The organism is Mesorhizobium sp. SP-1A (assembly GCF_032460275.1).
Taxonomy (GTDB): Bacteria; Pseudomonadota; Alphaproteobacteria; order Rhizobiales; family Rhizobiaceae; genus Mesorhizobium.
Genome location: NZ_JAVXZD010000001.1, coordinates 170,996 through 625,848, shown reverse-complemented (window position 1 = coordinate 625,848; position 454,853 = coordinate 170,996). Strand labels below are relative to the sequence as shown.

Annotated in this window: 432 protein-coding genes, 6 tRNA genes, 1 pseudogene and 1 riboswitch (1 of these 440 cut by a window edge); of the genes and pseudogenes, 205 read left to right on the top strand and 234 right to left on the bottom strand. The window is 65.3% G+C overall.

Annotated features, from left to right (window positions below; all coding sequences use genetic code 11):
• Positions 1-64: 64 nt before the first annotated feature.
• The 3 genes from QU595_RS02975 to QU595_RS02965 all read right to left on the bottom strand — a co-directional run bounded on the left by QU595_RS02975 (position 65) and on the right by QU595_RS02965 (position 4,864).
• Positions 65-3,544, bottom strand: a complete 3,480-nt coding sequence (locus QU595_RS02975) for an indolepyruvate ferredoxin oxidoreductase family protein (protein WP_315919042.1) — start codon at positions 3,542-3,544, stop codon at positions 65-67.
• A 149-nt stretch (positions 3,545-3,693) separates the two neighbouring features.
• The gene (locus QU595_RS02970) at positions 3,694-4,254 is read right to left on the bottom strand and encodes a hypothetical protein (protein ID WP_315919040.1); all 561 of its coding nucleotides are present in this window, start codon (positions 4,252-4,254) and stop codon (positions 3,694-3,696) included.
• Positions 4,247-4,864: a CGNR zinc finger domain-containing protein gene (locus tag QU595_RS02965; protein ID WP_315919038.1), complete on the bottom strand. Its 618-nt coding sequence runs from the start codon at positions 4,862-4,864 to the stop codon at positions 4,247-4,249. The genes QU595_RS02970 and QU595_RS02965 overlap by 8 nt, the downstream gene beginning before the upstream one ends.
• An 88-nt stretch (positions 4,865-4,952) precedes the next feature.
• On the opposite strand from QU595_RS02965, the gene QU595_RS02960 reads away from it, so the two are divergent.
• From QU595_RS02960 to QU595_RS02950, 3 genes are all read left to right on the top strand, one after another.
• On the top strand, positions 4,953-5,858 hold the full coding sequence (locus QU595_RS02960) for a branched-chain amino acid ABC transporter permease (protein WP_315919037.1): 906 nt from the start codon (positions 4,953-4,955) through the stop codon (positions 5,856-5,858).
• A gap of 168 nt (positions 5,859-6,026) precedes the next feature.
• Positions 6,027-6,611 (top strand): TRAP transporter small permease subunit, encoded by a 585-nt coding sequence (locus QU595_RS02955; protein WP_315919035.1) that lies wholly within the window; start codon positions 6,027-6,029, stop codon positions 6,609-6,611.
• On the top strand, positions 6,608-8,356 hold the full coding sequence (locus tag QU595_RS02950; RefSeq protein WP_315919033.1) for a TRAP transporter large permease subunit: 1,749 nt from the start codon (positions 6,608-6,610) through the stop codon (positions 8,354-8,356). The genes QU595_RS02955 and QU595_RS02950 overlap by 4 nt, the downstream gene beginning before the upstream one ends.
• Before the next feature lie 93 nt (positions 8,357-8,449).
• On the opposite strand, the gene QU595_RS02945 is transcribed toward QU595_RS02950, so the two are convergent.
• Positions 8,450-9,559 (bottom strand): TRAP transporter substrate-binding protein, encoded by a 1,110-nt coding sequence (locus tag QU595_RS02945; RefSeq protein ID WP_315919032.1) that lies wholly within the window; start codon positions 9,557-9,559, stop codon positions 8,450-8,452.
• Between the two features lie 327 nt (positions 9,560-9,886).
• On the opposite strand from QU595_RS02945, the gene QU595_RS02940 reads away from it, so the two are divergent.
• Positions 9,887-10,660 (top strand): gamma-glutamyl-gamma-aminobutyrate hydrolase family protein, encoded by a 774-nt coding sequence (locus QU595_RS02940; RefSeq protein ID WP_315919031.1) that lies wholly within the window; start codon positions 9,887-9,889, stop codon positions 10,658-10,660.
• 3 nt (positions 10,661-10,663) lie between these two features.
• Here the strand turns inward: QU595_RS02940 and QU595_RS02935 are convergent, their stop codons facing one another.
• From QU595_RS02935 to QU595_RS02920, 4 genes are all read right to left on the bottom strand, one after another.
• Positions 10,664-11,650 carry a 2-hydroxyacid dehydrogenase gene (locus QU595_RS02935; protein ID WP_315919029.1) on the bottom strand — a complete coding sequence of 329 codons (987 nt, stop codon included), beginning with the start codon at positions 11,648-11,650 and terminating at the stop codon, positions 10,664-10,666.
• A 35-nt stretch (positions 11,651-11,685) separates the two neighbouring features.
• Positions 11,686-12,708, bottom strand: a complete 1,023-nt coding sequence (locus QU595_RS02930) for a LacI family DNA-binding transcriptional regulator (RefSeq protein ID WP_315920664.1) — start codon at positions 12,706-12,708, stop codon at positions 11,686-11,688.
• A 38-nt stretch (positions 12,709-12,746) separates the two neighbouring features.
• Positions 12,747-13,664, bottom strand: a complete 918-nt coding sequence (locus QU595_RS02925; RefSeq protein ID WP_410000492.1) for a DMT family transporter — start codon at positions 13,662-13,664, stop codon at positions 12,747-12,749.
• 157 nt (positions 13,665-13,821) lie between these two features.
• Positions 13,822-14,289 carry a MarR family transcriptional regulator gene (locus QU595_RS02920; protein ID WP_315919026.1) on the bottom strand — a complete coding sequence of 156 codons (468 nt, stop codon included), beginning with the start codon at positions 14,287-14,289 and terminating at the stop codon, positions 13,822-13,824.
• Between the two features lie 276 nt (positions 14,290-14,565).
• Here QU595_RS02920 and QU595_RS02915 point away from each other — a divergent pair, with 276 nt between their 5' ends.
• The 5 genes from QU595_RS02915 to QU595_RS02895 all read left to right on the top strand — a co-directional run bounded on the left by QU595_RS02915 (position 14,566) and on the right by QU595_RS02895 (position 20,213).
• Positions 14,566-15,660, top strand: a complete 1,095-nt coding sequence (locus QU595_RS02915) for a GTP-binding protein (protein ID WP_315919024.1) — start codon at positions 14,566-14,568, stop codon at positions 15,658-15,660.
• 6 nt (positions 15,661-15,666) lie between these two features.
• The gene (locus tag QU595_RS02910; RefSeq protein ID WP_315919023.1) at positions 15,667-16,641 is read left to right on the top strand and encodes a WD40 repeat domain-containing protein; all 975 of its coding nucleotides are present in this window, start codon (positions 15,667-15,669) and stop codon (positions 16,639-16,641) included.
• A 69-nt stretch (positions 16,642-16,710) separates the two neighbouring features.
• Positions 16,711-18,093, top strand: a complete 1,383-nt coding sequence (locus tag QU595_RS02905) for an aspartate aminotransferase family protein (protein WP_315919022.1) — start codon at positions 16,711-16,713, stop codon at positions 18,091-18,093.
• Between the two features lie 43 nt (positions 18,094-18,136).
• A complete protein-coding gene (locus QU595_RS02900; RefSeq protein WP_315919021.1) occupies positions 18,137-19,525 on the top strand; it encodes a glutamine synthetase family protein in 1,389 nt (462 codons plus the stop codon).
• A gap of 58 nt (positions 19,526-19,583) precedes the next feature.
• The gene (locus tag QU595_RS02895; RefSeq protein WP_315919020.1) at positions 19,584-20,213 is read left to right on the top strand and encodes a UdgX family uracil-DNA binding protein; all 630 of its coding nucleotides are present in this window, start codon (positions 19,584-19,586) and stop codon (positions 20,211-20,213) included.
• A 140-nt stretch (positions 20,214-20,353) separates the two neighbouring features.
• On the opposite strand, the gene QU595_RS02890 is transcribed toward QU595_RS02895, so the two are convergent.
• The 4 genes from QU595_RS02890 to QU595_RS02875 all read right to left on the bottom strand — a co-directional run bounded on the left by QU595_RS02890 (position 20,354) and on the right by QU595_RS02875 (position 24,781).
• Entirely contained in the window at positions 20,354-21,619 is a 1,266-nt protein-coding gene (locus tag QU595_RS02890; protein ID WP_315919018.1) for a glycerate kinase, read from the bottom strand.
• Between the two features lie 35 nt (positions 21,620-21,654).
• The gene (locus QU595_RS02885) at positions 21,655-22,158 is read right to left on the bottom strand and encodes a heme-degrading domain-containing protein (RefSeq protein WP_315919017.1); all 504 of its coding nucleotides are present in this window, start codon (positions 22,156-22,158) and stop codon (positions 21,655-21,657) included.
• Positions 22,159-22,241: 83 nt separating this feature from the next.
• Positions 22,242-23,555 carry a guanine deaminase gene (guaD, locus tag QU595_RS02880; protein WP_315919016.1) on the bottom strand — a complete coding sequence of 438 codons (1,314 nt, stop codon included), beginning with the start codon at positions 23,553-23,555 and terminating at the stop codon, positions 22,242-22,244.
• Complete coding sequence (locus QU595_RS02875) at positions 23,552-24,781, bottom strand: urate hydroxylase PuuD (RefSeq protein WP_315919014.1); 1,230 nt, start codon at positions 24,779-24,781, stop codon at positions 23,552-23,554. Before QU595_RS02875 ends, guaD begins: the two co-directional genes overlap by 4 nt.
• 135 nt (positions 24,782-24,916) lie before the next feature.
• On the opposite strand from QU595_RS02875, the gene QU595_RS02870 reads away from it, so the two are divergent.
• Both QU595_RS02870 and dps read left to right on the top strand, forming a co-directional pair.
• Positions 24,917-25,837, top strand: a complete 921-nt coding sequence (locus QU595_RS02870) for a LysR family transcriptional regulator (protein ID WP_315919013.1) — start codon at positions 24,917-24,919, stop codon at positions 25,835-25,837.
• 125 nt (positions 25,838-25,962) lie between these two features.
• The gene (gene dps / locus QU595_RS02865) at positions 25,963-26,451 is read left to right on the top strand and encodes a DNA starvation/stationary phase protection protein Dps (protein ID WP_315919012.1); all 489 of its coding nucleotides are present in this window, start codon (positions 25,963-25,965) and stop codon (positions 26,449-26,451) included.
• Between the two features lie 25 nt (positions 26,452-26,476).
• On the opposite strand, the gene xdhC is transcribed toward dps, so the two are convergent.
• The 4 genes from xdhC to uraH form a co-directional block, all read right to left on the bottom strand.
• Positions 26,477-27,352 carry a xanthine dehydrogenase accessory protein XdhC gene (gene xdhC / locus QU595_RS02860; RefSeq protein ID WP_315919011.1) on the bottom strand — a complete coding sequence of 292 codons (876 nt, stop codon included), beginning with the start codon at positions 27,350-27,352 and terminating at the stop codon, positions 26,477-26,479.
• A 72-nt stretch (positions 27,353-27,424) separates the two neighbouring features.
• Positions 27,425-29,779: a xanthine dehydrogenase molybdopterin binding subunit gene (gene xdhB, locus QU595_RS02855; RefSeq protein ID WP_315919010.1), complete on the bottom strand. Its 2,355-nt coding sequence runs from the start codon at positions 29,777-29,779 to the stop codon at positions 27,425-27,427.
• 3 nt (positions 29,780-29,782) lie between these two features.
• A complete protein-coding gene (gene xdhA / locus QU595_RS02850) occupies positions 29,783-31,267 on the bottom strand; it encodes a xanthine dehydrogenase small subunit (RefSeq protein WP_315919007.1) in 1,485 nt (494 codons plus the stop codon).
• 4 nt (positions 31,268-31,271) lie between these two features.
• On the bottom strand, positions 31,272-31,646 hold the full coding sequence (uraH, locus tag QU595_RS02845) for a hydroxyisourate hydrolase (protein ID WP_315919006.1): 375 nt from the start codon (positions 31,644-31,646) through the stop codon (positions 31,272-31,274).
• A gap of 181 nt (positions 31,647-31,827) precedes the next feature.
• Between uraH and puuE the strand changes: the two genes are divergently transcribed.
• From puuE to QU595_RS02795, 10 genes are all read left to right on the top strand, one after another.
• A complete protein-coding gene (gene puuE, locus QU595_RS02840) occupies positions 31,828-33,261 on the top strand; it encodes an allantoinase PuuE (protein WP_315919004.1) in 1,434 nt (477 codons plus the stop codon).
• A 41-nt stretch (positions 33,262-33,302) separates the two neighbouring features.
• On the top strand, positions 33,303-34,136 hold the full coding sequence (locus tag QU595_RS02835) for a bifunctional allantoicase/(S)-ureidoglycine aminohydrolase (RefSeq protein WP_315919002.1): 834 nt from the start codon (positions 33,303-33,305) through the stop codon (positions 34,134-34,136).
• A gap of 2 nt (positions 34,137-34,138) precedes the next feature.
• Positions 34,139-34,648, top strand: a complete 510-nt coding sequence (locus QU595_RS02830; protein WP_315919001.1) for an ureidoglycolate lyase — start codon at positions 34,139-34,141, stop codon at positions 34,646-34,648.
• Entirely contained in the window at positions 34,645-35,238 is a 594-nt protein-coding gene (locus tag QU595_RS02825; RefSeq protein ID WP_315919000.1) for a nucleoside deaminase, read from the top strand. The genes QU595_RS02830 and QU595_RS02825 overlap by 4 nt, the downstream gene beginning before the upstream one ends.
• A gap of 430 nt (positions 35,239-35,668) precedes the next feature.
• Entirely contained in the window at positions 35,669-37,258 is a 1,590-nt protein-coding gene (locus tag QU595_RS02820) for an ABC transporter substrate-binding protein (RefSeq protein ID WP_315918998.1), read from the top strand.
• A gap of 14 nt (positions 37,259-37,272) precedes the next feature.
• Complete coding sequence (locus QU595_RS02815) at positions 37,273-38,232, top strand: ABC transporter permease (protein WP_315918997.1); 960 nt, start codon at positions 37,273-37,275, stop codon at positions 38,230-38,232.
• 9 nt (positions 38,233-38,241) lie between these two features.
• Positions 38,242-39,072: an ABC transporter permease gene (locus tag QU595_RS02810; RefSeq protein WP_315918995.1), complete on the top strand. Its 831-nt coding sequence runs from the start codon at positions 38,242-38,244 to the stop codon at positions 39,070-39,072.
• Positions 39,065-40,732, top strand: a complete 1,668-nt coding sequence (locus tag QU595_RS02805; protein WP_315918994.1) for an ABC transporter ATP-binding protein — start codon at positions 39,065-39,067, stop codon at positions 40,730-40,732. The genes QU595_RS02810 and QU595_RS02805 overlap by 8 nt, the downstream gene beginning before the upstream one ends.
• A 38-nt stretch (positions 40,733-40,770) precedes the next feature.
• Complete coding sequence (locus QU595_RS02800; protein ID WP_315918993.1) at positions 40,771-42,363, top strand: ABC transporter substrate-binding protein; 1,593 nt, start codon at positions 40,771-40,773, stop codon at positions 42,361-42,363.
• Between the two features lie 84 nt (positions 42,364-42,447).
• Positions 42,448-43,287, top strand: a complete 840-nt coding sequence (locus tag QU595_RS02795) for an alkaline phosphatase family protein (RefSeq protein ID WP_315918992.1) — start codon at positions 42,448-42,450, stop codon at positions 43,285-43,287.
• A 9-nt stretch (positions 43,288-43,296) separates the two neighbouring features.
• On the opposite strand, the gene QU595_RS02790 is transcribed toward QU595_RS02795, so the two are convergent.
• From QU595_RS02790 to QU595_RS02760, 7 genes are all read right to left on the bottom strand, one after another.
• A complete protein-coding gene (locus QU595_RS02790; protein ID WP_315918990.1) occupies positions 43,297-44,238 on the bottom strand; it encodes an alpha/beta hydrolase in 942 nt (313 codons plus the stop codon).
• Positions 44,239-44,259: 21 nt separating this feature from the next.
• Entirely contained in the window at positions 44,260-45,042 is a 783-nt protein-coding gene (locus QU595_RS02785; protein WP_315918988.1) for a carnitinyl-CoA dehydratase, read from the bottom strand.
• A gap of 115 nt (positions 45,043-45,157) precedes the next feature.
• Complete coding sequence (locus QU595_RS02780) at positions 45,158-47,416, bottom strand: acetate--CoA ligase family protein (RefSeq protein ID WP_315918986.1); 2,259 nt, start codon at positions 47,414-47,416, stop codon at positions 45,158-45,160.
• A gap of 76 nt (positions 47,417-47,492) precedes the next feature.
• Complete coding sequence (locus tag QU595_RS02775; RefSeq protein ID WP_315918985.1) at positions 47,493-48,656, bottom strand: acyl-CoA dehydrogenase; 1,164 nt, start codon at positions 48,654-48,656, stop codon at positions 47,493-47,495.
• A 177-nt stretch (positions 48,657-48,833) separates the two neighbouring features.
• Positions 48,834-49,931: a carnitine 3-dehydrogenase gene (locus tag QU595_RS02770; RefSeq protein WP_315918984.1), complete on the bottom strand. Its 1,098-nt coding sequence runs from the start codon at positions 49,929-49,931 to the stop codon at positions 48,834-48,836.
• A complete protein-coding gene (locus tag QU595_RS02765; protein ID WP_315918983.1) occupies positions 49,928-50,557 on the bottom strand; it encodes an HD domain-containing protein in 630 nt (209 codons plus the stop codon). The genes QU595_RS02770 and QU595_RS02765 overlap by 4 nt, the downstream gene beginning before the upstream one ends.
• A 39-nt stretch (positions 50,558-50,596) precedes the next feature.
• Positions 50,597-51,514, bottom strand: a complete 918-nt coding sequence (locus tag QU595_RS02760) for a 3-keto-5-aminohexanoate cleavage protein (RefSeq protein ID WP_315918982.1) — start codon at positions 51,512-51,514, stop codon at positions 50,597-50,599.
• A 78-nt stretch (positions 51,515-51,592) separates the two neighbouring features.
• On the opposite strand from QU595_RS02760, the gene QU595_RS02755 reads away from it, so the two are divergent.
• Positions 51,593-52,573 carry a GlxA family transcriptional regulator gene (locus tag QU595_RS02755; RefSeq protein ID WP_315918981.1) on the top strand — a complete coding sequence of 327 codons (981 nt, stop codon included), beginning with the start codon at positions 51,593-51,595 and terminating at the stop codon, positions 52,571-52,573.
• A gap of 9 nt (positions 52,574-52,582) precedes the next feature.
• Here QU595_RS02755 and QU595_RS02750 read toward each other — a convergent pair whose 3' ends face one another.
• The 3 genes from QU595_RS02750 to xylB all read right to left on the bottom strand — a co-directional run bounded on the left by QU595_RS02750 (position 52,583) and on the right by xylB (position 55,237).
• Positions 52,583-53,341 carry a TIGR01458 family HAD-type hydrolase gene (locus tag QU595_RS02750; protein WP_315918979.1) on the bottom strand — a complete coding sequence of 253 codons (759 nt, stop codon included), beginning with the start codon at positions 53,339-53,341 and terminating at the stop codon, positions 52,583-52,585.
• 69 nt (positions 53,342-53,410) lie between these two features.
• Complete coding sequence (locus QU595_RS02745; protein ID WP_315918977.1) at positions 53,411-53,620, bottom strand: hypothetical protein; 210 nt, start codon at positions 53,618-53,620, stop codon at positions 53,411-53,413.
• A 165-nt stretch (positions 53,621-53,785) separates the two neighbouring features.
• Entirely contained in the window at positions 53,786-55,237 is a 1,452-nt protein-coding gene (gene xylB, locus QU595_RS02740; RefSeq protein ID WP_315918975.1) for a xylulokinase, read from the bottom strand.
• Between the two features lie 209 nt (positions 55,238-55,446).
• Here xylB and QU595_RS02735 point away from each other — a divergent pair, with 209 nt between their 5' ends.
• Positions 55,447-55,797: a hypothetical protein gene (locus tag QU595_RS02735; protein WP_315918974.1), complete on the top strand. Its 351-nt coding sequence runs from the start codon at positions 55,447-55,449 to the stop codon at positions 55,795-55,797.
• Positions 55,798-55,809: 12 nt separating this feature from the next.
• On the opposite strand, the gene QU595_RS02730 is transcribed toward QU595_RS02735, so the two are convergent.
• A complete protein-coding gene (locus QU595_RS02730; RefSeq protein WP_315918973.1) occupies positions 55,810-56,433 on the bottom strand; it encodes a LysE family translocator in 624 nt (207 codons plus the stop codon).
• Between the two features lie 182 nt (positions 56,434-56,615).
• On the opposite strand from QU595_RS02730, the gene QU595_RS02725 reads away from it, so the two are divergent.
• The 3 genes from QU595_RS02725 (at position 56,616) to QU595_RS02715 (ending at position 59,349) form a co-directional block, all read left to right on the top strand.
• On the top strand, positions 56,616-57,374 hold the full coding sequence (locus tag QU595_RS02725; protein WP_315918971.1) for a L,D-transpeptidase: 759 nt from the start codon (positions 56,616-56,618) through the stop codon (positions 57,372-57,374).
• A gap of 86 nt (positions 57,375-57,460) precedes the next feature.
• Entirely contained in the window at positions 57,461-58,627 is a 1,167-nt protein-coding gene (locus QU595_RS02720; protein ID WP_315918970.1) for a diphosphate--fructose-6-phosphate 1-phosphotransferase, read from the top strand.
• On the top strand, positions 58,624-59,349 hold the full coding sequence (locus tag QU595_RS02715; protein ID WP_315918969.1) for an MBL fold metallo-hydrolase: 726 nt from the start codon (positions 58,624-58,626) through the stop codon (positions 59,347-59,349). Before QU595_RS02720 ends, QU595_RS02715 begins: the two co-directional genes overlap by 4 nt.
• 41 nt (positions 59,350-59,390) lie before the next feature.
• Here the strand turns inward: QU595_RS02715 and QU595_RS02710 are convergent, their stop codons facing one another.
• On the bottom strand, positions 59,391-60,839 hold the full coding sequence (locus QU595_RS02710; protein ID WP_315918967.1) for an aldehyde dehydrogenase family protein: 1,449 nt from the start codon (positions 60,837-60,839) through the stop codon (positions 59,391-59,393).
• A 430-nt stretch (positions 60,840-61,269) separates the two neighbouring features.
• Here QU595_RS02710 and QU595_RS02705 point away from each other — a divergent pair, with 430 nt between their 5' ends.
• Positions 61,270-61,488, top strand: coding sequence for a DUF680 domain-containing protein (locus QU595_RS02705; protein WP_315918965.1), 219 nt, complete (start codon positions 61,270-61,272; stop codon positions 61,486-61,488).
• A gap of 162 nt (positions 61,489-61,650) precedes the next feature.
• On the opposite strand, the gene QU595_RS02700 is transcribed toward QU595_RS02705, so the two are convergent.
• The gene (locus QU595_RS02700; RefSeq protein WP_315918963.1) at positions 61,651-63,312 is read right to left on the bottom strand and encodes an alpha glucosidase; all 1,662 of its coding nucleotides are present in this window, start codon (positions 63,310-63,312) and stop codon (positions 61,651-61,653) included.
• Between the two features lie 298 nt (positions 63,313-63,610).
• Between QU595_RS02700 and QU595_RS02695 the strand changes: the two genes are divergently transcribed.
• Both QU595_RS02695 and QU595_RS02690 read left to right on the top strand, forming a co-directional pair.
• Positions 63,611-64,765, top strand: coding sequence for a PA0069 family radical SAM protein (locus tag QU595_RS02695; protein WP_315918961.1), 1,155 nt, complete (start codon positions 63,611-63,613; stop codon positions 64,763-64,765).
• Between the two features lie 196 nt (positions 64,766-64,961).
• Positions 64,962-65,636, top strand: coding sequence for a ribonuclease HII (locus QU595_RS02690; protein WP_315918959.1), 675 nt, complete (start codon positions 64,962-64,964; stop codon positions 65,634-65,636).
• Positions 65,637-66,002: 366 nt separating this feature from the next.
• On the opposite strand, the gene QU595_RS02685 is transcribed toward QU595_RS02690, so the two are convergent.
• The 8 genes from QU595_RS02685 to QU595_RS02650 all read right to left on the bottom strand — a co-directional run bounded on the left by QU595_RS02685 (position 66,003) and on the right by QU595_RS02650 (position 72,463).
• On the bottom strand, positions 66,003-66,494 hold the full coding sequence (locus QU595_RS02685; protein ID WP_315918958.1) for a F0F1 ATP synthase subunit B: 492 nt from the start codon (positions 66,492-66,494) through the stop codon (positions 66,003-66,005).
• A 10-nt stretch (positions 66,495-66,504) separates the two neighbouring features.
• Positions 66,505-67,101: a F0F1 ATP synthase subunit B gene (locus QU595_RS02680; protein WP_315918957.1), complete on the bottom strand. Its 597-nt coding sequence runs from the start codon at positions 67,099-67,101 to the stop codon at positions 66,505-66,507.
• A gap of 58 nt (positions 67,102-67,159) precedes the next feature.
• On the bottom strand, positions 67,160-67,384 hold the full coding sequence (locus tag QU595_RS02675) for a F0F1 ATP synthase subunit C (RefSeq protein ID WP_315918955.1): 225 nt from the start codon (positions 67,382-67,384) through the stop codon (positions 67,160-67,162).
• 64 nt (positions 67,385-67,448) lie between these two features.
• Positions 67,449-68,207 (bottom strand): F0F1 ATP synthase subunit A, encoded by a 759-nt coding sequence (locus QU595_RS02670; RefSeq protein ID WP_315918953.1) that lies wholly within the window; start codon positions 68,205-68,207, stop codon positions 67,449-67,451.
• A 68-nt stretch (positions 68,208-68,275) separates the two neighbouring features.
• On the bottom strand, positions 68,276-68,677 hold the full coding sequence (locus QU595_RS02665; RefSeq protein WP_315918951.1) for an AtpZ/AtpI family protein: 402 nt from the start codon (positions 68,675-68,677) through the stop codon (positions 68,276-68,278).
• 238 nt (positions 68,678-68,915) lie between these two features.
• A complete protein-coding gene (locus tag QU595_RS02660; RefSeq protein WP_315918949.1) occupies positions 68,916-70,100 on the bottom strand; it encodes a cell wall hydrolase in 1,185 nt (394 codons plus the stop codon).
• Between the two features lie 226 nt (positions 70,101-70,326).
• A complete protein-coding gene (der, locus tag QU595_RS02655) occupies positions 70,327-71,763 on the bottom strand; it encodes a ribosome biogenesis GTPase Der (RefSeq protein WP_315918948.1) in 1,437 nt (478 codons plus the stop codon).
• 19 nt (positions 71,764-71,782) lie between these two features.
• Positions 71,783-72,463: a tetratricopeptide repeat protein gene (locus QU595_RS02650; RefSeq protein WP_315920662.1), complete on the bottom strand. Its 681-nt coding sequence runs from the start codon at positions 72,461-72,463 to the stop codon at positions 71,783-71,785.
• A 188-nt stretch (positions 72,464-72,651) separates the two neighbouring features.
• On the opposite strand from QU595_RS02650, the gene QU595_RS02645 reads away from it, so the two are divergent.
• Entirely contained in the window at positions 72,652-73,644 is a 993-nt protein-coding gene (locus tag QU595_RS02645; RefSeq protein ID WP_315918946.1) for a polysaccharide deacetylase, read from the top strand.
• A gap of 24 nt (positions 73,645-73,668) precedes the next feature.
• Here QU595_RS02645 and sbmA read toward each other — a convergent pair whose 3' ends face one another.
• Both sbmA and QU595_RS02635 read right to left on the bottom strand, forming a co-directional pair.
• Positions 73,669-74,943, bottom strand: a complete 1,275-nt coding sequence (gene sbmA, locus QU595_RS02640; protein WP_315918945.1) for a peptide antibiotic transporter SbmA — start codon at positions 74,941-74,943, stop codon at positions 73,669-73,671.
• A 142-nt stretch (positions 74,944-75,085) separates the two neighbouring features.
• Complete coding sequence (locus tag QU595_RS02635) at positions 75,086-76,255, bottom strand: YbfB/YjiJ family MFS transporter (protein ID WP_315918943.1); 1,170 nt, start codon at positions 76,253-76,255, stop codon at positions 75,086-75,088.
• A gap of 152 nt (positions 76,256-76,407) precedes the next feature.
• On the opposite strand from QU595_RS02635, the gene QU595_RS02630 reads away from it, so the two are divergent.
• Entirely contained in the window at positions 76,408-77,664 is a 1,257-nt protein-coding gene (locus QU595_RS02630) for an aminopeptidase (RefSeq protein ID WP_315918942.1), read from the top strand.
• 108 nt (positions 77,665-77,772) lie between these two features.
• Here QU595_RS02630 and QU595_RS02625 read toward each other — a convergent pair whose 3' ends face one another.
• From QU595_RS02625 to QU595_RS02610, 4 genes are all read right to left on the bottom strand, one after another.
• Entirely contained in the window at positions 77,773-78,126 is a 354-nt protein-coding gene (locus QU595_RS02625; RefSeq protein WP_315918941.1) for an ArsC family reductase, read from the bottom strand.
• A gap of 78 nt (positions 78,127-78,204) precedes the next feature.
• Positions 78,205-80,580: an aldehyde dehydrogenase family protein gene (locus QU595_RS02620; protein ID WP_315918940.1), complete on the bottom strand. Its 2,376-nt coding sequence runs from the start codon at positions 80,578-80,580 to the stop codon at positions 78,205-78,207.
• A gap of 22 nt (positions 80,581-80,602) precedes the next feature.
• Complete coding sequence (gene deoC / locus QU595_RS02615; protein ID WP_315918938.1) at positions 80,603-81,616, bottom strand: deoxyribose-phosphate aldolase; 1,014 nt, start codon at positions 81,614-81,616, stop codon at positions 80,603-80,605.
• A gap of 151 nt (positions 81,617-81,767) precedes the next feature.
• Positions 81,768-82,409 (bottom strand): DNA-3-methyladenine glycosylase I, encoded by a 642-nt coding sequence (locus QU595_RS02610; protein ID WP_315918936.1) that lies wholly within the window; start codon positions 82,407-82,409, stop codon positions 81,768-81,770.
• Between the two features lie 210 nt (positions 82,410-82,619).
• On the opposite strand from QU595_RS02610, the gene QU595_RS02605 reads away from it, so the two are divergent.
• Entirely contained in the window at positions 82,620-83,366 is a 747-nt protein-coding gene (locus tag QU595_RS02605) for a L,D-transpeptidase (protein WP_315918935.1), read from the top strand.
• 259 nt (positions 83,367-83,625) lie between these two features.
• Entirely contained in the window at positions 83,626-84,549 is a 924-nt protein-coding gene (locus tag QU595_RS02600; protein WP_315918933.1) for a bifunctional 5,10-methylenetetrahydrofolate dehydrogenase/5,10-methenyltetrahydrofolate cyclohydrolase, read from the top strand.
• Positions 84,550-84,561: 12 nt separating this feature from the next.
• Here QU595_RS02600 and glcF read toward each other — a convergent pair whose 3' ends face one another.
• The 4 genes from glcF to QU595_RS02580 form a co-directional block, all read right to left on the bottom strand.
• Positions 84,562-85,884 carry a glycolate oxidase subunit GlcF gene (gene glcF / locus QU595_RS02595; protein WP_315918932.1) on the bottom strand — a complete coding sequence of 441 codons (1,323 nt, stop codon included), beginning with the start codon at positions 85,882-85,884 and terminating at the stop codon, positions 84,562-84,564.
• A gap of 4 nt (positions 85,885-85,888) precedes the next feature.
• Complete coding sequence (glcE, locus tag QU595_RS02590) at positions 85,889-87,106, bottom strand: glycolate oxidase subunit GlcE (RefSeq protein ID WP_315918931.1); 1,218 nt, start codon at positions 87,104-87,106, stop codon at positions 85,889-85,891.
• 46 nt (positions 87,107-87,152) lie between these two features.
• Positions 87,153-88,649, bottom strand: coding sequence for an FAD-linked oxidase C-terminal domain-containing protein (locus QU595_RS02585; protein ID WP_315920660.1), 1,497 nt, complete (start codon positions 88,647-88,649; stop codon positions 87,153-87,155).
• 217 nt (positions 88,650-88,866) lie between these two features.
• Complete coding sequence (locus QU595_RS02580) at positions 88,867-90,171, bottom strand: DUF3422 family protein (RefSeq protein WP_315918929.1); 1,305 nt, start codon at positions 90,169-90,171, stop codon at positions 88,867-88,869.
• Positions 90,172-90,449: 278 nt separating this feature from the next.
• On the opposite strand from QU595_RS02580, the gene QU595_RS02575 reads away from it, so the two are divergent.
• From QU595_RS02575 to QU595_RS02565, 3 genes are read left to right on the top strand one after another with little or no spacing between them, the layout of a single operon-like run.
• A complete protein-coding gene (locus QU595_RS02575) occupies positions 90,450-91,256 on the top strand; it encodes an FCD domain-containing protein (RefSeq protein WP_315918927.1) in 807 nt (268 codons plus the stop codon).
• A 32-nt stretch (positions 91,257-91,288) separates the two neighbouring features.
• The gene (locus QU595_RS02570) at positions 91,289-92,443 is read left to right on the top strand and encodes an alpha-hydroxy acid oxidase (protein WP_315918925.1); all 1,155 of its coding nucleotides are present in this window, start codon (positions 91,289-91,291) and stop codon (positions 92,441-92,443) included.
• Positions 92,440-93,207: a metallophosphoesterase family protein gene (locus tag QU595_RS02565; protein WP_315918923.1), complete on the top strand. Its 768-nt coding sequence runs from the start codon at positions 92,440-92,442 to the stop codon at positions 93,205-93,207. Before QU595_RS02570 ends, QU595_RS02565 begins: the two co-directional genes overlap by 4 nt.
• Here QU595_RS02565 and QU595_RS02560 read toward each other — a convergent pair.
• Together QU595_RS02560 and QU595_RS02555 are read right to left on the bottom strand one after the other, a co-directional pair.
• On the bottom strand, positions 93,180-93,344 hold the full coding sequence (locus tag QU595_RS02560) for a hypothetical protein (protein WP_315920769.1): 165 nt from the start codon (positions 93,342-93,344) through the stop codon (positions 93,180-93,182). The two genes, QU595_RS02565 and QU595_RS02560, sit on opposite strands and share 28 nt — an antisense overlap.
• Positions 93,345-93,584: 240 nt before the next feature.
• Positions 93,585-94,283 carry a type 1 glutamine amidotransferase gene (locus QU595_RS02555; protein WP_315918922.1) on the bottom strand — a complete coding sequence of 233 codons (699 nt, stop codon included), beginning with the start codon at positions 94,281-94,283 and terminating at the stop codon, positions 93,585-93,587.
• A gap of 105 nt (positions 94,284-94,388) precedes the next feature.
• On the opposite strand from QU595_RS02555, the gene QU595_RS02550 reads away from it, so the two are divergent.
• The 5 genes from QU595_RS02550 to QU595_RS02530 all read left to right on the top strand — a co-directional run bounded on the left by QU595_RS02550 (position 94,389) and on the right by QU595_RS02530 (position 98,842).
• Positions 94,389-95,036 carry a hypothetical protein gene (locus QU595_RS02550; RefSeq protein ID WP_315918921.1) on the top strand — a complete coding sequence of 216 codons (648 nt, stop codon included), beginning with the start codon at positions 94,389-94,391 and terminating at the stop codon, positions 95,034-95,036.
• Positions 95,037-95,068: 32 nt separating this feature from the next.
• Positions 95,069-95,803 carry a 16S rRNA (uracil(1498)-N(3))-methyltransferase gene (locus QU595_RS02545; RefSeq protein WP_315918919.1) on the top strand — a complete coding sequence of 245 codons (735 nt, stop codon included), beginning with the start codon at positions 95,069-95,071 and terminating at the stop codon, positions 95,801-95,803.
• Positions 95,804-95,924: 121 nt separating this feature from the next.
• Positions 95,925-97,298 (top strand): glutamate--cysteine ligase, encoded by a 1,374-nt coding sequence (locus QU595_RS02540; protein ID WP_315918917.1) that lies wholly within the window; start codon positions 95,925-95,927, stop codon positions 97,296-97,298.
• Positions 97,299-97,449: 151 nt separating this feature from the next.
• Positions 97,450-98,256 carry a DUF937 domain-containing protein gene (locus QU595_RS02535; RefSeq protein ID WP_315918916.1) on the top strand — a complete coding sequence of 269 codons (807 nt, stop codon included), beginning with the start codon at positions 97,450-97,452 and terminating at the stop codon, positions 98,254-98,256.
• Between the two features lie 13 nt (positions 98,257-98,269).
• Positions 98,270-98,842 carry a DUF3291 domain-containing protein gene (locus tag QU595_RS02530; protein ID WP_315918915.1) on the top strand — a complete coding sequence of 191 codons (573 nt, stop codon included), beginning with the start codon at positions 98,270-98,272 and terminating at the stop codon, positions 98,840-98,842.
• Between the two features lie 119 nt (positions 98,843-98,961).
• Here the strand turns inward: QU595_RS02530 and QU595_RS02525 are convergent, their stop codons facing one another.
• Positions 98,962-99,252, bottom strand: coding sequence for a DUF1127 domain-containing protein (locus QU595_RS02525; protein ID WP_315918914.1), 291 nt, complete (start codon positions 99,250-99,252; stop codon positions 98,962-98,964).
• 177 nt (positions 99,253-99,429) lie between these two features.
• On the opposite strand from QU595_RS02525, the gene QU595_RS02520 reads away from it, so the two are divergent.
• A complete protein-coding gene (locus QU595_RS02520; protein WP_315918913.1) occupies positions 99,430-100,386 on the top strand; it encodes a LysR substrate-binding domain-containing protein in 957 nt (318 codons plus the stop codon).
• 67 nt (positions 100,387-100,453) lie between these two features.
• Complete coding sequence (xseA, locus tag QU595_RS02515; RefSeq protein ID WP_315918911.1) at positions 100,454-102,106, top strand: exodeoxyribonuclease VII large subunit; 1,653 nt, start codon at positions 100,454-100,456, stop codon at positions 102,104-102,106.
• A gap of 42 nt (positions 102,107-102,148) precedes the next feature.
• On the opposite strand, the gene QU595_RS02510 is transcribed toward xseA, so the two are convergent.
• The 3 genes from QU595_RS02510 to QU595_RS02500 form a co-directional block, all read right to left on the bottom strand.
• Entirely contained in the window at positions 102,149-102,415 is a 267-nt protein-coding gene (locus tag QU595_RS02510; RefSeq protein WP_315918909.1) for a hypothetical protein, read from the bottom strand.
• A 211-nt stretch (positions 102,416-102,626) separates the two neighbouring features.
• Positions 102,627-102,703 (bottom strand) — tRNA-His (locus QU595_RS02505).
• Between the two features lie 383 nt (positions 102,704-103,086).
• On the bottom strand, positions 103,087-103,545 hold the full coding sequence (locus QU595_RS02500) for a phasin (RefSeq protein WP_315918908.1): 459 nt from the start codon (positions 103,543-103,545) through the stop codon (positions 103,087-103,089).
• A 254-nt stretch (positions 103,546-103,799) separates the two neighbouring features.
• Here QU595_RS02500 and QU595_RS02495 point away from each other — a divergent pair, with 254 nt between their 5' ends.
• Positions 103,800-107,342 (top strand): PAS domain S-box protein, encoded by a 3,543-nt coding sequence (locus tag QU595_RS02495; RefSeq protein ID WP_315918907.1) that lies wholly within the window; start codon positions 103,800-103,802, stop codon positions 107,340-107,342.
• A gap of 238 nt (positions 107,343-107,580) precedes the next feature.
• Here QU595_RS02495 and QU595_RS02490 read toward each other — a convergent pair whose 3' ends face one another.
• Positions 107,581-109,554: an acetoacetate--CoA ligase gene (locus QU595_RS02490; RefSeq protein WP_315918906.1), complete on the bottom strand. Its 1,974-nt coding sequence runs from the start codon at positions 109,552-109,554 to the stop codon at positions 107,581-107,583.
• A gap of 176 nt (positions 109,555-109,730) precedes the next feature.
• Between QU595_RS02490 and QU595_RS02485 the strand changes: the two genes are divergently transcribed.
• Positions 109,731-111,752, top strand: a complete 2,022-nt coding sequence (locus tag QU595_RS02485; RefSeq protein WP_315918904.1) for an AsmA family protein — start codon at positions 109,731-109,733, stop codon at positions 111,750-111,752.
• 189 nt (positions 111,753-111,941) lie between these two features.
• On the opposite strand, the gene QU595_RS02480 is transcribed toward QU595_RS02485, so the two are convergent.
• The 6 genes from QU595_RS02480 to QU595_RS02455 all read right to left on the bottom strand — a co-directional run bounded on the left by QU595_RS02480 (position 111,942) and on the right by QU595_RS02455 (position 118,877).
• Complete coding sequence (locus QU595_RS02480; RefSeq protein ID WP_315918903.1) at positions 111,942-112,760, bottom strand: ABC transporter permease; 819 nt, start codon at positions 112,758-112,760, stop codon at positions 111,942-111,944.
• Positions 112,761-112,770: 10 nt separating this feature from the next.
• Positions 112,771-113,733 carry an ABC transporter permease subunit gene (locus QU595_RS02475; RefSeq protein ID WP_315918901.1) on the bottom strand — a complete coding sequence of 321 codons (963 nt, stop codon included), beginning with the start codon at positions 113,731-113,733 and terminating at the stop codon, positions 112,771-112,773.
• 10 nt (positions 113,734-113,743) lie between these two features.
• The gene (locus QU595_RS02470; protein ID WP_315918899.1) at positions 113,744-114,883 is read right to left on the bottom strand and encodes an ABC transporter ATP-binding protein; all 1,140 of its coding nucleotides are present in this window, start codon (positions 114,881-114,883) and stop codon (positions 113,744-113,746) included.
• A gap of 75 nt (positions 114,884-114,958) precedes the next feature.
• Entirely contained in the window at positions 114,959-116,056 is a 1,098-nt protein-coding gene (locus tag QU595_RS02465) for a polyamine ABC transporter substrate-binding protein (RefSeq protein WP_315918898.1), read from the bottom strand.
• A gap of 323 nt (positions 116,057-116,379) precedes the next feature.
• The gene (locus tag QU595_RS02460; RefSeq protein WP_315918896.1) at positions 116,380-117,336 is read right to left on the bottom strand and encodes a DMT family transporter; all 957 of its coding nucleotides are present in this window, start codon (positions 117,334-117,336) and stop codon (positions 116,380-116,382) included.
• Between the two features lie 104 nt (positions 117,337-117,440).
• Positions 117,441-118,877, bottom strand: a complete 1,437-nt coding sequence (locus tag QU595_RS02455) for an XRE family transcriptional regulator (RefSeq protein WP_315918895.1) — start codon at positions 118,875-118,877, stop codon at positions 117,441-117,443.
• 246 nt (positions 118,878-119,123) lie between these two features.
• Here QU595_RS02455 and aceA point away from each other — a divergent pair, with 246 nt between their 5' ends.
• The 3 genes from aceA to QU595_RS02440 all read left to right on the top strand — a co-directional run bounded on the left by aceA (position 119,124) and on the right by QU595_RS02440 (position 121,362).
• Positions 119,124-120,413, top strand: a complete 1,290-nt coding sequence (aceA, locus tag QU595_RS02450; RefSeq protein ID WP_315918894.1) for an isocitrate lyase — start codon at positions 119,124-119,126, stop codon at positions 120,411-120,413.
• Positions 120,414-120,458: 45 nt separating this feature from the next.
• Positions 120,459-120,701 (top strand): hypothetical protein, encoded by a 243-nt coding sequence (locus QU595_RS02445; RefSeq protein WP_315918892.1) that lies wholly within the window; start codon positions 120,459-120,461, stop codon positions 120,699-120,701.
• A gap of 223 nt (positions 120,702-120,924) precedes the next feature.
• Positions 120,925-121,362: a response regulator gene (locus QU595_RS02440; RefSeq protein WP_315918890.1), complete on the top strand. Its 438-nt coding sequence runs from the start codon at positions 120,925-120,927 to the stop codon at positions 121,360-121,362.
• Between the two features lie 97 nt (positions 121,363-121,459).
• Here the strand turns inward: QU595_RS02440 and QU595_RS02435 are convergent, their stop codons facing one another.
• Entirely contained in the window at positions 121,460-122,161 is a 702-nt protein-coding gene (locus QU595_RS02435; protein ID WP_315918888.1) for an HAD family hydrolase, read from the bottom strand.
• 125 nt (positions 122,162-122,286) lie between these two features.
• Between QU595_RS02435 and QU595_RS02430 the strand changes: the two genes are divergently transcribed.
• The 3 genes from QU595_RS02430 (at position 122,287) to QU595_RS02420 (ending at position 126,151) form a co-directional block, all read left to right on the top strand.
• Complete coding sequence (locus tag QU595_RS02430; RefSeq protein ID WP_315918887.1) at positions 122,287-123,708, top strand: glutamine synthetase family protein; 1,422 nt, start codon at positions 122,287-122,289, stop codon at positions 123,706-123,708.
• Positions 123,709-123,823: 115 nt separating this feature from the next.
• Complete coding sequence (locus QU595_RS02425) at positions 123,824-125,110, top strand: FAD-binding oxidoreductase (protein WP_315918886.1); 1,287 nt, start codon at positions 123,824-123,826, stop codon at positions 125,108-125,110.
• A gap of 204 nt (positions 125,111-125,314) precedes the next feature.
• A complete protein-coding gene (locus tag QU595_RS02420; protein WP_315918885.1) occupies positions 125,315-126,151 on the top strand; it encodes an SH3 domain-containing protein in 837 nt (278 codons plus the stop codon).
• Between the two features lie 58 nt (positions 126,152-126,209).
• Here QU595_RS02420 and QU595_RS02415 read toward each other — a convergent pair whose 3' ends face one another.
• Together QU595_RS02415 and QU595_RS02410 are read right to left on the bottom strand one after the other, a co-directional pair.
• On the bottom strand, positions 126,210-126,959 hold the full coding sequence (locus QU595_RS02415) for an SDR family oxidoreductase (protein WP_315918884.1): 750 nt from the start codon (positions 126,957-126,959) through the stop codon (positions 126,210-126,212).
• 36 nt (positions 126,960-126,995) lie between these two features.
• Positions 126,996-128,471, bottom strand: coding sequence for an aldehyde dehydrogenase family protein (locus QU595_RS02410; RefSeq protein ID WP_315918882.1), 1,476 nt, complete (start codon positions 128,469-128,471; stop codon positions 126,996-126,998).
• A gap of 195 nt (positions 128,472-128,666) precedes the next feature.
• Here QU595_RS02410 and zwf point away from each other — a divergent pair, with 195 nt between their 5' ends.
• The 3 genes from zwf (at position 128,667) to edd (ending at position 132,730) form a co-directional block, all read left to right on the top strand.
• Positions 128,667-130,136, top strand: coding sequence for a glucose-6-phosphate dehydrogenase (zwf, locus tag QU595_RS02405; RefSeq protein WP_315918881.1), 1,470 nt, complete (start codon positions 128,667-128,669; stop codon positions 130,134-130,136).
• A gap of 1 nt (position 130,137) precedes the next feature.
• Entirely contained in the window at positions 130,138-130,845 is a 708-nt protein-coding gene (pgl, locus tag QU595_RS02400; RefSeq protein ID WP_315918879.1) for a 6-phosphogluconolactonase, read from the top strand.
• 67 nt (positions 130,846-130,912) lie between these two features.
• Positions 130,913-132,730, top strand: a complete 1,818-nt coding sequence (edd, locus tag QU595_RS02395) for a phosphogluconate dehydratase (RefSeq protein ID WP_315918877.1) — start codon at positions 130,913-130,915, stop codon at positions 132,728-132,730.
• Between the two features lie 4 nt (positions 132,731-132,734).
• On the opposite strand, the gene QU595_RS02390 is transcribed toward edd, so the two are convergent.
• Together QU595_RS02390 and QU595_RS02385 are read right to left on the bottom strand one after the other, a co-directional pair.
• The gene (locus QU595_RS02390; RefSeq protein WP_315918875.1) at positions 132,735-133,697 is read right to left on the bottom strand and encodes a GlxA family transcriptional regulator; all 963 of its coding nucleotides are present in this window, start codon (positions 133,695-133,697) and stop codon (positions 132,735-132,737) included.
• A 68-nt stretch (positions 133,698-133,765) separates the two neighbouring features.
• Positions 133,766-134,665 (bottom strand): bifunctional methylenetetrahydrofolate dehydrogenase/methenyltetrahydrofolate cyclohydrolase, encoded by a 900-nt coding sequence (locus QU595_RS02385; protein WP_315920658.1) that lies wholly within the window; start codon positions 134,663-134,665, stop codon positions 133,766-133,768.
• A gap of 207 nt (positions 134,666-134,872) precedes the next feature.
• Here QU595_RS02385 and QU595_RS02380 point away from each other — a divergent pair, with 207 nt between their 5' ends.
• Complete coding sequence (locus tag QU595_RS02380; protein WP_315918873.1) at positions 134,873-135,157, top strand: hypothetical protein; 285 nt, start codon at positions 134,873-134,875, stop codon at positions 135,155-135,157.
• A 54-nt stretch (positions 135,158-135,211) separates the two neighbouring features.
• Here the strand turns inward: QU595_RS02380 and QU595_RS02375 are convergent, their stop codons facing one another.
• Entirely contained in the window at positions 135,212-136,006 is a 795-nt protein-coding gene (locus QU595_RS02375) for a WecB/TagA/CpsF family glycosyltransferase (RefSeq protein ID WP_315918872.1), read from the bottom strand.
• A gap of 335 nt (positions 136,007-136,341) precedes the next feature.
• Here QU595_RS02375 and proC point away from each other — a divergent pair, with 335 nt between their 5' ends.
• A complete protein-coding gene (gene proC, locus QU595_RS02370) occupies positions 136,342-137,157 on the top strand; it encodes a pyrroline-5-carboxylate reductase (RefSeq protein ID WP_315918870.1) in 816 nt (271 codons plus the stop codon).
• Positions 137,158-137,187: 30 nt separating this feature from the next.
• On the opposite strand, the gene QU595_RS02365 is transcribed toward proC, so the two are convergent.
• On the bottom strand, positions 137,188-137,673 hold the full coding sequence (locus tag QU595_RS02365) for a cupin domain-containing protein (protein ID WP_315918868.1): 486 nt from the start codon (positions 137,671-137,673) through the stop codon (positions 137,188-137,190).
• Positions 137,674-138,000: 327 nt separating this feature from the next.
• On the opposite strand from QU595_RS02365, the gene QU595_RS02360 reads away from it, so the two are divergent.
• The gene (locus QU595_RS02360; RefSeq protein ID WP_315918866.1) at positions 138,001-138,402 is read left to right on the top strand and encodes a DUF1801 domain-containing protein; all 402 of its coding nucleotides are present in this window, start codon (positions 138,001-138,003) and stop codon (positions 138,400-138,402) included.
• Positions 138,403-138,556: 154 nt separating this feature from the next.
• Here the strand turns inward: QU595_RS02360 and QU595_RS02355 are convergent.
• A tRNA-Thr gene (locus QU595_RS02355) sits at positions 138,557-138,631 on the bottom strand.
• Between the two features lie 132 nt (positions 138,632-138,763).
• Between QU595_RS02355 and QU595_RS02350 the strand changes: the two genes are divergently transcribed.
• From QU595_RS02350 to QU595_RS30160, 20 genes are all read left to right on the top strand, one after another.
• Entirely contained in the window at positions 138,764-138,979 is a 216-nt protein-coding gene (locus QU595_RS02350; RefSeq protein WP_315918864.1) for a hypothetical protein, read from the top strand.
• 178 nt (positions 138,980-139,157) lie between these two features.
• Complete coding sequence (murA, locus tag QU595_RS02345) at positions 139,158-140,453, top strand: UDP-N-acetylglucosamine 1-carboxyvinyltransferase (protein ID WP_315918863.1); 1,296 nt, start codon at positions 139,158-139,160, stop codon at positions 140,451-140,453.
• Positions 140,454-140,612: 159 nt separating this feature from the next.
• Positions 140,613-141,047 (top strand): DUF2948 family protein, encoded by a 435-nt coding sequence (locus QU595_RS02340; RefSeq protein WP_315918861.1) that lies wholly within the window; start codon positions 140,613-140,615, stop codon positions 141,045-141,047.
• A gap of 5 nt (positions 141,048-141,052) precedes the next feature.
• Entirely contained in the window at positions 141,053-142,345 is a 1,293-nt protein-coding gene (gene hisD, locus QU595_RS02335; protein ID WP_315918859.1) for a histidinol dehydrogenase, read from the top strand.
• A 6-nt stretch (positions 142,346-142,351) separates the two neighbouring features.
• Positions 142,352-142,837, top strand: a complete 486-nt coding sequence (locus QU595_RS02330) for a UPF0262 family protein (RefSeq protein WP_315918858.1) — start codon at positions 142,352-142,354, stop codon at positions 142,835-142,837.
• 46 nt (positions 142,838-142,883) lie between these two features.
• Positions 142,884-143,294, top strand: coding sequence for a low molecular weight phosphatase family protein (locus QU595_RS02325; RefSeq protein WP_410000491.1), 411 nt, complete (start codon positions 142,884-142,886; stop codon positions 143,292-143,294).
• Between the two features lie 84 nt (positions 143,295-143,378).
• Positions 143,379-143,597, top strand: coding sequence for a translation initiation factor IF-1 (gene infA, locus QU595_RS02320; protein ID WP_006200926.1), 219 nt, complete (start codon positions 143,379-143,381; stop codon positions 143,595-143,597).
• A gap of 27 nt (positions 143,598-143,624) precedes the next feature.
• The gene (locus tag QU595_RS02315; RefSeq protein WP_315918662.1) at positions 143,625-144,254 is read left to right on the top strand and encodes a Maf-like protein; all 630 of its coding nucleotides are present in this window, start codon (positions 143,625-143,627) and stop codon (positions 144,252-144,254) included.
• Positions 144,251-144,466 (top strand): DNA gyrase inhibitor YacG, encoded by a 216-nt coding sequence (yacG, locus tag QU595_RS02310; RefSeq protein ID WP_315918661.1) that lies wholly within the window; start codon positions 144,251-144,253, stop codon positions 144,464-144,466. Before QU595_RS02315 ends, yacG begins: the two co-directional genes overlap by 4 nt.
• Positions 144,467-144,657: 191 nt before the next feature.
• Positions 144,658-144,733: transfer RNA gene (locus tag QU595_RS02305), tRNA-Phe, on the top strand.
• A 309-nt stretch (positions 144,734-145,042) separates the two neighbouring features.
• Positions 145,043-145,318, top strand: coding sequence for a hypothetical protein (locus QU595_RS02300; protein WP_315918660.1), 276 nt, complete (start codon positions 145,043-145,045; stop codon positions 145,316-145,318).
• A gap of 404 nt (positions 145,319-145,722) precedes the next feature.
• Positions 145,723-146,253, top strand: coding sequence for a type II toxin-antitoxin system HicB family antitoxin (locus tag QU595_RS02295; RefSeq protein ID WP_315918659.1), 531 nt, complete (start codon positions 145,723-145,725; stop codon positions 146,251-146,253).
• Complete coding sequence (locus tag QU595_RS02290) at positions 146,246-146,494, top strand: hypothetical protein (protein WP_315918658.1); 249 nt, start codon at positions 146,246-146,248, stop codon at positions 146,492-146,494. The genes QU595_RS02295 and QU595_RS02290 overlap by 8 nt, the downstream gene beginning before the upstream one ends.
• 59 nt (positions 146,495-146,553) lie before the next feature.
• On the top strand, positions 146,554-146,838 hold the full coding sequence (locus QU595_RS02285) for a phage baseplate assembly protein V (RefSeq protein WP_315918657.1): 285 nt from the start codon (positions 146,554-146,556) through the stop codon (positions 146,836-146,838).
• A gap of 56 nt (positions 146,839-146,894) precedes the next feature.
• Positions 146,895-147,020, top strand: a complete 126-nt coding sequence (locus tag QU595_RS02280) for a hypothetical protein (protein WP_315918656.1) — start codon at positions 146,895-146,897, stop codon at positions 147,018-147,020.
• A gap of 224 nt (positions 147,021-147,244) precedes the next feature.
• Positions 147,245-148,510: a DNA polymerase thumb domain-containing protein gene (locus QU595_RS02275; RefSeq protein ID WP_315918655.1), complete on the top strand. Its 1,266-nt coding sequence runs from the start codon at positions 147,245-147,247 to the stop codon at positions 148,508-148,510.
• Positions 148,507-148,761 carry a hypothetical protein gene (locus QU595_RS02270; RefSeq protein WP_315918654.1) on the top strand — a complete coding sequence of 85 codons (255 nt, stop codon included), beginning with the start codon at positions 148,507-148,509 and terminating at the stop codon, positions 148,759-148,761. Before QU595_RS02275 ends, QU595_RS02270 begins: the two co-directional genes overlap by 4 nt.
• 12 nt (positions 148,762-148,773) lie before the next feature.
• A complete protein-coding gene (locus tag QU595_RS02265; protein WP_315918653.1) occupies positions 148,774-149,394 on the top strand; it encodes a hypothetical protein in 621 nt (206 codons plus the stop codon).
• A gap of 9 nt (positions 149,395-149,403) precedes the next feature.
• Positions 149,404-150,120: an SOS response-associated peptidase family protein gene (locus QU595_RS30165; protein WP_410000465.1), complete on the top strand. Its 717-nt coding sequence runs from the start codon at positions 149,404-149,406 to the stop codon at positions 150,118-150,120.
• Between the two features lie 119 nt (positions 150,121-150,239).
• Positions 150,240-150,464, top strand: coding sequence for a hypothetical protein (locus QU595_RS30160; RefSeq protein ID WP_410000464.1), 225 nt, complete (start codon positions 150,240-150,242; stop codon positions 150,462-150,464).
• An 89-nt stretch (positions 150,465-150,553) separates the two neighbouring features.
• On the opposite strand, the gene QU595_RS02255 is transcribed toward QU595_RS30160, so the two are convergent.
• Genes QU595_RS02255 through QU595_RS02245 form a run of 3 tightly spaced genes read right to left on the bottom strand, consistent with a single transcriptional unit; the run spans position 150,554 to position 153,213 of the window.
• Positions 150,554-152,152 carry a hypothetical protein gene (locus QU595_RS02255; RefSeq protein ID WP_315918651.1) on the bottom strand — a complete coding sequence of 533 codons (1,599 nt, stop codon included), beginning with the start codon at positions 152,150-152,152 and terminating at the stop codon, positions 150,554-150,556.
• Between the two features lie 9 nt (positions 152,153-152,161).
• Positions 152,162-152,620, bottom strand: a complete 459-nt coding sequence (locus tag QU595_RS02250) for a hypothetical protein (protein ID WP_315918650.1) — start codon at positions 152,618-152,620, stop codon at positions 152,162-152,164.
• A complete protein-coding gene (locus QU595_RS02245; RefSeq protein ID WP_315918649.1) occupies positions 152,617-153,213 on the bottom strand; it encodes a hypothetical protein in 597 nt (198 codons plus the stop codon). Before QU595_RS02245 ends, QU595_RS02250 begins: the two co-directional genes overlap by 4 nt.
• A 484-nt stretch (positions 153,214-153,697) precedes the next feature.
• Here QU595_RS02245 and QU595_RS02240 point away from each other — a divergent pair, with 484 nt between their 5' ends.
• Together QU595_RS02240 and QU595_RS02235 are read left to right on the top strand one after the other, a co-directional pair.
• Positions 153,698-153,919, top strand: coding sequence for a hypothetical protein (locus QU595_RS02240; RefSeq protein ID WP_315918648.1), 222 nt, complete (start codon positions 153,698-153,700; stop codon positions 153,917-153,919).
• Between the two features lie 42 nt (positions 153,920-153,961).
• On the top strand, positions 153,962-154,612 hold the full coding sequence (locus QU595_RS02235) for a recombinase family protein (RefSeq protein ID WP_315918647.1): 651 nt from the start codon (positions 153,962-153,964) through the stop codon (positions 154,610-154,612).
• A 38-nt stretch (positions 154,613-154,650) separates the two neighbouring features.
• Here the strand turns inward: QU595_RS02235 and QU595_RS02230 are convergent, their stop codons facing one another.
• Positions 154,651-154,938 (bottom strand): hypothetical protein, encoded by a 288-nt coding sequence (locus tag QU595_RS02230; RefSeq protein ID WP_315918646.1) that lies wholly within the window; start codon positions 154,936-154,938, stop codon positions 154,651-154,653.
• Between the two features lie 158 nt (positions 154,939-155,096).
• On the opposite strand from QU595_RS02230, the gene QU595_RS02225 reads away from it, so the two are divergent.
• Entirely contained in the window at positions 155,097-155,402 is a 306-nt protein-coding gene (locus QU595_RS02225; RefSeq protein ID WP_315918645.1) for a helix-turn-helix domain-containing protein, read from the top strand.
• 3 nt (positions 155,403-155,405) lie between these two features.
• Here the strand turns inward: QU595_RS02225 and QU595_RS02220 are convergent, their stop codons facing one another.
• From QU595_RS02220 to QU595_RS02190, 7 genes are all read right to left on the bottom strand, one after another.
• On the bottom strand, positions 155,406-155,720 hold the full coding sequence (locus tag QU595_RS02220; RefSeq protein ID WP_315918644.1) for a hypothetical protein: 315 nt from the start codon (positions 155,718-155,720) through the stop codon (positions 155,406-155,408).
• Positions 155,717-156,292 (bottom strand): hypothetical protein, encoded by a 576-nt coding sequence (locus tag QU595_RS02215; protein WP_315918643.1) that lies wholly within the window; start codon positions 156,290-156,292, stop codon positions 155,717-155,719. Before QU595_RS02215 ends, QU595_RS02220 begins: the two co-directional genes overlap by 4 nt.
• 115 nt (positions 156,293-156,407) lie before the next feature.
• The gene (locus QU595_RS02210) at positions 156,408-159,191 is read right to left on the bottom strand and encodes a hypothetical protein (RefSeq protein WP_315918642.1); all 2,784 of its coding nucleotides are present in this window, start codon (positions 159,189-159,191) and stop codon (positions 156,408-156,410) included.
• 166 nt (positions 159,192-159,357) lie between these two features.
• Positions 159,358-159,618: a hypothetical protein gene (locus QU595_RS02205; RefSeq protein ID WP_315918641.1), complete on the bottom strand. Its 261-nt coding sequence runs from the start codon at positions 159,616-159,618 to the stop codon at positions 159,358-159,360.
• Positions 159,615-160,244, bottom strand: a complete 630-nt coding sequence (locus QU595_RS02200) for a hypothetical protein (RefSeq protein WP_315918640.1) — start codon at positions 160,242-160,244, stop codon at positions 159,615-159,617. Before QU595_RS02200 ends, QU595_RS02205 begins: the two co-directional genes overlap by 4 nt.
• Positions 160,245-160,264: 20 nt before the next feature.
• Complete coding sequence (locus tag QU595_RS02195) at positions 160,265-160,576, bottom strand: helix-turn-helix domain-containing protein (protein ID WP_315918639.1); 312 nt, start codon at positions 160,574-160,576, stop codon at positions 160,265-160,267.
• Between the two features lie 326 nt (positions 160,577-160,902).
• Positions 160,903-161,094 (bottom strand): hypothetical protein, encoded by a 192-nt coding sequence (locus QU595_RS02190; RefSeq protein WP_315918638.1) that lies wholly within the window; start codon positions 161,092-161,094, stop codon positions 160,903-160,905.
• A gap of 105 nt (positions 161,095-161,199) precedes the next feature.
• Here QU595_RS02190 and QU595_RS02185 point away from each other — a divergent pair, with 105 nt between their 5' ends.
• From QU595_RS02185 to QU595_RS02165, 5 genes are all read left to right on the top strand, one after another.
• On the top strand, positions 161,200-161,511 hold the full coding sequence (locus QU595_RS02185) for an Arc family DNA-binding protein (RefSeq protein WP_315918637.1): 312 nt from the start codon (positions 161,200-161,202) through the stop codon (positions 161,509-161,511).
• A complete protein-coding gene (locus QU595_RS02180; RefSeq protein ID WP_315918636.1) occupies positions 161,498-162,745 on the top strand; it encodes a site-specific integrase in 1,248 nt (415 codons plus the stop codon). The genes QU595_RS02185 and QU595_RS02180 overlap by 14 nt, the downstream gene beginning before the upstream one ends.
• A 12-nt stretch (positions 162,746-162,757) precedes the next feature.
• Complete coding sequence (locus QU595_RS02175) at positions 162,758-163,192, top strand: hypothetical protein (RefSeq protein WP_315918635.1); 435 nt, start codon at positions 162,758-162,760, stop codon at positions 163,190-163,192.
• Between the two features lie 44 nt (positions 163,193-163,236).
• A tRNA-Phe gene (locus tag QU595_RS02170) sits at positions 163,237-163,309 on the top strand.
• A gap of 766 nt (positions 163,310-164,075) precedes the next feature.
• Entirely contained in the window at positions 164,076-164,360 is a 285-nt protein-coding gene (locus QU595_RS02165; protein ID WP_315918634.1) for a hypothetical protein, read from the top strand.
• 78 nt (positions 164,361-164,438) lie between these two features.
• On the opposite strand, the gene QU595_RS02160 is transcribed toward QU595_RS02165, so the two are convergent.
• Both QU595_RS02160 and QU595_RS02155 read right to left on the bottom strand, forming a co-directional pair.
• Positions 164,439-164,657 (bottom strand): hypothetical protein, encoded by a 219-nt coding sequence (locus tag QU595_RS02160; protein ID WP_315918633.1) that lies wholly within the window; start codon positions 164,655-164,657, stop codon positions 164,439-164,441.
• A 162-nt stretch (positions 164,658-164,819) separates the two neighbouring features.
• Positions 164,820-165,011, bottom strand: coding sequence for a hypothetical protein (locus tag QU595_RS02155; RefSeq protein ID WP_315918632.1), 192 nt, complete (start codon positions 165,009-165,011; stop codon positions 164,820-164,822).
• Between the two features lie 303 nt (positions 165,012-165,314).
• On the opposite strand from QU595_RS02155, the gene QU595_RS02150 reads away from it, so the two are divergent.
• Positions 165,315-165,620 carry a DUF1236 domain-containing protein gene (locus QU595_RS02150; RefSeq protein ID WP_315918631.1) on the top strand — a complete coding sequence of 102 codons (306 nt, stop codon included), beginning with the start codon at positions 165,315-165,317 and terminating at the stop codon, positions 165,618-165,620.
• Between the two features lie 384 nt (positions 165,621-166,004).
• The gene (locus QU595_RS02145; protein WP_315920656.1) at positions 166,005-166,547 is read left to right on the top strand and encodes a sigma-70 family RNA polymerase sigma factor; all 543 of its coding nucleotides are present in this window, start codon (positions 166,005-166,007) and stop codon (positions 166,545-166,547) included.
• Positions 166,548-166,587: 40 nt separating this feature from the next.
• Here QU595_RS02145 and QU595_RS02140 read toward each other — a convergent pair whose 3' ends face one another.
• The 6 genes from QU595_RS02140 to QU595_RS02115 form a co-directional block, all read right to left on the bottom strand.
• Positions 166,588-166,767, bottom strand: a complete 180-nt coding sequence (locus QU595_RS02140; protein WP_315918630.1) for a hypothetical protein — start codon at positions 166,765-166,767, stop codon at positions 166,588-166,590.
• Positions 166,768-166,924: 157 nt separating this feature from the next.
• Positions 166,925-167,977: an adenosine deaminase gene (gene add / locus QU595_RS02135; RefSeq protein ID WP_315918629.1), complete on the bottom strand. Its 1,053-nt coding sequence runs from the start codon at positions 167,975-167,977 to the stop codon at positions 166,925-166,927.
• Positions 167,978-167,987: 10 nt separating this feature from the next.
• On the bottom strand, positions 167,988-169,406 hold the full coding sequence (locus tag QU595_RS02130) for a sodium:solute symporter family transporter (protein WP_315918628.1): 1,419 nt from the start codon (positions 169,404-169,406) through the stop codon (positions 167,988-167,990).
• The gene (locus tag QU595_RS02125) at positions 169,403-169,621 is read right to left on the bottom strand and encodes a hypothetical protein (protein ID WP_315918627.1); all 219 of its coding nucleotides are present in this window, start codon (positions 169,619-169,621) and stop codon (positions 169,403-169,405) included. The genes QU595_RS02130 and QU595_RS02125 overlap by 4 nt, the downstream gene beginning before the upstream one ends.
• Positions 169,622-169,661: 40 nt before the next feature.
• Positions 169,662-170,228, bottom strand: a complete 567-nt coding sequence (locus QU595_RS02120) for a TetR/AcrR family transcriptional regulator (RefSeq protein WP_315918626.1) — start codon at positions 170,226-170,228, stop codon at positions 169,662-169,664.
• Between the two features lie 129 nt (positions 170,229-170,357).
• Positions 170,358-171,005: an isoprenylcysteine carboxylmethyltransferase family protein gene (locus tag QU595_RS02115; protein WP_315918625.1), complete on the bottom strand. Its 648-nt coding sequence runs from the start codon at positions 171,003-171,005 to the stop codon at positions 170,358-170,360.
• 575 nt (positions 171,006-171,580) lie between these two features.
• Here QU595_RS02115 and QU595_RS02110 point away from each other — a divergent pair.
• On the top strand, positions 171,581-172,030 hold the full coding sequence (locus QU595_RS02110) for a universal stress protein (RefSeq protein WP_315918624.1): 450 nt from the start codon (positions 171,581-171,583) through the stop codon (positions 172,028-172,030).
• A gap of 29 nt (positions 172,031-172,059) precedes the next feature.
• Here the strand turns inward: QU595_RS02110 and pta are convergent, their stop codons facing one another.
• The 7 genes from pta to tauA form a co-directional block, all read right to left on the bottom strand.
• Complete coding sequence (pta, locus tag QU595_RS02105; protein WP_315918623.1) at positions 172,060-173,058, bottom strand: phosphate acetyltransferase; 999 nt, start codon at positions 173,056-173,058, stop codon at positions 172,060-172,062.
• A gap of 63 nt (positions 173,059-173,121) precedes the next feature.
• Positions 173,122-174,897, bottom strand: a complete 1,776-nt coding sequence (gene xsc, locus QU595_RS02100; RefSeq protein WP_315918622.1) for a sulfoacetaldehyde acetyltransferase — start codon at positions 174,895-174,897, stop codon at positions 173,122-173,124.
• A 42-nt stretch (positions 174,898-174,939) separates the two neighbouring features.
• Complete coding sequence (locus tag QU595_RS02095; protein WP_315918621.1) at positions 174,940-176,340, bottom strand: FAD-binding oxidoreductase; 1,401 nt, start codon at positions 176,338-176,340, stop codon at positions 174,940-174,942.
• A gap of 34 nt (positions 176,341-176,374) precedes the next feature.
• A complete protein-coding gene (locus tag QU595_RS02090) occupies positions 176,375-176,749 on the bottom strand; it encodes a nuclear transport factor 2 family protein (protein ID WP_315920654.1) in 375 nt (124 codons plus the stop codon).
• 155 nt (positions 176,750-176,904) lie between these two features.
• A complete protein-coding gene (locus QU595_RS02085) occupies positions 176,905-177,732 on the bottom strand; it encodes an ABC transporter permease subunit (RefSeq protein ID WP_315918620.1) in 828 nt (275 codons plus the stop codon).
• On the bottom strand, positions 177,725-178,537 hold the full coding sequence (locus QU595_RS02080; protein WP_315918619.1) for a taurine ABC transporter ATP-binding protein: 813 nt from the start codon (positions 178,535-178,537) through the stop codon (positions 177,725-177,727). The genes QU595_RS02085 and QU595_RS02080 overlap by 8 nt, the downstream gene beginning before the upstream one ends.
• A gap of 112 nt (positions 178,538-178,649) precedes the next feature.
• Positions 178,650-179,681, bottom strand: coding sequence for a taurine ABC transporter substrate-binding protein (tauA, locus tag QU595_RS02075; RefSeq protein ID WP_315918618.1), 1,032 nt, complete (start codon positions 179,679-179,681; stop codon positions 178,650-178,652).
• A gap of 168 nt (positions 179,682-179,849) precedes the next feature.
• Here tauA and QU595_RS02070 point away from each other — a divergent pair, with 168 nt between their 5' ends.
• The 9 genes from QU595_RS02070 to ccoS (QU595_RS02030) all read left to right on the top strand — a co-directional run bounded on the left by QU595_RS02070 (position 179,850) and on the right by ccoS (QU595_RS02030) (position 189,536).
• Positions 179,850-181,355 (top strand): PLP-dependent aminotransferase family protein, encoded by a 1,506-nt coding sequence (locus QU595_RS02070; protein ID WP_315918617.1) that lies wholly within the window; start codon positions 179,850-179,852, stop codon positions 181,353-181,355.
• A gap of 147 nt (positions 181,356-181,502) precedes the next feature.
• A complete protein-coding gene (gene ccoN / locus QU595_RS02065) occupies positions 181,503-183,113 on the top strand; it encodes a cytochrome-c oxidase, cbb3-type subunit I (protein WP_315918616.1) in 1,611 nt (536 codons plus the stop codon).
• A 12-nt stretch (positions 183,114-183,125) separates the two neighbouring features.
• Positions 183,126-183,857, top strand: coding sequence for a cytochrome-c oxidase, cbb3-type subunit II (gene ccoO, locus QU595_RS02060; protein ID WP_315918615.1), 732 nt, complete (start codon positions 183,126-183,128; stop codon positions 183,855-183,857).
• 9 nt (positions 183,858-183,866) lie between these two features.
• Positions 183,867-184,025, top strand: a complete 159-nt coding sequence (locus QU595_RS02055; protein ID WP_315918614.1) for a cbb3-type cytochrome c oxidase subunit 3 — start codon at positions 183,867-183,869, stop codon at positions 184,023-184,025.
• Entirely contained in the window at positions 184,022-184,885 is an 864-nt protein-coding gene (gene ccoP / locus QU595_RS02050) for a cytochrome-c oxidase, cbb3-type subunit III (RefSeq protein ID WP_315918613.1), read from the top strand. The genes QU595_RS02055 and ccoP (QU595_RS02050) overlap by 4 nt, the downstream gene beginning before the upstream one ends.
• A 190-nt stretch (positions 184,886-185,075) precedes the next feature.
• The gene (gene ccoG, locus QU595_RS02045) at positions 185,076-186,632 is read left to right on the top strand and encodes a cytochrome c oxidase accessory protein CcoG (protein ID WP_315918612.1); all 1,557 of its coding nucleotides are present in this window, start codon (positions 185,076-185,078) and stop codon (positions 186,630-186,632) included.
• The gene (locus QU595_RS02040) at positions 186,629-187,123 is read left to right on the top strand and encodes a FixH family protein (RefSeq protein ID WP_315918611.1); all 495 of its coding nucleotides are present in this window, start codon (positions 186,629-186,631) and stop codon (positions 187,121-187,123) included. The genes ccoG and QU595_RS02040 overlap by 4 nt, the downstream gene beginning before the upstream one ends.
• The gene (locus QU595_RS02035) at positions 187,120-189,384 is read left to right on the top strand and encodes a cation-translocating P-type ATPase (protein WP_315918610.1); all 2,265 of its coding nucleotides are present in this window, start codon (positions 187,120-187,122) and stop codon (positions 189,382-189,384) included. Before QU595_RS02040 ends, QU595_RS02035 begins: the two co-directional genes overlap by 4 nt.
• Positions 189,381-189,536 (top strand): cbb3-type cytochrome oxidase assembly protein CcoS, encoded by a 156-nt coding sequence (gene ccoS / locus QU595_RS02030; RefSeq protein WP_315918609.1) that lies wholly within the window; start codon positions 189,381-189,383, stop codon positions 189,534-189,536. The genes QU595_RS02035 and ccoS (QU595_RS02030) overlap by 4 nt, the downstream gene beginning before the upstream one ends.
• On the opposite strand, the gene QU595_RS02025 is transcribed toward ccoS (QU595_RS02030), so the two are convergent.
• Positions 189,533-190,555 carry an aldo/keto reductase gene (locus QU595_RS02025; protein WP_315918608.1) on the bottom strand — a complete coding sequence of 341 codons (1,023 nt, stop codon included), beginning with the start codon at positions 190,553-190,555 and terminating at the stop codon, positions 189,533-189,535. The two genes, ccoS (QU595_RS02030) and QU595_RS02025, sit on opposite strands and share 4 nt — an antisense overlap.
• Positions 190,556-190,678: 123 nt before the next feature.
• Between QU595_RS02025 and QU595_RS02020 the strand changes: the two genes are divergently transcribed.
• Together QU595_RS02020 and QU595_RS02015 are read left to right on the top strand one after the other, a co-directional pair.
• Positions 190,679-191,242: an SIS domain-containing protein gene (locus QU595_RS02020; RefSeq protein WP_315918607.1), complete on the top strand. Its 564-nt coding sequence runs from the start codon at positions 190,679-190,681 to the stop codon at positions 191,240-191,242.
• A 4-nt stretch (positions 191,243-191,246) separates the two neighbouring features.
• Positions 191,247-192,002: a creatininase family protein gene (locus QU595_RS02015; protein ID WP_315918606.1), complete on the top strand. Its 756-nt coding sequence runs from the start codon at positions 191,247-191,249 to the stop codon at positions 192,000-192,002.
• A 6-nt stretch (positions 192,003-192,008) separates the two neighbouring features.
• On the opposite strand, the gene QU595_RS02010 is transcribed toward QU595_RS02015, so the two are convergent.
• From QU595_RS02010 to QU595_RS02000, 3 genes are all read right to left on the bottom strand, one after another.
• The gene (locus tag QU595_RS02010) at positions 192,009-192,926 is read right to left on the bottom strand and encodes a carbohydrate ABC transporter permease (protein ID WP_315918605.1); all 918 of its coding nucleotides are present in this window, start codon (positions 192,924-192,926) and stop codon (positions 192,009-192,011) included.
• Between the two features lie 6 nt (positions 192,927-192,932).
• Positions 192,933-194,051, bottom strand: coding sequence for a sugar ABC transporter permease (locus tag QU595_RS02005; protein WP_315918604.1), 1,119 nt, complete (start codon positions 194,049-194,051; stop codon positions 192,933-192,935).
• Between the two features lie 72 nt (positions 194,052-194,123).
• Positions 194,124-195,800 carry a sugar ABC transporter substrate-binding protein gene (locus tag QU595_RS02000; protein WP_315918603.1) on the bottom strand — a complete coding sequence of 559 codons (1,677 nt, stop codon included), beginning with the start codon at positions 195,798-195,800 and terminating at the stop codon, positions 194,124-194,126.
• Positions 195,801-196,078: 278 nt separating this feature from the next.
• On the opposite strand from QU595_RS02000, the gene QU595_RS01995 reads away from it, so the two are divergent.
• From QU595_RS01995 to rbsK, 3 genes are read left to right on the top strand one after another with little or no spacing between them, the layout of a single operon-like run.
• Positions 196,079-197,140, top strand: a complete 1,062-nt coding sequence (locus QU595_RS01995) for a sn-glycerol-3-phosphate ABC transporter ATP-binding protein UgpC (RefSeq protein ID WP_315918602.1) — start codon at positions 196,079-196,081, stop codon at positions 197,138-197,140.
• A gap of 26 nt (positions 197,141-197,166) precedes the next feature.
• Positions 197,167-197,619 carry an RbsD/FucU family protein gene (locus QU595_RS01990; RefSeq protein ID WP_315918601.1) on the top strand — a complete coding sequence of 151 codons (453 nt, stop codon included), beginning with the start codon at positions 197,167-197,169 and terminating at the stop codon, positions 197,617-197,619.
• A gap of 4 nt (positions 197,620-197,623) precedes the next feature.
• Positions 197,624-198,556 (top strand): ribokinase, encoded by a 933-nt coding sequence (gene rbsK / locus QU595_RS01985; protein ID WP_315918600.1) that lies wholly within the window; start codon positions 197,624-197,626, stop codon positions 198,554-198,556.
• Positions 198,557-198,571: 15 nt separating this feature from the next.
• Here the strand turns inward: rbsK and QU595_RS01980 are convergent, their stop codons facing one another.
• Entirely contained in the window at positions 198,572-199,822 is a 1,251-nt protein-coding gene (locus QU595_RS01980) for a D-amino acid dehydrogenase (RefSeq protein WP_315918599.1), read from the bottom strand.
• 59 nt (positions 199,823-199,881) lie between these two features.
• Positions 199,882-200,877, bottom strand: coding sequence for a UDP-glucose 4-epimerase GalE (gene galE / locus QU595_RS01975; RefSeq protein WP_315918598.1), 996 nt, complete (start codon positions 200,875-200,877; stop codon positions 199,882-199,884).
• Positions 200,878-201,178: 301 nt separating this feature from the next.
• On the opposite strand from galE, the gene hemA reads away from it, so the two are divergent.
• Positions 201,179-202,456, top strand: coding sequence for a 5-aminolevulinate synthase (hemA, locus tag QU595_RS01970; RefSeq protein ID WP_315918597.1), 1,278 nt, complete (start codon positions 201,179-201,181; stop codon positions 202,454-202,456).
• 36 nt (positions 202,457-202,492) lie between these two features.
• On the opposite strand, the gene QU595_RS01965 is transcribed toward hemA, so the two are convergent.
• Both QU595_RS01965 and mscL read right to left on the bottom strand, forming a co-directional pair.
• Entirely contained in the window at positions 202,493-203,659 is a 1,167-nt protein-coding gene (locus QU595_RS01965; protein WP_315918596.1) for a pyridoxal phosphate-dependent aminotransferase, read from the bottom strand.
• Positions 203,660-203,761: 102 nt separating this feature from the next.
• Positions 203,762-204,187, bottom strand: a complete 426-nt coding sequence (mscL, locus tag QU595_RS01960) for a large conductance mechanosensitive channel protein MscL (RefSeq protein ID WP_315920652.1) — start codon at positions 204,185-204,187, stop codon at positions 203,762-203,764.
• A gap of 289 nt (positions 204,188-204,476) precedes the next feature.
• Between mscL and QU595_RS01955 the strand changes: the two genes are divergently transcribed.
• Complete coding sequence (locus QU595_RS01955) at positions 204,477-207,974, top strand: NahK/ErcS family hybrid sensor histidine kinase/response regulator (RefSeq protein WP_315918595.1); 3,498 nt, start codon at positions 204,477-204,479, stop codon at positions 207,972-207,974.
• Positions 207,975-207,979: 5 nt separating this feature from the next.
• Here QU595_RS01955 and QU595_RS01950 read toward each other — a convergent pair whose 3' ends face one another.
• Both QU595_RS01950 and QU595_RS01945 read right to left on the bottom strand, forming a co-directional pair.
• A complete protein-coding gene (locus QU595_RS01950) occupies positions 207,980-208,639 on the bottom strand; it encodes a response regulator transcription factor (protein ID WP_315918594.1) in 660 nt (219 codons plus the stop codon).
• A gap of 176 nt (positions 208,640-208,815) precedes the next feature.
• The gene (locus QU595_RS01945) at positions 208,816-209,235 is read right to left on the bottom strand and encodes a hypothetical protein (protein WP_410000490.1); all 420 of its coding nucleotides are present in this window, start codon (positions 209,233-209,235) and stop codon (positions 208,816-208,818) included.
• Between the two features lie 132 nt (positions 209,236-209,367).
• Between QU595_RS01945 and QU595_RS01940 the strand changes: the two genes are divergently transcribed.
• Together QU595_RS01940 and QU595_RS01935 are read left to right on the top strand one after the other, a co-directional pair.
• Positions 209,368-209,718, top strand: a complete 351-nt coding sequence (locus QU595_RS01940) for a DUF952 domain-containing protein (RefSeq protein WP_315918592.1) — start codon at positions 209,368-209,370, stop codon at positions 209,716-209,718.
• A complete protein-coding gene (locus QU595_RS01935; protein WP_315918591.1) occupies positions 209,715-210,791 on the top strand; it encodes a quinone-dependent dihydroorotate dehydrogenase in 1,077 nt (358 codons plus the stop codon). Before QU595_RS01940 ends, QU595_RS01935 begins: the two co-directional genes overlap by 4 nt.
• Before the next feature lie 7 nt (positions 210,792-210,798).
• On the opposite strand, the gene QU595_RS01930 is transcribed toward QU595_RS01935, so the two are convergent.
• Positions 210,799-212,058, bottom strand: a complete 1,260-nt coding sequence (locus QU595_RS01930; protein ID WP_315918590.1) for an MATE family efflux transporter — start codon at positions 212,056-212,058, stop codon at positions 210,799-210,801.
• Positions 212,059-212,169: 111 nt separating this feature from the next.
• The gene (locus QU595_RS01925; protein WP_315918589.1) at positions 212,170-212,433 is read right to left on the bottom strand and encodes a DUF6460 domain-containing protein; all 264 of its coding nucleotides are present in this window, start codon (positions 212,431-212,433) and stop codon (positions 212,170-212,172) included.
• Between the two features lie 237 nt (positions 212,434-212,670).
• Here QU595_RS01925 and QU595_RS01920 point away from each other — a divergent pair, with 237 nt between their 5' ends.
• From QU595_RS01920 to QU595_RS01895, 6 genes are all read left to right on the top strand, one after another.
• Positions 212,671-213,879 carry an amino acid ABC transporter substrate-binding protein gene (locus QU595_RS01920; protein WP_315918588.1) on the top strand — a complete coding sequence of 403 codons (1,209 nt, stop codon included), beginning with the start codon at positions 212,671-212,673 and terminating at the stop codon, positions 213,877-213,879.
• Between the two features lie 35 nt (positions 213,880-213,914).
• Positions 213,915-214,778 (top strand): branched-chain amino acid ABC transporter permease, encoded by an 864-nt coding sequence (locus QU595_RS01915; protein ID WP_315918587.1) that lies wholly within the window; start codon positions 213,915-213,917, stop codon positions 214,776-214,778.
• Positions 214,775-215,722, top strand: a complete 948-nt coding sequence (locus QU595_RS01910; protein WP_315918586.1) for a branched-chain amino acid ABC transporter permease — start codon at positions 214,775-214,777, stop codon at positions 215,720-215,722. Before QU595_RS01915 ends, QU595_RS01910 begins: the two co-directional genes overlap by 4 nt.
• Positions 215,719-216,450, top strand: coding sequence for an ABC transporter ATP-binding protein (locus QU595_RS01905; protein WP_315918585.1), 732 nt, complete (start codon positions 215,719-215,721; stop codon positions 216,448-216,450). The genes QU595_RS01910 and QU595_RS01905 overlap by 4 nt, the downstream gene beginning before the upstream one ends.
• A complete protein-coding gene (locus QU595_RS01900) occupies positions 216,447-217,181 on the top strand; it encodes an ABC transporter ATP-binding protein (RefSeq protein ID WP_315918584.1) in 735 nt (244 codons plus the stop codon). The genes QU595_RS01905 and QU595_RS01900 overlap by 4 nt, the downstream gene beginning before the upstream one ends.
• Positions 217,182-217,264: 83 nt before the next feature.
• Positions 217,265-217,338: transfer RNA gene (locus tag QU595_RS01895), tRNA-Gly, on the top strand.
• Positions 217,339-217,435: 97 nt separating this feature from the next.
• Here QU595_RS01895 and QU595_RS01890 read toward each other — a convergent pair.
• On the bottom strand, positions 217,436-218,332 hold the full coding sequence (locus tag QU595_RS01890) for a polysaccharide pyruvyl transferase family protein (RefSeq protein WP_315918583.1): 897 nt from the start codon (positions 218,330-218,332) through the stop codon (positions 217,436-217,438).
• A 137-nt stretch (positions 218,333-218,469) separates the two neighbouring features.
• Positions 218,470-219,462 (bottom strand): LysR family transcriptional regulator, encoded by a 993-nt coding sequence (locus tag QU595_RS01885; RefSeq protein WP_315918582.1) that lies wholly within the window; start codon positions 219,460-219,462, stop codon positions 218,470-218,472.
• Between the two features lie 258 nt (positions 219,463-219,720).
• Between QU595_RS01885 and chvE the strand changes: the two genes are divergently transcribed.
• The 4 genes from chvE to araD1 all read left to right on the top strand — a co-directional run bounded on the left by chvE (position 219,721) and on the right by araD1 (position 224,832).
• Positions 219,721-220,791 (top strand): multiple monosaccharide ABC transporter substrate-binding protein, encoded by a 1,071-nt coding sequence (chvE, locus tag QU595_RS01880; RefSeq protein WP_315918581.1) that lies wholly within the window; start codon positions 219,721-219,723, stop codon positions 220,789-220,791.
• Positions 220,792-220,885: 94 nt separating this feature from the next.
• Positions 220,886-222,418, top strand: coding sequence for a multiple monosaccharide ABC transporter ATP-binding protein (gene mmsA / locus QU595_RS01875; protein ID WP_315918580.1), 1,533 nt, complete (start codon positions 220,886-220,888; stop codon positions 222,416-222,418).
• Positions 222,415-223,704, top strand: coding sequence for a multiple monosaccharide ABC transporter permease (gene mmsB, locus QU595_RS01870; RefSeq protein ID WP_315918579.1), 1,290 nt, complete (start codon positions 222,415-222,417; stop codon positions 223,702-223,704). Before mmsA ends, mmsB begins: the two co-directional genes overlap by 4 nt.
• Positions 223,705-223,836: 132 nt before the next feature.
• Positions 223,837-224,832 carry an AraD1 family protein gene (gene araD1 / locus QU595_RS01865; RefSeq protein ID WP_315918578.1) on the top strand — a complete coding sequence of 332 codons (996 nt, stop codon included), beginning with the start codon at positions 223,837-223,839 and terminating at the stop codon, positions 224,830-224,832.
• A 44-nt stretch (positions 224,833-224,876) separates the two neighbouring features.
• Here araD1 and QU595_RS01860 read toward each other — a convergent pair whose 3' ends face one another.
• On the bottom strand, positions 224,877-225,971 hold the full coding sequence (locus tag QU595_RS01860; RefSeq protein WP_315918577.1) for a 2'-deoxycytidine 5'-triphosphate deaminase: 1,095 nt from the start codon (positions 225,969-225,971) through the stop codon (positions 224,877-224,879).
• A gap of 86 nt (positions 225,972-226,057) precedes the next feature.
• Positions 226,058-226,135: riboswitch (SAM riboswitch) on the top strand.
• Positions 226,136-226,191: 56 nt separating this feature from the next.
• Here QU595_RS01860 and QU595_RS01855 point away from each other — a divergent pair.
• Positions 226,192-227,379 carry an O-succinylhomoserine sulfhydrylase gene (locus QU595_RS01855; protein ID WP_315918576.1) on the top strand — a complete coding sequence of 396 codons (1,188 nt, stop codon included), beginning with the start codon at positions 226,192-226,194 and terminating at the stop codon, positions 227,377-227,379.
• Between the two features lie 48 nt (positions 227,380-227,427).
• Here the strand turns inward: QU595_RS01855 and QU595_RS01850 are convergent, their stop codons facing one another.
• Positions 227,428-227,751, bottom strand: a complete 324-nt coding sequence (locus QU595_RS01850) for an MmcQ/YjbR family DNA-binding protein (RefSeq protein WP_315918575.1) — start codon at positions 227,749-227,751, stop codon at positions 227,428-227,430.
• Between the two features lie 111 nt (positions 227,752-227,862).
• On the opposite strand from QU595_RS01850, the pseudogene apaG reads away from it, so the two are divergent.
• Positions 227,863-228,251 (top strand): annotated as a pseudogene (gene apaG, locus QU595_RS01845) (Co2+/Mg2+ efflux protein ApaG).
• Between the two features lie 36 nt (positions 228,252-228,287).
• On the opposite strand, the gene QU595_RS01840 reads toward apaG, so the two are convergent.
• The 3 genes from QU595_RS01840 to QU595_RS01830 all read right to left on the bottom strand — a co-directional run bounded on the left by QU595_RS01840 (position 228,288) and on the right by QU595_RS01830 (position 231,558).
• Complete coding sequence (locus tag QU595_RS01840) at positions 228,288-229,286, bottom strand: Hsp33 family molecular chaperone (protein ID WP_315918574.1); 999 nt, start codon at positions 229,284-229,286, stop codon at positions 228,288-228,290.
• A gap of 150 nt (positions 229,287-229,436) precedes the next feature.
• Entirely contained in the window at positions 229,437-230,348 is a 912-nt protein-coding gene (gene argF, locus QU595_RS01835; protein ID WP_315918573.1) for an ornithine carbamoyltransferase, read from the bottom strand.
• Positions 230,349-230,361: 13 nt separating this feature from the next.
• The gene (locus tag QU595_RS01830) at positions 230,362-231,558 is read right to left on the bottom strand and encodes an aspartate aminotransferase family protein (protein ID WP_315918572.1); all 1,197 of its coding nucleotides are present in this window, start codon (positions 231,556-231,558) and stop codon (positions 230,362-230,364) included.
• A 354-nt stretch (positions 231,559-231,912) separates the two neighbouring features.
• Here QU595_RS01830 and QU595_RS01825 point away from each other — a divergent pair, with 354 nt between their 5' ends.
• Complete coding sequence (locus QU595_RS01825) at positions 231,913-232,431, top strand: GcrA family cell cycle regulator (RefSeq protein ID WP_315918571.1); 519 nt, start codon at positions 231,913-231,915, stop codon at positions 232,429-232,431.
• Between the two features lie 92 nt (positions 232,432-232,523).
• Here the strand turns inward: QU595_RS01825 and QU595_RS01820 are convergent, their stop codons facing one another.
• The 3 genes from QU595_RS01820 to QU595_RS01810 all read right to left on the bottom strand — a co-directional run bounded on the left by QU595_RS01820 (position 232,524) and on the right by QU595_RS01810 (position 235,727).
• Entirely contained in the window at positions 232,524-233,531 is a 1,008-nt protein-coding gene (locus QU595_RS01820; RefSeq protein WP_315918570.1) for a magnesium and cobalt transport protein CorA, read from the bottom strand.
• A 55-nt stretch (positions 233,532-233,586) separates the two neighbouring features.
• A complete protein-coding gene (gene phoU / locus QU595_RS01815) occupies positions 233,587-234,309 on the bottom strand; it encodes a phosphate signaling complex protein PhoU (RefSeq protein WP_315918569.1) in 723 nt (240 codons plus the stop codon).
• A gap of 152 nt (positions 234,310-234,461) precedes the next feature.
• A complete protein-coding gene (locus tag QU595_RS01810) occupies positions 234,462-235,727 on the bottom strand; it encodes a sensor histidine kinase (RefSeq protein ID WP_315918568.1) in 1,266 nt (421 codons plus the stop codon).
• A gap of 82 nt (positions 235,728-235,809) precedes the next feature.
• Here QU595_RS01810 and ppk2 point away from each other — a divergent pair, with 82 nt between their 5' ends.
• A complete protein-coding gene (ppk2, locus tag QU595_RS01805) occupies positions 235,810-236,799 on the top strand; it encodes a polyphosphate kinase 2 (RefSeq protein ID WP_315918567.1) in 990 nt (329 codons plus the stop codon).
• Here the strand turns inward: ppk2 and QU595_RS01800 are convergent.
• Complete coding sequence (locus tag QU595_RS01800; protein WP_315918566.1) at positions 236,750-238,774, bottom strand: glycosyltransferase family 2 protein; 2,025 nt, start codon at positions 238,772-238,774, stop codon at positions 236,750-236,752. The genes ppk2 and QU595_RS01800 overlap by 50 nt on opposite strands.
• A gap of 448 nt (positions 238,775-239,222) precedes the next feature.
• On the opposite strand from QU595_RS01800, the gene QU595_RS01795 reads away from it, so the two are divergent.
• Together QU595_RS01795 and QU595_RS01790 are read left to right on the top strand one after the other, a co-directional pair.
• On the top strand, positions 239,223-240,026 hold the full coding sequence (locus QU595_RS01795; RefSeq protein ID WP_315918565.1) for a transporter substrate-binding domain-containing protein: 804 nt from the start codon (positions 239,223-239,225) through the stop codon (positions 240,024-240,026).
• Positions 240,027-240,133: 107 nt separating this feature from the next.
• Complete coding sequence (locus QU595_RS01790) at positions 240,134-241,789, top strand: lysine--tRNA ligase (RefSeq protein ID WP_315918564.1); 1,656 nt, start codon at positions 240,134-240,136, stop codon at positions 241,787-241,789.
• Here the strand turns inward: QU595_RS01790 and QU595_RS01785 are convergent.
• From QU595_RS01785 to QU595_RS01750, 8 genes are all read right to left on the bottom strand, one after another.
• Positions 241,749-242,687 carry a thermonuclease family protein gene (locus tag QU595_RS01785; protein WP_315918563.1) on the bottom strand — a complete coding sequence of 313 codons (939 nt, stop codon included), beginning with the start codon at positions 242,685-242,687 and terminating at the stop codon, positions 241,749-241,751. The genes QU595_RS01790 and QU595_RS01785 overlap by 41 nt on opposite strands.
• 10 nt (positions 242,688-242,697) lie before the next feature.
• Positions 242,698-243,351: a helix-turn-helix transcriptional regulator gene (locus QU595_RS01780; protein WP_315918562.1), complete on the bottom strand. Its 654-nt coding sequence runs from the start codon at positions 243,349-243,351 to the stop codon at positions 242,698-242,700.
• 76 nt (positions 243,352-243,427) lie between these two features.
• Positions 243,428-245,650: an FAD-dependent oxidoreductase gene (locus QU595_RS01775; protein ID WP_315918561.1), complete on the bottom strand. Its 2,223-nt coding sequence runs from the start codon at positions 245,648-245,650 to the stop codon at positions 243,428-243,430.
• An 11-nt stretch (positions 245,651-245,661) separates the two neighbouring features.
• Complete coding sequence (locus QU595_RS01770) at positions 245,662-246,093, bottom strand: YbaY family lipoprotein (protein ID WP_315918560.1); 432 nt, start codon at positions 246,091-246,093, stop codon at positions 245,662-245,664.
• A 2-nt stretch (positions 246,094-246,095) separates the two neighbouring features.
• Positions 246,096-247,304, bottom strand: coding sequence for an acetyl-CoA C-acetyltransferase (locus QU595_RS01765; RefSeq protein WP_315918559.1), 1,209 nt, complete (start codon positions 247,302-247,304; stop codon positions 246,096-246,098).
• Between the two features lie 53 nt (positions 247,305-247,357).
• The gene (locus QU595_RS01760) at positions 247,358-248,527 is read right to left on the bottom strand and encodes an acyl-CoA dehydrogenase family protein (protein WP_315918558.1); all 1,170 of its coding nucleotides are present in this window, start codon (positions 248,525-248,527) and stop codon (positions 247,358-247,360) included.
• Between the two features lie 21 nt (positions 248,528-248,548).
• Positions 248,549-250,345, bottom strand: a complete 1,797-nt coding sequence (locus tag QU595_RS01755; RefSeq protein ID WP_315918557.1) for an acyl-CoA dehydrogenase C-terminal domain-containing protein — start codon at positions 250,343-250,345, stop codon at positions 248,549-248,551.
• 345 nt (positions 250,346-250,690) lie between these two features.
• The gene (locus QU595_RS01750; protein ID WP_315918556.1) at positions 250,691-251,152 is read right to left on the bottom strand and encodes a MerR family DNA-binding transcriptional regulator; all 462 of its coding nucleotides are present in this window, start codon (positions 251,150-251,152) and stop codon (positions 250,691-250,693) included.
• A gap of 433 nt (positions 251,153-251,585) precedes the next feature.
• Here QU595_RS01750 and QU595_RS01745 point away from each other — a divergent pair, with 433 nt between their 5' ends.
• The 3 genes from QU595_RS01745 (at position 251,586) to QU595_RS01735 (ending at position 257,348) form a co-directional block, all read left to right on the top strand.
• Positions 251,586-255,449: a peptidoglycan-binding protein gene (locus tag QU595_RS01745; protein WP_315918555.1), complete on the top strand. Its 3,864-nt coding sequence runs from the start codon at positions 251,586-251,588 to the stop codon at positions 255,447-255,449.
• Positions 255,450-255,639: 190 nt separating this feature from the next.
• Positions 255,640-256,563, top strand: a complete 924-nt coding sequence (locus QU595_RS01740; RefSeq protein ID WP_315918554.1) for a sulfite exporter TauE/SafE family protein — start codon at positions 255,640-255,642, stop codon at positions 256,561-256,563.
• Positions 256,563-257,348, top strand: coding sequence for a TIGR02186 family protein (locus QU595_RS01735; protein ID WP_315918552.1), 786 nt, complete (start codon positions 256,563-256,565; stop codon positions 257,346-257,348). Before QU595_RS01740 ends, QU595_RS01735 begins: the two co-directional genes overlap by 1 nt.
• 12 nt (positions 257,349-257,360) lie before the next feature.
• Here QU595_RS01735 and pdeM read toward each other — a convergent pair whose 3' ends face one another.
• Genes pdeM through QU595_RS01720 form a run of 3 tightly spaced genes read right to left on the bottom strand, consistent with a single transcriptional unit; the run spans position 257,361 to position 261,690 of the window.
• The gene (gene pdeM, locus QU595_RS01730) at positions 257,361-258,074 is read right to left on the bottom strand and encodes a ligase-associated DNA damage response endonuclease PdeM (RefSeq protein ID WP_315918551.1); all 714 of its coding nucleotides are present in this window, start codon (positions 258,072-258,074) and stop codon (positions 257,361-257,363) included.
• Complete coding sequence (locus QU595_RS01725; RefSeq protein WP_315918549.1) at positions 258,071-260,743, bottom strand: ligase-associated DNA damage response DEXH box helicase; 2,673 nt, start codon at positions 260,741-260,743, stop codon at positions 258,071-258,073. Before QU595_RS01725 ends, pdeM begins: the two co-directional genes overlap by 4 nt.
• Before the next feature lie 41 nt (positions 260,744-260,784).
• Positions 260,785-261,690 carry a methyltransferase gene (locus tag QU595_RS01720; protein ID WP_315918548.1) on the bottom strand — a complete coding sequence of 302 codons (906 nt, stop codon included), beginning with the start codon at positions 261,688-261,690 and terminating at the stop codon, positions 260,785-260,787.
• Between the two features lie 106 nt (positions 261,691-261,796).
• Between QU595_RS01720 and QU595_RS01715 the strand changes: the two genes are divergently transcribed.
• On the top strand, positions 261,797-262,807 hold the full coding sequence (locus QU595_RS01715; RefSeq protein WP_315920650.1) for a ligase-associated DNA damage response exonuclease: 1,011 nt from the start codon (positions 261,797-261,799) through the stop codon (positions 262,805-262,807).
• Between the two features lie 99 nt (positions 262,808-262,906).
• On the top strand, positions 262,907-264,505 hold the full coding sequence (locus QU595_RS01710; protein ID WP_315918546.1) for a cisplatin damage response ATP-dependent DNA ligase: 1,599 nt from the start codon (positions 262,907-262,909) through the stop codon (positions 264,503-264,505).
• Positions 264,506-264,517: 12 nt separating this feature from the next.
• Here the strand turns inward: QU595_RS01710 and QU595_RS01705 are convergent, their stop codons facing one another.
• Positions 264,518-265,639, bottom strand: a complete 1,122-nt coding sequence (locus tag QU595_RS01705) for a hypothetical protein (RefSeq protein WP_315918544.1) — start codon at positions 265,637-265,639, stop codon at positions 264,518-264,520.
• A 256-nt stretch (positions 265,640-265,895) separates the two neighbouring features.
• On the opposite strand from QU595_RS01705, the gene QU595_RS01700 reads away from it, so the two are divergent.
• The 3 genes from QU595_RS01700 (at position 265,896) to QU595_RS01690 (ending at position 267,491) form a co-directional block, all read left to right on the top strand.
• Positions 265,896-265,971, top strand: a tRNA-Thr gene (locus QU595_RS01700).
• Between the two features lie 319 nt (positions 265,972-266,290).
• Positions 266,291-266,512, top strand: a complete 222-nt coding sequence (locus QU595_RS01695) for a hypothetical protein (RefSeq protein ID WP_315918543.1) — start codon at positions 266,291-266,293, stop codon at positions 266,510-266,512.
• A 682-nt stretch (positions 266,513-267,194) separates the two neighbouring features.
• Complete coding sequence (locus QU595_RS01690) at positions 267,195-267,491, top strand: DUF982 domain-containing protein (RefSeq protein ID WP_315918541.1); 297 nt, start codon at positions 267,195-267,197, stop codon at positions 267,489-267,491.
• Positions 267,492-267,599: 108 nt separating this feature from the next.
• On the opposite strand, the gene QU595_RS01685 is transcribed toward QU595_RS01690, so the two are convergent.
• Entirely contained in the window at positions 267,600-268,469 is an 870-nt protein-coding gene (locus QU595_RS01685) for a prephenate dehydratase (protein ID WP_315918539.1), read from the bottom strand.
• A 2-nt stretch (positions 268,470-268,471) separates the two neighbouring features.
• On the bottom strand, positions 268,472-269,212 hold the full coding sequence (locus QU595_RS01680) for a 3-deoxy-manno-octulosonate cytidylyltransferase (RefSeq protein ID WP_315918537.1): 741 nt from the start codon (positions 269,210-269,212) through the stop codon (positions 268,472-268,474).
• A 193-nt stretch (positions 269,213-269,405) separates the two neighbouring features.
• Here QU595_RS01680 and QU595_RS01675 point away from each other — a divergent pair, with 193 nt between their 5' ends.
• The 9 genes from QU595_RS01675 to QU595_RS01635 all read left to right on the top strand — a co-directional run bounded on the left by QU595_RS01675 (position 269,406) and on the right by QU595_RS01635 (position 279,609).
• On the top strand, positions 269,406-270,140 hold the full coding sequence (locus tag QU595_RS01675) for a c-type cytochrome (protein WP_315918536.1): 735 nt from the start codon (positions 269,406-269,408) through the stop codon (positions 270,138-270,140).
• Positions 270,141-270,314: 174 nt separating this feature from the next.
• A complete protein-coding gene (locus tag QU595_RS01670) occupies positions 270,315-272,168 on the top strand; it encodes an extracellular solute-binding protein (RefSeq protein WP_315920648.1) in 1,854 nt (617 codons plus the stop codon).
• Entirely contained in the window at positions 272,168-274,036 is a 1,869-nt protein-coding gene (locus QU595_RS01665) for an extracellular solute-binding protein (RefSeq protein WP_315918534.1), read from the top strand. The genes QU595_RS01670 and QU595_RS01665 overlap by 1 nt, the downstream gene beginning before the upstream one ends.
• A gap of 24 nt (positions 274,037-274,060) precedes the next feature.
• Positions 274,061-275,167 carry a microcin C ABC transporter permease YejB gene (locus tag QU595_RS01660; protein ID WP_315918533.1) on the top strand — a complete coding sequence of 369 codons (1,107 nt, stop codon included), beginning with the start codon at positions 274,061-274,063 and terminating at the stop codon, positions 275,165-275,167.
• Positions 275,167-276,321, top strand: coding sequence for an ABC transporter permease (locus QU595_RS01655; protein ID WP_315918531.1), 1,155 nt, complete (start codon positions 275,167-275,169; stop codon positions 276,319-276,321). The genes QU595_RS01660 and QU595_RS01655 overlap by 1 nt, the downstream gene beginning before the upstream one ends.
• Positions 276,322-276,370: 49 nt before the next feature.
• Positions 276,371-276,619: a type II toxin-antitoxin system VapB family antitoxin gene (locus tag QU595_RS01650; RefSeq protein WP_315918530.1), complete on the top strand. Its 249-nt coding sequence runs from the start codon at positions 276,371-276,373 to the stop codon at positions 276,617-276,619.
• The gene (locus tag QU595_RS01645) at positions 276,616-277,008 is read left to right on the top strand and encodes a type II toxin-antitoxin system VapC family toxin (RefSeq protein ID WP_315918528.1); all 393 of its coding nucleotides are present in this window, start codon (positions 276,616-276,618) and stop codon (positions 277,006-277,008) included. The genes QU595_RS01650 and QU595_RS01645 overlap by 4 nt, the downstream gene beginning before the upstream one ends.
• Positions 277,005-278,633 (top strand): ABC transporter ATP-binding protein, encoded by a 1,629-nt coding sequence (locus QU595_RS01640; protein ID WP_315918527.1) that lies wholly within the window; start codon positions 277,005-277,007, stop codon positions 278,631-278,633. The genes QU595_RS01645 and QU595_RS01640 overlap by 4 nt, the downstream gene beginning before the upstream one ends.
• 34 nt (positions 278,634-278,667) lie before the next feature.
• Positions 278,668-279,609, top strand: a complete 942-nt coding sequence (locus QU595_RS01635) for a glyoxylate/hydroxypyruvate reductase A (protein ID WP_315918526.1) — start codon at positions 278,668-278,670, stop codon at positions 279,607-279,609.
• A gap of 24 nt (positions 279,610-279,633) precedes the next feature.
• Here the strand turns inward: QU595_RS01635 and QU595_RS01630 are convergent, their stop codons facing one another.
• On the bottom strand, positions 279,634-279,981 hold the full coding sequence (locus tag QU595_RS01630) for a hypothetical protein (protein WP_315918525.1): 348 nt from the start codon (positions 279,979-279,981) through the stop codon (positions 279,634-279,636).
• Positions 279,982-280,212: 231 nt separating this feature from the next.
• Here QU595_RS01630 and rpe point away from each other — a divergent pair, with 231 nt between their 5' ends.
• Complete coding sequence (gene rpe / locus QU595_RS01625) at positions 280,213-280,887, top strand: ribulose-phosphate 3-epimerase (RefSeq protein WP_315918524.1); 675 nt, start codon at positions 280,213-280,215, stop codon at positions 280,885-280,887.
• Positions 280,888-280,893: 6 nt separating this feature from the next.
• Here rpe and nagA read toward each other — a convergent pair whose 3' ends face one another.
• Genes nagA through QU595_RS01605 form a run of 4 tightly spaced genes read right to left on the bottom strand, consistent with a single transcriptional unit; the run spans position 280,894 to position 284,739 of the window.
• Complete coding sequence (nagA, locus tag QU595_RS01620) at positions 280,894-282,054, bottom strand: N-acetylglucosamine-6-phosphate deacetylase (RefSeq protein ID WP_315918523.1); 1,161 nt, start codon at positions 282,052-282,054, stop codon at positions 280,894-280,896.
• A complete protein-coding gene (locus QU595_RS01615; RefSeq protein ID WP_315918522.1) occupies positions 282,051-283,076 on the bottom strand; it encodes an SIS domain-containing protein in 1,026 nt (341 codons plus the stop codon). Before QU595_RS01615 ends, nagA begins: the two co-directional genes overlap by 4 nt.
• Positions 283,073-283,861 (bottom strand): GntR family transcriptional regulator, encoded by a 789-nt coding sequence (locus tag QU595_RS01610; RefSeq protein ID WP_315918521.1) that lies wholly within the window; start codon positions 283,859-283,861, stop codon positions 283,073-283,075. Before QU595_RS01610 ends, QU595_RS01615 begins: the two co-directional genes overlap by 4 nt.
• The gene (locus tag QU595_RS01605) at positions 283,858-284,739 is read right to left on the bottom strand and encodes an N-acetylglucosamine kinase (protein WP_315918519.1); all 882 of its coding nucleotides are present in this window, start codon (positions 284,737-284,739) and stop codon (positions 283,858-283,860) included. Before QU595_RS01605 ends, QU595_RS01610 begins: the two co-directional genes overlap by 4 nt.
• A 464-nt stretch (positions 284,740-285,203) precedes the next feature.
• Here QU595_RS01605 and QU595_RS01600 point away from each other — a divergent pair, with 464 nt between their 5' ends.
• The 5 genes from QU595_RS01600 to QU595_RS01580 all read left to right on the top strand — a co-directional run bounded on the left by QU595_RS01600 (position 285,204) and on the right by QU595_RS01580 (position 290,701).
• Positions 285,204-286,463: an ABC transporter substrate-binding protein gene (locus QU595_RS01600; RefSeq protein WP_315918518.1), complete on the top strand. Its 1,260-nt coding sequence runs from the start codon at positions 285,204-285,206 to the stop codon at positions 286,461-286,463.
• A 214-nt stretch (positions 286,464-286,677) separates the two neighbouring features.
• Complete coding sequence (locus tag QU595_RS01595; protein WP_315918516.1) at positions 286,678-287,607, top strand: sugar ABC transporter permease; 930 nt, start codon at positions 286,678-286,680, stop codon at positions 287,605-287,607.
• Positions 287,608-287,618: 11 nt separating this feature from the next.
• Complete coding sequence (locus tag QU595_RS01590; protein ID WP_315918515.1) at positions 287,619-288,458, top strand: carbohydrate ABC transporter permease; 840 nt, start codon at positions 287,619-287,621, stop codon at positions 288,456-288,458.
• Positions 288,455-289,516 carry a Gfo/Idh/MocA family oxidoreductase gene (locus QU595_RS01585; protein ID WP_315918514.1) on the top strand — a complete coding sequence of 354 codons (1,062 nt, stop codon included), beginning with the start codon at positions 288,455-288,457 and terminating at the stop codon, positions 289,514-289,516. The genes QU595_RS01590 and QU595_RS01585 overlap by 4 nt, the downstream gene beginning before the upstream one ends.
• A 186-nt stretch (positions 289,517-289,702) precedes the next feature.
• Positions 289,703-290,701: an ABC transporter ATP-binding protein gene (locus tag QU595_RS01580; RefSeq protein WP_315918513.1), complete on the top strand. Its 999-nt coding sequence runs from the start codon at positions 289,703-289,705 to the stop codon at positions 290,699-290,701.
• Positions 290,702-290,722: 21 nt separating this feature from the next.
• On the opposite strand, the gene QU595_RS01575 is transcribed toward QU595_RS01580, so the two are convergent.
• The gene (locus QU595_RS01575; protein WP_315918511.1) at positions 290,723-291,013 is read right to left on the bottom strand and encodes a WYL domain-containing protein; all 291 of its coding nucleotides are present in this window, start codon (positions 291,011-291,013) and stop codon (positions 290,723-290,725) included.
• Positions 291,014-291,104: 91 nt separating this feature from the next.
• The gene (locus QU595_RS01570; protein WP_315918509.1) at positions 291,105-291,926 is read right to left on the bottom strand and encodes a ferredoxin--NADP reductase; all 822 of its coding nucleotides are present in this window, start codon (positions 291,924-291,926) and stop codon (positions 291,105-291,107) included.
• Between the two features lie 391 nt (positions 291,927-292,317).
• On the opposite strand from QU595_RS01570, the gene pncA reads away from it, so the two are divergent.
• Both pncA and QU595_RS01560 read left to right on the top strand, forming a co-directional pair.
• Positions 292,318-292,920 (top strand): bifunctional nicotinamidase/pyrazinamidase, encoded by a 603-nt coding sequence (gene pncA, locus QU595_RS01565; protein ID WP_315918508.1) that lies wholly within the window; start codon positions 292,318-292,320, stop codon positions 292,918-292,920.
• A gap of 208 nt (positions 292,921-293,128) precedes the next feature.
• The gene (locus tag QU595_RS01560) at positions 293,129-294,454 is read left to right on the top strand and encodes a sodium:proton antiporter (protein ID WP_410000489.1); all 1,326 of its coding nucleotides are present in this window, start codon (positions 293,129-293,131) and stop codon (positions 294,452-294,454) included.
• Between the two features lie 4 nt (positions 294,455-294,458).
• Here QU595_RS01560 and pncB read toward each other — a convergent pair whose 3' ends face one another.
• The gene (gene pncB / locus QU595_RS01555; protein WP_315918505.1) at positions 294,459-295,760 is read right to left on the bottom strand and encodes a nicotinate phosphoribosyltransferase; all 1,302 of its coding nucleotides are present in this window, start codon (positions 295,758-295,760) and stop codon (positions 294,459-294,461) included.
• Positions 295,761-295,970: 210 nt separating this feature from the next.
• Between pncB and QU595_RS01550 the strand changes: the two genes are divergently transcribed.
• The 4 genes from QU595_RS01550 to QU595_RS01535 all read left to right on the top strand — a co-directional run bounded on the left by QU595_RS01550 (position 295,971) and on the right by QU595_RS01535 (position 299,943).
• Positions 295,971-297,059, top strand: a complete 1,089-nt coding sequence (locus tag QU595_RS01550; protein ID WP_410000463.1) for a PotD/PotF family extracellular solute-binding protein — start codon at positions 295,971-295,973, stop codon at positions 297,057-297,059.
• Positions 297,060-297,260: 201 nt separating this feature from the next.
• Positions 297,261-298,298: an ABC transporter ATP-binding protein gene (locus tag QU595_RS01545; RefSeq protein ID WP_315918504.1), complete on the top strand. Its 1,038-nt coding sequence runs from the start codon at positions 297,261-297,263 to the stop codon at positions 298,296-298,298.
• A complete protein-coding gene (locus tag QU595_RS01540; protein ID WP_315918503.1) occupies positions 298,295-299,149 on the top strand; it encodes an ABC transporter permease in 855 nt (284 codons plus the stop codon). Before QU595_RS01545 ends, QU595_RS01540 begins: the two co-directional genes overlap by 4 nt.
• Positions 299,146-299,943, top strand: coding sequence for an ABC transporter permease (locus tag QU595_RS01535; RefSeq protein WP_315918501.1), 798 nt, complete (start codon positions 299,146-299,148; stop codon positions 299,941-299,943). The genes QU595_RS01540 and QU595_RS01535 overlap by 4 nt, the downstream gene beginning before the upstream one ends.
• An 8-nt stretch (positions 299,944-299,951) precedes the next feature.
• Here the strand turns inward: QU595_RS01535 and QU595_RS01530 are convergent, their stop codons facing one another.
• The 9 genes from QU595_RS01530 to QU595_RS01490 form a co-directional block, all read right to left on the bottom strand.
• Positions 299,952-301,352 carry an MATE family efflux transporter gene (locus QU595_RS01530; protein WP_315918499.1) on the bottom strand — a complete coding sequence of 467 codons (1,401 nt, stop codon included), beginning with the start codon at positions 301,350-301,352 and terminating at the stop codon, positions 299,952-299,954.
• 231 nt (positions 301,353-301,583) lie between these two features.
• The gene (locus QU595_RS01525; protein WP_315918498.1) at positions 301,584-303,170 is read right to left on the bottom strand and encodes an FGGY-family carbohydrate kinase; all 1,587 of its coding nucleotides are present in this window, start codon (positions 303,168-303,170) and stop codon (positions 301,584-301,586) included.
• 255 nt (positions 303,171-303,425) lie between these two features.
• Positions 303,426-304,904: a mannitol dehydrogenase family protein gene (locus QU595_RS01520; RefSeq protein ID WP_315918496.1), complete on the bottom strand. Its 1,479-nt coding sequence runs from the start codon at positions 304,902-304,904 to the stop codon at positions 303,426-303,428.
• A 22-nt stretch (positions 304,905-304,926) separates the two neighbouring features.
• A complete protein-coding gene (locus tag QU595_RS01515) occupies positions 304,927-305,697 on the bottom strand; it encodes an L-iditol 2-dehydrogenase (protein ID WP_315920644.1) in 771 nt (256 codons plus the stop codon).
• Positions 305,697-306,692: an ABC transporter ATP-binding protein gene (locus QU595_RS01510; protein WP_315918494.1), complete on the bottom strand. Its 996-nt coding sequence runs from the start codon at positions 306,690-306,692 to the stop codon at positions 305,697-305,699. The genes QU595_RS01515 and QU595_RS01510 overlap by 1 nt, the downstream gene beginning before the upstream one ends.
• A gap of 12 nt (positions 306,693-306,704) precedes the next feature.
• Positions 306,705-307,529: a carbohydrate ABC transporter permease gene (locus QU595_RS01505; RefSeq protein WP_315918493.1), complete on the bottom strand. Its 825-nt coding sequence runs from the start codon at positions 307,527-307,529 to the stop codon at positions 306,705-306,707.
• Between the two features lie 11 nt (positions 307,530-307,540).
• Complete coding sequence (locus tag QU595_RS01500) at positions 307,541-308,413, bottom strand: sugar ABC transporter permease (protein WP_315918491.1); 873 nt, start codon at positions 308,411-308,413, stop codon at positions 307,541-307,543.
• An 85-nt stretch (positions 308,414-308,498) separates the two neighbouring features.
• Positions 308,499-309,809 (bottom strand): sugar ABC transporter substrate-binding protein, encoded by a 1,311-nt coding sequence (locus tag QU595_RS01495; protein WP_315918489.1) that lies wholly within the window; start codon positions 309,807-309,809, stop codon positions 308,499-308,501.
• Between the two features lie 209 nt (positions 309,810-310,018).
• A complete protein-coding gene (locus QU595_RS01490; protein WP_315918488.1) occupies positions 310,019-310,972 on the bottom strand; it encodes a sugar-binding transcriptional regulator in 954 nt (317 codons plus the stop codon).
• A 232-nt stretch (positions 310,973-311,204) separates the two neighbouring features.
• Here QU595_RS01490 and QU595_RS01485 point away from each other — a divergent pair, with 232 nt between their 5' ends.
• A complete protein-coding gene (locus QU595_RS01485; RefSeq protein WP_315918486.1) occupies positions 311,205-311,837 on the top strand; it encodes an HAD family phosphatase in 633 nt (210 codons plus the stop codon).
• A 74-nt stretch (positions 311,838-311,911) separates the two neighbouring features.
• Here QU595_RS01485 and QU595_RS01480 read toward each other — a convergent pair whose 3' ends face one another.
• The gene (locus QU595_RS01480; RefSeq protein ID WP_315918485.1) at positions 311,912-312,679 is read right to left on the bottom strand and encodes a class II aldolase and adducin N-terminal domain-containing protein; all 768 of its coding nucleotides are present in this window, start codon (positions 312,677-312,679) and stop codon (positions 311,912-311,914) included.
• Between the two features lie 84 nt (positions 312,680-312,763).
• Positions 312,764-313,360 (bottom strand): hypothetical protein, encoded by a 597-nt coding sequence (locus QU595_RS01475; RefSeq protein WP_315918484.1) that lies wholly within the window; start codon positions 313,358-313,360, stop codon positions 312,764-312,766.
• A gap of 199 nt (positions 313,361-313,559) precedes the next feature.
• Between QU595_RS01475 and QU595_RS01470 the strand changes: the two genes are divergently transcribed.
• From QU595_RS01470 to QU595_RS01455, 4 genes are all read left to right on the top strand, one after another.
• Positions 313,560-314,027, top strand: a complete 468-nt coding sequence (locus QU595_RS01470; RefSeq protein ID WP_315918483.1) for a hypothetical protein — start codon at positions 313,560-313,562, stop codon at positions 314,025-314,027.
• Between the two features lie 166 nt (positions 314,028-314,193).
• Complete coding sequence (locus tag QU595_RS01465) at positions 314,194-314,448, top strand: acyl carrier protein (protein WP_315918482.1); 255 nt, start codon at positions 314,194-314,196, stop codon at positions 314,446-314,448.
• A gap of 8 nt (positions 314,449-314,456) precedes the next feature.
• Entirely contained in the window at positions 314,457-315,665 is a 1,209-nt protein-coding gene (locus QU595_RS01460; RefSeq protein ID WP_315918481.1) for a beta-ketoacyl-[acyl-carrier-protein] synthase family protein, read from the top strand.
• Between the two features lie 30 nt (positions 315,666-315,695).
• Entirely contained in the window at positions 315,696-316,400 is a 705-nt protein-coding gene (locus QU595_RS01455) for a glutathione S-transferase N-terminal domain-containing protein (RefSeq protein WP_315918480.1), read from the top strand.
• A 33-nt stretch (positions 316,401-316,433) separates the two neighbouring features.
• Here the strand turns inward: QU595_RS01455 and QU595_RS01450 are convergent, their stop codons facing one another.
• Together QU595_RS01450 and QU595_RS01445 are read right to left on the bottom strand one after the other, a co-directional pair.
• A complete protein-coding gene (locus QU595_RS01450; RefSeq protein WP_315918478.1) occupies positions 316,434-317,057 on the bottom strand; it encodes a nucleoside triphosphate hydrolase in 624 nt (207 codons plus the stop codon).
• Between the two features lie 71 nt (positions 317,058-317,128).
• Positions 317,129-318,226, bottom strand: a complete 1,098-nt coding sequence (locus QU595_RS01445; RefSeq protein WP_315918477.1) for a hypothetical protein — start codon at positions 318,224-318,226, stop codon at positions 317,129-317,131.
• Between the two features lie 250 nt (positions 318,227-318,476).
• On the opposite strand from QU595_RS01445, the gene QU595_RS01440 reads away from it, so the two are divergent.
• A complete protein-coding gene (locus QU595_RS01440; RefSeq protein ID WP_315920642.1) occupies positions 318,477-319,295 on the top strand; it encodes a D-alanyl-D-alanine carboxypeptidase family protein in 819 nt (272 codons plus the stop codon).
• Between the two features lie 122 nt (positions 319,296-319,417).
• On the opposite strand, the gene QU595_RS01435 is transcribed toward QU595_RS01440, so the two are convergent.
• Entirely contained in the window at positions 319,418-320,461 is a 1,044-nt protein-coding gene (locus QU595_RS01435) for a class I SAM-dependent methyltransferase (RefSeq protein ID WP_315918475.1), read from the bottom strand.
• A 236-nt stretch (positions 320,462-320,697) separates the two neighbouring features.
• On the opposite strand from QU595_RS01435, the gene QU595_RS01430 reads away from it, so the two are divergent.
• Positions 320,698-322,677, top strand: a complete 1,980-nt coding sequence (locus tag QU595_RS01430) for a putative bifunctional diguanylate cyclase/phosphodiesterase (protein WP_315918474.1) — start codon at positions 320,698-320,700, stop codon at positions 322,675-322,677.
• A gap of 100 nt (positions 322,678-322,777) precedes the next feature.
• Here the strand turns inward: QU595_RS01430 and QU595_RS01425 are convergent, their stop codons facing one another.
• From QU595_RS01425 to sauS, 5 genes are all read right to left on the bottom strand, one after another.
• Positions 322,778-325,375, bottom strand: coding sequence for a DNA translocase FtsK (locus tag QU595_RS01425; protein ID WP_410000462.1), 2,598 nt, complete (start codon positions 325,373-325,375; stop codon positions 322,778-322,780).
• Between the two features lie 221 nt (positions 325,376-325,596).
• The gene (locus QU595_RS01420; protein ID WP_315918471.1) at positions 325,597-326,916 is read right to left on the bottom strand and encodes an MFS transporter; all 1,320 of its coding nucleotides are present in this window, start codon (positions 326,914-326,916) and stop codon (positions 325,597-325,599) included.
• Between the two features lie 221 nt (positions 326,917-327,137).
• Positions 327,138-328,913 carry a sulfoacetaldehyde acetyltransferase gene (gene xsc, locus QU595_RS01415; RefSeq protein ID WP_315918622.1) on the bottom strand — a complete coding sequence of 592 codons (1,776 nt, stop codon included), beginning with the start codon at positions 328,911-328,913 and terminating at the stop codon, positions 327,138-327,140.
• 64 nt (positions 328,914-328,977) lie between these two features.
• Positions 328,978-330,504 (bottom strand): AMP-binding protein, encoded by a 1,527-nt coding sequence (locus QU595_RS01410; protein ID WP_315918469.1) that lies wholly within the window; start codon positions 330,502-330,504, stop codon positions 328,978-328,980.
• The gene (gene sauS / locus QU595_RS01405) at positions 330,501-331,904 is read right to left on the bottom strand and encodes an acylating sulfoacetaldehyde dehydrogenase (protein ID WP_315918468.1); all 1,404 of its coding nucleotides are present in this window, start codon (positions 331,902-331,904) and stop codon (positions 330,501-330,503) included. Before sauS ends, QU595_RS01410 begins: the two co-directional genes overlap by 4 nt.
• A 114-nt stretch (positions 331,905-332,018) precedes the next feature.
• Between sauS and QU595_RS01400 the strand changes: the two genes are divergently transcribed.
• From QU595_RS01400 to QU595_RS01390, 3 genes are all read left to right on the top strand, one after another.
• Positions 332,019-333,038 carry a LacI family DNA-binding transcriptional regulator gene (locus QU595_RS01400; protein ID WP_315918466.1) on the top strand — a complete coding sequence of 340 codons (1,020 nt, stop codon included), beginning with the start codon at positions 332,019-332,021 and terminating at the stop codon, positions 333,036-333,038.
• Positions 333,039-333,282: 244 nt separating this feature from the next.
• Complete coding sequence (locus QU595_RS01395; protein ID WP_315918465.1) at positions 333,283-334,494, top strand: ATP-grasp domain-containing protein; 1,212 nt, start codon at positions 333,283-333,285, stop codon at positions 334,492-334,494.
• Positions 334,495-334,511: 17 nt separating this feature from the next.
• Complete coding sequence (locus QU595_RS01390; RefSeq protein ID WP_315918463.1) at positions 334,512-335,558, top strand: polysaccharide deacetylase family protein; 1,047 nt, start codon at positions 334,512-334,514, stop codon at positions 335,556-335,558.
• 9 nt (positions 335,559-335,567) lie between these two features.
• Here the strand turns inward: QU595_RS01390 and QU595_RS01385 are convergent, their stop codons facing one another.
• The 17 genes from QU595_RS01385 to infC form a co-directional block, all read right to left on the bottom strand.
• Positions 335,568-336,641 carry an acyltransferase gene (locus tag QU595_RS01385; RefSeq protein ID WP_315918462.1) on the bottom strand — a complete coding sequence of 358 codons (1,074 nt, stop codon included), beginning with the start codon at positions 336,639-336,641 and terminating at the stop codon, positions 335,568-335,570.
• Positions 336,642-336,757: 116 nt separating this feature from the next.
• Positions 336,758-337,045 carry a DUF1330 domain-containing protein gene (locus QU595_RS01380; RefSeq protein ID WP_315918461.1) on the bottom strand — a complete coding sequence of 96 codons (288 nt, stop codon included), beginning with the start codon at positions 337,043-337,045 and terminating at the stop codon, positions 336,758-336,760.
• Positions 337,046-337,078: 33 nt separating this feature from the next.
• Positions 337,079-337,762, bottom strand: a complete 684-nt coding sequence (gene pyrF / locus QU595_RS01375; protein ID WP_410000488.1) for an orotidine-5'-phosphate decarboxylase — start codon at positions 337,760-337,762, stop codon at positions 337,079-337,081.
• 11 nt (positions 337,763-337,773) lie between these two features.
• Positions 337,774-338,370 (bottom strand): NADPH-dependent FMN reductase, encoded by a 597-nt coding sequence (locus QU595_RS01370; protein ID WP_315918459.1) that lies wholly within the window; start codon positions 338,368-338,370, stop codon positions 337,774-337,776.
• 82 nt (positions 338,371-338,452) lie between these two features.
• A complete protein-coding gene (gene pmtA, locus QU595_RS01365) occupies positions 338,453-339,061 on the bottom strand; it encodes a phospholipid N-methyltransferase PmtA (protein ID WP_315918458.1) in 609 nt (202 codons plus the stop codon).
• A 172-nt stretch (positions 339,062-339,233) separates the two neighbouring features.
• Complete coding sequence (gene dnaJ / locus QU595_RS01360; RefSeq protein ID WP_315918456.1) at positions 339,234-340,364, bottom strand: molecular chaperone DnaJ; 1,131 nt, start codon at positions 340,362-340,364, stop codon at positions 339,234-339,236.
• Positions 340,365-340,579: 215 nt separating this feature from the next.
• On the bottom strand, positions 340,580-342,493 hold the full coding sequence (gene dnaK / locus QU595_RS01355; protein ID WP_315918454.1) for a molecular chaperone DnaK: 1,914 nt from the start codon (positions 342,491-342,493) through the stop codon (positions 340,580-340,582).
• 297 nt (positions 342,494-342,790) lie between these two features.
• Positions 342,791-343,792 (bottom strand): Gfo/Idh/MocA family oxidoreductase, encoded by a 1,002-nt coding sequence (locus QU595_RS01350; RefSeq protein ID WP_315918453.1) that lies wholly within the window; start codon positions 343,790-343,792, stop codon positions 342,791-342,793.
• 79 nt (positions 343,793-343,871) lie between these two features.
• Complete coding sequence (locus QU595_RS01345; RefSeq protein ID WP_315918452.1) at positions 343,872-344,471, bottom strand: YceI family protein; 600 nt, start codon at positions 344,469-344,471, stop codon at positions 343,872-343,874.
• A gap of 74 nt (positions 344,472-344,545) precedes the next feature.
• Positions 344,546-345,136, bottom strand: a complete 591-nt coding sequence (locus QU595_RS01340) for a cytochrome b (protein WP_315918450.1) — start codon at positions 345,134-345,136, stop codon at positions 344,546-344,548.
• Positions 345,137-345,255: 119 nt separating this feature from the next.
• Positions 345,256-347,661, bottom strand: coding sequence for a phenylalanine--tRNA ligase subunit beta (gene pheT / locus QU595_RS01335; RefSeq protein ID WP_315918448.1), 2,406 nt, complete (start codon positions 347,659-347,661; stop codon positions 345,256-345,258).
• Entirely contained in the window at positions 347,658-348,080 is a 423-nt protein-coding gene (locus QU595_RS01330) for a GFA family protein (protein WP_315918446.1), read from the bottom strand. Before QU595_RS01330 ends, pheT begins: the two co-directional genes overlap by 4 nt.
• A complete protein-coding gene (gene pheS, locus QU595_RS01325) occupies positions 348,077-349,174 on the bottom strand; it encodes a phenylalanine--tRNA ligase subunit alpha (protein WP_315918445.1) in 1,098 nt (365 codons plus the stop codon). Before pheS ends, QU595_RS01330 begins: the two co-directional genes overlap by 4 nt.
• Before the next feature lie 154 nt (positions 349,175-349,328).
• Positions 349,329-349,730 carry a 50S ribosomal protein L20 gene (gene rplT, locus QU595_RS01320; RefSeq protein WP_315918443.1) on the bottom strand — a complete coding sequence of 134 codons (402 nt, stop codon included), beginning with the start codon at positions 349,728-349,730 and terminating at the stop codon, positions 349,329-349,331.
• Positions 349,731-349,764: 34 nt separating this feature from the next.
• Positions 349,765-349,968 carry a 50S ribosomal protein L35 gene (rpmI, locus tag QU595_RS01315; protein WP_315918442.1) on the bottom strand — a complete coding sequence of 68 codons (204 nt, stop codon included), beginning with the start codon at positions 349,966-349,968 and terminating at the stop codon, positions 349,765-349,767.
• Between the two features lie 196 nt (positions 349,969-350,164).
• The gene (locus tag QU595_RS01310) at positions 350,165-350,806 is read right to left on the bottom strand and encodes an isoprenylcysteine carboxylmethyltransferase family protein (RefSeq protein WP_315918441.1); all 642 of its coding nucleotides are present in this window, start codon (positions 350,804-350,806) and stop codon (positions 350,165-350,167) included.
• Between the two features lie 143 nt (positions 350,807-350,949).
• Positions 350,950-351,486: a translation initiation factor IF-3 gene (gene infC, locus QU595_RS01305; protein WP_315920640.1), complete on the bottom strand. Its 537-nt coding sequence runs from the start codon at positions 351,484-351,486 to the stop codon at positions 350,950-350,952.
• A 212-nt stretch (positions 351,487-351,698) separates the two neighbouring features.
• Here infC and QU595_RS01300 point away from each other — a divergent pair, with 212 nt between their 5' ends.
• The 5 genes from QU595_RS01300 (at position 351,699) to murJ (ending at position 356,768) form a co-directional block, all read left to right on the top strand.
• Entirely contained in the window at positions 351,699-352,469 is a 771-nt protein-coding gene (locus QU595_RS01300; RefSeq protein ID WP_315918440.1) for an alpha/beta hydrolase, read from the top strand.
• Positions 352,470-352,473: 4 nt separating this feature from the next.
• Entirely contained in the window at positions 352,474-353,616 is a 1,143-nt protein-coding gene (locus tag QU595_RS01295) for a benzoate/H(+) symporter BenE family transporter (protein ID WP_315918439.1), read from the top strand.
• A 116-nt stretch (positions 353,617-353,732) separates the two neighbouring features.
• Positions 353,733-354,185 carry a DUF2852 domain-containing protein gene (locus QU595_RS01290; RefSeq protein WP_315918437.1) on the top strand — a complete coding sequence of 151 codons (453 nt, stop codon included), beginning with the start codon at positions 353,733-353,735 and terminating at the stop codon, positions 354,183-354,185.
• A gap of 96 nt (positions 354,186-354,281) precedes the next feature.
• A complete protein-coding gene (locus QU595_RS01285) occupies positions 354,282-355,040 on the top strand; it encodes a M48 family metallopeptidase (RefSeq protein WP_315918436.1) in 759 nt (252 codons plus the stop codon).
• A gap of 147 nt (positions 355,041-355,187) precedes the next feature.
• Complete coding sequence (murJ, locus tag QU595_RS01280) at positions 355,188-356,768, top strand: murein biosynthesis integral membrane protein MurJ (protein ID WP_315918434.1); 1,581 nt, start codon at positions 355,188-355,190, stop codon at positions 356,766-356,768.
• Between the two features lie 27 nt (positions 356,769-356,795).
• Here the strand turns inward: murJ and QU595_RS01275 are convergent, their stop codons facing one another.
• The 3 genes from QU595_RS01275 to QU595_RS01265 form a co-directional block, all read right to left on the bottom strand.
• Entirely contained in the window at positions 356,796-357,107 is a 312-nt protein-coding gene (locus tag QU595_RS01275; RefSeq protein ID WP_315918433.1) for a cupredoxin family copper-binding protein, read from the bottom strand.
• Between the two features lie 9 nt (positions 357,108-357,116).
• Positions 357,117-357,641, bottom strand: coding sequence for a DUF4142 domain-containing protein (locus tag QU595_RS01270; RefSeq protein WP_315918431.1), 525 nt, complete (start codon positions 357,639-357,641; stop codon positions 357,117-357,119).
• 93 nt (positions 357,642-357,734) lie between these two features.
• Positions 357,735-358,460, bottom strand: a complete 726-nt coding sequence (locus tag QU595_RS01265) for an RNA polymerase sigma factor (RefSeq protein WP_315918429.1) — start codon at positions 358,458-358,460, stop codon at positions 357,735-357,737.
• A 177-nt stretch (positions 358,461-358,637) separates the two neighbouring features.
• Between QU595_RS01265 and trpS the strand changes: the two genes are divergently transcribed.
• The 3 genes from trpS (at position 358,638) to QU595_RS01250 (ending at position 360,989) form a co-directional block, all read left to right on the top strand.
• The gene (trpS, locus tag QU595_RS01260) at positions 358,638-359,705 is read left to right on the top strand and encodes a tryptophan--tRNA ligase (protein WP_315918428.1); all 1,068 of its coding nucleotides are present in this window, start codon (positions 358,638-358,640) and stop codon (positions 359,703-359,705) included.
• 90 nt (positions 359,706-359,795) lie between these two features.
• Positions 359,796-360,287 (top strand): universal stress protein, encoded by a 492-nt coding sequence (locus QU595_RS01255; RefSeq protein ID WP_315918426.1) that lies wholly within the window; start codon positions 359,796-359,798, stop codon positions 360,285-360,287.
• A gap of 132 nt (positions 360,288-360,419) precedes the next feature.
• Positions 360,420-360,989 carry a NifU family protein gene (locus tag QU595_RS01250; protein ID WP_315918425.1) on the top strand — a complete coding sequence of 190 codons (570 nt, stop codon included), beginning with the start codon at positions 360,420-360,422 and terminating at the stop codon, positions 360,987-360,989.
• A 108-nt stretch (positions 360,990-361,097) separates the two neighbouring features.
• Here the strand turns inward: QU595_RS01250 and QU595_RS01245 are convergent, their stop codons facing one another.
• On the bottom strand, positions 361,098-361,712 hold the full coding sequence (locus QU595_RS01245; protein ID WP_315918423.1) for a L,D-transpeptidase: 615 nt from the start codon (positions 361,710-361,712) through the stop codon (positions 361,098-361,100).
• A 246-nt stretch (positions 361,713-361,958) separates the two neighbouring features.
• Here QU595_RS01245 and cueR point away from each other — a divergent pair, with 246 nt between their 5' ends.
• Positions 361,959-362,357, top strand: coding sequence for a Cu(I)-responsive transcriptional regulator (gene cueR / locus QU595_RS01240; protein WP_315918421.1), 399 nt, complete (start codon positions 361,959-361,961; stop codon positions 362,355-362,357).
• Positions 362,358-362,462: 105 nt separating this feature from the next.
• Here cueR and QU595_RS01235 read toward each other — a convergent pair whose 3' ends face one another.
• From QU595_RS01235 to hslV, 6 genes are all read right to left on the bottom strand, one after another.
• The gene (locus tag QU595_RS01235; RefSeq protein ID WP_315918420.1) at positions 362,463-362,681 is read right to left on the bottom strand and encodes a DUF3329 domain-containing protein; all 219 of its coding nucleotides are present in this window, start codon (positions 362,679-362,681) and stop codon (positions 362,463-362,465) included.
• A 1-nt stretch (position 362,682) separates the two neighbouring features.
• Positions 362,683-363,642 (bottom strand): DUF1402 family protein, encoded by a 960-nt coding sequence (locus QU595_RS01230; protein ID WP_315918419.1) that lies wholly within the window; start codon positions 363,640-363,642, stop codon positions 362,683-362,685.
• Positions 363,643-363,793: 151 nt separating this feature from the next.
• A complete protein-coding gene (gene hslU, locus QU595_RS01225; RefSeq protein WP_315918418.1) occupies positions 363,794-365,104 on the bottom strand; it encodes an ATP-dependent protease ATPase subunit HslU in 1,311 nt (436 codons plus the stop codon).
• A gap of 15 nt (positions 365,105-365,119) precedes the next feature.
• Positions 365,120-365,728 (bottom strand): DUF2585 domain-containing protein, encoded by a 609-nt coding sequence (locus tag QU595_RS01220; RefSeq protein WP_315918416.1) that lies wholly within the window; start codon positions 365,726-365,728, stop codon positions 365,120-365,122.
• The gene (locus QU595_RS01215) at positions 365,725-366,240 is read right to left on the bottom strand and encodes a GNAT family N-acetyltransferase (protein ID WP_315918415.1); all 516 of its coding nucleotides are present in this window, start codon (positions 366,238-366,240) and stop codon (positions 365,725-365,727) included. The genes QU595_RS01220 and QU595_RS01215 overlap by 4 nt, the downstream gene beginning before the upstream one ends.
• The gene (gene hslV / locus QU595_RS01210) at positions 366,227-366,781 is read right to left on the bottom strand and encodes an ATP-dependent protease subunit HslV (protein WP_315918413.1); all 555 of its coding nucleotides are present in this window, start codon (positions 366,779-366,781) and stop codon (positions 366,227-366,229) included. The genes QU595_RS01215 and hslV overlap by 14 nt, the downstream gene beginning before the upstream one ends.
• 191 nt (positions 366,782-366,972) lie before the next feature.
• Between hslV and hisB the strand changes: the two genes are divergently transcribed.
• The 8 genes from hisB to coaA all read left to right on the top strand — a co-directional run bounded on the left by hisB (position 366,973) and on the right by coaA (position 371,990).
• Positions 366,973-367,572, top strand: coding sequence for an imidazoleglycerol-phosphate dehydratase HisB (gene hisB, locus QU595_RS01205; RefSeq protein ID WP_315918412.1), 600 nt, complete (start codon positions 366,973-366,975; stop codon positions 367,570-367,572).
• 2 nt (positions 367,573-367,574) lie between these two features.
• Entirely contained in the window at positions 367,575-368,057 is a 483-nt protein-coding gene (locus tag QU595_RS01200; RefSeq protein WP_315918410.1) for a DUF2628 domain-containing protein, read from the top strand.
• A gap of 1 nt (position 368,058) precedes the next feature.
• Positions 368,059-368,709 carry an imidazole glycerol phosphate synthase subunit HisH gene (gene hisH / locus QU595_RS01195; protein ID WP_315918409.1) on the top strand — a complete coding sequence of 217 codons (651 nt, stop codon included), beginning with the start codon at positions 368,059-368,061 and terminating at the stop codon, positions 368,707-368,709.
• A gap of 10 nt (positions 368,710-368,719) precedes the next feature.
• Entirely contained in the window at positions 368,720-369,010 is a 291-nt protein-coding gene (locus QU595_RS01190) for a DUF1330 domain-containing protein (protein ID WP_315918408.1), read from the top strand.
• Positions 369,011-369,015: 5 nt separating this feature from the next.
• Positions 369,016-369,777, top strand: coding sequence for a 1-(5-phosphoribosyl)-5-[(5-phosphoribosylamino)methylideneamino]imidazole-4-carboxamide isomerase (gene hisA / locus QU595_RS01185; RefSeq protein WP_315918406.1), 762 nt, complete (start codon positions 369,016-369,018; stop codon positions 369,775-369,777).
• 94 nt (positions 369,778-369,871) lie between these two features.
• Positions 369,872-370,666, top strand: coding sequence for an imidazole glycerol phosphate synthase subunit HisF (gene hisF, locus QU595_RS01180; protein ID WP_315918404.1), 795 nt, complete (start codon positions 369,872-369,874; stop codon positions 370,664-370,666).
• 10 nt (positions 370,667-370,676) lie between these two features.
• Positions 370,677-371,003 carry a phosphoribosyl-ATP diphosphatase gene (locus tag QU595_RS01175; protein ID WP_315918402.1) on the top strand — a complete coding sequence of 109 codons (327 nt, stop codon included), beginning with the start codon at positions 370,677-370,679 and terminating at the stop codon, positions 371,001-371,003.
• Positions 371,004-371,030: 27 nt separating this feature from the next.
• Entirely contained in the window at positions 371,031-371,990 is a 960-nt protein-coding gene (gene coaA / locus QU595_RS01170) for a type I pantothenate kinase (RefSeq protein ID WP_315918400.1), read from the top strand.
• 7 nt (positions 371,991-371,997) lie between these two features.
• Here the strand turns inward: coaA and QU595_RS01165 are convergent, their stop codons facing one another.
• The 4 genes from QU595_RS01165 to QU595_RS01150 all read right to left on the bottom strand — a co-directional run bounded on the left by QU595_RS01165 (position 371,998) and on the right by QU595_RS01150 (position 375,408).
• Complete coding sequence (locus QU595_RS01165) at positions 371,998-372,612, bottom strand: alpha-ketoglutarate-dependent dioxygenase AlkB (RefSeq protein ID WP_315918399.1); 615 nt, start codon at positions 372,610-372,612, stop codon at positions 371,998-372,000.
• Positions 372,613-372,742: 130 nt separating this feature from the next.
• Positions 372,743-373,204: a peptidoglycan-binding protein LysM gene (lysM, locus tag QU595_RS01160; RefSeq protein WP_315918397.1), complete on the bottom strand. Its 462-nt coding sequence runs from the start codon at positions 373,202-373,204 to the stop codon at positions 372,743-372,745.
• Positions 373,205-373,285: 81 nt separating this feature from the next.
• Complete coding sequence (gene arfB / locus QU595_RS01155; protein ID WP_315918396.1) at positions 373,286-373,720, bottom strand: alternative ribosome rescue aminoacyl-tRNA hydrolase ArfB; 435 nt, start codon at positions 373,718-373,720, stop codon at positions 373,286-373,288.
• A gap of 77 nt (positions 373,721-373,797) precedes the next feature.
• Entirely contained in the window at positions 373,798-375,408 is a 1,611-nt protein-coding gene (locus QU595_RS01150; protein ID WP_315918394.1) for a phosphoenolpyruvate carboxykinase, read from the bottom strand.
• Positions 375,409-375,759: 351 nt separating this feature from the next.
• On the opposite strand from QU595_RS01150, the gene QU595_RS01145 reads away from it, so the two are divergent.
• The 13 genes from QU595_RS01145 (at position 375,760) to QU595_RS01085 (ending at position 393,680) form a co-directional block, all read left to right on the top strand.
• Positions 375,760-376,461, top strand: a complete 702-nt coding sequence (locus QU595_RS01145) for a response regulator transcription factor (protein WP_315918392.1) — start codon at positions 375,760-375,762, stop codon at positions 376,459-376,461.
• Positions 376,462-376,480: 19 nt separating this feature from the next.
• A complete protein-coding gene (locus tag QU595_RS01140) occupies positions 376,481-378,265 on the top strand; it encodes a sensor histidine kinase (RefSeq protein ID WP_315918391.1) in 1,785 nt (594 codons plus the stop codon).
• 12 nt (positions 378,266-378,277) lie between these two features.
• Positions 378,278-378,739 carry an HPr kinase/phosphorylase gene (locus tag QU595_RS01135; protein ID WP_315918389.1) on the top strand — a complete coding sequence of 154 codons (462 nt, stop codon included), beginning with the start codon at positions 378,278-378,280 and terminating at the stop codon, positions 378,737-378,739.
• 167 nt (positions 378,740-378,906) lie between these two features.
• Positions 378,907-379,308: a PTS sugar transporter subunit IIA gene (locus tag QU595_RS01130; protein WP_315918387.1), complete on the top strand. Its 402-nt coding sequence runs from the start codon at positions 378,907-378,909 to the stop codon at positions 379,306-379,308.
• Positions 379,305-379,601: an HPr family phosphocarrier protein gene (locus QU595_RS01125; protein ID WP_315918385.1), complete on the top strand. Its 297-nt coding sequence runs from the start codon at positions 379,305-379,307 to the stop codon at positions 379,599-379,601. The genes QU595_RS01130 and QU595_RS01125 overlap by 4 nt, the downstream gene beginning before the upstream one ends.
• Positions 379,602-379,760: 159 nt before the next feature.
• Complete coding sequence (gene ahcY / locus QU595_RS01120) at positions 379,761-381,161, top strand: adenosylhomocysteinase (RefSeq protein ID WP_315918383.1); 1,401 nt, start codon at positions 379,761-379,763, stop codon at positions 381,159-381,161.
• A 284-nt stretch (positions 381,162-381,445) separates the two neighbouring features.
• Positions 381,446-383,992, top strand: coding sequence for a sensor histidine kinase (locus QU595_RS01115; protein WP_315918382.1), 2,547 nt, complete (start codon positions 381,446-381,448; stop codon positions 383,990-383,992).
• 8 nt (positions 383,993-384,000) lie between these two features.
• Positions 384,001-385,509 carry a tRNA (adenosine(37)-N6)-threonylcarbamoyltransferase complex ATPase subunit type 1 TsaE gene (tsaE, locus tag QU595_RS01110; protein WP_315918380.1) on the top strand — a complete coding sequence of 503 codons (1,509 nt, stop codon included), beginning with the start codon at positions 384,001-384,003 and terminating at the stop codon, positions 385,507-385,509.
• Positions 385,506-386,234, top strand: a complete 729-nt coding sequence (locus QU595_RS01105) for a nucleotidyltransferase family protein (protein WP_315918378.1) — start codon at positions 385,506-385,508, stop codon at positions 386,232-386,234. The genes tsaE and QU595_RS01105 overlap by 4 nt, the downstream gene beginning before the upstream one ends.
• Positions 386,231-389,362, top strand: coding sequence for a double-strand break repair protein AddB (gene addB / locus QU595_RS01100; RefSeq protein WP_315918376.1), 3,132 nt, complete (start codon positions 386,231-386,233; stop codon positions 389,360-389,362). Before QU595_RS01105 ends, addB begins: the two co-directional genes overlap by 4 nt.
• Positions 389,359-392,871, top strand: a complete 3,513-nt coding sequence (addA, locus tag QU595_RS01095) for a double-strand break repair helicase AddA (protein ID WP_315918375.1) — start codon at positions 389,359-389,361, stop codon at positions 392,869-392,871. The genes addB and addA overlap by 4 nt, the downstream gene beginning before the upstream one ends.
• A 74-nt stretch (positions 392,872-392,945) precedes the next feature.
• Positions 392,946-393,269, top strand: coding sequence for a thioredoxin (gene trxA, locus QU595_RS01090; protein ID WP_315918373.1), 324 nt, complete (start codon positions 392,946-392,948; stop codon positions 393,267-393,269).
• A gap of 129 nt (positions 393,270-393,398) precedes the next feature.
• Complete coding sequence (locus QU595_RS01085) at positions 393,399-393,680, top strand: cupin domain-containing protein (RefSeq protein ID WP_315918372.1); 282 nt, start codon at positions 393,399-393,401, stop codon at positions 393,678-393,680.
• A 9-nt stretch (positions 393,681-393,689) separates the two neighbouring features.
• Here QU595_RS01085 and QU595_RS01080 read toward each other — a convergent pair whose 3' ends face one another.
• The 5 genes from QU595_RS01080 to QU595_RS01060 are packed head-to-tail and all read right to left on the bottom strand — an operon-like array spanning position 393,690 to position 398,775.
• A complete protein-coding gene (locus tag QU595_RS01080) occupies positions 393,690-395,018 on the bottom strand; it encodes a folylpolyglutamate synthase/dihydrofolate synthase family protein (protein WP_315918370.1) in 1,329 nt (442 codons plus the stop codon).
• Between the two features lie 34 nt (positions 395,019-395,052).
• Positions 395,053-395,979 carry an acetyl-CoA carboxylase, carboxyltransferase subunit beta gene (accD, locus tag QU595_RS01075; protein WP_315918369.1) on the bottom strand — a complete coding sequence of 309 codons (927 nt, stop codon included), beginning with the start codon at positions 395,977-395,979 and terminating at the stop codon, positions 395,053-395,055.
• Between the two features lie 36 nt (positions 395,980-396,015).
• Positions 396,016-396,831, bottom strand: a complete 816-nt coding sequence (trpA, locus tag QU595_RS01070) for a tryptophan synthase subunit alpha (RefSeq protein ID WP_315920638.1) — start codon at positions 396,829-396,831, stop codon at positions 396,016-396,018.
• Positions 396,832-396,860: 29 nt separating this feature from the next.
• Complete coding sequence (trpB, locus tag QU595_RS01065; RefSeq protein ID WP_315918367.1) at positions 396,861-398,081, bottom strand: tryptophan synthase subunit beta; 1,221 nt, start codon at positions 398,079-398,081, stop codon at positions 396,861-396,863.
• A 31-nt stretch (positions 398,082-398,112) separates the two neighbouring features.
• Positions 398,113-398,775, bottom strand: a complete 663-nt coding sequence (locus QU595_RS01060; RefSeq protein ID WP_315918365.1) for a phosphoribosylanthranilate isomerase — start codon at positions 398,773-398,775, stop codon at positions 398,113-398,115.
• Between the two features lie 119 nt (positions 398,776-398,894).
• Between QU595_RS01060 and QU595_RS01055 the strand changes: the two genes are divergently transcribed.
• Positions 398,895-399,110, top strand: coding sequence for a hypothetical protein (locus QU595_RS01055; protein ID WP_315918363.1), 216 nt, complete (start codon positions 398,895-398,897; stop codon positions 399,108-399,110).
• A 10-nt stretch (positions 399,111-399,120) separates the two neighbouring features.
• Here QU595_RS01055 and QU595_RS01050 read toward each other — a convergent pair whose 3' ends face one another.
• Complete coding sequence (locus QU595_RS01050; RefSeq protein ID WP_315918362.1) at positions 399,121-401,916, bottom strand: [protein-PII] uridylyltransferase; 2,796 nt, start codon at positions 401,914-401,916, stop codon at positions 399,121-399,123.
• 149 nt (positions 401,917-402,065) lie between these two features.
• On the opposite strand from QU595_RS01050, the gene QU595_RS01045 reads away from it, so the two are divergent.
• The 3 genes from QU595_RS01045 to QU595_RS01035 all read left to right on the top strand — a co-directional run bounded on the left by QU595_RS01045 (position 402,066) and on the right by QU595_RS01035 (position 405,930).
• The gene (locus QU595_RS01045) at positions 402,066-404,582 is read left to right on the top strand and encodes a heavy metal translocating P-type ATPase (protein WP_315918360.1); all 2,517 of its coding nucleotides are present in this window, start codon (positions 402,066-402,068) and stop codon (positions 404,580-404,582) included.
• 45 nt (positions 404,583-404,627) lie between these two features.
• Complete coding sequence (locus QU595_RS01040; RefSeq protein WP_315918358.1) at positions 404,628-405,014, top strand: DUF305 domain-containing protein; 387 nt, start codon at positions 404,628-404,630, stop codon at positions 405,012-405,014.
• A gap of 70 nt (positions 405,015-405,084) precedes the next feature.
• A complete protein-coding gene (locus QU595_RS01035) occupies positions 405,085-405,930 on the top strand; it encodes an aldo/keto reductase (RefSeq protein WP_315918357.1) in 846 nt (281 codons plus the stop codon).
• A 12-nt stretch (positions 405,931-405,942) separates the two neighbouring features.
• Here the strand turns inward: QU595_RS01035 and phhA are convergent, their stop codons facing one another.
• Positions 405,943-406,776, bottom strand: a complete 834-nt coding sequence (phhA, locus tag QU595_RS01030) for a phenylalanine 4-monooxygenase (RefSeq protein ID WP_315918355.1) — start codon at positions 406,774-406,776, stop codon at positions 405,943-405,945.
• Positions 406,777-406,900: 124 nt separating this feature from the next.
• Between phhA and QU595_RS01025 the strand changes: the two genes are divergently transcribed.
• Complete coding sequence (locus QU595_RS01025) at positions 406,901-407,377, top strand: Lrp/AsnC family transcriptional regulator (RefSeq protein WP_315918353.1); 477 nt, start codon at positions 406,901-406,903, stop codon at positions 407,375-407,377.
• A 4-nt stretch (positions 407,378-407,381) separates the two neighbouring features.
• Here QU595_RS01025 and argB read toward each other — a convergent pair whose 3' ends face one another.
• Positions 407,382-408,275: an acetylglutamate kinase gene (argB, locus tag QU595_RS01020; RefSeq protein WP_315918351.1), complete on the bottom strand. Its 894-nt coding sequence runs from the start codon at positions 408,273-408,275 to the stop codon at positions 407,382-407,384.
• 127 nt (positions 408,276-408,402) lie between these two features.
• Here argB and QU595_RS01015 point away from each other — a divergent pair, with 127 nt between their 5' ends.
• The 4 genes from QU595_RS01015 (at position 408,403) to msrB (ending at position 410,990) form a co-directional block, all read left to right on the top strand.
• Positions 408,403-408,942 carry a sigma-70 family RNA polymerase sigma factor gene (locus tag QU595_RS01015; protein ID WP_315920636.1) on the top strand — a complete coding sequence of 180 codons (540 nt, stop codon included), beginning with the start codon at positions 408,403-408,405 and terminating at the stop codon, positions 408,940-408,942.
• On the top strand, positions 408,939-409,652 hold the full coding sequence (locus QU595_RS01010) for an anti-sigma factor domain-containing protein (protein WP_315918349.1): 714 nt from the start codon (positions 408,939-408,941) through the stop codon (positions 409,650-409,652). Before QU595_RS01015 ends, QU595_RS01010 begins: the two co-directional genes overlap by 4 nt.
• A gap of 91 nt (positions 409,653-409,743) precedes the next feature.
• Positions 409,744-410,301, top strand: a complete 558-nt coding sequence (locus tag QU595_RS01005; RefSeq protein ID WP_315918348.1) for a fasciclin domain-containing protein — start codon at positions 409,744-409,746, stop codon at positions 410,299-410,301.
• Positions 410,302-410,489: 188 nt separating this feature from the next.
• Entirely contained in the window at positions 410,490-410,990 is a 501-nt protein-coding gene (gene msrB, locus QU595_RS01000) for a peptide-methionine (R)-S-oxide reductase MsrB (protein WP_315918346.1), read from the top strand.
• A gap of 16 nt (positions 410,991-411,006) precedes the next feature.
• Here msrB and QU595_RS00995 read toward each other — a convergent pair whose 3' ends face one another.
• Both QU595_RS00995 and QU595_RS00990 read right to left on the bottom strand, forming a co-directional pair.
• Positions 411,007-412,539, bottom strand: a complete 1,533-nt coding sequence (locus tag QU595_RS00995; RefSeq protein ID WP_410000487.1) for a DHA2 family efflux MFS transporter permease subunit — start codon at positions 412,537-412,539, stop codon at positions 411,007-411,009.
• A 90-nt stretch (positions 412,540-412,629) separates the two neighbouring features.
• Positions 412,630-413,799 carry an HlyD family secretion protein gene (locus tag QU595_RS00990; RefSeq protein WP_315918343.1) on the bottom strand — a complete coding sequence of 390 codons (1,170 nt, stop codon included), beginning with the start codon at positions 413,797-413,799 and terminating at the stop codon, positions 412,630-412,632.
• A 117-nt stretch (positions 413,800-413,916) separates the two neighbouring features.
• Between QU595_RS00990 and QU595_RS00985 the strand changes: the two genes are divergently transcribed.
• On the top strand, positions 413,917-414,612 hold the full coding sequence (locus QU595_RS00985; RefSeq protein ID WP_315918342.1) for a TetR/AcrR family transcriptional regulator: 696 nt from the start codon (positions 413,917-413,919) through the stop codon (positions 414,610-414,612).
• Between the two features lie 32 nt (positions 414,613-414,644).
• Here the strand turns inward: QU595_RS00985 and yihA are convergent, their stop codons facing one another.
• From yihA to rpmH, 6 genes are all read right to left on the bottom strand, one after another.
• Complete coding sequence (gene yihA / locus QU595_RS00980) at positions 414,645-415,298, bottom strand: ribosome biogenesis GTP-binding protein YihA/YsxC (protein WP_315918340.1); 654 nt, start codon at positions 415,296-415,298, stop codon at positions 414,645-414,647.
• The gene (locus QU595_RS00975; protein ID WP_315918338.1) at positions 415,295-415,933 is read right to left on the bottom strand and encodes a CatB-related O-acetyltransferase; all 639 of its coding nucleotides are present in this window, start codon (positions 415,931-415,933) and stop codon (positions 415,295-415,297) included. The genes yihA and QU595_RS00975 overlap by 4 nt, the downstream gene beginning before the upstream one ends.
• A gap of 28 nt (positions 415,934-415,961) precedes the next feature.
• Entirely contained in the window at positions 415,962-416,426 is a 465-nt protein-coding gene (locus QU595_RS00970) for a nuclear transport factor 2 family protein (RefSeq protein WP_315918336.1), read from the bottom strand.
• A 67-nt stretch (positions 416,427-416,493) separates the two neighbouring features.
• The gene (gene yidC / locus QU595_RS00965; RefSeq protein ID WP_315918334.1) at positions 416,494-418,305 is read right to left on the bottom strand and encodes a membrane protein insertase YidC; all 1,812 of its coding nucleotides are present in this window, start codon (positions 418,303-418,305) and stop codon (positions 416,494-416,496) included.
• Positions 418,306-418,326: 21 nt separating this feature from the next.
• Positions 418,327-418,665: a ribonuclease P protein component gene (rnpA, locus tag QU595_RS00960; RefSeq protein WP_315918333.1), complete on the bottom strand. Its 339-nt coding sequence runs from the start codon at positions 418,663-418,665 to the stop codon at positions 418,327-418,329.
• Between the two features lie 15 nt (positions 418,666-418,680).
• Positions 418,681-418,815, bottom strand: a complete 135-nt coding sequence (gene rpmH, locus QU595_RS00955; protein WP_144861350.1) for a 50S ribosomal protein L34 — start codon at positions 418,813-418,815, stop codon at positions 418,681-418,683.
• A 278-nt stretch (positions 418,816-419,093) separates the two neighbouring features.
• On the opposite strand from rpmH, the gene QU595_RS00950 reads away from it, so the two are divergent.
• The gene (locus tag QU595_RS00950) at positions 419,094-420,578 is read left to right on the top strand and encodes a HAMP domain-containing sensor histidine kinase (RefSeq protein ID WP_315918331.1); all 1,485 of its coding nucleotides are present in this window, start codon (positions 419,094-419,096) and stop codon (positions 420,576-420,578) included.
• Between the two features lie 11 nt (positions 420,579-420,589).
• On the opposite strand, the gene QU595_RS00945 is transcribed toward QU595_RS00950, so the two are convergent.
• The 6 genes from QU595_RS00945 to QU595_RS00920 form a co-directional block, all read right to left on the bottom strand.
• The gene (locus QU595_RS00945; RefSeq protein WP_315918329.1) at positions 420,590-421,276 is read right to left on the bottom strand and encodes an ABC transporter permease; all 687 of its coding nucleotides are present in this window, start codon (positions 421,274-421,276) and stop codon (positions 420,590-420,592) included.
• A 4-nt stretch (positions 421,277-421,280) separates the two neighbouring features.
• Positions 421,281-421,988 carry an ABC transporter permease subunit gene (locus QU595_RS00940; protein WP_315918328.1) on the bottom strand — a complete coding sequence of 236 codons (708 nt, stop codon included), beginning with the start codon at positions 421,986-421,988 and terminating at the stop codon, positions 421,281-421,283.
• Positions 421,989-422,083: 95 nt separating this feature from the next.
• Positions 422,084-422,878, bottom strand: coding sequence for a transporter substrate-binding domain-containing protein (locus QU595_RS00935; RefSeq protein ID WP_315918327.1), 795 nt, complete (start codon positions 422,876-422,878; stop codon positions 422,084-422,086).
• Between the two features lie 67 nt (positions 422,879-422,945).
• Positions 422,946-424,916, bottom strand: a complete 1,971-nt coding sequence (locus tag QU595_RS00930) for a DUF2817 domain-containing protein (RefSeq protein ID WP_315918326.1) — start codon at positions 424,914-424,916, stop codon at positions 422,946-422,948.
• Between the two features lie 168 nt (positions 424,917-425,084).
• Positions 425,085-426,191, bottom strand: a complete 1,107-nt coding sequence (locus QU595_RS00925) for a 2Fe-2S iron-sulfur cluster-binding protein (RefSeq protein ID WP_315918325.1) — start codon at positions 426,189-426,191, stop codon at positions 425,085-425,087.
• On the bottom strand, positions 426,188-427,228 hold the full coding sequence (locus tag QU595_RS00920; RefSeq protein WP_315918324.1) for an aromatic ring-hydroxylating dioxygenase subunit alpha: 1,041 nt from the start codon (positions 427,226-427,228) through the stop codon (positions 426,188-426,190). The genes QU595_RS00925 and QU595_RS00920 overlap by 4 nt, the downstream gene beginning before the upstream one ends.
• Positions 427,229-427,354: 126 nt before the next feature.
• Here QU595_RS00920 and QU595_RS00915 point away from each other — a divergent pair, with 126 nt between their 5' ends.
• Positions 427,355-428,296, top strand: coding sequence for a LysR substrate-binding domain-containing protein (locus QU595_RS00915; protein WP_315918322.1), 942 nt, complete (start codon positions 427,355-427,357; stop codon positions 428,294-428,296).
• 29 nt (positions 428,297-428,325) lie between these two features.
• Here the strand turns inward: QU595_RS00915 and QU595_RS00910 are convergent, their stop codons facing one another.
• The 7 genes from QU595_RS00910 to cyoA are packed head-to-tail and all read right to left on the bottom strand — an operon-like array spanning position 428,326 to position 435,184.
• The gene (locus tag QU595_RS00910) at positions 428,326-428,859 is read right to left on the bottom strand and encodes a response regulator transcription factor (protein WP_315918321.1); all 534 of its coding nucleotides are present in this window, start codon (positions 428,857-428,859) and stop codon (positions 428,326-428,328) included.
• Entirely contained in the window at positions 428,849-430,186 is a 1,338-nt protein-coding gene (locus tag QU595_RS00905) for an ATP-binding protein (protein ID WP_410000461.1), read from the bottom strand. Before QU595_RS00905 ends, QU595_RS00910 begins: the two co-directional genes overlap by 11 nt.
• Positions 430,187-430,198: 12 nt before the next feature.
• Positions 430,199-430,969 (bottom strand): SURF1 family protein, encoded by a 771-nt coding sequence (locus QU595_RS00900; protein WP_410000460.1) that lies wholly within the window; start codon positions 430,967-430,969, stop codon positions 430,199-430,201.
• On the bottom strand, positions 430,966-431,358 hold the full coding sequence (cyoD, locus tag QU595_RS00895; protein WP_315918320.1) for a cytochrome o ubiquinol oxidase subunit IV: 393 nt from the start codon (positions 431,356-431,358) through the stop codon (positions 430,966-430,968). The genes QU595_RS00900 and cyoD overlap by 4 nt, the downstream gene beginning before the upstream one ends.
• Entirely contained in the window at positions 431,355-431,987 is a 633-nt protein-coding gene (gene cyoC / locus QU595_RS00890) for a cytochrome o ubiquinol oxidase subunit III (protein ID WP_410000486.1), read from the bottom strand. Before cyoC ends, cyoD begins: the two co-directional genes overlap by 4 nt.
• 9 nt (positions 431,988-431,996) lie before the next feature.
• The gene (gene cyoB / locus QU595_RS00885) at positions 431,997-433,994 is read right to left on the bottom strand and encodes a cytochrome o ubiquinol oxidase subunit I (RefSeq protein WP_315918318.1); all 1,998 of its coding nucleotides are present in this window, start codon (positions 433,992-433,994) and stop codon (positions 431,997-431,999) included.
• 11 nt (positions 433,995-434,005) lie between these two features.
• A complete protein-coding gene (gene cyoA, locus QU595_RS00880; RefSeq protein WP_410000485.1) occupies positions 434,006-435,184 on the bottom strand; it encodes a ubiquinol oxidase subunit II in 1,179 nt (392 codons plus the stop codon).
• Between the two features lie 210 nt (positions 435,185-435,394).
• On the opposite strand from cyoA, the gene QU595_RS00875 reads away from it, so the two are divergent.
• Positions 435,395-436,723, top strand: a complete 1,329-nt coding sequence (locus QU595_RS00875; protein ID WP_315918316.1) for an MFS transporter — start codon at positions 435,395-435,397, stop codon at positions 436,721-436,723.
• Between the two features lie 299 nt (positions 436,724-437,022).
• On the opposite strand, the gene QU595_RS00870 is transcribed toward QU595_RS00875, so the two are convergent.
• Entirely contained in the window at positions 437,023-437,418 is a 396-nt protein-coding gene (locus QU595_RS00870; RefSeq protein ID WP_315918314.1) for a PRC-barrel domain-containing protein, read from the bottom strand.
• Positions 437,419-437,482: 64 nt separating this feature from the next.
• The gene (locus QU595_RS00865; RefSeq protein WP_315918313.1) at positions 437,483-437,959 is read right to left on the bottom strand and encodes a ferritin-like domain-containing protein; all 477 of its coding nucleotides are present in this window, start codon (positions 437,957-437,959) and stop codon (positions 437,483-437,485) included.
• Positions 437,960-438,370: 411 nt separating this feature from the next.
• Between QU595_RS00865 and QU595_RS00860 the strand changes: the two genes are divergently transcribed.
• The gene (locus tag QU595_RS00860; protein ID WP_315918311.1) at positions 438,371-439,324 is read left to right on the top strand and encodes a sulfite exporter TauE/SafE family protein; all 954 of its coding nucleotides are present in this window, start codon (positions 438,371-438,373) and stop codon (positions 439,322-439,324) included.
• 105 nt (positions 439,325-439,429) lie between these two features.
• Here the strand turns inward: QU595_RS00860 and ccoS (QU595_RS00855) are convergent, their stop codons facing one another.
• The 14 genes from ccoS (QU595_RS00855) to QU595_RS00790 all read right to left on the bottom strand — a co-directional run.
• Complete coding sequence (ccoS, locus tag QU595_RS00855; protein WP_315918310.1) at positions 439,430-439,585, bottom strand: cbb3-type cytochrome oxidase assembly protein CcoS; 156 nt, start codon at positions 439,583-439,585, stop codon at positions 439,430-439,432.
• Positions 439,582-441,843, bottom strand: a complete 2,262-nt coding sequence (locus QU595_RS00850) for a cation-translocating P-type ATPase (RefSeq protein WP_315918309.1) — start codon at positions 441,841-441,843, stop codon at positions 439,582-439,584. Before QU595_RS00850 ends, ccoS (QU595_RS00855) begins: the two co-directional genes overlap by 4 nt.
• Positions 441,840-442,628 carry a DUF2189 domain-containing protein gene (locus QU595_RS00845; RefSeq protein WP_315918307.1) on the bottom strand — a complete coding sequence of 263 codons (789 nt, stop codon included), beginning with the start codon at positions 442,626-442,628 and terminating at the stop codon, positions 441,840-441,842. Before QU595_RS00845 ends, QU595_RS00850 begins: the two co-directional genes overlap by 4 nt.
• A 16-nt stretch (positions 442,629-442,644) precedes the next feature.
• Complete coding sequence (locus tag QU595_RS00840) at positions 442,645-442,848, bottom strand: hypothetical protein (RefSeq protein ID WP_315918306.1); 204 nt, start codon at positions 442,846-442,848, stop codon at positions 442,645-442,647.
• A complete protein-coding gene (gene ccoP, locus QU595_RS00835) occupies positions 442,845-443,714 on the bottom strand; it encodes a cytochrome-c oxidase, cbb3-type subunit III (protein WP_315918305.1) in 870 nt (289 codons plus the stop codon). Before ccoP (QU595_RS00835) ends, QU595_RS00840 begins: the two co-directional genes overlap by 4 nt.
• The gene (locus tag QU595_RS00830) at positions 443,705-443,875 is read right to left on the bottom strand and encodes a cbb3-type cytochrome c oxidase subunit 3 (protein WP_315918304.1); all 171 of its coding nucleotides are present in this window, start codon (positions 443,873-443,875) and stop codon (positions 443,705-443,707) included. The genes ccoP (QU595_RS00835) and QU595_RS00830 overlap by 10 nt, the downstream gene beginning before the upstream one ends.
• 4 nt (positions 443,876-443,879) lie before the next feature.
• Positions 443,880-444,620 carry a cytochrome-c oxidase, cbb3-type subunit II gene (gene ccoO / locus QU595_RS00825; RefSeq protein ID WP_315918303.1) on the bottom strand — a complete coding sequence of 247 codons (741 nt, stop codon included), beginning with the start codon at positions 444,618-444,620 and terminating at the stop codon, positions 443,880-443,882.
• Between the two features lie 3 nt (positions 444,621-444,623).
• Positions 444,624-446,276 (bottom strand): cytochrome-c oxidase, cbb3-type subunit I, encoded by a 1,653-nt coding sequence (gene ccoN / locus QU595_RS00820; RefSeq protein WP_315918301.1) that lies wholly within the window; start codon positions 446,274-446,276, stop codon positions 444,624-444,626.
• A 597-nt stretch (positions 446,277-446,873) separates the two neighbouring features.
• Positions 446,874-447,506, bottom strand: a complete 633-nt coding sequence (locus tag QU595_RS00815; RefSeq protein WP_315920630.1) for a peroxiredoxin — start codon at positions 447,504-447,506, stop codon at positions 446,874-446,876.
• A 24-nt stretch (positions 447,507-447,530) separates the two neighbouring features.
• Positions 447,531-449,261, bottom strand: a complete 1,731-nt coding sequence (locus tag QU595_RS00810; protein ID WP_315918300.1) for an NADPH-dependent assimilatory sulfite reductase hemoprotein subunit — start codon at positions 449,259-449,261, stop codon at positions 447,531-447,533.
• 9 nt (positions 449,262-449,270) lie between these two features.
• A complete protein-coding gene (locus QU595_RS00805) occupies positions 449,271-451,109 on the bottom strand; it encodes an assimilatory sulfite reductase (NADPH) flavoprotein subunit (RefSeq protein WP_315918299.1) in 1,839 nt (612 codons plus the stop codon).
• 332 nt (positions 451,110-451,441) lie between these two features.
• The gene (gene otsB, locus QU595_RS00800; protein ID WP_315918297.1) at positions 451,442-452,197 is read right to left on the bottom strand and encodes a trehalose-phosphatase; all 756 of its coding nucleotides are present in this window, start codon (positions 452,195-452,197) and stop codon (positions 451,442-451,444) included.
• Complete coding sequence (locus QU595_RS00795) at positions 452,194-454,008, bottom strand: trehalose-6-phosphate synthase (protein ID WP_315918296.1); 1,815 nt, start codon at positions 454,006-454,008, stop codon at positions 452,194-452,196. Before QU595_RS00795 ends, otsB begins: the two co-directional genes overlap by 4 nt.
• 125 nt (positions 454,009-454,133) lie before the next feature.
• A protein-coding gene (locus tag QU595_RS00790) for an amylo-alpha-1,6-glucosidase (RefSeq protein WP_315920628.1) crosses the window boundary here: on the bottom strand, positions 454,134-454,853 show its final stretch. 1,449 nt of this gene lie beyond the right edge of the window; only the last 720 of its 2,169 coding nucleotides appear in the window; the start codon falls outside the window, past its right edge; the stop codon is at positions 454,134-454,136.

The window sequence follows — 454,853 nt, the reverse complement described above, 5'->3', positions numbered from 1 at the left end:
TTTGTGGCTCTATGAGAATCTGCGCAAAATCGAAAATTCGAGTCCAGGTAAACAAGTCGTTTCGCTACTCGGCGGCCTGGAGCCTGGGCTCTGCGAAGGCGCGGTTCAGGCGCTCCAGCAGCCGGGACCGCTCGGCCGACGCCTTCTGCATCGACGCCAGCCGGACATGGCCGTAGCCGCGCACCAGAGCCGGAACCGAGGCCAGCGCAGCTGCCGCATCGAGGCGACCCGGCGCCAGCGACGCCTGTAGAAGGTCGAGATCGCCCTCATACTGCGCCAGCAACTGCCGGTCGCGCCTGCGCTCTGCATGATAGCCGAACGGATCGAAGACGGTGCCGCGCAGCCCCTTCAAGGCCGCCAGCAGGCGGAAGCCCTTCATCATCCAGGGTCCGAAGCTCGATTTCCTCGGCTTGCCGTCAGCATCGCGGCGGCCGAGCATCGGCGGGGCCAGGTGGAACTCAAGCCGCTCGTAACTTTCGAACTGGCGGGCGAGATCGCGGGCGAACGCCCCGTCCGTATAGAGCCGCGCGACCTCGTATTCGTCCTTGATCGCCATCAGCTTGAACAGGTTGCGCGCCGCGGCCTCGGTCACGACGGTCGAGCCGGGCGCGGCCTTCTGCTCGGCGGAGCGCAGCGCCGAGATGCGGTCCGCATATCGCCTGGCATAGGCAGCGTTCTGGTAATGCGCCAGGAATTCCACGCGACGCGCCACGATCTCATCCAGCGTCCGCGCTAGAGCGGTTCCGGCGGCCGCAGGATCGGCTTCGGAAACGAGCGCGTCCACGAATTCCGGCTGATGCGCGGCGCGGCGGCCCCAGCGGAAGGCGGATACGTTCATGGCGACCGACTGGCCGTTGAGTTCGATGGCTTTTTCGATCGCCTCGGCCGAAACCGGCAGTCCGCCGAACTGGCAGGCGGCCCCCAACAGGAACATGTTGGCGCCGACGGAATTGCCGAACAGGGCCGTGGCCGTGCGGGTGGCGTCGAAGAAATGCGCGTTTCCGTCGCCCGCGGCCTCGCGTATGGCCTTCTTCAGCCGCTCCGTGGGAAGCGAATAGTCGGCCTGGCGGGTGAACTCGCCGGGCATCACCTCGGACGTGTTGGCAAGAAACAGCGTATGTCCCTCGCGAACCGACGCCAGCACCTTCTTGGCGCCGGAGACGACGAGATCGCAGCCCAGCACCAGATCGGCCTTCCCGGCCGAGACGCGAATGGCGTGGATATCCTCCGGGGCCTCCGTCACGCGCACATGCGTGAAGACCGAGCCTCCCTTCTGGGCGAGGCCGGCCATGTCGATCATGCCGCAGCCCTTGTCTTCCAGATGTGCGGCCATGCCGACGATGGCGCCGATGGTGACGACCCCGGTGCCGCCGACCCCGTCGATGATCGCGGCCCAGCCGTCCCTGCCCAGCCGGAACCGTGCAGGTTCCGGCACCCCTGCCAGCGGATCGGCCTGCGCGGCGATGCCCGTTCCCTTCCTGATCCGGCCGCCATGCACTGTCACGAAGGACGGGCAGAAGCCGTCCAGGCAGGAGAAATCCTTGTTGCAGGACGACTGGTCGATGCGCCGCTTGCGCCCGAATTCCGTTTCGACCGGCTGGATCGACACGCAACTGGACGCTGCGCCGCAGTCGCCGCAGCCCTCGCAGACGAGTTCGTTGACGAAGACGCGCTTGTCGGGATCGGGGAAGGCGCCGCGCTTGCGGCGGCGGCGCTTCTCGGCGGCGCAGGTCTGGTCGTAGAGCAGCACCGACACGCCCTTCACCGTGCGCAGTTCGCGCTGCACACGGTCGAGATCGTGGCGGTCGTGAACGGTGGTGCCTGAGGGAAAGGTGATGCGGCCGGCATATTTGCCCGGCTCGTCGGTGACGACAGCGATGCGCTCGATGCCTTCCGCCCGCACCTGCGCGGCGATCATGTCCACGGTGAGGCCACCTTCGTGAGGCTGGCCGCCGGTCATGGCGACCGCGTCGTTATAGAGGATCTTGTAGGTGATGTTGGCGCCGCTCGCGACGGCGAAGCGGATCGCCAGCGTGCCGGAGTGGTTGTAGGTGCCGTCGCCGAGATTCTGGAAGATATGGTCGCGTCTGGAAAACGGCGCCTGACCGATCCATTGCGCGCCCTCGCCGCCCATCTGGGTGAATCCGATGGTCGAACGGTCCATCCACAGCGCCATGAAATGGCAGCCGATGCCGGCGGCGGCGATGGACCCTTCCGGCACCCTGGTCGAGGAATTGTGCGGGCAGCCCGAGCAGAAGAACGGCAGGCGCGAGCCGATATCCCTCGTGTCGGCCAGCATGGCCTGGAACTGCTTCAGCCTGGAGACACGGGCCGAAATCTCCTCCGACGGCCCGATCACCCTGAGGATGCGATCGCCGAGCGCTATGGCGATATCGTTGGGATCGAGCGCGCCCGTGGACGGGAACAGGCGGCCGCCGCGCTCGTCCTTCTTGCCGATGATGGTGGGCTGGAGCGCGGTGCCGTAGAGGTGTTCGCGCATCTGCACCTCGATCAGCGCGCGCTTTTCCTCGACCACGATCACGGTTTCGAGGCCGCGCGCGAATTCGGCGATGTGCTGGTAGTCGAGCGGCCAGGGGCAGCCGACCTTGAACAGCCGGATGCCGATGCGGTTGGCCGCCGCCTCGTCTATGCCGATGTCTTCCAGCGCCTGCCGCACGTCGAGATAGCTCTTGCCGACCGTGACGATGCCGAGTTTCGGATCGCGTCCGCCGGAATAGACGACGCGATTCAGCCCGTTCGCCCCGATGAAGGCGGTGAGCGCGGCACGCTTATGGTCGTGCAGGCGCACTTCCTGGCCAAGCATGTCGATCTCGTTGCGGATGTTGAGACCGCCGCGCGGCATGTCGAATTCCGGAACGACCGTCTTCACGCGATCAAGCGAGGCATCCACCGAGGCGGTGGATTCGATGTTGTCCTTCACGCATTTGATTGCGGTCCAGGTGCCGGTGAAGCGCGACATGGCGAAGCCGAGCAGGCCGTAGTCGATTAGTTCCTGCACGCCGGCCGGGTTCAGCACCGGGATCATGGCGTCGACGAAGGCGAATTCGGTGGCGTGGGCATTGGTCGAGGATTCGGCCATGTGGTCGTCGCCCATCAGCGCAAGCACGCCGCCATGTTTGGACGAGCCGGCGAGGTTGGCATGGCGGAACACGTCGCCGGAGCGATCGACGCCCGGCCCCTTGCCGTACCAGACGGAAAAAACCCCGTCGTGCCTGCCCTCGCCCAGCAATTCGGCCTGCTGCGAGCCCCAGCAGGCGGTGGCGGCGAGTTCCTCGTTCAGGCCGGGCTGGAAGACGATATCCGCCGCGGAGAGCTGCTTCCTGGCCCGCCAGAGCTGCTGGTCCAGTCCGCCAAGCGGCGACCCGCGATAACCGGAAACGAAGCCGGCCGTGTTCAGCCCTGCGCGCCGGTCGCGTTCGCGCTGCATGATGAGCATGCGCACCACGGCCTGCGCACCGGAAAGGAAGACGCGTTCCCGGCCAAGATCGAACTTGTCGTCGAGAGTGACGTCGTGCAGCGTCATCTAGAGCCTGTCATGCACTTGGGCCTTTCCTCTGCCGGCACCGCACGGAGGCGGCTACCACCTTCGGAATCGGACGCCCGCATCCTTCCTCCCCCGAACGGGTAGGTCAAACGAAAACGCTTCAGCCAGATCGACGGGTCCCGCTTCGTTCAACCGGTGGCGGGACAGGAAACGCCGCGACCGCCGGGCAACCTGCCGTCCCGGTGTCCGGCAAGTTCGGGATTGGGCTGATAGCCGGGCCCGACGACCAAAGGCCGATCCGGCAGCATATCCTGGTTCTGCGCGGAAACCATGGTCGTCTCGATGTCCTGCAACGGCTTGCCGTCCGGCCCCTCGATGCGGATGGACACCTTGTAGGACCGGTCCTTGACCACGCATTCCAGCGGCGGGCTTTCTATCGTCACCTTGGTCTGGCCCGGAAACAGCTTCTTGCCGAACACCAGCGGCGGCCCGCCGGCGGGATTGTCCATGGTGGTGACGACCCGTTGGCCGTCTCCGATCGGCTTCAGCGGGTTGAGCGTGACCAGATAGGTCAGCGTCGCCTCGCGGTAGTTGAACACCACAAGCCGGCCGGAGATTTCGAACAGCGCGTCCTTGCCGCTGTCGCGACAGGCGCCCAGCGCGCTCGTGCCCACCAGCATGGCGGCAAGCGCGAGCGCTGGGAAACAACCGCGCTTGTTGACTGAACGCACAACTGTAAAGCTAGACATTGTCGACCTCCCTTGCTGCCGCCTTGCCTCCGGCCGCAATCCGGCGACGGTAATGCCGGCGCGCCTTGCGCCGGTTGCCGCACACCGCCATGTCGCACCACACGCGGCTGGCATTGCGGCTGCGGTCGAGGAACAGCCAGCGGCAGTTCGGGCATATCCGCAGCCGCGATAGCTCACCGAGCAGCGAAAGCGCCGAAACGGCCAGCGCAACCTCGAAGGCAATCGGGGTGGCGGGATCGCCGAACGGCGTTCCCGCAGCGCCGATCCTGTCCGTTCCGCCCGACAGGACGCTTGCGCAGGCACGCAGGAAAGGCGGCATGTCGTCCGTCGCTATCCCGCCCGCCACGACCGCGTTGCGGAACAGGCGATCTGTGGCCTCGCGGATTTCCAGCACCGCCGGCGCGATCCTTTCCGGCTGCGGTGCCGCCAGCCGGCGCCCGCCGAGTTCGGTGGCGCGGAAAGCGCTTGCCGCCTCGGCGAAACGGGCGATCTCGGCGACATCGGCGAAGCGGTCGAAGCCGGCGGCGTCGCCGCGCATCACCACCGTGTTGGCGGTATCCAGCGCCAGCAGCCCGCCGGAGAAACGATGAGGGGTCCATGAAACCGTCATAAGCGAAATCTAACCTGTAAAAGCAGTTTGACAAGTTAGATTGACGATAGCAGGCTACCCGCACTCGTGCTTTCGGCGACCGGCTGCCATGCTCTATTTCCTCCAACAGGTGCTGAACGGGCTGCATTCGGGCGCGCTCTATGCGCTGCTCGCCTTCGGCTATGCGCTGACCAACGGCATCCTGCACCGCACCAATCTGGCCTATGGCGCGATTTTCGCCTTCAGCGGACAGACCATGATCCTGGTCGCGGTGTTCGGCTACCAGGCGCTGTGGATGACGCTGCCCGCCGCCGTGGCTTTCGGCATAGCCGGCGCGGCGGTCTATGTGGCCCTTGCGGTTCGCGTGCTCGCGGGCTGGGTGTTCGAGCCGCTGGCCGCGCGCTCGCCCAACGCGATCGTGGTCGCCACGCTCGGCGTGCTCATCGTGCTGGCCGAAACCGGCCGCATCGCCGCCGACACGCATGATCTTTGGTTGCCGCCCATGCTGGCCTGGCCGGTCATATTCGCCGAGGCGGACGGCTTCCGCGCGACGCTGACGCTGATCCAGCTTCTCGACTGCGCCATCGTGGCGGCGGCCGTCCTGTTCGGCGCGGCGATGCTCGCCCGCTCGCGTTTCGGCCGAAACTGGCGCGCTGTCTGCGACGATCCGGAAGCGGCGGCGCTATGCGGCGTCGACGTCGGCGCGACGTTTCGCGGGGCGCTGATGGCCGGCGGCCTCGGCGCAGCCCTGGCCGGCGTGCTGGCCGCGCTCTACTACGGCAATATCGGCTTCGGCGCCGGGCTTATCTACGGATTGAAGATCTTGTTCGTCACGGCAGTCGGCGGCTATCTCTCCCCCGCCCGCGCGGCATTGGGCGGCCTGGCCTTCGGCATGGCCGAATCGCTGTGGGCCGGATATTTCGCCGTCGAATGGCGCGACGCCTGGATGCTGGCGCTGCTGGCGGCCATGCTGGTTTTGGTCGGCACCGGCCGCGATGCGCGTAGTCCCGTCTGAGGGGCTTCAGACTTTCGTCGCATGACGCAGGGCCAATCCGGCCCTGCCCCGGCGCGCGCATTTGCTTTCAGTTGACCCATCCGGCCACGCGCGGCATAGGGTTGGACCAGGGGCCGCGCCGGACAGGAATCGGGGAAGCGGGTACGGCCGATCCAAGGAGGACTCCGCATGGAAGGGCCGCTCGCGCTATCCCGGGCCATCGACCGCCTCAACGAATTCATCGGAAAATGGATATCCTGGCTGATCCTGGTGTCGATCCTGGTCAGCGCCATCAACGCGGTCGTGCGCAAGACGTTCAACGTCTCGTCGAACGCCTGGCTGGAGCTGCAATGGTATCTGTTCGGCGCGGCGTTCCTGCTGGCGGCGGCCTATACGCTGAGGCAGAACGAGCATATCCGCATCGACATCGTCTACGGCATGTGGTCGCGCCGCGTGCAGCACTGGATCGACCTGCTCGGGCACATCCTGTTCCTGATGCCGTTCACCATCCTGATGGTCTACTATCTGGTGCCTTACGTGCTGCTCTCCTATCGCAGCGGCGAGATGTCGACCAACGCCGGCGGCCTCATCATCTGGCCGGCCAAGGCGATGCTGCTGATCGGCTTCGTCCTGCTGCTGCTCCAGGGCATCTCGGAGATTATCAAGAAGATCGCCGTCATGCGCGGCCTGATCGACGACCCCAATCCCTTCGTATCGGCACATGAACAGGCCGAACTCGAGGCCAAGGCGCTGGCCGGCGAGGTCCGTTCATGATCGAACTCATCGCGCAGAACATGGCGCCGATCATGTTCGCTTCGCTGATCGTCTTCCTGCTGATCGGCTACCCCGTCGCGTTCTCGCTGGCCGCCAACGGCCTGCTGTTCTTCTTCATCGGCGTGGAGCTCGCGCCGCTGTCCGGCGGCACCATCAACCTTTCCTGGCCGCTGCTCTATGCGCTGCCCGACCGCTTCTATGGCGGCGTGATGGCCAACGAGACGCTGCTGGCCATCCCCTTCTTCACCTTCATGGGCATCGTGCTGGAGCGCTCCGGCATGGCCGAGGACCTGCTCGACACGATCGGCCAGCTCTTCGGGCCGATCCGCGGCGGCCTGGCCTATGCCGTCATCCTCGTCGGCGCGCTGCTCGCCGCCACCACCGGCGTGGTCGCGGCCTCCGTCATCGCCATGGGCCTGATCTCGCTGCCGATCATGCTGCGCTACGGCTACGACCGGCGGCTGGCCTCGGGCGTCATCGCCGCTTCCGGCACGCTGGCGCAGATCATTCCGCCCTCGCTGGTGCTGATCGTGCTGGCCGACCAGCTCGGCCGTTCCGTCGGCGACATGTACAAGGGCGCGCTGGTGCCCGGCCTGGTGTTGACCGGCATCTACATGGCCTATGTGCTCGCCATGTCGATCTTGCGGCCGAAATCCATGCCGGCACTGCCGCCCGAGGCGCGCAAGCTCGGCCACGGCGTGCTGTCGCTGATCGCGGCGCTGCTGTTCACGGCAGCGGTTTCCTACGGCGTCTACCTCTATCTCGCGCCCACGCATGGCGACAATGCCGATATCCTGGCCGCGAGCGTGGGCGTGATCGCCGTCTACATCGTCGCCATCGCCGACAAGGGCCTGAACATCAACATGATGTCGCGGCTGGCGCAGCAGGTGGTCATCGTGCTGATCCCGCCGCTGGCGCTGGTGTTCCTGGTGCTGGGCACGATCTTCCTCGGCATCGCCACGCCGACGGAAGGCGGCGCGATGGGCGCCGTCGGCGCGCTCGTCATGGCTGCGATCAAGGGACGGCTTTCGCTCGACATCGTCAAGCAGGCACTGGCCTCCACCACCCGCCTGTCGTCCTTCGTGCTGTTCATCCTGATCGGCTCGCGCGTGTTCTCGCTCACCTTCTACGGCGTCAACGGCCATATCTGGGTGGAGCATCTGCTGACCTCGCTGCCGGGCGGCGAACTGGGCTTCCTGATCGTCGTCAACCTGCTGGTGTTCTTCCTGGCCTTCTTCCTCGACTTCTTCGAGCTGGCCTTCATCATCGTGCCGCTGCTGGCGCCCGCCGCCGACAAGCTGGGCATCGACCTGATCTGGTTCGGCGTCCTGCTCGGCGTCAACATGCAGACCAGCTTCATGCACCCGCCCTTCGGCTTCGCGCTGTTCTACCTGCGCTCGGTCGCGGCGCGCGTGCCCTATATCGACAAGATCACCGGCACGAGGATCGCGCCGGTGACGACGGGGCAGATCTATTGGGGCGCGGTACCCTTCGTCTGCATCCAGGTCCTGATGATCGGCCTTACCATCACCTTCCCCTCGATGGTGATGCGCTACAAGGGCGCCGTGGCCAATCCGGGCGCGATCGAGATCAAGGTGCCGGAACTGCCCGGCCTCGGCGGAGGCGGGCTCGGCCTGCCGCCTCTCGGCGCGCCGCCCGCACCGCAAAAGCCCGGACAAGGCGGCACGGCGCCAAGCCCTGCTCCGGCCGCGCCCGACCTGTCCAAGCCGCCGAGCTTCAATTGAGCGGCGGCCGGCAGGTCGCGCCGCCGGCCTTCGAACGCAAAAAGCCCCGGAGCGGAGCTTCGGGGCTTTCCTTTTGCCGGCGCGGCGATCGGCCTACAGCTTGCCGGCGCGCTGCTGGATCATCATGAAGGTGTCGAAATTGTATTCGGCCACCTGCGTCCACAGATAGTGGTCCTTGCGGAATGCGACGATGGATTCCCAGATCTTCTTGAAGTCGGCGTTGGAGGCCATCATCTCGGCATAGACCTCGTTGGACTTGTCGAAACAGGCCGACATGATCTCCTGGCTGAACGGACGCAGTTGCGCGCCATTGGCCACCAGCGACTTCACCGCCTTCGGATTGAAATAGTCGTATTTCTGCAGCATGTCGGCGTCTGCCGCCTGGGCGGCGGTGTGCAGCAGCGACTTGTAGGCCGGCGACAGCTCTTCATATTTCGACTTGTTGAACATGAAGTGGACGGTCGGGCCGCCTTCCCACCAGCCGGGATAGTAGTAGTAGGGCGCGACCTTGTGGAAGCCGAGCTTCTCGTCGTCATAGGGGCCGACCCATTCGGCCGCGTCGATCGTGCCCTTCTCGAGCGCGGGGTAGATGTCGCCGCCGGCGAGCTGCTGCGGCACCACGCCCAGCCTCTCCACCACCTTGCCGGCAAAGCCGCCGATGCGCATCTTCAACCCCTTGAGGTCGTCGAGCGTGTTAATCTCCTTGCGGAACCAGCCGCCCATCTGCGTGCCGGTGTTGCCGCCGGGCAGCGCGAACAGACCCTGCTTGGCCATGAATTCGTTGAACAGGTCGATGCCGCCGCCGTGATACTGCCAGGCGTTGCGGCCGCGCGCGTTGAGCGCGAAGGGCACGTCCGCACCCAGAGCCCAGACCGGGTCCTTGCCCCAGTAGTAATAGCCGACGGTATGGCAGGCCTCGACCGTGCCGGCGATGGCGGCGTCGGCGGCCTGGAGGCCGGGCACGATCTCGCCGGCCGCGAACACCTGGATCTTGAAATTGCCGTCCGTCGCCTCGGACAGCATCTTCGACAGCACCTCCGCGCCGCCATAGATGGTGTCGAGCGACTTCGGGAAGGACGAGGCCAGACGCCAGGTGATCTTGGGATTCGACTGGGCCACGGCGGGCGCCGCGAGCGCGGCTGCGGCGGCAGCGGCGCCCACGCCGGTCGCACCGGCCTTCCTGATGAATGAACGGCGATCCATGAAACTCCTCCCTTTTCGGATCAGATCGAACGGACGGCGGCGTGCCCGCAGAAGGGAAGTCCTTGATTTCCCACGGCCGCCACGCGGCACGACAATACACGGCAAGGTGGTCGAGTCCAGCGCCGCGGCCAATTATGACAGCCCCGATCGCACCTGTTTTCGCGCCGCCGCGCAGTGCCTGCAACTATAGTCTAACGAGGCTCCCGGCGCGCCACATGCGCGCCATACTTGTCCTTCCTATCCGAAACTTGACATGGCAAATCGCCGGCCCTTCGCCTATCTTGACGCGAAGGGTATCATCGCCAATCCGCCCGGGGCTTTCAGGAAATGTTTCAGCCGCTCGTCGCCGTCTCGACCGATGTCCGCCAGTTCGAGAATTATTTCTGGCATGCGGCGCCCCGGCAGTATCTGGAGGCTGCGATCTCGGGCGCCGGCGTGTTGCCTCTGCTGGTGCCTTCCTTCGGCGAGCGGCTCGATCTCGACAACCTGCTTTCGAGCGTCGACGGCGTGATGCTGACCGGCTCGAAATCCAACGTGCATCCCTCGCTCTATGGCGGCGACGCCAGCGAAGCAAACGGCCCCTATGATGAGGCGCGCGACTCCACCACCATGCCGCTCGTCCGCAAGGCGATCGAGCGCGGCGTGCCGCTGCTCGCCATCTGCCGGGGCATCCAGGAGCTGAACGTGGCGCTGGGCGGCTCCCTCGCGACCGAAATTCAGGAGCGGCCGGGTTCGCTCGACCATCGCGCGCCGGTCAGCGACGATCAGGACGAGCGTTTCGCCATTCGCCAGAACGTGTCGATCAAGCCGGGAAGCTGCCTTGCGGGCGTGTTCGGCGCCGGCGAGGTCATGGTCAATTCCGTGCACCGCCAGGCCATCGACCGGCTGGGACCAAAACTGCAGGTCGAGGCCGTGGCCGAGGACGGCACTGTGGAGGCCGTTTCGGTGAAGGACGCGCGCGCCTTCGCCGTCGGCGTACAGTGGCATCCCGAATATTGGGTGAAGTCCGACAGCGTCTCGCAGAAGGTGTTCAAGGCCTTCGGCGACGCCGCGCGCCAGCACGCGGCGGCAAGGACAGCAGCGCGCACGGCGGCTGAATAGGACCTATTCCGGCCGCACCTGCGCCGTTTCGGGCACCGTTGTCAGCGCCCTTCCCTGCGAGAACCACGAAACCAGGTTGTCGACCACCAGATCGGCCATGGCGCGGCGCGTGTGCTGCGAGGCCGAGGCCACATGTGGCAGAAGCACGGTGTTGGGCGCATCGAGCAGGGATTGCGGCACGTCGGGTTCGTTGGCGAACACATCCAGCCCGGCAGCGGCGATCGTGCCGTTCGCAAGCGCGGCCGCCAGCGCCGGCTCATCGACCGTCGAGCCCCGGCCGACATTGACGAAAACGCCGTCGGGTCCGAGCGCCGTCAGCACCTCCGCATTCACCGCCTTTTCGGTCGGCGCGGTGCCCGGCACGACGGAAACCAGCGTATCGACAGCCGTGGCGAGGCCCTTCAGCGTATCGTGATACTCATAGGCCAGCCCCTCGACCCGGCGGCGATTGTGATAGGCGACCGGCAGGCCGAACGCCTCCAGCCGGCGCGCGATGGCAAGGCCGATGCGGCCCATGCCGAATATTCCGACCTTGCGGCCGCGCAGGGTGAGCCGGCTCAGCGGATAGTTGCCCTCGCTGCGCCAGCGGCCGACGCGCAGCCAGCTTTCCGCCGCCGGCAGTTCGCGTACCGTGCTGATGAGCAGGCCGAGCGCCGTGTCGGCGACTTCCTCCGTCAGCACGTCGGGCGTGTTGGTGATCATGATGCCATGCCTGCCGGCAAAATTGGCGTCGACGCCGTCATAGCCGACGCCGAAATTGGCGACGATCTCGAGATTTGGCAGGGCCCGCATGACATCCGGGCCGATGAAGGTATCGCCGGGCGAAGGCGAAGCGGCGATGCCGCGAACGGACGCTTTCTGCGCATCCGTCAGCAAGGCGGGGTCGGCGCGCGCGATGCGGATCATGTCGAAGGCCTGTCCGATCCGGTCGATCGAATGCTGGTGAAGCCTGCCGGGTACCAGGACAGTTACGGAGCGAAGATCGGTCATGTTCCAGCTCGTTGACTTCGGGCGGCACACGCAGGTCAGCTGCGCTCCACCGGTCTGCCGGTCGACTGCCGCACGTGCAGTTCCGGCTTGATGAGTTCCTGCGACGGGCGCACGGCCTGTCCGTTCAGCTTGTCCAGCAGGGCGCTGGCCGCGCGGCGGCCGACTTCGCGCTGGCCGTTCCACACGGTGGTGAGGGCGGGCGTGGCGATGGCCGCCTCCTCGAGATCGTCATAGCCGGTCACCGACACGTCTATGCCGGGGACCAGTCCGGCCCGCGCGATGCCGTTCATGAGGCCGATGGCGACGAGATCGTTCCAGCAGCAGGCCGCCGTGGGCTTGTCCTTCAGCGCCAGGAACTGGCTGGCCGCCTCGAACCCGCCCTGCTTGGTGCGCGGGCCCGGAATGCGCCAGGACGGCCGCACTTCGAGGCCCGCGGCTTCCATGGCGTTGACGTAGCCCCGGTAGCGGTCGCGGCCGGTGGAGGTGTCGTCGGTGCCGCCGATCATGGCGATGCGCCGATGGCCGAGCGAGATCAGGTGATTGGTGGCGAGCGCCGTGCCATAGGCGTCGTCGCCGCGAAAGACCGGCACATGCGCGCCTTCCACGTCGCGGGCGATCAGCACCGCCGGCAGCCCGTTCTCCTGCGCGGTCAATATGTCGGAGGCTGGCGTGTCGATGGCCGGCGACATGATCACGCCGTCGGCGCCCAGTTGCAGCAGCGTGTCGATGAAGGTGCGCTGCTTTTCGAGCTGGTCGTAGTGGTTGGAGAGCAGGAAGGTCTGCCGGCTGCGGTCGAGCTCCTGCTCGATGGAGCGCAGGATCTCGGCATAGAAGGGGTTCATGATGTCGTGGACGACGACGCCGACGATGCCGGAGCGGGAAGTGCGAAGCGAAGCCGCGCGGCGGTTGTAGATATAGCCGATCTCGCGCGCATGTTCCTTGATGCGCTCGCGCGTCGATCCGGCGACCAACGGGCTGTCCCTCAGCGCCAGCGACACGGTGGCGGTGGAGACACCCAGCGCATCCGCGATGGTGGAAAGCTTGATCTTCTGTGCCAGAGCCCGCCTCCCGCTCCGATTTAAAATCTTTAAACTGTTTAAAGCGGGTTTATGCCACCCTCCGGCCGGGAATCAAGCTTTTTCGCCAGCGAACCGGTTTCGGCATCGAGCGCGGCGCGGTTCCGCACCCTCAGCCTGTGTTCGCGATGGACGATGTAGAGGCCGCTGCAGACAATGATCGCGGCGCCGACCAGCGTCCAGCGGTCGGGAAACTGGTGGAAGACGAGCCAGCCGGACAAGATCATCCACAGCATCTGCAGGTAGGGATAAGGCGCAAGCGCCGTCGTGGTAGCCAGCCGGTAGGCCTGGATCAGCACCCAGTGGCCGACGCCGCCGAGCACGCCGAGCAGGAACAGGACCAGCCACAACCGCGGATCGTCCGGCAGCGACACCGAGAAAGGCAAGGTCGGCATCAAGAGCGCGACCGGCGCCAGCGCGGAATAAAGAATGAGGCTTTCCGGGGTTTCGCTGGCCGACATGCGCCGGGTCATGATGACGTAGAGGCTGTTCGACAGCATCGAGCAGAGTGCGAAGACATGGCCGATGCCGAACACGCCGATGCCCGGCCGGGTGATGACCAGCACGCCGACAAATCCTATCCAGATGGCCAGCCAGCGCCGCCAGCCCGCCCATTCGCCGAGCATCGGACCGGCGAGCGCGGTTATCACCATGGGGCCGAAGAAATAGATGGACGTGGTTTCGGCCAGTTGCAGCGTGCGCAGCGCCAGCACGTTGAAGATGGTCGAGCCGAACAGGAAGACGCCGCGCAGTATATGGGCGGCAAGATTGTTCGCGCGAAAGCGGCCGAGATGCCGCCAGCCGCGAAACAGCGCCATCACCAGCACGACATGGACGGCAAAACGCATCCAGGCGATGAACAGCGGCGCGATGCCGGCGAGCACCAGATATTTGCTGCTGGTGTCGAGCAGGGTGAAGAAAATATAGGCGCAGACCATGTAAAGGATGGCCGCCGGCGGCGTCGCCGTCTCGTCTTGTCTGTGGGAAGCGCTCACGCCAGTGCCGGACCGGATCGAAGATGGAGCCCGTTATTTGCTGGAAGACCGGTCGGCGGGCAAGATGCGGCCGGCAAAATAAGCGCCGGCCGGCAATGCGTCATTCTTCGAAATTCTCGTCTTCCTCGATGGCGATCTCTTCGTCGGTCAAATTCGCCTCGATGCGGGCCAGAAGCTTGAAGAGCGCCTTCTGCTCCTTCTTGTCGAGGCCCTTCAAAGCCTGCTTTTCCGTCTTCCTGACGGATTTCTCGATGGCCTGGATGGCGTCGCGGCCGATATCGGTGAGGAAAATGTGGGCCTGGCGCGCGTCCGAATTGGAGGCGCGTTTCTCCAGGAAACCCTGCGCCTGCAAACGGTTGATGGTCTTGGTGATGGTGGGCGGGCGCACGCCCAGGCGATCGGCGAGACCGCCCGGCGTCTGGCCGTCCTCGCGGCCCAGAGCCAGCATGATCTGGTCCTGCCCGGCATAGAAGCCATGCGTCAGCAACCTCGCCGCGAGCGCCGTGCGCGCCAGCCGCGCGGCCGAATGCAGCCGGCTCATCGTCGCGGTTTTGTCGGCCTTGACCATGCTCGTTCTCCCGGAATGCGTGCTTCCACATCAAGCAGCGCACCGTCCGGTGGTCGAGTTCGCCGGAGCGGCGGCGCCAATTGCTTTGCCGGCAAGCCTTGCCAGGCACATGCGGCTATTGGCAGAGGTTTGTTTCAGTTGCATGACAAAGAACCAACTCGCATTGCCCTGAAGCAAAAAAAAGCAGCCGGGATGCGTGCTGACCCGTGGATTTGGCGGGTGCAAAACCGTCGCCCTCATCCTATATGGGGACCAACTCCGTTTCGAGGTATTTCCATGAGCGACGCACAGACGCAGATTCCCGTAACCGTGCTGACCGGCTATCTCGGTGCCGGCAAGACCACGCTGCTTAACCGCATTCTCTCGGAAAACCACGGCAAGCGCTATGCCGTCATCGTCAACGAGTTCGGCGAGATCGGCATCGACAACGACCTGATCGTGGAATCCGACGAGGAGATCTACGAGATGAACAATGGCTGCGTGTGCTGCACCGTTCGCGGCGACCTGATTCGCGTGGTCGAAGGCCTGATGCGCCGCCCAGGCCGCTTCGACGCCATCGTGGTGGAGACGACCGGCCTCGCCGATCCGGTGCCGGTGGCCCAGACCTTCTTCATGGACGACGACGTGCGCTCCAAGACGCGGCTGGACGCGGTGGTTGCGCTGGTGGACGCCAAGCACCTGCCGCTGAGGCTGAAGGATTCCAAGGAGGCCGAGGACCAGATCGCTTTCGCCGACGTGATCCTGCTCAACAAGACCGATCTGGTGACGCCCGAGGAACTGCGCGACGTGGAAGCGACGGTGCGCGCCATCAACCCGGCGGCCCGCATCCACCGCACCCAGCGCTCCGGCGTGGCGCTTTCCGACGTTCTGGACCGCGGCGCCTTCGATCTTTCCCGCGCGCTGGAGAACGACCCGCATTTCCTCGACGCCCATGACGAGCACGATCACGACCATGAGTGCGGCCCGGATTGCGACCACGACCATCATCACCACCATCATCATGGGCACGATCACCACCACGATCATGATCATCATGGCCACGACCACGCGCATCCGTCCGCAATCCACGACGTGACCGTGCAGTCGGTCTCGCTGCGGGGCGGCGAGATGGATTCGCGCAAATTCTTCCCATGGATCGAGAAGATCACGCAGATGGAAGGGCCGAACATCCTGCGGCTCAAGGGCATCATCGCCTTCAAGGACGATCCCGACCGCTACGTGCTCCAGGGCGTGCACATGATCCTGGAGGGCGACCACCAGCGCCCCTGGAAGGACGGCGAGAAGCATGAGAGCCGACTGGTCTTCATCGGCCGCCAGCTCGACGCCGAGCGGCTGAAGAAGAGCTTCGAAGCCTGCCAGGCCGCGGCCTGACGCCTCATGCCCACAGTCGCCCCGCTCGATCTCGAAGGCCATTGCATCGCCGCCGTCTTCCTTGACGACGTGCCGCATTTCGCTTTTGCCGATGGCTCCATCCACAGGCTCGACCAGGGCCACAAGATTGAGCCGGCCAATGACGGCCTGCTCTGCGCCGTCCATGACGCGGCCGGCGACCGGCTGATCACCGGCGGAGAGGACGGCAAGGTCTTTTCCGTCCGCCCCGGCGGCAAGGTCGAGGAACTGGCCGAGGCCGGCAGGAAATGGATCACCAGCGTGGCCGCAGGCCCGCAGGGCGCGGTCGCCTACGGTTCGGGACGCACGGCCTATGTGCGCTTCGCGGACGGCAAGGTGAAGGAGTTCCAGCATCCGCGTTCGGTCGAGGGCCTCGCCTTCGCGCCGAAGGGCATGCGCGTCGGCGTGGCGCGCTACAACGGCGCGACGCTGCATTTCCCCGCCGCCGACGGCAAGCCCACGGAACTGGAATGGGCCGGCGCGCATACGGGCATCACCTTCTCGCCGGACGGCCAGTTCCTGGTCACGACCATGCAGGAGAACGCGCTGCACGGCTGGAAGCTGGCGGATGGCAAGCACATGCGCATGAGCGGCTATCCGGCGAAGGTGAAAAGCCTGTCCTGGGCGGCGAAAGGCCGCTGGCTGGCGAGTTCCGGCGCACCGGCAGCGATCGTCTGGCCCTTCCAGGGCAAGGACGGACCGATGGGCAAGGCGCCGCTGGAACTGGGCACGCGCGGCAACACGCTCGTCACCTGCGTGGCCTGCCACCCAAGCCAGGACGTGGTGGCGATCGGCTATGACGACGGCATGGTGATCGCGTCGCGGTTCGCGGACGCCAAGGAAGTGCTGCTGCGCCGGCCGGGCAAGGGCGCGATCACCTCGATGATGTGGGATCGCGAGGAACGGCGCGTCGTTTTCGGCAGCGCGGCGGGCGATTGCGGCGTCATCGACATCGCCGGCTGAGGCTGAGCTGAAGCCCGATTGAAGTCCCGCCCCCAAATTGGCTATGACTGGCAGCCAGGAGGGGGTTCCATGAACGCGATTGCCAAAACCGCGCTGGCCGTAGGCGGTATTTCATCCGAGCGGATCGCCCGGCTTCGTGGGGACGAGGCCGGCATCTTCCGCAAGGCACGGCCGAAATCGCAGGCCAAGCTCGGCAACGGCATTGCCGGCTTTCTCGACGGTGTGCCGATGCACTGGATGAAGGACTGGCCGACGCCCTTCCCCATCCTTGTCGATCGGGCCAGGGGCGCGACGATCACCGACATCGACGGCAACCGGCTGGACGATTTCTGCCTTGGCGACACCGGCTCCATGTTCGGGCATTCTCCTGCCCCGGTGGCGCGCGCCATCCGGCGGCAGGCCGGACGCGGCCTCACCTATATGCTGCCGTCCGAGGACGCACTCGCCATCGGGCCGCTGCTTCAGGAAAAATTCGGCCTGCCCTTCTGGCAGATCGCCACCACGGCCACCGACGCCAACCGCTTCGCGCTGCGCGTCGCGCGCGCGGTCACCGGCCGGGAAAAGATACTGGTCTTCAACGGCTGCTATCATGGCGCCGTGGACGAAACGATGGTGCGGATGAAGGACGGCCACGCCGTCAACCGGCCGGGCCTGGCCGGCGAGTTCCGTGACCTGACGCGCGCCACAAAGATCGTCGAGTTCAACGACATTCCGGCGCTGGAAGCCGCCCTTGCCGACCGGCAGGTGGCCTGCGTCATCACCGAGCCGGTGCTAACCAACAGTTGCATGGTCCTGCCCGAGCCCGGGTTCCACGAGGTCCTGCGCCGCCTCACGCGCCAGGCGGGCACGCTGCTTCTGATCGACGAGACGCACACCATTTCCACCGGCCTTGGCGGCTATACCCGCGCGCATGGGCTGGAACCCGACCTGTTCGTGCTCGGCAAGCCGGTGGCCGGCGGCGTTCCGGCCAGCGTGTGGGGCATGAGCGAGGCGGTTGCGTCCCGCTATGCCGACTACAACCGCACGAAGGAGCCCGGTTATTCCGGCATGGGCACCACGCTTTCGGCCAATCCGCTCCAGTTCGCCGCCATGCGCGCGACGCTGGAGGAGGTGATGACGGCGGACAACTACACGCATATGGAGCATCTGGCGCGGCGGCTGGATGCCGGCCTCACCGCCGCCATCGATCGTCACGGCCTGCCCTGGCACGTCGCCCGGGTCGGCGCGCGCGTCGAGTTCATCTGCGCGCCGGGGCCGCTCAGGAACGGCGGCGAGGCGGAAAACGCGCATGCGCCGGAGCTGGAGGCCGCGATCCATGTCGCGCTGGTCAACCGCGGCGTGCTGATCGCGCCGTTCCACAACATGATGCTGGTTTCGCCGGCGACGACCGCCCGGCAGGTGGACCGGCTCATTCTGGCATTCGGCGATGTGGTCGGGAAGCTTTCGGCATGATGCCAGCCCATGCCACCAGATTTTCCGGAAAGAAGGGCCAATCATGACCTCCCCCACCGGCTCGACCGCGGACGAAGCCGCGGCATTTCTGGAAGCCCATCCGGACATCGAGGCGTTCGACATAGTGCTGACCGATCCCAACGGGGTCGGCCGCGGCAAGATCATCCGCCGCCATGAGCTTACGGGCCTTTACGAGAACGGCCGGCACCTGCCGATCTCGATCCTCGGGCTCGACATCACCGGCGAGGACGTGCACGAAACCGGCCTGATCTGGGATTCCGGCGACGGCGACCTGCGCGCCTGGCCGGTGCCCGGCACGCTGGTGCCGCTCCACGGCACCAGTCCGGGGCGCGGGCAGGTACTGATGACCATGCACCATCTCGACGGCACGCCGATGACCTCCGATCCGCGCCATGCGCTGGAGCGGCAGGTCGAACGGCTGGCGGGAATGGGCCTGCACCCTGCGGGCGCGTTCGAACTGGAATTCTTCCTGCTGGCCAACGAGCGTGACGGCAACGGCCGCGTGCAGCCCGCCCATGCCGTTCTGGACGGCCGCAAGAGCGGCAAGACGGAGGTCTATTCCGTCGACCACCTGCACGGCATGGAGCCGCTGTTTTCCGACATCTATGCGGCTGCAAGGGCGCAGGGCATCCCGGCGGAAACCGTGATCTCCGAATATGCGCCCGGCCAGTACGAACTGACGCTGAACTACCGGAAGGACTGCTTACGCGCCGCCGACGATCTGGTCATGCTGAAGCGGCTGGTGCGGGCGCAGGCGCGGCGGCACGGCGTCACCGCCTGTTTCATGGCCAAGCCGATCGAGGAATATGCCGGTTCCGGCATGCATTTCCACGTCTCGATGCTCGACGACAAGGGCCGCAACATATTTTCCGAAGCGCCGGGAGAACAGTGGTCGGCGAAACTGCTGCACGCGCTGGGCGGCCTGTCGCAGACCATGGCCGAGTCCATGCTGGTCTTCGCGCCGCACGCCAACAGCTGGCGGCGTTTCGTCTCCCAGTCCTATGCGCCGGTGGCGCCGACCTGGGGCGTCAACAACCGCTCGGTGGCGCTGCGGGTGCCGGCCGGCGACGTCAAGGCGCGCCGCATCGAGCACCGCCCGTCCGGCGTGGACGCCAATCCCTATCTGGTGGCGGCGACCGTTCTGGCGGGCATCGTCAAGGGGCTGGAGGAGAAGCTCGATCCCGGCGCGGAAACCACCGGCAACGGCTACGAAGCCGCCGCCGGGGCACGCGGCACCATGCCGGCCGACTGGCGCGCGGCGATCGAGGCAGCCAAGGCTTCGGAGTTCCTGAAGGGCGCTCTCGGCCCCGATCTTCACCGCACCTTCACGGCGGTCAAGCAGGCGGAATATCTGCGCGTCGCCCGCACGGTGAGCGAACTCGACTATCACCTCTACCTGCACGAGGTTTGAAGCAGGCTGCCGCGGGAACCTTGGCCGGCCTCGCCCATTGGGTTGCAGGAGGCCGACCATGGCAAATCCCGATATCGTTCATGCAAAACCGGACGGCGCCGCGCCTTCTCTGTCCGACGCGCGCAGAGAGGCGAGAACCTGTCGGCGCTGTGACCTGTGGAAACATGCGACCCAGACCGTCTTCGGAGAGGGACCGCAGACCGCCGACGTGATCTTCGTCGGCGAGCAGCCGGGCGACCAGGAGGATTTGGCCGGAAAACCTTTCGTCGGGCCGGCGGGCCGCATGTTCGACGCGGTGCTGCAGGAGGCTGGCATCGACCGGCTGAAGACCTATGTCACCAACGCGGTGAAGCATTTCAAGTTCGAGCCGCGCGGCAAGCGGCGCATACATTCCAAGCCGAACGCCGGCGAGATCCGCGCCTGCCGCTGGTGGCTGGATCAGGAACTGGACTTCATCCGGCCAAAGCTGGCGGTGGCGCTTGGCGCGACGGCCGCGCAGGCGCTGACGGGCAAGGCGGTGCCGGTGACGAAGATGCGCGGCCAGGTGCTCGAACGTGACGACGGGCTCGGCGTCTTCCTCACCATTCACCCCTCCTTCATCCTGCGCATCCGCGACGCGGCGGACAAGGACGCCGAGCGGGCGCGTTTCCTGCGGGACATGCAGGCCGTGAAGGCCCTGATGGGGTGAGCGGGCAGCGATTGCGCTCCCCTCACCACGCTTCGGGCCACACCTCAACGGGAAGAGGCTGGAAAGGCGCCGGTCCCGCAACCTCCTCTCCCTTGGGAAGAGATGGCGAGCGTGGCGAGCCGGTGAAAATCCGTGCGGACCTACCGCACCAATATCGCCCGGAGATCGTTGACATTCGTGCCGGTGGGGCCTGGCACGAAGAGGTCGTTCACCGCATTGAAGGCGGTCCAGGCATTGTTGCCGGCAAGCATCGCCTTCGCGTCGAGCCCCGCCGCGCGCATGCGGGCGACGGTTGAGCCGTTGCAGAAGGCGCCGGCATTATCCTCGGAGCCGTCGATGCCGTCCGTGTCGGCCGCCAGCGCGTCGATGCCTTCCACCCCGTTCACCCCGATGGCGAAAGAGAGCAGGAACTCGGAATTGCGGCCGCCCTTGCCCTTGGCGCGCAGCGTCACGGTCGTCTCGCCGCCGGACAGGATCAGCACCGGCTTCTCGAACGGCCGGTTCCGGACAGCCACCTCGCGCGCGATGGCCGCATGGACCGAGCCGACCTCGCGCGCCTCGCCTTCCATCGAATCGGACAGGATGACGGCCTCGATGCCCTGCCGCTTCGCTTCCTGCGCCGCCGCTTCCAGCGAAACGGCGGCCGAAGCGATGAGATGCACCTCGTTGCGGGCAAAGCGCCTGTCGTCCGGCTGCGGCGCGTCGGCCGCAGGCGAATTGAGATGCGCCATCACCGCCTCGGGCAGCTTCATGCCATAGGTTTCGACGGCCGCCAGCGCATCCTGCCGGCTGCCCGTGCTCGGCACCGTCGGCCCGGAGGCCACCAGCGCCGGATCGTCGCCCGGAATGTCGGACACCACCAGCGAAACGACCTTCGCCGGCCACGCGGCGGCGGCAAGCCGCCCGCCCTTGATGGTGGAGACGTGCTTGCGGATGGTGTTCATGGCCGCGATCGGCGCGCCGGACGCAAGCAGCGCCTCGTTGACCGCGATCTCGTCGGCCAGCGTCAGGCCCTCCGCCGGCGAAGGCAGCAGGGCCGAACCGCCGCCGCAGACCAGCGCGATGACCAGATCGTCCTCGGTGAGACCGGAAACCTTGTCGAGCAGGCGCCGCGAGGCTTCCAGCCCGGCGGCGTCGGGCACGGGATGCGCCGCCTCGATCACCTCGATGCGCCTGGTGGGCGCGCTGTAGCCGTAGCGGGTCACCACCAGCCCTTCGAACGGCCCTTCCCAGGCGTTCTCGAAGGCGGCCGCCATCTGCGCGGCCCCCTTGCCGGCGCCGATGACGATGGTGCGGCCCCTGGGCCGTGCCGGGAGATGGTTGCGGATGGTCTTTTCGGGATCGGCGGCGGCGACCGCCGCTTCGAAGATCGATACGAGGAAACGCTTGGGGTCGAACGAACTCATCTGCCTTGTTGTCCTCGCTGTCGGAATCCGTGGTTTCAATCGCTTGCGGCGGGAAGCGCCAGTTCGTCGCGGCTGCGGCCGAGATGGTCGCACAATGCGTCCACCGTCACGGCATGGTCGTCGCGCTCGGGCAAGCCGGAAACGGCGATCGCGCCGATGACGCCGGCGTTCCTGACGGTGATCGGGAAGCCGCCGCCGGCGAGCACGTAGTCCGAGACGTCCAGTCCCTCGCCGGGCTTGAAGGTGCGGTCCGGCCGCCCCTGTTCCAGCACCATGCGGTAGCTGCTTCTCAGGAACCGTCGCACGACATTGATCTTGCGCCGCGTCCAGTCCGGATTGGAGGCGTCGGAACCCGGCAGCGCCGCGTAAAACAGCGGCCGGTCGAAGGTGCGGATATCGACGACGACGGGCAGGTTCTGCGCCAGGGCGCGCGCCCGAACGGCGGCGCCGAGGTCGAAGGCGACGCCCTCGTCAAAGGCGTCGAACACCAGTTCCGCCTCCTGCCGCCTGATCCAGTCGATGTCGTCGTTGGCCGACATGTTCCCCTCCTCCGGAGCACGGGGGACGCTTTGTACGACAACTGCCGCCGGGTCAAGCGGTCAGCGGCATTCCGGAGGCGTCATCAGGCCGCAAGGTCGCTCTTTGCCGGACGGCCGGCGACATAGACCTCGCTGATCGCGCGGTCGTCGCCGACGGTCTGCAACAGGAAAAGCTCGGCGGCCAGCGTGTCCACCGTTTCCATGCGCAACCTGGTCAGCGGCGTGGCGCGGCTGTCGAGGACGGTGATGTCGGCGTCGGTTCCGGGTTCCAGCGTGCCGACATTGCGCACGATGGAAAGAGCTTCGGCGTTACCGCGGGTGATCTGCCAGAACGACTGGAAAGGATTGAGCTTTTCGCCGTTCAAGGCGATCACCTTGTAGCCCTCGTCCATGGTGCGCAGCATGGAATAGTTGGTGCCGCCGCCGACATCCGTGGCCGCCGCGATGCGAAGCGGCTTCTCGCGCCTGCGGAAGCGCTGGTAGTCGAACAGGCCTGAGCCGAGGAACAGGTTCGAGGTGGGGCAGAACACCGCCACCGCGCCGGTTTCGGAAATCGCGTCGGCCTCGCGCTCGCCGAGATGGATGCAATGGCCCAGCAGGCTCTTGCGGCCGAGCAGGCCGTAGCGCTCGTAGACGTGCGTATAATCCTTCGCCCAGGGGCAAAGCTCCTGCGTGAAGGCGATCTCGGCATGGTTTTCCGACAGATGCGTCTGGATGTGCAGGTCGGGAAATTCCCTCGCCAGCGCGCCGGCCATCTCCATCTGCTCCGGCGTGGAGGTGATGACGAAACGCGGCGTGATGGCGTAGTGCTGGCGGCCCTTGCCGTGCCAGGCCTCGATCAGCGCCTTGCTGTCGTCGTAGCCGGACTGCGGCGTGTCGAGCAGGCCTTCGGGCGCATTGCGGTCCATCATCACCTTGCCGGCGATGTTGAGCATGTTGCGGGCGTGGCTTTCCTCGAAGAACGCCTCGGCCGACTGCTTGTGGACCGAGCAATAGGCAGCGACGGTGGTGGTGCCGTGCCGCACCATCTCGTCCAGGAACAGGCGCGCGACGCGGCGGCCATATTGCGCGTCGCGGAATTTCGTCTCTTCCGGGAAGGTGTAGGTGTTCAGCCACTCCAGCAGTTCGGCGCCGTAGCTGGCGATGATCTGCAATTGCGGGAAATGCACATGGGCGTCGATGAAGCCCGGCAGGATGAGGTTCGGGCGATGGTCGACCTTCCTGGCGTTGTCGCCCGCCTGTTTCTCCACCTCGGCATAGGCACCGCTTGCGACGATCCTGCCGTCGCGGATCAGGACGCCGCCGTCCTCCTCATAGGCGTAGGCGGATTCGTCGTGGATGGTCTCGGGCCAGCGCAGGAAGGAAAGCGTGCGTCCACGCAGAAGCAGATCGTTCATTTCGCGGCACTCCCCTTCGCGTCCTCGAACCAGGCAACCAGAAGGGCGCGCTCCTCGTCGCTGATCTGGGTGATGTTCGCCGGCGGCATGGCATGGCTGCGGCCGGCCTGCAGGTAGATCTCCTTGGCGTGCTCGGCGATGGCCGCATCGCTGTCCAGCACCACGCCCTTGGGCGCGTGGTAGACGCCCTCATAGGCGGGCTCGGCGGTGTGGCACATGGCGCAGCGGCCCATCACCGTGTCGCGCACGGCCGGGAAATGCGCCGAGGCGATATAGACCTGCGCCTCGGCCGAGGCCCTTGGCTCGCCGGTCAGCACCTTCGGCACCGTCGACAGCCAGATGATGACGATGAACAGGATGCCGGCGGCAAGCCAGGTCCAGGTCGGGTTGCCCTTGCGGGCGTGCTGGGTGTTGAAATAGTGCCGGATCAGGACGCCGATGATGAAGACCAGCGAGGCGATGACCCAGTTGAACTGCGTCCCGAACGCCAGCGGGTAGTGGTTCGACAGCATCAGGAACAGCACCGGCAGCGTCAGGTAGTTGTTGTGCAGGGAGCGCTGCTTGGCGATCTTGCCGTATTTCGGGTCCGGCTTGCGGCCGGCGATGAGGTCGGCGACGACGATCTTCTGGTTCGGGATGATGACCATGAAGACGTTGGCCGACATGATGGTGGCGGTGATGGCGCCCAGATGCAGGAAAGCGGCGCGACCGGTGAACAGGTGCGTCAGGCCCCAGGCCATGAACACCAGGATCACGTAGAGCAGGATCATCAGCCCGGTATCGGCCTTGCCGATGAGCCAGCGGCACAGAAGATCGTAGACGATCCAGCCGGACGCCAGGCAGGCCAGCGAGATGCCGATCGCCACCGGCACCGACACATCGAGCACGCTCGGATCGATCAGGAAGAGATTGGCGCCGGTGTAATAGACGATGGCCAGCATGGCGAAGCCCGACAACCAGGTGGCGTAGGATTCCCATTTGAACCAGGTCAGGTGCTCCGGCATCTCCGCCGGCGCGACCAGATATTTCTGGATGTGGTAGAATCCGCCGCCGTGGACCTGCCACTCTTCGCCGAAGGCGCCCGCAGGCAGGCCGGGCCGCTGCCGAAGGCCAAGGTCCAGCGCGACGAAATAGAACGACGAGCCGATCCAGGCGATGCCTGTGATGACATGCAGCCAGCGCACGGCAAACGCCAGCCAATCCCAGAAAATGGCAAAGTCGAGCATGGGTCCTCCCTTCCTGCGAAGCCGCGACTTTAAGCCGTGCCGTCCAAACGGAAAGAGGTCGTTGTCACCAGCACTTTCAAAAAAAATTGGAAAATACTACCTTCCAGCTACGCAGCTAATGAGCCACGGGGGCGCATGTCCTATCTCGACAATATCGCCGTGTTCGTCCGCGTCGTCGAACTGGGCAACCTTTCGGCCGCCGGCCGCGACATGCGCATTTCCCCAGCTGTCGCCTCGAACCGGATCAAGGAACTCGAGAAGCATCTCGGCGTGCGCCTGTTCAACCGCACGACGCGGCAACTGATGCCGACGGAGCACGGCACCGTCTTCTACGCCGGCGCCAAGCAGGTGCTGCAGGCGATCACCGAGGCGGAAGCCTCCGTTTCCGCGCTTTCGGGCCAGCCGCGCGGCACCATCCGCGTCACAGCGCCGCTCGGTCTCGGGCGCCGCCTGATCGCCTCCGGCATACCCGAGTTCCACGACAAATATCCCGACATCGAAGTGCGGCTGCGGCTGTCGGACCACAATGTCGATATCCTGAAAGAGGGCATCGACGTCGCTTTCCGTCTCGGCCAGATCGAGGATTCCTCGCTGCGCATGCGCGGCATCATGGAATGCGCGCGCGTTCTGGTGGCTTCGCCCAAATATCTTGAATCGCGCGGCGAGCCGGTCGAGACGGCCGATCTCATCGGCAAGAAGCACGACTGCCTGATGCTGCGCTATCCCGGCAGCAAGGAGTTCTTCTGGATGTTGCAGACCCCCGCCGGTCCGCAGAAATTCGAGGTGCACGGTCCGTTCGATTCGGACGACGGCGATGTCCTGACCGGATGGGCGCTGGCGGGGCGCGGCATCATCAACAAGCCGCGCTTCGAGGTCGAGCCCTATATCAGGGACGGCCGGCTGAAGATCATCCTGCCGGACACCCCGCCGACCTCGGTGCAGTTCGCCGCCGTCTATCCGCATAAGAAGCTGCAGGACCCCAAGGTGCGCCTCCTGCTCGACTTCATGGCGGAGCGCTGCCAGCGGCTGATCAAGGACCTGCTGGCGGGGAAATAGGCGGAACCAAAGCAGTTCCCGGCGATTTACCGAAGGCGGCAAACGCGGGCGCGGGCATGTCTTTGCCTGTGCCGCTTGCCCTGAATCACCCCGGTTCTTCAGCCTTCGACAGGAGCTTTCCCCCAATGGACGCCATCGTCACCAAGAACGATCTCAAATCCAACGCCAGGGCCGAATCGATCGACCTTCTCAACGCCCGTCTCGCCGACGCGATCGATCTCGCGCTCATCACCAAGCAGGCGCACTGGAACGTCAAGGGACCGCAGTTCATCGCCGTTCACGAGATGCTGGACATGTTCCGCAAGGAAGTGGACGTCCATGTCGACGTCATCGCGGAGCGCGCGGTGCAGCTCGGCGGCACCGCGCACGGCACGTCGCAGGAGGTCTCGAAGAGCAGCGCCCTGAAGCCCTACCCCACCGACATCCACAAGATAAAGGAGCATCTGGCGGCGCTGATCGACCGCTATGCGGCGGCGGCGAAACGTGCCCGTGCCGGAATCGACGAAGCGGACCAGGCGGGCGACGCCGACACCGCCGACATCTTCACCGCCTATTCACGCACGCTGGACAAGCTTTTGTGGTTCCTGGAGGCGCATACGCAGGAAAAAGAATGAGAAGCAAGGGCGCGCGGAGGCTCAGTCAGGCGACCTGCGCGGTCGCCTGAGCTTGCTGCAATACCAGCGCCGTCATCATTTCGGCGGCGGCAAGCGCGGCAATGACGGGCGGGCGCTTGTCCTTCACCCGGTCGCCGCCGATCGGCGAAACGAGCCGTTCGAATTCGGCCTCCGAGCCGCCGGCAGTCTTCAGGTACCAGCTCCTGAAAGTGGCCTTCTTGGTCTTCGAGCCGATCATGCCGACATAGGCGGCGTCGCCGCGCTTCAAGGCCTCCGCGGCGATCAGGAAGTCGAGCGCATGGTCATGCGTCAGCACCGCGAAGACGGAGCCCGCCGGCGCATCGCGCACCGCATCCTCCGGCATCGGCGTCAGCAACGTCTCGACGCCTTCGACGATGCCCTCCAGTTCATGCGCGCGCGTCTCGACGACGATCGCGTGCACGGGCAGCAGCGCGACGGCAGCCGCCAGCGCCTTGCCGACATGGCCACCGCCGAAAATATAGAGATGCGGCAGCCGGCTTTCGCCGGCCTCGGCCGCAGCGACGAGTTGATCGGCCATGGCGTCATCGACGATGCGGATCAGCACCTCCACGCGCCCGCCGCAGCACTGGCCGATTTCCGGGCCGAGGGGGATGTCGAGCGTCGCGCACACCTCCTGGACGTCGATGCGGGCGGGCGCCGCCCTGCCTTCCGGCAGCGCGCCCAGCATCTGACGGGCCTTGTCTATGGCCATATATTCGAGCTGGCCGCCGCCGATGGTGCCGTGGATCGCCCCGGCGGAAACCAGCATGAAGGCGCCCGTCTCGCGCGGGGTCGAGCCCCTGGTGCCGGCGACCTCCACCAGCGCCAGAGGGGCGGCCGAACCCAGAAACGTCTTCAAATCCTGCAAGGCGGCAGTCATGTCCAGTCTCCATGGACCGGGGCGGTGGAACGCGACCATTTCACCAAATATAGTCCCTGATCGCCGGCGGCGCTATTTCGCCGCCTGCGCCTTCAGCCGTTCGATCGCCATCAGCACGCGCTCCGGCGTGGCCGGCGCATCGAGACGCGGACAGATCTTGTGACCGGCGACGCTCGCCACCGCGTCCGACAGCGCATGGAGCACCGACAGGCCGAGCGGCAGCGGCGGCTCGCCGACCGCCTTGGAGCGGTGGATGGTCGGCTCGTAGGCCTCGGACCAGTCCGTCAGCGCCACGTTGAAGATCTTGGGCCGGTCGGAGGCCAGCGGGATCTTGTAGGTGGACGGCGCATGCGTGCGCAGCCGGCCCTTGCCGTCCCACCACAGTTCCTCCGTGGTGAGCCAACCCATGCCCTGGATGAAGCCGCCCTCGACCTGGCCAATGTCGATGGCCCTGTTCAGCGAACGCCCGGTGTCATGCAGGATGTCGGTGCGCTCCACCACATATTCGCCGGTCAGCGTATCGACGGACACTTCCGAGCAGGCCGCGCCGTAGGCGTAGTAATAGAAGGCGTGGCCACGGCCCTTGGCGCGATCCCAATGGATTTTCGGCGTCTTGTAGAAGCCGGCCGCCGAGAGCTGGACGCGCGCCATATAGGCCTGCTTGACCAGTTCGTTGAACGAGATCTCCTGATTGCCGATGCGCACCCGGTTGGGCAGGAACACGACCTGGTCGCGCGGGATCTGATGCGTCTCGGCGGCGAAATCGATCAGCCGGTCCTTGATCTGCCGCGCGGCGTTCTGGGCGGCCATGCCGTTCAGGTCGGCGCCGGACGAGGCTGCCGTCGGCGCCGTGTTCGGCACCTTGGCGGTGGTGGTGGCGGTGATCTTGACCCGGTCGATGTCGATCTGGAATTCCTCGGCAACAACCTGCGCCACCTTGAGATGCAGGCCCTGCCCCATCTCCGTGCCGCCATGGTTCATGTGCACCGAACCGTCGGTGTAGACATGGACCAGCGCGCCGGCCTGGTTGGATTCGGTCTTGGTGAAGGAAATGCCGAACTTGACCGGGGTCAGCGCCAGGCCGCGCTTGACGAAGCGGCTGTTGGCGTTGAACGCAGCGATCTCGCGCCGGCGCCGCGCATAGCCGGCGCTTTCCTCAAGCTCCGCCACGATGCGCTGGATGATGCAGTCCTCGACCTTCTGATGATAGGGCGTGACGTTGCGCTCGCCCTTCACGCCCATGGCGTCGTAGAAATTGAGCTTGCGGATTTCGAGCGGGTCCTTGCCGACGGCGAAGGCGATCTCGTCGATGACGCGTTCCGCGCCGACCATGCCCTGCGGGCCGCCGAAGCCGCGGAAGGCCGTGTTCGACACCGTATTCGTGTAGAGCGGCGCCGATTTGGCGTGCACATGCGGGAAGAAATAGGCGTTGTCGCAATGAAACAGCGCCCGGTCGCCGACGGGACCGGAAAGGTCGGCGGAGAAGCCGCAGCGCAGCGCGAAGGTATAGTCGATGCCGAGAATGCGGCCCTCGTCGTCGAAACCGACATCGTAATCGATGGCGAAATCGTGACGCTTGCCGGTGGCGGTCATGTCCTCGTCGCGGTCGAGCCGGACCTTGACCGCGCGCTTCAGCTTCTTGGCAGCGATCGCGGCAATGGCCGCGCACTGGTTGGCCTGGGTTTCCTTGCCGCCGAAGCCGCCGCCCATGCGGCGCACCTCCACCGTCACGGCATGGCTCGGCACGCCGAGCGCATGTGCGACCAGATGCTGGGTTTCGCTCGGTCCCTGCGTCGAGCAATGGACGATGACCTCGTCATCCTCGCCCGGCACCGCCAGCGAGACCTGGCCCTCGAGGTAGAAATGGTCCTGCCCGCCGAGCCGCATGCGGCCCTTGATGCGGCGCGGCGCCTTTTCCAGCGCTGCCGCGGGGTCGCCGCGCTTCAGGACCAGCGGCGTGGTGACCTGCCTGTCCTTTTCAGCATCCAGGTCCCAGATGTCGACGACGGCGGGAAGCTCCTCATATTCGATCTTGGCGAGCCGCGCGGCGCGGCGTGCCTGCTCGCGCGTCTCGGCGATGACGCAGAAGATCGGCTGGCCGTGGAACTGCACCTTGCCTTCGGCGAAAACGGGGTCGTCGTGCATGTTCGACGGCGAGACGTCGTTCTCGCCGGGAACGTCCTTGTAGGTCAGCACATCGACCACGCCGGGCGCGGCGCGCACGGCCGACAGGTCGACCGATTTCAGCGTCCCGTGGGCGACATTGGACAGGCCGAGGCCGGCGTGCAACGTGCCCGCCGGCTCGGTGATGTCATCGATATAGACAGCCGTGCCGGCGACATGCTTGTGCGCGGAATCGTGGCGCTGGCTGGTGTGGACGCCGCCAACGATCTTGTGGGCTTTCAGGTTCGGGGTGTGCTTGGTCATGGCTTAGGCGGCCTCGTATCTGGACACCTGGAGCGGCGCCTTGGTTCCCGACGTTTCCATGTAGAAACGCAGAAGCAGGTTTCTTGCCGCCAGCGCGCGGTATTCGGCGGTCGCGCGCATATCGGTCAGCGGCGTGAAGTCCTCGGCATATTTCGCCATCGCGGCTTCCACCGTCGCTTCCGTCCACGGCTTGCCGACCAGCGCGTTCTCGACCGCCGTGGCGCGCTTCGGCGTCGCGGCCATGCCGCCATAGGCGATGCACACCGTCTCGACGGTGCCGTCGGCGGCGAGCTTCAGCCGGAAAGCGCCGAGCGTCGCGGTAATGTCCTCGTCGCGGCGCTTGGTGACTTTGTAGACCGCGTATTTCTCGTCCTTCGCCGGGATCGGCACCTGCACGGACTCGACGAATTCGCCCGGCTGGCGGTCCTGCTTGCCGTAGGCGATGAAGAATTCCTCCAGCGGAATGGTGCGGCGCGCCGCGCCCTTGCGGAGCGTCAGCGCGGCGCCCAGCGCGATCAGGGCCGGCGGGGTGTCGCCGATGGGCGAGCCGTTGGCGATGTTGCCGCCGATGGTGCCCATGTTGCGCACCTGCTCGCCGCCGATACGCGAAATCAGCGGCCCCAGTGCCGGGATATGGCGCGACAGGGTGGAAAACGCTTCCGTATAGGTCACGCCCGCGCCGATGCCGACGACGCCGTCCTTCACCGAAATCGATTTCAGGTCGTCCAGCCCGGCGATGAAGACCGCGGGGGAGATGTCGCGCATGTGCTTGGTCACCCACAGGCCGACATCGGTGGAGCCGGCGACCACGACGGCGCCGGGCGATTCTTCCAGCACGGCGGCGAAATCGTCCGCGCTTGCCGGCACGACGAGGCGATGCTTGCCCTCGCCGATCTCGACGCGCGCGCCGTCACGCAAGGCCGCCAGGCGCTTCTTCATCTCCTCCCGCTCGGCCAGCAGCGGGTCCTGCGCGGCCTTGCCATAGCTGGAGACGGCGCGCGCGGCGCGCATGATCGCCTCATAGCCGGTGCAGCGGCACAGATTGCCCTGCAAGGCGATCTCGATCTCGGCGTCGGACGGGTTCGGAGACTTCATCCAGAGCCCGTAGAGCGACATGACGAAGCCCGGCGTGCAGAAGCCGCACTGCGAGCCGTGGAAATCCACCATGGCCTGCTGCACGGGATGCAGCTTGTCGCCCTCGCCGGCCAGATGCTCGACCGTAACGACATGGCAGCCGTCCAGAGACCCCATGAAGCGGATACAGGCGTTGACGCTTTCGTAGGTGAGGTCGCCGCCCGGAGCCAGCCTGCCGACCAGCACGGTGCAGGCGCCGCAGTCGCCTTCGGCGCAGCCTTCCTTGGTGCCCTTGAGCAGGCGATCCAGGCGCAGCCAGTCGAGCAGCGTCTGGTCGGGCGCGACGTCGCGTACCGCCACGTCGCGGCCATTGAGGATGAAGCGAAGCTCGGAACGGGTTTTCACGGCCGCCATGATATCAGCTTCCCCTGTATGTCGAGTAGCCATAGGGCGAAACAAGCAGCGGCACATGGTAGTGCCTTGCCTCGGACATGCCGAAGCGGATCGGCACGATATCGAGGAAGGCCGGCTCGGGCAGGTTCACGCCCTGCCGGCGCAGATAGTCGCCTGCCGAAAAGACCAACTCGTATTCGCCGGTGCGGAACTCCTCGCCGGCCAGGAGCGGCGCGTCGCAGCGGCCGTCATGGTTGGTGACGACGGTCTTGAGGTGCCGGCGGTCGCCGCCGTCCAGCCTGAACAACTCGATCGACAGGCCGGAGGCCGGCTTGCCGGTCGCAGTGTCCAGCACATGGGTCGTCAGACGCCCCCCATGCTCCTGCGAGCTTCCTCCCATAGATGCCTCCATCCCACTTCGAACATATCGTTGAAATCTGCGCCAATTAAAGGTCAGGCGCCGGTCGCGGTCGAGGAGAGTGCGACAAAAACACTTTCAAAAATTTTGAGGGGAATATACGGACGCGCGTTTCGCTTATTCTTGGCTAACTTAACGGAAGCGACCCGTCGGGAGGAGATGCATGCGGTACGAACGCGATATGCGCGGCTACGGAGCCAATCCGCCGGACGCGAAATGGCCGGGCGGGGCGCATGTGTGCGTGCAATTCGTCGTCAATTATGAGGAAGGCGGCGAGAACTGCGTGCTGCACGGCGACAAGGCCTCGGAAGCGTTCCTGTCGGAGATCGTCGGCGCCGCGCCCTGGGTCGGCCAGCGCCATTGGAACATGGAGTCCATCTACGAATACGGCGCGCGCGTCGGCTTCTGGCGCCTGCTCAATCTTTTCAGGGACTCGAACGTGCCCATCACCTGCTACGGCGTGGCCACCGCGCTGGCGCGCTCGCCCGACCAGGTGGCGGCCATGCAGCAGGCCGGCTGGGAGATCGCCTCGCACGGGCTGCGCTGGATCGACTATCGCGACCACACCATCGAGGACGAGCGCCGCGACCTCGAGGAAGCGGTCAAGCTGCATTACGAGGTGACCGGCGCGCGCCCGACCGGCTGGTATGAAGGGCGCACCTCGGCCAACACCGTCCGGCTGGCCGCAGAGGAAGGCGGCTTCGAATATGTCTCCGACACCTATGCGGACGAACTGCCCTACTGGTACGAGTTCGACGGGCCGGACGGCGAGACCAGGCCGCAGCTCATCATCCCCTATACGCTCGACGCCAACGACATGCGCTTCGCCACGCCGCAGGGGTTCAACAGCGGCGACCAGTTCTTCGCCTATCTGAAGGACAGCTTCGACACGCTCTATGAAGAAGGCCGGAACGGCCGGCCCGCCATGATGAACATCGGCCTGCACTGCCGCCTGATCGGCCGGCCGGGGCGGGTCGCGGCGCTGAAGCGCTTCGTCGACTACGTGAAGAGCCACGACAAGGTATGGCTGGCCCGGCGTATCGATATCGCCCGTCACTGGAAGGAACATCACCCCTATGTGCCGCAGGCATCGAGGCCTTCGAAGATGGGCTTCGAGGAGTTCGTGCAGCGCTTCGGCAGCATCTTCGAGCATTCGCCCTGGGTGGCCGAGCGCGCCTACGAACTGGAGCTAAGCCCCGCGCATGACAGCGCCGGCGGCTTGCACAACGCGCTTTGCCGCGTGTTCCGGGCCGCCAGCGAGAGCGAGAGGCTGGAAGTGCTGAAGGCCCATCCGGATCTGGCGGGCCGGCTGGCGGCGGCGAAACGGCTGACCCCGGAATCGACCCGGGAACAGGCGTCCGCGGGGCTCGACGCCCTGACCGACAAGGAGCGCGAGCTGTTCACCAAGCTCAACGCGGCTTACGTCACCACCTTCGGCTTCCCCTTCATCATCGCGGTCAAGGGCAAGACCAAGGACGAAATCCTCGCAGCCTTCGAAAAGCGCATCGGCAACAGCCGGGCGGAAGAGTTCGCCACCGCCTGCGAACAGGTCGAGCGGATCGCGCTGCTGCGCCTCAAAGACATGCTTCCCCAATAGATCGTTCCGAGACGGGTCACGAACCGATGGATATGATGAAGATGGCAGACCGAACCTATTATGCGCCGAAGGGCGGCCTGCCGCCGCAAAGCGATCTCGTGACCGACCGCGCCGTGTTCACCGAGGCCTATGCGGTGATCCCGAGGCGCGAGTTCAGCGACATCGTCACCAGCTTCCTGCCGTTCTGGGAAAAGACGCGGCTTTGGGTCATTGCCAGGCCGCTCTCCGGTTTCGCCGAGACCTTCTCGCAATATATCATGGAAGTGCAGCCGGGCGGCGGCAGCGACCGGCCCGAACAGGATGACGGCGCCGAGGGCGTGCTGTTCGTGGTCGAAGGCGAGATCACCGTTACGCTGGGCGGAAAGGCGCATGTCCTGACGCCGGGCGGTTACGCCTTCCTGCCGCCCGCGAGCGGCTGGAAACTGCGCAACGACGGCAACGCCACGGCGCGCTTCCACTGGGTGCGCAAGGCTTACGAGTTCGTCGACGGCCTCGACCTGCCGGAACCGATATTCGTCAACGAGAACGAGATCGCGCCGAACCCGATGCCGGAGACGGAAGGGCGCTGGGCGACGACGCGTTTCGTCGATCCCGCCGACCTGCGCCACGACATGCATGTCACCATCGTCACCTTGCAGCCGGGCGCCGTGATCCCCTTCCCCGAAACGCATGTGATGGAGCACGGCCTTTACGTGCTGGAAGGCAAGGCGGTCTACCGGCTCAACCAAGACTGGGTCGAGGTGCAGGCCGGTGACTTCATGTGGCTGCGCGCCTTCTGCCCGCAGGCCTGCTATGCCGGCGGACCCGGCAATTTCCGCTACCTGCTCTACAAGGACGTCAACCGGCACGCCAAGCTGGGCGGATGGGGGCGCTGAAAATGGACAGGACAATCGTCGCGAAGCCGCTGACCCGCGAGGCCTTCGCCGAATTCGGCGACGTCATCGACATGGACGGCGCCAACCGTTTCCCGATCAACGGCGGCAAGACGGAACGCCACCACGATCTCGCCACCGCCGAGGCGACGGGGCCGAACGCGCGCGTAATCGTGTCCATGGCGCGCGGCCAGCCTTACGAATTCCCGCTGCAGCTTTCCATGGTGGAGCGCCATCCGTTCGGCAGCCAGGCCTTCATCCCGCTGTCGCCGCGTCCCTTCGTGGTCGTCGTGTGCCATGACGGGCCGGACGGTCCGGGCGAGCCGCACGCTTTTCTGACCAAGCCCGGCCAGGGCATCAACTATCCGCGCAACCTGTGGCACGGCGTGCTCACCCCCGTGGGACAGGAGCAGGATTTCCTCATCGTCGACCGCACCGGCGACGGCTCCAATCTCGAGGAGTTCCATTTCTCGCATCCCTACGAGATCCACCTGCCGCAGGATGCCGATAAATGACGGACGTTTCGCTGATCGACCGGCTGCTCGACGTGGTCGAGCACGACATCGTGCCGAAGACCGCCGAAGGCGTGGCCAAGGGCAACAAGCTGTTCGGCGCGGCGATCCTGAAGAAGGACGACCGCTCGCTGGTGATCGCGGAAACCAACAACGAGATCGAGAACCCGCTCTGGCATGGCGAAGTGCATTGCCTGAAACGCTTCTACGAGATGCCGAAGGCGGAACGGGTGGACACCAGGGACACCATCTTCCTGGCCACGCACGAGCCCTGCTCGCTTTGCCTTTCGGCCATCACCTGGACCGGTTTCGACAATTTCTACTATCTGTTCAGCCACGAGGATTCGCGCGACAGCTTCGCCATCCCGCACGATCTGAAGATCCTGAAGGAGGTCTTCACCCTGGATCCGGGCGGCTACAACGCCGAAAACGCCTACTGGAAGAGCTATTCCATCCGCCGGCTGGTGCGCTCGCTGCCGCAGGCCGAGCGGGAGCGGCTGGAGGCGCGCATCGCCGCTATCTCGGCGACATATGACCGGCTCTCCGACACATACCAAACGGGCAAGTCGAACAACGACATCCCGTTGAACTGATCGGCCCTCGCCGTCGATCTGGCCTGTCCCGCGCCGGCGCCGCGATCATGTATGGCGGGCGGCGTGGCCAGCATGTCCCGTGTAACGCACGGTACTCCCGCGCGGCGGCCCGCCGCCGGGCGACAGTAAAATATTTGCGACGTGGCTCCGCGCCGTCCGTGATTCCCGGCTGACGGTGCAGGACAGCGTCTTGCGCGGCAAAAACCGGGGTTTTTCACAGGTTTTCGGGAAAGTCTTTACGTCCCTGTCTTCCTTGCCGGCGCAGCGATTGGCCTGGCTGCGTCATGCTATTTACGCCACGGCATGTCGCATCCGGCCTTGCGCGTTTGTTTTCCTTACGGCCATTATCGCTGACAAGAACAAGATCCTGCAGCTTTCCCGAAAAAAGCCAGCCAATGCGGGTCAAACCAAAAGAGTGAGGAGCAACCAAATGTCCAACGAACTCGATTTTTTGAGCCGCCGTGTCGCGAGCGGCAAGCTTTCGCGCCGTGACTTCCTGGGCCGCGCGGCCGCGCTCGGCGTATCGGCGGCGGCGGCCAATTCGCTGCTGACAAAGGCCGCGCGCGCGGCGGGCCCGGTCAAGGGCGGCACGCTGAAGGCAGGCCTGCAGGGCGGCGAATCCTCCAACGTGCTCGACCCGGCGCTCAACCTCAGCCAGGTGAACTTCAATTTCGGCAAGTGCTGGGGCGAGATGCTGGTCGAGCTGAACCCCGACGGCACGCTGGAGAACCGCATCGCGGAATCGATCGGATCCACGCCCGATGCCAAGACCTGGACGATGAAGATCCGCAAGGGCATCGAATTCCATGACGGCAAGCCGGTGAAGCCGGAAGACGTCGTCGCCACGCTGGAGCGCCATGCGGACGAGAAGTCCAAATCGGCGGCGCTCGGCATCCTGCAGGGCATCGACAAGATGAAGGCGGACGGGGACGAAGTCGTCGTCACCCTGAAGGACCCCAATGCCGACTTCCCCTATCTGATGGCGGACTACCACCTCGTCATCCAGCCCAACGGCGGCAGGGACAATCCCAATGCCGGCATCTCGGCCGGGCCTTACAAGGTCACGATCAACGAGCCCGGCGTGCGCTACGGCGGCGAGAAGTTCGCCAACTACTGGCAGGGCGACAAGCTCGGCCATGCCGATCATGTGGAGATCGTCGTCATCAACGACGCGACGGCGCGCATCGCCGCGCTGCAGGGCGGACAGGTCAACATGATCAACCGCGTCGAGCCGAAGGTGGTGGATCTGGTCAAGCGCGTGCCCGGCGTCACCATCCAGGCGGTGTCCGGCCGCGGCTTCTATCCCTTCAACATGTTCTGCGACACCAAGCCGTTCGACAACAACGACCTCAGGATGGCGCTGAAGCTCGCCATGGACCGCGAGGAGATGCTGCAGAAGATCCTGCGCGGCTACGGTTCGGTCGGCAACGATTTCCCGATCAACGAGGCCTATCCGCTGTTTCCCACCGACATCGAACAGCGCAAGTTCGATCCCGAGAAGGCCGCCGCGGCCTACAAGAAGTCCGGCCATTCCGGCTCGATCCTGCTCAGGACCTCCGACGTCGCTTTCCCCGGCGCGGTGGATGCGGCACAGCTCTACCAGCAGAGCTGCGCCAAGGCCGGCATCAAGATCGAGATCAAGCGCGAGCCCGGCGACGGCTACTGGTCGGAGGTATGGAACAAGCAGCCGTTCTCGCTGTCCTACTGGGGCGGGCGGCCGACGCAGGACCAGATGTACTCGACCGCCTACATCTCCAGCGCCGACTGGAACGACACGCGCTGGAAGCGGCCCGACTTCGACAAGATGGTGGTGGCAGCGCGCGGCGAACTGGACGAGGAAAAGCGCAAGAAGATGTATCGCGACATGGCGATGGTCATGCGCGACGAGGGCGGCCTCATCGTCCCGTTCTTCAACCAGTACATCGACGCGACCGGCAAGGGCGTCGAAGGCTGGACGAAGAACCCTGCTCAGGAGATGTGCAACGGCTACGCGCTTGCCTCGTGCTGGCTGGCTGCCTGAAGCAGGCAGGCTCGATGCGATCACCCATCCTGAAACTTGTCGCCCAGCGCGTTGCGCTGGGCATCATGCTGCTTTTTGCGGTCTCGGTGCTGATCTTCGTCGGCACCCAGATCCTGCCCGGTGACGTGGCCCAGTCCATTCTGGGCCAGTCGGCGACGCCCGAGGCGGTCGCCAATCTGCGCGAGGCGCTCGGCCTCAACGACCCAGCCTATATCCGATATTTCCGCTGGCTCGGCGGGGTGCTGACAGGCAATCTCGGCACGGCCCTGTCGAGCGGCCAGGACATCGCCTCCTCCATAGGGCCGCGTCTTGAAAACACGCTGTTCCTGGCCTTCTGCGCGGCGGTGATAGCGGTGCCGCTCGCCATCCTGCTCGGCCTGCTCGCGGTGCGCTACCGCAACGGGCCGATCGACAAGCTGGTGTCGGGACTGGCGCTCGCCTCCACCTCGTTCCCGGAATTCTTCGTCGGCTATCTGCTGGTCTATTTCTTCGCGGTGAAATGGCAGGTCTTCCCGGCCATCTCGACCGTGCATGAAGGCATGCCGTTCCTTGAACGCCTCCAGGCGGTGGCGCTGCCGGCGACCGCGCTGACGCTGGTGGTGCTTGCCCATATGATGCGCATGACGCGCGCGGCCATCCTCAACGTCATGCAGTCGGCCTATATCGAGACCGCCGAACTGAAAGGGCTGTCGCCGATCCAGGTCATCCGCAGGCACGCCTTCCCCAATGCCGTCGCTCCGGTCGTCAACGTGGTGATGCTGAACCTCGCCTATCTCATCGTCGGGGTGGTCGTGATCGAGGTCATCTTCGTCTATCCGGGCATGGGCCAGTATCTGGTCGACCATGTCGCCAAGCGCGACGTGCCGGTGGTGCAGGCGGTGGGACTGATCTTCGCGGCCGTCTACATCACCTTGAACATCATTGCCGACATCGCCGCGATCCTGGCCAATCCGCGTCTCAGGCATCCGAGATAGGAGGGGGCCGTGCTCGATTTCAAACGCATTCCGCCAGGCGCCTGGATCGGACTGATCCTGACCATCCTGTTCCTGATCTGCGCCCTGTTCGCGCCCTGGATCGCCCCGCACGGCAATGGCGAGGTGGTCGGCGACGTGTGGGAGCCGATGTCGGCCGCGCATTGGCTGGGCACCGACAATCTCGGACGCGACCTGCTCTCGCGCCTGATCTACGGCGCGCGCATCACCATCTTCATCGCGGTGCTGGCCACCGCGCTGTCCTTCATCCTCGGCTCGGTGCTGGGCTTCACCGCGGCCGTGGTGGGCGGCTGGTTCGACACGCTGATGTCGCGCTTCGTCGACCTGCTGATGTCGATCCCCACGCTGATCTTCGGCCTGGTGGTGCTGTCGGTGCTGCCGACCACGGTGGTCACCCTGATCCTGGTCATGGGCATTCTCGACGCGACCCGGGTCTACCGCCTGTCGCGGGCGGTGGCGGTGGACATCAACGTGATGGATTTCGTCGAGGCCGCGAAGCTGCGCGGCGAAGGCATGGGCTGGGTCATCTTCCGCGAAATCCTGCCGAATGCGCTGTCGCCGCTGGTCTCGGAACTGGGCCTGCGTTTCATCTATGCCGTGCTGTTTTTGTCGGCATTGTCGTTCCTTGGCCTCGGCGTGCAGCCGCCGGACGCCGACTGGGGCGGCATGGTCAAGGAGAACAAGGACGGCATCGTCTTCGGCGTGCCCGCGGCCCTCATCCCGGCGGCGGCGATCGCCCTGCTGGCGATCTCGGTCAACCTGGTGGCCGACTGGGTGCTGAACCGCACCACCGACCTCAAGGGAGGGCGTGGCAATGGCTAAGCAATCGCGCAAGGGGGGCGGAGGCTCCAACGACCTGCTCGACATCCGCAATCTCAGGATCGAGGCCAGGGTCTACCCGCCCGGCGAGGCGCCACGGAACGTCACCCTCGTGGACGACGTGTCGCTGTCGCTGAAGAAGGGCAAGGTGCTCGGGCTGATCGGCGAATCCGGCGCGGGCAAGTCCACCATCGGCCTGTCGTCCATGGCCTATGGACGCGGCGGGGTTCGGATCACCGGCGGCCAGGTCATCCTCAACGGCCGCGACATCCTGAAGGAAAGCACGTCCGGCGTGCGCAGGATGCGCGGCAGCGAGGTCTGCTATGTCGCGCAATCGGCCGCCGCGGCGTTCAACCCCGCGCACAAGCTGATGGACCAGGTGGTCGAAGCCGCGCTCCAGCACGGCGCCGGCAACCGCCAGGAGGCCGAGAAGCGCGCGCGGGCGCTGTTCCGCAAACTCAGCCTGCCCGACCCCGACACCATCGGCAATCGCTACCCGCATCAGGTTTCGGGCGGGCAGTTGCAGCGCGTCATGACCGCCATGGCGCTGTGCTCCGAGCCCGACCTGATCGTCTTCGACGAGCCGACGACCGCGCTCGACGTGACCACGCAGATCGACGTGCTGGCGGCGATCAAGGAAGCCATACGGGACACCCGCGTGGCGGCGCTCTACATAACCCACGACCTCGCCGTGGTGGCGCAGGTGGCGGACGACATATTGGTGCTGCGCCACGGCAAGCTGGTCGAATGCGGCTCCACGCATCAGATCATCAAGGAGCCGACGCAGGACTACACCAAGGCGCTCGTTTCCGTCCATGAGATCGCGCATCGGGAACACCAGCCGAGCGGCACGCCGCTGCTTTCGGTGAAGAACGTCACTGCCGCCTATGGCGGCGGCTCGGTCAAGGTGCTGAAGGACGTTTCGGTGGACATCTTCGCCGGCCAGACGCTGGCGGTAGTGGGCGAATCCGGTTCCGGCAAATCGACGCTGGCGCGCGCCATCACCGGGCTGCTGCCGCCGGAAAAGGGCTCCGTCACCTTCGACGGCCGGACATTGGCGAGCCGGCTCGCCGACCGGTCGAAGGAGGACCTGCGCCAGCTCCAGATGATCTACCAGATGGCCGACGTGGCGATGAACCCGCGCCAGACGGTGGGCACGATCATCGGCCGGCCGCTGGAATTCTATTTCGGCATGAAGGGCAGGCAGCGCGACGCGCGCGTGGCGGAATTGCTCGACAAGATCGAGATGGGCACCGGCTTCGCGGACCGCTATCCGGCCGAGCTTTCGGGCGGCCAGAAGCAGCGCGTGTGCATAGCGCGGGCGCTGGCGGCCAAGCCGAAGCTCATCATCTGCGACGAGGTGACGTCGGCGCTCGACCCGCTGGTCGCCAACGGCATCCTCAAGCTGCTCCTGGAACTGCAGCAGGAGGAGAAGGTCGCCTATCTGTTCATCACCCACGACCTCGCCACGGTGAAGTCGATCGCCGATTCGATCGCCGTCATGTATCGCGGCGAGGTGGTGCGCTACGGCGCCAAGAGCAAGGTGCTGACGCCGCCTTTCGACGCCTACACCGACCTGCTGCTCTCCTCCGTGCCGGAAATGGAGATCGGCTGGCTGGAAAAGGCGATCAGCGGCAGGCGCATGGAAAGCGCCGGCAACTAGAGCAGGCAAGGTCACCAGGCTACCAGGGGGAGAACCATATGGCCGACGAACTCGATTTCCTGAGCCGCCGCGTCGCGAGCGGCAAGCTTTCGCGCCGTGACTTCCTCGGCCGCGCCGCCGCGCTCGGCGTGTCGGCGGCGGCGGCCAATTCGCTGCTGACAAAGGCCGCGCGCGCGGCGGGCCCGGTCAAGGGCGGCATCCTGAAAGCCGGGCTGCAGGGCGGCGAATCCACCAACAGCCTCGATCCGGCGTTGAACCTCAGCCAGGTGACCTTCAACTTCTGCAAGCAGTGGGGCGAGTTCCTGGTGCGCCTCGCGCCTGACGGCGGGCTTGAGAACCTGGTCGCCGAAGAAATCGGCGCCTCATCCGACGCCAAGACCTGGACGATGAAGATCCGCGACGGGATCGAGTTCCACAACGGCAAGACCCTCACGCCGCAAGACGTCGCCGCCACGCTGGAGCGCCATGGGGACGAGAAATCGAAGTCCGGCGCGCTCGGCATTCTCAAGAACATCAAGAGCATCAAGGCCGACGGCAAGGAAGTGGTCGTCACGCTTGCGGACGCCGATGCCGACTTCCCTTATCTGATGGCGGATTACCACCTCGTCATCCAGCCCAACGGCGGCAGGGACAACCCGAACGCGGGCATCAGCGCCGGGCCTTACAAGGTCACCGAGAACCAGCCGGGCGTGCGCCATGGCGGTGAACGCTTCGCCAATTATTGGCGCGGCGACAAGGCGGGCCACGCCGACCAGGTGGAGATCCTCGTCATCAACGACGCCACCGCGCGGCTGGCGGCGCTACAGGGCGGGCAGGTTCATTTCATCAACCGCGTCGAGCCGAAGGTGGTGGATCTGGTCAAGCGCGTGCCCGGCGTCACCATCGAGAACGTTTCGGGCAGGGGCTACTACCCGTTCAACATGTTCTGCGACACCAAGCCGTTCGACAACAACGACCTCAGAATGGCGCTGAAGCTCGCCATGGATCGCGAGGAGATGCTGCAGAAGATCCTGCGCGGCTACGGTTCGGTCGGCAACGACTTCCCGATCAACGAAGCCTATCCGCTGTTTCCCACCGACATCGAACAGCGCAAGTTCGATCCCGAGAAGGCCGCCGCGGCCTACAAGAAGTCCGGCCATTCCGGCTCGATCCTGCTCAGAACCTCCGACGTCGCCTTCCCCGGCGCGGTGGATGCGGCACAGCTCTACCAGCAGAGCTGCGCCAAGGCCGGCATCAAGATCGAGATCAAGCGCGAGCCCGGCGACGGCTACTGGTCGGAAGTGTGGAACAAGCAGCCGTTCTCGCTGTCCTACTGGGGCGGACGCGCCACGCAGGGGCAGATGTATTCCACCGGCTACGTGTCCAGCGCCGACTGGAACGATACGCGCTACAAGGATCCGAAATTCGACCAGATGCTGCTCGCCGCGCAGGGAGAACTGGACCAGGACAAGCGCAAGGCCATCTATCGCGACATGGCCGTGCTGATGCGCGACGAAGGCGGGTTGATCGTGCCCTTCTTCAACCAGTTCATCGACGCCGCGAACACCGACAAGATCGACGGCTATGTCAAGAACCCACAAGCGGAGCTGATGGACGGCTACGCGCTCGGCGCGTGCTGGTTGAAGGCCTGATCTGCCGGACGGCACATGGCGGGCCGCCGGCTTGTCCGGCGGCTCCTGTTCTTTCTCAATACCCCATCAGCCGGAGGGCTGCCCATGGCGCTCAAGTCCAAGCTTTTGCTCATCATCCTGGACGGCGTGCCGTGGCGGAACTGGCGTCGGCTGTTCGGCAATCTGGAGGGCTGGGTGCAGTCGGGCGAGGCGCAGGTGTGGAAGATGCGCTCGGTGCTGCCCTCGACCTCAGCCTGCTGCTATGCCTCGATCCATACCGGCGTGTCGCCGCAGGTGCATGGCATCTGCTCCAACGAGGAGCGTTTCCGCGTCAAGCAGCCGGACCTGTTCTCCGAAATCTCGAAGGCCGGCGGCAAGACCGGCGCGGTGACGCATTCCTACTGGTCGGAATTCTTCAACCGCTTCCCGTTCGACCTGGTGCGCGACATGGAATATGACGAGCCGGGCGGACCGATCGCGCATGGCCGTTTCCACACCATGACCGGCTACAACGCCCGCAACCAGATGACGCCGAGCGACGTCGACCTGTTCGCCACGCTGACCATGCTGACGGAACGCTTTTCCATCGACTACGGCATCCTGCACACCTGCACGCTGGATTCGATGGGCCACCGCTTCGGCCACGACTGCATCGAGATGGACCATGCCTGCTACGCCATGGACGGGATGCTGGCCGCCTTCCTGCCGCGCTGGCGCGAAGCAGGCTACGAGGTGATCGTCACCGCCGACCACGGCCAGACCGACCGTGGCCATCATGGCGGGCACGAAGCCGACCAGCAGGATTTCGCGCTGTACTATTTCGGCGCGGGCAAAGGCCCGGACGAGAACGTGCTGCTTGGCCAGTTGCAGCTCGCGCCGACCGTCCTCCGGCGCCTGGGCGTGGCCGTTCCCGCAACGATGAAAGCCAAGCCCTTCCTCGAATAGGCGAAGCCTTCAATAAGGCCACTCACCCCTGCCGAGGGCTGAAACGGCATCGACGATGCGCGTGAAGGACCGGTGGGCGCGCTGCACGGTGTGGCGCGCGCGCAGGTAGCCGTGCACGAGGCCTTTTTCTTCATGCCAGAACGCCTTGCCGCCGGCAGCCTCGATCCCGTCGCGGTAGGCTTCGCCGTCGGACGACAACGGATCGCATTCGGCCGTAATGATCACCGTCGGCGGCAGATTGGCCAGATTCGCGTCGGCCAGCGGCGCCAGCGTCACCAACCCGACGGCTTCCTCGCCGCCGGTGCGGACATGCTTGTAGAATTCCAGGTCGCGCATGGTCAGCATCGGCGCCTCGGCATGGGTGACGTAGGACCCCCTGCCGTGGTCTCCCCCGAGGCCGGGATAGATCAGCACCTGTCCGGCCGGCTTGCGCCTGTGCCCGCGCGTGGCGTGGCTGACCGCGGCGGCCAGGTTTCCGCCGGCGGAGTCGCCACAAAGCAGGATCGGCCGGGAACAGATTCCAGCCGCCCATTCGAAGGCGTCCATCGCGTCATCGAAATCGGCCGGATGTCGGTGTTCGGGGGCCAGCCGGTAATCCACCGAAACCACTTCATAGCCGGTGCGCTGGCACAGTTCGGCGCAGACGTCGTCGTGGCTTTCCAGCCCGCCGACGACGAAGCCGCCGCCATGGAAATAGATCACCATGGCCGCATCGTCGAGCTCCGCATTGCGATAGATGCGGATCGGGATCGCATGGGCGGGCGTTTCGATCGCCGCGGTTTCAGCCGTCACGCCCTCGGGATAGCCGGCATGGAATTCGCGGCACATGCGGTCGTAGACCGCGCGCTGCTCGGCGATGGTGCGCTCGACCGCGTCCGGCGGATAGTAGGTATTGGTGCGTTCGATGAACGCCCAGGTCTCCGCATCGATGAGCTTGCTATAGTCCGTCATTCCAACCCAGCCGTGGCCGTACTAGCGGCCTTTCCACACCGGGTCGCGTTTTTCCGCGAAAGCCTTGAATCCTTCCAGATTGTCCTCCGACCCGTAGAGAATGTCCACGGTCGGAAGCTGGCGCTTGGTGATCTTGTTCATCGCGTCCTGGAACGTGAGCGCCTCGGCGACGCGCGCCGTTTCCTTGATGGCGGCGAAGACCAGCGGCGGACCGCTTTCCAGCAGCCGCGCGATCTCCCAGACACGCTCTTCCAGCCTGTCGGCCGGCAGCACCTCGTTGACGAGGCCCCAGCGATGCGCTTCGGCCACATCCATCCAGCGGCCGGTGAGCAGAAGGTCCATGGCGACGTGGTAGGGGATGCGCTTGGGCAGCTTGATGGTTGCGGCGTCGGCCAGCGTGCCGGCCTTGATTTCCGGCAGCGCGAAGGAGGAATGGTCGGAGGCGTAGATGAGATCGCAGGACAGCGCCAGTTCGAAGCCGCCGCCGACCGCCATGCCGTTGACGCAGGCGATGACCGGCTTGTTCAGGTCGCGCAGTTCCTGCAAGCCGGCAAAGCCGCCCACGCCGTAGTCGCCGTCGACCGCATCGCCGCCGGCGGCCGCCTTGAGGTCCCAGCCGGCGCTGAAGAACTTGTCGCCGGCCGTCTTGACGATGGCCACGCGCAATTGCGGGTCGTCGCGGAAGGCCTTGAAGGTCTCGCCCATCAGACGCGAGGTGGCGAGGTCGATCGCATTGGCCTTCGGGCGATCGAGGGTCACTTCGAGGATGCCGCCCTCGCGGCGGGTTTTTATGACGTCGGACATTTGGAAACCTCCTGAATTTTGCACGGCGCGGCGCGGCAAGACTGGGCAGCCCACCCTCCCCTCGATGGGGAGGGTCCGACCGAAGGTCGGGGGTGGGGTGATCTGCTTTGCGCGATCACGCCGACACCCCCTCCCGCGACTTCGTCGCGACCTCCCCCATCGAGGGGGAGGTAAGCGCCTCACTTGTCACCAGCAGCGCATCGGCGATCCAGGCGCCCTTGCCCTCGCCGCAGACGATCAGCGGGTTGACGTCGAGTTCCTCGATGCTGCCCGCATGTTCCAGCACGAAGCGCGATATGCCGAGGATCGCCTCGACGGCGGCCGGCACATCCGCCTTGGGGCGGCCGCGATAGCCGTCGAGCAGCGGATAGAGCCGCAGGCCCTGCAGCGCCGCCTCGATGTCCGCGTGCGACGCCGGCAGGAGCAGCGTGGCGCTGTCCTTCAACAATTCCACCAGCACGCCGCCCGTGCCCACGGTCATGACCGGGCCGAACATCTCGTCGCGGGTGACGCCGACGATCAGTTCGGCGACCGCGCCCTCAACCATCCGCTCGACATAGAGCCCGCTGCCGAGCGGCAACAGCGCACCAGCGGCAGCCTGCACCTCCCCGGCGGACCTGAGGTTGAGCTTCACCGCGCCGAGTTCGCTCTTGTGCGCGACGCCCAGCGCTTTCAGCGCGGCAGGAAAGCCGAGCTTCTCGGCCGCCGAGACGGCCTCCGCAACGTTTGCGGCGCGCAGACCTTGCGGCACGGCGAGGCCGGCGGAACGCAGCAGCGCCTTGGCCTCGGCCTCGTCGGGTACCACCTTGCCCTCCCCCTTGTGGGGAGAGTCGGCGCGAAGCGCCGGGGTGGGGGTTGCATCACCGGCCTTACCCCCACCCGCGCATTCGGCGCGACCTCCCCACAAAGGGGAGGTAGAGGGTCGGCTCCACGCCTCGCCGATGAATGCGGCGGCTTCCGCCGCATCGAAGGCTTCGACGATACCGTGCAAGGGTACGATGCCGCGCCGGAAAAACTCGATCGCATGTCCTTCGGGCAGGTTCTCCAGCATCGAGGCGACGATCGCGCCGCGCGCCTTGTTGGCCTTTAACGCCGCGTCGAAGGCGTTGACCGTGGCCCACCAGTCGGCATCCGAGCAGCGGTCGTTGCGCGGGAAATCCAGCACCAGCATGTTGAGGTCGAAACCGCCCGAAACCATGGCCGTGAAGGTCGCGGTCATGGCCGGTTCGTTGTTCCAGATGAAGGTGTGATAGTCGAGCGGGTTGGCGACGGCGACCAGCGGCCCGAGCGTGGCCTTGACGCGGGCGCGATGCGCTTCGGCCAGAGCCGGGAAGCGCGCCTTGCGGCCCTCGGCCGTGTCGGCCATCACCGAGGCCTCGCCGCCGGAACAGCTCATGGAAGACAGCGTGTAGCCGGCCAGCGGGCCGACGGCGTGCAGCAGCTTCAGTGTCTCCAGCAGCGACGGGATCGAATGGACCCGCGCGATGCCGAGCCGCTTGAGGAAGGCTTCCGAGGCGGCGTCGGAGCCGGCCAGCGAGGCGGTGTGCGAGACCGTCGCGGCGCGCGCCTGTTCCGAGCGGCCGACCTTCACCGCCACGATGGGCTTCTTCAGTTCGCGCGCCCTGGCCGCCAGCCGCTCGAAGCCGTCGACCTTGTCGAAGCCCTCGATGTGCAGGCCGAGGCAGGAGACGCGCTCGTCTTCGATCAGGCCGAGCGCCATCTCGGACAGGCCGGTCTGCGCCTGATTTCCCGCCGTCATCAGAAAGGAAATGGGCAGGCCGCGCTGCTGCATGGTCAGGTTGCAGGCGATGTTGGACGATTGCGTGATGATCGCGGCACCCCGCGTGCCGGATTCCAGCCGCTGGCCGCCATGCTGGTCGGGCCAAAGCAGCGCGCCGTCCGCGTAGTTGATGAGGCCGTAGCAGTTCGGCCCGATGACCGGCATGGAACCGGCGGCCGCAATCAGTTCCTGTTGCAGCCGCTCGCCGTCCTCGTCGTCGGCGCCGGCTTCGCGAAAACCGGCCGCGAAGCAGATCGCCCCGCCCGCCTTGCGTGCGGCAAGCTCGCGCACGACCTCGATCGTGGCGAAGCGGTTGACGCCGATGAACACGGCATCGGGCGAATCCGGCAGATCCGCCACCGAGCAGTAGGCTTGCAGGCCCTCGACCTCGCCCCGCTTGGGATGAACCGGCCAGATGTTGCCCGGAAAGCCCATCTTGAGCGATTGCTTGACGACGTTGGTCGCAAAGGCGCCGCCGCCGATCACGGCGACGGATTTCGGGCGCAGGAGGCGTTCGAGGCGGGTCTTACCCTCCCCCTTGTGGGGAGGGTCGGCGCGAAGCGCCGGGGTGGGGGTGGTTGGCGAGGTCGTCATTTGCACCCCCACCCCGCCCTGCGGGCGACCCTCCCCACAAGGGGGAGGGTAAGCAGTTTCAACGCCTCAGCCATGGTCACCCCCCCACCGCCCTCAGCAGCGCGCGGGAAATGATATGGCGCTGGATCTCCGACGTGCCTTCCCAGATGCGCTCGACGCGAGCGTCCCGCCAGATGCGCTCCAGCGGCAGATCGTCCATCAGGCCCATGCCGCCATGGATCTGGATCGCCTCGTCGGCGACGAAGGCCAGCACCTCGGTGGCCTTGAGCTTGGCCATGGCCATGTCCTGATCGGTTACCGTGCCCTGGTCGTATTTCCAGCCGGCCTCGAACACCATCAGGTCGGCCGCCTTCAATTCGGTCGCCATGTCGGCCAGCTTGAAGGAGACGCCCTGGAACTTGCCGATCTGCTGGCCGAACTGCTGGCGCTGCGCGGCATATTCGATGGCGTGCTGCAGCGCGCGCTCGGCACGGCCGAGGCAGGTGGCGCCGACCTGCAAGCGGGTGGCGCCGAGCCACGAATTGGCGACCTCGAAGCCCTTGTGCACCTCGCCCAGCACCTGTTCCTTGGGCAGGCGGCAATTGTCGAATTCGAGGATGGCATTGGTGTAGCCGCGATGCGAGACGTTGCGGTAGCCGTCGCGCACGGTGAAGCCCGGCGTGCCCTTGTCGACGAAAAAGGCGGTGATCTTCTTGCGCTTGCCGCGCGGACTGTCTTCCTCGCCGGAGGCCATGAAGCAGATGGCGAAATCGGCGATGTCGGCATGGCTGATGAAGTGCTTGGTGCCGTTCAGCACCCAGTCGTCGCCGTCCTGCACCGCACTCGCCTTCATGCCGCGCAGGTCGGAACCGGCGCCCGGCTCGGTCATGGCCAGGCAGTCCCATTTCTCGCCGCGAATGCAGGGATAGAGATATTTTTCCTTCTGCTCGTCCGTGCCCGCCAGCAGGATGTTGGACGGACGCGCCACGCAGGTCCAGTGCAGCGCATAGTTTGCGCGGCCGAGTTCCTTCTCGTAGAGCAGCCAGGTCACCGTATCGAGCCCGGCACCGCCCACTTCGGCCGGCATGTTGGCGGCATAGAGGCCGGCGGCGATCGCCTTGGCCTGCAGTTCCCTGACCAGCTCCATCGGCAGATGGCCGCTGCGCTCCACCGCCTGCTCGTGCGGGTAAAGCTCGTTCTCGACAAAGGCGCGCGTGGTGTCGACGATCGCGCGCTGTTCTTCCGAAAGGCCGAAGTTCATGGGCGGTGCTCCGCTTCGATGAAATACCCCCTGTCCGTCGCGCTTCGCGCGCCACCTCTCCCCAACTTCGTGATGGAGAGGACGGAAGCCAAGCCGGACGCCCGTCCTCTCCACCCGGAACGGGGGGAGAGGTGTCGAGGCAAAGCCGGGACGGAGAGGGGGGCGATCATGATTTACTCAGCCCTTCTTCCTTGCAGCAGCCTTCTTCACCGCCTTGGCCTTCTTCACCGGCTTGGCGGCCTTTGCCTTGGCGGCGGCCTTGGAAACGGGCTTCTTCGCAAGTCCGGAAAGCTGCTTGACATAGTCCTTGTGCAGCGCGCCAGCGCCCCAACCCTTGCCCTTGTTCTGCCGGGACAGGGCTTCCATGATCGCCACCAGATTGTCGTCGCGGATCTTCTCCAACTCGCGGATCGACCATTTGTCGGACTGTTCGTCGGACTGGCCGGCGATGAGATCGACCAACTCGTCGTTGAACTCCGGCACGTCCATCAGCTTGGTCCACGGCCATTTCAGGCAGGGCCCGAACTGGGCCATGAAATGGCGCATGCCCGCCTCGCCGCCGGCGATGCGGTAGACCTGGAACATGCCCATTTGCGCCCAGCGCAGGCCGAAGGAATAGCGCATGATGTCGTCGAGTTCCTCGACCGAGCAGATGCCGTCCTTGATCAGCCACAGCGCCTCGCGCCACGCCGCCTCCAGCAGGCGGTCGCCTACGAAGGCCTCGATCTCCTTGCGGATGACGACCGGCTTCATGCCGATCGAGGCATAGATCTCCTTGGCCACCTCGATGGCTTCCGGGAAGGTCTGCGCGCCGCCGACAACCTCGACCAGCGGCAGCAGGTAGACCGGGTTGAACGGATGGCCGACCACCAGCCGCTCCGGGTGCTTCTTCATCGCCACCTGCATGTCGGACGGCTTGATGCCGGACGTGGAGGAGCCGACGATGGCGTTGGCCGGCGCATGCATGTCGATCTCGGCCAGCACCTTGTGCTTGAGGTCGAGGCGCTCCGGCACGCTTTCCTGGATGAAATCGGCGTCGGCCACCGCCTCGGCGATGGTCTTGGCGAAAGTGAGCTTGCCTTCCTTGGGCAGACCGTCCGGCAGCATCTGCTTGTAGGCGCGGCGAGCGCCTTTCATCACCTCGCCGACCTTGCGGGAGGCTTCGGGATCGGGATCGTAGATCGCAACGTCGATGCCGTTGAGCAGCAGGCGTGCGACCCAGCCTGCGCCGATGACACCGCCGCCGATGGCGGCTGCTTTAGCGATATTGCTCATGCGGATGCTCCGGCTCTCTGGCTGGCTGTTTCGGGATTGACGAGCGCGACGCGCTCGCCGGCGCGGATGACCGCGGGATCGTAGGCCTGGCGGGAGAAGACTTTCTCCACCATGGGCCGGAAGAAATCGAGCGGCAGGGTTTCGTAGTCGGGATCGAAGCTCGACTGGTCCCACCGCTCGCAGAACTGGTCGCAATCGTCGTAATAGGGATGTCCCGCGAACTTATCGCGCGCATGGCGATTGCCGCCGACGTGATGCGCATAGTAAAGCCGCTGGAAATCCCCGTGCTTCTCGACGACCCAGTGGCATTGCTCGCGAACGAACGGGCGCAGGATCGCGGCCGCATATTCGTCGTGGTTGTAGGGGGCGTAAATATCGCCGATGTCATGCAGAAGGGCGCAGACGACCCAGTCTTCGTCGGCGCCGTCGCGCCAGGCGCGGGTTGCGGCCTGAAGCGAGTGGCCGAGCCGCGTGATCTTGTAGCCCGACAGGCTCTCGTCGAGCTTCACCAAGGCGTCGAGAAGACGTCCGCCGGTCCTGGCGGCGAACTCGATCTCATGCTCGGTAAGGAAGGCGTAGTCCTCGCGGTCGCCATCCTTCATCGCCGTGAACTTGACCGTTTCCATGGCGTCTTCTCCCTTTTCCGCCCGGAAGCCCTTGCGGGCCTATGCCGCCAGCGGTGCGCGCTTGGTGAGGTTGAGCTTCTTGCGCACTTCTTCCGGCCCGATCACGCGGGCGCCAAGGCGCTCGATGATGCCGACGGCGCGATCTACCAGTTGCGCATTGGTGGCCAGGACGCCCTTGTCGAGCCACAGATTGTCCTCCAGCCCGACGCGGACATTGCCGCCGGCCAGCACCGCAGCCGCCGCATAGGCCATCTGGTTGCGACCGAGCGAGAAGGCCGAGAAGGTCCATTCCTTCGGCACGTTGTTGACCATGGCCATGAAGGTGTTGAGGTCGTCGGGCGCGCCCCACGGCACGCCCATGCACAGTTGCACCAGCGCGTCCGGCTTCAGCACGCCTTCCTTGACCAGTTCCTTGGCGAACCACAGATGGCCGGTGTCGAAGGCCTCGATCTCGGGCTTGACGCCCATCTCGGTCATCATCGAGCCCATGGCGCGCAGCATGCCGGGCGTGTTGGTCATGACGTAGTCGGCTTCGTTGAAATTCATCGTGCCGCAGTCGAGCGTGCAGATCTCCGGCAGGCACTGGCGCACATGTTCCACGCGTTCCGAAGCGCCGGCCATGTCGGTGCCCTGCTGCTTCAGCGGCAGCGGCTGTTCGGTCGAGCCGAACACCATGTCGCCGCCCATGCCGGCGGTGAGGTTCAGCACCACGTCGACATTGGCCTCTCGGATGCGGTCGGTCACCTCGCGGTAGAGATGGACGTCGCGGCGCGGCTTGCCGGTTTCAGGGTCGCGCACATGGCAATGGACGACGGCGGCACCGGCCCTGGCGGCCTCGATGGCCGAATCGGCGATCTGCTTGGGCGAACGGGGCACATGCGGGCTGCGATCCTGCGTGCCGCCCGATCCGGTCACGGCACAGGTGATGAAAACCTCGCGATTCATCTCGAGCGGCATCGGCTTCCTCCATTTCGATACGTGGCGCGGATCATCGCGCCGCTTGCGGCGTCGTGCTTTGCGATTTACGAATACGGTATGGCAAAAAGCGAAACCCGAACAATCTTTCGCGCGGAACACACGCCGCTCAAGGTCACGTTCCTGGTTTTCTCCGGCTCGTCCATCATGTGCGTGGCCTCCGCGGTCGATCCGCTGCGCGCCGCCAACCGCATCGCCGGCGAAACTCTGTTCGACTTCAAGCTGGTCTCCGTCACCGGCGAGCCGGCTCTCACCACCTGCGGCCTGCCGGTGGCGGTGAGCGGGCGCTTCGATCCGGCGGAAACGACCGACGTGCTGGTGGTCGTAGCCGGGTTCGGCACGCAGAACTATGCCACCACGGCGCTGCTTGCCGGATTGCGGCGGGCGGCGCGGGCAACCCGCGCCTGCGGCGGCGTGGAGGCCGGCACATGGCTCGTCGCCCGCGCCGGCCTGCTGGAAGGCCGGGCGGCCACCACCCACTGGGAGGACATGGAGGATTTTTCCGCCGCCTTTCCGGGCGTGGACGTGCGGCCGGACCGCTACGTCATCGACGGGCCGGTGTTCACGTGCGGCGGAGCGGCGCCGACATTCGACCTGATGCTGCATCTGGTCCGCTCGCGGCTCGGCATGGCCGTGGCGCTCGATGTGGCGAGCGTCTTCATCTACGACCAGTCGCGCGCCGCGACCGACGCGCAGCCGCTGGTTTCGCTCGGCCGGCTCGACGGCTACGACGCACGGCTCGCGCAGGCGGTCAGGCTGATGGAAGCGCATATCGACCAGCCGCTGACCGTGGCCGCGATCGCGCGGCGCGCCGGCGTCACCCCGCGCACGCTGGAAAACATCTTCCGGCGTTCCATCGGCGAAACGCCCGGCACCTATTATCTCAGGCTCCGGCTCGGCGCGGCGCGGCGGCTGGTCGCCGACACCGCCGTACCGATGGCCGACATCGCCGGACGGACGGGCTTTTCGTCCGCCGCGGCGTTTTCGAGGGCCTTTTCCAGGGCATTCGGCGAGGCGCCGTCGCAGTTCAGGCAGAAGTGAGCGGCGACGTCAGCCCCGTCTGGACAGGAGCCAATCGGCCGCCGCCGCAAGATCATCGACCACGGCCGTCGGCGCCGGCTCGAAGCGCGTTTCGTCGCCCGGCCGGTATTTGCCGGTCCGCACGAGCAGAGCCGCGCCCAAGCCTGCTTTGAGCGCGCCCGCGACGTCGCTTTCCGCGTCGTCGCCGACCATCGCCACCTCATGCGGTCCGCACCCCATGTCCTCGAGTGCCGCGTTGAAGAATGCCGGGGCGGGCTTGCCGATGACCGTCGCCTTGACGCCGCTGGCGAACTCAAGCGCCGCGACGAAGGCGCCGGCATCCATGCTGGGCAGTCCGTCGCGGTCCTTGAACATGCGATTGACGGCGAGCGCGACGAGTTCGGCGCCGTCCATCAATTGCCGGAACGCGGCGTTGAGCACGGCATAGTCGAAGGCCTCGCCGGCATCGCCAACCACCACCGCCGGCTTGCCGTCGAACTCCATGCCCTCGAAATCCGGCCTGAGATTCGGATGCACCACCAGGAAAGGCGAGCGCCCGGCCTGTCTCAGCCAGGCGATCGCAGCCGCGGCCGGCGTGACCAGTTCGTGGTCGGCGACCGCGATGCCGAAACCGGCAAGCTGTTTGACCAATGCCGGTCTCGGCGAACGGGTGGTGTTGCTGACGAAACGGACCGCCAGGCCGGCAGCCCGCAGGCGGCCGATCGCGTCCGCCGACCCCGGTATCAGGGTGTCGCCGTCATAGATCACACCGGCAAGGTCCAGCAGCACGCCACGCAGCATCCGGCAAGCATGGCGGACGCCTCATTGTCCGTCAAACTGGTCTGAGGGATTTATGGTTCAGGCAGCGGGGCGGCGTTCGTCGTCGCTTCCGATCAGGGCGCGCATCTGCCTTGCCAGATGGGCCTCGAAACGGCCGGCCACGGCGCGGTCCCATTCGGTGGTCTGTCGGTCATTCGCCGCGGGGCGCGGCAGCGCCATCAACCGGTCGATGATCGATCCGGTCTCGTCGCGAGACAGAAGGGCGTCGATTTCGCGTTCGCTGTTCATGTCGTTCGCCTCCTTTCCGGTTCGTTGCGGAGCCACAGATATACGAAGTCTGTGACGGCATCTTGAAGGCAAGCTCGGGGTGATTGAGTGGCAATTTGGGCAGGCCGACCACAATGGTAAACGGCTAGCCCACTGGCACACGGATTGCCTGCAGCTGCAGAAGGCCTACATGGTGCCGCGAACCGCCGGATAAAGCGCGCGATAATGCGCATAGGCCGCAAAATACGCGTCCGCCAAGGCCGCGTTCGGCTCGATGGTAGCCTCGGTCGCGGGCGCGATACAGACCGCCAGCGGGTCGGCGCCCGTGGCGGCGATCAGGCCGAGACGGGCCGCGCCGAAAGCCGCGCCGAAGTCGCCGTCTTCCGGCACGTCGACGGGAATGCCGAGCGCGGTGGCGATGGCCTCCAGCCAATAGCGGGACCGCGAACCGCCGCCGATGGCCGTCACGCGCGAGAGCGTGGTGCCGGCCGTTTTCAGGGCCTCGAGACTGTCGCGGAAGGCGAAGGCGACGCCTTCCAGCACCGCCTGCGTCAGCGCGGCGCGGTCCGTTTCGTGGGCCAGCCCGGCGAAGACGCCGCGAATGGCAGAATCATTGTGTGGCGTGCGCTCGCCGGAAAGATAGGGCAGGAAGGTCACGCCGGCCGGGGCCTTCAGCGAGTTTCCCAATTCGCCCGTCAGGGCCGCCGCATCCTTGCCGGTGATGCCGGAAAGCCAGTTCAGCGAATCCGTGGCCGACAGAATGACGCCCATCTGGTGCCATGTCTTCGGCAGAGCATGGCAGAAGGTGTGCACCGCACTTGCCGGATTGGGCAGATAGGCGCGATTTGCCGCGAACAGCACACCCGACGTGCCCAGCGAAACGAAGGCGTGGCCCTCGCCCACCGTGCCCATGCCGCAGGCCGAAGCCGCATTGTCGCCGGCGCCGCCCGCCACCGGGATGCCCGCCCTGACGCCCCAGCGGGCCGCAAGCTCCGGGCGCAGGCCGCCGGCCTTTTCGGTGCCTTCCACCAGCGAGGGCATATGCTTCTCGTCCAGGTCGGTCGCGGCCAGCAGGTCCGGCGCCCAGCGGCGCGCGCCCACATCCAGCCAGGAGGTGCCGGCCGAATCCGACATTTCCGAAATATGTTCGCCGGTCAGCCAGAGCCTGAGATAGTCCTTCGGCAGCAGCACCCTGGCCACCTTGGCGAAAACCGCCGGCTCGTTGTTCTTCACCCAGACCAGTTTCGGCGCGGTGAAGCCGGGAAACACGATATTGCCGGTGAGCTTGCGAAAGCGCGGATCGGCGTCAAGCGCGGCGGCCTCCGCATGGCTGCGCGTGTCGTTCCACAGGATGCAGGGCCGCAGCACGTTGTCGGCGTCGTCGAGCAGGGTCGCGCCATGCATCTGGCCGGACAGGCCGATGCCGGCGACAGCGGCGAATTCCTTCGCGTGCTTCGCCCGCAACTCGCCGATCGCCGCCTCGCAAGCCTTGATCCAGTCGGCCGGCTCCTGCTCGGACCAGCCCGGATGCGGCCTCGAGACTTCCAGCGATCCATGGCCGGACCCGACCACGCGCTGGTCGCCGTCGATCAGCAGCGCCTTGACGCCGGATGTGCCGAGATCGAGACCCAGATACATGAAAATCCTCCCGGCGATCCAGCCAGTTCCCGCTCTTCCGCTTTCTGTCATAGCAAAAACAGGCGGCGCGCGAAGCAGGACGGCGTCTTTTTTTCGATGCTCAAAAAATTTGTGGATCCGGCAGGCGGCCGGCGAGCGAAACCCGCGTCCCGCTAACCGGCTGTAAACTCGGGAGACTTGACAATCGTAGCGGGCGCAGGGAGGCGATAATGCAGCAAGGGGACCCCGACGAGCGGGTCGAGACGATCTTCCGCAACGGCACGCTGACGGTCGTCGGTGTCGTGCTGGCGTTTTCGCTCGGTTTCGTCTCGCATTGGGCCGGCAACCCGGTGCCGTGGCAGTTGTATGACGGGTTCGCGCTGGTGCCGATCCTCGCCGGCATCGGCCTGCAGATCAAAGCCCTTGCCGCCCTGCTCGACCACGATTGCCTGAAGCGGCCGGTGTTCGAACGGGCCAACCGCATCTTCATGCGCGGCCTGCTGCTGACCAGCGGCGGCGTGGCTCTGGCGGTGACCCTCGACTATCTCGAAGTGTCGAAGGTCGCCAAGCTGCTCAACTGAGCCGCCTTTCCTTCAGTTCGCCGAGCGCATGGCAAGCGTGGCGATGCCTGCGCCGACGAGCAGCGTGCCGCCGGTGCGGTTGACGGCACGGATCGCTTTCGGGTTGCGCATGAGGTTGCGCGCCCGCGAGGCGACGATCGCATAGGCGAGGGCATTGGCGAAGGCAAGCGTAAGGAATGTGGCCTCGAAGACCAGCATCTGGGTCAGGAAATCCGCATGCCGGTCCAGGAACTGCGGCAGGAAGGCGACGAAGAAGGTGATGCTTTTCGGGTTCAGCGCCGTGACCAGCCAGGCATGCGCCGTCATCCTGATTGCCGGGGCCGCGTCGGCGCGCGGTTCCGCCTTCAGCGTGCCGCCGGCCCGGAACAGCTTGACGCCGAGCCAGATCAGGTAACCGGTGCCGATGATCTTCAGCAGGGTAAATATGGTGGCCGAGGCGGCGAGCAGCGCGCCGATGCCCAGCATCGACAGGGTCATGGCGGTGAAGTCGCCGAGCGCGACGCCAAGAGCCATCGGCAGGGCCGTGCGCCACCCCTGCCCCAGCGCATAGGAAACGACCAGCAGGATCGTCGGACCCGGAATGACCAGCAGGATGGCGGAAGCGGCGGTGAACGCGGCCCAGCTTTCGAACGACATCGGCATCTCTCCGAACGTAAGGAGCAGGATAAATCCCCGTCATTTGCGGACTGTAAAGAGGCAAATGCCGGCCCGGCCTTCCAAAGGCCGGCGGTCGTTCCGTTCACGCTTTGTCAACCATGATCGCGGAAAATGTTCTGTAACCTGGAATTATCTTTCAGTCGGCGACGGGATACGAGTGCATGCGTGAGACGTTGCGGATACCGGCATCCGAAACAGCGGACGAGGAGCGATCCGAGACGCTTTCGCGCCGCGGCGTGCTGACCGGCCTCGGCGCGGCCATGCTGTTCGGCGCAGCCGGCTGCTCGCGCACGATCGAGATGCCCGATCTCGGCCTCGACGATATCACGACCGGCTCCATCCGGCCGGTTCGCCCTTCCATCAGCGTGGACAAGAACATCACCACGCCGGACGTGATGTATGCTTCGCTCACCGACGGCGCCTTTGCGGTGCCGGCCGTGCCCTATCTCAAGATCAAGCCGGAATTCCGTCGCCAGATCGTGGTCGACCCGACCGGCGAGGCGCCCGGAACCATCGTGATCCGGCTGGAGGAGCGCAAGCTCTATCTCGTCCAGGAGGGCGGCGACGCGATCCGCTACGGTGTCGGCATCGGCAAGGACGGCTTCCGCTGGTCGGGCCGGGCCAATGTGCAATATGGCCGCGAATGGCCGACATGGACGCCGCCGCCGGAGATGATCCAGCGCAAGCCCGAACTGGTGAAATGGAAAGGCGGCCAGCCCGGCGGGCTTGAGAACCCGCTCGGCGCGCGCGCCCTCTATCTCTACCAGAACGGACGCGATACGGGCTACCGCATCCACGGTTCGCCGGAATGGTGGAGCATCGGCGGCGCGGTCTCGTCAGGCTGCGTGCGGCTGATCAACCAGGACATCATCGACCTCTACAACCGGGTTTCGAAGAAGAATCCGGTCCTCGTCGCCTGAGGCTGCTTCGAACCGGTTGAAAGCCGTTGCGTGACGTGCCGAGACGCGCGATTGTTGGCGGCAATTCCGTCCTGGGGAGACCGTCCATGTCCGGCACCTTCGTGATCGCGCAAGGGGGCGGCCCGACCGCCGTCATCAACCAGACCATGGTTGGCGCCGTGCTTGAAATCCGCAAGCGCCACCCCGGCGCGCGGGTGCTGGGCTCGCGCTACGGCGTGCGCGGCATACGCGACGGCGACTATGTCGATCTCAGCGACGTCGATGAAAAGCGCTTGCGCCTGGTCGGCCATACGCCCGGCGCCGCGCTCGGTTCCACAAGGGACAAGCCGGACGCCGCCTATTGCGAGGCCGTGTTGAAGGGCCTGCAGAACGCCGGCGCAGACGCCTTCATCTATATCGGCGGCAACGACACCGCCGGCACGCAGGAGATCCTGGCGCAGGCATCGGCCGGCAAGATCACCTTCGTGCACGCGCCGAAGACCATCGACAACGACCTCGTCGAGAACGACCATACGCCGGGCTTCATCTCGGCGGCCGAGTTCGTGGCCGGCGCCTTCATGTCGGTGGACCTCGATTTCCGCGCGCTGCCCGGCATCTATGTCGGCATCGTCATGGGCCGCCATGCCGGCTTCCTCACCGCTGCCTCGGCGGCCTGGCGCTTCGACACCGACAGCGGGCCGCACCTCGTCTACGTTCCCGAACGGCCCTTCGTGGTCGAGAATTTCATAGACGACGTGAAGGCGAGCCTCGCGCGGCATCGGCGCTGCGTGGTGGCGGTTTCGGAGGGCGTTTCCACTGCCGACGGAAGATCGCTGGTCGAGAGCCTCGTGCCGCCGGGGAAACTGGAGCGCGACCAGCACGGCAATGTCAAACTATCGGGCAGCGACCTTACCGCGGCTCTGGAGCAGGCACTGGCCGACGGGCTGCCGGGCAAGCGGGCGCGCGTCGATGCGCTGGGCTACATGCCGCGCGGCTATATCGGCGCCATCAGCGATATCGACAGGCAGGAGGCGTTCGACGCCGGCGCCTTCGCGGCCGCGGTGATCGATCAGGGCGGCGGCTCGGTCGCGGTGCAGTTCGACGGCGCAAGAACGGTGCTGAAGAAGGTGCCGCTCGCCAGCGTGGCCGGCAAGACCCGCCACATGCCCGCCGATTTCCTCAAGCCGGACGTCAACGAACTGGCCGACCCCGGCCTCGCCTATCTGAAGCGATTGGTTCCGGCGAAATACCAGATCGGCAAGCCCTTCGTATGAGGACCGACTGGTTCAGCCGCCGCGTCGTCGAGCCCGGACTGACGATGCTGACCGAGCCTTACGTGCACGGCTATATGCGCGCCAATATCTGGCATCTCGCCGGCCGCGACGCCGACCTGCTGGTCGATACCGGCATGGGCATCTGCCCGCTGGCGCCCGAAATCGACATCCCGGCGGGCAAGCCCCTGATCGCGGTCGCCACCCATATCCATCTCGACCATGTCGGCTCGCTGCATGAATTCGAGCTGCGCGCCGGACCGGCGCAAAGCGCGGCGGCTTTCGCCATCATGCCGGACACGGCGACCTATGCCGACATGTTCCGGGACATGGACGACGCAGTCTCCATCCTGCCCCTGCCCGGCTGGAAAGCCGCCGATTACCGCATCGCTCCCGCGCCATTGACGCGCGAGCTTTCAGAAGGCGACGTCATCGACCTCGGCGACCGACAGTTCAAAGTGCTGGCCCTGCCCGGCCATTCGCCGGATTCCATCGCGCTGCTGGACGAGAAGGACGGAGCGTTCTTCAGCGGCGACGCCATCTATGACGACACGCTGATCGACGATCTTCCCGATTCCGACCGCCCGGCCTATCGCCGCACCATGGAGCGCCTGCTGGAGGTGCCGATCCGCATGGGCCATGGCGGGCATGGCCCGAGCTTCGACGACGAGCGCATGCGCGCGATCGCGGCGGGCTATCTGCGCAAGACCGAAGCAGCGGGTTAGCGCCGCCCCATCCTGCCGGACAGGGCGGCGCCGACGCCTTGTCAGTTCGAGGCTTCGTCCCAGCCGCTGATCGCCTTGACCTCGAGAAAATCCTCAAGGCCCCACTTGCCGCCCTCGCGGCCGAGGCCGGAAGCCTTGTAGCCGCCGAAAGGGCTGCCATAGGGGCGGTCGGCGCCGTTGATCTGCACCATGCCGGCACGGATGCGGCGCGCGACGCGCTGGGCCTTGGCCTTGTCCTGCGTCTGGACGTAGCCGGAAAGACCGTAGGGCGTGTCGTTGGCGATGGCGACGGCATCGTCCTCGTTGTCGAAGGGGATCATGGCCAGCACCGGGCCAAAAATCTCCTCGCGGGCGATGGTCATGTCGTTGTTCACATCGGCGAAGACGGTCGGCCGCACATAATAGCCGCGGTTGAAGCCTTCCGGCCTTCCCAGCCCGCCCGCGACGACGCGCGCGCCTTCCTTGATGCCGGCCTCGATCAGGCCCTGCACCTTGTTGAACTGCACTTCGGAGACGAGCGGGCCGATATGGTCGCCGTCCTCGGCGGGATTGCCGACCTTCACGGTGGCGGCATAGTCGGCGGCCAGGCTGACCGCACGGTCATAGACCGGCCGTTCCACCAGCATGCGGGTGGGCGCGTTGCAGGACTGGCCGGTGTTCTCGAAGCAATGCGCCAGACCGCGGGCGATGGCGTCCGGCAGGTCGGAATCGGCGAAGACGATGTTCGGCGACTTGCCGCCCAGTTCCAGCGCCACTTTCTTGATGGTTTCCGCCGCCGCCTTGGACACGGCGATACCGGCGCGCGTGGACCCGGTGAAGGACATCATGTCGATACCGGGATGACGCGACAGCGCCTCGCCGACGGTTGGGCCGTCGCCGTTGACCATGTTGAACACTCCGGCCGGAAAACCCGCTTCCTCCATCATTTCGGCGAAGACGATGGACGACACTGGCGCCACTTCCGACGGCTTCAGCACCACCGTGCAGCCTGCGGCGATGGCCGGCACCACCTTCAGCGTCACCTGGTTCATCGGCCAGTTCCAGGGCGTGATCAGGCCGCACACGCCGATCGGCTCATGAACGATGCGCTCCTGCGGGTTGCGCTCGTCAAGCGCGTGCTCGAAGGTGAAGTCCCGCAGCGTGCGGATGAAGGACTTGATGTGGCCGGCGCCGCAGGCGGCCTGCGATTCGAATGCCAGCTTGATGGGGGCGCCCATCTCGTCGGAAATGGCCTTGGCCATATCGCCCATGCGTTTTTCATAGGCGGCCAGCAGCCGCTCCAGCGCGGCCAGGCGTTCCTCGCGGCTGGTACGGCTCCAACCGTCGAAGGCGCGCCGCGCCGCCGCCACCGCCTTGTCGACATCAGCGGCGGACCCCAGCGAGATCACCGCGAAGGGCTGCTCGTCGGCCGGATTGATGACTTCCAGCTCCTTCGGCGTGACCGGTGCGACCCATTTCCCGTCGATGAAGAAATCCGTCTTGCGCAGCATGGCATCCTCCTTCTGCGGCCGGCGCGCCACGAAAGGCATCGGCCGACCATTGAACCGCCCGCTTTGTAGCGCCCCCCCGCTTGGAAGCTCAAGCCTCAAGCCGCCGCGTCCGTGGGGCCAGCGCCGGCGACAAGGCCGTCATTTGTGAAACATCCGTTGACGGTGCGTGCATGACGGTGTGAACGCCGGCTAAGTATCCTTTTTGATACTACGCCAGGTTGCCGTCACGTAACCCGCTGTAAATCATGCGAGATTCACTTCAGGAGAGATCGCGGGCCCGTTTCAAGCCGTGGAATCTTGGTCCAGACGGAACAATTTCGTGATTGGAAGTTGGCCGGCAACGCGCCCAGATCAGCGCTGTCCGAACGACGCATATCCTCCCAGGACGCCGCTAGACGGACATGACATTTTGGAATTTCGGAGTACGAAAATGAAAAAGATCGCTCTTACTGCCGCCCTCGTTCTCGCCGCCGCCGGCGGTGCCTTCGCCGGAAGCGACCATTACGGCTCGCAGAACGCCTACCCGCAGGCCACTTCCTCGGTCGACAGCACCTACACGTCCTCGGTCGATCGGCAGGCGGTGAAGGTCCAGCAGGACAACGGCCAGACCCGTGCGACCAACGACATCCAGCCGCAGTTCCGTCACTGATCGAAACCGCGCAGTCAACCAAAGCGGCAGGCTTGCCCGCCGCTTTCGTTTTCCGGCAGCTGCCTTGAAAAGCCCCGCCTAGGCCGGTCTTCCGGCCGCTACGTGGCTCACCGCCGCTCCCTGCATCGATGCCGAAGGCAATCGACGCAGGGTCTCCTCACCTCAGGCGATGCGGCCGAACCACGCTCCATAGCCATCGAGCCGCAAGGGCGTCGCGCCCGGTTGGTCGGAAAAGCCGTGCCCCGCCAGCGGTTGCAGGTCGCCTGCGCCGAGATCCAGTCGAGCCGGCCTGCTGCCGAGATTGAAGGCGCAGACGATGCGCTCGTTGCCTTCGCGGCGCGAAAACGCCACCACATCCCCCTCGCTGGCGATGAATTCGATATCGCCCTTGCAGAGCGCCGGATGACCGCGGCGGAAGGCGAGGAAGCGGCGATAATGTTCCAGCAGCGAGGTCTCATCGCCCTGCTGGGCATCGACGGCCCTGGCTAGATGCTCGCGCGGCACCGGCAGCCACGGCCTGGCTTCGGAAAAGCTTCCGTTCCTTCCGCTTTTGTCCCACACCATCGGCGTGCGGCAGCCGTCGCGGCCCTTGAATTCCGGCCAGAAGCGGATGCCGTAGGGATCGCGCAGGTCCTCGAAGGCGAGGTTCGCCTCCGTCAGACCCAGTTCCTCGCCCTGATAGAGGCAGACCGAGCCGCGCAGCGACATCAAAAGCGCTGAAACCACCTTGAGATAAGCGGTCGGATCGGGTTCGCCGGCTGCCCAGCGCGTGGCATGGCGCACCACGTCGTGGTTGGAGAAGGCCCAGCACGACCAGCCGTCGCCGGCCACCCGGCCGAACTCCTCCAGCACCGCCCGCACCCGCGGCGCGCTGATCTTTTCCGGCGCCAGGAAATCGAAAGCGTAGCACATCTGCACGCGCTTGCCGTCTTCCGTATAGGCCGCCACCACTTCCAGTCCGCGCTGGGAATCGCCCACCTCGCCGACCGCCGCGGCACCCGGATACTCGTCCAGCAGCGCGCGGAACCGTTCCAGGAAGCCCAGATTCTCCGGGCGGCTCTTGTCGTAAAGATGGTCCTGATAATTGTAGGGATTCACCGCCGGCGCGGTCTGGTCGTTGCGCTGTTCGGGCGGCAAGGGCGGATTGTCCTCCAGCCCCTGGCTGTGGAAATAGAAATTGATGGTGTCAAGGCGGAAGCCATCAACGCCGCGCTCCAGCCAGAAGCGGGTGATTTCGAGCAGCGCATCCTGCACCTCGCCATTGTGGAAGTTAAGGTCCGGCTGCTCGGACAGGAAATTGTGCAGGTAATATTGCTGGCGGCGGGTGCCCCATTGCCAGGCCGAGCCGCCGAAGATCGACAGCCAGTTGTTGGGCGGCGTGCCGTCGGGCCTGGCGTCGGCCCAGACGTACCAGTCGGCTTTAGCGTTGTTGCGGCTCGACCGGCTCTCGACGAACCAGGGATGCTCGTCGGCGGTATGCGAGAGCACCAGGTCGATCATCACCTTGAGGCTCAGCCTGTGCGCCTCGGCCACCAGCGCGTCGAAATCGGCGAGCGTGCCGAACATCGGATCGACGTCGCGATAGTCGCTCACGTCATAGCCGAAATCGCGCATGGGCGACTTGAAGAAGGGCGAGATCCAGATTGCGTCCACCCCGAGCGCGGCGATATAGCCAAGTCGGCGCGCGATGCCCTTGAGGTCGCCGACGCCGTCGCCGTTGGAATCCTGGTAGCTGCGCGGATAGATCTGGTAGATCACCGCGCCGCGCCACCAGTCGCGATCGACGGCCGGCGCCGCGGTTTCGATTTTTCCTGCCGCCTGCATGAAGCATCAGCCTCCTTTTTTCCGGACCTGCCGGCAGGCCACCCACGAGCAGCGCGCCAGGTCTGACGTCGGCACGATCCGGTTCGCCCCCGTGCCGGGAAAACCCTCGCCGCCAGAAGATCGTTCCGCGCCGGGAACCGGAAGGTAGCGAAGGAGGCCGGAACCGGAAAGGGCAGCGTGACCCATTTCCTCACCAGCTCCGCAAATGTTCTTGATATGTTCCGATCCTTGAGATAGGAATAATTTCATGAGACGAGCGATTCGACAGCCGGCAGACAGCCCTTTCGAGAGAGCGAAGATGGAACAGATCGTGCGCGCCGACATTGCGGCCTTCGGAGCAGGACGCGCCGAAATGGCAAATGCGATGATCGAGCAAAGCGGCGTGCGGGTGCGGCCCGAGCGCAATCGCGGCCGCTCGGCAGGCATCAATCCTTCCGGCCGTTTCGAGCCGGTGACGCGACATGTCTTCGACGATGGCTGGGATTCGCTCGAGGAATTGCCGCCGTTCAAGACCGAGGTGCAGGTGGAGAAGCCGCGCACCATCATCACGCGCAACGAATCTCCCGACATCTCCTTCGACCGCTCGATCAATCCCTATCGCGGCTGCGAGCATGGCTGCGTCTATTGCTTCGCGCGCCCGACCCACAGCTTCATGGGCCTGTCGCCCGGACTGGACTTCGAATCGAAGCTGTTCGCGAAGCCTGACGCCGCGCGGCTGCTCGACAAGGAATTGTCCAAGGCGGGATACCAGCCGCGCACCATCGCCATCGGCACCAATACCGATCCCTATCAGCCGGTCGAGCGGCAATGGCGCATCATGCGCGAGATCCTGGAGGTGCTGGAGGCGCGCGGGCACCCGGTCGGCATCGTGACGAAGTCGGCGCTGGTGGTGCGCGACATCGACATCCTGTCCCGCATGGCCGAACGGGGCCTGGCCAAGGTCGCGCTGTCGGTGACGACGATGGACCGCATGCTGGCCCGTACGATGGAGCCGCGTGCCTCGACGCCGACCAAGCGGCTGGAGGCGATCCGGCAACTGGCCGACGCGGGCATCCCGGCCTCGGTGATGGTGGCGCCGATCGTTCCGGGCCTGACCGATCAGGAAATGGAGCGCATCCTCGATTCGGCCTATTCGGCCGGCGCGCGCGAAGCGGGCTACGTGCTGTTGCGGCTGCCGCTGGAGGTCGCGCCGATCTTCAAGGACTGGCTGCTGCGGCACTATCCCGACCGCTACCGGCACGTGATGTCCCTGATCCGCTCGATGCGCGACGGCAAGGATTACGATTCGGAATGGGGCAAGCGCATGAAGGGCAGCGGCCCCTATGCCTGGCAGATCGGCCGGCGCTTCGAGATCGCGGCCAAGCGGCTGGGCCTCAATGCCGAGCGGCGGGTGCTGAGGACCGACCAGTTCGTGCCTGCCGCAAGGGAAAACGAACAGCTGATGCTTTTGTGACATCGGCACATGGTCGTTGTGCCGCGCGGGTGATCCCGCCTCGCCCGCGAAATGCTCATCGGTCCCGCCGCCTGTCGCGAGGCCACCGTATCCGTCCGGCCTGTCCCCCCGCTGCCGACGGCGCCCGCGACTCGACGCCCCACCCGGGTCGCCGGGCCTTGCGGAGAATCGGGGCCGATGCGAACCTCGCCGCACCATGGCTCGCGCGCGCCCCGATTCTCCGCCTCTGTTCGAAATAATCGAAAGGCCCGACTTTTCGGTCGAGACCAGGGCGATATCGCAGGGCATCTGGCCAGTGGCCGGGATGGACGAGGCCGGTCGCGGCCCGCTCGCGGGCCCGGTAGTGGCCGCCGCGGTGGTGCTCGACCCCCAGAACATCCCGGACGGGCTGGACGATTCGAAGCGCCTGAGCTTCGAGCAGCGCGAAGCGTTGTTCCAGAACATAATGGCAAGCGCCCTCGGCATCTCGATGGCGTCGGTTTCCGCCGAGGGCATCGACGCCACCAACATCCTGCGGGCCAGCCTGGAGGCGATGCGCCGGGCGCTGTGCGGCCTTGCACTGCGGCCCAAGCTGGCACTGGCCGACGGCCGCGACGTGCCGCCCGGCCTGCCCTGCGAGGGCCGCGCCCTGATCAAGGGCGACCAGCGCTCACAATCGATCGCCGCCGCCTCGATCGTGGCCAAGGTGATGCGCGACCGCATGATGGCCGATTGCGGGCGCCGTCACGTGCATTACGGCTTCGAACTGCATATGGGCTATGCCACTGCCCGGCATCGCGCGGCCATCGAGATCCACGGTCCGGTGGCCAGGCTCCACCGCACCTCCTTCGCCCCCTTCCGGCTCGGCGCCGTAGAAATCGCCGAGGGGTAGCCCGACCGGGCTGCGCGTTCCAGGCCGGTGCCCGATTTCCGTCCGGAACAAACGGAAGATCGTTTCGATCTTCCATGAACGGTCTACGATCACGGCTTTGGAGGGTGCTTCCAGCCCGCTCCATCTTATCATTTGATTTTGCCGTCACGTCATTTAGCCGTGATTCCGCGCCGGAATGCCGCCGACGGCAAAACACTCCTTCGCAGGCCCGGAGCAACACGGGAACTCGAACAAGAAAACTCCTGCCCATCGTTCCCGCGCGGCCCTCCCGGTTCGATCAGGCCTCGCCATGCCCGCAATGAAAAGAGCCGCCGGGTTGCCCCGGCGGCTCTTGAAATCCAGGCGGACAAGACGTCGCCGAACGGCTCAGTTCAGCTTGGCCTTCACGTCGCTCAGGGAAGCCTTGAACAGTTCGGCGCCGGTCTTGGCGTCGATCTTGGAGGCAAGCACCTGACGAGCCGCTTCCACCGCCAGATCGACGGCGCTGGCGCGCACTTCGGCGATCGCCTCGCGCTCGGCCTGGCCGATCTTCTGCTCGGCGAGCGCGGTGCGGCGCGCGACGTAGTCCTCGGTGCGCTTGTGCGCCTCTTCGCCCAGCGTCGCCGCCTCGCGCTTGGCGGCCTCGACGATGTCGGCGGCCTCCTGCTCGGCCTGCTTGCGCTTCTTCTGGTACTCGGCCAGCAGGGCCTGCGCTTCCTCGCGCAGGTTGCGGGCGTCGTCCAGCTCGCTGCGGATGCGGTCGGCGCGCGCGTCAAGCGATTTCGAGAGCGCGGCCGGGACTTTGACGTAGATGACGATGGCGACGAAGATCAGCAGCGCGATCGTCGCCCACATCGTCGCGAGGGAGGTTGCGTCCATGGCGATCTCCTCAGCGGCCCGCCGCCACGGCGGCAGCGATCGCGGACTTGTCGGCCTTGCCGACGAGTTGCTCGACGATGGCCGTCGCGGTGCTTTCGGCAATGGTGCCGACATCCTTCATGGCGCTGGCCTTGATGTCGGCAATGCGCTTCTCGGCTTCGGCGAGCTTCGTTTCGAGCCCGGCCTCGACGGCCTTGCGCGCGTCCTCGGCCTCGGCCTTGGCCGCATCGCGGGCCTGCTGGCCGATCGCGTTGGCGTTGGCCTTGGCCTCGGCCAGTGCCTGCTCGTAAGCCGCCACAGCCGCGTCGGCCTCGCCCTTCAGCTTGGCTGCCTGGTCGAGATCGCGCGCGATCCGGCCGGAGCGTTCCTCGAGGATGCCGCCGAGACGCGGCAGCGCGACCTTCTTCAGGAACAGGTAGAACAGGCCGAACGTGATCGCCAGCCAGAGGATCTGCGAGGGGAACGTCGCCGGGTTGAAGGGCGGGAAAGTGCCTCCTTCATGCCCGGCATTGCCCGGCACCTCGGTGCCGGCATGCGTGCCTTCGGCGCCCGCGCCGCTTTCGACGGCAGGCGCGGCCTCTTGCCCATAGGCAGGTGTCACGAACATCACGTCGTTCCTATCATTCGGGCCGGCCGCCCGGCGGCCAGGCCCACAGACGACCCAATCAGCCGAACAGCGCCAGCAGAGCGATGAGCAGCGAGAAGATGCCCAGAGCTTCCGTCACGGCGAAGCCGAAGATCAGGCGGCCGAACTGGCCGTCGGCGGCCGACGGATTGCGCAGCGCGCCCGCCAGGTAGCTGCCGAAGATGTTGCCCAGGCCGATGCCCGCGCCACCCATGCCGAGGCAGGCGATGCCGGCGCCGATGTACTTTGCTGCTTCAACTTCCATGTCCAACTCCTTTGAAATCTGGAAAAGCTTCGATGCGATCCGGCGAACACCCGCCGGCAGGTTCCTAGTGCGACGGATGCAGCGCGTCGTTGAGATACATGCAGGTCAGCACGGCGAAAACGTAAGCCTGCAGCGCGGCCACCAGCACCTCGAGCGCGGTGATCGCGACGGCCATGAAGAGCGGCAGCACGGCGCCGGCGACGCCGACGGCGCCCATCGCGCTCAGCGACACCACGAAGCCCGCGAACACCTTCAGGGTGATGTGGCCGGCCAGCATGTTGGCGAAAAGACGGACGGAGAGGCTGACCGGGCGCGACAGGAAGGAAACGACCTCGATCAGCACCACGAGCGGCATCAGGACGCCGGGCACGCCTTCCGGCACGAACAGCTTGAGGAAGCCGAAGCCGTGCTTGGCGAAGCCGTAGACGATGACGGTGCCGATCACCAGGATCGCCAGCGCGAAGGTGACGATGATGTGGCTGGTGACGGTGAAGAAATAGGGGAACAGGCCGAGCAGGTTGGCGACCAGCACGAACATGAACAGCGAGAACACGAACGGGAAGAAGCGCATGCCTTGCGTGCCGGCGGCATCGCGCAGCATGGAAGCGACGAACTCGTAGGTCATCTCCGACATGGACTGGAAGCGCGAGGGAACCAGCGAGCGGCTCGACGTCGAGAACACCAGGAAGGCCGAAGCGACGAGCACGGCCACGACCATGAACAGGGAGGAATTGGTGAAGGAAAGGTCGTAGCCGCCGACGTGGATCGGGACGATGGTGTTGATATGGAACTGGTGGATCGGATCGACCTTGTCAGCTGCCACTTTTTCAATCCCCTTGAAGGCCGGCGGCCCTCTCACTTCAGTCAGCCACTGGAAAGCGGCGCCTCAATTCATTTGTCCGGGTCCGAGCGCGGCTTTCGGCCCTGCCCGAACTCGGCAACAAGCCCCGCAGAGCGCAGGACATTCAAAATGCCGGCACCGAAACCGAGCAGCAGGAACACGATCAGCCCCCAGGGCGACGTGCCTGCCATACGGTCGACGATCCAGCCAATGGCAACGCCAACAGCTATGCCGGCGATGAACTCGCTGGACAGCTTGAATGCCTGCGCATACCCGACGGGACGCTCGGCCTTCGCTGCACCTTCCCCCTCGAGCCGGTCCGGCAGCCTGGTCGCAAGCGATGCTCCAAGCTCGCGCCGGCGGCGCTCAAGTTCCTCGTCGCGGACGCCGGCATCGTGCTGGCGGGCCGGGTCTTTGCCTCCGGTTCCGGCTGGCCCATGCTCATCGGCCATCGCAACCTCCCTGCCCGGCCGGAACGCCATCGTTCGGCCGCTTCAAGTCGCGGGCAACATAGTTAGAGCCCCCTTTCGCGTCAAGCCGAGGGCCAAGCTTTACCCGAAACAATTTCGCGCTGTTAAATCAATGGCTTATTGGAGTGCGACATCGTGCCCGCCGCCCGTCGCGCTTCCCGGCAGGCGAATCCGACCCGCCGCGGCGCCGGCAGGCGGGCTTGACGAGACGGAATCCTGGTCAGCTCCAGCCGCCGCCATAGGTGCGGTAGAAGATGTGCAGGCCGATGCGGGTCATCTTCTTCATGTAGCGTGCCCAGCCCGGACGCACATAGGCGGCGTAATAGTGGGTGGACGATCCGACCTCCGGCAGGAAGATCTTGCCGGCGGTGACGGCCATAGCGATGTCCTGCGCGGTCTTGTAGTATTTCGGCTCGGTGACGCGATGCCGGCGGCCGTCGCAGGCGAAGGAGAACTGGCAGGCGTTGAGCCAGTGGCGGTTCTGGTAGACGACGTCGCAGATCGACCCCGGATAGGCCGGATTGCGCACGCGGTTCAGCACCACCTGGGCCACGGCGGCCTGGCCGCGCAGCGACTCGGAGCGCGCCTCGAAATAGATGGCCTCGGCCAGGCAGGCCTGCTCCTTCTTGGAAAACACGCTGGCCGGCAACGGGTTCTGGATCCACCAATGATCGCCCTTGGCCATGGGCGGTATGAAGCGGCCGTCCTGCGGCTGTTCGTCCTTCAAAAGCGCCTCGAACGGCGAGGATTTGGCATAGTCCGGCTCCGCGGGCGCATAGGCCGTGGCCAGCACGTCGGCCTTGTCGCTGGTGACCAGCGAAGCCAGCATGGAGGGCACGCCGGAAGTGGTCTTCCCGTCTTCGCGCAAGTGGAAGGCGGAGGCGATTTCGACCTCCTTGCCCTTGATGGCCGGCTTGGCGAAGGCGAGCTTCAGGCCGCTGTCGAGCGAGGGGCGCAGCAACGACGAGGTGCGCTGGAATATGGAGCCCGCGGAAAAGTTCTTCGGCGGCGCCACCGGAGCGATCTGGACGATGCGGTTCTTCTTGTCGCCGCGCACGACGCGGTCCTCGTCCGGGGTCTCGCCCACCACCCCGCTCTTGCCCACGAAGGCGACGTGGCCGACGCCGGGCAGATCGACGCCGGACCCCGAGATCGAGCCGGTGACGGCGTCGCCGTCGGCGAAGGGCATCTGCGCGGCGTGCACGGAGCCGGCGACGGCTTTCTCGACATAGGCGTTCCAGCGCGCGTTGGGCGCTTCCAGGCCGGAGACAAGGCTGGTCATGTCCTGATAGGCGGCGACGGTCGGAAAGCCGACCCATATGCCGAGACCGAGAAGGAAAGGCGCAAGCAGCGAACGCTTCCCTTCGGCAGCGGCTCGCAGCCGCTCAAGACGAAGTCGATGCACGGAACTCTCCAGGACGCGACTGAACCCCACTGGAGGATCACAATGCCTCGTTAACCTTGATGGATTGTTAATAGCGGCGACGTTAGGCGATTGAATTCGCTAACGAAATCTTAACGATAGCGGCTGCGCGAACTCCCTCCGGCCGTACCGGAGACCTGCAAACGAGGACAGAGCGTTGCCGGGCCGGCGGCACGCGCAACCGGTCACCTGCTGCCGCGATGTTTGCTCAGCTCTTTTTGCGCGCGCGTCCCGCGAAGGGATTGTCGGAAGTCCTCAGCGCGATGCGGATCGGCACGCCGGGCATGTCGAAGGCCTCGCGCAGGCTGTTCGTCAGATAGCGCACATAGGATTGCGGCATGGCGTCCGGCCGCGAGCAGGACACGACGAAGCCCGGCGGGCGGGTCTTGGCCTGGGTGATGTAGCGGACCTTGAGACGCCGCCCGGCGACGGCAGGCGGCGGATGGTGCGCGAGGATGCGCTCCAGCCAGCGGTTCAGGCGCCCGGTGGAGACGCGGCTGTTCCAGACCTTGTGCGTCCGCAGGACCGCGTCCATCAGCTTGTCTAGGCCGCGGCCGGTTTCGGCGGAAACCGGAACGGCCTGGATGCCGCGCGCCTGCGGCAGAAGCCGCTCGGTCTTCTCACGCAGTTCGGCAAGCAATTGCTGGGGGCTGTCGACGAGGTCCCACTTGTTGAAGGCGATGACCGGAGCGCGGCCTTCACGGATGATGAGGTCGGCGATCTGCAGGTCCTGCTTCTCGAAGGGGATGGTGGCGTCGAGCACGATGATGACGACCTCGGCGAAGCGGATCGCGCGCAGGCCGTCGGCCACCGACAGCTTCTCGAGCTTCTCCTGGACCCTGGCCTTGCGGCGCATGCCGGCGGTGTCGAACAGCTTGATGCGGCGCCCGTGCCAGTCCCAGTCCACCGAAATGGAGTCGCGGGTGATGCCGGCTTCCGGGCCGGTCAGGAGCCGCTCCTCGCCGATCAGCGCATTGATGAGCGTGGACTTGCCGGCATTCGGCCTGCCGACCATCGCAATGCGCAGCGGCTTCGTCTCGTCATAGGCCGGCACCTCCTCGGCGTCGGGATCGGCGATATCCTCGCCGATCAGGACCTCGCTGGAGGCGATGTCGTCGTCGTCCTCTTCATCCTCGCCGAACGCCCGTTCGTCGCCGAGCGCAGCGATGACGGCATCGCGCAGATCCGGCAGGCCCTGGCCGTGCTCGGCCGAAACCGGGATCGGCTCGCCGAGTCCGAGTTCCCAGGCCTCCAGCATGCCGCCCTGGGCGCCGCGCGCCTCGGCCTTGTTGGCGACCAGCACAACGGGCTTGCCCGAGCGGCGCACCACCTCCGCAAACGTGCGGTCGTCGGGCATCAGCCCTGCCTTGGCGTCCATCAGGAAGAAGATCAGGTCCGCTTCCTCTATGGCGATCTCGGTCTGGGCGCGCATGCGGCCGGACAAGCTCGCGGCCGGCGCATCCTCGAAGCCTGCGGTGTCGATCACGTCGAAGACAAGATCGTAGAGCTTGGCCGGATGGACGCGGCGGTCGCGCGTCACGCCGGGCGTATCGTCGACCAATGCCAGTTTGCGGCCGGCGAGGCGGTTGAAAAGCGTCGACTTGCCGACGTTAGGCCGACCTATGATGGCGACTTTGAAGCTCATCGATCGACACGGGGGGCCGTCACGACGCCGTGTCCGACTTGGCGTTGCCGGAGCCGCGGATCAGTTCGGCCATCATCGAGGCGCGCTGGCGCGCGTTGCGCGGCGCGGCTTCGTCGGCGGCGATCTGGTCGAACAGCTTCAGCGCATCCTTGGCCTTGCCTTCCTTCCAGGCGGACAGGCCGAGCGCCTCGCGCGCGGTGCTGCGCAGCGGGTTGGCGTCGTCGGTCAACTGCTCGACGCGGGCCGAAACCTCGGCGTAGGAGCCGTGATCGACCAGCAGCAGACCGGCCCGCAGGCGCGCCACGTCGCGCAGGGCGGCCGGAATCGCGGTGTCGGCGGCCACGGCGTCGAAATCCTTGACGGCGCCGTCGACATCGCCCCTGTCGGCCTTGACCGTGGCGGCGCGCATGCGCGCCAGAAGCGGATAGGCGCCGTAGCCGTCCTTCTCCAGCTGGGCAAAGGCGGCCAGGGCCTCGTCGTTCTTGCCGCTGTTGGCCAGAAGCAGCGCCTGCGAGTAGGCGTCGCCCGAGGCGTTGGCGCGGCTTTCGTCCCAATAGCGGTAGCCGACGAAGACGGCGGTGCCCAGCACCACCAGCACGGCGGCGGCGATCAGGATGGGGCCGAAACGGTCCCACAGCGCCCTTGCCTGTTCCTTGCGAAGCTCTTCATTGACTTCGCGGATGAAACTGTCGTCGGTCATGCTCAAGCCGTTGACGCCCGAAGGCGGTTGGATGGAGCCCGCGTTGTAGCTGAAATTCGCCGGCATGGAAGGGGGCGCGCCGGAAATTCGGCAAACAGACGCAAGGCCGCGAACCGTGCGTCGCGGACGCATCGAGGCCACATTTGACCCCTAACCACGGCGTCTTTGTGAATAATCGTGTCAGTTTCATGTTCCGTCCCCTAGCCGCATCGTTTTTCGCCCTATTGACCACCGCAACGGCCGCGCTTGCCGATCCGCCCGGCCCGCCCGCCAAGCCGAAACAGGTGGTCATCATCTCCTTCGACAGCGCGCAGGACATCGCCCAGTGGAAGCGCAGCCGCGCGCTGGCGGCCCGCACCGGCGCGCATTTCACCTATTTCCTGTCCTGCGTGTTCCTGCTCTCGCCCGAAACCCGCAAGCAATATACCGCCCCGCACAAGCAGCCCGGACGTTCCAATATCGGCTTTGCCGCATCCAAGGAGGAAGTGGCCGAACGGCTGGAGCAGATCAGCCTGGCGGCCGGGGAAGGCCACGACATCGGCAGCCATGCCTGCGGGCATTTCGACGGCAAGGACTGGTCGAAGGCCGACTGGCTGTCGGAATTCGCATCCTTCCGCCATGTGCTGGAGAACGCCTATTCGATCAACGGCATCTCGCCCGAGCCGCCCGGCTGGCGCGACTTGGCCGCCAAGGCTGCGGTCGGTTTCCGCGCGCCCTACCTGTCGGCCGGCAAGGCGCTGCACCAGGCGCTTGCCGCAGACGGCTTCCGCTACGACGCCAGCGGCGTCTCGCGCGGCCCGGTCGCGCCGACGCAAAGCGACGGCATCACGCAGTTTTCGCTGCCGCTCATTCCCGAGGGGCCGAAAGCCCGGCCGGTGATCGCGATGGACTACAATCTGTTCGTGCGCCATTCCGGCGGCTTCGACAGGCCGGGAGAAGCCAAGGCGTTCGAGGAGCGCGCCTACCACGCCTTCCGCGCCACTTTCGACAAGGAATATGGCGGCGGCCGCATCCCGTTCCAGCTCGGCTTCCACTTCACGCAGATGAACGACGGCGCCTACTGGAATGCGCTCGAGCGGTTCGCCGACGAGGTGTGCGTGAAGGCCGACGTCGCCTGCATCTCCTTCCGCGACTATGTGGACATGCAGGACAGGGCCCGCGAAGCCAAGATGGGCGGCTGAGCCTCCGCCCGCCCCGCAGCGCGGTCAGGTCGCCGGTTGGTCTTCGGCTCGCAGTCCGGCCTCCTTACGCTCCAGATAGTGCCGGTCGATCTCCGGGAGCGGCGCCCCCTCCAGCGTCGCCTCGAAGGCACGCAGGCGCTTGTGCACCGACTGCAACTCCACGATGGTCGACCAGGAATTCAGCAGGAACTGGAGCGATCCGGTCACCCGTCCGAAGGCGTTCGAGATCTGGTTGAGGGCGCCGAAGGTAATCTTGTGCGCGACCAGCGACGGACCAAGGATGATGAAGGAGAAGATGTTGTCGGCTTGAAGGTATGTGTACCGCACGACGTTGAAATAGATGTAGTGGAAATAGAGCCGGAAGTAGTTCCTCCGAACGTTGTCGAACAGTTCGACGGTGGTCTCGGGCTGGGCGCGATCGTCATGGTCTTCGCCGTAGACCAGTTCCTTTCGATAAGCCGCCTCGACGCGCTGGTTGCGGAATTGCAGGCCCGGCAGCTTCATGCCGGCAACCATGACCGCCACCGTGCCGAACAGGCACCAGAACAACGCCGCGACGACGAGCGGCTGCGGCACCGCGCCGATGATCGGCAGTTCGGTGATGTGCTGCTGCAAGGCGATCATGACCGGCAGGAAGGCGATCAGCGTCATGATCGACTGGACGAAACTCGAGCCCAGGTCTTCCATGATTTGCGAAAAGCGCATCGTATCTTCCTGGATGCGCTGCGATGCACCCTCGATGTGCCGCAGCTGCGCCCAATAGGCCATGAAATAGTTGTTCATGGCCGTGCGCCAGCGGAAGATCCAATGGCTGACGATGAAGGCGTTGACGACCGAGACATTCATGCCGATCAGCGCGAGCCATGCGAAGCTGGCCGCGCCCTGATAGAACTCGGCGTTGGTCGATTTTCCGGTGCCCGACATCAACCCCTGCACATAGTCGAAGAATGGTCCATACCAGTTGTTGACGGCCACCGAGACCTGCACGTTGAAATAGATCAGGAACAGGATGACGGCAGTGACCAGGATGGACCAGTTCTGCCAGGGGTGAGGCGAATACCAGCGCCAGAAGGCATAGAAGATCGCCACGCCGAGCGCGAAATAGATGTAGAACCACAGGAATGGCTTCGACCAGAAGACGCTGATGCCGATGATCGGCGGCGTGTTCGGGTCCACACCCAGTCCGATGGCCGAGCCCACCCGCTCGCCGCCAAAGAACCACAGCAGGACCAGAAACAGGCTCCAGGCGGCGGCGCTAGTGAAGAACAGCTTCGGCCTGGGAAAAAACGATACGAACACCGGGCAATTCCTTGATAGCGCGCGGGGCGATTGCGATTCGACGGCATCAAGTCACAGTTTTTGCGGCAAAGGAATGGTGTCGGCGCCTTTGGGCAAATTACATTATCGTCAGCTTCAGAGCCGGTTCGGCCGCCCGAAAGCCTCAGGCACCTCTTTTCGCCGACCACACGACCAGGCCGGAGGCCAGCAGAACGATCGCCGCCGCAAGCGAAGGGAGAAAGAAGGAGCCCGAACGCTCGGCCAGCATGCCCGCAGCGATCGGCCCCAATATCTGGCCGACGCCGAAGGATGCCGTCATCAGCGCCAGCACGCGGCGCGGCGAGCGGGGCGCGAGCAGCCGTCCCGCCTGGAGCCCCAGCGCCGTCGCGGCGATGAAGGTCAGTCCCAGCAGCACGCCGCCGAGCAGCGGCCCCGCCGTTCCGCCCATCGACACGCTGGCGGCGACGCCTACCGCCTCCACGAGGCAGGCCGCAAGATAGGCGCCGTACAGCCCGGCCCGGCGGGCCACCTTCTGCCAGAGCCAGAGCGAAGGCAGCACGGAGATGCCGGTCGCCAGCCACACCATGGCCTCGAACACCCTTCCGCCGCCGCCCTGCCGCACGATGGCGATGAGAAAAGTGGCGGTGACGACATAGCCGATGCCGAACAGGCCGTAGCCGGCGGTGACCTTGACCAGCGGCGCAGTCCAGGCGAGCGCCGGCTCGCGGCCCGGTTCTCCGCCATGATCGACGTGCACGGCAGGGCCGCGATCGATCAGCAGCGCGACCGGTACGAAGCCGAGCGCGGAGATCGCGGCAGACCAGAACCAGCCCGCCCGCCAGTCGGCGTGATGGGTCACGAGGATCGCCATCAGCGCCGAGGACAGGGCGATGCCCAGCCCGACGCCGGCGAAATGCGCCGTCTGGAGGCCGGGCCGTCCGGCAACCGCCATATGGCTCATGACGATGCTGGAGAGGAACACCATGACGAAGGCGCTGGCGATGCCGGCCAGGAAACGGATGGCGAGAAAGGCCGGCATCCAGCCGGTCAATCCCATCAGGCCGGCCAGAACCGCGCTGGCGGCGAGGCCGGCGAGCATGATTGCGCGCTCGCGGCCATGCGCCCAGCCGCCGGCCGCGGCGAGCGCGCCGAGCAGATAGCCGAGATAATTGGCCGAGGCGATCCAGCCGGCGCCGGCCGCCGAAAGATGCAGTTCCTCCATCATGCCGGGCAGGATCGGGGTGTAGACGAAGCGGCCTATGCCCATGGCGACGGCCATCGCGACGACGCCGCCGATGGCGAAGCGGAGCGGAGAAGGAGCAGCCGGTTTCATGGCGGCCCACGATACGAGGCCCCTGCCCCGAGACAACCGGGTTTGCGTGCGATCTCCGGGTTTCGATTGTGCCAGCATTCGGCGGTGGAAAGCGCGCCAGGCCGGGTCTATGTAGAAAGGGCAAGTCAATCAGCAACCGACAGGCAGGCCCCATGACCACCCACGCACGCGATTTTTCCGCTTCGATCGATCCGGTGAAGCTCGACAGGCTGGCCGAGGTGGTGGTCAAGGTCGGGTTGCAGTTGCAGCCGGGCCAGGACCTGGTGCTGACCTCGTCCATTCCGGCGCTGCCGCTGACGCGCAAGATCGTGGAGCACGCCTACAAGGCCGGCGCCGGACTGGTGACGCCGATCTTTTCCGACGACGAGATGACGCTGGCGCGCTTCCGCTACGGCGCCGACGCCAGTTTCGACTGCGCCGCCGGCTGGCTCTACGAGGGCATGGCCAAGGCGTTCTCGCAGAACGCGGCGCGGCTGGCGGTGCGTGGCGACGACCCGTCGCTGCTGTCGGGACAGGACCCGGCCAAGGTGGCGCGCGCCAACAAGGCCAACTCCACCGCCTATCAGCCGGCGCTGGAGAAGATCACCGGCTTCGACATCAACTGGAACATCGTCGCCTATCCGGAACTCGCCTGGGCCAAGCAGGTGTTTCCGGGCGAAAGCGACGACGTTGCCGTGGCGAAGCTCGCCGACGCGATCTTCTCTGCCAGCCGCGTGGACGGCGACGACCCGATCGGCGCATGGGCCGCGCACAACGCGGCTTTGAAGGCGCGCACCGACTGGCTGAACGGCCACCGCTTCCATGCCCTGCACTTCACCGGGCCGGGCACGGACCTGACCGTGGGCCTGGCCGACGAGCATGAATGGATGGGCGGCGCCTCGACCGCCAAGAACGGCGTCACCTGCAACCCCAACATCCCGACAGAGGAAGTGTTCACCACGCCGCATGCACGGCGCGTCTCCGGCCATGTTTCGTCCACCAAGCCGCTATCCTACCAGGGCACGCTGATCGACGAGATTTCGGTGCGCTTCGAGGACGGCCGCATCGTCGAGGCCAAGGCGACCAAGGGCGAGGACGTGCTGAAGAAGGTGCTCGACACCGACGAGGGCGCGCGGCGGCTCGGCGAAGTGGCGCTGGTGCCCAATTCGTCGCCGATCTCGAAGAGCGGCATCCTGTTCTACAACACGCTGTTCGACGAGAACGCGTCCTGCCACATCGCGCTCGGCCAGTGCTACTCCAAGTGCTTCCTGAACGGCGACAAGCTGACGCCGGACGAGATCGCGGCGCGCGGCGGCAACAAGAGCCTCATCCATATCGACTGGATGATCGGCTCGGGCCAGGTGGATATAGACGGCGTGCACGCGGATGGACGCAAGGTGCCGGTGATGCGCAAGGGCGAATGGGCCTGAGAAACCGGCGGACTGTTTCGGGGCGGCAGGGTCCGACGCCTTGCCTATCGTCATTCCGGGCAAGCGCCGCGAACCGGCGAGCCGGTCCCGGGATGACGCCGGTCTATCCTACGCCTTGGCGAACGCCTCGGCATAGGTGTCCGGCTTAAACCCCACGAGCAGCCGGTCGCCCAGGTCGAGCACCGGGCGCTTGATCATGGTGGGATTGGCCAGCATCAGCGCCTTCGCCTTCTTCGCATCCAGCCCTTGCTTTTCCGCATCGGAAAGGGCGCGGAAGGTGGCGCTCGACCTGTTGAGCAGCACCTCCCAGCCGAGTTCCTTGATCCACGCGTCCAGCCGGCCGGCTTCGAGCCCCTGCTGGCGGTAGTCATGGAAGGCATAGTCCACGCCATGGCCCTCAAGCCAGGTGCGGGCCTTCTTGATCGTGTCGCAGTTCGGGATGCCGTACATTGTGATGGCCAAGGCGCTGCCCCTATCCTCTCAATCGGAACACGGCCTAGCCGATTCGAACGGCGGAGTCAGGGGCGCGCAACCTGAGATCTATTCGCCGTAGGGCACCCAGATATTCTTGACCTGCGTGGCGCGCGCGAGGAACTCCCTGCCCTCCCCTTGCAACGGCGAAAACCAGTCCCGCTGCACCGTTTCGGCCCAGACCTGCTTGAGGTTGCCGGCGGACGCCTTCTCGATAGCCCCGGTCGCCGCGCGCGGCCCGAAATACCACATGCCGTCGATTTCCTCGTGCCTGGCCAGTTCCAGCGCGAGCGCGTCACGATCTCCGGTCACGATATTGACGACGCCGCCCGGCACGTCGGAGGTTTCCAGCACCTGGTAGAAGTCGGTCGCGGCGAGCGCCTGGGCGGCGGAAGGCACCACGACCACGCGATTGCCCATGGCGATGGCCGGCGCAAAGGTGGAGACGAGGCCGAGCAGGCCGAGCTCTTCCGGACAGGCGATGCCGAGTATGCCGAGCGGTTCGTTCATGGCGAGCGCCACACCGCGCAAGGGCGGCTTGTGCACGGCGCCGTCGAACTTGTCGGCCCAGGCGCCGTAGGAGAACAGGCGTGACACGCTTGCCGCCACTTCCTTCGCCGCGTCCGGCTTGCGCTTGCCGCTCATGGCGGCAAGCCGGTCCGCGAACTCGGCCGCGCGGGCCTCCAGGTTCTCGGCGATGTAGTAGAGGATCTGCGCGCGGTTGTGCTCGGTCGCCGTGCCCCAGGAGGCAGCCTTGCGCGCGGCTTCGACCGCGTTGCGGATGTCCTTGCGGTTGCCCTCGCCCACCTCGCCGATCAGCGCGCCCGAAGGCGAAACCACGGCGCGCGAATAGCCGCCATCCGGCCTTGCCTGCTTGCCGCCGATATAAAGCTTGGCCGTGCGGTCGATGAAGCCGGTGGAGACGACGTCGCCGGTCGGCTCAGGCGCCTGCCCGGCGACGAGCGGCCTGGCCTTGGCCAGCCATCTCGGCTTGCAATAGGCGGATAGCCCTTCGCGCCCGCCTTCCCGGCCGTAGCCGGATTCCTTGTAGCCGCCGAAGTCGACGCCGGCATCGAACATGTTGGTGCCGTTGACCCAGACCACGCCGCATTTCAGCTTCGGCGCAATGTCCAGCGCCAGCGACAGCGTCTCGCTCCAGATCGAGGCCGCCAACCCGTATTCGGTGTTGTTGGCAAGCTCAACGGCCTCGGCCGGCGTGCGGAAGGTGGTGGCGACGAGCACGGGGCCGAAGATCTCGACGCGCGAGACCGTCGAGGCCGGGTGCACGCCGGTGAGCAGCGTCGGTGGATAGAAGCAGCCCTTCGCCGGGATTCCCGCCCTGGGCTGATGCAGCTCGGCGCCTTCCTTCACGCCGGTCTCGACCAGCGTCCTGATACGCTCGAGCTGGACGGGGTGGACGATGGCGCCGATGTCGATGGCCTTGTCCAGCGGATCGCCGACCCGCAACGTCTCCATGCGGGCGGTGAGCTTCGCAACGAAACGGTTGTGGATGCTTTCCTGCACCAGGAGACGCGAGCCGGCGCAGCAGACCTGCCCCTGGTTGAACCAGATGGCGTCCACCACGCCTTCCACCGCCGCGTCGAGGTCGGCGTCGTCGAAGACGATGAAGGGCGACTTGCCGCCGAGTTCCAGCGTCAGGCTCTTGCCCGAGCCGGCCGTCGCCTCGCGGATGATGCGCCCTACTTCCGTGGAGCCGGTGAATGCGATCTTGGCGATGCCGGGATGATTGACGATGGCTTCGCCGGTGGTCCCGTCGCCGGTGACGATGTTGACCACGCCGTCCGGCAGGCCGGCCTTCTGGCACATCTCGGCGAACAGCAGCGCGGTCAAAGACGTGTATTCGGCCGGTTTCAGCACCACGGTATTGCCGAGCGCGATGGCAGGCGCGATCTTCCACGCCAGCATCAGCAGCGGGAAATTCCACGGAATGATCTGGCCGCAGACGCCGAGCGGCTCCCTGTCGGCCAGCTCCGTTTCCATGAGCTGCGCCCAGCCGGCATGGTAGTAGAAATGTCGGGCGACCAGCGGAATGTCGATGTCGCGCGTCTCGCGGATCGGCTTGCCGTTGTCGAGCGATTCCAGCACCGCGAACAGGCGGCTGTGGCGCTGCACCAGACGCGCCAGCGCATAGAGGTAGCGCGCGCGCTGGTGGCCCGAGAGCGCCGCCCATGCCGGCTGCGCTTTGGCGGCCGCCTTCACCGCGGCATCGACATCGGCAGCACCTGCCTGCGCGACCCTGACCAGCGCCTCGCCGGTAGCCGGCGCGATGGTCTCGAAACTCTCGCCGGATTTCGCCTTTCGCCATTGGCCGCCGACGAACAGCTTCGTCTCGCCCCCGAGGCCCTTGATCCAGGCGCGCGCTTCCCTGTCGCTTTCGGGGGCAGGTCCGTATTCCATCGTGTCGAGGATTTCCGCGATCGACATTCTTCTCTCTCCCCTCGCCGGATCAGGCCATGGCGTGGTGGCTGAAGGCCGCATAGCGGCCGGTGACGTAATGTTCGAGCTGGCGCTCGATGTCGGCCAGCAGCGAGGAGGCACCGAAGCGGAACAGATTGGGCTGGAGCCAATCGTTGCCCAGTTCCTCCTTCACCAGCGCCAGATAGGCGAGCGCGTCCTTGGCGGTGGAGATGCCGCCGGCGGGCTTGTAGCCGACGATATGGCCGGTCATTTCGCGATAGTCGCGGATGGCGCGCAACATGGTCAGGGTCACCGGCAGCGTGGCGTTGACCGCCTCCTTGCCGGTCGAGGTCTTGATGAAATCCGAACCGGCCATCATCGCCACCCATGAAGCGCGCGCCACGTTGCGCAGCGTCTGCAAATCGCCCGTGGCGAGGATGGTCTTCATATGCGCCGGGCCGCAGGCCTCCTTGCAGGCCTTCACCTCGTCGTAGAGCGCCTGCCAGTTGCCGCTCAGCGCATATTCGCGGGTGATGACGATGTCGATCTCCCTGGCGCCGGCAGTCACCGAGGCCTCGATCTCCTTCAGCCGCGTCTCCAGCGGCGAAAGCCCTGCCGGAAAGCCGGTGGAAACGGCGGCGACCGGAATGCCCGATCCCTTCAGCGCATCCACCGCCGTGGCAACGAAACGATGGTAGACGCAGACCGCCCCGGTGGTGATGCTGCGCCCGCCCAGCCCGAGAGCCTCCCGCACATCGTCGCGCAGGGGATGGCGCGCCTTGGCGCAGAGCCGTCGCACGCGCCCTTCGGTATCGTCGCCGTTCAGGGTGGTGAGGTCGATGCACTGGATCGCCCGCACCAGCCATGCCGCCTGCCATTCCTTCTTGACCGTGCGGCGCCCGGCCAGCGTCGCGGTCCGACGTTCCGCGGCAGACAGGTTCACCCGCACCGCCTCCACCGGATCGAGCGAAAACGGCACAGCCGGATTGTAGGGGTGCGGCTGGTTGGCGAAACCGGCCGTTGCGGGTGGCGCCTTGTCCGCGCGCTTCTCGACCACGTTCATCTGGCAACTCCCTTGCGCTTCGGGCGCAACGCATTTTGCGCGAATCCGGGCTTCCGCCAAGGGGCGCGCCGCGCAAACTCACGGCATGGAGAATAGACGTTCGGCCATATGCCCGGCAATGCCGGCGTCGGGCCGCTGTCGGCAGCCGTTGTCAGATCCTCAGTCGGGGCCGCAGGAACGCCGCACGTTGCGCCTCGACCTTCTCCCGGCAGACGCAGCCTTCGAGATGGTCGTTGACCAGGCCCATGGCCTGCATGAAGGCATAGACGGTGGTCGGGCCGACGAAGCTCCAGCCGCGCTTCTTCAAGTCCTTGGACAACCGCACCGACACCGCCGTGGTCGGATTGGCGCGCAGATGGGCGAGGTCCACGACTTTTGGGCGCTGGTCCGGACCGGGCTCGAAGCTCCAGAAGTAGGCGGCCAGCGAGCCGGTTTCATCGGCCAGTTCGCGCGCCCGCCTGGCATTGTTGATGGTCGAGGCGATCTTGCCGCGATGGCGGATGATGCCGGCATTGGCCAGCAGGCGCTCGATATCGGCCTCTCCGAAGCGGGCGACGCGCTCGAAATCGAAGCCTTCGAAGGCTTCGCGGAAATTCTCGCGCTTGCGCAGTATGGTCAGCCACGACAGGCCCGACTGGAAGCCTTCCAGGCAGATCTTCTCGAACAGGCGAGTGTCGTCGGCCATCGGCCGGCCCCATTCGTGATCGTGATAATGCAGATAATCCGGCAGGTTGCCGTGCCAGAAGCAGCGCAATGCCCCGTCCGGGCCGGCAACCAGACCTTCTTCGCTCATCGCCGCATCCCTCTCCTGCGCTGGCCTTTACCGGCGCTTTACCAGATTCCTGAACCGGGCGGTAACCACACCGAAAGCTTTCCCGAAACGGTGCAATTTTACCGACCCGCGATTCACCATTCGGTTGCCTGTGCGCGCCACGATGCAACCCCAAGCCGGGCACGGACACCCGTTTCCGGCGCGTGGCGGTCAAGTTCGAGAGTGCGTCCGATGAAAGAAGCTTTTTTATGCCTGCTCGGGGCGACGGCATTGCTGGTGGCGGGCCCGACACCTTCTGCGGCCAACGACCGCTACATGGAGCGGCCCCCGGTGATGGTGAGCCCGGACCTTTCCGCGCCCTGGGTGCTCCAGCTCGGCGGCCAGCAGGGCATGGTGCGGTTGCGGCAGCAGCGGCCGGGCTACCGCCAGGTCGTGCCGCAGGTGCGGACCCAGCCCGACAGGATCCGCACGGCTGCCATGGTGCGGCCGGCCGAAAAGCGGGTGGTCGCCCGCCGGCAGATCGATCCGGTCTATCTGCCGCAGGAGGTCGCCTATGACGGTCCGCAGAAGCCCGGCACCATCATCATCGATACGCGCCAGAACTTCCTCTATCTGGTCGAGCGGGACGGCAGGGCCCGGCGCTACGGCGTGGGCACCGGCAAGCCCGGCTTCGAATGGGCCGGCACCCACAAGATCAGCGAGAAGCGCGAATGGCCGGACTGGCGCCCGCCGGCCGAGATGATCGCGCGGGAAAAGGCCAAGGGCAAATATCTGCCGACCTATCTTGCCGGCGGCATCGAGAACCCGCTCGGCGCGCGCGCACTCTATCTCGGCTCGACGCTCTATCGCATCCACGGCACCAACCAGCCCTGGACCATAGGCGGCGCCGTCTCTTCGGGCTGCATCCGCATGCGCAACGAGGATGTGGTCGATCTTTATGAACGGGTGAAGGTTGGAACCACGGTCGTTGTGATGTAGCTTCCGTGCCGGATTGCGATCCGGGGTCGATTCCCGGATCGTCGCAGGGACAACGGGGGACGGGCCATGTGGGGACATGGCCGGTCGCGAAAGGGCAGCCGGTGAAAGCCGTGCTGCCCTTTTCGTTGGCGGACCGTTAGCGGACCGCCGGGCCGGTGTACCGGCACGCAGGAAATAAATTTTACTTTGGCATTGTCATCGAGGACATGGAATTGTTATGTCCCGGCCTATCCGGGTTTTTCAAAAAGCGGGATTGACGATGTCATCGTCCAGCGACAGTCGCTATCTCAAGGGCGGCCCAGTGGCCAAGCGCATCCTCGCTTCGGTACGCGAGGCGGCGGAGCAGGCGCGAAACGAGGGATTTCCGCCCAAGCTGGTTTCCATCACCGTCGGCGATGTCGCGGCGGTGGAGGTCTACGTGCGCAACCAGCGCGCCAAGGCGGAGCTCGCCGGCATCGACTTCGAGGAGCGCAGCTTCCCCGCCGACCTGACGGCAGCGGAGCTTGAAGCCGCCATCCACGGCATGAACGCCGATCCGCGCGTCACCGGCATCATCATCCAGCGCCCGGTGCCGCCGCATATCCCGATCAAGGCGTTGCAGGCCGCCGTGCATCCGCTGAAGGATGTCGAGGGCATGCACCCGGCGTCGATCGGCAACATCGTCTACAACCAGCTCGATCTGGCGCCCTGCACGGCCGCCGCATCGGTGGAACTGCTGAAGGAGACCGGGCTCGACCTGAAGGGTTTGGAAGTCGTGGTCGTCGGCCATTCCGAGATCGTCGGCAAGCCCATCGCCTTCCTGTTGATGAGCGAAGGCGCGACGGTGACCGTCTGCCACCACATGACGCGCTCCGTCGCCGCGCATGCACGCCGTGCCGACGCGCTTTTCGTGGCGGTCGGCAAGCCGCGGCTGATCAAGGCCGACATGGTGAAGCCGGGCGCGGCCGTCATCGACATCGGCATCAATGCCGAGACGCTGCCCGACGGATCGACCCGGATCGTCGGCGACGTCGATGCCGACAGCGTCAAGGAGGTCGCTTCCTGGATCACGCCGGTGCCGGGCGGCGTCGGCCCGCTGACCGTGGCGATCCTGATGCGCAACACCATGGTGGCGCTGAACCGCCAGCGCGCGGCCTATGAAGCGACCTATGCGACCGGTCCTTCGAAACTCGCGGCGGAATAGGCCGATTTAGGCTCAGCGCGCCGTCCTTTTCCGGTTGGCCTCTGCAAGTTCCTCCGGCCTGGGCCCGCCATAGGCCCAGTCGAGCAACTGCACGGTGTGCACCACCGGCAGCCGGGTCGCCGCGGCGATCTGTGTGATGCAGCCGATATTGCCGGTGGCGACGACCTCGGCGCCAGTGGCCTCGATGTTCCCGACCTTGCGGTCACGCAGGCGCGCGGAAATCTCCGGCTGCAGGATGTTGTAGGTCCCGGCCGAGCCGCAGCACAGATGCCCCTCGCGCGGCTCCCTGACGACGAAGCCGGCCCGCGCCAGCAATTCCTTCGGCTGGCGCGTGATCTTCTGGCCGTGCTGCATGGAGCAGGCCGAATGATAGGCGACCACGGTGCCCGGCCTGTTCGCCGGATCCGGCAGGTCGAGTCCGGCCAGATATTCGGTCACGTCCTTCGCCAGCGCCGAAACCACCGCCGCCTTTGCGGCATAGGCGGGATCAAGGCGCAGCATGAAGCCGTAATCCTTGATGGTGGTGCCGCAGCCCGAGGCGGTGATGACGATGGCGTCGAGCCCGCCATTGTCGATCTCGCGCGTCCAGGCGTCGACGTTCCGGCGCGCGAAGGCAAGTGCGGCCTCCTCCCGGCCCATATGGTGGGCGAGCGCGCCGCAGCAGCCCTCCCCGTCCGGCTGCACGACCTCGATGCCCAGGCGGTTCAGCAGCGAAACGGTGGCTTCGTTGATGGCGGGGTCCAGCACCTGTTGCGCGCACCCCGCCAGCAGGGCGACGCGTCCTTTTGCTCCCGAAGGCATGGAGCCCTCGGCCTTTGCGGCGGAGGCAGCCGGAATTGCTGCGGGCGCAAGCCTGAGCATCGCCGCCAACGGCTTCAGGGCCGGAACCCTTTCGAGCAGCCCCGCGAAGGGCTTGCCGAGCTTCGCCAGCTTCAGCGCAGCGCGGAAGCGCGACGGATAGGGCAGCACGAAGGCCAGCATCGCGCGGATCAGCCGGTCCGGCAGCGGACGGCGATAGGTCTTCTCGATATGGACGCGGGCGTGATCGACCAGATGCATGTAGTTCACGCCTGAGGGGCAGGTCGTCATGCAGGACAGGCAGGACAGGCAGCGGTCGATATGGGTGACCGTTTCCCTGTCGGCGGCGCGGCCGTTCTCCAGCATGTCCTTGATGAGGTAGATGCGCCCGCGCGGACTGTCCAGTTCGTTGCCGAGCGTCACGTAGGTCGGGCAGGTGGCGGTGCAGAAGCCGCAATGCACGCATTTGCGCAGGATTTTTTCCGATTCCGCGACATGCGGGTCCGCAAGCTGGGCTTGTGAAAAACTGGTCTGCATCGTTCTAGGCCGCGTCTCTGCCTTCCCGGCCCATGCGGTCGGGATTGAGGATGTCCTTCGGGTCGAATTCGGCCTTGAGGCGCCCCGAGAGCGCCGCCAGGGCCGGCGGCTGCGGCTCGAAGACCGGGACCGCGGCGCGATCCGCCAGCGCCGCGCGCACCAGCGTGGCGTGGCCACCGCCGAAATTCTTCACCAATGCGCGCAGGAGTTCGGCCTCCGGCTCGCCCGATTCCATGGAAAGCCAGACCAGACCGCCCTGCCAGTCGTAGAAGGCCGAGACGGGCGCCCGCATGCGCAGCGCCATCACCATCTGATGCGCCTGTGACGGCGCCATGGAAACGCGCCATAACGGCTTGTCGCCGCCAGCGAATGGAACGCAATCGCGCACCTCGCGCCACAGGGCGCGCGAGGCTTCGTGCGCGATCTCTTCCAGCGGGCCGGCATTCTTCAGCAGGTTTTCCAGCATTTCGACGCGCGCCGAAACGGAAGGGCCGAAGCCTTCCACGCGCAGCAGCGTCGCGGGCTGGCTGCCCAGGCCGCCGACCTTCGAGACAGCCGGATAGGGCAGATGCACGGCACTCGAGACCTCCGCGCTGGAGCCGAGCGCCAGCGCCATCGCGGCGACCGCGAGATCGTCCAGCAGGCCGCGGACGGCCACGGTCCTTTCAGTTTCTGCGGCCGGCAGCACCTTGAAAGTGACATCGGTCAGCACGGCCAGCGTGCCCCACGACCCGGCCATCGCTTTCGAGAGATCATAGCCGGTGACGTTCTTGACCACGCGCCCGCCGGACTTGAACGCCTCGCCGCGGCCGGAAACGGCATTTATGCCGAGGATATGGTCGCGCGCCGCGCCGGCCTTCAGCCGCCGTGGACCGGAAACATTGGCGGCCAGCACGCCGCCGATGGTGCCGCGTCCCGGCGGCTGGCCGAAGAGCGGGCCGTAGTCCATCGGCTCGAAGGCGAGCTGCTGCTTGTTGTCAGCCAGCAGGGTCTCGATTTCCACAAGCGGCGTGCCGGCCCGGGCCGACAGCACCAGTTCGGCCGGTTCGTAGAGCGTGATGCCGGAAAGCTTCGACAGGTCGAGCACATGTTCCGTCTGCAACGGCCGGCCGATACCACGCTTCGAGCCGTGCCCGAGGATTTCGAGCGGGGCTTCTTCTGCGGCGGCCCATTGCACGGCAGCGAGCACTTCCTCGGCTGTGGCGGGCGTGAAGCTGGTCATGGGTGCGGGTCGCAAGCAGATAGGCAGGGAGCAGAGGGGAAAAGCATCAAAACCTCGGAATGTCCGGGAACGGCAGCTTGCCGGCGTGGATATGCATGCGGCCGAGTTCGGCGCAGCGGCGCAGTTTCGGGAACATCTTGCCCGGATTGAGCAGATGGTTCGGATCGAAGGCGCATTTGACCCGCATCTGCTGGTCGAGATCGATCTGGTCGAACATCTCCGGCATCAGGTCGCGCTTTTCCACGCCGACGCCGTGCTCGCCGGTCAGCACGCCGCCGACCTTGACGCACAGCCGCAAAATGTCGGCGCCGAACTGCTCGGCCTTGTGCAATTCGCCGGGTTTGTTGGCGTCATAGAGGATCAGCGGATGCAGGTTGCCGTCACCGGCGTGGAAGACATTGGCGACGCCGAGCCCGTATTTTTCCGATAGCTCACGCATGCCGGCGAGCACCTTCGGCAGTTCCTTGCGCGGAATGGTGCCGTCCATGCAGTAATAGTCCGGCGAGATGCGGCCCACCGCCGGAAACGCCGCCTTGCGGCCGGCCCAGAAGGCCAGCCGCTCCTGTTCGTCGGCGGAAATGCGGCAGGTGGTGGAGCCGTTGCCGATGGCGATGGCCTCCACCGCGCCGATGAGATGATCCACCTCGACGGCCGGGCCATCCAGTTCGACGATCAGCAGCGCCTCGCAATTCAGGGGATAGCCGGCGCGGACGAAATCCTCGGCGGCGCGGATGGCGGGACCGTCCATCATCTCCATGCCGCCGGGAATGATGCCGGCGCCGATGATGTCGGCCACGCATTGGCCTGCCTGCTCGCTGGTCGGGAAGCCGATCAGCAGCGCGCGCGCCGTGTCCGGCCTCTTGAGGATCCGCACGGTGACCTCCGTCACCACGCCGAGCAGCCCTTCCGAGCCGGTCATGACGCCAAGCAGGTCGTAGCCTTCCGCATCCAGATGCTTGCCGCCGAGGCGCACCACCTCGCCGTTCATCAGCACCATCTCGATGCCGAGCACATTGTTGGCGGTGAGGCCGTATTTCAGGCAGTGCACACCGCCGGAATTCTCCGCGACATTGCCGCCGATGGAACAGGCGATCTGCGAGGACGGATCGGGCGCATAATAGAAGCCGTCCGCCTCGACCGCGTTGGTGATGCCCAGATTGGTGACGCCGGGCTGCGCCGTCACCGTGCGGTTGGGATAGTCGATCTCGAGGATGCGGTTGAAGCGGCTCATCACCAGCAGGACCGCATCTTCCAGCGGCAACGCCCCGCCCGACAGCGAGGTGCCCGAGCCGCGCGGCACGACGCGGATCTCGCGCTCGTCGCAATATCTGAGGATGCGGGACACCTGCGCCACCGTTTCGGGCAGCACCACGACCAGCGGCAATTGCCGGTAGGCGGTCAGCCCGTCCGTCTCGAAGGCCCGCATTTCGCTGACCGTGTCGACGACGCCTTCGCCGGGCACGATGGCACGCATGTCGGCGACGATCTCCGCGCGGCGGGCGAGCGTCGCCTCCTGCGGTTTCGGCATGGCCGGTGCGGACATGATGGCCTCCCGCTGCAAGTCCCCGTCAAGCATGCCCGCTTTCCGCAAAACGCTTCAAGCTTTTCGGGCCACGCTCCAAAGTGGTAAAAAGCTTTTACCTGTTGGCCGCCGCGCATGCAAACCGTGCTTTCGGCGAAGCGGGTCTGGGCAGATGGAAAACACCTTCCGCAGCGTCAAATGGCCGCTGGCGCCCGGCACGGCAACAGGCGGCCGGCAATCAATGCTCGGCGTGGGAATGGCGGATGCGGCGCACGCCCCACCAGACAGCCAGCAAAACGCCCGGTACCGAGAGACCGGTGACCACTTCCGGCGCGACGGCATGGCCGAAAATCGTGGCGCCCTTGGCGAGATAGCCGATCAGGCCGACGACATAATAGGAGACCGCCGCCACGGACAGGCCCTCGACCGTCTGTTGGAGGCGCAGTTGCAGGCGGGCGCGATTGTTCATGGAGGCGAGCAGGTCGCGGTTCTGCCTTTCCACCTCGACATCGACCCAGGTGCGCAAGAGCGTGGTGGCGCGGGTGAGCTTGCGCGACAGGTTCGCCTGGCGTTCCTCCACCGAGCGGCAGGTGCGCATGGCCGGCGCCATGCGGCGGCGCAGGAAACCGGCCCAGGTGTCGTAGCCGGGCACCGCCTCTTCCTCCAGCGCCTCCAGCCGCTCGCGCACGATGCCGTCATAGGCGCGGCTGGCGCCGAAACGGTAGAGGCTGGAGGCGGCGTCCGCTTCCAGTTCGGCGGCAAGCTCGGTCAGGTCTGCAAGCAGTTTCTGGTTGTCGCGGGTTTCGGCCGCCTTCATCTCGCGCGTGATGACTGCCAGCTTGTCCTCGATGCGCCGCACCCTGACCGACAGCGAAAGCGCCAGCGGCAGGCCCAGCATGGCGAGCGTGCGATACGTCTCGATGTCCACCAGCCTTTGCGACAGCGCGCCGGTGCTGGCCGGCGTCAAGCCACGGTCCAGTATCAGCATGCGGGTCAGGCCGTCGCCGTCCTGGCGGAAGTCGGTGACGATCGCCGCCTTGCCGCGCTCGACCAGCGAATAGCACAGGCTCGTCGGATCGAAGCCCGCGATCAGTTTCTCGGCGGCCGCGGTCCATTTGCGGATCTCCAGCCGGATGCCGGAAATGACCGTACCGGGCGGGGAAAAGCCGTTGCCGAAGGGCGAATCCTCCTGCGCACGGCCGGCTTCGGCCAGCGATCCCTCCCACAGATAGGTCGAGAACTCGGTGTGCCGCTCCCAGCGCAGCGAGCCGTTGCCCCATTTCATGGCATGGTGGCGGGCCTGCTTGTCCGGCGCTGCGATGCCGACGCGCATGGAGAGTTCGGTCAGCACGGCGTGGTCAACGCCGGTTCCGCCCTCGGTCACGAAGGAAAGCTGGATCAGCACGCGCGGCGCCGCCACAAGCGGGTGCGGCCGGGCATGGACCTCGCCCAGCGCGCCGGAGCGCCCGCCATGTGCGGGGAACCCCATTACGGAGCCGCTGGCGCGCGGCCGGAATTCCAGGCTGGACGGATTTTCCGACACGATCGTTCCCCGCGGCTTCCTTGGCCTGCAAACGACACTCCTCTAGAGCATTTTGCAGCAAGGTGGAATTGCCTTGCACCGCACAAATGCGGCCGGTTCCACTTTTCGGGAACGTGCGTTGCGGGCCGTGCGAGACGACACGCAGCGTGAATTTGGCATCGCCGCGCGAAGCCGATACGGCCGGCGCCCGGCCGCGGGCCGATAATTGGATAAATTATTTGACCAGTTGCGGCCTCGGCTCGTATCTTACAGCCGAGCCTTCTCGCCCGGACATTCCGTTGAACGACATCTTCTCCCGCATCGATCACTCGCGCACCGCCGACGAGGTGATCGTCCAGATCGAGAGCCTGATCCTCGAAGGCGTGCTGCGCGCCGGCGACCGCCTGCCCGGCGAGCGCGAGCTTGCCAGGCAGTTCGAGGTTTCGCGGCCGATCCTGCGCGACGCGCTGAAAGCGCTGGAGGCACGCGGCCTGCTGGTGACGCGCCACGGCGGCGGAACCCATGTCGCCGACGTGATCGGCCAGGTGTTCTCCAAGCCGGTGATGGAGCTGATCTCCACTCACAGCAAAGCGACCAGCGACTATCTGGAGTACCGGCGCGAGATCGAGGGGGTCGCGGCGGAATATGCAGCCCGGCGCGCCACCGCCGACGACCTCGCCCTGCTCGACCGCATCATGGAACGCATGGACGAGGCGCACCGTACCGGCGACTTCGACGACGAGGCCGAGATCGACGTCGAGTTTCATCACGCGGTCGGCGAATGCGCACACAACATCATTCTGCTGCACACGCTGCGGTCCTGCTACCGGCTGCTGTCGGAGGGTATTTTCCGGCACCGGCTGCTTGTCTTCGCGCTTCCGGGCGCTCGCGAGGACCTGCTCGCCCAGCACCATGCCATCCATGCTGCGGTCAAGGCCGGCGATCCCGTCGCGGCGCGCAAGGCGGCGATGGACCACATCACCTATGTCGAGCGCTCCATGGTGCAGGCCGAACGTACGGACGACTGGCAGCGCGTGTCGCGGCTCAGGCTCAGGCAGCGCGCCGGCGAGACGGAAATTTCACGCAAGACAGATCGAAACCAGTAGGCCGGAACGGCCGCAAGACCAGGAAACCAGGCATGGGAATGCTTCTTACCATCGACGACCTCAAAAAGCAGGCACGCCGCCGCGTGCCCAAGATGTTCTTCGACTATGCCGATTCCGGCGCCCTGACCGAAAGCACCTATCGCGCCAACGAGGAGGATTTCGGCAAGATCAAGCTGCGCCAGCGCGTTCTGGTGGACATGACCAACCGCTCGCTCGCCTCGACCATGATCGGCGAGCAGGTTTCGATGCCGGTGGCGCTGGCGCCGACCGGCTCGACGGGCATGCAGCACGCCGACGGCGAGATGCTCGCCGCGCAGGCGGCCGAGGAGTTCGGCGTGCCGTTCACGCTTTCCACCATGAGCATCTGCTCGATCGAAGACGTGGTGTCGGTGACGAAGAAGCCGTTCTGGTTCCAGCTCTACGTCATGCGCGACAAGGATTTCGTCCTCAGCCTGATCGAGCGCGCCAAGGCCGCCAGATGCTCCGCGCTGGTGCTGACGCTCGACCTGCAAATCCTCGCCCAGCGCCATAAGGACGTTCGCAACGGGCTTTCGGCGCCGCCGAAGCTGACGCTTCCGAACATACTCGACATGGCGATCCGCCCGCGCTGGTGCATGGGCATGCTTCGGACGCAGCGCCGCACCTTCCGCAACATCGTCGGCCATGCAAAGGGGGTCGGCGATCTCGCCTCGCTGTCTTCGTGGACGACCGAGCAGTTCGACCCGCGACTTTCCTGGGCCGATGTCGAATGGATCAAGGAGCGCTGGGGCGGCAAGCTGATCCTGAAGGGCATCCTCGACAAGGAGGACGCCGTGATGGCCGCCAACACGGGCGCAGACGCCATCATCGTCTCCAATCACGGCGGCCGGCAGCTGGACGGCGCCCCCTCCTCCATCTCCGTCCTGGAAGAGATCGTGGACGCCGTCGGCGACAGGATCGAGGTGCATATGGACGGCGGCATCCGCTCGGGCCAGGACGTGCTGAGGGCGCTTTGCCTCGGCGCCAAGGGCACCTATATCGGGCGCCCCTTCCTCTATGGTCTGGGCGCCGCCGGAAAGGAAGGCGTAACCACCACGCTGGAGATCATCCGCAAGGAACTGGAGACCACGCTCGCGCTGTGCGGCAAGCGCGACATCCGCGACGTCGGCAAGGACATGCTCTACCGACCGGAGGCCCGGCCGGCGTGAGCGCCGGGATCCATTTCCGCGAGGCGCGCGCCCCGCAGGGCGTGCGGCTCTACGCCATCGGCGACGTGCATGGCCGGCTCGACCTGCTGAAGGCCATGCACCGGGCGATCCGCGACGAGATCGAACGCGACCGCCCGTCCGACTGGCGCATCGTCCATCTCGGCGACTACATCGATCGCGGTCCCGATTCGAAGGGCGTCATCGACCATCTGATCGCGGCACGCGAGCGCGAGCCGCGCAATATCATGCTGATCGGCAACCACGAGGTCGGGTTGCAGAACTTCCTTGCGATGCCGGACGTGAACGGCCTGTTCGTCCGCAACGGCGGCGACGCGACGGCCCGCTCCTACGGCGTCGAACTGCCGCCGGATCCGGGAGACGTCGCGCGCAAAGCGCTGGCCGCGGCCGTTCCGCCCGAGCATGTCGATTTCCTGTCGTCGCTGGCCTACACCCATGAGGCCGGCGACTTCTTCTTCTGCCATGCCGGCATCCGGCCGGGCGTGCCGCTGGACAGGCAGGACCCGCACGACCTCGTCTGGATCCGCGACCCGTTCCTAAGCTGGCCCGGCCTGCACCCCAGGCTGATCGTGCACGGCCATACGCCCGTGCCTCGAGCCGAAGTGCTGCCCAACCGCGTCAACCTGGACAGCTACGCCTGGCGCTCGGGCACACTCACCGCGCTGGCCGTCGAAGGCCAGGCGAAGCGGCTGATCACGATAGGGGAAGGTGGCGCGGTTCAGCGCAGGGAGGCGGTGACGCCGTAGCCATCCACGGCGTTATGGTCGTTGGCCGCGTCGGCGGAATAGATGCCGGTGCCCCACAGCACGATGGCGGCCAGCATGGCAAGAGACAGAAGCGCTGCTTTCACGAAAGTCATCTCGGGTTTGGGTCTGCTCACCATGGACCGTCTCGGTTACCAATGCGTTGAAACGAACAAGTCGCGACAAAGTTTCCGCTTCGCTTCTGGTTTCAGCTCGTATCGACAGGATGTCGCCCGTGCGCCGGCCCGTTGCATTGCGGATGCGAAGCCGGCGCCTTCTAGGGCAGAGCGCGGACACACTCCAAGGATGAAAGCAGAGTCCACAGCATGAATCGCGTCACCGTGCCAAATCCGCCACGGTGACGCTGCGGCAGCATGGTCTCAGATGACTGCGACCCAGGCTCGGGCGATGGCGAGGCCAGCCGCATCGGCCTGCGGCCCGTGGCTTTTCTCCTCGTCCGGCAAGCGAGCCGCCCAGTCGGGACGGCGTTGCGCGATCAGTTGCGCGAAGGTGCTACTCCACTGGCGCACCATCGGCCGATGGGCCTCGAAATGGAACTGGAAGCCGTAGACCGCGCGGCCGACACGGAAGGCCTGGTTCTCGGCCACCTTGCTGGAAGCCAGGCGAACGGCATCCGGCGGCAGCGTGAAGGTGTCGTCGTGCCATTCGAAGATCGGAAAAACCTCAGGCAACGAACCGAGCACCGCGTCCGCTTTGGCCCCTTCCGTCAGGCAGACCTGATGCCAGCCGAATTCGGTGGCGCCGCCCACTTGGTTGCGCCCGCCGAAGGCACGCGCGATCAACTGCCCGCCGAGGCAGATGCCGAGCACCGCCTTGTCGGCGGCCTCGAAATCGCGCGTCAGGGACAGAAGCGCCGGGAAATAGGGGTATTCGTCGTCGGCGAGCGCGTTCTGGCCGCCGCCCAGGATGACGAGCGCATCGTAAGCGGCAGGATCCGAGGGCAGTTCGTCGCCCCGGTACGGCCGGCGCAGGTCCAGTTCCGCGCCGGCCTCGTCCAGCGCGGTCCCGACCTGCCCGAGGCCGGTATCGCCATAGTTTTCGATTACCAGTACGCGCATGATCATCCTGTCAGGAAACGGACCCGACATGCGGTATCAGAGGCCACGGTTTCCGCCAAGACCGGCGGCCGACAGAGAGTAGCCGACAGGGAAGGAACGAACGCCATGCCGCTGCAAAACCGCGTCGATCCGTTCGGGACCATCCATGCCGTGCCTGAACGCGGCATGTTCACCGGCAATCGCGGCATCATCCACGATCCGGACACGAAGACGCTGCTCAGGAAGCGCTGGGCGCTGCAGGCCTGGATCATCTGCGAATGCGCATTCGGCGGGCGGCGACGTGAGCCCATGGGGCGCAACCGGCCCGGCGGCAAGGCCGGCTGGACCGAATTGTTCTTCCTGGACGAGGTGACGGCGCTGGCCGCCGGGCACCGGCCCTGCTTCTTCTGCCGGCGCGAGCGGGCGAAGGACTTCGTCGGGCGCTTCGGTGCGGCCTTCGGCATCGCGCAGCCGCGCGCGCCCATGCTGGACCGCAGGTTGCACAGGGAGCGGCCGGCCTCTGTCGGCCACGCTCCGGAAATCCAGCCGGACGATCTTGCCGCCCTGCCCGACGGCGCCATGGTCGCTACGGAATCGGAAGTTCATGCCCTGCTGGGAGGCAAGGCGCTGCGCTGGTCCTTCGCCGGCTATGGCGCGCCGAGAGATTTCAGCGCGCTTGCCGGGCCCACCCTCCGGCTTCTGACGCCCGCCACGACAGTGGCGGTGCTGAAGCACGGCTACCGGCCGGCATGGCATCGATCCGCCAAGGCTTGACTGCGCGGGCCGGGCTGCCGCATTGGACGGGAATGCGCGCAAACTACAGAATGCAACGGCTGTTCGTGCCCGACGCCCTCGATGCCGGCGCCGGGATCGAGGCCAGCCCGCAGCAGAGCCATTACCTGATGCATGTGCTGCGGCTCCGTGAAGGCGCGCAGGTGCTGCTGTTCAACGGGCGGGACGGCGAATGGTCGGCAACCGTCTCGGAAAAGACGAAAAAGGCCGTCCGGCTTGTCGTCCAGGACCTCCAGCGGCCGCAGCCGCCGCTGTCCGACCTCGTCTATTGCTTCGCCCCGCTGAAGCAGGGGCGGCTGGACTATCTGGTGCAGAAGGCCGTGGAAATGGGCGCGGGCGTGCTGCAGCCGGTCATCACCCAGCACACGCAGGTCGCCAAGCCGGGCATCGAACGCCTGCGCGCCAATGTGATCGAGGCGGCCGAGCAATGCGGCATATTGGCTGTCCCGGAAGTTCGCGAAAGCGAGAAGCTCGACCGGTTGCTGGCCGGATGGGACAAGGAACGGCGGCTGGTATTCTGCGACGAGGACGCCGCCACCAACAATCCGCTGCCGGCGCTGCAAGCCGTCAAGGAGACGAAACTCGCCCTGCTGGTCGGGCCGGAAGGCGGCTTTTCGGAAGACGAGCGCCGCATGCTGCGGGCATTGCCGTTCGTGAGCGTCATTCCGCTCGGACCGCGCATCCTGCGGGCCGATACGGCAGCCGTGGCGGCGCTCGCGGTGATGCAGGCGACGATCGGCGATTGGTGACAACGGTCACACTGCGCCCTGATAAAGCGCCATTGAGCCCTGGGTCAGGATTTTTCGCTTGATCGGCCGATCCCATATGTCCAAGTAGCGGCGGCTCTCCGCTCGTCCGCAAGAGGTTCATATGGCGCGCGACACTACCGATTCCCGCCCGGTCGAAGGCACCGACCAGCTCGTCGCCTGGCTGGCGAAAGGCAACAAGCCGCGCGACAGGTGGCGGATCGGCACTGAACACGAGAAATTCCCGTTCTATGTCGACGGCAACGCGCCCGTCCCCTATGGGAGCGATCGCGGCATCCGCGCCATACTGGAAGGAATGCAGCAGAAGCTCGGCTGGGATCCGATCATGGACGACGGCCGCATCATCGGCCTGGTCGAGCCGACCGGCCAGGGCGCGATTTCGCTGGAACCGGGCGGCCAGTTCGAGCTTTCCGGCGCGCCGCTGGAAACGATCCACCAGACATGCCGCGAAGGCAACGCGCATCTGGCGCAGGTGCGCGAGATCGCCGAACCGCTCGGCATCCGCTTCCTCGGCCTCGGCGGCAGCCCGAAATGGACGCTCGCCGAAACGCCGGTGATGCCGAAATCACGCTACGAGATCATGACGCGCTACATGCCCAAGGTCGGCACCAAGGGCCTCGACATGATGTACCGCACCTGCACCATCCAGGTGAATCTCGACTTCGAGAGCGAAGCCGACATGCGCCGCAAGATGCAGGTGGGCCTGAAGCTGCAGCCGCTGTCCACCGCGCTGTTCGCCAATTCGCCCTTCACGGATGCACGGCCGAACGGCTTCCAGAGCTGGCGCGGCGACATCTGGCGCGACACCGACAACCAGCGTTCCGGGTTGCTCGAATTCTGCTTCTCGCCGGAATTCGGCTTCGCGGACTACGTCGAATGGGCGCTGGACGTGCCGATGTATTTCGTCATCCGCGACGGGCGCTACCACGACATGACGCACTACACCTTCCGGCAGTTCATGCAAGGCGCGGCGCGCAACGAGATACCCGACGGCATGCCGACGGTCGGCGACTGGGCGAACCATCTTTCCACCCTGTTCCCCGACGTGCGGCTGAAGCGCTTCCTGGAAATGCGCGGCGCCGACGGCGGTCCCTGGCGGCGCATCTGCGCCCTGCCCGCCTTCTGGGTCGGCCTGCTCTATGACGAGACCGCACTGGACGCCGTCGAGGCGCTGACGGCGAACTGGACCTACGAGGAAGTCCGCGCCATGCGCGACGCGGTGCCGGAACAAGGGATTTCCGCGCCGTTCCGCAACATCACGCTGCGCGAGATGGCGCGCGAAGTGCTTGCGATCTCGCGCGACGGGCTGAAGCGCCGCGCCCGGCTCAACCGCGAGGGCTACGACGAAACCTCGTTCCTCAACACGCTGGACGAGGTGGTCTCGCGCGGCACGACCAGCGCCGAGGAGATGCTTTCCGCCTACCATACGCGCTGGGGCGGCTCCATCGAGCCGGTTTTCCTCGAATACGCCTATTGAGGCGGCGCGAAGGCGCGGCTCGAATGCGGCGCCTATCGGCAGCCGAAGCGTTGGATGTGCCTGTGCCCGCGCATCTGCGGGCGCAAAACCGTTTCACACTTCTGCCGGAAATGCTCTAGGCTCTCTCGATAAGTCATCGAGGAGGAGAAAGATGCTTTCCTTGTTCGACATGCTGGCCCAGGCCCAGAACGGCCAGGGCATCGAGGCCCTGGCCCGGCAGTTCAACCTTTCGCAGCAGCAGGCACAGGCGGCGGTGGACGCGCTGCTGCCGGCCTTTTCGCAGGGTCTGAAGCAGAATGCGGCCGACCCCTACGGGCTCGGCGCCTTCATGAATGCGATGGCCAGCGGCAGCCACGCCAAATATTTCGAGGACGCCGGCAAGGCGTTCACGCCGCAGGGCGTCCAGCAGGGCAACGACGTGCTCGGCCAGATCTTCGGCTCCAAGGACCTGTCGCGGGCCGTGGCGGCACAGGCGGCGCAGGCCACCGGGCTTGGCCAGCAGCTTCTGCAGCAGATGCTGCCGGTGATCGCCTCCATGATCATGGGCGGCCTGTTCAAGCAGTCGACCGGGCAGGTTCCCGGCAGCCGGGCGCAGCCGGGCGGCTTCGGCGACAACCCGCTCGGGCAAATCCTCGAGCAGATGATGAAGCAGGCCGGCGGGATGGCCGGCGCCCCGCAACAGCAGCCGCAGACGCCTCAGAACCCGTCCCCCCAGAACCCGTTCGGCGACAATCCTTGGGGCAAGATACTGGAGCAGATGCTGGGCGGCGGCCAGGAGGACACGCCGCCTCCTTCCGGACGGCAGCCGGAGCCCAATCCGAGCGGCCGGCCGAAGACCCCCTATGACGATATTTTCGGCAAGATGTTCGAGACCGGCCGCCAGCAGCGAGACGACTACCAGAAAGGCGTGGAATCGATCTTCGACCAGTTCCGCCAAGGCATGGACCGGAGCCGGTAGACGAGGAGGGTCATTGCCACGTCCAATCATGAAACTGTTGGCAATCTATAATTTCGGCATGTTCCGTCGTCCCACCGACGATCCTGTAAATGAAGGCTTCCATCGCCGAAACGATCTGAATTTCCTGATCGCCGAGCGAAGCGACGGCTTCGTCGCCCGCTCCGGCTACGATGGCGAGCCTGGACCGGAGAGTTGGGGGAAACAGGTTTACCCGCGTTTCTATGACGATCGCGGCGACGGCTGGGCACCATCAACTCTTTCCCTTTGGCAAGATTTACCGTCGCTGATGGCATTCACGTATGCGGGCATTCATCGCGAAGCTATGCGGCATGCACCCGACTGGTTCGTCGAGCGCTCATGGCCCGGCTATGTTCTGTTCTGGGTGGAAGCTGCACAGCGGCCAATTTGGGCGGATGGTGTTGTCGCCCGTCTGGAAATGCTTCACGAAAAAGAGAGTGGTCCGGAAGCTTTTGACTTTAAGTTTCCGTACGATGCCGGTGGCAATCGAACGACAGTCAACAATGAAGAGGTCAGATGCAAGATGGATCTCAATATGGCTGTAAGATCCCGACTAGACCTCGAGTAACGGCTAGAAAAAGCCCGGTCCGTGAGGGACCGGGCAGGAATGCAGGCGACCGGTGGGAGACCGGCGGGGTGGGGAGCCTGCAATGGCTGGGACGCGCCGGAAGCGCGACCTGGAAAACGTCAGGCTACCTTGCGCGCCGCGGCCTCGATCATTTTCGCCCGCTCGCTGACCAATGCACACAGCTTCACGGTCGGATCGGCAGCGAACGGCAAGGCGCTTGCCGCGCGCATGTCGGCGCGGGTGAGGCCCATATCGGCCAGTTCCGCATCGCTCATTTCGGTGAGCCGATAAAAGGCGTGGCGATTGCGCCAGGTTCGATAAAGGCCGGAGGCTACGGCGAACACGCGCACCGCAGCCGCCGGACGCGTCGTGATGCGCGAGGCCTGGGAAGCGAAATCATACGTGCTCATCGTCCATCTCCTTCTCATCCGGAAGCGCACGAAAGTGGCTGCCTGCCGCCGGAACGCGGAGGCCAAAACCCCTTCGACATGCCTTCATGTGGACGATGTCTATCTGGCATTGACCGATTGATTAATCCAACGAATGTTTTTAATCTTTATCATCAGAAGCGATGATGGATCACGGCGATGAAGGCTCCTCTCGACCTCGACCAGCTGCAGACTTTCGTCTCGATCGCCGACACCGGCTCGTTCACGCGGGCGGCGGACGAGGTGCACCGCACGCAATCGGCCGTTTCGATGCAGATGCGCCGGCTGGAAGAGCGCATCGGCAAGGCGCTGTTCGAGAAGGACGGCCGCATGAACAAGCTGACCGAGGAGGGCGAACGGCTGCTTTCCTATGCGCGGCGCCTGCTCTTTCTCAACCGCGAGACGCTGGCCGCCTTCGACGACAGCCGTCTGGAGGGCACGATCCGCATCGGCACGCCGGACGACTATGCCGACCGCTTTCTGCCCGAGATCATGGCGCGTTTCGCCCGCTCCAACCCGCGCGTGGAACTGACCGTCGTCTGCGAGCCGACGCCGGGCCTCGTGGAGCATATCAAGCGGGGCAATCTCGACATCGCCTTGGTGACGCACAACGACGCGCGCGGCCAGTCGGAAGTGGTGCGGCGCGAGCCGCTGCTTTGGGTATCCTCGCAGAACCATGCCACGCATGAGGAACCGGTGCTGCCGATGGCCTTCGGCCGGCCGAACTGCATCTGGCGGCGCGCCGCCTGCGACGTGCTGGACCGGCAGAACCGCGACTATCGCGTGCTGTTCTCGTCCTTTTCGGCCACCGTCATCGCGGCGGCGGTGCTTTCGGGGCTGGCCATCTCCGTGCTGCCCGAATGCGCGCTCAGGCCCGGCATGCGGGTGCTTGGCGACGCCGACGGGTTCGGCGCCCTGCCGGACTGCCGCATCGGCATCATGCGCGGCCAGACCAGCCAGCCGGATATCGTCGACGCGCTCGCGCGCCACATCTGCGAAAGCCTGGACAACATCACCGTGCCGGCCGTGGAAGAGGCGGGAAGCTTCGATTTCGCGGCCCTGCCCTTCACCAAGATGAAGCGCACCAGGCCCAACCAGATCATGCCCGGCTGGTGACTGCCGCTGCCCGCATTTATCGCCGGCACGACTTGACCCCGGTGCCCGAAAGCGCCCCTATCCGACGATGAGCGACGCGGCTTTCGAATCACGCACCAACGCCACCGAATATACGGTGAGCGAGATTTCCGGCGCACTGAAGCGCACGGTCGAGGACACGTTCGGCCATGTGCGGGTGCGCGGCGAGATTTCCGGCTATCGCGGGCCGCATTCCTCCGGCCATGCCTATTTCGCGCTGAAGGACGACCGGGCGCGGCTGGAGGCCGTGGTCTGGAAAGGCACGATGAGCCGGCTGCGCTTCCGCCCCGAGGAAGGCATGGAGGTGATCGCCACCGGCAAGCTCACCACCTATCCGGGCTCCTCCAAATACCAGATCGTCATCGACAATCTGGAACCCGCCGGGGCCGGCGCGCTGATGGCGCTGCTGGAGGAACGCAAGCGCAGGCTGGCGGCGGAAGGCATCTTCGATCCTCAGCGCAAGCGGCCACTGCCCTACATGCCGCGCGTCATCGGCGTGGTGACCTCGCCGACCGGCGCGGTGATCCGCGACATATTGCACCGCATATCCGACCGCTTCCCCTTGCATATCATGGTCTGGCCGGTGCGGGTGCAGGGCGAGACGGCGGGCGCGGAAGTGACGGCAGCCGTCAACGGCTTCAACGCGCTCGCGGCGGACGGCGCGATCCGGCGGCCGGACCTGCTGATCGTGGCGCGCGGAGGCGGCAGCCTGGAGGATCTGTGGGGCTTCAACGACGAAGCGCTGGCACGGGCGGTTGCCGCTTCCGCCATCCCGGTCATCTCGGCGGTTGGCCACGAAACCGACTGGACCCTGATCGATCTCGCCGCCGACGTGCGCGCGCCGACGCCGACCGGCGCGGCCGAGATCGCCGTGCCGGTCAAGGCCGAACTGGAGGCGACGCTCGCCAGCCTTTCGGCGCGCCTCAGGGCCTGCATGTCGCGCGGGCTCGACCGCCGGCGCCAGGCTGCCCGCGCCGCCGCGCGCGCCATTCCCTCGCCCGATCAATTGCTGGCCGTGCCGCGCCGCCGCTTCGACGAGGCCACGGGCCGTCTCGGCCGGGCACTTTCCAACGGGGTTGAGCGCAAGCGGGCGCGGCTTTCCAGCACGAAACTTTCGCCGGCCACGCTGTCGAGGCGGATCGAGGAATGGCGCAAGCTGACCGACCGGGACCTCCTGCGGGCGCAGGCGGCGTTGCGCGCGATCGCGACCGCAAGGCGCGCGGAATTCCGGCGCGCTGCGGACCAATTGCCGAAATGCGCCCGCGCCGCCCTGGAAAGCAAACGCCAGCGGCTCGCGACGGTGCAGGCGCGCATCGGCATCCGGCCGTTGCTGCAGGCGGGCCGCGCGGCACGGGACAGACTGGGATCAGCAAGCCGCAGGCACGAACAGGCCATGACGCTCGGCCTCGACAGGCTGCGCCTGCGGCTGACGCAGGCCGACCGGCTGCTTTCGACGCTCAAGCTGTCGGAGCAGGCGATCCTCGATCGCGGCTATGCGTTGGTGCTCGACGCGTCGGGGGTCCTGGTACGGCGGTCGGCTGACGTGAAATCCGGCATGGCGCTGGAGCTGCGCTTCGCCGACGGCTCGGCGAATGCCATCGCCACCGGCGAATCCGCCGCCGGACGTCCGCCCGCCAAGGCAGGCGCGAAAGCCAGGCCTGCCAGCCCGGCAAAACCCGGCGATCAGGGCTCTCTTTTCTGAAAGCTCAAAGGCCCGCAGGCCCAAGGTCTCGGGGCAGCAGCCTCAGGACCTGTGAAGCGGCACGACCGAAGCGGTCGACTTTTCCTGCTCCGCCTCGGCGGCATCCTCGAGCTTGGCGGCGATCAGATCCTGAATGTCGCCAACCTCGTCCTGAAGATCCTCCAGCGGAATGCCGGCCTCTGCGGCCTCTGCGGCGCATTCCTTGGCGAGCGTCTCTGCCTGCTTCTCGATCCTGCTGGGATGAGAAGGTGCCCGGCAGCACTTCTCGTCGATCCATTCCTGGAGAAACTCGATCGCGTGTGCATTCATTGCATGTAACCCGTTGCCGTGCCCGTTTCCGTGTACGCTCGTGCCACCAATTTCAACGCGCAAACCGACAGGTCGTTGCCTGTCCCATTTCAATCCGAGTCGGCGCGTTCCGGCAAGTCGGCCGGCGTTCGATACAAGTTGCGCTGAGAAAGCAGATGCGTTCGCCTGTCACGCCGCCAGATCCAGTTTGCCCGCCCAATTTTCCGGGAGGTGGTACCGTTGCTCGGGATCGAACCGAGGACCTCCGGATCCACAATCCGGCGCTCTAACCATCTGAGCTACAACGGCACAAGTGCCAAGGCATGGTCGAAACGAAAGGCTCACCTTCTGTTCAGCCGCGCTCCTTCATTCGGCGAAGCGTCCTTACGGGCAATCGAAACTTAATTCAAGGCTTTTGGGACAGTAAAGTCCGTTCCGGTCCCTTTGTCCCCGTTCCGATGCTTCATGTGGGGAACGGGAGAAAAAAAGAAAAGGCCGGCGGGAGGAGGTGCCGGCCTTTTCCAGTTCCGAGCCGGTGGGAGGAGGTACCGGCTGGTCGCCCCGGAAACGGAGGGAGGAGGTTCCGTCTGCGGGTATCTCTTGATGGCGCTGATCTACCGTACATGTCCGGAAAAGGGAATGCGACCACTTGCCTCGCCTTCCGGACCGGGTCCGCGAGGACCCGGGGAAGATCAGGCGACCTTGAGGTCCTGGAAGGCCTTCTCGACCACGCTCTTGAGCGGGCGCGAGACTTCCTCGGCGCCCTTGGTGGCGACGGATTGGAAGTCCTTGACCTGCTCGACGCCCATCTCGACGCGCTTGCGCAGGAAGGAGGTCTGCAGCTCGATGACCTCGGACAGCGACTTGGCGGAGACGAGCGCCTCGAGATGCGAGAAATTGGCCTCGGCATTGGCGCGCAGGGCCGAGATGGTCTTCAGCGACAGCTCGCTGGAAACCGACTTGGCATTCTTGTAGCTGGTCTCGAAAGCTTTCTGAGCCTCTTCCGCGCCGGTCTTCAGCTTGGCATAGGCTTCCTTCGACTGCTCCACGCCCTTCTCGGCGAAGGCACGGAACTGGTCGGTCGTCTTGGAAGCATCGAAGCTCGGGAATTCGACATTTCCAATTACTTCAGCAGTCTTGGACTTGGTCATTTTCCATCCTTTCACGGTGGCACGGCCCCGGCGCTAAGCCGCGCCGTTCATGAATGAGTGCCATATAGCGCGTTTTCTTGTGCATTGCAATATTTTTGTTGCAATGCAGCAAAACCTGACCCGGCATGGCCCGCCCCGCATTAACCAAGCGGCCAAAAACCGCTGGCCGGCAGCCGAGGCTTGTGGATTTTGAAGCGGTTGGGTTTTATTAACAAAGCATTAATGTGCCATCTCCGCGAGAGTCGCCCGAGCGCATGCCGTCAGCCACCTACTCGTTCCTCGACGTCGCCGTGCTCGATGAGGTCCGCTCGCGATTTGCCGCCAGCGACGCGCTGCTGATCCTGTCCGCCGATCTCGAACAGGTGATCTGGACCAACGGACCCGGTGCCGCCCTGCTGGGCCATGCGGACATCGATTCCGCCATCGGCTCTTCGGCAGCGCTGCCCCCGGTGGCAAGGCGGCAGGTGATGGCGACCAGCGGCTATCCCGACATTGGCCGTGATCGCGCGCTGATGCTGCGGATCGCGACCGGCATGACCAGCCAGGCGGTGCGTTGCCTCGCCAGCGCGATCACGATGCCGGACGGCGAAAAAGCCGTGCTGCTGGCCGTGCCGGCCGCGAACGCCGAATCCCATGGCGCAGCCGACATCGCCGCGCGTGCGATCGGCGGCTTCACGCAGGACGGCCAGTTCCTCGCCTTCATCGATGCGCAAGGCAATGTCGAGGCTGCCTCGGACGGTTTCGAGGCGCTCGGCATCGCCAGGCAGACATTGGCGGCGCTGGCCGCCGAGCGTGGCGGCGGCGGCGAGCGGATCGTCAGGCGGCGCGTGCAGGCGGGGTCCCGCTCCCTGCCGGCGGGGCTGGCAAGGCTGGTGGACGAACCGGCAAAGCATCTTCTGGTCGTGATCGACGAGGAAGAGGCCGAAATGCCGGCAGCCGCCGGCGTCGGCGAACAGCCCGGCGTGGCCGCACGGCAGGCACCCGGGACCGAAGAAACAGCCCCCGATGCCGAACCTTCCGGCGCAGAGACCACGGCGGCGCCTGTCGCGGAAGGTCACCAGCACGACCATTGGTACTTCAATGGCGAGCGTGGCGCGGCGCAGTCCGGAAAAACAGCCGAGGACGGCGCGCCGTCTCCCCGACCTTCCGCGGAGCGGAGCCTCGCGGAGACGGGCGAGCGTGCCGCGCCGCCCGTCCGCTTCGTGTGGAGAACCGACGCTGACGGGGCCTTCAGCGCGATTTCGCCGGAATTCGCGGCCACGGTCGGGGAGCCCGCAGCCGACATAGTGGGCCGGCGCTTCCGCGACGTCGCGACCGCCTTCGACCTCGACCCTTCCGGGGAAATCGCGGGCCTTCTGCAGCGGCGCGACACCTGGTCCGGCCGCACGGTGCTGTGGCCGGTCGCCGGCACCGGTTTGCGGGTTCCGGTCGATCTGGCCGCACTCCCGATCTATGACCGCAACCGCGTGTTCGAAGGTTTCCGGGGCTTCGGCGTGGCGCGCATGGCGGATGCGGTTCCTGATCCGGAGGGCATCGCGCTGGCGCTGACGCCCAACGCGCCGCCCAGCGAAGCGGACGACGTGGCAGGGACGTCCGCCTCGCAGGACGAAAGTGAAAAGGAAGAACCGCCGGCCGGGCCGACTGCCGCTCCGCCGGGCTCCGACCCATTTCGGGGCGAAGTGCCGGCGCTGGCCATCGTGTCCAAACCGGATCGCCGTTTCACCGACAAGGTCATCCGGCTGGCGGAACATCGGCAGGCTGCCCCCGACCGTGCCCTGTCGGTGGTGGAGCGCAGCGCGTTCCGTGAAATCGGCGAACGGCTGAAGAAGGACAGCACGCATTCCGGCCAGGGCCCCGACGCGCCTGACGCCGGCAATAGTCCGGCCGAGGCGAAAGCGCCGCCCGCCCCCCCCGCATCCGAGCAGCCGCAGCCGAAAGAGCCGCCGCACACGAAAAGGCCTGCCCGCTCGCTGCTCGATCTGGTGGAGCGTCACACCGGCCTTCTCGCCAAGGAAGGGGCGCAGGAAGACGCCGACAGCATCGCGGCGGCTGATCTGGCCGACGCTCGCGATGACGAAACCCTGCCGGCCGCGAAAGAACAGCAGCCGGCCGCCCCGCGCGCCGCCGACACCACTGTCTCCAGCGGCACAGACCAACCCGCGACAGCGGCCGAGCCCTCCCCGCAAGAGGCGCCGAAGCAGCAGCCCGCCGTGGCAAGGCAGTTCGAAGCGGGACCGGGGCACGACGACGGCTTCCTGCCGGCGGCCTTTGCGACGGCGGCTCGTCCGGAGCCCGAAACCTCGATCCTGGCCAAGCTGCCGGTGCCGTTGCTGATCCATTCCGGCGACGTGCTGCACTATGCCAACGAGGAATTCCTGGCGCTGACCGGCTATGCCGACCTGGACGACCTGGACGAGGCCGGCGGGCTCGGCGCACTCTTCGCCGATCCCTATCCGCACGAAGATGGCACGGGCGACGGTTCCGATAGGGCGCTGAGGATCCATACCAGGGACGGACGCGAATTCCCGGCCGATGCGATCCTGCGCTCCGTGCCGTGGAAGGGGCGCAAGGCCCTGATGCTGGTGGTGCGCCGCCATGGCGACGAGGTGTTGCAGCACGCTGCCCAGGCGGCCGGGCAAGCAACCAGCCTCGGGCAGGCCCAGCCCGATATTTCCGGGCTGAAGGCACGGGTCGCCGAGATGCGCACCATCATCGACACGGCCACCGACGGCGTGGTGCTGATCGACCGCGACGGCACGATCCGCTCCATCAGCCGACCGGCGGAAGCGCTGTTCGGCTTCGATTCCGACGACGTCGCCGGAAAGCCGTTCGCCTCGCTCTTCGCCATCGAGAGCCAGCGCGCCGCGCGCGATTACCTGAACGGGCTTTCCGACCATGGCGTCGCCAGCGTGCTGAACGACGGGCGCGAGGTGATCGGGCGCGAGGCGCAGGGGCGCTTCATTCCATTGTTCATGACCATCGGCCGCCTGCCCAACGACAGCGGCTTCTGCGCCGTGATGCGCGACATCACACAATGGAAGCGGGCGGAGGAAGACCTGACGCAGGCCCGCGCGGTGGCGGAGCGCGCCTCCTCCCAGAAGACGGACTTCCTGGCCCGCATCAGCCACGAGATCCGCACGCCGCTCAACGCCATCATCGGCTTTTCCGAACTGATGGTGGACGAGAAGTTCGGCCCGATCGCCAACGACCGCTACCGCGATTATCTGCGCGACATCAACCGTTCGGGCAACCATGTGCTCGATCTGGTCAACGACCTGCTCGACATCTCCAAGATCGAGGCCGGCCAGCAGGAGATGGACTACGAGGCCGTCTCGCTCAACGATACGCTGGCCGAGACGGTCGCCATGATGCAGCCGCAGGCCAATCGCGAGCGCGTGATCATCCGCTCCAGCTTCGCCTCGAAGCTTCCGGAAGTGGTGGCGGACCTGCGCTCCGTCCGGCAGGTCGCGCTCAACATCCTGTCCAACGCCATCCGCTACACCCAGGCCGGCGGGCAGGTGATCGTCTCCACCGCCTACGAGGCGTCGGGCGACGTGGTGATGCGGGTGCGCGACACCGGCGTCGGCATGACCCAGGCCGAGATCGAGCAGGCGCTGAAGCCGTTCAAGCAGATCAACGCGCTGAAACGCGGCCGCGGCGACGGCACGGGGCTCGGCCTGCCCTTGACCAAGGCCATGGTGGAGGCCAACCGCGCCCGCTTCACCATCACCTCCACGCCCGGCGAAGGCACCCTGGTGGAAATCGCCTTCCCGTCCACGCGCGTGCTGGCCGAGTGATTCAAAGAAAAGGCGCCCAAGAGGACGCCTGAAGAAATAGGGATTTCGTCACAACGGGGCTTGAAGCAAGGCTGTTCCCGCAAACGGGAACGGGATTTCTCCCTCAAGTTACCCGCAACTATCCGGGGCGGCCCTTAACAAATCCTTACCTGCCGCCGGGAAACTTTACCGAAGTGTACCACTCCTGAAATCTAGGTAAATTCAGGCGATACCGTTCCTTAACCATGCCGCGGCGCCGTCATTGCGCCAGTTGCGGCAGGTCGCGGAACAGGTCGAGCGCTTCGGGATTGGCGAGCGCCTCCTTGTTCTTGACGGGCCTGCCGTGAACGACGTCGCGCACGGCCAGTTCGGTGATCTTGCCGGACTTGGTGCGCGGAATGTCGGTGACGGCGACGATGCGGGCAGGAACGTGGCGCGGACTGGCGCCGGTGCGGATTTTCGTGCGGATGCGCTTTTCAAGCTCGTCGTCCAGCTTGACGCCGGCCGCCAGCCGCACGAACAGCACCACGCGCACGTCGCCCTCGAACTCCTGGCCGATGCAGATCGCCTCGGCGATCTCCGGCATCTGCTCGACCTGATTGTAGATCTCGGCCGTGCCGATGCGCACCCCGCCCGGGTTCAGCGTGGCGTCGGAGCGGCCATGGATGACGATGCCGCCATGTTCGGTCCATTCGGCGAAATCGCCATGGCACCAGACATTGTCGAAGCGCTCGAAATAGGCCGCCCGGTATTTCTGGCCGTCCGGATCGTTCCAGAAACCGACGGGCATGGAGGGAAACGCCTTCGTGCAGACCAGTTCGCCCTTGCCGGCCGGCATGTGCCGGCCTTCGTCGTCCCATACGTCTACCGCCATGCCGAGACCGGCCCCCTGGATTTCGCCGAGCCACACCGGTTCGGTCGGCACGCCGAGGACAAAGCAGGACACGATGTCGGTGCCGCCCGAAATGGAGGCCAGGTGCACGTCTTTCTTGATGCTTTGATAGACGAAACGGAAATCCTCCGGCGACAGGGGCGAACCGGTGGACGAGATGGTGCGCACGCTGGACAGGTCGTGCGTGGCGATGGGCTTCAGTTCCGCCTTGCGCACGGAATCGATGAATTTCGCCGAAGTGCCGAAATAGGTCATCTTCTCGGCATCGGCGAAGTCGAACAGCGCGTTGCCGTTCGGATGGAAGGGCGATCCGTCGTAGAGCAGCAGCGTGGCGCCGGAGGCAAGGCCCGTCACCAGCCAGTTCCACATCATCCAGCCGCAGGTGGTGAAGTAGAAGAAGCGGTCGCCCTCGACCAGCCCGGCATGCAGCCGGTGCTCCTTCAGGTGCTGCAGCAGCGTGCCGCCGGCGGAGTGCACGATGCATTTGGGAATGCCGGTGGTGCCGGAGGAAAACAGGATATAGAGCGGATGGGAGAACGGCAGCCGCTCGAAACGGAGAGCCCTGGAGGCGAAGCCTTCGAGCGCGTCGTGGAACGAGGCGGCCTTGTCGATGGTGTCGGCCACATCCGCCGCCGTGCCGAAATAATCGACGATCAGCACCTTCTTCACGCTCGGCAGCTTGGCGACCACGGCCGCGACCTTGTCGGCCACCTCGATGGCCTTGCCGTTGTACCAGTAGCCGTCGGGGGCGATGAAGACGACCGGCTCGATCTGGCCAAAACGATCCAGCACGCCCTGCTCGCCGAAATCCGGGGAGCAGGAGGAGAACACCGCGCCGATGGACGCGGCGGCCAGCATGGCGACGACTGTCTCCGGCATGTTGGGCATCATGGCGGCGACGCGGTCGCCCTGCTTGACGCCGATCTCGACAAAAAGCTGCTGGAGTCGCGAGACCCTCTGTTGAAGCTCGTTCCAGGAAAGCCGGCGCTCGACCTTGTCCTCGCCGCGGAAGACGATGGCTTCCTCGGCGCCCGTTCTATGCAAGAGATTCTCGGCGAAGTTCAGCCTGGCATCGGGAAAGAACGCCGCGCCCGGCATCCTGTCGCCGTCGGCCAGGATGCGTTCGGTCCCGCCGCTGGCGCCCTTGTCGCCGATCACGCCGCAGAAATCCCACACCAGGTCCCAGAACGCCTCGCGCTCTTCCACCGACCAGCGGTGAAGTTCGGCGTAGGAGGCGAAGGTCGCGCCGGCCCTTCGCTCCGCCGCCTCGGTGAACGCGGTCAACGGGGATGCGGCGACCCGCTCGGCACTTGGGCTCCACAGTGGTTGTTGATCGGCCATGGCTCTCCTCCGGCTTCGCACCGCTTATGCCTATGGCATCCGGAGCGCGCAAGGCGGCGGCCCGAATACGTCACCCATGTGCGCAAATGCCTTCACCTAGCCACAAAGACTTGAAATGCGCGTGCCAGACACTACACCTTTGCGCGCTTGGACAGAACGCGAGCACATGAGGCGAGATGCCATCACCTTTGATCTGGCGGGCTATCTGGGCAGCTGTTGCAGTCGTTTTTCTGGCGGCTCTGACCGTTGCCGCCCTGCCCTACGTGGCGTCCACGCGGATCGTGCGGGACCGGATCGCCTGGGAAATGAGCGCCTGGAGCGGCTTCCGGGTCGCGATCCAGGGAACGCCCCAGATCCAGGTCTGGCCGAAATTCAGCGCCGTGCTAACCGACGTGACGCTGTCCAAATGGACGGAAGCGCAGGAGCCTCCGGTCATCGAAGCCGAGCGCGTGGAGATCGATCTGTCCGCGCTGGCGGCGCTGCGCGGCGACGTGGTGTTCTCGACGGTCCGGCTGATCCGGCCGACCATACGCACTGAACCGACTGCCGGAGGCCTGCTGCTGCCGGCCATTCCCACCGGAGGCCGCATCGCGCGCGCCGTCGACGCCGCGCGGGCCGTGGTCCAGGCCAATCCCGCCAATCCCGATACCGGCAAACTCCCTTCGGACGAGTTCGGCAGCGTCGAGTTCCGCGACGGCCGGGTCGTCACGCGCGTGAAGGATGCCGACGCGGAGGTCATCACCAGCCTGACGGGCCAGGCATCCTGGTCCGCGCTCAACGATGCCGCCAGCCTCCAGGCCAGCGGCATCTGGCGCGGCGAGAGCGTGGCGGTGGACCTGTCGTCGGCCAAGCCGCTGCTGCTGCTGGCGGGCGGCACAGCGCCGGTGACCGCCTCGCTCAAGGCGGCCCCGGCCAATTTCTCCTTCACCGGCAATGCGGGCCTGGCCCAAAACGCCTTCGTCGACGGCCAGATGAAATTCTCGGCGCCGTCGCTGCGTCGGGTGCTGGAATGGACGGGCGCCGGCATCGCGCCGGGAACGGCCGTCGGCGCGGTTTCGGTTTCCAGCAAGTTCAGCGCCGGTTCGGGCCGCATGAAGCTCGATAATTCCGAGATCGCGCTGGACAAGAATTCCGGCATGGGCGTCCTGGACATATCCTTCGCCGAAGCGCTGCCGGTGGTTTCGGGAACGTTGGCCTTCGATACGCTGGACCTGCGCGCCTTCCTCTCGGCCTTCACGCCACTGGCTTCCGTCAAGCAGGTGCCGGACGACATCGACAACGGCTTCGCCGACCGCCTCAATCTGGACCTACGGCTTTCGGCGGCCCATGCCACCGCCGGCGCCATCCAGCTCGCCGACGTGGCGGCGACCGTGCAGATCAAGAACGGCCTGTCCGTCTTCGATATTTCCGACGCCACCGCGTTCGGCGGCAACATCCAGACCGGCCTGCGCTTCGACCGCCGGCCGGAAGGCACGCAGGTGGAGATGAAGCTGCTTGCCTCTGACATCAACGGAGCGGCCTTCGCCGATGCGGCGGGCATGAAACGGCTGGTGCCGACGGGCACCGGCACCGTTTCGCTCATCCTGAAAGGCCCCGGCAAGGCCTGGGACACGATATTGGAGAACGCCGACGGTTCGTTCACGGCCAATTTCGGCTCAGGCAACCTCAACGGCTTCAACCTGACGGATTTCCTCAAGCACAACGAGCAAGGCGGATTCTTTCCGCTGGACGAGGTCACCGACGGCAATCTGCCGATCGACGGCGCCGAGTTGAAGGCGACCATCTCGCGCGGCGTCGCCCGCCTCGACAAGGCCGAGGTGCGCGCCGGCAAGACCAAGCTCTGGCTGGCGGGTATCGTGCCCTATGCCGGCCGCGGCCTGGCGCTGAGCGGCGACGTGGTTCAGTCAAGTCCGCAGCCTGCCCCTGCAGCGCCGGCCGCAAGCGGCCAGCAACCCGCCCCGGCGGCCACACCCGCCAACGGCCAGCCGCCCGCCCCGGAGCCGCAACAGCCAGGCCAGGCTCCCAATGCCCCCGCGCCCGGCCAGAACGGCCAGCAGCCGGCGCCGCAGGCAGCGGCTCCGGCCCCGGCACCAGCCCCGTCCCCGGCCCCGGCCCAAAAGGAAACCTCCTTCTTCGTCGGGGGGACCTGGAGCACGCCCTTCATCTCGCCGATCAACCGCAGGCCCTACGCGGAATAGGTCGGTTCGCCGTTCACGGAAACGCCGGAACCATCCATCTTTTGCATGCGGGTTCCGGACGGAAAACCGCTTCACGTTTCCCTGAACTGCTTGGGCAGCGCTGATGTCGGGGCAGGCAGGACCCCCTGCCGCCTTCGCCGGCCAAAATTGTCTTGCCTCAGGCCCTCTGCGTCTCAGGCCCTCTGCGTCTCAGGCCCTCTGCGCAGCGTGCTCGTCGCGCTGGCGCTGCACCTCGCGCCGCTTGTTGACGACCGACGCCGCGATCACGCCCATGGCGACGACCGCGATGAGGATGGTGCAGGCGGCGTTGATCTCGGGCGTCACGCCCAGCCGCACCTGGCTGTAGATCTTCATGGGCAGGGTGGTGGCGCCCGGCCCGGAGGTGAAGGAGGCGATGACGAGATCGTCCAGCGACAGGGTGAAGGCCAGCATCCAGCCTGAGATCACGGCCGGCAGGATCACCGGCAGGGTGATCTGGAAGAAGGTCCTGACCGGAGGCGCGCCGAGGTCCATGGCGGCCTCCTCGAGCGAGCGGTCGAAGGTGAGCAGGCGCGACTGCACCACGACGGCCACGAAGCACATGGTCAAGGTGATGTGCGCCAGCGTGACCGTGAGGAAGCCGCGATCGAGGCCGACGGCGACGAACAGCAAAAGCAGCGACAGGCCCATGATGACCTCGGGCATGACCAGCGGCGCGAAGACCATGCCCGTGAACAGGACCCGCCCACGGAAGCGCGTGTAGCGCGTCAGCGTCAGGGCCGCGAGCGTGCCGAGCACAGTGGCGACCGAGGCCGAGATCAGTCCGACGCGGATGGTCACCCACGCCGCGTTCATCAGTCCCTGGTTATGGAACAGCGACACGTACCATTTGGTCGAGAAGCCGGCCCAGACCGTGACGAGCTTGGACTCGTTGAACGAAAAGATGACCAGAAGCACGATCGGCAGGTAGAGAAAGGCAAAGCCCAGCACGATCGAGGTGATGTTAAAGCGGCTCCAGGTCGAGTTCATCGCGGGGCCCTCACTTGTCGCCTTCCTGGGCGCGCGCCTGCGTATGCTGGAAGATCATGATCGGGATCACCAGCACCAGCAGCAGGATGATGGCCACGGCGGACGCCACCGGCCAGTCGCGGTTGTTGAAGAACTCGTTCCACAGCGTGCGCCCGATCATGAGCGTCTGCGAACCGCCGAGCAGGTCGGGGATGACGAATTCGCCGACGGCGGGGATGAACACCAGCAAGCAGCCGGCGACGACGCCCGGCAGGGAAAGCGGAAAGGTGATCTTCCAGAACGCCGAAATCGGCGGGCAGCCGAGATCGTTGGCCGCCTCGATCAGCGAATTGTCCATCTTCTCCAGCGTCGAATAGAGCGGCAGCACCATGAACGGCAGGTAGGAATAGACGATGCCGATGAAGATCGCCGTATAGGTGTTGAGGATGACCAGCGGCTCGTGGATGACGCCGATGCTCAAAAGCAGCTGGTTGAGCAGGCCTTCGGGCTTCAGGATGCCGATCCAGGCGTAGACGCGGATCAGGAAGGAGGTCCAGAAGGGCAGGATCACCAGCATCAGCAGCGTGGGGCGCAGCGAGGCGGGCGCGCGCGCCATGCCGTAGGCGACCGGATAGCCGACCAGCAGGGTCAGCACGGTCGAAATCGCCGCAATTGTCACGCTGGAGACGTAGGCGTTGAAGTAGAGCGCGTCCTGCGTGAGCCAGACGTAATTGTCGAAGCTCAATTGCTTCAGCGGAGCGAGGAAGCCCGCGATCCCATCCTTGAAGTCGAGCGCCGGCGTGTAGGGCGGCATCGCGATCGCCGACTGCGACAGCGAGATCTTGAAGACGATGACGAAGGGGATGAGGAAGAAGAACAGAAGCCACAGATAGGGAACGATGACGACCAGCCGGCTGACGAAACCGGAAGCGGCTCGCATGGCAAGCGACTGGTCGGCAGAACCGGTCGTGGCGGAAAGGGCTGCATCGGCCATCGGTTCGCCCCTACCTGGTGAGCACGACGCCGGCGTCGGGCCGGAAGGAGACCCAGGCCCGGTCGTTCCAGGTCAGCGGATCCTCGATCAGCCGGGCCGCGTTCATGCTCGAAGCCCGCACGATCCGGCCGTCGTCCAGCCTGACCAGATAGACGGTCATGTCGCCGAGATAGGCGATATCGTAGATCTCGCCCTCGATGGCGTTGACGGCGCCGGCGGGCCGGGCCGAGGAAACCTTGATCTTCTCCGGCCGGATGGCGAAGACGACGTCCGTTCCGGCGGCCACGCCTTCGGCCGCCTCGGTCAGGATATTCACGCCATCGCCGGCTTCGATGTTGACGCTGCCGTTGGAGCGACCGGCGATCCTGCCTTCGAACATGTTCACATTGCCGACGAAATTGGCGACGAAGCGGGAGGTCGGCGCCTCGTAGACCTCGGCCGGCGTGGCCACCTGCATGACCTCGCCCTTGTCCATGATGGCGATGCGGTCGGCCATGGTCATGGCCTCCTCCTGGTCGTGGGTGACCACGACGAAGGTCAGCCCCAGTTCCTGCTGCAGGTCCATCAGTTCGAACTGGGTTTCCTCGCGCAGCTTCTTGTCGAGCGCGCCGAGCGGTTCGTCGAGCAGCAGCACCTTGGGCCGCTTGGCGACGGAGCGCGCGAGCGCGACGCGCTGGCGCTGGCCGCCGGAAAGCTGATGCGGCTTGCGCTTGGCGAACTGCTCCAGCTTCACCAGCTTCAGCATCTCGGCGACGCGCTTTGCGATGTCGGGCTTCGGCATGCCTTCCTGTTTCAGGCCGAAGGCGATGTTGGCCTCCACCGTCATATGCGGGAACAGCGCATAGGACTGGAACATCATGTTGACCGGCCGCCGATAGGGCGGGATGCCCGCAAGGTCCTGCCCGTCCAGGAGGATGCGCCCGGAGGTCGGCTCCTCGAAGCCGGCCAGCATACGCAGCAGCGTGGACTTGCCGCAGCCCGAGGCCCCGAGAAGGGCGAAGAACTCGCGCTCGAACACGGTCAGCGAAAGATTGTCGACGGCGGTGAAGTCGCCGAATTTCTTGGTGACCTTGTCGAAAAATATATACGGCTTTGCCTTGGGGTCGTTCCACGGCGCAAAATCCCTGCGGATGCTGCCCAGCGATTTCATATCCTGCTCCGTGCTTGCTCTGGCAAAGCCTTGGCTTGCGGCTCCCGGGCGCTCCGGAAGCCGCAAGGCGACTTGTTATTGACCGGTCACGACCTTGGTCCACATGCGCGTCACGTTGCGCTGGGTCTTGGGTTCGAGCGCGCCGACGGTGAACAGCTTCTTCATCGTTCCTTCGTCGGGGTAGACGGCCGGATCGTCGAGGATGTCCTTGTTGATGAACTGCTGCGAAGCCTTGTTACCGTTGGCGTAGTAGACGAAGTTCGACGACTTGGCGATCACCTCGGGCTTCATGATGAAGTTGAGGAACTCGTGCGCTTCCTCGACATGCGGCGCGTCCGCCGGGATCGCCATCATGTCGAACCACATCTCGGCGCCCTCCTTCGGCACGGCATAGGCCAGATGCACGCCGGCCTTGGCCTCGTCGGCGCGGTCGCGCGCCTGGAACACGTCACCCGACCAGCCGATCGCCACGCAGATGTCGCCGTTGGCCAGGCCGTTGATGTATTCCGAGGAGTGGAACTTGCGCACATAGGGCCGCACTGCCAGCAGCATGTCCTCCACCTTCTGCAGGTTCTCCGGCGAGTTGTCCTCCGGATCGAGCCCCAGATATTTCAGCGCGGAAGGGATGACGTCGGTCGGCGAATCGAGGAAATGCACGCCGCAATCCTTGAGCTTCTTCATGTTCTCCGGCTTGAAGACGACATCCCAGCTGTCGATCTTGTCGGTGCCGAGAGCGGCCTTCACCTTGTCGATGTTGTAGCCGATGCCGACCGTTCCCCACATGTAGTTGATGGCGTAGTCGTTGCCCGGATCGTACTTTGCGGTACGCTCGGTGATGACGTCCCACATGTTCTTCAGGTTGGGCAGCTTGGACTTGTCGAGCTTCTGGAAGACGCCGGCCTGGATCTGCCGCGACAGGAAGTTGGCGGTGGGCACGACGACGTCATAGCCGCTGCCGCCGGCCAGCAGCTTGGTCTCGAGGATCTCGTTGGAATCGAAGGTGTCGTAGACGACCTTGATCCCGGTTTCCTTGGTGAAGTCGGCGAGGATCGACTGGTCGATATAGTCCGACCAGTTGTAGACGTTGACCACGCGCTCCTGCGCCTGCGCGCCAAGCGCGAACAGCGCCACCAGGGCCGTGGCCGCCGACAGCCAGATCGCTTTACGGTGCATGAAATTCTCCCTCGTTGAGTGTTCCGTTGCCGGTTCTCACTGGACAAGCAGACCGGCGATTTAATTCAGGTTATTGGGCCTTCAGGCGGGGAACAAGCTTCAATCCGCGGCAGAGGCAGTCATTCGGGTGGGGGATTGGCCGCGGGCGTGTGCCGCGTCGAGGAACCGGGCACGACGACGATATTTCGTGCCGGCCGCAAACCGAAAGAACTGCGCAATTAAACGCCTGCCTTGTTGTTGCCTTATTTGCAGCCTGCCCGCTTCCCGGCAGGCTTGTCAATGGCAAAGCGAACGCCGAAGCGGCCGGCCACCGGCGGCCAGCGTCAATTCGGCGCAGGAATTCCGGTGACGCCGGGGCGCTCGGGGCGGGATTGGCGCGCGATCTCGCGCGCTATGTGGACCAGAAGCGCTACGAACACCACCGATCCTCCGATGATGGTGCGTGTCGAAGGCACTTCCGAGTGGACCAGCCATACCCATATCGGGCCAAGCAACGGCTCGAAGGTTCCCAGCAGGGCCGCGATGGCAGCCGGCACAAGTCGCGCCCCCATTGCGAAACAGGCCAGCCCCAGACCGAGATTGATCACGCCAAAGGCGAAGAGGAACACCATGTCGCGCGGGCTCACATCGAGCGAGTTCGCCTGGAGGCCGGCCAGGACCGCTGCGAAAACGGCCCCCAGGCAGGTCGCGGGCGTCATGCGCACATGCGAAAAGCGCCGCGTGACCACGGTTGCGATCGCGAGCGCGGTGGCTATCAGCAGCGCAAGCGCGTTGCCGACCGGCGATACGGCGCCACCAAAAGATTCAGACACCATGATCGCGACGCCTGCAATGACGGCGGCAATGGCAAGCCATGTGGCGACGGAGACCCTCTCGCCCAGGAATGCCCATGCGAACAGTGCCGCCAGCAAGGGCACGCCTGCCTGCATGAGCAGGATGTTCGCGACCGTGGTGTAGGCGAGCGCGACGACGAAGCAGATGGAGGCGGTGGCGAAGCACGTGGCCACGACGAGGCCCGGCAGGCCCATTTCGCGGAACAGCCGGAACATGCCGCGCCAGCCGTCTCGCCAGGCCATGAACACGAGAAGGAAAGCCACCGCCCAGGTCGAGCGCCAGAACACCACTGTCCAGCTGTCGCCATTGCCGATGAAACGGGCGATCGTGCCGCCGAAGCTCCAAAGCAGAGCGGAGAGAAACACCAACAGATAGCCGAGCCGCTCCTCGCGACGCGAGACGGTCGCGGCGATGGCAGGAGATCGAGGCGTCGTGGCGTCCGTCATCGCACTATCCAGGCGGCACAATGTCCTCGCCTAACGCAAAGCCACTGCAACGGCGTGAGCCAGCCGGGGACGGCAATTGTGTCACCGATCGGGAAAAACCCGGCTCACTGGAAGTCGAAGGCGCTGAGGCCCGTGACCATTTCGTCCAGGCCGAGCGGGCGGGTCACCGGCGGCTCGGCCCGGGCAAGACAGCCGGGCCGTTCGCAAAGCCGGCAGGCGGGACCGACCGGCGTGGTGGCGACCGCGCCTGCCTTGCCCGGCACCCCGGGAAGCGCCGCACCGTAGACGACCTCGTCCTTGAAGGCGATGTCGCAGGCCAGCAGCAGCGCCGTTCGCCGCGGGCGTTCGTTGAAGGCGCCCTGCGGCCCTTCCAGCGTGCGGGCGATGCAGAGGAATTCCGCGCCGTCGGGCATTTCCACCGCCTCGACCAGAATCTGGCCGGGCTGGGCGAAAGCCGCGTGGATCGGCAATTTGGGGCAGCCGCCGCCGAAACGGCTTTGCGGAAAGCCTTGCGCGCCGGCCCTGCGGAAGGCGTGGCCGGCATTGTTCACCTCCAGCATGAAGAAGGGCACCCCGGCGGCGCCGGGCCTCTGCAACATGGTCAGGCGATTGGCGGCCTGCTCGAAGGAGACGCCGAAGCGCGATTTCAGCACGTCGATGTCGTAGCGGGCGCGCAGGGCGGCGGCCTGGAACGCCGGATAGGGCATCATGAGCGCGTGCGCGGCATAGCGGCCGAGTTCGAAGCGCGCCAGACGGCGGGCCTCGTCGCTGGAGAGCTTCAGCCCCTCGATGCCGGCGGCCACCGCGACTTCCATGCGGATCAGGCACGCCTCCATGGCCACCTCGCGCAATTGGTCGAAGGGCGACAGGCGTTCGGACAGGAACAGGCGCTGGGAATGGCGGTCGTAGCGGCGGCGCCAGTTCGGCATGGTCGCCACCGGCAGGACCTTCACGACGATGCCGTATTCGCGCTTCAGCCACGCCTTCAGCGCGCCGAACAGGTCGTCCCCCGGATCGAGCAAGCTCGAAAAGACTTCCGACTCCTCCTCCAGTGCCGGGAAATGATTGGGGCGGCGCTGGAACGCCTCGTGTACCTCGTCGATCGGCAGCCGGGTTCCCGAAAGCGCCGTGCCGAGGCCCTCCCGCGCCAGGAGCTCGCTGAGATCGGAAAGCCGCTCCGCCTGTTCCCGATAGGCGCGGTAGAGCTTCAGGACCGCGGACGCGGCATTGGGCGCGCCTTCCGCCATCTCGACCAGTTCCTGGTCGCCCGGCAGTTCACCCGACAGCAGCGGGTCGGCGAACACCTCCTTCAGCGAGGCGATGGAGCCGCGCGCCTCGCCCTGCAACTCGTCGGGCTCCACCTTGTAGACCGACGCCAGCTTGAGAATGAGCTGCACCGTGAGCGGGCGCTGGTTGCGCTCGATGAGGTTGAGGTAGGACGGCGAGATGCCGAGCCCCTCGGCCATGGAGGTCTGCGTAAGGCCCTTCGCGTTGCGGATGCGGCGGATGCGCGGCCCGGCGAAGATCTTCTGTTCGGCCATTGGTTTTTTACACCGATTTTACAACGAAAGTAGGGGAACCGCCCTACCCGTCCTTTACAATCTTTACAAATTTACATCGCGCTCATGTCAAACGCAACACAGGTTTTCCCTTATATCGGCGGCTTTTTGCTGAATTTTCTGGCCGGTTTGGCACTGCAATGTAAAACAAGTCACATAGAAATCGCCCGCAAGCTCCCATGAGGCGGCGGTTTCGACGAAAACCAGTTTCAGCAAGTGGAGTCGACAATGACCGATTTTTACAACCTCGTTCCCTCAGCGCCCGAAGGCCGCTTCGACGGCATCGAGCGCCCCTATTCGCCGGAGGATGTGAAGCGGCTGCGCGGCTCCGTGCAGATCAAGTACTCGCTGGCCGAGAACGGCGCCAACCGGCTTTGGAAGCTGATCCACGAGGAGAACTTCGTCAACGCGCTCGGCGCGCTGTCGGGCAACCAGGCCATGCAGATGGTCCGCGCCGGGCTGAAGGCGATCTATCTCTCCGGCTGGCAGGTCGCGGCGGACGCCAACACCGCTTCCGCCATGTATCCCGACCAGTCGCTTTATCCGGCCAACGCCGCGCCGGAGCTTGCCAAGCGCATCAACCGCACCCTGCAGCGCGCCGACCAGATCGAGACGGCTGAAGGCAAGGGCCTTTCGGTCGACACCTGGTTCGCGCCGATCGTGGCCGACGCGGAAGCCGGCTTCGGCGGCCCGCTCAACGCCTTCGAAATCATGAAGGCCTTCATCGAGGCGGGCGCGGCCGGCGTGCACTTCGAGGACCAGCTCGCTTCGGAAAAGAAGTGCGGCCATCTCGGCGGCAAGGTTCTGATCCCGACCGCGGCGCATATCCGCAACCTGAACGCGGCGCGCCTCGCCGCCGACGTGATGGGCGTGCCGACGCTGATCGTCGCCCGCACCGACGCGGAAGCGGCCAAGCTGCTCACCTCCGACATCGACGAGCGCGACCAGCCCTTCGTCGACCACGAAGCGGGCCGCACGGTGGAAGGCTTCTATCAGGTCAGGAACGGCATCGAGCCGTGCATCGCCCGCGCCATTTCCTATGCGCCGCATTGCGACCTGATCTGGATGGAGACCGGCAAGCCGGACCTCGCCCAGGCCAGGAAGTTCGCGGAAGCCGTGCAGAAGGCCCATCCGGGCAAGATGTTGGCCTACAACTGCTCGCCGTCGTTCAACTGGAAGAAGAACCTCGACGACGCCACCATCGCCAAGTTCCAGCGCGAGCTGGGTGCGATGGGCTACAAGTTCCAGTTCATCACACTGGCTGGCTTCCACCAGCTCAACTACGGCATGTTCGAACTGGCGCGCGGCTACAAGGACCGGCAGATGGCGGCCTATTCGGAGCTTCAGGAAGCGGAGTTCGCGGCAGAGGCCAACGGCTACACCGCCACCAAGCATCAGCGCGAGGTCGGCACCGGCTATTTCGACGCCGTCTCGCTCGCGATCACCGGCGGCAAGTCGTCGACGACCGCGATGAAGGAATCGACCGAGCACGAACAGTTCCGCCCGGCGGCGGAATAACCGCAACGCAAGGCGCCCCAGGCGACCTTTGGAAGGAGAACGACAATGGCTTCGATCAGCCGCGTCAAGGAAAGGGCCGAGGAACAATCTTCGACCATGAACGCCGACCAGCAGGCGACGATCCGCATGCTGGCCAACGACCTGCACCGCCTCAATCAATCGGTCATGAAGGCCGTGGAGGCCGGGGTTTCCGTCGAGTTGGTGCGTTCGGCGCGTCACCATGGCGGCGACGGCAACTGGGGCGATCTGCTGATCCCGGTGATCGTGACCAACCAGGGCCACGACTGAACGACTTCCCTGCTGAAGACTCCAGCCAGCATCTCGCCCGCACGAAGATCGTGCGGGCGATTTTTTTGGAAGGCAGGCCGGCGCGATGGCCAATTCGCGCCGCGAAAACCGCGGATTTCCGGTCGCCTTTCAGACCGGTTCCGCCAAATCTTGACACGAGCCGCGATCTCAACCCATGTTCGAGCCAGCTTCAACCGTGCATTGAAGCTGGGGGGTTGCCAGAATGTCATCATCATCCAGCGGGATCGACGCGCAGGACCGACACGACGACATGCCGTTCGTGGACAGTTCCAAGGTGCTCGTCGTCTGCAAATCGCCCATCAACCGCGTCGTCATCTGCAAGATCGTGGAGCGCTGCGGCCTGCGGCCCATTTCCGAATCTCCCGAGACGGCCGCCCCGGCCTTGCAGGCCCTGTCGCCCGGCACGGTGGTGCTGGACGGCGGCGCCGACAACCGGGATTGCGATCCGTTGCTGGCCGAAATCAGTTCCGTGCGCCGGCTGATGGGCGGCACGACCCCGGCGGTGGTGATGCTTTCCACCCGGAACCGTTCGCTCCAGGCTCCGATCCGGCACAACGTCGTGGACGCCGTCGTCACCAAGCCGATCACGCCCGAGGGCCTGCAACCAGTGATCGAACGCCTGGCCAAGCGAGCCCGCTAGGACACAATCGACATTTATTGGAGCGACCGGGGAGCGGACCGGAAGATCGGCCGGCGGGGATCGGCGGGGCGCCGGCCGGCGCAGGCTGTTCCCGCCTTCAGGCGATCGTCTCGAGCAAGGCCGGCAGTTCGCCGAGGTCGGCGATGCTGCGGAATCGCGGCGCTGCGACCGGCGCCTCCACATGCTCCAGCACCCAAGTCAGTTCGTGCGGCACGTGCACGCCCCAGCTTCCCGCTTCGATCGCCGGCACGACGTCCGATTTCAGCGAATTGCCGATCATCATGCTGTGCCGCGGTCCGTCGCCGTAGCGGGTGAAGATGCGGGCATAGGTGTCGGCCGTCTTGTCGCTGACGATCTCGACGGCGTCGAACAATTCTCCGAGCCCCGACTGCGCCAGCTTGCGCTCCTGGTCGAACAGGTCGCCCTTGGTCACCAGCACCAGGCGATAGACCCCCGCCAGTTGTTCGAGCGTTTCGCGGGCATGCGGCAGGATCTCGATGGGATGCGCAAGCATGTCGCGGCCGGCCGCCAGAATTTCCGAGATCACGGCGGTCGGCACGCGGCCGCCGCTCACCTCCACGGCGGTCTCGATCATGGACAGGGTAAAGCCCTTGATGCCGAAACCGTAGAGGCCGAGATTGCGCCGTTCGGCCTCGAGCAGGCGCGTGCCGATGTCCTGGCCGTCCGCATGATCGGCGAGCAACTCGCTGAAGCGCTTCTCGGTCAAGCGGAAGAACTGCTCGTTCTGCCAGAGCGTGTCGTCGGCGTCGAAGCCTATGGTGGTGAGGCCGGTCGTCATCAATCTGCTGTCCCGATGCCTGAAGATAGCGTCAAAACGCCGCCTGGGCGAGGCTGGCGGGCTCCCCTTCCCTTCCTGCGGGGGGAATGTCTATAGTGTGAAAATCGCAACACATCTGGTGAATGATGCCGCCTGCCAAAAAGGAAGTCCGTCCCAAACGCGCCCGTACACCCGCCTTCGTGAAAAATCTGCGAGGCGTCAAGAACTGGAAGGAAGCCAGCGACTGGCTGGAATGGCGCGGCATCGAAGACATAGAATGCATCACGCCCGATCAGGCCGGCGTCGCGCGCGGCAAGATGATGCCGTCGAGCAAGTTCACCTCCAACACCTCGCTGGCCCTGCCCTCGGCCGTGTTCATGGCCACCATTTCGGGCGACTATCCCGAGGACGGCAACGGCTTCGTCTATCCCGAGGATGACGGCGACCTCAAGCTGATGCCGGATCTCTCGACGCTGACCGTGGTGCCGTGGGAGGAAGATCCGACGGCCGCGGTGATCTGCGATCTCGTCCATCAGGACGGGCGCTCGGTGGAATTCACGCCGCGCAACCTTTTGAAGCGCGTGCTGGCGGCCTACAGCAAGCGCGGCCTCAAGCCGGTCGTCGCCCCCGAGATCGAATTCTATCTGGTTCGCAAGAACCCCGATCCGGACTATCCGCTGACCCCGCCGGTCGGCCGCTCCGGCCGCGCCATCGGCGGCGGCGCCGGCTATTCCATTGCAGGCGTCAACGAATTCGACGAGCTGATCGACGACATCTACCATTTCTCCGAAAGCCAGGGGCTTGAGATCGACACGCTGATCCACGAGGAGGGCGCAGGGCAGCTCGAGATCAACCTGCGCCACGGCGACCCGGTGGAACTGGCCGACCAGGTGTTCATGTTCAAGCGCACCATCCGCGAGGCGGCGCTCAAGCACGACATCTATGCCACCTTCATGGCCAAGCCGATCCAGGGACAGCCGGGTTCGGCCATGCATATCCACCAGTCGATCATCGACAAGAAGACCGGCGCGAACATCTTCTCGGCCGAGGACGGTTCCGAAACCGAAGCGTTCTTCCATTTCATCGGCGGCATGCAGCGGCATGTGCCGAACGCGTTGGTGATGCTGGCGCCCTACGTCAATTCCTACCGGCGGCTGACCCAGGCGGCCTCGGCGCCGGTCAACAACAAATGGGGTTACGACAACCGCACGACGGCGTTCCGCGTGCCGCGCTCCGACCCGGCCGCGCGCCGCGTCGAGAACCGCATCCCCTCCTCCGACGCCAATCCCTATCTGGCGCTCGCGGCTTCGCTGGCATGCGGGCTGATCGGCATGCTGAACCGGATTGAGCCGGAGCCGCCGGTGCTGACCACGGCGAACGAGGACGAGATCGACCTGCCGCGCGGCCTGCTGGAAGCCGTGGAACTGTTCGAAAACGACACGGCGCTGCGGGAGGTGCTGGGCGACCCCTTCGTCTCGACCTATGCCGCGATCAAAAAGGCCGAATTCGAGACCTTCATGGAAGTCATCAGTCCGTGGGAGCGGGAATATCTGCTCCTGAACGTCTAGTCATCTCACGGATTTGACAATGAACAAGGCAAGCGGAAGCAGATTCATATTGGACGGATGAACGCGCTCGAGTTCCGCGTTCGCCCTTCCTCCATCCGCTTTCGGTGGCCCGACCATGACCTACCAATCGCCCATCTCGCCAGGCCGTTCCTGGTATGAAGACACCGCCGGCGCGCGGCCGACCTATCCCGCGCTCGACGGCGACAGAAGCTGCGACGTCGTCATCGTCGGCGGCGGCTTCACCGGCCTGTCGGCTGCCGTTCACCTCGCCAGGGCCGGCACAGATGTCGTGCTGATCGAGGCGCATCGCTTCGGCGACGGCGCATCGGGGCGAAACGGCGGCCAGATGGGCACGGGCCAGCGCGCCTGGGCGGAGGAACTGGAGGCTGAATACGGCTTCACCCGGGCCAAGGCGCTGTTCGATCTTGCCGAGGAGGCCAAGGCGCATCTCCTCGATTTCTCGGCAGCCAACGGCATCGATATCGACTATCGCCCCGGCCAGATGTCGGTGGCGCACAAGCAGCGCTACGTGGACGGCTACCGCAAGCACGCCGACATCATGGCCGAGCGATTCGGCTATCCGCACATCACCTTCATGGACCGCGACGAAACCGCACGGCGCCTGGGCTCGACGGCCTATTTCGGCGGCGTGCGCGACACCGGCACCGGCCACATTCATCCGCTGAAGCTGGTGATCGGCACGGCGCGCGCGGCGGCAGCGGCGGGCGCGCATCTGTTCGAGACGACGCCTGCGATGGGCATTTCCTCGAAGGGCGGCAAAGTGCAGGTCAGCACGCCGAAGGGCACGATCACGGCCCGAAAATGCCTGATCGCCGTCAACGCCTATGGCGGGACGCTCGAGCCCGTCAGCGCCGCCCATGTCATGCCGATCGGTTCCTTCATCGGCGCGACGGTGCCGCTGGGCGCGGACAGCCCTGTCATACCAGGCGGGGAGTCGGTCGACGATTCGCGCTTCGTCGTGCGCTATTTCCGCAAATCCCCGGACGGCCGGCTGCTGTTCGGCGGCCGCGAGATTTATGCGGTGAAGGACCCGAAGGATATCCACATCCATATCCGCAGGCAGATCGCCGAGCTCTATCCGCAATTGAAGGACGTCGAGATAACGCATGGCTGGGGCGGCTATGTCGGCATCACCTTGCCGAGAAAGCCGTTCGTGCGCGAGGTGATGCCCAACGTGATCTCGGCCGGCGGCTATTCGGGCCACGGGGTGATGCTGTCCCATTTCTTCGGCAAACTATATGCCGAAACGGTGGCCGGAAACCGCGACCGGCTGAAGCTGATCGAGAGCCTGAACATACCGCCCTTCCCCGGCGGCCGCAGCCTGCGCGCGCCTTTGCTGTTCCTGGCGCTCAACTGGTATGCGCTGCGCGACCGGATATAGAGGCGTCAAGATGCCGCGCTTGCGGCTTGTCGATTTCTTCGCAATGGCGCATAGATGCCACAATCACGGATAAAATGACGACCAACGGGTCGATAGGACGGTGAAATCCGCCGAGAACCCGCAAACGTTCCAGGACCGGCGCTGACCGACTGCATTGGCAGCGGGGGATGCATCAAGAACGCCGGCTTGTTTGGAGGTGGTGGAGTGAAGGGGTTTTCAGGTTTCGGCGCGCCGAAACAACGGCGCCTTTCCGTGCGCTTCGGCTATGAAGCCCGGCCGTCCGCATGGCAGTCTGTCAAGACGAACGCCCATCTTGTCATCGCCGCCGTAGGCACGGCGGCGCTGCTTTCCGTGGCCGGCGTGGCCCTGTGGCTGGCGATGCCGGCGAGCGAGCGCCAGGCTTTCGCGGAGCCCAAACATCAATCTGTCGATGAAATCACCAAGACGGCCGAACCGACCGCCGCGGCAGCCGCCAAGGTGTCTCCCGCGGCCGTGACGAAAGCGGCTGCCGTCAAGGCCGGCAAGGTGGCACGGCAGGCCACGGCGCAGGGCGCCGAACTTTCGGCGCTCGCCACCAACGATCCGCGCTGGACCGGCGACAAAGGCCAGGACGCCTCCCCGTCGCAGCAGACGGAAGCGAAAGCCGCCGACCAGCCCGCCAAGCTCGCCTTCGTCGAGCCGGGAACCCAGGCGGCGGTCGCCGCCGCGGCCAAGGCGATCGTTGCCGACGCGCCCGAGGATTCCGCGGCAGCCAATGACGACGCCGCCGCCGGCGACGAGCAGGACGCGACGACCTCGGCTATTTCGGCCAAGCCCGATCAGGCGGCCGCCCCCTCGGAGGAGGCGAGCACGAAGGGCACTCCCGGCCATATCCGCAGGCCGGTAACCATGCGCGCCGCGCCGAAGAAGGGCGGAAGCCCGATGACCACGCTGCCGGCCAAGACGGCGGTCCAGGTGATCTCTTGCACCAAGTGGTGCCAGATCGTCTACAAGGGCAAGACCGGCTGGGTCTACAAGACCTATCTCGATCGCGACAGCTGAGGCCCGCACGCCTGCTGCGCTCGGTCGAAGCGGGGTTCCTTCAGCCGGTTTCGGCCGCTCAGATGCAGCGGCCGCCATCGACCTCCAGCGCCACGCCGGTGATGAAGGCCGCCTCGTCGGAGGCCAGCCATAGCGCGGCGTTGGCAATGTCGAGCGGCGTCGAAAGCCGCCCGAGCGGTATCGAGGCGCGGAACTTGGCGCGCAGTTCCGGCGTGTCCTCGCCCATGAACTGCGCCAGCATGCCGGTGTCGCCCGCGACCGGGCACAGGCAGTTGACGCGGATGTTCTTCGGCGCAAGTTCCACCGCCATCGACTTGGTGGCGGTGATGGCCCATCCCTTGGAGGCGTTGTACCAGGTCAGGCCGGGTCGCGGCCTGATGCCTGCCGTGGAGGCGGTGGTGAGGATGACGCCGCGGCCCTGCTTTTCCATGACCGGCACCACGCAAAGCGCCGCGTGATAGATCGCCTTCATGTTGACGGCGGTGATGAGGTCGAACGTCGCCTCGTCCACCTGCAGCATGTCACCGTTGCGGTGGGTGTAGCCGGCATTGTTGACCATGATGTCGATGCGGCCGAAGGCGTCGAGCGCCGCGCCGACCATCTCGTCGAATTCGGAACGCTGCGAGACGTCGGTCTGCGTCCAGATCGCCGCCTCGCCGATCTCGTCGGCGACCTGTTCGGCGCCTTTGGCGTTGAGGTCGGCGACCACGACCTTGGCGCCCTCTTCCGCGAAGCGGCGCACCATTCCGGCGCCGAAACCCGATGCCGCGCCGGTAACGATCGCAACCTTGTCCTTCAAGCGCGCCATGCTGGTCCTTTCATCTTCGTGTCGCGAGCCGGTCGCTCAGCCATGATTGAACACGACCGTCTTCGTCGCCGACATGTCGTAAAGCGCCTCGAACCCCTTCTCGCGGCCATGGCCGGAGCGTTTGAAGCCACCGAAGGGCAGTTCGATGCCGCCGCCGGCGCCATAGCCGTTGACGAAGACCTGGCCGGCGCGCACGCGTTTCGCCACGCGGTGCTGGCGCGCGCCGTCCGTCGTCCAGACACCGGCGACGAGGCCATATTCGGTACCGTTGGCCAGCCGCACCGCCTCCGCCTCGCCGTCGAAGGCAAACAGGGTCAGCACAGGCCCGAACACCTCCTCGCGCGCGATGGTCGAGGCCGGATCGACCGCGCCGAACAGCGTCGGCGCGACATACCAGCCGCCTTGCGGCGCATCCTTGTGGACCGAACCGCGCGCCAGGACCTTTGCGCCGGCTTTTTCGGCGTCCGCCACCATGGCCTCGACGCGCGCCTTCTGCCTGGGATTGATGAGCGCGCCGAGGTCGAGGTCGGCATCGTGCGGGCCGGCGACGAGCTTCGCGAAACGCTCGGACAGCGCGGCGGCCACCCTGTCGTAGACCGGCCGCTCGATCAGCACGCGGCTGCCAGCCGAACAGGTCTGGCCGCCGTTCTGGATGATGGCGTTGACCAGCACCGGCAGCGCCTTGTCCAGATCGGCGTCGGCGAACACGATCTGCGGCGACTTGCCGCCCAGTTCCATGGTCACGCCGCGATTGTTGGCCGCCGCCGCCTGCTGGATCGCCGTGCCGGTCGCGGGCGACCCGGTGAAGGTGACGTAGTCGACGTCCGGATGCCCCGAAAGCGAAGCGCCCGCGTCGCGGCCATAACCCGTGATGACGTTGAACACGCCGGCGGGAAAGCCGGCTTCCAGCGCCAGTTCCGCCACGCGGATGCAGGTCAGCGAGGCATCCTCCGCCGGCTTCACCACCAGCGTGTTGCCCATGGCGAGCGCGGCGCCCGCCACGCGGCCGAGAATCTGCAACGGATAGTTCCAGGGAATGATGCCGGCGACGACGCCGTGCGGCTCGCGCAGGGTCAGCGCCGTATAGCCCTCCAGGAACGGAATGGTGTCGCCATGGATCTTGTCGCAGGCGCCGCCGTAGAACTCGTAATAGCGCGCCGCGCCGACGACATCCGCCTTGCCCTGACGCGCCGGCTTGCCGGTGTCACGCGATTCCAGCGCGGCCAGTTCTTCGGCATTGTTCTCGATCAGTTGCGCCAGGCGCGTCAGCAGCCGCCCGCGCTCGACAGCCGGCGTCCTGGCCCACGGCCCCTCCTCGAAGGCGCGTCGCGCCGCCTTGACCGCACGATCCACGTCGGCCTTGCCGGAAGCGGGAATGGAGGCGAAAACCTTGCCGTCCGACGGACAGGCGACATCTATGCGTTCGCCGGAAACCGAATCGACCGTCTTGCCGTCGATCACCTGCATGAAGGCACGATCCTGCGCGACCGTCGTGAAAAGATGCTGACCCATGATCCGGATCTCCTTTGGCCGTTCTGCGCGATGCATGTCGCAGCATCGGCAAAGTCATGTGCGAGTATCGCGCGGCAAGGCGTCCCTGGGGTTGGACCAGTAGCAGGGCGACGACTGTGACACCATGGCACTGGATTAATTAAATCGATTAGATTATAGGATGCGCGTAGTGCGCGGCACCGGAACGGAAAGACCATGACCAGCCAGATCATCCCCGTCGAGCCTTTCGACTTCGTCATCTTCGGCGGCACGGGCGACCTCTCCGAGCGCAAGCTTTTGCCCGCGCTCTACTATCGCCAGCGCGACCATCAGTTCTCGGAGCCGACCCGCATCATCGGCACTTCGCGAGCAAAGCTGTCCGACGAGGACTTCCGCAACTTCGCCCGCGAGGCGATCATGGCGCACGTCAAGGCCGGCGATATAGACGAGCGCGAACTGGGGACCTTTCTGGCGCGGCTTTCCTATGTCGCCGCCGACGCCACGACCGGGGCGGGCTTCGACGATCTCAAGGCGGCGCTCGGCGATACGGACCGCATCCGCGCCTTCTATCTCGCGGTGTCGCCTAACCTGTTCGGCCAGATTTCGGACAAGCTGAAACAGCACGCCCTCATCACGCCGAACTCGCGCATCGTGGTGGAGAAGCCGATCGGGCGCGATCTCGCTTCGGCACGCGCGCTGAACGACGTGATCGGCGACGACTTCCAGGAAAACCAGATATTCCGCATCGACCATTATCTCGGCAAGGAGACGGTGCAGAACCTGATGGCCCTGCGGTTTGCCAACGCGCTCTACGAGCCGCTGTGGAATTCCGCCCAAATCGACCATGTGCAGATCACGGTGGCCGAAACGGTGGGACTCGAGGACCGCGTCACCTACTACGACAAGGCCGGCGCGTTGCGCGACATGGTGCAGAACCACATGCTGCAACTGCTCTGCCTCGTCGCCATGGAGGTGCCCTCCTCGATGGACGCCGACGCGGTGCGGGACGAGAAGCTGAAGGTCCTGCGCGCGCTCAAGCGCATCAACGGCAATGACGCGCCCAAGCAGACGGTGCGCGGCCAGTACCGCGCAGGCGCCTCGGCCGGCGGGCCGGTCAAGGGTTATATCGAGGAGCTCGGCCACGCCAGCGACACCGAGACCTTCGTCGCCATCAAGGCCGAGATCGCCAATTGGCGCTGGGCCGGCGTACCGTTCTATCTCAGGACCGGCAAGCGGCTCGCCTCGCGCGTCTCGGAGATCGTCATCGAGTTCAAGCCGATCCCGCATTCGATCTTCGACGACGGCGCCGGGCCGATCTTCGCCAACCAGCTCGTCATCCGCCTGCAGCCGGACGAGGGCGTCAAGCAGTACATCATGATCAAGGATCCCGGCCCCGGCGGCATGCGCCTGCGGCAGATCTCGCTCGACATGAGCTTCGCGCAGTCCTTTGCCGGCCGCGCCCCGGACGCCTATGAGCGGCTGGTCATGGACGTCGTGCGCGGCAACCAGACCCTGTTCATGCGCCGCGACGAGGTCGAAGCCGCCTGGCAATGGATCGATCCGATCCAGCAGGCCTGGGAAAGCGCGCGCCATGAGGTGCAGGGCTACACCGCCGGCACCTGGGGGCCGTCCGCCTCCATCGCGCTGATCGAGCGCGACGGCCGGACCTGGCACGAGAGCAACTGATATGGCCCGCAACTACCACTGGAACGAGTTCGCCGACCGCGCCGCCCTGGCAACGGCCCTGGCCGACAGGATCGCCGGCCTGCTGGCCAGCGCGATCGAAAAACGCGGGCAGGCCCTGATGGCGGTGTCGGGCGGCAACACGCCGAAGAAGCTGTTCCAGGCGCTGTCGGCCCAGCGGATCGCCTGGGACAAGGTGATCGTGACGCTGATCGACGAACGCTTCGTGCCCGCCTCCTCGCCCCGCTCAAACGCGGCGCTGGTGGCCGACAACCTGCTGCAAAACGCGGCGGCGGCAGCGCGCTTCGTGCCGCTCTACCGCGAGGCGTTGACGCTGGAAGCGGCTGCGCAATCGGACAATGCCGAAATGAAGCTGCTGCCCTGGCCGCTGGACATAGCCATACTCGGCATGGGCACGGATGGTCATACCGCCTCCTTCTTTCCGGATGCGGACGATCTCGCCGCCCTGCTCGATCCGGCCTCGACCCGGATCGTGCTGCCGGTTCACGCAAAAAGCGCCGGCGAGCCGCGCCTTACGCTTTCGGCGGCGCGTATCGTGGAGGCCGGCTTCCTCGCCCTTCACATCGAAGGCGCGGACAAGCGCGCCGCGTTCGAGGCCGCGACGGGCCAACCGGGCGCGGGCGGAAAAAAGCCGGTCGGCGTCGTGATCGAGCAATCGCCGAAACCGGTCGAAGTGTTCTGGGCGCCCTGACCGCCCAGGAAATCTGCAACCGGAGCGAGGGAGGCGTTCCGAGCCTACACTCCCAGGAAGCCACGTCATGACAGCCAGAAAAGACATCGAAGCCATCACAGAGCGCATCCGCGAACGCTCCAGGCCGAGTCGCGAGGCCTATCTTGGCCGGATCGCGGAAGCCGCCGGCCAGACCGCCAACCGCGCGGTCCTTTCCTGCGGCAACCTCGCCCACGGCTTTGCCGTATGCAGCCCGACCGAGAAGATCGCGCTCGGCGGCGACCGTGTGCCGAACCTCGGCATCATCACTTCCTACAACGACATGCTGTCGGCGCATCAGCCGTTCGAAACCTTCCCGGCCCTGATCAAGGACGCCGCGAAAGAGGCCGGCGGCATCGCGCAGGTGGCGGGCGGCGTGCCCGCCATGTGCGACGGCGTCACCCAGGGCCAGCCCGGCATGGAGCTTTCGCTGTTCTCGCGCGACGTGATCGCCATGTCGGCGGCGATCGGCCTGTCGCACAACATGTTCGACGCCGCCGTCTATCTCGGCGTCTGCGACAAGATCGTGCCGGGCCTGCTGATCGCGGCGCTCACCTTCGGCCATCTGCCGGCGGTGTTCGTTCCCGCCGGTCCCATGACCTCCGGCATTCCCAACGACGAGAAAGCGAAGGTCCGCCAGCTCTATGCCGAGGGCAAATGCGGCCGCGCCGAGCTGCTGGAGGCCGAGTCGAAGTCCTATCACGGTCCGGGCACCTGCACTTTCTACGGCACGGCCAACTCCAACCAGATGCTGATGGAGATCATGGGGCTGCACCTGCCGGGCGCGTCGTTCGTCAACCCGGGCACCAGGCTGCGCGACGCGCTGACCAGGGAAGCGGCCAGGCGCGCGCTCGCCATCACCCGGCTCGGCAACGCCTACACGCCGGTCGGCCGGATGATCGACGAGCGCTCGATCGTCAACGGCGTCGTCGGCCTGCACGCAACCGGCGGCTCGACCAACCACACGATCCACCTGATCGCCATGGCCGCCGCCGCCGGCATCAGGCTGACCTGGCAGGACATCTCCGACCTGTCGGACGCCGTGCCGCTGCTGGCGCGCGTCTATCCGAACGGTCTTGCCGACGTGAACCATTTCGCCGCCGCCGGCGGCATGGGCTTCCTCATCCGGGAATTGCTTGGCGAGGGGCTGCTGCATGCGGACGTGCGCACGGTCTGGGGCGACGGCCTCGACGCCTATGCCGTCGAGGCGAAGCTCGGCGCCGACGGTTCGGTGGTGCGCGAGGCCGCGCCGCGCGAAAGCGGCGACGAGAAGGTGCTGGCGCCGGTCAAGAAGGCGTTCCAGCCGACCGGCGGCCTCAAGGTGCTGGCCGGCAATCTCGGCCACGCCGTCATCAAGACCTCGGCGGTGAAGCCGGAACGGCGCGTGATCGAGGCGCCGGCAAAGGTGTTCCACGACCAGCAGGAACTGAACGACGCGTTCAAGGCGGGCGAGTTGACAGGCGATTTCATTGCCGTGGTCCGCTTCCAGGGGCCGAAGGCCAACGGCATGCCGGAACTGCACAAGCTGACCACCGTGCTCGGCATCCTGCAGGATCGCGGCCAGCGCGTGGCGCTGGTCACGGACGGGCGCATGTCGGGCGCGTCGGGCAAGGTGCCTGCGGCGATCCACGTCACGCCGGAAGCGCTGGAGGACGGGCCGATCGGCCGCGTGCAGGACGGCGACGTCATCCGCCTCGATGCCGAGGCCGGCACGCTGGAAGTGCTGGTGCCGGCGGGCGACTTCGCATTGCGTGCCCCGGCCGAGGCCGACCTTTCGGCCAATGAATTCGGTCTCGGCCGCGAGCTTTTCGCGGGCATGCGCCGGATGGCGGGCCGCGCCGACGAAGGCGCCAGCGCCTTCGGCTGATCGCTCAATATGCTGTTCGCCGCTCCTCCGAAGGAGGGCGGCCGAACTGCAGCCGGTAGCTCTGCGCGAAATAGGAATGCGAGGTGAAGCCGGTGGCGATCGCCACGTCGAGGATCGGCATGTTGGTCTGGCGCAGCAATTCGCGCGCGCGCTCCAGCCGCAGCCGCATGTAATAGCGGCCGGGCGTCACGCCGAGATGGCGCAGGAACAGCCGCTCCACCTGGCGCACGGACAGGCCCGCCGCCTTGGCGAACTGCACCGCCGACAACGGATCGTCCAGATGATCGGCCATCATCTCGACGATCTTGCGCAGCTTCTCCGACTTGCCGGTCAGATCGCGCTCCGGCCCTATGCGCTGGCGGTCGTCCGCGGAGCGGATGCGCTCGTGCTGGAACTGGTTGGCGACGGCATTGGCGATGCCCGTCCCGAAATCCGAGCGCACGATCTCCAGCATCAGGTCGATGGAGGTGGTGCCGCCGGCGCAGGTGTAGCGCTTGCGGTCGATCTCATAGACGTTGCCGGTGCATTCGATGTTGGGAAAGCGCTCCATGAAGCCGGCGCGGTTCTCCCAATGAATGGTGCAGCGATAGCCGTCGAGCTGCCCCGCCTCGGCCAGCAGATAGGAGCCGACAGACAGCGCTCCGAGCGCCCCGCCCCGCCGGCCCCAGTTGCGCAGCGCGGCGAGCACCTTGCTTTTGCCCGGGAACTCGGTGGTGAGCCCTACCGACACGAACAATATGTCCACCGGCGGAATGTCGGCCACCGAATAGTCGGTTTTGATCGGCAGGCCGTTGGAAGCCATCACGGCTTCGCCGTCGGGAGAGATCGTGGTCCAGCCGTAGAAGTCCTGCCCGATCAGGCGGTTGGCCGCGCGCACGGTGTCGATGGCCGCGGCCAGCGAGAACATCGAGAACTTGTCGACCAGCAGGAAACCGAACTGACGCCCGCCTTGAACCAGATCCATCATGGGCGCCAGTTCTACAGGAACGGCCTGAGCCCGCAAGCGCAGGCCCGCCGATATCGGACGATATCGGTTCAGAAGACGGGACGCTCGAGGCCGCCGGCAAGGAACGCCGACGCGACCGTATTGGCCATCAGCATGGCGATGGTCATCGGCCCGACCCCGCCCGGCACAGGCGTGATGGCGCCGGCGACCTTTTCCGCCTCCGCATAGGCCACGTCGCCGACGAGCCGCGACTTGCCCTCGCCCTTCCCGGGTGCGGCAATGCGGTTGATGCCGACGTCGATGACCGTCGCGCCCGGCTTGATCCAGTCGCCCCTGACCATCTCCGGGCGGCCGACCGCAGCGACCAGTATGTCGGCGGTGCGGGCGAGCGCCGGCAGGTCCCTGGTGCGGCTGTGGGCGATGGTGACGGTGCAGTTCGCCGCCAGCAGCAGGTTGGCCATCGGCTTGCCGACGATGTTGGAGCGCCCGACGACGACGGCGGAAAGCCCGGACAAGTCCTTGCCGCGCACGCGCTCGATCAGCAGCATCGAGCCAGCCGGCGTGCAGGGCACGAAGGCGGTGGCCAGTTCGCCGGTGCCGAGCTTGCCGACATTGATGAAGTTGAAGCCGTCGACATCCTTGTGCGGCGCGATGGCCTGAATGATCTTGCCCGCGTCGATGTGCCTCGGCAGCGGCAGTTGCACCAATATGCCGTGGATGGCCGGATCCGCGTTCAGGTCGCCGATGAGCTTGAGCAGATCGGCCTCGCCGGTTTCGGCGGATAGGGTGTGCTGCACGGAATGGAAGCCGCATTCCTTGGCGGTGCGCGACTTGGAGGCGACATAGACCTGGCTGGCGGGGTCCTCCCCCACGATCACCACGGCAAGGCCCGGTCTGGTCTTGCCTTGCGCCGACAGGCCGGCCACCAGTGCCTTGACCCTGGCCACGACCTCGCCCGCCGCACTCCTTCCGTCGATCAGTTCGGCCACGGCCCATCCTCGCATCGCTGTTTCGTTCAAGCGACATTTCCCACGAAAAGGTGCTGGCGCGAGCCCGCCATTGCGCCGTCCGGTGCCGTAAACCGCACTCCGGATTGTCCGGTTACTCAGTTCACCGGGTTTTGAGGAGAAGTTGGGGTCAAGCCGCCTATTTCCTCCAGCATGGCGGCAACGCTTGCAATCATTGGAGACGTACAAATGATCAAGACAGTCTTGGCGGCCTTTCTTGTTCTCGGCCTTTCCGGCGCGGCGGTGGCGCGCGACGCGCATAGGCACCATGGTAGCGGGGACGACCGGTTCCCCGGAACCGACCCTGGTTTCAACCAGACCGTCACCGGAAGCATAGATCAGCCCTATATCACCAGGGTCGTTCCCTCGAACGGGCCATACGACCCTTACGACATGGGCCCGTGCGCCTCGAACATACCCGACCCCTATGGGAACGGCTTTTCGGGACAGAGCGACCACTATTGCGGCAAGTGAGCAGTTCATCGCAGCCGCGAGACGGCGGAGCGACTTTCAGCAGCAGCCGCGCCTTTAGCGGCCGGCTTCAGAGCCAGGCTTTGCGCGCGAGAGCTTCTGCCGTATCACCCGCCAGAGGAAGATCGGGTTGCCCAATATGTAGCGGCGCCACAGGCGACCGGGCTCGATCATCAGCCGGAACACCCACTCCAGCCGCAGCCTGCGCATCCAGACCGGGGCGCGCGGCACCGAGCCGCTCATGAAATCCAGCAACGCGCCGACGCCGATCGGCATGGTGCAGTGGCGTTGATCGATGTTGCGGGCGATCCAGAATTCCTGGCGCGGAACGCCCATCGCCACCAGCAATATGTCGGGATGCAGGTCGGCGATGCGCGCAATGACGCCCGGCTCCTCGGCGGAAGAAAAATAACCGTCATGGATGACGACGAATCGGTGCTGCGGCGTCAGAAGACCGAGCTTGCGCGAAGCCGCTTCCGCATTGGCGCGGGTGGCGCCGAGCAGGCCCACGGTCAGCGGCCGCGACGAGGCCCGCAGGAAGGCCGGTACGAAATCGGTGCCGTTCAGATTGGCCGGAAAAGGCGTGCCGTAGAGCAGCCTGGCAGCGATATCGACGCCGACGCCGTCCGGCAGCACCAGGAAATCGTCCAGCGCGGCGGCAAACTCCGGGTCGACCGAAGCGACATTGGCGTTGTGCGCGTTGAGAAAGCTGACCTTGGTGAAATGCCGGTCGCGCAGGAGACGGTTGAGCAGCCCGATCGCCTGGTCCCATTCGACGCTGGCGACGGAAACGCCAAGAATGTTCTTGTGCGCGCGAACATCGAATGCGACCGACTCGGCATGAACGTTCACGGCCACGCTCTCCCCGGCCCGAAACTTCCGAACTGTTCCAGCTTTTTCGTGAAGCGTTCTGCCAAAGGGCGGCTTGCCGCGGCGGATATGACAAACGACGGGTGCATCTCACCTTCCTGCGCAGCCTCGGCTATCAGGGCAGGGTGAACCTTTGCTTAAACCTTCGACAATCGCCGGGCGCGTTTCAACGCGAGGCCCGAACTGCCGCGCAAGATGGCTAACGAACCCTTTCGCCGACCGGCTCAATGCAGACGCCCGCGGTGAATCGCAGACGCGCGCGGGTCTTTCGCAAACGACGCCGAACGTCTATGGGAGGGCTTTCCAGGGAGGTTTCCATGCCGATCGAACTCGTCCTCGCCGGCTGCGGGAATATGGGCCGCGCCATGCTCGCCGGCTGGGTGAAATCCGGCAAGCTGCGGCCGCAGCAGGTCTTCGTGGTGGAACCGAACGACGATCTCAGGGCGCGCGCCGAAGCGCTCGGCTGCCGGGCCGCAGCCGACGCGGCCGCCATCCCGGCCGATGCGGCCCCGGCCCTGGTCGTGCTCGCGGTAAAGCCGCAGGTCATACGCGAGGTGACGGAAGACTATCGCCGCTTCGGCGACGGCCGCACCACCTTCGTAAGCGTCGCCGCCGGCACCCCGGTGAAAACCTTCGAGCGGATCCTCGGCGCGAAGGCGCCAATCGTCCGCTGCATGCCCAACACGCCGGCCGCGATCGGCAAGGGCATGATGGTCGTGTTCGCCAACGGGCTCGTGTCCGAAGTGAGCAAGCGGCAAGTGCTCGACCTTTTGTCGGCGAGCGGCGAAGTCGCGACCATAGACGATGAAGGCCTCATGGACGCCGTGACCGCGGTGTCGGGCTCCGGCCCGGCCTATGTCTTCCACTTCATAGAGTGCCTGACCGCCGCCGCCGAAAGCGCCGGGCTGGCGGCCGAAACGGCAAGGCTGCTGGCCATGCAGACCGTCTATGGCGCGGCCGCGCTTGCCGCCGAAAGCGGCGAGGAACCCGGCGAACTGCGCCGGCAGGTGACCAGCCCGAACGGCACGACCGCAGCGGCTTTGTCGGTCCTGATGGGCGAAGACAGGTTGAAGACGCTTGTGACGGAGGCCGTCGAGGCCGCGCGGCTTCGCTCGGTGGAACTCGGAAAATAGCCGCAGCGAAGTGCTATCCGGCGCCTGGCCTCAACGAACGCCCGTCGCGGCGAGACGCCGGACGGCGTCGTTGAATCGATAGATGAAGGCGGCAGGCCGTTCCGGCAGGGAGCGGCGCACGAACGCCACCTTCTTCAGGTAGCGGTCGATCTTCCAGGTTGCCCACGTTCCCGCCCGGAAATAGGCGACATCGCCGGCTTGCAGCGTGCGCGTGCGGCCGTCCTGATCGGTGACGTGGACGTCGCCCTCCAGAATGTAGACCGTCTCGTCCCAGTCGAAGCGCCAGCGGAAGGTTCCGGCCGTGGAATCCCACACAGCGGTATAGGCCGCGCGGTCGTCGCTGACGGAATGCTCGTACCAGCGGGCCTGCGGATTGCCTTCCAGTATCCAGTCCGGATTGATCGGCGAGGATTCCAGCGCCATCGACTCCACGCTTACGGCATGGAGCGGCGGTCCGTCGATGTCGTCGAGCATCAAGCCGGCAGACAGGACCAGAACCGCACCTGCAATCAACATCAACCGCATCCGTCGCCCCACCGCCCGACCGGTTGCCCGAGGGCAACAACCCCATGAATTTAAAAGTGTAACGAAATCAGGAAACATTCCTGAATACTTCGAACACTCAAAATATTCCCGCCTGCCGCAAATAATGCCCCTTCCATTAAGAACAGCTAAACATCGCCGTTGCCACCGAATGCATGAGCTGCAAATGCAGGCAGGCAGCTGCCGGCGGCGCCCGATGAAGCGGAGCGGCACGGATTTCCACCCATGCGTCTTGGCCGTTCGTTTCCGCTTCAATAGATTGTCATGTGGAACGTGAAGATGTAGCGGAGCGCGAACGGCATGGAGAAGAACGCGGCACAGGAAGGCCTCTCGCCCTCTCGATTGATTGACGCCCGAATCGAGGAACTCGGCGACTGGCGCGGAAAGACGCTCGCCCGGCTCCGGGCCCTGATCAAGGAAGCCGATCCCGAAGTGGTCGAGGAGTGGAAATGGCGCGGCGTTCCGGTGTGGTCGCACGCCGGGATCATCTGCACGGGCGAGACCTACAAGAGCGTCGTGAAGATGACCTTCGCGAAGGGCGCTTCCCTGGAGGACCCGTCGGGCCTGTTCAATTCCAGCCTCGAGGGCAATACGAGGCGGGCCATCGACATCCGCGAGACCGACGACATCGATGCGGAGGCGCTGAAGGCCCTTGTCCGCGCGGCCGTCGCCCTGAACACCTCGAAAGCGAAGAAAAAGTAAGCCGCAGGCAGTCCGGCGCAACGTTCGGCCGTAACGCCAAGCGGCCGAAGCGATTCGCGCAATCGCTTCGTCGGCGCAATCCGCGGGCAAGCATCTCGTGTTTCTGCGGCCAGGGATGACCAGAGGACGCAAAGCTTCAGGATCGGAAAGAAAATGGTGCTGCCAGAGAGGATTGAACTCTCGACCTCTCCCTTACCAAGGGAGTGCTCTACCACTGAGCTACGGCAGCGCCTCGAATGCGGCGGACTTCTGCCACAACGAATCGGGAAGCGCAAGGCGCTCTGTTCAATGCTGTGAAAAGCTGTTCGTCCGACACGGCGACGCCACAATCCGCGCTATCCATCAAACCAGGGACGGGACGATGAACAGCAAGACCAATCCACCGGACAAGCCGCAAGCGGCAAAGGGCGGCGACCGCAAGGCGAGGCTCGCGACCGAATTGCGCGCCAATCTGGCCCGGCGCAAGGCGCAAACGCGCTCGCGGCGGGCCGGCGAAGGCGATGCGCGGCCGGACGGGCTCGGCGAGGCATCGGCCGGGCGCGACACCGGCGGCGACGCGAATCCGAAGGATGCGTGAACGCCGCGCTGCGCGATGTTGCCCGAAGCCGTCATCGGCAAAGGGAAATTTTTCGCCTGATCGCCTGCGCCAGCCGGCCGGGAACGGTGTTCCTTGAACCGATCCGGCCGATGGTTTAGACGGGCAGATCACACTCAAACGATTGAAAGCGGCCATTCCGGCCGAGGGACGCTTCTCCATGGATCGAATCAGGATCGTCGGCGGCAATGAGCTGACCGGCACGATACCCATCTCGGGCGCCAAGAACGCGGCCCTGCCGCTAATGATCGCCGCGCTGCTGACCCCCGAGACGCTGACCCTGGAGAACGTGCCGCACCTTGCAGACGTGGAGCGGCTCATCCGCATCCTCGGCAATCACGGCGTGGACTATTCGGTCAACGGCAAGCGCGACCATCAGAACGGCTCCAACGGCTATGCCCGCACGCTGAACTTCACCGCGCGCGACATTGTCGACACCACGGCCCCCTACGATCTCGTGTCGAAGATGCGCGCGTCCTTCTGGGTCATCGGCCCGCTGGTGGCGCGCATGGGCGTAGCCAAGGTGTCGTTGCCCGGCGGCTGCGCCATCGGCACGCGACCGGTCGACCTGTTCATCGACGGCCTGCAGGCGCTGGGCGCGGACATCGACGTGGACAACGGCTATGTCGTTGCCAGCGCGAAAAACCGGCTGAAGGGCAATCGCTACGTCTTCCCGAAGATTTCGGTCGGCGCCACGCACGTATTGATGATGGCGGCCACGCTGGCGCGCGGCGAGACGGTGCTCGAAAACGCGGCCCGCGAACCGGAAGTGGTCAATCTTGCCGACTGCCTGAACGCGATGGGCGCCAGGATCACGGGAGCCGGCACCTCGACCATCACCATCGACGGCGTGGACGAGCTTCACGGCGCCAGCCTGCGCGTGATTCCCGACCGCATCGAGACCGGAACCTATGCCATGGCCGTTGCCATGACCGGCGGCGACGTGCTGCTGCAGGGGGCGGAGCCCGATCTGCTGCAGGCGGCGCTTGACGTGATCGAGCAGACCGGCGCCGAGATCACGCCGACCAATGAAGGCATCCGCGTCAGGCGCAACGGCGCCGGCATCTCGCCCGTAGACGTGACGACCGAGCCGTTCCCGGGCTTCCCGACCGACCTGCAGGCCCAGTTCATGGGCCTGATGACCATGGCCAAGGGCAAGTCGCGCATCACCGAGACCATCTTCGAGAACCGGTTCATGCATGTGCAGGAACTGGCCCGTCTCGGCGCGCACATCACGCTTTCGGGCCAGACGGCCATCGTGGAGGGCGTTTCCAAGCTGAAGGGCGCCGAGGTCATGGCGACGGACCTGCGCGCCTCCGTGTCGCTGGTCATTGCCGGGCTCGCGGCGGAAGGCGAGACCACGGTCAACCGCGTCTACCATCTCGACCGCGGCTTCGAGCAGCTGGAAGAGAAGCTTTCCGGCTGCGGCGCGGTGATCGAACGCATCAGCGGCTGAAATGCGGGACGCCAGAGGGTATCGGCCTGCCGGCCTGCGGAACAGACCCCTTCTGCCGCCTTGTTCCCCGGCCGCCTCTCTGCCCGTGCGGTTGCGTACGCTTGCAAGACCGCATAACAGAAGGTTCTTGAGTTGAACCTTCGCAAGCGCGGAATCCGCATGGACGCCCTCAAGCTGATAGCGCTCGACGCCGAGGATCTTGGCATCATCTCGGCGCATGTGCAGGATGCCGCCATGAAGGTGGGGGATCTGGAATATCTGCCGGCGGCAAGGCATTTCATCATGCCGATGAACCGCTTCGTCTGGGAGAGGAAGCCGGGATTCTTCCGCCAGCACAATGAGAGGCGTCGCGCCGTCCTGCATTTCGACCGCGTGCTGGGCGTCAAGACCAGCGGCATCCAGCGCGAAAAGCGCGACGAGGTGCTGTCGCTCCTGGCCATCAGCTTCGTGCCGCTCGCGCCGCCTTCCGGCCTTGTCGAGCTGATCTTCTCCGGCGGCGGCGCCATCATGCTGGACGTCGAATGCGTGGAGGCCCGCCTTGCCGACACGGGCGGCGCATGGCAGGCGACGTCCCGCCCCATCCACAAGAATTGAGCGTCATGGCCGTTACCCTCCGCACGTCCGACCCCGATTTCGAGCAGCGCTTCGCCGCCTTCCTCGCCACCAAGCGGGAAGTGTCGGCCGATGTCGATGCCGCCGTGCGGGAGATCATCGCCGGGGTACGCGCCGAAGGCGACGCCGCCCTCGCCGACTATACGCGCCGGTTCGACCGCACCGACCTCGGCAAGATCGGGATGGCGGTGTCGCGCGACGACATCGCGCGCGCCTACGGCGAGGCGGACCCGAAAACGGTCGAGGCGTTGAAGTTCGCGCGCGACCGCATCCGTACCTATCATGAAAAGCAGCGGCCGAAGGACGAGCGCCATACCGACGCGGCCGGCGTGGAACTCGGCTGGCGCTGGACGGCGGTGGAGGCGGTCGGCCTCTATGTTCCGGGCGGCACGGCGAGCTATCCCTCCTCCGTGCTGATGAACGCGGTGCCCGCGGCCGTTGCCGGGGTGGAACGCCTGGTCATGGTGGTGCCGGCGCCGGACGGCATGCTAAACCCGCTGGTGCTGGTGGCCGCGGACCTTGCCGGCGTTTCGGAAATCTACCGGATCGGTGGCGCGCAGGCCGTGGCCGCGCTTGCCTATGGCACGCAGACCATCCGCCCCGTGGCCAAGATCGTCGGCCCGGGCAACGCCTATGTGGCGGCGGCCAAGCGGCAGGTGTTCGGCACGGTCGGCATCGACATGATCGCCGGGCCGTCCGAAGTGCTGATCGTGGCCGATGCGAGCAACAACCCCGACTGGGTGGCCGCCGACCTGCTGGCGCAGGCCGAGCATGACGCTTCGGCGCAGTCGATCCTGATCACCGACGACGCGGCTTTCGGCCGGGCGGTGGAAGCGGCGGTGGAACGCCAGTTGCGCACGTTGCCACGGGCCGAGATCGCCGCGGCAAGCTGGCGCGACTTCGGCGCCGTCATCCTGGTCGATACCTTCGACGCGGCGCTGCCGCTGGTCGACCGCATCGCGGCAGAGCACGTGGAACTGGCCATAGAGGACGCGGAAGCCTTCCTCGCGCGCATGCGCAATGCCGGCGCCGTCTTCCTGGGCCGGCACACGCCTGAAGCGATCGGCGACTATGTCGGCGGCTCCAACCACGTGCTGCCGACGGCGCGCTCGGCGCGGTTTTCCTCCGGCCTGTCGGTTCTCGACTTCGTGAAGCGCACGTCGATCCTGAAGCTCGGACCGGACCAGCTCAAGGCGCTGGCCCCGGCCGCGATCGCGCTGGCCGAAGCGGAGGGGCTCGCCGCGCACGGGCGTTCCGTTTCAATCCGGCTGAACATGTAGGCGGTCATGGCGACACCGGGCCAACAGAGCGCCAGACTGGTCGATGTCGAGCTGGACGAGACGATCGGACGTTCGACCCCCGACGTCGAGCACGAGCGCGCCGTGGCGATCTTCGACCTGATCGAGGAGAACAGCTTCCGGCCCGTCAGCGACGGCGGCACGGGACCGTACAAGCTGAAGCTCTCGCTGGCCGATTCGCGGCTGGTGTTCGCCATCAGCCGCGAAGACGGCACGGCGGTCGTCACCCACATCCTGTCGCTGACGCCGTTCCGGCGCATCGTGAAGGATTACTACCTGATCTGCGAAAGCTACTACGAGGCGATCCGTTCCTCCACGCCGAGCCAGATCGAGGCCATCGACATGGGGCGGCGCGGCCTGCACAACGAGGGCTCGCAGACGTTGATGGATCGCCTGTCCGGCAAGATCGAGATCGATTTCGACACTGCGCGCCGGCTTTTCACGCTGGTTTGCGTCCTGCACTGGCGAGGCTGACCTGACGGCCGGCGGCCCGCCCCGTTCGATCCTGTTCATGTGCGGCATGAATGCCGTGCGCTCGCCCATGGCGGAGGCGCTCGCGCACAAGATGCTGCCGCCCGCCACCTTCATCGCCTCGGCCGGCGTGCGCCACGGCGAGCGCGACCCGTTCGTGGATGCCGTGCTGTCCGAAGAGGGCCTGTCGCTCGGCGATCATCACCCGAGGACGATCGAGGAACTGGAAGACGACTATTTCGACCTGATCGTGACCCTTGCGCCGCAAGCGCACCACGCGGCACTGGAGCTGACCCGCTCCATGGCCGTGGACGTGGAATATTGGCCGATGCCCGATCCCACCACGGCGACGGGCACCCGCGAGCAGATCATGGCCGCCTATCGCGACGTGCGCGACCGATTGAGGGCCAGGATCGCGCAGCGTTTCGGATTGGCGCAGAAGAAGGCCGGTTCCCAATAAGCGTGTTCACAAGCGGCGGATAATCATATAGGTTCCGCGCCAAATCCGGCGGGCCGCCGGAATTCATCCAAGCAAAGGTATCGAATGCCGAAGGAAGAAGTCCTCGAGTTCCCTGGTGTCGTGACGGAGTTGCTGCCGAACGCGATGTTCCGGGTGAAGCTCGAAAACGAACATGAAATTATCGCCCACACCGCCGGACGCATGCGCAAGAACCGTATCCGCGTGCTGACCGGCGACAAGGTCCTGGTCGAGATGACGCCCTATGATCTCACCAAGGGCCGCATCACCTATCGTTTCAAGTAATTCGAGCCGGACAGTTCGGGTTTCGCGATGAGCTATCCGCATCCGCTCGTGCTTGCCTCGGGTTCGCCGCGCCGGATCGAGTTGTTGCAGCAGGCCGGCATCGAGCCTGACCGGGTGTTTCCGGCCGATATCGACGAGACGCCGCAGCGGGCCGAACATCCGCGCTCCCTGGCAAAACGCCTGTCCAAGGAAAAGGCCGAGAAGGCACTGGCTTCGCTGAAGGGCGAAACCGGCCATGCGCCGTCCTATGTGCTTGCCGCCGACACGGTGGTGGCGGTGGGCCGGCGGATACTGCCCAAGGCCGAAACGCTGGACGACGCCGCCTTCTGCCTGCAACTGCTTTCCGGACGCTCGCACCGGGTCTATTCCGGCATCTGCCTGATCACGCCCGAGGGCAAGCAACGCCAGAGGCTGGTGGAAACGCGGGTGCGCTTCCGGCGCCTGCCGCGCAAGGAGATCGATCGCTACATCGCTTCGGGCGAATGGCGCGGCAAGGCCGGCGGTTATGCGGTGCAGGGCCTTGCAGGCAGCTTCGTGGTCAAGCTGGTCGGCTCCTACAGCAATGTCGTCGGACTGCCGCTCTACGAGACGGCCGCCCTGCTTTCCGGCGAGGGTTTCGACGTCCACAGGGCGTGGCCCAAGGACGGCATTTCTTGAGCGGGACCGACAAGGCCGCCGTGACGCCGTTGCGGCCACGCCGTCCCTGCCCCGAATGCGGCAGGCCATCCGCTCGGGACAGCTATCCGTTCTGCTCGGCCCGCTGCAAGGACATCGACCTCAATCGCTGGCTGAAGGGCGCCTACGCCATTCCCGTGCGCGACGACGAAGAGACGCCGGAAGATCCCGATCCGAGCCGGAACGACGGCTGAGACTGCGCCTTACGGGCCGGCGCAACCCAGGATTCTCAAGCCTTTGCGGCATATCGGCAGGGCTTTTTCATTCCCGGTTGAAAATCGACATGGCACCGCTGGACAGAGGCGATTCTCGTGCTATAACCCACGCGCTTTCGAGGGTCGCCGTGGCGCTTTCGAAGACTGCGGGCAGCAGCCTGCGGAGCGAGGCCCAGGTAGCTCAGTTGGTAGAGCAGCGGACTGAAAATCCGCGTGTCGGTGGTTCGATTCCGCCCCTGGGCACCAACGTTTTCAATAACTTACAGGCAGACAGGCGACTTTCATGTCGCGTTCATGTTGCAACTGACTTTCCTTGATTTTTAAGGGTTTTGACTGACGCGCGGCTACTCGACGCGACATGAAACGCGACATGAAACGGCGGATACTTCTTTCACGTACTGCGGGGTCGCTAGGCCTCATCCAGGACCATGGTCATGTAAAAGCGCGCTCCTAGTTGGCAGGAACGTATCGGCGAACGATGTTTTCCACCGCCCGAGGTTGTGGCCCGCTGGGAAAAGTGAAATCGTAGATGCGGGTTTACGAAGGGCTTGGGAAATGACTATTCGGAAATGGGCGGCTTTGGCCGCCGCGCTATGCGTCACCTCGTCGTGCGCGACACCTCCACAGAACATCAAGGCCACCGCTTCGGACGGCAATGCCTGCACCGCCGCCGATCGCCAGCGCCTGTCCGACCTCTACCAGCAGCAGTCGCGTACTGCCACGCAGGACGCGCTCGGCGTGTTCATGATCGGCGTACCTCTCGGCGGCGCCGACCAGGGGCCCGAGATCGCCCGCCTGAAGGGCAGGTGCGGCGATCCGTCAAAGAAATAACCAACTGGTGGAGGCTTGCGAGTGCGGTCCAGAGGTAGCGGCGCGAGCGGGAAGGGAAATGCGAAGAGCGATCCAGTCGGACGAGGCGACAATTATTAACCTCGACACCGATTTGTGAATTGCGCTATGGAGAGGTGATATTACATGTGGTATCAGCGTGAGCCGGAATAAGAAGCTGATTGCGGATATCCGCAACAACCCGAAAGATGTCCGCTATGAGGATGCGTTGCGCGCTGCTGATCTGATTGGGTTCACCTCGACTGGCGGATCCGGGTCTCATTGCACGCGTTCACGGCCAGGAGAGCTGGTTCAGTTGAACTTTCAACGGATCGCAAACGGTCGAGCAAAGCCATATCAGGTTAGGCAACTGATCGAAATGTTGGACAAGTACGAGCACGAGATCGATGGCGAATAAGTATGCTACGGAGATTTTTTGGAGCGACGAAGACGAGGGCTTTATCGCTATAGCCCCCGATCTCCCCGGCTGCTCGGCCTTCGGTGAGACCATGGCGGAAGCAGCTACCGAAATCGAAGGGGCTATCTCGGCTTGGATCGAAGCTGCCAGAGCTGCGGGGAACCCAATTCCTCCCCCGATAGAGCGCAATCCGCTTCAAGAGGCCAGCGGAAAAACCCTTCTACGCATGCCCAAGGAACTTCATCGAGACCTTCAGCGAAAGGCTCAGCGGGAAAGCGTCAGCCTCAATTCATATATTTGCTTTCTTCTAACGCAACGTCACTATCACGCGCACGCTGTAGCTGAGTTTGGGAAGTCCCTTGAGTGGCAAGTTCTAAGTTCTCGACAGGGGGCGCAGTCGGCGCAAATTTTCGTGCTCAATTCTATGAATTTGAAGACGGTGAACGCGAGCACGCTTGATCAGAAACCAGGCGCGGTATCAACGCCGGTAGCCGGTATCGGGATGACCTTCAATGCCTGAAGTGAGCCAATATAACTTTTCGCTGAAAGAGGTTGGTACGGCATTGTTGAAGTCCGCCGGTATAGCCGAGGGCAAGTGGGCAGTGGGTGTTAACGTTGGTCTGAATGTTGGAAACATGGGGCCATCCCCAGAGCAGGCGGTGCCATCTGTGATGGTTCAAATTCAAGCCTTCAACCTCGCTCTCGTACCAGATGAGACACCGACCGGTGATGCGATCTTGGACGCCTCTAAAATTAGATGATCCCCGCCCCCGGCCCCGGCCGGGGTTTTCGTTTTAGGCAGCGGTGCTACGATCAGCACATGGCATTTGAAAAACTCCCCGGCATCTACCAGGCCGAAGTCGTCGCCGACCGCGATCCAGAAGGGCGCTTCCGCGCAAAAGTCCGACTGACATTCCTCGATCCTCCGAAAGAGCTTTGGGCCGAATGCTGTGCTCCGATCGAGCAGCGATATACGATGGCGGTCGCGGTCCCCTACATAGGCCAGACCGTATGGGTTATTTTCGAGGCCGGGGACTTGAGACGCCCAGTTTGGATGGGCTCGGCGATAACCGCTGTGGATGTCTCTCCAGCCCTCCCCCGCTAGTAGTAGCTCGATGCGACTACCGTCGAAACTGCGCGACAAACCTCCCAAGTGCTCTCATGTCGTCAGCACAGGTCGTCGCCTGGATGGACTATAACTGCTGCATGCTCGACAAGCTCACCTTTCTGTTGGCTTTCTCGATCTTCTTCGCCATCGGCGGCGCGCTGGCATGGGCGCTGCTCTGATGCGCGTTTCTATGCTCCTGCTCGCCGCCGTCGTCGCCTTCATGGTGGTCTATGCCATTACCGGCGGGTTTCGCCTCATCCTCGGCTAGGAACACATTCCTTTCCACTTGACAGATTGTCAGGATGAGAACATTTTGAGAACACGCCGGCCGATCGGTGGCGTGCGACATCCATCTTCAAATGACCGTTGGCGCGGCTTTGCCGGGCGACGGCGGAGCTTTGCCTTGCGGAAGCCTGACACCATCGAACGCCTCTATCTCGATTTCGACGGCTTCTTTGCAAGCGTCGAGCAGCAGGCCGATCGGCGCCTATGGGGCCGGCCGGTCGGCGTCGTTCCTTTTGAGGGGACGGACCGCACCTGTGTCATCGCCTGCTCGCGGGAGGCGAAGCTGTTCGGCGTCAAGAACGTCATGAACGTGTCCGAGGCGCGGGAGCGCTGCCCCGACATCGTGCTGGTGCCGCAGAAGCCCGATCTATATCGCCGCGCGCACAATACACTTCTGGCCGAGATCGAGAGCGTCATTCCGATCGACGCCGTTAAAAGCATCGACGAGCTGACCTGCCGGTTGGACGAAAGCGGCCGGCAGGATCCGGTCGGCCTCGGCGTAAGGCTGAAGTCGACCATCGCGCGCAACGTCGGTCCCTACGTTACCTGCTCCATCGGCTTCGCCGCGAACCGGCAACTCGCCAAGATGGCCTGCAAGGCTGGAAAGCGGTCGTACGACCGATATGGCGACGGGCTGATGATCTGGCGGCCGGAAGACCTCCCGGCGCCGCTGATCGCGCTGCCGCTTTCGGACGTGCCGGGCGTCGGCGGAAGGATGGAACAGCGCCTGGCGCGTGCCGGCGTCTACACCATGGCCGATCTCTACGTCCTCCAGCCGAAGCACATGCGCAAGCTGTGGGGCAACGTCAACGGCGAGCGGCTTTGGTACGCGCTGCATGGCTATGACATTCAGGCGCAACCGGCCGAACGCGGCATGTTCGGCCACGGTCGCGTGCTGCCGCCCGAGAGCCGGACCCTACCGGCCGCCTACGAGATATGCCGCCTGCTGCTCATCAAGGCGGCGCGGCGACTGCGGCGCGCCGGCTACTACTGCAACGGGCTGATGCTGTGGCTTGCGCTGCGCGGCGGCGAGTGGAGTGACCAATTGAAGCTGCCGATCGTCAACGACGATCAGGCCGTTCTCGCCGGCCTCGCCCGGCTGTGGGAGCGGGTTCGCCGCAAGCATTCGAACGGCACGCAGGTCTTCCGCGTCGGGGTGACGCTGTGCGAATTGAGCCTCGCCGACCAGCGGCAGCTCGACATGCTGATCAACGACGATCGCACCCGGCAGAAATGGGAGAGCGTGTCGACGGCGATCGACGGCTTGAACGCCCGTTACGGCCGCACGGTGATGAGCCTTGGACCTTGGAAGCCGCCCGCCGGCGGCCACGTTGGCGGCAAGATCAGCTACACGCGTATCCCGACGGCGGAGGACTTCTGGTGAGCACCTGGAAAGAGAACGTGCAGGTGCGCGACCTGGACGTTCGCGACAAGCTGGAGTTGACCTGCAAGAGCTGCGGCCATGTCCACTATCTGACGCGCGAGGCGATCTGCTCGTCGCCGGAGCGCGAGTTCCTATATCTGGACGAAGTTGAGAAGGAAGCGACCTGCCGGGCGCGCGGATGTCGCGGCGCCGTCAGGCTCGCAATGTCGCCTCGCGGTGACACCAGCGCATTCGTGGGCGGGCTGGCCTGAAAGGAGACGACGATGACAACAAGGATGCATCGTGGCGCCAACGACGACGACAATACAGAATTTGACTACGAGAACGACTACGACGAGCTTGAAGACGCCTATGCCCCAGTCGTCGGCATCGCGGTCGAACTGATCGAAGCGGGGCAGATGAACGAAGATCGGCCCGAGGATCGTGTCGCGTTGAAATTGAGCAGGAGCGGCGCCGCAAGCCTTACGGCTGACGAGATGGACGTCGTACATGAGCGGCTTAATCCACTCGTCGAGATGTATTGGAAGAAGGATCGAGCGGCTTTTGAGGCGGAGTTTTCCCGGCGGCGGGCGCCCGGCTTCTACGACGAGAGCGAAGCCGGCCATCTCGCGCGGAAACGTTTCCGCAAGGAAAACCCGCCCGAGGTCGAGTTCCGCGCAGCCGCGGCACCTGGATTGCCCGTTACCGCTCCGCAGGACGGATCATGGTTTGTGGGCAAGGACCGAGCCGGACATTTCGCACATGTGCGCTGGCGGAGCGACGAAGAACTGGAAAGCGGAGAAAATCCCGATTGGGTACGATGGGACACGGACGAGCATTTCGACCTGATTGCCTGGGTGCAGTCTTGTTGGACCGGTGATGACATGGCCGAGGCGTATGGCTAGGCTAGGGCCATGTGCGGCCGCTACACCCGATATCTGTCCTGGTCTGAAATCCATCGGCTCTATCGGCTGACGGCTCCTGCGGAAGGCTCCGGGCGCAATACCGAGGCCCGCTACAACATCGCGCCGACGCAATCGGTGGACTTCATCACCTGGAACGACGACGGCAACCACAAACTTCGCGAGGGCCGCTGGTGGCCCTGCCCGCGTAGCCGTTCCGCGGCCTGCCGATACTCGGTCGCCACCGGGTCGGACGCGCTCTTGGCAAAGGGAGCGCGAGCCTTGTTCAGCACGGCGGTTCCGAACCGCCCTGCTCCGCCGAAGATCGCGCCCATAAGAGCATCAGTTCCGGCTTCGCCGGCGGCGCGCGGCAGAACGTCACTCACGATGCTGGGTTCGGCCTCCCGGTTCTCGGGGAACAAGCGCCCGACGGTTTCACCGACAAGCTGTGCGCCGCCGGCGGACAGCGCGGCCGATGCGGGAATGCCCGCAGCGGGGCCAAGCGCATACGCGGGAACGGAAGCGCTCCCGCCCATAATCGCGCCGATCAGGTCGGGCACGCCGCCCGCAATGCCGGCTACGTCGCCCATATCGACGCCGGGAGGATTGAAGAGGTTTTCCGATCCGTCCGGGTTGCGCACGACACGACGATCGGTCGGATTGCCGAAGCGGTCGGCCAGCACATACCAGCCTTCGTTCTCGGGGCCGTATGTGTTCGTCAGATACTGATCTTTGGCTTTGTCGGTGTTCAGGAACGATGAATAGAGACGCTGGCCGAGCGGCGCACCGCCGGCCTGGATGCCGGGCGTATCGCCAATCTCTCGCGCCTCCCGCGAACCGGAGAGGCCATGCAGGATCGAGCCGACGAAATCGGACCCCATGAACGGCGTTTTGCTGGTCGGCAATCCGACCGCACTCAAAACGTTGTTCACCGCGTCGACGGGCGCACCGAGAACGGATGCGGACGCATCGATTGCCCGCTCGCCGAAGGACGCTGGCGGAACGGGGGTGATGTCGGGGCCGCCCGGAACGCCTGTGCTGTCGCGGCGATCTTCCGGCGGCTGCGAGGCTGACAATGCAGTGCCCGCATCAGGGAACGCGGCCCACGGATCGTCAGCCGGCTTCGCGGCCGGAGCGTCGGGGAAAGCTGCCCACGGGTCCATTATGGCCTCACTTTCAGGCGTCCGTCCGGTGTGCGGAACTGCGTGCCGGATGGCAGCGCGTTCGCCTCTTCCGGCGTCCGTACGGTCGGAATATCGCCCGCCGGCGCGGCGGCCGGGGCCGATTCCGGCGGTGCGGCGAGCTGCGTCGGATTGAAATCCCGTTCAAGTTCACCCACGCTCGGAATGCGGGTCGGGCCGCCGCGGCTCGCAGACAGCATGGTCCGCTGATATTCGTCCGCCAGCGCGGGCGTGATCGCGCCATCGTCCACCAGTTGGCCCAGCACGCTACCGTTGATCGGCGGCAAGGCCCCTCCACCTGAAGCCAGCGAACCGGCGAATTTCGCACGGTATGCGTTGAGCACGACGAGCGTCGCCAGTTTCGCCTTCGCACCGGGCAAGCTCTCTCCGAGGCCCTGACCCACCATGATATCTTCAGCCATGCGACGATCGGTGTCGGAAATACGGTTGTCGCCGGCGAGGCTTCGCGCCATCCGCATCGCCGTGGTCTGCATCTGTGTCCGCATCGCGGTCACGTCGCCGCGGGCCACGTTGGAGAACACCTGGGCGCCGTAGTTCGTCAGGAAGTCGTTGACGTTGCCCGCAACGCCCACGTCCGATGCCGTGATGTTGTCGAAGAGCGTTTGCAGTTCCCGCGCGCTCTGCGTTGCGGCGTCGCGCTGGCCTTGCAGGTTGGTCTGCTGGCTGATCGTATTACCGGCGCCGCCGGTGGTGAAGCGGACGCCGCCCTGACCGTCGGCCTCGAACGACATCCCGCCGCCCGTGCCTTCCTTGCGGATGACGTTCGGCACGACCTTCCCATCATTCGCATTGACGATCTGCCCGTTCGGCCCGACGATGCCTGGGAACCGAACTTCCTCGCCATTCGGGCCTAAGGCCAAGTAGTTGTCGACCTTCTCGGCGCTGGCCGCCTCATAAGGCTGTGCGCCCTGCCGGACGGCGGCTCCGGGAGACATGAATACGGGCTGGTGCGTGTTCGGATCGACCGCCTTGACCGGCGTCTTGTCGCCCGTGATAGCGTCCAGCAGATCGCTATCGGTCAACTGGCCGCCGTCGAGCAAGCGCTGGTTTTGGTTTGCCCGCCACTCCGTCTCGGACAGCGGCTTGGGCGCGCCGGCCGCTGCGGCGACCGCTGGAAGCTGAAGCGCGTCCATAAACTCGGATGAAACCTCCGGCCGCACCTGACCGGGGTTCAGCGGCTGAAAGAGCGTTCCGATGGCCGATCGTTGGTTATCGAGCCGATTGGTCTGGATCGCGCGCTCATTGTCTGCGGTGTTGTTTGCCCGCGATGTGGCCGCCTGCGTATCGAAGCCGTAGCGTTTCGTGGCGTCGTCCTTGTTGACCGCGTAGTAGCTCTGGCTCGGCGCGTAGAGGTTCGCCCCGACGCCCATGCGATCAAAGCGCTCCAAGTTGAAGTTCGGATCCGTCGCGTAGTCGAAGACCTGACCGCGCCGGTTCGTGTCCGCCTGTTTAGCGCTTGCGGTGGCCCAATTTGCGGCCTCTGCCCCGGACGGCGGCGCGAACATGGCGGCGATGGTGTCATAGGCTCGACCAAACGCTGGATTATTGAAAAACGGCATGTCGTTTCCTCAATGAACGGTCGTCGGGCCGACCGGATAGGGCGCGGCGATGACGGGAGTTCGGGACAGCGCGACCGCCAGGTCGATCTGGCTTCCGGCTGCGAGATAGTCTCGAAGATGAAGCGCGCGGATTTCAGCCTCCAAGATGGCCGCAAAAGCCATCAGGCCACGGAGGCGCTCGGCATCCACGTTTCCCATTGCGGCAGAAGCACAGCCAAGGGCCACGAAAATGTGTTCCGGCGCCAGGCGGCCGGACGCGGCGTCCGCGATGTGCGGGGCCGCCGCAAACAGAAGCCGCGAGACCTCGCCCGCAAGCTGCGGATCGAGAGGCTGTCCCGAACCCAGCGAATAGAACAGCGAACGCAGCCCCAACGCCCCGGTCAACAATGGCTTTTCGCCTTCCGCGGCGGCGCGCAGATGGTCGACGGCCTGGGCCAGGTGCTGATCGTGGGCTGCGGCGGTAGTCATCGAAACAACTCGTCTTCCGTCGGCTTCGCTGGCGCCAGCATCTTCCCGACGGTGGCGCGCTCACGCTCCCGGCGCCGCTTTTCGATATCGTCCTCGTACTGGCAAATCTGCGCGTAGTAGATCAGGATCTTGGCTCGCGCGGCAGCGTCCCGATGACGGTCATTGTCGATCGAACCGGAGCGCAGATCGTCAACGACCATTGCCGCCGCAAGCATTCCCGTCTGAAGCTGTTCAACCGGAATGCGGTCGCCAAGCGCACCGATCGCGTCTCCCAGCCCGCCGTAGATCGCGGATAACAGCCGCTCATGTTCCCGCTGGGTCAATGGGTTCCAGCCCGGAACCTCCGCGGTTTTGGGGCGCAGGGACAAGACATGTCGCAGGCCCATTTCGAGGGACATCGGCGTCGCGTCAGACAGCCAGTCCAATTGCCCGAACTGCACGATCGCGGTTTCGATCTTTTCGCTTTGATCCAGCACGGTATCCGCTCCGACTTTGCTTTTGTCGAAGTCTGGATCGCCTGGCTGCGCGGTTATAGCCCCACATTTCAGCAGGTTTTCGGCGAGGATTTCGGAAGGCAGGGCGGAAAGGGCCATAGTGCATCGCAAGGTCACGAACCGGATCGCGGAACAGGTGTCAGCGAGGTTGAGGTTCGATTGACAATTGCCCGGTTGGGCGGCGATGCGACTGCTCGATTTTCGCGATTTACCAGCAGGTGAAACGTAACAGAAAACGGCCGGTGAGACCAGCGTGAATTGCCCGACCTTTCGTCTCTTCCGGCGGGGTCCAACATCCAGCGGACGGCAAATTTCTACGGACGTGGACCGCCCCCGGTCAGTTTGCCATTGGACTGCCCGCCAGGGGTCGGGCCGGGGCACCACACCGGGCCAGCGCGGCGGCGCCTATCGCCCCTACCCGGCGCGATCGTTTCGACAGCGCTGCCTCATTGTGCCTGACCGTACGGGTATACCCATGCGGACGAAGTGCGACGAATAAATTTTATGTACGTACGGGTTGACAAGTCATCAACGTACATGATTTAGTTCGTACATAGCCCATACGTACAAAGGAGCCAACGCCATGAACACCGACATCCGCGCTTTCGAATATCAGACATTCCTCAACGCCCAACGTGAATTCTCGGACGCTGTTCAATCCGGCGACACCCGGACGGCGCGACTTGCGCTCGCCGAAATCGAAGGCGCCTGGATGCACACCGACTGGCCGCGGCTGCGCGATGCTTGCGCCACGTTCCTTCAGCGGCATTCGGAATATGCTGAACCTGCCGCAATCGCCATCTAACGCAACATGGGAGCGGCCGGCGCGAGCCGGCCGATAGTTTTAATGCGCACCATCTTCTATGCGCGCGTGTCGACGCGCGAGCAAACCATCCGCCATCAGATCGACCATGCCCGGCAAGCGGGTTTCAAATTCGACGATCGCGACGTGCTGATCGACGAGGGCGTTTCGGGCGTTTCTGTCCCGCTAAGAGAACGGCCGCAGGGCCGGCGCCTGTTCGACATGTTGCGGCGCGGTGACACGCTTGTCGTTCGCTGGCTTGATCGCCTGGGGCGCAATTATCAGGACGTCACCGAAACGGTTCGCGAGTTCATGGCGCAAGGCGTCGTCATCCGCACCGTGATCAACGGACTGACTTTCGACGGCGCCACGAAGGATCCAATGCAGAAAGCCATGCGCGATGCACAAATCGCGTTTCTGGCAGCCTTGGCCGAAGCACAGGCCGACGCGCTGAAGATCGCCCAGCGGGCCGGCATCGAACACGCGCGGGCAGACGCAGCAAGCCGGCCGCGCGTCTACAAAGGCCGAAAGCCGAGCTTCGACCGCGCGTCGCTCGATGTCGTCAATCAGATGCTTGCGGCAGGCGAAGGCCCGTCAGCAATAGCCGCGCGGACGGGGTTAACCCGCCAGACCGTGCTACGCATCCGGGCGGATCCGGCCGCCGCCGATGAAGCGTTGCTCGCATGGGGTGGATGATAAAATTCGACTATCGACGCCGAAGTCGAAACGGCGCCTCACCTAACGAAAACCGTTGGCGTCCCTTTCGCATCTTCATCGCTTACGTAGACGTGATTGAGAAACGCCGCGATCCCGGCTACCGGCCCTTCGACCCTCGACATGGCAGGATGGCGGTTGCTCCGTCCTTCCATCCTCCATTTCACGGCAAGCTTGCTGTCGTTCCGGTTCATTTCAAGGATCTGCGATACCCGGAGCATATGCGCAGGGATTTCCTCGACGCTCACGTCGATCACGCAAACCCCAAATCCTGGCGGGGTACCTGACTTTTGTTCGCTGGTTTTCATTTAGCTCTGCCTCTATCCGTCTTGTGGAAACGATTTTCTGACCGATGAGTGGCACTATAGAAGACAATTATTTGATTATTCAAGAGCAGATAGCTTATCATACTAAATGTATGTTTCGTATCTCAAAGTAAAATGACAAAAGTGACAAGGAATAATCTGTGTTCGATCTACTGACTGAAAAGGAAGTCGCGGACAAACTACGTTGCTCAACCTCGAAGGTGAAGCGCCTGCGGCTTGACGGGAAATTGGCCTACTTGCCTGGCCGCCCGGTAATGATCCGTGAAGGCGACCTGAACGCGTACATAGAAAGCGCGCTATGCCGAAATCCGCCGATCGAGGCGAAGGAGCAGTCAGCGCGCACGTCCAAGTCGCGGGCCGCGGTAAAGGAGAAAGGGTACGATCCTGCGGCAACGGCCCGAAGAATCTGGATCCTGAGACGGCTAAGGGCAAAAAACGGTGGTTGAAGGTCAGTCGAACGCGGTCTCTTCGCCTTCCTCCATTTCCGACAGCATTGCATCGCGGTCCTGCTCGATACGCGCCGTGTACTCGCGAAGCTCATCCAGGCTCATTTCATGAATTTCCTTATCCGGCGCGGTCGTGCCTTTGTCGAACAAGCCATTCGCACGCAAAAGCGCCGATCCGGCAGTTGACTTAGCGTTGGCAGGAGCCTGCTCGTCCCGACACACGGCGATCAGGGCCTCGACGGCCGCCTCTACACCTTCGGTTTGGAGGCGGCCTTTGGCCCGTTCCAGTGCCTCCCGGCGTTCTTTTGCGGATCTCATCCGAATACCCCTACTGGTTTGTTGTTCTCAATCTGGCGAAGCACACGATCGCGCTCGGCCTCGATCCGCTCGCGCTCGGCCTGCAAGGCCAAAAGCTCCGGTGATAGCGGACGAGCGTCCGCGCGTTCTGAGATGGCGCGGAACTCGGCGGCCGCTTTGAGATTGGCGCGCCGGCGAACCCTATCGGCGGCCGGTCCAGGCTTGTGATCGCGCTGCCATTTTTCGTGCGCTGCTCGTTTTTCTGGTGTCATTGCCGCCAGGCGCCGCTCTTTCGCCCGGCGGTTGCGTTCGGCACGCTTCAGCTTAGCGGCAAGCTTTCGCTCGGCGTCAGGCGCACTCCCGTTCGGCCACTGTATCTGACGGTATTGGTCGCCGCGCGGCGTACGACCGCCATGGCATCGGCATTTTCCGTTCGCCATGGCAAGGTTTAGACACGGCTCACCATCACGTTTTCGCCGGGCGCCGCATTTCGGAAGAGACGCCCGCTTCGCGTTCCACCTGCGGATGGCGGCGCGGCTGATTTCCCGCCACTGCGCAGACCGCTGCCATGAGTTCGGTTGACCCTTCTTCACCGCATATTCTCCCCAAGCGCCGTTGAGGTATCGCGGATTGAGCGCGCCATACCAGCCGCCCCGCCGATCAACGCGACACGACCAGATCCCACTCCCGCAGGGGGTCGCGCCCGGATCACGAGAAAACCCCTATCGGTCCAGACAAGATGTCCTTGCGGGTAGTGCGGGTATCTGCGGGTAGGTTTTCAACCCCTTCTATGTAACTGTCATCTATCATTATATTAGCATCTTCTAACCTGACAGTTCCCCACGTTAGGTTAGAAACATACCCGCTAATACCCGCACTACCCGCAGATTTTAGAACCCAAACCTTCTGCTTCGCGTGCCTGTCTTCCTCGGAAACGAATTTAAGGCCGGAGACAATTCGTCCTTTGTATTTTCCGAGCCAAGCCCCGAGCCGTCGAGCGTCGATAACGGCTCGATCACCGGCCACAGACATGAGCGCTGCGCGCAGGGCGGGATCAGCGTCGGCGCGCTCCTTCAACCCGCCGGCGCTCAACGGAACGTCTACCCCAACCGCAGACAGCCAGGCGCCCATGACGGCAGTCATGCTCGCCAGCACCGGATCTTCTGCGCGGGCCGTCTCCGTCGTCGCGACCGGATCGGCGCAACCGAGCCAGATGAGCGGCGAGCGCACGATCTTGGACCACTCATCGAAGGAAGCCATATCCCGCCGCTGGCCGGGAAAGCCTGCCGCTTTGTAGGCCAGCACGATCGTCAGGACCGCGGCGACGTACTTGCCCCGGTCGGCGAGAACCGCGTCGAACGGCTTGTCGTTGAACTCCCGTTTTTCGGGGCGTTCCAGGCCGGTGTCGATGGTGCAAACGACCGTGCGCCGAACAATGTCGCCGAGGAGATGCAGGTTGTTGCCTGTGGCAAAGACCGTGTGCTTGTTCTCGATGCGGACAAGCTCGCTGACCCCGAGCGGACGAACCTGCACCAATGGGCGCTCGACAATCTGGCAAAGGGCGTCGCCGCTCAATGCTCCGTTCAGGTTGTCGATCGAAACGAGTGACTGGCCGTATAACAGTGCTGCGCCGAGACGTTTCTCCAACTCCTTCTCATCGGGATGCGGCGTGATTACGGGGCACGGCTGACCGGTCGAGATGGCCGCGGCAAGGTCCGTAAGATAGCTCTTGCCGGATCCGGGCGACGGCGCGCGCACCGCATGGAGCGGAGCACAGCCCATGGCGCCGCGAACGACCGGCGTCATGAGCATCGACAAGGCAACGGACTTGTCTGCCTCGGCGACGAACGTGAAGCCGCGAACGAGACTTTGCAGCAGAGACAGCGCCTCTTGTGCCTGCGCGCGCGTCGGCTTCAGCGGAATTTCCGGCATCTTCGGCGGTCGACACAACAGAAGGCCGGTTGCCGCGTCGTAACCCGGCTCGGACAACATTGAAAGATCAGGCCGCAGCGTAGGCGTAGTGATAACCCCGGCCAGCTTCGGGAGTTTCCACTCACCATCGCGGGAAAGAATGATCTCGGCGATCTGTTTGGTCGGATCGGCGCGGACCATCTTTTTCGAGCGGCCATCGAACTTTTCCCAATCGGCAACGCGCGCCAAATGGTCGGTGAGGCTTTCCTTGCTCACCTTGACGGTGCGCGAGACAGTCGCTGTTCGGCCTCTTGCCGCCGGCAGGTCTTCGACGACGGGTCGGACGATTGCCCCGCCGCGCGTGTAGAGTTCCGCGCCGGCGTTCACCAGCGCCGCCTCGGCTTCGGTCGCGATGGACGCCAGATCCCCTTGGCGGATCGTGATCAGCGGGCGCTGACGCGGCGTCACATCGCCGTCGAGATCGCTTGATGATCCCTCAAACACTTGCGCGGGATCAACAGCCGCGCGGGGCGGTGCCGGTTCTGTATTCCCCCAGCATCGCGTGATCTCGCGTTCGGTCAGCTTTGCTTCAGGATCATCGCCCGGCTGCACCGCGTGGTCCCAGATCCACAAGAGCGAGGCGAAATCGTTCACATCGAAGCGTCCGTCCCGCCGCAGGCGCGACGCAAGGGCGAAGCGCCGACCTGAGCCGCTGAGGTCGCTGCCGTCATGCTCACCGGTTTCCCATAGCCGTTCGAGCTTCGTATTTGCCCGCCGCGCATCTTCAAATTTCTCCCGCAGCTCGGGGTCCAGGTCGTCATAACGAACTGCCTGGAACGCTGAGGCGAGATGCAATTCAGATTGGGCCGCTGCAACGGCGCCCTCACGGTTGGCCGATTTTCGGAGATTGGCGCGTGGTTCGAAGTGTTTAGCCAATGCGTCGATGGTGTAGAGCGCATCAGTGACGCCCAGCAGCTTCGCCTGCGCTTTTACGCGGCCTTTGCGCAGCTTAACCTCATTCGGGAGATTGATCGTGCCTGGTACTCGAAGAATTCGATCGATGTTTTGCGTCGCGTCACCGCCGATAACCGCAGCAATCCCCGCGCCCTGAGCTTCCGCCGCTTTGAGATGCGGATGATCCTCCGAGCCGCTGACCGGCAACTTCGTTTCCAGCTTCCACACCATCTGGACGCCGGAGCCGCTGTCGATGACAATCGAGGGCGGCACCGGTCCGGCCAAGAGATCGTCGGCAAGCTTGTGAAGCCGATTGCGCTCATCACTCAGAGCGAAGCCGTCTCTGGGGTCAACATCGATGAAAACAGCCCGCACGTTCTCGATTTGGGCTTTGCTCAGCTTGCCGTCCGGCGCATCCGGCCTGGGCTCATTGCAAGAAAAATACAAGTTCTCAACGCCATTCCAGACATTGATGTAAGCGGCGATGGCGTCCCAACTGCCAGGCGGAAAGCATCGCCCTTTGGTGAAGCCGGTTTTGGGATTGATACGCGTGATGTTGTGCCGGCCGTCAGCATCCAGCGCCTGCATACACAGAAGACCCGGATGCAAGCCGGCTTTCTCGGGCATTCGCGGCTCTGACGTCGCCGATAGCTTTCGCTCCGTGTCGTGAGCAGCCCTCACCTCATCCCACGTCGATCCTTGCTTATGGGCGGTGTTATGTTGTATAGTCATATTGTATCACCAAGTGCTTCAGACCCGTTCGCGTCCTGCCGGCGCGGCGGGTCGTCTTGTTTCAGGTATTGTCGACGGCGAGATAGATGGCCGACGGTTTAGGCTGTGCGCGGGGCACGGTCTCGACGCCCTCGATAAAGTCGATCAGACTGTGCACGGTGACGACGACAGGGCCGCCGGCCTGAAGCTGGCGCCCGACCAGGCGGCCCTCCCCTATGCGATTTCGAACCCAATCCGGCGAGCGGGCCATGATCTGCGATGCTTCGCGGATGCTGAGAAAAGCCCGGTCCCGCCATGGGATGTATGCTGCGGCGTTGGTCATTGCTTGGTCTCCTTGGTGAGGGGCAGGAGACTGGCGCGGGGCGTCGCGCCGATAAAGGAGACGTGGCGGCCAAACTTACGGCGGGCTTCCGCTTCGGCTTTCTCGGCGGCGATCTCCTTGGCGAAGCGAGTGAGTTCGAAGCGCGTCGTCGTCAGCAACCAGATGACGAAATAGCTCGCCCTCTCGACGTCTTCGCCGGTTCGGGACGCCGCCTCCCTGACGCCCCCGCCCCAGCGGAGGAAGGCTTTCAGCCCCTTCTCGACGCGATCCTTCGTGGCCGGCGCACCGAGAAACTTCGCCGCCCGGCGAGCAGCCTCGGCAATCGATAGGCCGTCGGCCTGCAACGTCACCGCGGCCGCATAGATCATGTTGGTGTCCAGGTCGTTCGCTGGCCTGCCGCGCTTGCGCGACGCGGCCTCGTCCTCGGCGATCTTGACGGCATCGCTGAAATCGCAGGTTACTCGCCCGATGGTGAACTCGACCAATGAAGGATCGCCAATGAGCTTGACGCCGTGAGCGGGCAAGAAGCGAATAGCCAGATTGCGAAGCCATTCCGCGCGATACTGGCCTGCTGCTTCGATCCGCTCCGGGGTCGCCTTTTTGAACTCGCGCAGCGCGCGCTGCATGACCGTTTCCGGCGCGGCACTCACGACAGGTGCTCCGACGCGGCGCGTTCGGGTCTGACAAGCGCGGTTCTGGCCGCACGGCCGGCGGCGCCCCGCTCACTCGGACGCCAGTCTTCAACATTGTCGATGAGATGCAGAAGACTGTCGGTCTTCACCAACGTCTTCCCGGCCAGGCGGCCGAAGCGCAGCCGTCCCTCTTTCTCCATCCGGTAGAGGAAAGCGCGCGAAACGCCGAGCAGGTCAGCGGCGAAGGCGATGGAAAGAAAAGGACGGTCCCGCCAGGGTGTTCCAAAAGATCGAGAAGAAGCGACAGGCGCATTCACGGCAGTCATGGCAGTCCCTTTATAAATTGGGTGCCAATCCGCACCCGTTACTAGGCGTCTCTGTTCATTTCGCACTCTCTGGACAGTTGGTCGTCTGTGCGGACAAAATTAACTGATATGCCTAATAGCTCAAGCGGAAAATTACGACAAAGTGCAAGTTACGCCTCTGTTTTTGTATGACATGTTCAAGCCAAAAGCGTATTTTTCTCTTGCACGACAACCATTTAGACTGTTGCCGGACGCATACGATTACCTTGAGAAATTCTTTTCTGGCGTTCGTTCAAAGTAACGATCCGATCATGGGGTGACAGATATGACGTCAGCCCGCGGCCCGCTCAGGCCGCGTCTTCCAGAAAGAATGCGATCAGCTTCTGCCGGCTCGCGACGTACCGCTCGCCAACCTGCTTCACCATCGGCAGGTGTCCGCTTTGGATCATGTGGTAGGTCTGCTGGTAGCTGCGGCCGATGAGATCGCCGATCGGCCCCACGCCCCAGATCAGATCCAGTTCTTCTTTCCGCTCGGGCATTAGCTCTCTCCATATGCAAATAGCGTGTGCGTCATCAGTGTGTCATTGCATGTGTGTCATTGGTGAGGCATATCTGTCAATGATTTTGTGTGGCATAGGTGAGGCATGGCGCGAGAAGACCTGCATTTCCGACTTCGGATACCGGAAGAATTGAAAAGCAAGGTGGATGAGGCCGCTGCGCGAAACGATCGAAGCATGACTGCGGAGATAGTTGACCGGCTCGAATTCAGCTTCAACGAAGGCGACCGCCAGAATTACGCCCGCCGCATCGACCTATTGCTGGATAACGAAGTGCGCCTTCGCGATGCTGTTACCAGAGCGGTTTCGGCGCTCGATCAAGGCGACGTCGGCAAAGCTCGGGAACTTCTCCTTGTCGGCGCATACTTCGATCGAAGGGCGGCAAATGAGCATCCGTAAGCGCACATGGCTGACCGGCAAAGGCGAAGAGAAAACCGCCTGGGTGGTCGACTATGTGGACACCAAGGGCACGCGCCGGCTGAAGACCTTCGCGAAGAAGAAGGATGCCGACCAGTTCGCGGCCACGGCCAAGGTGGAGGTTAAGGAAGGTGTCCACGTCGCAGACAGCGCCAGCGCTACGGTGAAGCAGGCCGGCTCCTTCTGGATGGCTTCGGCGCAGGCGGCCGGGCTGGAACGGTCGACCATCAACCAGTACCGCCAGCATCTCGACCTTCACATCTACCCGCTGATCGGCGACACGCTTCTGTCGAAGCTCACCGTGCCGGCCGTCCGCGACTTCGAGGACAGGTTGCGCGAGGCAGGCCGTTCCTCAGCGATGGTGCGCAAGGTGCTGGTGAGCCTCGGGTCACTTCTGGCGGACGCACAGGAACGCGGGCTGGTCGTTCGCAATGCGGTCAGGGAGAAAAGCCGCGCCCGCACCAAGGGCAAGGAACGGCGGCAGGAGAGACGCCACAAGGGCAAGCTCAAAGTTGGAGTGGATATTCCGACGCGCGAAGAGATAAAGGCCATTGTCGGGGCACTGGATGGCCGCTGGCGTCCGTTGCTGCTGACTGCAATCTTTGCCGGCCTGCGGGCCTCGGAGCTACGCGGGATGCGCTGGCGGGATGTGGATCTGGAAAAGCGCGAGCTTCACGTCAGGCAGCGCGCCGACAGGTTCAATGACATCGGCCGCCCGAAGTCGGAAGCTGGCGAGCGTACCGTGCCCATCCCGCCAATGGTCGTGAATACGCTGAAGGAATGGAAGCTCGGCTACAGCCGCCCGATCATCGGAAGGGACGAGGACGGCAAGGCCATCCGAGAAGATGCCAAGCCCGACCATCTTGTCTTCGCCAACGGCAGCGGCAACGTTGAGAGCCTGGGCAACATCATCAACCGCGGCCTTGTCCCGGTCCAGGTCGCTGCCGGCGTCAGCGTTGCGACGGACAAGCAAGACGAGGATGGCAACACCGTCATGGCCGCCAAGTACACGGGGATGCATGCGCTGAGGCACTTCTACGCCTCATGGTGCATCAACCGGCCACAGGACGGCGGGCTCGGCTTGCCGCCCAAGGTCGTACAGGAAAGGCTCGGGCACAGCTCGATCGTCATCACCATGGACGTCTACGGCCACCTATTCCCGCGCGGCGACGATGCCGATGAGATGGCCGCTGCAGAAAAGTCACTACTTGGCTGAGCAGGAGCGCCAATGAAAAAACGAGCTATTTTGTCGGTATCTATTCTCGCGTGGTCGACGGGCTTAAACGCGGCCGAACTCCCTAAAGCCTATGTCTGTGAATTCACCGACGTAACACGGGTGACGATCGAGCACGCCAAGCTAGCGCCATGGGTAACCGGAAAAGAAAAATACTCTCGCACCTACACCGCGATCGATTTGGAAAGAGGAACTGCGATGGCCGTTGGGGACACGGGAGTGGATGAAAACGTGTATGCGGAGCGGCGCGGCGGGCCCAAGATCGACTTCATCGAGCACTCAAAATCCGGGAATGTTTTCTTGACCACCATTACGGATCCCGATGAGAACGGCAAAAGCGTCATTGTCACCTCCGGCCACAAGGTAACCGGTCTTTCCGGATTGGCCTTCTTTGTGCAAAATCTTGGGACTTGCGACGCAAAGTTCTAGCGCGGTCGCTCAGTGCGACATAGACGCGACATGACAAGCTGAAAGCCTTGCGCTACAAGGCTTCCGCTCGGACTGAAAATCCGCGTGTCGGTGGTTCGATTCCGCCCCTGGGCACCATTTTTTTCACCTTACATGCATGTCGCCACGGTGAAGTGGATTCCAACTTCACGGGCTTCATTCGCGGCGAGATCAATCCATTGTCACAGCCGAGCCGTTCGTCGGCTCTTTGAAGAATGGGAGTGGGGGCCCGGAACGCGCGATTGCCGCTTCGCGGCGTGCACTCGGCACCAACCCGCCGATGTCGGAACTGGCTATCATCGCGCATGCCGGAGCAATCGGAAGTGCCTGGCCTGAGAATGCACGCAGCAAGCAAAGCCATTTGCGATCCTGGCCGGCGAGCGCCTTCCAGCTCGGGAAGAGGATAAGCGGGGAAAAGGACCCCGGCACATCGCTGGGCCGGGGCCAGTTGCCTAAAGGGACTGTAGCCAATGAGTCCTACAGCGCGCCGACACTGCCCTATCTGCGGCGCGGGAACTTTGCGGGAGATCAAACGAGCTTCGGGCGGAGCCCGCCGGCTAACCGGAAAACTCGGTCCTGGCTAAGCGTCGGCGCATGACCGAAACGCGCTCGCCAAGCCGCCAGGGTGCTTGCGGTTGCATGTCGTTCATCTTTTTAGAAGCGCATGACGAGCGTCTTCCAGGCTTGGCCGGTGGTTGCGAACAAAGGTCCGTAGCAAGACGCTCGCGATGCGATAGTTCGCGGGACGCGCAGAATATATGTTGATGGCTCCAACGTGCTTGCCGGGTTTTCTCGGAACAATCGACATGGTCTGCCGGTTTGCCTCTTGTCGCAATGCAGCGGCGCACGACGAAGGAGAAACCCCATGTTCAAGAAACTTGCGGCTGCATCCGCTCTGATAGTGCTCATCGGCGGCTCTGCGATGGCACAGACCGTCGTCGACGAGACGGATCATGGCGGTCGCTATATTGTGCCGACCGAACGGCCTTCGGTCGATACGATGACGACCGGCAGCATATATGACGATAACCAAGGCAGTCCCGGCGCCGTGACGACCGGCGTGGCAGGCCCTTGCGTTTCGGATTGGCATTCCACCGGGCCGGACGCGAACGCGTCGCTGAACGTCAACGACAGATATTGCGGCAAGTAGGCTTGCAATTCGACTTCAGTCCCGGAAAAGCCCGCCCAGATCAAAGGGCGGGCTTGATCTTCGAAGCGGGAAAATCTCTCACGTCTTCTTGATGATCGTTCCTTCTTTCAGGTCGAACACACCGCCACCTTTGGCCTGCCTGGAAAAACTCACTTCCATCTCACGCCATGTGCCGAGATAGGCGCCGCAATTGCTGCACCGAATAGGCGTATCGTCTTCGGGATTTTCCGGAATTTCCTGCTGGATGGTGCCGCACACCTTGCACTCCAGCTGTTCGTCCAATTTTTTTAAAGTCATGCAGGAAGTGTGTCCTAAAACCGCATGGCCGGCCAATCACATTATCGGTCCGGCCTATGATCCGCCTTCTGTGAGCAGAACGAAGCGAGCGGTGGCGGTGCCGTGCGAAACCGCCGGCATCAGAAAAACAAGGACTTAGAGCGTCTCGTGGGCAGACGCGCGTTAATCGTCTGATTCCAAGGCGCGCCTGAGTTCCAGGGTCGTCCGTTTCCCGGACTTGAAATAGATCATGGCCAGCCGTGCTGCCGCCCTGCGTCCCGGCAGATCCTCGATCTTGTATTTCCGGCAGAATTCGTTCGTCGCTTTGGTCAAGATCGCCTTCTGGCGAGACGGAATTGCCGCGGCCGGGTTCATTCCATGTTCCTTTCGTGAGACACCTCGCCCCGGCGCCAGGGGCGAAAAGCTAGGATGGCTGGCTACAGCACGCAAATCACATTGCTCGGCAACGTCCCCAAGATCTTGAAAAGGCACTGGCAGAGATGTGACCCCTCGCAATCGGCGGGAACGCCGGGCCAACGACGAGCCTGCAGCGTGGCATATCGAACGGCCGGTGACGGCGGCGGCCCGCGGGTTTCTGCCATCCGAGGCTTACGGAACCAAAGGGCGCCGGAAAAGTTCGGGCGCCGGCGGGTGGTCCAGCTTGAACAGGAGTAAGACATGCGACCCGAAATCCGCACCGCGCTCGTGGCGACGGCCCTGCTGGCCGTGATGGGAGCCGCTGCTGCGCAGGACGTGGTCATCGAACCGCAGCAGCAGACGGTCATCAAGGAGTATGTGCACAAGAAGCCGCTGGCCTCGATCGATCTGCCCGGAGTGCAGCTCAGCATCGGCTCAGTGCTGCCCGACACCGTCGAACTCCACCAGATCGAGGCCCCGGACGTGAAATACCGCTATGTCGTGGTCGAGGGTCGCACGCTGATCGTCGATCCTGAAACCCGCAAGGTGGTCGAGGTCCTGGAGTAGGCCTGAACCGCAACCCAGCCTGTCGATGCGGCCAGGATAGCGGCGCCGATCGGCGGGAGAACATGGAAGGCCCGGCCCGCGACAGACCTGTCGCGGGCCGATTTCTTTCCGGACTGTCGTCCGATCGGCCAAACCGTCGCCTTGCAGGGCAGGATTGCCGCTCGCGCGCACCGTCTTCTATCGGCCGTGTTTCGCGACGGGTCGCTTTTGTTGGCGCGCAGGGGAATTTTGCGGAACGATCCGTTCCATGGCGCATTCCTGTCCATTCGCATTCACACATCAGTCCGGTCGGGAGCGAGCATCTTGCCACCCTATGGCTCTGTCTTATCGAGTGCCGACGGCAGCGGCGAAACAGACACCGATTCCAGCGCCGACGCCGGTGCTATCGTCGATCTCATTCCCGCTTTGCGCGCCTTCGCCAGAACCTTCTGCCGCAATCCGGACGATGCCGACGACCTCGTCCAGGAAACGTTGATGAAGGGCATCGCCAACATCGACAAGTTCGAGCCTGGCACGCGCATGAAATCCTGGCTGTTCACCATCATGCGCAACACCCATTACACCCGCGCCAAGATCGCCGCGCGGGAATCGCCGGGCCTGCTCGACTGCGCGTCCTCGCGCACGGTCTCGGAACCCTCCCAGGAATGGTCGATGCAGAGCATCGAAGTGCGCGACGCCATCAACCGGCTGCCCACCCACCATCGGGAGGTGCTGGTGCTGATCGGCGTGCTGGGCGTGAGCTACGAGGAAACCGCCGAGATCTGCGGCTGCGCCGTGGGCACCGTGAAAAGCCGGCTCAACCGGGCCCGGCTGGGCCTGCTGGAGCATCTGGGCGAGTCGACCTCGGGCAGCCTGCTCGAGGCGCGCAACCGGTTGTCAGGCCCCAGATACATGGCCGACATGGAGCGCCGGCTGAACCGTACCTAGAACGCTTCACGGCCATGCGGACCATGGACCGTCCTGCGGCCTAGCCGCCGCGTCTTTTTTCCAGCAGCAGGGCCTGCAACCGGCCGGCAAGTTCCAGCAGCCGGTCAGGGACTTTTTCCCGTTCGATTTCGATCAGGATGGACGCAACCTGCTGATCCAAAGTCATGCGGCCCTGCGGCAGGTCCGATGTTTTGGCAATGTCTTCCAGCGCGCGCGACATTCGGGTTCCCGTTGCGGTTGTATCCCTTCCCCTTACAATGTGGAGATAAAGCCCAAAAGGCGCAAGCACCTATATCGACCCAACAGTTCTTCATCCTGCCTAGGCAGAACACCCGCCCCGGAGAGGGGACGGGCGTCCGCCGTTTCGCGCCGACACGTCATCCATCGGCCGGTTGGGCCGGCAATTCCGCCTTGAGGGCCGCGATCTCATCCGAAAAAGACCGCCGGAGATCGCGTTTTTCGCCGTCGTCCAGCCAGGTCGCGTCGACCCCGGCCAACGCAAGATCGGCCGCCTCCGCGGCGGAAAGGCCCAGCCATTCATGCGCGGTGACGTAGGATTGGCCGATGTCCGTGCCGAACATCGGCGGATCGTCGGTGGCAAGGGTGAGGTTGAGGCCGGCGTCGCGCATCTTGCGTACGCTGTCCCAGCGCTTCTGCATCCTGGAGGCGATGCAGGTATGGGTGCCCACCGTGCAAGCGATGCCGCAATCCCGGCACCGCCTAACCACAGCCGGATCGGCCAGCATGTTATAGCCGTGGTCGAGACGGTCGCAGCCGAGCAGGTCGAGACAGTCCATGACATGGGAGGGCGGCGCCTGCTCCAGCGTCTGGTTGTCCTCGCAGACATGGGCCGTACAGCGCAGTCCCGCCTTCCTCGCCATGGCGTAGGCCTCGACGAACAAATGCGGTTTTCCCTTGTATTCGGCGCAATCCATGCCGAGGCCGATCACCCTGTCGCGCGGCTGGCCGACGACGTCGCGCACCATGTCGAGGGCCGCGCCTGCGCCGAGTTCGCGGTTGATGGAAGGGATGAGCCTGCCTTCGACGCCGAAATCCTTCTGCGCGGCCTCCAGCCCCTCGATGTAGCCGTCCACCATGGTGGCGTAGGAGATGCCCTGCGGATAGTGGTACTGCGGATTGAAGAACAGTTCCGCATAGCGCAGGTTTCCTGCCCGGGCCGCGTCGCGCATCGCCTCATAAGACACGCGGGCGAAGTCGCCCTTGCTGACGATGCATCTGGCGATGCATTCGAGAACCTCGAGGAAATCGTAGAAATCCCTGAAGTCATAGATTTTCGTTTCATCCCAGTTCGGCAGATTCACGCCGTTCTTGCGGGCAAGGTCGAACAAGGTTCGCGGCTGGAGCGTGCCTGCTAGGTGGAAATGAAGGTCCACCTTCGGCAATCGACGCAGATACTGGTCCATATTCATTGGAAATCTTTCACGCTGTCGTGGGTTTGGCGACGAGGGCGACAGGACTGCGCGGCTTGCCGGCCGGCATGATCCGGCACAGTCCGAAGGTGATCGCCAGATTGGCAATGAAGGCGACGAAGCCGACATTCAGACCGCCGACATTCGCGCCGGTTGCAAACAGGACGACCGCGACCACCACGCCGACGACGAGGCCCAGCCCCACCGACAGCGCCGATACGCGCCGCCCGAAGAAGATCGCCAGCCAGCCCGCGCCGAACTGGATCGCGATATAGTTGGAGAAGTTGAGCACGCTCACCATCAGCTTCGGTACGACAAGGGTCAGCGCGGCAGCAACGATCAGGAAAACCGCGATGGTCAGCCGCGTCCATTGGCGCTGCGCCGAAACCGGAACGTTGGGGACGAGGTTGCGGGTGACGATCGCAGCGCAGTTGAGCGCGTTGACCGACAGGACCAGGATTCCGGCCAGGCAGGCGCCGGCGATGACGAAGCCGACGGCCCAGGACGGCAGCAGGCTGTGGGCGACATCCAGGAATATCCGATTGGCGTTCTCCACTCCCGGCAGGGCCGTCAGGGCATAGAGCGCGACCACGGCGCCGAACGGCAGCATGATCAGGTAGAGCGGCATGAAGACCGTCGCGCTCTTCACCGCAGCCTCCGACTTGCCCGTGAAGACGAAGGGGCTGACCGAAGGCTGGAGATAGAGGCCGAAGCCTTGGAACAGGATGGTCGAGATGGCGAAGGAAAGGGCGGGCATGCCCATGGTCAGGTGGCTTTCGGGCATCGACACCTGCAAAGGCTGCGCCGGCGTTCCCCACATCGTCCAGATGGCCGCGATCCCGACGGCGACGATGCCGAACATCATGGCCGTGTCCTTGATGCATGCCACGAAGGCCGAACCCTTGACCCCCGCCAGCCCGACATAGATGAAGGCGAGGCAGGCGGCGGCCGCAAGCAGCCCGGCCGGGCTGAGTTTCAGCCCCAGTTCGGTCAGCGCCACCTGGATGCCGACGAACTGGAACTGTCCCCAGGTCGCAACGGCGATCAGCGCGCCGATCGACATGACGATCTCGAGCCCGCGGCTTTCGAAGTGCCGGCCGAACACTTCCGGCACGGTCAACGCCTTGTGGCGATTGGCGGCACGCCAGATCAGCGGCGCGGTGAAATAGGCAAAAGGATAGGCGAGCAGCAGATAGCCCATGTACCAATAGGCGCTTTCCATGCCCTTGGCGTAGATGCCGGCCGGAAAGGCCAGGATCGAACCGATGCTGTAGACCTCGCCCACGGCAAGGATGAAGACCATGAAGGCCGGCATCGACCTGCCCGCCACCAGCATGTGGTCGATGTCGAGGTTCCTGATGCCGAGGCGCGCGGCCGCGGCCGCGGCGATGGACAGCGCCATCACCAGGGTGAACACGGCGATCATCATGGCCTGTCCTCCCCGGTCAGATAGCGGCGTCGGTCGAAACAGTACCAGCAGACGATGAGGCAGAGCGCGACGGCCGGAATGCAGAAAAACATCCACAGCAGCAGAACGGGTATGCCTGCCCATGTCAGGCTTGCGTCGTTCAGGAACGGCGGGACGATCACGACCAAAAAGATCGGTACGCCCATGCCGATGAGCATGGTCGGTAGTCTGTACACTGGTTTCCTCCCAGGATTGCGGTGTTGGTGCCTGGCCGGGCTAGTCCTCGCCCGAACTGTGCGCCGCCGAGGCGCGGCGGCGCAGATCCTCGAATATGAGCTTCAGCGCCCATTGGACGGTGTCGGCGACCTCGGAGCCGGACATGCCGAATTCCTCGCGCAGCGTGTGCCAGGCCAGAACGTTGTCGAGATACGCCACGATCGCCTCGGCGCGGCGCTGTTCCCTGTCATCGAGCCCCGCCATGAGCGGAGCGATGACCTCGCTGCTCGAAGCGATGAATTGCTTGCGGAATTCGCTGCGCGCGCTGCGGCCGACACGGCTGGTGGCGATGGCGCGGGCCAGGCGCGGGTGGCCGTCGAACAGCGCGCAGGCATCCCGGAACCCCCGTGGCAGGTCTTCCGGCACCTTCGACGGGATCAACCTGAAGATGTTCGTGCTGATCCATTCGCCGGCCGCCGCAACCAGGTCGGCCCGCGTCGGGAAGTAACGGAAAATCGTGCGCTCGGCGACATTGGCGGCACGCGCCAAGGCAGCCATGGAGACCTGATCGATCTCCTCCTTTTCCAGCAGATCGACCAGGGCGCGAACGATCCGCTCGCGCGTCATGGCCGCCTGCTCCTCCCTGAGGGTCGGCTGATGCTGCTCTGCACTCATGTCATAACTATGACATGAGTGCATAATCATGTCAAACGAAGCGCCGCGAACTTCGTGCTCTCCTGCCGGTCCCGCCGTTGCTCAATAGATGTAAGGGACAAGTCGCCACGTGCGGGCGCGATAGGCCTCATAGGCGGCGCCGAAATGCTGCGCCAGCAGCCTTTCTTCGGAATGGATGCGAACGATCAGAGGCGGAATGAAAAGCGCCGCCAGGATCAGGCCGACAGCCGAACGGAAGGCGAGAGCCCATCCGAACACGCTGACCAGCAGACCGAGATAGCTCGGGTTGCGGATAAGTCCGTAAATGCCGTCGGTGACCAGTTGATGGTCCTTCTGAATGGCCACGAGGCCGCTGAAGCGCCAGCCGAGAACGAAGACGGGCCAAAGCCTGAGCACACCTCCTGCAAGGAAGAACGCGACTCCGAGCCAGCGCACCCCGTCGCCGCCGAAGGTCCAAAGCCCGGTGCGGTCGCAATAGGCCGGCAGAAAGCCGTCCAGGATACCGATGATCAGGAAAGCGACAAGCACCCAGCGATTGTCGCTTTCCTCCCGTTCACCCGGGCTCAGATTGCCGCTGGTGAAGGACGCCGCTGCCGTGAGACCCAGCGTTACCGCAACCAGCGCGACGCGCGCGGGATGGGACAGGAATGGGCCGACCCCACCCCAGCCCCAGGCGGCCAGCCCGAGCCAAAGGATGACGGCGACAAGCGCGATGATGAAGGTAGCCATTCAGGACCTCCGGTCGTCGGCTGCCAACAGGTCTGCGCCCATTCCAACGGGTCTGCGCCCATTATAGCAATTAGCGGAAATTCGTCTTCCCGATCGCCGGCATGTTTGCCTGTTCAAAAGCCTTTTGCCGCTTGAATTTGATGATGCGCGGCCGGATTTATTAAGCTATTGCTCATGTATGCGGAGGGCGCTTGTGTTTGGGCGGGCGCAGGCTGGATATGTGCTTGCCCCACATGTCCGCTCTCGATGGTGTATGCGCCTCGAGCCTCCGCACGCCTGCCGGTTCCGCTCCGTGACATGCAAGGGCACTCCGAAGGTGGAAGCGGCCTAGTCCTTTTCATCAGATTGAAGGCTCACCGCAAACACGGGTAGCATGATCTTCGCTGCCTTGGCTTTCCCCGAGCCCCGCAGCCGGCCCGGCCGCCCCCATCCCCAGAAGCTTGCGGCCGGGCCCTTTCTCTCGTCGCGGATCGATCCTCGTACGAAACGGCCTGCAGAATGGGACCTTGGGTTTGACCTGGGTCAAGGCGGTTCGCCGATGGCGGTGCCCTTCATTCGCCGGAATGGAGGCCGCAATGTACAAGCATATACTCGTTCCGACCGATGGCTCCGAGACAGCCTGGCGCGGCGTGGAAGAGGGGCTGCGTCTCGCCAAGGCGCTGGGCAGCAAGGTCACGGCCGTTACGGCGACCGAACCTTTCCCGGCCTCGGGCCTTGCGCTCGGCGCAGGCTGGGTGCCGACGCAGGACGACATGGACTATTACAACACCGCGCACAAGCAAGCCGCCATGGACATATTGCAGGCGGTGAAGGCGTCGGCACAGGAGACGGGCGTCGATGCCGCCATCGTCTACGTCCCCTATTCAAGGCCGTCGGACGCCATAGTCGAAACGGCGCAACAGCGGGGCTGCGACGTGATCGTGATCGCGTCGCATGGCCGGCGCGGCATCAACAAGCTCCTGCTGGGCAGCCAGGCGACGGAAGTGCTGGCACGGGCCCGCATGCCGGTCCTGATCGTCAAATAGCCGGCGGCGAAGCCGGTCAGAAAAAGCCGTCAGGCGCCGCGCGCCTGCACCACCGTCAGCGCGATCATGTGATAGACGTCGTCCGCGCTGCAGCCGCGCGACAGGTCGTTGGCCGGGCGGGCAAGACCTTGCAACACAGGGCCGACGGCGACGGCGCCACCGATGCGCTGGGCGATCTTGTAGCCGATATTGCCGGCCTCCAGGTTGGGGAAGATGAAGACGTTGGCGTCGCCCCGGGTCACCGAGTCCGGCGCCTTGGCGCGGTTCACGCTTTCCACGAAGGCGGCGTCGAACTGCAGTTCGCCGTCGATCAGCAGATCGGGAGCCGCCTGCCTGGCCAACCGCGTCGCTTCCTCCACCTTGCTCACGCGCTCATGCCTGGCGCTGCCGGCGGTGGAAAAGGAAAGCATGGCGACCCTGGCGCGGTTGCCGGTCAGGGTTTCATAGGACCGCGCCGAGGCCAGCGCGATATCGGCCAGTTCCGCGGCGCTCGGCTCCACCACCAGTCCGCAATCGGCAAAGACGAAAACGCCCTTCTTCTGATGGTGCGGCTGGTTGAGCATCATCAGGAAGAAGGAAGACACGATGTTGCTGCCGGGCGCGCGGCCGATGATCTGGAGCGCGGCGCGCACCGTGTCGGCCGTGGTGGCCACGGCGCCTCCCACCGTACCGTCGGCATGGCCCAGCCGCACCATCAGCGCGGCGAAGCCGAGCGGCGACACGGCGACGTCATGCGCCGCCACCGCGCTGATTCCCTTGCTGCGGCGCATTTCGTAGAAAGCGGCGGCATAGCTCGCGATCATCGGCGAGCAGGACGGATCCACGATCTCGACGGCGGCGGCATCCGCCCCCAATTCCGCCAGCCTGGCTTTCACCGCCTCCGTCTCGCCCAGCAGGGTCACGCGGGCCAGGCCGTCGCGCACCGCGCGCAACGACCCCTCGACGATGCGCGGGTCCTCGCCCTCCGACATGACGATGTGTTTGGGCCGGGCACGCGCGGCCTCCAGAATGCGATCCAACGGTTGCATGCGTTCAATCCCGGAGATTTCAAAGGCAGCAGGGGCGGACCTGGTCCGCCCCTGACAAGATCGTCACGCGCCTTTCTGGTGTTTCATGTCGCCTTTTGAGATGCCGGCGACGGGGACGGGCTTCTTCATGGCGTCGCGGCGGAAGGGCTCGCCCAGTTCCTGGTTGAGCACGATCTCGACGAAGGTGGTGACGCCCCTGGCCTGGTCCTCGCAGGCGGCGCGGATGGCCTCGGTCACCTTCTGCGGCGTGTCGGCCACCACCCCCTTGAAGCCGCACGCCTCCGCCACCCTGGCGTAGCTGAAGTCGCGGTTGAGCTCGGTGCCGACGAAGTTGTTGTCGTACCACAGCGTGGTGTTGCGCTTCTCCGCCCCCCACTGGTAGTTGCGGAACACCACCATGGTGATCGCCGGCCACTCCTTGCGCCCGATCGAGGTCATCTCGTTCATCGAGATGCCGAAGGCGCCGTCGCCGGCAAAGCCCACCACCGGAACGTCGGGGCAGCCGATCTTGGCGCCGATGATCGAGGGGAAGGCATAGCCGCACGGGCCGAACATGCCCGGCGCCAGATATTTGCGCCCCGCCTCGAAGCTCGGATAGGCGTTGCCGATGGCGCAGTTGTTGCCGATGTCGGTCGACACGATCGCCTCCTTCGGCAGCCCCGCCTGGATCGCCCGCCACGCCTGGCGCGGCGACATCAGCCCGGCGTCGCGCTGCCGCGCCTCCTCGTTCCAGCGCGTGCCCGGATCGTCCTGCTCGTGGTCCATCGACGACAATTGCTGCAGCCAGGCCGAGCGCGTCTGGTGGACGAGCGCCTTGCGCTCCTCGCGCCCGGCGTCGCCCGCCGTGCCGGCCAGCTGCTCCAGGATCTGGCGCGCCACCTCCTTGGCGTCGCCGCAGATGCCGACCGTGATCTTCTTGGTCAGGCCGATGCGGTCGGGGTTGATGTCGACCTGGATGATCCTGGCCTCTTTCGGCCAGTAGTCGATGCCGTAGCCCGGCAGCGTCGAGAACGGGTTGAGGCGGGTGCCCAGCGCCAGCACCACGTCGGCCCTGGCGATCAGCTCCATCGCCGCCTTCGAGCCGTTGTAGCCGAGCGGGCCGGCGGCCAGGCGGTGGCTGCCGGGGAAGGCGTCATTGTGCTGGTAGTTGCAGCACACCGGCGCGTCCAGCCGCTCGGCCAGCGCCACCGATTCGGCGATCGCCCCGCCGATGACCACGCCCGCGCCGTTGAGGATGACCGGGAACTTCGCCTCCGACAGCAGCTTCGCCGCCGCCGCGATCGCCTCGCGGCCGCCCGAGGGCCGCTCCAGCCGCACGATCTGCGGCAGCTCCACGTCGATGACATGGGTCCAGTAGTCGCGCGGGATGTTGATCTGCGCCGGGGCGCAGCCGCGCCAGGCCTTCTCGATCACCCGGTTCAGCACCTCCGGAATGCGGGACGGATCGCGCACCTCCTCCTGGTAGCACACCATGTCCTCGAACAGCGCCATCTGCGGCACTTCCTGGAAGCCGCCCTGGCCCATCGTCCGGTTGGCCGCCTGCGGGGTGACGAGCAGCATCGGCGTGTGGTTCCAGTACGCCGTCTTGACCGCCGTCACGAACCCGGTCACGCCCGGACCGTTCTGCGCGATCGCCATCGACATCTTGCCCGTCGCGCGCGCATAGCCGTCCGCGATCAGCCCCGCATTGGTCTCGTGCGCGCAGTCCCAGAACGCTATCCCCGCCTTCGGGAACAGGTCCGAAACCGGCATCATCGCCGAGCCGATGATGCCAAACGCATGCTCAATCCCATGCATCTGCAAAACCTTCACAAACGATTCTTCCGTGCTCATCTTCATCGTGGGTTCCTTTCGTTCTTTTCGTTGCGCCGTTAGCCGGCGTCAGAGCTTTTCGTCCTTGAGGTAGTACCAATAATACATCGCGCGCTGGCCGATGCGCCGGAACGGCGTCAGCACCCCGTGATGCGGCAGTTCGGAGGTGAAGATCGGCAGGTCGAGGCCCTGCCCCTTGCCGGCGATCAGTTGCGCCAGGCGCCGGCCGGCCTGCGCCGAATACATGACGCCGTTGCCGCCATAGCCCATGGCGTAGAAGACGGTCTGCGCCGGATCGGGCCGGAAGATGCGCGGCATCATGTCGTGGCTGACATCCACCCAGCCCCACCAGGAATAGTCGATCTGGATGCCGCGCAGCGACGGGAACTTGCGATACATGCCCTCCAGCAGCAGGTCGAGATGCTTCTGGTTGGTCGCGTCCGCCCCGGTGATGGCGCTGCGGCTGCCGATCTGCACGCGGTTGTCGGGCATGAGCCGGTAGTAGTGGCGCAAGGTGCGCGTGTCGGTGAGCGGGATCTTCGCCTTGAAGTTCAGCGCCTCGCGCTCGCTGTCGGTCAGCGGACGCGTGACGACGGAGTTCGACAGCACCGGCATCAGCCGGTGCCTGGTCAGCGGATGCAGGCCGGGGGAGGTATAGCCGGCGGTGGCAAAGGCGACGTTGCGGGCCCGCACGGTGCCGCCGGGCGTACGCAGGTGGTGGATGCCGTTGCGCTGGCTATAGCCGACGACGGGGCTTGACGTATGCACCTTGGCGCCGAGCTTGCGCGCCAGCTTGAGGTAGCCGAAGGCAAGCTTGGCGGCATGGACACCGATGCCGTCCGGCTCGAGCATGGCGCCCCTGGCTTCCTCGTCGCGCACGAAGTCGCGATGGATCTCGTCGCGGCCGAGAATTCTGGTCCGGTAGCCGAACACCTCGTTCAGCAGCTTCGATTCCTTCTCCAGCGCCGGCATCATCTTTTCGCGATGGGCGATGTAGAGGTGGCCGCCGTCCTGCGGCAGGCAATCGATCTCGGGCTCCTTGATCAGCGCACGGAACAGGTCGAAGCCCTCGGCGATCTCCTTGTGCAGCTTCTTGGCCACATCCACACCCCAGCGCTCGATCCACTGCGAGCGCTTCAGGCGACCGGCGGAAATCTGCGCCTGCCCGCCATTGCGGGTCGAGCAGCCCCAGGCGACGCCGTTGGCCTCGAGCACGACCGCCTTGATGCCGTGCTCGCGCGCCAGGTGGATGGCGCAGGACAGGCCCGTATAGCCGGAACCGACGACGACGACGTCGGCGTCCATATCAGCGGTCACCGGCCCGTCGTCGGCCGGAGGCTCGCCGGCGGTGCCGATCCAGTAGGTGGGCGCATAGTCGCGTCCGTGGCCCGGATCGGGCGCCACGACCGGATCATAGGTCGGGTCGTAAGGCTTCTGGGCTCGATTCAGTTTGATTGCCTGGTGTTCCATGTTTCATGTCCTCCGCCCGTTCGGACGGTCGCTGTCATGCCTTGATGAGGGGCCGGTTCTTGCGGAAAGCCTGCTTCCTGACGATCTTGCCGTCGCGCAGCGTGAACAGGTCGCAGCCTTCCGCCTCGATGCGGCTGCCGTCGGCATTGGTGCCGGTGAAGGTCCATTCCGAAACCGCGCGGTCGCCGTGAACGAAATGGCTGTGATGGGCCCAGTTGGCGTCCTTCATCGCGCCCCATACGCCGGAGAACGCCGCCGCGATGGCGTCGGTGCCTTCGATGCGGGTGCCCCAGGCGTCCGGGCCGCCGACCGCGTTGAAGACGCAATCCGGTGCGAAATAGGCCATCACGCTATCGATATCGTGACGATTGAAGGCATCGAACAGCGCGGCGAGGTCGGTTGCCGTGATTTGCGGTGTCGTCATTTTTTGGTCCTTCTTCCAAGGGTCGGCGTGCGCGGATGCACGCCGGGGTTCGGGCAACGATCGCCCGTGATGCGGTTCATCGAGAAAGCCGGCGGGCGCCGCCTAGGGCGGCGGCGCTCCCGGCCGGGCCTCGCGTTCCATCAGACGCGTCCCTTCCAGGGAATGAAGATCTTCTCCAGGTAGCGGATCAGAAGATCGAAGGCGAAGGCGAACACGCCGATGACGATGATGCCCATGATGACCGTGTCGCTGGCCAGGTATTCGGCGGCGTTCAGCACCATGAAACCGAGGCCGCGGCTGGCGGCGACCATTTCGGCCGCGACCAGGGTCGTCCAGCCGACGCCGATGCCGATGCGCATGCCGGTGAAGATCTCCGGCAGCGCCGCCTTCATGATCACCTGGCTGATGACCTGGCTGCGGGTGGCGCCCATGGCATAGGCGGCGTGGATCTGTTCGATCGACACCGAGCGGACGCCGGCGCGGGCCGCGATCGCCATCGGTGCGAAGATCGCCAGGAAGATCAGGAAGACCTTCGGGAACTCGCCGATGCCGAGCCAGATGATGACCAGCGGCAGGTAGGCCAGCGGCGGCAGCGGGCGGTAGAACTCGATGATCGGATCGAGCAGGCCGCGAATGACCCGGTTGACGCCCATCAGGACGCCGAGCGGAATGGCGGTCACGCAGGCCAGCGCGAAAGCGCCGAAGACCCGGCCCAGACTGGCCAGCGTGTGCTGCGCCAGCGTGGAGTTGGCCACGCCCTCGGTCATGGCGATGACGAACTTGTTGTAAACCGCCATGGGAGACGGCAGGAACAGGGGCTTCACCCAGCCCATGCTGGTGACGAGGAACCACAGCGCGATCAGGACCAGCGCGGTGAGGAGGCTGATGTGGCCGCTATAGCCATCGCCGGGCGCGCCGTAGACCTTGCCGGGCTTTACGGATTTCGCCTTTGCCAAACGCTCAAGCATTGACCAACTCCGGGTTTCCTGAAGCTCGCTCGTCGCCATAGATGATCCCCAGAACGGTTTCCCGCATTTGAATGAAGTCGGGACTGGATTTGATCGCGCGCGCGTCCCCGCTGGCAAGGAAGCGCCGGTTGAAATCGAGTTCGTAGGTGTGGGTGATACGACCCGGACGCGGCGACATGACGATGAGCCGCGACGCCAGGAAAAGCGCCTCTTCCACGCTGTGGGTGATGAAGAAGAACATCTTGTGGGTATGCTGCCAGACCCTGAGCAGCAACTCCTGGATGGTTTCGCGGGTCAGCGCGTCGAGCGCCGCCATCGGTTCGTCCATCAGCAGCATCGCGGGGTCGCAGGTCAGCGCCCGGGCGATGCCGACGCGTTGCTGCATGCCGCCCGAGAGCTGGTAGATCATGTGCCTGTGAAAGTCCTGCAGGCCGACAAGCGCCAGGTTACGGACGGCACGCTCACGCCGCTCCTCCTTGGCCACGCCCTGCAGCTTCAGGCCGAACTCGGTGTTGTCGATGACGTTCAGCCAGGGCAACAGCGCATGTTTCTGGAACACCACGCCGCGGTCGGCGCCAGGGCCGTTGATGCGGCGGCCGCCCAAAGTGATCTCGCCGGCCGTCGGCGTCATGAAGCCGGCCATCAGGTTGAGAAGCGTGGTCTTGCCGCAGCCGGAGGCGCCGAGCGCCACCACGAAGTCGCCGCTGTTGATCGTCAGGTTGACGCCCTTCAGCGCGATAACCGCCTCATCCGAATGCAGGCCCGGATAGGTCAGGTTCACATTGCTGACGTTGAGAGTTTGCATATCATGCCTTCTTGGGTCACGCCCTTTGGGCAAAGCTCAAGGGTTACGGGATCCAAGCGGAACCCGTGGGGAAATCGCCGGCGGCCAAGCCGCCGGCAGGCATTTCAGATCGTTACTTGGCAGCCGCCGTCGCGAATTCCGCGTTCACAAAGCCGCTATAGTCCGGCAGCGCAGCGTCGATCTGCTTCTGCTCCACAAGGAACTTAGCACTTTCCGTGAGCGCGCGCACTGCCCCGCCTTTGACGCCGCCGCCGAGCCAGGCGTCGGAAGCCTGTTCCTGCACGGTCGGGAACACCAGAAGCTTCAAGGCCTCGACCACGTCCTCCGGTTTGCCGCCGATCATCTTGACGATGCCCTGGACCTCGGGAGAATCGGCGGTCCAGCTGGCGCCCTTTTCCTTGTAGCCGGCATAAGCGTCGGCCAGCACCTTGGCGAAGGCAGCCATGAACTTCGGATTGTCGGCGGCGAACTTCTTGTCCACGACGATGCCGTCGAAGGTCGGCACGCTGGCCTTGCCGATCACCTCGGAGTCGGAGATCACCTTGCCGCTCTTGAGGATTTCAGACAGGGCCGGCGGCCAGACGTAAGCCGCGTCGATGTCGCCGCGCTGCCAGGCGGCGACGATCTGCGGCGGCTTCATGTTGAGGATGTTGACTTCGCGCGGGTCGACCTTCCAGACCTTTTCGAGGCCGACGAGAAGATGGAAGTGGGAGGTGGACACGAAAGGCACGCCCACCTTCTTGCCCTTGAGGTCTTCCGGCTTCTCGATGCCCGAGCCGTTGCGCGCCACGAGCGCTTCGGACTTGCCGATATTGTCCAGGATCCAGAACAGCTGGAGGTCGACGCCACGGGTGGCGGCTGCAGCGGTGCCCGTCGAGCCCAGCACGCCGACCGGCACGTTGCCGGAAGCGAGAGCGGTCGAGATGTCGCCGCCGGACGAGAATTGCCGCCAGTCAACCGTGTAGCCGGCTTCCTTCAGCGCCTTGTCGAAGCTGCCGTCGGCGATGGCGCTGACGAACGGGCCCACGATCTGCTGATAGCCGACGACGACTGTCGTCTGCGCGAAGGCCGCCCCCGCGTAGAGCACGGAGGCCGCGACCGCGGCTACTCTCGTAAAACCTTTTATTGCCTTTACCAAATGCATCGAATTCCTCCCGATTGAGATGCAGTTCCTGTCGGAACCAGGATGATCTTATACCGCGACCTTGTCCTGATCCCGCTAAGAATATGCTCTTGAAGGGATATGACAGGGAACATCTTTGTCTTATATCCAGTCTGAAACTTGAATGAGTCCAATCGGACGGCAGAACCATTGGAACCGCATACGGCATCCGAGACGATCTTCTTCGTGGACCGGTCGCTCAGGACCAGCCTGCAAAGCCAGATCCGCGAAACGCTGGTGTCGGCCATATTGTCGGGGCGGCTGTTCCCCGGCGCGCGGCTGCCTTCCACGCGCCGGCTGGCCGAATACCTCAACATTTCGCGCATCACGGTGACGCTGGCCTACCAGGAACTCGCTTCGCAGGGATATCTGGAAGCGAAGGGGCGCAGCGCCTATCTGGTCGCCGGCGCGCCGCCGCTGACCGGGCTGGAAACGAGCGACGTCTTCGACGCCGAAGGCGCCGTGGACTGGCGCTCCAAGATCAGGGCGAAGTTCTCCATCGCCAAGCCTATCCACAAGCCGCTGGACTGGCGGCGCTATCCCTATCCCTTCCTCTACGGCCAGATGGATCCGACGCTTTTCGACCTCACCGCCTGGCGCGACTGCGCGCGGCGCGCCTTGGCCAAGGAGGATTTCGAACTGATGGCCGGCGACTTCGCCGCCGCCGACGACGTGCAGCTCGTCAACTACATCTGCACCCGTACCCTGCCCAGCCGGGGCATTCGCGCGCAGCCGGACGAAATCCTCGTGACGGTGGGCGCGCAGAACGCCATCTGGCTGGCGATCCAGTTGCTGCTCAAGCAGGGCTCGACCGCCGTCTGCGAGAACCCCTGCCACCCGGACCTTTCGGCCGCACTGCGCCTGAGCGGCGCGGATGTCGTGGCTGTCGATGTCGACAAGGAAGGCTTGCCCCCGTCGAACCTGCCGGCGTCGACAGACGTCGTGTTCGTCACGCCCAGCCATCATGCGCCGACCGCCGCCACCATGCCGATGCAGCGGCGCCAGGACCTGCTGCAGAAGGCGGAGGAGGAGGATTTCGTCATCGTCGAGGACGATTACGAGTTCGAGATGAGCTTCCTCAAGCCGCCCTCGCCCGCCCTGAAGTCGCTCGACCGCAACGGGCGGGTGCTCTATGTCGGAAGCTTCTCGAAATCGCTGTTTCCCGGCCTGCGGCTCGGCTATCTGGCCGCGCCCGCACCGGTGATCCGCGAAGCCCGCGCGCTCCGGGCGCTGATGCTCAGGCACCCGCCCGGCCATCTCCAGCGCATCGTCTCGTACTTCCTGGCGCTCGGTCACTACGACGCGGTCGTGCACCGCATGCGCACCGAATACCAGAAACGGCACGAGGTGATGGCCGGCGCGCTCGAACGCGAGGGGCTGAAGGTGGCCGGAGCCGCGGATTTCGGCGGCAGCGCCTTCTGGATCGAAGGACCCGAAGGGCTGGACGCCACGGCGCTGATGCATGAATTGCGCAAGGAAGGGGTGCTGATCGAAACCGGCTTCCCCTTCTTCGCCTATGACGACGGTCCCTGCCGCTATTTCCGCATGGCCTATTCCTCGATCCCCGCCGACCGGATCGCGCAGGGCGTGGCCCGCACCGCTTCCTGCATCGAGCGGATGACCGGCCGCAAGGCGGGGCCGATCATCGCCCGCTGACGCAGCGGCTGCCCGAGGCATCCGCGCAGCACACCCCCGGTAAACCCCGCCGAGTTGACATGGATCAAGGCGCCGGCCCGCGCCGTGCGTGATGGCTTCCGGCAAGGCCGCGAGCAGCGGCCATACGGAGAGTCGCGGGGTCATCCGATGAGATACGGAATCGAAATCACACTGCTGTGCATCGCAGCCTTTCTCGCACTCGCCGGTGCCGGCCTGGGCGTCGATGCGCCGTTCCGCGCCCATATGTGGGTGCTGTTCTTCGTGCTGGCCGGCGGCACGATCGTTCTCATGCGCAACGTGCGGTTCGCACCGCAGCAGGCGCCCGATCCTCACGCCTATATGGACGGGCCGGTGCGCTACGGCACCATCGCCACCGTATTCTGGGCGGTGGTCGGCCTGCTGGTGGGCGTCGTGATCGCGCTCCAGCTCGCCTTCCCCGACCTCAACGTGCAGCCCTGGTTCAATTTCGGCCGCATGCGGCCCCTGCACACTTCGGCGGTGATCTTCGCCTTCGGCGGCAACGCGCTGATGGCCACCTCCTTCTATGTGGTGCAGCGCACCTGCCGCGCGCGCCTGTTCGGCGGCAACCTCGCCTGGTTCGTGTTCTGGGGTTACCAGCTCTTCATCGTCATGGCGGCGACCGGCTATCTGCTCGGCATCACCCAGAGCCGCGAATATGCCGAGCCGGAATGGTATGTCGACCTCTGGCTGACCGTCGTGTGGGTGGCCTATCTGGCGGTTTTCCTCGGCACCATCTTCAAGCGCAAGGAACCGCACATCTACGTCGCCAACTGGTTCTACCTGTCGTTCATCGTCACCATCGCCATGCTGCATGTGGTGAACAACCTGGCGGTGCCGGCGTCCTTCCTCGGCTCCAAGAGCTATTCGCTGTTCTCCGGCGTGCAGGACGCGCTGACGCAGTGGTGGTACGGCCACAACGCCGTCGGCTTCTTCCTCACCGCGGGCTTCCTGGGCATGATGTACTACTTCATTCCCAAGCAGGTGAACCGCCCGATCTATTCCTACCGGCTGTCGATCATCCACTTCTGGTCGCTGATCTTCCTCTACATCTGGGCCGGCCCGCACCATCTGCACTACACCGCCCTGCCCGACTGGGCGCAGACGCTGGGCATGGTGTTCTCGATCATGCTGTGGATGCCGTCCTGGGGCGGCATGATCAACGGCCTGATGACGCTGTCGGGCGCGTGGGACAAGCTGCGCACCGACCCCATCGTGCGCATGATGGTAATGGCGGTCGCCTTCTACGGCATGGCCACCTTCGAGGGGCCGATGATGTCGATCAAGGCGGTCAACTCGCTGTCGCACTACACCGACTGGACCATCGGCCACGTGCATTCCGGCGCGCTGGGCTGGAACGGCCTGATCAGCTTCGGCGCCGTCTACTTCCTGGTGCCGCGCCTGTGGAACCGCGAGCGGCTCTACTCGATCCGCATGGTCAACTGGCACTTCTGGCTGGCGACGCTCGGCATCGTCATCTACGCGGCTTCGATGTGGGTGTCGGGCATCCAGCAGGGCCTGATGTGGCGCGAATACGACGAGCAGGGCTTCCTGGTCTTCTCCTTCGCCGAATCCGTCGCGGCCATGCACCCCTACTACATCATGCGCGCCTTCGGCGGCGGTCTCTACCTGACCGGAGCCATCCTCATGGCCTGGAACGTGACGATGACCATTCGCGGCTTCCAGCGCGAAGAAACCCCTGTGGGCGGCAAGCAGCCCGCCCCGCAGCCGGCCGAATAGGAGCAGACCCCAATGGCCTTGATGGACAAACACGCAATCCTGGAACGCAACGCGACGGCGCTGCTGGTCGGCTCGCTGCTGGTCGTCACCGTCGGCGGCATCGTCGAGATCGCGCCGCTCTTCTACCTCCAGAACACGATCGAGAAGGTGGAAGGCATGCGGCCCTATTCGCCGCTCGAACTGGCGGGACGCAACATCTACATCCGCGAAGGCTGCTATCTGTGCCACAGCCAGATGATCCGGCCCTTCCGCGACGAGGTGGAACGTTACGGCCACTACAGCCTCGCGGCGGAATCCATGTACGATCATCCGTTCCAGTGGGGTTCCAAGCGCACCGGGCCGGACCTCGCCCGCGTCGGCGACCGCTATTCCAACGAATGGCACGTCCAGCACCTGAGCGACCCTCGCTCGGTGGTGCCGGAATCGATCATGCCGAGCTACGCCTTCCTCAAGAACAACCCGATCGATCCGAAGGGCTTCTCCACCCAGCTCGTGGCCAATGTCGATGTCGGCGTTCCCTACAACAAGGAGATGATCGACAGCGCCGAGGCCGACCTGATGGCCCAGGCCGATCCCAACGCCGACACCTCCGAACTTGAGAAGCGCTATCCGAAGGCAAAGATCGGCGACTTCGACGGCAACCCGCAGAAGGTGACCGAGATGGATGCGCTGGTGGCCTATCTGCAGATGCTCGGCACGCTGGTCGACTTCTCGACCTACGACGAAGCCGCCGGCTACCGCTAGGAGCTGGTGATGGAAACCTACACCATGATGCGTCAGTTCGCCGACAGCTGGGGGCTGCTGGCCATGACGCTGTTTTTCGTCGGCGCGGTCCTGTTCGCTTTTCGCCCCGGCGCGAGCAGCAGCGCCAAGGAAGCCGCCCGCATCCCGCTTGAGGACGACAAGAAATGAGCGACAAGAAGATCGACGAAATCTCCGGCGTCGCCACGACCGGACACGAATGGGACGGCATCCAGGAACTGGACAATCCCATGCCGCGCTGGTGGCTGTGGACGTTCTACGCGACCATCGTCTGGGCGCTGGCCTATACCATCGCCTATCCGGCCTGGCCGATGCTGACCTCGGCGACCAAGGGCGTCCTCGGCTTTTCGAGCCGCGGCGCGGTCAAGACCGAGCTGGCCGCGGCCGAGGCGGCCAAGGACAAATATGTCGAGGCCGTGAAGGCCAAGTCGGTCACCGAGATCGAGGGCGACGATTCCTTGCGCGAATTCGCCGTCGCTGCCGGCGGTGCGGCGTTCCGCGTCAATTGCGTGCAGTGCCACGGGTCGGGCGCGGAGGGCTCGAAGGGCTTCCCGAACCTCAACGACGATGACTGGCTCTGGGGCGGATCGCCCGAGCAGATCTACAAGACCGTCACGCATGGCGTGCGCTTCAACACCGATCCCGACACCCACGTTTCCGATATGCCCGCGTTCAGCGAGATACTGGAGCCGCAGCAGATCACCGAGGTCAGCGCTTTCGTGGCCAGCCTTTCGGGTGCGGTTCGCGACCAGGCGATGGTGGCGCCCGGCAAGCAGATCTTCGCCGACAATTGCGCCTCCTGCCACGGCGAGGACGCCAAGGGCAATCCCGAGCTGGGTGCGCCGAACCTGACCGACGGCATCTGGCTTTACGGCAAGGGCGAGGATGCGATCGCCGCCCAGGTACGCCAGCCGAAGCTGGGGGTGATGCCGGCCTGGGGCGCGCGCCTCGGCGACGTGAAGGTCAAGGAACTTGCCGTGTTCGTGCATTCGCTGGGTGGTGGAAAATAGGGCTTAACGGCCCGTCCGATCCTCTCCCCCATCCAGCGACGAGGCTCGCCCCCACCAGGCGAGCCTCGACTTTTTGCCGCAGCCGTTGCCAGGGCCGCCATTCCCTGGGGCGCCGTGCGGGATTCTTGACCTGAATCAAGGCGAGCGCACGGCCGCAGCCCCACAAGCAGGCCAACTGGTGGAAACGATCATGCTCGACACGAACGAAGTAGAAACGCTCGAAGCGGAGGCGGTGAATTCCGCCGCCCGGCGCCAGCCGCTCTATGCGGCGCGCAAGAAGATCTTTCCCAAGCGCGCCTCCGGGCGCTTCCGCCGCTTCAAGTGGATCGTCATGGCGATCACGCTCGGCATCTATTATCTCACCCCATGGCTGCGCTGGGATCGCGGTCCCTACGCGCCGGACCAGGCGGTGCTGGTCGATCTCGCCAACCGGCGCTTCTATTTCTTCTTCATCGAGATCTGGCCGCAGGAATTCTACTATGTCGCCGGCCTGCTGATGATGGCGGGCATCGGGCTTTTTCTGATCACCTCCACCGTGGGCCGCGCCTGGTGCGGCTACACCTGCCCGCAGACCGTCTGGGTGGACCTGTTCCTGGTCGTGGAACGCGCCATCGAGGGCGACCGCAACGCCCGCATCAAGCTGGAGGCCGCTCGCTGGAGCCCGCGCAAGCTGGCCCAGCGCGTGTCCAAGCATGCCGCCTGGCTGCTGATCGCGGTCGCGACGGGAGGCGCGTGGATCTTCTATTTCGCCGACGCGCCCACCCTGTTCAAGGAAGTCGTGAGCGGCGAGGCGCCGTCGGTGGCCTACATGACCATCGGCATCCTGACCGCCACCACCTACATTTTCGGCGGGCTGATGCGGGAGCAGGTCTGCACCTATATGTGCCCGTGGCCGCGCATCCAGGCCGCGATGCTGGACGAGAACTCGCTGACCGTCACCTACAACGACTGGCGCGGCGAGCCACGTTCGCGCCATGCCAAGAAAGCGGCCGCCGCAGGCGAGAAGGTGGGCGATTGCGTGGATTGCAACGCCTGCGTGGCGGTGTGTCCGATGGGCATCGACATCCGCGACGGCCAGCAGCTCGAATGCATCACCTGCGCGCTCTGCATCGACGCCTGCGACGGCGTCATGGACAAGATCGGCAAGGAACGCGGCCTGATCGCCTACGCCACACTGAACGACTACAACGCCAACATGGCGCTGGCCACCGGCAACGGCAGCCATGCCGTCGACCCGGCCCTGGTGCGGGGCGCCGACGGCCGGCTTTCCGGCAAGGTCGCCGACTTCCATCTCGGCAAGATCTTCCGGCCGCGCACCTTCATCTACATGGCGGCATGGTCGCTTATGGGGCTGGCGCTGCTCTATGGGCTGATGACGCGCGAGCGCCTGCAGGTGAACGTGCTGCACGACCGCAACCCGCAATATGTGACGCTGTCGGACGGTTCGATCCGCAACGGCTTCACCGTCAAGCTGCTCAACATGGTCCCGGAGCCCCGCACGCTGGCCGTCGCCATAGACGGGCTGCCCGGAGCCGTGATGACGGCCGTCGGCGGCAGGGCAGAAGGCACCGAACTCACCATCCAGGCGGAGCCGGACATGCTGAAGTCGGTCAAGATCTATGTGCGCCAGCCGCGCAGGCTGGTGAAGGCCGGCGACGTCAATTTCCGCTTCCTGGTCCGGGACGCCGGGGGCACGGAAACCGCTTCCTACGTCGCCATCTTCCACGCTCCGGAGACACTGAAATGAACCGCCGCAGCACCTCTGGCGAATTCACCGGCTGGCACATGCTGTTCGTCATGGTCGCCTTCTTCGGCGTGGTGATCGCCGTCAACCTGACGATGGCGACCTTCGCGCGCACGAGCTGGACGGGGCTGGTGGTCGAGAACACCTATGTCGCCAGCCAGCAGTTCAACCGCAAGGCCGAGGAAGGCCGCGCGCAGGCGGCGCTTCGCTGGAAGGGCGCGCTCACGCTGGCCAAGGGCTCGATCCGCTACGAACTCTCCGATGCGAGCGGCAACCGGATCGTCCCGCGCGCGGTGACGATGGCCTTCCGCCATCCGGCCTATGAAGCGCACGATCGCACGCTTCAGCTCGAAAAGGGCGCGGACGGCGCCTTCCAGTCGAACGAGACCGTGCGCGACGGGGCCTGGATCGTCGAGATCGATGCCGATGTCGGGCGCGACACCCCCTATCGGCAGGTCGAACGCGTGCTCGTCAGGAACGGGGCGGTGGAATGACCTGCTGCGGACCAGCCGCCGAAGCCGCGCTCGATCTCGACCGGCTTTCCGAGCCCTCCAAGGACGAAATCCGGCTGGCCAGCCGCCCGGCCGGGCCCGGCCTGCTCCAGGTCTATCTCAACGTGCCCGGGGCGCATTGCGGCGCCTGCATCCGCAAGATCGAGACCGCGCTGGCGAAACTGCCCGGCGTGGAGGACGCGCGGCTGAACCTTTCCACCCGGCGGGTCGCCGTGCGCTGGCGCGAGGGCGAGATACCGCCGCTGATCGCCACGCTCGACCGGCTGGGCTACGAAGCGCATCTCTTCGACGCGGCACAGGACGACGGCCGCGACCCGGTCCTGTCCGAGCTGATCCGCGCCGTCGCGGTGTCGGGCTTCGCCGCAGGCAACATCATGCTGCTTTCGGTGTCGGTGTGGTCCGGCGCGGACGCGGCCACCCGCGACCTGTTCCACTGGATCTCGGCGCTGATCGCCATACCCGCGCTTGCCTTCGCCGGCCGCATCTACTTCCGCTCGGCCTGGAACGCGTTGCGGCACGGCCGCATGAACATGGACGTGCCCATCGCGCTCGGCATCAGCCTCGCCTATGGCATGAGCCTCTACGAGACGATGACCCACGGCGAGCACGCCTATTTCGACGCCTCGGTCTCGCTGCTGTTCTTCCTGCTGATCGGCCGCACGCTCGACCACGTCATGCGCGAGCGCGCCCGCGTCGCGGTAAGCGGCCTGCGCCGGCTGGCCGCGCGCGGCGCGACCGTGATCCGGCCGGACGGCACGCGGGACTATGTGCCCGCCGACGAGATCGGGACGGGCACCATGCTGCTGGTGGCCGCCGGCGAGCGGGTGCCGGTCGACGCGCGCGTGGTCAACGGCCTGTCGGAGATCGACTGCTCGCTGGTCAGCGGCGAGAGCGAGCCGCAGCGCGCGCAGGCGGGCACGCTGCTGCGTGCCGGCACCATGAACCTGACCGGCGCGCTAACGGTGGAGGCCGTCGCGCGCGCCGAGGATTCCTTCCTGGCCGAAATGGTGCGGCTGATGGAGGCCGCAGAGGGCGGACGGGCGCGCTACCGCCGCATCGCTGATCGCGCATCCGCGCTCTATTCGCCCGTCGTGCACCTGACGGCGCTGCTCACCTTCATCGGCTGGATGATCGCAAGCGGCGACTGGCACCGCGCCATCACCATCGCGATCGCCGTGCTGATCATTACCTGCCCCTGCGCGCTGGGACTGGCCGTGCCGATCGTGCAGGTCGTCGCGGCCCGCCGCCTGTTCGAAAACGGCATCATGGTCAAGGACGGCTCGGCCATGGAGCGGCTGGCGGAGATCGACACCGCCGCCTTCGACAAGACCGGCACGCTGACGATGGGCACGCCGCGCCTCACCGAGGTCGAACGGATCGAGCCGAAGGCGCTGGCCATAGCCGCCTCGCTTGCCGCCAATTCACGCCATCCCGTCGCGCGCGCGGTTGCCGAGGCCGGCAAGGGCATGGACGCCGCCATCCGTTTCGACGCCGTGCGGGAAGTGCCGGGCTGCGGGCTGGAGGGCGAATCCGGCGGCACGGTGTGGCGGCTCGGCCGGTCCGAATGGGCGCTGGCGGACGACACCGGCCATGCCGGCACAGTGCTCTCATGCGACGGCAGGTTTCAGGGCGCCTTCGCCAGCGAGGACCGCATACGCCCGGGAGCCGCGGAGGCCGTGGCCGACCTCGACGAACACGGCATCCATGTCGCGATGCTGACGGGCGACACGCGCGGCAGCGCCGAGGCTGTCGCAGGGCGGCTGGGCATCGCCGATTTCGAGGCCGGCATGCTGCCCGGCGAAAAGTCCGCCTGGCTCGGGGCATTTGCCGCCGACGGCCGCAAGACGCTGATGGTTGGCGACGGCCTGAACGATGCGCCGGCGCTCGCCGCCGCTTACGTCTCCATGGCGCCGGCGACGGCCGCCGACGTCGGCCGCAACGCGGCGGATTTCGTCTTCCTGCGCGAGAGCCTGGTTGCCGTGCCGCTGGCGCTCGACGTTTCCGGGAAGGCGGGACGGCTGATCCGCCAGAACCTCGCCTTCGCCGTGGCCTATAATGCGGTGGCCGTGCCGATCGCCATCCTCGGCCACGTCACGCCGCTGATCGCGGCCATAGCGATGTCGGGCTCTTCCATCGTGGTCATCGCGAACGCGATGCGGCTTTCAGAGCGCGGCGATCTTTTCGCACGCCGGAAGCCGGCCCGCGAGCGGCGAAATGCAGGCGCGCTGAGGCCGGCGGAATGAACAACCTCATCTTCCTCATCCCGGTGGCGCTGTTCCTGGGAGGGCTGGGGCTCGGCGGCTTCCTGTGGGCGCTGCGCAGCGGCCAGTATGAAGACATGGACGGCAGCGCCGAGCGCATTCTCCTGGACGACGATCCGCGAGACCGCGCCTAGCCGGTCGGGGCGTCCGTCCGCATCAAGTCTTCCTTCTTCAAATCCTCCCAAAGGGCGCGGGGCGGATCGGCGCTGAGAAGCGCGGCATTGTCCTCCACCTCGCGCGGGCTCTGGCCGCCGGGGATCACCGATACCACCGCGGGATGGAGCAGCGGGAAGCGCAGGGCGGCCTCGATCAGCCGCACGCCATGACCCCGGCATGCCGCCTCGATGCGGGCGACCTTGTCGAGCACTTCCTGCGGCGCCTCGGAATAGTTGTAGAACGCCCCCGGCTTCGGCCCGGTCGCCAGGATGCCCGAATTATAGGGCCCGCCGAGAACGATGCCGATGCCGCGCTTTTCGCACAGCGGCAGGAAGCTCTCCAGCGCCTCCTGTTCCAGCAGCGTATAGCGTCCGGCCAGCAGGAACAGGTCGAAATCACCCCGGTCGGCCAGCGCCTGCGCCGCCTGCCACTCGTTGATGCCCGCGCCGAACGCCTTGATGACGCCCTGGTCGCGCAGCGACAGCAGCGCGTAGTAGCCCGAGCGCATGAACTCGTCGATGCGGGCCAGCGCGGCCTCTCTGCTGCCGTGGTTGAAGGTATCCAGGTCATGCCCGAACAATATGTCGATACGGTCGACGCCGAGCCGTTCGAGAGACGCCTCGAAGGAGCGCATCACGCCGTCATAGCCATAGTCGTAGACCTCCCGGCGCGAAGGCGTGTCGAAGAACTTGCCGATGCCGGTGCGCTGATCGGGCGGACAGACCTTCAGCAACCGGCCGACCTTGGACGACAGCACGTAATCATCGCGGCTGCGGCCACGCAGGAAACGGTTCAGCCGCGTTTCCGACAGGCCGAGCCCATAGAGCGGCGCGGTATCGAAATAGCGGCAGCCGGCCGCCCATGCCGCCTCCAGTGTCGCTTGCGCCTCCTCGTCCGAGATGGCGCGGTAAAGATTGCCGAGCGGCGCCGTGCCGAAACCCAGTTCGGTGAAGGCGACGCCGCCATTGCCGATGCGCTCGAAATGCCGTGTCTTCATGCTGCCTCCCAGGAGTCGCTCGAACGTTGGACAGGATTTTTGCGCGTTGCTACCATGAACGAAAACAAGTCCTTCGGGGAAGAGCCCGGGCAAAAATTCAGACAAATGACGGGAGCGAGATCGATGACGCGCGAGGAAAAGCCCTTCGAGGCGGCGTTGCGCGAACTGGGTGACGTGCTGGGGCGCATGGACGATGGCGCGATCGACGAAGCCTGCCGCATGCTCACAGGCGCCCGGCGCATCGGCGCGGCCGGGTGCGGGCGCGAGCTTCTTCAGATGAAGGGCTTCGCCATGCGGCTCTTCCATCTCGGCATGCCGGTTGCCTTGGTGGGCGACGTGACCATGCCGCCGCTCGGCCCCGGCGACATATTCCTTGTCACGGCCGGTCCCGGCGAACTGGCGACCATGCTGGCGCTGATGAAGATTGCGCATGAAGCCGGGGCCAAAATCCTGCTGGTCACCGCGCAGGCCGAAAGCGCCGCCGCGCGGCTTGCCGATTTCACGCTGCTCGTCCCGGCGCAGACCATGGCCGACGACCGGGGACCCGCACGCACCTCTGTCCTGCCGATGGGATCGGTCTATGAAGGTGCGTTGTTCGTACTTTTCGAGGTGATGGTGCTGAAGCTGAAGGCGATGCTCGGCGTCGATGCCGAGGCCATGCGCGCGCGCCACACCAACATGGAGTAGCCCGATGCGTTACGAAACGATGCTGCCGCATCAGATCCGCCGCGCGATCGCGGAGAACTGGCCGACGGTGCTGCCGCTCGGCGTGCTGGAATATCACGGCGAGCATATGGGCGTCGGCATGGACACGCTGGCCGTGGTGAAGATGCTCGACCTGTTCGAGCAGGAAGCGGACATCGTCATACTGCCGCCCTTCTACTACGGCGCGGCGAGCTATGCCGTGGCCGCGCCCGAGGGCAGCGGATCGGTCCAGGTGAGCGGCAACGCGCTCGCCCCCTTCGCCGAGGAGCTGTTCTTCTCGCTGCTCAGGATCGGGTTCCGCAACATCCATGCCATCATCCACCACCAGACCGAGAATTTCGTGGCCGGCATGCCGACCGACCTGGCCTTCAAGACCGCCGGCAGGCAGGCGATATTCCGCTTTCTGGAGCGCGAACGCGGCGAAGGCTGGTGGGGCAGCCAGAACATGGCCGACTATTACGCCGAGCACGCCGAGGGCGAAAACCCGTTCAACTGGGTGCAGGTGCATCCGCTGATGCCGACCGGAACGACGCTCACCGAATATCCATTCGACCATGCCGGCATCGGCGAGACCTCGCTGATGCTGGCGCTTTGCCCTGAAGCCGTGGACATGGACCGCTTCGCCGACAATACGGGCTGGTACACGCAAACGGCGAAGGACGCTTCGGCGGAACTCGGCACACGGGGCCGCGACATGATCCTGGCGCATCTGCGGCAGATCCTGGCTCCGCCGAAGCGGTGAGATCGCCTATTTCACCGCGCCGGCCGTCATGCCCATGATGAGATAGCGCTCCAGCGCGATGCCGATGACAGCGAGCGGCGCGATGGCTGCGGTGGCCAGTGCCGCCATGGACCACCAGTTGATGCCCTGCGATCCGGTCTGGCTGGCGACCATGACGGGGATGGTCTTGGCGTCGGTGGAGGTCAGCAGGGCGGCGAAGAAATATTCGTTCCAGCACAGCACCAGCGCCAGGATGAAGGCCGCCACCATGCCGGGCAACGCGATCGGCACCACGATGCGGAAGAAGGCGCCCCAGATCGACAGGCCGTCGACCAGCGCCGCCTCCTCCAGTTCGACCGGGATCGAATTGAACTGGTCGCGCATGATCCAGATGACGATGGGCAGCACCATCAGCGTGTAGAGCAGGATCAGGCCGATGCGCGTGTCGAGCATGGCCAGTTCCTTGTAGAGGACCAGCATCGGCAAGGCGAGCACGACCGGCGGCAGGATGAGCTGCGACAGGAAGAAGAAGGAGATGTCCTCGTTCTTGAAGAACAGGAACTTGTAACGGAACCGGGTCAGCCCATAGGCGGCGAGACTGCCGATGACGATGGCGAGGCTCGATGCGCCGACCGAGGTGATGACCGAATTCAGGAAGCGCTTGAGGAATTCCTCGCGCACCGTGGAGGTCTGGCCGATCGAGTCCGGCGACAGGCCGAGCGAACGCCAGCCTTTCCAGTCCGGCATGAAATCGACGAAGGGCACCAGATGGCCCTGCGTGACATCCACCGCCGTCTTGAACGACGTCGTGACCGTCCAGTAGACCGGGAACAGGCAGACGAAGGCCCAAAACAGCAGAGCGCCGTAGATGAACACCCTGCTGGCGAAGAAGGCTGCCGGGGAGCGGACTTCGGCGGGGGCGTATTCGGTGGTCTGGACGCTCATTGCCGGTCAGTTCACGTTGCGGACGAAACGGTTCGCGACCTTCAGCAGCAGCGTCACGAAGATGATGATCAGGATCAGGTAGACCATCGCCAGCATGGTGCCGTAGCCGACATTCGAGCGGTCGCGATATTCGCGGTAGATGAAGGAGGTGACCGAATCCGTCGCGCCGCCAGGCCCGCCTGAGGTGACGGTGATGATGATGTCGGCCAGCTTCAGCTTGAAGATGATGCGCAGGATGATCGCCGTCAGCGAAACCGGCAGCATCAGCGGAAAGGTAACCTGCCAGAACGTCTGCCATGCGTTGGCGCCGTCCACCTTGGCGGCTTCCAGCACCTCGCGCGACATGGCCTGCAGGCCGGCCAGCAGCATGATCATCATGAAGGGGATGAAGGTCCAGGCATCCAGGATCATGATCGAGATGCGCGCCGTGATCGGGTTCGAGAAGAAGGCCGGATTGTCCCAGCCGAGATACCGGGCCAGAGTCGCCGCAGGCCCGAAGCGGTATTCCATCAGCGATTTGCCGATCATCCAGGACACGGCGACCGGCGACAGCATCAAGGGCAGGAGGAACACCACGCGGAAGAACTTGCGCGCGCGGATCTGGGCGTTCAGCAGCAGCGCCAGGCCGAAGGCGATGACGTACTCGACCAGCACGGCCAGCACGTAGAGCACCATGTTGAACAGGGCGTTGCGATAGTACGGGTCGCCCAGCATCTGCCAGAAATTGGCCAGCCCGTTGAACTTGCGGCCGGAGAACGAACTCAGGTTCCAGTCGGTCAGCGCGATATAGAAGCCGAACAGCGTCGGGAAGATCACCATGGCGATGGTGAACAGCAGCGCCGGCAAAAGGAACAGCGCCCGGTGGCCGTCCTCGCCGCGTATCAGCACCTGGCTGGCTCCGAGCGCCACGCCCCAGACGACATAGGCATAGACGATCGGCCGCCAGGTATCGAAGCCGAATTCGGCCGCGCCGTAGATATGAAGAAGCTGCGTGACGATCGCCGCCGCCAAAAGAACGGAGGCCAGCACGATCAAAAGCTTGCCAACGCGCTTGCGGCCGGATGAAACCGGGTCGAATGCCGCGCCAGCAGCCCAATCATCGGCAGTCGAAGTCCGCTCAGCCACGCATTCGTCCGTTCGCAAGGACTGGGATTGACGTCCGGCGGGCAAGCCCGCCGGACGCCGGATCGTTGCAGGCTACAGGCCGAGCGAGGCCTTGTAGAGCTTTACCTGCTTGTCGCGCCCGATCTGGTCGGTCAGTTTTTCCCAGGCGGCGGCGATGTTGTCGGCGCCCTTCTGCGCATCCACCTGCCCGGCGAAGATCTTGGCCAGCTCGTCCTCGGCGACCGAATAGTACTGGAAGATGCCGGGGATGCGGGGCTCGATCGCCGCGTTCGGATGGTTGTAGCTGTCCTGCTCCGACTTCAGGTAGGACGTGATGAACGCCTCGTCATAGCCGGCCTCGACCCATTCGGGGATATTGAACTGGCTGTTGCGATAGGGCTGGAAGCCGGACGGATACATCGCCGTCCAGATGGAGAGGTCCTTGCCGCCGAGATGCGCAGCCGCCGACCAGGCGGCCTTGTGCTTCTTCTCGTCGGAATCCACCCGCGCCATGACGTAGACGCCCCAGCCGAGATAGGCGCAGTTCGGCGCGAAGTTCGGGCCGCTCGCCAGCTTCTCCCACTTGGCTTCCTTGGCGTTGTAGACGTCGTCGGACCCCGGCAGGATGGAAAAGCCGGTCACGTCGCCCACCACCGACGAATCGTTGGTCTTGACGTTGGAGCCGACATCGCCCCACCACACGACCATGGAGCCGGTGCCGGCGAGGAACTGCTGGAAGGCGGTGGTGTTGGGATCGGCGTTGATCTGGTCCGGCGGCTCCGAAGGCAGCGCGTCGATCACATCCTGGATGGCGCGCACCCAGCCTGGATTGTTGATGCGCGGCTTCATCGTGTCGGCGTCGAACAGCCAGGCCTTGTCGTCGGGGTGCTTCACATAGGCGGTGGCGCGGCTGCCGAGGAAATAGAAGCCGAAACCGCCCCAGGGCTTGGGCGCGTCCAGATAGCCGTAGACGTCCTGCCCCTTCATCTGCTTGCCCTTGAGGAACTTGGTGACGGCCTGCACCTGCTGCCAGGTCTTGGGCACGCCCCATTCGGCGAGGCCGGCCTTTTCGCCGCCGTCCTCCTTCCACGCCTTGGCGAGGTCGGCGTCGGCGAAGACATCGGTGCGGTAGTTGAAATTGTGCGCGTCGCCGTCCACCGTGACGCGGTACTGCTTGCCGTCCCAGGTACCGACCGGCGGCTTGAGATAGCTGACCAGGTCGTCAAAATCGATCTGCTTCTTCACCCAGTCGGGCATCTCCGAGGCAAGGCCCTTGCCGCAGACATCGCCCTCGAAGGGCGCGCCCATCTCGAGAATGTCGAAGTCGATGGTGCCGGTGGCGATGGATTGCTGGAGGCGCGCGTTGTAGTCGGCCTGCGCCAGGTCGATCCAGTTGATCTTGGCGCCCGTATAGGCTTCCCACGGCTTCAGGAAGCCGCGGAACAGCACGTTGTGCAGGTTCTGGTTGTTGAGGCCCATGAACGTCAGCTCGACGCCGGCGAACTCGCCCTGCTTGACGGCGGCCTTGGTGGCGCCGAGGCACAACTCGCCGACCTTCTGGAAGTCGGCATCGGTGGGCTGGCCCTTGCCGACGCCGGGAATCTGCAGGATCTGCTTGCGGATGTCGTCTTGCGCCCGCGCTTCGCGCGTCAAGGCCCCGAGGCCCGCGCCGGACGCCGCGGCAAGGGCCGCCATCGAGGCGGCGCCCTTGAGCACGTCGCGGCGCGTGGCGCCCGCGCGCACAAGCTGGTTGTATAGGCTGACCTTCATGTCTGTTCCTCCCAGGACACCAGTCGTTATTTCTTCGAATTATCCGCGTGATCTCGTGCGACCGCTCCCCTACGATCGATGACGGCTGCGGTTGTTTCCGCCTTTTTCGACTGCCGTCCCAATGCCAAGATCGCGATACTATTCGCGCAACCAGATGCCGTGTCAACGAGGAAGTTTTTTATCTATAAGGTACGATCTTGCCCTGACCGCAGGCCTTGGATAGCTTCGTCGCCAAACAGGCCCGCAAAGGGTCGGCAGGAGGGCCGCAAGGGGAGGACATGGCTCAGGTCGCGATCAGGAATGCAGCAAAGGCCTTCGGGCCGGTGAAGGTCCTTCACGACGTCAGCGTCGATATCCCCGACGGCGAGTTCGTGGTTCTCGTGGGGCCGTCCGGCTGCGGGAAATCCACGCTCCTGCGCATGATCGCGGGGCTCGAGGCGGTCTCGTCCGGCACGATCGCCATCGGCGAGCGGGTGGTCAACCACCTGCCCCCCGCCAAGCGCGACATCGCCATGGTGTTCCAGAGCTATGCGCTCTACCCGCACAAGACGGTGGAGCAGAACATGGCGTTCGCGCTCAAGCTCAGGAAGACCGACCCCGCCGTCGTGGCGGAGCGGGTGAAGCGGGCCGCCGACATACTGGACCTGACGCCTTACCTGAAGCGCTATCCGCGCCAGCTTTCCGGCGGCCAGCGCCAGCGCGTGGCCATGGGGCGCGCCATCGTGCGCAATCCGCAGGTGTTCCTGTTCGACGAGCCGCTGTCCAACCTGGACGCCAAGCTGCGCGTGCAGATGCGCACCGAGATCAAGGAACTGCACCAGCGGCTGAAGACCACCACCATCTACGTCACCCACGACCAGATCGAGGCCATGACCATGGCCGACCGCATCGTGGTGATGCGCGACGGCCATATAGAGCAGATCGGCGCGCCGCTCGAACTGTTCGACAGGCCGGCGAACCTTTTCGTGGCGGGCTTCATCGGCTCTCCGTCGATGAATCTTCTTAGAGGCATGACCAAGGGCGGGGGCGTCCAGCCCGCCGTTGAGATCGAAGGGCAGGCGTTCCCGCTTCCGGCCGCAACAGCGGTCGAGCCGGGCCGCGCGGTCGTTTACGGCATCCGTCCGGAGCATCTGGAATTGGCCGACGACGGCATCGAAACCAAGGTGTCGGTGGTGGAGCCGACCGGATCGGAGACACTGGTGTTCTCGCGTCTCGGCGAGAGCGAGATCGTCGCCCTGTTCCGGCAGCGGCATCACATCCGCCCCGGAGATGCGCTGCGCCTGAAACCGCGCCTCGACCAGGTGCATCTTTTCGACGCCGAGACGGGCAAGCGCCTCTGACCGGCGACCTTCACGGGAGAACATCCATGCTCAAGGGAATAAACCCGCTGCTCAATGCCGAGGTGCTGCATGCGCTGCGGGCGATGGGGCACGGGGACGACCTGATCATAGCGGATACGAATTTCCCGTCCGATTCCGTCGCCCGGCAGACCGCGCTCGGCAAGCTGTTGCGCATCGACGCCCCGGCGCCCGCCGTGGTCGAGGCGGTGCTGTCGCTCTACCCGCTCGACACTTTCGTGGACGACGCGGCCGCGCGCATGGAGATCGTCAGCGCGCCGAACGATATCCCGCCTGTGCAGCAGGAGGTGCAGAAGAAGATCGACGCCGCCGAAGGCCGCTCGCTGCCGATGGTGCCGGTGGAGCGCTATGCCTTCTACGAGCGTGCGAAGAAGGCCTATTGCGTGATCCAGACCGGCGAGCGCCGCTTCTACGGCTGCTTCGCCTTCCGCAAGGGGGTCATCCCCCCGGAAGCGGAATAGCGCGATGTCCGCCGGCAAGCCAATCATCATCCTCGGCGTGTTCGTGGCCGACACCGCTTACCGCGCCTTGCGCCAGCCCCGCATGGGCGAAACCATCCTCGGCTCCTCCTTCAAGCTCGGCCCGGGCGGCAAGGGCTCCAACCAGGCCGTCGCCGCAGGACGGCTGGGCGCGGACGTGACGTTCCTGACCCGTTTGGGCGTCGATCCCTTCGCCGACATGGCGAGACAGGCATGGCGCGAGGCCGGCGTGAAGGATGCGGCGATCCCGACGCCGGACAGCTATACCGGCGCGGCCTACATCTTCGTGGAGGAGACGACGGGCAATAACGCCATCATCGTCTCGCCGGGCGCCGCCTCGCTGATCTCCACAGCCGACATCGACGCACATGCCGACCTGATCCGCTCCGCCGGCGTCTTCGTCACGCAATTGGAGCAGCCGGTTGACGCGGCCATCCGCGCACTGGACATCGCGCGCCGAGCGGGCGTCGCCACGATCCTCAATCCGGCTCCCGCCGCGGCATTGCCGGATCACATGTTCGCGCTCTGTGACTACGCCACGCCGAACGAGACGGAAGCTTCCGAACTCACCGGCGTCGAGGTGCGCAGCCTGGACGATGCACGCCGCGCCGCCGACATTCTGCTGGCGAAGGGCATCGGCACGGCCATCGTGACGCTGGGCGAGAAAGGCGCGCTGGTGCATGGCGGCGGCCGTTCAGAACATGTTCCGGCCTTCAACGCCGGACCGGTGGTGGAGACGACCGGGGCGGGGGACGCGTTCAACGGCGGCTTTGCGGTAGCACTGGCGCGCGGAGAGGATGCGCTGCAAGCAGCCCGTTTCGCCTGTGCCGTGGCCGGCATCTCGGTGACGCGGCCGGGAACGGCCCCATCGATGCCGAACCTTGCCGAGGTGGAAGCTCTGCTTGCCGTAAGCTCCTGAGCCGCTGCGCCGGGTTCAGTTGCGATAGAGCAGCCCCTGCGGATCGATCTCCGGCTTGCGGCCGGCGACGAGGTCGGCGACGAATTTTCCCGAGCCGCAGGCCATGGTCCAGCCGAGATGGCCGTGGCCGGTATCGAGATAGAGGTTCCTGTATCTGGCGCGGCCGAACACCGGCACCGAACTCGGCATCATCGGCCTAAGACCGGCCCAGAGCTCCGCCTTCTTCTCGTCGAAAGCGCCGGGGAACAATTCATGCGCCGTCCTGAACATGGCGGCGAAGTTGCGGGGCGCATGGGTGCGGTCGAAGCCGGTGAATTCGGCTGTCGAAGACACGCGCAGACGGTTGCCCAGCCGGGAATAGCCGATGAGGCGGTCCTCGTCGGCGCCGCCCATCGTCGGGCCCCTCGCCTCGTCTTCCAGCGGGATCGTCGCGGCATAGCCCTTCACCGGATAGACCGGCAGGTCGATGCCGTAGCGGCGCCCCAGCAGCCCGCTTTCGGGTCCCATGGAGAGCACGATCGCATCGGCCAGGACCGGCCCTGCCGAGGTGCGCACCGCCCGCACCGTGTCGCCTTCGATATCCAGCCCCTCGACGGTCGTGCCGAACCGGAAATCGACGCCGAGCCTGTCGGCCGCGTAGGCGGCGAGCTTTTCCGCGAGCTGGCGCGAATCGCCGGTCTGGTCGATGGGCGAATAGATGCCGCCCGCGATCCTGTCCTTCGCCTGCGCGAGCCCCGGCTCGATCTCGGCGATGCGGTTGCGGTCGATCACCTCGATGGGCAGCCCGTGCTCGCCGAGGAAGCCGTATGTCCTGGCGCCATGCTCGAAACTCTGCTCCGAGCGCCAGAAATAGAAGATGCCCTTCTTGCGCTGGTCGTAGGCGATGCCGGTTTCCTCGGCGAGCGCATTGATGCAGTCGCGCGAATAGAGCGCCATGCGCAGCTTCACCAGCGTGTTGGCGCGCAGCCGCGCGGTCGTGCACTGGCGCAGGAAGCGCAGGCTCCACAGATAGAAAAACGGGTCTGCGCGCAGGCGCACCTTGATGCCGAGATCGTCGCGGAAGATGCCGCGCACGAAGGTCTTGAGCGCCGCCGGCGAAGCCCAGGCGGTGGCGTCGCCCGGCGACACGAGCCCGGCGTTGCAGTAGCTGGTGCCGCGCGCCACCGTCTCGTGGCGCTCGAGGACGGTGACCTCGTGGCCGTCGCGCGCCAGATAATAGGCGGCGGCGGTGCCGACCACGCCTGCGCCCAGGACCGCAACTTTCATGGACTTCCCCCGCCCCCGAATGCCAACCCAGATATCGAAGATGCGCTTATAGGGCGCGATCAGCCGCGCGACGAGTTCTTTGTGGCAAGGATGCGCTCCCATTCGAGAGCGTGGGTGACGATGAGGTCGAGATCGTCGCGCTGCGGCTTCCAGCCGAACTCGGCGCGGGCGAGATCGGAATTCGCAACCACCGCCGCCGCATCGCCGGCCCGCCGCTCGCCCATGCGCACGTCCAGGTCGTGGCCGAAGACGCGGCGTACCGCTTCGATCACTTCCAGCACCGAATAGCCGTGGCCGTAGCCGCAATTGGCGACCAGGTTGCCGCCGCCGGCGCGCAGCCGCTCCAGCGCCAGCCGATGTGCGGCGACCAGGTCGCCGACATGGATGTAGTCGCGGATGCAGGTGCCGTCCGGCGTCGCATAGTCGGTGCCGTAAACCTGCATGAAGGGCCGCTTGCCGAGCGCGGTTTCGCTGGCGACCTTGATGAGATGGGTGGCGCCCGGGGTGGACTGGCCCGTGCGCCCCTTCGGGTCGGCGCCGGCGACGTTGAAGTAGCGCAGCGCCGTGTAGCGCAGGCCATAGGCGGCCGCGGCGTCGCGCAGCATCCACTCGCTCATTAGCTTGGAGAGGCCGTAGGGCGATTCGGGCGCAAGGCGCGCGTCCTCGCGCACCGGCTCCAGCCCCGCGCCGCCATAGACGGCGGCGGTCGAAGAAAAGATGAAATTGGGCACGCCGGCACGCACCGCCGTCTCGATCAGCGTGCGCGTCTTGCAGGTGTTGTTTTCGTAATAGGCGAGCGGGTCTGCCACCGATTCCGGCACGACGATGGAGCCGGCGAAATGGATGACGGCATCGACGCCATGGTCGCGGATCAGTCGCGTCACGAGATCGCGGTCGCCGACATCGCCCACGACCAGTTCCGCTTCCGGCGCGACCGCCCAGTCGAAGCCGGTGGACAGACGGTCGAGCACGACCACTTTCTCGCCCGCGTCCAGCAATTCCCAAACCATATGGCTGCCGATATAGCCGGCTCCTCCCGTGACCAGAACCGCCATCATCAATCCTCTTGTTTTACGGAAAACTGTCTCAATCGCACCGCGTGTGCCCAACCTGCCCAAAAACTCTTAGGATGCAATGACCGACGCGAACCAATGAAATCTTGGGACCCGCTGAAAAGTAACGTGCATTGCCCGCACGAAGCATCATCCCGAAACATGGTTGATCCACATCAAAGCGCCGCACCTGCCGTTCGGGTTCGGTGACCGGCGTTCCGGGCGTGGCATTTTGACCGCTCGGGCCCGATGGACGACAGCAAGGCCAATGATTATGATCCCGCGCGAAACTTGGGACGACAGCATGAATTACCGGCGGTTCTTCGAGGAAGCGATCGATCAGCTCCACGCGGAGCGACGCTACAGGGTTTTCGCTGATCTCGAGCGCATTGCCGGCAAATTTCCCCGCGCCATCTGGCGCGCCAACGGCCGCGCTCAGGAAATCACCGTCTGGTGCTCCAACGACTATCTCGGCATGGGCCAGCACCCCGACGTCGTCGAAGCCATGCGGCAGGCGGCGGGCGGCATGGGCACCGGCGCCGGCGGCACGCGTAACATTTCCGGCAACAACCATCCGCTGGTGGAACTGGAAGCCGAGCTTGCCGATCTCCACGGCAAGGAGGCCGGCCTCGTCTTCACCTCCGGCTTCATCTCCAACGAGGCCGCGATCTCGACCATCGCGCGGCTTCTGCCCAACTGCCTCATCCTGTCGGACGAGCTGAACCACGCCTCGATGATCGAGGGCGTTCGCCGTTCCGGGGTCGAGAAGAAGATCTTCCGCCACAACGACGTGGCGCATCTGGAAAGCCTGCTGCAGGCGGCCGGGCGCGAGCGCGCCAAGCTGATCGTGTTCGAGAGCGTCTATTCGATGGACGGCGATATCGCGCCGATCGAGGCGATCGCCGATCTCGCCGAAAAGTATAACGCCATGACCTATATCGACGAGGTCCATGCCGTGGGCATGTATGGCGAACGCGGCGGTGGCATCACCGAGCGCGAGGGTCTCGCGCACCGCATCGACGTCATCGAGGGAACGCTCGCCAAGGCCTTCGGCACGCTCGGCGGCTACATCACCGGCACCGCCGCGGTCATCGACGCGGTGCGCTCCTATGCGCCGGGCTTCATCTTCACCACGGCGCTGCCGCCGGCCATCGCCGCTGCCGCGACCGCCTCCATCCGCCACCTCAAGACCTCCCAGGCCGAGCGCGACGCACAGCAGCGCCAGGCCGCCGAGACGAAGCGCATCCTCGCCGATGCCGGCCTTCCGGTCATGGAATCGGCGACGCATATCGTGCCGGTGCTGGTGGGCGATCCCGAGCTTTGCAAGATGGCGTCGGACCGCCTGCTCGGCGTGCACGGCCTCTACATCCAGCCGATCAACTATCCGACAGTGCCGCGCGGTACCGAGCGTCTGCGCATCACGCCGACGCCGTTCCATTCCGACGAACTGATCGCCGAATTGCGCGAGGCGCTGGTCGAGACCTGGAACGCGCTGGGCATTCCCTTCAACACCGTCGATCGCCCGGCGATGGCCACGAGCGACCGCATCGTGCCGTTGCTGGTGCCGAAATCGGGCGGCTGAAGCCGCTTCGGCACCAGTCTCAAGCTCTAATCGTTTTCAGGCCGTCCCGATCCAGCGGGCCAGCCGCTTGACCGCGTCCTCGACCTGGTCCAGACGGCGGTGGAAGCACAGCCTGAAGAACCTGTCCCATCCTTCACCGAAGGCCGAGCCCGGCGCCAGGCCGACATTAGCGCGGTCGACGATGTCGAACGCCGCCTGGCGAGAATTCTCGATGCCGTCGATGGAGAAGAACAGATAAAAGGCGCCCTGCGGCACGGCAAAGCGCGCCCTGCCGGTGCGGCCGAGCAAGCCGCAGGCAAGGTCCCTCGCCTGCCTTGCCCGCGCCACCTGCTCGGCGATGAAGGCATCGCCGTCTTCCAGCGCCACGACCGCACCACGTTGCATGAATTGCGCAACGCCGGAGGTCGAATACTGGATCAGATTCTCGAACACCTGCTGCAGCGCAGGATGCGCCTTCAGCCAGCCGATGCGCCAACCGGTCATCGCCCAGTTCTTGGAGAAACTGTTGACGTAGAGGATGCGGTCTTCCGCTTCCGCGATGTCGAGGAAGGACGGCGCACGGCCGCCCTCATAGTAGAAAAGCGAATAGATCTCGTCGGCGATGATCCACAGCCCCTTGCGGCGCGCGAGGTCGAGGATGGCGGCCAGCGTCTCCCTGTCGGCGGTCCAGCCGGTCGGGTTGGACGGGCTGTTGACGAAGACGGCCCGCGTCGCTGGGGTTATGGCGGCCTCGATCCTGTCGACGTCGCAGGACCAGCCATTGTCGGAATAGTCGAGCGGCACGGCAACCGGCTTCGCGCCGGCCACGCCGGCGGCCGCCGCCAGGTTCGGCCAAGCCGGCGAAAGATAGATGACTTCGTCGCCCTTGCCGGCAACGGCGTCGATGGCAAGCTGGATGGCATGCATGCCCGAGCCGGTGACGATGAATTCCTCCGGCCCGAAGCGCCGGCCGAAATGGCGCTCATAATAGCGGGCCAGAGCCTGCCGCAGTTCCGCGATGCCCTTCTGCCAGGTGTAGAAGGTTTCGCCCGCCACCAGCGCGCGGGCGGCCGCATCGGCGATGAAGGGCGGCGTCGGCAGGTCGCCCTCGCCCGCCCACAGCGGGATCAGCCCCTCGCGTCCGCGGCCGTGGTTTATCACGGCGACGATGCCGCTCTCGGGTGCCGCCAGCGCCTCCGCGCGAAGAGTTTCTATGATGGTCATGCTGCGCCTGTCCCCGAAATCGTGTCACAGCCTTTTACACCGGCCGGACATAAAAAACCCCGGCCGCCGCGGACCGGGGTTTTGGTCCAGACGGACAAGGGATTATTTTCTGGCCGCCAGAAGGTCCCGGATTTCGGTGAGCAAAGCGACATCGGCCGGCGGAGGCGCAGGGGCAGCCTCGGGCTTCTGCCTTTCGACGCGGCGGCGCAGGTTGTTCACCATCTTGACCATGAGAAAGATGATGAAAGCCAATATAATGAAGTTCAGGACGACGGTGATGAAGCTGCCATAGGCGAAGACGGCACCCTGCTTCTTGGCGTCAGCCAGAACGGGCGAAGTAACCGTAGAAGACAGGCCGAAGAAGTAGTTATTGAAATCCAATCCGCCGAAGATCGCCCCCACGATCGGCATGATGATGTCGTTGACGAGCGAGTCGACGATCTTGCTGAAGGCGGCGCCGATGATGACACCGACCGCCAAATCCATGACATTGCCTTTGGATATGAACTCCTGGAATTCCTTGAGCATCCGATCCTCCTTGTGACGACAGGCGGCAGCACCCGCCCGCCCGCGCGCGATTCGGCCGCGGGTGTCCACATTAGCAGAAACCTTTGGTTGCAGAACGGGCAAACGGCGGCGCGCCCGCTTTTGCCGGCCCGCCGCGACCACGCCGCCACAACCATGTCATGACGGTCCGGCGGCCGCTCCCGTGCTGCGAACGTCGCGATGGACGACGGGGCCAAGCTGTGATTGCCTTCGCGACAGCCGCCGGCCACCGGCAGCCGGTCGCGGCGGCGACAAGGGAGGAACGCGAGGCTTGCAGGGCTGGTTCATCGTCATCGTGGCGCTCGCCTATGTGACGTTCCTGTTCGTGGTGGCGAGCCTGGGCGACCGGCTTTCCAGCGGCCACGGACCGGGTCGGCCGCGACCCTTCATCTTCGCGCTCAGCCTGGCGATCTACTGCACCTCGTGGACCTTCTTCGGCTCGGTCGGCCTGGCATCCGAGCGCGGGCTCGAGTTCCTCGGCATCTATATCGGCCCGGTGCTGGTGTTCCTGTTCGGTTTCCCGCTGCTCAACCGCATCGTGCGGCTGGCCAAGACCGAGAAGATTACCTCGGTGGCCGACTTCCTCGGCGCGCGCTACGGCAAGAGCTTCACCGTGGCGGCAATCGCCACGCTGATCGCCACTATAGGCGCGGTGCCGTATATGGCGCTGCAACTCAAGTCGATCTCCGGTTCCGTCAGCCTGATGGTCGAGCATTATACGGGCGCGCCGCCCTCCTTCGATCCGTTCGTCAGCGACATCTCGCTCATCGTCGCCATGCTGCTGGCATTGTTTTCCGTGCTGTTCGGCACCCGGCATGCCGACGCCACCGAGCACCAGGACGGGCTGGTCCTGGCCGTGTCGGTGGAATCGGTGGTCAAGCTCGCGGCCTTCCTCGCCATCGGACTGATGGTGACGTTCATCATCTTCGACAGCCCGGGGGAAATGCTGCGCACGCTCGCAGCCAGCGGGCAGGTGCGCGCCTCGATGGGCTACGGCACCTCGCTCGGCACGTGGCTGGTTCTGACGGGGCTCAGCGGCTTCGCCATCCTGATGCTGCCCCGGCAATTCTACGTCACAATCGTGGAGAACCGCAGCGAAGTGGAACTGCGCACCGCGACCTGGGTGTTCCCGATCTATCTGGTCGCCATCAACCTCTTCGTGCTGCCGATCGCGCTTGCCGGGCTCACTATGGTCGGCGGGCGCACCAGCAGCGACCTCTACGTGCTTTCGCTGCCGCTTTTCACCGATCATGACGGGCTCGCGATCGTCGCCTTCGTCGGCGGCTTCTCCGCCGCCACGGCGATGGTGATCGTGGAAAGCGTGGCGCTGTCGATCATGATCTCCAACGACCTTGTCATCCCGCTTTTCGTACGCCGGCTGGTGCGTACGGCCAATTCCGAGAACGAGAACTGGTCGACGCTGATCCTCAACGTGCGGCGGGCGGCGATCTTCATCATCCTGTTCGTGGCCTTCCTCTACTATCGCGCCAGCACCGACAGCGCCCGCCTCTCCTCCATCGGCCTGATGTCCTTCGCCGCCATCGCCCAGTTCGCGCCGGCGCTGATCGGCGGACTGATCTGGCGCGGCGCCAACGGCAGGGGCGCAGCGCTTGGCATGACGGCCGGCATTCTGATGTGGGCCTACACGCTGCTGTTTCCCTCGCTGGTCGATGCGAGCAACTCCGTCGTCGCCCATGGGCTGTTCGGGCTGGAGGCGCTGAGGCCCCAGCAATTGTTCGGCACGGCGGCCGAGCCGCTGAACCACGGCGTGATGTGGAGCCTTTCGCTGAACCTCCTGTTCTTCGTGCTGGGCTCGCTGTCGCGCGCCTCCGCGCCGCTGGAGCGCATTCAGGCGTCGATCTTCGTGCCGCGCGAGGCGAACCCGATGCCCAGCCTGCGCCGCTTCCGCACCTCCACCACGGTGAACGACCTGAAGGACACGATCTCGCGCTATCTCGGCGTGGAGCGAACCGAACGCTCGTTCCAGTCCTTCGAGACCACCAGCGGCACCACGCTCCACGGCCATGAGCAGGCCTCCATGGAGGTCATCCGCTTCTCGGAACAGCTTCTGGCCAGCGCCGTCGGCTCGTCCTCCGCCCGGCTCATCCTGTCGCTGCTGTTCCGCCGCAACGACCGCGGCTCGAAGGACGCGTTCCGCCTGCTCGACGACGCCACCGAAGCGCTGCAGCACAATCGCGACCTGCTGCAGATCGCGCTGGACCAGATGGAGCAGGGCATCACCGTCTTCGACAAGGACTTCCGGCTGATCTGCTGGAACCGCCAGTACAGGGCGCTGTTCTCGCTGCCGGACGAGATGGGGCAGGTCGGCGTTTCGCTGGACCGCATCTTGCGCCATCTCGCCGAACGCGGCGACATCGCGCCCGAAAGCCAGGTGGCGATGCTCAACCGGCTGACCAGCTTCGACGGGCCATGGCAGGTCGAGCTGAAGACCAGCGGACGCACGCTGGAACTGCGCTCCGCACCGATGCCGGATGGCGGCGTCGTGGCCACCTATGCCGACATCTCCGCCGAGGTCGCCGCCGACCTCGCGCTCAAGCGCGCCAACGAATCGCTGGAGCAGCGCGTGCACAGCCGCACCGCCGAACTCACCCGCGTCAACGAGGAACTGGCGCAGGCGCAGATGCTGGCCGAGGAAGCGAACCTGTCCAAGACACGCTTTCTCGCCGCCGCCGGCCACGACATCCTGCAACCGCTCAACGCGGCGCGGCTCTATTGCGCCTCGCTGATCGAGAAGGCCGGCAAGGGCGCGGCCGGCGAGGCGGCGGCGAACATCGAATCCTCGCTGGAATCGGTGGAGACGATCCTGGGGGCGGTGCTCGACATCTCCCGCCTCGACGCCGGCGCCCTGAAGCCGGAGGAAAGCTCGTTCCGGCTCGACGGGCTGCTGCGCCAGATCGGCACCGACTTCCAGCCCATGGCGGTGGCCAAGAAACTGGATCTGAGGATCGTGCCATCTTCCATCTGGACCGAGACCGACCGCAACCTGCTGCGGCGGGTGGTCCAGAACCTCGTCTCCAACGCCATCAAATATACGAGGCAGGGCCGTGTCCTCGTCGGCGTGCGCAGGCGCGGCGAACTGGTCGAACTGCAGGTGATCGATACCGGCATCGGCATCCCGCCGGACAAGCTGAACACCGTGTTCCGCGAATTCACGCGGCTCGACGAGGGCGCGCGCGAGGCGCAGGGCCTCGGGCTCGGGCTCTCGATCGTGGACAGGATCGCGCGGGTGCTGCGGCTGGAAATCCGCATCTTTTCCGAAACGGCCAAGGGCACGCGCTTTTCCGTGCTGCTGCCGATAGCGCCGGCCCAGGCGCCGGTCGGGGAACCCGTCGCGCGCGCACCCTTGAAGGCATCGGCGACACTTGCGGGACTGGAGGTGGCCTGCATCGACAACGACGCACGCATCCTGGACGGCATGCGGCTGTTGCTGGAGGGCTGGGGCTGCACCGTGGCCACCTATACGGGCCTGGCCGACGTGGAGGCGCATGCGGGATCCGGGCGACGTCCCGACATCGTGCTGGCCGATTACCACCTCGACGGCGCCACCGGACTCGACGCCGTGGCCATGTTGCGGGCCGTGCATGGCGAGGACCTGCCGGCGATCCTGATCACGGCGGATCGTTCCGCGGAAGTGCGCATGGCAGCCGCGGGGCTCGACGTGCCGCTGCTCAACAAGCCGGTGAAGCCGGCCGCGTTGCGTTCCATTCTGGCGCGGCTGAAGCCGCTGGCGTCGGCTGCGGCCGAATAGATCGCTCAGCCAGCCGCCTGCAGCGGGTCGCCGCCGATCTTGCCCAACTGGATGACCGCCTGGGTGCGGCTGTCGACGCCGAGCTTCTGCAGGATGGCCGAGACATGCGCCTTGATGGTGGCTTCCGAGACGCCCAACTCGTAGGCGATCTGCTTGTTGAGCAGCCCTTCGGCCAGCATGCCGAGCACGCGCGTCTGCTGCGGCGTCAGGGTCTGTAGGCGGCGGATCAGGTCGGAGACCTCCGGGTCGCGTTCCACGCCCAGGTCCATGCCGACGGGCGCTGCGATATCGCCTGCCAGCACCGCGCGCACCGCGGCGCGGATGTCGTCCATGCTGGCGGATTTGGAGATGAAGCCCGAGGCGCCGAGGTCGAGCGCGCGGCGGATGGTGACGGGATCGTCATGCGCCGACACGATCACCATCGGCACGGTGGGATGGATGCCGCGCAGCGAAATCAGGCCGGAAAGGCCGCTGGCGCCCGGCATGGACAGATCGAGCAGCACCAGGTCGATGTCCTCGTTTGCCTGCACCAGCGCCTTGGCGCTTTCGAAATCGCCCGCCTCATGGATGACGGCTACATCGCCGAGACCGGACAGGGCCTCCTTCAAGGCGCCGCGAAACAAGGGATGGTCGTCGGCGATGACGAAGCTGTGGCCTGCCGGCAAGTTATTCCTCCCCAATGCCCCTGCTCCGCACGTTCGCGAAGGCCCGCCCGCCGATCCCGGCGCACGGCAGCGGGATTATGCGGCCACGGACGGCGTTTTCAAGCGGCAATGGGCGTGTAACAAGCGAAACGAAGCCGGATTCGGGATACAATCGCGACGAAACCAGGCCCGTGAAGCTATGTCCTGTCCGGCACCGCCTTGTTCGGGGTGGCGTTGTCTTCCTTGTTGAAGTCCCTCGCCATGTCCATGAAGCGACGCATGAAACGCTCCATGTAGCTCATGGTCTTGTTGAAATCTTCCTCGCTCGGCAGGCTGGACTCAAGCCGCGCCGAGAGGGAATTCTCCAGTTTGGCGACGCGCGCGTCCAGCGCTTTGATCGAGCCCTGCAACCGGTCTATCTCGTCCTGAAAAGCACCGCGCTCGTCAGCGGCGACACGGCAGACCAGTTGGCCGGACTTTTCCTGGCACAGCGACATGGCGCCCGTCTGCGTGTCCATGCGCACATAGCCGTCATCGGTCTTCTCCAGCCGGTAGCGCTGTTGATCCTCGGCCTGCCCGGGAACCGCCAGCATCGGCACGGCGAACAGGGCCGCCATGGTGGAAAGCAACATGAGTTTCGGGCGCATCTCGGCCTCCTTCGCGAATATCGCCACCATGACGACGATTTATGCCGGAAATGGGGACGGCGTGCCCTTCCCCGGTCCCGTCATTCGGATTATAGCGCAGCCATGTCACGATTGATCTACAAGATCGCGCCGGAGCCGTTGTGGCGGGACGCGGAGCGCGCGGGAACCTTCGCCGGCGCGCCTGTCGACCTCGCCGACGGCTTCATCCATTTCTCGACGGCGGAGCAGCTGGCCGAAACCGCCGCCAGGCATTTCGCCGGGCAAGACGGCCTCGTTCTGGTGGCCATAGACGAGACCCGGCTTGGCGACGGCCTGAAATACGAGCCGTCGCGCGGCGGCGCGCTGTTCCCGCATCTTTACGGGCCGCTCGACCTCGCCGCCGTCGTTTGGGTGCGACCCCTGCCGATAGGCGCCGACGGCAGGCACCACTTCCCGCCGCTGGAGCGGCCATGAGCCTCATCGACCGGCTGGGCCGGCAGTTCCTGTTTTCCTTCGACCCCGAAACCGCGCATGGCTTGTCGATCTCGGCGCTGCGCTGCGGCCTGCCCGTCGCGGGCCGCGCACCGCGCGATTCGCGGCTGAAGGTCTCGATCTGCGGACTGGACTTCCCCAACCCGCTCGGCATGGCCGCCGGCTACGACAAGAACGCGGAGGTGCCGGACGCGCTGCTGGGGCTCGGCTTCGGCTTCGCCGAGGTCGGCACGGTGACGCCGCTGCCGCAGTCCGGCAATCCGAAGCCGCGCATCTTCCGGCTGACGCGGGACGAGGCGGTGATAAACCGGCTCGGCTTCAACAATGAGGGCCACGACGCCGCCGAAGGCCGGCTTGTCGCCCGCAAGGGCAGGCTTGGGATAGTCGGCGTCAATATCGGCGCCAACAAGGACAGCGCCGACCGCAGCGCCGATTATGAAAAGGGCGTCGTCCGCTTCGCGGCGCTCGCTTCCTATCTCACCGTCAACATCTCTTCCCCCAACACGCCCGGCCTGCGCAACATGCAGGCCCGCGAGCAACTGGCCGAACTGCTCTTGCGCGTCATCGCCGCCCGCGAGGCCGCGGCGGCAAGGCCGCCGGTCTTCCTCAAGATCGCGCCGGACCTCGTGGAAGCCGAGCTGGAGGACATCGCCGCCGAGGTGACGCAAAAGGACCTCGACGGCGTGATCGTCTCCAACACCACCATCTCGCGCCCGCCGCTCAGGAGCGGCGCCCTCGCCGGTGAGACCGGGGGGCTTTCGGGCAAGCCGCTGTTCGAGCGCTCGACCGTCGCGCTTGCCAAGATGCGCAAGCTGCTCGGGCCCGAACGCGCGCTGATCGGGGTCGGCGGCGTGGACAGCGTGGAAACGGCGATGGAAAAGATCCGCGCCGGCGCGGACCTCGTCCAGCTCTATACCGGGCTGATCTATGGCGGGCCGGCCCTGCCGGGGCGCATCCTCAGGGACATGGTGCGGGCGATGGATCGCGAAAAGCTCTCCTCGATCCGCGGCCTGCGCGACAGCAAATTGGACGTCTGGGCCGCAAAACCGCTGTAACGGCAGTTCAGAAGGCCGTTCTCGCGCGCACGCGCAGCACCGAGAACAGGCTGAGGCCGCGCACCAGCAGGAAGGTATGCAGGGCTGCCCAGAGGCCGTGATTGCCCAGCAGCGGCGTCAGCGCCAGCATGGCGGCCACGAAGGCCGCGAAGGACAGCAGCATCATGTTGCGCATGTCGCGCGACCAGGTGGCTCCGATGAAGACGCCATCCATCTGGAAGGCGAGCACGCCGCTCAACGGCGTGAGCGCGGCCCAGGGCAGGTAGGTGTCCGCCATGGCCTGCACCTCCCTGGAGGTCGTCACGATCCCGACCAGCCCGGTCCCGAATGCCAGCATCGCCAGCGCGGCGAAACCGGACAGGCCGAGGCCCCACAGCAGGGTGAGGCGCACGGCTTTTCGGAAGGAGGCTTCGGCGCGCGCGCCGATGGCGCGGCCGGCAAGCTGCTCGGCCGCGGTGGCGAAGCCGTCGAGGAAATAGCCGGCGACAAGAAAGAAATTCATCAGCACCGCGTTGGCCGCCAGCGTGACCGTGCCGAACTGGGCGCCCTGACGCGCGAACAGGGCGAAGGCCGCGAGCAGGGAAAAGGACCGGATCATGATGTCGCGGTTGAGGGACATCATCGACAGCAGCGCCGGCAGGTCGAGCACGCGCGCGAACGGCAGCCTCGGAGCCGAGCGGAAGCGGCGGGCGACGATGGCGAAGCCGAGCAGCATCGCGACCAGCTCGCCCCCGAACGTCGCCCAGGCGACACCGGCGACGCCCCAGCCCATTTCGAGGCCGAGGACGAGCGACAGCACGATGTTGATCCCGTTCAGGACGAACTGCAGGAGCAGGCCGAAGGAGCCCTCGCCGCGCCCGAGCACGAAGCCCAGGATCGAATAGTTGATGAGGGAGAAGGGCGCGGCCAGCATGCGGATGCGCACATAGGTGTCGAGCGCCTCGTTGACGCGCGGCTCCGCGCCCATGAACCATTTGCCGCCGGCCGCCGCCAAGGGCGCACACGCGGCCAGCACCACCCCCGCCACCAGGGCCACGAGAATGGCGCGCCAGAATACGGCCTGCTGTTCGGCGGCATCGCCCCGCCCGAACGCCTGCGCGACCAATCCCGTGGTGCCGGAACGCAGGAAGTTGAAGGTGGTGAAGACCACGTCGAACACCAGCGCCCCCGCAGCCAGGCCGCCAAGCAACGCGGCGTCGCCGAACCGGCCGACGACGATGGTGTTCACCAGCCCGAGCAAAGGCGTCGTCAGAAAGGCGAGCGTCATCGGCACCGCGATGGCGAGCACCGAGCGGTTGGAGACGGCGAAGGGTCGCGTGCCTGCCGATGACGCCTGGTTCAGACGAGCCTCCTCCCGTGCCGCCGCTATGCGGCCGACCTATTTGCGGTAGCTGAGCAGCCGCAGGACGATGAAGGCCGGAATGACGATCGCCGCGCCGAGAAGGAAATAACCGAAGAAGCGGCCGAGCGCACGGAAGCCCATGTGCCAGATGTCCAGGAAGAAGTCCCGGATGCCGTAAAGCACGTCATAGGGCGTCCAGCCGAAGGCGTGCATGACCAGGCCGACCAGAAACGAGACGACGATGAGTTTGACGATCACGCGAAGCGGCGTGTCGCCGAGAAAGCGCTGCAGTGCGGACAAACCCGATCTCCGGCGTTCAGGAACACACCGACAGATACGCGCTGGAACGTGAGGCTTCAAGCCGCGGAAAGCTTTTGCGGCAGGACGGCCAAACAGCGGATCGGGAGACGGATTGGGCGAAAGTATAACAACATTCCACGCGCTCCGGATGCCGGCGGCGGGAACGGACTCGCGTTTTGCGTGTTAATGCAGCAGGGCGACGGGGGTTCCGGCGCGCCCGCATTCGAGGAGGAATTCATGTCCAGAACGATCGTGCGTCTCGCCGGCGCGCTCCTGGGGGCTGCGGTCGCATTTTCATCGCTGCCGGCCCAGGCGGCCGACATCGTACTCGGCGCATCCGTGCAGCTTACCGGTCCCGAATCCAACACCGGCCGCTATTACAAGGACGCCTATCAGTTCACCGTCGACAAGATCAACGAGGCGGGCGGCGTGAAGGTCGGCAACGAGCAGCGCAAACTGGCGTTGAAGATCTACGACAACCAGTCGGACGTGAACCTCTCCGTGCGCCAGTACACGCAGCTCGTGTCCAAGGACAAGGTCGACCTGCTGCTCGGGCCGTTCGCCAGCAATTTCGCTTTGGCCGACTCGGCGGTCTCGGAGAAATACCGCATTCCGATGATCCAGGGCGGCGGCGCCTCCGACCAGATTTTCTCGCGCAAGTTCAAATACATATTCGGAACGCTGGCACCGGCCAGCAATTATTTCGGCTCCACCGTGGAGATGCTGACCAAGCTCGACCCGGCGCCGAAAAGCGTCGCGCTCCTCTATGCCGACGACGCCTTCGACGTTTCCGTGGCCGACGGCACGCGGCCGCTGCTCCAGAAGGCTGGGCTGACGATCGCCATAGACGAGCGCTACACCTCCAACGCCAGCGACTTCAATTCGCTGCTGTCGCAGATCAAGAGCGCCAATGTCGACGTCGTGCTCGTTGCCGGGCACGAGACGGAAATCCTGAATTTCGTGCGCCAGGCCAAGAGCCTCGCCGTCGCGCCGAAGCTCTATTCCTTCACCGTCGGCGTGCCGAGCGAGGATTTCCGCAAGGCACTGGGCGCCGACGCGGACTATGCCTTCGGCATGTCTGCCTGGCTGCCTTCGGCAGAGCTGAAGGATCGCTGGTTCGGCGACGCAGCGAAGTTCGCCGAGGCCTACAAGGCCAAGTACAACTACGATCCGGACTACCACGCCGCCTCCGGGGCAGCCGATGTCGAGGCGCTGGCGCAGGCCATCGAGAACGCCGGCACGGTGGACCCGGCCAAGGTTCGCGACGCGATCGCCGCGCTGAGCTTCGACAGCCTCTACGGCAAGATCGCCTTTGCCGAAAACGGCCAGATCAACCTGCCGCAGACCGTCATTCAGGTGCAGGGCGACAAGCTGGCGGCGGTCTACGGCGCCAAGGGGTTCATGGAGAAGCCGAAATATCCCATGCCGGCCTGGGATAAGCGCTAAACTGCAAATTCGATGGTCGCGAGAGGGGGCGACATATGGACCTGCTTGCACAAATCCTGGTCAACGGTGTGCTCCTGGGCGGGCTCTATGCGGTGATGGCGCTGGGCCTTGCCCTGGTCTGGGGCGTGCTCAACATCGTCAATCTGGCGCACGGCGCCTTCATCATGCTCGGCGCCTACCTGTCGTGGCATCTCTACACCTATCTCGGCATAGACCCGTTCCTCGGCCTGCCGCTCACGGCGGTGGTGATGTTCGGCGTCGGCTACGTGCTGCAGCGGGGCCTGCTCAACCTCGTCGTGCGGGCGCCGATGTTCAACACGCTGCTCATCACCTTCGGGCTGGAGGTGGTGCTGACCTATCTGGCACAGATGGCCTTCTCGGCGGATTTCCGCACTATCAATCCTTCCTATGCCGGCAGCAGCATCGTGTTGGGGCCGGTGGTGATCCCGATGGCGCGACTGGCCGCCTTCGGCGTCGCCGTGGTGCTGACCGTCGGCATGTGGCTGTTCCTGCTGCATTCCAGGCTCGGCCGCGCCATTCGCGCGACCGCGCAGAATCTCGTGGCCGCGCGCCTCTACGGCGTCGAGCCGCGCCATCTCTACGCCGTCACCTTCGGCATCGGCATCGGGCTGGCGGGCGCGGCCGGCTGCCTCTACGGCACCGTGTCGCAGATCAATCCCTATATCGGCGCGACGCTGACGGCGAAGTCCTTCGCCATCGCCATCATCGGCGGACTGGACAATCCGCTCGGCGTGCTGGTGGGCGGGCTGGTGCTGGGCATCATCGAATCGCTCACCGTGCTCTATGTCGGCGCGACGTTCGGCGACGTGGCGAGCTTCGGCGTGCTGGTCCTGGTGCTGATCCTGCGGCCGAGCGGATTGCTGGGGAAGACGGCATGAGCGGCTGGCGGCTTGTGCTCATCGCCATCGGGCTGGCCGTTCTGGCTGCCCTGCCCTGGTTCGGCTCCGACGTGCTGGTGCAATTCGGCATCAACGCCCTGCTGCTGGCCGTGCTGGCGCAGGGCTGGAACATCATCGGCGGCTATGCCGGCTACGCCTCCTTCGGCAATTCCGTGTTCTACGGCCTGGGCAGCTACGGTGTGGCGATCGCCATGGTGCAATGGGAGCAGCCCTTCGCCGTCGGCATGGTGTTCGGGGTCGTCCTCGCCGTCGCCTTCGCCTTCCTGCTCGGCCTGCCGGTGCTGCGCCTGAAAGGGCACTACTTCGCCATCGCAACGCTGGCGCTGGCGCAGGTGATGATCGCCATCGTCTCAAACATCGGCATTGCCGGCCAGAACATCGGACTGGTGCTGCCACCGCTCAACGACGACCTGCTGTTCTACGAGCTGTCGCTCGGCCTGCTGGTGCTGGCGACGCTGACCGTCTTCTGGCTGACGCGCAGCCGCTTCGGGTTCGGGCTGATCGCCATCCGCGAGAACGAAGAGGGCGCGGCGGTGATGGGGGTCAACACCACGCTCTACAAGGTGCTGGCCTTCGCACTTTCCGGCCTGTTCACCGCGCTTGCGGGCGGCATCCATGCCTATTGGATCACCTTCCTCGATCCGGCCAGCGCCTTCGACATCAGCCTGAACGTCAAGATGATCATCATGGCCGTGTTCGGCGGGCCCGGCACGGTGCTCGGTCCCGTGCTCGGGGCGTTCGTGCTGTCGGGCATCTCGGAAGTGCTTTCCAGCGAGATCACCAGCGTGGCCGGCCTGTTCTTCGGCCTGGTCGTGGTGGCGGCGGTGGTGTTCATGCCGCGCGGCGTGGCCGATCTGGTGCGCCGCTTCCGCAAGACCGGCTGGCGCTATTTCGCCGAGAACCTGAAGGCATACCGGCTGTGAGCGCCGTGCTGCAGGTCAGCCATGTCACGCGCCGCTTCGCCGGGCTTATGGCGGTCAACGACGTCAGCTTCAGCCTCGAACAGGGCGAGATCCTCGGCGTGATCGGCCCCAACGGCGCGGGCAAGACCACGTTGGTGAGCCTGATTTCCGGCACGCTGGCGCCAAGTTCTGGTGACATCGCCTTCGAGGGCAGCTCCATCACCAACCTGCCGGCTTTCCGGCGGGCGCGGCTCGGCATCGGCCGCACCTTCCAGATCATGCGCCCCTTCCCTGGGCTGACGGTGCTGGACAATGTCGCGGTGGGCGCCCTGTTCGGCCATGGCGACGAGGCCAATCTCGCGCTCGCGCGCGACCAGGCGCGCGAACAACTGGAGTTCGTCGGGCTGGGCCGCTTCGCCGACCAGCGCGCCGACGAGCTCGGCGGACCGGGCCGCAAGCGGCTGGAACTGGCCAAGGCGCTGGCGATGCAGCCGAAGCTCCTGCTGTGCGACGAGGTGATGGCGGGCCTCAACCTGGTCGAGATCGACGAGGTCATCGCGGTGCTGCACAAGGTGCGCGCGCAGGGCATCTCCATCCTCGTCATCGAACATGTGATCAAGGCGATCAGGAGTCTGTCCGACCGCCTTCTGGTGCTGCATCACGGCGAAAAGATCGCGGACGGCGATCCCGAAACGGTGCTTTCCGACACGCGGGTGGTGGAAGCCTATCTGGGGCGGAGGCGGGCATGAACGACATTCCCGGCAGGCCCGGCGCGCCGCTGCTTTCCGTCACCGGGCTGAGCGCCGGCTATGGCGAGATGCCGGTGCTGCGCGACGTCTCGCTGGAGGTGAACCGGGCCGAGATCGTGGCGCTGGTGGGCTCCAACGGCGCCGGCAAGACCACGCTTCTGCGGGCCTTGTCGCGGATCATTCCCTGCACGGGCCGCATCGTCTTCGGCGAACTCGACCTGATGCCGATGACGCCCGACGAGGCCTTCGGCGCGGGCCTGGTGCAGGTGCCCGAGGGCCGCCAGCTCTTCGACCGCATGACGGTGGAGGACAATCTGCTGATGGGCGCCTATCGCCGCACCGACAAGGCTGCGATAGCGCAAGACATGGAGCGCATGTACGGCCTGTTTCCGCGGCTCGGCGAACGCCGGCGCCAGCTCGCGGGCTCGATGTCGGGCGGCGAGCAGCAGATGTGCGCCATGGCACGCGGCCTGATGGCGCGGCCGCAGCTTTTGATGATCGACGAGATGAGCCTCGGGCTGGCGCCGGTGGTTGTCGAACAGCTCATGCAGGTTCTGGCGACCATCCGGGGCGAAGGCGTCACCGTGCTTCTGGTCGAACAGGACGTGCATCTGGCCCTGTCAGGCGCCGACCGGGGCTATGTGATGGAAACGGGAACGATCGTGCAAGGCGGCCCGGCCGGCGAACTGATCGACGATCCGGGCGTGCGCAAGGCCTATCTCGGCCTTTGAGCGCTCGGCGACGAGCGTGCCACCCGGCAGCGGAATTTCTATGATTGCCGGCAGGCCGACCGGCATGCTAACGAAGCGCTCGCGCGGGTATGATGTAATGGCAGCCTGTCAGCTTCCCAAGCTGAACGCGCGGGTTCGATTCCCGCTACCCGCTCCAGGCTCTCCGTCAAACACCGAGTTGCGCGCGGAAACTCCGGCTTCAGCAGCACATTCATCGAGAACGCTGTTCCAGACCGACGGTGCGCCGTGATCTTCTATTGGCGGGTGCCGGGATACATCTCGTGGAAGCGGCAGATGGCCGTGTCCAGTTTTTCAATGGACTTTGCCTTCACGGCCTTGTCGGGTTTCACGAAAGGACCGTGCTTCAATTTGAACAAGTCACGCTGAAGCAATCCTATGGCGGAATGTGTCGCCCGCTTGACCGGAAGGTATTTGTACTTGGCCTTGCCGATCCCCGCTCTGGCGAGAGCATATTTCATCACATTCGTTGGGCGCACGATCCCGTCGAAGGCGATATTCCTGCTGATGTCGACCGGCCAGTAGTCATTCCCGATGGTTGCGGCGAAATCGCGCCATTTGCTCTCCAGCACCTTGCTGCCGAAGATCACCGGAACCCAAGGAACACCATAAGATTCCGCGACGACCGCGCCGTGGAGGGCTTCGGCAATGACGCAGGACGATCCGGCAATCTGGGATATGATCGTCTCTGCATCGTCAAGCGGCGAAATATACCTGATGCCGATATCTCCGCAGATCGCCTCCAGAGCATCCCCGGCGGTTGAATGTGTATGATGATGAGGCATGAAGGCCGGACCTGTCGTTCGCGACTTCGTAAAGAAGCGGGACGTGAGGATTGCGGGATCGATGGCGGCATGTAACCTGTCGATGCCCAGCATATCGCAGGTAAGCGGCCCACGAACGCAAAGCACGGTCCTGTTGTCCACCGAATAGCGGCCACGCTTGTAACCGGCGCCGGCGCCGACCACTATCTCATGCGAGCCGGATTGCGCGGAAGGTTCGATGATAGTGCCTATAAACAGCACCTTTCTGGTTTCATCATCGCTGAAGATGTCACCGAATACCCGTTCAGCGAGAAGCGGATTGAGCGCGTCACCGAAATTCGGCAACTGCCGATAATATTGAAGATACATATTCCCGCCCCCGGCGCGTATAGCAGACAGTACTGACGCAGCCGGAACAAAGTGATGGACCGGCGCGGCATCTGCAAGTTGAAAAGATCGCGATAACCGGTTTTTCCCATAAGCAAGAATCCGGCCTCACGCCTTGCTTAGCTCACTTCCTTCAGGATGAAATCATAGAGCATCCGCGCGGCCGGCGAGAGCACGCGGTTGCGTATGGTGATGAGGCTGTAGGGCCTGACCTCGATGTCGAACTCGGTGGGAACGACATCGATCGCCCCGGCGAGCCCTTCGGGGCTCTGGATGAAGCGGGCGACCTGGACCGAGACCGGCGCGATGGCGTCGGACTGGGCCACCATCACCAAAGTCAGCAGTAGCGACGAGGTGTTGAGGATGCGCTCCGGCAACGCGATGTTCCGGTTGAGGAAATTCGCCTCCATCGCCTGGCGCAGCGGCGAGCGGCCGGACTGGAACACCCAGTCGTAGCCGGCCGTCTCCTCCAGCCGCACGGCGCGGCCGCCGGCCAGCGGATGGCCGCGACGCACGATCAGGCAGGCCTTCTCCACACCGATGACGCGGCTGTCGAACAGGCGCGGGTTGAGGTCGTCCGGCACCCGGGCGATGATGAAGTCGTGGCGCGAGGCGATGAGTTCGCGCGCCAGCACGTTGGAGGTCTCCACCTGCATGGTGATCTCGATGCGCGGGTAAAGCCGCCGTATCTCGCGGATCGCCGGCACGGCAAGCTCGATGGCCGGCGCCGTCACCGCGCCGAGAAACACCGACCCGCCCTTGCCGGCCTTCAGTTCGGCGATCTCCCGGTCGGCCTCGCGCATCTCCAGCAGGATCGAACGCGCGCGCCTGGCCAGCGCCTTGCCGTAGGGCGTGAGCGCGACACCGCGCGGCAGTCGCTCGCAAAGCCGGGCGTCGAGCACGGATTCCATCTCGGCGATCATGCGCGAGGCCGCCGGCTGCGAAATATTCATGACCTGGGCCGCGGCGCTGACGCGGCCGTGATCGTCCAGCGCCACGATCATGCGCATGTGCCTGAGCGTGAGGCCGCTGCGCTGCAGGGGCGATCCGTCGGCCTCCGCGGCGCCCGGCTTCGGCCGCGGCGCGTGGTCCACCTCTTTCTGCACCGTCATCGCCGCTCTCCTCCGGCCCACTCCAAGCATACCAGATATGATATAGCAATCATCGAAGATCGCATTTGACAGTTATACGAAAGCGCCACACCTTTTCGCGACCCTGGGGGAAGACAGGCGCCGAGCCGGCGATCACGGATCGGAATGGAGCCTCAGGGGCCGATCGGGAGGAGTCCTGCGAGCCGGACGCACGGAGCTGCAGCGCCAGACCGTCAAGCCCGCGTTCGCGGACATGCCCGTCAACCAGGGAGAGAGCAAGTGAAGATCATCAAGACTTTGGTAGCCGCCTTGGCGGTCGGCCTCGCGGCCACGACCTACCAGGCGAACGCCGCGGACAAGGGCCTGATCGGCGTGCTGATGCCGACCAAGACCTCGCAGCGCTGGATCAACGACGGCGACGCCGTCAAGAAGCAGCTCGAGGAAAAGGGCTACACCGTCGACCTGCAATATGCGCAGGACGACATCCCCAACCAGCTCAGCCAGCTCGAGAACGAGATCACCAAAGGCCCGAAGGCGCTGATCATCGCCTCCATCGACGGCACCACCATGGGCGACGCTTTGCAGAAGGCCAACGACGCGGGCGTCGTGGTCGTCGCCTACGACCGCCTCATCAAGAAGACCCCGAATGTCGACTACTACACCACCTTCGATAATTTCGGCGTCGGCGTCATCCAGGCCAACTCGCTGGTGAAGGGCCTCAAGGAGCGCTTCCCCAACACCAAGCCCTGGAACGTGGAACTGTTCGGCGGCTCGCCCGACGACAACAACGCCTTCTTCTTCTACAACGGCGCCATGTCGGTGCTGCAGCCGATGATCGACGACGGTTCGATCAAGATCAAGTCGGGCCAGATGGGCATGGACAAGGTCGGAACGCTGCGCTGGCTGGCCGCGACGGCCCAGGCGCGCATGGACAACCTGCTCTCCGCCTATTACTCGGACGGCAGCCGCGTCGACGGCGTGCTGGCGCCCTATGACGGCCTCTCGCGCGGCATCATCGCCTCGCTGCGCGCCGTCGGCTACGGCAGCTCCAGCCAGCCCTGGCCGATCGTGACCGGCCAGGACGCCGAAACCGCGTCGGTCAAGGCCATCATCGCCGGCGAACAATATTCGACCGTGTTCAAGGACACGCGCGAACTGGCCAAGGCGACGGTGGAACTGGTCGACAAGGTGCTTTCGGGCGGCAAGCCGGAAGGACTGGACGAGAAGACCTACAACAACGACGTCAAGGTCGTGCCTTCCATCCTGCTGACGCCGGTCGAGGTCGACAAGTCGAACTACGAGAAGCTCGTGGTCGACTCCGGCTACATCAAGGCCGACGAGCTGAAGTAGGATCGCGCATGGAAAGGGGATCCGCCGCCGCGGGCCCCCTTTCCGCCGGCGCACGACGCCGGTAATGTTGCGGCTGCGCAGGAGCGATATCGCGATGGCTTCCACGATCCTGGAGATGCGCGACATCACCAAGACGTTCCCCGGCGTGAAAGCGCTGTCGAACGTCAACCTCAGCGTCGAGGAAGGGGAAATCCACGCCATCGTCGGCGAGAACGGCGCCGGCAAATCGACGCTGATGAAGGTGCTTTCGGGCGTCTACCCGACCGGAAGCTATGACGGCAAGATCGTCTATCGCGGCCAGGACTGCCACTTCAAAGGCATCCACGACAGCGAGCGCGTCGGCATCGTCATCATCCACCAGGAACTCGCCTTGGTGCCGATGCTGTCGATCACCGAAAACATCTTCCTCGGCAACGAGCACGCCCGCCATGGCGTGATCGACTGGAACGCCAACGAGAAGCGCGCCCGCGAGTTGCTGAAAAAGGTGGGGCTGAACGAAAGCCCCGGCACGCTCATCACCAATATCGGCGTCGGCAAGCAACAGCTCGTCGAAATCGCCAAGGCGCTCAGCAAGGAAGTGAAGCTGCTGATCCTGGACGAGCCGACGGCCAGCCTTTCGGAGAAAGACAGCCAGGCACTGCTGGACCTGCTGCTCGAGTTCAAGAAGCAGGGGATGACCTCCATCCTGATCTCGCACAAGCTGAACGAGGTCAGCCGCGTCGCCGACCACGTCACCGTCATCCGCGACGGGCAGACGATCGAGACGCTGGCGCGCAAGGACGTGACCGAGGACCGCATCATCACCTCGATGGTGGGACGCTCGCTGGAGGACCGCTACCCGCCGCGCACGCCGAACATCGGCGACGTCGTCTTCGAGGTGAAGAACTGGTCGGTCTACCATCCTCTCCACTCCGACCGGCAGGTCATCAAGAACATCGACATGAACATCCGCAAGGGCGAGGTCGTCGGCATTGCCGGCCTGATGGGCGCCGGCCGCACCGAATTCGCCATGAGCCTGTTCGGCCGCTCCTATGGCCGCGCCATCACCGGCGAGGTGCGGCTCGGCGGAAAGCCGGCCGACGTCTCCACCGTGGGCAAGGCGGTCGAGCAGGGCATCGCCTATGTCACCGAGGACCGCAAGACCTACGGCCTGAACCTCATCGACCACATCAAGCACAACATCACGCTGGCCAACATGAAGGGCGTGTCGAAGCATCACGTCATCGACGACCTGCGCGAACTGGCCGTCGCCAACGAATACCGCAAGCGGACCAATATCCGCGCCTCCAGCGTTTACCAGCTCACCGGCAATCTCTCCGGCGGCAACCAGCAGAAGGTGGTGCTGTCGAAATGGCTCTTCGCCAATCCGGAGGTGCTGATCCTGGACGAGCCGACGCGCGGCATCGACGTGGGCGCCAAATATGAGATCTACACGATCATCGCGCGGCTGGCCGCCGAAGGAAAGGCGATCCTGGTCATCTCCTCCGAGATGCCCGAACTGCTCGGCATCACCGACCGCATCTACGTCATGAACGAGGGCCGCATGGTCGGCGAGATGCCGATCGGCGAGGCGAGCCAGGAAAAGATCATGCGCGCCATCGTGCGGGGAGAAGGAAAAGCAGCATGACAATCGACAGCGCCCCGGCGCCCCAGAGCGGCGTCGCCGAAGAAGCACAGAGGCAGCGCGTGGCCGTGTCGGCGCTGGTGACGAACCTGCGCGAATACGGCCTCGTGCTCGCGCTCATCATCATCATGCTGTTCTTCCAGTTCACCACGGACGGCACGCTGTTCAAGCCGCTGAACCTTTCCAACCTGGTGCAGCAGAACTCCTTCATCATCGTCATGGCGCTCGGCATGCTGTTGGTGATCGTGTCGGGCCATATCGACCTCAGCGTCGGCTCGGTGGCCGGCTTCATCGGCGCGCTCGCAGCCAACATGATGGTGACCTGGCAGCTCGGCCTGCTGAGCAACCCGCTGGTGGCGTCCCTCGTCTGCCTGGTGGTGGGCGCCGCCATTGGCGCTGCCCAGGGCTACTGGATCGCCTACCACCGCATACCCAGCTTCATCGTCACGCTGGCGGGCATGCTGATCTTCCGCGGCCTGTGCCAGGCCATGCTCGGCGGCGGCCTTTCCGTCGGCCCGCTGCCGGTCGCCTTCAAGGAACTCAGCTCCGGCTTCATCCCCGAGGTGCTCGGCACCTGGACGCTGGTCGCACCGACGGTGAATGCGGCCGGCAAGACCATCGTCGGCAGCGGCATCCAGTTGCAGATGACCTCCGTGGTCATCGGCCTGATCGGCGTGCTCGCATACGCCTATTTCGGCATATCGGCGCGCCGCACGCGCGAGCGCCACGGCTACGAGGCCGAGCCTTTCGGCCTGTTCCTCGTCAAAACGGTGGTCATCAGCCTGCTCGCATTGTTCCTCATCTACCAGTTCGCCACCTACAAGGGCCTGCCGATCGTGCTGGTGGTGATGGGCCTGCTGATCGCCCTGTTCGTCTTCGTCACCCGGCGCATGGTGATCGGCCGCCGCGTCTACGCGCTCGGCGGCAATCCCAAGGCGGCGCAGCTTTCAGGCATCAAGACCGAGCGGCTGACGCTGATGGTGTTCATCAACATGGGCGTGCTGTCGGCGCTCGGCGGATTGATCATCGCGGCCCGCCTCGGCCAGGCCGTGCCGGCGGCCGGCCTCGGCAGCGAACTGGACGTCATCGCGGCCGTCTTCATCGGCGGCGCTTCCGCCATGGGCGGCGTCGGCCAGGTCATCGGCTCGGTGGTGGGCGGCTTCATCATGGGAGTGATGAACAACGGCATGTCGATCATGGGCGTCAATGTCGACTGGCAGCAGGTGGTGAAAGGCCTGGTGCTGCTCGGCGCCGTGGTGTTCGACGTCTACAACAAGAACAAAGGCTGAAGCGCGGCGTCCCGGCGACCGGGACGGGACACACGATCATCGAAGAATACCGAAACGCGGCGCAGGCTTGCGCGGCGCGGAAGAGAGTTTGCCGGCGCTCTCGGCCGCACGGACAGGGAAAGGAATGCTTCCATGCTGATCTCGCAGATTCTGGACGGAGCCGACACCATCCGCGTCGTCGCCCGCAACGGCAGCGGCAAGGCGCGCGTGGTCAACGGCGCCCGCAGCGTCTATTCGCTCGCCATGGAGGCCGCGCGCACGGGCACCGGCCTTGCCGCCCTGATCGAGCGCAACGGTTTCGGCGAGACCGTCGATCTGGAAACGGCCTACCGCAAGGGAGAGATGCTTTCCCCGATCAATCATCCCGACCCCGCTCATCTTCACCTGACCGGCACCGGCCTGACCCATCTCGGCTCGGCGGCGACGCGTGATGCCATGCACAAGAAACTCGATGCCGAGGGCGAGGCACAGCTCACCGATTCCATGAAGATGTTCCGCATGGGACTGGAGGGCGGCAAGCCTGCCAAGGGCCAGGCGGGCGTGCAGCCGGAATGGTTCTACAAGGGCAATGGCACGATGGCGGTGGCGCCCGGTTCGCCGCTGCTTTCGCCCGCTTTCGCGGCGGACGCGGGCGAGGAACCGGAAATCGCCGGCATCTATGTGATCGGCGACGACGGCATGCCCTTCCGGGTCGGTTTCACGCTGTCCAACGAGTTCTCGGACCATGTCACCGAACGGGTGAACTATCTCTATCTCGCCCATTCCAAGCTGCGGAACGCCTCGTTCGGGCCAGAGCTGCTGGTGGGCGACCTGCCGGCAGACATTCGCGGCACTTCGCGCATCCTGCGCGCCGGCGGCACCCTATGGGAAAAGCCGTTCCTTTCGGGCGAGGCGAACATGTCGCACACCGTCGCGAACCTGGAGCACCACCACTTCAAATATGCGGTGTTCCGCCAGCCGGGCGACGTTCATGTGCACATGTTCGGCACAGCGACGCTGTCCTTCGCCGACGGCGTCAGAACCGAGGCTGGCGACGTGTTCGAGATCGAGGCGGCGGATTTCGGCCTGCCGCTGCGCAATCCGCTGGAGATCGAGAAGCCGGCCGAGGTGACGGTGAAGGCGCTGTAGGACAGGCCGCAGGGTCACCGTCCAGGCGCCGGCCGAAAAAATGGTCAGCGCGCGGTGCGAAAATGCTTGGACAGCTTGAGGCCCTGCGCCTGGTAATTGGAGCCGAGATCGGTGCCGTAGAGCGCCTGCGGGCGATCCAGCATATGCTCGTAAACCAGCCGGCCGACGATCTGGCCATGGTCGAGGATGAACGGCACTTCGTGGCTGCGCACTTCCAGAACCGCGCGGCTGCCGGCGCCGCCCGCAGCGGAATGGCCGAAGCCGGGGTCGAAGAAGCCGGCATAATGGACGCGGAACTCGCCGACCAGCGGATCGAAAGGCGTCATCTCGGCAGCGTAGAGCGGCGGCACATGCACCGCCTCGCGGCTGACGAGGATGTAGAATTCATCCGGATCGAGCACCAGTTCGCCGGCACGGCTCTTGTAGATCGGCTCCCAGAAGTCGGCGACGTCCTGCGCGGCGCGCTTGTCGACGTCCACCAGCCCGGTATGGTGCTTGCCGCGATAACCGACCAGCCCGTCCTTGTCGCCAGCGAGGTCGATCGAGAGCGCGATGCCGCCGCCCGAAATGTTGGGCGGATCGGTGGCCACGAGCATCTCGGAGCGGTGCAGCGCATGCAACTCGTCCTCCGACAACAGGGCGTTGCCGGTGCGGAAGCGGATCTGCGACAGGCGCGAGCCGGCACGCACGACGATGGGGAAGGTGCGCGGGCTGACCTCCATATAGAGCGGACCGCCGTAACCGGCGGCGATCTTGTCGAACTCGCGGCCATGGTCGGTCATGACGCGGGTGAAGATGTCGAGCCGCCCGGTCGAGCTCTTGGGATTGGCCGAAGCCGAGACATGCGCCGGCAGGGCGAGGCTTTCCATCAGCGGCACGATGTAGACGCAGCCCGTTTCCAGCACCGCGCCCTGGCTGAGGTCGATCTCATGCAGCTTCAGCCGGTCGAGCTTGGCTTCCACCGTGCTTTCCGGGCCGGGCAGGAACGAGGCGCGCACGCGGAAGGCGCGGTCGCCCAGCCTGAGGTCGAGGCTGGCCGGCTGGATCTGGTCGGCGTCGAGCGGCCGCGGCGATTTCAGCGCGCCGGACCGGAACAGCGCCGCGATGTCCTGGTCGGGAAGAATGCCTGTCTGCCGCAAAAGGTCGCTCCGAAGGCCGGCGAGAACTGGATCATCCCTCTTAGCCAAGCCACCGATTGACGCAAGCCGGGCACGGGTCTAAAGGGGCGTTATCCCGTGGTGATTTGGCCGGTCGGCTTGCAGCCACGTTAAAAAAGTCGCTAAAGGACCGCCTGGCCGCAGAGGCCGTATGGACCGGTTGCGACTTTCGCGGCCGGTTTTTTTGTTGGAACAAGGTCCGATGACGAACGATACGCGCAATTGGAAGCCCGCCACACAGCTTGTCCACGCCGGAACATTGCGTTCCGGTTTCGGCGAGATGTCGGAAGCGATGTTCCTGACGCAGGGCTATCTCTACGAAACAGCGCAACAGGCCGAGGCGCGCTTCAAGGGCGAGGAACCCGGCTTCATCTATTCGCGCTATGCCAACCCGACCGTCGACATGTTCGAGAAGCGCATGTGCGCGCTGGAAGGAGCGGAAGACGCCCGCGCCACCGCGTCGGGCATGGCGGCCGTCGCCGCGGCCGTGCTGTGCGGCCTCAAGGCCGGCGACCATATCGTGGCCGCACGCGCCCTGTTCGGCTCATGCCGCTGGATCGTGGAGACGCTGGCGCCGAAATACGGCATCGAGGCGACGCTGATCGACGGCCGCGAGATCGCCAACTGGGAAGGCGCGGTGAAGCCCAACACCAGGCTGTTCTTCCTGGAAAGCCCGACCAATCCCACGCTCGAGGTGGTCGATATCGCCGCCGTGGCTTCCCTCGCCAACTCGATCGGCGCACGCGTGGTGGTGGACAACGTGTTCGCCACGCCGCTGCAGCAGAAGCCGCTGCAGCTCGGCGCGCATGTCGTGGTCTATTCCGCGACCAAGCATATAGACGGCCAGGGCCGCTGCCTGGGCGGCATCGTGCTGTCGGACAAGAAGTGGATCGACGAGAACCTGCACGACTATTTCCGCCACACCGGCCCGTCCATGTCGCCCTTCAACGCCTGGGTGCTGCTGAAGGGACTGGAGACGCTGCCGCTACGCGTCGGCCAGCAGACGGCGTCGGCCGGCCGCGTCGCGGATTTCCTCGCCGGTCATCCCAAGATCGCGCGGGTGATCTATCCCGGCCGCGCCGACCATCCGCAGGCCGTTATCGTGAAAAAGCAGATGTCGGGCGGCTCGACGCTGATCTGCCTGGACGTGAAGGGCGGCAAGGAAGCCGCCTTCGCGTTCCAGAACGCGCTGGAGATCGTGAAGATCTCCAACAATCTCGGCGACGCCAAGAGCCTGATCACCCATCCCGCGACGACCACGCACAAGAACCTGACCGACGAGGCCCGCGCCGAACTCGGCATGGGTCCCGGCACGCTCAGGCTCTCGCTCGGGCTGGAAGATGCCGACGACCTGCTCAAGGACGTGGAACAGGCGCTGGCGAAGGTGTAGCTCTCCGAAGGAAGCCGAAGCCGCCCGGCATAGGCCGCGCGGCAGCGTTCACAGCAAGGACTTTGGCGCCACCGACCGCCATGCCAGGCTCATGGCGTGGCGCAGCGTGTCGGCGTCGATCCTTTGCAGGATCGCCAGCGTCCACCCTTTACCGCCCCACGACCCCGGCACGGGCTCCAGCATTCCTTTTGCGGTTTCCAGGAAAAGCCGCTGCTGGTCCGGCGACAGCTTCAGCACGGCCCTGCCGTCTTTTTCGCGATAGGTGGCGAAGATCGTGCCGCGCACCCGAAAATCGGTGACGTCGAAATGGCTGCCCTGCTCCACTGCGGGAAAGCTCAGCGCCATCTCCATGAACTGCTTTTCGGCCAGCATGGAACCACCTCCGTCCCGCATCCTGCCGCACAGGCGGAGGAAAGGCCATCGGGATCACCAAGGTTGACCGTCGCAAGCCGCCGGACGATGCTGTCCACGAAAGGAATGCGCATGTATCGGGCCACCACCCGCGATATCGAAGTCAGCGTGGAACCCTTTTATCTGCCGGAGCGGTCCGATCCGGAAGCCGCTATGTCTGGGGTTACCGCGTGACGATCGAGAACCGGTCGGAAGAATTCGTGCAGTTGCTGGCTCGCTACTGGCACATCACGGACGGCGCCGGCCGGATCGAAGAAGTGCGCGGCGCCGGCGTGGTCGGCGAACAGCCGGAACTCAATCCCGGCGACAGCTATCAATACACGTCCGGCTGCCCGCTCTCGACGCCATCCGGCATCATGGTCGGCCGCTATACGATGAAAAACGCCGAGGGCGACCTGTTCGATGTCGCCATCCCGGCATTCTCGCTGGATGTGCCGAACGGCAGGAGAACCGTGAACTGAACCGAGCCGCCCGCTCCTGACGGCGCGGGCGGACGGTTATTCCGCGGCGAATTCGGCGGGATCGAATTCGTAGCTGGTCGAGCAGAACTCGCAGGCGACGTTGATGGCGCCGTCCTGCGTGCTTTCCGCGATCTCCTCGGCGGAAAAGCCGGCCAAAATGCCGCGGATCTTCTCGCGCGAGCAGGAGCACTGGTCGGCGACCCGGACGCCGCCGAACACCCGCACGCCATGCTCGTGGAACAGGCGGAACAGCAGGCGCTCCACGCCGACGCTGGGATCGATCAGCTCGATCGGCTCGACCGTGGCGAGCAAGGCCAGCAATTCCTGCCAGGAATCGTCGATCAGGTCGCTGACAGCCTCGACCGGATCGCCGTCGCCGCCGGGCAGATCGGGAATGCGCATGCGTTCCGGCGCTTCGGGAAGGAACTGCGCCAGCACGCCGCCGGCGCGCCATTGTTCATGCCCGCCCGGCATCACCTGCTTGGCGACGCCCAGCCTGAGGTCGGTCGGAATCTGTTCCGACTGTCGGAAATAGGTGCGCGCGGCCTCTTCCAGCGACGTGCCGTCCAGCTCGACGATGCCCTGATAGCGCTGGGTATGCGAGCCCTGGTCGATGGTCAGCGCGAGCACGCCGGAGCCCAGCAGGGTTTCGGACCTGGTCTCGCCGCCGGCCACAAGCGCCGCGACGCGTTCCGCGTCGAAACGGGCATAGGCGCGCAGCGCATGCGGGGTGGTGAAATCGGCCACCAGCATGTCCACCGGCCCGTCGGTGCGGGTCTGCAGGATGAACTTGCCTTCGAACTTCAGGGACGTGCCGAGCAGCACAGTCAGCACGCAGGCCTCGGCAAGGAGACGCGCGACGGGCTCGGGATAGTCGTGGCGCGACAGGATGGCGTCCAGCATCGGGCCGAGTTGCACGGCGCGGCCGCGCACGTCCAGCGGGCCGACCTCGAACGGCACGACGTGGTCGTCGCCGGCATGGCCGAACTCGCCGAGCTTGGGTTCGTGTTCAGTCAATTCGATAGCTTCCAGCATGACAAATCTCCGGCCGGCCGATCCGCCAGAGGCAGCGGCCGCCATGCATCGATTGTTCGGGTGATGCGCCGGAGATAGGCATCGCCCGCAATAGGTTCAAGCTTGCCGGTGGGCCGACGGCCGCACCGCCGGCTTCACGCGCCCAGGCACTTACGCGCCCAAACACCAGGCGAGCACCGCCTTCTGCGCGTGCAGCCGGTTCTCGGCCTCGTCGAACACCACCGAATGCGGCCCGTCGATGACCTCGTCGGTCACTTCCTCGCCGCGGTGCGCGGGCAGGCAGTGCATGAACAGCGCGTCGGGCTTGGCCTTGGCCATCAGCGCCGCGTTGACCTGGTAGGGCAGGAAGACGTTGTGGCCGCGTGCGCGGTGTTCCTGGCCCATGGACACCCAGCAGTCGGTGACGACGCAGTCGGCGCCGGTCACGGCCTCTTCGGCGGAGCGCGTGAAACGCACCTGGCCGCCATTGGCCTTCGCCCAGTCCACATAGCCGCGTGCCGGCTCGCTGCCTTCCGGCACTGCGATGTTGACGCCGAAGGAAAACCGCGCGGACGCTTCGACCAGCGAATGCAGCACATTGTTGCCGTCGCCCGTCCAGGCGAAGGTCTTGCCCGCGACCGGGCCGCGATGTTCCTCGAAGGTGAGGATGTCGGCCATGATCTGGCAGGGATGGGTGTCGTCGGTCAGGCCATTGATGACCGGAACGGAAGCGTTCTCGGTCAGTTCCAGCAACCGCTGATGCGAGGTCGTGCGGATCATGATGGCATCGACATAGCGCGACAGGACCTTGGCGGTGTCGGCAATCGTCTCGGAGCGGCCGAGCTGCATCTCCGTGCCGGTCAGCATGATGGTCTCGCCGCCGAGCTGGCGCATGCCGACGTCGAAGGACACGCGCGTGCGCGTGGACGGCTTGTCGAAGATCATCGCCAGCACCTTGCCGTCCAGCGGCCTGGAGCGCTCGCCGGCCTTGAGGCGGGCCTTGCGGCGCGCGGCGTCGTCGAGAATGCCGCGCAGGTCGCTCGCGGAAACGGCGGACAGATCGGTGAAATGACGCAGGCTCATGGGATCGGCCCTGTTACTCGACGGCGGCGGCCACAGCGCCGGCCAGCCCGGCGGCGGCGGCATGAATGCGATTGAGGCCTTCGCGGATCTCGTCGTCGGTGACGTTCAGCGGCGGCAGCAGGCGGATGACGTTGTCGCCGGCCGGCACGGCCAGCAGATGCTGCCCGCGCAAGGCCTGGTTGACCTTGACGTTGGGCATGGCGCATTTCAGCCCCAGCATCAGGCCGGTGCCGCGGATCTCCTCCACGACTTCGGGGAATTCGTCGGCGATCCCGGCAAGACCCTGCTTGAACAGCAGCGCCTTGCGCGCGACCTCATCGAGGAAGCCATCCTCCAGCACCACGTCGAGCACTGCGTTGCCGACCGCCATGGCGAGCGGATTGCCGCCGAAGGTGGTGCCGTGCACGCCCGCCGTCATGCCGGCGGCAGCGGCGGCGGTGGCGAGGCAGGCGCCGACGGGAAAGCCGCCGCCGATGCCCTTGGCGATCGCCATCAGGTCAGGCGCCACGCCGGCCCATTCATACGCGAACAACTTGCCGGTGCGGCCGATGCCGCATTGCACTTCGTCGAAGATCAGCAGCAGGCCATGCCGGTCGCACAATTCGCGCAGGCGCTTGAGGGCCGGCGTCGGGAAAGTGCGGATGCCGCCCTCGCCCTGCACCGGCTCCACCAGCATGGCTGCCGTTTCGGGCGTGATCGCCTTTTCGGCGGCGTCGACGTCGGCGAAGGGCACCTGGTCGAAGCCTTCCACCTTCGGGCCGAAGCCCTCCAGATATTTCTGCTGGCCGCCGGCCGCTATGGTGGCCAGCGTGCGGCCGTGGAAGGCGCCCTCGAAGGTGATGATGCGATAGCGCTCCGGATGGCCGTTGACATACTGGTAGCGGCGCGCGGTCTTGATGGCGCATTCCAGCGCCTCGGCGCCGGAATTTGTGAAGAACACCTTGTCCGCGAAGGTCGCCGCCGCCAGACGCTCGCCGAGGCGGCTCTGGCCGGGGATTTCATAGAGATTGGAGACGTGCCACAGCTTGCGGGCCTGCTCGGTCAGGGCCGCCACCAGATGAGGATGGCCGTGCCCCAGCGAGTTGACGGCGATGCCCGCGGCGAAGTCGAGATATCGCTCGCCTGTGTCGGTGACGAGCCAGGCGCCCTCCCCGTGATCGAAGGCCAGGGGGATGCGGGCAAAGGTCTCGTAAAGCGCCGAACCGCTCATTATATGCGTCTCCGGAACCGGAAAAATCAAAAAGCCGCCAAAGCGGCGGCTTTTGGTGGCTTATCGGGGTTTTCGGCCATGAAGTCAACGAAAACGTAGCGATAGACACCGGCAGCTTCCCCAGCGGCAATCTGAAGCATTGCGGATAGTCAAGTTGGGGAAAACCGAAAAAACCGAATCCTGTTGCAGCCGGGACTCTTGTCACAGAGTCACCGCATAAGGTATTTGTGGGCTTGGAAATAACTAGATTTCGTGCGGCGGATCTAATCACCCCAGTAGATGTGGTGCCCGCCCGGCGAGAGCCGGATCGTGGAAGGATTCCGAAAGCCGCAGAATTCAAAGGAGCGCAGTCTCATGAACTGGACTGACGAGCGGGTCGAACTCCTGAGGAAACTTTGGTCGGAAGGTCTGAGCGCCAGCCAGATCGCGGCGCAGCTCGGCGGCGTCAGCCGCAACGCCGTCATCGGCAAGGTGCACCGGCTGAAGCTCTCCAGCCGGGGCCGCGCCACGGCCGCGCCGGCACGCCAGAAGAAGACCGCAGCACAGGGCACGATCACCAAGACGGTGACGCGCGCGGCCAGCACGCAGCGCCATACGACGGTTTCGATCGGCGCGACGGCGCTGCAGGTGCAGTTCGACGCCGAGCCGGTCGCGCGCCAGTATATCCGCCCGGTCGAGAACGTGGTGGTGCCGATCTCGCGCCGGCTCCAGCTCGTGGAACTGACCGAGCGCACCTGCAAATGGCCGAACGGCGACCCGTTGTCGGAGGATTTCCATTTCTGCGGCAACGACGCGGCCGAGACCGGGCCCTATTGCGCCTATCATTCCCGCGTCGCCTTTCAGCCGGCTTCGGAGCGTCGCCGGGCGAGATAGGCGCGCAGGGGGTGGAAGGCGTAGCTTTCGGGTGGCGAAGGACAGCCGGTGCTTTCCCTGCTGACCTGCTCCCGTAACTGCCCGTTCCCGTCCTAAAGCCAGCCGTTCTTGCGGAAGCGCCAGTAGAGCACGCTGCAGATCAGCGCGATCACGATCAGGATCGTGGGATAGGCATAGGGCAGTTTCAGTTCCGGCATATCGACGAAATTCATGCCGTATATGCCGGCAAGTGCGGTCGGCACGGCCAATATGGCCGCCCAGGCGGCGAGCTTCTTGGAAATCGCGGTTTCCTGGCTCTGGCCGACCAGCAGGCTCGCCTCGAAGGCGAAGGCCAGCACCTCGCGCAGGCTGTCCACCTTCTCCTGCACCGAACGGATATGGTCGGTCACGTCGCGGAACAGCGGGTGCATGGCGGCATTGATCTGCGGCAGGTCGGTTCCGGTGAGGCGCCGGCACACCTCCACCAGCGGAACGGCGGCGTTGCGCAGGCGCAGGAGGTCGCGCCGCAGCATATAGAGCCGTTCGATGCCGGCGGAATTCATCGGCCTGACGAGGACGCTGTCCTCGATCTCCTCCACCTCGTCTTCGATCTGTTCGAGGACGGGCATGTAGTTGTCCACGATGAAGTCGAGGATGGCGTAGAGGACGAAGTCCTCTCCCTTGGCCAGCGCATGCGGGCAGGACTCCCAATGCTGGCGCACCGTCGTGTAGGAGGTCGAAGGGCCGTGCCGCACGCTGACGATATAGCCCTTGCCGAGGAAGATATGCGTCTCCCCGAAGGTGACGCGCCGGTCGACCAACTGCACCGTGCGCGCGACGACGAAGAGCGCGTCGCCATATTGCTCGACCTTCGGCCTTTGATGGGCGTGCTCGGCGTCCTCGATCGCCAGGTCATGCAGGCCGAACTGCGCCTGCACGCGCAGGAGAAGCTCGCGATCCGGCTCCAGCAAGCCGATCCAGACGACATGGCCCTCCTTGCGGGCCCATTCGCCGGCCTGCTCGATGGGGATGTCGGCGACGCGACGGCCGGCGGAGTACACGCTCGACGCGACGACGCCAGCGGCCGGTTGCGCGGACGTGAAGGAACGTACGGCTTCCATGTCATCCTCCCGCCCTGAAAATAGCGCGGATCGCCACGCCCGGCGAGCCTTGCTGCTATTTCGGCGACCCGGCGTCGATCACCAGACGGTCCGTCCTGTCGTCCTTGGGGCGTTCCACCGGCATCTGCTCGCCGGTGACGATGTAATAGATGGTCTCGGCGATGTTGGTGGCGTGGTCGCCGATGCGCTCGATGTTCTTGGCGCAGAACAGCAGATGTGTGCAGGGCGTGATGTTGCGCGGGTCTTCCATCATGTAGGTCAGGAGCTCGCGGAACAGCGAGGTGTACATGGCGTCGATCTGGTCGTCGCGATCGCGCACGAAGCCGATGCGCTCGACCGAGCGCGAGGCGTAGACGTCGAGCACTTCCTTGAGCTGGGTCAGCGCCATGTTGGCCAGCGCCTCGATGCCACGGAACAGGCTGGTGGGCTGGCCGGCATCTGCCACCGCCATGACGCGCTTGGCGACGTTCTTGCCGAGGTCGCCGACGCGCTCGAGGTCGGCGGAAATGCGTATGGCGCCGACGATCTCGCGCAGGTCCGTCGCCATCGGCTGACGGCGCGCAATGATGATGATGGCCTTGTCGTCGATCTCGCGCTGGGCTTCGTCCAGCACGATGTCGTCGGCCACGACCTTGCGCGCGAGTTCCGGATCACCGCTCACCAAGGCGGCGACGGCCTGCTCGACCATGCGCTCGGCATGGCCGCCCATGGCGGCGATGCGCTTGGCCAGATATTTCAGCTCCTCGTCATAGGCGCTGACGATGTGCACCGACTGCATGGTGGCAAGCCTTCCGAAACCGCGCCGATTCGCGCTCTTTCGACCGCTCTACGCCTGTCATGTGACAAGCTGACGAAGGGTCAACCCAGCTTTAGCCCGGGCCGGCAGGCAATGCCAGCCCGGCGGTTGGCGGACAGTTGCACGCAAGCATTCTAGTTCGACGGCAAATGGACGGTGAAGGCCGAACCCTTGCCGATCTCCGACTTGATCGACAGGCGCGCATGATGGCGGGTGAGGATGTGCTTGACGATGGCGAGCCCCAGCCCGGTGCCCTTCTGGGCCCGGCTGGCCTCGGCGTCGATCCGGTAGAAGCGCTCGGTCACGCGCGGGATGTGCTCCTCGGCGATGCCGGGACCGAAGTCGCGCACGGTGACCTCGACGGCCGGTTCCGGGCCTTCGGTGCCCGGGACGATGCTGACCACGACGCGGCCGCCCGAGCGGCCGTATTTGCAGGCATTCTCGAGCAGGTTCTCGAACACCTGGAACAGTTCGTCGCGGTCGCCCGGAACCTCGAGCGGTTCGGCGGCGTATTGCCGCTCGATCACCATGCCGTTGTCGGCGGCGAGCGGCGCCAGCGAGTCGATCACGCTCTCGATGATCTGGCGCAGGTCCACGTTGGCGCCCGAGCGCAGGAAAGGCTTCATCTCCAGCCGCGACAGGGACAGAAGATCGTCGATCAGCCGCGACATGCGTTCGGTCTGGCTCTGCATGATCTGCAGGAACTGTTCGCGCGCGGCGGAATCGTTGCGGGCGGGGCCGCGCAGCGTCTCGATGAAGCCGGCGATGGAGGCCAGCGGCGTGCGCATCTCGTGGCTGGCATTGGCGATGAAGTCGGCGCGCATGCGGTCGATGCGGCGCGCCTCGCTCTGGTCCCTGAAGATCAGGACATGAAGGCCGGTGCCGTGGCCGACGGAGGTGGCGTCCACGCGATAGACACGCTCCACCGGCAGTTTCTCGACATAATCGACGGCTGCTGTGGAGACGGTGCCGGACATTACATTGTCCAGCAGGGTCTGCATCTCCGGCGCGCGGAATTTCAGCGGCAGCGACAGGCCGGGCGGCAACGTCCCGAAAGCGGCGACCGCCGCCGCATTGGCATGAACCACGCTGCCCGCGCGGTCGAAAACGATGAGCGGCGCGGGAACAGTCGCGGCCAGATATTCGCCCGACAGGAGTTGCAGGCCCTCGCCCTCCGCATTGCTGAAGCCGGAAGCGGTTTCCTCGAGCGAGCTGCGCAGCGAGAGCACGGCGGCCACGACCAGGAGGAGCGCCAGCGGCACGACATAGGCCCAGCGCCCGGCGAACAAATAGGTGACCAGCACAGCCCCCACCCCTGCAAGGGTGAGCCAGCGCGCTTCCCAAAGCCGATGGGCGATTTCGGCGGCCACGTGCCGATCCCGGCCGCTTGGTTCAACCATGCACGCTCCATGCGTCGTGACGCGCCGGCACGCAATCCTGACGCGAACTTCGCGCTGGACGCTGCCGAAGGCTCCCCATAGCATGAGTTCGCAAACTGTGAAGGGTGCGACCGACATGAAAGAGACCGACGGCACGCCGGACGAGAACGTCGCGGCCACCAGGACCGTGGACACGCTGCCGGATACGCCGATCCCGCCGATACAGATCAAAGTGAACGGCAAGGAGCGGGAGTTCGACGTCGAAGCGTCCGAATTGCCCGACTGGATCGAGAAGCACAAGCTCTCCGCCGGCGGCTATCCCTACGACAAGAAACTGAAGGGCGACGAGTACGATAAGACGCTGGAACAGTTGCAGATCGAACTGGTCAAGGCGCAGAAATGGCTGCAGGCCACCGGGCAAAGGGTGATGGCGCTGTTCGAGGGGCGTGACGCCGCCGGCAAGGGCGGCACGATCTTCGTGCTGCACCAGTATCTGAACCCGCGCAGCGCCCGCAACGTGGCGCTCGGCAAGCCCACCGAGACGGAGCGCGGCCAATGGTATTTCCAGCGCTACGTCACGCATTTCCCGACCGCCGGCGAATTGGTGAGCTTCGACCGCTCCTGGTACAACCGCGCCGGCGTCGAGCCGGTCATGGGCTTCTGCACGCCTCAGGAGCACGAGCAATTCCTGGAGGAAGTGCCGAATTTCGAACGCATGATCCGCCAGGACGGTGTTCATTTCTTCAAGTTCTGGCTGGATATCGGCCAGGAAACGCAGCTCGACCGTTTCCACGACCGCCGCCACAGCCCGCTGAAGAACTGGAAGTTCTCGCCCATCGACGTCGCCGGCCTGAGCAAATGGGACGCCTACACCAAGGCGCGCGACGAGATGTTCAGGCGCACTCATTCCGACAAGGCGCCCTGGATCGTGGTGCGGGCGAACGACAAGCGGCGCGCGCGGCTGGCCGTCATCCGCCGGCTCCTGCTCTCGCTTGCCTATGAGGGACGCGACAAGGAGGTGATCGGCAAGGAGGACAAGAAGATCATCGGCGAAGGTCCTTCCTTCCTCTCCAAACAGGCAAAGCAGGCCTAGGCGCGCTCTGGGGCGGACCGTCCCTGCGGGGCGACGGAGCCTGCCGGCCAAACGCAGACGGGGCACGTTCGTGCGGCGTCTTCTCCCACAGATGCGGCTGGCGCCACAATTGCCACAGGGCACGCCAGCCCGCGCATGACATCATGGCCCAATAGGGCAGCGTCAGCAGCACGACCTTCCAGAACCCGCGACGCTCCGTCCGCGTCAGCGTCTGCCAGCCGAGCAGGAGGAAGGAAAGGTAGCCGCAGGCTATGTTGACCGTATCGACGGTAAGCAGGACGACATCCATCCCGTCGGCCGGCACCGCCGAGACGAGACCGACCAGCAGAAAAAGAAAGGTCCCCAATAGAAGCGGATGAAGCAGGACCGAAGCCAGCATGCCGGCGAAAAGCACCTGCGCGACCAGAAACGAACCGAAGCCGAGATCGCGGGCCAGCACGACGGGACTGCGCATATGGACCAGCCAGGTCTGCGTCCAGCCCTTGAACCAGCGGGTGCGTTGCGGCAGCCAGACGCCGAGCCTTTTCGGAGCGGGCTCGTAGGTCGGGCTGGAGATGGTCTCCGCGCGATAGCCGAAGCGGGCCAGCCGCATGCCGAGATCGGCGTCCTCGGTCACGTTGAACGGATCCCAGCCACCCACCTTGTCGAGAGCCGCGCGCCGGAAATGGTTCGACGTGCCGCCGAGCGGCAGCATCAGCCGGCGCTGCGACAGCCAGGGCAGGAGCCCGCGGAACAGGCCCGCATATTCGAAGGCGAACATGCGCGCGATCATGCCTTCGCCCCGGTTGGAGATTTCCAGCGGCGCCTGCACCACCGCCAGGTCGGGGCCGCTTTCGCGGAAGCGCTGCCAGGCTTCGACAAGCTGCATGGGGTGCGGCTCGTCTTCCGCATCGTAGAGGGTGACGAAATCGCCGCCGGTCATGGGCAAGGCGTAGGACAGGGCCTTGGGCTTGGTGCGCGGCTGGCCGGGCGGCACCTCGACCACCTCCATGTGGGCCGGCAGCCGGCAGGCGCGAAGGGCAGCCAGCGTGGCTTCGTCGTCGGCTTCGCACACCAGCTTGATCTCCAGCCGGTGGCGCGGCCAGACCAGATGGTCCAGCGCCGCAAGGAGGCCGGGCACCATGGCGGCCTCCTTGTAAAGCGCCACCAGCACGGTGAAGACCGGCGCGTCGCCTTTCGGAACCGCGATCTCCTTTGCCCGCCGCTGCGCGCGGATGGACGCGACGGCGGCAAACCGCAGGGCCACGCAAGCGAAGAAGAACAGCGTGGCGAGAACGTGCAGCGTCCCCAGCACAAGGCCAGGCGCCAGGACCACGCCGACCGGCAGCGCGGTCAGCGCGATGCCCACCACGGTGCCTTGCCAGGCGCTGGGCACGATGCGCGCGGACATCGCCGGAAACTGCTCGAACAGCCCGTTGACCGCGGTCTTGGCAAGCTGCGGCCGGGCGCGCGCCAGCATGGCGACACGCATCGCCAAGGGGTCTGCGAGCTTGATGCGCGCGCCCAAGGAAGGAGACGTTTCCAGCTTCCGACGCATCACGCCCAGCGCGAAACGTTCCAGCGACATGACGAAGGAGATGCTGCCGTCCCTCTCGATGACCCTGACGGGAATGTGACCTGCACGACGCCGCAAAAGCAGGATCGCGTCTTCATCGCTGACAATCAGCCGCCGCGGATCGATCTCGTCCATGAGCCCGACGCCAAGATGTGCCGCCACCGCGCGCAGCACGGCGCGGCGGGCCACGACCTTGGAGTTCAACAAGCCGTCCGCAAAGCTGGCGCCCTCACCATGTGCGCGGGCAGCGATCGCTATCGCCATCTCCCGCGAAATGCGCAGCCGTTGCAGCACCGGCTGCCATTCGGCCAGTTCAGGGAAGGCGGTTTCGGCGAGCCCTGCCCCGTCATCCATCGGCCGCGGCGAACCGCGCGTCCTCGCTGCCGCGCCGTTTCCGGCGTCCAGATCCGTTATTCGCATGAGGTTTCCCGCCCGCGCCGTGGGTGCGCAGGCTCCTGCGAGCCCGCACTTGGCCAGTCTTCAGGATTTTGTGATCCCGACGCCTACCGGTACAGCGTCATTCGGAGCCGCGGCGGCCCTTCATGGGAAAGATCGCGCCGTGCTTTCGGTCGGACCCAAGGGGCCGAACACGCATTCTGTCGGAAAAACGTCCGCTCGTGAACGAAACTATACATCGCAACATCCACCCCATGTTGCAGGTCGATCCACGCGACCAATGCCCAACTAACCGTCGATCCGGCAACCCCTCGCCCGACCGCCGGCACCCCAGCTTCATGACAATAGCCGCAATTTTCGTCGTTGAAACCAAAAACCGTTGAGGCCGCCACTTTTTCGTTCCACAAGCATTGCGGGTTCGATGATGGGAATCTTGTTCGTGCTTCGGCGACTCGCTTTCGCACTGATTTCAATGTTGCTGGCCGCAAATGCCGTCCATGCGACGGAACCGCAGCCGCCCATATTCTGGGATGCCAACGAGCGCCTGGCCAAGCCGGACCTCAGCGCCTTGCCCAGGCTGCGGTTCCTGACCACCACGGACTTCCCGCCGTTCAATTTCCTCGACCAAGAAGGCCGCCTTTCAGGCTTCCATGTCGACCTTGCGCGCGCGATCTGCGCGGAACTGGCATTGGCCGACCGCTGCCAGATACAGGCGCTGCCCTGGAACGAACTGGACGCCGCGCTGGAGAAGGGCGACGGCGAGGCGATCATCGCCGGCATCGCCGCAACGGCCGAGACGCGGCTGAAATATTCCTTCTCGCACAGCTACCTGCAATTCCCCGCCCGCTTCGCGATGCTGAAGACGAAGGCGCTGTCCGAACCCCTTTATCAGGGGCTGCGCGGCAAGCGGGTCGGCGTTCTGGCCGGCTCGGCGCATGAGCAGATGCTGCGCGGCTATTTCGGCATGGTCGAGGCCGTCACCTATTCGAAATCCGACGACCTCTATGCCGATCTCAAGGCCGGAAAGATCGACGCCGTGTTCGGCGACGGCATGCGGCTGGCGTTCTGGCTGGCCGGCTCGGAAGCCGGGGGCTGCTGCCGTTTCGCCGGCGGGCCCTATCTGGCTCCGGAATATCTTGGCACGGGCCTTGCCATCGCGACCAAGCCAGGCGACGACAAACTGACCGATGCCTTCGACTATGCGCTGCAGCAGATTTCCGTCAAAGGCACCTTTGCCGAACTCTACCTGCGGTATTTTCCCGTCAGCTTCTACTAAGAAGCGCGCGGCAGGCCGGAAAAACGCGCGCAATCGTTGACGCTCCGGTCTGCGGCGCATAGAGCGGAGCGGTCGGTTTCGCCCGACAGAACCGCAGGACGCTTGACATGGCTGAACTTCCCCCGATCGATCTCAACCCCGAACTTCTGGCCGCGGCCGCCGAGAGCAAGGCGTGGCCGTTCGAGGAAGCCAAAAAGATCATCGCACGCCATGCCAAGACGGGATTGCCCGAAACCGTGCTGTTCGAGACCGGCTACGGCCCGTCCGGCCTGCCGCATATCGGCACCTTCGGCGAAGTCGCGCGTACCACCATGGTGCGCCACGCCTTCCGCGTGCTGACGGAGGACAAGGTCAAGACGCGGCTCCTGTGCTTCTCGGACGACATGGACGGGATGCGCAAGATCCCCGACAACGTGCCGGACCGCAAGGCGCTGGAACCCTTTCTGCATATGCCGCTGACCTCGGTGCCCAATCCGTTCGGCGGCAATTACGAAAGCTTCGGCCACCACAACAACGCGATGCTGCGCCGTTTCCTCGACACGTTCGGCTTCGACTACGAGTTCGCCAGCGCCACGGATTATTACAAGTCCGGCCGGTTCGACGACGTGCTTTTGCGCGCGGCCGAGCGCTATGACGACATCATGGCGGTGATGCTGCCGACGCTGGGCGAGGAACGGCAGGCGACCTATAGCCCCTTCCTGCCGATCTCGCCGAAGACAGGGCGCGTGCTCTATGTGCCGATGAAGCAGGTCGACGCCAAGGCCGGCACCATCACCTTCGACGACGAGGACGGCACGGAAACGACCCTGCCCGTCACCGGCGGCAGGGTGAAGCTGCAATGGAAGCCGGATTTCGGCATGCGCTGGGCCGCGCTCGGCGTCGATTTCGAGATGTTCGGCAAGGACCACCAGACCAATGCGGCGATCTACGACCGCATCTGCGTGATCCTCGGGGGTCGCGCGCCGGAGCATTTCGTCTACGAGCTTTTCCTGGACGAAGTAGGCCAGAAGATCTCCAAATCGAAGGGCAACGGGCTGACCATCGACGAGTGGCTGACCTATGCGCCGACTGAAAGCCTCGGCCTCTACATGTTCCAGAAGCCGCGCGTGGCCAAGAAGCTCTATTTCGACGTCATCCCGCGTGCGGTGGACGAATACTACCAGTTCCTTTCGGCCTATCCGAAGCAGGACTGGAAGAACCGCCTCGGCAATCCGGTCTGGCACATGCACAACGGCAATCCGCCGGCCATCGACCTGCCGGTGCCGTTTGCGCTGCTGCTCAACCTGGTCAGCGCCTCCAACGCGCAGAACAAGGACGTGCTGTGGGGCTTCATCTCGCGCTATGCGCCGGGCGTCACCCCCGCCACGCATCCGGAACTGGACAAGCTGACCGAATACGCAATCCGCTATTTCGACGACTTCGTGAAGCCGACCAAGGTGTTCCGCGCGCCCGACGAGATCGAACGGGATGCACTGGAAAAGCTGGCGGCCGCGCTATCGGCGCTGCCGGCCGGTGCCGACGGCGAGGCGATCCAGACTGCCGCGCTCAATGTGGCGCGCAAGATCGAGCGTTACCAGGACCATTCCAAGCAGAGCCCGGAAGGCGGGCCCGGCGTGTCGGTCGCCTTCTTCCAGATGATCTACCAGGTACTGCTCGGACAGGAACGCGGCCCGCGTTTCGGCTCCTTCGCGGCGCTCTACGGCGTGGCCGAAACCGTCGCCCTCATTCGGCAGGCGCTGGCGGGAAGCCTGGCGGTGGCGTAGCCGCAGGCCCGGCCGGCGGCGCGGTCGTCGTGCCGGACAGGTCGAGGATCGAAGATGGCCGCTGCCCTTCGCCGGGCAGCGGCGCGACGACGACCGACGGTTCCGGCGGCAGGTTGGAGAGGTCCGGCGCCGGACCGAAAACGCCCTTCTTCGCCTCGCTGGCCGTCTTGCCCGCATCGGCGTAGGGACCGCCTGCCGCCGCGCGCGCCCAGCCGTTCTCGACCAGCCATTGGCCGATATCCTCCTTGCCGATGCGGCATTGCGTCCGGACAGGTCCGGTGCCGCTGCCTTCGGGCGCGTCGCAGGTCACGGCACGCCCGCGCAGGAAGGCGCGGAACGCCGTGCGCGCCCTGAGGCCGCAGGCCCATTCCTTGCCGGCATCGTCCGTGCAGGTTTCATCCGGCTTCACCACATCGATGCCGGAAAGCTCGACGGAATGTCCCTTCGATTCGATCTCGCCTGCGGCATTGGCGACAGGCTGGAACAGCGGCTCGCCCTTCCATTCGTCCTGTTCTTTCGCGGCCGGTTCGCCCGCATCCGGCTGCTTCGGCTTCAAGGGACCCGCCAGCGACAGGTCGCTCAGCGGCGGTCGCGGCGCCACCCGCTCCAGCGGGCCGGATGCGTCATCGGATCGCGGCGCCATTTCGGGATCGATCGAGCGCGTCGGCGACTGGGGCGCCGGAGGTGCCGGATCCGCCTGCGGTTCATCGGCCGTTGCGTCCGCGTCCGGGACAGGCGGCATCTCGTCGGAGCCGTCATCGGCCGCAGGCGGCAAATCCTGCGGCAGGTCGGTCTCGATCTTGACCTCGTTGCGCGCCAGATGCTGGCGGCCGGCCGAAACGGCCACGAAGCCGGCCAGCAGCATGGCGACGGCAAGCGCTATATGGGGTATCCGCATGCGTCTCGGCCTACTGGCTCGCCCAGACGATGCGCGCCACCCATTCGACCTCGGCCATGGGCAGGTCGCGATCGGGATGGGCGGGATTGAGCGAGACCAGCGAGATGGAACGCGCCGTCTGCCGTTCCAGCACCTTGGCCATGACCTCGCCCGTGCTGGTCTTGACCACGACGCGGTCGCCCTTGCGAACGGCAGCGCCCGGCTCGACGATCAGCACGTCGCCGTCGCGATAGAGCGGCAGCATGGAATCGCCCTGCACCTTGAGCGCGTAGGAGCCGTCCCTGGACTGCGCCGGAAGTTCGATCAGGTCCCAGCCCTGGCCGACGGGAAAGCCGGCGTCGTCGAAGAAGCCGCCGGCGCCAGCCTGGGCGAAGCCGACCAGCGGCACGCCCTGCCGCCGCGCCGCGATGTTCCGTTCCGGGCGTTGCAGCATGCGGTCCTCGACCAGGGCGATGAACTCGTCCAGGGTGGCGCCGGTCGCTTCCATGATCTTGGCCAGCGATTCGGTCGACGGCCAGCGCGGGCGGCCGTCCGAGGATTGCCGCTTCGATTTGTTGAAGGCAGTGGAATCGAGGCCCGCACGCTTGGCGAGCCCCGAGGCCGAAAGCGAATGCCGCTCGGCCAGAGCGTCGATGGCGGCCCAGACGCGATCATGCGAGAGCATCAAGCCCTCCCGGACAGGAAAAAATACCTTTCCCTTCTAGCGTCCGCATCCGGGCTTGTCCATGAGGAACTCCCCTTCAGGCCGCCTCTCTCGACGCCGGCTTTGTATAGGGATCGAAGCGCTGGTAGAAGGTCTCGCCCTTCTGCGCCATGTCGTGGAGCAGCTTCGGCGCCTTGAACTCGGCGCCGTATTTCTTCTGCAACCGCTTGGCCAGCTTGACGAACTTCTCCGCGCCCATGCCGTCGATGTAGGACAGCGTACCGCCGGTATAAGGCGCGAAGCCGAAGGCCAGTATGGAGCCGACATCGGCCTCGCGCGGATCGGTGACGATGCCTTCCTCCATTACGCGCGCCGCTTCCAGAGCGATGACGACCAGCAGGCGCTGCTTCAATTCCTCGAAGTCGATCGCGTCGGGATCCTGCTGCCTGTAGAGGTCCTTCAGTCCCGGCCACAGCTTCTTCTTCGCGGGCTTGGCGGGATAGTCGTAGAAGCCCTTGCCGTTCTTGCGGCCGAAACGGCCATGGGTGTCCACCATGGTGTCGATGAGCTTCATCTGCGCGGGATCGATCGCCTTATCGCCGAGGTCGCGGATGGTCTGGCGCATGATCTTCTGGGCGAGGTCGATGGCCGTCTCGTCGGTGAGCGCGAGCGGCCCGACCGGCATGCCGGCCGCACGGGCGGCGTTCTCGATCATCGGCGCCGGCACGCCTTCGATCAGCATCTTGTAGGCTTCCGACATGTAGCGCAGCACGCAGCGGTTGACGTAAAAGCCGCGCGTGTCGTTGACGACGATCGGCGTCTTCTTGATCGCCCGCACATAGTCGATCGCCACCGCCAGCGCCTTGTCGCCGGTCTTCTTGCCGAGGATGATCTCGACCAGCATCATCTTGTCGACCGGCGAGAAGAAATGGATGCCGATGAAGTTCTTCGGCCGCGCCGAATTCTTCGCCAGCGACGTGATCGGGATGGTGGAGGTGTTGGAGGCGAAGACGGCAGCGGGCTTCAACGCCTGCTCCGCCTGCTCGGTCGCAGCCTTCTTCACGGCGGAATCCTCGAATACCGCCTCGACCACGAGGTCGGAGCCGGCAAGATCGCCGTAGTCTGCGCTCGGCGTGATGAGCGCGAGCAGCTTGTCCTTGTCCTCCGGCCTGGCGCGGCCCTTCCTTATGAGCCCGTCCATCAGTTCGGCGGAATGCGCCTTGCCCTTCTCGGCGGAAGCCATGTCGCGGTCGACCAGAACGACCGGAATGCCGGCCCTGGCCGTCACATAGGCGATGCCGGCGCCCATGAAACCGGCGCCGATGACGCCGATCTTTTTGAATTTGGTCGGCGCCACGCCCTCGGGACGGCGCGCGCCCTTGTTGAGTTCCTGCAAGGAGACGAACAGCGAGCGGATCATCGCCGCCGCTTCCTTCGACTGCATGATCTCGGTGAAATAGCGCGTCTCGATCCTGAGCGCGGTGTCGAACGGCACCAGCAGCCCTTCATAGACGCATTTCAGGATCGCGGCTGCGGCCGGATAGTTGCCGTAGGTCTCGCGGCGCAGGATGGCGATGGCCGGCGGCCACAGGTTTGCGCCCGCCGCCGAATAGACCGGACCGCCGGGCAGCTTGAAGCCCTTCTCGTCCCAGGGCTGCACCGGCCTGAGGCCGGCCGCGATCATCGCCTTGGCCGCGTCGACCAGCTTTTTCGGCTCCACGACGTCATGGATAAGGCCCATGGCCTTGGCCTTCTGCGGCGTCAGGTTCTGGCCGGAGGTGAGCATCTGCAACGCCTGCTGCTGGTCGGTCAGGCGCGGCACGCGCTGCGTTCCGCCCGCGCCGGGGAAGATGCCGACCTTGACCTCCGGCAACGCCATCCGGACGCTGTCGGAATTGGCCGCGACACGGCCGTGGCAGGCCAGCGACATCTCGAAGGCGCCGCCCATGCAGGTGCCGTTGATGGCCGAAACCCAGGGCTTGCCGCAGGTCTCGAGCTTGCGGAACAGCCGGCTCATATAACCGGCGGTATCGAACAGTTTCTGCGCCGCGGCGGCGTGGTCCTTGCGGCTTTCGGCCGCGAAAGTGGCGAGCATCTTCTGCAGCATGGAAAGGTCCGCGCCGCCGGAGAAACTGTCCTTGCCGGAGGTGACGACCGCGCCCTTGATGCCGGCGTCGCCCGCCACCTTGTCCACGATGGCGTTCAATTCCTGCATGACCTCTTCGGTGAAGACGTTCATGGAACGGTCGGGCATGTTCCAGGTGACGAGGGCGATGCCGTCGGCGTCGATGTCGAGGGTGAAGTTCCTGTAGTCAGCCATTTGCCTGCCCCTCAGTAAAGGATCGGTTCGATGGTCAGGGTGGCCGTGCGGCCGCCCCGGTAGCGCTGCTTGGAGGTGTTGATCGCGGTGAGCCGGCCATTGCGCTCGAGCCGCACGGTGAAGCCCGGATCGGCCGCCCTTGCCAGCGCCGCGCGCGGAACGTTCATCTCGAACGGCACCGTGCGACGGCGGCCGTCGCTGCGCACCCTTGCAGAAGCGATCTGCCGGGCAGCCTTGTCCATGACGCCCTGCTCTTCCAGCCGGATGGTGAGCACGCCCACCGGCAACGGGCCGTTGGCGGCATAGCGCACCACGCCGCGCAGCCGCAGCAAACCGCGTTCGCGCGCGGGGCTCACCGCCTGTGCCAAGGTCGTGCCGGCGGCCGTCGCAACAGTCGCAAGCCCGAGCATCGAAAGCAGGGCGCGTCGTGTGATCGCGGCCATCGTCACACTCTCTCGATGATGGTGGCGGTGCCCATGCCGGCGCCGATGCAGAGCGTGACCAGCGCGGTGTTGAGGTCGCGCCGCTCCAACTCGTCCAGCACGGTGCCGAAGATCATCGCGCCGGTAGCGCCCAGCGGGTGGCCCATGGCGATCGCTCCGCCGTTGACGTTGATCTTGTCGTGCGGAATGTCGAACGCCTGCATGTAGCGCAGCACGACGGAGGCGAAGGCCTCGTTCAGCTCGAACAGGTCGATGTCCGAGAGCTTCATCTTGGCGCGTTTCAGCAGCTTCTGCGTCACATCGACGGGCCCGGTCAGCATCATGACCGGCTCGGAGCCGATATTGGCGAAGGCGCGGATGCGGGCGCGCGGCTTCAGACCCATGGCCTTGCCGCCCTTCTTCGAGCCCAGCAGCACCGCGGCCGCGCCATCGACGATGCCGGAGGAATTGCCGGCATGATGGACGTGGTTGATCTCCTCCAGCTCCGGATAGCGCTGGACGGCGACGGCGTCGAAGCCGCCCATCTCGCCGGGCATGACGAAGGACGGGTTGAGCGAAGCCAGCGCCTGCATGTCGGTGGCGGGACGCATATGCTCATCATGGTCGAGGATCATGAGACCGTTCTGGTCCTTGATCGGGATGACGGAATGCTTGAACCAGCCTTTTTCCCACGCCTTGGCCGCCCGCTTCTGGCTCTCGACCGCATAGGCGTCGACGTCGTCGCGCGAGAAACCGTATCTGGTGGCGATGAGGTCGGCCGAGATGCCCTGCGGCACGAACCACGCCGGCAGGCCCACCGAAGGATCCATGAACCAGGAGCCGCCCGACATGCCCATGCCGACGCGGCTCATGCTCTCCACGCCGCCGGCAATGACGATATCGTCCGACCCTTGCGCGATCTTGGCGGCGCCGAAATTGATCGAGTCCAGCCCGCTGGCGCAGAAGCGCGAGATCTGCATGCCGGGCGCCTTGTTGTCGTAGCCGGCCTCGAAGGCCGCGGCGCGCGGGATGACCGAGCCGGCTTCGCCGACCGGATCGACGCAGCCGAAGATGATGTCGTCCACCTCGGCCGTGTCCAGTCCGTTGCGGTCGCGGATGGCTTCCAGCGCGCGGGCGGCAAGCCGCACGGCCGGCACCTCGTGCAGGGAGCCGTCCTTCTTGCCCTTGCCGCGCGGCGTGCGCACGGCGTCGTAGACATAAGCTTCAGCCATTTTCTTCTCCTTTGCCGCCGCACCCGGCTGCGGGCAGATTCATTCCGGACACCCTAGAGGCTGCGCGCGATCAGCAGTTTCATGATCTCGTTGGTGCCGCCGTAGATGCGCTGCACGCGGGCGTCGCGATACATGCGCGCGATGGGGTATTCGTTCATGTAGCCATAGCCGCCGAACAATTGCAGGCATTCGTCCACAACTTTGCCCTGCAGGTCGGAGAGCCAGTATTTCGCCATGGAGGCGGTCGCCGCGTCCAGCCCGCCCGCCACATGGCGCGCCACGCAATCGTTATAGAAGGTGCGGCCGATGGTGATCTCGGTCTTCAGTTCGGCGAGCTTGAACTGGGTGTTCTGGAAATCGAGGATCGGCTTGCCGAAAGCCTTGCGCTCCTTGACGTAGTCCAAGGTCGCGGCAAGCGCGCGTTCGGCCATGGCCACGGCCTGGCCGCCGATCAGAAGGCGCTCCTGCGGCAATTGCTGCATCAGTTGGATGAAGCCCTGCCCCTCCTCGGCGCCCAGCAGGTTGGAGGTCGGCACGAAAACGTCGTTGAAGAACAGTTCCGACGTGTCGTTCGCCTTCAGCCCGATCTTGTCGAGGTTGCGCCCGCGCTGGAAGCCTTCCACCTCGTCGGCCTCCACCACGATAAGCGACGTCCCCTTCGCGCCCTGCGAGGGATCGGTCTTGGTGACCACCACGATGAAATTGGCGTTCTGGCCGTTGGTGATGAAGGTCTTGGAGCCGTTGATGCGGTAGCGGTTGCCGTCCTTCTGCGCACGCGTCTTCACGCCTTGCAGGTCGGAGCCGGCACCCGGCTCCGTCATGGCGATCGCGCCGATCAGTTCGCCCGTCGCCAGCTTCGGCAGCCACTTCTTCTTCTGCTCCTCCGAGCCGTAGTGGAGAATATACGGCGCGACGATGGCGTTGTGCAGCACGATGCCGAAACCATCGACGCCCGCATGGCCGACGGCATCGATGATGGCGCTCTCATGCGCGTATGTGCCGCCGGCGCCGCCATATTGCTCGGGCATGGATGCGCAAAGCAGGCCGGCCGCGCCCGCCTTTTCCCAGGCCGAGCGGTCGACGATCTCGTTCTTCTCGTAGTCGTCGTAATGCGGAACGATCTCGTCTTCCATGAAGCGCCGCGCCATGTCGTAGAGCATGGCGACGTCTTCCGTGACCCATGCGGGCTTCGGCAGGGCGAGCACTTCGGCGGGATCGGTCATGGAACGCCTCCTTCGCCTAGCCTAGAACGCCTCCACTGGCAGCGCCATCATGCTGTCGGCGCCGGACGCGATGCGGGCCAGGTGGGCGGCGGTTTCGGGCATGACGCGCTCTATGAAGAAGCGCGCGGTGACCAGCTTCGCCTCGTAGAAGGCGGCATCGTCGCCGGCGCCGTCGGAGAGTTTGTCCTGCGCGGCCTTCGCCATGCGGGCCCACATGTAGCCCAGCGCCACCAGCCCGAAGAGATGCAGGTAGTCGGTCGAGGCAGCACCTGCATTGTCGGGCTTCTGCATGGCGTTCTGCATCAGCCAAAGCGTCGCCGCCTGCAGGTCGTTAAGCCCTTTCTTCACGGCCTTGGTGAAGGGCGCCATCTTCTCGTCAGATCGATGCTCCTCGCAGAAGTCGCCGACCTCCTTGAAGAAGGCCTGCACGGCGCGGCCGCCGTTCATGGCGAGCTTGCGCCCGACCAGGTCGAGCGCCTGGATGCCGTTGGCGCCCTCGTAGATCATGGCGATGCGGGCATCACGCACGAACTGGCTCATGCCATGCTCTTCGATATAGCCGTGGCCGCCGAACACCTGCTGCGCCATCACCGCATGCTCGAAGCCCTTATCGGTGAGCACGCCCTTCACGATCGGCGTCATCAGGCCCATGTGGTCGTCGGCCGCCTGGCGGTCCTTGTCGTCGCCGGAGCGATGCGCCACGTCCGACTTCAGCGCCGTCCACAGCACCAGCGCGCGCCCGGCCTCGTTGAAGGCACGCATCGTCATCAGGCCGCGACGGATGTCGGGATGGACGATGATCGGATCGGCCGGCTTTTCGGGCGCCTTCGGCCCGGACAGGGAGCGGCCCTGCAGGCGCTCCTTCGCATAGGAAACCGCGTTCTGGCTGGCCACCTCGCCCATCGAAAGGCCCTGCAGGCCGACGCCGAGCCGCGCCTCGTTCATCATGGTGAACATGGCCCTCAGGCCGCCATTCTCCTCGCCGAGCAGATAACCCTCGGCCTCGTCATAGTTCATGACGCAGGTGGCGTTGCCGTGGATGCCCATCTTTTCTTCGATGGAGCCGCAGGACACGCCATTGCGCTCACCCGGATTGCCGGAAGCGTCCAGCCGGTACTTGGGCACGATGAACAGCGAGATGCCCTTGGTGCCGGCGGGAGCGCCCTCGATGCGCGCCAGCACCAGATGGACGATGTTGTCGGCCATGTCGTGCTCGCCGGCGGAGATGAATATCTTCTGCCCGGAAATCCGGTAGCTGCCGTCGCCGTTCGGCACCGCCCTGGTGCGCAGCAGGCCCAGGTCGGTGCCGCAATGCGGCTCGGTCAGGTTCATGGTGCCGGTCCATGTCCCGTCGATCAGCTTCGGCAGCCAGGCGGCCTTCTGCTCGTCGCTGCCATGGGCAATGAGCGCCGCGATGGCGCCCTGCGTGAGGCCGGCATACATCATCAACGCCATGTTGGCGGAGGAAAGATATTCGCCGACCGCCGTATGGAGAACGTAAGGCAGGCCCTGTCCTCCATATTCGACCGGCGCGGCCAGCCCCATCCAGCCACCGGCGCGGTATTGGTCGAAAGCCTCCTTGAAACCCTTCGGGGTCGTCACCGAGCCGTCGTCGTTGCGCACGCAGCCTTGCGTGTCGCCGACACGGTTGAGCGGATGCATGACGTTCTCGGCCAGCTTCGCCCCTTCGGCCAGGATCGCCTCCAGCACGTCGGCGGAGGCGTCGGAGAAGCCGGGAAGATTGGCGTGGCGCTCGTAGCCGAGAACCTCGTTCAACACGAACAGCGTGTCCCGGACGGGAGCTGCATAAACCGGCATCGCGTCTTCCTCCAAAGGTGCCAAGGACAGCGACCGCCACCGTGGACGAGGCATCGGCCGATGTCGAGGGCCGGGATATCAAATATTGACGTTTGCGTAAACGTCAATCTGATGGCGGTGAAAAATTCCGAAGCAGCCGGTCACCTATCGGCGCCGACACCAATCCCGACGAAGCCTCGGCTGCGCCCCCTTCAGCGGGCGCCGGTACGGACATCGCACTAAAGCGGCAGATGTATCCTGAAGGGATGCCGGCGGAACGAAACGGCGGTCATCCGGGACAAGGAGTTGAAGAGGAAGATCGGACGCGCGCCCGGATCTCGGCAGCGCCGGCCGCCGGAGCCGGCCTCAGTTCGCGGCGGTCGAGCCCGTCGCGCCGCGCTCGGCCAATTGGTGCCGCACCGCCGACATGACGTTCTCCAGTTCGCCGACGGCGTCATCGATCAGCTCACGCTGCTTGCGCAGCCGAACGAGCTGCTTTTCCGACTTGTCCAGCGCGAGCTTGAGCTGGCGGACATTCGAGCCGCGCGGATCATAAAGGTCCAGCATCTGCTTGACGTCGCGCAGCGAGAAACCGACCTTGCGGCCGAGCAGGATCAGTTTCAGCCGCACCCAGTCGCGGCGGCTGTAGAGGCGGGTCGCCCCCTCGCGCTTCGGGCTGAGCAGGCCCTTGTCCTCGTAGAAGCGCAGCGCGCGAAGCGTCACGCCGAAGGCCTTGGCCATCTCGCCGATGCGGAAGACCTCCTGGTCGGGATTGTGCGGCAAATCGGTAAGGTCGGCCGCGGTTTCGGCAGCAGTCATAGACGTCATGGTTTCATCATCCAGATGCGGCGGGCACGTGGCAGCGCCTGGATTACGGGCGGTCCGACCGCCCGGCGCCGCGGTTTTCAACACGGAAACCCGCAAGCGGCACATTAGATGCCACTTACGTTTACGTAAAGGATGTACCGCAATCGGCGGGGCTTGCGCAAGCCTTGCGCGTCAAAATGCCCTTTCGTCCCGCCGGTCCATTTCCTGCGCCTCCTTAAGCTTGGTTAACGCCTTGTTTACCTTGATGAGTGAATTGTGCGCATGTCGGTCTCCCGTGTTTATCTCGTATCGAATTTTTCACGGTTTCTCGGAGCGCGGGTGAACAGCCCGGGAAGCACGCTTTCGCTGCTGCATACGGCACAGCCGCTTTGGTCCCGACGGGGATTTGGGGACAAGCCGGTCAGGAACCGGCCATTTCGAAACGGGCGTGTCGATGAACACCAAGCGGTCCTACCTCGAAACTCTCAATGCCGGCAGGCAGCGCAAGCCGTACACCACGCTGGAACAGCTGAACCGTTCGCTCGAGACGCTGGAGCAGCGCCTGGAGCGCGGCCGCGAGGAACTATCCGGCAGGTCGCCCCGTGAAGAGACGCCCGCCGCCGAGCCCCGCTACGCACGCGCGGAACCCTATGGCCAGCAGCGGATGCGAGGCTTCGAGTCGCCCCGCGTCCCGCAAGGCAGCTACGAAACCTACCGCGCAGCTCAGCGCCCCACCGAGGGCGCTGCGCGCTACGAGCAAGGCTACCAGTCGCTGGCGCGCGATCTCGACCGCATGCGCGGACAGGAGGACGGCACGGCGGCGGCGAGCCGCATCGCCGGTGAATTGCGCGACCTGCGCCAGGAATTGCACCACCAGATGACCGCCGGCCTGCATCGCGAGTTCGAGGCCCTGCGCCGCGACATCGAGCGCGCCATGCATTCCGCGCCCCAGGCCCGCGACAGCGCGGCGCTCGGGCTGGAATTCGAACGCCTGTCCGGCGCCATCCGCACCCTGTCTGAAAAGAGCGACGACAAGGGCATCAACCTCATGCGGCTGGAGATGGAGCAAATGCGCTCCGCCATCGACACGCTGGCGCGCGAGGAAAGCGTGCAGGCCGTCGACCGCCGCTGGGACGATTTCGACCGCCGCTGGGACGCGCTCGAGACCCGGGTCGAAAAGATCGACCGCCGCGCCGACGATCCCGCCATCGCCCTGCTGGCCGAACGCATCGACCAGATCGGCGAGACGCTGGCCAAGCTGCCTGAATCGCTGTCGCTGCGGTCGCTGGAAGAAAAGATGCGCACGCTGGCCGGCGCCGTGGATCATTTCGTCACCCAGCAGGGCGGTCGCGCAGGCGACACCTTCGCCATGATCGACGAGCGGCTGGATGAAATCTCGCGCGCCATCGTGGCCTCCAGCATGGCCGCACAGGCCAGCACTTCCGACCAGACGGCGTTCGAGCGCGTGGAACAGCGCGTCGCCGAATTGGCCCGGCAGATCGAGGAGGTCGCGCAATACCGGCCCGGCAGCGAGATGCTGGAGCGCCTCGCCTTCCTCTCCAGCCGCATCGACGACATCGCGGCACGCGCCGACCTGCCCGAGCAGATCCTCGACCGCCTCGGCCGGCAGATCGCCCTGATCGCCGAGCGGGTCGACCAGGCTCCCGCCGTCCCCGACATGTCGCACATCTTCGGCGAACTGGAGCAGCGCTTCGAACTGCTTTCCGCCACGATCGAGCGCAGGCAGGGGGACGTGCTGGAACAGAGCCACGTGCTGTTCCGCGACCTCGAGCACCGTCTCGACGAAGTGGCCGACAAGCTGGATCGCCGCATGTACGAGCCGGCGTTCGACGGCGCGGGCTTCATGGAAGCCATCGACGCGCGTTTCACCGCCCTGGCGCAAAGCCTGGAAGCGACCGCTTCCAACAATGCCGGACAGGCAGCGCTGCGCGGGCTGGAAAGCCGGCTGGAGGATATTTCCAACCGGCTGGATACGTCCGCGACGCAGGTCGCGAACGTCGATCCCGACCTCATCCGCAGCCTGGAGGCGCAGGTTGCCGGACTGGCCGAGCATCTTTCCAAACCCGGGACGCCCCTGCCCGAATTCGAGGATATCGCGCCGCGCATCGAGAAGATCGAGCAGTCGCTGGCCGAAAACCGCGGCTCCATCCTGGAAGCCGCGCGCGAGGCGGCCGAAAGCGCGGTCCGCTCGCTTGGACCGTCCGCCGCGGCGGCCCCCGCCGTCACCGGCCTCGCCCAGGACCTCAAGACGCTGGAATCGCTGACGCGGCGTTCCGACGAGCGCAACGCCCGCACCTTCGAGGCCATACACGACACGTTGCTCAAGATCGTCGACCGGCTGGGATCCCTGGAAGGCGGCGCGGGCGAACCGGAAGAACAGGTTTCGCGAAAGATCGCCGTGCCGGATGCGCCGACGATCGCGCTCGACGAGCCATTGCCCCTCGACGCGGCCACGGGATCGGCCGCCATGCAGCTCACTCCGGCACAGGCCGCGGTGGCTGCGGCGCAGGCAGCGCTCGGCACGGAAACCATCGCCGACGGCGCGCAGCAGGCCGGTCGCAGGAAGTCCATGCTGGGCGGACTGGCGCGCGCCTTCAGCGGGCGCAAGGGCACGCCCGAAGCCCAGCCGGAACCGGCCGTCGAGCCGACGCTCGACACGGGGAGCGTGGGGCTGGACCAACCACTCGAGCCGAAGCTGATCAACCAGCCGCTCGAGCCCGGCTCGGGCGCGCCGGACCTCAACGCCATCATGAAGCGCGTGCGCGACGAGCGCGGCCAGCCTGCCAAGCGGAGCGAAACCGATGCTTCCAAGGCTGACTTCATCGCCGCCGCCCGGCGGGCGGCGCAGGCGGCTGCGGCAGAAGCCGAGTCGCTGAAGAAACAGGCCGCCGTGCGCGGCCCGGTCAAGGCTTTGCGCCTGGGCGACCTGCTGAAGGCACGGCGCAAGCCGATCCTGATGGCGGCGGCGGCGATCATGCTGGCGCTGGCCGGCCTGCAGCTCGGCAAGGCGTTTCTCTCCAGCCCGGAACGGACTGCCGTCAACGACGCCCAGCCGGCTGTCGAGCAGACCGCCAAGATCGCCCACGCCGACCATCCCGCCCAGATCGCGGCGATCGGCAAGGCCGGCGAACCGGCAATGGCCGACACGCAACCCGGGCAGCCGGTCCGGACCGTCGGCCAAAGCGGACCGAATCAGCCCGGACCCAAGGCGGAAGCGACCCCGCCGGCGCCCTCCGCCGCCGCTGCGGGCGCAACACCGGCAGCCGTGGCCGATCCGCAGCCGGCGGCCAGCCAGCCGGCGAACGTGCAACTGATCGCAACGCCGGTGTCGCCCCTGTCCCAGGACGAGGCTGCACCCTCCGAAGCCGGCAACGACCCGGCCACGGACAACGCAGCCGAGACGGCGCCGGCCGCCAGCCCGACGGCAGCGGCGGCTCCCGTCAGGCTCGACGTGCCGGCCGAAATCCAGCCGGCGGCGCTGCGCGACGCGGCGGCCGGCGGCGACGCCAAGGCGATGTTCGAGATCGCCTCGCGCTATGCCGAGGCGCGCGGCGTGAAGGAGGACATGGCGACCGCGGCCAAATGGTATCAGAAAGCGGCCGAGCAGGGCTTCGCGCCAGCCGAATACCGCATCGGCAATTTCTACGAGAAGGGTCTGGCAGGCGAGCGCGACATCGCCAAGGCCAAGACCTGGTACCAGCTTGCCGCCGAGCAGGGCAACGCCAGCGCCATGCACAATCTGGCCGTGCTGTTCGCCATGGGTCCCGACGGGACCGCCGACAACCAGTCCGCCGCAAAGTGGTTCCAGCGCGCGGCCGAACTCGGCGTCAAGGACAGCCAGTTCAATCTCGGCATTCTGGCCGCGAAGGGCGTCGGCGTGCCGCAGGACCTGGAAGCATCCTACAAATGGTTCGCCCTGGTGGCCAAGGGCGGCGACAAGGACGCGGCGGCCAAGCGCGACGAAATCGCCAAGGCGCTTCGTCCCGAGCAGCTCGAACGCGCGCGCCAGTCCACCGAACTGTGGAAGGCCAAGCCGCTCGACCAGGCCGCGAACGAGGTAGCGATCCCGGCCGCGTGGGAGGATGCGCCCGCCACCACCGCCAGCGTCGACATGAAGAAGGCGGTACAGAACATCCAGCGCATCCTGAACAAGAACGGCTATGACGCCGGCGGCATGGACGGCGTGATGGGCGACAAGACCAAGAAAGCGATCATGGCCTTCCAATCCGACAGCGGCCTGGCGGCGACCGGCGAGGTGGACCAGCAACTGGTCCAGGCGCTGCTGGCGCGCAAATAACGACCCGGGCGTCGCTTTCGGCGGGGCCTTGCCTTAGATTCGCCCTTAACTGATTGAGTTGTTTTCGTGTTTCGACACCCCCGCGGCGCAGGCCGGCGGGGGTGCCGGTGCAAGAACAGGTTAGCTTTTCGGTGATATAGGTCGTGGCGGGGGCATTCGCCTCATTGCAGCAAGGGTCGAGACCAGACGGGTGGGCATCTATCTTCCGATCGCAGAAATTTCGGTCAACGTCTTCGTCATCCTGGCGATGGGCGCAGCGGTCGGCTTCCTGTCGGGCATGTTCGGCGTGGGCGGCGGCTTCCTCATCACGCCGCTGCTGATCTTCTACAACATCCCGCCGGCCATCGCCGTGGCGACCGGCGCAAACCAAGTCATCGCCTCGTCCTTTTCGGGCGCGCTTTCGCACATGAAGCGCGGCACGCTCGACTTCAAGCTGGGCTTCGTGCTGCTTGCGGGCGGCGTGGTCGGCTCTACCGCCGGCATCTACGTGTTCGCGCTGCTGCGAAGTCTCGGCCAGCTCGACCTGTTCATCTCGCTGCTCTACGTGGTGCTGCTGGGCTCGGTCGGCGGGCTGATGCTCTACGAAAGCGTCAACGCGCTTCGCATCGCGCGCAGCGGCGTGGTTCCCGCGCTGAAGAAGCCGGGGCAGCACAACTGGATCCATCGCCTGCCCTTCAAGATCCGCTTCCGCGCCTCCAAGCTGTTCGTCAGCGTCATTCCGGTGATAGCGCTCGGCGCGGCGATCGGCTTCCTCTCCTCCATCATGGGCGTCGGCGGCGGATTCATCATGGTGCCCGCCCTGATCTACCTGCTGCGCGTGCCGACCAACGTCGTCATCGGCACCTCGCTGTTCCAGATCATCTTCACCTCGGCCTATACGACGCTGGTGCACGCCAGCACCAACTACACCGTGGACATCATGCTGGCCTTCGTGCTGATGGTGGGCGGCGTGGCCGGGGCGCAATATGGCGCCAAGGCGGGGCAGAAGCTGCGCGGCGAGCAGTTGCGCGCGCTGCTGGCGCTGCTGGTGCTGGCCGTGGCGCTCAGGCTGGCAGTCGACCTTTTCGTGACGCCGCCCAATCGCTATTCGCTTTCGCTGGAAGGCCTGGGCTGATGCTGCGTTCGGCGGTCTGCGCGGCACTGCTGGCCCTTTCCTTCGCGTCCGTGCCCGCCCGTGCGCAGTCGCCGCACGACGAAAGCATCCAGATCGGCCTTTCCACCGACACGATCACCATCACCGCAGGCTTTTCCGGCACCGACCTCACCATCTTCGGCGCGCTGGCCGACACCGATCCGCTCATCGCCCGCCAGGGCCGCTACGACGTCATCGTGGTGCTGGAAGGCCCTGCCCGTCCGATCGTGGTGCGGCGCAAGGACCGCGTGCTGGGCATGTGGATCAACATGCAGTCGGAGACGTTCGAGAACGTGCCGATGTCCTATTCGGTCGCCACGACGCGTCCGTTCCAGGACATCACTGAACCGAACAGCTACAAGCAGCTTTCGCTCGGCGTCTCCTATCTCTACCTTCAGCCGGCCGAAGCGGACCAGAGCCCGAAAACCATCGAGGAGTTCACCGCGGCGCTGCGCCAGCGCAAGGGGGCCGTAGGCCTCTACAGCGAAAATGTCGGCGGCGTGCAGTTCCTGTCGCAGAACCTGTTCCGCGCCACCGTGCGGCTGGCTCCCGACGTTCCGGTCGGCACCCACAAGGCGCGTGCCTTCCTGTTCAAGAACGGCATCTTCGTGCGGGAAAATTCCGCCCAGCTCGAAATCCGCAAATCCGGTTTCGAGCAGACCGTCTACAGGCTGGCGCACAATCACGGGCTTTTCTTCGGCTTCCTCGCCGTCGGCCTCGCCATGTTCACGGGCTGGGCCGGCCGCGTCGTCTTCCGCAAGGATTGAGGCGGCAGTCGTTCAGCCCGGCCGCAGCATGCCGCCCGAAATGGCGAAGACCCGTGCGGCCCCCAGCATGTAGGCCATCAGGCTCTCGCGGCGGAACAGGCCGGCATAGGCTCGGTCCAGCACGTTGAGCGACCCGGTATAGGCGCCGAAGGCCGGCATGATCATGCGCGCGCCATCTGCCGCGAAGCAGCGGCGGCGCACCGAGCGGCCGCGCTGCACGATGCGCGCGCAGGGGTGCAGGTGGCCGGCGATCTCGCCCTCGATCGGCGTCCGCGACGGCTCGTGGCGAAAGACCAGCGCGCCGAGCGCCAGTTCCTGCACGGTCTCGCCGGGAAGATCGGCGGGCGCCTCCGGATCGTGATTGCCCGCCACCCAGAACCACTCGCGACCGGCCATCAGCCCCTCGAGCCGTCCGCGGAACGCCGGATGCAGGCGTGTCGCGCCCTCGCCGTCATGGAAGGAATCGCCGAGACTGACCACGATGGCGGGCCGGTAGTCGGCGATGGCGGCCTCCAGCCGCAGCAAGGTGGCCGCCGTGTCGTAAGGCGGGATCAGCGCGCCGCGCCGGGCGAGCGACGACCCTTTTTCCAGATGCAGGTCCGACACGGCCAGAAGCCGGAATTCGGGAAAATAGAGCACGCCGCGCGCATCGCACAGCGCGCGCTCGCCGGCGATGCCGACAAGGCCGGCGTCCGTGGTCGAGATATCGCGCAGAAATACCGTCATCTGTCCCTCAAGGTGCGGCGCCCGTAGTCGGCGGTGCCGACACCGCCCTTTCCGGGCCTCGTCGCGGTCCCGTGCAGCATCACGGTCGGTCCGTTGCGCGCGGGCGCGCCATCGTCGGCCGCTCCCATTGCTTCCTCGACAAGATCGGCCGCTTCCATCAGGAGGCTCTCATTGGCGTCGCCATTGACCGACTCGCGGCCGATCTCCAGCATCACCGGCACGGCGAGCGGCGAGATCTGCTCCAGATGCTTATGCACGATTCGCCCGCGGATGCGCGAGAGCATGTCGGCAAGCCTGCTGACATCGAGCAGGCCGGCGGCTGCGTCCGCGCGCGTCGCCTGCAACAGGATGTGGTCCGGCTCGTGGCTGCGCAGCACGTCGTAGATCAGGTCGGCCGAGACCGTCACCTGCCGGCCGGTCTTTTCCTGGCCGGGGAATTTCTTCTCGATCAGACCGGAGATGACGGCGCAGGTTCGGAACATGCGCTTCAACATCCAGGAATCGTTCAGCCAGGCTTCCAGGTCGTCGCCCAGCATGTCCTCGTCGAACAGTTCCGCAAGCGAGGGCTTGCCGGCCTTGAACAGCGCGCCCATATCGTCCAGCGCCCAGACGGCGAGCGAATAGTCCGTGGCGACGAAGCCGAGCGGCCGGGCGCCCACGCGCTCCAGCCGGCGGGTGAGCAACATGCCGAGCGTCTGGTGCGCCAGCCGTCCCTCGAAGGGGTAGCAGACCATGAAATGGCGGTCGCCGCGCGGGAAGGTCTCGACCAGAAGGTCGCCGCGCTTCGGCAAGACAGACTTCTCCTTCTGCATCCGCAGCCAGTCCGACACCTGCTCAGGCAGCGTGCGCCAGCGCTCGGGATCGGCCAGCATGGCCCGCACCTGGTCGGCCAGATAGGTGGAGAGCGGAAATTTGCCGCCGGCATAGCTCGGCACGATGATCTGGGCCCCGCCGCCGGCCGAAACGATGCATTCGTTCTCGCGTATGCCTTCGAAGCGCAGCACCTTGCCGGCGAACAGGAAATTGTCGCCCGGACGCAACGTCTCGGCGAAATACTCCTCCACCTTGCCCAATATGCGGCCGCCATGGCCGGCAATCCCCCGGCTTTGCCGCACATAGCGCACGTTGAGTTCCGGCATCTCGACGATGGTGCCGACATTGAGCCGATATTGCTGGGCAATGCGCGGATGCGTCACCCGCCACAGCCCCTCCTTCGTCTTGCGAATGCGGGCGTAGCGCTCGTAATTCTGCAAGGCGTAACCGCCGGTGGCGACGAAGTCGACCACGCGGTCGAAGGTGTGCCGGTCCAGCCCGGCATAGGGCGCGGCGGAGCGCACCTCGTGGTAAAGCCGGTCGGCGTCGAAAGGCGCGGCGCAGGCCGTGCCCAGCACGTGCTGCGCCAGCACGTCAAGCGCGCCGGCAAGCAGCGGCGGCGTATCCTGCGCGCCGAGATAGTTGGCGTCGAGCGCGGCGCGGCATTCCAGCACCTCGAAGCGGTTGGCGGGGATGAGGATCGCCTTGGAAGGCTCGTCCATGCGGTGGTTGGCGCGGCCGATGCGTTGCGCCAGCCGGCTGGCCCCCTTGGGCGCGCCGACATGGACAACGAGATCGACGTCGCCCCAGTCGATGCCGAGGTCGAGCGTCGAGGTGGCGACGATCGCGCGCAGCGCATTGTCGGCCATGGCCTTTTCGACCCGCCGCCGCTGGCCGACATCGAGCGAGCCATGATGCAGCGCGATGGGCAGCGAATCCTCGTTGGCCCGCCACAGCTCCTGGAACAGCATCTCGGCCTGGCTGCGGGTGTTGACGAAAAGCAGCGTCGTCCGGTGCCTTCGGATCGCCTCATAGATCTCGGGAATGGCGTAGCGGGCGGAATGCCCGGCCCATGGCACGCGTTCCTGCGATTCCAGGATGGAGATATCCGGCTTGGCCCCGCCTGAGACGGTCACCAGGCCTGCAATGTGGTTGGCCGCGTTCTGCGAAACCAGCCAGCGGCGCAGCTCGTCCGGTTCGGCCACGGTTGCGGACAAGCCAATGGCGCGCAGGCCCGGAACGAAACTGCGCAACCTTGCCAGGCCAAGCGAAAGCAGGTGCCCCCGCTTGGAGGTGACCAGCGAATGAAGTTCGTCGAAGATCACATAGCGCAGGTCCTCGAAGAAGCGCTTCGCGTCCGAGCCTGCGATCAGCAGCGCAAGTTGCTCCGGCGTGGTCAGCAAAATGTCGGGCGGCGCCAGCTTCTGGCGCTGGCGCTTGTGTGCCGGGGTGTCGCCGGTGCGCGTCTCGATGGTTATGGGCAGGCCGATCTCGGCGACCGGCTTGCCGAGATTGCGCTCGATGTCCACCGCCAGCGCCTTGAGCGGCGAGATGTAGAGCGTGTGGACCCCGCGACGCGCTTCGCCCGGCTTGCGTTTCGGTCGTGCCGCCAGTTCCGTCAGCGTCGGCAGGAAGCCGGCAAGCGTCTTGCCGGCGCCGGTCGGCGCGATCAGCAGCGTCGATTGCCCGGCCTGCGCGCGCGCCAGAAGTTCGATCTGGTGGGCGCGCGGCGACCAGCCCTTCTGCGCAAACCATTTGACGAACGGTTCGGGCAAAAGCACGGCGGCGGTTTCTGCGGTATCGGTTTCGCCGACTGGGCTAGGCTTCGCGGTCACGCACCAGAGGTAGCGCGGCATGGCTTGATCGCCAAGCGAAATATAGAACAAAAGGGGATCGGCTATCGCCTCGCAACTACGACCAGCCCGACGATCGGCTCGCCGCGATCCTGCCGCAGGATCCTTTCCTCCAGGGACAGAAGCGACAGTCCGTTGGCTTCCAGCAGACGCCGGACATAGTTTTGCGAATGCGCGTAGCGGCGCGAGGGCTGAAGCGCGAAGTCGCCGTCGCCGGCCAGCTTCTCCAGCGTGAAGGCGAGCAGACCGCCCTCCTCCAGAAGACCGGCGGCGGTGGCCATCACCTTGTCCAGCGCTCCCAGATAGATCAGCACATCGGCGGCAACGACGAGGTCAGCCTTCGGCCCCTCATAGGAAAAGGCCGAAAGGTCGGCCTTGCCGAGGTGGTCGTAGATGCCCTTTTCGGCCGCCTTGCGCAGCATGCCGGCCGACAGGTCGTAGCCTTCCAGCCGCCCGACGTGAGGGCGCAGCTTCTCTCCCATCAGGCCGGTGCCGCAACCGAGATCGAGCGCCAAGCCGAAGCGCCGCTCGCCCTGCGCGCGGATCGCTTCCAGCAGGTGATCGGGCGCGCTGTAGCCAAGCTTGCCGACCAAGGACGTGTCGAAAGTGCCGGCATACTGATCGAACAACGCTTCCACGAAGGCGCTCGGCGCGGCATCCGCCGGCGGAGCGCGACCGATCAGCACGAGCCGCAAAGTTGCGCCGGGACGGTCCGCCGGCTCCAGCTCGAGCACGCGCGTCCAGGCCGCCGCCGCCCCGTCCACATCGCCCAACGCCTCCTGCATCTCGCCCAGCCGGAACCAGCCGAACACCCAATGCGGCGCCAGTTCCAGCGCGCCCTGCATCAGTTCGACGGCGGCGGCGAGATCGCCGGTTGCGAACAGCATTTCCGCGTAGTCGGCGCGACGGTCGGCGATCACGTCGCCGGACGAGGCCTGGAGCGGTTTCATGTCGATGGGTTCCGCCGGCGGGGATCGCCGGGACGCTTCCTATGATCCAGAACCACGCGCTTTTCAACGGGCTTCACGCGGCACGGAAAAAACCTATCTTTCGGTGATGCGTGCCCGCGACCTGCTCTGCCCCCGCCCCGAAGGTCTTTACTGTCCGCCCGGCGATTTCTTCATCGATCCGGTGCGGCCGGTCGCACGCGCGCTGATCACCCACGGCCATTCCGACCATGCCCGCGCCGGCCACGGCGCGGTGCTGGCGACGCGCGAGACGCTCGACATCATGGGGCTGCGCTATGGCGAGGATTTCGCCGGCTCCACACAGGCCGCCGCGCTTGGTGAAACCATCATGCTGGACGGCGTCGCCGTCACCTTCCACCCGGCCGGACACGTGCTCGGCTCGGCCCAGATCGCCGTGGAGCGGGACGGGCTCCGCATCGTCGCCTCGGGCGACTACAAGCGCACGCCCGATGCCACCTGCGCACCGTTCGAGGTGGTGCCGTGCGACGTGTTCATCACCGAGGCGACCTTCGCCCTGCCGGTTTTCCGCCATCCCCCGCCGCAGGAGGAGATCGCGCGGCTGCTGAAATCGGTCGCGCAGTTTCCCGAGCGCACGCATCTCGTCGGCGCCTATGCGCTCGGCAAGGCGCAGCGCGTGATGAAGCTGCTGCGCGGGGCCGGCTACGACAAGCCGATCCACGTCCATGGCGCCCTGTCGAAGATCAGCGACTATTACCGGCAACGCGGCGTGGACCTCGGCGAACTGGAACCGGCCACGGTCGAGACCGGAACGAAGCGCGAGTTTGCCGGCGCCGTGGTGATCGGCCCGCCAGCCGCCTTCTCCGACCGCTGGGCGCGGCGCTTTCCCGATCCCATCGCCTGCTTCGCCTCCGGCTGGATGCGAATCCGGCAGCGGGCGAAGCAGCGGGGCGTGGAACTGCCGCTGATCATTTCCGACCATTGCGACTGGGACGAGCTTTGCGCCACCATCACCGAGACCGGCGCTTCGGAAGTCTGGGGCACGCATGGGCGCGAGGAGGCGCTGGTGCGCTGGTGCGAACTGCAAGGCATCGCCGCCCGCCCGCTGCATCTGGTCGGCTACGAGGACGAGGGAGATTGATGCGCCACGACCGCCGCGCGATCGCTTTCCCCCACCCCTTCTGGCCCGAGGGGACGCAACAAGTGGCGAACCACGGCGAAGTGGCGAGGCATATTTGCCATGAACCGTTTCGCTGAACTGCTCGACCGCCTCGTGCTGACGCCCTCGCGCAACGGCAAGCTGCGGCTGCTGACCGACTATCTTCGCGAGACCGAAGATCCCGATCGCGGCCTTGCGCTGGCCGCCATCACCGGCGACCTGTCGATCGCGGCGGTGAAGCCGGCAATGCTGCGGGTGCTGGTGGCGGAGCGCATGGACCCGGTGCTGTTCAACTATTCCTACGACTATGTCGGCGATCTCGCCGAGACCGTCTCGCTGGTGTGGCCGGCGCCGGTCGACCCTCCTGCCGGGCACCACATGACGCTGGCCGAGGTGGTGGCAAAGCTTCAGGCGGCGAGCCGCTCCGACGGGCCTGCCGTGCTGGCCGGCCTGCTCGACAACGCCACCATCCCCGCCCGCTTCGCCATCATCAAGCTGGTGACCGGCGGGCTGCGCATCGGCGTCTCCGCCCGCCTCGCCAAGCAGGCCCTGGCCGATCTCGGACCGGTCGAGGTGTCCGAGATCGAAGAACTGTGGCATGGGTTGGAGCCGCCCTATACGGAATTGTTCGCCTGGCTGGAGGGCCGCGCGCCCAAGCCGGAGCGCGCCGCCAAAGCGCTGTTCCGGCCGGTGATGCTGGCCAACCCGATCGGCGACGGCGACCTGGAAAAGCTCGACCCTGCCGATTATGCGGCCGAATGGAAATGGGACGGCATCCGCGTACAGGTAGCATCGGAGGGTGGTGTGCGCCGGCTCTATTCGCGCACCGGCGACGACGTGTCCGGCGCCTTTCCCGATCTCTTCGCCGCAGTGGATTTCGATGCCGTGCTGGACGGGGAGCTTCTGGTGGGAACGCCGTCGGCGACCGGCACCTTCTCCGACCTGCAGCAGCGGCTGAACCGCAAGACGGTTTCACCGAAGATCCAGGAGCAATATCCCGCCTTCGTGCGCTGCTACGACCTGTTGCAGGTCGAGGGAGAGGATGTGCGCGGCCTGCCCTTCCGCGAACGCCGGGAAAGGCTCCGCGACTTCGCGCAGAAGCTCGATCCCATGCGCTTCGACCTGTCGCCGCTGGTGAATTTCAGCGCGTGGGGCGATCTGGAGGCTTTGCGCTCGGCGCCGCCGCATCCCATCATCGAAGGGGTGATGCTGAAACGCTGGGATTCACCCTATCTCGCCGGCCGGCCGAAAGGGCCATGGTTCAAGTGGAAGCGCGACCCACATACGGTGGACGCGGTGCTGATGTATGCCCAGCGCGGCCACGGCAAGCGCTCCAGCTTCTATTCCGACTATACGTTCGGCGTCTGGTCTGGACCGGAGGGCGCGGAGGAACTGGTGCCGGTGGGCAAGGCCTATTTCGGCTTCACCGACGAGGAACTGCGCCAGATCGACAAATATGTGCGCGACAACACCGTCGAGCGTTTCGGCCCGGTGCGTTCGGTGCGCGCCGACCGGCGCAGCGGGCTCGTGCTCGAGGTTGCCTTCGAGGGGCTCAACCGCTCGACGCGGCACAAGTCCGGCGTCGCGATGCGCTTTCCGCGCATCTCGCGGCTGCGCTGGGACAAGCCGGCCGCCGAGGCCGACCGCATCGAGACGCTGCAGGCGCTGCTCGACGAGTAGAACGGCCCGGTGCTATTGCTGCACCGACACCCGGATCGAATAGATGTCCACCGACTTGCCCTGCTTGTCGAAGTCGGAATTGACGGCGATCGTGCCGGCGGCGCCCGGCTGCTTTTTGGGAAACTCGACCTCGAACAGATATTCGTTGCGCTCGTGGCCGACCGCGTAGCGCTTGCGCCCGCAATCACCCAGTTCGCCGAAATTGCAGTCCACCGACATCTGCGTGTCCTTGCCGTCCTCGGCGCGGGCGATGATGTCGAAGATGGCGTGCTTGCCGACGAGCTGTTCAAGCACGCCCTGGCCGACGTCGAAGCTGACCGCCGAACCCGAAGCGCCCGACTGGATGCGCAGGAAGGAGCCGGTATCGTCCTTCATCACCTGCGCCTTGGCGTCGGAGGGCGCGGTGACGGCCGCCGGGTCGTCCGGCGAGAACACGTTGATCCAGTTGCGGTCCTGGTCTGCCTCGCCGGGCCTGAGGGGCGCCGAGGCATTCTGGTCCGGCGAATAGTCGTCGCCTTCCACGGTCGGCGTCGGCGACGGCGGCTGGCCGAGTTCCTCCAGCGTCTTGAACGCGCCGGTCTGCGTGGCCCACCACAGGCCGATGCCTATGGCGGCAAGCAGGGTCACGCCGAAGAAAATGGCGGTAAGCGGCAGCCGGCGACCGTGGATGCGCCGGGCATCGCGGTCGGGCGCCACCTCGGCGATCTCGTCGGGCGCGGGACCGGGCGGCGTCCGGTCCGGCATGATGTCGGGCACAACGGGCAGGACGCCGGATGCCGGCGCATCGGCCCTGGCCGACTCGCGCTCCCCGTCCAGCGTCGGCATCTGTGCCGTGCGCTCACGCGGCGGCATCGCTCCGGAACCGCCGCCCGCCGGCTCAACGGCCGGCGCATCGTCGGCGGAGGCTTCCGGCGACGGCCCCACCGCCGGCAGGAATTCCGATTCGATCTCGGCGATCTTGGCCTGCATGGCCTTGCGCCGCTTGATCGCCGCTTCGACGGTGACGCCGGGATTGGCCATCAGCGCCCGATCGAGCGCGGCGAAGGCCGAGCGATAGACCTTCTCGCGAAAGGCGCGATCGTCGGCGTTGCCCTTTTCGAAAGCGTTGCGGATCGCTTTTTCGATCGCGTCCAAACGAGATCCCCTTTCGCGCGACGGCCAGGTTGCATGATGGTTAGCCGCAGCCACGCCGTCAATCAACGGGCCGCGCATCATTCATGCCGCTCCAGACATGCAAGCGGCGGTTTTTCTACCGCTTTCTTGTCTCGAGATCCGCCGGCCCGTCACGGCGAGCCGCGCGCGGTTGCGCGCAAATCGCAGAAAACCATCTTGAATTCGCGCGGGGTTGCGTCTATCACCGCCGCATTCTGGCGGGTTCCAGCCTGCCCGGGCCGCTTTAGCTCAGTTGGTAGAGCATCGCATTCGTAATGCGAGGGTCGCGTGTTCGAGTCACGCAAGCGGCACCAGATTTCCCACAATGCTCCAGACCGCGATGGGCACAGGCACGTCCCGGCCATTCTTGCGGGCAAGCCGCCGGCAACCCAGGCGAGCAGGATGCAACCTGAGAAAGCGTTAAACTACCGCTAGTTGACAAACTGGCCGTTCGAGCGGAAAATTCGCCCGCTCAGATGTACGTGGGCCCTCATCCCGTGGGGGCAGTTCATCCGGCCTGGGCCTGAACGCAAGCTCATCGTTTGCGCGCGGGCTCGGCTATATCCATTCCATCCTATCCCGATCCCGCATCGTCCAGTTCAACCGCGTCGAACAACGGGGATAGAGATGCGTATGAGAGTGAGACCCGCCAAGCGCGAGGGAGCCAACAGGATCATCTTCGACAAGGAACTCGGCGGCGATGCGATAAGCTTCGGTCCGGAAGGGATCGCCATCTCGGTCACCGCCGAATCGCTGCACAAGAAATCACGCTATCGGGACAATTCGAGCTATCGCTACGACATCGTTCTCTCAGCCGCCGAGATCGCGGAACTTGCGCGTCAGATCGGCGCTTGAACGACGAAAATGAGGCGGGACAAGCCTGCATCCGCGCAGGGCGGGACAGCGCGGGCTTGTGTCAGGGCACACCGGATTCCATCGTCGGCACATGCCTGCCATGAACGGCGCCGCCGGATCGGGCGTGCGGCGCGCCGCACCATACTTCACACGAAAACAGGCGCTTGCATTTCGGCGCGGCAGCAGGCTGGCCACAAAACCGTTCATAAAAAAGCAATAAAGGCCTGAGATCGTCGCAAGAGCGGGGGCTTACAGCCCTGGGATTCGCGCGTGCAAGATTTACTGATCGTGGTCGTACCCATGCTTCTGGCGCTGGGCGCGACGATTTGGATCGACTCCTTCTAGCCCATTTTCGCAACCGAGGCGGCATCGCCCGGCGTCGCGCAAATATGCCAAAGCAAAATCAACAGGCAGGGAGCGGCCCGAAGCCGGATAGCTGCCGTTTCAGAGCCACAAGTTTCCGACCGTTCGCGGTACCAGCGCGCCGCGCGCCTTCTCCCTTTTGATGATGCATCCAAGCCCTCCGGCGCCATGGCGCCGGCGGCCGGCGCAGGCGATGATCGGTCATGACCTCACAAACGCGTCGCCATCTTTCTTCATTTGTGACGGACCCGATCAAGCTGTCGCCCGTTTCCTGCGCTGCAAGGAGCTTCCCACGACCCCATGAAAGGAGTGCGATTTCATGACTGATTCCAAGTTCGCCAAGCCTGTATCGGTTTTCGTCGGACTGGGCTTTCCGCACGAGGTTACGGGAGTGCTCGACGCCTATCGCCTGCTTCTGGAATGGAGCGGAATCCCGGACATGGATCGCGACGGCGCACTCGAAACCTGCCGCAAGGCGCTCAATGGCGGCCGTACCGCCGAAGAGGCGCGGCGCGCCTTCGAACGTTTCGCCCACAACAAGGGCATCCTTGCCGAGGAAGCGATCGACCGGGCGGCCTCCAATTTCGCCGCCGAATGGGCCCGGCCGCGGGCCTGAAGCCAACCACATCGCCGACCGGCGATTGCTCCAGAAGCGCGTCGCAACCTTTCAGGTTCGCCGACGCGCTTTGCACATATTCCGGAAGTTTGCCTGTCGAGGCGGGCCTCAGGCTTCCACCTGTTTGCGTCCCTCGCGGAAATCGCTGGCGCGATAGACGCCCAGGATGCGCACCTCGCGCGAAAAGAAGCGCAATTCCTCCAGCGCGCGCGCCACGGGCGCATCGTCCGGATGGCCTTCGACATCGGCGTAGAACTGCGTGGCGGTGAACTCGCCGCCCAGCTGGTAGCTCTCCAGCTTGGTCATGTTGACGCCGTTGGTGGCGAACCCGCCCATGGCCTTGTAGAGCGCGGCCGGAACGTTGCGCACCCTGAACACGAAGGTGGTCATCATCTTCACCGCCGGGTCCCGACGTTCGGCCCAGTCCTTGCCTTTGGAAAGCACGACGAAGCGGGTGATGTTATCCTCGGTGTCCTCGACATTCTCCTCGATGATGTCGAGCCCATAGAGCGAGGCGGCGAGTTCGGGCGCGAGCGCGGCCATGGTGCGGTCCCCCTCCTCCGCCACCAGCTTGGCGGCGCCCGCGGTGTCGCCAGCCACGATAGGCTTCCAGCCGTTCTTGCGGATGTATTTGCGGCACTGGCCAAGCGCGTGGATATGGCTGTGGACGCTTTTGATCTCCTCGCGCCTCACGCCGGGCAGCACCATGAGTTGGAAGTGGATGGGCAGGAAATATTCGCCCACGATGTGCAGCTTCGATTCCGGCAGCAGGTAGTGGATGTCGGCCACCCGCCCGGCGATGGTGTTCTCGATCGGGATCATGGCGAGGTCGGCCTTGCCGGTCTCGACCGCGTTGAAGGCATCCTCGAAGGTCGGCCGGGGCAGCGGCTCCATGGACGGGTAGACGTTGCGGCAGGCGGTGTCGGAATTGGCGCCCGGCTCGCCCTGGAAGGCAATTCTGTTGGTCTTTTCCGCCATGCTCAGGCCCTGCCCCGGTTCGATAGGATTTGTCGCGCACGTTCGAGATCCTCGGGCGTGTCGACGCCGAGCGGAACGGAACGCACGATCTCTGCATCGATACGCATGCCGGCTTCCAGCGCGCGCAACTGCTCCAGACGCTCGCGCTTTTCCAGCGGCGAGGGCTTCAGCGTCACGAACCGTTCCAGCGCGGCGCGGCGATAGGCGTAGAGCCCGATATGATGATAGAGCGGCCCCTCGCCCCAGGGTGCGGTGGCGCGCGTGAAATAAAGCGCCCTGAGCCGGGTTTGCGAACGGGGCGAGCCGACGATCTTGACCACGTTGGGGTTGGTCTTTTCCTCGTCGCGCGTAATCTCCACGCCCAGCGTTGCGATGTCTACCGCCGGATCCTCGAAAGGCTTCAGAGCCGCGCCTATAAGTTCCGGCTCGATGGTCGGCAGGTCGCCCTGCACGTTGACGACCGTATCCACGCTGCCATCCGGATCGATGGCCGTCAGAGCCTCGAAGATGCGGTCGGAACCCGATTCGTGATCGGCGCGCGTCATCGCCGCCTCGAAACCTGCCGCCCGCACCGCCTCGGCCACCGCCGACGTGTCCGTCGCGACGACGACCCGGCCCAGACCGCTCTCGGCGGCACGGCGCGCCACATGGACGATCATGGGGGCTCCGGCGATATCGGCCAGCGGCTTGCCAGGCAGGCGCGTGGAAGCCATGCGGGCGGGAATGAGGATCAGCGTCGACATGTGCGGCAGGACGGCGAGGCTAAGTGGAAAAAAGTGGCAAAACGTCTCATAGGATGCGTCCTTATAGGTGTTGCAACGAAAGAGCAAAAGACCTAGTTTCCGCCCGATTTGACCGCCTCCCTTCGGGAGCGGATGGAGATGCCGTCGGTCCGTCAGGACGGGTCGGGTCCGACGGAAAAGGGAGCAGGGGTGAATGGACTCTTTTGAAATCAACAAAGTACTCGGTGGACTGCTGGGAACCTGCTTCGTCGTCTTTTCGGTAGGCATCGTTTCCGACTCGCTGTTCGCCTCGCCGACTCCCGAAAAGCCCGGCTTCGCCATCGAGGCGGCCGAGCCGACCGAAGGTGCCGGCGGCGGAGCCGCACCGGCGGCCGAGAAGCCGATCGCCGACCTGCTCGCCACTGCCGATCCCAAGGTCGGCGAAGGCATCTTCAAGAAGTGCCAGGCCTGCCACTCGGGCGAGAAGGGCGGCCCCAACAAGGTCGGCCCGGACCTGTGGGACCTGATCGACCGTCCGGTCGCCGAGCATGAGGGCTTCTCCTATTCGGCCGGCATGAAGGATTTCTCCAAGGGCGGCCAGGAGAAGTGGACCTATGAGAACCTCAACCACTTCCTGACCTCACCGAAGAAGTTCGTGAAGGGCACGGCGATGGGCTTCGCCGGCCTGCCGAAGGAAGAAGACCGCGCAAACGTCATCGCCTATCTGCGCACGCTTTCCGACAATCCGAAGCCGCTGCCCGCGCCCGGCGCGGCACCGGCTGCTGCCAGCGACGCCTCGGCCAAGCCGGCCGAAGGCGCCAAGCCTGCCGAAGGTGCCAAGCCCGCGGAACCGGCCAAGCCTGCGGAAGGTGCAAAGCCGGCAGAAACGCAGCCTGCCGCGCCTGCGGAAAACAAGCCGGCCGAGGCCAAGCCGGCACCGGCGCAGTAACGCCGCTTTTTCCGACTGTCTTCATGAAAAAGCCGGGTTCTGCCCGGCTTTTTCTTTTCCCGCGCCCCGCGCCCGGTTCCCACACCGGCAGAATGGGTTAGATTGCGGGCGAAACGGCAGGACGAAGGACGGCGAATGCGATTTTATCGGGCGGGAGCGGGTTCCAGGTTCCTGATGGCGGCTTTGGTCGCGGGCAGCCTGGCCGGTGCCCTGGCGCCGGCTAACGCGGAGGAATGGCGCACCACCTCGTCCCTGCTGGGCGATTCCAAATATGGCGAAAACTTCCAGCGCTACGACTACGTCAATCCCGACGCCCCGAAAGGCGGTACGCTGAACTCGACGGTGCAAGGCACCTTCGACAGCTTCAATCCCTATATCGTCCAGGGTTCGCCGGCGGCAGGCTTCTCGCAGTTCGGCGGCGGGCTGCTCTACGACACGCTGATGGAGCAGGCGACCGACGAGGGCAGCGTCTACCACCCGCTCGTCGCCGAGGCCTACAAATATCCGGACGACTATTCCTCGGTGACCTACCGGCTCAATCCGAACGCGAAATGGCATGACGGCAAGCCCATCACCGTGGAAGACGTGGTGTGGTCCTTCAACATGCTGAAGGCCAACAGCCCGATGTACAACCGCTATTTCGAAAACGTGACCGAAGCGGTGGCGACCTCCGAGCGCGAGGTGGAGTTCCGTTTCAACCAGAAGGGCAACCGCGAACTGCCCAAGATTCTGGGCGATCTCGTGGTGCTGCCCAAGCACTGGTGGGAAGGCACGGACAAGAACGGCAAGAAGCGCGACATCGCCCGGCCCACGCTGGAGCCGCCGCTCGGCTCCGCGGCCTACAAGATCAAGAGCTTCAAGCCGGGCGCCGAGATCATCTGGGAGCGGGTGCCGGACTATTGGGGCGCCAAGCTGCCGGTGAAGATCGGCCGCGAGAATTTCGACGCCCGTCGCTACACCTATTTCCTCGACGAGAGCGCGTCCTGGCTCGCCTTCATCAAGGGCGGCTTCGAGGACATAAACAGCGAGAACAGCGCCCGCCGCTGGATGACCGTCTACAATTTCCCCGCACTGAAGGCCGGCGACGTCATCAAGAAGGAATTCAAGGCAAATTCCCGTGCGGCGATGCAGGGCTTCGTGATGAACACGCGCCGGCCGCTGTTCCAGGACAGGCGCGTGCGCGAGGCGCTCAGCTATGCCTTCGACTTCGACACGATCAACCGCACCCAGTCCTTCGGGCTCAACACCCGCATCACCAGCTATTTCATGGGCAGCGACCTTGCCTCCAGCGGACTGCCGCGAGGCGAGGAATTGAAAATCCTCGACCAGTACAAGGACCAGCTGCCGCCCGAACTGTTCACCCAGGAATTCAGGCTGCCCGTCTATGATACGCCGCAGGCCGAGCGGAAGAACCTCAAGGCGGCGGTCGACCTCTTCGCCCAGGCCGGCTGGGTGATCAAGAACGGCAAGATGGTCAACGCCAAGACCGGCCAGCCCTTCGCCTTCGAGATCCTCGACCACCGGCAGGGCGCCGAGCCGACGATCAACCCCTATATCGCCAATCTGCGCAAGATCGGCGTCAACGCCACGCTGCGCCTGATCGACGACACGCAATATATCAACCGGGTCAACAATTTCGACTTCGACGTGATCACCGCCGTCCTGCCGCAGTCCGACTCCCCCGGCAACGAGCAGCGCGACTACTGGAGTTCGAAGGCCGCCGGCACGGCCGGTTCGCGCAACTATTCCGGCATCAGGAGCCCGGTCGTGGACGCGATGGTCGATCGCGTCATCTTCGCCAAGGACCGCAACGACCTGATCGCGGCGACCCATGCGCTCGACCGGGTGCTGTTGTGGAACTATTATGTGGTGCCGCAGTTCACCCGGCCCGACGTCTGGCTGGCCTATTGGAACAAGTTCGGCCTGCCCGACAAACAGCCGACCTATCTGGGGCCGGACGTCGAATCCTGGTGGGTCGACCTGGACAAGGAAAAAGCCCTGGCCGCCAAGTACAAGAGCGCCGACTGATGCGCGGACTGCCTCGCCGCGACTTCCTCGCTCTGGGCGCTGCCACCTGCGCGGTTGCGCTGGTGCCGGGCGCCGCCTTCGCCGCCAGCCCCACCGGCACCAGGCTGCACGGGCTTTCGGTGTTCGGAGACCTGAAATATCCGCCCGATTTCAAACAGTTCGATTATGTGAACGCGGACGCGCCGAAGGGCGGCAGCTTCAACTTCCCGCCGCCGAACTGGGCCTACAACCAGAGCCCTTTCACTTTCAACACGCTGAATTCCTTCACGCTGAGGGGCGATGCGCCGCCGCGCATGGAGCTGTGCTTCGACGCGCTGATGACACGCGCGGCGGACGAGCCGGACGCCATCTATGGGCTGCTGGCCGAAAGCGTGACCATTTCGGCGGACCGCAACAGCTACGACTTCGCGCTGAGGCCGCAGGCGCGCTGGCACGACGGCACGCCCATCACGGCGGAGGATGTGGCCTTCTCGCTCATGCTCTACAAGGACAAGGGCCATCCCGATCTGCTGTTGCCGCTACGCGAACTGACCGGGGCCAAGGCGCTCGACGCGCGCGCCGTGCGGCTCACCTTTTCCGGGAAGCAATCTTCGCAGACGCTGCTGACGGTCGCCACCATGCCGGTCGTGTCCAAGGCGTACTACACGGCCAATGATTTCGAGGCCGGACGCATGACGCCGCCGCTCGGCTCCGGCCCCTACAAGGTCGGTCGCGTCTCGGCGGGGCAATTCATCGAATATGAACGCGTGGCCGACTATTGGGGCAAGGACCTGCCCGTCAATCGCGGACAGTACAATTTCGACCGCATCCGCATAGACTTCTACCAGGAGCGGCAGGCGGCCTTCGAAGCGTTCAAGAAGGGCGATACGCATTACCGCGAGGAATTCACCGCCCGCGTCTGGGTCAACGACTATGATTTCCCCGCGCTCAAACAGGGCAAGGTGGTCAAGCGCGAATTCCCCGGCGAGAAATGGCCGTCCATGCAGGCCGTCGCGCTCAACCTCAGGCGTGCGCAGTTCCAGGACGTGCGGGTGCGGCGCGCGATCGGCATGTGCTTCGACTTCGAATGGACGAAACGCACGTTGTTTGCCGGATCCTACGACCGCTCGCAGTCGAATTTCGAGAGATCCGAATTCCGCGCCGACGGCATGCCCTCGCCGCAGGAACTGGCGCTACTGGAACCGTTCCGTTCGGAACTGCCGCCCGAGACCTTCGGCGAGGCGGTGAAGCAGCCGGTTTCCGATGGCTCCGGCCGCGACCGCAAGCTGCTCGGCGCAGCCGTCAAGCTGCTCACCGAGGCAGGCTGGAAACGCAGCGGCGACTTCGCCGTCAACGCCAAGGGCGAACGGCTGAAGGCCGAAATACTGTGCAACGAAGACGGGCTGGCGCGCATTTTCCTGCCCTGGGTGGACAACATGAAGGCCGTCGGCATCGATGCGTCCGTACGCATGGTCGATTCCGCCCAATACCAGGCTCGCCAGAACGGATTCGACTTCGACCTCATCATGGCCGCGATCTCGGTCGGCGCGACGCCGACCTTCGACGGGCTGGAAACGATCTATCATTCGCGCGCCGCCGACCGGCAGGGCACGCGCAACTATCCGGGCACCAAAAGCCCGGCTGTCGACGCGCTGGTCGAGGCCGCCGGCAAGGCGCAAAGCCGCGAGGAACTGGTGACGGCCCTTCGCGCGCTCGACCGGGTCTTGCGCGCGCGGCTCGACTGGATTCCAACATACTATCTGGCGAATCACCGGGTCGCCTATTGGGACATGTTCGGCTTCAAGGAGCCGAAGCCCGATTACGGTTTCCCGGTCGAGACGTTGTGGTGGTTCGACAAGGACAAGGCGGCGAAGATTGGCAAAGCCTGACAATCCGGTTGGAACAGGGGTCTGATGGGCGCCTATATCCTTCGCCGCATCCTTCTGATGATCCCGACCCTGCTCGGCATCATGGCGATCTCCTTCGTCGTGGTGCAGTTCGCGCCGGGCGGACCGGTCGAGCAGGTCATCGCCCGGCTGACGAACCAGGGCGGCGATTCCTCCGACCGGCTCGGCGGCGGGGGCGGCGGCGACACGATGGGCGGCGCCGGATTCGATGCCGCCAGCGACATCAACTCAAAATATCGCGGCGCGCAGGGGCTTGATCCCGAATTCATCGCCAAGCTGGAAAAGCAGTTCGGCTTCGACAAGCCGCCGCTCGAACGCTTCGGCCTGATGCTGTGGAACTATGCCCGTTTCGACTTCGGCGACAGCTATTTCCGCGACATCTCGGTGATCGACCTGATCCTGGAGAAGATGCCGGTGTCGATCTCGATCGGGCTGTGGATCACGCTGCTCTCCTACCTGATCTCGATCCCGCTCGGCATCCGCAAGGCGGTGAAGGACGGCTCGACATTCGACACCTGGACCAGCGCCATCGTCATCGTCGGCTACGCCATTCCCGGCTTCCTGTTCGCCATCCTTTTGATGATCCTGTTCGCCGGCGGATCGTTCTGGGACTGGTTCCCGCTGCGCGGGCTGACGTCCGACAACTGGTCGCAACTTTCCTGGCCAGAGCGCATCCTCGACTATTTCTGGCACATCACCCTGCCGCTCACGGCCATGGTGCTGTCGGCCTTCGCCACCACGACGCTGCTGACCAAGAACTCCTTCCTGGAGGAAATCCGCAAGCAATATGTGGTGACGGCCCGCGCCAAGGGTCTCAGCGAACATCGCGTGCTTTACGGCCACGTCTTCCGCAACGCCATGCTGATCGTGATCGCCGGCTTTCCAGGCGCTTTCATCTCGGCCTTCTTCACCGGCTCGCTGCTGATCGAGAACATCTTCTCGCTCGACGGGCTCGGCCTTCTCGGCTTCAAATCGGTGGTCGACCGCGACTATCCCGTCGTCTTCGCCAACCTCTACATCTTCTCGCTGATCGGCCTGTTCATCAGCCTGATCTCCGACCTCATGTACACCTGGATCGATCCGCGCATCGACTTCGAGCGGAGGGATGTCTGATGTCGGACATCCAGTTGAAGGCAGCGGTCGAAACGCAGATCGAGGAGCGCAGGCCTCGGCCGCGGCTTTCGCCGCTGAACCAGCGCCGCTGGGCCAATTTCAAGGCAAACCGGCGCGGCTACTGGTCGCTGTGGATCTTCCTCGTGCTGTTCGTGCTGTCGCTGTTTTCGGAATTCATCGCCAACGACAAGCCGATCCTCGCCTCCTACAAGGGCGAGATCCTGTTCCCCGTCCTCGTGGCCTATCCGGAGGAAAAGTTCGGTGGCTTCTATGCCGTGACCGACTACCGCGACCCGGTGATCCGCGACGAGATCAACGCCCATGGCTGGATGATCTGGCCGCCGATCCGCTATTCCTATCGTACCGTCAACAACGCCGTGCCGGAGGCGGCCCCGGCGAAACCCTCCTGGGAATACGACGCACGGAAGCGCTGCGCGCAATATCCGCAAGGTTCGAACGATCCCGACTGCATCGTCGGCAACTGGAACTGGCTGGGCACCGACGACCAGGCGCGCGATGTGCTGGCGCGCGTCATCTACGGTTTCCGCATCTCGGTGCTGTTCGGGCTCATCCTCACCATCGGCTCGGCCCTCATCGGCGTGTCGGCCGGCGCCATCCAGGGTTATTTCGGCGGCTGGGTGGACCTTCTGTTCCAGCGCTTCATCGAGATCTGGTCGGCCATCCCCGTACTCTATCTGCTGCTGATCGTGGCAGCGGTGCTGCCGCCCGGCTTCTTCATCCTGCTCGGCCTTATGCTGCTGTTTTCCTGGGTCGCCTTCGTCGGCGTGGTGCGGGCGGAATTCCTGCGCGCGCGCAACTTCGAATATGTCAACGCCGCCCGCGCGCTCGGCGTGCCCAACCGCACCATCATCTTCCGGCATCTCCTGCCCAACGCCATGGTGGCGACGCTGACCTTCCTGCCCTTCATCCTCAACGGCTCGATCTCGACGCTGACCTCGCTCGACTTCCTCGGCTTCGGCCTGCCGCCCGGCTCGGCTTCGCTCGGCGAATTGCTGAAACAGGGCCAGCGCAATCTCAACGCGCCATGGCTCGGCATCACCGGCTTCGTCACGCTCTCCGTCATGCTGTCGCTGCTGATCTTCGTCGGCGAGGCCACGCGCGACGCCTTCGATCCGAGGAAGACGTTCCGGTGATGGTCGCGATATGGTATAAAGCAGCAGACTTTCTACCGTGGAAGCTGCAATGGGCATGAACATCAAGAACTCCACCGTGGAGCGCCTGGCACGCGAATTGGCGAAAGAGACGGGCGAGACGATCACTTCTGCCATTCAACATGCGCTGGAAATGCGTCTGGAGAGGATTCGCAAGGACCGCGACATCGAGCGCCGGAAACGTGACCTCGAAGAATTTCTGGCGAAGCTTCCGCCCCCGCCGCCGGGCCTCACCAGCGATCATTCCGACCTCTACGACGAATGGGGACTGCCCAAATGATCGTGGATGCCTCGGTGATACTGTCGATCCTGTTCGAGGAGCCGGATCGAAGGCGCTACAGCGACACTCTCATGAACTACACGGGCGACGCGGTCATATCGCCCGTCAACTATCTGGAGCTAGCCTTGAAGCTGGATCGCGGGAATACGCCCGAGCTTTCGGCCGCCATCGATCCGCTGCTCGACAAACTCGGCATACGTCTCGTTTCTGTAGAGCCCGAACAGGCCCGCCTCGCCCGTGAAGCCTACCAGACTTTTGGCAAAGGCAACCACAAGGCCAAGCTCAACCTCGGCGATTGCTTCGCCTATGCGCTCGCCAAGGCACGCGGCGAGCCACTGCTGTTCAAAGGCGACGATTTCCGGCACACCGACGTCGAGGCTGCCGTTTGACCTCTCCCCTGCTTTCCGTCCGTGATCTTTCCGTCGCCTTCGCGCAGGGCGGTTCGACGTCGCTCGCGGTCGACCACATCTCCTTCGACATCGCCAAGGGCGAGACTGTCGCGCTGGTGGGCGAATCCGGCTCGGGCAAGTCGGTGTCGGCGCTGTCGGTGCTGAAGCTTTTGCCCTACCCGACCGCCAGCCATCCCTCCGGACAAATCCTGTTCGACGGGAAGGACCTCATGGCCCTCGGCGAAAGGGAACTGCGCAGCGTGCGCGGCAACAAGATCACCATGATCTTCCAGGAGCCGATGACCTCGCTCAATCCGCTGCACACGATCGAGCGGCAGATCGGCGAAATCCTGTCCCTGCATCAGGGGATGGGCGAGAAGCAGGCGCGCACGCGAACGCTGCAACTGCTCAACGAGGTCGGCATCCGCGAGCCGGAAAAGCGGCTTTCGGCCTATCCGCACCAGCTTTCGGGCGGCCAGCGCCAGCGCGTCATGATCGCCATGGCGCTTGCCAACGAACCGGAACTGCTGATCGCCGACGAGCCGACCACCGCGCTCGACGTCACCGTGCAGGCGCAGATCCTGGAGCTTCTGGCCAGGCTCAAGGAAAAGAACGGCATGTCGATGCTGTTCATCACCCACGATCTCGGCATCGTGCGCAAGATCGCTGACCGGGTCTGCGTGATGACCAAGGGCAAGATCGTCGAGACCGGCCCGACCGCGGACATCTTCGCCAATCCGCAGCACGCCTATACCAGGCACCTGCTCGCGGCCGAGCCGAAGGGCAAGCCGCCCGTGGCCGACCCGGAGGCAAAGCCGGTGATGCGCGGCGAGGACATCAAGGTCTGGTTCCCGATCAAGCAGGGCTTCTTCCGCCGCGTGGTCGACCACGTGAAGGCCGTGGACGGCATCGACGTCACCGTACGCGCCGGCCAGACGCTGGGCGTGGTGGGCGAATCCGGCTCCGGCAAGACCACGCTGGGTCTGGCGCTCGCCCGCATGATTTCCTCGACGGGGCGGATCAAGTTCGAGGGACAGGACATCAACAAGCTGTCCTTCAACGAGATGCGGCCGCTGCGCAGCGACCTGCAGATCGTGTTCCAGGATCCGTTCGGCTCACTCAGCCCACGCATGTCCATCGCCGAGATCATCGAGGAAGGGCTGAAGATCCACGAACCGAAACTCGACGCGGACGCGCGTGACCGGCGCGTGGTGGACGTGCTCAACGAAGTGGGGCTCGATCCGGCCACCCGCTTCCGCTACCCGCACGAATTTTCCGGCGGCCAGCGCCAGCGCGTGGCGATCGCCCGCGCCATGGTGCTGAAGCCCCGCTTCGTCATGCTGGACGAACCGACCTCGGCGCTGGACATGAGCGTGCAGGCGCAGGTGGTGGACCTGCTGCGCGACCTCCAGGCCAAGCACGATCTGGCCTATCTGTTCATCAGCCACGATCTCAAGGTCATCCGCGCGCTCTCCAACGACGTCATCGTCATGCGCAACGGCAAGGTGGTCGAGGCCGGGCCGTCCCGGCAGATTTTTGAAAACCCGCAAACCGATTATACTCGGGCCCTGATCTCGGCCGCCTTCCGCATCGAGACGGCACCGGCCGGCGTGGTCAGCGACTGATTTGGATTTGGAGATTTTCCGGAAAATGCCTGACATGGACAAGGGTCGCGTCCTGCTTGCCGTCACCGGCTTCCACCCGCAACGATGGCACGAACTTCTTTCGACTGAGCGCGAGGTCGTCACCGAACCGGACGGTCCCGCGGACCCGTCCATCGCCTACGCCGTGGTGTGGAAGCAGCGGCCGAACCTTCTGTCCAGGCTGCCCAATCTCAAGGTGATCTTTTCCATCGGCGCTGGCGTCGATCATATCTTCGCCGACCAGACCATTCCGGACGTTCCGATCGTGCGCGTGGTGGCCGACAATCTCAGCCGGCACATGACCGAATACATAGTCTGGCGGGTACTCGACCATCATCGTCAGGGGCTGCTCTTCCGCGGCCAGCAGGCCAAGAAAGTGTGGCGCGAGCCCACGCAGCGGACGGCGGAAGACGTTTCGGTCGGCATCATGGGCCTCGGCAATCTCGGCCGCGCCGCCGCATCGGCCTTGCATGCGCTGGGCTTTCGCCTGAACGGCTGGTCGCGGCGGGAGCAAAAGATGGAGGGTGTCACCACCTTCCACGGCGAGGCGGGCCTGATCCCCTTCCTCAACGCCACGGACATCCTCGTGGTGCTGCTGCCGCTGACGCCGGCAACGCGCGGCATCGTCAACCACAGCCTGCTGAAACACCTTCGCAAACGCAATGCGCTCGGCGGCTCGGTACTGATCAATGCCGGGCGCGGTCGGCTGCAAAAGGATGCCGACATCCTGCGCGCGCTGGACGACGGCACGCTGAAGGAGGCGAGCCTCGACGTGTTCGAGGTCGAGCCCTTGCCCAAGACCAGCCCACTCTGGGGCCATCCGAAAGTGTTCGTCACCCCGCACGCGGCGGCGACCTCGGATCCCAACCATCTGGTGCCGATCATGCTGCGCCAGATGAACGCCTTCGAACGCGGCGAGAAACTGGAAAACGTCGTGGACCGCGAAGCCGGTTATTAGACGAGCTTCGGATGCGCCATCGCCTTACGCCGATGGCTTCTTCGGCGCGCCGGCGCATTGGCGGCGCATGAGCGAGCGGTTCATGGCGTCGATCTCGCCGGCAGCCTTCTGCTTGTCGCGTTCGGCAGCGGACCGGATGTCGGGAACGACAGTGCCGAAACCGGCGGGGACGTTGGAGAAGGCCGGCTTGGCCTCCTGCGGCAGGCCGTAACGCTGCGCCAGCGCGTTACGCTGCGAGAGCAGCGGGCCGCACGCCATCTTGTCGTATTGCAGGGACGACTGCACGTCGCTGTCTTCGGCGGAAGCCAGCGAATTGGCGCCGCAGCCGCCAAGAGCAAGCAGGCAAAGCAGAAGCGCGGCACGATCGAGCATCAAGTGTCCTCCAAATCCGACCCACTCTGCGGCCAGTGCTTTCAATCAGTCAAAAAAATCCGGCTTTGTCGAGATGGGCGGCGCAACGAATGCCGTGCAACATGCGCGGAGAACGGCTTTTTGTTGTCGACAAGCAATGCCGCTGCGACTAAAGCGCGTCGCGAGCAGACGGATTCAAACGACGCGCTTCAAGTTCTTGTCCCAGGCATGTCGTTAGGAGCGCATACGGATATGACCAAGACCCTGATCGCGCCATCGGTGCTGGCGTCGGATTTCTCGAAACTCGGCGATGAGGTTGAGGCGGTGGCGGCAGCCGGCGCCGACTGGATCCATCTCGACGTGATGGACGGCCATTTCGTGCCGAACATCACCTTCGGCGCGCCGGTCATCAAGGCGATCCGCGGCCGCACGACCAAGTTCTTCGACTGCCACCTGATGATCGCGCCGGCGGACCCCTATCTGGAGGCGTTCGCGGAAGCCGGTTGCGACGGGTTGACCGTCCATGCCGAAGCGGGCCCGCATCTCGACCGCTCGCTGCAGACGATCCGCAACCTCGGCCTGAAGGCAGGCGTGTCGCTCAACCCGGCCACGCCCGAGAGCGCCATCGAATATGTGCTCGACCGGCTCGACCTCGTTCTCATCATGACGGTCAATCCCGGCTTCGGCGGACAGGCCTTCATACCGGCCATCGTCGACAAGGTGCGGCGCGTGAAGGCGATGATCGGCAACCGGCCGATCCGCATCGAGATCGACGGCGGCGTTTCGCCCGAAACCGCGCCGCTCGTCACGGCAGCCGGCGCGGACGTGCTGGTGGCGGGCGCGGCCGTGTTCAAGGGCGGCAGCGTCGAGGCGTATCGCAACAATATCGAAGCGATTCGTTCCGCCGCCGACGCGGCTCGGAAATAGCCGGCTTTAGCCGCCGAAAACCTGCCGGGCGCCGATCCAGACGCCCCTGACGTCCAGATTATCCGACAGCGAGACCATGTCGGCGGCCATGCCCTTGGCGAAGCGGCCGAGCCTTTGCCCCTGCCCCACCGCCTCGGCCGGATAGGCGGAGGCCATGCGCAGCGCCTCTTCCAGTTCGACACCGATGACCCGGTGGATGAAGCGCACGGCCGAGATCATGTCGAGATCGGCTCCGGCCAGCGTGCCGTCGGCCAGCCGCAGGCTGCCGTCCTTGCGGTAGATGGTGCGGCCGTTCAGCGCGAAGGAGGCCATGTCCGTGCCGATGGTGGCCATGGCGTCGGTGACGAGGAAGACATGCCCCGGGCCCTTCTTGGCGCGCAGGGCAGCGCCCATGGTCGCCGGATGGACATGAATGCCGTCCGCGATCAGCCCGGCAGAAAAAGCGCCGCCATCGATGGCCGCGCCGGCAAGCCCCGGCTCGCGATTGCCGAGCTGGCTCATGGCGTTGAACAGATGCGTGGCCATCGACGCGCCGGCGCCGGCGTAACCCGTCGCAACCTCATAGGACGTGTCGGAGTGGCCGAGACTGACGACGACGCCGGCCTTCGCCAGCGCCTCGACCCGCGCGGCATCGACCGATTCCGGCGCGATCGTGGTGAGCAGCACCGGCATCTTCTTGCGCGCCGCGATCAGCGCGGCCTGATCGGCGTCGGTCATGGGACGGATCAGCTTCGGGTCATGCGCGCCCTTGCGGGCCAGCGACAGGTGCGGGCCTTCCAGATGCAGGCCGAGGAAGCCCGGCACCTTGGCGGCCGCCGCCTGCTCGCCGGCCGCGATGGCGGCCCTGGTGATCTCGGGCGTGTCGGTGATCAGCGTCGGCAGCAGCGCGGTGGTGCCGAAAGGCGCGTGCGCTGCGCAGATGGTGCGGATCGAGTCCAGATCGGGATGGTCGTTGAGCATCACCCCGCCGCCTCCATTGACCTGCAGGTCGACGAAACCGGGCACCAGCATGCCGCCGCCGAGATCGACGGCCTGCACGCCGCCACCGATGTCGGCACGCGCGACGATGGCCTCCACAAGCCCGTCGGCGACAACCAGCGCCGCACCGTCATGCCAATGGCCGCCGTCGAAGATGCGGGCGCCGGTGAGCGCAAGCCTCGTACTCATACCGTCTCCGTCACCTTGCGCAGATTGGGCGGCGCGTCGGGGTCCAGCCCGCGCCGGCGCGCAAAAGCTTCCACGAAGGCATAGAAGGACACGATCAGCGTCAGCGGGTCGGTCAGCGGATGGCGGGTCGCGACATGCGGCAGCTTGCGCGCCGCCCTGGACAGCGCCGAAGTGACGAAGGCGGTCGCGCCCTTGGCCGCGAGGCTGTCGGCGGCCTCGGCGAGCGAGGCCTCCGCCGCATCGCGCGCGGCCAGCGCCAGCACGGGGAAGGTCGGCCCGACCATCGCCATCGGCCCGTGCATGACCTCCGCCCCGCTATAGGCCTCGGCGTGGTAGGCGCAGGTTTCCTTGAACTTCAGCGCCGCCTCCGAGGCGATGGCCAGCGACGGCCCGCGCCCGAGGATGAACAGGGAAGTATGGCCTTCCAGCGCACTCGCCAGTTCCATCCAGTCGCAATGCACCGCCTCGCGGAACTTTTCCGGCAGGCCCCGCAGCGCCGCAAGCAGGGCCTCGTCGCCAGTGCAATGCGCCATCAGCGCCAGCCCCGCAACGGCCGAATTGACGAAGGTCTTGGTGGCGGCAACGCTGCGCTCCGGCCCCGCCAGGATGTCGATGGCGTAGTCCGACGCGGCCGCCAACGGAGAATCGGCGGTATTGGTCAAGGCCACGGTGAGCGCGCGGCGGGCGCGGGCGCTCTCGACCATGGCCAGAATGTCCGGGCTCTTGCCCGACTGCGAGATCGCCAGGCAGGCGGAGCCTTCCAGCCGCAGCTTCGCGCCATAGATGGAGGCCACGGAAGGGCCGACGGACGCGACCGCCAGCCCGGCGGTCAGCTCCACCGCATATTTCATGAAGGTGGCGGCATGGTCGGAGGAGCCGCGCGCCACCGTCACCACGAAATGCGGATCGCGGGCGCTGATGCCGCGCCCCGCTTCCGTCAGCGCCGGGCCCGAACGCTCGAGCAGGCGCGCCGCCGCCTCGGGAATCTCCTCGATCTCGCGGCGCATATGCGTCTTCGTCATCCGCGACCTCCACCATCTCCATCGGCCTCGCCGAGCCGCAGTTCCGCCACGAAATCATAGGCATCGCCGCGATAGACCGAGCGGGTGAACTCCACCACCTTGCCGCTGGCCAGATAGGAAATGCGTTCGATGCGCAGGCTGGCCGAGCCCGAGGCCACTTCCAGCAGCCCGGCGTCAGTCTCACCCAGATTTATGGCCGAGATACGCTGCACCGCCCGAACGGGACGATTTCCGGTCTTTTCCAGCGCGCTGTAGAGCGAGGGACCGACCGTTTCGGGGTCCGGCAGGAGTCGCGCCGACAGCGAGGCGCGCTCGATGGCAAGCGGCGTATCGTTGGCGATGCGCAGGCGTTCCACCCGCGCCACCTGTTCGCCCGAGCCGAGGCCGAGCACCATGATCTCTTCCGGCGAAGGCGCATAAAGGCCGCGCTCCAGCCATCGCGACTGCACCGCCATGCCGCGCCGGGCCATGTCCTCGGTGAAGGAGGTGAGCAGCGAAAGCGACTGTTCCACGCGCTCCGGGCGCGGGGCCACGAAGGTGCCCGAACCGTGGCGCTGGACGAGCACGCCGCCCTTGACCAGGTCCTGCACGGCCTTGCGCACGGTGACGCGCGAGATGTCGGCGCGAGAGGCGATGTCGCGCTCGGAAGGCAGCGCGTCGCCCGGCCCGATCAGGCCGCTGCGCACGGCGTCCTCGATGCTGCGGCGAAGCTGGAGATAGAGCGGCGCGCCGCCTTGCGCCGATTGCTTCAGCCGCCCGAAGATATGGTCGGCGACGTCGGTCACAGCGCCGCCTCCGGCCCGGCGGCGAACACGCGCGCGGCCATGCGCACGGCGCCGCCCAGCGCGTCGTCCAGCGGGGCCTTGAGCAGGTCGCGGTAGCGGGGCGACAGGCGCGGCGCGTAAAGCGGCGCCAGGCCGCCGAGCAGGCAGAGCGTGTCGCCTTCATGCAGGCCGAGCACGGCAAGGGACGCCTCGACGTCGGCCACCGCCTTGGCGACGATCCAGACGGCCACCTCGTCGCCCTTTTCGGCGGCATCGAACACTTTCGGCGCGAAGCCGCCGAAGTCCCCCGGCTTGGCGTTGGTGGTGAATTCCACCACGTCCTGCGGGTCGTTGCGGAACACGCAAAGCATCTCGCGCGTCAGCGGCGAAGCCGCGCGGATGCCGTCATAGGCGAGCAGGGTCTGCTCGAGCAGGTCGCGGCCGATGCGCGCGCCGCTGCCTTGGTCGCCGACCTGGAACCCCCAGCCGCCGATCGCGCGCGAGACGCCGTCCCGGCGCACCATATAGGCCGTGCCGGTGCCGAGGATGGCGATCGCGCCGTCATTCGGCCCGACCGCGCCCTCCAGCGCGATCTCGGCATCGGTTTCGACGCGGCTTTCGACGAAAGGCAGGATCGCCGCCAATTGCTGGCTGTAGGTGCCGACATTGGCCCCGGCCAAACCGAGGACGGCGGGCGTGCGCGGAATGAGATCGGGGTCCTGCCCGGCTGCCAGGAACGCCTGGCGCGCGGCATCCACGATATTCGTGCGAGCGCCGGTGAGGTCGGTGCGGATATTGGCCGCGCCGCTCTTGGCGCGACTGAGCACAACGCCGTCCGGCGTTGCCAGGGCGGCGCGACAACTGGTTCCGCCGCCGTCGATGCCGAGCACGAATTGCACGCAAGGTCCTCCTCGCGAAGATAATACCAATAAAATACCAATAGCCAAGCGCTTAATTTTTCTTGCGGAAAAGTTAAGCGCAATTTGTTGAAATTATGCGTGAATTTGCCCCCGGCAGACCGGAGCGCCGCAAACTTCTTAATGCCGGTGGACAAGTGGTATTTTTTTGGTATTGTCACTGGAGTGGAGGAAACAGGATGGCGCTATCGCGCATCAGGGCGCAGTGCTGCGACGCAGGAAAGCCGGCCGACCGGCGGCTTCGTGCCGTTCCCCATTCATTGCCGAAATCGCAAAACCTCGCGCGGGATCCCGTGCGCAACCCTCACCTGCCGCCCCTGCGCGGCCGGAACGATTGCGCGCGGCCGATTGCAGCGGACGCTTTGCGCCAGCCGAAGGGAACAGGGGGCTGAACACCTCCGATCTCGTCAAATCCAATAATGACAAGGTCAACAGGGAGACTGAGCATGAAACTGAAACTGCTGACGGCGCTTCTGCTGGGTTCCAGCATCCTCGGCGCGGCAGGCGCCGCGCAGGCGCAGGACGTGACGCTGAACGTCGAGAGCTGGCGCAACGACGATCTGAGCATCTGGCAGGAAAAGCTGATCCCCGCCTTCGAGGCGAAGAATCCGGGCATCAAGGTCACCTTCTCTCCTTCCGCCCCGACCGAGTACGACGCCGCGCTGGGCGCCAAGCTGCAGGCCGGCTCCGCGGGCGACCTCATCACCTGCCGCCCGTTCGACAAGTCGCTGGAGCTCTACAACAAGGGCAACCTCACCGACCTGACCACGCTTCCCGGCATGGAGAACTTCTCGCCGGTCGCCAAGGCGGCGTGGACCACAGATGACGGCAAGGCCACCTTCTGCGTGCCGATGGCCTCGGTCATCCATGGCTTCATCTACAACAAGGAAGCCTTCGACAAGCTCGGCATCAAGGTGCCGGAGACCCGCGACGAGTTCTTCGCCGCGCTCGACAAGATCAAGGCGGACGGCACCTACACCCCGATGGCCATGGGCACCAAGGACCTGTGGGAGGCCGCGACCATGGGCTACCAGAACATCGGCCCGAATTACTGGAAGGGCGAGGAAGGCCGCCTGGCGCTGATCAAGGGCGAGCAGAAGCTGACCGATCCGGACTGGGTGGCGCCGTTCAAGGAACTGGCCAAGTGGAAGCCCTATCTCGGCGACGGCTTCGAGGCGCAGACCTACCCCGACAGCCAGAACCTGTTCACGCTCGGCCGCGCCGCCATCTATCCGGCTGGCTCGTGGGAGATCTCGGTGTTCAACAGCCAGGCGCAGTTCAAGATGGGCGCCTTCCCGCCGCCGGTCGAGAAGGCGGGCGACACCTGCTACATCTCCGACCACAACGACATCGGCATCGGCCTCAACGCCAAGAGCAAGAATCCGGACGCAGCCAAGAAATTCCTGTCCTGGGTGGCCTCGCCGGAATTCGCCGAGATCTACGCCAACGCGCTGCCGGGCTTCTTCAGCCTGAACTCCAAGCCGGTCGACATGAAGGACCCGCTGGCGCAGGAATTCGTGTCCTGGCGCGGCAAATGCAAGTCGACCATCCGCTCGACCTACCAGATCCTGTCGCGCGGCACGCCGAACCTCGAGAACGAGACCTGGGTCGAATCGGCCAACGTCATCAACGGCACCGATACGCCGGAGCAGGCGGCCGAGAAGCTGCAGAAAGGCCTGGACGGCTGGTACAAGCCGGCGAAGTAAGGCTCTTCCTCGCGCCCTCCCCCTTGGCGGGGAGGGCGACGGAGAAGGCCAGGGCTGAGGAACGAGGAAGGTCTGAGCCGACCTTCATCCGTCCTCCCGCACCATAGCCAACCTACACTTCATCGCGTTTGCTTTCCGGCCTTCCTCATAAGAGGATGCGAACGGGATCGGCGCGCCGCATCCCGACAAGGGCGAGCGGACGGGAACCGCGTTCATGGCCACAGAAGCAGCACCGAAAAGACCTTTCCGCTGGCACATCGGCGTGTTCCTGGCGCCGGCGGTGATCGTCTACACGGCGGTCATGATCCTGCCGCTGTTCGGTACGCTGCAACTTTCGCTGTTTCGCAGCGTGGAGAACGCGCAGACTTTCGTCGGGCTAGGCAATTTCCGCATCCTGTTCGGCGATCCGAACTGGTCGGCCGGCTTCTGGAACGCGCTGCGCAACAACATCTGGTTCTTCATCATCCACATGCTGGTGCAGAACCCGATCGGCATCCTGCTGGCGGCGCTGCTTTCCAGCCCGCGCCTGCGCTTCGCCGCCTTCTACCGCACCGCCATCTTCGTGCCGACGGTGTTGTCCTTTGTGATCGTCGGCTTTACCTGGAAGCTGATCCTGTCGCCGCTGTGGGGCGTGGCGCCCAACCTGCTCGACCTGATCGGCCTGAAAAGCCTGTTCACGCCATGGCTCGGCAAGGAAGCCTATGCGCTCACCGCGCTCAGCCTGGTTTCGGTGTGGCAGTTCGTCGGCATACCGATGATGCTGATCTACGCCGCGCTGCTCTCCATCCCCGACGAGGTGATCGAGGCGGCCGAATGCGACGGCGTCACCGGCATGGCGCAGTTCTGGAAGATCAAGCTGCCGCTAATCCTGCCCGCCATCGGCATCATCTCGATCCTCACCTTCGTCGGCAATTTCAACGCCTTCGACCTGATCTACACCGCGCAGGGCGCGCTGGCGGGGCCGAACTACTCCACCGACATCCTCGGCACCTTCCTCTACCGCGCCTTCTTCGGTTTCCAGTTGCAGGTGGGCGATCCGAACATGGGCGCGACCATCGCCACCATGATGTTCCTCATCATCCTGGCGGGCGTGTGCGCCTATCTGTTCCTGATCCAGACGCGGCTGCGCCGGTATCAGTTCTGAGGAGTGCCGAGATGAGCCGCGCCACCAATTCCCTGCCCCGCACCATCGGCGCTCACGCGGTACTGATCGTCTACACGATCATCGCACTGGCCCCGGTGATCCTGGTCATCATCAACTCCTTCAAGTCGCGGCAGGCGATCTTCCGCGAGCCGTTGATGCCGCCGACCGGAAGCACCTTCGACCTGATCGGCTACGAGACCGTGATGAAGCAGGGCGATTTCCTGCTCTATTTCCAGAACAGCCTGATCGTCACCGTCGCCTCGCTGTTCTTCGTGCTTTTGTTCGGGGCGATGGCGGCCTTCGCGCTCGCCGAATACCGCTTCCGCGGCAACACGCTGATGGGCCTCTACCTGGCGCTCGGCATCATGATCCCGATACGCCTCGGCACCGTGGCCATCCTGCAATTGATGGTGGCCTCCGGGCTGGTCAACACGCTGACGGCGCTGATCCTGGTCTATACCGCGCAGGGACTGCCGCTGGCCATCTTCATCCTGGCCGAATTCATGAAGGGCGTGTCCGACGATTTGAAGAATGCCGGCCGCATCGACGGGCTTTCGGAATACCGCATCTTCTTCCGGCTGGTGCTGCCGCTGGTGCGGCCGGCCATGGCGACGGTCGCGGTGTTCACGATGATCCCGATCTGGAACGACCTGTGGTTTCCGCTGATTCTCGCGCCTTCGGAATCCACCAAGACGGTAACGCTCGGCGCGCAGCTCTTCCTCGGCCAGTACGTCACCAACTGGAACGCCGTGCTGGCGGCGCTGTCGCTGGCGATCCTGCCGGTGCTCATCCTCTACGTCATCTTCTCGCGGCAACTGATCCGCGGCATCACCTCGGGAGCCGTCAAGTGAACTCGCAAAAACCACTGCGCGTCGTCGTCGCAGGCCTCGGCAATATGGGCCGCAGCCATGCGCTCGCCTATGCGAAGAATCCCGGCTTCGAGATCGCGGCGCTGGTCAACCGCTCCGACGTGGCGCTGCCCGCCGAGCTTGCCGGCCATGAGATCCACCGCTCCTTCGAGGAGGTGCTGGCATCGGAGAAGCCCGACGTCGCGGCCATCGCCACCTATTCCGACAGCCATGCGGACTATGCCGTGCGCGCGCTGGAGGCGGGCTGCCACGTCTTCGTGGAAAAGCCGCTGGCGACCACGGTGGCGGACGCCTGCCGCGTGGTCGATGCGGCCAGGGCCAACGGCAAGAAACTGGTGATCGGCTACATCCTGCGCCACCACCCTTCCTGGGTGCGGCTGATCGCCGAAGCGCGCAAGCTCGGCGGTCCCTACGTGTTCCGCATGAACCTCAACCAGCAGTCTTCCGGCCATAGCTGGGAAACGCACAAGCAGCTCATGCAGACGACCTCGCCGATCGTCGATTGCGGCGTGCACTATCTCGACGTGATGTGCCAGATCACAGACGCGAAGCCGGTGGAGGTGCGCGGCATGGGCGTCAGGCTCTCCGACGAGGTGGCGCCCACCATGTACAATTACGGTCATTTGCAGGTGCTGTTCGCGGACGGCTCGGTGGGCTGGTACGAGGCCGGCTGGGGGCCGATGATCTCGGAGACCGCCTTCTTCGTGAAGGACGTGATGTCGCCGAGGGGCTGCGTCTCCATCGTCATGGCCGAGGGCGCGAAGTCGGACGACATCGACACGCACACCAGGACCTCGACCATCCGCCTGCATTCGGCAGCCACAGGTCCCGACGGCAAATTCGTCAAGCCGGACGAGCTGCTGTCCATGCAGGGCGAGCCCGGCCATCAGGAACTATGCGACCTCGAGCAGGCGTTTCTGCTGCGCGCCATCCGCGAGGACATCGACCTGACGCGCCACATGGACGACGCAGTGAAGTCGCTGGCCGTATGCCTCGCCGCCGACGAAAGCGTGCGGACCGGAAAGGCGGTGCGGCTGTGAGGAGCGCCGCGCTATACCCTCCCCTTTGTGGGGAGGGTCGGCTGGCAAGCGGAGCGCAGCATAGTTTGCGAGACGGGGTGGAGGTCATGAAACCGGCGGAAAGGAAGCGTGTGGCGATACATCGTACCCCCACCCGGCTCACTTCGTTCGCCACCCTCCTCACAAGTGGGAGGGTAGGAGGCTGAGATGGGCTCGCTGAACATCGAAAACGTGAAGAAATCCTTCGGCCCCGTGGAAGTGCTGAAGGGCATTGACCTCGAGGTCTCGGACGGCGAGTTCGTCGTCTTCGTCGGCCCGTCCGGCTGCGGCAAGTCCACACTGCTGCGCGTGATCGCGGGGCTGGAGGACCCGAGCTCCGGCGCGGTCAGGATCGACGGCGCCAACGTCACCGCCATGCCGCCGGCCAAGCGCGGCATCGCCATGGTGTTCCAGACCTACGCGCTTTATCCGCATCTTTCCGTGCGCGACAACATGGCGCTCGGCCTGAAGCAGGCGGGCGAGCCGGCGGCAGAGATCGACAAGCGCATCGCCGCAGCCTCTGCCATGCTGTCGCTGGAGCCCTATCTGAAGCGTCGCCCGGCCGAACTGTCCGGCGGCCAGCGCCAGCGCGTCGCCATCGGCCGCGCGGTGGTGCGCGAGCCGAAGCTGTTCCTGTTCGACGAGCCGCTGTCCAACCTGGACGCGGCGCTGCGCGTCAACACCCGCCTCGAGATCGCGCAACTGCACCGCCGGCTCAAGGCGACGATGATCTATGTCACCCACGACCAGGTCGAGGCGATGACGCTGGCCGACAAGATCGTGGTGCTGAATGCCGGCCGCATCGAACAGGTCGGCGGCCCGATGGAACTCTACAATTCGCCGGCAAACGAATTCGTCGCCGGTTTCATCGGCTCGCCCAAGATGAACTTCATCGACGGCGCGCGGCTCGGCGAAAGCGTCAAGAGCGTCGGCGTGCGGCCGGAGCACATCTCGGTCGACAGGCAGAAGGGCGACTGGAAGGGCACGGTGGTGCATGCCGAACATCTGGGCGCCGACACCAACCTCTATCTCGACTGCGAGAAGGCGGGGCTGATCACCGTGCGTATCTTCGGCATCTACGACGCCGAGCCCGGCGCTGTGCTCTATGCCACGCCGCAGCCCGATCGCATCTACCGCTTCGACCGGGACGGCAAGGCGGTGAAATAGACGCCGAGCAAACGCCCCGCCTCAGGCGACCTGGCACAGGATGCGCGCAAACAGCCGGTCGCGCGGATTGTAGTCGGGGTGGTTGCGGAAGAAGCGATGCTCGGTCACGGCAAGCGCCGAGATCTCGTCCACGACATAGCTGCGGAAGCCGGTGCCCGAACCGCCGGCAAACTGCACGCCCGACAGGGTCGGCACGCCCTTGGCGTCGAGCCCCAATATGTAGGGCGCGACCGTTCTTTCATCACCCTTGTAGGTGAAGGATAAAAGATGGCGCGAGCGGATCGCGCGGCAGATGGCGTCGGCGGTCGTCACATTCACCTCGGCGTTACACCGAGGAAAACATATGGCGCGATGGCGCTGCCGCCAGTGGCGGCTTGCGCGCCGTCCGAGATGTCGGCAGGAATCAGCCGACGAAGGCGCGCTCGACGACGAAGGAGGCGGGGCTGGCCAGCGAGCCCTCGACGAAACCGAGGCTTTCCACCAGTTCCTTGACGTCCTTCAGCATGTGCATGGAGCCGCAGATCATCACGCGGTCGGTTTCGGGATCGAGAGGCGCGATGCCGAGGTCGGAATAGAACTTGCCCGAGCCGATCAGCGCGGTGATGCGGCCCATGCGGGGCGACTCCTCGCGCGTGGTCGAATTGTAGAGCGTGACGCGGCCGGCGGCGAACTCGCCGATCAGCGGGTCTTCGGTGAGCGACGCGACCAGTTCCTGGCCGTAGGCCAGCTCGGCCACGTCGCGGCAGGTGTGGGTGATGAACACCTCGTCGAACTTCTCGTAGGTGTCGGGATCGCGCAGCAGGCTGGCGAAAGGCGCAATGCCAGTGCCGGTCGAGATCATGAACAGGCGCCTGGCCGGCGTCAGCGCGTCAAGCACCAGCGTGCCGGTCGCCTTCTGGCGCATCAGGATGGTGTCGCCCGGCTGGATCTTCTGCAAATGCTGGGTCAGCGGACCGTCCGGCACCTTGATGGAGAAGAACTCCAGTTCGTCGTCCCAGGCGGGGCTGGCGACGGAATAGGCGCGGAACACCGGCTTTTCGGCATTGGGCAGGCCGATCATGACGAACTCGCCCGAGCGGAAGCGCAGCGTTTGCGGCCGCGTGACGCGGAAGGAAAACAGCCGGTCCGTGTAGTGCTTCACCGACACGACGGTCTCGGCATAGACGTTGGCCGGGATCGGGAACGTCTGCTGTGCGACCGTAGTCTGTGCGGAGGCGATATTCATCAAGCCTATCCTGTCCTGCTGCGGCCGGTGCCGCCAACGCTCCAGATATGGGGCTTCCGGATATGGGTTGGAACCGGCCGTTTCACGAAATCTTGCGCACGGGACAAGCCTTTGTGCGCCGCACAACTTTTAGTATGGCGATGAACGCAGCGTCAAGATTATGCCGGGGAACGGCTTTCCAAACTGATCCAGATCAACAGGTCGCGGTTTTCGGGTTTCCGGCGTGACGCAGAAGATTTCGGCATCCGCGCAAAAACCGGTGCACCATGGAGCCGGAAGCCATAACCATGCCGGCCGGGTTGCGACCCGACAGCGCAAAGGCCCATCGCAGGTTGACGCGGCGCGGCATCTGGTCGAATTTCAGCCCCGGTGAAACGGAAAAGGAAGCTGGATGGCCGAAACAGACGCCCTGATCGTCATAGACCTGCAAAACGACTTCTGCCCCGGTGGGGCATTGGCCGTTACAGGCGGCGACGAGATCGTGCCGCTGGTCAACGACATGATCCGTCATGCAAACCATGTGGTGATGACGCAGGACTGGCATCCGGCCGGACATTCCAGCTTCGCCTCCAGCCATCCGGGCAGCAAGGCGTTCGACCATATGGACATGCCCTATGGGCCGCAAACCTTGTGGCCCGACCATTGCATACAGGGCAGCAAGGGCGCGGAATTCCATTCCGGTATCGCCTGGACTAGGGCCGAACTGATCGTCCGCAAGGGGTTCCGTCCCGCCATCGACAGCTATTCGGCCTTCTTCGAGAACGATCACAAGACACCGACCGGCCTTGCCGGCTATTTGCGCGAGCGCGGCATCGGCAAGCTGACGCTGGCGGGACTGGCGACGGATTTCTGCGTCGCCTATTCGGCGCTGGACGCCGTCGGCCAGGGCTTCAAGGTCACTGTCCGGCTGGACGCCTGCCGCGGCATCGACCTCGGCGGCTCGCTGGACAAGATGCTCGGCCGCATGCGGGCGGCCGGCGTGACGCTCATCTGACAGGCCGGCCCTCCCGGCCGTCCTTCACAGGACAAGTTCGAGATCAAACGATCCGCCGCCCGAAGCAAGGACGGCGGCACTTCGGAAACGGAGATCAAGAGTGGAATTTGCCAAGAAACTGGCTGTCATCGGCGCGGCGCTTTTCGGCCTTCTCCTGGCCGGTCCGGCCTTCGCGGCCGAAGAGGCCCACGGCCTGCCCGGCGCGACGATGTCGCTGTTGTGGGCGCTGCCCTTCGCCGGCCTGCTGCTTTCCATCGCCGCCGGCCCCCTGCTCTTCCATCATTTCTGGGAGAACCACTACGGCAAGATCACCATCGCCTGGGCCGCCCTGCTCGTGATCCCGCTGATGGCCTCGTTCGGCTTCTCGCTGACCTTGGAATCGGTGCTGCACGCGCTGCTGACCGAATACATGTCCTTCATCATCCTGCTGTTTGCCCTGTTCACCATATCGGGCGGCATATTGGTGGCGGGCAACATCCACGGCACGCCTTTGGTCAATGCCGGGCTGCTGCTGATCGGGGCGGCGCTCGCCTCGGTCGTCGGCACGACGGGCGCGTCCATGATCATGATCCGGCCGATGATCCGCGCCAACGACAACCGGCCCTTCAACGCCCATGTCGTGGTGTTCTTCATCTTCCTGGTGTCGAATATCGGCGGCTCGCTGACACCGCTGGGCGACCCGCCGCTGTTCGTCGGCTTCCTGCGCGGCGTGGACTTCTTCTGGACCACGGTGCACATCCTGCCGGACACGCTGTTCGTCGGCGGCGTGGTGCTGGCAGTGTTCCTGGTGCTCGACACGATCCTGCACCAGCGCGAAGGCGGCCTGCCCAAGATCAAGGACCCGACGCCCGATTCCAAGGTGCGCATCCGCGGCCTGCCCAACGTGCCGCTGCTGGCCGGGGTGATCGCCGCGATCCTGATGTCGGCCGTCTGGAAGCCAGGCGTGAGCCTCACCGTTCACGGCGTGGAACTGGAACTGCAAAACCTGATGCGCGACGCGATCATCCTGGTTCTGGCGCTGATCTCGCTGGCCGTCTCGCGCAAGGAATACCGCGCCGCCAACGAGTTCAACTGGGGGCCGATCGCCGAGGTGGCCAAGCTGTTCGCGGGCATCTTCGTGTGCATAGTGCCGGTGGTGGCGATCCTCAGGGCCGGCATGGACGGCGCGCTGGCGCCGCTGGTGTCGCTGGTGTCCACGCCGACCGGCGAGCCCAACGACATGGCCTATTTCTGGCTGACGGGCATATTGTCGTCCTTCCTCGACAACGCGCCGACCTACCTGGTGTTCTTCGAGATGGCCGGCGGCGACCCGCAGCATCTGATGACGGAGTTCGCCTCGACTCTGGCCGCGATCTCGGCGGGCGCGGTGTTCATGGGCGCCAACACCTATATCGGCAACGCGCCGAACTTCATGGTCTATGCCATCGCCCGGCACCAAGGCGTGAAGATGCCGGGCTTCTTCGGCTACATGCTGTGGTCCGGCGCCGTGCTGATCCCGATCTTCGTGGTGTCGAGCCTCATCTTCTTCGAATGAGGCCTCACACCTTCACGAGCTGCTTGACGCGATCCTGCTCGCCGAAAATGCGCAGATAGCGCCTGATCTCGGCAGGATCGCCGGTGGCCTTTTCGGGATTGTCCGACAGCTTGATCGCCGGACGCCCGTCGGCCTCGGTGACCTTGCAGACCAGGGAGATGGCGTTCAGCCCCTCCGTGGGCACCGGCGCGCAGCCTTCGAAATCGTTGGTGAGATTGGTGCCCCAGCCGAAGGACATGCGCACCTTGCCCCGGAAATGCTTGTAGGTGTCGATGATGGTGTCGACCTCCAGACCGTCGGAGAAGATCAGCAGCTTCTTCTTCGGGTCCTTACCCATCTCGCGCCACCAGGCGATGATCTTCTCGCCGCCTTCGATGGGCGGGGCCGAATCGGGGCGGAAGCCGGTCCAGTCGGCCACCCATTCGGGCGCGTCGCGCAGGAAGGCCGAGGTGCCGAACGCATCCGGAAGCACGATGAGCAGATTGCCGCCATAGTAGCGCTGCCAGTCCTGCAAGACCTTGTAAGGCGACTTCTTCACCTCCTCCTCGCTGTCGGCCAGCGCCGCCAGCACCATCGGCAATTCATGCGCGTTGGTGCCCAGCGCCTCGAGGTCCGTATCCATGGCCAGGAGCACGTTCGAGGTGCCGGTGAAGGCGTCGCCGATGCCTTCCTTCAGCGCCTCCACGCACCAGCGCTGCCACAGGAAGGAGTGGCGGCGGCGGGTGCCGAAATCGGAGATCTTGATGCCCGGCAGCTTCTTCAGGAGCTCGGTCTTGTCCCACAGCTTGGCCTTGGCGCGGGCATAGAGCACGTCGAGCGCGAAGGGACCGAAGGCCTTCATGGCCGAACGCGAACGCAGTTCGTTGATGATGGCGAGCGCCGGGATCTCCCAGAGCGTCGTATACATCCACGGCCCGGCGAAGCGCAGTTCATACTGGCCGTCGCGCTTTTCCAGCTCGTATTCGGGCAGGCGGAAATCCTCCAGCCAGGACAGGAACTCCGGCTCGAATATCTGCTTGCGGCCGTAGAAGGTGTTGCCGCCCAGCCAGATCATCTCCTTCTTGGTGAAGCGCAGCGAGCGGGCGTGGTCGAGCTGCTCGCGCAGCTCCCGTTCGTCGATCTCGTCGGCGAGCCGCACCGGCGATCGGTTGATGAGCGAGAAGGTGGCGTCCACGTTCGGATACATGCCCCAGATCATCTGAAGCATCAGCAGCTTGTAGAAATCCGTATCCAGCAGGGAGCGGACGATGGGGTCCAGCTTCCAGGTGTGGTTGTAGACGCGCCGGGCGATGTCGGTTCTTGGCATAGCGTGACCCTTCGCAGCCTTGCTCGTTTCCGCCGTGCCGTCTTAACATCGAAATCGGCGACGCGCTGCCCGCTTCGCATTGCCTGCCGGAAAAAACGCTCGGGCCAGATGCCTGGCCAATTCGCGCGCCGGGCGAGACGAGTGCGGTGAAAAAGCGTATAGAACCAATAGAACAACGCCGGAATCCGACCGGCAATGCGGGAGGTAGGAATGAAGAAATTGCTGGACACGTCAATCAGCCGGCGCTCGGTACTCGCCGCAGGCGCGGCCGTTGCCGGTGCCTTGGCCATGCCGTCGATCGTGCGGGCGCAGGACAAGTCGCTCAAGGTCGGCGTCTATGGCGGCTATTTCAAGAAGTCGTTCGACGAGCATATCTTCCCCGAATTCACCAAGGCGACCGGCATCGCGGTGGAATCTGTGGCCGAACCTACCGGCGAAGCCTGGCTGGTCCAGCTCGAGCAGGCCGCGCGCGCCGGGCAGGCGCCGGCCGATCTTTCGATGATGTCGCAGACCGCCACGCTCAAGGGCCAGGCGAGTGAACTTTGGACGCCGCTAGACTCATCGAAGTTCAAGCATTTCGGCGAGCTCCTGCCGCGCTTCATCAACAAATATCCGGACGGCCGGGTCGCCGGCATCGGCGCAGTGGCATGGTACATCACGCTGGTTTCCAACACCGACGTGTTCAAGGAGGCGCCGACCTCGTGGGCTGCGTTGTGGGAGCCGGACAAGAAGGACAAGCTCGGCCTTCTGGCGCTGGCCTCCAACTCCTTCCTGCTGGACGTGACCGCCAAGACCTTCATGGGCGGCTCCAAGGCGCTCGACAGCGACGACGGGCTGGATAAGGCCTTCGCGAAGCTGGCAGAGGTGAAGCCGAACGTGCGGCTGTGGTATCGCGACGAGGCGCAGTTCGAGCAGGCGCTGAAATCGGGCGAAATCCCGATGGGGCAGTATTATCACGACGTGACCGGTCTCGCGATCGCCGACGGCTTCCATGTGCGCTCCACCTTCCCGAAGGAAGGCGGCATCCAGGATTCCGGCAACTGGGTGCTCTCCAAGGCATCGAAGAAGGTGGACGAGGCGCATGTCTTCATCGACTACATGACGCAGCCGTCCATCCAGGGCCTGATGTCGCGCAAGGTCGGCACCGCGCCGACACTGGAGCGCAAGGTGCTGGACCTCACCGACAAGGAATTTGCGGCTGTGTCGTCGGAGATCGAGCCGATCATCCCGCGCTACGACCTCTATGTGTCGAAGGCCGACTTGATCAACCAGAAATGGACCGAGCTGATCGTGGGGTGAGTGACTTTCCGACCCTCCCAACTTGGGGAAGGTCGGGGAACGATCTTTGCGAAGCAAGATCGCACGCAGGGGTGGTTTTCTCGTCCGTCCCCCGCCCCGCTCCGTAAACCGCCGCTGCGGTTCACTTCGGGACCCTCCCCGCAAGGGGGAGGATAAGGCAACGCCAACAACGCCCGGGACCAGAGCCTTCCAGGAGAAGCAATGTCCGGCCTTTCCATCAATGCCGTCACGAAACGCTTCGGCGACTTCAACGCAGTGGACGATGTCAGCCTCGCGGTTCCGCACGGCACATTCGTATGCCTGCTCGGACCTTCCGGCTGCGGCAAGACCACGCTTCTGCGGATGATCGCCGGACTGGAGGAGCCCAGCGCCGGGACCATCGCGCTCGACGGCGCCGACATCACCGGCGTGCCGACCCACAAGCGCAATTTCGGCATGGTGTTCCAGTCGCTGGCGCTGTTCCCGCATCTGTCGGTGGGCGAAAACATCTCCTATGCGCTGCGCATCCGCGGCGCCCCGAAGGAGGAGCAGAAGAAGCGCGTGGAGGAGTTGCTCGCGCTCATCGACCTGCCCGGCTTCGCCGACCGGCCGGTGGCCAAGCTCTCCGGCGGCCAGCGCCAGCGCGTGGCGATCGCGCGGGCTCTGGCGCTCTCGCCCAAGCTGTTCCTGCTGGACGAGCCGCTTTCGGCGCTCGACGCCAAGCTGCGCGAGACCATGCAGGTGGAGTTGCGCCAGCTCCAGCAGCGGCTCGGCATCACCACCATCGTCGTCACCCACGACCAGCGCGAGGCCATGACCATGGCCGACCTCGTCGTGGTGATGGGCAAGGGCCGCATCCTGCAGGCCGCGCCGCCGATCGAGATCTACCGCAAGCCGGCGGACGCCTTCGTCGCCGATTTCATCGGCATCACCAATCTTCTGCCGGCCGAGACGGACGACGCCGGCCGCGCGACCGTGCTGGGACAGGCGATCGCCGGGCTGAAGCTGCCGGCCGGAACGACGAAGGCTTCGCTTTCCGTGCGACCAGAGGATGTGCGCATCACGGCGCCCGGCGCCGGCGCCTTGACCGGCACCGTCAATTTCGTGCGCGATCTCGGCGGCACCATCGAAACCTTCGTGGATGTCGGCGGCAAGACCGTCATATCGGTGGCCACGCCGCGGGAGCGGCCGGAGGTCAGCGTGGGCCAGCAGGTCGGGCTCGTGCTGCCGCCGGAAAGCTGCGTGGTGCTGAAGTCATGACACGCGAGCCGCCCAGAACGCTTGCCGACTATGCGCCGCTGGCTTTCCCGGCGCTGATGCTGATCGTCTTCTTCGTCGCGCCGTTCTCGATCATGATCGCGGTGAGCTTCTTCCGCCGCGACCCGGCCGGCTTCTACAAGCCTGATTTCGTCATCGACAACTATGCGCGCTTCCTCTCCACCTTCTTCGGCTCGGTGCTCGGTTTCTCGCTGATGCTGGCGGTGATGGTAGCGATCTGCTGCGTGGCGATCGGCTTTCCCTTCACCTATCTTCTGACCCGCTGCGGCCGGAAGGTCCAGACGGCCTGGCTGGTCTGCCTGCTGTCGGTGCTGTCGCTCTCCGAGGTCATTATCGGCTTCGCCTGGTCGACGCTGTTCTCGCGCACGGCCGGCATCACCAACATCTTCGTGGCGCTCGGCCTGATGGACCAGCCGGTGGCGCTGTTGCCGAGCTTCGGCGCCGTGCTGACCGGCATGGTCTACCAGGCCCTGCCCTACACGATCCTGGTGCTCTATCCCGCCCTGGTGCGGCTCGACCCGACGCTGATCGAGGCCGCGCGCACGCTCGGTGCCTCGCCGATGCGCGCCTTCCTCAACGTCGTGACGCCGGCCTTGCGCAACACCATCGTGGCGACGCTCATCATGGTGTTCGTGTTCGCACTCGGCTCCTATCTGCTGCCGCAGATCCTGGGCCGGCCGAGCAACTGGACGCTTTCGGTGCTCATCACCGACCAGGCGATCTACCAGTCGAACATGCCTTTCGCCGCGGCGATGGCGGTGTTCCTGGTGCTGATCTCGCTGTCGCTGGTCGGACTGACGCTGATGGTCGGGCGGCGGGAGCACGCCCTATGAACACGTTGCTGCGCCGCATCTACTTCGTCGTCGTGGCGCTGTTCCTGGCAGCGCCGCTGATCGTTGTGGCCGGCGTTTCGGTCAACCAGCGGCAGGAACTGACCTTTCCGCCGCGCGGCTTCTCGGGCGCATGGTACGCGCAGATCTTCACCGATCCGGAGTGGCGGCTGGCGCTGATCCATTCGCTTACGCTCGCCATCTCCTCGGCAGCGATCGCGGTGGCCATCGCGCTGCCGCTGTCGTGGTTCCTGTGGCGGCGCATCGCGCCGTGGGCGAATGTGTTCCGGGTGCTGGGGCTCGCCCCCTTCATCCTGCCGCCGGTCATCACGGCGCTCGGCTTCCTGTCGTTCTGGGCGACGGTGGGGCTGTTCGGCCAGTTCTTCACCGCCATCATCAGCCACGCCATCTTCTTCGTGACGCTGCCGCTGGTGACGCTGTCGCTCGGCTTCGCCTCGATCGACCGCTCGCTGGTGGAAGCGGCCGCCACAATGGGCGCCGACGACCGCACGGTGGCGCGCACCGTCGTGCTGCCGCTGATCCTGCCCTATCTGGTCTCGGGCTACGCCTTCGCCTTCGTGCTGTCGCTCAACGAATATATCGTTGCCTACATGACCATCGGCTTCACCACCGAGACGCTGCCGATCAAGATCTTCAACGCGCTGCGCTACGGCTATACGCCGACCATGGCGGCGGTGTCGGTGTTCTTCGTGGCGGTCGCGGCGCTGGTGTTCGGCCTGATCGCGCGCTTCGGCGACGTCCGCAAGCTGCTCGGCGCGATGGGTTCGGCGGAGTAAGCCGGGTCCTATCCGAACGCAGGCATGGACGCCAGCCGGTCGCGCCGCGTCCATCGCAGCAGAAGCAGCGCCGCAACGACGGCAAGGCCCGCTGCCAGACCAATCCAGATGCCGGCACCGGCGAAACCGAAATGGAAGGCCAGCAACGCGCCGAGCGGCAGGCCGACGCCCCAATAGCCGACGGCCGCATAGATCATCGGCACCTTGGTGTCGTGCAGGCCGCGCAGCATGCCGGCCGCCACCGCCTGCGCTCCGTCGAAGATCTGGAACAGCGCCGCGAAGACCAGGAACGACACCGCAAGCCCGACCACGCGGGCGTTGGCGGGATTATCGACATCGATGAACGCGCCGATCAAAAGGCGCGGCACCGTGATCATGACGAGCCCGGTCAGCGCCATGAAGGAAACGCCAAGGACGTAGGAAGTCCAGCCGGCGCGGCTGACGCCGTCCGCATTGCGGCCGCCGAAGGCCAGGCCGACGCGCACGGTGACGGCCTGGTTGAGGCCGAGCGGCACCATGAAGCTGATCGAGCAAAGCTGGATGGCTATGGCATGCGCAGCCAGCGAATCCGCATCGATCAGGCCCATGAGCAGGGCCGAGAAATTGAACACCGTGACCTCGAAGGCGAGGATGCCGGCAATGGGCAGGCCGAGCCGCAGCAGAGCGCGCAGGCGCGGCCAGTCCGAACGCCAGAAACGGCCGAACAGCCGATAGCGGCGGAACTTCCGCTCCGTCAGTACCACCGCCACCATGCCTGCGAACATCAGCACTGAAGACAGGGTCGTCGCCAGCCCCGATCCGGCGATGCCCATGGGCTTCACGCCGAGATTGCCGAACATGAACACCCAGTTGAACAGCACGTTGCACGATACCGCGACGAAGACGATGACCAGCGCCCAGCCCGGCCGCTCCAGCGCCGAGATGAAGGAGCGCAGCACGATATAGCCGTAAAAGGGCAGCACCGCCCATTGCAGCCAGCGCAGATAGATGCCGGCCTGGTGCGCCAGCGCCGGCTCCTGTCCCATGGCAAGCAGCACCTCCTCGCCATGCCACAGGAACAGCCAGATCGGAACGGCGGCGAAGACGGCCAGCCACAGCCCCTGGCGTACGGTGCGGCGCAGGTCGCGGACCGAATGGCGCTTGCGGCCGAGTTCGGTCGCCATCATCGGCGAGGTCGCCAACATGAGACCGAGGCCGAAGATCAGCGGCATGAAATAGAGGTTGGAACCAAGCGCGCCCGCCGCCAGCGTTTCCGGGCCAAGCCGGCCCATCATCATCACGTCCGTCGCGGTCATGGCCGTCTGGCCGAGATTGGTGAGCACCATCGGCCAGGCGAGCGCGATCGTCGCCTTGATTTCGGAGCGCCACAGATGTGCCGGTGCGCGCGCGCCAGCTTCGATCGCAGACATTGTCATCTTCCGGTCGCGGCGCATCGGCACAACGCCGGAAGCCGCACGTCAGAGCGGCCATACGTCGACAAGGACGTCGCGCCGCTCCGGTTGGTCTAAACTCTCGCCACGCGCGAGCATATCCCCTCAGCGCGTGACAGGGTTGTGCGTGAAACCGCCCGGCTTGGCAAGAGCGACCATGCAAGGAAGCGCTATGCCAGCGCCTGCGATGCGCTTCAGTGCGGCAAACGCCTACCGGATCGCGTCCAGCGCGCTGCGCTGCCGATGCATCTCCAGAAAGACGCGGTAGTCGCGGTCGAAGCGCGATCCGGCCGACGGATTCGCCTCGCGCCGGCGCCCGCCCTGCCGCATGGCCATGCAGGCGCCGGCAAGATCTGGGTAGAGCCCGGCGGCGGTGGCGGCCACCATGGCGGTGCCGAGCAGAACCGACTCGTCGGCCTCCGGCTCGACGACCGTGCAGCCCGTGGCATCCGCGTAGAGTTCCATCAGCAGCGGGTTCTTGGTGTGGCCGCCGGTGACGTGCAGCGTGTCGATCAGATAGCCGTTTTCGTTCAGTGCCTCCAGCACGTGGCGCACGCCGAGCGCGATGCCGACAGCGGTGCGCCAGTACAGCGCGCAGAGACTGTCGAAGGAGGAATCCAGCGTCAGGCCGCTGATGACGCCGACGGCATGAGGATCGGCCAGCGGCGAGCGGTTGCCGTGGAAATCCGGCAGGACATGCAGCCGGGCAGCGAATTCCTCGCCCTGCGCGGCGCGCAGTTCCATCACCCGCCGCGCGATCCTCGCATGCATGGCCGCGTCGGGCTCGCCGCCGGCGCCGTGCCAGCGAATGATATGGTCGAGCAGAGCGCCGGTGGCCGACTGGCCGCCCTCGGACAGCCACAGCCCCGGCAGCGCAGCACCGTAATAGGGACCCCAGACGCCGCGGAAAGGCTGCGGATCCGGCGACATGGCCATGACGCAACTGGAAGTACCGGCAATCAGCGCCAGATGCCGGCCGATATTCTTCTCGTCGCCGGCAAAGCCGCCGAGGACGCCGAGCGCACCGGCATAGGCGTCGATCAGGCCGGTTCCGACGCGGCAGGTTTCGGTAAGGCCGAGTTCCCTGGCCGCCTCCGGCGTAAGCGGGCCGAGATCGGCGCCGACCGGGCTCGCCTTCTGCGGCAGGCTGCCATGCTCGAACAGATCGTCCAGACCGACCTGCGCAAAGAAGTCGCGCTGCCAGCCGGGCTGCTCATGCGCGAGATAGGTCCATTTGGCGGTCAGCGTGCATTGCGAGCGCGCCAGCGAGCCGGACGCCTTCCAGGTCAGGAAATCGGCAAGATCGAAAAGATGGAAGGCTTGCGCCCATGTCTGCGGCAGATGCCGCTTCAGCCACATCAGCTTCGGCGTTTCCATTTCCGGCGACATCACGCCGCCGATAAAGTCGAGAACCCGGTGACCGCTCGCCGTGCATTCGTCCGCCTCGGCGAGCGCGCGATGGTCGAGCCACACGATGGTGTCCCAGCGCGGATCGCCCCCGGTCGAGACGCTGATCTGCCTGCCCTGCCGGTCACGCACCACCAGCGAACAGGTCGCGTCGAAGGAGATGCCGACGATTTCGGCGGAGGCGACGCCCGCCTTTTCGCGCGCCGTGTTGACCGCCGCGCAGACGGCCCGCCAGACGTCTTGCGAATCGTGCTCGGCATGGTCCGGCTTCGGCCGGTTCATGGCGATGGCGTGCTCGGCGCGGCCCAGCAGCTTGCCGCGCGCATCGAGAATGCCCGCGCGGGCGCTTCCGGTGCCGACATCGACCGCGCAGACAAATCCGCTATTCAAGACGCTGTTTCTCTCGCTCCCGGCGCTGCGGATGCAGCCGTGGCGAAACTATAAGCGGCCGGCATAACGAAGCAAGACGGTGCCGGCAGGCCGGCATCCGGGGCGAAGCAAGACAGTGCCGGCAGCCGGCATCCGGGGCGAAGCAAGACAGTGCCGGCAGCCGGCGTCAGGGGCGAAGCAAGACCGTGCCGGCAGGCCGGCGTCCGGGGCGAAGCAAGACGGTGCCGGCAGGCCGGCGTCCGGGGCGAAGCAAGTTCAGAGGCGGCCGCCCAGATAACGCGTCAAGGTCTCGCGCGTGCCGTTCGCCCAGAGTTCCTTGAGCGCATGGGAAAAGGCTTGCACGAAGGCCGGCGCATGCCCGACATCGCCGTAGATGTCCTCCATGGCGAGCCAGGCCGAAGGATCGTCCTTCGCCTTCTTCGCCGTCGCCTGCATACGGTCCCAGTTCGGATCGTTGGGCTCGGTGACGGCGCCGGAATCGGTGGTGCCGAAGCAGTAGCGGCACCAGAGCGCCGATTCCAGCGCCAGTCCGGCGACACCCCGACCCGCCTTCAACCGGTCGGCGATGGTGGGGATGATGAATTTGGGCTGCCGGTTGGAGCCGTCGAGGCAGAGCCTGCGCACCGTGTCGCCGATTTCGGGATTGGCGAAGCGCTTGACGATCAGCCGGTAGTAATCTTCCAGATCGGTGTCCGGCACCGGCGGCACCACGGGGATGATCTCCTCATGTTCGAGCTTGTCGAGGAAGGCCGCGACCAGCGGTTCCTGCATCGCCTCGTGGACGAAATGGACATCCATCAGGCCGGCAGGATAGGCAATGGTGGCATGGCCGCCGTTCAGGATGCGGATCTTCATCGTCTCGTAGGGCGAGACATCCTTGACGAACTGCACACCCACTTTTTCCAGCGCCGGGCGGCCGTTGGTGAAGCGATCCTCCAGCACCCATTGCCGGAACGGCTCGCAGAACACCGGCCAGGCATCGTCCACGCCGAACTCGCCGGCCAGTATCCTGCGCTCGCGGTCGCTGGTCGCGGGCGTGATGCGGTCGACCATGGCATTGGGGAAAGCGACGTTCTTCTCCACCCAGCCGGCCAGATCCTTGTCGATCAGGCGCGCAAGGCCGATCACGCCTTCGGAGGTGACGCGGCCGTTGTGGGGAATGTTGTCGCAGGACATGACCGTAAAGGGCGCGATGCCCCTCGAACGGCGCCGCACCAGCCCCGCCAGGATGAGGCCGAATACCGTTTTCGGCGCGGCCGGGTTGCTGGCGTCGGCAACGATGTCGGGATGTGCGGGATCGAAATGGCCGGAGGCCGGATCGATGAAATAGCCTCCCTCGGTGATGGTCAGCGACACGATCCGGATCGCCGGATCGGCCAGCCGCGCAACGATGGCCGCAATATCGGCCGGCTCGACGAAATCGATCATGGCGCCGGTCACGCGGGCCGACCTGCCGTCCTCGTCCTGTTCGACAACCGTGGTCAGCCAGTCCTGCGCGGCGAGCCTGTCGTGCCCGGCCTTCTCGCCCGCGAACACCCCCGCCCCGACGATCGCCCAGTCGTGGCCCTCGCCCGTGTTGAACAGGTCGTCCAGATAGACCGCCTGATGCGCGCGATGGAAATTGCCGACGCCGAAATGCATGATGCCAGGCGTCAGCGCGGCGCTGTCGTATTGCGGGCGGCCTACCTTTGCGGGGAGGCCGGCCAGGGCTCCGGCCGAGAGCTTGGTGGTCATGTTCGCGATCCTCCCGACGGCGTCAGCTCATCCATTGGCCGCCGTCGACATTGTAGGTCTGGGCGACGATGTATTCGGCCTCGTCGCTGGCCAGGAACACGGCCATGCCGGTCAGGTCTTCCGCCCGGCCCATGCGCCCATAGGGCACGCCTTCGCCAACCAGCCTCTTCTTCTCGCCGAGCGGCCGGTTCTCATATTTGGCGAACAGGGAATCGACATGGTCCCAATGTTCACCATCGACCACGCCCGGCGCGATGGCATTGACGTTGATGCGGTGCTTGATGAGGTCGAGCCCGGCCGACTGGGTGATGGAGATGACGGCGGCCTTGGAGGCGCAATAGACCGCTACCAACGGCTCGCCGCGCCGTCCGGCCTGGCTCGCCATGTTGATGATCCTGCCGCCCTTGCCGCGCGCGATCATGGAGCGCGCCGCCGCCTGCAGCATGAACAGCGTGCCCGCGACGTTGACGCAGAACAGCTTCTCGTAGCTCGCCCGCGAGATCTCCACGATGGGCGCGGCGTCGAACAGCGCGGCGTTGTTGATGAGGATGTCGAGCCCTCCGGCCCGGTGCTCGACTTGCCTCACCGCAGCGTCGATGGAGGCCTGGTCGGTGACGTCGAGCCTGACCGCATAAGCCTTGTCGCCGATCTCGCCGGCCGTCTTTTCCGCCGCATCGAGGTTGATATCGGCGATGGCGACGGTCGCGCCCTCGTGCACATAGGCTTCGGCGAAGGCCCGCCCGATACCGCGCGCCGAGCCGGTGATCAGCGCCGATTTGCCCGCAAGCCGCATCACAGCGTCTTCCCCTCGGCCGTGAAGCGGTGCACGCGCCGCGGATCGGGCGTGAGATAGACCGTATCGCCGTGGCTGACGCCAACCTCGCCGTCGGCGCGCACATTGATGGTGCCGTGGTCGGTGTGGACGTGGATGAAGGTGTCGGAGCCCAGATGTTCCGCCACGCCGACGGTGCCCTTCCACTCGCCTTCGGTGGTCGAGATGGCGATATGCTCGGGCCGGATGCCGATGCGCTTCGCGCCATGTTTCGCGGCCGCGGGGCCTTCCACGAAGTTCATGCGCGGCGAACCGATGAAGCCGGCGACGAAAAGGTTCGCCGGCTTGCGGTAAAGCTCCAGCGGCGAGCCGACCTGCTCGATATTGCCGGCGTTCAGAACCACGATCTTGTCGGCCATGGTCATGGCCTCGACCTGGTCATGGGTGACGTAGATCATGGTGGTCTTGAGCTGGTGGTGCAGTTCGGAAATCTCGAGCCGCATGGTGCCGCGCAAGGCCGCGTCGAGGTTGGAAAGCGGCTCGTCGAACAGGAACGCCGAAGGCTGGCGCACGATGGCGCGGCCGATGGCGACGCGCTGTCGCTGGCCGCCGGAGAGCTGTCCCGGCCGGCGTTCCAGATAGTTGGTCAGGTTGAGCACGCGGGCGGCGTCGGCCACCTTCTTGTCGATGACCTCCCTGCTCTCGCCCGCCATCTTGAGCGGGAAGGCGATGTTCTTGGCCACCGTCATATGCGGATAAAGCGCATAGGACTGGAACACCATGGCCAGCTTGCGCCTCGCCGGCGCCTCGGCGGTCACGTCGCGGCCGTCGATCATGATGGTGCCGGAACTGGTATCCTCAAGCCCGGCGATCAGGCGCAGCAGCGTGGACTTGCCGCAGCCCGACGGCCCGACGAACACCACGAACTCGCCGTCCTCGATCGCAAGATCGATGTCGGGAATGATGGTGGTGGCGCCGAAGGACTTGCTGACGTTCTTCAGGACGATGTTGCCCATGTCGTTCCTCTCCTATTTCACCGCGCCGAAGGTCAGCCCGCGCACCAGCTGGCGCTGCGAGAACCAGCCCATGACGAGGATCGGCGCGATGGCCAGCGTCGAAGCCGCCGAGAGCTTGGCCCAGAACAGCCCCTGCGGGCTGGAGAAGGAGGCGATGAAGGCGGTGAGCGGCGCGGCGTTGGCGGTGGTGAGCCGGATCGTCCAGAAGGATTCGTTCCAGGCCAGAATGATGTTCAACAGAAGCGTCGAGGCGATGCCGGGCACGGCCATCGGGGTCAGCACATAGACGATTTCGCCCCAGAGCGTGGCGCCGTCCATGCGCGCCGCCTCCAGGATCTCGCCCGGGATCTCGCGGAAATAGGTGTAGAGCATCCATACCACGATGGGCAGATTGATGAGGGTGAGCATCACGGTGAGGCCGATGCGGCTGTCGAGCAGGCCCCAGTCGCGGAAGATGAGATAGATCGGCACCAGCACGGCGACGGCCGGCATCATCTTGGTGGAGAGCATCCACATCAGGATGTCCTTGGTGCGCTTGGTGGGCGAGAACGCCATGGACCATGCCGCCGGAATGGCGACGATGAGCGCGAGGACGGTGGAGCCGACCGACAGGATGACCGAATTGAAGAAGGGCTTGAAATAGTTGTACTGCGCCTGCACCTCCCGGTAGCTGTCCAGCGTGCCGGAGGGGATCAGGTTGAAGCCCGCGATCGCCTCCGGCTCGGTCTTGAAGGAAGTGACGATGGTGTAGAGGATCGGGAAGAAGATCAGCAGCGCAACCACCCAGGCCGCGACGGTCCAGCCGATCCTGCTGCGTGTCGAGACGGAGCGCGCCATGATTCTTCTCCCTATCGATCCAGGTTCCTGCCGACAGCGCGCATCAGGAAGAACGCGACGATGTTGGCAAGCACGACCGCGATGATGCCGCCGGCCGAGGCGCCGCCCACGTCGTAGCCGAGCAGGGCGGTGCGGTAGATCAGGAACGGCAGGTTGGTGGAGGCGTAGCCGGGGCCGCCATTGGTGGTGACGAGGATCTCCGCATAGACGGCCAAAAGGAAGATGGTCTGGATGAGGATGACCACGGTGATGGCGCGCGATATGTGCGGGATCGTCAGGTAGATGAAGCGGCTGACGGCGCCGGCGCCGTCCATCTCGGCCGCCTCCATCTGCTCGCCGTCGAGCGATTGCAGCGCCGTCAGCAGGATCAGCGTTGCGAAAGGCAGCCATTGCCAGGCGACGATCAGCACGATCGAGAACAGCGGATAGGCAGCGAACCAGTCCACCGGCTGCATGCCGAGCGATCGCGAGATCGAGGCGAAGATGCCGTAGCCGGGATGCATGATCATGTTCTTCCACACCAGCGCCGCGACCGGCGGCATGACGAAGAAGGGCGAAATGACCAGGATGCGCACGATGCCCTGGCCGAACATCGGCTGGTCGAGCAGCAGCGCCAGAGCGATGCCGCCGATGACGGTGATCAGCAGGACCCCGACCACGATGACCAGCGTGTTCCGGATCGACTGGAAGAAGGCGGGATCGGTGTAGAAGAAGCGATAGTTGATCAGGCCGGCGAAATTGACGTTGACCGGATTGAGCAGATTGTAGTTCAGGAAGGAGAACCACAGCGTCATCGCCAGTGGCACGATCATCCAGATCAGCAGCAGGATGACGGACGGCGCCATCATGAAACGCGCCAGCGTGCGGGTCTGTCGGGTGGCCATGGTTTCAACCTCGCGACCGTATCGAAAATACGCCAAGGCGGCCGCCCGGACCGGGCTCCGGACGGCCAAGGCACCGGGAGGGGCCTTATTTGATGTAGCCGGCCTTGGTCATCTCGCGCACAGAGACCTGCTGGGCCTGCGCCAGCGCGTCGTCCACCGACATCTGCCCGGCGAGCGCCGCCGAGAAGAGCTGGCCGACCGTGGTGCCGAGCCCCTGGAATTCGGGAATGGCCACGAACTGCCCGCCCGTATAGGGCACCGGCTTGACGCTCGGCTTGGTGATGTCGGCCGCGTCCATGGCCGCCAGCGTCGGCGCGGCGAAAGGCGCCGCTTTCTGGTACTCAGGGTTCTTGTAGAGCGAGGTGCGGGTGCCGGGAGGTGCCGAAGCCCAGCCCTCCTTGGAGGCGACCAGTTCGGTGTACGCCTTGTCGGTCGCCCAGGCGACGAACTTCTCCGCCGAGGCGGCCTTTTGCGAGGAGGCCGGGATGGCGAGATTCCACGACCACAGCCAGTTGCCGTGATTACTGGTGCCCTCGTCCGGGAAGATGGCGTAGCCGACCTTGTCGGCGACGGTCGAGTTCTTCGGATCGGACACGAAGGACGCCGCCACGGTGGCGTCGATCCACATGCCGCACTTGCCCTGCTGGAACAGCGTCAGGTTCTCGTTGAAGCCGTTGGAGGAAGCGCCCTCAGGTCCGGCGTCCTTCATCAGCTTCACGTAGAAGTCCATGGTCTTCTTCCATTCGGGCTGGTCGAACTGCGGCTGCCATTTCTCGTCGAACCAGCGGCCGCCGAAGGAATTGTCCATGGCGGTGAGGAAAGCCATGTTCTCGCCCCAGCCGGCCTTGCCGCGCAGGCAGATGCCGCTGACGCCGGCCGAGCGGTCGGTGAGCTTGCGCGCCGCATCGCCGATGAAGTCCCAGGTGGGCTTCTCCGGCATCTTGAGCCCGGCCTTCTCGAACAGGTCGGTGCGGTACATGATCATGGCGGACTCGCCGTAGAACGGCGCGGCATAGAGCTTGCCGTCGACGGTCAGGCCGCCGCGGATGGCCGGCAGCAGGTCGTCGACGTCGTAGTCCTTGCCGAGATTGTCGAGGGCGAGCAGCCAGCTCTGCTTGGCCCAGATCGGCACCTCGTAGTTGCCGATGGTGACGATGTCGTATTGCCCGCCCTTGGTGGCGATATCGGTGGTGACGCGCTCGCGCAGGACGTTCTCCTCCAGCGTCACCCATTGCACGTCGATGTCCGGATTCTTCTTCTTGAAGTCGTCCGTCAGCTTCTGCATGCGGATCATGTCGCCATTGTTGACCGTGGCGATGGTGATCGTTTCGGCATGGGCGGCGAAGGCAAACAGGCTTGCAGAGCACAAGCCGAGCATGAAGGTGCGCAGTCTCATCAAAATCCTCCCAAAAGCGAAATGAGCATTTGCCTTTCTGATGAGCAATTACTCATTCTCCGTGATTTATGTCAAGACGGATTCGTTGCTGCGGCGCAGCAAGGCGAACGGCCGCGCGGCTGGGAGGCGACGCCCGAACGCACGGGCGACGGCAAAGTCGTCCATTGGCTTGAACCGAACGAGATACGACCAAGGGCAGATATGGGGGGTCAGTCGACCAGGGCGGCGGCGGTGCGCTCGTCGGTGATGAGGCCGTTGACCAGCCGCCGGGTGACGGCGGCAAGGATGCCGGGCAGCTTGCGCTCGCCCATGGCCAGCGCGATCACCAGCGATTTCTCGCGCGAGGGCAGCGGCGCGGAGGAGACGCGGTCGTTGGTGATGCCGTCGATCAGCCTGCCGTCGCGGTCGAACACCCAGCCGACGATCTCGGCGATGCCGCCGGCCTTCTGCAGCGCCTTCAGTTCGGCCTCGGAGATGAAGCCGTCCTCATAGAGCGGGGCCCTGGGTCCGAGATCGCCGATACCGACGAAAGTGACGTCGGCGCGGGCCGCCAATTCCAGCGTCGGCTGGATCATGGGCTGGCTGAGCAGCATTTCCCGCTCCTCCGGAGAGGAGGCGATGACCGGCAAGGGCATTGGAAACGAACGCGCTTTTATGCGGTCGGCCATGGTGAAGATGACGTTGTAGAAAGCTGCGGAGCCGTCCGGCGAGATGTTGCCGGTCAGCGACACGACCTTGTGCTGCGGGCACTCCATGGGCGGCAGTTGCTCGATCGCCGCCTTCAGCGTGCGGCCCGTGCCGATGGCCATGACGATGGGCGTTTCCGAGCGCAGGCGCCTCTCGATCTCGGCGGCGGCCGCCTCGGCGATGCCGATGGTGGTGGAGGCGGATTCGGGGTCGCTCGGCACCACCTCGACCAGATCCAGCGCGAAGCGCGTCCGCAGCCGCTCGGCAAGTTCGAGGCATTGCGCGATGGGATGGTCGACGCGGACCTTGATCAACCCCTCGGAGACGGCCAGCGACACCAGCCGCTGCGCGGTCTGGCGGGAAGTGCCGAGCTTGGCGGCGATCTGGTCCTGCGTGTTGCCGGCGACATAATAGAGCCAGCCGGCGCGGGCCGCGTCATCAAGCCTCGTGCTGCCGCTTTCCTGCCGCGCGTTCATCGCACCGTCCTCCAGTCATATACATTCGCAAACAATTGCGTATTGCGCAATTATCTAGTTCATGCGTCAATTGCTCACAACGGCGATGCCGGACGAACGGCGGCTGGCGGGCATTGCCCACAAGCTTTAGCCAACCGTCCGGCGGATCGGAAGCCCGTCGCGACCGGCAGGCCGAGAAACGCGTCGCGCCGACGCCGGCAATGCGTTATGAGGCCCATGAAAGGAAACGCCAATGATGCCGCAAGCGGTTTTCTGGGACATGGACGGCACGCTGGTGGACAGCGAGCCCCTGCACGACGCCGCGCTGGTGTCGGCGATGAAGAGCGTCGGCCTCTCGCCGCCCGACGACCTGCACCAGCGCGTGCTCGGGCAGACGGCCGCCCATGTCTACGCCATGATGCGCGACGAATTCGGCCTGAGCCTGCCCTTCGAGGAATGGATCGCGCTGAAATACAATTTCTATCTCACCAATGTCGGCGGATTGCAGCCGAGGCCGGGCGCCATCGAGATCTACAAGGAACTACGCGCGCGCGGCGTGCCACAGGCCGTCGTCTCCAATTCCGACCGGCTGATCGTGGACGCCAATCTGCGCACCGTCGGCCTTGCCCATGCGGGCATGAAGACGGTGAGCCGCAACGACGTGCGCGAAGGCAAGCCTCATGCGGAGCCGTTCCTGCGCGCGGCGTGGCTGGCCGGCGTCGATCCCGGCCATGCCGTGGCGGTGGACGACAGCGTGACCGGCGCATTGGCCGGGCTGGCCGCGGGAATGCGCACCCTGTTCTGGCCGGAGCAGCCCATGGCGGGGCCCCTCGGCGCCATCGTCATCGACAGCGCCGAAATGCTGCGGGCCGAACTGGGGCTCTGACGCGCGCCGCCCGGCGCGTTTCGGATTCATGAGGCTCTGCTTCGCGGCACCGGCCAAGCCGGGCGGAAAACCGATCAGTTGCGGTAGGCCGGCTCCTGCTCGTCCAGGATCGCCTTGAGCTCGGCGAGGTGCCGCTCCGCCTGGCCGGGATAATCATCCAGCTCGGAAGCGGTCTTTTCCGCGATCTCGTCGGAAAGCACGCGCAGCGGCCTGCCCGTCCACAGCGCCTTGATGTAGGTTTCCGCAGCGCGCTCGAAATAGAACATGCGGTTGAACGCGTCGGCCACCGTGTCGCCGATCACCAGAACGCCGTGGTTGCCCATCACCATGACCTTGTGCTTCGGATCGGCGAGCAGCGCCGAGCAGCGCTCGCCCTCCTCTTCGAAGGCCAGGCCGCCATAATTGGCGTCCACGACATGGCGGCGGAAGAACGTTGCCGAGTTCTGGTCGATCGGCGGCAGGGTCGAATCCGCCAGCGAAGCCAGCACGGTGGCGTGGATCGAATGCACATGCATGACGCAGCGCGCATGCGGACAATTGCGATGGATCGCGCCGTGCAGGCCCCAGGCGGTCGGATCGGGCGCGTTCGGGCCCGACAGCGTCTCGGGATCGTTGGCGTCGATCAGCAGAAGATCGCTCGCCTTGATGCGCGAGAAATGCACCTGGTTCGGGTTCATCAAGAAGCGCGTGCCGTCCTCGTTCACCGCCAGCGAGAAATGGTTGGCCACCGCCTCGTGCATGTTGAGCCGCGCCGTCCAGCGGAAGGCGCAGGCCATGTCCACGCGTTCCTCGTAGAAAGGCAGGTTGGTCAGGACTTCCTTCTTCAGGCTGGCAAGGCTCATGGGCAACTCCTCCGTCTGGCAGCAAGGATGCCTGCGTGCGGCGGCGACCGCAACGGCAAAGCGCTGGTCCAGCACACCGGCGGTTCAGATGATGTTGTCGAACAGGCGCAATATCCAGGAGATCTGGTAGATCAACGTGAACGCCACGAAGGCGACGTGGAAACGGCGGTCGCGCACGAGGACGGCCGCGAGGCACAGCCCCACGAACAGCGGTGTCCGGATGAGATATTCGTGGCCGAAGCGGGCGAAGTGCTCCGCGCCTTTCAACAGCGTGTCGATGACGTCCAGCAGGTAGGTGACGGCAAGCACGCCGAAGAACCAGCCCCGCCGCGCGTAGAAATAATCCTTGTAGCTGCGGTAGTCCTGCATGCTGTCGGGAAACAGCAGCGCGCACAGGAGGAACAGGGTGACGGCATAGAAGATAATGAAAAGATATTTGCCGAAGATCCACGCCTCGACCCGGTAAAGGCCGAACTCCCACCACCAGAAATGCACCAGCATGAGCAGCACCGAGGCCACCCAGGCGAGATGGACCGGATAGAGCCGGTACTGGCCGGGATGCTGCACGAGGCGGGCGAGCCCGGAAAGCAGGCGGGTGACGCCGAGACCGATCACCATGCCCATGACGATGCGGATGTGCGGAAAGATGTCGTGGGCGGAAATCGCCGTTTCCTGCGCCATAGCTCCCTCTCTGCCGTGGCTCCGTGGCGACCGTTACCGATCCTGCCGAAGAAGGAGCACAATTGAACGTGATGTCAATCGTCCGGACCCTTTCCAACGGGAGCGGAACCTTGCGACCGGCTTGCCGTTTCCGAAAGACGGATCGCCGGTCCTTGCGACACGGCGTGTTTCGCCATGCCCAAACCAGGGAGAAATATTCTTGCATCGCATAATCGCAGCCGCCTTCACAGTTCTTTTCCTCGCGCCGGCGACGGTCCCCGCCATGGCGCAGGCGCTGGGCAGCAATACGGAGAAGGCCATCGTCGGCGCCGACGTCAAACAGGAAGAGACGACGGCCGCGGCCAAAGAAGACAAGGTGGTGGCGGCGATCGAAAAGACCGCCGAGGCGCTCAGCGCGGTGCGCAAGACCTCAAGTACGGGGCGGGTGGACATCGTCTTCCTCAGCGACGCGGCCCGCGAGAAGGGCGGCGGCCTGCCGCCCAGGATCGAGGGCAGCCTGAAGAAGCATGAGGGAGAGATCACCCAACTCAGACAGGAAATCGAGGCCAACGCGCTGTTGTATCACGCCATCGAATCCCAGCGCGTGCAGGCGCAGGACGTGGTTGCCGTGGATTTCGGAACCTCCGGGCGCGTCGTCATCTACGCCGCGGCAAAACCGGCGGGTTGAAGATGGTTCGGCGCGCCGAACGATATCGCTTGTTGCCTCGCAGCATTTCCGTTCCTATAGAGAAATCGGACCTTTCGGTGCCTGCAAGAATATCGGTCAGAGCCTTGAAGGGGCGTTCGGGCGCGTCAGCGTCGCATCGGGATAGGCTTTTTGGGGAAGGAACCGGATGGCTGACGAGCTGGCAAACGAGATCATCGACAAGATCAAGGCGCATGCCGAGCCCGGCGGCGAGGAAATCACGACCAACACCGAATTGACGGCGCTCGGCATCCATTCGCTGGAGCTGACCGAGATCATCTTCGACCTGGAGGAGGCCTACGGCATCGAGATCGAGATGAACACGGTCGATGCCTGGAGCAATCTGAAGAACGTCGGTGACATGGTCGAGGCGGTGCGCGGCCTCATCAATAAAAAAGCCTGACGACGTACATGTCCCAGCGCGTCGTCATCACCGGCATAGGCGGCATCTGCGGCCTGGGCACCAACGCCGCTTCCATATGGGAGGCGATGCGTGCCGGGCGTTCCGCCATCGGCCCCATCGAGAACAACGAACTGCACGAGTTGAAGGTCAGGGTCGGCAGCGAGATCAAGGCGTTGCCGGACCACGGCATCGACCGCAAGCAACTCGTTTCCATGGACCGTTTCAGCCTTCTGGCCGTCATCGCGGCGCGCGAGGCCATGGCGCAATCGGGCCTGGCGCCGGACGACGCCGGCAGCTACCGCATGGGCGCCACCGTCGGCGTCGGCGTGTGCGGCTGGGAAGCGATCGAGGAGAATTATCGCGCCCTCTTGCTGGAAGGCAGGAACCGGGCCGGCATTTTCACCGTGCCCAAGGTGATGCCGGGCGCCGCCGCGGGACAGGTCAGCATTAACCTCAACCTGCGCGGGCCGGTGTTCGGCGTGACGTCCGCCTGCTCCTCGGCCAACCACGCGCTGGCCTCGGCCGTGGACCAGATCCGGCTCGGCCGCGCCGACGTGATGCTGGCCGGCGGCTCTGACGCCCCGCTGATCTGGGGCGTGCTGAAGGCATGGGAGGCGTTGCGCGTGCTGGCCCCCGAAACCTGCCGGCCGTTCTCGGCCGACCGCCAGGGGCTGGCGCTGGGCGAAGGTGCGGGCATGGCCGTTCTGGAGAGCTACGAGCACGCCAGGGCGCGCGGGGCGACGATCCTCGGGGAGATCGCCGGCGCCGGCCTGTCGGCCGACGCGTCGGACATCGTGGCGCCCACGGTCGACGGGCCGGCATCGGCGATGAGCGCCTGCCTCGCCGATGCCGGGCTGAAGCCCGAGGACGTGGATTACCTCAACGCCCACGGCACGGGCACCAAGGCCAACGACCAGATCGAAACGGCGGCGATCAAGCGCGTTTTCGGCGAACACGCCTACAGGATGTCGATTTCGTCGACCAAATCCATGCACGCGCATTGCCTCGGCGCCTCGGGCGCGCTGGAGATGATCGCCTGCGTGATGGCGATCCGCGAGGGCCTGGTGCCGCCGACCGCCAACTATCGCGAGCCGGACCCGGAGTGCGATCTCGACGTGACGCCCAACGTGGCGCGCGAACGCAAGGTCAGGGTCGCGCTCAGCAACGCCTTCGCTTTCGGCGGCACCAATGCGGTGCTGGCATTCAAGGCCGTATAGACGGCCTCGTCCGGCTTCGAGGAGTTCCAGATGGCCGATTTCTCCGCCTTCCCGATCAATTCCCGCTGGCCCGCCAAGCACCCCGACCGCCTGCAGCTCTATTCCACGCCGACGCCCAACGGCGTGAAGGCGTCGATCATGCTGGAAGAGACCGGCCTGCCCTACGAGCCGCACTACATCAACCTGGGACAGGACGAAACCTGGACGCCGGAGTTCCTGTCGCTCAATCCCAACGGCAAGATCCCCTCGATCATCGATCCCAACGGCCCGGACGGCGAGCCGCTGGCGCTGTTCGAATCCGGCGCCATCCTGCTCTATCTTGCCGAAAAGACCCGCAAGCTGCTGCCCACCGACGCCGCGCGGCGCTACGAATGCATCCAATGGGTGTTCTTCCAGATGGCCGCGATCGGCCCGATGTTCGGCCAGGTCGGCTTCTTCCACAAATTCGCCGGGCGCGAGATCGCCGACAAGCGCCCGCTGGAGCGCTATGTCGCCGAGTCCCGCCGCCTGCTCGGCGTGCTCGACCAGCGGCTGGACGGACGCAACTGGATCATGGGCAGCGACTACACCATCGCCGACATCGCCACGCTGGGCTGGGTGCGCAACCTCGTCGGCTTCTACGGCGCGGGCGAGCTGGTGGGCTACGCCGATTTCGGCAATGTCGCCGCCTGGCTGGAGCGCGGCCTCGCGCGCCCGGCCGTGCAGCGCGGGCTGAACATTCCGGCCAAACCCTGATTGCAGTTGCGCAGGCAGTGCGAGCGCGCCGCCTCAGCCCGTCTCTTCGTGCAGGACGAGATCCGCGGGGCGACGGCGCGCCAGCACGCGCTCGACATTGGGCATGTCGTTGGAAGCGATCCAGGCCAGCGCATCGTCTTCGGTGCGGCCATGTTCCTGCCAGCGCTGGCGCAGGCGCCGTTCCAGCTCGCCGCGCGGCACGTCGAGGAAGATGGTGAAGTCGAACAGCGGCGCCAGCCGCGACCACGGCTCCTCGTCCAGCAACAGGTAGTTGCCTTCCACCAGGATGAAGCGGACGTCGCCGCCGATCGTGGCTGCGGCGGCGCGCGACAATTCGACGGAACGGTCGAAGACCGGAATGGCGATATCCGGCTCGCCGGCGCGGATGCGCTTCAGCAACACCTCGAATCCGGCCAAGTCGAAGGTTTCGGGCGCGCCCTTGCGTGAGCGCAGGCCGCGCTTTTCCAGCACGACATCGTCATAATGGAAGCCGTCCATCGGCACGATTTCGGCCGCGCCTTCCGGCAGCACGTCGTGCAAGGCGGCCGACAGCATGGACTTGCCGGCAGCGGGCGGGCCGGCAATGGCGACGACGAAGCGCTTCGCCTTGCCGGCGCGCTTGAAGATGGTTGCGGCGATGGTGGCGATTTCCGACATGACACGCTCCGCGTTTCCCCATCCCGCGACAGCTTCCGAAAAATCCGTTGCGGCGGCAAGCCCGGACGGACTCAGGTCGTGCCGACGCGCAAAAAACCGCCGTCGAAAGGCACGTTGCTCGCCTTGCCGCCCGGCATCTCCAGGCTCAGCCGCTCCGGGTGCATCGCGATGGACAGCGGAGGGGTCTCCGCTTCCAACGGCACGACGCCGATCACCTGGCGAAAGGCCACGCGACCGCCGGGCGAAAGATCGAACGCGGTGGCCACGCCTTCGCGCTTCAGCCAGTTGTCGCCCAGCGAAGCGGCGTGGCCGATGGCCGTGCGCCCGTCCTCGATGCCCAGCACACCGCGATGGCGGCCGTTCCACGGCGCATAGTCGCGTCCGCCGTTGCTGATCCACAGCATGGTGACGGGCAGTTCGGCCGCGTTCTTGAGCACCAGGACCAGGTCGCGCTCGGCGCGGCGCGCCACGGCCGTCCAGCCCGGGCCGCCATGATCGGCCTCGACGAGCGTGACGAAATCCTCGTGACGGCGATCCATCCGATAATCGGCAAGGTCCACATCGCCACCGGCCGCCGCCGGGAAGCGGGAAAGATCGCCGCTGCGCGCCGGATAGGCCAGCAGAAAACGCCCGCGCGCGGGATCGGGCTCCAGCGGGTCGCCGGGCGTGGCGGCCATGCGCTTCGGCGAAAACGCGAGCCGGCCGCCTTCGCGCATGACCGTCATGGCATGGTGCGCGACGGAAATGGCGCCGGAGCCGCCGATGAAGGCATGTTCCTGATAGAGGAACGGGTGGCCGTCGCGCAGGATGAGCGTCTTCTCCACCGTGGCGCCCATCACCTTGCGGCGCAGGCGAAAGACAACGCGCCGGCCGTCGCCGGTCGAGGCGCTTTCGATCAGGTCCCATGGGCTGTTGGCCGGCCAGCCATGCAGCGGCGCCTCCTCCACGTCGCTGCGCGAGAACGGCGCGCAGAGGAAATCGCCGGACAGGCGCAGCACGCCGTCGGGCAGGTTTTCGGGAAGGCTTTCGCGCGGCTCGTCCAGCCAGGGCGCGCGGTGCAGCGGGCGCAACATGCGCTCCCCCGCCTCGACCGTGAAATCGGCGAGATGGCCGACCGCCGGGTCAAGCGCGACCGATATTCCCTTTGCCCGGATGGCGATCGTTTCCATGGGGTCCACCGATTCGTTGGCTCGCGCAAGCAAAGCGCGACGGGTTGCCGCCGCGCAAGCCCGTTCGAAAGCTGGGCACAGTCCTGTCTGAAGGGGCGAGTGAAATGGACGGCAAAGCAATGCTGGGCTAGGCTCGCGCAATTGCCTGCCGCATTTCAAGACCTTCCCACCAAGAACGACAGCCTTGCCGAAGCCGCACTTCTTCCTGTTCGCCCTGAGATGTCTTCTGGTTGCCGCGTTCGCCGTGGCGATGACCGGCTGCGCCACGACCAGTCCGCCCGAAGCGGTGCTGGCGGTGCCCGCGCCGGCGCAAAAATACGCCGCCATCGTGGTCGATGCAAAAACCGGCAAGCAATTGTTCGAGATGAACTCGACCTCGCCGCGCTATCCGGCCTCGCTGACCAAGATGATGACGCTCTATCTGCTGTTCGAGGCGATGGATTCGGGCCGCGTCACCAAGGAAACGCTCATTCCGGTGTCGGCGCACGCCGCCTCGCAGCCGCCGACCAAGCTGCGTTTCCGGCCGGGCGAGGCCCTCGACGTGGATTCGGCCATCCGCGCGCTGACGGTGAAATCCGCCAACGACGTGGCGGTCGCGGTGGCCGAATATCTGGGCGGCAGCGAGGAGGCCTTCGCCGCGGCCATGACGGCCAAGGCGCGCCAGATCGGCATGCTCAATACGGTGTTCCGCAACGCGTCGGGCCTGCCGGACGACGACCAGCACACGACCGCGCGCGACATGGCGGTGCTGGGCCTGGCGCTGCGCCAGCGTTTCCCGCAATATTATTATTATTTCTCGGCCACCGACTTCATGTCCCGCGGCAAGCTGGTGCGCGGCCACAACGACCTGCTCGGCCGCGTGCATGGGGTGGACGGCATCAAGACCGGCTATATCCGCGCTTCCGGCTTCAACATCGTCACTTCCTACGATGCCGACGGCCGGCGCCTGGTCGTGGTCGTGATGGGCGCCGACACCGCCCGCGCCCGCAACGCGCATGTCGAGGACCTGCTGCAGCGGGCGCTCGCGCCTGGCGCCGGCTCGCCGCAGCTGGTGTTCAACGATCCTTGAACGAGCGGCGCCGAAGGCCCGCCAGCTCAAGGTTGGCTTCCTGAAAGGTTCCGACGCTGGAATTGCGGTGCCGTAGCGCCTTGCGGGGCGCCGTCCAGCGCCCCTTACCGGGCCGTGGCGCCTCAGGAGGCGTGTTTGCGTATCTTGCCGTAGACGATGTTGCGGTTGGTTCCGTAGTACACTTCGGCGTCCACGAGGTTCCTGTCGACCGCGGCGTTGATGATGTCCCACATGTCGTCGGCAGAGCGCAGGATCAGCGGCCAATCCATGAAGGTTTCCATATAGCCGTCGGTCGTGATCTCGTCGCTGAAATTGGCGAAGAGGAATTCGCCGCCCGGCTTGACCAGCTCCATGGCCCTCTGCAGCAGGCGGATGCCGATCGCGCGCGGCAGGTAGTCGTAGAGTCCCGACGCATAGACCAGATCGAAGGTGCCGAGATCATAAGCGCGGCGCAGGATGCCCTTCACCGAGCCGTCCACTGCCGACACCGCCGTGCCGGCCAGGTCGCGGGTGACGATGCCCACGCTGGTCGGGTCCTGATCGAGACCGACCCAACGCTTCAGCCTGCCCCGGGCAAGGGCTTCGGAAAGCTCGGCCTCGCGCAAATGGCCGCAGGCGATCGCCAGGATTTCCGCGTTTTCGACCCGGTCGGCCGTTTCGTCCACCGTTTTTGCCAATATGTCGCGCCGCTCGCGTCCCGCGACGGAGCTCGCCGCCTCGCTGGTATAGGCGTAGATCTCGCGCCCGAGCGCAGTGGACGACGCGACCTCTTCCGCGGCCGCGGGATGCTTGTAATAGATGTCGAGCAGGCCGGCATCGCCCGAATAGCCGCGCGGCTTCTCGCAGGACCAGCGCGTGAACGGATCCTGCATCAGATATTCAGCGACACGATGCTGCTGGGCCAGGGGGATCAGCTGCTGCCAGACTGCCGGGCTGGTCGTTCCGCGAAGTTCGTGCAGGCGCCCGGCGAGACGCTCGACGATCACGGCGGCCGGCTGTTGCCGCACGAAAGCCTGGTGCGCGAGGTTCAGCGCAAGCGCCAGACGCGCGGTCGCGTCCCTCAATTCGTCCGCATCGGCAACGCCTTCCGATGCCGGCCCATGCTGCTTGATCAGCTTGGCGGTCACAAGACTGTACTGGTCGAGCTTCAGCTCTGCATTCGACATGCGATATCCCCTTTCGATCCACCCCGGCGCGAACTATAGGGGCTTCGTTAAAAGATACGAAGTATTTTCATAAAATTTAGCTTATTTAGCCATCGTCGCCGCATTGAAGGCAATTCACTGCCCGTTTAACACTCGGTTAGCGACATTCCGTTTGTGATGCTGGCAGCTATGTCTGCGCTCTGCACAATGGCCGGTCCGATTCCTCGACGCGACGGCAGTCGCGAAGGAGCATTGCGATGCAACTGAGCACGGACATTGCGCAAAAAGTGGTCGATGCGATGGCCCGGCCGCGGTGGAAGCCGGCCGACCCCACGCTTCTGGCCCTGCTGGCGCAACGCAACGCGGAACAGAACCGCAAGGTGGTGCGCTGGGGCATCCTGGCGGCGGTGGTCAGTTACGTCGCCTATGGGCTCTTCGACTGGTTCCTGTTCCCGGACGTCGCAATCCGCCTCATCATCGCACGCGTGGCGATAGGCTTCAGCTTCCTGGCGCTGGTCGAGATCGGCGCCCGCCGCAATGCGCCGCTGCCGATGCTGCATCTCTTGGCCGCATCGGCGATCGTATGCGGCGCGGTGGGGTGGCTTCTGATCGCGCTTGGAACGAAATACCAAGCGGCCCTGTCCATTTTCATGGTTTTCGGCACGGTATTCATCCTTGGCGCGAACCTGTTCTTCAACTTCCGCTTCTGGTTGTCGGTCGTTTCGTCGGCGACGGTGGCCGCGGTTTTCATCGGCGCGGCGCTGTTCGCCCTTGATGCCGATCTGGTCGGCCGCATCGTGATGGCTGTCTATTTCGCGAATTCGCTGGTGCTGTCGCTCTATCTGTCCTGGCGCCTCAGCCTGGAGCGGTACCAGACCTTCCTGCACGCACTGCGGGCGCAATTCCAGGAACAGGCCGCCATCGAAAAGGGACAAAAGCTGTTCGAGATCGCCGATACGGACCCGCTCACCGGACTGAAGAACCGCCGGGCGATCACGCGCGAATTTCCCGAACTGCGTGAGGAATGGGCCAAGGACGACCATGAGATCGGCGTCGTCCTCATCGACGTCGACCATTTCAAGAAGTTCAACGACCGGCTGGGGCATCAGGCCGGCGACGACTGCCTGATCCGGCTTGCCCATACGTTCTCGGAAACGGCGGACGCGAACAACGCGATCGCCGCGCGCTACGGCGGCGAGGAATTCGTCATCCTGTGCAAGGTCAGCAGCCGCGGGCATCTCGAGGAGATCACCCGGCAGTTCTGCCGTGCCGTCGACGGCCTGCAGATAGCGCATCCCGACAGGGACGATAAGCTCAACATCGTCACGATCAGCGCCGGCGCCACGCTGACGCGGGCCGACCAGAGCATGGAACTTCGCACCCTGTTGCAGGAAGCAGACCGGGCGCTTTATGCGTCCAAATTCGCCGGACGCGCGACGTTCACGATCTACGATCCCCAAGCCACCGACCAGGACAGTTCCAGCAAGAACCTGTCGGAGCTTTTGCAGCTCGCCATCTCCCGGCAGCTCGTATCCGTCGCCTACCAGCCAATCTGCGATGCGGTGTCGGGAAAGGCGATCGGGCACGAAACGCTGATGCGGCTGCGCGATTTCGACGGCAGCGCGATCAGTCCGGCCGTCTTCATTCCGGTGGCCGAACGCACCGGCGCCATCGTGGAACTCGGAACATGGCTGATCGACCAGGCCTGCAGCGACATGAAACAATACGGGCTGGGCTCGGTCGTGTCGGCGAATGTCTCCGTGGTTCAGCTCAAGGCACCGAATTTCTGGCTGCGGGTCGCCGAAATTCTCGGCCGTCATGGCCTCGCGCCGCAGAGGCTGGCGCTGGAGATCACCGAAGGCAGCGACATCTTCCTGGAGGCGCAGGCGATCAGGAACATCGAGCAACTCCGCAACATGGGCGTCCAGATCTGGCTGGACGATTTCGGCACCGGATATGCCGGGCTGGCATCGCTGCGCCGCTTCAAGTTCGACGTCGTGAAGATCGATCGCGGCTTCCTGAACGAATGCGAGACGGCCCGTGGCTTCAGCCTCCTGCAGGATATGGTCCGGCTGCTGCGCAACCTTGGCCACATCGTGCTTGTCGAGGGCGTCGAGACGATGGAGCAGCAGATGGTGCTGCAGCATCTGGGCGTGCATCTGGTGCAGGGCTTCCTCACGGGACATCCCGTCCCGATCGAAAAGATACGCCAGATCATGCCGGGGCTGGTCGCCTGACGGCAAGCGGCCGGTAATGGGCGGGATACCCCCGCCCGCCCCAGGTCATGAATTCGCGAAGCCGAACGAAACGGCTGGCCATGAGGCCGGCCAGCGACGATCAGTCCAGATCGTCGCGATCGGCCGCATGATCGCGCTTGCCGAGCAGGATCTCGCGTTTGCCGACATGGTTGGGCGCACCGACGAGACCCTCCTTCTCCATGCGCTCGACCAGCGAGGCGGCACGGTTGTAGCCCACGCCGAGACGGCGCTGGATATAGGAGGTGGAGCACTTCTTGTCGCGCATCACGACCTTGACGGCGTCCTCGTAGATCGTGTCTCCGTCCTCCGCAGCGATCGCGCCCTTGTCGAACACCGGACCCTGGTCGGCCTCAGGCTGTTCCTCCTCCTCGTCGGCGGTGACCGTTTCCAGATATTCCGGCCGGCCCTGGGTCTTCAGATGCGCCACGACATGCTCGACCTCCTCGTCGGATACGAAGGGGCCGTGGACGCGGGCGATGCGCCCGCCGCCGGCCATGTGCAGCATGTCGCCCTGGCCGAGCAATTGCTCCGCGCCCTGTTCGCCCAGAATCGTGCGGCTGTCGATCTTCGACGTGACCTGGAAGGAGATGCGGGTCGGGAAATTGGCCTTGATGGTGCCGGTGATGACATCCACCGACGGACGCTGGGTGGCCATGATGAGGTGGATGCCGGCGGCGCGCGCCATCTGCGCCAGGCGCTGGATGGCGCCTTCGATCTCCTTGCCGGCGACCATCATCAGGTCGGCCATCTCGTCGACGATAACGACGATGTAGGGCATCGGCGCGAGATCGATTTCCTGTTCCTCGAACAGCGGCTCGCCGGTGCCCTTCTCGAAGCCCGTCTGCACCTGCATGACGACGGTCTCGCCCTTGTCGCGGGCGGCCGCCGCGCGCTGGTTGTAACCGTCGATGTTGCGCACGCCGAGCCGCGCCATCTTGCGGTAGCGGTCCTCCATCTCGCGCACCGCCCATTTCAGCGCGGTGACCGCCTTCTTGGGGTCGGTGACCACGGGCGTGAGCAGGTGCGGGATGCCGTCATAGACGGAAAGCTCCAGCATCTTCGGATCGACCATGATGAGGCGGCACTCCTCCGGCTTCAGCCGGTAGAGCAGCGACAGGATCATGGTGTTGATGGCGACCGACTTGCCCGAACCCGTGGTGCCGGCCACCAGCAGATGCGGCATCTTGGCGAGTTCGGCGATGACCGGCTCGCCGCCGATGGTCTTGCCGAGGCACAGGGCCAGCTTGGCGCTGGTGCGGCGGAAGCCGTCCGAGCAGATCAGCTCACGGAAATAGACCGTCTCGCGCGTCTCGTTGGGCAGTTCGATGCCGATGACGTTGCGGCCCGGAACCACTGCGACGCGTGCGGAAACGGCGGACATGGAGCGCGCGATGTCGTCGGCCAGGCCGATGACGCGCGAGGACTTCACGCCCGGCGCCGGCTCGAACTCGTAAAGGGTGACCACCGGCCCGGGGCGGACGTGGATGATCTCGCCCTTGACGCCGAAATCCTCGAGCACGCTTTCCAGAAGGTCGGCATTCTGCTCCAGCCGCTCCTGCGACATGTAGAAGCCCTGGCCCTCGGGCGGAAGTTGCAGCAGTTCCTCCGACGGAAACTCATAGCCTTCCCCCGACAGCACCCGTGCGACCTTGCCGGCCATCGGCAGCGACGGTGCGCGCGGGGCCGGCATGGTGATCTCGACATTGCGCGCAGCCGGAGCCGGGGCGGCCGGGGTGGCCGGGGCGGGTTGTGCCGCCTGAGGCGCGGTCTCGTCCGGCGCAATTCCGACCGGAGATTGCACGGGCGCCGAGGTCTGCACCAGGGCGGTGGGGACTTCCGGCGTTCCGAAATTCCATTCGACGATGCGGTACAGCGAGGTGACATCCACCGCCGACATGGTTTGAGGCGCGACAGCCTGGGCCGGCACCTGCCGCACCGGAGCCGCAGCCGGACGTAGCTCCGCCGAGGCCGGCCGATGCACTGTTGCCGGGGCGGCGGAGACACGCGCTGCATCGTTCGGGCGGGCCCGGGAAAGGCGCTCGGCCAGGAAAGGCATGCCGAACTCGAAGAAGGCATGGTCGGAAAGATAGGACCAGCGGGCGCCTTCGGCGTGGTGCCTCGATGACACGGCGGCGACTTGCGCGGCGGTGCCGGCGGCGCGATCCGTCGCCGGCTGCCCGGCGGGCGGCTGCGGGCGACGGGACGCGGCTGGCGCCACCTTGGCGGCCTGCGCCGCAACGGCGGCATCCGGATCCATGCGGGCCGGTGCCGCAGGAATAGGGACGGATGCTCCACTCGGCGCGAAATGCGGTTCGATCGGCTCGGCCGCCGCCGCCGCATCGCTTGCCCCGCCCTGGTCGTCCACGTCTTGCGATGCTTGCCGCTTTGCGTGGTCGTAGTCGGGCGTGCGGGTAAAGCGCACATTTGGCGCGAGGAAGAAATAGTTCTGCCAGGCAGGCAAGGGACCTTCGCCCTCACCGACGGCCGAATCATGCGGACCGGCACGCGCGTCCGTCGGCGCCGGACGAGCGGGCTCGCGCAGCGCCACGACATGTGCCGAGGCGGCCGGCGGGAGCGTCGCGGCATGCCCTTGCGATTCCTCGAGACGATGGGGTCCGTCCTGCTCGCAGGCGGACGCAGCGGAAAGATTTGCCCGAGAAAGATGCATGGAGGCCATACCCAAGACTCGCCGATTGAACGTCTCCCGAGACATAGGAAGCGATGGTTAACAGGTCCTTCCGGCGAAGGCTTCCGTCACCCGCAAAAGAGCCGCCGCGACCGAAGGGTGCGGCGGCTTTTCGTTCTGTTTCAAAGGTTTGCTGACGAGGAAATTTTAATGAGACGCTTTGACGGCGCCGGCGAAGCCCGCCCGAGGCAGGGCGGGCTCCGCAGCCGGCGTCACTTGGCCTTTGGCGCCGCGCCGGCGAATTTCAGGTCGACACGGCGGCCGTCCTCGCCGTCGACCTCATGGTCCCTGAAAGGCTGGTCCGGCCGCATCCACAAGGCCAGCACCGCGCCCGCTAGGAGCAGCACGAGCGATGCCGCGAACGGCAGGTCCCACCGCCCGGTCATGTCGATGACGAGGCCGAACACGACCGGAGAGATCATCCCGGCCAGTCCGAAGCCGAAATTCATGAACCCGCTGGCGGTGCCGGAATAGCGCGGCGCGATATCCATCGGGACCGCCCAGATCGGTGCGACGATCAGCTCCGCAAAGAAGAACGCGGCGCTGAGGCTCAAGGCCACCGTCAGCAGGTCGGCCGAGAACAGGACCGGCAACATGCACACGAAAGCGCCCAGGAATCCGAAGATGATGACGCCGGTGCGTGCCAAGGTGACGTTCCCGGTCTTGCGCAGAATGCCGTCGCTGATCCAGCCGCCCGCCAGATCGCCCACGACGCCTGCAAGGAACACGCCGGCCGAGAAGATGGCGGACTTCTTCAGGTCGAGATTGTACTGGTGCAGGAAATAGGACGGGATCCAGTTCAGGAACAGCCAGAGCGTCCAGCCGTAGCAGAAGTCGGTCAGCGTCACCGGAAGCATCCGCTTCAGCAGCCGGCCCCAGGGGACGGTCTTTCGCTCGCCCGCGATCTTTTCCTGCGGCAGCGCCGCCAGTTCTTCCTGGGTGACGCCCTTGTGGTTGCGGGGGTCGTCGCGGAAATACCACCACCAGACCCCGACCCAAAGGAAGCTGACCAGGCCGACGATGATGAAGGAATCCCTCCACGACAGCGTGATAACCAGGAACGCGATCAGCGGCGGGGTCAGGGCATTGCCGAAGCGGGCGAACGCATGGGTGATGCCCTGCGCAAAGCCGCGCTTTTCCGCCGGCATCCAGTTGGACAGGGCGCGCGTGGCGGTGGGGAACGCGGAACCCTCGCCAACCCCGAGCAGCAGCCGGGCGATGACGAGGGAGATCGCGCCTTCCACGAAGCCGATCATGATGGTGGCGGCCGACCAGATGCCGCCGCAGATGATCAGGGTCTTGTGCGGCCCCAGCCGATCGCCCAGCCGCCCGCCAAGTATCTGGAAAAGGGCGTACGGATAAGCGAAGGCGGAAAAGGCCAGCCCGAGCTCGAAGTTCGACAGGCCCAGTTCGGCCTGCATGGCCGGGGCGGCGGTGCTGATGTTGACGCGGTCGATATAGGTGACCAAATACATCAGGCAGATGATGAACAGGACGCGATCCGTCGTCCTGAAGCGTGTAAGCCGTAGCATGTCTCCTCCCTGGATATGCTTACCCTTGGCGTCGAACGGCGCTCATGAGCCGTTTTCCGGCCGTTGTTGAAACCCGCCCTCCTCCGGCGGGATTTCCGATCCCGGTATTCGGCCAGGAACCCCGAACTGTCCGCTCCTTTCAAATCCTGCGGTCGACCTTGTTCGGTCGGGAATCCGCCGCGCCGCCGGACCGAAGGCCGGAGGACGCAGCGGCTCGATCGTCACGCGCCTTTCTGGTGTTTCATGTCGCCTTTTGAGATGCCGGCGACGGGGACGGGCTTCTTCATGGCGTCGCGGCGGAAGGGCTCGCCCAGTTCCTGGTTGAGCACGATCTCGACGAAGGTGGTGACGCCCCTGGCCTGGTCCTCGCAGGCGGCGCGGATGGCCTCGGTCACCTTCTGCGGCGTGTCGGCCACCACCCCCTTGAAGCCGCACGCCTCCGCCACCCTGGCGTAGCTGAAGTCGCGGTTGAGCTCGGTGCCGACGAAGTTGTTGTCGTACCACAGCGTGGTGTTGCGCTTCTCCGCCCCCCACTGGTAGTTGCGGAACACCACCATGGTGATCGCCGGCCACTCCTTGCGCCCGATCGAGGTCATCTCGTTCATCGAGATGCCGAAGGCGCCGTCGCCGGCAAAGCCCACCACCGGAACGTCGGGGCAGCCGATCTTGGCGCCGATGATCGAGGGGAAGGCATAGCCGCACGGGCCGAACATGCCCGGCGCCAGATATTTGCGCCCCGCCTCGAAGCTCGGATAGGCGTTGCCGATGGCGCAGTTGTTGCCGATGTCGGTCGACACGATCGCCTCCTTCGGCAGCCCCGCCTGGATCGCCCGCCACGCCTGGCGCGGCGACATCAGCCCGGCGTCGCGCTGCCGCGCCTCCTCGTTCCAGCGCGTGCCCGGATCGTCCTGCTCGTGGTCCATCGACGACAATTGCTGCAGCCAGGCCGAGCGCGTCTGGTGGACGAGCGCCTTGCGCTCCTCGCGCCCGGCGTCGCCCGCCGTGCCGGCCAGCTGCTCCAGGATCTGGCGCGCCACCTCCTTGGCGTCGCCGCAGATGCCGACCGTGATCTTCTTGGTCAGGCCGATGCGGTCGGGGTTGATGTCGACCTGGATGATCCTGGCCTCTTTCGGCCAGTAGTCGATGCCGTAGCCCGGCAGCGTCGAGAACGGGTTGAGGCGGGTGCCCAGCGCCAGCACCACGTCGGCCCTGGCGATCAGCTCCATCGCCGCCTTCGAGCCGTTGTAGCCGAGCGGGCCGGCGGCCAGGCGGTGGCTGCCGGGGAAGGCGTCATTGTGCTGGTAGTTGCAGCACACCGGCGCGTCCAGCCGCTCGGCCAGCGCCACCGATTCGGCGATCGCCCCGCCGATGACCACGCCCGCGCCGTTGAGGATGACCGGGAACTTCGCCTCCGACAGCAGCTTCGCCGCCGCCGCGATCGCCTCGCGGCCGCCCGAGGGCCGCTCCAGCCGCACGATCTGCGGCAGCTCCACGTCGATGACATGGGTCCAGTAGTCGCGCGGGATGTTGATCTGCGCCGGGGCGCAGCCGCGCCAGGCCTTCTCGATCACCCGGTTCAGCACCTCCGGAATGCGGGACGGATCGCGCACCTCCTCCTGGTAGCACACCATGTCCTCGAACAGCGCCATCTGCGGCACTTCCTGGAAGCCGCCCTGGCCCATCGTCCGGTTGGCCGCCTGCGGGGTGACGAGCAGCATCGGCGTGTGGTTCCAGTACGCCGTCTTGACCGCCGTCACGAACCCGGTCACGCCCGGACCGTTCTGCGCGATCGCCATCGACATCTTGCCCGTCGCGCGCGCATAGCCGTCCGCGATCAGCCCCGCATTGGTCTCGTGCGCGCAGTCCCAGAACGCTATCCCCGCCTTCGGGAACAGGTCCGAAACCGGCATCATCGCCGAGCCGATGATGCCAAACGCATGCTCAATCCCATGCATCTGCAAAACCTTCACAAACGATTCTTCCGTGCTCATCTTCATCGTGGCGATCTTCCTCACTCGTCTCATTCAAGGCACCGTCGCCGGAACCGTGTCCCGGCCGGCTTCATTCCGTCATTTGGGCCAGTTTCAGCCGCTGGATCTTGCCCGACGGCCCCTTCGGCAACGCGGCCATCAGATGGATGACCTCGGGCGACTTGAACTTGCCCAGCCTCTCCTCGCAGATGGAAATCAGGTCGGCCACGCGCAGGGTCGAGCCCTGGCGCAGGATCACCGCCGCCTCGACGCGCTCGCCATATGTGGCGCATTTGCGGGCGAAGGCCGCGGCTTCGACGACGTCGGGATGGGCGTAGAGCGCCTCGTCGATCTCGCGCGGGGCGATGTTCTCGCCGCCTTTGATGATGAGTTCCTTCAGACGCCCGGTGACGAAGACGTAACCGTCCTCGTCCCGACGCCCGAGATCGCCGGTCCTGAGCCAGCCGTCCGGGGTCAGCGCCGCGCCGGTGGCCGCGCTGTCGCCGAGATAGCCCCGCATGACATTCGCGCCGCGCACGGCGATCTCGCCTTCCACGCCGGCCGGCAGCGGCACGAGATCGGGGGACAGGATGGCGATCTCGTTGCCGACGGCGCGGCCGGGAGAGCCGACCTTGCGCGTTCCCGGCGGCAACGGGTTCGACAGGATCTGCGCCGCGGTTTCGGTCAATCCCATGGTCTCGATTATCGGAATGCCGAAGCGGCGCTCGAAACCGTTCTGCACCTCCGGCGCCAGCGCCGCCGAAGCCGAACGCCCGAAACGGATGCGTGCCGCGCAGGACGGCTGAGGCGCGCCGTCTCCATGCAGGAGATGCGAGATGATCGTCGGCACCACCGAGAACCAGGTGACGGCATGTTCCTCGCAAGTCGCCCAGAACTGGCTGGCGGAGAACCTTTCGCACACAACCACCGACCCGCCCGACAGCAGCGGTCCGAGGATCGTCACGCACAACCCGTTGATGTGATAGACCGGCAGGACGCACAGGGCGCGGTCCTGTGCCGTCAGCTCATGCGCCAGCGCCGTGTTCCAGCCGCCGGCAAGCAGGCTGGAATGGCTGTGGACCACGCCTTTCGGCCGCCCGGTCGTTCCCGAAGTGTACATCAGGAGCGCGTCGTCCTCGGCGTCATGCGCATGAAGCGCGGCCGGTTCGACGCCCTGGGGCCATTCGAAGCCGGCGTCGACCTCGATCAGGATCGGCGCGGCGGAATGAGCGGCCAATGCGCTGTCCAGCAATTGCCGCTGCCCCTTGTCGAAGAGCAGGGCTTTCGCGCCGGAATGCGACAGCGCGTAGCCGATCGCATCCGCCCCGGCCACCAGATTGATCATGGTGGTGCGAAAGCCGCCATAGAGCACGCCGAACAGACCGAGCACGGCGTTGCGCCCGTTGGGCATCATCAGCGCCACGCTGTCGCCGCGCGACAAGCCGAGGCCGGTCAGGTGGCGCGCGATCCCTGCGGCGGCATCGCGCAATTCCTTCCAGGTGAGCGCGGCGCCCCCTGCGGGAAACAGATGGCTGACCGCCTCGCCCTGGCAGTCGGCGCGATGGTCGAGCCAGTCGCGGACGGTGCCCTGCGGCGGGCGATGCGGATCGACCGTCACTTGCCGGCCTCCTTCCAATAGTCGGAGAAGACCTCTTCGAGCTTCGGCTCGCGTGGCGGAATGGGCCGCACGATGCGGGTACGCTGCATGAAATGGCGCCAATGCAGGTTGGCGTCGATCGAGTTGCCGCCCCAGCTGCCGCAGCCCATCGACAGGGAGAACGGCAGGCCATTGTCGAAGGCGCCGCCGGTGGCGAAGCAATGGGCCTGGTTCACGATCACCCGGCAGACGGGCAGGCTGCGGCCGAGGGCGACCGAGCGGTCCGCGTCGCGCGAATGCAGGCCGACGGAATGGCCGGCGCCCTGATGCAGCAGGATGCGCCGCGCCAGATCCGCCGCATGGTCGAAGTCCCGCGCCCGGTAAAGTGCGGCGACGCGGCTGAGCTTTTCGCCGGAGAGCGGATGGTCGGGCCCGATGCCCTCGGTCTCGACCGCAATCAGCCGCGTTCCGGCCGGGACCTTGCCGGAAAGGCCGAGTTCCCGGATCGTTACGTCGGCATCCTGCGCGATGATCTCGCGGTTGAGATGCCCGTTCTTCCAAAGCCGGTCGATTATGCCCGCCGCTTCCGACGAGGGAACGACCGCGCCGCCTTCAGCCGCAAGTACCGCAAGAAAATCGTCATAGACCGCATCGACCACGATCAGCGCGTTTTCCGAGGAGCATGAGGTCGCGTTGTCGAAAGTCTTCGAGAGCGCGATCTTGCGCGCCGCCCCGGCCAGGTCCGCCGTCTCGTCCACGATGACGGCGACATTGCCCGCGCCCACGCCGATCGCCGGCGTGCCGCTTTCATAGGCCCGGCGGACATTGTCCTGGCTGCCGGTCACGACCACCAGGTCGGCCGTTTCCAGCAGCCGCTGCGTCTTGGCCTTGCCGCCCGCGCCCGGCAGCATCTGCACCAGGTCGCGGTCCTCGCCGATCTTGTCGAACTCGGCATGGATGAAGCCCAGCAGCATCTCGCAGCAGGCCGCTCCCTTCGGCGAGGGCGACAAGACGATGGCGTTGCCGCATTTCAGGGCGTTGATGATGTTGTTGGCGGGCGTCGCCGCCGGATTGGTCGAGGGCACCACCGCGCCGATGACGCCGATGGGCCGGGCGATCTCGACAATGCCGGTGTCCGCATCGTCGGACAGAACGCCCCAGGTCGGGACACCCTGAATGTCGCGCAGGAGCCCGAGCGTCTTGCGATGGTTCTTGGTAATCTTGTCGGCCACATTGCCGAGCCCGGTGGTGCGCACCGCGAGTTCCGCAAGGCGGCGATTGCGCTCGGGCTGCATGATCGCCCAGCCGGCCGCCTGCGCGGCAAGATCGTAACGGCGCTGGCTGCCATGCGCCTCATAGGCCGCCTGCGCGACACGCGCCCGTCCGATCACCGCGTCCACCGAGAGGATGTCGTCCGACATGTCCATCCGCCTGCCTTTCACTTCACGCATTCGGGAAAGCTTAAGTCATGAAAACACCCTTGCAAATGTTTTCATAAATCGTCATTCTTCTGGAATTTACAGGATTAAAATCAGATGGTTAAGCCGGATATTGTTTTCGTGGCGCGGCTTGCAGGCGTTTCACCCGCAACGGTGTCACGCGCCATGAACCATCCGGATCTGGTGCATCCCGCGACCCGCAGGAAGATCGATCTCGCCATCGAAAAATCTGGCTATATCCGCAATCGCGCCGCGCAGGCCATGCATGGCCGGCGCAGCGCGACCATAGGGCTGGTGGTGCCGACCGTGGCCAACACGATCTTTGCGGAGGTCGTGCAGACGTTCAACGACACGGTGAGCGATCAAGGCTTCACGCTCCTGCTCGCGTCGCACGGCTACGATCTGGACAACGAGTACCGGCTGATCCGCAAGCTGCTCGAGCACCGGGTGGATGCGTTGGCCGTGGTCGGGCTGGACCACAGCCCGGGAACCTTCCGCCTGATCGAGGAGCAGCATGTGCCGGTGCTGGCGATCTGGAACTACCTGCCGGACGCGGCCCTGCCCTGCATCGGCATCGACAATCGCGAGGCGGGCCGGCTGGCGGCCGAACACCTCGTCGCGCTCGGCCACAGGCGCATCGGCATGGTGTTTCCCCCCACGCACGGCAACGACCGCGCGCGAGACCGCAAGACCGCGGCCGTCGAGGTCTTTCAAGCCAGGGGCGTGGAGATGAAGGAGCAGTGGCAACTGGATGTGCCCTACAGCATCGCACAGGCGAAGGCAGCAACCCTGGACCTGCTGGCCGGCGAAGACCGGCCGACGGCGCTGCTATGCGGCAACGACGTGCTCGCGCAAGGTACGATCTTCGCCGCGACGAAGCTGGGGATTTCCATTCCCGGCGCGCTTTCCGTCGTCGGCATCGGCGATTTCGCCGGTTCGGCGCAGATCGAGCCCGCGCTGACGACGGTGCGGATTCCCGCGCGGCGCATCGGGGTTTCGGCGGGAAAGGCCATCGTCGATGCGATCGGGCGTCCCGACTCCGACTTCATGGTCCGGACCCGCATCGACCTCGATCTGATCATGCGGGCGAGCACAGGAGTGCCGGTCGAGGCGTGAGGCGCCCAGAACCGGCCGAACCGGCAAACGCTCTCCTTTCGGACAAGATCATGGCCCGGAAACAAAGGCTTGGAACGGGGCGGCTTTCCCACACGCGAACCTCCCGGTCCAGGCGCTGCGACCCTCGGTGGAGTTCGCAGCCAAGCGTTTGTTAACCGGGGATCGGCTAGGCTTCCTGGACCAATTCAATCGGCCTGCCATGGCGCACTTGACCTTCGATGAGTGCCGATTGCCGGAGCCGACCATGACACCTGACTCCCGGCACGAGAAAGATAATCCCGGTTCCCCCGGCGCCATTCCCGGCGTCGTCATCCTCGGCGGTGCGCATGGCACCCTGGCCTTGGCGCGCAGCCTCGGCGCACAGAAGGTGCCGGTCTGGCTGGTCAGCAACGACACGCCCTTGCCCGGACGGTCGCGCCACATAAGCGGTAAGTTCGGCTGGCGGGGAGAGAACGCCGCCGATGCCGCCGGTTTCCTGCTTGAACTCGCCGGCACCGCCGGCCTTTCCGGCGCCCTGCTGGTCGCCGGCGGCGACACCGAGGTGCGCCTGGTTTCGCAGGCGGCGGAGACATTGGCGGGCGCCTACAGACTGACGCTGCCGCCGTGGGAGCGGCTGAAATGGGTGTGCGAAAAGCCCCTGCTCTACCGGCGCGCGGCGGAACTCGGGCTGAACACGCCGCTGACCTATGAATTTGCCTCGCTGGACGAAGCGTCAGGCGCCGACATCCGTTTCCCCGTCGTGCTGAAACCCAATATGGGCGGCAGCAGCCGTTTCCAGCGCGCCAAGGTGGTGCGTGCCGACGACCGCGCATCGTTTCTAACGGCCCTTTCGGACGCCGCCGAACAGATCGGGCTCGAAAACGTCGTGGTGCAGCAGTTGATTCCGGGCGGCGGCGAGTGCCAATTCTCCTACGCCGCGCTCTGGAACGAGGGCGAGCCGGTAGCCGAGTTCACCGCGCGCCGCACCCGGCAATATCCGGTGGAGTTCGGCTATACCTCCACCTTCGTCGAGGCGATGGAGGTGTCCGACGCGGCTGAGGCGGCAAGGTTGCTGCTGCGCTCGATCCGGCATCACGGGCTGGTCGAAATCGAGTTCAAGCGCGATCCGCGCGACGGCGTGCTGCGCGTGCTCGACGTCAATCCACGGCCGTGGTCGTGGTTCGGGCTCGCCAAGGCGGCCGGGGTCGATCTCGGCGCCATGATGTGGGACGTCGCCAACAGCCGGCCGGCGCGGCCCGCCGCCATCCGCTCGGGAGCGGCGTGGATGTATCTGGTGCGCGATCTGGCGGCGGCCGCGCAATTGCGCGCACAGGGGAAGCTCACGACCGGCAGCTACGCGCGCGCCCTCGGTTCGGTGCGAAGCTGGGCCGCCTTCGCCGGCGACGATCCCGTGCCCGGCCTGATCGACATCCCGCTCACGGCCTGGCGCGTGCTGACGCGCCGCATCCTGCGCTGAGCCATCGGGAGCGCGGCATGTCCTTCAAGAGCACGGCCAGGCGAACCCTGAAATATGCAGCCATCCGGGGCGGCCTCGAAGCCGTCGCGCTGACGCGGGCGGGCGCTCTTTGGCCATCGGCGGGCGGGCGGGGCGTGGTGCTGACCCTGCATCACGTGCGCCCGGCCGAACCGCATCGCTTCGCGCCCAACGCGCTGCTGTCGGTAACGCCGCAGTTCCTCGACGAGGCGATCCGCGCCTGTATCGAAAGCGGCCTGGTGCCCGTGGCGCTGGAGGACCTGCCCCGTCTGCTTGCCGATCCCGCGGACGAACGCCGTTTCGTCGCCTTCACGCTGGACGACGGCTACCGCAACAATGCCGAACATGCCGCGCCGGTGTTCCGCAGGCATGGCGTGCCCTACACGATCTTCATCACCCGAGGCTTCGTGGAAGGCACCCGCTCGGCATGGTGGGAGACGGCGGAGGCCCTCGCCCGCGAGGCCATCGAGGTGGAATTCGATTTCGGGGCCGGCGTCGAGCAGGTTCCAATGCGCACGCTGGCCGAAAAGCTTGCCGCCTTCGACCGTTTCAGCCGCTTCGTGCAGACCACGGAGGAAGACCAGGCCATTGGGCTGCTCGACAGGCTGGCCGAGGCCCACGGCATCGATCCGGCCGGCATCATCGATCAGTTGGTGATGGACGCCAGCGAGCTGCGCGAGCTGTCGCGAGACCCGTTGGTCAGGTTCGGCGCCCATACGCTGACCCATGTCAATCTGCGCCGCGTCGACGACGCGCGCCTGAGAGCCGAACTGACCGGCTCGGCGTGCGCGGTGGCGGAATTCACGGGCCGGGAGCCGCAGAGCCTCGCCTACCCTTACGGATATGCCGCGGCGGTCGGCGAACGCGAGTTCAAGGCGGCGGCGGATGCCGGCTTCAAGGTGGCGGTGACGACGCAGCCCGGGGTGCTCGGGCCGCACAATCTGCAAAGACCGACCGCCTATGGCCGCGTGTCGCTGAACGGCCTCTACCAGAACAAGCGGCTGGTAAAAGCGCTGCTGACCGGCATCCCCTTCCGGCTGATGTAGCTTGCCAGGTCAGACGGCTTCGAGCGGCCGGAACCCTCGCTTGAGGCGTGCCGCGAGGTCGAGGATGGCGCGGCGGCATCTCGGTTCGACAAGCGCCGCGATGGCCCAGGACAGGCCCAGCAAGGCGCAGACCAGCAGCGCCGCCACGACCCAGCGGTTCTGTGCGTCGGCAAAACGGGCAAAGACCGCATAGCCGATGTGCTGGTGCAGCAGGTAGAGCGGGTAGGTCAGTGCGCCCAGCCCGTAAGCGAGGCGGGCCGGGATCGGCAGGGCGGGCGCGAAGGCGGCCAATGCCACTGCGGCGAGGCCGAGCACGGTGAACAGGCCGACGCCCCATGCATTGCGCACAATGCCGTACTGATCGACCATGCGCGGCTCGATGACATAGGCGGCTGCGATCGCCCAGGCGAAGGCTAGCGCCAGGAGCAGGGCGGTCAGGCGGTCGAACCGGCTGCGGGCCTGGAAGAGCACGAGACCGAATGAGAAGAAGCCCGAATATTCGGTGATGAGCAGCTTGCGCACCACGTCGCTGCCGAGGACCAGCTCGTTGAAGACCGAGAGCGCGAGCCAGACCGGAACGGCGACGCGCCAGCCCTTGCGGAACCAGCCGGCCGCGAGCAGCAGGAACACCCAGCCGTAGAAGATGATCTCGTAGACGATGGTCCAGTAGGCGCCGTCCATGAAGGGCTGGCCGAAGATGCGGGAGACGATGACGAACTGCGCCGCCCACTGCGCCAGCGTCGGGCGCGCAATGCCCGGCACCGGCCAGGCGAGCAGCACCAGCGCGGTGATGCTGGCGCAGAGCACGAAGGTGGGCCACAGCCGCGCGAAGCGCCCGGCGGCGAAGTCATAGGCGGAGCGGTTCTGCGCCGACATGGCGATGACGAAGCCGGAGATGGCGAAGAAGACGAACAGGCCGACATCCCCCCACATGGCCACCGGCGCAAGCTCGGGAAAGCCGACGCCCCCACCCTCGCCCGAGATCGCCATGCGGAAGCCATAGTGGAAGACGAGCACCATGGCAGCGGAGACGAGCCGCAGCAGGTCGAGATTGTACAGGCGCGATGCAGAGCTTGTCGGCATGGAATTCGTGTCCGGTCGCGCTGCGCGGCGACGATCCGCCGCGCAGGCGGCGGTAGCAAACGCCCGGCCCCGTTAAGATTCCATGAGCGGCGGCAGCCCCCCCGGCCCGAACGGCGTCAGAGCCCCTCGACCAGCACGATCTCGCCGTCGGCAAACTTCTGGCGGATGGCGGCTGCGCGCTGGTATTCGGGCGAATTGTAGCAATCGTGCGCGGCGGCCAGCGTATCGAATTCGATGACGACGTTGCGGGCCCGGCACGGACCCTCCGCCGCCTCATACGCGCCGCCGCGGGCCAGGAACCTGCCGCCGAAGCGCTCGAATGCCGGCTTGGCGGCCGCCACATAATCCTTGTAGCCCTCGGCGTCTCGTATATCGACGCGGGCGATCCAATATCCCTTCGGCATTCCTTCCTCCGATGCTGAGCCGCGGCCGGGATGTCAGGCCGCGCGCATTTCCGCCAAGATAGCTTCGGCGGCGGCCCGCCTGTCAACAGCGCCGACGATCGGGCGACCGACGACCAGGTGGCTGGCGCCGTTGCGGATGGCATCGGCCGGCGTGACCACGCGCTTCTGGTCGCCATGTGCGGCGCCTGCCGGGCGGATTCCCGGCGTGACGAGGGCAAGATCGGGACCGATGACGCCCCGCACCGCAGCCGCTTCCTCGGCCGAGCAGACGATGCCGCCCATGCCTGCCCGGAGTGCCTGTTCGGCCCGGCGCAGCACCAGCGTGCGCGGATCGTATTGATAGCCCGCGTCGATCACGTCCTGCTGGTCCATCGAGGTCAGCACGGTGACCCCGAGCAGGCACAGGTCGCTGCCTTTCGCGGCTTCCACCGCCGCCTTCATCGCCTTGGGATAAGCGTGCAGGGTAAGCATGGCCATGCCCATCCCGGCGATGTTCTCGACCCCCTTGGCGACAGTGTTGTCGATGTCCAGCAGCTTCATGTCGAGAAACACCTTCTTGCCGCCGGCGGCGAGTTCGCGGGCGAAGTCGAGCCCCCCGGCGAAGGCCAGCTGATAGCCGATCTTGAAGAAGGAAACGCCGTCATCGAGGTCGCGCACGACCTTTGCGGCCTCCGCCACCGTCGGCACGTCGAGGGCGACGATGAGGCGGTCGCGCATGGCGTCGGCGCTCACGGCTCCACCCGCTTCGACCACATGGATGCGGTTTCCATCAGCGTACGGCATAGATGCTCCATCGATTGTTTCAGTCTTTCGTCGCGCAGATTGCCGGCCTCGTCGAACGCCGCCGCGCCGGCCGGCACGGAGCATTCGGGCGCGACCACCTCCATGCGGCAACGCACGAGCACGGCGCGCAGATGGTTGATCGCGCGGATGCCCGCGAACTGGCCGGCGGAGGAAGAACACAGGCCAGCCGGCTTGCCCGCCATCGGCATGAAGGTCCGTCCGCCATCGCGGCGCACGCGGCTCACCCAATCCACTGCGTTCTTCAGGAGCGGCGGGATCGAGCCGTTATATTCCGGCGTGGCGATCAGAACGCCGTCATGCGCCGCAACCTGGCGCGCAAGACGCATGGCGTTTTCGGGGATGCCTTCTTCCCGCTCCAGATCCTCGTCGAGGATCGGCAACGGATAGTCCGCAAGCGAGACCCGGGTGGTCTCGGCACCCTGCATCGCAAGGGTCTTCTGCGCCGCGTCCGCGGTCCGGCCGCTATAGGCACCGGTCCGGACCGACCCGGCGAAGACGAGAATTCTCGGCGTCACCCGCATTCCAGCTTCCTGTGATTGCCTGCACCTATAGGCCAAGCGGGGAACGAATCAACAGGAAGCGCGAAACGGAGCGACCCCCCGCTCAATTGCGACGGCCGCGCCTGTAGATCCAGAGCTGCGTCGGGGGAATGTTGCGCACGACGAAATGGAAATGCTCGACCGTGTAGTCGCCACGGCCCGGCGGGATGGGCGACAGCGGCCCGTAGGTGAGCTGCACGACCGGGCGTCCTTCCGGAATGCGGTCGAGCAGGCTTTCCAGATAGGCGATACGGCGGGCGACCGGGAAATTCAGCAGCGGCACGCCCGAAACGACGGAATCGAACGTCAGGTCGCGATGATCGCCAAGCGCCGCCGAAAGATTGAAGGCATCGCCCTCTATGACGTTCACGGCCGGATAGAGCCGGCGCAGGTGCCGCACGAATTCGGGCGAGTATTCGACCGCATAGAGGTTCTCGGGCTTCACGCCGCGCGCCAGTATGGCCCGCGTGATGACACCGGTGCCCGGACCGATCTCCAGCACCGGCAGGCCCGACGCCGGGTTGACGACCGAGGCCATCTCGCGCGCGGTGATGCTGCTGGTGGGAATGATGGAGCCGACGGCCTTTGGCCTCCTCACCCATCCCTGGAAGAATTTCAGCTCGTCGTCGAACTTCTCCGCGAGCGTTTTCTTCAAACCGGGACTACGCGCCATGGCAGCTTTCTCCTGATAGGCTCCCCCGCACCGCTACTAAACAGCTATGTGGTCCATCGCAAGGAGCGGACTGGTCCAAGCTGTTGATGACGCGACGTAATGCTCGCCAAAACCGCTGGCCACGCCCTGCAAACGACCCAGCCCGGCTTCCGTTCCCGGCGCCGGACGGCAATCAGCGTTCGCCGAAGGACTCGAAAAAGTCCTTCATGCGCGAGAAGAAGCCGCTCGACTGAGGCGAGTTCTCCTGCGAGGAAATCTGCTCGAATTCCTCAAGCAATTCGCGCTGCCGGCGCGTCAGGTTCTGCGGCGTCTCGACCGCGACCTGGATATAGAGGTCGCCGATCTGCGGCTGGCGCAGCACGGGCATGCCCTTGGCCTTCATGCGGAACTGGCGTCCGTTCTGGGTGCCTTCCGGCACCTTCACGCGGGTCTGCGTGCCGTCCAGCGTGGCCACCTCGAACGAACCGCCAAGCGCGGCCGTGGTCATCGAGATCGGCACCTTGCAATAGAGATCGGCGCCGTCGCGCTGGAAGAATTCGTGCGGCTTCACCGCCAGGAAGATATAGAGATCTCCCGCCGGGCCGCCGCGCAGACCGGCCTCGCCCTCGCCCGCCAGGCGGATGCGCGTGCCGTCTTCGATGCCGGCCGGGATGTTGACCGAAAGCGAGCGCTCCTCGGTGACGCGGCCCTGGCCGGAGCATTTGGTGCAGGGGTCCTTGATGGTCTGGCCCCGGCCCTGGCATTGCGGACAGGTGCGTTCGATGGAGAAGAAGCCCTGGCTGGCGCGCACCTTGCCATGGCCGTTGCACATGGAGCAGGTGACCGGCTGCGTGCCGGGCTTGGCGCCCGATCCGGAACATTCGGTGCAGGACACGGAAGCAGGAACATGGATCTGCGCGGTCTTGCCGGCAAACGCCTCCTCCAGCGAAATCTCCATGTTGTAGCGCAGATCGGCGCCGCGCTCGCGACCGCCGGAGGAACGGCGGCGGCCGCCCCCCATCATCTCGCCGAAGATATCCTCGAAAATGTCGGCGAAACCGCCCGCGGCAAAGCCGTTGGCGGCACCATTCATGCCGCCATGCTCGAAGGCGGCATGGCCGAAACGGTCGTAGGCGGCACGCTTCTGCGGGTCCTTGAGGCACTCATAGGCCTCGTTGATTTCCTTGAACTTGTGCTCGCAGGCGTGGTCGCCGGGGTTCCGATCCGGATGGAACTCCATGGCGAGCTTGCGGAAAGCGGCCTTGAGCTGCTTGTCGTCGGCGGTCTTCTGCACGCCGAGCGTTTCGTAGAAATCAGCCTTCATTTTTCATTTAAAGCCCATCTTGGTCCCGTGCCGGACGGCTTCAGGCGCGCTTGCGCGCTTTCCAGCCGGCCGGGCATGCAACTCGACCCGGTCTTCGATTTAGGTGCGTTGCGGTTCCGATGCCAGAGCCGGCAAAGGAACCGCCTGCATTTTTCCGTTCATGGTTGCAAAAAAGCCCGGCCTGAACCGGGCTTCTCGCTTGTCTGCCGTCAGCTTCAGGCCGACTTCTTGTCGTCGTTCTCGTCGATTTCCTCGAAATCGGCATCGACCACGTCCGAATCCTTGGCGGCGTCCGCCTTGGCGTCGGTCTCTGCCGTCTCCTTCTGCGAGGCTTCGTACATGGCCTGGCCAAGCTTCATGGAAGCTTCGGCAAGCGCCTGGGACTTGGCCTCGATCTCGGCCACATCCTCGCCCTCGGCAGCGCTCTTCAGCGCGGCGATGGCATCGGAAATGGCCGTACGGTCGGCCTCGGAGACCTTGTCGCCATAGTCCTTGAGCGACTTCTCCGAAGAGTGCGCCAGAGCCTCGGCCTGGTTGCGCGCCTCGACCAACGCACGCCGCTTCTTGTCCGCCTCGGCGTTGGCCTCCGCGTCCTTGACCATCTTCTCGATGTCGGCATCGGACAGGCCGCCGGACGCCTGGATGCGGATCTGGTGCTCCTTGCCGGTGCCCTTGTCCTTGGCCGAGACGTTGACGATGCCGTTGGCGTCGATGTCGAAGGTCACCTCGATCTGCGGCACGCCGCGCGGTGCGGGCGGAATGCCGACGAGGTCGAACTGGCCGAGCAGCTTGTTGTCGGCCGCCATCTCGCGCTCGCCCTGGAAGACCCGGATCGTGACCGCGTTCTGGTTGTCCTCGGCGGTCGAGAAGGTCTGGCTCTTCTTGGTCGGGATCGTGGTGTTGCGCTCGATGAGGCGCGTGAACACGCCGCCGAGCGTCTCGATGCCGAGCGACAGCGGGGTGACGTCGAGCAGCAGCACGTCCTTGACGTCGCCCTGCAGCACGCCGGCTTGGATCGCGGCACCCAGCGCCACCACCTCATCGGGATTGACGCCCTTGTGCGGCTCCTTGCCGAAGAACTGCTTCACGACTTCCTGCACCTTGGGCATGCGGGTCTGGCCGCCGACGAGCACGACCTCGTCGATCTCCCCGGCCTTCAGCCCGGCGTCCTTGAGCGCTGCCTTGCACGGCTCGATGGTGCGCTGGACCAGGTCGTCCACCAGCTGCTCGAACTTGGCGCGGGTGAGCTTCATGGTCAGGTGCTTCGGGCCCGAGGCATCGGCGGTGATGAAGGGCAGGTTGATTTCGGTCTGCGAGGCCGAAGACAGCTCGATCTTGGCCTTCTCCGCGGCTTCCTTCAGCCGCTGCAAGGCAAGCTTGTCGTTCTTGAGGTCGATGCCCTGTTCCTTCTTGAACTCCGCCGCGAGATACTCGACCAGGCGCATGTCGAAGTCCTCGCCGCCGAGGAAGGTGTCGCCATTGGTCGACTTCACCTCGAATACGCCGTCACCGATCTCCAGGATGGAGATGTCGAAGGTGCCGCCGCCAAGGTCGTAGACGGCGATGGTCTTGCCTTCCTTCTTGTCGAGGCCGTAGGCGAGCGCGGCCGCGGTCGGCTCGTTGATGATGCGCAGCACCTCGAGGCCGGCGATCTTGCCGGCGTCCTTGGTGGCCTGGCGCTGGGCGTCGTTGAAATAGGCCGGAACCGTGATGACGGCCTTCTCGACTTTCTCGCCGAGGTAGGATTCGGCCGTTTCCTTCATCTTCTGCAGAATCATGGCCGAGATCTGGGAAGGCGAATATTTCTTGCCGTCCGCCTCGACCCAGGCATCGCCGTTGTCGCCCTTGACGATCTTGTAGGGGACAAGCTTCTTGTCCTTCTCCGTCACCGGATCGTCATAGCGGCGGCCGATCAGGCGCTTGACCGCGAAGATGGTGTTTTCCGGATTGGTGACCGCCTGGCGCTTGGCCGGCTGGCCGACGAGACGCTCGCCGTCCGGGGTGAAGGCCACGATGGAAGGCGTGGTGCGCGCGCCTTCGGCGTTTTCGATGACCTTGGCGTCCTTGCCGTCCATGACGGCGACGCAGGAATTGGTGGTTCCGAGGTCGATGCCGATTACTTTTGCCATTGCTCTAAATCTCTCCTTCAAGCAGGCTTTCAAGGACCCTGTCAGGCGTTCCGGCGAAAGCCCCTGTTCTCCAAGAATTCCGCGCACAGCCACTCTGCTGCGCGGTCACGCGCGGTCTGCGGGGTATATAAGAACAGGCCGTCCTACGCGCAAGCATCTGCGCACTCATGAAGACGCGGTTTGACGGTCTTTGCCGAAGCTGTCCCGGTCACAGGCGCCTGCGCGTAAGAGAGCCGGCGTGACCGGTTCGCGGACCAGCCCATGTCTAGCGCCTGCGGAGATGCGGCCGGACGGGGCTCAGACCCCTTCCCAGCCGTCCTTTTCTCCCGCACGGAAGATCGCGTCGATGACCTTCTGGTTAAGCACGGACTCCTCCAGCGTGAAGACGTGGTCCTTGCCGCCCTGCGCGGCCCGCGCGAACGCCTCCACTTCCAGCCTGTATTGCTGGGTGCCTGGAAAGCGCCAGACCTGCGCTTCGCTATGGTTCTGGTTGTGCAGCGTGATGCGGTGATCGTCGTAGAGGCCGGCATTGAAGGGCGATGCGACCTCGATGAAGCCGGCTTCGCCGTGAAACACTATCGTCTGCCGTGCCGCCATCTGGGTCGAAAGGTAGAAAGACAGTTCGAAATCGCCGAAATCGGCCCGGACCGAGGAATAGATGTCGGTGCCGAAAGCCTTGTCCCACTCGATCGTTGCCTGCACGCGCACCGGCTCCTTGCCGGTGACGAAGCGGGTGGCGACGGTCGGGTAGACGCCGATGTCGGGCAGCGCGCCGCCGCCGAGATCGAGCTTGTTGCGCATGTTGGTCGGATCGACGTTGAAATAGCTGAACGCGCCCTGCACATACCGCAGGCGGCCTATCGCGCCATCGGCCACCAGCTCGCGAAGCCGGATCCATTGCGGGTGGTAGGTGACCATGAAGGCCTCGCTGACCAGCAGCTTGCGGCCTGCCTTCACCTTCTCGTCGCGCAGCGCGATCAGCGGCAGGATGTCCTTCGCTTTCAGCGCCAGCGGCTTCTCCACCAATACATGCTTGCCGGCTTCGATCGCCTTGGCCGTCCATTCGACATGCTGGGAGGTCGGCAGCGGGATGTAGACCCCGTCCACCGTGTCGGACGCCAGCAACTCCTCATAGGAACCGAAGGCATGCGGAGCGCCGAAACGGTCGGCCAGCGCGCGGGCCTTGGCGACATCGCGGCTGGCGACGGCGGCCAGCACCCCGTTTGCGGCCTCGGCTATGGCTGGCAGCACCTGCTCGCGTCCGATCTTGGCCGTTGACAATACACCCCAGCGGAACATCGGCTTTCCTTTCGCTTGCGTGGCGGGAAAGCCAAGATGTGCCCGAAAACGCGGAAAAAGCCAATGCAGGCGGCATGGCTCAGCCGCGCCGCGCACTGAGCCTCATGTCGAAATCGACCACGTTGGAGTAGATCGGCGTACCCACATCCATGCCGTAGCGCGAGCGCAGGACCTTGCCGGTGACGTGAAAATCGATGCGTCCGGACTTCAAGCCGGCCAGCGTGGCGGTGAACTGCTCGGGAAAGGTCTTGCCGCGCGCCGTGAGGCGACCGGTGATGACGGCGGTGGTTTCGCCTATGCGCTTCACGCCGGTGGAGCGGAACTGGATTTCACGCTCCCGCGCGGTGTCGAACACGGCGTCGGAGCGCAGGAAGGCGTCGATGCGCTCCTGTCCCGTGCCGACGCTGGCCGGGTAGATGGTGATGTCCACCGCCGAGCGCCCGACATCGCCCGCATCGATGCGGATGGTGCCGCCAAATTTCGCGAAGGCGCCGTTCAGGTCGCCGCCGCCCATGTTGCGGATGGAGAACCGGACCGACGAGCCCGCCGGGCTGATCGTGTAACGCCCGGCGGCATCGCTCAGCGAGATGGCGGCGCGGGCGCTGGTGACAGCAGGGAGGTACGAAATGGCGAGGGGCGCGACGGCGAGCGCCGCTAACGCAAAGCTTCGAGCGGACATCTGGATTTTCCTTCGGGCGTTCCGCCATCGCGGCGGATGTTCCATCGAAGCAGTGAACGAGCCGGGCAGCGCTTCTATTCCGCGCCGTTTCCATCACAGCGTCGTGAGCGTACGCCGAGGATGCGGGCCAGCACCGCATCGCGCAGCCAGAAATGGTGCCGCAGGGCCGCCGCCATATGCAGCGCCACCAGCGCCATGCCGGCATAGGCGAGCCAGCCATGCGTGACGGACCAGAACCGTTCCGCAGGCTCCGACATGGCGAGCGGCAGGTTCGGCATGACGAACAGGTCGAACGGCACGCTGGGAATCGCCAGCACGGAAACCGAAACCAGCGCCCAACCGGTCAAAGGCACGGCGAGTTGCAGGGCATAGAGCGCGAAATGGACCAGCGGCGCGACCCGGCGTTCCAACGGCGCGACGCTATGGGGCAGTTCGGGCGGCGGATTGCCCAATCGCCAGCCCATGCGCAGCAATACCAGCGCCAGCAGCAGGAACCCGAGGGACTTGTGCAACTGGATCAGTTCGAAGGCCGCGCGCTGGCTCGCAATGCGGGTCATGGCCAGTCCGAGCCCAAACTGGCTGATGAAAAGAACGGCAACAACCCAATGGAACAGGATCGCGGCCCAGCCATATCCTGTCCGGGTGTTTCTGATCGGCAACGACATGGGAGATGAACGACCAAGCCGCCCTCCATCTTCCCTGGCGCCTTCGACGGCCGGTCCCGGCCACGGCGATGTTCAAAAAAAGGGCGCCCGCGGCGCCCTTTTCCAGTTCCGGCCGGCGCCTATCCCCGCAGCACGCCGCCTGTCTGCTTGCCGACATTTTCGACCACGCGCCGGGCAAGCGCCTCGAAATCCTCGTCGGTCAGCGTCTTTTCCAGCGGCTGGATCGACACCTCGATGGCGATCGACTTCTTGCCTTCGCCGAGCGATGCGCCCTCGAACACGTCGAAGACCGAAACGCCGGTGATCAGCCTCTTGTCGGCGGCGAGCGCGGCGCGCGTCAGGGTCCCGGCCTCGACGGCCTTGTCGACGACGAAGGCGAAATCGCGCTTCACCGCCTGGAAGGGCGAAAGCTCCAGCTTCGGCTTGGTGCGGGTCGGCTTGGCCTTGGGCTCGGGAACGGCGTCGAGATAGACCTCGAAGCCGCAGACCGGACCGGCCACGTCGAGCCCCTCAAGCGTCTTGGGATGGAACTCGCCGAAATGGCCGAGCACCACCTTCGGCCCGAGCTTGATCACGCCCGAGCGGCCCGGATGGTACCAGTCCGGCCCGCCGGCTTCGATCTGCAGCCGGTCCACCGGAGCGCCGGCGGCTTCCAGCGCGGCAAGCGCGTCGGCCTTGGCGTCGAACACGCCGACAGAGGGGGCGTTGCCGCTCCAGAACCGGCCGGAACCATCCAGCTTCGCCGTGCCGCGGCGCACGCCGGCAGCGACGCGGCGCTGGGCGTCCGGAACGTCGCCTTCGTAGGTGCCCGAGACCTCGAACAGGGCGACGTCGCCGAAGCCGCGATCTGCATTGCGCTGCGCCGCCGAAAGCAGGCCGGGCAGCAGCGAGGGCCGCATGTCGGACATGTCGGCGGCGATCGGATTGGCGAGCTTCAGCGTGCCGGCCCCGCCGCCGAACAGCGCCGCGTGCTTTGCCGGGATGAACGACCAGGTGACCGCCTCCATCATGCCGCGCACGGCGAGCGCGCGCCGCGCGGCCCGGCTGCGGATCTGCAGAGTGGTGAGGATCTTGCCGTTCACCGCATCGTGACTGGAGAGCGGCTGCGGCGCGATCTCGTCCACGCCGTGGATGCGCATCACCTCCTCGACCAGATCGGCCTTGCCGTCGACGTCCGGGCGCCAGGACGGCACCTCGACAGCGACCACGTCGCCATTGCCGAGCGGCTTGAAGCCGAGGCGCGACAGGATGGACAGGCTTTCGTCCTTCGCCACGTCGAGGCCGGTCAGGCGCTTCACCTCGGATACCGGGAAGGAGACGATCTTCGGCTCATGGCCGGCATAGCCGACGACCTCGGCCTCGGCAGGCTCGCCGCCGCAGAGATCCATCACCATGCGAGTTGCCAGTTCCAGCCCCGGCACCATGAATTCGGGATCGACGCCGCGTTCGAAGCGGTAGCGCGCGTCGGTGATGATGCCGAGCGCACGGCCGGTGCGGGCGACGTTCAGCGGCTCCCACAGCGCGGATTCGATCAGCACATCCGTCGTATTCTCGTCGCAGCCGGAATGCTCGCCGCCCATCACGCCGGCGATCGATTCGACGCCACTGTCGTCGGCGATCACGCACATCTCCGGCGTCAGCTGGTATTCGCGGCCGTCGAGCGCCAGCACCTTCTCGCCGTCCTTGGCGCGGCGCACGACGAGATTGCCGGCAACCTTCTTCGCATCGAACACGTGCAGCGGCCGGCCGCGGTCGAAGGTGACGTAGTTGGTGATGTCGACCAGCGCGTTGATGGGGCGCAGGCCGATGGCGAGCAGCCGCTGCTGCATCCACTTCGGCGAGGGGCCGTTCTTCACGCCGCGCACCAGGCGAAGCGCGAAGCCGGGGCAGAGTTCGGGCGCCTCGATGGTCAGCTTCACCGGCGTCTCGCCCTTGCCTGCGACCGGCTCCACGGGCACGTCCTTCAGCCTGCCGAGGCCGGAGGCTGCGAGGTCGCGCGCAATGCCGTGGATCGAGGTCGCGTCGGGGCGGTTCGGCGTCAGGTTGATTTCGATCACCGGGTCGTCGAGATGGGCGTAGGCCGCGAAAGGCGTGCCGACGGGCGCATCCGCGGGCAGATCGATGATGCCGTTGTGCTCGTCCGACAGTTCCAGTTCGCGCTCCGAGCACATCATGCCATGGCTCTCGACGCCGCGGATCTTGCCGACCGACAGCGTGACGTCGATGCCGGGCACATAGGTGCCGGGCGCGGCGAAGGCGCCGATCAGGCCGGCGCGCGCGTTGGGCGCACCGCAGACGACCTGGACCGGAGCGCCGGTGCCGACATCGACCGACAGCACCTGCAACTTATCGGCGTCGGGATGCTTCTCAGCCGTCAGCACCCTGGCGATGACGAAGGGCTTCAGCGCCGCCTTGTCGTCGACATGCTCGACCTCGAGGCCGATGGCGGTCAGCCGCGCGACGATCTCGTCGAGCGTGGCGTCGGTGTCGAGATGATCCTTGAGCCAGGAAAGGGTGAATTTCATTGGTCGTTTCCGTCTGGTCTGGCGACGCTGCTCTTGAGGTGCCGAGGCAGGTTGTCGGGCATGTGCAGGAAGGGAAGCTGCTCGCGCACATAGGCGTGGTGCGTCGGCTTGAAATAGGCCGGCATGTCCATGACGCCGAGCATGAAATAGATCTGGCCTGCGAGCCGCGCATCGACATAGGCGATGGGCGAGCCGCAATTGCCGCAGAAGGAGCGCTCCACCGGGCCGTTGACGAAGCTTTTCAGCGTCCTGCCTTCCAGCGCCACCTGATCGGCCATGAAGCCGACGAAGGCCGACACCGGCGCGCCGCTCGCCCGCCGGCAATCGCTGCAATGGCAATAGGACACGTGATGCGGCTCGGCCGAGACCTCGAACCGCACCGCGCCGCAACGGCAGCCGCCGGTGTGCAGTGCCGTCACGCGCTCAGGCCTCCGAACAGGGTCGGCATGTCGAGCGAGCGGAAGCCGTAATGCTGGAGCCAGCGCACATCGGCGTCGAAGAAGGCGCGCAGGTCCGGCATGCCGTATTTCAGCATGGCGATGCGGTCGATGCCCATGCCCCAGGCGAAGCCCTGATATTCGTCTGGGTCGAGCCCGCCGGCGCGCAGCACGTTGGGGTGCACCATGCCGCAGCCGAGGATCTCCATCCAGTCGCTGCCCTCGCCGAAGCGCACCTCGCCCGGCCGCGAGCGGTCGCACTGGATGTCGACCTCCAGGCTCGGCTCCGTGAACGGGAAGAACGACGGGCGAAAACGCATCTTGACCGACGGCACCTCGAAGAAGGCCTTGCAGAACTCCTCCAGCACCCACTTCATGTTGGCGACGTTGGCCGATCTGTCGACGACCAGCCCCTCGACCTGATGGAACATCGGCGAGTGGGTGGCGTCCGAATCCTGCCGATAGGTCTTGCCGGGTATGACGATGCGGATCGGCGGCTTCTGCGTCTCCATGGTGCGGATCTGCACCGGCGAGGTGTGCGTGCGCAGCACCTTGCGCTCGCCCTTCTCGTCCGGCTGGAAGAAGAAAGTGTCGTGCATCTCGCGCGCCGGATGGCCTTCGGGGAAGTTCAGCGCGGTGAAATTGTAATAGTCGGTCTCGATGTCCGGCCCTTCGGCGATCGCGAAGCCGAGATCGCCGAAGATGGCGGCGATCTCGTCGATGACCTGGCTGATGGGGTGGATGCGGCCGCGCTCGGCCGGCGACTGGCGCACGGGCAGCGTCACGTCCACCTTCTCGGCGGCGAGGCGCGCGGCGATCGCCACATCCTTCAGCTCGGTCTTGCGCGCAGCCAGCGCCTCGGTGATGCGGGTCTTCAGCCCGTTGATGACCGGGCCCTTCGCCTGACGCTCTTCCGGCGTCATCGAACCCAGCGTCTTCAACAGTTCGGAGATCGACCCCTTTTTGCCGAGGGCGGCGACGCGCACGGCCTCGATGGCCAGTTCGTCCGCGGCCGCCGCGATATCGGCGAGCAGCGAGCTTTCAAGAGCTTCAAGATTTCCAGCGGCGACGTTCACGGCGAAACTCTTTCGATGCAAAGACTTCAAGTTCCAGGTTGAAACTCACTTTAGAAGTGATTTTCGGCTCGTTGTTTCAAAGAAAAACCCGCGCCAGCCCAGCCGGCGCGGGTTTCCCAAATCAGAAACGAAAAGCTTGGGAAGCGCGGCGGCCTTAGGCGACGGCGCTCTCAAAAGCGTTCGGCGTGGTGTCCTTCAGGTATTCCAGCGCGACCTTGGCCTTGGCCACCAGCGCGGCGAAGGCCTGCGGCTCGTGGATGGCCATGTCGGACAGGACCTTGCGGTCGATCTCGATGCCGGCCTTGTTGAGGCCGTCGATGAGGCGGCCATAGGTCAGGCCATGCTCGCGCGCGGCGGCGTTGATGCGCTGGATCCACAGGGCGCGGAAGTTGCGCTTGCGGTTCTTGCGGTCGCGATAGGCGTACTGGAGCGAACGCTCCACGGCCTGCTTGGCGATGCGGATGGTGTTCTTGCGGCGGCCGTAGAAGCCCTTGGCGGCTTTCAGGACCTTCTTGTGCTTGGCGTGGGCGGTAACGCCTCTCTTTACGCGTGCCATGTCATGATCTCCTTAAAACGGTGCGCGACCCGGCTCAGAGGCCGTTGGGCAGAAAATTCTTGATGACCTTCTTGGCGTCCGGCTCGGCGAGAGCCATGGTGCCGCGGGCATCGCGAATGAACTTGTTCGTGCGCTTGATCATGCCGTGGCGCTTGCCGGCGGCCTGCGCCAGCACCTTGCCGGTGGCGGTTACCTTGAACCGCTTCTTGGCGGCCGATTTGGTCTTCATCTTGGGCATTTTGCTTACTCCTTGTCGGGACCCGGAAGCCCCTGTTGATTGTCTCCAGGCCGACCAAAGCCCGGAAAGCAAATGAAACCGCCACGGCATGCCCTGCCGGGCGGTTTTTGGGAACGCGGCCCTATACTGCAAAGCAGGCCTGCGCGCAACTCCCGTTGCTCTTTTAGCGCCCTTCCCCGTTCAGGCCTTCCCTTTTTCAGGGAAGACGGAAGAGAACCGGCAAGGCGCCGGACTTCTGAGCGCCGTCAATCATCTCGAACGCCGGAAGCGCTACGAGGAAGACAAGCCCGTCGAGAAGCGTGTTCAAGAGCAGCCGCGGCTTGAACGAGCCGGTGTCGCCCTCCTGATAGAGCGAAAGATTGGGAAAGAAGCGCGGCACCCTGGCCAGATAGGCGAGATAGGGCGCGCCGAGTTCCTCCTTGAGGAAGCGCTCCTCGCGCAGGATGACGACATGGAAGGCACCCGCGCACAGGACCGCCAATCCGATGGTGGCCAGGATCGATCCGACCTGCGCGCCGACGCCGGCCGCCGCCAGCGTGGAAAACAGGTAAAGCGGGTTGCGCGTGATCGAATAGGGCCCGCCGGTGACGACCTCGGCCGACTTGCGCCCGCCGATATAGAGCGTCGACCACAGGCGCCCGACGATGCCCAGGAAGATCAGCAGGATGCCGACCATCTCGAGGGTCTCGTGGATGATGCTGTCCGGCGGGAAGATCGACTGCCCGAACAGAAGCGCCACGAACAGCATGACCACGATGATGGCCAGCACCAGGCGGCGCATGCGCTGATATGCATGAAGGCCAGCGCCGACCTTACCGCCCACGGTTTCGCTGTTCATGTCGGGTCCGATTACATGGAGATACAGGGTGCATTCGAGCAATCATGGCCGTGAGGCGGAAACAAGGCGCCCCGCCACGCGCGCGGCGGGGTCTCGCTTTCGTGATCGTCTCCACTACACGGCTTCGCGGCGCGCCACGGCGATCAGCGCGGCGCCAGCACCATCATCATCTGGCGGCCTTCGAGCTTGGGCTCGGCCTCCACCTTGGCGATGGTGGCGGTTTCCTCACGCACCTTGTTGAGGAGCTGCATGCCCAGTTCCATATGCGCCATCTCGCGGCCACGGAAACGCAGGGTGAGCTTGACCTTGTCGCCCTCCTCGAAGAAGCGGCGCACGGCGCGCATCTTCACGTCGTAGTCGTGGTCGTCGATGTTCGGGCGCATCTTGATCTCCTTGATCTCGATGACCTTCTGGTTCCTGCGCGCTTCCGCCGCCTTCTTCTGGTTCGCGTATTTCAGCTTGCCGAGGTCGAGGATCTTCACGACCGGCGGATTGGCGTTGGGGGAAATCTCCACGAGATCGAGGCCCGCCTCCTCGGCGGCCAGCAATGCGTCGTTGATGGAAACATCGCCGCGGTTCTGGCCGTCGGCGTCGATGAGCTGGACCCGGGGAACCCGGATGTCTCGGTTTGAGCGCGGGCCGTCCTTGGTTGGCGCCGCTGCCTTGAAAGGTCTGCGAATGGTCGTGGTCTCCTCGAGCCGTTTACCTTCAGGATTCTGCTTTAATCAATGCCTGAACGCGCAATGTGGTGAGCGCGCGGGCGGAGTCAATAGCACAGCGACGACGGAAAATCACCAGTGCATACGGGCATCACTGCACCAAAAAGAATGGCACAGAACGGCCTTTGCTCCTCGTGGCGGGCATGCCACAAGACGCTACCAAGGAGCGAGCCATGGCGACCAACGATCCGGAATTCCTCGATGTCGAAGGCACCCGCATCGCCTTCCGGCGCCAGGCGGGCGCGAAGCCGGGCGTGGTGTGGCTCGGCGGCTACAAGTCCGACATGCTCGGCACCAAGGCCGAGACCCTGGCCGCCTGGGCCGCGCGCGAGGACCGGGCCTTCCTGCGCCACGACTATTCCGGGCACGGCGAGTCGGGGGGCGATTTCGCCGACGGCACGATCTCGAAATGGCTGGCACAGAGCCTCGCCGTGTTCCGGCACGCAACGCAGGGCAGGCAGATACTGGTCGGCTCGTCGATGGGAGCGTGGATCGCGCTGCGCATGGTGCAGGAACTGCGCAAGGCCGGGGAAGACCGCATCGCGGGACTGGTGCTTCTGGCGCCGGCACCCGACTTCACCGCCGAACTGGTGGAGCCGGCCCTCACGGAGGCGCAGAAGCGCGACCTGGCGGCAAAGGGCTATTTCGAGGAGCCGTCCGACTATTCCGACCAGCCCTATATCTATACGCGCGCGCTGATCGAGGACGGCCGCGCCAATCTGGTGATGAGCGGGCCGATCGACACGCACTGCCCGGTCCACATCCTGCAGGGGCTTGCCGATCCGGACGTGCCGCCGGCGCATGCGCTGAAGCTCACCAGCCTTTTGCCCGCCGACGACGTGACGCTGTCGCTGATCCCCGGCGGCGACCACCGGCTGTCGCGTCCGCAGGATCTCGAGATGCTGACGGATGCGGTCGGCGCCATTGCCGCGCGGGCGGGCTGAGGCGGTGCGCCTTTCCATCCCCGTTTCAGCCTTCGTCGCGGCGATCGTCGGCTTCGGCGGCACGCTGGCCATCATCATCGCCGCCGCGGCGGCGGTCGGGGCCACGCAGGTCCAGACCGCGAGCTGGGTCACCGCCATCTGTCTGGCCATGGCGGTCGAGAGCCTGTGGCTGTCCTGGCGCACGAAAATGCCGATCATCACCGCCTGGTCCACGCCGGGCGCGGCGCTTATCGCGGCCTCCAGCGGCTTCACCATGGCCGAGGCGGTCGGCGCGTTCCTGGTCACGGCGGTGCTTTTGATCGCCACCGGCATGCTCAAGCCGCTGACGCGGCTGATCGCGAAGATACCCGCCTCCGTGGCGTCGGGCATGCTCGCCGGCATCGTCGTCACCTTCGCCGTCAACGCGGTCAAGACGATCCCGGCGGACCCGTGGCTGATCCTGCCGCTGATCGCCGCCTTCTTCGTCATCCGCCTGTTCAATCCGGCGCTCTCGGTGCTGGCCGTGCTGGTGGGCGGCGGGCTGGCGGCCTTCCTCACCGGCCGCGTCGGCGGACTGCCCGCGCCCGAGCTTTCGACCCTGACGCTGACCTTGCCCGAATTCACCGCCTCGGCCATCATTGGGCTGGCGCTGCCGCTCTACCTGGTCACCATGGCCTCGCAGAACCTTTCGGGCCTCGCCGTGCTGAGGGCCTCGGGCTACAACCCCGAGCCCGGACCGCTGATCGGCGTGACCGGCTTCTTCTCGCTGCTTTCGGCGCCCTTCGGCGCCTCGACCACCAATCTCGCCGCGATCTCGGCCGCCATCTGCACCGGACCGGACGTGCATCCCGATCCGGCCGAGCGCTGGAAGACCGGGCCGTTCTACGCGCTGGCCTATCTCGTCTTCGCCGTTTTCGGCGCCTCGCTGGTGGCGATCTTCGCCGTGCTGCCGCAGAGCCTGATCGTGCTGGTGGCCGGGCTGGCGCTGACGGCGCCGCTCGCCAATGCGCTCTCCATCGCGCTGAAGAACGAGGCCGAGCGCATGGCCGCGACGGTGACATTCGCCGTCACCGCCTCGGGCCTCACCTTGTTCGGCGTCGGCTCAGCCTTCTGGGGACTGGTGGCCGGACTTCTGGTGGTCGGTCTCGATCACATGAAAAAGAGATAGGCGCTTCAAGCCCTTGTCCGGTTTCGGCCGAAACCGTCTTGAATTGCCGTTTTCGCCTTCCCATGTCGATTTCACGCAGTCGCAACCGGCTGCTGCAACGGAAGGAACAGGAGAAAATGAACACTTCTGCATTGATCCGTCCGGCTTGGACGCCGGCGACCATTGCGTTGATGGTGATCGGCTTCATGGTGTTCTGGCCGCTCGGACTGGCAATGCTGGCCTACATCATCTGGGGCGACCGGCTTGACGGCTTCAAGCGGGACGTGAACCGGGCGACGGACGGCATCTTCGCCGGCTGCCGCCGCAACGCCGACAAGGCGCAGCGCTGGGGCCGCGGCCCGGGACGCACCGGCAACGTCGCCTTTGACGACTGGCGCGAGAAGGAACTCGAACGTCTCGCCGAAGAGCGCCGCAAGCTGGACGAGATGCTCGGCGAGTTCGACGAGTATGCCCGCGAACTGCGCCGCGCCAAGGACCAGGAAGAGTTCGATCGCTTCATGGCGAACCGTAACAAGCATACGGCCCCCGCCAAGCCGAACGACGACGGGTCCAAGACCATCGACAACTGAGTTGTCCCGTAACCGCTGATATGGCGGCGTCGCGTCCAGCGGCGCCGTTTCTTTTTTGTTCTTTTCCAATCCGGCGAATCGCATATCGTCCCGCGCATGTCATTCGGCTTCTTCCGCGCATTGACCCAGCCGCGCCCCGCCCCCGTCGAGGAACGGGAGCATGTCGTCGCCGGCCGCACCCTGCCGCTCCGGATCGTCGAGAACGAACGGGCGAGGCGGCTGACGCTGCGGATCGACGCCGGCGGCCAGGGCCTGCGCATCACCGTGCCGCCCGGCCTCAGGCGCGGCGAGGTGGAGCGGTTCCTCGACCGGCACCAGGGCTGGCTGGAGCAGCGCCTGGCGAAAGTGCCCGACCGGCCGCAAGTACGACCGGGCATCAGCATCCCCATACGCGGCGTGCCTCACCTGGTCGTGCACGAGCCGGGCAAACGCGGGACCGTGGCGCTTTCGCAGGACGAGAGCGGACCGCTTCTGATCGTCCATGGCGATCGGCTGCACCTGCCGCGCCGGGTCGCCGACTTCCTGAAGCGCGAGGCCAAGCGCGAGATCGAAGCCCTGGTGGTGCGCCATACGGAAAAGGTCGGGCGCAAGGCAAAGGCGATCCGCTATCGCGACACGACCAGCCGCTGGGGGTCGTGCACCTCCGACGGCAATCTCTCCTTTTCCTGGCGCATCATGATGGCGCCCCGGCCGGTGATAAACTACCTGGTGGCGCATGAGGTGGCGCATCTGAGGGAAATGAACCACGGGCCGAAGTTCTGGAAGCTGTGCAAGGAACTCTGCCCCGACACCGACCGCTGCAAGGACTGGCTGAAGCGCAACGGTTCGGCCCTGCAGGCGATCCGCTTCGAATAGCGCCGCCGAGACCGCGAAGCGCGTTTCGCGGGACGCAGCCCGAAAAAGCCGGGTTGCCATTCCGCCAATGCGGTGACATCAGAATGCCGCCGCAAATCGCCTTTATGCGCCGGCGCACCGACAGACCGTGGCGGGAGAACGCTCCACTTGAGCCTGGTAAAGAAATTCGCCACCGTGGCTTCCGGCACGCTGATGAGCCGCATTCTCGGCTTCACGCGCGAGATGTTCATGGCGGCCGCGCTCGGCACCGGCCCGATCGCCGACGCCTTCAACGCCGCCTTCCAGTTTCCCAACACCTTCCGCCGCCTGTTCGCCGAGGGCGCCTTCAACGCCGCCTTCGTGCCGCTGTTTTCCAAGGAGATCGAGGCCAACGGCACGGACGGCGCCAAGCGCTTTTCAGAGGAAGTGTTCGGCGTGCTGTTCACCACGCTCCTGGCGCTCACCATAGCCATGGAATTGGCGATGCCGCTGATCGTGCGCTACGCGGTGGCGCCGGGCTTCGCCGACACGCCGGGCAAGTTCGAAATGACGGTGCGGCTCGCCACCATCATGTTCCCCTATCTCATCTGCATGTCGCTGGGGGCGATGATGGCCGGCATGCTGAATTCGCTGCGCCGCTATTTCGCGGCCGCCATCGCGCCCGTCTTCCTCAACATCATCCTCATCGGCGTGCTGGCCTATGCCTGGTACACGCATCAGGACGCGCATTATGTCGGCTATGGCCTGGCATGGGGCGTGCTGGCGGCCGGCATCGTCCAGCTCGCGATCGTGTGGATCGCGGTGCGCCATGCCGGCATCAGGATCGGCTTCCGGCGGCCGCACATGACACCAGCCGTGAAGCGGCTGCTGATCCTGGCGCTACCGGCAGCGATCACCGGCGGCATCACCCAGATCAACCAGCTGATCGGCACGGCCATCGCCTCGGGCCAGAACAGCGCCGTGTCGTCGCTGGCCTATGCCGACCGCGTCTACCAGCTGCCGCTCGGCGTCGTCGGCGTGGCGGTGGCCATCGTGCTTTTGCCCGAACTGTCGCGGGCGCTGAAATCCGGCAACATGGTCGAGGCGGCGCATCTGCAGAACCGCTCGGTCGAGTTCACGCTGTTCATGACGCTGCCGGCCGCGGCCGCGCTGCTGACCATATCGGAGCCGATCGTGCGGCTGCTCTATGAGCGCGGCGCCTTCGCAGCCAACAATTCGACGCCGACGGTCGCCGCGATCCTGGCCATATTCGGCATTGGCCTGCCGGCCTTCGTGCTGATCAAGGCCTTCACCCCGGGCTATTTCGCCCGCGAGGACACGAAGACGCCGATGATCTTCGCCGCCATCTCCGTGGTGGTGAATGTCGCCACCGCACTGACGCTGTTTCCCTCGATGGGCGCACCGGGCATCGCCGTGGCCTCTGCGGTGGCCGGCTGGGTCAACGCCCTGATGCTGCTCGGCGTCCTGATCCGGCGCGGCCATTGGGGCCGCGACATGCCGCTGATGAAGCGCATCCCGCGCCTGGTCCTGTCGTCGGTCCTGATGGGCGCCTTCCTGCATTTCGGCGCGATCTGGTGCGGGCCGTGGCTGGCCTCGTCGGCGCATCTCCTGACGAAGGCGGCAGCGCTCGGCGCGCTTTCGGGCTGCGGCGCGGTCTTTTATTTCGCGCTGGCCTTTGCGACCGGCGGCGCCGATCTCGGCATGATGCGAAGGAACATGCGGCGCGGCCCCGCCGGAAGCAAAGCCTGATCGCTTCCGGGGGAACCGCGCCGGTGCCTATGGCCCGACCGTGATCCGGCCCTTCATGTTGGGGTGGAACCGGCAGATATAGTCGATGGTCCCGGCCTTCTCGAGCGTGTGACTGCCCGACTTGCCGACGGGAAGCATCACTTCCCAGCCGTTCGTGACGGTTGCGGTGTGGGCGAACTTGTCCTTGTTCACCCACTGGATCGTGTCGCCGACCTTGGCGCTCACCTCGGCCGGCGAGAATGCGAGGTTCTGGACCGTGACCGTCACGGTCTCGGCCGAAGCCGGCGCGATGCCGAGGAGGAATGCCAAAGCCATCGAAAGATGGCGCGCCGCAGACATGACGCCGCCCTACTTCAGCATGGAAGCGACATGTTCCGCATGCTGCTCATGGCCCTGGAAGATCTTCAGCCCGGTTTCGAGCAGGGACTTGAGATCGGGATTCGAGGCGGAGGGGATGAGCACCGTTTGCAGCGCGCCGTTCACCTGCTTGTGGTAGGCGACCTCATTGTCGATATAGGCCTTGTCGAAGGCGGCACCCTTCAACTTGGTCAGCTTGGCGCGCTCGCCGTCCGCCGCCTTGGTCAGGTCCTTGGAGGTGGCGTTGTCCTCGGGCTTGACCTTCAGCTTCTTGAGCAGGGCAAGCGCCTGCTTGTTGACCTCCTCATGGTCGCGCAGCATGTCCTTGGCGAACGCCACGACCTCCTTGTTCTTCGACTTCTTGACGGCAAGGTTCGCCGCCTTGATGTCGATCTCGCCGGCGGTATAGGCGATGTGGGCTATCTGCGGGTCGGTCGGCTTGTCCGCCGCCATCGCGGTGCCGGAAACGCCGATCAGGAAAAGGGCGGCCAGGGCCGCATGCAGTTTCTTCGACATGAAAGTCTCCCAAGAAAGGACAGCGGAAATACCGCTCCAACAATCATTGGATGACGCCCGCGGCAAAACGTTCCCGCCCACGGACAAAGATGGTCAGGCCCCTTCGCCGTCATCGCCGGGTTTGCAGCGGCCCTCCCGTTCGAGCTGCGTGAGGACGGCGCCGGTCAGCCGTTCGCAGCGCCGCCCGGCGAAAGGAAAGGCCGTCATCAGCACCGGGCCGATCCGCTCGTCGAGGCGCGCGCGCAGCAATTGGCGCGCGCGGTAGAGGCGGGTCTTGACGGTTTCGGGCTTGATCCCGAGCAGTTCCGCCGTCTCCTCGATGCTCAGGCCTTCGATGGCGCGGGCCACGAGCACCAGCCGGAACTCCTCGGGCAGAAGATCGGTCGTCTCTTCGACGAGCTTGAGGATTTGTCGCTGTGCCATCTCGCGTTCCGGATCCTCCCGTGCCGTATTGCCGGGAAAACGAATGATCTTTGCCTTGTGCACCTCGTCGTCGATGGAAGGACTGTCCCTGCGCCGCTTCTTGCGCAGGCTGCCCAGCGCCTCGTTGATGACGATGCGGGACAGCCAGGTGGACAGGGCGGACTCGCCGCGGAAGGTCGCCAATTTCGCGAAGGCGCGCAGATAGGCTTCCTGCACCACATCCTCGGCCTCGCTTTCCGACCTCACGATCGAGCGCGCGAGCCGATAGAGGCGCTGATTGTAGCGCGCCATGATGGCGCGAAACGCCTCCTTGTCCCGCGCCAACGCGCGCTGCACGAGGGACATCTCGTCCTCATATACCGTCTGGTCTGTCAAATGTTGCTTGCGCGGCGGCATGGCACCTCTCCGTTCCAGACTTTGATGCCCGCTCGGGCGAAAGGTTCCCATGCTGGTCTGAACGGCGAAAAAGTGCCGCATCATACTCCTTGCCTGTCGACCCGCCATCGTTCATAAGCGCGCGTCCGAACTTTCGCCGCGCGCGAAACGGCCCTCCACAAGCCAAGGAAACACGCCATGTCCGCCTTCAAGCCCCTCGTCTTCTCCGGCGTCCAGCCGACCGGCAACCTGCATCTCGGCAACTATCTCGGCGCGATCCGGAAATTCGTCGCCCTGCAGGAAACCTCCGACTGCATCTACTGCGTCGTCGACCTGCATTCGCTGACCGCACAGCTCGTCCACGACGACCTCAAGGACCAGACGCGCCAGATCACCGCCGCCTTCCTCGCCGCCGGCATAGATCCGAAGAAGCACATCGTCTTCAACCAGAGCCGGGTGATGCAGCACGCCGAACTTGCCTGGATCTTCAACTGCGTGGCGCGCATCGGCTGGATGAACCGCATGACGCAGTTCAAGGACAAGGCCGGCAAGGACCGCGAGAACGCCTCGCTCGGCCTGCTCGCCTATCCGAGCCTGATGGCCGCCGACATCCTGGTCTACCGCGCCACCCACGTGCCGGTGGGCGACGACCAGAAGCAGCATCTGGAGCTGACCCGCGACATCGCCCAGAAGTTCAACAACGACTTCTCGCATCGCATCGCCGAGCTTGGCCTTGGCGTGGAGATGAAGGTCGGCGACGAGACCGTGCAAGGCTTCTTCCCCATCACCGAACCGGTGATCGGCGGGCCGGCGGCGCGCATCATGAGCCTGCGCGACGGCTCCAAGAAGATGTCGAAGTCCGATCCGTCCGACCTGTCGCGCATCAACCTGACCGATGACGCCGACGCCATCTCCAAGAAGATCAAGAAGGCAAAGACCGATCCGGAGGCATTGCCCAGCGAGGTTGCCGGCCTTGCCGGCCGCCCCGAGGCCGAGAACCTCGTCGGCATCTATGCCGGCCTTGCCGAGACCTCCAAGGAGGCGGTTCTGAAGGAGTTCGGCGGGCAGCAGTTCTCGGTGTTCAAGCCGGCGCTGGCCGACCTGGCCGTGGAGAAGCTCGCGCCGGTGGCCTCGGAGATGCGCCGCATCCTCGCCGACCGCGCCTATGTCGACGCCGTGCTGAAGGACGGCGGCGAGCGGGCCGGGCGGCAGGCCGAGGCGACGATGAGATCGGTCCGCGACATCATCGGACTGTTGCAGGACTGACCGCCCAATCTTGCCGCCCGGTCGTTTCGTCGTGCTTGCGGGCGAAACGCGCGGGTGGCAGATTGCGGGCGAAACACGGACAGGGCAGACATGGTCTCCAAACGTCTCAGTCGCGAAGCGGGCCACCGCCGCAAATTCCTGACGATCATCGACGACACGCCCGAATGCGAGCGCGCCGTCGCCTATGCGGCCAAGCGGGCGCAGAACACCAGCGGCACGCTGGTGCTGCTCTACGTCATCGAGCCGGACGACTTCCAGCATTGGCTGGGCGTCGAGAAGATCATGCGCGAGGAGGCCAGCGCCGCCGCCCATGCGGCACTGGACGCCTACGCCACCAAGGTGCGCCAGAAGGTGGGCATCGAGCCGGAACTGGTGGTGCGGGAAGGCAAGCCGACCGAGGAAATCCACAAGCTGATCGAGGACGACCAGGACATCGCCATCCTGGTGCTGGCCGCCGGCGCCGGCAAGGAGGGCCCCGGCCCGCTGGTCGCCTCCATCGCGGGCAAGGGCGCGGTGTTCCCGATCCCGGTGACGGTGGTGCCGCAGCACCTTTCCGACGAAGAGATCGACAGCCTGGCCTGACGCCCGGCGCGGCATGGTCGACGGACAAGGCTATGATGCAGGACTCGCCCTCGGCTTTCGCTTGAATATAACGGCGATCGAGCCTAATTAGAACTATTCCAAACTGATGCCTTGAGCGAGCGGAGACCGGACATGTTCATCCAGACGGAAGCGACCCCCAATCCGGCGACGCTCAAATTCCTGCCCGGCAAGGAAGTGCTGGTCGAGGGCACCGCCGATTTCCGCGACGCCGACAGCGCCCGCGCCGCCTCGCCGCTTGCCGGCCGGCTGTTCGACGTGCCGGGCGTGACCGGCGTGTTCTTCGGCTACGATTTCATCACCGTCAGCAAGGACGGCCCCGACTGGCAGCACCTCAAGCCGGCGATACTCGGCGCCATCATGGAGCATTTTATGTCCGGCCAGCCGGTGATGACCCGGAGCGGGCCGGTCGCCGACAGCGCAAGCGGCGAGGAATTCTACGACAAGGCCGACGAGGAAATCGTCTCGACCATCAAGGAACTGCTCGACACGCGCGTGCGCCCGGCCGTGGCGCAGGACGGCGGCGACATCACCTTCCGCGGCTACGAGAACGGCACCGTCTTCCTGCATATGAAGGGCGCCTGCGCCGGCTGCCCGTCGTCCACGGCGACGCTGAAGCACGGCATCCAGAACCTGCTCAAGCATTTCGTGCCGGAGGTCCTGCAGGTCGAGCAGGTCTCCTGATCTTCCGCTTCACGGCGCGGCACAGAAACAAAAAACCGGGCCTTTGCGCCCGGTTTTCTGTGTGTGGACGTCCTATTGTTGCCTGGGACGGTCCTCATGCAAACGCATTCACATCACGATGACCTTCGAACCGACCTCGGCGCGGTTGTAGAGATCGATGATGTCCTGGTTCATCAGCCGGATGCAGCCCGACGACATGGCGTGGCCGATCGAGGCCCATTCGGGGCTGCCGTGCAGGCGGTAACCGGAATCGCCGCCCTTGTTGAACAGATAGAGCGCGCGCGCGCCGAGCGGGTTCATGAGGCCGGGCGGCATCCCGTTCGCCCATTTCGCCAGTTCCGGCTGACGCTTGATCATCTGCCCGGGCGGCGTCCAGGTCGGCCATTCGCGCTTCAGGGCTACGCGGGCGGTACCGTGCCATTCGAAGCCTTCGCGGCCGACGCCGATGCCGTAGCGCATGGCCTCGCCGTCGGGCATCACGTAATAGAGGAACTTGTTCGTCGTATCGACGATGATCGTGCCGGGCTTCTCCTTGGTGTCGTAGCGGACGATCTGGCGATGGTATTTGGTCGGAACCTTGGAGATCGGGATGCGGGGAAGCTGGTAGCCGGCATCCGCCACTGGACCGTAGTCGTCGGAGAAAATGCGCATCTGGCCGATGGTGCTGCACCCGGCCAACGCAACCGCCATCGCGGCGCCGATGATGATCGATCTGACGCGCATGAAAACCCCGTCCCCCGGCTGTGATAGAGTGGTGCTGGTTGCGCGACTCATGCGAGACGCAACGTTCGGCGGTATTCATGGTGGCATTTGTTTTGGTTGCCAAGCACGCGATGCCTATATGAGGCCGAGCGCACAGCGGTAAACCGCCAACTATGGCATTTCCGCAACAGGCGTCACAAGATTGTGAAGTAAAATCAACGATGCGGTTTTCCGTGACTGGTCGCTTAATCGCCGAAAGGTTGCATCATGAATGTCGGTGACGCCGCCCGCAGCTCCGGGCTCCCCGCCAAGACGATCCGCTACTACGAGGAAATCGGGCTGATCAGCCCGCTGCGGTGCGCCAACGGCTACCGCGACTATTCCACGGACGATATCCATCGCCTGACTTTCCTCAGGCGCGCGCGGGGCCTAGGCTTCTCCATCGACGATTGCCGGCAATTGATGGCGCTCTACCAGGACGGCGACCGCGCCAGCCAGGACGTGCGCGCCATCGCTTCGGCGCATGTCGAGGCGATAGAGGAGAAGGTGCGCGAATTGCAGGAGATGCGCGCCACGCTGCAGAAGCTCATCAAGGCCTGTCAGGGCGACGAGCGGCCGCATTGCCCGATCCTGGAAGGGATCGCGGGCGGAGAAGCCCTGAACTGACCGGCTAGAACATGCCGTCCGAAAGCGGGAACCGTTTCGGGACGACGACATGCCTGAGACAAGAACGTCAGGCGCGCCGGCTGAACCCGACCGCTCGCGACCGTTTCAGGACCGATCGGCCGTGTCGCCGCCGGGATCGTCTGGCTTTTCCGACCCGTAGAGGTAGAGATATTGCCAGGCGCCATAGCCGCCCATGGCCAGCGCGATCATGCCCCACATGGGCGAGCCGCCGAGGAATTCCAGCCCCGCCCAGACGAAGCAGACCGCAACCAGCGCGACGCGCCGCCAGAGCGGCCGCAGGAAAGGATGGTCGCGGTCCCGCATCTCAGAACAGCGCCTTCAACTCGGCCAGCTTGTCGTTCACCAGCCAACCGTAATAATTTTCTTCCGGCAGCCTGACGGGTTCGCCGGCGGCCTTGCGGCGATCGTTCTCACGCTTCAGCGCCCAGGCCCGTGTCTCGGGATCGCCGACATTGTAGAGCGTGGCGGTGATGCCGGGGTTCTGCGAAATGTCGAAGCCGGCAATGCTGCGGTAGGCGTCGATGGACTTCCTGATCGTGGCGGCCACATAAGGCAGGGTCAGGTCCGGATCCATGATGGTCTTGTAGACCGTATTGGGATCGGAGACGTCGAGCTTCGGAAGGCCCGAGACCCGGTGCACCATGTCGCCCATCTGCAGGGCCGTGAGCGGGTTGAGCTGGCCGAGCCCGAAGGTCTGGCCTGCATAATAGGGCTGGAAGAAGGTCGCGCCGAAGCGATTGTCCGGGAACTTTTTACCGCCGACCGTCCTGCCGCGGAAATCATGGTTCCAGACGCGTTCGCGGCATTCCCACAACTCGTAGCTGTCGGTCTTGCCGGCGCAACCGGCGAATTGCGGCCGCCGGACGAAATCCGACACGTCCTCGCCGTCATAGGCAAAGCTCAGCCGGCTGGTCAGATAGGCCATCGCCTTGACGTAATAGGTCTGCAGGCGGTCGTAGGCGTCCACATTGTAGGTATGCTCGCCAACGATGGCGCCGACCATGTGCATGGGATCGATGCCATAGGCCGCCGCCACCTGCCTTATCTTCGCGCGCAGGGCCGGATCGTTCTGGAACAGCGCGTAGACCTTGCGGTACTTGGCCTGGAAGGTGGTGCTGGTCGCCTGCGTGCGCCGGGTCGACGCGCCCGGTATCGAGGGCTGCTCCGCGTTGCGGTTGCCCGGCGGCACCAGGGTCGCCGCGCCCGCGGGCAGCGAAACCGCCGCCAGCACCAGTCCGAGAATCGCCAGGATAAGTCTTTTCATGCACCGCTCATGTACAGCCGCGGCGCAAACTAGGTAAAGGCCCGGAGCAAGTCGAGAGGCTTGTGGCGAAGCTCGCCGAATGCCGGGCCGATGCTTCCATTCGGCCACACTTGCGGGAATGAAAGCGCCGGGCTTTCGCCCGGCGCCGCCATTACAGGATGAAGCGCGACAGGTCCGTGTTCTTCGACAGGTCGCCGACATGCTTCTGCACATAGTCGGCGTCGATGGCGATGGTGGTTCCGTTGCGGTCGGCCGCCTCGAAGGAGATCTCGTCCAGCACCCGCTCCATCACCGTCTGCAGGCGCCGCGCGCCGATGTTCTCGACGGCGTCGTTGAGTTCCACGGCGATGCCGGCCAGCGAATCGATGGCGTCGTCGGTGAACTCCAGCGTGACGCCCTCGGTCGCCATCAGGGCGATATACTGCTTGATGAGGCTGGCCTCGGTTTCGGTCAGGATGCGCACGAAATCCTCCTTCTCCAGCGCCCGCAGCTCGACGCGGATCGGCAGGCGGCCTTGAAGCTCCGGCAAGAGGTCCGACGGCTTCGAGACGTGGAAGGCGCCCGAGGCGATGAACAGGATATGGTCGGTCTTCACCGGCCCGTATTTCGTCGCCACGGTCGTGCCTTCCACGAGCGGCAGCAGGTCGCGCTGCACGCCCTCTCGGGAGGGACCGCCGGAAATGTCGGAACGCGCGGCGATCTTGTCGATCTCGTCGAGGAAGACGATGCCGTCGTCGGCCGCTGATTCCAGGGCGCGGCGGACCACCTCGTCCTGGTCGAGCAGCTTGTCGGATTCGTCCGCGATCAGCAGGTCGTAGGAGTCCTTCACGGTGGTCTTGCGCGTCTTGGTGCGTTGGCCGCCCATGGCCTTCGACAGCATGTCGTTGATGTTCATGACGCCGATATTCGCCCCGGGCATGCCGGGAATCTCGAAGCCGGGCATGCCGCCGGTGCCGGTGTCGGCCACCTCGACCTCGATCTCCTTGTCGTCCAGCTCGCCGTCGCGCAGCTTCTTGCGGAAGGAATCGCGGGTCGCCGGCGAAGCGGTCTTGCCGACCAGGGCCTCCAGCACGCGCTCCTCGGCGTTGAGATGAGCGCGGGCCTTGACGTCCTCGCGCATCTTCTCGCGCTGCAGCACGATGGCCACCTCGACCAGATCGCGCACGATCTGCTCGACGTCGCGGCCGACATAGCCGACCTCGGTGAACTTGGTCGCCTCGACCTTGACGAAGGGCGCGCCGGCGAGCTTGGCCAGGCGGCGGGAAATCTCGGTCTTGCCGACGCCGGTGGGACCGATCATCAGGATGTTCTTCGGCATCACCTCCTCGCGCATCTGGCCTTCGAGCTGCTGGCGCCGCCAGCGGTTGCGCAGGGCGATGGCCACGGCGCGCTTTGCGTCCTTCTGGCCGATGATGAAACGGTCGAGTTCGGAAACGATCTCTCGGGGGGAAAAATTGCTCATGTCACCAAAATCCAGTTACTGAATTGCGCTTTGCCATTGCTTGATCGACTCGAACGGATGCAGCAGCATGATCACGTTGAGCGTCAGATTGTCCCGGATGACGTAGCCGGTGCCGATTTCGAAGAAGACGGCCAGCGCTACGACCAACCATATAGGAAGCGTCCTCGCCATCACAAAGCCCAGCACCATCGCCAGCGTGTCGGATACCGAGTTGATGATGGAGTCGCCGTAATAGTCGAGCGAGATGGTGCCGGCCCGGTAGCGCTCGATGATGATCGGGCTGTTCTCGAGTATTTCCCAGCCGCCCTCGATCAGCATGGCGAAGACCAGCCGGAACCAGATCGACTGCCGCGGAAAGAGCCAGCGCGCCAGCGCGTAGAACAGGAAGCCGTGGATGATGTGCGAGGGCGTGTACCAGTCGGAGATGTGCTGGGAATTCTCCGAACTCTGCACCACGCCGTGCCACAGCTTGACGTAGCCGCAGGTGCAGATCAGCGGATGGCCTTCCAGATAAAGCGCCAGCGCCTGCACGCCGATCAGCGCGGCCGCGATCAGCAGCCCGACGGGCCATGTCAGGGTCCATCCCGCCGCTTCCCGTCCCTTGTCTTCAGCCGAAACCGTCATGCATCCTCCCCGGCGTCGATCGCCATCAGCACCACCTCGCCATATTGCGAGCTGCGCCGATCGATCTCACGGAATCCGGCCTTTTCGTAGGCACGAATCGCCCGGCCGTTGCCGGGATGCGGATCGACGACGACGCGCGGCGCGCCTTCGGCGAAGAGCAGGTCGACGAACTGCCTGACGATCACCGGCCCGTGGCCGATGCCGACCAGTTCCGGCACGCCGACGGACAGGTCCAGGCCCAGCGTGCCGAAGGGCTGGTCCGCATAGGGATGATCGTCCTCCATATGCGGGTCGTAGCTTTGCAAGTACGCGATCGGCCTGCCGTCCAGTTCCACGATCAGCGGTTCAACCTCGACACTGTCGATGTGGTCGCGGATGGCCGCGATCTCGGTTTCGGGATCGTCCCACCAGGGCGCGACATGCGGCTCGGCCAGCCAGCCGGCAATCATCGGCAGATCTGCCTCGGTCACCGGGCGGAAGCCGTATTCCGGCTCCCGGTCACGCGGCGGCATCGATGGTTTCGACAACGAAATTATGGTTGGTGTAGACGCAGATGTCGGCGGCGATCTCCATCGCCTTGCGGGCGATCTCCTCGGCGTCCTTGTCCGTGTCCATCAGCGCCCGCGCGGCGGCCAGCGCATAATTGCCGCCCGAGCCGATGGCCATGACGCCATGCTCCGGTTCCAGCACGTCGCCGGTGCCGGTCAAAGCCAGCGAAACGTTCTTGTCGGCCACCAGCATCATGGCCTCGAGCCGGCGCAGATAGCGGTCGGTGCGCCAATCCTTGGCCAGCTCAACGCAGGCCCGCGTCAGCTGATCGGGATATTGCTCGAGCTTGGATTCCAGCCGCTCCAGCAGGGTGAAGGCGTCGGCCGTCGCGCCCGCGAAACCGGCTATGACGCTGCCGCCCTTGCCGATGCGCCGCACCTTCCTGGCGTTGCCCTTCATGATGGTCTGGCCAAGGCTGACCTGGCCGTCGCCGGCGATGACCACCTTGCCGCCCTTGCGCACGGTCACGATGGTCGTGGCGTGCATGGTCAAATCATTGGACATATATTGCTCCGATGTCGCGCCGTCCCCGTCAGGCAATCGGCGCTTTACGAGTGATGTTGCAGCCATATGTATGCCGCTGCGGCGCGATTGCAAACGGGCGCATCGCAACTGGCGTTCACCCCGCCATGCTGCTAGAAGGCTCTCGTTTTTCCAAGGGGCGCAAGCGCCCCGGCAGCGACAGGGAAGAGGCGATGGCCGGACGTTCCGCCGAGGTGAGCCGCAAGACGAAGGAAACCGACATTTCGGTTTCGCTCGACGTCGACGGCACCGGCAAATCGGACATTTCCACCGGCGTCGGTTTCTTCGACCATATGCTCGACCAGCTCTCGCGCCACTCGCTCATCGACATGAAGGTGCGGGCGAAGGGCGACCTGCATATCGACGACCACCATACGGTCGAGGACACCGGCATCGTGCTCGGGCAGGCGCTGGCCAAGGCGTTGGGCGAACGGCGCGGCATCATGCGCTACGCTTCCATCGACCTGGCCATGGACGAGACGCTGACGCGCGCCGCGCTCGACGTGTCCGGCCGGCCGTTCCTCGTCTGGAACGTCGCCTTCTCCGCGCCGAAGATCGGCAGCTTCGACACCGAACTGGTGCGCGAATTCTTCCAGGCCTTGTCGCAACATGCCGGCATAACGCTGCATGTGACGAACCACTACGGCGCCAACAACCACCATATCGCCGAAACCTGCTTCAAGGCGGTGGCGCGCGCGCTGCGCGCGGCGCTGGAAAGCGATCCGCGCCAGCCGGACGCGGTGCCCTCCACCAAGGGATCGCTGAAGGGATAGCGATGGCCAGCTATGTCGTCATGGAGCCGCCGGCGGACGGCCTCGGCGCAATGCCGGAACAGACGAGGCTGATCCGCGACGGGTTTTCGTGGCTCGCCTTCCTCGTCTCGCCGCTATGGCTGCTGTGGCACCGGCTATGGTTCGCCGCCCTGGTCGCTTTCATCGCGATGGGCGTGCTTACCGCTGTCGGGGAAAGACCCGGTTTCGAACTCGCCGGAGCGGTGCTGACGCTGCTCGTCGGGCTCTATTTCGGCCTGGAAGGCCAGGGCCTCAGGATCGCGAAGCTGCGCCGTTCCGGCTGGACCGAACAGGGCGTGATCGAGGCGGCCGACCTGCCGGATGCCGAAACGCGCTATGCCTGCGGGCTCGGTCCCGCCGAGGCACCGGCGGAGGAGCGGCACGCCATCGTGCCCGCTCCCGATCGCGCGCGCCCGGTGCAGACCGGCATGGCGCTTGGACTTTCACACCATCCCGGACGAGCCTGACATGCGCGTTGCCATTATCGACTACGGCTCGGGCAACCTGCGCTCGGCCACGAAAGCCTTCGAGCGCGCCGCGCGCGAGGCAGGCATCGCGGCCGAGATCGAACTGACGGCGGACGCGGAACGCGTGCGCGGCGCAGACCGCATCGTTTTGCCCGGCGTCGGCGCCTATGCCGACTGCGCCGCCGGCCTGCGCGCCGTCGAGGGCATGTGGGAGGCGCTGGAGGAAACGGCCATCGCCAAGGCGCGGCCTTTCCTCGGCATCTGCGTCGGCATGCAGCTCATGTCCGAGCGCGGGCTGGAAAAGACGGTGACGAAAGGGCTCGGCTGGATCGCCGGCGACGTGGCGGAAATTCAGCCCGCCGATCCCGCTTTGAAGATCCCGCAGATCGGCTGGAACACCATCGAAGTGAAGCAGCAGCATCCACTGTTCGCCGGCATACCGACCGGACCGGACGGGCTGCATGCCTATTTCGTGCATTCCTACCAGCTCAGGGCTGCGAGGCCCGAACAGGTCCTGGCCGTGACCGACTATGGCGGACCGGTGACGGCGGCGGTCGGCCGCGACAATCTCGCCGGCATGCAGTTCCATCCCGAGAAGAGCCAGGCGCTGGGGCTGGCCCTGATCGCCAATTTCCTGCGCTGGAAACCCTGAGGAGGACGCCATGAGCAAGAAGGGCTACTGGATGGCGATGGTCGATGTCCGCGACCAGGACGTCTACCGGAAATATATCGAGGCCAATGGCGCGGCCTTCTCCAAATATGGCGCGAAGTTCCTGGTGCGCGCGGGCCAGTACGAGAATCCGGAAGGACCGACCGGCAATCGTCATGTCGTCATCGAATTCCCTTCCTTCGAGATCGCGCTGGCCTGCTACAATTCGCCGGAATACCAGGAAGCGCTGAAGCACAGGCTGGCCGGCTCGGTCGGCAAGGTCGTGATCGTGGAAGGTGCGTGAAGGCCATGATCCTTTTTCCCGCCATCGACCTCAAGGACGGCAAATGCGTGCGCCTGAAGCTCGGCGACATGGCCACGGCCACCGTCTACAACGAAGATCCCGCCGCGCAGGCCCGTGCCTTCGAGGAACAGGGCTTCGAATGGCTGCACGTCGTTGACCTCAACGGCGCGTTCAAGGGCCAGAGCGTCAACAGCGCAGCCGTCGGCGCGATCCTGAAGGCGACGAAGAACCCGGTCCAGCTCGGCGGCGGCATCCGCACCCTGCCGCAGATCGAAGACTGGCTGGCGCGCGGCCTGGCCCGCGTCATCCTCGGCACCGTGGCCGTGCGCGATCCGGAACTGGTGAAGGAAGCCTGCCGGCTCTTTCCGGGCAAGGTCGCCGTCGGCATCGACGCCAAGGGCGGCAAGGTGGCGGTCGAGGGCTGGGCGGAAGCCTCGGAACTCGGCGTGATCGAACTGGCCAAGAAATTCGAGGGCGCGGGCGTCGCGGCCATCATCTACACCGATATCGATCGCGACGGCGTGCTGACCGGCATCAACTGGGAATCGACCATCGAACTGGCGGAAGCCGTCTCCATTCCCGTCATCGCCTCGGGCGGGCTGGCTTCCATCGCCGATATCGTGCGCATGACCATGCCGGACGCGAAGAAGCTCGAAGGCGCTATCTCGGGCCGCGCGCTCTATGACGGGCGCATCGACCCGGCCGAGGCGCTGGCGATCCTGCGCGGCGAAAAGCCCGGGCCGGGACTGTTCGAGGAACGCGCATGACCCTGAAGGCCCGCGTCATTCCCTGCCTCGACGTGAAGGACGACCCGCAGCCGCGCAGCGGCGAGGACGTGCAAACGAATATGGAGGCCGTCCTTTGACCCTGAAGGCCCGTGTCATACCCTGTCTGGACGTGAAGGACGGCCGCGTCGTCAAGGGCGTCAATTTCGTCGATCTGGTCGATGCGGGCGATCCGGTCGAAGCGGCCCGCGCCTATGACGCGGCAGGCGCCGACGAGCTTTGCTTCCTCGACATCACCGCCTCCTCCGACAACCGCGAAACCATCTTCGACGTCGTGGCGCGCACCGCCGAGCAATGCTTCATGCCGCTGACGGTGGGCGGCGGCGTGCGGCAGGTCGCCGATATCCGCAAGCTGCTGCTGGCCGGCGCGGACAAGGTTTCGATCAACACGGCGGCGGTGAAGAACCCCACTTTCGTCGCCGAAGCCGCCGACAAATTCGGCAACCAGTGCATCGTGGTGGCCATCGACGCCAAGAAGGTCTCGGGCGAAGGCGAGGCGGACCGCTGGGAGATCTTCACCCATGGCGGCCGCGAGAAGACCGGCATCGACGCGGTGGAGTTCGCCCGCAAGGTGGTCGATCTGGGGGCCGGCGAGATCCTGCTCACCTCCATGGACCGCGACGGCACCAAGGCCGGCTATGATATCGCACTGACGCGCGCCGTGGCGGACGCCGTGCGCGCGCCCGTCATCGCCTCCGGCGGCGTCGGCAATCTCGACCATATGGTGGCGGGCATACGCGACGGCCACGCCACCGCGGTGCTCGCCGCCTCCATCTTCCATTTCGGCACCTATTCCGTCGCCGAGGCCAAGCGGCACATGGCGGAGGCCGGGCTGCCGATGCGACTCGACAGCGCGCCGCAACGACCTTAAACCGCGCATCATGAGCAGCTTTTCACTGTCCGACCTGGAGGCTATCGTCGCCGAGCGCGCCCGCTCCGGCGATCCGGACTCGTGGACGGCGAAACTGTTTGCGCGCGGCATCGACAAGGCGGCCCAGAAGCTGGGCGAAGAGGCGGTCGAAACCGTCATCGGCGCCGTGCGCGGCGACAGGCAGGCGCTGATTTCCGAGAGCGCCGATCTGCTCTATCATTGGCTGGTGGTTCTCGCCATTTCGGACGTGAAGCTTGCCGAGGTCCTGGACGAACTCGAACGCCGCACCGGGCAGTCGGGCATTGCCGAAAAGGCCTCGCGGCCGACGCCGGGCTGAGACCAACGGCGCAGGATAGGAAACTCGATGGACCAGTTCGCCGCCGCCGAGAAATACTCTCCCTACCTGTTCTTTTCAGCCAACGAATGGGCCAAGTTCCGCGCCGACACGCCGCTGACGCTGACCGAGGACGAGATCGACCGGCTGCGATCGCTGAACGACCCGGTGAACCTCGAGGAAGTCAAGCGCGTCTATCTTTCCATGTCGCGCCTGCTTTCCTCGCATGTGGAATCCAGCCAATTGCTGTTCAGGCAGCGCCAGGCCTTCTTCAACAAGGAAAGCGTGGTCAAGACGCCCTTCATCATCGGCGTCGCCGGCTCCGTCGCGGTCGGCAAATCGACCACGGCGCGCGTGCTGAAGGAACTGCTGGCGCGCTGGCCTTCGTCGCCGAAGGTCGATCTGGTGACGACCGACGGCTTCCTCCTCCCCAACGAGATCCTGCGCCGCGAGAACCTGATGGAGCGCAAGGGCTTCCCCGACAGCTATGACGTCGGCGCCCTGCTGCGCTTCCTTTCGGCGATCAAATCGGGCGAGCGCGACGTGCGCGCGCCACTCTATTCGCACCTGACCTACGACGTGATGCCGGGCCAGTTCACGACCATCGACCGGCCGGACATATTGATCTTCGAGGGCATCAACGTGCTCCAGCCGCGCACCCTGCCGGCCGACGGCAAGATCGTGCCTTTCCTGTCCGATTTCTTCGACTTCTCGATCTATATCGATGCGGACGAGACGCTCATCCATGACTGGTACGTCGCCCGCTTCATGCGGCTGCGCGAGACCGCGTTCCGCAATCCCGACTCCTTCTTCCACCGCTATTCGCAGCTTTCGGAAGGCGCCGCGCGCGCCATCGCCGAGGGGTTGTGGACCAACATCAACCTGAAGAACCTGCGCGAGAACATCCTGCCGACCCGTCCGCGCGCGGACCTCATCCTGCGCAAGGGCGCGAACCATCTGGTGGAAGAGGTGGCGCTGCGGAAATTGTAGGAACGGGTTACGGCTTCGTCACCCGCCGCATGGTGAGATTGATGCGGCCGCCGCTCTTCAGAAGCATCGAGGTATCCGGATAGATCCGGTCCACGCCGTGGAAGGCCAGCCGGCTCGCGCCACCCAGCACGACCACGTCCCCGCTTTGGAGGCGGAAGGACACCGCCTTGTCGGTTCGCCGCAGGCCGCCGACGCGGAACAGGCAATCGTCGCCAAGCGAGACGGAAACCACGGGAGCGGCGAAGTCGGCCTCGTCGCGATCCTGGTGCTGGCCCATCTTCGCCTCGGGCGAATAGAAATTGACGAGGCAGGCTTCCGGCGCAAGCGGATAGTCGGCCACCTCTTGCCAGATCCGCAGCAGCGCCGGCGGCATCGGCGGCCACGGCTCGCCCGTCGCCGGGTGCGTGGTCTGGTAGCGGTAGCCGCGTTCCTTGTCCGTGACCCAGCCGAGCGTGCCGCAATTGGTCATGCGCACGCTCATCTCCTTGCCGGTTCTGGGCATCGCCGGCACGTAGAGCGGCGCCGCCCGCACCACGGCGCGGATGTCTTCCAGAAGCGCCGCCTGCGCTTCGGCCGAGAGATAGCCGGGCATGTGACGAACGCCTTCCGGCAAGGCAAGCATGGTTCGATCTCCCGGGTTCACCGTCGCGGAACAGATGGCGCAGGCGAATATGGCTTTGCCATCACCGAAAAGGAACGGCGACCCGAAAGCCGCCGTTCCGCTGCACGCGTTTTTGCTGTGCTTCGCGAGATCAGGATGCGGAAATGTCCGGAATGCGCAGCACTTGGCCGGGATAGATCTTGTCCGGCGAGGTCAGCATGGGCTTGTTGGCCTCGAAAATGACGGTGTTCTTGACCCCCTGCCCCTTGCCGTACTGGGCCTCGGCGATCTTCCACAGATTGTCGCCCTTCTTGACGGTGTAGAATACCGGCTCCTTGGCGGCGGCCGCACCGCCGACCTTCAGTTCGTCGGCCTGCACCTTGGAGACGCCGAGCGTATTGCCGACCGCGATCACCGCCTTCTCGAAGATCGACTGGTCGTCGACCTTGCCCTTCAGGACAGCCGTATCGCCCTGGACCTCGACATGAACGTCGTCCGTTCCGAGCTTGTGGGAATCCAGCTCTTTCTTGAGACTGTCCGCGGATGGCGGCGCATCGTCGCCACCAATTCCCAGCTTCTTGCCGACGCCCTTGACGAAATCGAAAATGCCCATCTTGGTCTCCTTGTCTTTTACGCAAGGCCGAGATTGGCACCCACGGGTTGAAATTGGAAGCCGTGGGTTGAACCGTAGCCGCTAGTCGCTGTCGATCCGCCCGCGCAGCTTCTTCACCGTGGAGCGGCCGGCCTTCGCCTTGAGCCGGCGCTCGACCGCTCCCTTCGAAGGTTTCGTCTTCTTGCGCGGCGGAGGCGGCGGCTCGGCCGCCCTTGCAAGCAGGGCGATCAATCTGGAGCGCGCATCGGCACGGTTCTGCTCCTGCGTGCGGAAGCGCGCGGCCTCGATGACGATGACGCCGTCCTTGGTGGCGCGTTGGCCGGCGAACCTTATCAGCCGCTCGCGCACATAGTCCGACAGGCCCGGCGCGTTGCGGGCGTCGAAACGCAACTGGACCGCAGTCGCGACCTTGTTGACGTTCTGGCCGCCGGGGCCGGAAGAGCGGATGAAGCTTTCCTCCAGCTCGTCTTCGGTGACGACGGCACCGCCGATAGCAATGATCCTGTCCTGTGCCATGGCCACTCATGGCGCTGTGCGGACAAAAAGAAAAGGCCCGGCGGAACCGGGCCTCGTCGAAATCGAACGGCTGACCGCTATTCCGCCGCCTGCTGGATGTGCGGCGCGGCGCCCTTGACGGCGGCGTCGACATGCCTCTCGAACTTGCCGAAATTGTCGATGAACATGCCGACCAGCCTCGCGGCCTGGCGATCGTAAGCCGCCCCGTCCGCCCAGGTCGAGCGCGGATCGAGGATGGCGCCGTCCACGCCGGGGACGTCGACCGGCACTTCGAAGCCGAAATTGGCATCGGTGCGGAACTGCGCCGCGTTCAGCGAACCGTCGAGCGCGGCCGCCAGCAGGGCGCGCGTGGCCTTGATCGGCATACGCTTGCCCGTGCCATAGGCACCGCCGGTCCAGCCGGTGTTGACCAGCCAGCAGGTGACGCCGTGACGGGCGATCAGCTCGCGCAGCAGATTGCCGTATTCCGACGGATGCCGCGGCATGAAGGGGGCGCCGAAGCAGGTCGAGAAGGTGGCTTCCGGCTCGGTCACGCCGCGCTCCGTGCCGGCCACCTTGGCCGTGTAGCCCGACAGGAAATGATACATCGCCTGCGCCGGCGTCAGCCTGGCGATGGGCGGCATCACGCCGAAGGCGTCGGCCGTGAGCATGATGATGTTCTTCGGGTGGCCGGCCCGCCCGGTGGCGCTGGCGTTGGGGATGTAGTCGAGCGGATAGGCGCAACGCGTGTTTTCCGTGCGCGAGCCGTCGTCGAAATCCGGCACGCCGTTCTCGTCCAGCACCACGTTCTCCAGCACGGTGCCGAAACGGCGCGTGGTGGCGAAAATCTCCGGCTCGGCCTCGGCCGAAAGGCGAATGGTCTTGGCGTAGCAGCCGCCCTCGAAGTTGAAGACGCCGTGCGGCCCCCAGCCGTGCTCGTCGTCGCCGATCAGTGTGCGTGTCGGATCGGCCGAAAGCGTGGTCTTGCCGGTTCCCGACAGACCGAAGAAGATCGCCGTGTCGCCATCCGGTCCTTCGTTCGCCGAGCAGTGCATGGGCATGACGCCCTTGGCGGGCAGGATGTAGTTGAGGGCGGTGAAGACCGACTTCTTCATCTCGCCGGCATATTTCGTCCCGCCGATCAGCACGATCCTGCGCGTCAGGTCGACGGCGATCAGGGTCTCGCTGCGGCCGCCGTGGCGGGCGCTGTCGGCGCGGAACGACGGCAGGTCGATGATGGTCATCTCCGGCACGAAGCCTTCCAGCTCGCTCGCCTGCGGGCGGATCAGCAGGTTGCGGATGAAGAGCGAATGCCAGGCATATTCGGTTACGACGCGCGTCGGCAGGCTGAGCGAGCGGTCGGCGCCGCCGATCAGATCCTGCACGAACAGGTCCTTGCCTGCGGCATGGGCCAGGAAATCGGCATGGAGCGCGTCGAACTGCTCCCGCGTCATGGCGTTGTTGTTGTCCCACCAGACATGCGCTTCGGTGTCCGCGTCGCGCACGACGAACTTGTCCTTGGGCGACCGGCCGGTGAATTGGCCGGTGTCGGCGACCAGCGCGCCGTGCGCGGTCAGCCGGGCCTCGCCGCGGCGGATCGCCTCCTCCGTCAGCCGGGCCGCTCCAAGGTTGTAGTGCACTGTTCCGGTGGTCTTCAGTCCGATGGTATCGATCCCGCAAGCGGGATTGCGTTTGCCGAGTTCCGACATGAAACCTTGTTTTCCTTTCGCCTCAAATTGCCGCACACAGCCAGCGGATTGCCGGCCTTCTCTAAGGGGCGCTCTTGGTGAGAAGCAGAAAAGAAAAGCAATATCAAACGATTAATCGATTTAAAAAGTTTGAACGTTGTTTAAATCGTTTAGATGAAGGAGTTTCACACAGGCATCCAAAGGATCGATGCGGCGGCGGCGTCCTACCCGCACAGGGCCGTTGCGGTGGACATGCTCATGCTGCCGGAGTAGGAGAGGCGAGCGCCATGCCACATTTTGTACCTAATTTGTTTTGCAGAAGCCCCTTCTCGAAGCACGAAGGGACACCCGCTCATGAGGGAGCCACCAGAAATGGCAACAGTCGCGCTTGTCGATGACGACCGCAATATCCTGACGTCGGTCTCGATCGCCCTGGAATCCGAAGGCTACCGCGTGGAGACCTACACGGACGGCGCATCGGCGCTGGAGGGATTGACGGCGCGGCCGCCGAACCTCGCCATCCTCGACATCAAGATGCCCCGCATGGACGGCATGGAGCTGTTGCGCCGGCTGCGCCAGAAGACCGACCTGCCGGTCATCTTCCTGACCTCCAAGGACGACGAGATCGATGAACTGTTCGGCCTCAAGATGGGCGCCGACGACTTCATCCGCAAACCGTTTTCCCAGCGCCTGCTGGTGGAGCGCGTGCGCGCCGTGCTGCGCCGGGCCAGCGCCCGCGACGCGGCCACCAAGCAGCCCAGCCAGCAATCGCGCTCGCTGGAACGCGGGCAGCTCGTCATGGACCAGGAACGCCATACCTGCACCTGGAAGGGCGAACCGGTCACGCTCACCGTCACCGAGTTCCTGATCCTGCATTCGCTGGCCCAGCGCCCCGGCGTGGTGAAAAGCCGTGATGCGCTGATGGATTCGGCCTATGATGAGCAGGTCTATGTGGACGACCGCACCATCGACAGCCATATCAAGCGGCTGCGCAAGAAGTTCAAGGCGGTCGACGACGACTTCGAGATGATCGAAACGCTTTACGGTGTCGGATACCGGTTCCGCGAAGCCTGACAGCAGGTGACGACCTTTAATGGCGGTGGAAGTCGAGCACAGCAGGCCTGCAAGTGCCAAGCGGCGCTCGTCCCGGACGGCGCCGTCCTTCCTGTCCAAGGTCACGGTGCCCCTGCGCCGCTTTCTCGGGCACCACATCTTCTCCAGCCTCACCCGGCGCATCCTGTTTCTCAACCTCGCCGGGCTGGCGGTGCTGGTGTCGGGCATCCTCTATCTCAACACCTTCCGCGACGGGCTGATCGACGCGCGCGTCGAAAGCCTGATGACGCAGGGCGAGATCATCGCCGGGGCGATCGCCGCGTCGGCGACGGTCGAGACGGACGCCATTTCGATCGACCCTGAAAAGCTGCTGGAGCTCCAGGCGGGAGAGAGCGTCAATCCCTCCAGCGACCAGCTCGACAATCTGGACTTCCCCATCAATCCCGAGCGCGTGGCGCCGGTGCTGCGCCGGCTGATATCGCCCACCCGCACCCGCGCACGCATCTACGACCGCGACGCCAACCTTCTGCTGGATTCGCGCCATCTCTACTCGCGCGGCCAGATCCTGCGCTACGACCTGCCGCCGGTGGAGGAGGAAGAGCCGAGCATCGCCGACCGGGTGCAGAAATTCATCTTCGACCTATTTAGCAGCAGGGCGCTTCCCGTCTACAAGGAACAGCCGGGCGGCAACGGGGCGGCCTATCCGGAGGTCGTCAAGGCGCTGACCGGCAGCCCTTCGACCGTGGTGCGGGTCAGCGAGAAGGGCGAGCAGATCGTCTCGGTCGCGGTGCCGATCCAGCGTTTCCGCGCCGTGCTCGGCGTGCTGATGCTCTCGACCGAAGGCGGCGACATCGACAAGATCGTCTCGGCCGAGCGCAAGGCGATCCTGCGCGTCTTCGGCATCGCTGCGCTCGTCACCGCCATCCTGTCGCTGCTGCTGGCCTCGACCATCGCCAACCCGCTGCGCCGGCTGTCGGCCGCGGCCGTCAGGGTGCGCCGCGGCGTGAAGAACCGCGAGGAAATCCCCGATTTCTCCGACCGCCAGGACGAGATCGGCAATCTGTCCATCGCGGTGCGCGACATGACCAATGCTCTCTATGCGCGCATCGAAGCCATCGAGAGCTTCGCCGCCGATGTCAGCCATGAGTTGAAGAATCCCCTCACCTCTCTGCGCAGCGCCGTGGAAACGCTGCCGCTGGCGAAAAACGAGGCGTCGCGGGGCCGATTGATGGAAGTGATCCAGCATGACGTGAAGCGCCTGGATCGCCTGATAACCGACATTTCCGACGCCTCGCGCCTCGACGCCGAGCTGGCGCGGGAGGACGCCGGCAGGGTGGACCTGAAGAAGTTCATCACCGACCTGGTGGCGGTGTCGCGCGAAGCCTCGCACCACAAGAAGGCGGTGGAGATCGAATTCAAGGTGGGCAAGCCGCCGCAGGGCGCCAAGGGCTTTTTCGTGCAGGGCCACGACCTGAGGCTCGGCCAGGTCATCACCAACCTGATCGAGAACGCCCGATCCTTCGTGTCGGAAGAGAACGGCCATATCACCGTTTCGCTGTCGCGGGCCGGCAAGTTCAACATCGTCACGGTCGACGACAACGGACCCGGCATCCGGGCGGAGAACATCGAGCGCATCTTCGAGCGCTTCTACACCGACCGGCCGGCCGGCGAAGCCTTCGGCCAGAATTCCGGGCTTGGCCTGTCGATCAGCCGCCAGATCGTGGAGGCGCACGGCGGCACGCTGACGGCCGAGAACATTCCCGGCACCAAGCCGGGCGAGCTGAGGGGCGCGCGCTTCGTCGTGGCGCTTCCCGCCGACGACTGACATTCCAGCCGCATGCAAGCGACGAACGTCCACGGCACCGCAATCCTGATCGGGGAAAAGGGCCTCCTGATCACCGGGCCTTCCGGCTCGGGCAAAACCACCCTGGCGCTCGCCCTGATCGACCGTTTCGGCACGCGCGGCCTGAACTGCCGGCTGGTCGCCGACGACCAGCTTCTTGTCGCCGCACATTCGGGGCGGCTGGTCTGCCGCGCACCCGAGACGATCGCCGGATTGACCGAGGTGCCCGGCATCGGGCCGCGGCCGATCGCCTTCGAACCGGCGGCGGTGATGGATCTCCTCGTGCGCCTCGTGCCCGCCGAGGCCATGCCGCGCATGCAGGAGGACGCGACCGAAACCGTTGCCGGCTGCGTCCTGCCGCGCCTCGACCTGGCCGCGCGCCATGTCGTTGCCGCCATGCCGGCCGTCGCGGGGCGGCTCGGCATCGTGCCTTTCGCTCAACTGCGGCCATTTTGATGCTGCAATGCGTCAAAATGGACAGGGGAAGCGTAGATTTGGGCTTGTCATCCGCCCGCACCTCGACAAGATAGCGCTTCCTGCCGCCCGGAGAGGCCGGCGAGCGTAAGATGTGCCTGTGAAGGGGCCATGACTTCGCCTACAGAAATGACGGGAGCCGCCCTAGAATGATCGGACTCGTGCTCGTTACGCACGGTCAGTTGGCCAATGAGTTCCGCCTTGCCGTGGAGCACGTTGTAGGACCGCAGGAAAATTTCGCGACAGTGGCGATCGGCGCCGACGACGACATGGAGCAGCGCCGCCGCGACATCGTGGACGCAGTGGCGCGGGTGGACAGCGGCGCCGGCGTGATCGTGCTGACCGACATGTTCGGCGGCACCCCCTCGAACCTCGCCATCTCGGTGATGGAGGCCGGCCGCATCGAAGTGATCGCGGGCATGAACCTGCCGATGCTGATCAAGCTCACCAGCGTCCGCAAGGGCGACAACATGGCTGCGGCGCTCGACGAGGCGCAGGCGGCCGGGCGCAAATACATCAACGTCGCCAGCCAGTTGTTGAGCAGCAAATGAGCGAGGCTTCCTCCGGACCGGACCAGGTCATCCGCGAATTCCTGATCGTGAACCAGCGCGGCCTGCATGCACGGGCTTCGGCAAAGTTCGTGCAGGTGGCCTCGGCCTTCGAGGCCACGGTCGATGTCGAACGCGACGGCATGAAGGTCGGCGGAACGTCCATCATGGGGCTGATGATGCTGGCTGCCAGCCCCGGCAGCTCCATCCGCGTCAGCGCCTCGGGGCCTCAGGCGGAGGAAGTGCTGGCCGCCCTTGACGAACTGATCGCCTCGCGTTTCGGCGAGGAGATCTGACCGGCCGCCAGGCTGCGGCGGACATGCACGGATAAAGATTTCTTTATATCCCATTGTCGCATCGGGTGCGATCTGCTAGTCAGGCGGCCGAACCGCGCCCTTGACCTGCGCATCCCGCGTGCGGGCGCCTCCTGAAGACAACCGCAACGGAGCACCGCCATGACGGGTAGCAAGGACTACGTGGTCGCCGACATTTCGCTTGCCGGCTGGGGCCGCAAGGAAATCGAAATAGCCGAAACCGAAATGCCCGGCCTGATGGCCTGCCGCGAGGAATTCGGGGCCAGCAAGCCGCTGAAGGGCGCGCGCATCACCGGCTCGCTGCACATGACCATCCAGACGGCGGTGCTGATCGAGACGCTGAAGGCGCTCGGCGCCGACATCCGCTGGGCCTCCTGCAACATCTTCTCCACCCAGGACCATGCCGCCGCGGCGATTGCCGAAGCCGGCATTCCGGTCTTCGCCATCAAGGGCGAGACGCTGGAGGACTACTGGACCTATACCGACCAGATCTTCCAGTGGCCGGACGGCCAGCCTTCCAACATGATCCTGGACGACGGCGGCGACGCCACCATGTACATCCTGCTCGGCGCCCGCGCCGAGGCCGGCGAGGACGTGCTGTCCAAGCCGGGCAGCGAGGAAGAGGAAATCCTCTTCGCCCAGATCAAGAAGCGCATGGCCCAGACGCCGGGCTTCTTCACGAAGCAGCGCGAGGCGATCCGCGGCGTCACCGAAGAGACGACCACCGGCGTCAACCGCCTCTACCAACTCCAGAAGAAGGGCCTGCTGCCCTTCCCGGCGATCAACGTCAACGACTCCGTCACCAAGTCCAAGTTCGACAACAAATACGGCTGCAAGGAATCGCTGGTCGACGGCATCCGCCGCGGCACCGACGTGATGATGGCCGGCAAGGTCGCCGTGGTCTGCGGCTATGGCGACGTCGGCAAGGGCTCGGCCGCTTCGCTGAAGGGCGCCGGCGCGCGCGTGAAGGTCACCGAGGTCGACCCGATCTGCGCGCTCCAGGCCGCCATGGACGGCTTCGAGGTGGTGACGCTCGAGGATGCGGCGCCAACCGCCGACATCGTCATCACCACCACCGGCAACAAGGACGTCATCACGCTCGACCATATGCGCGCGATGAAGGACATGGTTATCGTCGGCAATATCGGCCACTTCGACAACGAGATTCAGGTCGCCGCGCTGCGCAACCTGAAATGGACCAATGTCAAGCCGCAGGTGGACATGATCTCCTTCCCGGACGGCAAGCGCATGATCCTCTTGTCGGAAGGCCGCCTGCTCAACCTGGGCAACGCCACCGGCCACCCGAGCTTCGTCATGTCGGCCTCCTTCACCAACCAGGTGCTGGCGCAGATCGAGCTGTTCAGCAAGGGTGGCCAGTACAAGAACGAGGTCTATGTGCTGCCGAAACACCTCGACGAGAAGGTCGCGCGCCTGCACCTCGACAAGCTGGGCGCCAAGCTCACCGAACTGAGCAGCGAGCAGGCCGCCTATATCGGGGTGACGCCGCAGGGTCCGTTCAAGCCGGAACACTACCGCTATTAACCATAGCTGAATAAACTACAACATATTGAGGCCGGGCGATTGACATTTCGCCCGGCCTTATTTTTGGCCGGCGCCCTGCTTCACGGCGATTCGGCGAGGGGGTATGTTGGAGTGATTCGCGAGGCTTCCGGCTGGCGCAGCGTCGGAACCGATGGTTCGGAACAGGCGGTGCCCAGGTTTCCCATATCGGAACGACCTTTGCGTTTTGGCGGTGCGGCACTGCAGATTCGAGGGTAGCAGGCGCGTTCGTCCAGTCTTGTGTTCTGGCGGCGGAGAGGACCAACATGCCGGGGGAAAACCCGCTTCGCGCGGGAGAGGCCGTTTCCGGCGGCCATGAGGATTCGAGGCAGGGCCACCGGGTCACGAGCGGCACGGCCGCTCGTGGCAGACGCACCTTTCTCACAGCCCTGCTTGCCGGAACGGCAGCGCTCGCGCCGCTCGGCGCCCGGGCACAGGATGCCGCGGCGGGCGGCTTCTCGGTCGGCACGATCGACGTCATACAGCTCGCCATCACCACCGGCGTGATGGGCGCGGCTTTCGTGTCCGCCATCATGCTCATCCGCGAACGCGCCCGCACCGCGGCCGAGAACGCGGAGCTGCGCACCCGCATTGCGGATGTGAACGCCGCACTGCAGCGTTCGGAAGCGCTACTCAATCTGCGCGACCAGCGCGCCATCGTATGGCCGTCCGACAACAAGAAACCGGAACTGGTCGGCAGCCTGCCGGTGGAATCTGGAGCGCCGAACGAGCGCGCCGCCTTCCTGGCCTTCGGCCGCTGGCTGATGCCGCGCTCGGCCGCCGCGCTGGAACATGCGGTGGCGGCCCTGCGGGAAAAAGGCACGCCTTTCGATCTGGTCGCGGAGTCGCTGTCCGGCGCGCCGCTGGAAATCCACGGCCGCAAGAGAAGCGCGCATGCGATCGTGCGCTTCGTGTCCCTGTCGGAAACGCAGCGAAGCGAGGCGCGGCTCAAGATCGAGAACCGGCGGCTGGCCGCCGAACAGGAGACTGTAAAGGGCCTCCTGGACGCGCTGAAGATGCCGTTCTGGCTGCGCGCGGCGGACGGAAGATTGAAGTGGGTCAACCGCGCCTACGCCGCCGCGGTGGAGGCAAGCGACGCGCAGGAGACGCTCAGCGAAGGCAAGGAATTCCTCGGCAGCCAGGCACGCGAGGCCATCGCCGAGAGCCACAGGGCGCGGCCCGTCTTCGAGCAGACGCTGTCCACCGTCATCGAGGGCGACCGGCGCATGTTCGCCGTGGTGGACGTCGCCGGCGGCGGCGGCTCCGCCGGACTCGCCTGCGACGTCAGCGCCATCGAGGCCGTGCGCGAAGAATATGAGCGCACCGTGCGCAGCCACGCCGACACGCTCGACCAGCTCAACACCGCCGTCGCCATATTCGACACCGAGGAAAAGCTGCGCTTCTTCAACCAGGCCTTCCAGAAGCTCTGGGGACTGGACAGTGCCTTCCTGCACAGCGCGCCCGACAATGCGTTGCTGCTCGACCGCCTGCGCTCGGAGGGCAAGATCGCCGAACAGCCCGAATGGCGCCGCTGGAAGGAGAACCTTCTCGGGGCCTATCGCGCGGTCGAACCGCAGGAGCACTGGTGGTACCTGCCCGACGGCAAGACCATCCGCGTGGTGGCCAACCCGCAGCCCAGGGGCGGCGTGACCTGGGTGTTCGAGAACCTGACAGAGAAGATCGACCTGGAAAGCCGCTACCGCACCGCCGTGCGGGTGCAGGGCGAAACCCTCGACAATCTGGCAGAGGGTGTCGCCGTGTTCGGGCCCGACGGCAGGCTGCGCCTTTCCAATCCCGCATTCGCAACGCTATGGGGACTGGACGCGGGAGCGATATCGGCGGACACCCATGTGTCCGCGATCCGCCAGCTTTGCGATCACAGGGCCAAGGACAGTCCTTGGCCCGGCTTCGTCGCGGCCGTCACCGGCTTCGACGAAGAGCGCCGCGACCATCGCGGCCAGACGGAGCTGGAGAACGGCGACGTGCTGCGCTACGCTGTCATCCACCTGCCGAACGGACAGGTGATGATCACCTTCGTGGACGTCACGGACAGCGTCAATGTCGAGCGCGCGCTAAAAGACAAGAACGAAGCGCTGCTGAAGGCCGACCAGTTGAAGAACGAGTTCGTGCAGCATGTTTCCTATGAGTTGCGCTCGCCTTTGACCAACATCATCGGCTTCACGGAACTGCTTTCGCTACCGGCCACCGGCCCGTTGACAACGCGGCAGCAGGAATATGTCGAGCATATCGGCTCGTCCTCCTCGGTGCTGCTCACCATCGTCAACGACATCCTCGACCTAGCGACCGTCGATGCCGGCATCATGCAGCTCGAGATTTCGGAGGTCGAGGTGGGCCGCACCATCGCCGCCGCCGCGGAACTGATCGCCGACCGCCTGGAAGAGCATTCGATCCGGCTGCGAGTGGAGGCCGGCACCGCGCCCAAGAGCTTCCACGGCGACGAGACGCGCATACGCCAGATCCTCTACAACCTGCTCAGCAACGCCGTGAACTACGCGCCGGAAGGCAGCGTCATAAGCCTGGCTTGCCGCCAGGTGCCGGAAGGCATCCAGTTTTCCGTGCATGACGACGGCCCGGGCATGCCGCCGGACGTGCTGGAGACCGTGTTCCGCCGTTTCGAGCCGCATGTGAACGGCGGCCGCCGGCGCGGCGCCGGGCTCGGCCTCTCCATTGTCAAGAGCTTCGTGGAATTGCATGGCGGAACCGTCGCGATCCAGACGGGCAAGGACAACGGCACCACGGTGATCTGCACCTTCCCGGCCGTGCCTTCCGGCATCCGCGTGGCGGCCGAGTAGCACGTCCGATGGCACAGACGGCGGTGGAACGCTTTCTGCCCGACGAGGCGGCGACCGGGCGGCTGGGCGAAGACCTTGCCATGGCGCTTCGGCCCGGCGACGTGCTCGCCTTGCAAGGCGACCTCGGCGCCGGCAAGTCGACGCTGGCGCGGGCGTTGATCCGGGCCCTCACCGACGACGAGAAGCTGGAGGTGCCCAGCCCCACCTTCACGCTGGTGCAGAGCTACGAGGCGCGGCTGCCGGTGCATCATTTCGACCTCTACCGCCTCGGCGACGCGAGCGAGCTGGACGAACTGGGCTTCGAGGAAGCGGTCGCGGAAGGTGCGGCGCTGGTGGAATGGCCGGAGCGCGCCGCCGACCGTTTTCCGCCGCAAGCCGTCGTGATCGAGCTTTCGCATCGGGACGAGGGCCGCCTGGCACGGATTTCCGGCGTGGGCGCGGCTTTCGAACGCGTTTCCCGCTCACTGGCGCTGCGCGATTTTCTGGCAACCGCCGGCTGGGGCGAGGCGACGCGGAGATACCTGACGGGCGACGCCTCCGCGCGCGCTTACGAAACCGTGTCGCTGCCCGGCGAGGCCGACCGCATCGCCATGAACGCGCCGCCGCTGGTGCTCGGTCCGCCCGTGCGCGACGGCAAGGCCTATGCCGAGATTGCGCATACGGCCCGCACCGTCGCGGCCTTCGTGGCGATCGACCGAGCCTTGATGGCTGCCGGCGTCAGCGTGCCTGAAATCCATGCGCAGGACCTCGACCGGGGTTTCCTGCTGATCGAGGATCTCGGCCGGGAAGGTTTCCTGGTCGAGGGAAAGCCGGTGGGCGAGCGCTATACGGCCGCCGCAGAACTGCTGGCTGCGATGCATGACCGGAAATGGTCCTATCATCTGCCGGCCGCGCCGGGCGTTTTCCACGACGTGCCGCCCTTCGACCGCGGCGCCATGACGATCGAGGCGGATCTGCTACTGGACTGGTATGTGCCCGCCGTCGCCGGAGACCCGGCAAGCGAGCAGCTTCGCGCGGCCTACCGCCTGGAATGGGGCAGGCTGTTCGACCGGCTGGACGGGCGCGGGACGACGCTGATGCTGCGCGATTTCCATTCGCCCAACATCATCTGGCGCGGCGAGCGCGCCGGTCACGACCGACTTGGCATCATCGATTTCCAGGACGCGCTGATCGGCCCGCCGGCCTATGACGTGGCGTCGCTGGCCATGGACGCGCGCGTGACCGTGCCTGTCGAGATCGAGCGCCGGACCGTGGACGCCTATATCGCCGCGCGGCATGCCGCCGGCGCGTTCGACGAAGACGCCTTCCGCGAGGCCTACGCGATCATGGCCGCGCAGAGGAACTCCAAGATCCTCGGCATCTTCGTGCGGCTCGACCGTCGCGACGGCAAGCCCGCCTATCTGAAACATCTGCCGCGCATCCGCGACTATCTGCGCCGCGCCCTTGCGCATCCGGCGCTCGCCGGTCTACGCGACCTATATGAAGCGCACGGACTGCTGGAGGAGCGCTCTTTATGACCGATGCGCCGAAGACCGCCATGGTGCTGGCCGCGGGCCTTGGAAAACGCATGCGGCCCATCACCGACACCTTGCCCAAGCCGCTGGTGAAGGTAGCCGGCAAGACCCTGCTCGACTGGGGGCTGGACGGCCTCGCCCGCGCCGGCGTCGAGAAGGCGGTGGTCAACGTGCACTATCTTCCCGGCCAGATCGTCGCCCATGTCGAGCGGCGAACGGCCCCGCGCATCGTCATTTCGGACGAACGCGACGGGTTGCTCGATTCGGCCGGCGGCATCGTCAAAGCCCTGCCGGAACTCGGCGACAGGCCGTTCTTCGTCATCAACGCCGATACGTTCTGGATCGATGAAGGCACGCCCAGCCTGCGCCGTCTCGCGCTTGCATGGAACGACGCGCGGATGGATATTCTGCTCATGCTGGCGGACCTCGAATCGGCGACCGGACATAGCGGCGGCACGGATTTCCTCATGGCCGGCGACGGCGCCTTGCGGCGCGCCAAGGGCGATCCGGCCGGCCTGATCTACGCAGGCGCGGCGATCATCCATCCGCGCATCTTCACCGGCGCGCCCGCCGGGCCGCTTTCGCTCAACCGCTATTTCGACGAGGCGATCGCGGCCGGCCGGCTGTTCGGCATGGCCATGCGCGGGCGCTGGATAACGGTCGGCACGCCGGACGCCCTGCCGCCGGCCGAAGCCGCCGTGGCCGAAGCGCTCGCCGGAGCGACATGAGCGGCGCGCACCGCGTCCTTTCCATTTCCACCGGCGCGCCGTTCCTGCCGACCCTGGCGCGGGCGCTGCTCGACGGCCGCCTGGTGCCCGGCTTCCGTCACGACGGCGACCCGCTGGCGCTGGCCGATGCGACCATATACGTGCCGACGCGCCGTGCCGCACGCGCCCTGCGCGCCGCCTTTGTCGAACTGCTCGGCGGCGGTTCGGCCATATTGCCGGTCATCCGGCCGCTCGGCGAATTCGACGAGGATGAGGCCGCCTTCGACGCCGACCTGCCGCAAAGCGCTGCCGCGCTGGCGCTTGCGCCGCCGGTTTCCGCCATTGAAAGGCTGCTGCTGCTCGCCCCGCTGGTGCGCGCCTGGAAGCGCCGGCTTCCGGCACATGTCGCCGCGCTGTTCGAGGAGGAGATGGTGGTTCCGGCTTCCGCCGCGGACGCTGTGTGGCTGGCCCGCGATCTCGCCGAACTGATGGACGAGGTGGAGACGGAAGGCTCGGATTGGGCGAGGCTGGCAGGACTGGTCGAAGGCAATCTCGCCGGCTGGTGGCAGGTGACGCTGGATTTCCTCAAGATCGTCACCGAGAACTGGCCGGCGATCCTTTCCGAGCGCGATAGCTCCAATCCGGCCGCCCATCGCAGCGCGCTGATACGGCTCGAGGCGGCGCGGCTGAAGCGCAATCCGCCGGCCGGCCCGGTCGTCGCCGCCGGCTCAACAGGCTCCATCCCCGCCACGGCAGAGCTTCTGGCGGCCATCGCCAGCCTGCCCAACGGCGCGGTGGTGGTGCCGGGGCTCGACAAGATGATGGACGACGCCTCCTTCGCCGCCATCACGGCATCGGACGTGCGCCCGGCGATGCTCGGCCATCCGCAATACGGCCTCGGCAAGCTGATCGGCCGCATCGGCGTGGCGCGCGGCGAGATCGAGGAGATCGGCGCGGTCGGGGAGGCGCTGGCGCGGCGGGCCGCACTGGTGGCGGAAGCACTGCGCCCGGCCGATACGACCGAACTGTGGAGCACCAATCGCGCGCGCTTCGAGGATGCGGCGATTTCCGCCGCATTGGAGGGCGTGACACTGGTCGAGGCCGCCAACGAGCACGACGAAGCGGTGGCGATCGCGATCGCGCTCAGGCAAGCGGTGCAGGCTCCGGGACGAAAGGCGGCCTTGGTGACCGGCGACCGGGCGCTGGCGCGGCGGGTCTCGGCCGAACTGCTCCGCTTCGGCGTGCGGGCCGACGATTCAGGCGGCACGCCGCTCGCCACCACGCCGCCCGCCGCCCTGCTGCGGCTGGCGCTGGAGACCGCTTTCCGGCCGGGCGACCCGGTGGCACTGCTTTCGCTGGTGAAACACCCGCTGCTCGGGCTGGGGCTGGAGCGCGCCACCGTGCGGCGTGCCGCCGAGTCGATTGAACTGGTGGCATTGCGCGGCGGCACGGGACGGCCCGATATCGCCTTGCTCGCAGACTTGTTCGACAGGCGGCTCACGCAGGAGAGCGAGGAGACCCGTCCGCCGTTCTGGCTGCCGCGGCTGACCGCAGGGAGGATCGAAGAAGCCCGGGCAATGCTCGGCAAGCTCGCCGCCGCCGTCACCCCGCTCACCGCGTTGCGCGGCCAGCAGCAGGTGGAGATCGCGGCGCTGGTGCGGGCGAGCGTCGAGGCGCTGGAATCTCTCGGGCGGGCCGAAGACGGTTCGCCAGGCAGGCTCTACGAAGGCGACGCCGGCGAAAAGCTGGCTGAGCTGCTGCGCGGGCTCGTCGCGGCATCCGCCTCCTTCCCCATCGACGTCGAGGAATGGCCTTCCGTCATGGACGCGCTGATCGCTCCCGAGACGGTGAAGCCGGCCCGCGGCGCCGACCGCGCCATCTCGATCTGGGGCGCGCTGGAAGCGCGGCTTCAGGAGGTCGACACGCTGGTGATCGGCGGGCTGAACGAAGGAGTGTGGCCGCGCAAGGCCGAGAGCGGCCGCTTCATGTCGCGGCTGATGAAAACCGGAATAGACCTTGAACCGCCCGAGCGCCGCATCGGCCTGGCGGCGCACGACTTCCAGTTGGCGATGGGCGCGCCCAAGGTGGTGCTGACGCGCGCAGCCCGCTCGGGCGATGCGCCGGCAGTGCCGTCGCGCTGGCTGCAACGCCTGTCGACCTTCATCGGCAGGGAGGAAGCCGACAGGCTGCGCCGTCGGGGCGAGGAATTGCTTTCCTGGGCGCGCGCGCTGGATGCGGGCGAGAAGCGGGATTTCGCCCCGCGCCCGCAGCCGAAACCGCCGCTGGCCGTGCGGCCCCGCCATTTCTCCGTCACCGAGATCGAGACGCTGCGCCGCGATCCCTATGCGATCTATGCGCGCCGCATCCTCGGACTGATGCCGCTGGAGCCGATGATCCGCGATCCCGGCGCGGCCGAGCGCGGCACGCTGTTCCACGCCATCCTGCATCGCTTCTCCGAAAAGCTCGCCGATCCGCGCGCGCCGCAAGCGCTGGAGGCGCTGCTCGCGGCAGGGCGCGACTGTTTCGCCGAAGCGCAATTGCCGGCGGATGTCGAGGCGGTCTGGTGGCCGCGTTTCGAAAAGCTGGCGGCCGGCATCATCGAGTGGGAACGTAGCCGCGCCACAGCAGTGGCCCGGCGCCATGCCGAAGCGCGCGCGGACAAGACCCCGGTTGGGGCGTCGGGCGTGACCCTGTCGGGCTATGCCGACCGCGTCGACCTGCTGGCCGGCGGCATGGCGGACATACTCGACTACAAGACCGGCTCCTCGCCCTCCAAGGCGCAGGCGCATACGCTGCTCGCGCCGCAGCTTGCGCTGGAAGGCGCGCTGCTCAAACGCGGCGCGTTCCGCGACCTCGGCGCGCGGGAGCCTTCGGATCTGGCCTTCGTGCGGCTGAAGCCGAACGGCGAAGTCTTCGAAGACTCCATCCTCGACTATAACCGCAAGCCCCGTTCCGCCGCCGATCTTTCCGAGGAAGCCTGGGCTCGGCTCGAGAAGCTGCTGGTCCACTACCACGATCCCAAAGCGGGCTATCTGTCGCGCGCGATCCCCTTCCGGGAGGGCGAAACCGACGGCGACTACGACCATCTCGCCCGTGTGCTGGAATGGTCTGCCGGCGGGGACGGCGAGGACGAAGGGGGCGAGGCATGAAGAAGGCCTATCCCATTCCCTTCGACACCGCCGCCAGCCAGGCGCGGGCCTCCGATCCCGCCAATTCGGCCTGGGTGTCGGCCAATGCCGGATCGGGCAAGACGCATGTGCTGGCCCAGCGGGTCATCAGGCTTTTGCTGCGCGGCACGGACCCGGCCAAGATATTGTGCCTGACCTATACGCGCGCGGCGGCCGCCAACATGTCGAACCGGGTGTTCTCGACGCTGTCGGAATGGACCGCGCTGGACGAGGAGACGCTTGCCGCACGCATCGAAGCGCTGGAAGGCAACCGCCCCGGCCGCGAGACGATGCGTCGGGCGCGACGCCTGTTTGCGGAGGCGCTGGAGACGCCCGGGGGCCTGAAGATCCAGACCATCCACGCGTTCTGCGAATCCGTGCTGCACCTGTTCCCGCTGGAAGCCAACATCGCCGCCCATTTCGAGATGCTGGATCCGCAGATGGAACAGGCCCTGCTGGCCGCCGCGCGCCGCGACATGATCACCGGCGCCGGCAGCGACGGCCCGGAACTGGCCGAGGCCTTCGCCACCGTGCTGGAGCGTGGCGGCGAGAAGGGCCTTGACGACCTGCTTGCCGAGATCATGCGCAAGCGCGACGGACTGCGCGGGTTCATCGACGCGACGGGCGGAGACGGCCAGGGCTTTCGCCCGTTGTTCGAGGAATTCGGCTTCGGCGCGCGGGAAACCGCCGAGACGGTCGCGGATGCCGCCTGGCCGCTGCCCGGCTTCGAGCCGGATTATTTCGCAGTCGTAGGAACGACTTCAGCAAGGCTCGGCGCCGCCCGTGCGCAGGACATGGTTTCAAGGACCGGGCCGGCCTTTGCCGAGGCCGATCCCGTACGCCGGCTGGCGTTGCTTCGAAAAGGGTTTCTGAGCGGCAAGGGAGAGCCCTACAAACCGGACTGGCTATTTTCCAAGGCGTTGCTCGGAGCCCTGCCCGACCTGCCGGAACGCTATCTGGCGGCCGCCGCCACGGTGATGAAGGCCAGCGACCGGCTCGCGCTCCTGCGCATGCTGGAAGCCACGCGTGCCGCGCTGACGGTGGCCGACTGGCTGATCGCCCGTTACGAACAGCTGAAGCGCGGGCGCGGTTTCCTCGACTTCAACGACCTCATCACCCGCACCGTCAAGCTGCTCGACCGCACCGACGCGGGCCCGTGGGTGCGCTTCAAGCTGGACCAGGGCATCGACCATATCCTGCTCGACGAGGCGCAGGACACCAGCCCCGACCAGTGGGAGGTGGTGAAGAAGCTGGCGGAAGAATTCTTCTCCGGCCTCGGCGCGCGCGACGGCGTATTGCGCACGATGTTCGCCGTCGGGGATGAGAAGCAGTCCATCTACTCCTTCCAGGGTGCCGCCCCCGACTCCTTCCACGACAACCGACTTGAATTCGCCACCCGCGTGCGCGGCGCCGAGGCGAGCTTCGCGGACCTCAAGCTCACCTGGTCGTTCCGCTCCACCGATGACGTGCTGAAGGCGGTCGACCGCGTCTTCGCCGATCCGGCAATGCGGCGCGGCATCAGCCACGATCCCGACCCTCTCGATCACAAGGCCATCCGCAACGACGCGCCGGGCTATGTCGAGGTCTGGCCCTCGGTCGGCGCCGAGGCGGTGGAGGAGCCGGACGACTGGGCCCTGCCCGTCAATCATGCCAGCGCCCCGGCCGTGCGGCTGGCCGAAACCATCGCCGCGACCATCCAGGGCTGGCTGGAAAGCGGCGAAACCATCGAAGGCAAGGGCCGCCGGCTGGCGGCCGGCGACATCGTCGTGCTGGTGCGCAAGCGCGACCGCTTCGTGCACGCGCTGTCGCGCAGCCTGAAGAACCGCAACATTCCCGTGGCCGGCGCCGACCGGCTCAGCCTGCCCGGCCATATCGCGGTCAAGGACCTCGTGGCGCTCGGCCGCTTCATCGCCCAGCCGGAGGACGATCTTTCCCTTGCGGCGCTGCTGCGTTCGCCGGTCTTCGATATTGCGGAGGAGGAGCTGTTCCAGCTTGCCGCCGCACGTGCGCGCGGCGTCTCGCTGATCGCCTCGCTGCGGGAAAAGGCGCGAGACGACATGATCCTGGCGGCGGTGGTGAAGCAGCTCGATGCCTGGGCCAACGAGGCGGCGTTCAAGCCCATCTTCGAATTCTACGCTTCGGTGCTGGCGCGGGACGGCGTGCGCCGGAAGATGATCGCGCGGCTCGGGCCGGAAGCCGGCGACATATTGGACGAGTTCCTCAATTTCGCGTTGGCCGAGGAGCGCACCGGGCTGCCGGGCCTGGAGCCGTTCCTCTCCACGCTGGAAAGCGCCGGGCCCGAGATCAAGCGGGAGATGGACCAGACCCGCGACGAGGTGCGCATCATGACCGTGCACGCCGCCAAGGGCCTGGAGGCGCCGGTGGTGTTCCTCGTCGACAGCGGTGCTGCTCCGTTCAGCGACCAGCACCTGCCGAGGCTCATGCCGTTCGAAGGCTCCGGCCGCCATTGGCGTGGCAGAGGCTATCTGTGGCGCGCCGGCAGCGACGTCGCCAACGAGATGTCGCAAAGCGTGGCCACGCTGACGCGCGACCTGGCCGACGACGAATACCGCCGCCTGCTCTATGTCGGCATGACGCGCGCCGAAGACCGGCTGATCGTCTGCGGCTACCACGGCAAGCGGGCGCCGAACGAGGGCACGTGGCATTCCCTGGTTTCGCGCGCGCTGCTCGCCGCTCCGGAAACGCGGGAGGTCACGCACCCTGTCAGCGGCGAGCCTGTCCACCGCTTCCAGGTTTCCGATTTCCCTCCGCTTGCCGCCACCGCGGTGGAAACGAGCGTGCGGGCCGAGTTCGGACCGCCGCCGGCCAGCCTCTTCGCGGAATTCACGGTCACGGAGGAGTTGCCGCGCCCGCTGTCGCCATCCGGGGCCGCCGCGCTGATCGAGGACGCAAAGGAGGCCTCGACCGACACGCGTTCGCCTGTTCTGGACGCCGTGGACGAGCCCGTTTTCGCCATCCAGCGCGGGCTGACCACGCACAAGCTGTTGCAGATGCTGCCGGGACTGGACGAAGCGGACCGCATGGCGGCCGCCGAACGCTATCTGGCGCGCGCCGGCGCCGGCTGGCATGAAGCCGAACGCCGCAAGACGCTGGTTTCGGTGACCGAAATCCTTTCCGACCAGGACTTCGCGCCGCTGTTCGGGTCCGGTTCGCGCGCCGAGGTGTCGATCGCCGGCAGCATCGACATCCGCGGCAAGAAACGCAGCGTCTCCGGCAAGATCGACCGGCTGGCGGTGACGCCGGGCAAGGTGATGATCGTCGACTACAAGACCAACCGGCCCGCGCCGGCTTCCCTTGCCGAAGTTCCCGACGCCTATATATTGCAGCTTGCGCTCTACCGCGCTTTGCTTGCGCCGCTTTATCCGGGCAGGCAGATTTGCGCAGCACTCCTGTTCACCGAGGCGCCGCGCCTGATCGAGCTGCCGGCGGACCGGCTGGCCGACGCCCTTGCCCGACTCAACGCATCGTGACACAAGACCTGCTTGAATGAGCGCATAAATACCACCACATTTGGTGCGGCAATCAAACCCGAAAGGAATATTCCATGGCCACCGTGAAGGTCGACAAGAGCAATTTCCGCACCGACGTGCTCGAAGCCAAGGAGCCGGTCGTGGTCGACTTCTGGGCGGAATGGTGCGGACCCTGCAAGATGATCGCACCGGCGCTTGACGAGATCGCGACCGAACTCGGCTCGAAGGTGAAGGTCGCCAAGCTCAACATCGACGAGAATCCGGAACTGGCCGCGCAGTTCGGCGTGCGCTCCATCCCGACGCTGATGATCTTCAAGGGCGGCGAAGTGGCCGACATCAAGGTAGGCGCGGCGCCCAAGACCGCGCTGTCGCACTGGATCAATGGCGCCGTCGCCTGACCGTCTGCCGCTGACCACCGAACAAAGCCCGGCCGAAGCGCCGGGCTTTTTCGTGGTGTGCCAATCGCGAAGCTGGTTCTCGCGGGCCTGATCGGGCATGGTCTGTCCGTGAAGCCGCAGGAGAACCGCATGACCGGAAGCGCGAAAGCCACCACCTTCATCGACAATGAGCGCGTCGTCGTCACCGAATGGCGCTTTGCGCCCGGCGCTAACACCGGCTGGCATCGTCATGGCCACGATTATGTCGTGGTGCCGCTGATGGACGGCCGGCTGAAGCTGGTGACGAAGGACGGCGAGAGCTTCGCCGACATGAAGCAGGGCGTGCCCTATTTTCGCGGCGAAGGCGTCGAGCACGACGTCGTCAACGCCAATGAAGGCGAATATGCCTTCATCGAGATCGAGCTGAAATAACCGGCGAGATCAGGTCGGCGGCGTGCCGTTGTCGGCCAGCACCGAGCCGGCCAGGTAAAGCGAGCCGCCGATCAGGATACGCGGCGGCTGCAGTCCGTCCCAGGTCTCGGCAAGCAGTTGCAGCGCGTTGGCGACCGAATTGACCGGCTCGGCCGAGAGCCCGGCTGCGGCGGCGCGCGCGGCGAGTTCGTCGTTCGGCACGGCGGCGTCGCTGAAATTCACCGGCACCGTGTAGACGTGCTTGGCCAGCCCCTTGAAGGCATGGAAATAGCCGGTCTGGTCCTTGGTGTTGATCATGCCGGAAATCAGGAACAGCGGACGCGGATTTTTTTCTTCCTGCTCGGCGAGCGCTTCGGCGATCACCAGACCCGCGCCGGGGTTGTGGCCGCCGTCCAGCCATATTTCAGCGCCCTTCGGCGCCAGATCGACCAGATGGCCCTGCGTCAGTTTCTGCATGCGCCCGGGCCAGGCCACGTTCATCATGGCCTTATCCATCGCGCGCTGGGTGAGGTCGAAGCCTGCAGCCTTGATCGCCGCGATCGCGGCCGCCGCATTGGCGAACTGGTGGCGGCCGGGCAGACGCGGCGGCGAGAGGTCCATGAGGCCGTCCCCGTCCTGATAGACCATGCGCCCGTTCTCGCCATAGGCGAGGAAATCCTGCCCGTAGACGGAGACCGGCGCGCCCAGCCGCTCGGCCGTCGCGACCAGAACGTCGCGCGCGGCGTCATATTCCTGCGCGCCGATCACGGCCGGGCTGCCGGCCTTGATGATGCCCCCCTTCTCGGCCGCGATCAGTTCGACGCGGTCGCCGAGATAGGCCTCGTGGTCCATCGAGACGGGCATGACGACCGTCACCGCCGGATGGCGGATGACGTTGGTGGCGTCGAAGCGGCCACCAAGCCCCACTTCCATGATGGCGGCATCGGCCGGATGCTCCGAAAACAGCACGAAGCCGACCGCCGTCAGGATTTCGAAGACCGTGATGGTCTCGCCGCGATTGGCTTGCGCGACCCGCGCGATGGCGTCGGCGAAGACATCATCCTCGACCAGCCGCCCTCCGCCGGAAGCGCCGATCCTGTAGCGCTCGTTCCAGTTGACCAGATGCGGCGAGGTGTGCACGTGCACCGTGTGGCCGGCTGCCTCCAGCAGCGCGCGGGAAAACGCGGCGCAGGATCCCTTGCCGTTGGTGCCGGCGATGTGGATCACAGGCGGCATGCGGTCCTGCGGGTTGCCGAGCCGCTCGAGCAGGCGCCGGATGCGATCCAGCGACAGATCGAACCCTTTCGGATGCAGCGCCATCAGGCGCTCGATTTCACGATCGGCGGCAAGCGTTGTCATGATGATGGCTACCTGAACAGTGAAGGGACGGTCGTTACGCCTGCGGCCGGGACTCCTGCTTGGGCGCCGCGACCGGCGGCAGGATTTCGGGTTCGACCGGCTTGCCGTTCTCCGGCAACCGCATCAGCAGCTTGAGCAGATTGGCGACGGTCTTCTTCATCTCGAGCCGCGACACGACCATGTCGACCATGCCGTGCTGCATCAGATATTCGGCACGCTGGAAGCCGTCGGGCAGCTTCTCGCGGATGGTCTGCTCGATGACGCGGGGACCGGCGAAGCCGATCAACGCACCGGGCTCGGCAATATGCACGTCACCCAGCATGGCATAGGACGCGGTGACGCCGCCCGTCGTCGGATTGGTCAGCACGACGATATAGGGCAGGCCCACTTCCTTGAGCCGATCGACGCCGACGGTGGTCCGCGGCAGCTGCATCAGCGACAGGATGCCTTCCTGCATGCGCGCGCCGCCGGAGGCCGCGAACAGGATCAGCGGCCTTTTGCGCTTCAGAGCGGTCTCGAAGGCGTGCACGATCGCCTCGCCCGCAGCCATGCCGAGCGAACCGCCCATGAAGGCGAAATCCTGCACCGTGACGATCACCGGAACGCCTTCGACGGTGCCGCTGGCGTTGAGGATCGCGTCCTCGAGGCTGGTCTTGGTCTTGGCCTCCTTGAGCCTGTCGGTGTAACGCTTTTCGTCGCGGAACTTCAGCGGATCGACAACGACCTTCGGGTTCTCGATCAGCTCATATTTGCCGTCGTCGAAGAAGAATTTCAGCCGCTCCTTCGCTGCGACCTTCATGTGATAGCCGGAGGAGGGAATGACGAACTGGTTGTCTTCCAGGTCCTTGTGGAAGACCATCTCCCCGGTTTCCGGATCCTTGACCCAGAGATTCTCGGGCATTTCGCGGCGTCCGAACATCGAATTGATCTTCGGACGAACAAAATTGGTGATCCAGTTCATGGTCTGAACTCCTGTCCCGGAAAAGAGGTAGGAAGACTATTCGGCAGCGGCAAGGCGAGCCGCGCGCACGCCCTCGGCAAGGCCGCCCACCAGCGCCGCCACGGCCGCGACCGGATCGGCGCCCTTGTCGCCCTTCGGCCCCAGCGTGTCGGCGACGGCATTGACGATGGCGGTGCCGACCACCACGCCGTCCGCCGACGCGCCGATGGTGCGGGCCTGTTCGGCCGTCTTGACACCGAAGCCGACGCAGACCGGCAGGTCCGTATGGGCCTTGATGCGCTTCACCGCCTCGCCGACCTTGGCCGTGTCCGCCAGCGCGGAGCCGGTGATGCCGGTCATCGACACGTAGTAGACGAAGCCGGAGGTGTTGCGCAGCACGGTCGGCAGGCGCCTGTCGTCCGTGGTCGGCGTGGCCAGCCGGATGAAGTTGATGCCGGCCTTGAGTGCCGGAATGCACAGTTCCTCGTCCATTTCCGGCGGCAGATCGACGACGATCAGGCCGTCTATGCCGGCCGCCTTGGCATCGGTGAGGAAACGCTCGACGCCGTAGATATAGATCGGGTTGTAGTAACCCATCAGCACGATCGGCGTCTCGTCGTCGCCCTTGCGGAATTCGGCGGCCATGGCCAGCGTCTTCGCCAGGGTCTGCCCCGCTTTCAGCGCGCGCAGGCCGGCAGCCTGGATCGCCGGGCCGTCGGCCATCGGGTCAGAAAAGGGCATGCCGAGCTCGATGACATCAGCGCCGGCCCCGGGCAGCGCCTGCATGATCGACAGCGAGGTGGCGTAATCCGGGTCGCCGCCCATGAAATAGGTGACGAGCGCGGGACGTTGCTCGGCCCTGAGCTTCGCCATGCGGCGATCGATGCGGGTGTTCGTCACGATCAGATCTCCATGCCCATCATCTTGGCTACCGTATGGACGTCCTTGTCGCCGCGGCCGGAGAGGTTGACGACCATGACCTGGTCCTTGCCCATGGACGGCGCCATCTTGACGGCCTGCGCGATGGCATGGGCCGATTCCAGCGCCGGAATGATGCCTTCCACCCTGGTGGTGAGCTGGAACGCCTCCAGCGCCTCGTCGTCGAGGATCGGCACATATTCGACGCGGCCGGTGTCGCGCAGCCAGCTGTGCTCGGGGCCGACGCCGGGATAATCGAGGCCGGCCGAGATGGAGTGGCCGTCGAGGATCTGCCCGTCCTCGTTCTGCAGCAGATAGGTGCGGTTGCCGTGCAGCACGCCGGGGCGGCCCGCATTCATGGAAGCGCAATGTTCGACGCCGTCCAGCCCGCGCCCGCCGGCCTCGACGCCGACGATGCGTACGTCCTTGTCGTCGAGGAAGGGATGGAACAGGCCGATGGCGTTGGAGCCGCCGCCGACGGCTGCGACGACGACATCGGGCAGACGGCCTTCCTGCTCAAGCATCTGCGCGCGCGCCTCGGTTCCGATCACCGACTGGAAGTCGCGCACCAGTTCGGGATAGGGATGCGGCCCGGCCGCCGTGCCGATCAGGTAGTAGGTGTCCTCGACATTGGTGACCCAGTCGCGCAGGGCCTCGTTCATGGCGTCCTTCAGCGTGCCGTGGCCGGAACTGACGGGACGCACCTCGGCGCCCAGCAGCTTCATGCGGAAGACGTTGGGCTTCTGCCGCTCGACGTCGGTCGCGCCCATATAGACCACGCAGGGATAGCCGAAGCGCGCCGAGACAGTGGCCGAAGCGACACCGTGCTGGCCGGCGCCGGTCTCGGCGATGATGCGCTTCTTGCCCATGCGCTTGGCCAGCAGGATCTGGCCAAGGCAATTGTTGATCTTGTGCGAGCCGGTGTGGTTCAGGTCCTCGCGCTTGAAATAGATCTTCGCGCCGCCGAGGTGCTTCGTCAGCCCTTCGGCGAAATAGAGCTTCGACGGACGGCCGGCATAAAAGGTCGAAAGAGCGGAAAGCTCTGCCTTGAACTCGGGATCGTCCTTGGCCTCGTTCCAGTGCCTCTCCAGGTCGAGAATGAGCGGCATCAGCGTCTCCGCGACGAAGCGGCCGCCGAAAATGCCGAACATGCCCTGTTCGTCGGGTCCGGTGCGGAATGAATTTGGCATCGCCGGCTTGTTCATCGCCGATCTCCCTGGAAACAGTCTGAAGGCGTCAGGCCGCGGTCTTGTCGCGGGCGGCGGCAACTGCCCTGAAGAAGGCCGCGATCAACGCGGGGTCCTTGACGCCCGGTGCGCTTTCCACGCCCGATGAAATGTCTATGCCGGACGGACGCGCCAGCGACAAGGCCTGGCCGATATTGGCGGCGTTCAGCCCACCGGAAAGCAGATAGTCGATGCCGCGATCGATGCCGGCAAGCAGGCGCCAGTCGAAGGACACGCCGTTGCCGCCCGGCAATTCCGAGCCCTTGGGCGGCTTGGCGTCGAACAGCAGCCGGTCGGCAACGCCCGCATAGGCGCGCGCGGCGGCCAAATCCACCGTTTCCCGCACCGACAGCGCCTTGATCACCGGCAGGCCGTAGCGGGCCTTGACTTCCGCAACCCTCTCGACGCTCTCCGCGCCATGCAGTTGCAGCAGGTCGGGCGCCATGGCGGCGACGATCCCGTCGAGCAACGCGTCGCCGGCATCCACCGTCACAGCCACCGCCTTCGCGCGGCCGCTCGCGGCCAGCCGCAGGCGGCCGGCTTCAGAGGGAGCGATGTTGCGCGGGCTCTTGGGAAAGAAAATGAAACCGACATGGCTGGCGCCGCCGGCCAGCGCCGCAGCCAGCGCGTCGTCGGTCTTGAGGCCGCATATCTTGATGTCGAGCTTTTCCATGTCGGGCATCATGCGCGCGGGATTGGCACGAAATGCGGGCGGAGTCGAGGAAAAGCGTTCATTGCACGTCAGCGAGGATGCGCTACCTATGTTCACAGACCGAACCAGAGAAGAGGCCCATGGCAGACGATACCGCAAGACTGAAGGAGAAGCTGGTGCAGGCCCGCGAGGTGATTGCGCATCTTCTCGACAAGGCGGCCTTCAACGGCGCCGAAGCCCATCGCGCGCTCGACTATTTCTCCGGTGACTCCTTCCAGAGCGATTTCCTGCCATGGCCTCGCCACGAGGATGAAGGGCTGCGTCCGGAAGAGCTGAGCGCAGCCAACGACGACTGAACCGTTAAGCCTATTCGGCGGCCGTCTTCGTCCTGCGGTCCTGACCGTTACCCGCCAGTATTTCGATGAGACGCTCGCGGATCATCTTCTCACGGGCGGCATTCTCGACCTTGTGGCCGGTCAGATCGGTTACGTAGAAGGTGTCGATGACCTTCTCGCCGAAGGTGGTGATGTGGGCCGACGCGATGTCGAGCGCCAGGTCCGACAGGGTGCCGGTAATCTCCGACAGCAGGCCGGGGCGGTCGAGCCCTTCCACCTCGATGACGGAAAAGCGATTGGACAGCGTGTTGCGGATCTGGGCGCGCGGCGGAATGCGGAAGACCCTGGCGCCGCGCTTGGGCTTGGTGCGCTTGGCGATCATCTCCGGCAGCCATGCCCTTCCCGAGAGGACATCCTCGATCAGGCCGCCGACACGCTGGGCGCGGCGGCGTTCGTCCTCGTCGCGCTCGAACTCGCGGTTGATGAGAATGGTGTCCAGCGCGCGGCCGTCCGAAGTTGTGAAGATCTGCGCGTCGACGATGTTGCCGCCGGCCGCGGCACAGGCCCCGGCAATCACCGAAAGCAGGCGCGGATGGTCCGGCGCCAGCACGGTAATCTCGGTGACGGCCTCGAATTCGTGCGTCTTGACCATGGTGACGAGCTGCTTGCCCGAGGCATCCGCCTCGCGGATGAATTCCGCGTGGCGGACCTGGTCGGCAAGATCGACGGTCAGAAGATAGTTCTCGTAGTGCAGGCCGACGATCCGGTCGCGGTCCTGCTGCGACCAATCGGCAAGCGCGGCGGCCAGTTCCTCGCGGGCGGCCGTGCTGCGCTGCGCGCGCGACAGTTCCGAGAACCCGCCGGTGAGCAGCAGTTCCGTTTCGAAATAGAGCGTGCGCAGGAGCTGACCCTTCCAGCCGTTCCACACGCCCGGCCCGACGCCGCGAATGTCGCACACCGTCAGGATCAGCAGCAGCTTCAGCCTTTCGACCGACTGCACGAGCGCCGCGAAATCCTCGATGGTCTTGCGATCGTTCAGGTCGCGCGTCTGCGCCGTCATCGACATGACGAGGTGGTTCTCGACCAGCCAGGCAACCGTCTCCGTCTCCGCCGCCGACAGGCCCATATGCGGGCAAATGCGCCGGGCGATGCGGGCGCCGGCCTCGGAATGGTCCTCGGGCCGCCCCTTGGCGATGTCGTGCAGCAGCACGGCGACGTAGAGCGCCACCCGGCTTTTCCTGAGGCCCGGCATCAGCGAATGCGACAGCGGATGGACCCTGGCGTCGTCGCCGCGCTCGATTTCCGCCAGCACGCCGATGCAGCGGATCAGGTGCTCGTCCACCGTGTAGTGGTGATACATGTTGAACTGCATCATCGCGACGATCTTGCCGAAGTCCGGAATGAGCCGTCCGAGCAGGCCGGCCTCGTTCATACGGCGCAGGTTCAGCTCGGCATTGCGGTCCGAGGTGAGAATATCGAGGAACAGCCGGTTGGCTTCGGGGTCGCGGCGCAGGTTGCGGTCGACGAGGCGAAGCGAACGGGTGAGCAGCTTCAACGCATCGGGATGGAACTCCAGTCCGTGCCTGTCGGCGAACCAGAACAGCCTCAGCATGTTGACCGGGTCGCGCTCGAACACCTGGTCGTCGGCGATGTTGATGCGGTGATTGTCGACGATGAAATCCGACGTTCCCGCCAGCTTGCGCTTGCGGCGCGAGAAGGTCAGGAAAATGCGGTTGAAGCCCGGCACATGCTTGGCCTGCTCCTCCTCCAGCGCCGCGCAGAAGATGCGGGTGAGGTCGCCGACATCCTTGGCCATCAGGAAATAGTGCTTCATGAAGCGTTCGACCGCCGACAGGCCGGGATGGCTCGTATAGCCCAGCCGTTCCGCGATCTCGCGCTGGATGTCGAAATTCAGCCGCTCCTCCGGCTTGCCGGTGAGGAAGTGGATGTGGCAGCGCACGGCCCAGAGAAAATCCTCGGCCTTGACGAATTCCCGGTATTCGGTGGCGGTGAACACGCCCTTGCCGACCAGTTCGATGCCGGTGCGCACGCGGTAGAAATATTTGCCGATCCAGAACAATGTCTGCAGGTCGCGCAGGCCGCCCTTGCCGTCCTTGACGTTGGGCTCGACCACATAGCGGCTCTCGCCGGCCTTGGTATGGCGGGCGTCGCGCTCGGCGAGCTTGGCCTGAACGTATTCAGGCCCGGTCGCGCGCACCACCTCCTCGTCGAAACGGCGGATCAGCTCGTCGCACAGCCCCTGCTCGCCCCACACGAAGCGGGCCTCGAGGATGGCGGTGCGGATGGTGATGTCGTCGCGCGACAGGCGCAGGCTTTCATCAATGTTGCGCGTGGCGTGGCCGACCTTCAGCCCCAGGTCCCACAGCATGTAGAGCATGTATTCGACCACCTGCTCGCCCCAGGGCGTCTGCTTGTAGGGCAGCAGGAAGAGCAGATCGATGTCCGACCCCGGCGCCAGCGTGCCGCGGCCGTAGCCGCCGACGGCGACGACGGCCATGCGCTCGGCGGCCGACGGGTTCTGCGAACGATAGACGTGGCTGACGGCGAAATCGTAGAGCGCGCGCACGATCTCGTCCATGACATGCGACAGGCGCTTGGCACATGCCAGGCCGCCGCCGTCCTCCTTCAAAAGATGCTCGGCGATCTGTCTTCCCTCGACGAGGCGCTGCTTGAGCAGGCGCAGCACGCCCGCGCGCACCGCCGTGCTGGAGCCGTCGCCATTCGTGTCGGCGGTCAGCGCGGTGAGATCGCGGCGCAAGGCCTCGCCGTCGATCAGTTCCTCAAGCCTCAGGGGAATCTTCGCCATCTGCGCCCGCAATCGCTTCCTGGAGGTCTATAGCGCGTTTCGCCGGCCCTGGGTATGGCCTGGGAGCCGGACCTCGGACCCGTGATTTTCGCTCTTGACCTTCCAGTTGCTGGAAGCCCTATCTCCGTTGCAGAGATCGAGGTTTCGTCATGGATCACGCGAATCACAATCATCATAAAAGCCATGCCGGCGGCTCCTGCTGCTCCGGCCATGGCGGACAGGCGACGCCCAGCGAGACGATCGTACGCGATCCCGTCTGCGGCATGATCGTCGACCCCGCCGCCGGCAAGCCGGCAGCGGAACATGGCGGTCATCTCTTCCATTTCTGCAGCGAACACTGCCGTGAGAAATTCAAGGCGGCGCCGCAAGACTACCTGACCGCCACCGACCCGGTCTGCGGCATGAAGGTGGAGCGGTCCTCCGCCCGCCACTTCCTGCGCCACGAGGGGGAAAAATTCTATTTCTGCTCCGCCGGCTGCCGGGCGAAATTCGAGACGGAACCGCAAAAATATCTCCACGGCAGGCCGGCACCCGAGCCCATGCCGGCGGGCACGCAATACACCTGCCCGATGCATCCCGAGATCGTGCGCGACAGGCCCGGCGACTGCCCGATCTGCGGCATGGCGCTGGAGCCGCTGGGCGTGCCGACCGGAGAGGAAGGTCCGAATCCGGAACTGGTCGATTTCACCCGTCGCTTCTGGGTAAGCGCGGTGCTTTCCATCCCGCTTCTGGTGCTGACCATGGGAGCCATGGCCGGCCTGCCGGTGCGCGGCTGGATCGGCGAAAGCGCTGCCGTCTGGGTCGAACTGGCGCTGGCGACGCCGGTCGTGCTTTGGGCCGCCCTGCCCTTCTTCCGGCGCGGCTGGGCCTCTGTCGTCAACCGCAGCCCCAACATGTGGACGCTGATCTCGCTGGGCGTCGGCGCGGCCTATCTCTACAGCGTCGTCGCCACGCTGTTTCCCGGCATCTTCCCACACCAGTTCCGGGGCCATGACGGCAGCGTCCCGGTCTATTTCGAGGCGTCCGCCGTCATCGTCGCGCTCGTCTTCCTGGGCCAGGTGTTGGAACTGAAAGCGCGCGAGCGCACCGGCTCGGCCATTCGCGCCCTGCTCGACCTAGCCCCCAAGACCGCCCGCCGCATCGGCGCCGACGGCTCGGAGCATGATGTGGCGCTGGACGAGGTGAAGGCCGGTGACCGGCTGCGCATCCGGCCCGGCGAGTCCGTGCCGGTGGACGGCATCGTGCTGGAAGGCCGCTCCTCGGTGGACGAATCGATGATCACCGGCGAACCCGTGCCGGTCGAGAAGACGCAGGGCGACGCCGTGACCGGCGGCACCATGAACAGAAACGGCTCGCTCGTCATGCGCGCCGAGAAGGTCGGCGCCGAAACCACGCTGTCGCAGATCGTGCAACTCGTGGCCAAGGCACAGCGGAGCCGCGCGCCGATCCAGAGCCTGGCCGACCGCGTCTCGTTCTATTTCGTCCCGACCGTGGTAGCGGTGGCCATTGTCGCCTTCCTCGCCTGGGCCTGGTTCGGACCCGAGCCCAGCCTGATCTACGCCATCGTGGCGGCGGTGTCGGTGCTCATCATCGCCTGCCCCTGCGCATTGGGACTGGCCACGCCGATGTCGATCATGACCGCGACCGGGCGCGGCGCGCATGCCGGCGTGCTGGTGAAGGACGCCGCCGCATTGGAAAGGCTCGCCGCCGTCAACATGCTGGTGGTGGACAAGACCGGCACGCTGACCGAGGGCAAGCCGAAGCTGACCGACGTGGCTGCGGAGAAAGACATTTCCGAGGATGAACTGCTTGCGCTCGCAGCGGGGCTGGAGAAGGCGTCGGAGCATCCGCTGGCCGAGGCCATCGTGGCCGGTGCGCGCGAGCGCGGCCTGACCGTTCCGGAAGCGGCGGACTTCGAGGCCGTGACCGGCAAGGGGGTTTCCGGCACCGTGGCGGGCCGCAAGGTAGCGCTCGGCAATGCCGCAATGCTGGCCGATCTCGGTATCGATGCCGGGACATTGCCGGCCAGGGCCGAAGCGCTCCAGACCGAAGGCAAGACGGCGATGTTCGTGGCCGTGGACGGCAGGGCCGCCGGGCTCGTAGCGGTCGCAGATCCGATCAAGGCGACCGCCGCCGAAGCCATCCGCACCCTGCAGGACATGGAAATCACGGTCGTGCTCGCAACCGGAGACAACGAACGCACGGCCAAGGCAATCGCCAGAAAGCTCGGCATCGAGCGCGTGCGGGCAGGCCTGCTGCCCGAGCAGAAGAGCGCGCTGGTCGAGGAACTGCGCAAGCGCGGCGGCGTGGTGGCGATGGCCGGCGACGGCGTCAACGACGCGCCGGCACTGGCGTCCGCCGACGTCGGCATCGCCATGGGCACGGGCGCGGACGTCGCCTTGGAAAGCGCCGGCATCACGCTGGTGAAGGGCGAACTCACCGGCATCGTGCGGGCACGAAGGCTGGCCACGGCCACGCTCGCCAACATCCGGCAGAACCTCGCCTTCGCCTTCCTCTACAACACGCTCGGCGTGCCGGTGGCCGCGGGCGTGCTCTACCCCGTCTTCGGCATGCTGCTTTCGCCGATGCTGGCGGCGGCGGCCATGAGCCTGTCCTCGGTGTCCGTGATCGTGAACGCATTGCGGCTGCGCACGTTGAAACTCTGACCCACCCTTCCACATAAATTTCCAAGCTCCAAAGGAGAAAATCCCATGAGCACGCTGAAGAGAATCCTGCTTGCTGCCACCGCAGCGGCCATGCTTGCGGCAACCTTCGTCGAAAGCCTGCCGGCGGCCGAGATGAAGCATGACATGGGCGCCATGGCGGCCCAATCCGGCGACCCGGCAGCGGCTGGCTACCAGGCCGCGATGGACAAGATGCATCGCGAGATGATGGCGATGAAATATACCGGCGATGCCGATGTCGATTTCGTGCGCGGCATGATCCCGCACCACCAGGCGGCCATCGACATGGCCAAGGTGGTGCTCGACCACGGTAAGGATCCGGAGATCCGCAAGCTGGCGCAGGACGTCATCAAGGCGCAGAGCAAGGAAATCGACGAGATGGAGAACTGGCTCACCAAGCACAAGGCGAAATAGCGCCAAGGCGGCTGGATTTCCGCGGCTTGCTGTGCTGCGATCCCCATTCCAGCAAATCCCGGAGCCCGCCATGACAGCCTTAATCCGAACCACCACCCTGCCCTGCGGCGAGGCCGTGCCGGTGCTGGGCCAGGGCACGTGGCACATGGGCGAGGGCCGCCGCCCGAAAGCCGAGGAAGCGGCCGCGCTGAAGCTCGGGCTCGACCTCGGCATGACGCTGATCGACACGGCCGAAATGTACGGCGATGGCGGCGCGGAACAGGTGGTGGCGGAGGCCGTGGTCGGCCGGCGCGACGAAGTCTTCCTCGTCTCCAAGGTGCTGCCCTCCAACGCTTCGCGCGCGGGCGTCGTCAAGGCGTGCGAACGCAGCCTGAAGCATCTGGCTACCGACCGGATCGACCTCTATCTGCTGCATTGGCGCGGCGGCGTGCCGCTCGGCGAGACGGTGGAGGCCTTCGAGGCGCTGGTGAAGGCCGGCAAGATCCGCCAGTGGGGCGTTTCGAATTTCGACGCCGACGACATGCAAGAGCTGGAAGACCTTCCCGCCGGCGGGAAGGTGCAGACCAATCAGGTGCTCTACAATCTCACCCGGCGCGGCATCGAGTTCGACCTCGTGCCCCGCTGCCGCGAGCGCGGCATTCCGATCATGGCTTATTCGCCGGTGGAGCAAGGCGAATTGGCGCGCGACGGAACGCTTGCAAAGATCGCGTCCCGTCACGGCGCGACGGCGGCGCAGATCGCGCTTGCCTGGACCATCCGCAAGGACGGCATCATCGCCATTCCCAAGGCCGTGAAGCCGGAGCATGTGCGCCAGAATGCCGCCGTGGCCGGCATCGCGCTGACAGACGAGGATCTGCGCGACCTCGACCGCGCGTTCCCGCCGCCCAGGCGCCGGCAGCCGCTCGAGATGATCTGAGCCCCGGCGGGTTCAGACCGTGGCGGGATCGAGCGTCGGCCGATCCTTCCAGCGTCCGACGATCGCGGCCAGATCGGCCGTGCGGAAAGCATCGCGCAAAGCATCGAAGGACGGCAGCACGAAATAGGCGCGCTGGAACTTGTCGATCTCGTAGGCGGTGCGCATCACCGTCTCCAGGTCGAAGGCAACATGGTGGGCGTCCCTGCTTTCGACGGCGAATTGCAGTTCGGTGAAGGATGACATCAGTCCGGCGCCGAACGCCTTCACTTCGTGACCCGGCTCCTGGATGAGGCCGTATTCTGCCGTGTACCAGTAGAGCCGCGTGATCATCTCGTCGCCGCCCAGCGCGATGGCGTCGCCCGCCCGCTCTCCATAGGCCTGCATGAAGTCCGCGAAGACCGGCTGGGTGAGGATCGGCACATGGCCGAAGAAGTCATGGAACATGTCGGGCTCGACGATGTAGTCCAGTTCCTTTTCGGTCCGCAGCCAGTTGGTGACCGGAAAGCGCCGCGAGGCAAGGTGCTCGAAGAAGGGCTCAGCCGGAATGAGGCCCGGCACCGCCACGATCTCCCAGCCGGTCAGCGGCCGCAGCCTGTCGCTGATCTCGTCGAAATCCGGGATGCGCTCCAGCAGGCCGAGGGCCTCGATGCCCTCCAGATAGGAGCGGTGGGCGAGCTTGCGGGTCAGCTTCGTCTGGCGGTCGCAGAGCGTGCGCCACACCTTCTGCTCGGCGTCGCTGTAGTCGTAGTCCTGGGCGACGGTGAAGTCGGCCCTGCAGACTGAATAGTTGCCGCGCAACCCCTGAGCCGCACAGTCGCGGGCATAGTCGGCAACGCTGATGGTCATGGCTTCCTCCCTGGATCGCGTGACTCATTCTACCTGCAAGGAGAGGACGGAATCGGCTTTGTTGCTGGCCGCCATACGTGCTTTGGAGTAAGTTTCACCTCATAAGGCGCCAGGAGGAGTGGATATGCCTCAGTTCGATGCGTTCGAGACCAGGATGCTCGACATATTGCAGCGCGACGGACGCAAGCCCATCACGGAACTGGCGGAAGAGATCGGCCTCTCCGCCACCCCTTGCGCGCGCCGCTTCGAAGCGTTGCGCGAGGCCGGCGTCATCAAGGGGTTTTCGGCGCAGCTCAGCCGCCGCGCGCTCGGCCTGATGGTGGAGGTTTTCATCCAGGTGAGGCTGACCAGCCACAGCGACGAGTCGCCCGAGAACTTCATCGCGGCGGTGCGGCGCATGGACGAGGTGTCGGCCTGCTGGACGATGACCGGCGACCACGACTTCCTGATGCATGTCATGGTGCCGTCGGTGGACGATCTCAACGATTTCGTCATGCACCGGCTGATGCGGCTGAAGGGCGTGCGCGACGTGCACACACAGCTCGTGCTGCAGAACATCAAGGGCCCCGGCCATGTGCCGCTGGGCCACCTGAGACGTTAGCGGCTCAGCGAACGATCAGCGTGCCGGCGCCATGCTCGGTGAACAGTTCCAGAAGCACCGAATGCGGGGTCTTGCCGTTCAGGATGACGACGCCTTCCACGCCGCGCTCGATGGCATCGATGCAGGTCTCGACCTTGGGGATCATGCCGCCGGAGATGGTGCCGTCCTTGATCAGCGCCCTGGCCTCGGCCACGGACAGCTCGTCGATCAGCTTCTTGTCCTTGTCCAGCACGCCGGGCACGTCGGTCAAGAACAGCAGGCGCTTGGCGCCGAGCGCGCCGGCGATGGCGCCGGCAAAGGTGTCGGCATTGATGTTGTAGGTATGGCCGTCGCGGCCGGGCGCGACGGGCGCGATCACCGGGATCATCTCCGACCGCGCCAGGAGATCGAGCAGCGTGCGGTCCACCTCCGCCGGCTCGCCGACGAAGCCGAGGTCGAGCACGCGCTCGATGTTGGAATCCGGGTCGATCATGGTCTTCTTGGCCTTCTCGGCGAAGACCATGTTGCCGTCCTTGCCGCACAGGCCGATGGCCCATTCGCCCTCGGCGTTGATGAGGGCGACGATCTCCTTGTTGATGGAGCCGGCCAGCACCATCTCGACGATCTCGACCGTCTTCTGGTCGGTGACGCGCAGGCCGCCCTCGAACTTGGATTCGATGCCCATCTTGGTCAGCATGGCGCCGATCTGCGGTCCGCCGCCATGCACGACGATGGGATTGACGCCCGACTGCTTGAGCAGGGCGATGTCGCGGGCGAAGGCCTTGCCGAGCGCATTGTCGCCCATGGCGTGGCCGCCATATTTCACGACCACGGTCTTGTTCTCGTAGCGCTGCATGTAGGGCAGCGCCCTGGAAAGCAGCGCGGCTTGCGTCTCGGCGGTTGCGGCGGCGTCCGACATGGGCATCGTTCCCGTTCTGGCTGGCAAGGACGGCCGCGTCTTAGCGCATAATCCGGGCGGTTTGAAAGACCTTGGCGAAGATTGTGCCACCGTTGCAAATCGGAGCCAATCGCCTAGTGTGGGCGCGATGACGCCGCAGGACATCGCCAAGCTGATCGTCCGGACCTCGCTGAGGGATCGCGCCGCGTTCGACAGCCTCTACCGCCAGACCAGCGCGAAACTTTTCGGCGTCTGTCTTCGTGTTTTGGGCGACAGGGCAGAAGCCGAAGACGCATTGCAGGAAGTCTACGTCAAGATATGGACGAAGGCCGACCGCTTCGCCATCTCCGAGCTCAGCCCCATTTCCTGGCTGGTGGCGATCGCCCGCCATCATTCCATCGACCGCATCAGGGCACGTCGCGCGCCCGCGGCCGACATCGATACTGTGCTCGAGGCGATCGATCCGGCGCCCGGCCCCGAGGCAATGGCAGCGGCGCGAGACGAGGACGCACGCATGCGCAACTGCCTCGATGAACTGGACCGAGACCGGGCTGACGCCGTTCGTGGCGCCTATCTGAAAGGCGACAGCTATGCCGAACTGTCCGAACGGTACGGCGTACCGCTGAACACGATGCGGACGTGGCTGCGGCGCAGCCTGCTTAAACTGCGGGAGTGCCTGGAAAGATGACCTTGGCACGAGACGACGGACCCGAACGCGGTGACGACGATATCGTCGCGGCCGAGTATGTTCTGGGCGTCCTGACGGCGGACGAGCGCCGAGCGGCCGCGCTGCGTATCGAGGCTGATGCGGACTTCGCGCGGCTGGTGGACCGGTGGGAAAACCGCCTCGCTCCGCTGGCCAACGCCTATGAGGCGGTCGAGGCGCCGGCAGGGGTCAAGGCCACCATCGACCGGCGGCTCTTCGCGGGCAACGCCGCCGTGCCCGAACGTGCCGACCTGTGGTCGAGCCTTGCCTTCTGGCGGGGTCTCGCCGCGGCGGCCGTCGCCGCACTGGTCCTCTATGCCGCCATCCCCTACATGCGGCCGCCTGCTCCGCAGCAAGCCGGCCTGGTCGCTTCGCTCGCAGCTCAGGACAGCGACGTGAAATATCTCGCCGTCTACGACGCGGCCCGGAATGAGATACGCCTGTCGCATGTTTCGGGAGATCACGCGTCCGGCCGGGATTTCGAACTCTGGGTAATCGAGGGCAAGACCGCCCCGGTGTCGGCCGGCGTCATTCCCGCCGGCACGGCCGTGCAAATGGCCGTCAAGCCCGACATGCAGGGAAAACTCGCACAAGGCGCGGTCCTTGCCATCAGCGTGGAGCCGACCGGCGGATCGCCCACGGGACAGCCGACCGGTCCTGTGGTGGCGGCCGGTGATCTGAAGAGCCTCTGAGAAAAATTTCGGTCGCGCGAAACTTCTGCGAGCCCGCCTCCGTAACTCCTCGCGCCCACAGAGATGGGAACGATATCGAGGAGTGATACCAATGCCCAGATTTGCCACGCTTCTGCTCGCCACTGCCATGAGCGTTTCGGCGCTCGCAACGGCCGCCCATGCCAAGAATCCGATGGTCGGGGGCGCCGCAATGTATGCCGACAAGAACATCGTCGAGAACGCCGTGAATTCCAAGGACCACACAACGCTGGTTGCGGCGGTGAAGGCGGCCGGGCTGGCCGACACCTTGCAGACCAAGGGGCCGTTCACCGTGTTCGCCCCGACCAACGAAGCCTTCGCGGCCCTGCCTAAGGGCGCTGTCGAAGACCTTTTGAAGCCCGAGAACAAGGACAGGTTGGCCAAGATCCTGACCTGCCACGTCGTCGCGGCGAAGGCGATGTCGTCGGACGTCATGGCCATGGTCAAGAAGGACGGCGGCTCGCACAAGGTCAAGACCGTCGGCGGCTGCGAGCTGACGCTCAAGGACAAGGGCGGCAAGGTCACCGTGACCGACGAGAACGGCAATGTCGCACATGTGACGATCGCAGACGTGCGGCAATCGAACGGCGTCATCCACGTCGTGGACAAAGTGTTGCTGCCGAAGATGTGAGATGCCGCTCCGGCAAGGATCGGGGCATCCGTCGGCCGAGCGGTGCCGCCTCCAGCTTCGTGCAGCACAGCGCCCTGCGTCACGGCGTCCAGCAGGATGCCCGGCGCGGGGCGCCCCGCAGGGTCACCGCCATGTGATTTCCGAGTGACGCGCAAATCTGCCAAACCGCAGGCAGGAGGACCAGCGCCATGACCAGAAGAGACGTTTTGCTGAGCGGAGCGGCGGCCGCGGCTTTTGCCGCCGGCGCAGCCATTCTCGGCCGGCTCGGCCGTCCGGAACCGGCGCGAGCCGAAACATTCGAGATCGCCAAGACCGACGCGCAATGGAAGGCGCAGCTGACGCCCGAGCAATATTCGGTGCTGCGCCAGGAAGGGACCGAATATCCGTTCACCAGCGCGCTGCTCAAGGAACATCGCAAGGGCACCTTCGCCTGCGCCGGCTGCCAGTTGCCGGTCTATTCTTCCGACACCAAGTTCGAATCCGGCACGGGATGGCCGAGCTTCTGGCAATCGCTGCCCAACGCCATAGGCACGCGACAGGACACTTCGCTCGGCATGGTGCGGGTGGAATGCCATTGCCGGCGCTGCGGCGGACATCTCGGCCACATCTTCGACGACGGTCCGCCGCCGACCGGCAAGCGCCACTGCATCAACGGCGTTGCGCTGGGCTTCAAGCCGGCGACGGCCTGAAGCCTCGCACCGCCGGTCAGTGTCCTGCGCCGCCGCCCGCGCTTTCAGGCGGCTTGCGGATGACCAGGGCGAAGATCGCCAGCGAGGCGAACAGCATCGTCAGCAGGTAGAAGACATCCATGAAGGACATCAGCGCCGCCTGCTGGTGGACCATGCCCGACAGCTTGGCCAACGCGGCCTTGCCGGCGTCGGCGGCGCCATGCGCCTCGAAGTTCCGCGTCATGTTGTCCAGCTGCGTGCCGGCTGCCGCGCTGCCCCACTGCACATGCTCGGCAAGGCGGGCATAGTGGAAATCGTTGCGGTGGGTGAGCACCGTGTTGATGACGGCGAGGCCGACCGCGCCGCCCAGGTTGCGGGTGAGATTGAACAGGCCGGACGCGTTCTTCAGCCGCTCGGGCGGCAGCGTGCCCAGCGCGATGTTGTTGATGGGCACCATGCACAGCATCATCGAGGTGCCGCGCAGGATCTGCGGCACGAACAGCTCCCAGAAATCCCAGTCGGCGGTCAGATGGGTCATCTGCCAGGTGCCGGCGGCGAAGCCCAGGAAACCGATCATCATCATCAACCGCGGGTCCATCTTGCGCGACAGGATGCCCGACACCGGCGCTGTGAAGAACATGGCGAGCCCGCTGACGAACAGGGCCTCGCCGATCATCATGGAATCGTAGCCGCGGATGCGGCCGAGATAGATCGGGTAAAGATAGGTAAGGCCGTAAAGGCCGATGCCGATGACGAAGGAGAACACGGAGCCGAAGGCGAAATTGATGTTGGTGAAGGCCTTCAGGTCGACGATCGGCTCCTCTGCGGTGAAGGCGCGCCAGAAGAACAGCACCGCGCCGACCACCATGACGATGGAAAAGATGAACACGGCCTGATCCTGAAGCCAGTCGTTGGTTGGGCCCTCTTCCAGCACATATTCGAGCGAGCCGAGGAAGGCGGCCATGCCGATGAGGCCCCACCAGTCGAACTTGCTGAACAGCGACAGGTTCGGCTTGTCGAAGTCGATCAGCGCCCAGGCGGCGCTCGCCACCAGTATGCCGGGCACGACGTTGACCAGGAACAGCCAATGCCAGGACATGGCATGGCTGATATAGCCGCCGACCGTCGGGCCGATGGTCGGCGCCAGCGTCGCCACCAGGCCGATCATCGGCGAGACGATCGCGCGCTTGGACGGGGGGAAAATGGTAAAGGCGGCGGCGAAGACGCTTGGAATCATGCCGCCGCCGATGAAGCCTTGGATCGCCCTGTAGACGATCATCTGGTCGATGTTGGTGGCCGTCGCGGCCAGCGCCGAGGCAGCGGTGAAGCCGGCGGCCGCCGTCGTGAACAGCACCCTGGTCGACAACATCCTCGACAGGAAGCCGGACAGCGGGATCATGATGACCTCCGCGATCAGGTAAGAGGTCTGCACCCAGGGGATCTCGTCGGAACTGGCGCTCAGGCCGGCCTGGATCTCGGCCAGCGAGGCGGAGACGATCTGGATGTCCAGGATCGCCATGAACATGCCGAACACCATCGCCAGGAAGGCGACGATGCGGCGCGTTTCCATGTGATCAGAGGGCACGGCCCCGGCGGTAATTGCGGTGCTGGACATGAGACGGCCTCCCGGCCCGTTTCAGACGCTTCGGTTCGGCCCGGCTCAGCTCTTCGGCGCGGTGCGGCTATCCACGTCCACGACGACGCTCAATCCCGCGCGCAGCTTGCCGCTCTTGAGCACGTCGGCGGGCACGTCGATGCGCACGGGCACGCGCTGCACCACCTTGGTGAAGTTACCGGTGGCGTTTTCCGGCGGCAGCAGCGAGAACACCGCGCCGGAAGCCGGCGACAGCGAGGATACGGTGCCTTCGAAGGACTCGCCGCCGATGGCATCGACCCAGATCTTCACCTTCTCGCCCGGCACCATGCGCGCAAGCTGCGTCTCCTTGAAGTTGGCGGTGATGTAGAGCTTGTCCATGGGAACAACCACGGCGAGCTTCTGGCCGGGGCTGACGAGGTCGCCCTGCTCGACCGAGCGGTTGCCGACGACGCCGTCATAGGGCGCGCGCATGACAGTGAAGGAAAGATCCCGTTCGGCCTTGTCCTTGGCGAGCTTCAGCGAATCGAGCGTGCTGGCCGATTCAGCCTTCTGCGCCTCGAGCACGCCGATATTTGCCTGCGCGGCCGCGATCTGGGCGTCGGCGCCGGCAAGCGCGGCATTGGCCTGGTCGGCCGCGGCGCTGGCGTCGTCGAGCTGAGCCTGCGTGGCCACATGGGTCTTGAGGAGCTGTGCGGCGCGATCCCGTGTACGGGCGGCGTTGTCGGCGACCGCCTGCGCGGACGCCTTCTGCGCGTCCGCCTGCCGAAGTGCGGCGCGGGCGGCGGTTGTCTGCGCGTCGATGCGGTCCAGCGTCCTGGAAAGGGTGGCGATCTGCGCTTCGGCCTGGGCCACGGCGATCTTGTAGTCGCCGTCGTCCACGACGAAGAGCGGATCCCCCGCCTTCACGTGCTGGTTCTCGCCGGCCTTCACCTCAGCGATATAGCCGGATATCTTGGGCGAGACGAACGCCATGTCCGCCTGGACATAGGCGTCGTCGGTCGAGATCATGAAGCGGCCTTCGGTCCAGTAGCCATAGCCGTACCAGGCGCCCGCGCCGAGCAGGACGGCAGCGATGACGGGCAGGAGGAAGGAGCGCGCGGAACGCTTGCGCTTGGCCGGCGGCTGCAAAGCCTCGGCGGGCTCGGCCGGATGCGGCGCCTCGATGGCGGGCGAGGTCCTGGCATTCGGGAACGGATGAACTTCGGCTTCGGTCGTGACGGACGAAGAGGACATGGATCATCTCTTTTGAGTGAACTGAACCGTTCGGTTCGATATTGACATAACGCAAGGTAGGGCGCATATCAAGTGCTAATCGAACCAAACGGTTCGAAATAATTTCAGGGCGTGGGAATGAACGATATCGATACGGGCGACGACTGCGGGAAACCGCGCAAGCGTCTCGCTGCCGGCCACGACCCGGCGAAGCGCCAGCAGATCATCGACGGCGCGCGGCGCGTGTTCATGAACATGGGCTTCGACGCCGCCTCCATGAACGACATCACCCGCGAGGCGGGCGTGTCCAAGGGCACGATCTACGTCTATTTCGCCAACAAGGAAGAACTGTTCGAGGCCCTCATCGAGGAAGAACGCGGCATCATCTTCAAGAATCTGTACGAGGCGCTGGAGCATCCCGACGACCTGCACGCGACGCTGGTGCGCTTTGCCATCGCGCTGTCGGTCAAGATCACCTCGGACAAGGTGGTGCTGGCGCAGCGCACCGTCATCGGCGCTTCGGAAAGAATCCCGGAACTTGGCCGACGCTTCTACGAACGCGGCCCCAAGCGCGGCCACGACCGCTTCGTGGCCTTCCTGAACGAGGCGATCGGACGCGGCTTGCTCGAGATAGCCGATGTAGACCTGGCAGCCTACCAGTTCACGGAACTGTGCCTCGCCGGCCTGTTCCGGCAGTGCATGTTCGCCTATCGCACCGAAACGCCCTCGCCCGAGGAAATCGAATATGTCGCGAGGGCGGGGGTCGAAGTGTTCCTGAAAGCCTATGGCACGGAAAAACTCGCCGCGCAGCAGCGGGAGAAAGAAGCCCGCTGACGCCTCACTAACTGGCGCGCAACCGGAGTCCCCTACCCTCCGTTGGCAGCCAGCGCGATGGCGGCGCGCAATTCGTCCATGCCTTCGCCTTTTTCCGACGAGGTCGCCAGTACCGCAGGGAAAGCGGCCGGTCGCTTGGCGATCTTCTGCAGCGTCGCCTCGATCAGCCTCGGCACGCCGGCGGCCTTGATCTTGTCGGTCTTGGTCAGCACGATCTGGTAGGAAACCGCGGCCTTGTCGAGGAGCGACAGAACCTCCTCGTCGTTTTTCTTGATGCCGTGGCGGGCGTCGATCAGCACATAGACGCGCTTCAGCGTGACGCGGCCCTTCAGATAGTCGAAGACCAGCTTCGTCCACGCGTCCACCTGGTCCTTCGGTGCCTGCGCGTAGCCGTAGCCCGGCATGTCCACCAGCGCCATGGGCGGCAGGTCCGCGCCCTCGCCCGAAAAGCCGTCCGGCACGAAGTAGTTCAGTTCCTGCGTGCGGCCGGGCGTGTTGGAGGTGCGCGCCAGTCCCTTGCGCCCGACCAGCGCGTTGATGAGCGAGGATTTGCCGACATTGGAGCGGCCGGCGAAGGCGATCTCCGGCGGCCCTTCGGGCGGCAGGAACTTCATCGCCGGCACGCCGCGGATGAATATCCAGGGGCGCGTGAACAATTCGCTTTCGATGGCGGCAACCTGATTCACTTGGCAGCCTCCAGGGCCGAAAGGTCGGCGCTGCGGATCGCGTCGAGATTGCGTCCGATCTTGTCGTGTGGCCAATCCCACCAGGCGATATCCAGCAGCCTTGCGACGACATCCGGGGCGAAGCGGATCTTCACGATGCGCGCGGGGTTGCCGGCCACGATCGCATAGGGCGGCACATCATGGGTCACGACCGACTTGGCCGCCACGATGGCGCCGTCGCCGATGCCAACGCCAGGCATGATGACCGCCTCCATGCCGATCCACACGTCATTGCCGACAACCGTGTCGCCCCGATTTTCCTTCTGCCAGGTCGCGACGTCGAACCCCTCCTCCCAGCCATGACCGAAGATGTTGAAGGGATAGGTCGAGAAACCGGACATGGCGTGATTGGCGCCGTTCATGATGAAACGCGCGCCTTCCGCGATGGCGCAGAACTTGCCGATCACCAATCGGTCGCCGATGAACGGATAATGATGCAGCACGCATTTCTCGGCGAATTTCTCCGGCCCGTCCGGATCGTCGTAATAGGTGAAATCGCCGATCTCGATGTTCTCGGCAGTCACCAGCGGCTTCAGGAAACCGACGCGCGGATGCATCGGAATCGGATGTTTTGTGTCTGGGTTCGGTCCTGTCATCAAATATCCGCGTGTGAATGTAGTTGGATCATATCCCGACCCGGTCCGGCCTCGGTGAGCCGAGCAGCGAGTCGGGAACGGGGTTGTCCGGGCCGGCCTTGTCCCATGCCTGCGCGGCGATGCGCCACCTGCCTTCGTTCTTGACCAGCAGCATCATCTCCACGGTCTCCTCCGCCGCGGCATGGTTCTCGACCACGGCGCAGGCCACCGCCGCCACCGCGACATTGCCAAACACCGTCACCCGCATGCCGCGCACCTCTTCCTCGAGCGCGGGAAGCGTGGTCGTGGACAGATGCTTCATCCGGGCGACGAATTCGGGAACGGTGCGGCTCGCGACGGGGCGCGCCGCCGGAAAAAGCATCGCGCCCGGCAGGAAGTCCGCCGAAAAACCATCCCAGTCCGCCGTCCGGCCCTCATTCCAGCTCAGACTGGCGAACTGCCTTGCGACAAGCAGCCTGACGGCCTCGCTGTCGTCTTCCAGATCCGCTGCCATGACGATCCCTCCAGGAGCCGGAGCGATCCTATAACGACATGGCGTCGGAGGAAATCAGCGCCGGCGGCTACTCCGCCGGCGATGGTTTCTTTTTGAACATGCCTGCCAGATTGTCCCACAGCTCGATCTTGGCACCCTGCCGCTTCATGATCACGCCTTGCTGGAGGATCGAGAGCGTGTTGTTCCAGGCCCAGTACAGCACCAGACCGGCCGGGAAGCCCGCCATCATGAAGGTGAAGATCACCGGCATCCAGGTGAAGATCGCAGCCTGCGTCGGGTCCGGCGGCGTCGGGTTCATGCGCATCTGCAGGAACATGGTGATGCCCATGATGATCGGCAGCACGCCGATGTGCAGGAAGGCCGGCGCGGTGAACGGCAGCAGGCCGAACAGGTTGAACAGCGAGGTCGGGTCGGGCGCCGCGAGATCGTGGATCCAGCCGAAGAACGGCGCGTGCCGCATCTCGATGGTGATGTAGAGCACCTTGTAGAGCGCGAAAAAGACGGGGATCTGCAGCGCGACGGGCCAGCAACCGGCGATCGGATTGATCTTCTCGGTCTTGTACAGCTCCATCATGGCCTGCTGCTGCTTCATCTTGTCGTCCGCGTATTTCTCGCGGATCTCCATCATCTTGGGCTGCACCTTCTTCATGTTCGCCATGGACTTGTAGGACTTGTTGGCGAGCGGGAAGAAAAGGGCCTTGACGATGACGGTCGTGGCCAGGATGGCCAGGCCGAAATTGCCGAAGAACTTGTAGAGCGTGTCGATCAGCCAGAACATCGGCTTGGTGATGAAATAGAACCAGCCCCAGTCGATCAGCAGGTCGAACTGGCGGATATGGCGGTCCTTTTCGTAGGCGTTGATGGTCGCGACCTCCTTGGCCCCGGCGAACACCAGGGTTTGCTGCGTCGCGGACTGGCCGGGCGCCACCGTGAACTGGTCGGTGAGGTAGTCGGACTGGTAGCGGCTGCGACCGTCGTCGAAGAAGCCAAAGCGCGGCTGGAAGGGCTGCTTGGCCGAAGGCACCAGCGTCACCGCCCAATATTTGTCGGTGATGCCGAGCCAGCCGTCGGTCGACTTGCCGGGCGTGACCTGCTTGTCCTTCTCGATCGAAGAATACTTGATCTCCTGGAGCCCTTCCGACCCGGTCACGCCGATCAGGCCTTCATGCAGCACATAGGTGCTGCGGTCGTCGGGCTTGTCGAAGCGGGTCACCCGGCCGTAATTGGCGAGCGAGACCGGCTGGCCGCCATTGTTCGTGACCGTGTCGTCGACGGTGAACATGTAGTTCTGGTCGATGGAGATGGTGCGCTTGAACACCAGGCCCTTGTCGTTGGTGTAGGTCAGCGTCACCGGGGTCGTCGGCGTCAGCTTGTCGTTGCCTTCGACGCTCCATACCGTGTCCGGACCGGGCAGCTTGCCGGCCTCGGGCGTTCCCGAGAAGCCGATCTCGGCGAAATAGCCGTCCTTCAGCGCCGACGGGTTGAGCAGCACGATCTCCGGCGAATTCTTGTCGACGGTCTCGGTGTAGTGCTTCAGCCTCAGGTCATCGAGGCGCGCGCCCGTGAGGTTGATCGAGCCGGCGACGCTCGGCGTGTCGATCTGCAGGCGCCTGGTGGCTTCGATGGCCTGCTCGTGGCTGGCCGCAGCCGAACCGGCCGCGCCCGGCAGGCTGGGCACCGCGCCGGGCTGCTGCGGCTGCGTGGCCGGGGCCTGCGCACCGCCCTCGCCCGCCGGCTTCTGCTCGGCTTGCCGGCTGGCCTCGACGCGCGCGGTCTCACGCTGCGCCTCGATGCGCGGGTTCATGTAGAACACCTGCCACAAGGTCAGGATCAGCACCGAAAGCGCGATGGTGATGAAGAAATTGCGATTGTTTTCCATCGGGAAGCTCGGCCTCTGGACCTATCGTGTTCCGTGAATGCGGCGCGAAAGCTCGGCCTGCAACTGGGCGAACGGCGCGGAAAGCACATCGTCGCGTCCGACGATGACATAGTCGTGTCCGGCCGCCATTCCAACCGCCGCGCCGGTGCGCACGGCTTCCTTCAGCCGGCGGCGCACGCGATTTCGCACCACCGCGTTGCCGACCTTCTTGGTGACCGTAAAGCCGACGCGCGGCACACCGCCGTCGCCACGGTCCAGCACTTCAACGAGAAAAAGCCGCCCGCGGCGCTTTTCGCCGCGCCGGACGGCCAGGAACTCCGCGCGTTTCAAAAGCCGTTCTGGAGCCTTTGCTGCGGGCAATGATCTCGTTTCCGCTCAGGCGCTCAGCCGCTTGCGACCACGGTTGCGGCGGGCTGCGATGACGCTGCGGCCGCCCTTGGTGGCCATGCGTGCACGGAAACCGTGCCGGCGCTTGCGGACGAGCTTGGAGGGTTGGTAGGTGCGCTTCATTTGTTTTAATACCGCGGAGTGCGGCCCTTCTTCATTCTGTCACGTTGTAACAGGAGCTGTGCCGAGCCGCCTTTGGCGCGATCGTAACCGCGCCGGGATGGATGGCCCGAGCGTGAGCGGGCTTATAGGTAGAAGCATATGGGAAGTCAATCGCAAGCTGGCCGTCGGTCGTTCGCGAATTCGCCGGTCGTTTTCGACGGCCACGGAAATTTGCAAAAGCCCGTCGATCACCTAATCTTGTGTCGAATTGCTTTGACACGCGAAACGGCATCGGGCGCATGAGCGACAAACCGTCGGCGGACAGCGAAGCCGATCCCGGACCGAAAGTCCGGACGGTGCCGCTGGCGCGCGGACTTTCCACCAAGCTGCTGCTGCTCACCATCGTCTTCGTGCTGATGGCGGAAATCTTCTTCTTCCTGCCCGCCATCGGCACGTTCCGGCTCAACTGGCTGAAGGAGCGGCTGAACACCGCCGGCGCCGTTTCCATCGTGCTGGTGCAGGGCGATCCGGCTTCATTGTCGCGCGCCGCGCAGGACGACGTGCTGATGGCGATCGGCGCCAAGGCCATCGCCGTGCGCGACGGGGGCATTTCCCGGCTGCTGGTGGTCGCCGCCATGCCGCCCAGGGTGGACGAGCACGTGGACGTCGCCAATCTAGGCCGGTTCGGGCAGATCGCCGGCGCGCTGGACACGCTGGTCTTCGGCGGCGACCGCATGCTGCGCGTGTACGGGCCCGTCGGCGACAGCGACAAGGAGTTCGAGCTGATCATGCCCGACAGCCGGCTGCGCACGGCCATGCTCGCCTATTCGCGCAACATCGCGCTGGTGTCGCTGCTGATCTCGCTGTTCAGCGCCGTGCTCGTCTATGCCACCATCGACCGCATCATGATCCGGCCGATCCGCACCATGACGCGCTCGATGCTGGTGTTTTCGGATGCGCCGGACGATCCCGTGCGCATCATACGGCCGAGCGACCGGGCCGACGAGATCGGCATCGCCGAGCGCGAATTGTCGCAGATGCAAGAGCGCCTCCAGCGCATGCTGGCTGAGCAGAAGCATCTGGCCGATCTCGGCCTTGCCGTTTCCAAGATCAACCACGACATGCGCAACATACTGGCCTCCGCGCAACTGATCTCGGACAGGCTGCAACAGGTGAAGGACCCGACCGTGCAGGCCTTCGCGCCGAAATTGCTGCGCACGCTGGACCGCGCGGTCGCCTATTCGGAAGGCGTGCTGGCTTACGGGCGCACGCAAGAGGCGGCGCCGGCACGGCGGCTGCTGCGCCTGCGGCAACTGGTGGAGGACGTGCACGGCCTCCTCGTCATCGAGGAAGGGATCGAATTCGTGAACGCCGTCGAGCCCGATTTCGAGGTGGACGCCGACGCGGACCAGTTGTTCCGGGTGCTCACCAATCTCAGCCGCAACGCCGTGCAGGCGATGGCGGGCGACACCGAAAGCGCCGTGGTGCGCCGGCTCACCATCTCGGCGGAACGCACGGGCAGCGTCAGCCGCATACTGGTGATCGATACTGGCCCCGGCCTGCCGCCCAAGGCGCGCGAGAACCTGTTCGCCGCGTTTCGCGGCTCGGCGCGCAGCGGCGGCACCGGCCTCGGCCTCGCCATCGCGCAGGAACTGATCCGTGCCCATGGCGGCACGGTGGAACTGGTGGAAAGCGTCGGCGGCCGCACCGTCTTTTCCGTGACCATACCCGACCAGCCGGTGCGGCTCGACCAGGCCCGCAGCCATTTGCGCAGGCCGGCCTGAAGCGTCCTGCCTCAGCGCGCCTGGTGACGCGTCAGATGGCGTTCCAGCAGCCGCACGAGCGTTATCAGCACAAGATTGGTGACCAGATAGAGCGCGCCGGCGATTGCGAAGACCTCCAGCACCGCATAGGTCTGGCTCATGAGGCGTTTCGCATAGCCGGTCACTTCGAGCACAGTGATGGTGGAGGCGAGGCTGGTGCCCTTGACCACCAGAACCAGCTCGTTGCCATAGGCGGGCAGCGCCTGCCGGATGGCCAGCGGGAACTCGATGCGGCGAAAGCGCAACGCGCGCGACATGCCGCAGGCCTGTGCGGCCTCGACCAGCCCGGCCGGCACCGACATCAGTCCACCGCGCAGGATTTCGGACGTATAGGCAGCGGTATTCAGCGCCAGCGCCATGACCGCGCAACGCGCACCGTCGCTGACGATCCACCACAGCGCCTCGCTGTTCTTCACGAAGGAAAGCTGGCCGAGGCCGTAATAGAACAGGAAAATCTGCACCAGCAGCGGCGTGCCGCGGAACACCATGCTGTAATATTTGGCGAAGCCCGACACGAAACGGTTGGACGAAACCCGCATGATGGCCAGCACAAGGCCGAGATTGAAGCCGATCAGCACCGACAGCACCGTCAAGGTGGCGGTGACGCGCAATCCTTTCAGGAGGATCGGAACGGCTTCGCGGATCAGTTCGATGTCCATGCGACTATTTTCTTTCGCGTAGCCTCAGGCCGCGTTCGGCCTGATCGATGCCGAACTGGCTGACGAGCGTGATTGCGAGATAGACCACCGCAGCGATCAGATAGAAGATGAAGGGGTGTCGCGTGGTGCCGGAGCCGATGAAGGCGGTGCGCATCAGTTCCTGCAGGCCGACCACCGAGACCAGCGCGGTGTCCTTGATCGTCACCTGCCACACATTGTTCATGCCGGGCACGGCGATGCGGAGCATCTGCGGCGCGATGATGCGGCGGAAGATGCGCGGGCCGGGCAGGCCTAGCGCCCGCGCGGCTTCTATATGGCCCTGCGGGATCGCCGCGAGCGCGCCGCGCACGACCTCCGTGGAATAGGCGCCGGAGATCGCGCCGATGGAGATCACGGCAATGATGAAGGCGTAACCGCTGTCGGCAAGCCCGGCATAGCCGAAGGCGGTGGCCACCTTGCCCACGAACTCGACCGACGAGAAGAACAGCAGGTAGATGATGAGCAGTTCCGGCACGCCGCGCACCAGTGCCGTATAGCCGTCGACGAGGTAGGTGAGCGGACGCACGCGCCCCCATTTGATGAGGCCGCAGGCGACGCCGACGATGAAACCGCCCAGCATGGCCGCAACCGCGACCGCGATGGTGACGGCCGCGCCGCGCAGGATGGCTCCTACCCAGCCGCCTTCCCAAACCTGCCAAAGACCGAATTCCATCGGGCATGCTCACGACGTTTGCGGGATACGGGGCCGCTGCTGGAGCGGCCCCGCTTGAGATTTAGCGCTGCCCAGGGCGGCGCAGCGTCAAAGGCTCACTTGCAGGCGCGGGAAATGTCCATCTTGAACCATTTCTCGCTGGACTTGCCGATCGAACCGTCGGCGACCAGTTCGCACAGAGCCTTGTCGACCTTGGCTTTCAGTTCGGTGTTTTCCTTGGCAATGCCGACGCCGATGCCTTCGCCGAGCGTCGGATCGACGGTGCTCAGGATTTTCACGTCGACGAGCTGGAAGTTCTTGCCGTCCGGCTTGGCCAAGAAGTCCTGCAGCGCCGACACGTCCGCGAAGGCGGTGTCGATGCGGCCAGAGGCCAGGTCGATCTGCATCTGGTCCAGCGTGTCATAGGTCTTGAGGTCGGCGTCGGGCACGTTCTTTTCCAGGAAATGCGCGTGCGTGGTGGCCGCCTGGACTCCCACCTTCTTGCCGGCGAGCGATTTCAGAAGCGTGTCGTAGTCGGTGATGGCCGCGAGGTCGGAACCCTTCGGCGCGACGAACATGTTGGCCAGTTCCGCATAGCCGACGGAGAAATCGATCTCCTTCTTGCGGTCTTCGGTGATCGACATGCCCGAGATGATGGCGTCGAAGCGTTTCGCCTTGAGCGCCGGGATCAGCCCGTCGAAGGCCTGCACGACGAAGCGGCACTTCATCTCGAGTTTCTGGCACAGCATGGCGCCGACATCGGCGTCGAAGCCGGTCACGTTGCCAGCCGCGTCGGCCATGCTCCAGGGCGGGTAGGCGCCTTCGGTGCCGATCGCCAGTTCACCTTCGGCGGATGCGTGCCCGATGCCGGCGGCCAGCATGGCAAGCAGAGACAAGATCTTCAATTTCATTCCATGTTCCCCTTTGTGGATGGTTCGTTTCTTGTTGGACGATTCCAGGTGGCGGCATGCCTTCCGGTCAGAGCGTGCGGGCCAGGAACTGGCGCAGCCGTTCGGATTTCGGATTGGCGAACAGCTCCGCCGGAGCGCCCTCCTCCTCCACCTTGCCGCGGTGAAGGAAGAGGATCTTGTGCGATACCTCGCGTGCGAACTGCATCTCATGCGTCACGAGGATCATGGTGTTGCCCTCTTCCGCGAGTTGGCGGATGACGCGCAGCACCTCGCCCACCAGTTCGGGATCGAGCGCAGAGGTGGGCTCGTCGAGCAGGATGACCTTGGGCCGCATCGCCAATGTCCTGGCGATCGCCGCGCGCTGCTGCTGGCCGCCCGACAGCTGGCCGGGATACTGGCTGTGCTTTTCCGAAAGACCGACCTTCTTCAACAAGGCATGCGCCCGCTCGACCGCTTCGTCGCGGCGTTCCTTCAGGACATGGACGGGAGCCTCGACGATGTTTTCCAGCACCGTCATGTGCGGCCACAGATTGAAGCTCTGGAACACCATGCCGACACGCGCGCGGATGCGCTCGACCTGCCGCATGTCGGCCGGGGCCGAACGGCCCTTCCCGACCTGCTTCATGCGGATTTCCTCGCCGTCGACGATGATGCGACCGCCGTTCGGCTGCTCGAGCAGATTGATGCAGCGCAGGAAGGTGCTCTTGCCGGAGCCCGACGAGCCGATCATCGACACCACCTCGCCGGGGTTCGCCGACAGGCTGACGCCGCTCAGCACTTCGAGGCTGCCGAAGCTCTTGTGGAGATCGTCCACCTCGACGGCCGGGTTTGTCGGCGCGGGCGCTGCCATGGCGGGCGCGGGCGCCTCCTGCGCCGGCGGGGTGGTGACCAGCTTGAGCACCGGGCCTTTCCTGGCCGGGCTGTCGAGCGTCTTCAGGTCGGCGAACGCGCGGTCGAAATAGCGCAGGCTGGTCTTCAGGCAGGTCGACTGCCAGTCCGGGTCCTCCGGGATGAAGGCGGAGCGCAGCGTGCCCTTGATGCGCTCGCCGAGCGGCGAATCCACCTTGCCGAACAGGTGCAGCCAGTTGTCGGCCATCACGGCGTCCAGCACCTCGGACCCGTCAAGCGTGCCGCATTCCACCACCAGCGGCAGGACGCGCGCGTCGGGCATCGCCTTGCGCACGGCAGCCGAGACATAACCCGTCGCTGTCGCGGCGATGCCGGTGTCGGTGGTGGCGTCCCTTCCCGTCAGCACGGTCTTGAGCGCCGGCCCGAAGACGGACTGGCCCCAGGCGAGGCCGGGATGGTCGGTTTCCGCGACCGAAAGCAGCGCCGGATAGCCATATGGGCCGGCACCGGTGTGAAGATCGAACACGACCGCCTGCCGGGCCCGGCCGGCGAATGCCGCCAGGATGTCGTGCAGCGTGCGGTTCGACCAGGTCGGGCCGTCGCCGCCATAATAGAGCCCGTCGGGGAATTCGTATTGTCCCGCCTCCACGATGGGCGCGATGCCCACGTGTCCGCCCAGCGCCTTGCGGGCGGCGGCAAACGCCGCGTCGGCGCGATCCCTTTCCGGACCTTCCCATTCGCGATAGGCGATCGCCCCGTGCAGGGCCGCGTATTTCTCGTTGCGGGGCGGTGGCGCCTGCCAGTCGATGAAATTGCGGTTCAGATCGACATTGTCTTCGTTGACCCGCCGCGACCAGGCCGTGCCCCATGGATTGATGAGATGTATGGCCAGAACCGCCACGTCCTCCGGCAGGCGCCACGGGTGGTTCGCCTCGAGCCATGCCGACTGGCAGGCAGAGCCGAACTGGCCTTCCACGCCATGTGTGCCGGAAATGAGGATGAGCAGCTTCGCCGCGTCCCGGCGGCCGAGCAGCGCAACATCCGTGGCAAGCGGCTCGCCGTCGGGCCCATGCAATGGATGGAGATATTCGACGAGTTCGGCGCCCGCGCGCCGCGCGGCATTGCGGAATCTGCTGCGGAGGTCCGCAAAGCCCACGGAGTAGGAGGCCGTCGCGGCAAGGTCATGCATGGCAGCTATCTCCGGTCCGTCGTGCTGGAACGCAGAGCGGTGGCGCAGCCGGTATCGGCTTGAAAGAGGCACCGCTTCTCGAAGCGGTTTCGACCGGATTGTCCACGCCAATGCTTCCGTTCTCGGGGTTTCACCTGGAGTTCGTACCTGTATCGGGGCTTACCGGGATCATAGGTCCAAAACCACTGCTCCCTGTGGCCGTGAACAGCACAAAAGCACCTCGCCGTCTGCAAGCTCGTCCAACGGTTCCTCGAAATAGGCGACCTCGCCGGAAACCAGACGCGACTTGCAGGTGCCGCAAATACCGGCCCGGCAACTGAATTCGGGCGAAAGGCCCTGTTCCTCGGCGAAGGCCAGCAGCGATTCGGCCTTGCCGTCCCATGCGGCCTTGATGCCGGATTTGCGGAACTCCACGGTCACGTCGTCGCCGGCGGCCGGCTGCTGCTGCACCTTGGACGGTCCGGACTGCGCCGGGGCCCGTTCCAGCACCGTGGCCGGACCGAAGAACTCATAGGCGATACGCTGCTTCGCGACGCCAAGGTCGCGCAGGATGCCGTATACGGCCTGCATGAAGGGCTGCGGTCCGCACAGGTAGAAATCATAGTCGTCGAGCGGCAACAGTTTCTGGAGCAGATCGCGCGAGACCACGCCTTCCGAGTGGAAATGGCCGGACGCCCGGTCCTGCCCGGTCGGGAAGCGATAGCAGAAATGCGCGACGATGCCCGGCCGGGACGCGGCGACGCGCTCCACTTCCTCGCGCAACGCGTGCACCTCGCCATTGTCGCAGGCATGGATGAAGAAGACGCGGCGGTCGCCGGCGCCAAGCGCATGCAGCATCGAGACCAGCGGGGTCAGGCCGACGCCGCCGCTCAGAAGCACCACCGGGCGGTCGCTGGCTTCGTCCAGCACGAAATCGCCGCGCGGGCCCTCCGCCACCAGCACGTCGCCGATTTCGACATGGTCGTGCAGATGACAGGAGCTTATCCCGTCAGGAAGGCCCGCGGCGGGGGCGGCTTCGCGTTTCACCGTGATGCGGTAGCGGCCGGCCGTGCCGGGAGCGCAGGAAACGCTGTAGTTGCGCAGCACCGTGCCGCCTTCCGCGGTCGGGAAGCGGAAGACGAGGAATTGGCCCGGCTGGAAGTCGCGCCAGCCGCCCGGATCGAGCGGTTCGAGATGGAAGGAGGTGATGGTGCTGCTCTCGCGCAGCTTGGACACCACCTTCAGCTCGCGGAAGCCGCTCACGCGCATGGCGGCGGGGGCGGCGAAGGCGTTCATTCCGCGGCCGCCAGATGCCGGGACTCCGCTTCGATCAGCTTGTCGAGATTGCGGCGGAAGCGCAGCGGGCCGACGTCGATCTTCAGGTCGAGATTCGGCGTGCGCTTGTTGGCCATGCCCTTCTGCACGGCATTCAGCACCACACGATCCTCATCGAAGGCGCCTCGCACCGATTTCGCGAACTCGGCCGAAACCTTCTGGTCGTCGGGCGCGAAATTGCGCATCTGGAACCAGTAGTATTTCGTGTGCTCCTCATCGAGCGGGGTCATGAAATTGTAGCTGTCCATGAGGAACACGTCCTCGTGGTAGGGCTTGCCCTCGCCACCGGTGCCGGCCGGAACGAAGATCGCCTTGATGATGGCGTTGCTCGGATAGCGCACTTCATAGTGCTGCTTGCGGTCGCAATTGCCCTTGAACTTCAGGAACGGGGCGTAGAAGGGCGCGGGCTCGACATCGACCATCCAGCGCCAGACGGTGACCCCGTCCTCGCCGACGGTGGTTTGCAGGGGCACGTCCTCCATTGCCTGCACGCCGCCGAAGGAGGTCTGGTGCACCCACGACACATGCGAGGGATCGAGCAGGTTGTCGGTCATGTAGAGATAGTTGCAGTCGAGCGTCATCGACTCGCCGCGATTGACGCCCCAGGCGGGGTCGCCCCAGTGATCCACCTCGAATATCCGGGCCGGATCGGCCTTCTCGGCCTCGCCCATCCAGATCCACAACAGGCCGTAGCGCTCGACGATGGGATAGCTCTGGACGCGCGCCACATGCGGGATCTTCTCGGCGCCGGGAACACGGGTGCAGGTGCCGGTGCAATCGAAGGTCAGGCCGTGGTAGCCGCACTCGACATTGTCGCCCTTGATGCGGCCCATGGAGAGCGGCAGCTTGCGGTGCGGGCAGGCGTCTTCCAGGGCGGCCACGACGCCGTCGGTCTTGCGGTAGAGGACGATATCCTCGCCCAGCACCTTGACCGGCTTCAGCTCGGAGCCGACCTCATGGTCCCATGCTGCGACATACCAGCAGTTCCTGAGAAACATGGCTCCAACCTCCCTGGATTTTCATCTCGGTGAAGTAACGCTAGCCCGCGGGTATCCGCACAAAAAGGGCTTGCACCTGCGTTTCATTTTAGAAAAACTAAAACAGAGCCACGGATCGGAACCCACATGAAATCGCCCCCTCTGCGCGCCATCCAGGCCTTCGAGGCATTCGGACGCCACGGCAGCGTGACCGGCGCGGCGACCGAGCTCGGCGTGTCGGCCGGCGCGGTCAGCCAGCAGATCCGCAAGGTGGAGGAAGCACTGGGGCTGCTGCTGCTGGAGCGGCGCGGCCGGACGGTGACGCTGACGTCCTGGGGGCGGATGTATCATGCCGCGGTGTCAGCCGGCTTCGACCGCATCCGCGAGGCCGGCGCCCAACTTGATCGGGCCCGTTCCGAAGGCGCGCTGACCATATCCTGCCTGCCGTCGCTGGCCAGCAAATGGCTGGCGCCGCAGCTTTTCGACTGGCAGGTGCACAATGCCGGCGCGACGGTGCGGCTGATCGGCTCCGAGCCCGAAGCCCGCTTCGGCGAAGATCAGGTCGATTTCCGCATCTCCTACGGCACCAAGATCCACGAATACGACCATTACGCGGAACTGTTCACCGACTGGGTGGTGCCGGCCTGCTCGCCTTCGTTGCTGGAGCGCCTGCCGTTGCGCTCGCCGGCCGACATACTCGACCGGCCGCTGCTCGGCATCGAATGGGCGCGGGACCACCGCTCCCCCCCGACCTGGGTCGATTGGGCCGGCAGCATCGGCGAAAAATACCGCCGGACCGTCGGCGAGGTGGCGTTCTCGCTGTCGAGCGCGGCCATCGACGCGGCCGTCAACGGGCGGGGCTTCGTTCTGGCGCAGCTGTCGATGGCGGGAGACGACATCGCGTCGGGCCGGCTGGTGGTGCCGTTCAACCTGCCGCTGCGGCTTCCGGACCCGTATTTCCTCGCCTGGGACCGTTCGGCCCTGCAAAAGCCCCATGGCGGCGAGTTGCGGGCCTGGATCATCTCGGTCGCCAACCGGCAGGAGGCCCAGTATTCGGAACTGACGAATCGACTTCGCAAGGACGTGTAAGGCTTCTCGCAGGCTCCAAGAAGCCTGCCTCAGTTCACCCGCCGTTTCTCGAGCTTGCGGGCCAGCGTCCTGCGGTGCATGCCGAGGCGGCGCGCGGTCTCGGAAATGTTGAAATCGGTTTCCACCAGCATCTCGTGGATGCGCTCCCATTCGAGATTCTTGATCGATGTGGTGCGGTGGGAAAGCGGAACCGAGACGTCGCCTTCCGCCTTGCCGAAGGCAGCCTCGATGTCGTCCGTGTTGGCGGGTTTGGCCAGATAGTGGCAGGCCCCGAGCTTGATCGCCTCGACGGCGGTCGCGATGCTGGCGAAGCCGGTCAGCACGACGATCCGGGTGGCGGGGTCGCGCGCGCCGATGAGTTTCACGCACTCCAGCCCCGAGCTGTTGCCGAGCTTGAGATCGACCACGGCAAAGGCGGGCTGGCGATGCTCGAGCAGATCCGCAAGCGCATCGCGGTTTTCGCAGATTTCGACCTCGTAGCCTCGCCGTTCGAAGGAACGCCGAAGCGTCTTGGCGAAGACGGCGTCGTCTTCGACGATCACCAGAAAGCGGTCAGCCGCCATGGGCTTCTCCGTTCGCGAGCGCGTCGAATGGCAACGCCAGGCTGACCCTTGCGCCACGCGACGTGTTCTCGGCGGAAACCGTTCCGCCGAGCTTACGCACGACATTGACGACGAGAAAAAGGCCGAGGCCGCTTCCCGCGCGTCCCTTCGTGGAAGTATAGGGCTTTCCGAAAGAGGCAAGGACCTGTTCGGCGAAACCGGGGCCGGCATCGTTCACCGTGAGGACGAGCTTGTCCGCCCGCCTTTCCGCGGAGATGCCGATCCAGTGCGGGGACGCCTCCTGGGCGTTGTCCAGTATGTTGAAGATCACCTGCTTCAATGCCGCGTCCGAGACGATCGGCCGGTCCGGGTTGAAGGCGTTGCGGTAGACGAGTTCCTGCGGCGAGCGGCTGGAGCGCCATTCCTCGACGAGATCGTCGAGGAAATCCCTGACGGTGGTGCGGATCGTGCCCTCGCCCCGCGCCTCGCCCGAGGACATCAGTATGCCGGAAACGATGGTCTTGCAGCGGCCGAGCTGTGTCTGCATGTCCTTGAGATCGTTCATCAGCTCGGCGTTCTTTCTTAGCAGCGGCATCTTCTTCCAGTCGCCGAGGATGACCGAGATCGTTGCAAGCGGCGTGCCGAGCTCATGCGCGGCGCCCGAGGCCAGCAGCCCCATCCTGACGATGTGGTCTTCCTCTGCGGATTGCTGCCGCAGATCGGCCAGATAGGCATCCCGCTCGCGCAGATTGCGGTTGATCCGGTTCATGAACAGCACGATCAGGCCGGCTGCCAGCACGAAGCAGATGAACATGCCGCGGATATGCAGTTCGAACAGGTCGGTGCCTTCATGGTGCGGCAGCATGATCGGCCGGGAATAGACGCTGAGCACCACGAAGCAGACCGACGCCGTCGCCACCAGTATCCAGGTGGACCAGGGAGCGAGCAAAACGGCCCCCAGGGTTATCTGGAGGAGATAAAGCGACACGAAGGGATTGGAGGCGCCGCCGCTGAGATAGAGCTGGGCCGTCAGCGCGGCCATGTCGAGCAGCAGCTCGGCGAACAGCCCGGTATTGGAGACGCCCCTGGGGCTGCGGAACAGCAACAGGCTGAGGCAGTTCAGCCCGATCAGAAACAGGATGACGCATCCCATCGCCTGCAGCGGCAGGGCGACTCCCAGCCACGAACTGACGTATATGATCGTCACCACCTGCCCGATCACGGCGAGCCAGCGCAGCTGGACGAGCAGCAGCAGGTTCTTCCTGTTGGCGGTATCAGGGTTCGGGACGCTGCGCCCGGCGGCAAACCGAGGAAGGGAAGAGGTTTCCCGGATGGACTTGAACGTCACGCGAAGTCTCTTTCAACCGGCCGACCGGCGGCTTCTCAAGTCGAACAGGCTTCTAATTGTCAGCAAGAGGGTCATTGCCGCAAGTCCGAACCAGGTGAGCGCATAAACAAGATGCGTGTTGCGGAACTGGACGACCGTGAGACCGCCGCGCGGCCATCCGCCCGCGTTGGGGCTTGCATCGGCATCGACGAAGTATGGAGCCACCTCCTTCAGCCCGCGCGCGGAGGCGATGGCCGCGACATCGCGTGAATACCAGCGGCCGGCCTTCGGATCGTTGCTGCGCAGGAAGCCGCCGCCCGGCTCGCTCATGCGCAGCAGACCGACGACGTCGGTGTCCCCGTCGATGCGGCCTTGGCCGCGCGAGCCCGCCTCCTTCCTGTCGGAAGGCACGAAGCCGCGATTGACGAGAACGACGAAGCCCTGATCCGTGCGCATGGGGGTGATGACCCAGAAGCCGCTGCCGAGCTCGGTCACCGCCTGGGTAAGCGTTTCGCCGTCGTTCAGGAACAGGCCGTGCAGGCGCACGTGCCGGTATTCGTCGGCCCGGGCGGTGATTGCCGGCCAATCGGCCGGTCCGGGCGCAGGAACGGCGGCGGCATGCACGCGCCGGTCGACGCGCGCGATCAGGTCGAGTTTCCAGACCTTGCGCTCGAGCTGCCATATGCCGAGCGCGACAAAAACGGCGACGCCCAAGAGCGCCAGGGCTGCGAAGAGGACCGAACCGGAACGGCGTCGTTGCCCAGTTCCGGCGCTGGTCTCCCCTGCGCCTCCGGCCGGGCTCACGGCATCTGGCTCATATCGTGCATGCCCGGCATCATGTTGGCGTTGAGGTGGTACATCACCCACAGCGAGCCGGTCAGCGCGATGACCACCAGGATCAGCGTGAAGATCAGCGCCATCATGTTCCAGCCGCCCTCGGACTTCATGTCCATGTGCAGGAAGAAAACCATGTGCACCACGATCTGCACGACGGCGAAGGCCATAATGACGAGCGCCGTGACCTGCTTGTTGTCGATCACTCCGCTCATGACCAGCCAGAACGGGATGGCCGTCAGGACAACGGAGAGGAAGAACCCGGTCAGATAGCCGCGCAGCGTCGCGTGCGGGCCGGCATCGTGGCCGTGCGTTCCGGCGTGGGCGGCGTCGTGGCCAGCATGCGCGTTTGCGCTCATCGCAGCATTCCCATCAGATAGACGAAGGTGAAGACGCCGATCCAGATGACGTCGAGGAAGTGCCAGAACATGGACAGGCACATCAGGCGGCGGCGGTTGGCCGCGATCAGCCCGGAGCGGCCAACCTGGATCATCAGCGTGACCAGCCACAGCAGGCCGACGCTGACGTGGGTTCCATGCGTTCCGACCAGCGTGAAGAACGCCGACAGGAAGGCGCTGCGCTGGGGCGTAGCACCCTCGTGGATCATGCCCGCGAACTCGTAGAGTTCGATGCCGACGAAGGCCAGGCCGAAAAGGCCAGTCACCGCCAGCCAGAACTGGGTGGCTCCGATGCGGTCCTTCTGCATCGCCAGCATGGCAAAGCCATAGGTGATGGAGGACAGAAGCAGCATGGTGGTGTTGACGGCGACCAGCGGCAGTTCGAACAGGTCCTTCGGCGCGGGGCCGGCCGCGTAGCTGGTGCCGAGCACGCCATATACGGCGAACAGGACCGCGAAGATGAGACAGTCGCTCATCAGGTAGATCCAGAAGCCGAGCGGCGTGCTGGCGCCTTCGGCATGCTCATGTTCCTCGGCCAGGTGGAACACGCGCCCGCCGGCGCTGGCCTGAACGTCTTGGGTCAATGTCATGGACATGGCTTACGCCTGCGCTGCGAGGGCACGGGTGCGCTCGCCTTCACAGCGCGCGACTTCCCCGGCGGGGATGTCGAAATCCCGGTTGTAGTTGAAGGTGTGGCCGATGGCGACGGCCAGCAGCATCACGAAGCTGACCGCGGCAAGCCACCAGATGTACCAGATCATTCCGAAGGCGAAGCCCATGCTCAGCATGGCCAGGATCACGCCCGTGCCAGTGTTGCGAGGCATGTGGATGTCCTTGAAGCCTTCCAGCGGGCGCTTGTAGCCATGGGCCTTCATGTCCCACCAGGCATCGTTGTCGTGCACAACCGGCGTAAAGGCGAAATTGTACTCCGGCGGCGGCGACGAGGTCGACCATTCGAGCGTGCGGCCGTTCCACGGATCGCCGGTCACGTCGCGCAGTTCCTCGCGCTTGCGGATGCTGACGAAGATCTGGACCAGGAAGCAGGCGATGCCCAAAGCGATCAGCACCGCGCCGAAGCCGGCGATGACGAACCAGATCTGCAGCGACGGATCGTCGAAGACGCGCAGGCGTCTGGTGACGCCCATCAGGCCGAGAACGTAGAGCGGCATGAAGGCGAGGTAGAAGCCGACGACCCAGAACCAGAAGGACAGCTTGCCCCAGAACGGATCGAGGCGGAAACCGAACGCCTTCGGGAACCAGTAGGCGATGCCGGCGAACAGCCCGAACAGCACGCCGCCGATGATGACGTTATGGAAATGCGCGATCAGGAACAGGCTGTTGTGCAGCACGAAGTCGGCCGGCGGCACGGCGAGGAGGACGCCGGTCATGCCGCCTATGACGAAGGTGAGCATGAAGGCGATGAGCCACATCATCGGCAGCTCGAAGCGGATGCGGCCCCGATACAAGGTGAACAGCCAGTTGAATATCTTCGCTCCCGTCGGGATCGAGATGATCATCGTGGTGATGCCGAAGAAGGAGTTGACGCTAGCGCCGGACCCCATGGTGAAGAAGTGATGGAGCCAGACGAGATAGGACAGGATCGTGATGACGACGGTGGCGTAGACCATGGACGTGTAGCCGAACAGCCGCTTGCCCGAAAAGGTCGCGGCGACTTCGGAATAGACGCCGAACAGGGGCAGGATGAGGATGTAGACTTCCGGGTGACCCCATATCCAGATGAGGTTCACATACATCATCGGGTTGCCGCCGAAGTCATTGGTGAAGAAGTTCATGCCGACATAGCGGTCGAGCGTGAGCAGCGCCAGCGTCACCGTCAGGATCGGGAAGGTCGCGACGATCAGCACGTTGGTGCAAAGCGCGGTCCATGTGAACACCGGCATGCGCATCATGGCCATGCCTGGCGCGCGCAACTTCACGATGGTCGCGATCAGGTTGACGCCCGAAAGCGTTGTGCCGACGCCGGCGACCTGCAGGCCCCAGATGTAATAATCCATGCCGACATCGGGACTGTAGGCCAGTTCCGACAGCGGCGGATAAGCGAGCCAGCCGGTACGCGCGAATTCGCCGATGAACAGTGAGATCATGACGATGACCGCACCCGCGACCGTCATCCAGAAGCTGAAATTGTTGAGGAATGGAAAGGACACGTCGCGCGCGCCGATCTGGAGCGGCACCACGAAGTTCATCAGCCCGGTGACCAGCGGCATGGCCACGAAGAAGATCATGATCACGCCGTGCGCGGTGAAGATCTGGTCGTAATGATGCGCCGGCAGGTATCCCTCTGAGCCGTTGAAGGCCATCGCCTGCTGCATCCGCATCATCAGCGCGTCGGCGAAGCCGCGCAGCAGCATGACGATGCCGAGCACCATGTACATGATGCCGATCTTCTTGTGATCGACGCTGGTGAACCATTCCCGCCACAGATAGCCCCAGAGGCGGAAATAGGTGATCGCGCCCAGCACGGCGACGCCGCCCAGCACCACCGCCGCGAAGGTTGCGACGAGGATCGGCTCGTGGAACGGAAGCGCATCCAGCGAAAGGCGACCGAAGATGAATCGGGTCAGTGTTTCGGACATCTTGGCAGGTCTCAGGATTCAGAAGGGTTTCGCGGACGGGCGAACAGGGTGACAGGCTCCCACTTCTCCGCACTCGGGCGAGGCAGGCCGGCTCCCAGGATCGGCGTGAGATTGCACGGCGCCGCCTGCCCCTTGCTGCCGAGATAGGTGGCGCGCGCAGCAGCCGCCGCTTCTTCGGCCGTGCAGATGCTTGCGACATAGGAGGGCTGACGCCCGAACACCGCGCCGCGGCGTGCAAACTTGTCATATGCCAGCGGCAGCGTGTTGGCGACGCCGGCGAGGCCGAGGTCGCCCTTGACGTCGATCGACATCATCTCGTTCGTGCACATCTTGCCCTTGTCCACGCACATGTTGAGCACCGCGCCGAAGAGGTCCGGGTCCACGGAAGCGTAGCGGCGCGCCGGCTCGTTTTCGCTGGGACGCTCGAGCTCGAGATAGGCGGCCCGGTCCAGCGAGCCGCCGGCCGACCTGGCGTCAGCCACCCATTTGTCGAAGCCCGAAGCGTCGAGGCCGTGGAAGGCAAAGTGCATGCCCGAGAAGCCGGCGCCGCTGTAGTTCGCCGAAAAGCCGGTATAGTCGCCGGGATTGTTGATGACCGCGTGCAGCTTGGTTTCCATGCCCGGCATGGCATAGATCTGGCCGGCCAGCGCGGGGATATAGAAGGAGTTCATCACCGAGGACGAGGTGATGCGGAAATTGATCGGCCTGTCGACCGGGGCGGCCAGGTCGTTGACCGAGGCCACGCCGTATTGCGGATAGATGAACAGCCATTTCCAGTCGAGCGCCACCACCTCGACGGTGAGCGGTTCATGCGTTTCTGCAACCGGCGTGCCCTTTTGGATCCGCTCGATCGGCCTGTAGGGGTCGAGGAGATGCGTGCCGAGCCACGTCAGCGCGCCCAGGCAGATGATGATGAGCAGCGGCGCGGACCAGATCACCAGTTCCAGCTTCGTGGAGTGATCCCAATCGGGCTCGTATGGCGCCGACGCGTTCGACTGCCGGTAACGCCATGCGAAGAATACGGTCAACGCCATGACCGGAACGATGATCAGCAGCATGAGCAGGGTTGAGACGACGAGCAGGTCGCGCTGCTGGGCGGCGATATCGCCGGCCGGCGCGAGGACCACCATATTGCAGCCGCTGAGCAGGAAACCCATGGGAAGCAGCGCGGGAAAGCTGTATCGTCTCAAAGTGGACATGACCTTCGGAATCTTGTCTTTACAGCCGCGATCGGGACGCGGCGGGATTGGGCGGAGGGCTAACTCCGCGAGGTGCGGGGCAACATTGGACAATTTGTCCAATGCCCGGGCCGGGTCCTCTTCGGCAGAACCGGGCCTCAAAATAGGTGCCCGGCATACCGGCATCACCCGACCAACATGCAGCCGCTGGTGGCGCACATTATGGCATATCTTTCCGCTTCCCAAACAGATTCAACCGATTCCCGGCATGGGAAGGTCGATCCCGGCGACATCGCGATCGGTGTCATCATCGGCAGGACGTCGGAATTCTTCGACTTCTTCGTCTATGCGATCGCGTCCGTGGTGGTCTTTCCCAGGCTGGTCTTCCCCACCGTCGACCCGCTGCTCGGCACCATCTATTCCTTCGCCATTTTCGCGCTGGCCTTCGTCGCGCGCCCGGTGGGCACGGTCATCTTCATGGCCATCGACCGCGCCTACGGGAAGGGCGCGAAACTGACGATCGCCCTGTTCCTGCTCGGCACTTCCACCGTCGCGATCGCGTTCCTGCCCGGCCACGCCCAGATCGGCTACGCCTCGGCATGGCTGCTGGCGCTGCTGCGCATAGGCCAGGGCATCGCGCTCGGCGGCGCATGGGACGGGCTGCCGTCCCTGCTCGCCCTCAACGCGCCGCGCAACAGGCGGGGCTGGTACGCCATGATCCCGCAGCTCGGCGCTCCGATCGGCCTGATGGTGGCAAGCACGCTCTTCGCCTTCTTCATTCTCAATCTTTCGGCCGAAGACTTCTTCGACTGGGGCTGGCGCTATCCGTTCTTCGTCGCTTTCGCCATCAATGTGGTTGCGCTGTTCGCACGCCTGCGCATCGCCGTGACGCCGGAGTTCGAGAACCTGTTCAAGTCCGGTGACCTGCAACCGACACGCATCCGCGACACCGTCAGGGCGGAAGGCCGCAACGTCATCGTCGGCGCCTTCGCGCCGCTGGCGAGCTTCGCGCTGTTCCACATGGTCACGGTCTTCCCGCTGTCCTGGGTCTTTCTGTTCACCCGCGAAAGCCCCGGCCGCTTCCTGCTGATCGAGGCGGTGGCCGCATTTTTCGGCCTCGGCGCGATCGTCATATCCGGCCTGCTGGCCGACCGGTTCGGCCGCTCCGCCCTGCTCGGCGGTTCCGCCGTGGCGATCGCTGCTTTCAGCGGGTTCGCGCCGCAATTGCTGGACGGCGGCCCGGCCAGCGAAGCGATCTTCATGATCCTGGGCTTCATCCTGCTCGGCCTCGCCTTCGGCCAGTCCTCCGGCGCGGTGGCGTCCAGCTTCTCGCGGACATACCGCTACACCGGCTCGGCCATCACCTCCGACCTGGCATGGATGTTCGGAGCCGGTTTCGCGCCGCTCGCGGCACTCGTCCTGGCCAGCTATTTCGGACTGATCGCCGCCGGCGCCTATCTCCTGTCCGGCGCGGTCTGCACGCTGGTCGCCCTGTGGATGAACCGGGTCTCGGCGGGCGGTACGGGCTTCACGCAATCCGACGGCGACTGACACGCCGAACGGTGGATGCCGCCAATACGGCACGCGACAAAACTGAACGCCCGATGAACGAGCCGTTCAGGAAGCGCGAAGCACAAGAATCGTAAGGTATTCGAGCCGAAATGGGGGCATTTCGGCAACCCCGCTGGCGAAGCGTACGCAAGTACCGTCAGGCGGGGTTTTCTGCCTGTACGCTTAAAGAGTAGCCGGCCTCCGGTCCAAACGGCAGGCCAAAGAACCGTCGATCGGGCACGCGCAAAAAACCCGGCTGCGGAATTCCGCAGCCGGGCCAGTTGTCAGAAACGTGGCGACTATTTCGCCCAGCGACCCTCATACTTGAATTCGGGCGCCGCTTTCAGCTCATCCTTCGTGGCCGCCATCGTAGCCGACCACTTCTTGTCGCTTTCCGAATAGTTGATCTTCACCGAAGACGGGGCAACGACGACATAGCGCTCGCCCATGCCGAGGAAGCCGCCGACGGAGACGATGTAGCCGGCTAAGGTTCCGTCGGAAATCACGAGATCCTTGATCTCGCCGATCTCTTCCTTGGCATCGTTGGTGACGTTCAGACCCACGAGATTGGTGCTCAGCACGTCCGTCGGCTTCGCGGTAACGAAGGCCTGCGTCGTGGTGGCCGTCGCGGTCTGCGCCATGGCCGGAGCCGTCAAGGCGGAAACAGCAGCCATGGCGATCAAAAATTTGCGCATCATTTACTCCTCGTAAGTGCCCACCGCGGGGCAAAGAACGATGGAGCGGCGGATCGGTTCCGCATCATTTGGCCTTGTTGATTTTCGTTACGGCCAGATTGGTGAGCTTGTTGTTGGTGGCCTTTTCCTGGTCGAGGATCTCGCTCAGAATCTTGTGCGCCTCGTCATGGCCAAGATCCTTCGCCCATTCGCGCAAGGACCCGTAGCGGGCGATCTCATAGTGCTCCACCGCCTGGCAAGCGGCCAGCAATCCGGCGTCGAGCGCCGTTCCGGACGCTTCTTCCATGAGCCCGTCCGCCTCCTTGATCAGGCCTTCGATCGCATCGCACTTCTCACCTTTCGGCGTCTTGCCGATCGACTTGAAAACCTTGTCCAGCTTGGCGATCTGGTCCTTGGTTTCCTGCAGATGGTCCTCCGCTGCCTTCTTGAGATTTGCGTCCTTGGCCGCTTTGGCGACCTTGGGCAGAGCCTTGGTTATGGCATTTTCCGCATAATAGACGTCCTGAAGCGTATGCTCGAAAATATCAGCCAGAGTTTTCATGAATGACCTCCTGTCGTGGTTGACCGGAGGGAAATGGCTCTCGGCCGACTAGGTTCCGATCCAGCGGGGAGCGCGGGAGCCAAGGGAACTTTGCGGCGAAGCGAACGTTTGGCGGCGACGAACGTAAAATCTGACCACACAACGGCAAGCCGGTTAGCCGGCTGCGCAACGGGGAGAAATCGGCATGGGCCGTGGAATTCTGCTTTGGCTGCTCGGGATACCCATTCCCATCATCATCCTGATCCTTTTGTTCTGGCATTAGATCGTTTCGACCAAGACGAGCGCGGCGCGAAGATCTTCGATTTCGCGCCCGGTCGCCGATTACAAAACATTCGGCGGGCAATGCCCTGAAAGCCTACCTCGCCTCATCGAGACGATAGGGGCCCAGACAGGCATAGCCGCGAAGCCGCCATGAGGCCCCTTGGCCTCAGTGCTAGCAGCACCGCCCTGACCATTCCGGCGGTCGCGCAACAGGCGAGCATCCGCATCGCCCGTAATTTACGTTGGCTCGGCCCGAGCAAACGTCCTACCCGACAACGAGCATCGAACGGTTTTCACCAAGGGCCAAATGCGGCTATGGCAGGAGTGGCGAGTCGGTCGGCGGCGCGCCGTCCAGACCGCAAATCCATGTCAGACGACGGCCGAAGGACCCTGTCAGTGAGTTTCGAAATTTTCGCCATTCTCGGCGCCGTGACCTTCGTTTCGGCCTTTATCCAGGGCGCGCTCGGCATCGGCTTCGCCCTGATCCTGGCGCCGGTGGTGGGGATGATACAGCCCCAGTTGCTGCCGGTGACGCTGCTGATCCTGATGCTGCCGTTGAATTTCCATATCGCCTGGCGCGAACGCGAGGCGGTCGACTGGACCGGTGCCAAATGGATCAGCGTCGGTCGCTTTGCAGGGACCTTCGGCGGACTTTGGCTGCTTGTCGTGCTTTCAGCGAGACAGCTCGACATGGCGGTCGGATGGTTCACGATCATCGCAGCGGGAGCAGCGCTCATAGCGCCGCCGTTCAATCCCGGAAAATCCAGTGCCTTCGGCGTCGGGCTATTCACCGGCGTGACGGAAACGGCGACGGGGATCGGCGGTCCGCCGCTGGCCTTGCTCTACCAGCATGCCAAGGGGCCGAGGCTGCGCGCAACCGTCGCCATCTGCTTTCTTGTCGGCGAACTCATGTCCCTTGCCGTCCTCGCCTTTGCGGGGCGGATCGGAACCGAGCAACTGGCGGCCGCCGCCTATCTGACGCCGCTCGTCATTCTCGGCAGCGCCCTGTCCAAAATGACGCATTCGAAACTCGGCGGCCCGGCGCTGCGTTTCGGCGTTCTGGTGTTCGCCATCGTCAGCGGCATCTATCTGATCGTGAAATAGCGTCAACCGCACAACGCGCGAAGGAGGCGTTCGCCCGCCGAAGCGCCCTGCCGCAAACGCCTACCTGTCGCCGGCACATGGCCGAGGGGTTGGCTGACGGAGGGGTTACCTGTTTTCCTCGTCCTCTTCGTCGAACAGGATGCGTTCGGCCGCGCCATCGAGATCGTCATACTGGCCGCTCTTGAGCGACCACAGGAACGCACCAAGCGCCGCGCCTCCCAAAAGCAACGCGACCGGTATCAGGAAGACGAGGCTGCTCATCCCGCCTGCTCCATGGCACGAGGCCGCGGCATCCCTCGCTTCGGCGCGGCCTTGGGCCGGGGCGCGGAACCGCCGCTCCGCAAGCGCAGCGCGTTTGCGACGACGATCACGGACGAGAGCGACATGGCGAGCGCAGCGATCAGCGGCGTGACATAGCCGGCGATCGCTATGGGCAACGCGACGGCGTTGTAGGCGACCGCCAGTCCAAAGTTCTGCCTGACCAGGCGGCCTGCCGCGCGCGCCACCCTGACCGCCTGCGGGACGGCATCGAGCGGCTCGCGCAGGAAGACGAAGTCTGCGGCGTTGCGGCCGATGTCGGCAGCACTCGCGGGCGCCATGGAGACATGCGCGGCGGCCAGCGCAGGCGCGTCGTTCAGGCCGTCGCCGACCATCAGCACCTTGCGGCCCGCTTCGGCCAACGTCTTCAGGCGGCCGACCTTCTGTACCGGCAAAAGATTGCCTTCATACACGCCGATGCCGATCCGTTGCGCGACTTCGGCAACCGCGGCGGCATCGTCGCCCGAGAGGATTTCGGCAGGCAGGCCCAGTGCACGCAGGTCGGCGACGGCCTCCGTCGTTCCGGGACGCAGACCGTCCTCGAAGCTGAACGCCGCCAGCAGCTGGCCGTCCAGCGCCAGCACGGTGCCGGACTGGCCGTCCAGACTGTTTTCCAGTGCCCATTCCGCCCTGCCGAGCCGATAAGTGCCCGCATCGGCGCGGGCTTCCAGCCCCATGCCGGGATATTCCACAATGCCGGACAGTCCTGTCACGGAATGGTTTCGTTGACCCGCTTGCGCCAGTGCACGCGAGAACGGATGCCGCGAATGCGCGGCGATCATGGAAGCGATCCGCAATATTTCGGGATCGATCGCTCCAGCATCGACGAGGCGTGGCCGGCCGACGGTCAGCGTGCCGGTCTTGTCGAAGACGGCCATGTCGGCCTCGGCCAACCGTTCGATCCCCGAGCCGTCCTTGACCATGATGCCGCTTTCGAACAGGCGGCGGGCAGCCACCACCTGTACGATCGGCACGGCCAGCCCGAGCGCGCAGGGGCAGGTGATGATGAGGACGGCGACCGCGATGCCGATCGCCCTGTGCCAGTCTCCCGTGGCTGCCATCCATCCAAGGAAGGTCAGGAAAGCGGTGGCGTGCACCACCGGCGAATAAAGCCGTGCGGCACGGTCTGCCAGACGCCGATAGCGGGCACGGCCGCCCTCGGCGGCTTCCATCAGGTGCACCATCTCGGCCAGGAAGGAATCGTCGGCCCGCGCGGTCGCTTCGATGGTCAGCGGCCCCGTCAGGTTCAAAGTGCCTGCCTGGATCGGGGAGCCGGCGCCGACATGCCGGGGAACGCTCTCGCCGGTCGCGATGGCGCAGTCGATGTCCGACGCGCCTTCCGTCACCTGACCGTCGACGGGCACCCTGTCTCCCGCCGCCAAAAACACGCGCATCCCCGGTTCGATCTCGCTGACCGGGAGATAGTCGCGGCTGCCGTCGGCGCGCAGGACCATCGCGCCATGCGGGGCAAGCCGCACCAACCCCCGCACGGCTGCCCTCGCCCTCTCGCGCATCACATGGTCCAGCGTGCGCCCGACGAGAAGGAAGAAAACCAGGGTTACAGCCGCGTCGAAATAGGCTTGCTCGCCATTGTGCAAGGTGTCGTACAGGCTCAGCCCGAACGCCAGGCAGATGCCGATGGAGATCGGAACGTCCATGTTGGTGCGGCCATAACGCAGCGCGCTCCAGGCCGAACGGAAGAAAATCCGCCCGGAATAGAGCAGCGTCGGGAACGCCAGTGCCGCGGAGATCCAGTGGAAGGCCTGCCTCGTATCCGCATCGGCCCCCGACCACACCGACACCGACAGCAGCATGATGTTCATGGAGGCAAAAGCCGCCACCGCCAGCGCCCGTATCAGGCGCGACAGTTCCGGGTCGCCCTTGTCGGCTTCGGTGTCGAAAAGATGCGCCGCATAGCCGAGCGCCGACAATGTCTCGATCATCGGCGGCGCGCCGGCTCCGCGCCATTTCACGCAAACACGCCGGGTCGAAAGGTTGACGCGCGCCTGCTCCACGCCCGGCAGCTTCGAAAGGCCGGATTCGACGGTGCGGATACAGGCGCCGCAATGCACGCCCGGCACCGAAAGATCCGTCTGCCTCAAACCACCGCCCAGATCCCGGCTGGCGAGCGCCACTTCCTCGCGCGAAGCGCCGCCGCCGAAATCGCCGGCCGCCTCGACGCCGGGCGCGCAGCAGCTCATCCGATTGCCCGGTAGCTGTGCCAGGTGGCATGGCCGAGCAGCGGGAAGGCTATGATCAGCCCGACGAGGCCGGTCGCCACGCTGAGCAGGAACAGGGCAAGCACGATCAGCCCCCAGGTCAGCATCACCGGCTTATTGTTCCACACCAGCGAGATGCTGGTGCCCATGGCGGTGAATGCGTCCACCTTCTGGTCGAGCAGCATCGGCACCGAGAAGGTGCTGATGGCAAAGGAGAAGGCCGCGAACAATCCGCCGACCGCCGAACCGACGAGAAGCATCGCCCAGCCTGTCGGCGTGACGAAGAGCATCTGCGCGATGTGGTCGAGGCCCGGGAACGGCCGCAATCCGAAGAACAGCGCATAGACGATCACCGCCGCGCGCATCCACAGCAGCATGAGCAGGCACAGGATCGCCCCCGTGAACAGCACCTGTCCGCCCGAACGGGCGTTCACGAGCAACATGTTCCTCAGGCTCACCGGCTCGCCCTGCTCGATCGCCCGGCTCTTCTGGTAGAGGCCGATGGCGATCAGCGGCCCGACCACCATGAACCCGGCCAGCGCCGGAAACAGAATGTAGTCCAGCCTGAAGGCGAACAGGCCCCAGACGATCGCGAGCGAAACGGCGAACACCGCAATGCCGTAGGCAAGGCTCGGCCCGGGATGGTTCCACAGATCGCGCCAGCCGGCCGCAAGCCAACCGAACGCCGCGCTTGCGGGCAAATTCCTGCGCCGCCGCGCGGCATAGGGGATGATGGTTTCCGGAGCGGTCTTTGCGGTGCTCGTCATGCGTGTCTCCCCTGGCTCAGCATGCGGAATCGGCAGCGCGATATGGTGTGGCACCGCCCTTCTCGCCCGCGGCCTTCAGGTGCGGCACGCAGGCCGGCTGCGAGGCGAAAGCTACATAGACCAGATGCGCATTGGCACCGACGAACAGCAGAACGCCGGCTGCGACAATCGCCAGCGAAATCAAGCGCCAGTTGGCGCGCGCGGGCGCGGCCGAGGTCATTTTGACGCTTCCGGCAGCGTGTGGACATAGAGCGTGAGCAGCTTGACGGTCAGCGGCGACAGCCGCGCGCCCCAGTTCGGCATATGGCCCTGCCTGCCTGAATAGACCGTGGTGTAGACGGCCTGCTCGCTGCCGCCATAGATCCAGTTCTTGTCCGTCAGGTCAGGTGCGCCGACATCATGGCTGCCCTTGGCGTTTTCGCCGTGGCAGGCAACGCAATTGTCCGCAAAGACCTGTTTTCCGGCCTCGATGTCCCCCATCGTGCTTTTGGCGCCGGACAGGGAGCGCACATAGGCGATGACGTTGAGGATCTGGTCCGGCTTGAGGATGCCGTCGCGGCCGAACGCCATCATCTGCGACACGCGGGTGTCGTCGTTGGTGGAATTGATGCCGACGCGTATCGTTTCCTCGATGGCTTCGGGCGTCCCGCCCCACAGCCAGGATTTGGCGGCGAGATTGGGGAAGCCCGGCCCGCCGGTCGCTTCGATGCCGTGGCAGGCCGCGCAATTGTCCTGGAACAGCGTGCGGCCTGTTTCCTTCACCAGCTTCATGAGCTGCGGGTCCGCTTCGATATCGGCATAGCTCATCTTCTCGACCTTCGACGTCCAGGTAGCGCGGTCGGCGGCGGCTGCCGCGACCTGCTGCGTCACCACATGGCGCTGGTCGAAGCCGAGCAGGCCCTTGGTGTAGACCGTGCCGAGCGGCCATGTCGGATAGAGGACCCAACAGATGACGGCGAAAATAAAGGCCGCGGCGAGGAACAGGAACACCACGATCGGGATCGGCGTCTCGAGTTCCTCGATGCCGTTCCATTCATGGCCCGTCGTCAGGCGTCCGGTTACGGGATCTTGATTGCCTACGTCCACGGCTTGTCATCCTTGTCGAGAATGCTTTTCTTGGCCCGGTCGAACCGCTTCCGGTTGGAAGGCCAGAGCGCGTAGATCACCACCCCGACGGCAAAGGCCACGAGATAGAACAGGCCCCAGCTCTTGGCGAAGCCGACCAGCGTATCATGGTCGATGCCCATCGCGTCATTCCCCGGCCGGCGCCTGGGCCGCCTGCTTGTAGGCAGTCTCCGTGAGGCGCCCGAGTATCTGCAGGTAAGCCACCAGCGCGTCCATCTCGGTCAGGCGGGTGGGATCGCCGTCGAAGACGCGCACCTGGGTCTTGTCGCCGTAGCGCTGGGTCACGCCGCTTGCCCCGTCGCCGTCGGGATTGGCCTGGCCGTAGGCGTCCTTGACCGCGTTGTCGATCATGTCCTGCGTATAGGGCACGCCGACGGTGCGCTGCGCGTTCAACTTCTCGCTAAGATCGTCCGTGCGCAGTTCGTTGCGCATCAGCCAGCCATATTTCGGCATAACCGATTGCGGCACCACGTCGCGCGGATTGATCAGATGCGCCACGTGCCAGGTGTCGGAATATTTGTCGCCGACGCGTGCAAGGTCCGGTCCGGTGCGCTTGGACCCCCAGAGCATCGGATGGTCGTATTTGGATTCCACCGCCAGCGAATAGGGCCCGTAGCGCTCCACCTCGTCGCGCAGGGTGCGGATCATCTGGCTGTGGCAGGCGTAACAGCCCTCTCGGATATAGATATCGCGCCCGGCCAGCTCGAGCGGCGTGTAGACGCGCATATCGGGCGCGTCCTCGACCGTCTCGTGGATGGTGAAAAGCGGCGCGATCTCGACGAAGCCGCCGATCGAGGCAACCAGGACGATGGCCAGCGCGAAACCGATGGTGTTGCGCTCGATCTTGCGGTGGAAGAACTCGGCCATCTCTTATTCTCCAGCCTGCGCGGCGCCCTGCGGGCGAAGCGCCGGCACGTCCACGCCGGCTTCCTGCGCGGCCGCCCTGCCCTGACGGATGGTCATCATCACGTTGTAGGTCCCCACGATCGCGCCGAGCAGGAACAGCAGGCCGCCGAAGGCGCGGGCGATGTAGTAGGGATGCATGGCCTCGACGGAATCGATGAAGGAGTAGGCCAGCGTGCCGCCGTCATTGTAGGTGCGCCACATCAGGCCCTGTATGATGCCCGAGTTCCACATCGCGAAGACGTAGACGATGGTGCCCGTCAGGGCCAACCAGAAATGGACCTCGACCAGCTTGGGCGAATACATGGTCTCGCGCTTCCATATCCACGGCACCAGGGCGTAGATCGAGCCGAAGGTGATCATCGCCACCCAGCCCAGCGCGCCGGCATGGACATGACCGACGGTCCAGTCGGTGTAGTGCGACAGCGAATTGACCGGGCGGATCGCCATGAACGAGCCCTCGAACGTCGAGAGGCCGTAGAAGACGGCGGCGACCATCATGAAACGCAGCGTGGCGTCGTCGCGCACCTTGTGCCAGGCGCCGTTAAGCGTGGCCAGCGCGTTGCCGGCGGACGCCCAGGACGGCACCAGCAGCATCACCGAGAAGCTCATGCCCAGCGTCTGCACCCATTGCGGCAGCGCCGTGTAGTGCAGGTGATGCGAGCCGGCCCACATGTAAAGGAAGGTGATGCCCCAGAAGCTGATGATCGAAAGCCGGTAGGAGAAGATCGGCCGTCCGGCCCGCTTGGGCAGGTAATAGTACATCATGCCGAGGAAGCCGGAGGTCAGGAAGAAGGCCACGGCGTTGTGGCCGTACCACCATTGCGTCATGGCGTCCTGCACGCCGGAGAACAGCGAATAGCTCTTGGCCGAGCCCCAGGAGATCGGAACCGCCAGGTTGTTGATGATGTGCAGCACGGCCACGACCAGGATGAAGGCCATGTAGTACCAGTTGGCGACGTAGATGTGCGGCTCCTTCCGGCGCATCAGCGTGCGGATGTAGATCAGGAAATACACCACCCACACGATCACCAGCCAGATGTCGGCGTACCATTCCGGCTCGGCATATTCCTTGGACTGGGTGATGCCCATGAAATAGCCGGTCACCGCCAGGATGCAGAACAGATTGTAGCCGAGCAGCACGAACCAGGGCGTGAACTGGTCCGGCAGGCGCGCGCGAGAGGTCCTTTGCAGGACGTGGAAGGAGGTCGCGATCAGCGCGTTGCCGCCGAAACCGAAGATGACGCCGGTTGTGTGCACCGGCCGGAGGCGGCCGAAGCTCGCCCAGGCCTGATCGAAAGTGAGGTCGGGCCAGGCGAGCAATGCCGCCACCCACACCCCGAAGGCCATGCCGAAGATCGCCCACGCCATGGTGAACACGATGCCGGCCTTGATGGGATCGTCGTAGTAGTGCGCAAGGCGCGCTTCGTCGGGTTCCGACGCGTAATAGCCGGCCATGACCACGAAACCGACCAGCACACTGAAAATGAGGACGACGAACCCATGGGCGCCCATCGGATCACCCCGTCCGCCGGCAGCCATGGCAAGGCCCACGAGCGCCAACACCAGAACCGTGCCGAGCGCCCATTGGCGCTCGCCGACCGTCAGCCCTGAAACCATCACGTCCTCTCGCTGCCTCGTCTCGATATTTCGACTTCTGGCTGCATCGCGATGTCGGGACTCGACATCGCTGCCGACCCATACGGCGCAGAATAGCGGCGCAGGGCCGATTGTCTAGCGGCCACCCCGACATTCTTGGAACGACACGCATTTTGCCGACGAATTAACGGATAGCGCCGCACACAGGACGATCAAATTCGCAAAAAGGTCGCACCCGGCACTTCGGAGTGCGACAAAAAAACCAAAGCAGAACGCCGCCTTAACGCAAATGCGCATGCCGAAGCGAAATTTGGTCCCGAACCAGCTAATGCATTGCGCCCGCCAGACCTCCACCGGCGCAGCGTCCATAGCATCTTGGACGCCGGAGCTAAGTACAGCCTGAGAACCCGGGCAGACGTCGCCCGGATCGCACGTGGCAGGGGGCAACAACCATAAGCTGTCAGAGCCATCTGAGGCTGCGCACCCGTGCAGCCCGAGGTTGCAGCCGGCGCCATGGACCGCTTCTCACCTCGTTTCGCATAAGGGTAATATTTTGGTCCCGTGTCTTTCGGCGGACATCCGAACCGGACCTGCGCCGAAAGAAGAGCGTCCGGACGCCTACCCGGCCAGTTGTACCAGCCGCAGATAGGGCCTCAATTCTGTCCAGCCCTGCGGGAAGCGTTGCTTCGCCTCGGCGTCGGAGATGGATGGCGAGATGATGACGGGTTGCCCCGGCTCCCAGTTCACCGGGGTCGAGACCTTCTGGCTGTCCGTGATCTGCAAACTGTCGATCGCGCGCAGGATCTCGGAGAAATTGCGGCCCGCGCTCGGCGGATAGGTCAGACTGAGACGAATCTTCTTGTTGGGATCGATGACGTAGACCGCCCGGACCGTGACCGTGGGATCGGTCTCGGGATGGATCATGCCGTAGAGATTTGCAACCTTCTTGTCGGCATCGGCGAGCATCGGGAAATTCAGCGACTGCCCCTGCGTGTCAGCGATGTCCTTTTCCCAGAGATTGTGCGCATTCACGTCGTCCACGGAAAGGCCGAGCGGCCTGACATTGCGCTTGTCCCACTCCGGCTTCAGGCGCGCCACCTCGCCAAGCTCGGTCGTGCAGACCGGCGTGAAGTTCTTCGGATGGCTGAAGAAGATGCCCCAGCTGTCCCCCAGCCATTCGTGGAAACGGATGGTGCCTTGCGTGCTCTGCTGCTCGAAGTCAGGGGCGACCTGGCCCAGTTGTAACGACATCGCCATGTTCCTTTCCTGCAATGCTCAATCGTTGAAGAAGCGGCCTTCCTTGACCTCGGCCGCGTAGCCGGCACGGATGGCGAAATCGCCGAAGCGCTCGCCGGGCTGTCGCTCGCGCGCAAAATGGGCGATCACCTTGCCGAGCAGGTCGAGGATCGCCGGCTCGGCGACATTCTCCAGCACCATCTTGTTGAGGCGCTGGCCGTGGAAGCCGCCACCGAGATAGAGGTTGTACTTGCCCGGTGCCCGCCCCGTCAGCGCGATCTCGGCGATGTAGGGCCGCGCGCAGCCGTTCGGGCAGCCGGTCATGCGGATGGTGATCGGCTCCTCGGAAAGTCCGTACTCGGCCAGAATGGTATCAATCTTGCCGACCAGCGAAGGCAGGTAGCGCTCGCTTTCGGCCATGGCGAGCCCGCAGGTCGGGAACGCCACGCAGGCCATGGAATTGAGGCGAAGGCCGCTGGCGTTGTTCAGGGTGTCGAGCCTGTACTGTTTCAGCAGCGCCTCGATCGCCGGCCGGTCGGCCTGCTCGATATCAGCGATGATGAGGTTCTGGTTCGGCGTGACGCGGAACATGCCCTTGTGCACTTGCGCAATCGCCCGCAATCCGTCGAACAGCGCCAGATCAGAAAAATTGCTGACGCGGCCGTTCTGGACGAACAGCGTGAAATGTTCGCGTCCGTCCTCGCCGCGCTGCCAGCCGATGGCATCGCCGTTGGAGGTGAAGTGGGTGGGCTTCGCCGGCTCCAGCGCGAAGCCCAGCCGGGATTCGATCTCGCTTTTGATGAAATCGAGGCCCTTATCGTCCACCGTGTATTTGAAGCGCGCGCGGCTGCGATCCACCCGGTCGCCATAGTCGCGCTGCACCGTCATGACGGCATCGCAGGTCTCGATCACCTTGCCCTTCGGAATGTAGCCTATGACGCTGGCGAGCCGCGGATAGGTCTTCGGCGCGTTGTCGGTGCGGCCCATGCCGCCGCCGACGGCGACGTTGAAGCCTTTCAGTTCCTTGCCCTCGGTGACGGCGATGAAGCCGAGGTCCTGGGCATAGACGTCGATGTCGTTGATCGGCGGAATGACGAAACCGATCTTGAACTTCCGCGGCATGTAGGTCTTGCCGTAGAGCGGCTCCTCCGGTTCGCCGGTCGCTGCCGCGCGCTCCTCGCCGTACCAGATCTCGCGATAGGCGCCGGTCCTGGGGATGGCATGGTCGCTCGCCGCCTTGGCCAGCGCGTAGACCTCGGCGTGCAGGGCCGACAGCTGCGGGTTGATCGAGGCCATGACGCCGCGCGCATCGTCGCCGCAGGCGGCCTTGGTGTCCAGCAGCACCTCATGCAGGCCCTGCATCAGGGCGCGCAGATTCTTCTTATGAACGTAGTGGAACTGGAAGGTCTGGCGGGTGGTGAGCCGCAGCGTGTTGTTGGCGTAGGCGCGGCCGAGCGCGTCGAGCTTCAGCCATTGGGTGGGCGACAGCACGCCGCCCGGCAGGCGCACGCGCGCCATGAAGCGATAGGCCGGCTCCAGCTTCTGGCGGCGGCGCTCGTCGCGGATGTCGCGGTCGTCCTGCTGGTAGACGCCGTGGAACTTCATCAGCTTGATGTCGTCGCCGGGCACGGCCGCGGTCAGTTCCACCTCCAATCCGGCGGCTATGGTGCCGCGCAGCTGGTCGCTGTTGGCCTTCATCGTCTCGTCGGGGCCGAGCTTCTCCAGCGGCTGCGAGATGTCGCGGCTGCGATCCACTTCAACTACGCTCACGGCTGCCTCTCAATAAACGTCGATCTGGTAGCGATGGGCGGCCTGCAGCGCGCCGATATAGTCGGCGGCCGCTTCCGGGCTCTTTGCGCCTTGCTCGGCGACAGCGGCGACGAGTGCCTTCTGCACATCCGGCGCCAGCTTGGCTCCGTCGCCGCAGATATAGACGTGTGCGCCTTCTTCGAGCCAGGCGTAGACGTCGCGGGCCTGCTCGGCCAGCCGGTGCTGGACATAGACTTTTGTCGCGCCGTCGCGGGAGAAGGCGACGTTCATGCGCGTCAGCACCTGGTCCTTGAGGAAGCCCTGCCATTCGGTCTGGTAAAGGAAGTCGCTGTCGAAGTTGCGTTCGCCGAAGAACAGCCAGGATTTTCCGCCGGCGCCACGCGCCTCGCGCTCCTGCAGGAAGGCGCGGTAGGGCGCCACGCCGGTGCCGGCGCCGATCATGATGATCGGCACGTCGTCGCCCGGCAGGCGGAAATGCGGATTGGCCTGCACATAGACCGGCAGTTCGGCGTCGAGGTTGCAACGGTCGGCGAGATGGCCGGAGGCGATGCCGCTGCGCGCCATGCCGTTGAGGTCATAGCGCACGGTGCTGACCGTCAGATGCACCTCGTCCGGCGCGAAACCCTGGCTGGAGGCGATGGAATAGAGGCGCGGCTGCAACGGACGCAGGCCGGCGGTGAAGCTTGCCGCATCGATGCCCGGCACCGGGAAGCGCTTGACGATGTCGATGACGTGATTGCCTTCAAGGAAGGCCCGGCGCGCCTCAGCGGCACCCTCGCCACGTAGCGCCTGAAGCTCGCCGGCGCCGGAGAGTTCAGCCCACTGGTCGAGGAAGCGGGGCGTGGCGGCGGTGATCTCGAAGGTGCCGCCGAGCGCCTCGCCGAACGACAGCGTCCGATCCTTGACCGAGACTGTGGCCGCCGCGTCGAGGCCGAGCGCCCTGATGAGGGATTCCACCAGTGCCGGATCGTTGCGCGGCACGATGCCCAACGCATCACCCGGCTCGAAGGACAAGCCCGAACCTTCGATCGACAGTTCCACGTGGCGCGTTTCCTTGCTCGAGCCGCGGCCGGTCAGCAGCAGGTTTTCCGTCACCGTTGCCCGGAACGGGTTGCGCTTGTCGAAGGCGGAGGCGACGGCGGTCGAGGATTGCAGGGCGGCGACCGTGGCCGGCACGGCGCTCGCCTTGGCAGGTGCAAGCTCGTCCGCGACAGCCGCGATCCACTCGGCGGACGGCTCCTCATAGTCGACGTCGCAATCGACGCGTTCGCGGATGCGGGTGGCGCCAAGCTCGGCCAGCCGCTCGTCCAGCCGCTTGCCGGCGCCGCAGAAGAATTCGTAGGTGGAATCGCCCAGCGCCAGCACCGAATAGCGCACGCCCTCCAGGCGCGGCGCCTTGCGTCCCTCGACAAACTCGAAGAACCCGGCGGCCGACCGCGGCGGCTCGCCCTCGCCATGGGTGGAGGCGAGGATCAGCAGGTCCTGCTCTTCCTTCAGCCGGCGCGGCTTGTAGTCGGACATGTCGGCGACGGTCGGTTCGATGCCCTTGGCGCGGGCGGCGGCGGCAAGCGTCCTGGCGAGGGCCGCGCTGTTGCCCGTCTCGGAGCCATAAAGGATGGTCAGCGTGCGCGTGGCGACGGTGCCCGGCGCGGCGGCGACCGCCTTGGCGCCGCCTTCGTGCAGCAGGGAGGGCGTATCGCCGCCGAAGCCGCGTGCGGCATGATCGACCCCGGCAAAATAGCCGCTGAGCCAGAGCGCCTGGCCGGGGCGCAACGAGGTGGCAAGCGCGCTGATCTGGACCCATTGCTCGGCGGTCAGTCCCGGTCCCGGAAATTCCAACGCTGTCATGGCGGTGACTTCCAACACTTTCTGCAAGCTGCGTGAGGCCTCGTCCGGTCGCCGAAACGTCGCTTCCGAATGTGGGCCGAGGGCAGGTTTGCCGTGCCGGAATGGCTTCTGACAAATGAATGATGTTGCGGGCTAGGTGCAATAAATTTGCTACAAAGCGACTTTGAGACGATCATTCCAAGGATTGTTTCCGAGGCGATGCGTTTCTTCTTGCGCGACGGCGCGAGGCGACCGGAACATTGCGGAAAAAAAATCGCAGATCGTCGCGAAAACCATTGAAAACGCGGCCTTTCGCGCCCCCAAAAGTACCGGCCAGCCGGTCAGAATCAGGATCAGGACCTGTTGACATGCTCGAACCGGCTCAGCCAGGCGAAGGCGTCCGCGACGTTCGCGACCGAATATTGCGCAATGGTTGCGCCGTCGGGCCTGACCCTGACCGACAGGCCGCCGGCTTCGTTGATGGCCTCGAAGCCGTTCTCGTCCGACGTATCGTCGCCCAGGAACACCGGCCGGCGGCCGCGGAAGGGCGACATGGCCATGAAACGGCGGATCGCCGCGCCTTTCGCCGCTTCAAGCGGCATCAGCTCGACGCCGGCGTTTCCCGGCAGGGCCCGATAACCGTCCGGCAGGCTGTCCAGGGCCTGTTCGACCAGTTCGATCGACCGGGCAAGAAGATGCGGGGCGGCACGCGTATGAACGGCGAGGATCGGCCCCTTGCGCTCGATATAGACGTTCTGTCCGGCAAATTCGGCCTCCAGCTCGCGAGCGAGCGCCGCGATGTCCGCAGGTTCGTCAGCCGCGGTAACGGGCCCTTCCGGCTCCAGCCGATGCTCCAGGCCGTAGAGGCCGGCGGCACGCAGCCGAAGCGGCGCGAACAGGTGATCGACCGCCGCGACCGAGCGCCCGGTGACGAAAGCCAACGCGCCGCCCAGGCAATCGTTCAGGGCGACCAGAAGATCGCGCAGTTCCGCGCCGACGACGACATCGTCGGGATGGGCGGCATGCTCCAGAAGCGTGCCGTCAATGTCGAGGAACAGGGCCCAGTTGTCGTTGCGAAGATCGGGCGGCTGCGGCGGTGCCACCTTCATAGCGCGGCCACCCGGCCGTGGCGGAACATGTTGACGACGTTGTTTCCGCCCGGAGGCGGCCCGTTGCCGCCAGTGGCGCGGTCCATTTCTCCGCGCTTGCGCAGACGGGCGGCATCCAGAAGCATGCTCCCGGCCCAGCGGTAGACGTTGTTGTCCCGCACGATCTCGCGCATGCGCCGCATTCGGCTCCGCTGCTCGTCCGACTGCATGGTCAGCGCCTGCAGGAGCGCATCCGCCATCGAGGCGGCGTCGTAGGGATTGACAATGAGCGCCTCCAGCAACTCCTTCGACGCGCCGGCGAAAATCGACAGAAGCAAGACGCCCTGCTCGTCGTCGCGTGCCGCGACGAATTCCTTGGCGACAAGGTTCATGCCGTCATGCAAGCTGGTGACCATGCACAAATCCGCGGCGCGATAGATCTCATAGACCTGGCGCTGCGAATGGTGTTCGGCCACCATCAGGACGGGGCTGTAGCCGTCGCGCCCGAAGCGCCGGTTGATATCTTCCGCATAGCGCAGGCATTCGGCATGGAGCTGGCGATAGGCCGGCAGCGTGCCGCGGCTCGGCGCGGCGACCTGCAGGAACGTCAGCCTGCCGATCCACTCCGGGTGCATCTCGAACAATTGCTCCAAGGCCCGGAAGCGGTCGATGATGCCCTTGGTGTAGTCGAGCCGCTCGACGCCGACGCAGAGCTTGACGTTCTCCGCCAGCCCGTATTTTTCCCGGACCTTGCTGCGGCAGGCGGCGACGGACGGCAGGCCCTGGAGCAGCACCGGAGGCCATTCGATCGAGATCGGATAGGCGTGCACGAGGCTGGTCTGGCCGCCATAGGAGATGGCGGCATCCTCGCGCTCGATACGGCTTTCGAGGAAGCGGTCGACGCTTTCGATGAAATTGTTGCAATGGAACTGCGTGTGGAAGCCGATGATGGAGCTGCCGAGCAGCCCGTCGAGAATCTTCTCGCGCCAGGGACAGATGCTGAAGACCTCGGAATTCGGCCACGGGATATGCCAGAAGGTGATGACGATCGCCTCCGGCAAGCGCTCCCGGATCATGCGCGGCAAGAGCGCGAAATGATAGTCCTGCACCAGGACGATCGGCCGTTCGTTGCGCGCTTCCTTGACCACCGTGTCGGCGAATTTGCGATTCACCTCCTCGTAGAGTTCCCAGTCCGACGCACGGAAGACGGGCCGCGTGAACGCGATGTGGCAGAGCGGCCACAGTCCCTCGTTGGCGAAGCCGAGATAGTAGCCCTCATGCTCTTCCGGGGTCAGCCAGACGCGGCGCAGCGTATAGGACGGGCTGTCCGGCGGCACTTGCACGCGGTCATGGGCGTCTACCGTGAGCCGGTCGGCAGTGCCGCCGCCATAGGCGATCCAGGTGCCGCCGCAGGCGCGGGTGATGGGTTCCAGTGCCGATACCAGCCCGCTGGCCGGCACCACCAATTCCACTTCCGCGGCTTCGGCGTTGCCATCGTCTTCCTTCAAATTGTGAATATACGGCTCGCGGTTGGAAACGATGATCACCTGCGCGTCCGGCAAATCCTCGGTCAGGATCTTGCGCAACGTCTCGGGCGTCCAGTTAACCAAGGCTGCGTCCGCCGACTGACCGTTCTTCTCGAATTCACGCAGCAATGACCTGCCTTCCGCATTCGATTCCTGTTCCGGACGGGCGCTTGCCTTGCGAGAACCGCGCTCGCGGCGTGCGCGCGCAACCGATACCACTGCGACGACCGAGAGTATCAGGCTTGCGAAAACGAGAACCCAGATTGCCGAAAGCGACAGGAACAGGTCCGGGTTGTTGCTGGTCATGACAGTCGAAACACCTTCAGCCCCCGCCCGGAGCTCCCCATATGCGTCTTCGTGGATTTTTCCCGGTTTGGTGTCCGGTCACATTGCGGGCAACGCGCGACGCGGCATTCTGTTCCAGCAATCGCTCATGTACGCACGATCAACGGCGCAAGCCCCTCGTGCCGGTCGTCGAGGAAGGCGACGACACGATCCCCCACTCGCTGGAAATTCAGGTCGACGACGACATCCCCCACTTGCAGGTGGCGAATGACCAGATTGTCGATGCCGATCGGCAGCCGCGGCCGCGTCACCTTGATCTCGCCTTTCCAGCCGTCGATTTCGAGGCCGAGGCATGCCTGCATGAACATGAAGGCCGAACCGGCTGACCATGCCTGCGGCAGGCAGGCCACCGGATAGGCGATGGGCGCTTCGCCGGGCGCGCGGGTGAAGCCGCAGAAAAGCTCCGGCAGCCGCATGTTGAAGTGCACGGCCGCTTCGAAGGTGCCGCTCATCAAGCGCACGACGCTGTCGCGAACGCCGTAGCGGGAAAGCCCGGCCGTGCAGATGGCCGTATCGTGCGGCCAGATCGAGCCGTTGTGATAGGACATCGGATTGAAGAAGATGGCATCGTCGGCCAGGGTGCGTATGCCCCAGCCCGACTGGAAGGACGCCGAGAGAAGCTGGTCGGCGACCAGGCGCGCCCGCTCCGGTTCCGGCAGGCCGACATAGAGCAGATGCCCCGCGTTGGAGGTGCGGACCTTGCAAGGCTGGCCTTCGCCGTCGATCGCAAGGGCGTAGGTGCCGATGTCCGGTTGCCAGAAGCGCTCCTCCACCAGGGAGCGCATCTTCTCGGCCTGGAGCTCCCA

Coding starts and splice junctions, on each gene's coding strand:
- ahcY (WP_315918383.1), top strand. CDS start 379,761: ATGACGGGTAGCAAGGACTACGTGGTCGCCGACATTTCGCTTGCCGGC.
- QU595_RS01790 (WP_315918564.1), top strand. CDS start 240,134: ATGGCTGAACTTCCCCCGATCGATCTCAACCCCGAACTTCTGGCCGCG.
- QU595_RS02550 (WP_315918921.1), top strand. CDS start 94,389: ATGCCGCTGCAAAACCGCGTCGATCCGTTCGGGACCATCCATGCCGTG.
- QU595_RS02200 (WP_315918640.1), bottom strand. CDS start 160,244: ATGCAGCGCGCGCTGCGCGAGTTCAAAAAGGCGACCCCGGAGCGGATC.
- QU595_RS01745 (WP_315918555.1), top strand. CDS start 251,586: ATGAACACCAAGCGGTCCTACCTCGAAACTCTCAATGCCGGCAGGCAG.
- QU595_RS00840 (WP_315918306.1), bottom strand. CDS start 442,848: ATGACCTCGGCCGCGCCCGCGCGCGCCAACTGGCGCTTGATTTCGCTG.
- yidC (WP_315918334.1), bottom strand. CDS start 418,305: ATGGAAAACAATCGCAATTTCTTCATCACCATCGCGCTTTCGGTGCTG.
- QU595_RS02180 (WP_315918636.1), top strand. CDS start 161,498: ATGAGCATCCGTAAGCGCACATGGCTGACCGGCAAAGGCGAAGAGAAA.
- QU595_RS01010 (WP_315918349.1), top strand. CDS start 408,939: ATGACCTTGGCACGAGACGACGGACCCGAACGCGGTGACGACGATATC.
- QU595_RS02705 (WP_315918965.1), top strand. CDS start 61,270: ATGAAAAAGATCGCTCTTACTGCCGCCCTCGTTCTCGCCGCCGCCGGC.
- QU595_RS01420 (WP_315918471.1), bottom strand. CDS start 326,916: ATGCTACGGCTTACACGCTTCAGGACGACGGATCGCGTCCTGTTCATC.
- QU595_RS01395 (WP_315918465.1), top strand. CDS start 333,283: ATGACACCTGACTCCCGGCACGAGAAAGATAATCCCGGTTCCCCCGGC.
- QU595_RS01595 (WP_315918516.1), top strand. CDS start 286,678: ATGGCCACAGAAGCAGCACCGAAAAGACCTTTCCGCTGGCACATCGGC.
- QU595_RS02790 (WP_315918990.1), bottom strand. CDS start 44,238: ATGACGGACTATAGCAAGCTCATCGATGCGGAGACCTGGGCGTTCATC.
- QU595_RS02340 (WP_315918861.1), top strand. CDS start 140,613: ATGGACGCCCTCAAGCTGATAGCGCTCGACGCCGAGGATCTTGGCATC.
- ccoS (WP_315918609.1), top strand. CDS start 189,381: ATGAACAACCTCATCTTCCTCATCCCGGTGGCGCTGTTCCTGGGAGGG.
- QU595_RS02570 (WP_315918925.1), top strand. CDS start 91,289: ATGGGAATGCTTCTTACCATCGACGACCTCAAAAAGCAGGCACGCCGC.
- QU595_RS01105 (WP_315918378.1), top strand. CDS start 385,506: ATGACCGATGCGCCGAAGACCGCCATGGTGCTGGCCGCGGGCCTTGGA.
- QU595_RS00910 (WP_315918321.1), bottom strand. CDS start 428,859: ATGGCGGCTGACCGCTTTCTGGTGATCGTCGAAGACGACGCCGTCTTC.
- QU595_RS02230 (WP_315918646.1), bottom strand. CDS start 154,938: ATGAAAACCAGCGAACAAAAGTCAGGTACCCCGCCAGGATTTGGGGTT.
- infA (WP_006200926.1), top strand. CDS start 143,379: ATGCCGAAGGAAGAAGTCCTCGAGTTCCCTGGTGTCGTGACGGAGTTG.
- rpmI (WP_315918442.1), bottom strand. CDS start 349,968: ATGCCCAAGATGAAGACCAAATCGGCCGCCAAGAAGCGGTTCAAGGTA.
- QU595_RS02480 (WP_315918903.1), bottom strand. CDS start 112,760: ATGAACTCGACCTGGAGCCGCTTTAACATCACCTCGATCGTGCTGGGC.
- QU595_RS02885 (WP_315919017.1), bottom strand. CDS start 22,158: ATGTCGGCCAACGACGACATCGACTGGATCAGGCGGCAGGAGGCGGAA.
- QU595_RS01430 (WP_315918474.1), top strand. CDS start 320,698: ATGCAACTGAGCACGGACATTGCGCAAAAAGTGGTCGATGCGATGGCC.
- puuE (WP_315919004.1), top strand. CDS start 31,828: ATGCGGTACGAACGCGATATGCGCGGCTACGGAGCCAATCCGCCGGAC.
- QU595_RS02290 (WP_315918658.1), top strand. CDS start 146,246: ATGCCTGAAGTGAGCCAATATAACTTTTCGCTGAAAGAGGTTGGTACG.
- QU595_RS01165 (WP_315918399.1), bottom strand. CDS start 372,612: ATGCTTGCCTTGCCGGAAGGCGTTCGTCACATGCCCGGCTATCTCTCG.
- QU595_RS02315 (WP_315918662.1), top strand. CDS start 143,625: ATGAGCTATCCGCATCCGCTCGTGCTTGCCTCGGGTTCGCCGCGCCGG.
- QU595_RS01890 (WP_315918583.1), bottom strand. CDS start 218,332: ATGTATCTTCAATATTATCGGCAGTTGCCGAATTTCGGTGACGCGCTC.
- QU595_RS02870 (WP_315919013.1), top strand. CDS start 24,917: ATGTCCTATCTCGACAATATCGCCGTGTTCGTCCGCGTCGTCGAACTG.
- QU595_RS00940 (WP_315918328.1), bottom strand. CDS start 421,988: ATGGAATTCGGTCTTTGGCAGGTTTGGGAAGGCGGCTGGGTAGGAGCC.
- QU595_RS02485 (WP_315918904.1), top strand. CDS start 109,731: ATGCCATCACCTTTGATCTGGCGGGCTATCTGGGCAGCTGTTGCAGTC.
- murA (WP_315918863.1), top strand. CDS start 139,158: ATGGATCGAATCAGGATCGTCGGCGGCAATGAGCTGACCGGCACGATA.
- pheT (WP_315918448.1), bottom strand. CDS start 347,661: ATGAAATTCACCCTTTCCTGGCTCAAGGATCATCTCGACACCGACGCC.
- QU595_RS02055 (WP_315918614.1), top strand. CDS start 183,867: ATGGAAACCTACACCATGATGCGTCAGTTCGCCGACAGCTGGGGGCTG.
- add (WP_315918629.1), bottom strand. CDS start 167,977: ATGAATATGGACCAGTATCTGCGTCGATTGCCGAAGGTGGACCTTCAT.
- otsB (WP_315918297.1), bottom strand. CDS start 452,197: ATGAAGGTGGCACCGCCGCAGCCGCCCGATCTTCGCAACGACAACTGG.
- QU595_RS02900 (WP_315919021.1), top strand. CDS start 18,137: ATGACCTCCCCCACCGGCTCGACCGCGGACGAAGCCGCGGCATTTCTG.
- QU595_RS02210 (WP_315918642.1), bottom strand. CDS start 159,191: ATGCCCGAGAAAGCCGGCTTGCATCCGGGTCTTCTGTGTATGCAGGCG.
- QU595_RS02085 (WP_315918620.1), bottom strand. CDS start 177,732: ATGCTTGAGCGTTTGGCAAAGGCGAAATCCGTAAAGCCCGGCAAGGTC.
- QU595_RS02165 (WP_315918634.1), top strand. CDS start 164,076: ATGTTCAAGAAACTTGCGGCTGCATCCGCTCTGATAGTGCTCATCGGC.
- QU595_RS02630 (WP_315918942.1), top strand. CDS start 76,408: ATGACCACCCACGCACGCGATTTTTCCGCTTCGATCGATCCGGTGAAG.
- QU595_RS01190 (WP_315918408.1), top strand. CDS start 368,720: ATGAGCAAGAAGGGCTACTGGATGGCGATGGTCGATGTCCGCGACCAG.
- ccoO (WP_315918303.1), bottom strand. CDS start 444,620: ATGGCCGAGTTCTTCCACCGCAAGATCGAGCGCAACACCATCGGTTTC.
- QU595_RS01715 (WP_315920650.1), top strand. CDS start 261,797: ATGCGTGCCCGCGACCTGCTCTGCCCCCGCCCCGAAGGTCTTTACTGT.
- QU595_RS02140 (WP_315918630.1), bottom strand. CDS start 166,767: ATGTCGCGCGCGCTGGAAGACATTGCCAAAACATCGGACCTGCCGCAG.
- rpe (WP_315918524.1), top strand. CDS start 280,213: ATGACCAAGACCCTGATCGCGCCATCGGTGCTGGCGTCGGATTTCTCG.
- xsc (WP_315918622.1), bottom strand. CDS start 174,897: ATGAAGATGAGCACGGAAGAATCGTTTGTGAAGGTTTTGCAGATGCAT.
- QU595_RS01265 (WP_315918429.1), bottom strand. CDS start 358,460: ATGCCGCCGCGCAAGCAACATTTGACAGACCAGACGGTATATGAGGAC.
- QU595_RS02095 (WP_315918621.1), bottom strand. CDS start 176,340: ATGGAACACCAGGCAATCAAACTGAATCGAGCCCAGAAGCCTTACGAC.
- QU595_RS01140 (WP_315918391.1), top strand. CDS start 376,481: ATGGCGGTGGAAGTCGAGCACAGCAGGCCTGCAAGTGCCAAGCGGCGC.
- rbsK (WP_315918600.1), top strand. CDS start 197,624: ATGTCCGCCGGCAAGCCAATCATCATCCTCGGCGTGTTCGTGGCCGAC.
- QU595_RS01275 (WP_315918433.1), bottom strand. CDS start 357,107: ATGTCTGCGGCGCGCCATCTTTCGATGGCTTTGGCATTCCTCCTCGGC.
- QU595_RS02940 (WP_315919031.1), top strand. CDS start 9,887: ATGTTTCAGCCGCTCGTCGCCGTCTCGACCGATGTCCGCCAGTTCGAG.
- QU595_RS02425 (WP_315918886.1), top strand. CDS start 123,824: ATGACCTACCAATCGCCCATCTCGCCAGGCCGTTCCTGGTATGAAGAC.
- QU595_RS01920 (WP_315918588.1), top strand. CDS start 212,671: ATGTCCAGAACGATCGTGCGTCTCGCCGGCGCGCTCCTGGGGGCTGCG.
- QU595_RS02280 (WP_315918656.1), top strand. CDS start 146,895: ATGTCGTCAGCACAGGTCGTCGCCTGGATGGACTATAACTGCTGCATG.
- dnaJ (WP_315918456.1), bottom strand. CDS start 340,364: ATGAAGGCTGATTTCTACGAAACGCTCGGCGTGCAGAAGACCGCCGAC.
- QU595_RS01800 (WP_315918566.1), bottom strand. CDS start 238,774: ATGCGAATAACGGATCTGGACGCCGGAAACGGCGCGGCAGCGAGGACG.
- QU595_RS01510 (WP_315918494.1), bottom strand. CDS start 306,692: ATGGGCAACATCGTCCTGAAGAACGTCAGCAAGTCCTTCGGCGCCACC.
- QU595_RS02535 (WP_315918916.1), top strand. CDS start 97,450: ATGCTTTCCTTGTTCGACATGCTGGCCCAGGCCCAGAACGGCCAGGGC.
- ccoO (WP_315918615.1), top strand. CDS start 183,126: ATGGCCTTGATGGACAAACACGCAATCCTGGAACGCAACGCGACGGCG.
- QU595_RS01840 (WP_315918574.1), bottom strand. CDS start 229,286: ATGCTGGAAGCTATCGAATTGACTGAACACGAACCCAAGCTCGGCGAG.
- QU595_RS01480 (WP_315918485.1), bottom strand. CDS start 312,679: ATGAGCCTTGCCAGCCTGAAGAAGGAAGTCCTGACCAACCTGCCTTTC.
- QU595_RS01560 (WP_410000489.1), top strand. CDS start 293,129: ATGTCGCTGTTGTGGGCGCTGCCCTTCGCCGGCCTGCTGCTTTCCATC.
- QU595_RS01050 (WP_315918362.1), bottom strand. CDS start 401,916: ATGGCGAAGATTCCCCTGAGGCTTGAGGAACTGATCGACGGCGAGGCC.
- QU595_RS01720 (WP_315918548.1), bottom strand. CDS start 261,690: ATGAAACCGCTCCAGGCCTCGTCCGGCGACGTGATCGCCGACCGTCGC.
- QU595_RS02555 (WP_315918922.1), bottom strand. CDS start 94,283: ATGCGCGTACTGGTAATCGAAAACTATGGCGATACCGGCCTCGGGCAG.
- QU595_RS02815 (WP_315918997.1), top strand. CDS start 37,273: ATGCGATCACCCATCCTGAAACTTGTCGCCCAGCGCGTTGCGCTGGGC.
- QU595_RS02325 (WP_410000491.1), top strand. CDS start 142,884: ATGAATGCCGTGCGCTCGCCCATGGCGGAGGCGCTCGCGCACAAGATG.
- QU595_RS02950 (WP_315919033.1), top strand. CDS start 6,608: ATGATCGAACTCATCGCGCAGAACATGGCGCCGATCATGTTCGCTTCG.
- xdhB (WP_315919010.1), bottom strand. CDS start 29,779: ATGACCAAGCACACCCCGAACCTGAAAGCCCACAAGATCGTTGGCGGC.
- QU595_RS01650 (WP_315918530.1), top strand. CDS start 276,371: ATGGGCATGAACATCAAGAACTCCACCGTGGAGCGCCTGGCACGCGAA.
- QU595_RS01670 (WP_315920648.1), top strand. CDS start 270,315: ATGGCGGCTTTGGTCGCGGGCAGCCTGGCCGGTGCCCTGGCGCCGGCT.
- lysM (WP_315918397.1), bottom strand. CDS start 373,204: ATGGGCATTTTCGATTTCGTCAAGGGCGTCGGCAAGAAGCTGGGAATT.
- QU595_RS00985 (WP_315918342.1), top strand. CDS start 413,917: ATGAACGATATCGATACGGGCGACGACTGCGGGAAACCGCGCAAGCGT.
- QU595_RS02800 (WP_315918993.1), top strand. CDS start 40,771: ATGGCCGACGAACTCGATTTCCTGAGCCGCCGCGTCGCGAGCGGCAAG.
- argF (WP_315918573.1), bottom strand. CDS start 230,348: ATGAGCCTGCGTCATTTCACCGATCTGTCCGCCGTTTCCGCGAGCGAC.
- mmsA (WP_315918580.1), top strand. CDS start 220,886: ATGGCTTCCACGATCCTGGAGATGCGCGACATCACCAAGACGTTCCCC.
- QU595_RS02150 (WP_315918631.1), top strand. CDS start 165,315: ATGCGACCCGAAATCCGCACCGCGCTCGTGGCGACGGCCCTGCTGGCC.
- QU595_RS01940 (WP_315918592.1), top strand. CDS start 209,368: ATGTCACGATTGATCTACAAGATCGCGCCGGAGCCGTTGTGGCGGGAC.
- QU595_RS00845 (WP_315918307.1), bottom strand. CDS start 442,628: ATGACGAGCACCGCAAAGACCGCTCCGGAAACCATCATCCCCTATGCC.
- QU595_RS01450 (WP_315918478.1), bottom strand. CDS start 317,057: ATGTCGGAAATCGCCACCATCGCCGCAACCATCTTCAAGCGCGCCGGC.
- msrB (WP_315918346.1), top strand. CDS start 410,490: ATGACCAGAAGAGACGTTTTGCTGAGCGGAGCGGCGGCCGCGGCTTTT.
- mmsB (WP_315918579.1), top strand. CDS start 222,415: ATGACAATCGACAGCGCCCCGGCGCCCCAGAGCGGCGTCGCCGAAGAA.
- QU595_RS01820 (WP_315918570.1), bottom strand. CDS start 233,531: ATGGAAGCCGTACGTTCCTTCACGTCCGCGCAACCGGCCGCTGGCGTC.
- dps (WP_315919012.1), top strand. CDS start 25,963: ATGGACGCCATCGTCACCAAGAACGATCTCAAATCCAACGCCAGGGCC.
- QU595_RS02360 (WP_315918866.1), top strand. CDS start 138,001: ATGGAGAAGAACGCGGCACAGGAAGGCCTCTCGCCCTCTCGATTGATT.
- QU595_RS02720 (WP_315918970.1), top strand. CDS start 57,461: ATGTCCGGCACCTTCGTGATCGCGCAAGGGGGCGGCCCGACCGCCGTC.
- zwf (WP_315918881.1), top strand. CDS start 128,667: ATGACCAGCCAGATCATCCCCGTCGAGCCTTTCGACTTCGTCATCTTC.
- QU595_RS01685 (WP_315918539.1), bottom strand. CDS start 268,469: ATGGCGGAAAAGACCAACAGAATTGCCTTCCAGGGCGAGCCGGGCGCC.
- QU595_RS01385 (WP_315918462.1), bottom strand. CDS start 336,641: ATGCCGACAAGCTCTGCATCGCGCCTGTACAATCTCGACCTGCTGCGG.
- ppk2 (WP_315918567.1), top strand. CDS start 235,810: ATGAGTTCGCAAACTGTGAAGGGTGCGACCGACATGAAAGAGACCGAC.
- QU595_RS00830 (WP_315918304.1), bottom strand. CDS start 443,875: ATGGGCATCGACCATGATACGCTGGTCGGCTTCGCCAAGAGCTGGGGC.
- QU595_RS01495 (WP_315918489.1), bottom strand. CDS start 309,809: ATGAGACTGCGCACCTTCATGCTCGGCTTGTGCTCTGCAAGCCTGTTT.
- argB (WP_315918351.1), bottom strand. CDS start 408,275: ATGTCGGACGCCGCCGCAACCGCCGAGACGCAAGCCGCGCTGCTTTCC.
- QU595_RS02205 (WP_315918641.1), bottom strand. CDS start 159,618: ATGACCAACGCCGCAGCATACATCCCATGGCGGGACCGGGCTTTTCTC.
- QU595_RS02610 (WP_315918936.1), bottom strand. CDS start 82,409: ATGAGCGAAGAAGGTCTGGTTGCCGGCCCGGACGGGGCATTGCGCTGC.
- QU595_RS01270 (WP_315918431.1), bottom strand. CDS start 357,641: ATGTCGAAGAAACTGCATGCGGCCCTGGCCGCCCTTTTCCTGATCGGC.
- QU595_RS01850 (WP_315918575.1), bottom strand. CDS start 227,751: ATGCTGGCCGAAAAGCAGTTCATGGAGATGGCGCTGAGCTTTCCCGCA.
- QU595_RS02620 (WP_315918940.1), bottom strand. CDS start 80,580: ATGTCGATCGCGGAAATCCTCGACACGATGGAATACGGACCTGCCCCC.
- QU595_RS01660 (WP_315918533.1), top strand. CDS start 274,061: ATGGGCGCCTATATCCTTCGCCGCATCCTTCTGATGATCCCGACCCTG.
- guaD (WP_315919016.1), bottom strand. CDS start 23,555: ATGAACGATCTGCTTCTGCGTGGACGCACGCTTTCCTTCCTGCGCTGG.
- sauS (WP_315918468.1), bottom strand. CDS start 331,904: ATGTCGGACGACATCCTCTCGGTGGACGCGGTGATCGGACGGGCGCGT.
- QU595_RS02025 (WP_315918608.1), bottom strand. CDS start 190,555: ATGAAGACACGGCATTTCGAGCGCATCGGCAATGGCGGCGTCGCCTTC.
- QU595_RS02520 (WP_315918913.1), top strand. CDS start 99,430: ATGAAGGCTCCTCTCGACCTCGACCAGCTGCAGACTTTCGTCTCGATC.
- QU595_RS02245 (WP_315918649.1), bottom strand. CDS start 153,213: ATGGCCCTTTCCGCCCTGCCTTCCGAAATCCTCGCCGAAAACCTGCTG.
- QU595_RS00850 (WP_315918309.1), bottom strand. CDS start 441,843: ATGAGCTGCTGCGCGCCCGGCGTCGAGGCGGCCGGCGATTTCGGCGGC.
- QU595_RS02605 (WP_315918935.1), top strand. CDS start 82,620: ATGAAAGAAGCTTTTTTATGCCTGCTCGGGGCGACGGCATTGCTGGTG.
- QU595_RS02040 (WP_315918611.1), top strand. CDS start 186,629: ATGAACCGCCGCAGCACCTCTGGCGAATTCACCGGCTGGCACATGCTG.
- hisA (WP_315918406.1), top strand. CDS start 369,016: ATGATCCTTTTTCCCGCCATCGACCTCAAGGACGGCAAATGCGTGCGC.
- QU595_RS01250 (WP_315918425.1), top strand. CDS start 360,420: ATGTTCATCCAGACGGAAGCGACCCCCAATCCGGCGACGCTCAAATTC.
- QU595_RS02635 (WP_315918943.1), bottom strand. CDS start 76,255: ATGAAACCGGCTGCTCCTTCTCCGCTCCGCTTCGCCATCGGCGGCGTC.
- QU595_RS01435 (WP_315918475.1), bottom strand. CDS start 320,461: ATGTCGAATGCAGAGCTGAAGCTCGACCAGTACAGTCTTGTGACCGCC.
- QU595_RS01300 (WP_315918440.1), top strand. CDS start 351,699: ATGGCGACCAACGATCCGGAATTCCTCGATGTCGAAGGCACCCGCATC.
- hisB (WP_315918412.1), top strand. CDS start 366,973: ATGGCCGGACGTTCCGCCGAGGTGAGCCGCAAGACGAAGGAAACCGAC.
- QU595_RS01945 (WP_410000490.1), bottom strand. CDS start 209,235: ATGGCGGCCCTGTTCGCCGTGCCGATGCTGGCGGTTCCCGGGCAGGCC.
- QU595_RS02690 (WP_315918959.1), top strand. CDS start 64,962: ATGGCTCGCGCGCGCCCCGATTCTCCGCCTCTGTTCGAAATAATCGAA.
- QU595_RS00970 (WP_315918336.1), bottom strand. CDS start 416,426: ATGGCAGCGGATCTGGAAGACGACAGCGAGGCCGTCAGGCTGCTTGTC.
- QU595_RS02925 (WP_410000492.1), bottom strand. CDS start 13,664: ATGGTCTGCGCCTATATTTTCTTCACCCTGCTCGACACCAGCAGCAAA.
- QU595_RS02650 (WP_315920662.1), bottom strand. CDS start 72,463: ATGACCGACGACAGTTTCATCCGCGAAGTCAATGAAGAGCTTCGCAAG.
- QU595_RS01455 (WP_315918480.1), top strand. CDS start 315,696: ATGGCCGATTTCTCCGCCTTCCCGATCAATTCCCGCTGGCCCGCCAAG.
- QU595_RS01125 (WP_315918385.1), top strand. CDS start 379,305: ATGAGCGAGGCTTCCTCCGGACCGGACCAGGTCATCCGCGAATTCCTG.
- QU595_RS00950 (WP_315918331.1), top strand. CDS start 419,094: ATGAGCGACAAACCGTCGGCGGACAGCGAAGCCGATCCCGGACCGAAA.
- QU595_RS01545 (WP_315918504.1), top strand. CDS start 297,261: ATGTCCGGCCTTTCCATCAATGCCGTCACGAAACGCTTCGGCGACTTC.
- QU595_RS01530 (WP_315918499.1), bottom strand. CDS start 301,352: ATGTCTGCGATCGAAGCTGGCGCGCGCGCACCGGCACATCTGTGGCGC.
- rpmH (WP_144861350.1), bottom strand. CDS start 418,815: ATGAAGCGCACCTACCAACCCTCCAAGCTCGTCCGCAAGCGCCGGCAC.
- trxA (WP_315918373.1), top strand. CDS start 392,946: ATGGCCACCGTGAAGGTCGACAAGAGCAATTTCCGCACCGACGTGCTC.
- QU595_RS01855 (WP_315918576.1), top strand. CDS start 226,192: ATGACGAACGATACGCGCAATTGGAAGCCCGCCACACAGCTTGTCCAC.
- QU595_RS02195 (WP_315918639.1), bottom strand. CDS start 160,576: ATGACTGCCGTGAATGCGCCTGTCGCTTCTTCTCGATCTTTTGGAACA.
- glcE (WP_315918931.1), bottom strand. CDS start 87,106: ATGACCAGCTTCACGCCCGCCACAGCCGAGGAAGTGCTCGCTGCCGTG.
- QU595_RS01765 (WP_315918559.1), bottom strand. CDS start 247,304: ATGGCTGAAGCTTATGTCTACGACGCCGTGCGCACGCCGCGCGGCAAG.
- QU595_RS02000 (WP_315918603.1), bottom strand. CDS start 195,800: ATGAAGGTCAGCCTATACAACCAGCTTGTGCGCGCGGGCGCCACGCGC.
- QU595_RS02545 (WP_315918919.1), top strand. CDS start 95,069: ATGCGCGCAAACTACAGAATGCAACGGCTGTTCGTGCCCGACGCCCTC.
- QU595_RS02455 (WP_315918895.1), bottom strand. CDS start 118,877: ATGGCCGAACAGAAGATCTTCGCCGGGCCGCGCATCCGCCGCATCCGC.
- QU595_RS01520 (WP_315918496.1), bottom strand. CDS start 304,904: ATGACCACCAAGCTCTCGGCCGGAGCCCTGGCCGGCCTCCCCGCAAAG.
- QU595_RS01035 (WP_315918357.1), top strand. CDS start 405,085: ATGACAGCCTTAATCCGAACCACCACCCTGCCCTGCGGCGAGGCCGTG.
- QU595_RS02695 (WP_315918961.1), top strand. CDS start 63,611: ATGGAACAGATCGTGCGCGCCGACATTGCGGCCTTCGGAGCAGGACGC.
- QU595_RS02285 (WP_315918657.1), top strand. CDS start 146,554: ATGGCATTTGAAAAACTCCCCGGCATCTACCAGGCCGAAGTCGTCGCC.
- QU595_RS01680 (WP_315918537.1), bottom strand. CDS start 269,212: ATGTCGACGCTGATCCTCATTCCCGCCCGCATGGCTTCCACGCGCCTG.
- ccoP (WP_315918613.1), top strand. CDS start 184,022: ATGAGCGACAAGAAGATCGACGAAATCTCCGGCGTCGCCACGACCGGA.
- QU595_RS01115 (WP_315918382.1), top strand. CDS start 381,446: ATGCCGGGGGAAAACCCGCTTCGCGCGGGAGAGGCCGTTTCCGGCGGC.
- QU595_RS01425 (WP_410000462.1), bottom strand. CDS start 325,375: ATGGCCTCCATGCATCTTTCTCGGGCAAATCTTTCCGCTGCGTCCGCC.
- QU595_RS01885 (WP_315918582.1), bottom strand. CDS start 219,462: ATGACGGTGCAGAAAGAGGTGGACCACGCGCCGCGGCCGAAGCCGGGC.
- QU595_RS01485 (WP_315918486.1), top strand. CDS start 311,205: ATGATGCCGCAAGCGGTTTTCTGGGACATGGACGGCACGCTGGTGGAC.
- QU595_RS02945 (WP_315919032.1), bottom strand. CDS start 9,559: ATGGATCGCCGTTCATTCATCAGGAAGGCCGGTGCGACCGGCGTGGGC.
- QU595_RS02010 (WP_315918605.1), bottom strand. CDS start 192,926: ATGAGCGTCCAGACCACCGAATACGCCCCCGCCGAAGTCCGCTCCCCG.
- QU595_RS01400 (WP_315918466.1), top strand. CDS start 332,019: ATGGTTAAGCCGGATATTGTTTTCGTGGCGCGGCTTGCAGGCGTTTCA.
- QU595_RS00945 (WP_315918329.1), bottom strand. CDS start 421,276: ATGGACATCGAACTGATCCGCGAAGCCGTTCCGATCCTCCTGAAAGGA.
- QU595_RS01710 (WP_315918546.1), top strand. CDS start 262,907: ATGAACCGTTTCGCTGAACTGCTCGACCGCCTCGTGCTGACGCCCTCG.
- QU595_RS01060 (WP_315918365.1), bottom strand. CDS start 398,775: ATGGAAAAGCTCGACATCAAGATATGCGGCCTCAAGACCGACGACGCG.
- QU595_RS02890 (WP_315919018.1), bottom strand. CDS start 21,619: ATGAGTTCGTTCGACCCCAAGCGTTTCCTCGTATCGATCTTCGAAGCG.
- QU595_RS00925 (WP_315918325.1), bottom strand. CDS start 426,191: ATGAACGCCTTCGCCGCCCCCGCCGCCATGCGCGTGAGCGGCTTCCGC.
- QU595_RS01900 (WP_315918584.1), top strand. CDS start 216,447: ATGAACGACATTCCCGGCAGGCCCGGCGCGCCGCTGCTTTCCGTCACC.
- QU595_RS01580 (WP_315918513.1), top strand. CDS start 289,703: ATGGGCTCGCTGAACATCGAAAACGTGAAGAAATCCTTCGGCCCCGTG.
- QU595_RS02735 (WP_315918974.1), top strand. CDS start 55,447: ATGCAGCAAGGGGACCCCGACGAGCGGGTCGAGACGATCTTCCGCAAC.
- QU595_RS01930 (WP_315918590.1), bottom strand. CDS start 212,058: ATGACGCTCGCCTTTCTGACGACGCCTTTGCTCGGGCTGGTGAACACC.
- QU595_RS02780 (WP_315918986.1), bottom strand. CDS start 47,416: ATGACGACCTCGCCAACCACCCCCACCCCGGCGCTTCGCGCCGACCCT.
- QU595_RS01025 (WP_315918353.1), top strand. CDS start 406,901: ATGCCTCAGTTCGATGCGTTCGAGACCAGGATGCTCGACATATTGCAG.
- QU595_RS01780 (WP_315918562.1), bottom strand. CDS start 243,351: ATGCTCTCGCATGATCGCGTCTGGGCCGCCATCGACGCTCTGGCCGAG.
- QU595_RS01540 (WP_315918503.1), top strand. CDS start 298,295: ATGACACGCGAGCCGCCCAGAACGCTTGCCGACTATGCGCCGCTGGCT.
- QU595_RS02805 (WP_315918994.1), top strand. CDS start 39,065: ATGGCTAAGCAATCGCGCAAGGGGGGCGGAGGCTCCAACGACCTGCTC.
- QU595_RS02020 (WP_315918607.1), top strand. CDS start 190,679: ATGACGCGCGAGGAAAAGCCCTTCGAGGCGGCGTTGCGCGAACTGGGT.
- der (WP_315918948.1), bottom strand. CDS start 71,763: ATGAGCTTCAAAGTCGCCATCATAGGTCGGCCTAACGTCGGCAAGTCG.
- QU595_RS00995 (WP_410000487.1), bottom strand. CDS start 412,539: ATGGAAACGCGCCGCATCGTCGCCTTCCTGGCGATGGTGTTCGGCATG.
- QU595_RS00930 (WP_315918326.1), bottom strand. CDS start 424,916: ATGCATGACCTTGCCGCGACGGCCTCCTACTCCGTGGGCTTTGCGGAC.
- cyoB (WP_315918318.1), bottom strand. CDS start 433,994: ATGTCCGAAACACTGACCCGATTCATCTTCGGTCGCCTTTCGCTGGAT.
- QU595_RS01795 (WP_315918565.1), top strand. CDS start 239,223: ATGTTGCTGGCCGCAAATGCCGTCCATGCGACGGAACCGCAGCCGCCC.
- QU595_RS01490 (WP_315918488.1), bottom strand. CDS start 310,972: ATGAACGCGCGGCAGGAAAGCGGCAGCACGAGGCTTGATGACGCGGCC.
- addA (WP_315918375.1), top strand. CDS start 389,359: ATGAAGAAGGCCTATCCCATTCCCTTCGACACCGCCGCCAGCCAGGCG.
- QU595_RS02250 (WP_315918650.1), bottom strand. CDS start 152,620: ATGACTACCGCCGCAGCCCACGATCAGCACCTGGCCCAGGCCGTCGAC.
- QU595_RS01645 (WP_315918528.1), top strand. CDS start 276,616: ATGATCGTGGATGCCTCGGTGATACTGTCGATCCTGTTCGAGGAGCCG.
- QU595_RS02715 (WP_315918969.1), top strand. CDS start 58,624: ATGAGGACCGACTGGTTCAGCCGCCGCGTCGTCGAGCCCGGACTGACG.
- QU595_RS01630 (WP_315918525.1), bottom strand. CDS start 279,981: ATGCTCGATCGTGCCGCGCTTCTGCTTTGCCTGCTTGCTCTTGGCGGC.
- QU595_RS01015 (WP_315920636.1), top strand. CDS start 408,403: ATGACGCCGCAGGACATCGCCAAGCTGATCGTCCGGACCTCGCTGAGG.
- QU595_RS01675 (WP_315918536.1), top strand. CDS start 269,406: ATGGACTCTTTTGAAATCAACAAAGTACTCGGTGGACTGCTGGGAACC.
- QU595_RS02920 (WP_315919026.1), bottom strand. CDS start 14,289: ATGGTCAAGGCCGACAAAACCGCGACGATGAGCCGGCTGCATTCGGCC.
- hslV (WP_315918413.1), bottom strand. CDS start 366,781: ATGTCCAATGATTTGACCATGCACGCCACGACCATCGTGACCGTGCGC.
- QU595_RS01725 (WP_315918549.1), bottom strand. CDS start 260,743: ATGCCGCGCTACCTCTGGTGCGTGACCGCGAAGCCTAGCCCAGTCGGC.
- QU595_RS01830 (WP_315918572.1), bottom strand. CDS start 231,558: ATGAGCGGTTCGGCGCTTTACGAGACCTTTGCCCGCATCCCCCTGGCC.
- QU595_RS00865 (WP_315918313.1), bottom strand. CDS start 437,959: ATGAAAACTCTGGCTGATATTTTCGAGCATACGCTTCAGGACGTCTAT.
- pta (WP_315918623.1), bottom strand. CDS start 173,058: ATGCAACCGTTGGATCGCATTCTGGAGGCCGCGCGTGCCCGGCCCAAA.
- QU595_RS01980 (WP_315918599.1), bottom strand. CDS start 199,822: ATGAAAGTTGCGGTCCTGGGCGCAGGCGTGGTCGGCACCGCCGCCGCC.
- QU595_RS02785 (WP_315918988.1), bottom strand. CDS start 45,042: ATGTCCGACGTCATAAAAACCCGCCGCGAGGGCGGCATCCTCGAAGTG.
- QU595_RS02540 (WP_315918917.1), top strand. CDS start 95,925: ATGGCGCGCGACACTACCGATTCCCGCCCGGTCGAAGGCACCGACCAG.
- aceA (WP_315918894.1), top strand. CDS start 119,124: ATGACCGATTTTTACAACCTCGTTCCCTCAGCGCCCGAAGGCCGCTTC.
- QU595_RS01040 (WP_315918358.1), top strand. CDS start 404,628: ATGAGCACGCTGAAGAGAATCCTGCTTGCTGCCACCGCAGCGGCCATG.
- QU595_RS01230 (WP_315918419.1), bottom strand. CDS start 363,642: ATGAAAAGACTTATCCTGGCGATTCTCGGACTGGTGCTGGCGGCGGTT.
- trpB (WP_315918367.1), bottom strand. CDS start 398,081: ATGAACAAGCCGGCGATGCCAAATTCATTCCGCACCGGACCCGACGAA.
- QU595_RS01045 (WP_315918360.1), top strand. CDS start 402,066: ATGGATCACGCGAATCACAATCATCATAAAAGCCATGCCGGCGGCTCC.
- QU595_RS02820 (WP_315918998.1), top strand. CDS start 35,669: ATGTCCAACGAACTCGATTTTTTGAGCCGCCGTGTCGCGAGCGGCAAG.
- QU595_RS02965 (WP_315919038.1), bottom strand. CDS start 4,864: ATGACGGTTTCATGGACCCCTCATCGTTTCTCCGGCGGGCTGCTGGCG.
- QU595_RS01130 (WP_315918387.1), top strand. CDS start 378,907: ATGATCGGACTCGTGCTCGTTACGCACGGTCAGTTGGCCAATGAGTTC.
- QU595_RS01465 (WP_315918482.1), top strand. CDS start 314,194: ATGGCTGACGAGCTGGCAAACGAGATCATCGACAAGATCAAGGCGCAT.
- QU595_RS01370 (WP_315918459.1), bottom strand. CDS start 338,370: ATGCGGGTGACGCCGAGAATTCTCGTCTTCGCCGGGTCGGTCCGGACC.
- QU595_RS01600 (WP_315918518.1), top strand. CDS start 285,204: ATGAAACTGAAACTGCTGACGGCGCTTCTGCTGGGTTCCAGCATCCTC.
- QU595_RS02460 (WP_315918896.1), bottom strand. CDS start 117,336: ATGACGGACGCCACGACGCCTCGATCTCCTGCCATCGCCGCGACCGTC.
- hemA (WP_315918597.1), top strand. CDS start 201,179: ATGAATTACCGGCGGTTCTTCGAGGAAGCGATCGATCAGCTCCACGCG.
- QU595_RS02915 (WP_315919024.1), top strand. CDS start 14,566: ATGAGCGACGCACAGACGCAGATTCCCGTAACCGTGCTGACCGGCTAT.
- ccoS (WP_315918310.1), bottom strand. CDS start 439,585: ATGAGCAGCCTCGTCTTCCTGATACCGGTCGCGTTGCTTTTGGGAGGC.
- xdhA (WP_315919007.1), bottom strand. CDS start 31,267: ATGGCGGCCGTGAAAACCCGTTCCGAGCTTCGCTTCATCCTCAATGGC.
- QU595_RS02330 (WP_315918858.1), top strand. CDS start 142,352: ATGGCGACACCGGGCCAACAGAGCGCCAGACTGGTCGATGTCGAGCTG.
- QU595_RS02935 (WP_315919029.1), bottom strand. CDS start 11,650: ATGACCGATCTTCGCTCCGTAACTGTCCTGGTACCCGGCAGGCTTCAC.
- QU595_RS02190 (WP_315918638.1), bottom strand. CDS start 161,094: ATGCCCGAGCGGAAAGAAGAACTGGATCTGATCTGGGGCGTGGGGCCG.
- QU595_RS02155 (WP_315918632.1), bottom strand. CDS start 165,011: ATGAACCCGGCCGCGGCAATTCCGTCTCGCCAGAAGGCGATCTTGACC.
- nagA (WP_315918523.1), bottom strand. CDS start 282,054: ATGAGTACGAGGCTTGCGCTCACCGGCGCCCGCATCTTCGACGGCGGC.
- QU595_RS01340 (WP_315918450.1), bottom strand. CDS start 345,136: ATGTCGTTGCCGATCAGAAACACCCGGACAGGATATGGCTGGGCCGCG.
- QU595_RS02835 (WP_315919002.1), top strand. CDS start 33,303: ATGGCAGACCGAACCTATTATGCGCCGAAGGGCGGCCTGCCGCCGCAA.
- QU595_RS01690 (WP_315918541.1), top strand. CDS start 267,195: ATGACTGATTCCAAGTTCGCCAAGCCTGTATCGGTTTTCGTCGGACTG.
- dnaK (WP_315918454.1), bottom strand. CDS start 342,493: ATGGCAAAAGTAATCGGCATCGACCTCGGAACCACCAATTCCTGCGTC.
- QU595_RS01760 (WP_315918558.1), bottom strand. CDS start 248,527: ATGACCGATCCCGCCGAAGTGCTCGCCCTGCCGAAGCCCGCATGGGTC.
- QU595_RS01175 (WP_315918402.1), top strand. CDS start 370,677: ATGAGCAGCTTTTCACTGTCCGACCTGGAGGCTATCGTCGCCGAGCGC.
- QU595_RS00935 (WP_315918327.1), bottom strand. CDS start 422,878: ATGAAATTGAAGATCTTGTCTCTGCTTGCCATGCTGGCCGCCGGCATC.
- pdeM (WP_315918551.1), bottom strand. CDS start 258,074: ATGACGGTATTTCTGCGCGATATCTCGACCACGGACGCCGGCCTTGTC.
- QU595_RS02745 (WP_315918977.1), bottom strand. CDS start 53,620: ATGAACAGCGAACGCGAAATCGACGCCCTTCTGTCTCGCGACGAGACC.
- xdhC (WP_315919011.1), bottom strand. CDS start 27,352: ATGACTGCCGCCTTGCAGGATTTGAAGACGTTTCTGGGTTCGGCCGCC.
- QU595_RS02665 (WP_315918951.1), bottom strand. CDS start 68,677: ATGGCCGATGAGCATGGGCCAGCCGGAACCGGAGGCAAAGACCCGGCC.
- QU595_RS01910 (WP_315918586.1), top strand. CDS start 214,775: ATGAGCGGCTGGCGGCTTGTGCTCATCGCCATCGGGCTGGCCGTTCTG.
- rplT (WP_315918443.1), bottom strand. CDS start 349,730: ATGGCACGCGTAAAGAGAGGCGTTACCGCCCACGCCAAGCACAAGAAG.
- uraH (WP_315919006.1), bottom strand. CDS start 31,646: ATGGGAGGAAGCTCGCAGGAGCATGGGGGGCGTCTGACGACCCATGTG.
- QU595_RS01235 (WP_315918420.1), bottom strand. CDS start 362,681: ATGCGGGACCGCGACCATCCTTTCCTGCGGCCGCTCTGGCGGCGCGTC.
- QU595_RS00875 (WP_315918316.1), top strand. CDS start 435,395: ATGGCATATCTTTCCGCTTCCCAAACAGATTCAACCGATTCCCGGCAT.
- QU595_RS02415 (WP_315918884.1), bottom strand. CDS start 126,959: ATGGCGCGCTTGAAGGACAAGGTTGCGATCGTTACCGGCGCGGCATCG.
- QU595_RS01915 (WP_315918587.1), top strand. CDS start 213,915: ATGGACCTGCTTGCACAAATCCTGGTCAACGGTGTGCTCCTGGGCGGG.
- QU595_RS02380 (WP_315918873.1), top strand. CDS start 134,873: ATGATCAAGACAGTCTTGGCGGCCTTTCTTGTTCTCGGCCTTTCCGGC.
- QU595_RS02495 (WP_315918907.1), top strand. CDS start 103,800: ATGCCGTCAGCCACCTACTCGTTCCTCGACGTCGCCGTGCTCGATGAG.
- accD (WP_315918369.1), bottom strand. CDS start 395,979: ATGAACTGGATCACCAATTTTGTTCGTCCGAAGATCAATTCGATGTTC.
- QU595_RS00805 (WP_315918299.1), bottom strand. CDS start 451,109: ATGACAGCGTTGGAATTTCCGGGACCGGGACTGACCGCCGAGCAATGG.
- QU595_RS01665 (WP_315918534.1), top strand. CDS start 272,168: ATGCGCGGACTGCCTCGCCGCGACTTCCTCGCTCTGGGCGCTGCCACC.
- QU595_RS02710 (WP_315918967.1), bottom strand. CDS start 60,839: ATGCTGCGCAAGACGGATTTCTTCATCGACGGGAAATGGGTCGCACCG.
- proC (WP_315918870.1), top strand. CDS start 136,342: ATGCCGATCGAACTCGTCCTCGCCGGCTGCGGGAATATGGGCCGCGCC.
- QU595_RS01755 (WP_315918557.1), bottom strand. CDS start 250,345: ATGCCGGTTTATGCAGCTCCCGTCCGGGACACGCTGTTCGTGTTGAAC.
- QU595_RS01135 (WP_315918389.1), top strand. CDS start 378,278: ATGCAAGCGACGAACGTCCACGGCACCGCAATCCTGATCGGGGAAAAG.
- QU595_RS30160 (WP_410000464.1), top strand. CDS start 150,240: ATGCAGGATCGAGCCGACGAAATCGGACCCCATGAACGGCGTTTTGCT.
- phoU (WP_315918569.1), bottom strand. CDS start 234,309: ATGCAGTCGGTGCACATCGTCAGCGCCTATGACGAGGAGCTGAAATAT.
- QU595_RS02435 (WP_315918888.1), bottom strand. CDS start 122,161: ATGACGACCGGCCTCACCACCATAGGCTTCGACGCCGACGACACGCTC.
- mscL (WP_315920652.1), bottom strand. CDS start 204,187: ATGCTCAAGGAATTCCAGGAGTTCATATCCAAAGGCAATGTCATGGAT.
- cyoD (WP_315918320.1), bottom strand. CDS start 431,358: ATGAGCGCAAACGCGCATGCTGGCCACGACGCCGCCCACGCCGGAACG.
- QU595_RS01785 (WP_315918563.1), bottom strand. CDS start 242,687: ATGCGGATACCCCATATAGCGCTTGCCGTCGCCATGCTGCTGGCCGGC.
- QU595_RS02465 (WP_315918898.1), bottom strand. CDS start 116,056: ATGCACCGTAAAGCGATCTGGCTGTCGGCGGCCACGGCCCTGGTGGCG.
- QU595_RS02830 (WP_315919001.1), top strand. CDS start 34,139: ATGGACAGGACAATCGTCGCGAAGCCGCTGACCCGCGAGGCCTTCGCC.
- pmtA (WP_315918458.1), bottom strand. CDS start 339,061: ATGGCGCGTAGTCCCGGTTTGAAGAAAACGCTCGCGGAGAAGTTCGAC.
- QU595_RS01200 (WP_315918410.1), top strand. CDS start 367,575: ATGGCCAGCTATGTCGTCATGGAGCCGCCGGCGGACGGCCTCGGCGCA.
- QU595_RS02895 (WP_315919020.1), top strand. CDS start 19,584: ATGGCAAATCCCGATATCGTTCATGCAAAACCGGACGGCGCCGCGCCT.
- xylB (WP_315918975.1), bottom strand. CDS start 55,237: ATGTATCTGGGTCTCGATCTCGGCACATCCGGCGTCAAGGCGCTGCTG.
- QU595_RS02525 (WP_315918914.1), bottom strand. CDS start 99,252: ATGAGCACGTATGATTTCGCTTCCCAGGCCTCGCGCATCACGACGCGT.
- QU595_RS02120 (WP_315918626.1), bottom strand. CDS start 170,228: ATGACGCGCGAGCGGATCGTTCGCGCCCTGGTCGATCTGCTGGAAAAG.
- QU595_RS00990 (WP_315918343.1), bottom strand. CDS start 413,799: ATGTCCTCTTCGTCCGTCACGACCGAAGCCGAAGTTCATCCGTTCCCG.
- QU595_RS00870 (WP_315918314.1), bottom strand. CDS start 437,418: ATGCGCAAATTTTTGATCGCCATGGCTGCTGTTTCCGCCTTGACGGCT.
- QU595_RS02795 (WP_315918992.1), top strand. CDS start 42,448: ATGGCGCTCAAGTCCAAGCTTTTGCTCATCATCCTGGACGGCGTGCCG.
- QU595_RS02560 (WP_315920769.1), bottom strand. CDS start 93,344: ATGGTGAGCAGACCCAAACCCGAGATGACTTTCGTGAAAGCAGCGCTT.
- QU595_RS02430 (WP_315918887.1), top strand. CDS start 122,287: ATGCCGCCTGCCAAAAAGGAAGTCCGTCCCAAACGCGCCCGTACACCC.
- QU595_RS00920 (WP_315918324.1), bottom strand. CDS start 427,228: ATGTTTCTCAGGAACTGCTGGTATGTCGCAGCATGGGACCATGAGGTC.
- QU595_RS01535 (WP_315918501.1), top strand. CDS start 299,146: ATGAACACGTTGCTGCGCCGCATCTACTTCGTCGTCGTGGCGCTGTTC.
- QU595_RS02770 (WP_315918984.1), bottom strand. CDS start 49,931: ATGAGCAATATCGCTAAAGCAGCCGCCATCGGCGGCGGTGTCATCGGC.
- QU595_RS01255 (WP_315918426.1), top strand. CDS start 359,796: ATGGTCTCCAAACGTCTCAGTCGCGAAGCGGGCCACCGCCGCAAATTC.
- QU595_RS02585 (WP_315920660.1), bottom strand. CDS start 88,649: ATGTCCGCACCGGCCATGCCGAAACCGCAGGAGGCGACGCTCGCCCGC.
- QU595_RS01775 (WP_315918561.1), bottom strand. CDS start 245,650: ATGGCTGACTACAGGAACTTCACCCTCGACATCGACGCCGACGGCATC.
- QU595_RS02185 (WP_315918637.1), top strand. CDS start 161,200: ATGGCGCGAGAAGACCTGCATTTCCGACTTCGGATACCGGAAGAATTG.
- QU595_RS01695 (WP_315918543.1), top strand. CDS start 266,291: ATGAGAGTGAGACCCGCCAAGCGCGAGGGAGCCAACAGGATCATCTTC.
- QU595_RS01310 (WP_315918441.1), bottom strand. CDS start 350,806: ATGAACAGCGAAACCGTGGGCGGTAAGGTCGGCGCTGGCCTTCATGCA.
- QU595_RS02110 (WP_315918624.1), top strand. CDS start 171,581: ATGTACAAGCATATACTCGTTCCGACCGATGGCTCCGAGACAGCCTGG.
- ccoG (WP_315918612.1), top strand. CDS start 185,076: ATGCTCGACACGAACGAAGTAGAAACGCTCGAAGCGGAGGCGGTGAAT.
- QU595_RS02975 (WP_315919042.1), bottom strand. CDS start 3,544: ATGACGCTGCACGACGTCACTCTCGACGACAAGTTCGATCTTGGCCGG.
- QU595_RS01750 (WP_315918556.1), bottom strand. CDS start 251,152: ATGACGTCTATGACTGCTGCCGAAACCGCGGCCGACCTTACCGATTTG.
- xsc (WP_315918622.1), bottom strand. CDS start 328,913: ATGAAGATGAGCACGGAAGAATCGTTTGTGAAGGTTTTGCAGATGCAT.
- QU595_RS02175 (WP_315918635.1), top strand. CDS start 162,758: ATGAAAAAACGAGCTATTTTGTCGGTATCTATTCTCGCGTGGTCGACG.
- glcF (WP_315918932.1), bottom strand. CDS start 85,884: ATGCAGACCAGTTTTTCACAAGCCCAGCTTGCGGACCCGCATGTCGCG.
- QU595_RS00975 (WP_315918338.1), bottom strand. CDS start 415,933: ATGACAGGACCGAACCCAGACACAAAACATCCGATTCCGATGCATCCG.
- QU595_RS01735 (WP_315918552.1), top strand. CDS start 256,563: ATGCTGCGTTCGGCGGTCTGCGCGGCACTGCTGGCCCTTTCCTTCGCG.
- QU595_RS02910 (WP_315919023.1), top strand. CDS start 15,667: ATGCCCACAGTCGCCCCGCTCGATCTCGAAGGCCATTGCATCGCCGCC.
- QU595_RS00915 (WP_315918322.1), top strand. CDS start 427,355: ATGAAATCGCCCCCTCTGCGCGCCATCCAGGCCTTCGAGGCATTCGGA.
- QU595_RS01965 (WP_315918596.1), bottom strand. CDS start 203,659: ATGACCATCATAGAAACTCTTCGCGCGGAGGCGCTGGCGGCACCCGAG.
- QU595_RS01445 (WP_315918477.1), bottom strand. CDS start 318,226: ATGGAAACGATCGCCATCCGGGCAAAGGGAATATCGGTCGCGCTTGAC.
- ccoN (WP_315918616.1), top strand. CDS start 181,503: ATGAGATACGGAATCGAAATCACACTGCTGTGCATCGCAGCCTTTCTC.
- QU595_RS02365 (WP_315918868.1), bottom strand. CDS start 137,673: ATGTTGATTGCAGGTGCGGTTCTGGTCCTGTCTGCCGGCTTGATGCTC.
- addB (WP_315918376.1), top strand. CDS start 386,231: ATGAGCGGCGCGCACCGCGTCCTTTCCATTTCCACCGGCGCGCCGTTC.
- QU595_RS02675 (WP_315918955.1), bottom strand. CDS start 67,384: ATGGAAGTTGAAGCAGCAAAGTACATCGGCGCCGGCATCGCCTGCCTC.
- QU595_RS01380 (WP_315918461.1), bottom strand. CDS start 337,045: ATGCCGAAGGGATATTGGATCGCCCGCGTCGATATACGAGACGCCGAG.
- QU595_RS02080 (WP_315918619.1), bottom strand. CDS start 178,537: ATGCAAACTCTCAACGTCAGCAATGTGAACCTGACCTATCCGGGCCTG.
- QU595_RS01290 (WP_315918437.1), top strand. CDS start 353,733: ATGAACACTTCTGCATTGATCCGTCCGGCTTGGACGCCGGCGACCATT.
- QU595_RS02730 (WP_315918973.1), bottom strand. CDS start 56,433: ATGTCGTTCGAAAGCTGGGCCGCGTTCACCGCCGCTTCCGCCATCCTG.
- QU595_RS01990 (WP_315918601.1), top strand. CDS start 197,167: ATGCTCAAGGGAATAAACCCGCTGCTCAATGCCGAGGTGCTGCATGCG.
- QU595_RS02755 (WP_315918981.1), top strand. CDS start 51,593: ATGGCAAAAAGCGAAACCCGAACAATCTTTCGCGCGGAACACACGCCG.
- QU595_RS02680 (WP_315918957.1), bottom strand. CDS start 67,101: ATGTTCGTGACACCTGCCTATGGGCAAGAGGCCGCGCCTGCCGTCGAA.
- QU595_RS02035 (WP_315918610.1), top strand. CDS start 187,120: ATGACCTGCTGCGGACCAGCCGCCGAAGCCGCGCTCGATCTCGACCGG.
- pncA (WP_315918508.1), top strand. CDS start 292,318: ATGGCCGAAACAGACGCCCTGATCGTCATAGACCTGCAAAACGACTTC.
- QU595_RS01570 (WP_315918509.1), bottom strand. CDS start 291,926: ATGAATATCGCCTCCGCACAGACTACGGTCGCACAGCAGACGTTCCCG.
- QU595_RS01055 (WP_315918363.1), top strand. CDS start 398,895: ATGGCAGACGATACCGCAAGACTGAAGGAGAAGCTGGTGCAGGCCCGC.
- QU595_RS02445 (WP_315918892.1), top strand. CDS start 120,459: ATGGCTTCGATCAGCCGCGTCAAGGAAAGGGCCGAGGAACAATCTTCG.
- QU595_RS02700 (WP_315918963.1), bottom strand. CDS start 63,312: ATGCAGGCGGCAGGAAAAATCGAAACCGCGGCGCCGGCCGTCGATCGC.
- QU595_RS02390 (WP_315918875.1), bottom strand. CDS start 133,697: ATGATGGATCTGGTTCAAGGCGGGCGTCAGTTCGGTTTCCTGCTGGTC.
- QU595_RS01590 (WP_315918515.1), top strand. CDS start 287,619: ATGAGCCGCGCCACCAATTCCCTGCCCCGCACCATCGGCGCTCACGCG.
- QU595_RS02905 (WP_315919022.1), top strand. CDS start 16,711: ATGAACGCGATTGCCAAAACCGCGCTGGCCGTAGGCGGTATTTCATCC.
- xseA (WP_315918911.1), top strand. CDS start 100,454: ATGAGCGACGCGGCTTTCGAATCACGCACCAACGCCACCGAATATACG.
- QU595_RS01350 (WP_315918453.1), bottom strand. CDS start 343,792: ATGTTCCGCTGGGGTGTATTGTCAACGGCCAAGATCGGACGCGAGCAG.
- QU595_RS02440 (WP_315918890.1), top strand. CDS start 120,925: ATGTCATCATCATCCAGCGGGATCGACGCGCAGGACCGACACGACGAC.
- QU595_RS02500 (WP_315918908.1), bottom strand. CDS start 103,545: ATGACCAAGTCCAAGACTGCTGAAGTAATTGGAAATGTCGAATTCCCG.
- QU595_RS02130 (WP_315918628.1), bottom strand. CDS start 169,406: ATGATGATCGCCGTGTTCACCCTGGTGATGGCGCTGTCCATCGCCGCG.
- QU595_RS01245 (WP_315918423.1), bottom strand. CDS start 361,712: ATGCGCGTCAGATCGATCATCATCGGCGCCGCGATGGCGGTTGCGTTG.
- QU595_RS02760 (WP_315918982.1), bottom strand. CDS start 51,514: ATGCCGCTCGAGATGAATCGCGAGGTTTTCATCACCTGTGCCGTGACC.
- QU595_RS02685 (WP_315918958.1), bottom strand. CDS start 66,494: ATGGACGCAACCTCCCTCGCGACGATGTGGGCGACGATCGCGCTGCTG.
- ccoN (WP_315918301.1), bottom strand. CDS start 446,276: ATGGTTTCAGGGCTGACGGTCGGCGAGCGCCAATGGGCGCTCGGCACG.
- QU595_RS00815 (WP_315920630.1), bottom strand. CDS start 447,506: ATGTCGTTACAACTGGGCCAGGTCGCCCCTGACTTCGAGCAGCAGAGC.
- QU595_RS02775 (WP_315918985.1), bottom strand. CDS start 48,656: ATGAACTTCGGCCTTTCGGAAGAACAGCGCGCGATCGTCGACACCACG.
- hisH (WP_315918409.1), top strand. CDS start 368,059: ATGCGCGTTGCCATTATCGACTACGGCTCGGGCAACCTGCGCTCGGCC.
- QU595_RS02960 (WP_315919037.1), top strand. CDS start 4,953: ATGCTCTATTTCCTCCAACAGGTGCTGAACGGGCTGCATTCGGGCGCG.
- QU595_RS02300 (WP_315918660.1), top strand. CDS start 145,043: ATGACTATTCGGAAATGGGCGGCTTTGGCCGCCGCGCTATGCGTCACC.
- QU595_RS02015 (WP_315918606.1), top strand. CDS start 191,247: ATGCGTTACGAAACGATGCTGCCGCATCAGATCCGCCGCGCGATCGCG.
- QU595_RS01475 (WP_315918484.1), bottom strand. CDS start 313,360: ATGGCGCAGGAAACGGCGATTTCCGCCCACGACATCTTTCCGCACATC.
- QU595_RS30165 (WP_410000465.1), top strand. CDS start 149,404: ATGTGCGGCCGCTACACCCGATATCTGTCCTGGTCTGAAATCCATCGG.
- QU595_RS01550 (WP_410000463.1), top strand. CDS start 295,971: ATGAAGAAATTGCTGGACACGTCAATCAGCCGGCGCTCGGTACTCGCC.
- QU595_RS01215 (WP_315918415.1), bottom strand. CDS start 366,240: ATGCCGCCGCGTGACCGGGAGCCGGAATACGGCTTCCGCCCGGTGACC.
- QU595_RS02160 (WP_315918633.1), bottom strand. CDS start 164,657: ATGACTTTAAAAAAATTGGACGAACAGCTGGAGTGCAAGGTGTGCGGC.
- QU595_RS01635 (WP_315918526.1), top strand. CDS start 278,668: ATGGACAAGGGTCGCGTCCTGCTTGCCGTCACCGGCTTCCACCCGCAA.
- QU595_RS01005 (WP_315918348.1), top strand. CDS start 409,744: ATGCCCAGATTTGCCACGCTTCTGCTCGCCACTGCCATGAGCGTTTCG.
- QU595_RS02410 (WP_315918882.1), bottom strand. CDS start 128,471: ATGGGTCAGCATCTTTTCACGACGGTCGCGCAGGATCGTGCCTTCATG.
- QU595_RS02475 (WP_315918901.1), bottom strand. CDS start 113,733: ATGGCCGATGCAGCCCTTTCCGCCACGACCGGTTCTGCCGACCAGTCG.
- QU595_RS02255 (WP_315918651.1), bottom strand. CDS start 152,152: ATGCCGTTTTTCAATAATCCAGCGTTTGGTCGAGCCTATGACACCATC.
- QU595_RS01935 (WP_315918591.1), top strand. CDS start 209,715: ATGAGCCTCATCGACCGGCTGGGCCGGCAGTTCCTGTTTTCCTTCGAC.
- hslU (WP_315918418.1), bottom strand. CDS start 365,104: ATGAGCAATTTTTCCCCCCGAGAGATCGTTTCCGAACTCGACCGTTTC.
- galE (WP_315918598.1), bottom strand. CDS start 200,877: ATGGCGGTTCTGGTCACGGGAGGAGCCGGCTATATCGGCAGCCATATG.
- deoC (WP_315918938.1), bottom strand. CDS start 81,616: ATGAACGTGGTCGAGAAGCGCGCGGACAAGGCGCCACCCGCAACGGCC.
- cyoC (WP_410000486.1), bottom strand. CDS start 431,987: ATGACATTGACCCAAGACGTTCAGGCCAGCGCCGGCGGGCGCGTGTTC.
- QU595_RS01810 (WP_315918568.1), bottom strand. CDS start 235,727: ATGGTTGAACCAAGCGGCCGGGATCGGCACGTGGCCGCCGAAATCGCC.
- edd (WP_315918877.1), top strand. CDS start 130,913: ATGACAGCCAGAAAAGACATCGAAGCCATCACAGAGCGCATCCGCGAA.
- tauA (WP_315918618.1), bottom strand. CDS start 179,681: ATGCATTTGGTAAAGGCAATAAAAGGTTTTACGAGAGTAGCCGCGGTC.
- QU595_RS01615 (WP_315918522.1), bottom strand. CDS start 283,076: ATGACGAAGACGCATATGCGCCGCGAGATCGAGGAGATTCCCGAGGCG.
- QU595_RS02240 (WP_315918648.1), top strand. CDS start 153,698: ATGAACACCGACATCCGCGCTTTCGAATATCAGACATTCCTCAACGCC.
- QU595_RS02265 (WP_315918653.1), top strand. CDS start 148,774: ATGACAACAAGGATGCATCGTGGCGCCAACGACGACGACAATACAGAA.
- QU595_RS02490 (WP_315918906.1), bottom strand. CDS start 109,554: ATGGCCGATCAACAACCACTGTGGAGCCCAAGTGCCGAGCGGGTCGCC.
- QU595_RS02725 (WP_315918971.1), top strand. CDS start 56,616: ATGCGTGAGACGTTGCGGATACCGGCATCCGAAACAGCGGACGAGGAG.
- QU595_RS01150 (WP_315918394.1), bottom strand. CDS start 375,408: ATGTCGGAACTCGGCAAACGCAATCCCGCTTGCGGGATCGATACCATC.
- QU595_RS02235 (WP_315918647.1), top strand. CDS start 153,962: ATGCGCACCATCTTCTATGCGCGCGTGTCGACGCGCGAGCAAACCATC.
- QU595_RS01655 (WP_315918531.1), top strand. CDS start 275,167: ATGTCGGACATCCAGTTGAAGGCAGCGGTCGAAACGCAGATCGAGGAG.
- QU595_RS02765 (WP_315918983.1), bottom strand. CDS start 50,557: ATGGAAACGGTCAAGTTCACGGCGATGAAGGATGGCGACCGCGAGGAC.
- QU595_RS01220 (WP_315918416.1), bottom strand. CDS start 365,728: ATGACGGTTTCGGCTGAAGACAAGGGACGGGAAGCGGCGGGATGGACC.
- QU595_RS01440 (WP_315920642.1), top strand. CDS start 318,477: ATGACCGGCTGCGCCACGACCAGTCCGCCCGAAGCGGTGCTGGCGGTG.
- QU595_RS01085 (WP_315918372.1), top strand. CDS start 393,399: ATGACCGGAAGCGCGAAAGCCACCACCTTCATCGACAATGAGCGCGTC.
- pncB (WP_315918505.1), bottom strand. CDS start 295,760: ATGCCAAGAACCGACATCGCCCGGCGCGTCTACAACCACACCTGGAAG.
- trpA (WP_315920638.1), bottom strand. CDS start 396,831: ATGGCGAAGCTCAGGGCCGAGCAACGTCCCGCGCTCGTCACCTATTTC.
- QU595_RS02875 (WP_315919014.1), bottom strand. CDS start 24,781: ATGCTCGACTTTGCCATTTTCTGGGATTGGCTGGCGTTTGCCGTGCGC.
- QU595_RS00795 (WP_315918296.1), bottom strand. CDS start 454,008: ATGACCAGCAACAACCCGGACCTGTTCCTGTCGCTTTCGGCAATCTGG.
- QU595_RS02470 (WP_315918899.1), bottom strand. CDS start 114,883: ATGAAATCGCTGGGCAGCATCCGCAGGGATTTTGCGCCGTGGAACGAC.
- QU595_RS01505 (WP_315918493.1), bottom strand. CDS start 307,529: ATGGCGCGCTCCGTCTCGACACGCAGCAGGATCGGCTGGACCGTCGCG.
- QU595_RS02295 (WP_315918659.1), top strand. CDS start 145,723: ATGGCGAATAAGTATGCTACGGAGATTTTTTGGAGCGACGAAGACGAG.
- trpS (WP_315918428.1), top strand. CDS start 358,638: ATGTCCGCCTTCAAGCCCCTCGTCTTCTCCGGCGTCCAGCCGACCGGC.
- QU595_RS02645 (WP_315918946.1), top strand. CDS start 72,652: ATGTTCCGTCCCCTAGCCGCATCGTTTTTCGCCCTATTGACCACCGCA.
- QU595_RS01390 (WP_315918463.1), top strand. CDS start 334,512: ATGTCCTTCAAGAGCACGGCCAGGCGAACCCTGAAATATGCAGCCATC.
- QU595_RS01770 (WP_315918560.1), bottom strand. CDS start 246,093: ATGGCCGCGATCACACGACGCGCCCTGCTTTCGATGCTCGGGCTTGCG.
- QU595_RS01285 (WP_315918436.1), top strand. CDS start 354,282: ATGTCATTCGGCTTCTTCCGCGCATTGACCCAGCCGCGCCCCGCCCCC.
- coaA (WP_315918400.1), top strand. CDS start 371,031: ATGGACCAGTTCGCCGCCGCCGAGAAATACTCTCCCTACCTGTTCTTT.
- QU595_RS02350 (WP_315918864.1), top strand. CDS start 138,764: ATGAACAGCAAGACCAATCCACCGGACAAGCCGCAAGCGGCAAAGGGC.
- phhA (WP_315918355.1), bottom strand. CDS start 406,776: ATGACCATCAGCGTTGCCGACTATGCCCGCGACTGTGCGGCTCAGGGG.
- QU595_RS01500 (WP_315918491.1), bottom strand. CDS start 308,413: ATGGCCACCCGACAGACCCGCACGCTGGCGCGTTTCATGATGGCGCCG.
- QU595_RS01515 (WP_315920644.1), bottom strand. CDS start 305,697: ATGCGGCTTGCGGGCAAATCGGCGCTGATCACCGGCTCGGCGCGCGGT.
- QU595_RS01825 (WP_315918571.1), top strand. CDS start 231,913: ATGAACTGGACTGACGAGCGGGTCGAACTCCTGAGGAAACTTTGGTCG.
- QU595_RS01995 (WP_315918602.1), top strand. CDS start 196,079: ATGGCTCAGGTCGCGATCAGGAATGCAGCAAAGGCCTTCGGGCCGGTG.
- arfB (WP_315918396.1), bottom strand. CDS start 373,720: ATGGCACAGGACAGGATCATTGCTATCGGCGGTGCCGTCGTCACCGAA.
- QU595_RS01345 (WP_315918452.1), bottom strand. CDS start 344,471: ATGTCCGCTCGAAGCTTTGCGTTAGCGGCGCTCGCCGTCGCGCCCCTC.
- QU595_RS02115 (WP_315918625.1), bottom strand. CDS start 171,005: ATGGCTACCTTCATCATCGCGCTTGTCGCCGTCATCCTTTGGCTCGGG.
- QU595_RS02825 (WP_315919000.1), top strand. CDS start 34,645: ATGACGGACGTTTCGCTGATCGACCGGCTGCTCGACGTGGTCGAGCAC.
- pyrF (WP_410000488.1), bottom strand. CDS start 337,762: ATGCGCGACCGCCTCATCGTCGCCCTCGACGTGCCGACGGTGGCGGAG.
- pgl (WP_315918879.1), top strand. CDS start 130,138: ATGGCCCGCAACTACCACTGGAACGAGTTCGCCGACCGCGCCGCCCTG.
- QU595_RS01460 (WP_315918481.1), top strand. CDS start 314,457: ATGTCCCAGCGCGTCGTCATCACCGGCATAGGCGGCATCTGCGGCCTG.
- araD1 (WP_315918578.1), top strand. CDS start 223,837: ATGCTGATCTCGCAGATTCTGGACGGAGCCGACACCATCCGCGTCGTC.
- hisD (WP_315918859.1), top strand. CDS start 141,053: ATGGCCGTTACCCTCCGCACGTCCGACCCCGATTTCGAGCAGCGCTTC.
- QU595_RS01145 (WP_315918392.1), top strand. CDS start 375,760: ATGGCAACAGTCGCGCTTGTCGATGACGACCGCAATATCCTGACGTCG.
- QU595_RS02220 (WP_315918644.1), bottom strand. CDS start 155,720: ATGAGATCCGCAAAAGAACGCCGGGAGGCACTGGAACGGGCCAAAGGC.
- QU595_RS02510 (WP_315918909.1), bottom strand. CDS start 102,415: ATGAATGCACACGCGATCGAGTTTCTCCAGGAATGGATCGACGAGAAG.
- QU595_RS00860 (WP_315918311.1), top strand. CDS start 438,371: ATGAGGCCCCTTGGCCTCAGTGCTAGCAGCACCGCCCTGACCATTCCG.
- QU595_RS02970 (WP_315919040.1), bottom strand. CDS start 4,254: ATGTCTAGCTTTACAGTTGTGCGTTCAGTCAACAAGCGCGGTTGTTTC.
- QU595_RS02955 (WP_315919035.1), top strand. CDS start 6,027: ATGGAAGGGCCGCTCGCGCTATCCCGGGCCATCGACCGCCTCAACGAA.
- QU595_RS01080 (WP_315918370.1), bottom strand. CDS start 395,018: ATGACAACGCTTGCCGCCGATCGTGAAATCGAGCGCCTGATGGCGCTG.
- cueR (WP_315918421.1), top strand. CDS start 361,959: ATGAATGTCGGTGACGCCGCCCGCAGCTCCGGGCTCCCCGCCAAGACG.
- tsaE (WP_315918380.1), top strand. CDS start 384,001: ATGGCACAGACGGCGGTGGAACGCTTTCTGCCCGACGAGGCGGCGACC.
- QU595_RS02600 (WP_315918933.1), top strand. CDS start 83,626: ATGTCATCGTCCAGCGACAGTCGCTATCTCAAGGGCGGCCCAGTGGCC.